The organism is Paraburkholderia tropica (assembly GCF_900109265.1).
GTDB lineage: Bacteria > Pseudomonadota > Gammaproteobacteria > Burkholderiales > Burkholderiaceae > Paraburkholderia > Paraburkholderia tropica.
Genome location: NZ_FNZM01000007.1, coordinates 1 through 381,749 on the forward strand (window position 1 = coordinate 1; position 381,749 = coordinate 381,749).

345 protein-coding genes and 9 pseudogenes are annotated in these 381,749 nt (G+C 63.3%); 161 read left to right on the forward strand and 193 right to left on the reverse strand.

What is annotated here, in order from left to right:
- On the reverse strand, positions 1-239 hold a 239-nt coding region (locus BMY06_RS12405), incomplete at its 3' end, for an SDR family NAD(P)-dependent oxidoreductase (RefSeq protein WP_143064416.1).
- Between the two features lie 142 nt (positions 240-381).
- On the opposite strand from BMY06_RS12405, the gene BMY06_RS12410 reads away from it, so the two are divergent.
- The 6 genes from BMY06_RS12410 (at position 382) to BMY06_RS12435 (ending at position 6,249) form a co-directional block, all read left to right on the forward strand.
- Positions 382-1,302: a LysR family transcriptional regulator gene (locus tag BMY06_RS12410; protein WP_074983408.1), complete on the forward strand. Its 921-nt coding sequence runs from the start codon at positions 382-384 to the stop codon at positions 1,300-1,302.
- 142 nt (positions 1,303-1,444) lie between these two features.
- Entirely contained in the window at positions 1,445-2,419 is a 975-nt protein-coding gene (locus BMY06_RS12415) for an alpha/beta hydrolase (RefSeq protein ID WP_124263140.1), read from the forward strand.
- 35 nt (positions 2,420-2,454) lie between these two features.
- On the forward strand, positions 2,455-2,859 hold the full coding sequence (locus BMY06_RS12420; protein ID WP_074983411.1) for a nuclear transport factor 2 family protein: 405 nt from the start codon (positions 2,455-2,457) through the stop codon (positions 2,857-2,859).
- A 166-nt stretch (positions 2,860-3,025) separates the two neighbouring features.
- Positions 3,026-3,760, forward strand: a complete 735-nt coding sequence (locus BMY06_RS12425; RefSeq protein ID WP_065061604.1) for an ABC transporter substrate-binding protein — start codon at positions 3,026-3,028, stop codon at positions 3,758-3,760.
- A gap of 234 nt (positions 3,761-3,994) precedes the next feature.
- Positions 3,995-4,882: an amidohydrolase family protein gene (locus BMY06_RS12430; protein WP_074983412.1), complete on the forward strand. Its 888-nt coding sequence runs from the start codon at positions 3,995-3,997 to the stop codon at positions 4,880-4,882.
- An 80-nt stretch (positions 4,883-4,962) separates the two neighbouring features.
- Positions 4,963-6,249: an MFS transporter gene (locus tag BMY06_RS12435; protein WP_065061602.1), complete on the forward strand. Its 1,287-nt coding sequence runs from the start codon at positions 4,963-4,965 to the stop codon at positions 6,247-6,249.
- 97 nt (positions 6,250-6,346) lie between these two features.
- Here the strand turns inward: BMY06_RS12435 and BMY06_RS12440 are convergent, their stop codons facing one another.
- The gene (locus tag BMY06_RS12440; protein ID WP_074983414.1) at positions 6,347-7,240 is read right to left on the reverse strand and encodes a LysR family transcriptional regulator; all 894 of its coding nucleotides are present in this window, start codon (positions 7,238-7,240) and stop codon (positions 6,347-6,349) included.
- A 90-nt stretch (positions 7,241-7,330) separates the two neighbouring features.
- Here BMY06_RS12440 and BMY06_RS12445 point away from each other — a divergent pair, with 90 nt between their 5' ends.
- Positions 7,331-7,981, forward strand: coding sequence for a 4-carboxy-4-hydroxy-2-oxoadipate aldolase/oxaloacetate decarboxylase (locus tag BMY06_RS12445; protein ID WP_065061600.1), 651 nt, complete (start codon positions 7,331-7,333; stop codon positions 7,979-7,981).
- 77 nt (positions 7,982-8,058) lie between these two features.
- Positions 8,059-9,453, forward strand: coding sequence for an MFS transporter (locus BMY06_RS12450; protein WP_074983415.1), 1,395 nt, complete (start codon positions 8,059-8,061; stop codon positions 9,451-9,453).
- Positions 9,454-9,867: 414 nt separating this feature from the next.
- Here BMY06_RS12450 and BMY06_RS12455 read toward each other — a convergent pair whose 3' ends face one another.
- Positions 9,868-10,086 (reverse strand): hypervirulence associated TUDOR domain-containing protein, encoded by a 219-nt coding sequence (locus BMY06_RS12455; RefSeq protein WP_065061598.1) that lies wholly within the window; start codon positions 10,084-10,086, stop codon positions 9,868-9,870.
- 96 nt (positions 10,087-10,182) lie between these two features.
- The gene (locus tag BMY06_RS12460; protein WP_161495570.1) at positions 10,183-10,731 is read right to left on the reverse strand and encodes a GNAT family N-acetyltransferase; all 549 of its coding nucleotides are present in this window, start codon (positions 10,729-10,731) and stop codon (positions 10,183-10,185) included.
- 247 nt (positions 10,732-10,978) lie between these two features.
- Between BMY06_RS12460 and BMY06_RS12465 the strand changes: the two genes are divergently transcribed.
- Complete coding sequence (locus BMY06_RS12465; protein ID WP_074983419.1) at positions 10,979-11,407, forward strand: hypothetical protein; 429 nt, start codon at positions 10,979-10,981, stop codon at positions 11,405-11,407.
- Positions 11,408-11,543: 136 nt separating this feature from the next.
- On the opposite strand, the gene BMY06_RS12470 is transcribed toward BMY06_RS12465, so the two are convergent.
- Positions 11,544-12,581 carry an AraC family transcriptional regulator gene (locus BMY06_RS12470; protein ID WP_065061595.1) on the reverse strand — a complete coding sequence of 346 codons (1,038 nt, stop codon included), beginning with the start codon at positions 12,579-12,581 and terminating at the stop codon, positions 11,544-11,546.
- A gap of 150 nt (positions 12,582-12,731) precedes the next feature.
- Here BMY06_RS12470 and kce point away from each other — a divergent pair, with 150 nt between their 5' ends.
- The 4 genes from kce (at position 12,732) to BMY06_RS12490 (ending at position 16,756) form a co-directional block, all read left to right on the forward strand.
- Entirely contained in the window at positions 12,732-13,685 is a 954-nt protein-coding gene (gene kce / locus BMY06_RS12475; RefSeq protein ID WP_074983420.1) for a 3,5-dioxohexanoate:acetyl-CoA acetone transferase, read from the forward strand.
- Positions 13,686-13,775: 90 nt separating this feature from the next.
- The gene (locus BMY06_RS12480) at positions 13,776-15,122 is read left to right on the forward strand and encodes an MFS transporter (protein WP_074983422.1); all 1,347 of its coding nucleotides are present in this window, start codon (positions 13,776-13,778) and stop codon (positions 15,120-15,122) included.
- Positions 15,123-15,162: 40 nt separating this feature from the next.
- Entirely contained in the window at positions 15,163-15,903 is a 741-nt protein-coding gene (gene fabG, locus BMY06_RS12485) for a 3-oxoacyl-ACP reductase FabG (RefSeq protein WP_065061592.1), read from the forward strand.
- A gap of 61 nt (positions 15,904-15,964) precedes the next feature.
- Entirely contained in the window at positions 15,965-16,756 is a 792-nt protein-coding gene (locus BMY06_RS12490) for an SDR family oxidoreductase (protein ID WP_074983423.1), read from the forward strand.
- 34 nt (positions 16,757-16,790) lie between these two features.
- On the opposite strand, the gene ssuD is transcribed toward BMY06_RS12490, so the two are convergent.
- From ssuD to BMY06_RS40140, 3 genes are all read right to left on the reverse strand, one after another.
- Positions 16,791-17,918, reverse strand: coding sequence for an FMNH2-dependent alkanesulfonate monooxygenase (gene ssuD / locus BMY06_RS12495; RefSeq protein ID WP_065061590.1), 1,128 nt, complete (start codon positions 17,916-17,918; stop codon positions 16,791-16,793).
- A 302-nt stretch (positions 17,919-18,220) separates the two neighbouring features.
- Complete coding sequence (locus BMY06_RS12500; protein ID WP_244144386.1) at positions 18,221-18,904, reverse strand: hypothetical protein; 684 nt, start codon at positions 18,902-18,904, stop codon at positions 18,221-18,223.
- The gene (locus BMY06_RS40140) at positions 18,801-19,370 is read right to left on the reverse strand and encodes a hypothetical protein (RefSeq protein WP_237181581.1); all 570 of its coding nucleotides are present in this window, start codon (positions 19,368-19,370) and stop codon (positions 18,801-18,803) included. The genes BMY06_RS12500 and BMY06_RS40140 overlap by 104 nt, the downstream gene beginning before the upstream one ends.
- Positions 19,371-19,774: 404 nt before the next feature.
- Between BMY06_RS40140 and BMY06_RS12505 the strand changes: the two genes are divergently transcribed.
- The 5 genes and pseudogenes from BMY06_RS12505 to BMY06_RS12525 all read left to right on the forward strand — a co-directional run bounded on the left by BMY06_RS12505 (position 19,775) and on the right by BMY06_RS12525 (position 23,421).
- Positions 19,775-20,116, forward strand: a complete 342-nt coding sequence (locus tag BMY06_RS12505; RefSeq protein ID WP_065061587.1) for a PadR family transcriptional regulator — start codon at positions 19,775-19,777, stop codon at positions 20,114-20,116.
- On the forward strand, positions 20,113-21,243 hold the full coding sequence (locus tag BMY06_RS12510) for a DUF1700 domain-containing protein (RefSeq protein WP_074983426.1): 1,131 nt from the start codon (positions 20,113-20,115) through the stop codon (positions 21,241-21,243). The genes BMY06_RS12505 and BMY06_RS12510 overlap by 4 nt, the downstream gene beginning before the upstream one ends.
- A 14-nt stretch (positions 21,244-21,257) precedes the next feature.
- Positions 21,258-22,013, forward strand: a complete 756-nt coding sequence (locus BMY06_RS12515; RefSeq protein ID WP_244144381.1) for a hypothetical protein — start codon at positions 21,258-21,260, stop codon at positions 22,011-22,013.
- A 64-nt stretch (positions 22,014-22,077) separates the two neighbouring features.
- Positions 22,078-22,765 (forward strand): annotated as a pseudogene (gene lepB / locus BMY06_RS12520) (signal peptidase I).
- A gap of 104 nt (positions 22,766-22,869) precedes the next feature.
- A complete protein-coding gene (locus BMY06_RS12525) occupies positions 22,870-23,421 on the forward strand; it encodes a GNAT family N-acetyltransferase (protein ID WP_074983428.1) in 552 nt (183 codons plus the stop codon).
- Between the two features lie 41 nt (positions 23,422-23,462).
- On the opposite strand, the gene BMY06_RS12530 is transcribed toward BMY06_RS12525, so the two are convergent.
- The 12 genes from BMY06_RS12530 to BMY06_RS12585 all read right to left on the reverse strand — a co-directional run bounded on the left by BMY06_RS12530 (position 23,463) and on the right by BMY06_RS12585 (position 35,792).
- Positions 23,463-24,881 carry a DEAD/DEAH box helicase gene (locus tag BMY06_RS12530; protein ID WP_074983429.1) on the reverse strand — a complete coding sequence of 473 codons (1,419 nt, stop codon included), beginning with the start codon at positions 24,879-24,881 and terminating at the stop codon, positions 23,463-23,465.
- Positions 24,882-24,988: 107 nt separating this feature from the next.
- The gene (locus BMY06_RS12535) at positions 24,989-25,741 is read right to left on the reverse strand and encodes an SDR family NAD(P)-dependent oxidoreductase (protein WP_074983431.1); all 753 of its coding nucleotides are present in this window, start codon (positions 25,739-25,741) and stop codon (positions 24,989-24,991) included.
- 38 nt (positions 25,742-25,779) lie between these two features.
- Positions 25,780-26,913, reverse strand: a complete 1,134-nt coding sequence (locus tag BMY06_RS12540) for an FAD-dependent oxidoreductase (protein WP_074983433.1) — start codon at positions 26,911-26,913, stop codon at positions 25,780-25,782.
- Positions 26,914-26,984: 71 nt separating this feature from the next.
- Positions 26,985-28,148 (reverse strand): alpha/beta hydrolase family protein, encoded by a 1,164-nt coding sequence (locus tag BMY06_RS12545; protein WP_074983434.1) that lies wholly within the window; start codon positions 28,146-28,148, stop codon positions 26,985-26,987.
- A 13-nt stretch (positions 28,149-28,161) separates the two neighbouring features.
- Complete coding sequence (locus BMY06_RS12550; RefSeq protein WP_065061580.1) at positions 28,162-28,527, reverse strand: Rieske (2Fe-2S) protein; 366 nt, start codon at positions 28,525-28,527, stop codon at positions 28,162-28,164.
- Positions 28,524-29,456 (reverse strand): VOC family protein, encoded by a 933-nt coding sequence (locus BMY06_RS12555; RefSeq protein WP_065061579.1) that lies wholly within the window; start codon positions 29,454-29,456, stop codon positions 28,524-28,526. The genes BMY06_RS12550 and BMY06_RS12555 overlap by 4 nt, the downstream gene beginning before the upstream one ends.
- Positions 29,457-29,515: 59 nt before the next feature.
- Positions 29,516-30,460 carry an NAD-dependent epimerase/dehydratase family protein gene (locus BMY06_RS12560; RefSeq protein ID WP_065061578.1) on the reverse strand — a complete coding sequence of 315 codons (945 nt, stop codon included), beginning with the start codon at positions 30,458-30,460 and terminating at the stop codon, positions 29,516-29,518.
- A complete protein-coding gene (locus BMY06_RS12565; protein ID WP_074983436.1) occupies positions 30,457-32,322 on the reverse strand; it encodes a phytoene desaturase family protein in 1,866 nt (621 codons plus the stop codon). Before BMY06_RS12565 ends, BMY06_RS12560 begins: the two co-directional genes overlap by 4 nt.
- Positions 32,319-33,344, reverse strand: coding sequence for a fumarylacetoacetate hydrolase family protein (locus tag BMY06_RS12570; protein WP_074983439.1), 1,026 nt, complete (start codon positions 33,342-33,344; stop codon positions 32,319-32,321). Before BMY06_RS12570 ends, BMY06_RS12565 begins: the two co-directional genes overlap by 4 nt.
- Before the next feature lie 38 nt (positions 33,345-33,382).
- Positions 33,383-34,153 carry an SDR family NAD(P)-dependent oxidoreductase gene (locus BMY06_RS12575; RefSeq protein WP_074983441.1) on the reverse strand — a complete coding sequence of 257 codons (771 nt, stop codon included), beginning with the start codon at positions 34,151-34,153 and terminating at the stop codon, positions 33,383-33,385.
- Positions 34,150-35,232: an SMP-30/gluconolactonase/LRE family protein gene (locus BMY06_RS12580; protein WP_065061574.1), complete on the reverse strand. Its 1,083-nt coding sequence runs from the start codon at positions 35,230-35,232 to the stop codon at positions 34,150-34,152. Before BMY06_RS12580 ends, BMY06_RS12575 begins: the two co-directional genes overlap by 4 nt.
- Before the next feature lie 104 nt (positions 35,233-35,336).
- Positions 35,337-35,792 (reverse strand): VOC family protein, encoded by a 456-nt coding sequence (locus BMY06_RS12585; protein ID WP_074983443.1) that lies wholly within the window; start codon positions 35,790-35,792, stop codon positions 35,337-35,339.
- A gap of 153 nt (positions 35,793-35,945) precedes the next feature.
- On the opposite strand from BMY06_RS12585, the gene BMY06_RS12590 reads away from it, so the two are divergent.
- From BMY06_RS12590 to BMY06_RS12605, 4 genes are all read left to right on the forward strand, one after another.
- Complete coding sequence (locus BMY06_RS12590; RefSeq protein ID WP_074983445.1) at positions 35,946-36,887, forward strand: LysR family transcriptional regulator; 942 nt, start codon at positions 35,946-35,948, stop codon at positions 36,885-36,887.
- Positions 36,888-37,069: 182 nt separating this feature from the next.
- Complete coding sequence (locus BMY06_RS12595; RefSeq protein ID WP_074983447.1) at positions 37,070-38,299, forward strand: MFS transporter; 1,230 nt, start codon at positions 37,070-37,072, stop codon at positions 38,297-38,299.
- Positions 38,300-38,316: 17 nt separating this feature from the next.
- A complete protein-coding gene (locus BMY06_RS12600; RefSeq protein WP_074983449.1) occupies positions 38,317-39,123 on the forward strand; it encodes an SDR family NAD(P)-dependent oxidoreductase in 807 nt (268 codons plus the stop codon).
- A gap of 172 nt (positions 39,124-39,295) precedes the next feature.
- Positions 39,296-40,813, forward strand: coding sequence for a carbohydrate porin (locus BMY06_RS12605; protein ID WP_074983451.1), 1,518 nt, complete (start codon positions 39,296-39,298; stop codon positions 40,811-40,813).
- Between the two features lie 153 nt (positions 40,814-40,966).
- On the opposite strand, the gene BMY06_RS12610 is transcribed toward BMY06_RS12605, so the two are convergent.
- The 3 genes from BMY06_RS12610 to BMY06_RS12620 form a co-directional block, all read right to left on the reverse strand.
- Positions 40,967-41,431 carry a pyridoxamine 5'-phosphate oxidase family protein gene (locus BMY06_RS12610; protein ID WP_074983452.1) on the reverse strand — a complete coding sequence of 155 codons (465 nt, stop codon included), beginning with the start codon at positions 41,429-41,431 and terminating at the stop codon, positions 40,967-40,969.
- Positions 41,432-41,500: 69 nt separating this feature from the next.
- Positions 41,501-41,917, reverse strand: coding sequence for a GFA family protein (locus BMY06_RS12615; RefSeq protein ID WP_065061568.1), 417 nt, complete (start codon positions 41,915-41,917; stop codon positions 41,501-41,503).
- A gap of 67 nt (positions 41,918-41,984) precedes the next feature.
- Positions 41,985-42,638 carry a glutathione S-transferase gene (locus tag BMY06_RS12620; protein WP_237181585.1) on the reverse strand — a complete coding sequence of 218 codons (654 nt, stop codon included), beginning with the start codon at positions 42,636-42,638 and terminating at the stop codon, positions 41,985-41,987.
- Between the two features lie 144 nt (positions 42,639-42,782).
- Here BMY06_RS12620 and BMY06_RS12625 point away from each other — a divergent pair, with 144 nt between their 5' ends.
- Positions 42,783-43,358, forward strand: a complete 576-nt coding sequence (locus BMY06_RS12625) for a TetR/AcrR family transcriptional regulator (protein WP_074983757.1) — start codon at positions 42,783-42,785, stop codon at positions 43,356-43,358.
- A 36-nt stretch (positions 43,359-43,394) separates the two neighbouring features.
- On the opposite strand, the gene soxR is transcribed toward BMY06_RS12625, so the two are convergent.
- A complete protein-coding gene (gene soxR / locus BMY06_RS12630; RefSeq protein WP_074983454.1) occupies positions 43,395-43,880 on the reverse strand; it encodes a redox-sensitive transcriptional activator SoxR in 486 nt (161 codons plus the stop codon).
- Positions 43,881-43,965: 85 nt separating this feature from the next.
- Here soxR and BMY06_RS12635 point away from each other — a divergent pair, with 85 nt between their 5' ends.
- On the forward strand, positions 43,966-44,970 hold the full coding sequence (locus BMY06_RS12635; protein WP_074983456.1) for a questin oxidase family protein: 1,005 nt from the start codon (positions 43,966-43,968) through the stop codon (positions 44,968-44,970).
- Between the two features lie 23 nt (positions 44,971-44,993).
- Here the strand turns inward: BMY06_RS12635 and cyoE are convergent, their stop codons facing one another.
- Positions 44,994-45,887, reverse strand: coding sequence for a heme o synthase (gene cyoE / locus BMY06_RS12640; protein WP_074983458.1), 894 nt, complete (start codon positions 45,885-45,887; stop codon positions 44,994-44,996).
- Positions 45,888-46,216: 329 nt separating this feature from the next.
- On the opposite strand from cyoE, the gene BMY06_RS12645 reads away from it, so the two are divergent.
- Both BMY06_RS12645 and BMY06_RS12650 read left to right on the forward strand, forming a co-directional pair.
- The gene (locus BMY06_RS12645) at positions 46,217-47,608 is read left to right on the forward strand and encodes a hypothetical protein (protein ID WP_074983459.1); all 1,392 of its coding nucleotides are present in this window, start codon (positions 46,217-46,219) and stop codon (positions 47,606-47,608) included.
- Between the two features lie 11 nt (positions 47,609-47,619).
- Complete coding sequence (locus BMY06_RS12650; protein WP_244144380.1) at positions 47,620-50,526, forward strand: tetratricopeptide repeat protein; 2,907 nt, start codon at positions 47,620-47,622, stop codon at positions 50,524-50,526.
- A gap of 9 nt (positions 50,527-50,535) precedes the next feature.
- On the opposite strand, the gene BMY06_RS12655 is transcribed toward BMY06_RS12650, so the two are convergent.
- The 3 genes from BMY06_RS12655 to BMY06_RS12665 form a co-directional block, all read right to left on the reverse strand.
- The gene (locus BMY06_RS12655; RefSeq protein ID WP_065062526.1) at positions 50,536-50,874 is read right to left on the reverse strand and encodes a DMT family transporter; all 339 of its coding nucleotides are present in this window, start codon (positions 50,872-50,874) and stop codon (positions 50,536-50,538) included.
- Positions 50,875-51,064: 190 nt separating this feature from the next.
- Complete coding sequence (locus BMY06_RS12660) at positions 51,065-51,856, reverse strand: MHYT domain-containing protein (RefSeq protein WP_074983462.1); 792 nt, start codon at positions 51,854-51,856, stop codon at positions 51,065-51,067.
- Between the two features lie 315 nt (positions 51,857-52,171).
- A complete protein-coding gene (locus BMY06_RS12665) occupies positions 52,172-52,945 on the reverse strand; it encodes an AraC family transcriptional regulator (protein WP_074983464.1) in 774 nt (257 codons plus the stop codon).
- 178 nt (positions 52,946-53,123) lie between these two features.
- Between BMY06_RS12665 and BMY06_RS12670 the strand changes: the two genes are divergently transcribed.
- The 3 genes from BMY06_RS12670 to BMY06_RS12680 are packed head-to-tail and all read left to right on the forward strand — an operon-like array spanning position 53,124 to position 57,293.
- Positions 53,124-54,539: an efflux transporter outer membrane subunit gene (locus BMY06_RS12670; protein WP_244144379.1), complete on the forward strand. Its 1,416-nt coding sequence runs from the start codon at positions 53,124-53,126 to the stop codon at positions 54,537-54,539.
- A gap of 37 nt (positions 54,540-54,576) precedes the next feature.
- Positions 54,577-55,701: an HlyD family secretion protein gene (locus tag BMY06_RS12675; RefSeq protein ID WP_065062520.1), complete on the forward strand. Its 1,125-nt coding sequence runs from the start codon at positions 54,577-54,579 to the stop codon at positions 55,699-55,701.
- Complete coding sequence (locus BMY06_RS12680) at positions 55,698-57,293, forward strand: DHA2 family efflux MFS transporter permease subunit (RefSeq protein ID WP_074983465.1); 1,596 nt, start codon at positions 55,698-55,700, stop codon at positions 57,291-57,293. Before BMY06_RS12675 ends, BMY06_RS12680 begins: the two co-directional genes overlap by 4 nt.
- A gap of 19 nt (positions 57,294-57,312) precedes the next feature.
- On the opposite strand, the gene BMY06_RS12685 is transcribed toward BMY06_RS12680, so the two are convergent.
- Together BMY06_RS12685 and BMY06_RS12690 are read right to left on the reverse strand one after the other, a co-directional pair.
- Positions 57,313-58,527, reverse strand: a complete 1,215-nt coding sequence (locus BMY06_RS12685) for an MFS transporter (protein ID WP_074983467.1) — start codon at positions 58,525-58,527, stop codon at positions 57,313-57,315.
- On the reverse strand, positions 58,524-59,057 hold the full coding sequence (locus BMY06_RS12690; protein WP_074983469.1) for a MarR family winged helix-turn-helix transcriptional regulator: 534 nt from the start codon (positions 59,055-59,057) through the stop codon (positions 58,524-58,526). The genes BMY06_RS12685 and BMY06_RS12690 overlap by 4 nt, the downstream gene beginning before the upstream one ends.
- Positions 59,058-59,325: 268 nt before the next feature.
- Between BMY06_RS12690 and BMY06_RS12695 the strand changes: the two genes are divergently transcribed.
- From BMY06_RS12695 to BMY06_RS12710, 4 genes are all read left to right on the forward strand, one after another.
- A complete protein-coding gene (locus tag BMY06_RS12695) occupies positions 59,326-60,045 on the forward strand; it encodes a gluconate 2-dehydrogenase subunit 3 family protein (RefSeq protein WP_074983471.1) in 720 nt (239 codons plus the stop codon).
- Positions 60,046-60,121: 76 nt separating this feature from the next.
- Entirely contained in the window at positions 60,122-61,891 is a 1,770-nt protein-coding gene (locus BMY06_RS12700) for a GMC family oxidoreductase (protein ID WP_074983473.1), read from the forward strand.
- 5 nt (positions 61,892-61,896) lie between these two features.
- Positions 61,897-63,210 carry a cytochrome c gene (locus BMY06_RS12705; RefSeq protein ID WP_074983761.1) on the forward strand — a complete coding sequence of 438 codons (1,314 nt, stop codon included), beginning with the start codon at positions 61,897-61,899 and terminating at the stop codon, positions 63,208-63,210.
- Between the two features lie 200 nt (positions 63,211-63,410).
- A complete protein-coding gene (locus BMY06_RS12710; protein ID WP_074983475.1) occupies positions 63,411-64,967 on the forward strand; it encodes a methyl-accepting chemotaxis protein in 1,557 nt (518 codons plus the stop codon).
- Positions 64,968-65,028: 61 nt separating this feature from the next.
- Here BMY06_RS12710 and BMY06_RS12715 read toward each other — a convergent pair whose 3' ends face one another.
- Complete coding sequence (locus BMY06_RS12715; protein WP_074983477.1) at positions 65,029-65,934, reverse strand: LysR family transcriptional regulator; 906 nt, start codon at positions 65,932-65,934, stop codon at positions 65,029-65,031.
- Between the two features lie 179 nt (positions 65,935-66,113).
- Between BMY06_RS12715 and BMY06_RS12720 the strand changes: the two genes are divergently transcribed.
- Positions 66,114-67,244 carry an MFS transporter gene (locus BMY06_RS12720; protein WP_390970943.1) on the forward strand — a complete coding sequence of 377 codons (1,131 nt, stop codon included), beginning with the start codon at positions 66,114-66,116 and terminating at the stop codon, positions 67,242-67,244.
- 51 nt (positions 67,245-67,295) lie between these two features.
- On the opposite strand, the gene BMY06_RS12725 is transcribed toward BMY06_RS12720, so the two are convergent.
- The gene (locus tag BMY06_RS12725; RefSeq protein WP_074983478.1) at positions 67,296-68,201 is read right to left on the reverse strand and encodes a LysR substrate-binding domain-containing protein; all 906 of its coding nucleotides are present in this window, start codon (positions 68,199-68,201) and stop codon (positions 67,296-67,298) included.
- A gap of 162 nt (positions 68,202-68,363) precedes the next feature.
- Here BMY06_RS12725 and BMY06_RS12730 point away from each other — a divergent pair, with 162 nt between their 5' ends.
- Complete coding sequence (locus BMY06_RS12730; protein ID WP_074983480.1) at positions 68,364-68,909, forward strand: sugar ABC transporter; 546 nt, start codon at positions 68,364-68,366, stop codon at positions 68,907-68,909.
- Here BMY06_RS12730 and BMY06_RS40640 read toward each other — a convergent pair.
- Positions 68,864-69,409, reverse strand: coding sequence for a hypothetical protein (locus tag BMY06_RS40640; protein WP_390970811.1), 546 nt, complete (start codon positions 69,407-69,409; stop codon positions 68,864-68,866). The two genes, BMY06_RS12730 and BMY06_RS40640, sit on opposite strands and share 46 nt — an antisense overlap.
- Between BMY06_RS40640 and BMY06_RS12740 the strand changes: the two genes are divergently transcribed.
- The gene (locus BMY06_RS12740; protein WP_390970813.1) at positions 69,386-70,126 is read left to right on the forward strand and encodes an MBL fold metallo-hydrolase; all 741 of its coding nucleotides are present in this window, start codon (positions 69,386-69,388) and stop codon (positions 70,124-70,126) included. The genes BMY06_RS40640 and BMY06_RS12740 overlap by 24 nt on opposite strands.
- A 17-nt stretch (positions 70,127-70,143) precedes the next feature.
- On the opposite strand, the gene BMY06_RS12745 is transcribed toward BMY06_RS12740, so the two are convergent.
- Positions 70,144-72,345: a TonB-dependent receptor gene (locus BMY06_RS12745; RefSeq protein ID WP_074983485.1), complete on the reverse strand. Its 2,202-nt coding sequence runs from the start codon at positions 72,343-72,345 to the stop codon at positions 70,144-70,146.
- Positions 72,346-72,608: 263 nt separating this feature from the next.
- Between BMY06_RS12745 and BMY06_RS12750 the strand changes: the two genes are divergently transcribed.
- The 10 genes from BMY06_RS12750 (at position 72,609) to BMY06_RS39585 (ending at position 80,462) form a co-directional block, all read left to right on the forward strand.
- Complete coding sequence (locus BMY06_RS12750) at positions 72,609-73,256, forward strand: helix-turn-helix domain-containing protein (protein WP_080180517.1); 648 nt, start codon at positions 72,609-72,611, stop codon at positions 73,254-73,256.
- A gap of 10 nt (positions 73,257-73,266) precedes the next feature.
- On the forward strand, positions 73,267-73,758 hold the full coding sequence (locus tag BMY06_RS12755) for an Lrp/AsnC family transcriptional regulator (protein ID WP_074983486.1): 492 nt from the start codon (positions 73,267-73,269) through the stop codon (positions 73,756-73,758).
- Positions 73,759-74,042: 284 nt separating this feature from the next.
- A complete protein-coding gene (locus BMY06_RS12760; RefSeq protein WP_074983488.1) occupies positions 74,043-74,840 on the forward strand; it encodes a transporter substrate-binding domain-containing protein in 798 nt (265 codons plus the stop codon).
- 31 nt (positions 74,841-74,871) lie between these two features.
- Positions 74,872-75,561 (forward strand): ABC transporter permease, encoded by a 690-nt coding sequence (locus tag BMY06_RS12765; protein ID WP_074983490.1) that lies wholly within the window; start codon positions 74,872-74,874, stop codon positions 75,559-75,561.
- On the forward strand, positions 75,558-76,250 hold the full coding sequence (locus BMY06_RS12770) for an ABC transporter permease (RefSeq protein WP_074983491.1): 693 nt from the start codon (positions 75,558-75,560) through the stop codon (positions 76,248-76,250). The genes BMY06_RS12765 and BMY06_RS12770 overlap by 4 nt, the downstream gene beginning before the upstream one ends.
- 12 nt (positions 76,251-76,262) lie before the next feature.
- A complete protein-coding gene (locus tag BMY06_RS12775; protein ID WP_065062492.1) occupies positions 76,263-77,027 on the forward strand; it encodes an ABC transporter ATP-binding protein in 765 nt (254 codons plus the stop codon).
- Positions 77,028-77,112: 85 nt separating this feature from the next.
- Positions 77,113-78,000: an arginase family protein gene (locus BMY06_RS12780; RefSeq protein ID WP_074983493.1), complete on the forward strand. Its 888-nt coding sequence runs from the start codon at positions 77,113-77,115 to the stop codon at positions 77,998-78,000.
- Between the two features lie 189 nt (positions 78,001-78,189).
- Complete coding sequence (gene ctlX / locus BMY06_RS12785) at positions 78,190-79,116, forward strand: citrulline utilization hydrolase CtlX (RefSeq protein ID WP_074983494.1); 927 nt, start codon at positions 78,190-78,192, stop codon at positions 79,114-79,116.
- A 13-nt stretch (positions 79,117-79,129) separates the two neighbouring features.
- Positions 79,130-80,155, forward strand: a complete 1,026-nt coding sequence (gene astA, locus BMY06_RS12790; RefSeq protein WP_074983496.1) for an arginine N-succinyltransferase — start codon at positions 79,130-79,132, stop codon at positions 80,153-80,155.
- Positions 80,156-80,321: 166 nt separating this feature from the next.
- Entirely contained in the window at positions 80,322-80,462 is a 141-nt protein-coding gene (locus tag BMY06_RS39585) for a hypothetical protein (protein ID WP_156773838.1), read from the forward strand.
- 72 nt (positions 80,463-80,534) lie between these two features.
- Here BMY06_RS39585 and BMY06_RS12795 read toward each other — a convergent pair whose 3' ends face one another.
- From BMY06_RS12795 to BMY06_RS12845, 11 genes are all read right to left on the reverse strand, one after another.
- Positions 80,535-82,133, reverse strand: a complete 1,599-nt coding sequence (locus tag BMY06_RS12795; RefSeq protein ID WP_313903833.1) for an autotransporter family protein — start codon at positions 82,131-82,133, stop codon at positions 80,535-80,537.
- A gap of 3 nt (positions 82,134-82,136) precedes the next feature.
- A complete protein-coding gene (locus BMY06_RS12800; protein ID WP_074983499.1) occupies positions 82,137-84,791 on the reverse strand; it encodes an ESPR-type extended signal peptide-containing protein in 2,655 nt (884 codons plus the stop codon).
- 599 nt (positions 84,792-85,390) lie between these two features.
- Positions 85,391-85,750, reverse strand: coding sequence for a RidA family protein (locus tag BMY06_RS12805; protein ID WP_065062483.1), 360 nt, complete (start codon positions 85,748-85,750; stop codon positions 85,391-85,393).
- A gap of 58 nt (positions 85,751-85,808) precedes the next feature.
- The gene (locus BMY06_RS12810; RefSeq protein ID WP_074983501.1) at positions 85,809-86,990 is read right to left on the reverse strand and encodes an NAD(P)/FAD-dependent oxidoreductase; all 1,182 of its coding nucleotides are present in this window, start codon (positions 86,988-86,990) and stop codon (positions 85,809-85,811) included.
- Complete coding sequence (locus BMY06_RS12815) at positions 86,983-88,422, reverse strand: FAD-dependent oxidoreductase (RefSeq protein ID WP_074983503.1); 1,440 nt, start codon at positions 88,420-88,422, stop codon at positions 86,983-86,985. Before BMY06_RS12815 ends, BMY06_RS12810 begins: the two co-directional genes overlap by 8 nt.
- Complete coding sequence (locus BMY06_RS12820; protein ID WP_074983505.1) at positions 88,412-88,807, reverse strand: (2Fe-2S)-binding protein; 396 nt, start codon at positions 88,805-88,807, stop codon at positions 88,412-88,414. The genes BMY06_RS12815 and BMY06_RS12820 overlap by 11 nt, the downstream gene beginning before the upstream one ends.
- Before the next feature lie 31 nt (positions 88,808-88,838).
- Positions 88,839-90,020, reverse strand: a complete 1,182-nt coding sequence (locus BMY06_RS12825) for an NAD(P)/FAD-dependent oxidoreductase (protein WP_074983507.1) — start codon at positions 90,018-90,020, stop codon at positions 88,839-88,841.
- Complete coding sequence (locus BMY06_RS12830) at positions 90,017-90,814, reverse strand: ABC transporter permease (RefSeq protein WP_074983509.1); 798 nt, start codon at positions 90,812-90,814, stop codon at positions 90,017-90,019. Before BMY06_RS12830 ends, BMY06_RS12825 begins: the two co-directional genes overlap by 4 nt.
- Before the next feature lie 10 nt (positions 90,815-90,824).
- Positions 90,825-91,697, reverse strand: coding sequence for an ABC transporter permease (locus tag BMY06_RS12835; protein ID WP_074983511.1), 873 nt, complete (start codon positions 91,695-91,697; stop codon positions 90,825-90,827).
- Complete coding sequence (locus BMY06_RS12840) at positions 91,684-92,763, reverse strand: ABC transporter ATP-binding protein (RefSeq protein WP_065062469.1); 1,080 nt, start codon at positions 92,761-92,763, stop codon at positions 91,684-91,686. The genes BMY06_RS12835 and BMY06_RS12840 overlap by 14 nt, the downstream gene beginning before the upstream one ends.
- 45 nt (positions 92,764-92,808) lie before the next feature.
- Positions 92,809-93,879: an ABC transporter substrate-binding protein gene (locus BMY06_RS12845; RefSeq protein WP_065062544.1), complete on the reverse strand. Its 1,071-nt coding sequence runs from the start codon at positions 93,877-93,879 to the stop codon at positions 92,809-92,811.
- 157 nt (positions 93,880-94,036) lie between these two features.
- Between BMY06_RS12845 and BMY06_RS12850 the strand changes: the two genes are divergently transcribed.
- A complete protein-coding gene (locus tag BMY06_RS12850; RefSeq protein WP_065062467.1) occupies positions 94,037-94,957 on the forward strand; it encodes a LysR substrate-binding domain-containing protein in 921 nt (306 codons plus the stop codon).
- A gap of 18 nt (positions 94,958-94,975) precedes the next feature.
- On the opposite strand, the gene BMY06_RS12855 is transcribed toward BMY06_RS12850, so the two are convergent.
- From BMY06_RS12855 to BMY06_RS12870, 4 genes are all read right to left on the reverse strand, one after another.
- Positions 94,976-95,377 carry a hypothetical protein gene (locus tag BMY06_RS12855; RefSeq protein ID WP_231957671.1) on the reverse strand — a complete coding sequence of 134 codons (402 nt, stop codon included), beginning with the start codon at positions 95,375-95,377 and terminating at the stop codon, positions 94,976-94,978.
- A gap of 381 nt (positions 95,378-95,758) precedes the next feature.
- Positions 95,759-97,198, reverse strand: a complete 1,440-nt coding sequence (locus BMY06_RS12860) for an MFS transporter (protein WP_074983514.1) — start codon at positions 97,196-97,198, stop codon at positions 95,759-95,761.
- A 108-nt stretch (positions 97,199-97,306) separates the two neighbouring features.
- Positions 97,307-98,458: a CaiB/BaiF CoA transferase family protein gene (locus BMY06_RS12865; RefSeq protein WP_074983515.1), complete on the reverse strand. Its 1,152-nt coding sequence runs from the start codon at positions 98,456-98,458 to the stop codon at positions 97,307-97,309.
- A gap of 10 nt (positions 98,459-98,468) precedes the next feature.
- Positions 98,469-99,419, reverse strand: a complete 951-nt coding sequence (locus tag BMY06_RS12870) for a hydroxymethylglutaryl-CoA lyase (protein ID WP_074983517.1) — start codon at positions 99,417-99,419, stop codon at positions 98,469-98,471.
- 134 nt (positions 99,420-99,553) lie between these two features.
- Between BMY06_RS12870 and BMY06_RS12875 the strand changes: the two genes are divergently transcribed.
- The gene (locus BMY06_RS12875; RefSeq protein ID WP_074983519.1) at positions 99,554-100,477 is read left to right on the forward strand and encodes a LysR family transcriptional regulator; all 924 of its coding nucleotides are present in this window, start codon (positions 99,554-99,556) and stop codon (positions 100,475-100,477) included.
- Between the two features lie 358 nt (positions 100,478-100,835).
- On the opposite strand, the gene BMY06_RS12880 is transcribed toward BMY06_RS12875, so the two are convergent.
- From BMY06_RS12880 to BMY06_RS12895, 4 genes are all read right to left on the reverse strand, one after another.
- Entirely contained in the window at positions 100,836-101,450 is a 615-nt protein-coding gene (locus BMY06_RS12880) for a hypothetical protein (protein ID WP_065062455.1), read from the reverse strand.
- 49 nt (positions 101,451-101,499) lie between these two features.
- Positions 101,500-102,273 (reverse strand): molybdopterin-dependent oxidoreductase, encoded by a 774-nt coding sequence (locus BMY06_RS12885; RefSeq protein WP_065062453.1) that lies wholly within the window; start codon positions 102,271-102,273, stop codon positions 101,500-101,502.
- Positions 102,274-102,275: 2 nt separating this feature from the next.
- On the reverse strand, positions 102,276-102,866 hold the full coding sequence (locus tag BMY06_RS12890) for a cytochrome b/b6 domain-containing protein (protein ID WP_074983521.1): 591 nt from the start codon (positions 102,864-102,866) through the stop codon (positions 102,276-102,278).
- Positions 102,867-102,987: 121 nt separating this feature from the next.
- The gene (locus BMY06_RS12895) at positions 102,988-104,007 is read right to left on the reverse strand and encodes an N-acyl homoserine lactonase family protein (RefSeq protein ID WP_244144377.1); all 1,020 of its coding nucleotides are present in this window, start codon (positions 104,005-104,007) and stop codon (positions 102,988-102,990) included.
- Positions 104,008-104,029: 22 nt separating this feature from the next.
- Here BMY06_RS12895 and BMY06_RS12900 point away from each other — a divergent pair, with 22 nt between their 5' ends.
- The 9 genes from BMY06_RS12900 (at position 104,030) to BMY06_RS12940 (ending at position 115,686) form a co-directional block, all read left to right on the forward strand.
- Positions 104,030-105,523 carry an HD domain-containing phosphohydrolase gene (locus BMY06_RS12900; RefSeq protein ID WP_074983525.1) on the forward strand — a complete coding sequence of 498 codons (1,494 nt, stop codon included), beginning with the start codon at positions 104,030-104,032 and terminating at the stop codon, positions 105,521-105,523.
- Positions 105,524-106,108: 585 nt separating this feature from the next.
- The gene (locus BMY06_RS12905; RefSeq protein WP_074983526.1) at positions 106,109-106,999 is read left to right on the forward strand and encodes a nitrilase family protein; all 891 of its coding nucleotides are present in this window, start codon (positions 106,109-106,111) and stop codon (positions 106,997-106,999) included.
- A gap of 84 nt (positions 107,000-107,083) precedes the next feature.
- The gene (locus BMY06_RS12910; protein ID WP_074983528.1) at positions 107,084-108,247 is read left to right on the forward strand and encodes a substrate-binding protein; all 1,164 of its coding nucleotides are present in this window, start codon (positions 107,084-107,086) and stop codon (positions 108,245-108,247) included.
- A gap of 66 nt (positions 108,248-108,313) precedes the next feature.
- Positions 108,314-109,147: a branched-chain amino acid ABC transporter permease gene (locus BMY06_RS12915; protein ID WP_065062444.1), complete on the forward strand. Its 834-nt coding sequence runs from the start codon at positions 108,314-108,316 to the stop codon at positions 109,145-109,147.
- A complete protein-coding gene (locus BMY06_RS12920) occupies positions 109,140-110,975 on the forward strand; it encodes an ABC transporter permease subunit (protein ID WP_074983530.1) in 1,836 nt (611 codons plus the stop codon). The genes BMY06_RS12915 and BMY06_RS12920 overlap by 8 nt, the downstream gene beginning before the upstream one ends.
- A gap of 5 nt (positions 110,976-110,980) precedes the next feature.
- On the forward strand, positions 110,981-111,688 hold the full coding sequence (locus BMY06_RS12925; RefSeq protein WP_074983764.1) for a branched-chain amino acid ABC transporter ATP-binding protein: 708 nt from the start codon (positions 110,981-110,983) through the stop codon (positions 111,686-111,688).
- A gap of 82 nt (positions 111,689-111,770) precedes the next feature.
- Positions 111,771-112,946: a transporter substrate-binding domain-containing protein gene (locus BMY06_RS12930; protein WP_074983532.1), complete on the forward strand. Its 1,176-nt coding sequence runs from the start codon at positions 111,771-111,773 to the stop codon at positions 112,944-112,946.
- Positions 112,943-113,560 carry an ANTAR domain-containing response regulator gene (locus BMY06_RS12935; protein WP_074983534.1) on the forward strand — a complete coding sequence of 206 codons (618 nt, stop codon included), beginning with the start codon at positions 112,943-112,945 and terminating at the stop codon, positions 113,558-113,560. The genes BMY06_RS12930 and BMY06_RS12935 overlap by 4 nt, the downstream gene beginning before the upstream one ends.
- A gap of 101 nt (positions 113,561-113,661) precedes the next feature.
- Positions 113,662-115,686: an FUSC family protein gene (locus BMY06_RS12940; protein ID WP_080180516.1), complete on the forward strand. Its 2,025-nt coding sequence runs from the start codon at positions 113,662-113,664 to the stop codon at positions 115,684-115,686.
- A gap of 252 nt (positions 115,687-115,938) precedes the next feature.
- On the opposite strand, the gene BMY06_RS12945 is transcribed toward BMY06_RS12940, so the two are convergent.
- Positions 115,939-117,201 carry a cation:proton antiporter gene (locus BMY06_RS12945; protein WP_074983537.1) on the reverse strand — a complete coding sequence of 421 codons (1,263 nt, stop codon included), beginning with the start codon at positions 117,199-117,201 and terminating at the stop codon, positions 115,939-115,941.
- Between the two features lie 245 nt (positions 117,202-117,446).
- Here BMY06_RS12945 and BMY06_RS12950 point away from each other — a divergent pair, with 245 nt between their 5' ends.
- The 11 genes from BMY06_RS12950 to BMY06_RS13000 all read left to right on the forward strand — a co-directional run bounded on the left by BMY06_RS12950 (position 117,447) and on the right by BMY06_RS13000 (position 128,609).
- Positions 117,447-117,701, forward strand: coding sequence for a hypothetical protein (locus tag BMY06_RS12950; protein WP_244144376.1), 255 nt, complete (start codon positions 117,447-117,449; stop codon positions 117,699-117,701).
- A gap of 209 nt (positions 117,702-117,910) precedes the next feature.
- Positions 117,911-118,876: a sensor histidine kinase gene (locus tag BMY06_RS12955; protein WP_074983539.1), complete on the forward strand. Its 966-nt coding sequence runs from the start codon at positions 117,911-117,913 to the stop codon at positions 118,874-118,876.
- A gap of 21 nt (positions 118,877-118,897) precedes the next feature.
- Complete coding sequence (locus tag BMY06_RS12960) at positions 118,898-120,319, forward strand: DUF2252 domain-containing protein (RefSeq protein ID WP_065062429.1); 1,422 nt, start codon at positions 118,898-118,900, stop codon at positions 120,317-120,319.
- A 206-nt stretch (positions 120,320-120,525) separates the two neighbouring features.
- Positions 120,526-120,990, forward strand: a complete 465-nt coding sequence (locus BMY06_RS12965) for a glycine zipper domain-containing protein (RefSeq protein WP_065062427.1) — start codon at positions 120,526-120,528, stop codon at positions 120,988-120,990.
- Positions 120,991-121,203: 213 nt separating this feature from the next.
- Positions 121,204-121,791, forward strand: a complete 588-nt coding sequence (locus BMY06_RS12970) for a BPSL1445 family SYLF domain-containing lipoprotein (protein WP_065062425.1) — start codon at positions 121,204-121,206, stop codon at positions 121,789-121,791.
- A gap of 119 nt (positions 121,792-121,910) precedes the next feature.
- Complete coding sequence (locus tag BMY06_RS12975; protein ID WP_065062538.1) at positions 121,911-122,501, forward strand: hypothetical protein; 591 nt, start codon at positions 121,911-121,913, stop codon at positions 122,499-122,501.
- A 130-nt stretch (positions 122,502-122,631) separates the two neighbouring features.
- Entirely contained in the window at positions 122,632-123,018 is a 387-nt protein-coding gene (locus BMY06_RS12980; protein WP_065062423.1) for a response regulator transcription factor, read from the forward strand.
- Positions 123,019-123,114: 96 nt separating this feature from the next.
- Positions 123,115-124,395 (forward strand): paraquat-inducible protein A, encoded by a 1,281-nt coding sequence (locus tag BMY06_RS12985; protein WP_065062421.1) that lies wholly within the window; start codon positions 123,115-123,117, stop codon positions 124,393-124,395.
- The gene (locus tag BMY06_RS12990; protein ID WP_065062419.1) at positions 124,388-126,016 is read left to right on the forward strand and encodes a PqiB family protein; all 1,629 of its coding nucleotides are present in this window, start codon (positions 124,388-124,390) and stop codon (positions 126,014-126,016) included. The genes BMY06_RS12985 and BMY06_RS12990 overlap by 8 nt, the downstream gene beginning before the upstream one ends.
- Positions 126,016-126,609, forward strand: coding sequence for a PqiC family protein (locus tag BMY06_RS12995; protein WP_065062418.1), 594 nt, complete (start codon positions 126,016-126,018; stop codon positions 126,607-126,609). Before BMY06_RS12990 ends, BMY06_RS12995 begins: the two co-directional genes overlap by 1 nt.
- Positions 126,610-126,839: 230 nt before the next feature.
- Positions 126,840-128,609, forward strand: coding sequence for a SulP family inorganic anion transporter (locus BMY06_RS13000; protein ID WP_074983541.1), 1,770 nt, complete (start codon positions 126,840-126,842; stop codon positions 128,607-128,609).
- 39 nt (positions 128,610-128,648) lie between these two features.
- Here BMY06_RS13000 and BMY06_RS13005 read toward each other — a convergent pair whose 3' ends face one another.
- Positions 128,649-129,626 (reverse strand): DUF2950 domain-containing protein, encoded by a 978-nt coding sequence (locus BMY06_RS13005; protein ID WP_244144375.1) that lies wholly within the window; start codon positions 129,624-129,626, stop codon positions 128,649-128,651.
- A gap of 18 nt (positions 129,627-129,644) precedes the next feature.
- Positions 129,645-130,925 carry a DUF3300 domain-containing protein gene (locus BMY06_RS13010; RefSeq protein WP_074983545.1) on the reverse strand — a complete coding sequence of 427 codons (1,281 nt, stop codon included), beginning with the start codon at positions 130,923-130,925 and terminating at the stop codon, positions 129,645-129,647.
- Between the two features lie 358 nt (positions 130,926-131,283).
- Here BMY06_RS13010 and BMY06_RS38620 point away from each other — a divergent pair, with 358 nt between their 5' ends.
- From BMY06_RS38620 to BMY06_RS13020, 3 genes are all read left to right on the forward strand, one after another.
- Positions 131,284-131,517, forward strand: coding sequence for a hypothetical protein (locus BMY06_RS38620; RefSeq protein ID WP_124263139.1), 234 nt, complete (start codon positions 131,284-131,286; stop codon positions 131,515-131,517).
- A 653-nt stretch (positions 131,518-132,170) separates the two neighbouring features.
- Positions 132,171-133,322 carry an ATP-binding protein gene (locus tag BMY06_RS13015; protein WP_161495569.1) on the forward strand — a complete coding sequence of 384 codons (1,152 nt, stop codon included), beginning with the start codon at positions 132,171-132,173 and terminating at the stop codon, positions 133,320-133,322.
- Positions 133,319-133,987 (forward strand): response regulator transcription factor, encoded by a 669-nt coding sequence (locus BMY06_RS13020; protein ID WP_074983547.1) that lies wholly within the window; start codon positions 133,319-133,321, stop codon positions 133,985-133,987. Before BMY06_RS13015 ends, BMY06_RS13020 begins: the two co-directional genes overlap by 4 nt.
- Positions 133,988-134,104: 117 nt before the next feature.
- Here the strand turns inward: BMY06_RS13020 and BMY06_RS13025 are convergent, their stop codons facing one another.
- Together BMY06_RS13025 and ppk2 are read right to left on the reverse strand one after the other, a co-directional pair.
- Positions 134,105-134,362: an RNA-binding protein gene (locus tag BMY06_RS13025; RefSeq protein ID WP_065062408.1), complete on the reverse strand. Its 258-nt coding sequence runs from the start codon at positions 134,360-134,362 to the stop codon at positions 134,105-134,107.
- 33 nt (positions 134,363-134,395) lie between these two features.
- Complete coding sequence (gene ppk2 / locus BMY06_RS13030) at positions 134,396-135,163, reverse strand: polyphosphate kinase 2 (RefSeq protein ID WP_234774639.1); 768 nt, start codon at positions 135,161-135,163, stop codon at positions 134,396-134,398.
- A gap of 588 nt (positions 135,164-135,751) precedes the next feature.
- Between ppk2 and BMY06_RS13035 the strand changes: the two genes are divergently transcribed.
- From BMY06_RS13035 to BMY06_RS13045, 3 genes are read left to right on the forward strand one after another with little or no spacing between them, the layout of a single operon-like run.
- Positions 135,752-136,924, forward strand: a complete 1,173-nt coding sequence (locus BMY06_RS13035; RefSeq protein WP_074983551.1) for an efflux RND transporter periplasmic adaptor subunit — start codon at positions 135,752-135,754, stop codon at positions 136,922-136,924.
- A gap of 19 nt (positions 136,925-136,943) precedes the next feature.
- Positions 136,944-140,210 (forward strand): efflux RND transporter permease subunit, encoded by a 3,267-nt coding sequence (locus BMY06_RS13040; RefSeq protein ID WP_074983768.1) that lies wholly within the window; start codon positions 136,944-136,946, stop codon positions 140,208-140,210.
- Position 140,211: 1 nt separating this feature from the next.
- Entirely contained in the window at positions 140,212-141,753 is a 1,542-nt protein-coding gene (locus tag BMY06_RS13045) for an efflux transporter outer membrane subunit (protein WP_074983553.1), read from the forward strand.
- 351 nt (positions 141,754-142,104) lie between these two features.
- Here the strand turns inward: BMY06_RS13045 and BMY06_RS13050 are convergent, their stop codons facing one another.
- Together BMY06_RS13050 and BMY06_RS13060 are read right to left on the reverse strand one after the other, a co-directional pair.
- The gene (locus BMY06_RS13050) at positions 142,105-143,307 is read right to left on the reverse strand and encodes an AI-2E family transporter (RefSeq protein ID WP_080180514.1); all 1,203 of its coding nucleotides are present in this window, start codon (positions 143,305-143,307) and stop codon (positions 142,105-142,107) included.
- 538 nt (positions 143,308-143,845) lie between these two features.
- On the reverse strand, positions 143,846-144,124 hold the full coding sequence (locus BMY06_RS13060; protein WP_124263137.1) for a hypothetical protein: 279 nt from the start codon (positions 144,122-144,124) through the stop codon (positions 143,846-143,848).
- A 532-nt stretch (positions 144,125-144,656) separates the two neighbouring features.
- Here BMY06_RS13060 and BMY06_RS13065 point away from each other — a divergent pair.
- Positions 144,657-145,322: a hypothetical protein gene (locus BMY06_RS13065; protein WP_074983557.1), complete on the forward strand. Its 666-nt coding sequence runs from the start codon at positions 144,657-144,659 to the stop codon at positions 145,320-145,322.
- On the opposite strand, the gene BMY06_RS38625 is transcribed toward BMY06_RS13065, so the two are convergent.
- Positions 145,307-145,486 (reverse strand): hypothetical protein, encoded by a 180-nt coding sequence (locus BMY06_RS38625; protein ID WP_124263136.1) that lies wholly within the window; start codon positions 145,484-145,486, stop codon positions 145,307-145,309. The two genes, BMY06_RS13065 and BMY06_RS38625, sit on opposite strands and share 16 nt — an antisense overlap.
- A gap of 48 nt (positions 145,487-145,534) precedes the next feature.
- Here BMY06_RS38625 and BMY06_RS13070 point away from each other — a divergent pair, with 48 nt between their 5' ends.
- Both BMY06_RS13070 and BMY06_RS13075 read left to right on the forward strand, forming a co-directional pair.
- On the forward strand, positions 145,535-145,846 hold the full coding sequence (locus tag BMY06_RS13070; RefSeq protein WP_065058390.1) for a DUF4148 domain-containing protein: 312 nt from the start codon (positions 145,535-145,537) through the stop codon (positions 145,844-145,846).
- 77 nt (positions 145,847-145,923) lie between these two features.
- Complete coding sequence (locus BMY06_RS13075; protein WP_065058391.1) at positions 145,924-146,124, forward strand: DUF3562 domain-containing protein; 201 nt, start codon at positions 145,924-145,926, stop codon at positions 146,122-146,124.
- Positions 146,125-146,180: 56 nt separating this feature from the next.
- Here the strand turns inward: BMY06_RS13075 and arcC are convergent, their stop codons facing one another.
- From arcC to BMY06_RS13105, 6 genes are all read right to left on the reverse strand, one after another.
- Positions 146,181-147,110, reverse strand: a complete 930-nt coding sequence (arcC, locus tag BMY06_RS13080) for a carbamate kinase (protein WP_074983559.1) — start codon at positions 147,108-147,110, stop codon at positions 146,181-146,183.
- A gap of 65 nt (positions 147,111-147,175) precedes the next feature.
- On the reverse strand, positions 147,176-148,186 hold the full coding sequence (locus BMY06_RS13085; RefSeq protein ID WP_074983561.1) for an ornithine carbamoyltransferase: 1,011 nt from the start codon (positions 148,184-148,186) through the stop codon (positions 147,176-147,178).
- An 83-nt stretch (positions 148,187-148,269) separates the two neighbouring features.
- On the reverse strand, positions 148,270-149,526 hold the full coding sequence (gene arcA, locus BMY06_RS13090) for an arginine deiminase (RefSeq protein ID WP_074983563.1): 1,257 nt from the start codon (positions 149,524-149,526) through the stop codon (positions 148,270-148,272).
- 21 nt (positions 149,527-149,547) lie between these two features.
- The gene (gene arcD, locus BMY06_RS13095) at positions 149,548-151,041 is read right to left on the reverse strand and encodes an arginine-ornithine antiporter (protein WP_074983564.1); all 1,494 of its coding nucleotides are present in this window, start codon (positions 151,039-151,041) and stop codon (positions 149,548-149,550) included.
- A gap of 312 nt (positions 151,042-151,353) precedes the next feature.
- The gene (locus tag BMY06_RS13100; RefSeq protein ID WP_065058396.1) at positions 151,354-152,034 is read right to left on the reverse strand and encodes a VIT1/CCC1 transporter family protein; all 681 of its coding nucleotides are present in this window, start codon (positions 152,032-152,034) and stop codon (positions 151,354-151,356) included.
- A gap of 265 nt (positions 152,035-152,299) precedes the next feature.
- Entirely contained in the window at positions 152,300-153,223 is a 924-nt protein-coding gene (locus tag BMY06_RS13105) for a transporter (protein ID WP_080180513.1), read from the reverse strand.
- Positions 153,224-153,565: 342 nt separating this feature from the next.
- Between BMY06_RS13105 and BMY06_RS13110 the strand changes: the two genes are divergently transcribed.
- The 3 genes from BMY06_RS13110 to BMY06_RS13120 all read left to right on the forward strand — a co-directional run bounded on the left by BMY06_RS13110 (position 153,566) and on the right by BMY06_RS13120 (position 156,931).
- Positions 153,566-154,228 (forward strand): response regulator transcription factor, encoded by a 663-nt coding sequence (locus BMY06_RS13110; protein WP_309147637.1) that lies wholly within the window; start codon positions 153,566-153,568, stop codon positions 154,226-154,228.
- A gap of 410 nt (positions 154,229-154,638) precedes the next feature.
- Entirely contained in the window at positions 154,639-156,432 is a 1,794-nt protein-coding gene (locus BMY06_RS13115) for a SulP family inorganic anion transporter (protein WP_074983566.1), read from the forward strand.
- A 94-nt stretch (positions 156,433-156,526) separates the two neighbouring features.
- Positions 156,527-156,931, forward strand: a complete 405-nt coding sequence (locus BMY06_RS13120) for a hypothetical protein (RefSeq protein WP_074983568.1) — start codon at positions 156,527-156,529, stop codon at positions 156,929-156,931.
- Between the two features lie 82 nt (positions 156,932-157,013).
- Here BMY06_RS13120 and BMY06_RS13125 read toward each other — a convergent pair whose 3' ends face one another.
- Together BMY06_RS13125 and potE are read right to left on the reverse strand one after the other, a co-directional pair.
- Entirely contained in the window at positions 157,014-158,024 is a 1,011-nt protein-coding gene (locus BMY06_RS13125; protein ID WP_074983571.1) for a hypothetical protein, read from the reverse strand.
- Positions 158,025-158,064: 40 nt separating this feature from the next.
- Positions 158,065-160,311, reverse strand: coding sequence for a putrescine-ornithine antiporter (gene potE / locus BMY06_RS13130; protein ID WP_074983573.1), 2,247 nt, complete (start codon positions 160,309-160,311; stop codon positions 158,065-158,067).
- A gap of 434 nt (positions 160,312-160,745) precedes the next feature.
- Between potE and BMY06_RS13135 the strand changes: the two genes are divergently transcribed.
- The gene (locus BMY06_RS13135; protein WP_124263135.1) at positions 160,746-161,492 is read left to right on the forward strand and encodes a hypothetical protein; all 747 of its coding nucleotides are present in this window, start codon (positions 160,746-160,748) and stop codon (positions 161,490-161,492) included.
- Positions 161,493-161,679: 187 nt separating this feature from the next.
- Here the strand turns inward: BMY06_RS13135 and BMY06_RS13140 are convergent, their stop codons facing one another.
- From BMY06_RS13140 to BMY06_RS40145, 3 genes and pseudogenes are all read right to left on the reverse strand, one after another.
- Positions 161,680-162,204 (reverse strand): hypothetical protein, encoded by a 525-nt coding sequence (locus BMY06_RS13140; protein ID WP_074983577.1) that lies wholly within the window; start codon positions 162,202-162,204, stop codon positions 161,680-161,682.
- Between the two features lie 9 nt (positions 162,205-162,213).
- Complete coding sequence (locus BMY06_RS13145; protein ID WP_080180510.1) at positions 162,214-164,268, reverse strand: alkyl/aryl-sulfatase; 2,055 nt, start codon at positions 164,266-164,268, stop codon at positions 162,214-162,216.
- Between the two features lie 214 nt (positions 164,269-164,482).
- Positions 164,483-164,605: pseudogene (locus BMY06_RS40145) on the reverse strand (integrase); the annotation flags it as partial.
- A gap of 336 nt (positions 164,606-164,941) precedes the next feature.
- Between BMY06_RS40145 and BMY06_RS13155 the strand changes: the two are divergent.
- Positions 164,942-166,354: a DUF2252 domain-containing protein gene (locus BMY06_RS13155; RefSeq protein WP_074983579.1), complete on the forward strand. Its 1,413-nt coding sequence runs from the start codon at positions 164,942-164,944 to the stop codon at positions 166,352-166,354.
- A 46-nt stretch (positions 166,355-166,400) separates the two neighbouring features.
- Here BMY06_RS13155 and BMY06_RS13160 read toward each other — a convergent pair whose 3' ends face one another.
- The 4 genes from BMY06_RS13160 to BMY06_RS13175 form a co-directional block, all read right to left on the reverse strand.
- Entirely contained in the window at positions 166,401-166,913 is a 513-nt protein-coding gene (locus BMY06_RS13160; protein WP_065058406.1) for a hypothetical protein, read from the reverse strand.
- A gap of 432 nt (positions 166,914-167,345) precedes the next feature.
- Positions 167,346-168,176, reverse strand: a complete 831-nt coding sequence (locus BMY06_RS13165) for a DeoR/GlpR family DNA-binding transcription regulator (RefSeq protein ID WP_065058407.1) — start codon at positions 168,174-168,176, stop codon at positions 167,346-167,348.
- Positions 168,177-168,224: 48 nt separating this feature from the next.
- Positions 168,225-169,577 carry a GntT/GntP/DsdX family permease gene (locus tag BMY06_RS13170; RefSeq protein WP_074983580.1) on the reverse strand — a complete coding sequence of 451 codons (1,353 nt, stop codon included), beginning with the start codon at positions 169,575-169,577 and terminating at the stop codon, positions 168,225-168,227.
- A gap of 104 nt (positions 169,578-169,681) precedes the next feature.
- Positions 169,682-171,067 carry a homoserine dehydrogenase gene (locus BMY06_RS13175; protein ID WP_074983582.1) on the reverse strand — a complete coding sequence of 462 codons (1,386 nt, stop codon included), beginning with the start codon at positions 171,065-171,067 and terminating at the stop codon, positions 169,682-169,684.
- A 192-nt stretch (positions 171,068-171,259) separates the two neighbouring features.
- Here BMY06_RS13175 and otnK point away from each other — a divergent pair, with 192 nt between their 5' ends.
- From otnK to BMY06_RS13205, 6 genes are all read left to right on the forward strand, one after another.
- Complete coding sequence (otnK, locus tag BMY06_RS13180) at positions 171,260-172,552, forward strand: 3-oxo-tetronate kinase (protein ID WP_074983584.1); 1,293 nt, start codon at positions 171,260-171,262, stop codon at positions 172,550-172,552.
- Between the two features lie 11 nt (positions 172,553-172,563).
- Positions 172,564-173,211: a 3-oxo-tetronate 4-phosphate decarboxylase gene (gene otnC / locus BMY06_RS13185; RefSeq protein WP_173816855.1), complete on the forward strand. Its 648-nt coding sequence runs from the start codon at positions 172,564-172,566 to the stop codon at positions 173,209-173,211.
- 57 nt (positions 173,212-173,268) lie between these two features.
- Positions 173,269-174,675, forward strand: coding sequence for an MFS transporter (locus tag BMY06_RS13190; RefSeq protein WP_080180509.1), 1,407 nt, complete (start codon positions 173,269-173,271; stop codon positions 174,673-174,675).
- Entirely contained in the window at positions 174,672-175,601 is a 930-nt protein-coding gene (locus BMY06_RS13195; RefSeq protein WP_074983586.1) for an amidohydrolase family protein, read from the forward strand. Before BMY06_RS13190 ends, BMY06_RS13195 begins: the two co-directional genes overlap by 4 nt.
- Positions 175,598-176,542 carry an amidohydrolase family protein gene (locus BMY06_RS13200; protein WP_065058413.1) on the forward strand — a complete coding sequence of 315 codons (945 nt, stop codon included), beginning with the start codon at positions 175,598-175,600 and terminating at the stop codon, positions 176,540-176,542. Before BMY06_RS13195 ends, BMY06_RS13200 begins: the two co-directional genes overlap by 4 nt.
- A gap of 86 nt (positions 176,543-176,628) precedes the next feature.
- Positions 176,629-177,927 (forward strand): MFS transporter, encoded by a 1,299-nt coding sequence (locus BMY06_RS13205; protein WP_074983588.1) that lies wholly within the window; start codon positions 176,629-176,631, stop codon positions 177,925-177,927.
- A 149-nt stretch (positions 177,928-178,076) separates the two neighbouring features.
- On the opposite strand, the gene BMY06_RS40645 is transcribed toward BMY06_RS13205, so the two are convergent.
- Both BMY06_RS40645 and BMY06_RS13215 read right to left on the reverse strand, forming a co-directional pair.
- Positions 178,077-178,415, reverse strand: a complete 339-nt coding sequence (locus BMY06_RS40645; RefSeq protein ID WP_074983590.1) for an EAL domain-containing protein — start codon at positions 178,413-178,415, stop codon at positions 178,077-178,079.
- A 185-nt stretch (positions 178,416-178,600) separates the two neighbouring features.
- On the reverse strand, positions 178,601-178,810 hold the full coding sequence (locus BMY06_RS13215; RefSeq protein WP_074983591.1) for a hypothetical protein: 210 nt from the start codon (positions 178,808-178,810) through the stop codon (positions 178,601-178,603).
- Positions 178,811-179,008: 198 nt separating this feature from the next.
- On the opposite strand from BMY06_RS13215, the gene glgA reads away from it, so the two are divergent.
- Together glgA and BMY06_RS13225 are read left to right on the forward strand one after the other, a co-directional pair.
- Complete coding sequence (gene glgA / locus BMY06_RS13220; protein WP_080180508.1) at positions 179,009-180,577, forward strand: glycogen synthase GlgA; 1,569 nt, start codon at positions 179,009-179,011, stop codon at positions 180,575-180,577.
- Between the two features lie 244 nt (positions 180,578-180,821).
- Entirely contained in the window at positions 180,822-181,235 is a 414-nt protein-coding gene (locus BMY06_RS13225; protein ID WP_074983593.1) for a response regulator, read from the forward strand.
- A 226-nt stretch (positions 181,236-181,461) separates the two neighbouring features.
- On the opposite strand, the gene BMY06_RS39590 is transcribed toward BMY06_RS13225, so the two are convergent.
- From BMY06_RS39590 to soxC, 12 genes and pseudogenes are all read right to left on the reverse strand, one after another.
- On the reverse strand, positions 181,462-181,647 hold the full coding sequence (locus BMY06_RS39590; protein WP_074983594.1) for a hypothetical protein: 186 nt from the start codon (positions 181,645-181,647) through the stop codon (positions 181,462-181,464).
- A gap of 68 nt (positions 181,648-181,715) precedes the next feature.
- Entirely contained in the window at positions 181,716-182,012 is a 297-nt protein-coding gene (locus BMY06_RS38635) for a hypothetical protein (protein WP_110327414.1), read from the reverse strand.
- Between the two features lie 161 nt (positions 182,013-182,173).
- Positions 182,174-182,476 carry a hypothetical protein gene (locus BMY06_RS13235; protein WP_074983596.1) on the reverse strand — a complete coding sequence of 101 codons (303 nt, stop codon included), beginning with the start codon at positions 182,474-182,476 and terminating at the stop codon, positions 182,174-182,176.
- Positions 182,473-182,847 (reverse strand): phage holin family protein, encoded by a 375-nt coding sequence (locus tag BMY06_RS13240; protein WP_065058418.1) that lies wholly within the window; start codon positions 182,845-182,847, stop codon positions 182,473-182,475. Before BMY06_RS13240 ends, BMY06_RS13235 begins: the two co-directional genes overlap by 4 nt.
- A 31-nt stretch (positions 182,848-182,878) precedes the next feature.
- Entirely contained in the window at positions 182,879-183,133 is a 255-nt protein-coding gene (locus BMY06_RS13245) for a CsbD family protein (protein WP_065058419.1), read from the reverse strand.
- Between the two features lie 326 nt (positions 183,134-183,459).
- Positions 183,460-184,692, reverse strand: a complete 1,233-nt coding sequence (locus BMY06_RS13250) for an MFS transporter (RefSeq protein WP_074983598.1) — start codon at positions 184,690-184,692, stop codon at positions 183,460-183,462.
- Positions 184,693-184,707: 15 nt separating this feature from the next.
- Positions 184,708-185,259: a hypothetical protein gene (locus BMY06_RS13255; RefSeq protein WP_074983599.1), complete on the reverse strand. Its 552-nt coding sequence runs from the start codon at positions 185,257-185,259 to the stop codon at positions 184,708-184,710.
- A 401-nt stretch (positions 185,260-185,660) separates the two neighbouring features.
- Complete coding sequence (locus BMY06_RS38645) at positions 185,661-186,014, reverse strand: hypothetical protein (RefSeq protein WP_124263133.1); 354 nt, start codon at positions 186,012-186,014, stop codon at positions 185,661-185,663.
- 67 nt (positions 186,015-186,081) lie between these two features.
- Positions 186,082-186,240 (reverse strand): annotated as a pseudogene (locus BMY06_RS38105) (glucose 1-dehydrogenase); the annotation flags it as partial.
- Between the two features lie 129 nt (positions 186,241-186,369).
- Positions 186,370-186,933, reverse strand: a complete 564-nt coding sequence (gene ahpC / locus BMY06_RS13260; RefSeq protein ID WP_074983601.1) for an alkyl hydroperoxide reductase subunit C — start codon at positions 186,931-186,933, stop codon at positions 186,370-186,372.
- Positions 186,934-187,156: 223 nt separating this feature from the next.
- A complete protein-coding gene (locus BMY06_RS13265) occupies positions 187,157-187,717 on the reverse strand; it encodes a c-type cytochrome (RefSeq protein WP_065058424.1) in 561 nt (186 codons plus the stop codon).
- Positions 187,710-189,023 carry a sulfite dehydrogenase gene (gene soxC / locus BMY06_RS13270; RefSeq protein ID WP_074983602.1) on the reverse strand — a complete coding sequence of 438 codons (1,314 nt, stop codon included), beginning with the start codon at positions 189,021-189,023 and terminating at the stop codon, positions 187,710-187,712. Before soxC ends, BMY06_RS13265 begins: the two co-directional genes overlap by 8 nt.
- 443 nt (positions 189,024-189,466) lie before the next feature.
- Here soxC and BMY06_RS13275 point away from each other — a divergent pair, with 443 nt between their 5' ends.
- The gene (locus tag BMY06_RS13275; RefSeq protein ID WP_080180506.1) at positions 189,467-189,685 is read left to right on the forward strand and encodes a hypothetical protein; all 219 of its coding nucleotides are present in this window, start codon (positions 189,467-189,469) and stop codon (positions 189,683-189,685) included.
- 106 nt (positions 189,686-189,791) lie between these two features.
- Here the strand turns inward: BMY06_RS13275 and BMY06_RS13280 are convergent, their stop codons facing one another.
- Positions 189,792-190,385, reverse strand: coding sequence for a DUF4865 family protein (locus BMY06_RS13280; protein ID WP_074983606.1), 594 nt, complete (start codon positions 190,383-190,385; stop codon positions 189,792-189,794).
- 124 nt (positions 190,386-190,509) lie between these two features.
- Here BMY06_RS13280 and BMY06_RS13285 point away from each other — a divergent pair, with 124 nt between their 5' ends.
- Complete coding sequence (locus BMY06_RS13285) at positions 190,510-191,364, forward strand: LysR family transcriptional regulator (protein ID WP_074983608.1); 855 nt, start codon at positions 190,510-190,512, stop codon at positions 191,362-191,364.
- Between the two features lie 110 nt (positions 191,365-191,474).
- On the opposite strand, the gene BMY06_RS13290 is transcribed toward BMY06_RS13285, so the two are convergent.
- From BMY06_RS13290 to BMY06_RS13305, 4 genes are read right to left on the reverse strand one after another with little or no spacing between them, the layout of a single operon-like run.
- A complete protein-coding gene (locus BMY06_RS13290) occupies positions 191,475-193,130 on the reverse strand; it encodes a gamma-glutamyltransferase family protein (RefSeq protein ID WP_074983610.1) in 1,656 nt (551 codons plus the stop codon).
- Complete coding sequence (locus tag BMY06_RS13295; protein WP_080180505.1) at positions 193,127-195,763, reverse strand: branched-chain amino acid ABC transporter ATP-binding protein/permease; 2,637 nt, start codon at positions 195,761-195,763, stop codon at positions 193,127-193,129. The genes BMY06_RS13290 and BMY06_RS13295 overlap by 4 nt, the downstream gene beginning before the upstream one ends.
- On the reverse strand, positions 195,760-196,638 hold the full coding sequence (locus BMY06_RS13300) for a branched-chain amino acid ABC transporter permease (RefSeq protein ID WP_074983613.1): 879 nt from the start codon (positions 196,636-196,638) through the stop codon (positions 195,760-195,762). Before BMY06_RS13300 ends, BMY06_RS13295 begins: the two co-directional genes overlap by 4 nt.
- A 40-nt stretch (positions 196,639-196,678) precedes the next feature.
- Complete coding sequence (locus tag BMY06_RS13305) at positions 196,679-197,929, reverse strand: ABC transporter substrate-binding protein (protein ID WP_080180504.1); 1,251 nt, start codon at positions 197,927-197,929, stop codon at positions 196,679-196,681.
- A 335-nt stretch (positions 197,930-198,264) separates the two neighbouring features.
- On the opposite strand from BMY06_RS13305, the gene BMY06_RS13310 reads away from it, so the two are divergent.
- The 3 genes from BMY06_RS13310 (at position 198,265) to BMY06_RS13320 (ending at position 200,841) form a co-directional block, all read left to right on the forward strand.
- On the forward strand, positions 198,265-199,269 hold the full coding sequence (locus tag BMY06_RS13310; protein ID WP_074983615.1) for a polysaccharide deacetylase family protein: 1,005 nt from the start codon (positions 198,265-198,267) through the stop codon (positions 199,267-199,269).
- A 174-nt stretch (positions 199,270-199,443) separates the two neighbouring features.
- Positions 199,444-200,148: a GntR family transcriptional regulator gene (locus BMY06_RS13315; RefSeq protein ID WP_065058596.1), complete on the forward strand. Its 705-nt coding sequence runs from the start codon at positions 199,444-199,446 to the stop codon at positions 200,146-200,148.
- A gap of 57 nt (positions 200,149-200,205) precedes the next feature.
- Positions 200,206-200,841 (forward strand): flavin reductase family protein, encoded by a 636-nt coding sequence (locus tag BMY06_RS13320; RefSeq protein WP_065058438.1) that lies wholly within the window; start codon positions 200,206-200,208, stop codon positions 200,839-200,841.
- Between the two features lie 58 nt (positions 200,842-200,899).
- On the opposite strand, the gene BMY06_RS13325 is transcribed toward BMY06_RS13320, so the two are convergent.
- Positions 200,900-202,273, reverse strand: a complete 1,374-nt coding sequence (locus BMY06_RS13325) for a sensor histidine kinase (RefSeq protein ID WP_124263132.1) — start codon at positions 202,271-202,273, stop codon at positions 200,900-200,902.
- Positions 202,251-202,934: a response regulator transcription factor gene (locus tag BMY06_RS13330; RefSeq protein WP_074983616.1), complete on the reverse strand. Its 684-nt coding sequence runs from the start codon at positions 202,932-202,934 to the stop codon at positions 202,251-202,253. Before BMY06_RS13330 ends, BMY06_RS13325 begins: the two co-directional genes overlap by 23 nt.
- A gap of 599 nt (positions 202,935-203,533) precedes the next feature.
- Between BMY06_RS13330 and BMY06_RS13335 the strand changes: the two genes are divergently transcribed.
- Positions 203,534-205,693 carry a TonB-dependent siderophore receptor gene (locus tag BMY06_RS13335; protein WP_231957454.1) on the forward strand — a complete coding sequence of 720 codons (2,160 nt, stop codon included), beginning with the start codon at positions 203,534-203,536 and terminating at the stop codon, positions 205,691-205,693.
- Positions 205,694-205,820: 127 nt separating this feature from the next.
- Complete coding sequence (locus tag BMY06_RS13340) at positions 205,821-206,516, forward strand: hypothetical protein (RefSeq protein WP_074983777.1); 696 nt, start codon at positions 205,821-205,823, stop codon at positions 206,514-206,516.
- Between the two features lie 81 nt (positions 206,517-206,597).
- On the opposite strand, the gene BMY06_RS13345 is transcribed toward BMY06_RS13340, so the two are convergent.
- Positions 206,598-207,503, reverse strand: a complete 906-nt coding sequence (locus BMY06_RS13345) for a LysR family transcriptional regulator (RefSeq protein ID WP_074983618.1) — start codon at positions 207,501-207,503, stop codon at positions 206,598-206,600.
- Between the two features lie 438 nt (positions 207,504-207,941).
- On the opposite strand from BMY06_RS13345, the gene BMY06_RS13350 reads away from it, so the two are divergent.
- Positions 207,942-208,514, forward strand: a complete 573-nt coding sequence (locus BMY06_RS13350) for a UbiX family flavin prenyltransferase (protein WP_074983620.1) — start codon at positions 207,942-207,944, stop codon at positions 208,512-208,514.
- Positions 208,515-208,562: 48 nt separating this feature from the next.
- The gene (locus BMY06_RS13355; protein WP_074983622.1) at positions 208,563-209,279 is read left to right on the forward strand and encodes a DUF554 domain-containing protein; all 717 of its coding nucleotides are present in this window, start codon (positions 208,563-208,565) and stop codon (positions 209,277-209,279) included.
- 89 nt (positions 209,280-209,368) lie between these two features.
- Here the strand turns inward: BMY06_RS13355 and BMY06_RS13360 are convergent, their stop codons facing one another.
- The 5 genes and pseudogenes from BMY06_RS13360 to BMY06_RS13380 all read right to left on the reverse strand — a co-directional run bounded on the left by BMY06_RS13360 (position 209,369) and on the right by BMY06_RS13380 (position 214,599).
- Entirely contained in the window at positions 209,369-210,094 is a 726-nt protein-coding gene (locus BMY06_RS13360; protein WP_065058446.1) for an anaerobic ribonucleoside-triphosphate reductase activating protein, read from the reverse strand.
- A complete protein-coding gene (gene nrdD, locus BMY06_RS13365) occupies positions 210,091-210,273 on the reverse strand; it encodes an anaerobic ribonucleoside-triphosphate reductase (RefSeq protein WP_065058448.1) in 183 nt (60 codons plus the stop codon). The genes BMY06_RS13360 and nrdD overlap by 4 nt, the downstream gene beginning before the upstream one ends.
- A gap of 71 nt (positions 210,274-210,344) precedes the next feature.
- Positions 210,345-212,063, reverse strand: a pseudogene (locus tag BMY06_RS13370) (ribonucleoside triphosphate reductase); the annotation flags it as partial.
- Positions 212,064-212,507: 444 nt separating this feature from the next.
- Positions 212,508-212,939 carry a PNPOx family protein gene (locus tag BMY06_RS13375; protein WP_074983623.1) on the reverse strand — a complete coding sequence of 144 codons (432 nt, stop codon included), beginning with the start codon at positions 212,937-212,939 and terminating at the stop codon, positions 212,508-212,510.
- Between the two features lie 145 nt (positions 212,940-213,084).
- A complete protein-coding gene (locus BMY06_RS13380) occupies positions 213,085-214,599 on the reverse strand; it encodes a UbiD family decarboxylase (RefSeq protein ID WP_074983625.1) in 1,515 nt (504 codons plus the stop codon).
- Between the two features lie 569 nt (positions 214,600-215,168).
- Here BMY06_RS13380 and BMY06_RS13385 point away from each other — a divergent pair.
- The 3 genes from BMY06_RS13385 to adhE all read left to right on the forward strand — a co-directional run bounded on the left by BMY06_RS13385 (position 215,169) and on the right by adhE (position 219,649).
- Positions 215,169-216,269 (forward strand): porin, encoded by a 1,101-nt coding sequence (locus tag BMY06_RS13385; RefSeq protein ID WP_074983628.1) that lies wholly within the window; start codon positions 215,169-215,171, stop codon positions 216,267-216,269.
- A gap of 161 nt (positions 216,270-216,430) precedes the next feature.
- On the forward strand, positions 216,431-216,898 hold the full coding sequence (gene ubiT, locus BMY06_RS13390; RefSeq protein ID WP_065058454.1) for a ubiquinone anaerobic biosynthesis accessory factor UbiT: 468 nt from the start codon (positions 216,431-216,433) through the stop codon (positions 216,896-216,898).
- Between the two features lie 102 nt (positions 216,899-217,000).
- Complete coding sequence (gene adhE, locus BMY06_RS13395) at positions 217,001-219,649, forward strand: bifunctional acetaldehyde-CoA/alcohol dehydrogenase (protein ID WP_074983630.1); 2,649 nt, start codon at positions 217,001-217,003, stop codon at positions 219,647-219,649.
- A gap of 151 nt (positions 219,650-219,800) precedes the next feature.
- Here adhE and BMY06_RS13400 read toward each other — a convergent pair whose 3' ends face one another.
- Positions 219,801-220,937, reverse strand: a complete 1,137-nt coding sequence (locus BMY06_RS13400; RefSeq protein ID WP_065058457.1) for a porin — start codon at positions 220,935-220,937, stop codon at positions 219,801-219,803.
- 729 nt (positions 220,938-221,666) lie between these two features.
- Here BMY06_RS13400 and BMY06_RS13405 point away from each other — a divergent pair.
- The 3 genes from BMY06_RS13405 (at position 221,667) to BMY06_RS13415 (ending at position 227,280) form a co-directional block, all read left to right on the forward strand.
- Positions 221,667-223,871 carry a TonB-dependent receptor gene (locus tag BMY06_RS13405; RefSeq protein ID WP_074983632.1) on the forward strand — a complete coding sequence of 735 codons (2,205 nt, stop codon included), beginning with the start codon at positions 221,667-221,669 and terminating at the stop codon, positions 223,869-223,871.
- 149 nt (positions 223,872-224,020) lie between these two features.
- On the forward strand, positions 224,021-225,691 hold the full coding sequence (locus tag BMY06_RS13410) for a thiamine pyrophosphate-binding protein (protein ID WP_065058460.1): 1,671 nt from the start codon (positions 224,021-224,023) through the stop codon (positions 225,689-225,691).
- Between the two features lie 2 nt (positions 225,692-225,693).
- Entirely contained in the window at positions 225,694-227,280 is a 1,587-nt protein-coding gene (locus BMY06_RS13415; RefSeq protein ID WP_074983634.1) for an aldehyde dehydrogenase (NADP(+)), read from the forward strand.
- 118 nt (positions 227,281-227,398) lie between these two features.
- On the opposite strand, the gene BMY06_RS13420 is transcribed toward BMY06_RS13415, so the two are convergent.
- Positions 227,399-228,361, reverse strand: a complete 963-nt coding sequence (locus BMY06_RS13420; RefSeq protein ID WP_065058463.1) for a LysR family transcriptional regulator — start codon at positions 228,359-228,361, stop codon at positions 227,399-227,401.
- 250 nt (positions 228,362-228,611) lie between these two features.
- The gene (locus BMY06_RS13425; protein WP_065058464.1) at positions 228,612-229,853 is read right to left on the reverse strand and encodes an MFS transporter; all 1,242 of its coding nucleotides are present in this window, start codon (positions 229,851-229,853) and stop codon (positions 228,612-228,614) included.
- A gap of 239 nt (positions 229,854-230,092) precedes the next feature.
- On the opposite strand from BMY06_RS13425, the gene BMY06_RS13430 reads away from it, so the two are divergent.
- Complete coding sequence (locus BMY06_RS13430; protein WP_279613553.1) at positions 230,093-231,682, forward strand: methyl-accepting chemotaxis protein; 1,590 nt, start codon at positions 230,093-230,095, stop codon at positions 231,680-231,682.
- 55 nt (positions 231,683-231,737) lie between these two features.
- Here BMY06_RS13430 and BMY06_RS13435 read toward each other — a convergent pair whose 3' ends face one another.
- The 5 genes from BMY06_RS13435 to BMY06_RS13455 all read right to left on the reverse strand — a co-directional run bounded on the left by BMY06_RS13435 (position 231,738) and on the right by BMY06_RS13455 (position 239,602).
- Complete coding sequence (locus BMY06_RS13435; protein ID WP_244144373.1) at positions 231,738-233,855, reverse strand: TonB-dependent siderophore receptor; 2,118 nt, start codon at positions 233,853-233,855, stop codon at positions 231,738-231,740.
- A 234-nt stretch (positions 233,856-234,089) separates the two neighbouring features.
- Complete coding sequence (gene fhuB, locus BMY06_RS13440) at positions 234,090-236,132, reverse strand: Fe(3+)-hydroxamate ABC transporter permease FhuB (protein WP_237181611.1); 2,043 nt, start codon at positions 236,130-236,132, stop codon at positions 234,090-234,092.
- Positions 236,125-236,970, reverse strand: a complete 846-nt coding sequence (locus BMY06_RS13445) for an ABC transporter substrate-binding protein (RefSeq protein WP_237181613.1) — start codon at positions 236,968-236,970, stop codon at positions 236,125-236,127. The genes fhuB and BMY06_RS13445 overlap by 8 nt, the downstream gene beginning before the upstream one ends.
- A 125-nt stretch (positions 236,971-237,095) precedes the next feature.
- Entirely contained in the window at positions 237,096-237,926 is an 831-nt protein-coding gene (locus BMY06_RS13450) for an ABC transporter ATP-binding protein (RefSeq protein WP_074983639.1), read from the reverse strand.
- Positions 237,923-239,602: a cyclic peptide export ABC transporter gene (locus BMY06_RS13455; RefSeq protein ID WP_074983641.1), complete on the reverse strand. Its 1,680-nt coding sequence runs from the start codon at positions 239,600-239,602 to the stop codon at positions 237,923-237,925. Before BMY06_RS13455 ends, BMY06_RS13450 begins: the two co-directional genes overlap by 4 nt.
- A 253-nt stretch (positions 239,603-239,855) precedes the next feature.
- On the opposite strand from BMY06_RS13455, the gene BMY06_RS13460 reads away from it, so the two are divergent.
- Positions 239,856-240,641: an AraC family transcriptional regulator gene (locus tag BMY06_RS13460; RefSeq protein ID WP_074983782.1), complete on the forward strand. Its 786-nt coding sequence runs from the start codon at positions 239,856-239,858 to the stop codon at positions 240,639-240,641.
- A 30-nt stretch (positions 240,642-240,671) separates the two neighbouring features.
- On the opposite strand, the gene BMY06_RS13465 is transcribed toward BMY06_RS13460, so the two are convergent.
- From BMY06_RS13465 to BMY06_RS13475, 3 genes are all read right to left on the reverse strand, one after another.
- Entirely contained in the window at positions 240,672-242,219 is a 1,548-nt protein-coding gene (locus BMY06_RS13465) for a PqiB family protein (protein ID WP_074983642.1), read from the reverse strand.
- Positions 242,220-242,326: 107 nt separating this feature from the next.
- On the reverse strand, positions 242,327-242,527 hold the full coding sequence (locus BMY06_RS13470) for a hypothetical protein (protein ID WP_065058475.1): 201 nt from the start codon (positions 242,525-242,527) through the stop codon (positions 242,327-242,329).
- A gap of 87 nt (positions 242,528-242,614) precedes the next feature.
- Complete coding sequence (locus BMY06_RS13475; RefSeq protein WP_074983644.1) at positions 242,615-243,277, reverse strand: DUF3313 domain-containing protein; 663 nt, start codon at positions 243,275-243,277, stop codon at positions 242,615-242,617.
- Between the two features lie 284 nt (positions 243,278-243,561).
- Between BMY06_RS13475 and BMY06_RS13480 the strand changes: the two genes are divergently transcribed.
- Entirely contained in the window at positions 243,562-244,146 is a 585-nt protein-coding gene (locus tag BMY06_RS13480) for a TetR/AcrR family transcriptional regulator (RefSeq protein WP_065058479.1), read from the forward strand.
- Between the two features lie 22 nt (positions 244,147-244,168).
- On the opposite strand, the gene BMY06_RS13485 is transcribed toward BMY06_RS13480, so the two are convergent.
- From BMY06_RS13485 to BMY06_RS13495, 3 genes are all read right to left on the reverse strand, one after another.
- Positions 244,169-244,369, reverse strand: a complete 201-nt coding sequence (locus BMY06_RS13485) for a DUF1289 domain-containing protein (RefSeq protein ID WP_065058480.1) — start codon at positions 244,367-244,369, stop codon at positions 244,169-244,171.
- A gap of 3 nt (positions 244,370-244,372) precedes the next feature.
- On the reverse strand, positions 244,373-244,645 hold the full coding sequence (locus BMY06_RS13490; protein ID WP_065058482.1) for a metal/formaldehyde-sensitive transcriptional repressor: 273 nt from the start codon (positions 244,643-244,645) through the stop codon (positions 244,373-244,375).
- 74 nt (positions 244,646-244,719) lie between these two features.
- Positions 244,720-245,571, reverse strand: a complete 852-nt coding sequence (locus BMY06_RS13495) for a nickel/cobalt efflux transporter (RefSeq protein ID WP_065058483.1) — start codon at positions 245,569-245,571, stop codon at positions 244,720-244,722.
- A 323-nt stretch (positions 245,572-245,894) separates the two neighbouring features.
- Here BMY06_RS13495 and BMY06_RS13500 point away from each other — a divergent pair, with 323 nt between their 5' ends.
- On the forward strand, positions 245,895-246,233 hold the full coding sequence (locus BMY06_RS13500; protein WP_074983646.1) for a hypothetical protein: 339 nt from the start codon (positions 245,895-245,897) through the stop codon (positions 246,231-246,233).
- Positions 246,234-246,318: 85 nt separating this feature from the next.
- Here the strand turns inward: BMY06_RS13500 and BMY06_RS13505 are convergent, their stop codons facing one another.
- From BMY06_RS13505 to BMY06_RS13545, 9 genes are all read right to left on the reverse strand, one after another.
- A complete protein-coding gene (locus BMY06_RS13505) occupies positions 246,319-248,109 on the reverse strand; it encodes an ABC transporter transmembrane domain-containing protein (RefSeq protein ID WP_065058485.1) in 1,791 nt (596 codons plus the stop codon).
- A gap of 69 nt (positions 248,110-248,178) precedes the next feature.
- Positions 248,179-248,475 carry a hypothetical protein gene (locus BMY06_RS13510; RefSeq protein WP_065058487.1) on the reverse strand — a complete coding sequence of 99 codons (297 nt, stop codon included), beginning with the start codon at positions 248,473-248,475 and terminating at the stop codon, positions 248,179-248,181.
- A 16-nt stretch (positions 248,476-248,491) separates the two neighbouring features.
- A complete protein-coding gene (locus tag BMY06_RS13515) occupies positions 248,492-249,100 on the reverse strand; it encodes an RNA polymerase sigma factor (RefSeq protein ID WP_074983647.1) in 609 nt (202 codons plus the stop codon).
- A gap of 105 nt (positions 249,101-249,205) precedes the next feature.
- Positions 249,206-250,831, reverse strand: a complete 1,626-nt coding sequence (locus BMY06_RS13520; RefSeq protein ID WP_074983649.1) for an ABC transporter ATP-binding protein — start codon at positions 250,829-250,831, stop codon at positions 249,206-249,208.
- Positions 250,828-251,973 (reverse strand): ABC transporter permease, encoded by a 1,146-nt coding sequence (locus BMY06_RS13525; protein ID WP_080180500.1) that lies wholly within the window; start codon positions 251,971-251,973, stop codon positions 250,828-250,830. The genes BMY06_RS13520 and BMY06_RS13525 overlap by 4 nt, the downstream gene beginning before the upstream one ends.
- A gap of 14 nt (positions 251,974-251,987) precedes the next feature.
- Positions 251,988-253,037: an ABC transporter permease subunit gene (locus tag BMY06_RS13530; RefSeq protein WP_074983650.1), complete on the reverse strand. Its 1,050-nt coding sequence runs from the start codon at positions 253,035-253,037 to the stop codon at positions 251,988-251,990.
- Positions 253,038-253,044: 7 nt separating this feature from the next.
- The gene (locus BMY06_RS13535; RefSeq protein ID WP_080180499.1) at positions 253,045-254,994 is read right to left on the reverse strand and encodes an extracellular solute-binding protein; all 1,950 of its coding nucleotides are present in this window, start codon (positions 254,992-254,994) and stop codon (positions 253,045-253,047) included.
- A gap of 46 nt (positions 254,995-255,040) precedes the next feature.
- Positions 255,041-257,209: a TonB-dependent siderophore receptor gene (locus BMY06_RS13540; RefSeq protein WP_074983651.1), complete on the reverse strand. Its 2,169-nt coding sequence runs from the start codon at positions 257,207-257,209 to the stop codon at positions 255,041-255,043.
- Positions 257,210-257,294: 85 nt separating this feature from the next.
- Complete coding sequence (locus tag BMY06_RS13545) at positions 257,295-257,933, reverse strand: TetR/AcrR family transcriptional regulator (RefSeq protein ID WP_065058494.1); 639 nt, start codon at positions 257,931-257,933, stop codon at positions 257,295-257,297.
- A gap of 303 nt (positions 257,934-258,236) precedes the next feature.
- On the opposite strand from BMY06_RS13545, the gene gcvA reads away from it, so the two are divergent.
- From gcvA to BMY06_RS13570, 5 genes are all read left to right on the forward strand, one after another.
- Positions 258,237-259,190 carry a transcriptional regulator GcvA gene (gcvA, locus tag BMY06_RS13550; protein ID WP_074983787.1) on the forward strand — a complete coding sequence of 318 codons (954 nt, stop codon included), beginning with the start codon at positions 258,237-258,239 and terminating at the stop codon, positions 259,188-259,190.
- A gap of 105 nt (positions 259,191-259,295) precedes the next feature.
- Positions 259,296-259,814: a RidA family protein gene (locus BMY06_RS13555; RefSeq protein ID WP_074983653.1), complete on the forward strand. Its 519-nt coding sequence runs from the start codon at positions 259,296-259,298 to the stop codon at positions 259,812-259,814.
- A 25-nt stretch (positions 259,815-259,839) separates the two neighbouring features.
- Positions 259,840-261,048, forward strand: a complete 1,209-nt coding sequence (locus tag BMY06_RS13560) for an aminotransferase class V-fold PLP-dependent enzyme (protein ID WP_074983654.1) — start codon at positions 259,840-259,842, stop codon at positions 261,046-261,048.
- A gap of 103 nt (positions 261,049-261,151) precedes the next feature.
- Entirely contained in the window at positions 261,152-262,438 is a 1,287-nt protein-coding gene (locus BMY06_RS13565) for a type II toxin-antitoxin system HipA family toxin (protein WP_074983656.1), read from the forward strand.
- A 9-nt stretch (positions 262,439-262,447) separates the two neighbouring features.
- On the forward strand, positions 262,448-262,753 hold the full coding sequence (locus BMY06_RS13570) for a helix-turn-helix domain-containing protein (protein ID WP_065058502.1): 306 nt from the start codon (positions 262,448-262,450) through the stop codon (positions 262,751-262,753).
- Positions 262,754-262,941: 188 nt separating this feature from the next.
- On the opposite strand, the gene BMY06_RS13575 is transcribed toward BMY06_RS13570, so the two are convergent.
- The 11 genes from BMY06_RS13575 to BMY06_RS13595 form a co-directional block, all read right to left on the reverse strand.
- The gene (locus BMY06_RS13575; RefSeq protein WP_065058504.1) at positions 262,942-263,235 is read right to left on the reverse strand and encodes a hypothetical protein; all 294 of its coding nucleotides are present in this window, start codon (positions 263,233-263,235) and stop codon (positions 262,942-262,944) included.
- 57 nt (positions 263,236-263,292) lie between these two features.
- Positions 263,293-263,451: a hypothetical protein gene (locus BMY06_RS39595; protein ID WP_156773650.1), complete on the reverse strand. Its 159-nt coding sequence runs from the start codon at positions 263,449-263,451 to the stop codon at positions 263,293-263,295.
- A gap of 202 nt (positions 263,452-263,653) precedes the next feature.
- Complete coding sequence (gene tssG / locus BMY06_RS13580; protein ID WP_074983658.1) at positions 263,654-264,721, reverse strand: type VI secretion system baseplate subunit TssG; 1,068 nt, start codon at positions 264,719-264,721, stop codon at positions 263,654-263,656.
- Positions 264,722-264,892: 171 nt separating this feature from the next.
- Entirely contained in the window at positions 264,893-265,528 is a 636-nt protein-coding gene (locus tag BMY06_RS38650) for a hypothetical protein (RefSeq protein WP_124263131.1), read from the reverse strand.
- A 129-nt stretch (positions 265,529-265,657) separates the two neighbouring features.
- On the reverse strand, positions 265,658-265,918 hold the full coding sequence (locus tag BMY06_RS13585) for a PAAR domain-containing protein (protein WP_074983659.1): 261 nt from the start codon (positions 265,916-265,918) through the stop codon (positions 265,658-265,660).
- Positions 265,915-266,619 carry a hypothetical protein gene (locus BMY06_RS38655; protein WP_143064417.1) on the reverse strand — a complete coding sequence of 235 codons (705 nt, stop codon included), beginning with the start codon at positions 266,617-266,619 and terminating at the stop codon, positions 265,915-265,917. Before BMY06_RS38655 ends, BMY06_RS13585 begins: the two co-directional genes overlap by 4 nt.
- Positions 266,620-266,644: 25 nt before the next feature.
- Positions 266,645-267,340, reverse strand: a complete 696-nt coding sequence (locus BMY06_RS38660) for a hypothetical protein (protein ID WP_124263129.1) — start codon at positions 267,338-267,340, stop codon at positions 266,645-266,647.
- 28 nt (positions 267,341-267,368) lie between these two features.
- Complete coding sequence (locus BMY06_RS38665) at positions 267,369-268,121, reverse strand: hypothetical protein (RefSeq protein WP_124263128.1); 753 nt, start codon at positions 268,119-268,121, stop codon at positions 267,369-267,371.
- Positions 268,114-268,812, reverse strand: coding sequence for a hypothetical protein (locus BMY06_RS38670; RefSeq protein ID WP_124263127.1), 699 nt, complete (start codon positions 268,810-268,812; stop codon positions 268,114-268,116). The genes BMY06_RS38665 and BMY06_RS38670 overlap by 8 nt, the downstream gene beginning before the upstream one ends.
- Positions 268,796-269,812 carry an N-acetylmuramidase family protein gene (locus BMY06_RS13590; protein ID WP_080180498.1) on the reverse strand — a complete coding sequence of 339 codons (1,017 nt, stop codon included), beginning with the start codon at positions 269,810-269,812 and terminating at the stop codon, positions 268,796-268,798. The genes BMY06_RS38670 and BMY06_RS13590 overlap by 17 nt, the downstream gene beginning before the upstream one ends.
- Positions 269,739-270,182: a type VI secretion system baseplate subunit TssF gene (locus tag BMY06_RS13595; RefSeq protein ID WP_074983661.1), complete on the reverse strand. Its 444-nt coding sequence runs from the start codon at positions 270,180-270,182 to the stop codon at positions 269,739-269,741. Before BMY06_RS13595 ends, BMY06_RS13590 begins: the two co-directional genes overlap by 74 nt.
- 1,270 nt (positions 270,183-271,452) lie before the next feature.
- On the opposite strand from BMY06_RS13595, the gene BMY06_RS13600 reads away from it, so the two are divergent.
- Positions 271,453-271,896: a DUF3592 domain-containing protein gene (locus tag BMY06_RS13600; RefSeq protein ID WP_074983663.1), complete on the forward strand. Its 444-nt coding sequence runs from the start codon at positions 271,453-271,455 to the stop codon at positions 271,894-271,896.
- Between the two features lie 255 nt (positions 271,897-272,151).
- Complete coding sequence (locus BMY06_RS38675; RefSeq protein ID WP_124263126.1) at positions 272,152-272,469, forward strand: hypothetical protein; 318 nt, start codon at positions 272,152-272,154, stop codon at positions 272,467-272,469.
- Between the two features lie 100 nt (positions 272,470-272,569).
- Here BMY06_RS38675 and tssM read toward each other — a convergent pair whose 3' ends face one another.
- From tssM to tssH, 10 genes are all read right to left on the reverse strand, one after another.
- The gene (gene tssM, locus BMY06_RS13605; protein WP_074983664.1) at positions 272,570-276,613 is read right to left on the reverse strand and encodes a type VI secretion system membrane subunit TssM; all 4,044 of its coding nucleotides are present in this window, start codon (positions 276,611-276,613) and stop codon (positions 272,570-272,572) included.
- Positions 276,614-276,652: 39 nt separating this feature from the next.
- A complete protein-coding gene (tssL, locus tag BMY06_RS13610; RefSeq protein WP_244144372.1) occupies positions 276,653-277,936 on the reverse strand; it encodes a type VI secretion system protein TssL, long form in 1,284 nt (427 codons plus the stop codon).
- A gap of 96 nt (positions 277,937-278,032) precedes the next feature.
- Positions 278,033-279,379, reverse strand: coding sequence for a type VI secretion system baseplate subunit TssK (gene tssK / locus BMY06_RS13615; protein ID WP_074983666.1), 1,347 nt, complete (start codon positions 279,377-279,379; stop codon positions 278,033-278,035).
- A 12-nt stretch (positions 279,380-279,391) separates the two neighbouring features.
- Complete coding sequence (gene tssJ / locus BMY06_RS13620; protein WP_074983667.1) at positions 279,392-279,910, reverse strand: type VI secretion system lipoprotein TssJ; 519 nt, start codon at positions 279,908-279,910, stop codon at positions 279,392-279,394.
- Between the two features lie 96 nt (positions 279,911-280,006).
- Positions 280,007-280,489 (reverse strand): Hcp family type VI secretion system effector, encoded by a 483-nt coding sequence (locus tag BMY06_RS13625; RefSeq protein WP_074983669.1) that lies wholly within the window; start codon positions 280,487-280,489, stop codon positions 280,007-280,009.
- Positions 280,490-280,520: 31 nt separating this feature from the next.
- The gene (locus BMY06_RS13630) at positions 280,521-281,036 is read right to left on the reverse strand and encodes a DUF3828 domain-containing protein (RefSeq protein WP_074983671.1); all 516 of its coding nucleotides are present in this window, start codon (positions 281,034-281,036) and stop codon (positions 280,521-280,523) included.
- Complete coding sequence (locus tag BMY06_RS13635) at positions 281,033-281,428, reverse strand: hypothetical protein (protein ID WP_074983673.1); 396 nt, start codon at positions 281,426-281,428, stop codon at positions 281,033-281,035. The genes BMY06_RS13630 and BMY06_RS13635 overlap by 4 nt, the downstream gene beginning before the upstream one ends.
- A 108-nt stretch (positions 281,429-281,536) precedes the next feature.
- Positions 281,537-283,042 (reverse strand): type VI secretion system contractile sheath large subunit, encoded by a 1,506-nt coding sequence (gene tssC / locus BMY06_RS13640; protein WP_074983674.1) that lies wholly within the window; start codon positions 283,040-283,042, stop codon positions 281,537-281,539.
- A gap of 78 nt (positions 283,043-283,120) precedes the next feature.
- Complete coding sequence (gene tssB / locus BMY06_RS13645; protein ID WP_074983676.1) at positions 283,121-283,666, reverse strand: type VI secretion system contractile sheath small subunit; 546 nt, start codon at positions 283,664-283,666, stop codon at positions 283,121-283,123.
- A gap of 38 nt (positions 283,667-283,704) precedes the next feature.
- Positions 283,705-286,482 (reverse strand): type VI secretion system ATPase TssH, encoded by a 2,778-nt coding sequence (tssH, locus tag BMY06_RS13650; protein ID WP_074983678.1) that lies wholly within the window; start codon positions 286,480-286,482, stop codon positions 283,705-283,707.
- A 797-nt stretch (positions 286,483-287,279) separates the two neighbouring features.
- Between tssH and BMY06_RS13655 the strand changes: the two genes are divergently transcribed.
- From BMY06_RS13655 to BMY06_RS38680, 7 genes are all read left to right on the forward strand, one after another.
- Positions 287,280-287,822 carry a TagK domain-containing protein gene (locus BMY06_RS13655; RefSeq protein WP_074983679.1) on the forward strand — a complete coding sequence of 181 codons (543 nt, stop codon included), beginning with the start codon at positions 287,280-287,282 and terminating at the stop codon, positions 287,820-287,822.
- On the forward strand, positions 287,819-288,670 hold the full coding sequence (locus BMY06_RS13660; protein WP_074983681.1) for a type VI secretion system accessory protein TagJ: 852 nt from the start codon (positions 287,819-287,821) through the stop codon (positions 288,668-288,670). The genes BMY06_RS13655 and BMY06_RS13660 overlap by 4 nt, the downstream gene beginning before the upstream one ends.
- Positions 288,670-289,215: a type VI secretion system baseplate subunit TssE gene (tssE, locus tag BMY06_RS13665; RefSeq protein WP_074983682.1), complete on the forward strand. Its 546-nt coding sequence runs from the start codon at positions 288,670-288,672 to the stop codon at positions 289,213-289,215. Before BMY06_RS13660 ends, tssE begins: the two co-directional genes overlap by 1 nt.
- A gap of 15 nt (positions 289,216-289,230) precedes the next feature.
- Complete coding sequence (gene tssF, locus BMY06_RS13670; RefSeq protein ID WP_074983684.1) at positions 289,231-291,120, forward strand: type VI secretion system baseplate subunit TssF; 1,890 nt, start codon at positions 289,231-289,233, stop codon at positions 291,118-291,120.
- Positions 291,117-292,262, forward strand: coding sequence for a type VI secretion system baseplate subunit TssG (gene tssG, locus BMY06_RS13675; protein ID WP_080180497.1), 1,146 nt, complete (start codon positions 291,117-291,119; stop codon positions 292,260-292,262). Before tssF ends, tssG (BMY06_RS13675) begins: the two co-directional genes overlap by 4 nt.
- A complete protein-coding gene (locus tag BMY06_RS40650) occupies positions 292,252-292,812 on the forward strand; it encodes a type VI secretion system ImpA family N-terminal domain-containing protein (protein ID WP_080180496.1) in 561 nt (186 codons plus the stop codon). The genes tssG (BMY06_RS13675) and BMY06_RS40650 overlap by 11 nt, the downstream gene beginning before the upstream one ends.
- Before the next feature lie 340 nt (positions 292,813-293,152).
- A complete protein-coding gene (locus BMY06_RS38680) occupies positions 293,153-293,485 on the forward strand; it encodes a DUF2867 domain-containing protein (protein ID WP_124263124.1) in 333 nt (110 codons plus the stop codon).
- A 31-nt stretch (positions 293,486-293,516) separates the two neighbouring features.
- Here the strand turns inward: BMY06_RS38680 and BMY06_RS13685 are convergent.
- From BMY06_RS13685 to BMY06_RS13695, 3 genes and pseudogenes are all read right to left on the reverse strand, one after another.
- Positions 293,517-293,754: pseudogene (locus BMY06_RS13685) on the reverse strand (transporter); the annotation flags it as partial.
- 567 nt (positions 293,755-294,321) lie between these two features.
- The gene (locus BMY06_RS13690; RefSeq protein WP_074983687.1) at positions 294,322-295,650 is read right to left on the reverse strand and encodes an NAD(P)/FAD-dependent oxidoreductase; all 1,329 of its coding nucleotides are present in this window, start codon (positions 295,648-295,650) and stop codon (positions 294,322-294,324) included.
- A gap of 93 nt (positions 295,651-295,743) precedes the next feature.
- Positions 295,744-296,550 carry an IclR family transcriptional regulator gene (locus tag BMY06_RS13695; protein ID WP_074983688.1) on the reverse strand — a complete coding sequence of 269 codons (807 nt, stop codon included), beginning with the start codon at positions 296,548-296,550 and terminating at the stop codon, positions 295,744-295,746.
- A 287-nt stretch (positions 296,551-296,837) separates the two neighbouring features.
- Here BMY06_RS13695 and BMY06_RS13700 point away from each other — a divergent pair, with 287 nt between their 5' ends.
- The 6 genes from BMY06_RS13700 (at position 296,838) to BMY06_RS13725 (ending at position 305,396) form a co-directional block, all read left to right on the forward strand.
- A complete protein-coding gene (locus BMY06_RS13700; RefSeq protein ID WP_080180495.1) occupies positions 296,838-298,133 on the forward strand; it encodes an MFS transporter in 1,296 nt (431 codons plus the stop codon).
- Positions 298,134-298,228: 95 nt separating this feature from the next.
- A complete protein-coding gene (locus BMY06_RS13705; RefSeq protein WP_074983690.1) occupies positions 298,229-300,280 on the forward strand; it encodes a hydantoinase/oxoprolinase family protein in 2,052 nt (683 codons plus the stop codon).
- Complete coding sequence (locus BMY06_RS13710; protein ID WP_074983692.1) at positions 300,280-301,920, forward strand: hydantoinase B/oxoprolinase family protein; 1,641 nt, start codon at positions 300,280-300,282, stop codon at positions 301,918-301,920. The genes BMY06_RS13705 and BMY06_RS13710 overlap by 1 nt, the downstream gene beginning before the upstream one ends.
- A gap of 197 nt (positions 301,921-302,117) precedes the next feature.
- Positions 302,118-302,546: a RidA family protein gene (locus BMY06_RS13715; RefSeq protein WP_074983693.1), complete on the forward strand. Its 429-nt coding sequence runs from the start codon at positions 302,118-302,120 to the stop codon at positions 302,544-302,546.
- 85 nt (positions 302,547-302,631) lie between these two features.
- Positions 302,632-304,068: an aldehyde dehydrogenase gene (gene aldA, locus BMY06_RS13720; RefSeq protein WP_074983695.1), complete on the forward strand. Its 1,437-nt coding sequence runs from the start codon at positions 302,632-302,634 to the stop codon at positions 304,066-304,068.
- Positions 304,069-304,256: 188 nt separating this feature from the next.
- Positions 304,257-305,396: a porin gene (locus BMY06_RS13725; protein WP_074983696.1), complete on the forward strand. Its 1,140-nt coding sequence runs from the start codon at positions 304,257-304,259 to the stop codon at positions 305,394-305,396.
- Between the two features lie 365 nt (positions 305,397-305,761).
- Here BMY06_RS13725 and BMY06_RS13730 read toward each other — a convergent pair whose 3' ends face one another.
- The 13 genes from BMY06_RS13730 to BMY06_RS13790 all read right to left on the reverse strand — a co-directional run bounded on the left by BMY06_RS13730 (position 305,762) and on the right by BMY06_RS13790 (position 321,581).
- Entirely contained in the window at positions 305,762-306,520 is a 759-nt protein-coding gene (locus BMY06_RS13730; RefSeq protein WP_074983698.1) for an SDR family NAD(P)-dependent oxidoreductase, read from the reverse strand.
- A 26-nt stretch (positions 306,521-306,546) separates the two neighbouring features.
- Positions 306,547-307,341 (reverse strand): enoyl-CoA hydratase/isomerase family protein, encoded by a 795-nt coding sequence (locus BMY06_RS13735; protein WP_234774655.1) that lies wholly within the window; start codon positions 307,339-307,341, stop codon positions 306,547-306,549.
- Between the two features lie 140 nt (positions 307,342-307,481).
- The gene (locus BMY06_RS13740; protein WP_173816852.1) at positions 307,482-308,396 is read right to left on the reverse strand and encodes a LysR family transcriptional regulator; all 915 of its coding nucleotides are present in this window, start codon (positions 308,394-308,396) and stop codon (positions 307,482-307,484) included.
- Positions 308,397-308,533: 137 nt separating this feature from the next.
- Positions 308,534-309,901, reverse strand: coding sequence for an MFS transporter (locus tag BMY06_RS13745; protein ID WP_074983701.1), 1,368 nt, complete (start codon positions 309,899-309,901; stop codon positions 308,534-308,536).
- Between the two features lie 277 nt (positions 309,902-310,178).
- Positions 310,179-310,931: an SDR family NAD(P)-dependent oxidoreductase gene (locus BMY06_RS13750; RefSeq protein WP_065058511.1), complete on the reverse strand. Its 753-nt coding sequence runs from the start codon at positions 310,929-310,931 to the stop codon at positions 310,179-310,181.
- 12 nt (positions 310,932-310,943) lie between these two features.
- A complete protein-coding gene (locus tag BMY06_RS13755) occupies positions 310,944-311,825 on the reverse strand; it encodes an SMP-30/gluconolactonase/LRE family protein (RefSeq protein WP_074983703.1) in 882 nt (293 codons plus the stop codon).
- The gene (locus BMY06_RS13760; protein ID WP_080180524.1) at positions 311,822-312,418 is read right to left on the reverse strand and encodes a nuclear transport factor 2 family protein; all 597 of its coding nucleotides are present in this window, start codon (positions 312,416-312,418) and stop codon (positions 311,822-311,824) included. The genes BMY06_RS13755 and BMY06_RS13760 overlap by 4 nt, the downstream gene beginning before the upstream one ends.
- 49 nt (positions 312,419-312,467) lie before the next feature.
- Positions 312,468-314,567 (reverse strand): acetate--CoA ligase family protein, encoded by a 2,100-nt coding sequence (locus tag BMY06_RS13765; RefSeq protein WP_074983704.1) that lies wholly within the window; start codon positions 314,565-314,567, stop codon positions 312,468-312,470.
- A gap of 62 nt (positions 314,568-314,629) precedes the next feature.
- Positions 314,630-316,927: an acyl-CoA dehydrogenase family protein gene (locus tag BMY06_RS13770; protein ID WP_143064418.1), complete on the reverse strand. Its 2,298-nt coding sequence runs from the start codon at positions 316,925-316,927 to the stop codon at positions 314,630-314,632.
- A gap of 78 nt (positions 316,928-317,005) precedes the next feature.
- Positions 317,006-317,779: an enoyl-CoA hydratase/isomerase family protein gene (locus BMY06_RS13775; RefSeq protein ID WP_065058517.1), complete on the reverse strand. Its 774-nt coding sequence runs from the start codon at positions 317,777-317,779 to the stop codon at positions 317,006-317,008.
- Between the two features lie 45 nt (positions 317,780-317,824).
- A complete protein-coding gene (locus BMY06_RS13780) occupies positions 317,825-318,637 on the reverse strand; it encodes an SDR family NAD(P)-dependent oxidoreductase (RefSeq protein ID WP_074983706.1) in 813 nt (270 codons plus the stop codon).
- 84 nt (positions 318,638-318,721) lie between these two features.
- Positions 318,722-319,933, reverse strand: a complete 1,212-nt coding sequence (locus BMY06_RS13785) for an SDR family NAD(P)-dependent oxidoreductase (protein ID WP_074983707.1) — start codon at positions 319,931-319,933, stop codon at positions 318,722-318,724.
- 4 nt (positions 319,934-319,937) lie between these two features.
- A complete protein-coding gene (locus BMY06_RS13790) occupies positions 319,938-321,581 on the reverse strand; it encodes a long-chain fatty acid--CoA ligase (protein ID WP_313903832.1) in 1,644 nt (547 codons plus the stop codon).
- Positions 321,582-322,322: 741 nt separating this feature from the next.
- On the opposite strand from BMY06_RS13790, the gene BMY06_RS13795 reads away from it, so the two are divergent.
- The 4 genes from BMY06_RS13795 to BMY06_RS13810 all read left to right on the forward strand — a co-directional run bounded on the left by BMY06_RS13795 (position 322,323) and on the right by BMY06_RS13810 (position 326,368).
- Positions 322,323-323,513 carry a porin gene (locus BMY06_RS13795; protein ID WP_065058523.1) on the forward strand — a complete coding sequence of 397 codons (1,191 nt, stop codon included), beginning with the start codon at positions 322,323-322,325 and terminating at the stop codon, positions 323,511-323,513.
- Positions 323,514-323,749: 236 nt separating this feature from the next.
- Entirely contained in the window at positions 323,750-324,820 is a 1,071-nt protein-coding gene (locus tag BMY06_RS13800) for an LLM class flavin-dependent oxidoreductase (protein ID WP_074983711.1), read from the forward strand.
- Positions 324,821-324,843: 23 nt separating this feature from the next.
- Positions 324,844-325,632 (forward strand): flavin reductase family protein, encoded by a 789-nt coding sequence (locus BMY06_RS13805; protein WP_065058525.1) that lies wholly within the window; start codon positions 324,844-324,846, stop codon positions 325,630-325,632.
- Positions 325,633-326,056: 424 nt separating this feature from the next.
- Positions 326,057-326,368 (forward strand): hypothetical protein, encoded by a 312-nt coding sequence (locus BMY06_RS13810; protein WP_074983712.1) that lies wholly within the window; start codon positions 326,057-326,059, stop codon positions 326,366-326,368.
- 64 nt (positions 326,369-326,432) lie between these two features.
- Here BMY06_RS13810 and BMY06_RS13815 read toward each other — a convergent pair whose 3' ends face one another.
- Positions 326,433-327,725 (reverse strand): S8/S53 family peptidase, encoded by a 1,293-nt coding sequence (locus BMY06_RS13815; RefSeq protein WP_074983714.1) that lies wholly within the window; start codon positions 327,723-327,725, stop codon positions 326,433-326,435.
- Positions 327,726-327,857: 132 nt separating this feature from the next.
- On the opposite strand from BMY06_RS13815, the gene BMY06_RS38685 reads away from it, so the two are divergent.
- The 3 genes and pseudogenes from BMY06_RS38685 to BMY06_RS13820 all read left to right on the forward strand — a co-directional run.
- Positions 327,858-328,256, forward strand: a complete 399-nt coding sequence (locus tag BMY06_RS38685) for a hypothetical protein (RefSeq protein ID WP_124263122.1) — start codon at positions 327,858-327,860, stop codon at positions 328,254-328,256.
- Between the two features lie 74 nt (positions 328,257-328,330).
- Positions 328,331-328,657, forward strand: a complete 327-nt coding sequence (locus tag BMY06_RS38690; RefSeq protein WP_143064419.1) for a hypothetical protein — start codon at positions 328,331-328,333, stop codon at positions 328,655-328,657.
- Positions 328,658-328,811: 154 nt separating this feature from the next.
- Positions 328,812-329,015: pseudogene (locus tag BMY06_RS13820) on the forward strand (ISNCY family transposase); the annotation flags it as partial.
- A 301-nt stretch (positions 329,016-329,316) separates the two neighbouring features.
- On the opposite strand, the gene BMY06_RS13825 reads toward BMY06_RS13820, so the two are convergent.
- From BMY06_RS13825 to BMY06_RS13850, 6 genes are all read right to left on the reverse strand, one after another.
- A complete protein-coding gene (locus BMY06_RS13825; protein WP_074983716.1) occupies positions 329,317-330,252 on the reverse strand; it encodes a dihydrodipicolinate synthase family protein in 936 nt (311 codons plus the stop codon).
- Between the two features lie 102 nt (positions 330,253-330,354).
- Entirely contained in the window at positions 330,355-331,239 is an 885-nt protein-coding gene (locus BMY06_RS13830; RefSeq protein ID WP_074983717.1) for a glycosyltransferase family 2 protein, read from the reverse strand.
- A gap of 112 nt (positions 331,240-331,351) precedes the next feature.
- Complete coding sequence (locus BMY06_RS13835) at positions 331,352-332,074, reverse strand: GntR family transcriptional regulator (RefSeq protein ID WP_231957461.1); 723 nt, start codon at positions 332,072-332,074, stop codon at positions 331,352-331,354.
- Positions 332,075-332,143: 69 nt separating this feature from the next.
- The gene (locus BMY06_RS13840) at positions 332,144-332,935 is read right to left on the reverse strand and encodes a maleate cis-trans isomerase family protein (protein WP_065058534.1); all 792 of its coding nucleotides are present in this window, start codon (positions 332,933-332,935) and stop codon (positions 332,144-332,146) included.
- Positions 332,932-334,176: a D-amino acid dehydrogenase gene (locus BMY06_RS13845; protein WP_074983719.1), complete on the reverse strand. Its 1,245-nt coding sequence runs from the start codon at positions 334,174-334,176 to the stop codon at positions 332,932-332,934. The genes BMY06_RS13840 and BMY06_RS13845 overlap by 4 nt, the downstream gene beginning before the upstream one ends.
- Positions 334,173-334,562: a RidA family protein gene (locus BMY06_RS13850; protein ID WP_074983720.1), complete on the reverse strand. Its 390-nt coding sequence runs from the start codon at positions 334,560-334,562 to the stop codon at positions 334,173-334,175. The genes BMY06_RS13845 and BMY06_RS13850 overlap by 4 nt, the downstream gene beginning before the upstream one ends.
- A gap of 312 nt (positions 334,563-334,874) precedes the next feature.
- Here BMY06_RS13850 and BMY06_RS13855 point away from each other — a divergent pair, with 312 nt between their 5' ends.
- From BMY06_RS13855 to BMY06_RS13880, 6 genes are read left to right on the forward strand one after another with little or no spacing between them, the layout of a single operon-like run.
- A complete protein-coding gene (locus BMY06_RS13855) occupies positions 334,875-335,969 on the forward strand; it encodes an ABC transporter substrate-binding protein (protein ID WP_065058540.1) in 1,095 nt (364 codons plus the stop codon).
- Between the two features lie 31 nt (positions 335,970-336,000).
- Positions 336,001-336,894 (forward strand): branched-chain amino acid ABC transporter permease, encoded by an 894-nt coding sequence (locus tag BMY06_RS13860; protein WP_065058541.1) that lies wholly within the window; start codon positions 336,001-336,003, stop codon positions 336,892-336,894.
- Positions 336,887-337,774, forward strand: coding sequence for a branched-chain amino acid ABC transporter permease (locus BMY06_RS13865; RefSeq protein WP_074983722.1), 888 nt, complete (start codon positions 336,887-336,889; stop codon positions 337,772-337,774). Before BMY06_RS13860 ends, BMY06_RS13865 begins: the two co-directional genes overlap by 8 nt.
- The gene (locus BMY06_RS13870; protein WP_065058543.1) at positions 337,771-338,556 is read left to right on the forward strand and encodes an ABC transporter ATP-binding protein; all 786 of its coding nucleotides are present in this window, start codon (positions 337,771-337,773) and stop codon (positions 338,554-338,556) included. Before BMY06_RS13865 ends, BMY06_RS13870 begins: the two co-directional genes overlap by 4 nt.
- On the forward strand, positions 338,553-339,272 hold the full coding sequence (locus BMY06_RS13875; protein ID WP_065058544.1) for an ABC transporter ATP-binding protein: 720 nt from the start codon (positions 338,553-338,555) through the stop codon (positions 339,270-339,272). Before BMY06_RS13870 ends, BMY06_RS13875 begins: the two co-directional genes overlap by 4 nt.
- Positions 339,269-340,657, forward strand: a complete 1,389-nt coding sequence (locus BMY06_RS13880; protein WP_074983724.1) for an MFS transporter — start codon at positions 339,269-339,271, stop codon at positions 340,655-340,657. The genes BMY06_RS13875 and BMY06_RS13880 overlap by 4 nt, the downstream gene beginning before the upstream one ends.
- Positions 340,658-340,776: 119 nt before the next feature.
- On the opposite strand, the pseudogene BMY06_RS13885 reads toward BMY06_RS13880, so the two are convergent.
- Positions 340,777-341,022 (reverse strand): annotated as a pseudogene (locus tag BMY06_RS13885) (helix-turn-helix domain-containing protein); the annotation flags it as partial.
- Positions 341,023-341,099: 77 nt separating this feature from the next.
- On the opposite strand from BMY06_RS13885, the pseudogene BMY06_RS38695 reads away from it, so the two are divergent.
- Positions 341,100-341,300, forward strand: a pseudogene (locus BMY06_RS38695) (IS3 family transposase); the annotation flags it as partial.
- A 35-nt stretch (positions 341,301-341,335) separates the two neighbouring features.
- Here the strand turns inward: BMY06_RS38695 and BMY06_RS13890 are convergent.
- On the reverse strand, positions 341,336-341,719 hold the full coding sequence (locus BMY06_RS13890; RefSeq protein WP_074983725.1) for a BON domain-containing protein: 384 nt from the start codon (positions 341,717-341,719) through the stop codon (positions 341,336-341,338).
- Between the two features lie 499 nt (positions 341,720-342,218).
- On the opposite strand from BMY06_RS13890, the gene BMY06_RS38700 reads away from it, so the two are divergent.
- The 5 genes from BMY06_RS38700 to BMY06_RS13915 all read left to right on the forward strand — a co-directional run bounded on the left by BMY06_RS38700 (position 342,219) and on the right by BMY06_RS13915 (position 348,932).
- Complete coding sequence (locus tag BMY06_RS38700; protein ID WP_202035020.1) at positions 342,219-342,347, forward strand: helix-turn-helix domain-containing protein; 129 nt, start codon at positions 342,219-342,221, stop codon at positions 342,345-342,347.
- A 186-nt stretch (positions 342,348-342,533) separates the two neighbouring features.
- Positions 342,534-343,514, forward strand: coding sequence for an HlyD family secretion protein (locus BMY06_RS13900; protein WP_074983727.1), 981 nt, complete (start codon positions 342,534-342,536; stop codon positions 343,512-343,514).
- 3 nt (positions 343,515-343,517) lie between these two features.
- Positions 343,518-346,322: a ribosome-associated ATPase/putative transporter RbbA gene (gene rbbA / locus BMY06_RS13905; protein ID WP_074983729.1), complete on the forward strand. Its 2,805-nt coding sequence runs from the start codon at positions 343,518-343,520 to the stop codon at positions 346,320-346,322.
- 3 nt (positions 346,323-346,325) lie between these two features.
- A complete protein-coding gene (locus BMY06_RS13910) occupies positions 346,326-347,453 on the forward strand; it encodes an ABC transporter permease (protein WP_065058551.1) in 1,128 nt (375 codons plus the stop codon).
- 6 nt (positions 347,454-347,459) lie between these two features.
- Complete coding sequence (locus BMY06_RS13915; RefSeq protein WP_244144370.1) at positions 347,460-348,932, forward strand: TolC family protein; 1,473 nt, start codon at positions 347,460-347,462, stop codon at positions 348,930-348,932.
- Between the two features lie 376 nt (positions 348,933-349,308).
- On the opposite strand, the pseudogene BMY06_RS38115 reads toward BMY06_RS13915, so the two are convergent.
- Together BMY06_RS38115 and BMY06_RS13925 are read right to left on the reverse strand one after the other, a co-directional pair.
- A pseudogene (locus tag BMY06_RS38115) lies at positions 349,309-349,664 on the reverse strand (IS3 family transposase); the annotation flags it as partial.
- 309 nt (positions 349,665-349,973) lie between these two features.
- On the reverse strand, positions 349,974-351,143 hold the full coding sequence (locus BMY06_RS13925) for a porin (protein WP_065058554.1): 1,170 nt from the start codon (positions 351,141-351,143) through the stop codon (positions 349,974-349,976).
- Between the two features lie 405 nt (positions 351,144-351,548).
- Between BMY06_RS13925 and BMY06_RS13930 the strand changes: the two genes are divergently transcribed.
- From BMY06_RS13930 to BMY06_RS13955, 6 genes are all read left to right on the forward strand, one after another.
- Entirely contained in the window at positions 351,549-352,103 is a 555-nt protein-coding gene (locus BMY06_RS13930; RefSeq protein ID WP_074983732.1) for a hypothetical protein, read from the forward strand.
- 230 nt (positions 352,104-352,333) lie between these two features.
- Positions 352,334-352,855 (forward strand): 2,4'-dihydroxyacetophenone dioxygenase family protein, encoded by a 522-nt coding sequence (locus BMY06_RS13935; RefSeq protein WP_065058558.1) that lies wholly within the window; start codon positions 352,334-352,336, stop codon positions 352,853-352,855.
- Positions 352,852-353,589 carry an SDR family oxidoreductase gene (locus BMY06_RS13940; RefSeq protein ID WP_065058559.1) on the forward strand — a complete coding sequence of 246 codons (738 nt, stop codon included), beginning with the start codon at positions 352,852-352,854 and terminating at the stop codon, positions 353,587-353,589. The genes BMY06_RS13935 and BMY06_RS13940 overlap by 4 nt, the downstream gene beginning before the upstream one ends.
- A 71-nt stretch (positions 353,590-353,660) precedes the next feature.
- A complete protein-coding gene (locus BMY06_RS13945) occupies positions 353,661-354,962 on the forward strand; it encodes an MFS transporter (RefSeq protein ID WP_065058560.1) in 1,302 nt (433 codons plus the stop codon).
- A gap of 46 nt (positions 354,963-355,008) precedes the next feature.
- Positions 355,009-355,737, forward strand: a complete 729-nt coding sequence (locus BMY06_RS13950) for an SDR family NAD(P)-dependent oxidoreductase (RefSeq protein WP_065058562.1) — start codon at positions 355,009-355,011, stop codon at positions 355,735-355,737.
- Between the two features lie 140 nt (positions 355,738-355,877).
- Positions 355,878-356,705, forward strand: coding sequence for an IclR family transcriptional regulator (locus BMY06_RS13955; RefSeq protein WP_074983733.1), 828 nt, complete (start codon positions 355,878-355,880; stop codon positions 356,703-356,705).
- A gap of 114 nt (positions 356,706-356,819) precedes the next feature.
- Here the strand turns inward: BMY06_RS13955 and BMY06_RS13960 are convergent, their stop codons facing one another.
- The 5 genes from BMY06_RS13960 to BMY06_RS13980 form a co-directional block, all read right to left on the reverse strand.
- Positions 356,820-358,160 (reverse strand): MFS transporter, encoded by a 1,341-nt coding sequence (locus BMY06_RS13960; protein ID WP_065058565.1) that lies wholly within the window; start codon positions 358,158-358,160, stop codon positions 356,820-356,822.
- Positions 358,161-358,263: 103 nt separating this feature from the next.
- The gene (locus BMY06_RS13965; protein WP_074983735.1) at positions 358,264-359,211 is read right to left on the reverse strand and encodes a sugar kinase; all 948 of its coding nucleotides are present in this window, start codon (positions 359,209-359,211) and stop codon (positions 358,264-358,266) included.
- Positions 359,198-359,848 carry an RraA family protein gene (locus BMY06_RS13970; protein WP_065058568.1) on the reverse strand — a complete coding sequence of 217 codons (651 nt, stop codon included), beginning with the start codon at positions 359,846-359,848 and terminating at the stop codon, positions 359,198-359,200. The genes BMY06_RS13965 and BMY06_RS13970 overlap by 14 nt, the downstream gene beginning before the upstream one ends.
- 134 nt (positions 359,849-359,982) lie before the next feature.
- Entirely contained in the window at positions 359,983-360,987 is a 1,005-nt protein-coding gene (locus BMY06_RS13975; protein ID WP_074983737.1) for a C-terminal binding protein, read from the reverse strand.
- A 167-nt stretch (positions 360,988-361,154) separates the two neighbouring features.
- Positions 361,155-362,426, reverse strand: a complete 1,272-nt coding sequence (locus BMY06_RS13980) for a major royal jelly family protein (protein ID WP_244144369.1) — start codon at positions 362,424-362,426, stop codon at positions 361,155-361,157.
- A 274-nt stretch (positions 362,427-362,700) separates the two neighbouring features.
- Between BMY06_RS13980 and BMY06_RS13985 the strand changes: the two genes are divergently transcribed.
- Positions 362,701-363,411 carry a GntR family transcriptional regulator gene (locus BMY06_RS13985; RefSeq protein ID WP_065058571.1) on the forward strand — a complete coding sequence of 237 codons (711 nt, stop codon included), beginning with the start codon at positions 362,701-362,703 and terminating at the stop codon, positions 363,409-363,411.
- A gap of 208 nt (positions 363,412-363,619) precedes the next feature.
- Here BMY06_RS13985 and BMY06_RS13990 read toward each other — a convergent pair whose 3' ends face one another.
- The 11 genes from BMY06_RS13990 to BMY06_RS14040 all read right to left on the reverse strand — a co-directional run bounded on the left by BMY06_RS13990 (position 363,620) and on the right by BMY06_RS14040 (position 373,056).
- Positions 363,620-364,588: a type II secretion system F family protein gene (locus BMY06_RS13990; protein ID WP_065058573.1), complete on the reverse strand. Its 969-nt coding sequence runs from the start codon at positions 364,586-364,588 to the stop codon at positions 363,620-363,622.
- Between the two features lie 74 nt (positions 364,589-364,662).
- Positions 364,663-365,631, reverse strand: a complete 969-nt coding sequence (locus BMY06_RS13995) for a type II secretion system F family protein (RefSeq protein ID WP_074983739.1) — start codon at positions 365,629-365,631, stop codon at positions 364,663-364,665.
- Between the two features lie 16 nt (positions 365,632-365,647).
- Positions 365,648-367,066, reverse strand: coding sequence for a TadA family conjugal transfer-associated ATPase (locus tag BMY06_RS14000; RefSeq protein WP_065058576.1), 1,419 nt, complete (start codon positions 367,064-367,066; stop codon positions 365,648-365,650).
- A gap of 12 nt (positions 367,067-367,078) precedes the next feature.
- A complete protein-coding gene (locus BMY06_RS14005) occupies positions 367,079-368,287 on the reverse strand; it encodes a CpaE/TadZ family protein (protein ID WP_074983740.1) in 1,209 nt (402 codons plus the stop codon).
- Between the two features lie 79 nt (positions 368,288-368,366).
- Entirely contained in the window at positions 368,367-368,663 is a 297-nt protein-coding gene (locus BMY06_RS14010) for a hypothetical protein (protein WP_074983742.1), read from the reverse strand.
- 20 nt (positions 368,664-368,683) lie between these two features.
- Entirely contained in the window at positions 368,684-370,522 is a 1,839-nt protein-coding gene (locus BMY06_RS14015; protein ID WP_074983744.1) for a type II and III secretion system protein family protein, read from the reverse strand.
- A 113-nt stretch (positions 370,523-370,635) separates the two neighbouring features.
- Positions 370,636-371,484: a Flp pilus assembly protein CpaB gene (gene cpaB / locus BMY06_RS14020; RefSeq protein ID WP_065058582.1), complete on the reverse strand. Its 849-nt coding sequence runs from the start codon at positions 371,482-371,484 to the stop codon at positions 370,636-370,638.
- Positions 371,485-371,608: 124 nt separating this feature from the next.
- On the reverse strand, positions 371,609-372,148 hold the full coding sequence (locus BMY06_RS14025) for an A24 family peptidase (protein ID WP_065058614.1): 540 nt from the start codon (positions 372,146-372,148) through the stop codon (positions 371,609-371,611).
- A gap of 214 nt (positions 372,149-372,362) precedes the next feature.
- The gene (locus tag BMY06_RS14030) at positions 372,363-372,539 is read right to left on the reverse strand and encodes a Flp family type IVb pilin (protein ID WP_074983745.1); all 177 of its coding nucleotides are present in this window, start codon (positions 372,537-372,539) and stop codon (positions 372,363-372,365) included.
- A gap of 82 nt (positions 372,540-372,621) precedes the next feature.
- Complete coding sequence (locus tag BMY06_RS14035; protein WP_074983745.1) at positions 372,622-372,798, reverse strand: Flp family type IVb pilin; 177 nt, start codon at positions 372,796-372,798, stop codon at positions 372,622-372,624.
- Positions 372,799-372,879: 81 nt separating this feature from the next.
- The gene (locus BMY06_RS14040; RefSeq protein ID WP_074983747.1) at positions 372,880-373,056 is read right to left on the reverse strand and encodes a Flp family type IVb pilin; all 177 of its coding nucleotides are present in this window, start codon (positions 373,054-373,056) and stop codon (positions 372,880-372,882) included.
- 885 nt (positions 373,057-373,941) lie between these two features.
- Here BMY06_RS14040 and BMY06_RS14045 point away from each other — a divergent pair.
- From BMY06_RS14045 to BMY06_RS14055, 3 genes are all read left to right on the forward strand, one after another.
- A complete protein-coding gene (locus BMY06_RS14045; protein ID WP_373681611.1) occupies positions 373,942-374,418 on the forward strand; it encodes a TadE family protein in 477 nt (158 codons plus the stop codon).
- 34 nt (positions 374,419-374,452) lie between these two features.
- The gene (locus BMY06_RS14050) at positions 374,453-375,628 is read left to right on the forward strand and encodes a pilus assembly protein TadG-related protein (RefSeq protein WP_074983748.1); all 1,176 of its coding nucleotides are present in this window, start codon (positions 374,453-374,455) and stop codon (positions 375,626-375,628) included.
- Positions 375,629-375,998: 370 nt separating this feature from the next.
- Positions 375,999-377,150: a porin gene (locus BMY06_RS14055; RefSeq protein ID WP_074983750.1), complete on the forward strand. Its 1,152-nt coding sequence runs from the start codon at positions 375,999-376,001 to the stop codon at positions 377,148-377,150.
- Between the two features lie 66 nt (positions 377,151-377,216).
- Here the strand turns inward: BMY06_RS14055 and BMY06_RS14060 are convergent, their stop codons facing one another.
- The 3 genes from BMY06_RS14060 to BMY06_RS14070 form a co-directional block, all read right to left on the reverse strand.
- Entirely contained in the window at positions 377,217-377,972 is a 756-nt protein-coding gene (locus BMY06_RS14060) for an MlaA family lipoprotein (RefSeq protein WP_065058587.1), read from the reverse strand.
- A gap of 115 nt (positions 377,973-378,087) precedes the next feature.
- Positions 378,088-378,522, reverse strand: a complete 435-nt coding sequence (locus BMY06_RS38125) for a DUF3331 domain-containing protein (protein ID WP_065058588.1) — start codon at positions 378,520-378,522, stop codon at positions 378,088-378,090.
- 24 nt (positions 378,523-378,546) lie between these two features.
- Positions 378,547-378,771 carry a hypothetical protein gene (locus BMY06_RS14070; RefSeq protein ID WP_074983753.1) on the reverse strand — a complete coding sequence of 75 codons (225 nt, stop codon included), beginning with the start codon at positions 378,769-378,771 and terminating at the stop codon, positions 378,547-378,549.
- Between the two features lie 477 nt (positions 378,772-379,248).
- On the opposite strand from BMY06_RS14070, the gene mqo reads away from it, so the two are divergent.
- From mqo to sdhC, 3 genes are all read left to right on the forward strand, one after another.
- Positions 379,249-380,898 (forward strand): malate dehydrogenase (quinone), encoded by a 1,650-nt coding sequence (gene mqo / locus BMY06_RS14075; RefSeq protein WP_080180493.1) that lies wholly within the window; start codon positions 379,249-379,251, stop codon positions 380,896-380,898.
- Between the two features lie 64 nt (positions 380,899-380,962).
- Positions 380,963-381,265, forward strand: a complete 303-nt coding sequence (locus tag BMY06_RS14080) for a DUF3579 domain-containing protein (RefSeq protein WP_065058617.1) — start codon at positions 380,963-380,965, stop codon at positions 381,263-381,265.
- Positions 381,266-381,343: 78 nt separating this feature from the next.
- Positions 381,344-381,749 (forward strand): succinate dehydrogenase, cytochrome b556 subunit (sdhC, locus tag BMY06_RS14085; protein ID WP_074981342.1); only part of this gene is annotated, 406 nt, incomplete at its 3' end.

The window sequence follows — 381,749 nt, forward strand, 5'->3', positions numbered from 1 at the left end:
TCCTTGATCTGGGCGTAGAGCGCGTCGAGTTCGTTCAGCTTCGTCGAATCGACGCGTACGCCGGTCGCCTGGCCGCCGGCTTCGCGGATGCTCTTGACGGCGGCATCGAGTTCGGCCTGACGACGGCCCGTGAGGTAGACATGCGCGCCTTCGGCGGCGAAGCGCTGGGCGGTGGCGAGGCCGATGCCGCTGGTTGCGCCGGTGACGAGGGCGATCTTGTTGTCGAGTTTGCGTGCCATGGTGAAGCTCCTTTTGTTTCGTTCAGTGGATGTTTGGGTTGGGTGTTGCGTGCTGCGATGTGAGAAGAATATCGACGGGCCGGTCTTTTCGAAATAGAATTGATTGCAATCCAACGTTGCAGAAATGAAAAGATGAGGGGAAATGGCGAAGCTGCCTGATTTCGAAGGACTGGCGATGTTCGCGAAGGTCGCCGAGGAGGGCTCGTTCGCGGCGGCGGCGCGCGCGATGGGCGTGTCGGTGGCGACGGTCTCGCGCGGCGTGGCGCGTCTGGAGGACCGGCTGGGCGCGCGGCTCTTTAACCGCACGTCGCGCCAGCTGGCGCTGACCGAGTTCGGCCGCACGATCTGCGAGAAGGCGGGCGAGATTTACCGCCAGGCCGAGGAGGCGGAAAGCGCCGCGCGCGAAATGTCGGTGCAACCGCGCGGGCTGGTGCGGCTTGCCGTGCCGATGTCGTTCGGCTTGCGCTGGGTCGCGCCGCTGCTGCCGGGTTTCTTCCGCGCGTATCCGGCAGTGTCGATCGACCTGCATCTCTCGGATGCGTCGGTCGATCTGGTTGCCGATGGCTTCGACGCCGCGCTGCGGATCGCCGCGTTGCCCGATTCGTCGCTGGTGGCGCGGCGGCTGTGCGCGGTCACGCAGTTCGTGGTGGCGTCGCCCGAGTATCTGAAGCGCGAAGGGCGGCCCGCGCATCCGCGCGAGCTGGCGGATCGGCTGTGTCTCTCGTACGCGTATCGCGCGCGTAGTGATGTCTGGCGCTTCACGAACGACGCGGGCGAGGAAGAACCGGTCATGCCGACCGGCCCGCTGCGCGTGACGAACTCCGATGCGCTGCTGCCTACGCTTCTGGATGGGCTGGCGATTGCCGAGTTGCCGGAATTCATCGCGGGCGAATATTTGGCCGATGGCCGCCTCGAGGCGATTCTCACCGACTGGTCGCTGACCAGGGGCGGCCTGTACTTCGTCACGCCGTCGGCACGCGCGCGGCCCGCGAAGGTGGCGGCGCTGTCCGATTACTTCGCCGAGCATCTTTCCGATCCGACGTGGCGATGGCCCAAGCCATAAGGGGACGCCCATCATTGCATTTATGCAATGATGGGTTTTAAACACTTCTATTTCGCAAATATCTCCGGATCCGTATTCTCCTTTCCATCGGCTGCACGACATGAAGTCGCCGGCCACTCAACCACACGAAAGGAGAATCACGATGACCACGCAAGCCACCCCGAACACGCCCGACACCGCCACGGTCGCCTTCCTCGCGGCACTCAACAGCGGCACCGGTCCGGCCATCGAAACGCTCACGCCCGCCGAAGCGCGCGAAGTCCTGGCCGGCGCCCAGCGCAGTGTGGAAGTCGACGTCTCGGGCATCGAGGTCACGCGCCGCACGATCGAGCAGGATGGCCTGAGCGTGCCGCTCGTCGTGGTCAAGCCGCAGAATGCGCAAGGCGTGCTGCCCGTGTTCATGTTCTTCCACGGCGGCGGCTGGATTCTCGGCGATTACCCGACGCATGAGCGTCTCGTGCGCGACCTCGTGGTGCAGTCGGGCGCGGCGGCCGTGTTCGTCGACTACACGCCGTCGCCCGAAGCGCGCTATCCGGTCGCGATCAATCAGGCTTACGCCGCGACGAAATGGGTGGCCGCGCATGGCGAGGAACTCGGCGTCGATGGCGCACGGCTGGCGGTCGTCGGCAACAGCGTGGGCGGCAACATGGCCGCCGTCGTGAGTCAGATGGCGAAGGACCGCAACGGCCCGGCCATCCGCTTCCAGGGCCTCATGTGGCCGGTGACGGACCACGCATTCGACAACGCCTCTTACGAGGCTTTCGAGAACGGCTATTTCCTGAGCCGCGACATGATGAAGTGGTTCTGGAACGCCTATATCACCGACGCGACCGACGCAGGCGAGCGCAAGCAGCGCTATGCCTCGCCGCTGCGCGCCACGCTCGACGAGTTGAAGGGCTTGCCGCCCGCGCTGATCCAGACCGCGCAGTTCGACGTGTTGTGCGACGAAGGCGAAGCCTATGGATATCGGCTCGACCAGGCGGGCAACGACGTCACGACCACACAGTACAAAGGCACGATTCACGATTTCGGCCTGCTCAACGTACTCGCCGCCGACGCCCCGACGCGCGCCGCCATGCAGCAGATGGCGACGGCATTGAAAACGCGTCTGCAATAACACGCCCCCACCAACACGAATATCGAGAGTCCATCATGAACAACGCTAAACAACTGCTTGCCGCTTACCTCGCATCGATTCGCGACCCGCATGCGGCCGCCGCATTATTCGCCGACGATGGCGTGCTGGAACTGCCGTATCTGAAATCGCTCGGCATCGACGGACGCGCGCAGGGACCGAAAGCGATCGAAGGTTTTATTGCTTCGCTGATTGCGAAAGTGCCGGATTTCCAGTTCAAAAACGTGCGCTATCTGATTGAAACGCCGGAGCAGGTTTTCGCCGAATATGAAGTGGAAGCGCTCGTGCCGTCGACGGGGAAAATCTATCGGCAGATGTACGCGGGGCGGCTCGTTGCGCGCGACGGCAAGATCGCGCTGCTGCGTGAAGCGCTCGATACGGTGGCGGCCGCCGATGCATTCTCGCCGACGCGCGCCGATTGATATACGCGCGGGAGTCAGGCCGAGGGTTTGTGAGCCACGTGCGCCGTTTGTTTTAATATCGGTCGACACATCTTTTGCGCATGCACGAATGCATGCGCAAATTCACGAACCCCGAACCCCGAACGCCGCTGACCGTGCATCGTGCGCATCACGCGGCCTGACTACCATGTCCATTCATCCCGATATCGTCAAAGCCTTTGCCCCCACCGGCACGCTGCGTGCCTCCATCAATCTCGGCAATCCGATTCTCGCCAATCGCGATCCGCAAACGGGCGAGCCGTTCGGCGTCTCCATCGATCTCGCCCGGGCGTTTGCGAAACGGCTGGGCACACCGCTCGAACTCGTGGTGTTCGATGCAGCCGGTAAATCGGTCGAAGCGGTCAGCGACGAGCGCGCCGATTTCGGCTTTTTCGCCGTCGATCCGAAACGCGGCGAAACGATCGCCTTTACCTCGCCATATGTGCTGATCGAAGGCTTTTATCTGGTGCGCGACGATTCGCCGATCCGCAGCAACGCGCAGGTGGACGACGTGCGCCATCGCGTGGCGGTGGGCAAGGGCAGCGCCTACGATCTGTTTCTCACGCGCGAATTGAAGGCGGCTGAGATCGTGCGCGCGCCTACGTCGCCGACGGTCGTGCAGACGTTTATCGACCAGCAGCTCGATGTGGCGGCAGGCGTGAAGCAGCAACTCGAAGCCGATGCCGCGAAGGTGGGCGGCTTGCGTCTGCTCGACGAGCGCTTCATGGTGATTCGCCAGGCGATGGGCGTGGCGAAGCATCGTGGCGAAGCGGCCGCGACGGAATTGCGCACGTTTGTCGAAGAGATGAAACGCTCGGGTTTCGTGGCCGATGCGCTCGCGCGTCACGGCATTCAGGGCGCGTCGGTCGCGCCGAACGAATAACGCGCGTTTAATGCGAAGCGGCGTTGCGCGTGCAAATACGCGGAAAAATATATAACTTATGGGAATGGTTTATTGAAAATTAAACAATAGACATTATGAATTCGTGGCGGAACAATGGCGGCAAATACACCACGGAGACAGCCATGATTGACCGGGTTCTTGCGACCGCTTCCGCGCCGTTGCGCACGCGGTGTACGCCATTCCGCAAGACTCGTTGCCGCGCCTGAGCCTGCCATGAGCGAGCGAGACGCCATTCAGGCCGGCATCGTGCCGTTCTCCGCGGGAACGGCCACGCCGCATTTCAAAGCGCCGGATCTTGCGTGCGATTGCCACATGCATGTCTATTCGCCGCGCTTCGCCGTTGCCGCCGATGCGCATCTGAAGCCGCCCGCCGCGTCCCTTTCTGACTACCGTTCGCTGCAGCGTCGGCTCGGCACCACGCGCAACGTTTTCGTGCAGCCTTCGACGTATGGATTCGACAATGCCTGCGTGCTGGACGCGATCGCAGATACCCGCGAAACCGCGCGCGGCATTGCCGTCGTGAGCAATACGGTGAGCAGCGCGGTAAGCAGCGCGGTGAGCGAACGCGACCTCGACGAACTGAGCGCAGGCGGCATCGTGGGCCTGCGTTTCAATCTGGTTCGCTCGGGCACGGATGCGCTGCGCGATGCCGTGTCGCTGGCGCCTGCGCTCGCGGAGCGCGGCTGGCATCTTGAGATCCACGTGAACGGCGCGCAATTGCCCGGGCTGGCGGCGACGCTCGCGCGTCTGCCGTGCGATGTCGTCATGGATCATTTCGGACGCGTGCGCTTTAACGAAGGCGCATCGCAGCCGGCGTTCCGCGCGCTGCTTGCGTTGCTCGACAACGGGCGGACGTGGGTGAAACTCAGCGGCGCCTATCTCGACGCGCAAGCGACGCGCGCCAGCATCGTTGAGATTGGCCGCGCGCTGGTCGAGCATCGCGCCGATCGCCTCGTCTGGGGAAGCGACTGGCCGCATCCCGCCGCCGCATCGTTGCCGGACGACGCCGAGCAATTCGACTATTTGCGCGAATGGGCGCAAGACGAATCCACACGCGTACGGATTCTCGTTGATAACGCCGCTGCGCTTTATCGCTTTTAGTCGACGAAACACGTTCATAAACAGGAGACCGGATGAAGTCCACTTCATCTTATGCGCTGCCCCACGCCGGGCGTGCCGATATGAGCGTCGCAGCGCCGGACGTGCAGGAACAGGCGCAATTGTGTGAGCGCGCCGTGCGAAAGGCGTCGATTCGCTTGCTGCCGGTTTTATTGCTCGGCTATATCTTCAGCTATCTCGACCGTATCAATGTGGGCTTCGCCGCATTGACGATGAATCACGATCTCGGGCTCACGTCGGCGCAATTCGGTTGGGGCGCGGGTCTTTTCTTTGTTAGCTACGCGTTGTGCGAAGTGCCGAGCAATCTGGCCTTGCATCGATTCGGCGCGCGTCTCTGGCTGTCGCGCATCATGGTGACGTGGGGCGTGCTCTCGGCCGCGATGGCGTTTGCCGTCGGTCCTCATTCGTTTTACGCGCTTCGTTTGATACTCGGCGTGGCCGAAGCGGGCTTCTTTCCCGGCGTTGCGTTCTATCTGACTTCGTGGTTTCCGCGTGCGTATCGCGTGCGCGTGCTTGCGTGGTTCACGCTAGGGATTCCGCTCGCGTCCGTCATCGGCGGCCCGCTTTCGGGTGCGCTGCTGAGCATTCACGCATTCATGGGGCTCTCGGGCTGGCAATGGCTGTTTATCGCGCAGGGTTTGCCGGCGGCCGTGCTCGGCATCTGGGCGTGGGCCGTGCTGTCCAATTCGCCAAAGGACGCCACGTGGCTCAGTCACGAAGAGCGCGGCGCGCTGGTGAATCAACTGGAAAGCGAAGTGACGGCGAGCAGTACGCAAAGTTTTCGCAGCGCCGTCGCCGATCCGCGCGTGTTGCTGTTGACGCTCGCGCTGTTCACGCTCTCGACCGGCATCGCGGGGATCGGCATGTGGCTTCCGCAGATCATCAATCGTGAAGGGCTGGGTCTGTTCCGGACCGGCATGCTCTCGACGATTCCTTATGCGTGCGCCGGGCTGGCGATGGTCGTGGCCGCGCGATGGATGGACAAGGGCCGCGATTACGCCGCGAGCCTGACGATGAGTTCGGCGGTGGCGGCGTTGGGTTTCGTGGTGTCGGCCGTTTCGGATTCGGTCGGCGTCGCGCTCGTCGGCATCACGATTGCGATGATTGGCGTGAATATCGCACGCACGGCATTGTGGGCGATTCCGCCGACTTTCCTCTCGGGCGCGGCGGCGGCGGGTTGCATCGCGGTCATCAACGCCGTGGCCAATTGCGCGGGTTTTGCGGGACCGGCGATGGTGGGTGTCGTCAAGGAAATGACGGGATCGTTTACGGCCGGGTTGATGACACTGGCTGTTGCGCTCGCCGTGACGGCGGGTCTCGCGATTGTGCTTGGCCGTATTCGACGATGACCGTTTGCCAGGCATCGCGCGCGAGTCAATCCGCGCTGCTTGCAACGAGGAATGATCCATCGACGTGGCTGGCGGTTCGACTCGCGACGCTCGAATCCTAGCCCCTGCGTGTTGCCGACAATGCTTCACGAAACGTCGCAATCAGCCGATTGTCGTCGCCCGCGCGCGTGATCATGACCAGCTTCGTGCGCAGTTCGAGATCCTTGACCGGAATGAAGCGCACATCGCGTCGATTGTTTTTCGCCGTCGACCGCCCGACCAAAGTCGCGCCCAAACCCGCACCGACGAGCGCGAGCGCCGTATGAATTTCGATCGCTTCGTGCGCGACGCGCGGATCGCCGCCGGCGGCCTTCAATGCGGCCAGCAGTTGCTGACCGAACGGGCTGCGCGAGTCTTTCGGGTAGTGAATGAACGGCAGACGCGAGAGTTCGGCCGCCGTGACCGAACGCTGCTTCGCCAGTGGATCGCCTACCGGCACGACGGCGACGAACGGCTCGTTGAGCATGACGGTGTAGTCGAGATCCGGATTGGGATCGAGCGGGCCGATAAAACGCGCAATGCCGAGATCGATCCGGCCTTGCCGCAAGCGCTCGGGTTGATATTCGGAGAGCGCTTCGACGAGATCGAGATGCACATCGGGACAGCTTTCACGGAAACGCCGCACGGCCGCGGGCAGGATCGAATACGCGACCGAACGCACGAAGCCGATGCCGAGCCAGCCTCGCTGCCCCGATGCGATGCCTCGCGCCTCGTCGTCGAGCCGGCCGAAATGCGAGAGCAGTTCCTTGGCGCGCGGATAGAAATATTTGCCGAGCGACGTGAGTTCCATCGGCCGGCGCGAGCGATCGAACAGTTCGCCGCCCAGGTGCGCTTCGAGTTGGGACAACTGCATGCTGATGGCGGTCGGCGCGACGTACAGGGCGTCGGCGGCGCCCGACGCGCTGCCCGCCTCGACCACCGCACAGAAGTAGCGAACCTGGCGAAGATTCATTTTTATTGAACTAAGGCTCAGAAAACGATGTTTGATGTTGCTGAAACTTTATCTAAAACTAGCAGCACGATCAAATTCCAAAAATCGAACATGAGCAGTCACGAGACATCTACCGACCTGATCGCGGCGCTGCGCGCCCTTGGCAGCGCAACCGTCTACGAAGCCCAGGGCGCCTATGGCGCGCTCGACAGCGGCATCAAACCCATCCATCCCTCAATGTGCGTGGCAGGCCCGGCCGTCACCGTGGACACGCGTCCCGGCGATAACCTGATGCTGCATTACGCCATGCTGAAAGTGAAGCCGGGCGATGTGCTGGTCGTCGACGCGAAGGGCTTTCTCGAAGCCGGTCCGTGGGGCGACGTGTTCACCGAACTCGCGCTGCAGAAAGGGTTGGCGGGGCTCGTGATTCACGGCGCGGTGCGCGATGCGCGCACGATCATCGAGCAGGGTTTTCCTGTATTTGCGCGCGGGCTCTGCATCAAGGGCACGGGCAAGAATCAGCCGGGACGGCTGAACGTGCCGATCACGATTGGCGACGTGCAGATTCAACCGGGCGACATCGTCGTCGGCGATATCGACGGCGTGGTGGTCGTGCCGCAGCACGATGTCGCGCGCGTGGTCGAAGTGAGCCGGGCGCGCGAGGAAAAGGAGCTGGCGTTCCGGGCGAAGATTCGCGAGGGCGCGACGACGGTCGAACTGCTGGGGCTGGAATCAACCTTGCGCCGTTTCGATCTGACCTAGTTCGAGTTGCACTTCGTCGAGTCGACAAAGCGGACCCGGACGGGTCACGCCAGAATAGAAAAAATGGAGCGAGACACATGAGAAAAGACACGGCATTGCCCGCGTCGAATGCCCTGGCGGCTTCGGCGCGTCCCACGCGCTATCGTTGGGTGGTCGCGACCCTCTTTTTCCTGATCTATACGATTGCCGCCGCCGATCGCGCGAACCTCGGCATTGCGCTGCCGTTTCTGCGCAAGGAATTCTCGATGACCAACGCCGAGGCCGGCGCGCTCGTCAGCGTTTTCCTGATCGCGTATGCGTTGGCGCAATTGCCGTCGGCGCTGATCATTTCACGCTTCGGCGTGCGTCGCGCGCTGCCGATTTCGATGATCCTGACTTCGATCGCGACGGCGATGACGGGCGTCGTCGGCTCGCTCTTTTCGCTCAAGCTGTGCCGTCTCGCGCTCGGTTTCGCCGAAGGCCCGCTGCCACTCGGCATTGCGGCGACGATTAATAGCTGGTTTCCGGCGAAAGAGAAAGGCACCGCGTCGGGTTTGTTTCTGTCGTCCGTGAAATTCGGGCCGGTCATTACGCCCATTCTCGGCGTGGCGATTATTTCGGTGTGGGGCTGGCAAGCGATCTTCCTGGTGTTCGCGATGCCGGGCGTGCTGTTTTCGATCGTCTGGTATTTAATGGTCGCCGACAAACCGGCCGACAGCCGCGGCGTGAACGAAGCGGAGCGCGAACTGATCGACGCGGCAAGCCCGAAGGCGGGGGCGGCCATGCGCATCGAGCGCACGAAAGCGATGCCCTGGCTCGACCGGATCACGCGCGTGCGCAGCGAGAAACCGCTCGAAACGACGCGTGCGGTCGTGACCTCGTGGAATATCTACGGCTGCGCGCTTGGCTATTGCTGCCAGCTCGGAATTTCGAGCGTGATGCTCGCGTGGATTCCGACTTATCTGCTCAACGTGAAGAAGTTCAGCGTGGCCGGTACGGGTTTCGTGGCGGCGGCGCCGTGGGTGGGCGCGGTGGTCGGTAACATTCTCGGTGGCTGGCTTTCGGATCGCGCGCTCGGCAAGCGGCGCAAGCCCGGCATGATGTTCTCCGCCGTGGCGACCGCGCTGATGATGATCGTCCTGATTCAATCGCCTGCTTCGCCGGTATTGTATGGATTCCTGATCTTTATGGCGGGTGTCGCGCTGAGTATTGGATTCTCCGCGTATATGGTCTACCCGACGTCGTTTGTCGCGAAAGAGAAGTTCCCGCTTGCGAATGCCATCGTCAATATGGGCGGCCAGCTTGGCGGTGCGGCCACGCCGTTTATCGCGGGTCTGCTGCTCGATCATTTAGGCTGGGACTACGTATTCGGCTTTATGTCGGTGATCTCGGCGTTCACTTTCGTGATTCTGCTGACGATCACGGAGCCGCTCGAAACGGTAGCGCGCGGCGCCGTGCAACGTACTAGCGATCCGAATGTGAATCACGCATGATTCAGGTGCGTGCGCGTCGAACGGAGCGGCGCGCAGCCGCATGACTACGACATCGAATATGAAAAGCGCGGGCGCGTTTCGCACCGGGACATGCATGGTCGCGCGTGGATCGCCTGGCAGAAGGTGTATAGCCAGGCGCACAAACCCGTCGCACGACAGGACGTGGCCGTGGAGCAGGCGGTGCGCATCTTGCGCGCGCGAGCGGCGGCGCCGCGAAACTGGAGGTGTACAAGACCATCGGGCGCAACATGGTGGCGCGGCAGATTGCGTCGCTCGGGGTGAATCGCGGCGAGGGCGAAATGCGCGTGTGGGCGAACGAGGATCGAGTCGTTGCGCGCGCAGCGAGCGCAAAGACGAAATTGGGCCTCGTACAGAGGCCCAATTCACGCGTTCGACAGCGTCATGCGGTGCAGGTCAGTGCTTGTGCACCTTTTCCAGCGCTTCGGGGCGATGGACCGCGTGCTCGCCGCTCTTTTCACTTTCGACCTCGTAACGCGGGTCTTCCTTCGACGCAGCGACGTTGTGTCCGTCAAGCTCCGTGTCGCGGATGATTCTGCGGACAACCGTGCCAGTCGTCATGCCTTGCGGGGTGTTCCACGTCACGCGATCGCCAGTCTTGAGTCGATGGGACATGATTTTGCGCTCCGGTAGTTGAAACCTCGTTATCGGCGCATTCTGCGTTCCCGAGGTTGCGCGGGCGGATTTCGCGGTCGTTGTCGCGCGGGGCGATCAGTCCCGATGCGCTGTGCTGGCGTAGACGTGGCAATCCCGCGCGATCTCGCCGAACGCCGGAAGCCGGAGCCATTTGCGCAACATCCCTTCGTGCTGGAATCCCAGTTTATCGAGCACGCGCTGCGAGCGCGTGTTTTCCACGTCGCATACGGTCCAGATTCTTTGCGTATGCGGCGCGCGCCACAGCGATGACAGCGCCGCCGCACCGGCTTCGGCGACGAATCCGCGGCCCCAGAAGCGCTTGCCGATGCCAAAGTGGATTTCGGTCTTGTGGCCCTCGGGAATCGCGAGAAAAATGCCGATTGCCTCGTCGTCCTCGCGTGTGCTGATGACCCACGAAAATGGCGTATCCGGCCGTTCCCAGTCTTGCTTGCACCAGTTGTCGATCATCGCCTCGGTGCGGGCCACGTCCGCGTGAGGCAGGCGCTGGAGAAAGCGCGAACAGTCCACGTTTCCCGTGTAGTTCTCGAATAGCGCGACGGCGTCATTGCGACGCGCCCGGCGCAGACGCAGACGCGCCGTGAGTATTTCAGTGCGATCCGCCACCAGCCGTTTCTCCTGTTTGTTTTTTCGTTGGTTGCCGCCAGAAGGTGACAGCGATGTGACCGGAACACCCTTCGATCAGCCTCATATTTTCATTGACCGCCACGATAGAAATATGCAGGTCGGCCAATTCTTACCATCGAAACACGGGGTAACGTTACGGGATTTTTCAGAATGCTGCCTGACATCGTGAAAGCCTTATTGTTCAAACGCTGACCGATTAGCTGTTTCGAACAAGAGGAAATCACACATGAAGAAAAACCTGTTTGCTGTCGCTTCGATCGCGATTGCGGCGGCCGTGTCGCTGCAAGCGCGCGCGGACGAACCGTTGCCGCCGCCGCATGGCGGTCCGGCCTTCGCGGGTGAGCCGGGCATGTACCCGCCGTTCCCCGGTCCGGGCTTCGATGTCATCAACGATCTTGAGCAACTGCGCCGCCTTTACAGCCTCTCGGGCCACCCCGATGAGATCGTGCAGGTCTATCACGAAGTGCTGGACAAGTCGCATGATCCGGTCGTGCGTCGCTTCACGTACGATGCGCTCGCCCGCGAGCAGCTGAAGCCGGCCGATCCGGCCGCCGCGATCGCGACGCTGCACGCGAGCCTCGAAGAAGACGTCGAGCGCGCTAATAAGCCGCCGCGCTTCGAAGGCGCCGACAAGAAGGGCGCGCCGCGTCCCTGAGCGTCACAGCGGCCGCGCACGTCGACAGACGCAAGCGGCCGCACGACCTGCAAGACCCCGCTGCGGACGCTTCCACCGCGACGCACGCCTTACCGTCCCTTATCGTTCCTTCCGGCGATCGTCGCCGTTACGCGCGTCACGCCTCGCCATTTCCCCGCAGTTCGCCGGGCCCTTTGCCTGTCCATCGCTTGAGCGCCCGCCGGAAGTTGGCCGTATCGCTGAACCCCAGCAGCATCGCAATATCGTCCGTGCTCAGCGGCGTCGTCTTGAGGTATTCGAGCGACAGCGAGCGGCGCACGTCGTCGAGAATCGCCAGAAATGAGGTCTCTTCCGCGAGCAGGCGACGACGCAGCGTGCGCGTCGTCAGATGCATCGCATTCGCGACTTCGTCCATGCCCGGAAACACGCCGGGCTTGCTCATCAGGATCTGATAGACCTCGCCGGCCACGCCCGAGGACGTCTTCGCCTGCCCGATCAGACGGTCGCAGGTTTCCTGCAGCAGCGTGGCCGTGAGTTTGTGCGCGAGCTGCGGCTTCTGATCGAGAATCGCGCTGTCGTAGACCAGTTCGCATTGCGGTTCGCCGAACAGGCACGGGCAGCCCAGATACTCGCGATAGAGATCGGCGTGCGGCGGCGCGGGATACGAAAAGCTCGCGCGCACGGGCGGGCAGTCGTGTCCGGCCACGTCCTGCAGATGCGTGACGTGCTGCATGTACTGCTGCTCGATGATGAACGCGCCCAGCTCGCGCGAGGGACTCGACACGAAGGCATCGGGGAAGGTCCAGACCATCCGGTCCGGGTATTCGGTCCAGTCGATCGTGACCGTGGGCGTGGCGAGGCGATGGTATTTCACGCCCAGCTTGAAGTAGTCGCGCAGCGAGAGGCACGACATCAGCGCATAGCCGTACATGCCGTAGGCGGACAGATGCAGCCGCCTGCCGACCTTGAACGGCGTAGCCGGGTCGCACGCGAGCGACACCGCATTCCGGCACACGGTCGCGTACTGGCCGATCGACGTCATGACCGACGCATCGTAGATTTCGCCGATCTCCACGCCCGTGCCCTTGAGGCTGTCGGCGGGCGCAATGCCCTGTTCCGAGAGCACTTCCACCAGCGCGGCGATTTTGTACGGCGCGTAGATGCGCTCGTTGAGCGGTGGCCGGGTCGATGCCATGTCCAATCCTCAGTGTGTCCAGTTTGTCCTCAAGGGACGGTGGGATGTCCGAAAATGACCTTATCGGCGCGATCCTACCCGACTACCATCGCTATCACAAGACAAGCACAAGACAAGCACAAGACAAGCCGTATCGAACCAGGAGACGCGATGAGCGAAGCGAGCCGAAAGGTCATCATTTCATGTGCCGTGACGGGCGCGACCCATGTACCGTCGATGTCCGAGCATCTTCCGCTGACGCCCGCCTCGATCCGCGAGCAAGCCATCGACGCGGCGCGCGCGGGCGCGGCGATTATCCATCTGCACGCGCGCCACCCTGAAGACGGGCGGCCGACGCCGGACCCGGCCATCTTCGCCGAATTCGTCCCCGATATCGCCCAGGCCACCGACGCCGTCATCAACATCACGACGGGCGGCAGCACGCGCATGACGCTCGAAGAGCGGCTCGCCTATCCGCGTTTGCTGAAGCCGGAAATGTGCTCGCTGAACATGGGCTCGATGAACTTTTCGATTCATCCGCTCGCGCAGAAGATGACGTCGTGGCGTTACGGGTGGGAAAAGGACTTCGTGGAAGGCATGGAGGACATGATTTTCCGCAACACCTTCCGCGACATCAAAAAGATCATGCTCGAACTCGGCGAGCACGGCACGCGATTCGAGTTCGAGTGCTACGACCTCGGGCATCTGTACAACCTCGCGCATTTCGTCGACGAAGGGCTCGTGAAGCCGCCGTTCTTCATTCAGTCGGTGTTCGGCATCCTCGGCGGCATGGGACCGGACCCGGAGAACATGAGCGTCATGCGCACGACGGCGGACCGGCTGTTCGGCCGCGATCAGTATCAGTTCTCGGTGCTCGGCGCGGGCCGTCATCAGATGCCGCTCGTGACGATGGCGGCCATCATGGGCGGCAATGTGCGCGTCGGTCTGGAGGACAGCGTGTATCTGTCGAAGGGCGTCAAGGCGGAGTCGAATGCGCAGCAGGTCGCGAAGATCCGGCGGATTCTCGAAGAGCTGTCGTTCGAGATCGCGACGCCGGCGGAAGCGCGAGCGATGCTGGGTTTGAAGGGCGCCGACAAGGTGTCGTTCGAGGCCGCGCTGGCCTGAGGCTGCGGCGCGGTCGTTTGGGTTGTTCAGCGTTTCATGGCAGTCAGACACAACAAGACAAGAAAAGCCGGTTAATCAGGAGACACGGTTATGACGAGCGCTTCCGGTATCGAAAGCGCCGATGCGTTGCATCGGCAGGCCACGCGCAAGGCAATGGCGCGGCTCATTCCCTTGATGTGCGCGATCTATTTCATGTCGTTTCTGGATCGCACCAACGTTGCGCTCGCGAAAACCCAACTCGCGATCGACGTGGGCATTCACGCGGCGGCCTATGGCCTGGGCGCGGGGATCTTCTTCATCGGCTATGCGCTGCTCGAAGTGCCGAGCAATCTCGCCGCGCACCGTTTCGGGCCGCGCCGCTGGATCGCGCGCATTGCCGTGAGCTGGGGCGTGCTCTCGACGCTCATGATGTTCGTGCAGGGACCGTGGTCGTTCTACGGGCTGCGCGTGCTGCTCGGGATCGCGGAAGCCGGGCTGTTTCCCGCGCTGATGTACATGGTGACGCTGTGGTTCGCGACGCAGGACCGGCCGGTGGCCGTGGGCTGGATCTACACGGCGCCGGCGCTCGCGCTCGTCATCGGCAGTCCGCTCGGCGGCGCGCTGATACAACTCTCCGGACTCGGCGGCCTGCGCGGCTGGCAGTGGATGTTCATGATCGAAGGCTTGCCGAGCATCCTGGTCGGCGTGCTGCTGTATTTCAAGCTGCCCGATCGTCCGCGCGACGCGCGCTGGCTCACGCCCGACGAGGCAGGCGTGCTTGAAACCCGCGCGGTCATCGATACGCACGGTCATGCGGACCTGACCTCTGCCGACTGGGTCGCCGCGCTCAAGCGTCCGAGCACGGTGCTGATCGGCCTCATCTACTTTCTGAATCAGGTGGCGTTCGTCGGCCTGTACTTCTTCGCACCGGCCATGATTCACCAGATGAACGTGACGTCGCCATTCATGGTCGGCGTGCTGTCTGCGAGCGTCGGCGTGGGCTTTCTGCTCGGCGTGCTCGTGCTGCCGCGCATCCATCGGCGCGTGTCGAGCGATTGCGGTTTTCTCGCCTGGCTCACGGGCGGCGCAGTCGTCGGCGCGGCTGCGTATATGAGCGCCCACGATCCGGCGGCGCGCATTGCGTGTCTCGTCGTCACGGCGTTCTTCGGCGGCGGTGTGCTGCCTTCGTACTGGTCGATCGCCATGAAGCGCGTGCAAGGCATCCAGGCCGCCGCGGCGCTCGCCTTCATCAACACGCTGGGCCTGCTGGGCGGATTCGCGGGACCCTATCTGTTCGGTCTCGCGGAAGCGGTCTCGGGCCGCAGCGACGCCGGCTTCACGGTGATTCTCGTGGCGTCGATCGGCGGACTCGCGCTCGTGCCGCTGCTCGCCCGCGTGATTCGCCAGGAAAGCGGCAGACCGTCACTGGCGGTGCCGGCCGGTGGCGCGCAGCATTGACGTCATACACACGCAATCCAGTATCAAACAGGGAACCAGTATGAGATTAAAGGGCAAGGTGGCGATCGTCACGGGGGCGGGGCAGGGGATCGGCGCGGCAACGGCGCGCAAGTTCGCACGCGAAGGCGCGGTCGTCGCGATCTGCGATCTGAACGCGGACGCCGTGGCGCAGGTGGAAAGCGCATGCCGCGAAGCGGGCGCGCAGGCCAACGGTTATGTGCTCGACGTCGCGAACCGGGACGCCGTGGGGGCGATGGTCGCGGACGTGATCGCGCGTCATGGCCGCATCGACGTGCTCGTGAACAATGCGGGCATCACGCGCGATGCACGTCTGCAGAAGATGACGCTCCAGCAGTTCGACGATGTGATCGACGTGAATCTGCGCGCGGTGTTCAACGCGACGCAGATCGTCGCCGACATCATGGTCGAGCAGGGCGCGGGCGTCGTGCTCAATGCGAGTTCGGTCGTCGGCATTTACGGCAATTACGGGCAGACGAATTACGCGGCGTCGAAGTTCGGCGTGATCGGCTTCACGAAAACGTGGAGTCGCGAACTCGGGCCGAAGGGCGTGCGCGTGAATGCGGTTGCGCCCGGTTTCGTCGATACGCCGATTCTGTCGACGGTGCCCGACGCGGTGCTCGACAAGATGCGCAGCCAGGTGCCGCTCGGCCGCCTCGCGCAGCCCGAGGAAATCGCCAACGTCTACGCGTTTCTCGCGAGCGACGAAGCCAGTTATATCAACGGCGCGGTGCTGGAAGTGTCGGGCGGCATGACGCTTTGAATCCGGCCGCGCGCCGGCGCGGCCCGGATGATTCACCAAAGAACACTGAACGAGGTCATGAATGGGTACGTTGGATCTTCTGAAACCGAGACCCGGTTTGCGGGTGCTCGTGTCGGGCGCGGCGGCGGGCATCGGCGCGGCGATTGCCGATGCGTTTCTCGAAGCGCAGGCGCAGGTCGTGATCTGCGACGTGGACCCGGCTGCCGTCGAAGCGGCGCAGTCGCGCCATCCCGCGCTGCGGGCGAGCGTGGCCGATGTGTCGAAGCGCGAACAGGTCGATCGCGTCGTCGACGAGGCGGCGAGCGCGATGGGCGGCATCGATGTGCTCGTCAATAACGCGGGCATTGCGGGCCCGACGGGAAATGTCGAAGATCTGGACCCCGAACAATGGGAGCGTACGGTATCGACGAATCTCGACAGCCAGTTTTATTTTCTGCGGCGCGCGGTGCCGGTGCTCAAGGCGTCGTCGGATTGCGCGAGTATCGTGGCGCTGTCTTCGGTGGCGGGGCGGCTCGGGTATGCGTTCCGTACGCCTTATGCGTCGACGAAATGGGCGATCGTGGGACTCGTCAAGTCACTCGCGGTCGAACTCGGGCCGAGCGATATTCGGGTGAATGCGATTCTGCCGGGCGTGGTGGAGGGCGAGCGGATGAACCGCGTCATCGCGGCGCGCGCCGAGGCGTTGGGGATTGCGTTCGAAACGATGCGCGAAGCGTATCTGAAGAAGATTTCGCTGCGGCGGATGGTGACGGTGGAGGATATTGCGGCGACGGCGTTGTTTCTTGCTTCGCCTGCGGGCCGCAATATCACCGGGCAGGCGATTAGCGTGGATGGGAACGTCGAGTATTTGTGAGGGGCGTGTGCCCCTCACGGGGGGCACGCTTCGATCAGGATGCGGCTCTGGCCCGGCCGTCGAATGCGCCGCCAGTCTGCACGTTGCCGGCCGTCGTGACGGCCTGCTTGCCGGGCAGCAGCGGGAAAACGAGTTCGGCGAAACGCCACGCTTCTTCCAGATGCGGATAACCGGACAACACGAAGGACTCCGCGCCCGCATCGGCATATTCGCGCAGTCGCGCCGCCACGGTAGCCGGGTCGCCCACGAGCGCCGTTCCCGCGCCGCCGCGCACGAGGCCCACGCCCGCCCACAGGTTCGGGCTGATCTCCAGCTTGTCGCGTCGGCCCTGATGCAGTTCGGCCATGCGGCGCTGGCCCACCGAATCCATATTCGCGTAGTTCTGCTGCGCGCGCGCGATGTCTTCGTCGGTGAGCTTGCTGATCAGCGAGTCAGCGGCGGCCCACGCTTCTTCATTCGTCTCCCGGACGATCACGTGCAGACGCACCCCAAAGCGCACCTTGCGGCCGTATTTCGCGGCGCGCGCGCGAACGTCCGCGAACTTCGCCGCCACCGCTGCGGGCGGCTCGCCCCACGTCAGATACGTGTCGATATGCTCGCCCGCGATTTCGTGCGCCGCGTCCGATGAGCCGCCGAAATACAAAGGCGGATGCGGCTTCTGCACCGGCTCGATGAGGTTCTGCGCCTTCTCGACGCGAATATGCCGGCCGTCGAAATCGACCTGCTTTTCCGCGAACAGCCTGCGCCACACCGTGAGGAATTCGCCGGCGTGCTCGTAGCGCTCGTTATGCGAGAGGAACACGCCATCGGCGGCGAGTTCCGAGGCATCGCCGCCCGGCACGACGTTCAGCAAAAGCCGGCCGCCGAGCGCTTCGTCGAGCGTGGCCGCCTGACGCGCGGAAGCCGTCACATTGCCCAGCGAAGTGCGCAGCGCCACCAGCAGTTTGATGCGTCGCGTGACCGGCGCGAGACTCGCGGCCGTGACCCACGGATCGAGGCAACTGCTGCCCGTGGGGATCAGGAGGCCGTCGTAGCCGAGTTCGTCGGCGGCGACGGCGATCTGGCGCATGTACGCGTTGGTCGGCGCGCGGCCGGAGTCGGATTTGCCGAGATATCGCGTGTCGCCGGAGGTTGGCAAAAACCAGAAGATGTCGAGGCTCATAATGATTCGCTTCCTTAGGAGGACGGGCTGCGTGTGCTTGAGCAGCGATGGCGATCATTACAGCAGACGCGGTGTTCTCTCCCTACCAATGAGCAGGAAGTAGCTTATTCCTGCGAGGCACATGCCAGACGGGGCGGGCGCTGGCGGACCGTTCGCGACGAATCGACGCAAGCGCGGCGGGGTCCGGCGCCCATCATGCAATCGAAATTGAATAGACAACTCATCGATTCGATGGCTGTCAATTTTGTCGGATACTTCACGGTTGTGAACGGGCGAAGGGCGTGCAATGAATAGCGCCTTGATCAGCGTTCGACCGCTATATCCCGATCGTCGCCCATGCCGTGATAGCCGCCCTGGAATATGACCGTCACGTTGCGAGGATTGTGCGCGCGATAGACGTTGGCATAAATCGGGGTGGACACGGTGCCCGTGCCACAGGGGAATTTCAGTTCTTTATCGACGCGTCCGCTTTTGATATCGACGAGCCGCAAGCGGGACATCGAAGGCGGGCAATTGCTGGCCGATTCGTACACGCCCAGCAATAGATAGTGTTTCGTGTGATGCCACATCGGAATTTCAACCGTGCCGCCAAGGCGAGGGGAATCGCCGGTGTCGTTGAGACTCCCAATCTGATGCAGCGAGATCGGCAGATTCTTTTTGCCGTCGCGCCACTCGCCCGATGCTTGCTCGCCGTTCACGCTGAGCGAGATAGGGCAAGGAACCGGATGCGTGGCCGATGCCTCCGGCACTTTGGGTGAATCGCCGAACGTGGCCGGCTCCCCGGCTTCGCACAGTTGCAGCGAGCCATCGGCGAGTCGTTTGCCTTGCAGCGGAATGGGCGTGCGATGCGCGTCGTAATAGTAACTGCCGTCCACGTGTGATTCACGCGAATTGTCGCTCATTTGAATCGACAGATGCACAGGCAGGTCGCCGATGGTTCCCGCGTAGTTTTGAACGTCGTACCATCCGGCATGCGCCGACGAAATGACAGAAAATAAAAGCACGCCCAAGGTCGCGCGAGAAAAGTCGGTGTTGTACTTCATCGGTTTGAATTCTTTTTCGAATTTTTCTGTGACGGATTATGCGTCGGTGTTTTTCACGGGTAATGCCGTGCCAGATGCCGTCGAAACGCGATGGTCGCGCCGATGCCACGAACGTATCGCGCACAAGTTTGAGCGTGCTGGCGATGCCTTGCGTCCACTTGCCGGCCAATGTCACGTCGTCGGCTTCCAGCGCGCCGGACCAGCTCGCGTTCGCTGCGGGCACCGTGAATTCGAGCGTGCGCCCAGGCGTATCGGCAATCGTGCACGCGAGATCGTATGCGCCCTGGTCGGGGCTGTCGAACGTGAGCGTCAACTGGCCCGCGTCGCTCCACGCGCAGTGCAGAACGATGGGCAGACCGGCGAGGCGGCCGTTGTACGAACCGGCTGGAATCTGTTGAGCCGCGGGCATAGGGGACGCTCTGCTTGGTCAGTGCGTTGCGGTTGCAATCCGTGACGCAGCGGCCGTGTGCGCGGGTCGCCGGCATCGCCACGTAACGTGGCGGGAATTGTAGCGTCGATCCGCCATTTATCTGCGCTGGAACGCCGGGCGCCCGCCGCTTCCTGTTAATCATGCTTCGCGCATGGGGCCGAATGGTTTTCCGACTCCCGGTCCGCCTGCAACGGGCTTTCCACGCGATCCTTTCATAGCTTTCAATCTCCGCGAGATCACCCGGAACAGTGCATAAAACAGTACCTTGCATAAAACAATACCGCCTGCTACATTGCAGTCCATGATTTCGCGGAAACACGTTGTACGCATCATGCGTGTATTGCAAGGTACTGTGTGATGCACACTATCGAAGACGGATTTGAATGAAGACCCAGCTCAAGAAGGGAACGCTCGACATGTGCGTGCTGGCCGTGCTGGCGCGCGGCGACAGCTACGCCTACGAACTCGTCTCGACGCTATCGGAAACCATGGAAATCAGCGAAGGCACGATCTATCCGCTGATGCGCCGCCTGCAGGCGGAAGCCTGGGTGTCCACGTATTTCGTCGAGTCGAGTTCCGGACCGCCGCGCAAGTATTACTCGCTGACGGCGGCGGGGCGCAGCAGCCTCGCGAGCATGGAAGAGGAATGGCGCAGTTTCGTCGATGAAGTCAACGGTGTGCTCGGGTTGCCGGGCGCGCCTCTCAAAACAGGGGGCAAGCAATGACGCAGGACGCATTCATCCAGCAGTTGCGGCATGAACTGCGAAGTTTGCCGAAGCATGTCGTCGACGACATCGTCGCCGACTATCGCGAGTACATCGGTGACGCGCTCGCGGCCGGACGCAGCGAAGCCGACGTGATTGCGGCGCTCGGCGATCCCGTGAAACTGGCGCGCGAACTGCGTGCGCAGGCGAGCTTCCGGCAGTGGGAAACGCGCCGCTCGTTCGGCAATCTGCTGCGCGTGATCGTGTCGATCGCGGGCCTCGGACTCGTGCAACTGTTTCTGCTCGTGCCGTTCATTTTCTACCTGACGCTGCTCACGTGCGGCTACGTGCTCTCGGCGACGATGCTCGTCACCGGGCTCGCGACCGTGGTGCTGCTCAGCAGCCATCACGCGTTCGGCTGGCCGTCGACGGACCGCATTCCTTTCAGTTTTCAGGGCAGCAGCCAGGACAGCAACGAGAGCGCGGACGACGGCGACGTATCGCAGCGTCGGGTGGATGGCGACGCCGCGATGCTCAAGCGCGTCAACGTGCCGGACTTTCGCGTCGACGGCGATCGCTTCGTGCTGCAACCGCAGCCCGGTACGCACATGTCGATCGTGACCACATCGGGCAACGTCGAATTGCGCAACGAAAACGGCAAACTGCACGTCACGTCGACGGGCGGCGCGACGGCCGGGTTCGACGTGAAGGGCGACGTGTGGACGATTCCGCGTGCCAACGTCGTCGCGCTCGAGATCGGCACCGGAAGCGGCGACACGCTCTCGGCCGCGCGAATGGGCGGCAGCGCGGGCGATATGGCGTGGGAAGTCAAGAGCGACGGCGAGCACGTGTCGTTTGTCGAGGGCGGCAAGGACGGCCCGCGACTCGCGGTGCACAGCGAAGGCGACTCGGTGGTGATCGACAAGAATCACGTCGCCATCGATAGCGGCGACGATCACGTGCTCATCGTCGGTCCGCATGGATCGAGCATCGGCGCGCTGCTTTACGGCGTCGCGATGCTGGCGGGCGGCGCGCTCGGTTTGTGGCTCTGCGTGTGGCTCACGCGCTTCACCTGGCGTGGCCTCGTGCGCTATGTGCGGCGTCACGCCGAGCGCATCGCCGAACGTCTCGAACACGGCGCGGCCTGACGCACGCGAGCGCAGTGAACATCGACAACGCAGTCTTTTTCTTCGAACAGGACATCGTCATGAATCTGCACTTTCTCTCCAGCACCGCGCCGGTTGCGCGCGCCGATCACCATCGCATTCGTCGCGTGCAGGCCGCGCGTTGTTTTGCCTGGCTTGCTCAAGGTTTTGCGGTCGCGCGTCTGCGGCCCGTGGCGTGGCTTTTCGCGCTGCTTGCTTGTGCCGATCTTGTCACGCTGTTCGAACTCGCGCCGCGTCTGAGCGTGCTGGCGCCGCTCGTCGCGCCGCTGGCGACGGCCATGTTCGTGCTGATGCAGGAGCGTGCCGATCACGCGCGTCCCTGGACGTTCGGCGAGACGTGGGGCGCGGTCGATGAGCATCGCGATGCCTTGCTTGCTGTCGGCGTGGCGGCTGCGGCGATGGCGAGCGCCGGTTATTTCGCGGCAACCATGCTGGCGCACATGCATGGGCTGCGCGCGTGGGCCTGGCTGGCTGCGCTGCCGTTCTATGGGGTTGCGCTCGCGTCGTTCTGGTTCGCGCCCGCGTTGATCGTGCTGCGCAACCGCACGCCGCTCGACGCGATGATGACGAGTGCGCGCGCCGTTGCGCGCAACTGGCCGGTCGCGTTGATTTACGCGGCGGTGATGGGGGCTTATGCGTTCGCGGTGTCGGCGATGCCGATGACGTTGAGCGGCGTGGTCGTTACGCCGGTGCTGGCTGTGTTGATCTTGCTCGGCGCGTATGCGAGCTATCGCGATCTGCTGGGTGAGTGAATGCGGTGTCGGTTTGCGGCTTCATGTCCTGTTGTGTTGAGCTGTCTTATGGAGGCGAAAGTCCATGCGTCTGATCGGAAAAGTTTGGAAAGAACATAAAGGCTTCGTTGCGTTTCTGCTGCTGATGACGGTTTTCCGGAGTGCCATTGCGGATTGGAATGTGGTGCCCAGCGGCTCGATGCTCCCGACGATTCAAGTGGGAGATCGAATTCTCGTGGACAAGATGGCGTACGACATTCGCTTTCCGCTGACGCATTTGAGTCTTGTGCGCCTTCATAATCCGCAGCGAGGCGATATCGTCACGATTCAGTCGGCGGCAGCGCACGAATTGCTGGTCAAGCGCGTCATTGGACTGCCGGGCGACACCGTTGCCATGCGCGATAACGTCCTCTTTATCAACGGTTCGCGCGTGAGCTACCGGGAGATTCAGCTCGATGAGCACGCGAATGATGCGACGTCGCGCGGCGAGTACTACACGGAAGTGATCAGCGGGGCTGCGCACACTATCCGTCTGTCACCGGATGCGCCGAGTCCTCGCGATTCATTTGGGCCGCTTGTCGTGCCACCCGGAAAATATCTGATGCTAGGTGACAACCGGGACAACAGCGCCGATTCCCGATACTTCGGTTTCTTCCCGCGCGAGGAAATCATGGGCAAAGCGGAGCGCGTCGCTTACTCGTTGAATCCTGCACATTATCTTTTTCCCGCGCTACGACCGTTTCGGCAGGCCGCTCGACGCACCACAAGGATGAACGTTGCGTGGTGGCAGTGTCCGGCGGCTGACCAATTAGCAGGAAGCGAGCTCACTAAACCACCTCACCGAGTCGCCCATCGCTTAAAGCCAATCGCCGATGCCATGCCGCTTCCCACATTTCACACCGACCGTCTGACACTCCGGCCGCGTACGCTACAGGACTTCGACGCGTGCCTCGCGATGGATCGCGATCCCGAAGTCGTTCGATTCGTCGTTGGCCCGTGGAGCGATCTTCAGGCGCACAAGCGCTTTCTTCACTCGCGCATTGAAGCGCGTTTCGGCGAGGGACTGGGTTACTGGTCGATTTTCGCGAAGCGCGATCCCGAGCGCTTTCTCGGCTGGGTCTTGCTCATCCCGTACGATGCCGTCGGCCCCGAGTTTGAAATCGGCTGGCGTTTAAACCGGGCGGCGTGGGGGCAGGGATATGCGACGGAGGCCGCACGTCCCGTCCTCATTCACGCGCTTCGCACGCTCGCGCTGCCGGAGATCGTCGCGGACATTCATCCGGAGAATCGCGCGTCGATCCATGTCGCGTCGAAGTTGCGGATGACGCATCGCGGCGATGGCATCGACGACGGCGTGCCGTACAGCCGCTACGCCATCACGCGAGACGAATTTCAACGGGAGAGCGACGGCGGCACGAACCGCCTTTAACTCAGCCGCACGATACGCCGATCCATCGATCTGCGCTGGAATCAGCGCTTCCCACGCCCACCGGCAGGTTTCCCCGAAGGCTTACCGCCGGTTTTCCCCACAGGCTTACGCGCCCCACCCGAACCCGCCGCAGACTTCTTGGCAGCAGGCTTGGCGCGCGGTTTCTGCGTGCTGAACGGATTCACCCAGCCCGGGCCCGGACCGTCGCCCGGCTGCGCCTGTTTGCCCGGCAGAACCCCGGCGACCACCTGCGGCACCTTGGCTTTCTTCGGTTTTTTCGGTTTCTTGAGGATTTCCCCGCTCGCGCTGGTTTCCGGCACGCGATGATCGGCGAGGAAGCCCGGTTCCTCTTCGCGACGCAGCGTTTGTCTAATCAGCGCTTCGATCGCGGCCAGTTGCGGCGCTTCATCGGCGCACACGAGCGACACCGCCACGCCGCTGGCGCCCGCGCGGCCGGTCCGGCCAATACGGTGCACATAGTCTTGCGTGACGATCGGCAGATCGACGTTGATCACCAGCGGCAGATCGTCGATATCGAGTCCGCGCGCGGCCACATCGGTGGCCACCAGCATCTGCACTTCACGCGCCTTGAAGCGCTCCAGCGCGCGCAGACGCGCCGGTTGCGGTTTGTCGCCGTGAATCGTATCGATCGAATAGCCGGCTTTTTCCAGCAAGGTCGCGAGGTAATCGACACCGTTGCGCGTCTTGACGAACACCAGCGCGTTCTGCCACTTGTTGCGCGCCACGAGGTGCATGAAGAGTTCGGGCTTGTTGCGCTTGTCGACCGTCACGACCCATTGCTTGATCTTGCTGGCCGTCGCATTGGGCGGGCTGACGCTGATATCGACCGGATTGCGCAGAATGCCCGCCGCCATGGTGCGGACTTCCTCGCTGAAGGTCGCGGAGAACAGCAGCGTCTGGCGTCTCGCGGGCACCGCTTCGAAGACCGCGTTCAGTTCGCGCGCAAAGCCAAGGTCGAGCATGCGATCGGCTTCATCGAGCACGAGCGTCTGCACCTGATCGAACTGCACGGCGTTCTGACGATGAAGATCCAGCAGACGGCCAGGCGTGGCGACGAGCACGTCCACGCCTTTGCGCAGCTTCATCATCTGCGGATTGATGCTCACGCCGCCGTAAGCGGCGAGGAATCGCAGGTCGAGGCCTTTGCCGTATTCGATAAAGCTCTGCACCAGCTGCTCGGCGAGTTCGCGCGTCGGCACGAGCACCAGTACGCGCGCGCGATTGCTCGACACCGCCGGGCCGTTCTGCACCAGCCGTTGCAGCAGCGGCAGCGCGAAACCGGCCGTCTTGCCGGTGCCGGTCTGCGCGGCGGCCACGACGTCCTTGCCGCTGAGCACGGCGGGAATCGCCTTGACCTGCACCGGCGTGGGCGTCTGGTAATTGAGATCCCGCAGAGTGCGCTGCAAGGGATCGATCAGGCCTAGCGTGGCGAAGGACATGGGGCAGTTTCCGGACTAAAACCGCAATTCTAGCGGTTACCGCGCCGATTGCGACGCGCGCCGCGTATCGACGCGCATCGCGCATGCCGTTTTTTGCGCCGTCGCCCTCAGAAGCCGAAGCCGCCGCCATCCACGTTCAGCACCTGGCCGGTGACGAAGCGCGCGTCGTCGGAAACGAGAAAGGCCAGTGCGCCGGTCAGGTCGTCGGGTTCCTCGGTGCGCGGAATGAACTGCCGCGCGCGCACGGCTTCGAAGGCTTCGGCGGGCAGATTCGCCGCGCTGCCGGGATGACGCGTCAAGCCCGGCGAAATGGCGTTCGCGGTCACGCCGTGCGCGCCGAGTTCGGAAGCGAGCGCGCGCGTGAGGCCGATCACCGCCATCTTGCTGCTCGCGTAGGCGCTCATGCCGGGCGGTGGTCCCCACACGGTGCTCGATGCGAGATTGACAATGCGGCCCCAGCCGCGCTCGACCATCCCGGCCGAAAAGGCCTGGGCGAGCAGGAAGGGCGCGTCGACGTTGACCGTCATGATCTGCCGCCACAGCGAGGCGCTGATGGTGGCGAGCGGCGCCATCGGCATGAAGGCCGCGTTGTTGACGAGCACGTCGACCTTGCCGGTGCGCTCGATGACTTCGGCGGCGAAGCGGGCGATATCGTCGGGTTCGCTCAGGTCGCAGGCGAGCGCGATGGCGCGGCCGCCGGCGGCGTCGATGCGCGCGGCCAGCGCATCGCACGGCGCGCGATCGGTCAGCACGAGTGTGTGGCCGCTGGCGGCGAGGCGCCACGCGAAGGCTTCGCCGAGGCCGCCGGCGGCGCCCGTGACGACCGCCACGCGGCCGTTGTCGGGTGAAAAATCGCTCATGGTGAATTCCTTGGTTTCAAGCGGGCAGATGACGTGATTCACAACGGATCGCGCAACGCCTGCTGCGCCGCGACCATGATGCGCGTGTGCTCGTCGCGCGAGCCGCCTTCGCGCTCGATCTCGCCCAGCCGCCCCGACGCCGACACAACGAGCCGCGCGCGGTCGTAATGGCGGCCCGCGTAGGCGAGCAGCGCGCCTTCGAGCGAATGGCGCCGGCGCAGTTCGTCGGCGAGCACGAGCGCGCCTTCCACGGCGATGCCCGCGCCCGAGGCGAGATGCGGCGTGGTCGCGTGCACGGCGTCGCCGAGCAGCACCACGCGGCCGCGATGCCACGGTCCCTCGATCATATGCCCCGCGAGCGGACGATACAAAACGCGGTGATCGTCGAGCGTGCCGTCGAGCAGCCCTTCGCGCAGCCTCGCGAGCGGGCCGTCGAATTCTTCGAGCAGATCGGCGAGCAGTTGCGGCCACTTGTCCGGCGCGAGGAAATCCATGCCTTCGCGTTTGTCGAGCACGAACAGATAGCACTGCGTCGCGCTGATCGGATTCATGCCCGCCTTGGTGGTCTTGCCCATGTAGATCGTCGAGTTCTCGCGTTCGCGCGGCACCACCGCGCGCCACGATCCCTGGCCCGTGAAGCGCGGCCCCGCGAAATCGGGCTTGACGTGGCGGCGCACCGCGGAATTGACGCCGTCCGCGCCAATCACGAGGTCGTAACGCGCGCGCGTGCCGTCCGTGAAGACGACGTCGACGCCTTCTTCATCCTGCGCGAGCGTTTCGAAACTCACGCCGAGGCGCACGTTCGCGCCCGCGCGCTGCGTGGCGTCCGCGAGGATCGCGGCGAGCGCACTGCGCATGATGCCGGCCGCGCCCGGCAGATCGTCCGCGCCGTGCGCCGAGGCGATCGGCACGGTGGCCGTGAGCTGACCGCTTGCGTCGCAGATATCGACGGCGCGCCACGAACCGCCCACGCGCAGCACGTCGGCGACCACGCCGACTTCGCGCAGCGCCCGCAGCGTCGGTCCGCTGATGGTGATGCCCGCGCCGTCGGGCGCCCACTGCGGATTGAGTTCGACGAGATCGACCTCGATGTCCTGGCGGCGCAGCATGATCGCCGCGCACATGCCGCCGATGCCGCCTCCCACGATCAAGACCTTGTTGACGAGTGCCATGGTGTCTCTCTGTGTTTTATCGTTGCGTAATGACTGGATAGGTCTGAATGGAGCGACGAAGAACGCGCGCCTCAGGCGAGCGTGCCGCCCAGTTGTTCCGCGAGCCAGTCCGCGATGCGGTTGCCGGCGTTGAGCGGATTGTCGAGCGAGCTGTGTTCGACGCCGCCTTCGCGCGCGGTGAAAACGAAGAGATCCTTCTTCGGGCTGTTGATCAACTGATCGAAGGTTTCGTGCGCATATTTGAGCGGAATCTGGCGATCGTTTTCGCCGTGCGTCACCAGAAACGGCACGCGAATGCGATCGAGCACGCCGTTCAGATGCATGAATTCGGCCTTGGCGAAAAAGTCATCCTGATCCTTCGCGCCGAACACCCATTGCACGTGCTTCCAGTAATGCGGCACGGGATTTTCGCCTTCGCGTTTCAGACGTGCGTGCTGCACGGCGCGCCAGTCGTGATTGGCGCCCCAGACCGCGCCGCACGCGAAGCGCGGCTCGAACGCGACCGCGCGCGGACAGTAATAGCCGCCCAGCGACACACCGAGTGCGCCAATGCGCTGCGGGTCCACTTCCTCGTGCGCTTCGAGCCAATCGACGATCGGCGCGGCCCAGACCTCCGTGTTGTGCACGGCAGGCAGTTCTTGCAAACGCAGCGCTTCGCCCGTGCCCGGCTGATCGACGAACAGCGCGGAGAGGCCGCGTCGCGCGAACATCGTGCCCATCACGCTCTTTTGCAGCATCTCCTTGGTCGAATCGAGTCCGTTCATGACGACGACGATCGGCGCGCGCTGGCCCGCTTGCAGCCCTTCGGCGCGCACGTAGAGCGCGGCAAGATGCGTGTCGCCATACGGGATTTCGACGCGCACGCAATTCTCGCGGCCGAGCGTGCGGCCGCGTTCGAACTGTTCGAGCGAACGCTGATAGATCGCGAGGCGCGCTTCGAAACCGTGTGCCTGCATGCGTTCGGCGATGCCGTAATACAGGCCCGCACGCGCGTATTTTTCGCCGGCGGACAGCGTGTGGCCGCGCGCGAGATCGTCGTCGGCGAGGGCGCTGAGCTGATCGGCGCCGGCCTTCCACGCTTCATAGAAAGCCACCGTGCCGGGATCGTCGCCCGCGAGCGCCGCGTCGCGCAGCGGCGCGCACATGGCGTCGACTTCGCCGATATTGCCGCCGTGCGTGAGCGCGATCATCGTCGAAAGGCTCCACACGTAATTGGTCGGAAAGTACTGGAACATGGCGATAGTCCGTTTAAATGTCGAAGACCGAGGGCAGGTCGGCGGCGATCCATACTTCGCCGTCGACAACGCGCGCGGGTACCTTGATGAGCGACTTGCCGGTGCACGGCCCGGCGAAACACAGGCCCGTGCGGATGTCGAAATGCGCGGAGTGCGCGTAGCAGACGATGTGCTGTCCGTCGCCGGACAGAAAGCGGTCCTGGCGATATTCCATCGGCCGATGTTCGTGCGGGCAGTCGTTGAGCCAGACGAACACTTCGTCGCCCTGACGCACGACGCACAGACGATCGTCGAAGCCTTCGCGCAGCATGCCGCGCGCGCCGCCGTCGGGCAGCGCGTCGAGCGTGCAGAGCAGGCGCTCTCCGGCGTGCGTGGTCATTCGCCGGGCGCCCACTTGTTGCGGGCGTCGAACAGGAAGATCTGCGAGTTGTCGGAACCCGGATCGACGGCGCGCGGCGTCCAGCTCGCGTCGTGCAGGTCCATGTCCGCGTCGAACTCGATCGTCGCGCCGAACGGGCTGTTGAAATACCAGAAGAAGTTGCTGCCCAGAATATGGCGGCCCGGCCCCCAGAAGCTCTTGTAGCCCTTCTTCACGAAGTTCCAGCCGTGCTGCAGCACTTCGGCGGGCGAGCCCAGATGGAACGTGAAGTGATTGCAGCCGATCATGTGATCGTTCTGGCTTTCGATCATGAAGAGCGTGTGATGATCGTTCGTGCCCGCCGGCCGCATGAACGGGCCGAGATGATTGAAGCGGTCGGTCACGACGAAACCAAGGCGCGCATAGAACGCTTCCGCCTTCTGCACGTCGTCCACGAAATACACGACGTGCGAGAGCGTGCGCGGCTTGATGACTTCATCGGGATTCGCAGCGCAGTCGTTGGGCGCGCGACCGGCGGGTTGCCCCGGCACGTTGAAGCCCAGATAGCGCGCGTCATAGGCGCGGCGTTGCGTGACCATGAAGGCGACGCCGAAGCCCGCATCGTCCATGCAATGCACGGTGCCGTCGGCGTCCATGCGCACGTCGCGCTCCGCTTCGAGATGCGCGCGGATCGTGGCGAGCGTGTCCGCGTTGTCGACGCCGTAGACCGTTTCGCGCAAACAAGGCGTGGCGGCTTTCGGCGGCAGCGGCGGCAGGCGCGGGTCGTCGGCGGGGCGCATGACGAGGCCCGTGCCGTCGAGTGCGGTGAAGACGCCGCCGTGCGCGGGATCGTATTCGACTTCGTCGAGACCATAGTCGTGCAGGTACTGGCGGGCTCCCGCCATGTCGTCGATGCCGAAGACGAGATATTCGAGTCCAACGATCTGCATAATCAGGAATCCTTTTCATTGGTATCGCAGCGATTCAGTGGCGCAGCGATGCCGGGTATTCAATGGGCGATGGCGCGGGCGATCAGTTGTTCGACCGTGCCGTCGTGGCGCAGGCCGAGTTGTTCGGCTTCGGGCGTCAGCAGCGGCGGATAGGCGGCGAACAGCCGCTCGATGAACGGGTCGGGCGCGTAGGTCACGAGCGCCTTGCGTGACTCGCCGAAGCGCGCGGCGAGCGCGTCGACCACTTCGGCGATGGTGAGGCGCAGCACCGGCATCTGATAGCTGCGCCGCGCGTTGAAGCGTTCCGCGTCGACGGTCGCCGCATGCAGCAGATTGTCGACGCACGCGCCCACCGAGATCCACCACGCCACGCCTTCGGGCGAGACCGGCACCGTGATCGCCTCGTTGGCGGCGAGTTTCCAGAACAGCTGGCTCATGAACGCCGACATCATGCCCGCGCCGTCGCCCGGTCGCGCCACCACGCCGGGCAGGCGCAGCGAGCAGCCCTGCACCCAGCCGAGGCGCGTGGCGTCGGCGACCAGCGCTTCGCCCGTCAGCTTGTGCGCGCCGTAGCTCAATGCGGGCGCGGGCAGCGTGCGTTCGTCGACGACCTCGGGCAGTTGGTCGCCGTAGACCGCCACCGTGCTCGCGAAGACGAAGCGCGGCGGCCGGGCCTGACCGCGCAGATCTTCGAGCAGGCCGAGCGTGGCGTCGAGATTGATCGTGCGGCCGAGCGCGTAGTCGCGTTCCGCCGCGCCGCCGGGAATGCTCGCGAGATGGAACACGGCATCGACGGGCGCTGCGTAGGCTTGCGCGCGCACGCTCGCGTCGGCGATGCTGCCCGCGAGTTGCGTCACGCGTGCATCGGCGTGCGGCGCATCGAATGCGATATCGAGCAGCGTGAGTGTCGACACCGCGCGTGCGCCGAGGCCGTCGGCGAGCAGACGTTTGACGAGCGCGCGCCCGACGAACCCCTGTGCACCGGTAACGACGACATGGCTCATTGCGCGTCTCCCTTGCGGAACGGCAGCGTGGCGAGGAACGCCAGGCGCGTGGCGCCGAGCATCTTGAGGCCCGCGCGTGCGGAAGACGCGTCGAGGCGCGCTTCCATCGGCATGGTGCCGAAGCTCTTGCCCTTGATGACGAGTTCGTTGCCGACGCGTTCCAGCGACTCCACGTGCATCAGTTCCTCGTCGGAGGGACCGCGCAGCACCATGCCGGCTTTCTTCGGCGCGTGGCCGTTCGCCGTCGCGGGCACGCCGCTGTCCTGGCGCGCGCCCTTCGCCACGCTGCCGAAGTCCATGCCGAGCTGATCGAACATCTTGATGGCGGTGGCGCGGCCCGCGCCGTACACGCCGCCGCCCGGATGCTGGAACGGTCCCGCGAGATAGAGGCGCTCGACGCCCGGCACGGTGAACTGGCCGAGGTCCGGCGTGGGGCGATGCCCCGCGCTTTGATAGAAGTAGGGCGCCACGCCGTGCAGATCGCCGCGCATCATGCTGTTCGGGCTCGAGCGTTCGAGATCGACAGGACTGACGATGCTGCGCGCGACGATGTTATCGCTCGTCAGGTTCGAAACGAACCGGCGGTAATGCGCGAGCGAGAGATCGCCGATCTCTTCCTTGAACTCGTCCCAGTGACGCTCGGACCAGCGCGTGTCCTTCACGTTGTACGGCGCGAACGTGATGCCATGGAACATGCCCTTGCCCGCGGGCACGCGCGTCTTGTCGCCGATGCTTTCGTCGCCGCCCGCGCACAGACGGCGCTCGGTGATGAGACCGCGCTTGAGGTCGTCGAAATCGGCGAGCATCTCGTCGAGCTTGTCCGTGGCCATGAATTCGAGCATGGTCGCGTAGCCCACTTCTTCGCCCGCGTAATAGCGCGCGTTTTCCTTGAGATCGTAGTGGCTCACCATGATCGAGAACGGCGCGAGCGTGGCGCGTTCCGCGCGCTTCAACACGGGCTCGGGCACGCCTTCCACGAAGCGGCGGATCACATGCGGATGAAGCGCGCCGATCACGGCGTCCTTCGCCACGATGGTCTCGCCGCTCGCGAGCTGCACGCCGCTGGCGCGACCCGCGCTCGTGAGAATCTTCGCGACTTCGGCGTTGCAGCGCACTTCGCCGCCATACGATTCGATGCAGCGCACCAGCGATTCGGTGAGCTTGCCGCTGCCGCCGATCGGCTGCGAAACGCCGTACGTATGAATGATGCCGGGCATCAGCAGCACGCCCATGCCGGTGCCGAGTTCGTTGGGCGCCTGCAGGTTTTCGCTCACGAGACGCAGCAGATGAATCTTGATCTTGTCGCTCTCGTAGAGTTGATTGACGAGATCGAGGCAGTCGCGGTTCATGTAGTCGAGCATGAGGCGGCCTTCGTCGCTGCGGTCGAGCATGGCGACGAGTTCGCCGAGCGGCGGCGGCGGCGAGTAGAGGCCGGGCATGAACATCTGCAGGACCTGCTGGCTCATCTTCACGAATTCGCGGTACGTGTCGGCGTCTTTCTGCGAGACCTTCGCGAAGCATTCGCAGGTCTTGTCGAGATCCTTGTACGTGAACAGCACCGATTGATCGGGAAAGATCGTGGCGTGCGGCACCGGCGAATAGTGGTATTTCAGGCCATGTTCCGAGAGCAGGCCGAGTTCGTCCTGGCGCAACATCGGATTGCCCTGAATCATGATGTGCACGCTCGAGTGCTCGTCGTGCCAGTAGCCCGGCGTGTTCAGCTCGCGCGTGCTCACGCCGCCGCCCGGCCACGCCTTGCGTTCGAGCACGAGGACTTTCTTGCCGGCTTTCGCGAGATACGCGGCGGCGACGAGGCCATTGTGGCCCGCGCCCATCGCGACGATGTCGTATTGCGTGGTCATGCGCCTGCTCCTGCAATGGCGTGGTGGGCGGACTGCTGAACGTAGTCCGCCTGAATGTAGCGATGATCGATGGCGCCGAAGATCGATTGACCGTCGTGGCCCTTCATGTCGAAACGCAGACGTTCGCCGAAACGCATCCACGGCGTGCGCGATTCGCCGTGTTCGAGCATTTCGATCGCGCGTTGCTCCGCGAGGCAGGCGGAACCCGTCGCGTGATAATCGACGTTCGAGAAGGTGCCCGAACCGAGCAGCATGCCCGCGCGCAAATTGCGGTTGTACGCGATATACGCGATCAGTTCGTGAAAGCCGAAGCTCATTTCGCGGCCGTTCGGCGCGCCGAAGCGCTCGCCGTTGCGCGCGACTTCCATGTCGAGCTGCACGCGGCCGTCCTGCCAGGCGTCGCCGAGTTCGTCGGGCGTGACGGCGACCGGCGCGAACGCCGTGGCGGGCTTGGCGAGTATGAAGCCGAAGCCCATGCCCAGCTCGCGAAACAGATGCTTGCGCATGCTCACGTCGTTGAAGAGCACGACGAGGCGCACGTGGGAGAGTGCGTCGGCGGCGCGCGTGCCCATCGGCACGTCGCCGAGAATCACGCCCACTTCGCCTTCGAAGTCGCATTGATCGGCTTCGTCAGGAAACGCGTAATCGCCGTGCGGGCCCACGAAATCGTCGGCCTGTCGCTGGATCAGTACGGGAATCGACGGGTCCGACTTCTTCTCCGGATGGTAGGCCTGCGTCATGATGCGGCCGTGATTGAGGAACGCGGAGGCGTCGATGAACTGATGCGTGCGCGGCAGCGGCGCGCTGCACGCCTGCGCGTCGAAGTCGAACGCGTTCGCCGCGCGGCCGGCGTTGAGCGCGTCGTAAAGCGCCTGCAATGCGGCTTGCGTGTGCGCCCAGTCGTCGAGCGCGGCGCGCAGTGTCGGCGCGATGGCGTCGGCGCGAACCGCGCGGCGCAGATCGCGCGAGACGACGATCAGCGCCCCATCGGGATGACCGTTGTTGAGCGACGCGAGTTTCATGGTGTCTGTCTCCTTCGATGTCTTGTCGGTTGATGCGATCAGCGCAGCGGGCGGCCGCCGTCGACGGGCAGCACGCAGCCGGTGGTGAAGCGCAGATCGCGCGCGGCGACTAGCACCGCCTGCGCGATTTCCTGCGGGTCGGCGAGGCGGCCGAGCGGCGTGCGCGCGGCCTGCTCGTCGCGCCACGCGGTGTCCATCGACTTCACGAATTCGGTGTCGACGAGTCCCGGCGACACCGACACCACGCGAATGCGTGGCGCGAGCGCACGCGCCAGCGACTTCGTGAGATTGTCGAGCGCGGCCTTCGAGGCGCAATAGATCACGTTGCTGCCCATCGCGGTCTGCGCGGCGATCGACGAAATATTGACGACGACCGCGCCGCCCGCGAGCGTGCTGCGGTCGAGCAGCGGACGCAGCGCGCGCACCATCGCGAATGGGCCGCGCACGTTGGTGGCGAGCACGTCGTCGATGAGCGCGTCGGGCATGCCGTCGAGGTCGTCGTGCGCGACGAAGCGCGTGGTGCCCGCGCAATTCACGAGCACGTCGCAGCGGTTGTAGCGCGTGGCCACGTCGTCGGCGAGGCGCGTGAGCGCGGCGGTGTCGGTCACGGGCGCGGCGAGGGCGCTATGGCCTTCGCCGTCGAGTTGCGCGACGAGCGCGTGCGCCGCGTCGGCCGAACTGCGATAACCGGCGACGACGGCGCAACCGGCGAGCGCGAGCGAGCGGCAGATCTGCTCGCCGAGGCCGCCCGTCGCGCCGGTGACGAGCGCGACGGGGCGCTCGCCGTTAAGGGTGGTGAACTTCGTCATGACGTTGCGTGCTTGTCGTGTGTGTCGTGCGTTTCGTGCGTAGCGTTCGTCGCCGAACGGTTCCAGTGCGCGAGCGGCAAACCCGGCACCGGCGAGCGGAAGCTCGCGAGCGTCGTGCCGCCGAGGCTGCCGAGATACACCGTGCGCAGATCGGGGCCGCCGAACGTGAGGCTCGCCATCATCGGCGCGAGCGTGCCGCGGCACGCGCCCATCAACTCGGGCGTCGTGGTGCCGTCGCGATAGTGCGTTTCGTAGCGCGCGAAGGCCTCGGGATTGCCGTCGTCGAGCAGCGTGAGCACTTCGCCTTCGGGCGTGAGCGCGATGAGCTTCTCGTTGAGGATCAGCGTGATCCAGAGATTGCCGTGCGCGTCGAACGCGAAGCCGTCCGGAAAGCCGCCGAGATCGGGCGGCCCGTAGATCTCGCGGTCGGTGAGCGAGCCGTCGTCCTGCACGCGCAGACGCGAAATGCGGCGCGCGTTGGTTTCGACCACGTAGAGCCATGCCTCGTCGGCGTCGAGCCGGATCTCGTTGGTGCCCACGAAGCCGTCCGCGACGATGCGGATGCCGTGTTCGTCGATCAGGCCTACGTAACCGTCGGCGGTCTTCTCGTTGATCGAGCGCGTCCACGGCACCTGGCGCGTGGTCACCGTGAACCAGATACGGCCGCGCGAGTCGGTCAGCACGAAATTGGTCTTGCCGAGCGGCGCGCCGTCGAGGCGGTCGTAGAGCGTGCGCGAAGCGCCGTCGCGCGTCATCAGTTCGATGGCGTCGGTGCCGAAGTTGGCGATCACGATATGGCCTTCGGCGTCGAACGCGAGACCGTTGGGCAGCGTGCCGCCCATCACGAGTTGCTGGGCGTCGCCGGACGCGGGCGCGGTGTTCTGCGTGCTGTGCTGCGCGATCAGTGTTTGCGTGCCGTCGGGCGCGATGCGCATGACGCCGCCGCGCGCGTCGGCGGTCCAGAGCGTGCCGTCGGGTTCGGCGAGGATGCATTCGGGGCGCAGCAGATCGCGGCCAACCTGGCGAATCTCGTCGCGGTTGACTTGCCAGCCGTGCAGCGGATTAGTCGATGTCGTCATGGGTGCGTGAATACGTCAACGTGTCAGCAAGATTGGGTAAGGCAGCGCGATCCGGCCTGCAGTGTGAACGCCGGCGCGCATGCAAATTCAGCGTTCAGCACGCGTTACGATTGATGGCGATCGGGGGCGAACGGTTCGAGCAACTCGATCAGATTGCCGCCCGCGTCGCGAATAAAGGCCGTGGGATTGCCGTCGACGTTCAGTTCGAACGCGATATCCGCGCCCGCTTCGCGCAACGCGGCCACCGCGCCCGGCACGTCGGGTACTTCGAAACACATATGCTTGTTGCCGTGCGTGCGCAGATCGAGATTGGGCACGCGGCGATCGTCGGGCAGGGGCGCGGCGCCCGGCACTTCGAAGATCTCGATGCGGTATTGCTCGCGGCGCACGAAAGCGATACGCGCGGGAATCTTGTCGATGTAAAGCTGCTGTTCGAGCGTGAAGCCGAGCATGCGGCCGTACCAGGCGACGGCGGCGTCGAGATCGGGCACGCTGATGCCGAAATGATGGGGTCGCAACGAGGAAAGCAGCGGCTGCTGCGTGCACGGCGCGGTCTGCATGCGGGTTGTCTCCGGCTTGTTGCCGGCCGCTCGGGGCGGCACGGCGAATCGTTTGTATAGCCGTACTGTAGAGGGATTCAATTGTCGAAACCATCAATTCCTAGTGGAAACACGCATTGATGGGATCGGATGCTCGCGGGATAGTCACGCCCCATGAGACTGGGTCACTTCGACATGAATCTGCTGGTCGCGCTCGATGCGCTGCTCGACACGCGCAGCGTCACGCGCGCGAGCGAGCGGCTGCACATTGGCGCGTCGGCAACGAGCAGCGCGCTGGGCCGCTTGCGCGAGTATTTCAACGATCCGCTGCTGATGCAGGTGGGGCGGCGCATGGAACTCACGCCGCTGGGGCGCAGTCTTGCGCAACCGGTGCGCGAGATTCTGCTGACCGTGCAATCGACGGTGGTGGCGCGGCTCGAATTCGATCCGGCGCAGGCGCGGCGCAACTTCGTGATTCGCGCGTCGGACTATCTCACCACGGTCTTGTTGATCGACGTGGTGCAGCGTCTGCAACGCGAAGCGCCCGGCATTACGCTGCACATCGCCAACATGGCCGACGACGTGCCCGAGCGCCTCGATCGCGGCGAGGTGGATTTCGTGATTTATCCGAGCGTGTCGGTCAATCCCGATCATCCGTCCCAGGCGCTGTTCGAAGAGACGTTCAGCTGCGTGGTGTGGGAAGGCAATCCGCTCGTGGGCGAGACGCTCACGCCGCAGCAATACGCGGAATTGGGGCACGTGGCCGCCACCTTCGGCGACAGCCGCAGCGCGAGTTTCGAAGGCTTCGTGATGGCCAATCGCGGCATCTCGCGCACGATCGAAGTGACGACCACAAACTTCAACACGCTGCCGCAACTCGTGATCGGCACCACGCGCATCGCGACCGTGCATACGCGGCTCGCGAAAATCTACGCGCATTTCCTTCCCTTACGCGTGCTGCCCTTGCCGATGGAGCTGCCGCGTCTCGTCGAAGTCATGCAGTGGCACGCGATCAACAACGGCGACCCCGCGCACGCGTGGATGCGCCGCGTGTTGCAGGAACAGGCGCAGGCGAGTGCGGACGCGCCGGGCGCGGCGCTGCTGCAACGCGGCTGAAGCCGGTACGCGTCGATTCGACGGCATCAAATGGTCTTGTCGACGCAATCTGATTGTGTCGTAACGTCGCGGCCGGAATCATTCGTCTCACACAAACAGGAAGTTCGCGGTTCTGCCGGACGCGCCATGCGCGCACGGCTCGACATCGCGGACTCTATTCAAAGAGAAACGGAGACGACCCCATGCATGTGCAAACTCCAGGCCGCGACGGCGCGCCGGTGCGCCGCGAAGCCCACTTCCTTCATGCGCTGATTCTGCTGAGCACGGTGATTTGCGGCACGCTTGCGCCGACCGTGATTGGCCCCGTGCTGCCCGCGATGCAGCAGCATTTCGCCAACGTGCCCGGCATCGAAACGCTGGTGCCGGTGGTGGTGACCATGCCGATGTTCGTGCTCGGCGCGCTGGCGATGGTGATCGGCGCGGTCAGCGACAAGATCGGCCGCAAGCGCGTGCTGGTCGGCGCGCTGGTGCTCTACGCGATCGCGGGCACCGCGCCGCTGTATCTCGACTCGATCCAGGCGATTCTCGCGAGCCGCGCGCTGGTCGGCCTGGCCGAAGCGGCGGCGATGACCGTGAGCACGTCGTTTATCGGCGACTATTTTACGGGCGCGAAGCGCGACCGCTACGCGGCGTTGCAGGTCACGGTGGCCTCGACTTCGGCGTTCGTCTTCAATCTGATGGGCGGCGTGCTGGGCGCGTATGGCTGGCGTGCGCCGTTCGTCGCGTACGCACTGCCGTTGCTGCTCGCGCCGCTCGTGCAGATTTTTATCTGGGACACGCAGGGCGGCCGCGATCTGCGCGAAGCCCACGCGCATGCCGCCGACGAGACCACGTTCCGTCCGTGGCTGCTCGCGCTGATCTGTCTCGCGGCCTTTGGCGTGGGCATGGTGTTCATGGTCGTGCCGGTGCATCTGTCGTTCATGCTCGTGCAACTCGGCGTGCATTCGACGGGCGCCATCGGTTTTGCGTATGCGATGAACAGCGTTGGCATCATCGCGGGCACGCTCGGCTTCGGCTGGTTTATCGCGAGTCGCTTTTCGGTGCTGCAGCAGTTCGTGCTCGGCACGATCGTCTGCGGGCTCGGCTTCGTCTGCATGGGCACGGCGCACGACCAAACCGTGCTCACGCTGGGCGGCGCGATCAACGGCGTGGGTTGCGGCATCGTGCTGCCCGCGCTGGTGAGCTGGGGCCTGCGCTCGCTGCCGTTCTCGCGGCGCGGCTTCGGGACCGGCGCGTTCACGGCGGCGCAGTTCATCGGCTATTTTTGCAGCCCGATCGTCGTGATGGCGATGGTCATGCACTCGGGTTCGCGCTTCGCCGTCGTGCAGTCGTGGGGGCTCGCGCTGTTCGTGCTCGCTGCGGTGTGCGTGGGCGGCTCGCTGCTGCGCGTGCGTCGTCTGAAGCTCGGTTGAGCGATCCGGAGACGCGCATGACTACCGCTTTCAAACCGGCGCTGCCGATTCAGCGCGGCGAGCGCCTGCGTGGCAAGACCGCGCTGGTGACGGGAATCGGCAACGGCATCGGCAAGGGTTGCGCGATGCTGTTCGCGGCGCAAGGCGCGCGCGTGGTGGGCTGCGATATCGACGCCGACGCCGCGCAACGCACCGTGAACGAAGCGCGCGAACGCGGCTGGACGATCGACAGCCTGCATCCCTGCGATCTGACCGCGCCGCGCGAGGCGGGGCGGCTCGTGGAGTTCGCCGTCGAGCGTCATGGCGGCGTCGATGTGCTCGTCAATGCGGCGGCGTTCGGCGCGTTCGCGTGGATCGGCGAAATGGACTACGAAACGCAGTGGCGCAAGACGCTCACGGGCGAACTCGATATCGTGTTTCTGCTGTGCCAGGCCGCGTGGCCCGCGCTGATCGCGCGCGGTGGCGGATCGGTCATCAACTTCGCTTCGGCGAACGCTTCGCATGCGCTCGAAGGGTCGCCCGCGCTCGCGCACTGCGCGGGTAAAGGCGGCGTGCTGGCCATGACGCGTCAGCTCGCGATGGAAGGCGCGCAGCATGGCATCCGCGTCAATACGATTTCGCCCGCGCTCGTCGAAACCGAGGCCACGCGCCGTCACATGCAGGCACAGCCCGAACTGATGGCGCGCGTGCTCGGCAAGCTGATGGCCCGCCGCGTGGGGCAGCCCGAGGACATCGCATGGTGCGCGTTGTTCCTCGCGTCGGACGAATCCGCCTGGGTGACCGGCGCGGAATTTCCCGTCGACGGCGGCGCGACCGCCTGGTAGTGGTCAGGCGGCGATCAGCCTTTTCTAGAAGTTCTCATTGAATCCGGAACGCGCCCGTCACGAGGCGCGACGGAACGCGTTTTGCCACAAAAATCTGGAGACGATAATAATGACGATTCATCGGTTTGGAATCCTGACTAAACGAGAAATCAACGCATGGCGTCTTTCGTCGATGTCGCTCGCGATAGCGGCGATGCTGGCGAGCGGCGCGGTCTTCGCGCAGACGGCACCGACCACGTCAACCGGCCCAGTCAGTGCCGACGACGCAGCCCCTTCGGCCAATGCATCGAAGTCAGCGAAACAAGCGACGCCAGCGAAGCCCGCACTGACGCTCGCCGCCAGCGACGGCACGGTCAAGCAGGCGTCCACGGATCGGCCGTCGGTGCAGCAGGGCATTCCGTCGACCAATCAACTCGGCGTTTCGCACATCGGCGACGCGGCGCCCGCGCCGGCGTCGAGCCCGCGTCAGGGACCGCTCGCCGGCATCGGCCAGAAGCTCAACGACTGGGGCTTCACGCCCACGCTCAATCTCGTGCAGATGTATCTCACGAACCCGAGCGTCGGCCAGCAAACGGGCAATCACGAAGCGCTGACTTTCATCTCGGTGGGCGGCGATTTCGACATGGAGAAGATCGCGGGCTTTCCAGGCGCGACGATCCACTTTCAGCAGCTCTTCGTGCCGTTCACGAACAATCTCGCGTGGGGCACCCAGGTGGGCGACGTGCTCGCGGGGCAGCCCGGCCCGTACGTGCCGCAGGTTTCGCATCTGGGCATCTTCACGTGGGAGCAGAAGGCGTTTCACGACAAGCTTGATGTGGAGTTCGGCAAGACCAATGCGGGCGCGTATTTCGGCGCGCCGGTGTGCAATCAGGGCTTCGGTTGCCAGAGCGCGATCCTGCAGAACAGCGCGGGGATGAATCCGCCCGTCTACGTGAACTGGGGCGGCCGCGCGCGCTACAACATCACGCCCGCGTGGTCGGTGCAGGCGGGACTGTTCCGCTCGAATCCCGCGTATCCGTTCACGAATGGCTGGGAATGGACCAACAGCGTGCCCGACAGCAACGTGTGGCTCGCGAGCACTGCCTATCGCACGACTTATCAGAGCGATCCCTATCCCAAGAGCTATGAGCTGATGCTCTACTACAACACGCGCACGCAGACGGACCCGCTCACGGCGCAAACGCACAAGGGCACCTCGGGCATGTACTTCGGCGGGCGTCAGGTGGTGTGGCGCGCCGATGGCGGCCTCGCGGGCGCACCGGACCCGACGGCCGTCTCGCTGTTCGCGACGGCCACCGGCAGCTTCGATTCGCGGTCGAGCTACGGCATCGCGATGACCGGCAGTGCGGGCGTGATTGTGGAGGCGCCGCTGCGTAGCCGTCCGCACGACAGCTTCTCGCTTTCGCTGAACTGGGCGACGCTGACGCCGCACGAGCAGGAATATCTGAAACAGGAGAATCTCGCTGCGGGCGGCACGGGCTATACGGTCGGACGCACGCAGTACGGCCTCAAGCTCGACGCCAATATCGCCGTCACGCGCAGCATCATTCTGAGCCCCTATGTCATGCGGACGTGGAACACGAGCACGTGGGGCAATCCGGCCTACGCGGCGACGCCGAAGAACGGTTTCGTGGCGGGCATCGTCGCGGCCGTTTTCTTCGACAAGATGCTCGGCCTGACCGATCACTGATCACTCATCGCGGAGCGGTCTGAGTATCTGAGTATCGACGTATCGATGTATCGGCGGACAGCGGTGCGTGGTGGCGCGCCGGTTGTCCGCCTTGATTCTGCAATCTGCAGTCTGAATGGAATCGCAGAAGCGCCGCGCGTCTTGATCGGCTGTTCAGTCCGTATCCGGTCGCACGCCGTAGCTTTTCATGGCCGACTCGACTTGTCGCGCTTCGGACGTCTCGGGATAAAGCCGATAACTCGGCGCAATAATCGGCTCGACGCAATCAATCTCGATGGCGAAAAGCGAGCGGAAAGGAAAACGCGGTCCGGCGAGTTGCGTCAATGGCAACGCGAGCGTGGCGAATGCCTCATCGCTCTCGTGCAGCAGTCGGGCTTGCCCTTTTAGCTTGAATCCCTTTTGAACAAACGGATCGACAAAGCTCACGCAGACGTTCGGGTTGTGCGCGATGTTTTCCGCGCTGCCCGGCGATGCGAGATTGGCCATCAACACAACATTCGGCCCGTGCGCGCAGAATATTTCCTTGGGCGAGACATTCGGCGCGCCGTTGGCATCGGCGGTCGCCAGCCAGCAGAGCACGCTTTTTTTCATGGAAGCCAGAACCGCGTCGTTCAACATCGTCGACTCCTGTGGGGTGGAAATCGCATTGTCGGCGATACGGGTGGCGACGTCGACGGTTCGGCTGCGTTAGCGCCCGGACGGCCGTTCAGGCTGCCACTCGGGATAACGCGGGATGGCTTCTCCGTCGACCAGCCACGGCGCGTCGTGCGAGGTCCAGATATGCATGGCCGGTTTGTGGCCGGGGTCCTCGTCGAGCGTGGGCACGCGCAGGATCACATGCGGTTGCAGCGGCCGCTCGGCAATGAGATGCGTGCCGCAAGCCGAACAGAAATGGCGAAACTTGCCTGCGGACGATTCGAAACTGCGCAGCAGTGCTTCACCGGCGGTCCAGCGAAAATGATCGCGCGCGACGCGCGCCGTCGTGGCGAACGCGGCAGCGTGCGCCTTGCGGCAAGTCCGGCAATGACAATGTCCGATGGGCGAGTCGAGTGAATCGATTTCGTATTTCACCGATCCGCACAGACAGCTACCTGAAAATGGCATGAAGGCTCCACGTTGGGCGATTGAGTCATCAATCTTTGAATTGTACGTGGAGCGTAGCCGTCCTCGCTCAGTTGTACGCCGGCTGCTTGCTGACACTCGGCCGTTCGCGCATCCTCGCATACCACGCTCGCAGCGCTTCGCACTCGTCGGGTACCGGCAACTTGACGATCGACGCGAAAACCAGACCGCCGATCACCGTGATATCGGCCATCGAAAACGTATCGCCCGCGATAAACGGCTGCGTGGTCAGCACGTCATTGAAATAACGCATGCCTCTCAGTGCTTTGTCGCGCTGACGAAATCCCCATTCGGCGTTTTGATAGTGCTCGACGTCGGGCCCGAGTCCGGGCGTGGCGTGATGAAAATACACGCTGATGGCGTCGAGCAATTCCAGTTCGGCGCGCTTGCTCATCATGTGAATCAGGCCTTTCTCGCGCGCGGTTCTGCCGGTCAGGATGGGTGCTTCGCCTAGCGTATCGAGATATTCGGTGATGGCCGTGCATTCGGCGATGCAGGTGCCGTCTTCGAGTTCGAGAACCGGCAGCGTGCCCGAATAGTTCTTCGCGCGGATGAATTCGGGCCGCTTGTGTTCGCCCGTGTAGAGATCGACCATCACAAATCTTACCTGCGAATCGAGTCCTGTCTCGGCCAGCGCGATACGAACGCGCGTGGGATACGGACCTTTGGGGAAATCGTAGATCGTCATGGTGCTCGCCGTCATGCTTGCCTCTCGCTGAGTGGGGATAAGGACGCCATCGCTCGTTCTGAAACGATCGCTCTAAAATCTACCTAACGTTTGTTAGGTTTACGATAGAGAGTACAATGCGGCTTGTCAACGGGCATTTCGGATTGCGGAGGCAGGGTGGTGAAGATCGATTCAGGCGCGAATTCGCGGGAGCGCATCCTGGCGGCGGCGACGCAGATTGCACAGGCGCACGGCTACGGTGGGCTGAATTTTCGCGATCTCGCCGAGGCGGTCGGCATTCGGGCCGCGAGTATCTACCATCATTTCGAAAACAAGGCCGACCTCGGCGCGGCGGTCGCGCGGCGCTATTGGGAGGATTGCGCGGCGTCGCTGGAGGCGTCGCTGGCCAGCGCTGCCGAGCCGATCGATTGCCTGCGCCGTTATCCGGAAACCTTCCGCAAGGCGCTGAAGAACGACAATCGCATCTGCCTGTGCAGTTTCATGGCCGCCGAATCCGACGATCTGCCGGCAGTGGTGATGCAGGAGGTCAAGACCTTCGCGGACGTGAACGTGGCATGGCTCGGCAAGGTGCTCACCGCTGCACGCGTGGTCAGTCCCGCCGAGAGCGAGGCGCGCGCCCGCGCCATTTTTGCGGCCATCGCCGGGGCGCAATTGATTGCCCGCAGTCGCGGCGATATTGCCGTGTACGACGACCTGATCGCGAGTTATCGCGCCGCGGGTTTATTGCCTCGGTAATTGCCCGTGTAATAGCGTGCCCGTGTAATAGCGCTTTTATTTTTTCTTCGCGTCGATATCTTCGGCCAGCACGGCGCGCGACGTATCGCCCATCAGATAGCGCGCGCCGCTGCCGCGACGACGCGCGACGTCGTCCGGATTGTAGAGCGAGCACGATTTCAGCGAGAGGCAACCGCAGCCCACGCAGGACGCCAGCTGATCGCGCAAGGCGATGAGCCCGTCGATGCGTTCCTGAATGAGGGGCTGCCACGCACGCGAGAGACGCGTCCAGTCCGCTTTCGTGGGCGTGCGCTGATTGGGCAGCGCGTCGAGCGCCGACCGGATGTCCGCGAGATTCAGGCCAACGGCCTGCGCCGCGCGGATAAAACCCACCCGACGCAGCATGTCCCGTCGATACAGTCGGTGCCCACCGCCCGTGCGCGTGCTGCTGATCAGCCCTTGATCTTCATAGAAGCGGATCGCGCTGGCCGCTACGCCGGCGCGCTTCGCCAGTTCGCCAATCGTAAGCGTTGTTTCGGTCATGCGTTTTCCGCGCGGAGTTTCTTGACTTCAAGTGTACTTGAACTTTGACAATGCCATTTCCCTTCACGGTTCGAGAGACGTCCCCATGCGCAGCGATTCTGTCCGCAGCACCTTGAACGCATTGCTCGACGCCAATGCCCGCTTCGATCTCGGCGCGAAAGGCACGACCAATCATTGTCCGATGGCGCTCGTTGCGCTCGCGGAAATGGGCGCGTCGTCGGCGCGGCTCAGCGCGTTTTTCGACAGGTGGGCATCCACGTATGCATTGAGCGCGCCGCCGGTGGTGACGCGTATCGATCGGCGGGAATGGAAAACGCATCTGGGAACGCGCGCGGCATTCGGCGCATTGCGCCTGTGTTTTCTCGACTGGACCGCCGATACGGGTCCTGCGTCTGTTATCGCGAGTGTATTAAGCGAAGTGCGTTTCGCGCCTGCAACGCAGGCTTTTCATTCGATCATCCGGCTCGCGTATGGGATCGAAGCCGGGCATGCCGGCGAAATCGCATCGGGACTGGCGTCGTTGATTGCTTCGCATCTGCCGATCGATATTCGCGCCGACTCGAAACGTCGCGAGGCGGCAAGTATCGGCGAAGGATTCGATCAGGTCGGCGAGGCCTTTCGCGGCGTGTCGTTTGCGCAGAGCACGATTACCTCGCGCGTGCAGGCGGTTGCCGACGATCCGCGGTTTGCGTCGGCGGTTCTCGCGTTGCCGCTGCGCGCAGGCGTGCTCGATGAGATCGCGCGCGCGACTATCGACGCCTATTGGCGCAGGCCGGATTTCACGCTGCTGCACACGGTCACGGTAACGCGTGCGGCGCGCATCGTCTTTGCGTTGCTGGACGCACGCCTCGTCGAGAAATTAATGCCGGACTTCTGGCTCGCGCTCTGCGCCGCTTACGCAACAGTTGGCGAACGCGTGCAAACGGACACGCGCGTCGTGGATCCTCATATCGAATGGCGCGACGTCTGCAAAAAAGCAATCGCATCCGACGACGATCACGTGATCAAAATGACCTACACGTGTTGGTGCGAAGACCGGCGCGATCCCTCGCCGCTTTATCTTGCCTCGGCGGCGAGGCTGGTGTCGTAGCGCAGCGCGATGCGCCGCCTTCCTCACGTAATCAGTCGATGATCGATCAACAGCACGGCGAACAGAAGCGTCAGATAAATAATCGAATAGCGAAACATCGATTTCGCGAGCGCATCCGAATAGTGTCGATACAGACGCACGGCATACATGAGAAACGCCGCGCTCAAAATGATCGCGCAAATCAGATAGAGACTGCCGCTCATGCCGGTCAGCCAGGGCATGACCGCGACGGCGCACAGCAGGATCGAATAAAGCAGGATTTGCAACTGCGTGAAGCGGATGCCGTGCGTGACCGGCAGCATCGGCAGACCGGATTTCCGATAATCTTCGCGGCGATACAGCGCGAGCGCCCAGAAGTGGGGCGGCGTCCAGACGAACACGATCAGCACGAGCAGCCAGGCGTCGGCGGGCAGCGTATTGGTGACGGCCGCCCAGCCGAGCGCGGGCGGCATCGCGCCCGACAAGCCGCCGATCACAATGTTTTGCGGCGTCGCGGGCTTGAGGATCGCGGTGTAGATCAGCGCATAGCCGATGAACGTCGCGATCGTGAGCCACATCGTGAACACATTGGTGCAGGTCGCCAGCAGGAACGCGCCCGCTGCGCCGAGCGTGAGCGAAAACACCGCGATTTCGGCGGGCGCGATCGCGCCTTGCGCGGAGGCGCGATGACGCGTGCGATTCATGCGTGCGTCGATCTTCAGTTCGAGCAGGCAGTTGAACGCGAACGCCGCGCCCGCGAGCAGCCAGATGCCCAGCGTGCCGCCCACGAGCACGCGCCACGGCACCGATCCCGGCGTCGACAGAAACATGCCGATGACGGCGGAGAAAACGGCGAGGTTGGCGATGCGGGGCTTCGTGAGTGCGAGGAACTGCGAAAAGCGGGTCGGAGGGCGTTGGGCGATTGATTCAGATTGCATAGGCGTGGTGTCGACTTCGGCGCGGGTTCGCTTCGAGTTGCGGGTTCGGGACGCGCGGGCGGTCAGGGTCAGGAGGGTTCGGCGACGGCATCGCGATCAATCCTGAAATAGTAAGGAAGGCCGTCTCAAAAGTCTGCCGATGTGCTTTACGCTTGATATTCATCATGCTCAGGCATTGTTGTGGCCGAAAAAGATGAGCAGTTTTGTCGCAGTCGAAGAAAGCCGCACGAAACGCTCAAGTCCCGTCACGCTCCTGCCGATATGCCGTTTGGCCGCCTGCGCGTCGCAGGCCGCTCCCGTTTTATTTCCGCAGCGCACATTCGAACAACATGAAGCTAAAGACCAGACTTTCCGGGGCGATGTTGATTTTCACGGCGTTCAGCGCCCACGCGCTGGACATGCGCAGTGCGCAACCCGCCGCGCCGATATCGGCATCGGAAACGCAGGCCACGCCGACGATTGCCCAGGCCGCCCTGGCCCAGGAGCGTCTGCGCCAGATGCTCGTCAAGAACGGATTCGATCCGGACTCGCCGAAGGGCCAGTCGATGATGAAGTTCTTCGCGCGGCTCGCCACCGACGAAGCTTTCCGCGTCAAGTTCACCCAGTTCACGAAAGCGGGCGACCCGTTCGGCGGCCAGTTGTCGCCCGACGACCGCGTGCGCGTGCTGCGCCTGTTGAGTCACCTGGCGCAGGGTCCGAAGAACGACTGCGCCGTGTTGCAGGCCGACGGGAAGAACTTCATCGTGCTGGCGAACGCGCTCTCCCCGCAGGGTCTCCAGGATCTGCTCGACGCCTTCGAAATCATTGTCGCCGACGACGAGGGCACATCGAGCGACGAACACTACACGCTCGCGGAGCTACTCGACGCCGAAGCCGAAGTCGAATCGGTCCTCGACGCCAAATTGACAGTGCAGCCCGATGTGAAGGAACAGGCCGCCATTTGCCAGGTGATGGGCAGCGGCCTCGACGCAATCAACGACTTGCCTGGCGCATCGCGTGAGCGCGCGACCTACGCGATCTTCCATATGCTGGGCAGCAAGACGTCGCCGCGCGCGAGCGTGCAGGCCGACCCGTTCGCCTACCTCGACGACATGTTCGACGAGCGGCGCATGCCCGACGCCCTGCGCGGCAAACTGCCCGCGAACGGCAGCCATCCGATGCCGTACTCGCGCCTCGTGATCGACGGCGAATGGCGGCATCAGTCGACGCCCAACCAGCCGTCGCCGTTCACGGACACATACGTGAACCGCCGCAACAACGGCGTCGTGGCCGAAGTGGTGACACCGGTCGTCACGAGCGGTTCGCCGGGCTGGTCGCACTTCTACCTGAGCTACGGCGTTCAGGATCTGCTGACGCAAAACGTCGGCACGCGCGTACTCACGCGCCTCGGCACGCTCAAGGACGGCGCGGCCATCGATGCCGCGAGCCGGCCGATGCTCGAAGGGCGCACGCTGGAGATGCCCGTGCCGCTGCCGTCGGAGGACGGCGAGACCGCGCGCTCCTGCCAGGTCGGCAAGACGGTGCCCGCCTCGACGATCTTCAGGACGTTCGAAGGCGATGCCGTCGATCTGCACTGCCAGTACGTGACGAAGAAGGGGAAGACGACTCGCTACGATGCCGCGCTGCTGATGAGCTACGGCATTCAGTTGTGGAAGTCGTACGACAGCGAAGACGGCCACACCGACGTGGTCATCCGGAACGTGACGATCCAGCAACCATGAAGGCGCGACGATTGAGACGTAAAGCGGCGCGCCGCGAAGCGGGTGCGTTGGGGCTGACTGCGCTTTTTGCTGCGGTCGCCGCATTGGCCACGTTCGCCGGTCAGCCCGGCACGGCGGCGGCGTTGCCCGCGCCGCCGCGCGCGGCGTCGGCGGCGTGGCTGGCGGGCAGCGGTTTTCCGGCGCTCGATGCCGTGCGGGTGGTCGACGATCCCACCACGCCTTGCGTGCTGATGCTCGACTATCGCGCCTGGGCGGCGTCGCTGTTCGACAAGCCGAAGGACGAGCGCGCGCGCTGCATGCTCGAGGCGGCGAACGGCAATCTGTCCGCGCGGGCGATCTACGGCCAGATGGTGGCCTACGGTTACGGCGGACCGCGCGAGACCGATCGCGGTCTCGCGATGCTCGAATCGGCGGCGCTCGACGGCTCGGTGCTCGCGCGCCGCATGCTCGGCAATCTTTATCGCGACGGCAGCGTGGTGCCCGCGGATCTGCCAGGCGCGCGCCGCTGGTTCGAATCCGCCGCTGCGCAGGGCGATGCGATTTCAGCCGACGTGCTCGGCGCGATGAGCGCGAACGGCGAAGGCCAGCCCGTCGACAACGAAAAAGCGTATCGCTACTTCGTGCAGGCCGCGGAAGCAGGCTCGGCGAACGGCGCGGCCAACGCGGCGCAATTCGCCGCCATCGGGCGCGGCGTGCCGCGCGATCCCGAACTCGCGGCTTCGTGGATGATCCGCGGCGCAACCGGCGGCGATCCGCTCGCGCAACTGCTGCTCGGCCTCGCGCTGCTGCAGGGCAACGGCGTGCCGCGTAACCCCGAAAACGGCGTGGGATGGCTGCGCGAAGCCGTGCGTCAAGGCAACGTCGGCGCCGAGGCGGTGCTGGGCGATGCGTATCTGAGCGGCGTCGGCGTGCCGCGCGATGCGCGCCGCGGCTTCGAACTGATGGCGCGCGCGGCGGCTAGCGGCTCGGTCTACGCGCAGCGCCGCATGGGCAATCTTTACGCGGCCGGAACGGGCGTCACGAAGAATCTCGCGCAGGCGCGCGCGTGGTATCGCAAGGCCGCGCTCGAAGGCGATGCCGCCGCGCGCTTCGCCCTGTCGAATCTCTATCGCACGGGCGGCGGTGGTCCCGTCGATCTGGACGCGGCCAACGGCTGGATGCGCGGTGCGGCCGAGGCGGGGCTGGCGACGGCGCAGAACGACCTCGGCGTGATGTTGCGCGAAGGCTGGGGCACGCACAAAGACCCGGCCGAAGCGCGCGTCTGGTTCGAGAAAGCGCGCGCGCAAGGGCTGGGCGTGGCGTCGCTGAATCTCGCGATCTATGCCGCGCGCGGCGTGGGCGAGCCGGTCGATTTCGCGAAGGCGTACCGGCTCGCGAGCGAGGGCGCGGAGCGCGGCAACGCGGATGCGGTGGTCTCGGCGGCCGCGCTGGCATGGATCGGGCGAGGCACGCCCGTCGACAAGGCGCGCGCGATGGCCTGGTATCGCGAGGCGGCGGATCAGGGCAACGTCGAGGCCGCGCGCTGGATCGGCAATCAATATCTCGCGGGCGCCGCGGTGCCGCGCGACGAGGCGCTCGGCCTGCACTATCTCGTGCTCGCGGCGGACGCGGGCGATGCGGCGGCCAGCGTCTCGCTGGGCGCTTATCTGGCGCAGCATCGGCAGACCGCGTCGGGCAAGACGGGCGTCGAATGGCTCGAAGCCGCCGCGAAGCGCCGCGTGCCCGCCGCCTACGGCGCGCTGGGCTACACGTACGCCTACGCAAACGGCGGCGCGGTCAAGCCGGACCCGGCCGCCGCGCTGAACTGGTTCTCGCAGGGCGCGCGGCTCGGCGATCCGGCTTCGCTGGCCGGGCTTTGCAGTCTGTACGCGTACGGCGGTGACGGCGTGGACCGCCGCCCCGATTTTGCGGCGCGCTGGTGTCAGGACGCGTCGCGCGGCGGCAATGCGTTCGCGATGAAAATTCTCGCCGATGCGGACAACCGCATCGCCAGCGACACCAACCGCGCGTACTGGCAGTGGAAACTCGCGGCACAGGGCGATCCGAAATATCAGTCGATGCTCGGCGACAGCTACGATCTCGGCGATGGCGTCGCGCCCGATCTCTCGGCGGCGACGTACTGGTTCCGGCACGCGGCGGAGCAGGGCAATGCATCGGCGCAAGGCTCGCTGGCGTGGCATCTGCTGACGGGACTCGGCGGCCGTGCGGATGCCTACGAGGCGTTCGCGTGGGCGTCGAAAGCCGCGCCCGCGGATGCGGAAGCCAAGCGGATGCTGGGCGTCGACTATGCGTACGGACGCGGCGTCGATCGTGATCCGGCGGCGGCCCGCGTCTGGCTCGAAAAGTCGATGGCGGCCGGCGACGACTGGGCGGCCAGCGACCTCGCGACCTGGTACGAAATCGGGCCGCGCGCGCTGCGTGATCCGGCGCGCGCGCGGCAACTGCATCAGCGCGGCGCGCGCGGCGGCGCGGAGCAATCGCAGATCGCGCTCGCCTTGCAGGCGCTCGCGGCGGGCAACGAAACGCGCCTCGGCAACGACGAGCGGCGCTGGCTGGTGCCGGCGGACGCGGCCGCGAGTCTCTGGCGCGAGGACGGTCTCGCGCCCGCCGGTGCGCGGCGTCAGCGCTGGGATGGCTTGTCGAGTCTGAACGAGGCGCTGCTCGGCAATCCGCTGATGCAGTACGACATCGGCATGCGCTTTCTGACCGGCAATGGCGTCCCGCGCGATCGCGCGCTCGGCGCGGCGTGGATCGCTCGCGCGCGAACGGGCTTCGAGGCGCGTGACGGCGTCCCGGCGTACGCCGCTGCCATCCGCATCGTGGAGGCGCGACTGTCCGAACGCATGGGCGACGACGAGAAGCAACGCGCTCGCGAGATCGCCGCGAATCTGAATGCGACGGTAAGCGAGCTGCCTTGAGGTGACGGCCTACGCGCCGCCGCTGCTGAAGTTCAGCAAGACGATGCCCGAAATCGCCGTCACGAGCCCGATGGCTTTGACGGCGCTCACCGATTCGCCAAACCACAGCATGCCGATGATCGCCGTGAGGGCCGCGCTGCTGCCGGCCCACGCAGCGTAAGCCATGCCCATTTCGATGCTTTTCGTCGCGACCGCCATCAGATAGATGGCCACGGCATAGCACGCGATAGTCAATATCGACGGAAAAAGGCGGCTGAAACCGGCGGATAAATTGAGTGCTACGGTGCCGAGCGCTTCAGCGGCGACACTTGCAGCAAGGATGAGCCAGGCGGCTTGAGTGGAGGGCATACCCGTACCTCGCCAACTCCACGTTTATACCGAACGTTAGAGCAAGCGGAGAGGACGGTACCCCAAGACGAAAAAATACTCGCAAAACAGCGCCCCGTTGTCAACGTCATCAACGGGATTCGATGGCGATGGGGCGCTCAGGCAAGCATGCTTTGCTTTCCGAATCTTTCCGCCGATTCCGGCGACACGATTAGCGTGCCGGATTGCGTCGATTCACATGGTTGTCGAGAATCGCATCGGCCATGGCGCGCGACTTCGCGCTATTGCGGGCGTCGAGCATGGCAATCACGATGGACGCCCCGAAAATCAGCAGGCTGAATGTCACGACGATGCCCGCGAGCCAGGGCACCGGCATATTGCGCAGATCGGCGACCGAGTAACTGCCCGCTTCGAATTGCGCGGCGGCCATGCCGCAGTAATGCATGCCGCACACCGCGACGCCCATCACGATTGCCGAGCCGATCTGCCGGACGCGGCGCATCGTATGGCGGCGGCGCAGGTCGAAAGCCAGCAGCAACGCCGCACCGCTCGCGATGATGGCGATGATCACCGACGCGATCACGAGGCCGATGTTGTAATGAATGGCCGGGCAGATATCCATCGCCCACATGCCGAGATAGTGCATGCCCGCCACGCCGAGCCCCATGGCAACGGCGGCGCCCGAGAGCAGCGGCCAGCTCAGTTCGTAACGGCACAGCGGCAGAAAACCGATTGCGGACGCGACGATGGCAATCGCCAGCGAAGCAACGGTAATGGGAACGTTGTAGCCGACGGAGATCGGCAGATGGAACGCCAGCATGGCGATGAAATGCATCGACCAGATGCCGAGCCCCATGATGCATCCGCCGAATGCGATCCACGGAAGAAGCGGGCGTTTGCCGATGACATCGAGGCGATCGGAAATATCCAATGCCGTGAATGAGGCAAAGATCGCGAGCAGGCAGGAGAGCACGACAAGCGAGGGATCGTAGTAGCCGGTCATTTTCGTTCAACTCGTGTGAACTGCATGTGGCGAGACTTGGCGTGGACGCGGTTACCACTTCCCCGTGCGTCCATTTCCTTTTAAAAATTGCGTCGAGTATACATAGAAACGTTTGCGCGCAATAGCGAGGCAGAACCCGAATAAACCCGAAAAGGACGCCTAAGAAATGTGGAATGACCCTTGAATGGCGGCTGTAAAAAAATACTCGAATAGCGGCATTCGAATAACGATGCGAATTGCATTTAAATGGCTTTAAAACACGTATGAAAAGGCAAGGGCGCGGCATTTGTTTGCACGCAAGGCAAACTGCTCTGCCTACTTTCGCCGCAGATACTCGCTAGGCGGCATGCCCAGCACCTTGCGAAACATCGCCGCGAACGCGCTCGGACTGTCGTAACCATGCTCGAGCGCGAGTTCGAGTATCGACACTCCGGCGGACAACCTCGGCAAACTGAGCAGCAGGCGCGCGTGCCGCCACCACGCGCCGGGCGTCATGCCGGTTTCGCGCTTGAACGCGCGCGCGAGCGTGCGTTCGGTCATGTGCGCGGCGTGCGCCCAGGATTCGAGCGTGACCGGTTCGGCGGGCGAGCGGATCAGTTGCGTGCACAGCGCGCTCAACGCGGGATGGCGCGGCATCGGCACATGCAGGGCGAGCGGCACGGCGATTTCGACTTCGTCGAGGATCAGCGCCAGCACGCGGCCGGCGCGATGGTTGAGGTCGTAATCGGCGGGCAGGCCGTGCGCGGTCACGATCAACTCGCGCAGCAACGCGCTCGCCTCGATCACGCGGCAATCGCGCGGCAGACTCGGCCGCACTTCATGAGCGACGAACAGCGAGTGCATGCGCACGTCGCCGGCCATTTCGATTTCGTGGCGCGTGCCGCCCGGCACCCAGACCGCGCGTCCTGGCGGCACGACCCAACTGCCGGCCTCGGCGCGCACGATCATCACGCCGTCGATGGCGAGGATCAGTTGCGCCTGCGCGTGCGTGTGCGCCGGAAACGCAAGGCCCGCGGGCGAATCGGTGGCGATCACGCCGATCTGGCGCGCTTTGTCCTGCGCGTCGAGCGCCTCGAAGAAACCGTTCATGTGTCAATTTCCCGACGATGAATGCACATTGCGCGCGCGATTGACCAAAGGGGTCGACCCTATCATGACGTCGATGTTTCCGCCCGATCGTTTTCCCTTCATCGACTTCACGATGCCGTCCACGTCTGTTCCTCCCGTTTCATCGCGCGTTGCGAGCGCGCTGTTATTGACCGCCGCAGTGTCTGCGCTGGCTGCGCTGACTGCGAGTCTCGCCGCGTGCTCGACCGCCGAGGCTGATCGCGCGCCCGTGGCCGCCGCCGAGCGCACCGCGCCGTTCGACGCCGCCGCTTCGACGCCCGACGCCGTGAGCGCCGCGCCGCCCGATCACTGGTGGCGGCTCTACGACGATCCCGCGCTCGACGCGCTGATCCGCGACGCGCTCGCGCAGAACCGCGATCTCGCCGTGGCCGCCGCGCGCGTCGAACGCGCCCGCGCCGTGCTCGCGCAAACCGACGCCGCGCGCCTGCCCGCCACGGAGGCGACGTTCGGCGTCGATTACGGCCGCCACACCGACGACCAGATCGTGGCCGCCGCACGCAACAGCGGCAGCGCGCCGACGCGCTTCGGCTGGGCGCCGGGTTTCGCGCTGTCGTGGGAGGTCGATCTGTGGGGACGCGTGCGCGATCTCGTCGATGCCGCGCATGCCGACGCCGACGCCCAGCAAGCCGCCGCCGACGCCATGCGCGTGAGCGTCGCCGCCGAAACCGCGAGCGCCTACGCGCGGGCCTGTGCGTTTGGCGCGCGTATCGGCGTGGCGATGCGCTCGGAGCAGGTGGCCGAGCGCATCGCCGCGCTCACGGCGCGGCAGCAGGCGCTGGGCCTCGTCGCGCCGATGGACCTCGCCCGCGCGCGCGCTTTCGCCGACGACACGCGCGCGCGTCTGCCCGTGCTCGAAGGCGAGCGCCGCGCCGCGCTCTACGAACTCGCGGTGCTCACGGGTCAGGCGCCGTCCGAGATTCCGCCGGCCGCCGTGCAGTGCCGCACGCCGCCCGCGCTCGCGCAGCCGTTTCCGCTCGGCGACGGCGCGGCGCTGCTGCGCCGCCGTCCCGATCTGCGCGAGGCCGAACGCAAGCTCGCGGCGGCGCATGCCCGCGTCGGCGCGGCGCAGGCGTCGCTGTATCCGGCCATCTTGCTGGGCGGCTCGGTGAACTGGCTGTCGACGACGGGCAATCCCGCATCGATCGGCGACCGGTATGCGGTGGCGTGGGGTATCGGCCCGCTGATTAGCTGGCGCTTTCCGAATCTGGCGGCGAGCCGTGCCGAACTGGGCGCGGCGCGTGCCGACGACACCGGCGCGCGCGCCGCGTTCGATGCGAGCGTGTTGCGCGCCTTGCAGGAAACCGAGCAGGCGCTCGCGCGTTACGGCGCGGCGTGGCGCGAGCGCCATGCGTTGCAGACGGCGCGCGCCGAGCACGCTCGCGCCTTCACGCTCGCCGAGCGCGAGTTCCGCGCGGGCGCGCTCGATTCGCTCGGCGTGCTCGACGCGGAGCGCAGCCTCGTGGACGTGGACGCGGCGCTCGCGCAGTCCGCGCAGCAGGTCTCGCTCGATCAGGTGGCGGTGTTCAAGGCGCTCGGCGGTGGCTGGCAGCCCTGAGCGCGGCTTCATTCATTCTCGAAACAAGATCACAAGCATGAGTACGACTGTCGATACCCAAACTGAAACCGAAGTTAAAAAGATCAGGCATCCGAAACGTGTATGGATCGTCGCGGGCGGCGTGCTCGCGCTGCTGGCGGCCAGCGCGTGGGGCTGGCACTGGTGGCGCGTCGCGCGCTTCGTCGAATCGACGGACGACGCCTATGTGCGCGCCGATGTCGTGACCGTGAGCCCGCGCGTGTCGGGCTACGTGACGCGCGTGGCCGTCGACGACGATCAGCCCGTGCGTCGCGGCGACGTGCTCGTTCAGCTCGACGACCGCGATTTCCGCGCCAAAGCGCAAGCGGCTGCGGCAGCGGTCGCGAGCGCGCAGGCGGCGCTGGGCGAGGCGCAGGCGGCGTCGCGCACGCTCGATGCGCAGATCGCGCAGCAGGCGAGCGCGATCGACGAAGCGCAGGCCGACGTGGACGCCGCGCGCGCCGAATCCGCGCGCCGCAACGCCGACGCGGCGCGCTATCAGGCCTTGCTCGCCGACGAAGCCGCGAGCGGCCAGCGCTGGGAAGCGGCCCACGCCGACGCGCTCAAGGCGAACGCGCAGTATGCGCGCGCGAAGGCGGCGGCGCAGGCGCAGCGCGCGCAGACCGAGGTGTTGCAGCGTCGGCGTGCGCAGGACGATGCGGCGATCGACGCGGCGCGCGCGCGGCTCGCGGCGGCGCAGGCGCAACGCGTGCTCGCGGACCTCGATCTCGACCATACGCGCATCGTCGCCACGCGCGACGGCATGGTCGGACAGCGCAGCGTGCGCGCGGGGCAGTACGTGGAGGCGGGCACGCCGCTGCTCGCCGTGGTGCCGATGCGCGATGTCTACGTGGTCGCGAACTTCAAGGAAACGCAGCTCGAACATATGCGCGACGGCGAGCCTGTCACGCTAGACATCGATACGTTTTCGGGCCGCACGCTGCACGGTCGCGTGCGCGGCATCGCGCCGGGATCGGGTGCGGAATTCGCGCTTCTGCCGCCCGATAACGCCACCGGCAACTTCACGAAGATCGTGCAACGCGTGCCCGTGAAGGTCGCGCTCGATCCGCTGCCGCGCGACGTCGTGCTGCGGCCCGGCATGTCGGTGGTCGCGCATGTGGATACGCGCGAGGCGGCGCGATGACCCCGCAATCGGCGCAATCCGCGCAATCCACACCCGCCGCCGAAGAAACCGTCTCGCTGCGCGCGTGGGTCGCCGTGCTCGGCGGCGTGTTCGGCTGCTTCATGGCGGGCATGAACGTACACGTGACTAACGCCTCGCTGCCCGACATTCGCGGCGCGCTGGGCGCGAGCTTCGAGGAAGGATCGTGGATCACGACCGCGTATCTCGTCGCCGAGATCGTTGTGATTCCGCTCACGGGCTGGCTCGTGCAGGTGTTTTCCGCGCGACGCGTGCTGCTGGTCGGGGCGTCGGGGTTTCTCGCGTTCTCGCTGGCGTGCTCGCTCGCGCCGACGATCGGTTCGATGATCGCCGCGCGCGCCTTGCAGGGCGCGTTCGGCGGCGTGCTGATTCCGCTCTCGTTTCAGCTCATCGCCACCGAGTTGCCGGCGTCGCGGCGCGCGCTCGGCATGGCGCTGTTCGCCGTCGCCAACAACGTCGCGCAGGCGGCGGGGCCGTCGCTCGGCGGCTGGCTCACGGACGCCTATTCGTGGCGCTGGATCTTCTATCTGCAGATTCCGCCCGCGCTCGCGCTGATCGCGGCGATTGCATGGTCGATCAAACCCGTTTCCGTCGATCTCGCGCGCCTGAAGAACGCGGATTGGTTCGGCATCCTGGCGATGGCGGTTGGCTTGAGCGCATTGCAGATCGTGCTCGAAGAAGGCGGGCGCAAGGACTGGTTCGCCTCGCACGATATCGTGCTGCTGTCGTGCGTCGCGGCGCTCGGTCTTGTCGCGTTCGTGGCGATCGAATTAAAGCGCGCGCAGCCGTTCATCAACCTGCGTCTGCTGGGGCGCTACAACTTCGGCGTGGCGAGCCTGATGCAATTCATGTTCGGCGCGGTGGTGTTCGGCGTGGTGTTTCTGGTGCCGAATTATTTCGCGCAGACGCAGGGCTATAGCGCGCGCGATATCGGCATGACGATGATTCCGTATGGCCTCGTGCAGTTCGCCATGTCGTTCGCCACGCCGCCGCTGATGCGCGTCGTCGGGCCGCGAATGGCGATCGTCGCGGGCTTTGCGCTGGTCGCTGTGGGCTGCCTGATGAATATCCATCTCGACGCCGATTCCGCCGCGAACGTAATCGTGCCGTCGCTGATCGTGCGCGGCGTGGGGCAGTCGCTGGTGGTGATCGCGCTGTCGGTGATGGCGGTGGACGGCATCGAAAAGGCGCAGCTCGGGTCGGCCTCGGGCGTGTTCAATATGGTGCGCAACGTGGGCGGCGCGATCGGCATCGCGCTCGCGAGCCAGATCGTGGTCGAGCGGGAGAAGCTGCATGCCATGCGGATCGGTGAATCGATCACGCCTTACGCGAGCGCGTTTCAGGAACGGATGGCAGCGCTCTCGCGGCTCGTGGCGCAGAGGCATCTCGCGCACGCCGACGCGCTGCCGCGCGCGCGCTTGGACGGCGTGCACGAAACGGCGCTCGCGATCATCGAGCAGCGCGTGCTGCACGAAGCGCTGCTGATGGCGTATAGCGATGCGTTTCTGATCGCGGGCGTTGCGATGCTTGGCTGCATGGCCGCTGCGTTTTCGCTGCGCGGCGCGAGTCGATGACGCGGTTTAGCTCGCAGGTTCAGTTGGCAGGTGAAGGCGCGTTGCGCTGCCGTCGTCCTTCGAAAATGCCGAGCGTAAAAACCGTCAGCATGCCGCTCGCGATGGCGAGTGGCCAGAGCAGCACGTCGTTGCCGAGACGCGCCATCGCCGCGCCCGCGATCAGCGGACCGACGATCGAGCTGCCCGTGAACGCGAGCGACACGCGCCGCATGTTGCGCACGAGCGCGTCTTTCTCGCCGGCGGCGGCCGCGTACATGCCGAGCGTGATGAAGGCGCTGTTCATGCCGCCCGCGAGAAAGGCGCTCGCGGCGAAGCGCCAGGACGTGGGCGCGGCGAGCGCGAACGCGACCAGGGCGAGCGTGCTCGTCATCGCGCAGAGGACCACGGTTTTGCCGAGGCCCGCGCGGTCGGCCATCCACCCGACCGGGAATTGCAGCGCCATGCCGCCGAGGCCGACGCAGGCGAGCAGGACGGTGGTCTGGGTGCCGGTCATGCCGCGCGCGGCGGCGTAGAGCGGGAACAGGCCGTAGAGCGCGCCGTCGCTGAGGCCGCCGACGGCGACCACCACCATGCCCAGCGCGACGAGCGCGCTGACCGGCATGAAGCGCGCGTTGCTTTGGCCCGGCGTTTCGCGCGCGGGCGGCGCGACTGCTGGCCCGATGGGCGACCCGGAAGCGGTCAGCCACAGCGGAATCGCGGCGGCCAACGTGAAGGCCAGGCCGGCGACGATCGTCACGGAACCGGCGGGCCCGCACCACGCGGCCAGCGCGGGCGCGACGACGCCCGCCGCCGCGATCAGGGTTTCATGCACGCCGACCACGCGGCCGCTGAGCGCATCCGGCACGAGTCCGTAAAGCCAGGATTCGTTGGCGATCCAGCGCAGGCCGATCCCGAGACCCATCAGCATGCCGGGCGCGATCCACCACGGCCACGCCAGCCACGGCACCGACGCGAAGGCCGCGATGCTGGCCGCGAGCCCCAGCGAGACCGTGTATTTAGCGCCGACGCGTGCGACCAGCGCGGGCGCCGCCATCAGCCCCGCGAGCATGCCGATCCATTGCGACGCCGCGAACAGCCCGGCGCGCGGCGCGTCGAGCCCCTGATGCGCGAGCCAGACCGGCAGCACGATGAAGCCGAGGCCGAACTGGCCGATCTGCGCGAGCGTCGAGACGGCGGTCAGCGCGGCGATCGCGCGCCAGCGCACCGCGGGTGCGGCGGGTGCAGCTTCGTTCACGGCGCGCTCCCGGCGGGCATCGGCAGCCCGGTTTCGCGGCATTCGATCGGACAGCCCGCTTTGAGGCACGGGCCGTCGTCGCAGAAGCGGCAAAGCTGCATCGCCTGCGCGGCGTCGCGTGTTTCGTGCCAGAGCACCTTGATCAGCAGCGCTTCGAGTTGCTGTCGCTCGTTGCCGTCGAGATGGCCGACGATGCGCGTGAGCAGTGCGTCGCGCGCACGTTGCAGGGCCGCGACTTCGCGGCGGCCGGCGTCGGTCAGCGCGAGGGCGACGGAGCGTTTGTCGACACCGGGCCGTTTTTCGACGAGACCGGCGTCGACCAATGCCGCGACGGCGCGCACCGCCGCCGGATGCGAGAGCGCGACGGCGTCGCGCAACAGTTCGATCGATGCGTCCGGATACTGGCCGATGGCGTTCAGCATCGCCCGCGCGGTGGGGCCGGCGAGTGCCGCCACGGAATCGAGCGCGACCATGTCGTCCATCACCAGCACGGCGAGCGCGCCGAGCAGGTTTTCCGTGCGCTGAGTCATACGTCTCCCAATACATGCAATCTGCACATATGCAGTTTGCACACATTTCGGGAGAAAGACAAGCACAAACAAAAGCCGTCGCGCAAGCGGCGAACGACAGCCGCAAGTCCAATTTTGCACACTTGGTATTGATGTACGACAACTTTGTGGTATGGTCGCGATCCCAAATATTGAAGCGATGACCGACGCCCCGTTGTGCAGGGGCTTGTAGCGCGTCGGCAATCCGCTCAGACCACCCCGACTCTCGCGACAGCTGAACCAATCGACCATGTTGTCTGACATTTCTGCATCAAGACGTAAATTCCTCCTGACGGCCGTGCTCGCGCTGCCGACCATGGGTGTCTTCGTCAACACGCTGAGCGCCGCCGAGGCCGCCGAAATGGCCGCGCCGGATCTGAAAACCTATCGTCCGGCGTTCTTTTCGGCCGAGGAATGGGCGTTCATGCTCGCGGCCTGCGACCGTCTGATTCCGGCCGACGGACGCGGTCCCGGCGCGCTGGAAACCAACGTGCCGGTTTTCATCGATCAGCAGATGCATGGCGATTTCGGCCGCGAGATTTATCTGCAAGGGCCGTTCAATACGCAGGCGCCGAAAGAGCTCGGCTATCAACTGCCGTACACGCCGCAGCAGATCTATCAGCGCGGCATCAAGCTGACCGATGCGTATTGCCGCCAGAAATATCACAAGCGTTTCAGCGAACTCGACGCGGCGACGCAGGACGTCGTGCTGAAAGCGCTGCAGGACAACGACATCCACTTTGCCGACGGCGGCGAAAGCGCGCTCAAGGCCAGCCAGTTTTTCGGCGAAATGATTTCGGATTCGAAAAACGGCTATCTCTCCGATCCGATGTACGGCGGCAATAAAGGCATGAAAGCCTGGATTGCCATTGGTTTTCCCGGCGCCCGGGCGAGCTTCCTCGAATGGGTCTCGCAGCACAACGTGAAATATCCGCTCGGGCCCGTGAGCCTGAACGGACTTCGCGCTTGAGCGCAGGACTTTCGCGCGCGTGATCGCGTGACCGATCGCGAAGCACTTCGCGTATTCAGAATCAACGAGGAACACCGTGGCAAAAATAACCAATGACGCAGTCGACGTCGTCGTCGTCGGACTGGGCTGGGCCGGCTCGCTCATGAGCATCGAACTCGCGCAGGCAGGCCTGAAAGTGCGCGCGCTCGAACGCGGCGAAGACCGCAGCAATGCCGACTTCGCGTATCCGAAGCCGGCCGATCAATACGCCTATGGCGTGCGCAACAAGATCATGGTGACGCCGCGCGACGGCGCGCTCACCGTGCGCCATTCGGCGCAGGATACGGCGCTGCCCACGCGTAAGTGGGGCGCTTTCGTGCCGGGCACCGGCGTGGGCGGTTCGGGTCTGCACTGGACCGGCGTGCTGATCCGTCCGACGCCGACCGACCTCAAGCTCAAGACTTACGCCGATCAGGCCTACAAGAAAGGCCAGCTCGAAGACGGCATGCAGGTGCAGGACTTCCCGTTCACGTGGGACGAGATCGAGCCGTACTACGACTTCTTCGACAAGGTCTGCGGCCTTTCGGCGAAGACCGGCAATCTGCGCGGCAAGATCATGCCGGGCGGCGATCCGTTCGAAGGTCCGCGTTCGAACCCGGCGCCGCTGCCCGCGCTCGAAGACACGCTGAACAATACGATGTTCGCCGACGTGGCGCGCAAGCTCGGCTATCACCCGTTTCCGAATCCTTCGGCGAACGTGTCGCGCGCATGGACGAATCCGTACGGCAATCAGATCGCACCGTGCAATTACTGCGGCTATTGCAGCAAGTATCCGTGCCTGAATTTCTCGAAGGCGTCGCCGCAGACGGCGGTGCTCGACGCGCTCAAGCGCATGGATAACTTCTCGTACCGCGTGAACGCGAACGTGCTGCGCGTGGACATGCACGCCGACGGCAAGACCGCGAAGGGCGTGACCTACGCCGACGCGCACGGCAACGAAGTGTTCCAGCCCGCGAAGATCGTCGTGCTGGCGGGCTTCCAGTTCGTCAACGTGCGGCTGATGCTGCTGTCGGGCATCGGCAAGCCGTATGACCCGGTGAGCGGCAAGGGCACCGTCGGAAGAAACTACGCATTCCTGAGTAATGGCGGCGCGACGCTGTTCTTCAAGGACAAGAATTTCAATCCGTTCGCCACGGCGGGCGCGACCGGCCAGATGTTCAACGACATTTCGCCGGGCAATTTCGACGGCCCGTCGCTCGGTATTCTCGGCGGCGCGAAGATTCACAGCTCGCAGTCGAGCGGCGCGCCGATCGGCACCGCGCTGCCGCACGGCACGCCCGCGTGGGGCAAGGGCTGGAAGGAAGGCATGCAGGACTGGTACGGCCATTCGATGAAGATCAGCATCACGACGAGCTGCATGTCGTATCGCGATCACTATGTCGATCTGGATCCGACCTACAAGGACCCGTGGGGGCAGCCACTGTTGCGTATCACGTTCGACTGGAAACAGAACGAACTGAAGCTGCAGCAGCATCTGCGCAAGATCGTGCTCGATGTCACGAGGGAACTGAATCCGGACAGTTATTCGGAAAGCTTCCTCGCGATGGACTCGCACTGGGACATCACCAAATACGTTTCGACGCACAACGTCGGCGGCGCGGTGATGGGCGATTCGCCGGAAACGAGCGCGCTGAACCGCTATCTGCAAAGCTGGGACGTGCACAACGTGTTCGTGCCGGGCGGCAATGCGTTTCCGCAGAATTTCCAGGCCAATCCGACCGCGACCATCGGCGCGATCACGCTGTTCGCCGCTCGCGCGATCAAGGAACAGTACCTCAAGAACCCCGGTCCTCTCGTGCAGGCATGATCGTCATGAATTTCCTCAAGACCTTTACGTCCGCGGCGCTTGTGACGGCCGTGACGCTCGGCGCTGCGTTTGCCGCCGATTCGGCGCTGGCGCAAACCGGCGCGGCTGCGCAGAATCCGCAAAGCACGCAAGCCGCGCAAGCCGCGCTCATCAAGCAGGGCGAATATCTGGCGCGTGCGGGCGACTGCATGGCGTGTCACAGCGCGGCGGGCCGAAAGCCCTATACGGGCGGGCTGCCGATCGTGAGCAACATCGGCACGATCTATTCGAGCAATATCACGCCGGGCAAGCAGAACGGCATCGGCAACTACACCGAGGCGCAGTTCGCCGCCGCCGTGCGTAAGGGCATTCGCGCCGACGGTTCGCATCTGTATCCGGCGATGCCGTATCCGTCGTACGCGAAGGTGTCGGATGCCGATATTCACGCGCTCTACACCTACTTCATGCAGGGCGTCGCGCCGAGCGACGATGCCGCGCCGGAAACCTCGCTGAGCTTCCCGTTCGACCAGCGTTGGGGCATGGCACTGTGGAACTGGGCATTCACGTCGGATAAACCGTTCAGCGGCCCGGACGGCGCGAGCGATCAGGTGCGCCGCGGCGCGTATCTGGTCGAGAGCCTCGGTCATTGCGGCAGTTGCCACACGCCGCGCGGCTTCGCGATGAACGAGAAAGCGCTCGACAGCAGCAACGCGTTGTTCCTCGCGGGCGGCCAGCTCAACGGCTGGAACGTGCCCGCGCTGCGCGGCATGTCGCGCTGGAGCCAGCAGGACATCGTCGATTATCTGCAGACGGGTCGCAACAGCCAGGCGGCGGTCGCGGGCGAAATGACGTCGGTGGTCTATCACAGCACCTCGCATTTGAGCGACGCCGATCTCAACGCGATTGCGGCGTATCTGAAGACCTTGTCGGCGTCGGAGACCGCGCAAGCGGCAGCATCCACTGGCGCAAGCGCGACGACTGCTAAATTGACGGCGGCGCAGAATCTGACGCTCGGCGAGCGGCTCTATGTCGACAATTGCAGCGCGTGTCACTTCGTGAACGGCAAGGGCGCGCCGCGCGTGTTCCCGCATCTCGACGGCGCGACCGTGGTGAATGCGAAGGACCCAATCGGTCTTATCAACGTGATTCTCGCGGGCGCGCAAACGCCGTCGACGGCAAAGGCACCGTCGGTGCTGCCGATGCCGGGCTTCGCCTATCGTTTGAGCGACGACGAAGTGGCCGCGCTGGCGACTTTCGTGCGTGGCGGCTGGTCGAATCACGCGGGCGCGGTGGACGCCGGTCAGGTCGCGAAAGTGCGAAGCACAATGCACCACGATTGAGGTTTCAGCGATCCGCAGAAAGCGGCGCCGCGCGATGCGTGGCGCCGTTTTTTTTAAGGCTTTTCGCACTGTTTCAGGGCATCTTCTGGTTTAAAAAGTCTGACGAAAAGACTTTTTAAACGACCTCTAAAGCAGCGCGCGATTATTGCCGTTATTGCAAATATCTCAACGACCAATCGGCCACCGCCGGCACCCGCAGCATGCGCAATGTAACCGTACGGGCCAGCCTGCTGGCTGTCCTCGCCATCTTCTCGACGATGATTCTGCTGGGCGGGCTGATGGGCATCACTGCGCTGCATAGCGCGAATGGCAATACGCAATCGTTGCGGGAAATGGCGCGCCAAACCATTCTCGTCAACGATGCCTACAAGGACACCGCGCGCACGCGTTCGGCGCTGATGCGCGCCTACACCGCGCTCAAGGAGCGCAACGATACGGCCGGACGCGACGCCGCGCTCAAGAGCGCACAGCGCACGCTGGATCTATCCGCGAGCGAAACGCAGGCGTTTCAGAAGGCCGTGCCGTTCGACGGCATGGACGCAACGCTCAAGGCAAGCCTGATCGATTCGTCGGGGCAACTCGCGACGAATCTCGCGCGTGCCCGCGATGCGCTCGCGAGCGGCGATACCGGCGCGTACGCTACGCTCAACGACAGCGCGATCACGTCATCGGGTGCGGCCTATTCGGCCAATGTCGAGCAATTTCAGCAACTGGCCAATCAGCTTTCCGAAACCGGCCTCGCGAACGCCAACACGCAGTATCAGTGGATCGTCGGTATGGTGGTGCTGGGCGTGAGTCTCGCGATGGCGCTGATCGTCGCCACGCATTTCGCGCTGCGCCGCGTGGTGTCGCAGCCGCTCGCGCTCGCGGCGGACGTACTCGATCGCATCGCCTCGAACGACCTCACGGTGCAGGTGCCGCAAGCGAGCGGCAACGAAATCGGTCTGCTGTTCGCGGCGATGCAACGCATGAAGTCGGGGCTCACGCAGACGGTGGCCGGCGTGCGCGATAGTTGCGAAGCGATCCATACGGCCGCGCGCGAAATCGCGGCAGGCAATCTCGATCTGTCGAGCCGCACGGAACAGCAGTCGGCGTCGCTCGAAGAAACGGCGGCGAGCATGGAGCAACTGACGTCGACGGTGCGCCAGAACGCCGAGCATGCTCGCGAAGCCAGTACGCTCGCGGGCGGCGCGGCCGATCTCGCGCAGCAGGGCGGCGACGTGGTGAGCCGCGCCGTGCGCACGATGGCGGAGATCAGCGCGAGTTCGAAAAAGATCGCCGAGATCACGGGCATGATCGACAGCATCGCTTTCCAGACCAACATTCTTGCGCTCAATGCCGCGGTGGAATCGGCGCGCGCAGGCGAACAGGGGCGCGGTTTCGCCGTGGTGGCCGGCGAGGTTCGCACGCTCGCACAGCGTAGCGCAGGCGCGGCACGCGATATCAAGGAACTGATTGGCCAGTCGATCAACCGTGTGGAAAGCGGCAATGCGCTCGTGACGGAGGCCGGCAATACGATGGGCGAAATCGTCGGCGCCGTGCGTAATGTGGCGACGCTGATGGGCGAAATCACGACGGCCACGGCCGAGCAAAGCGACGGCATCGAACAGGTCGGTCATGCGGTGAGCCAGATGGATCAGGTGACGCAGCAGAATGCGGCGCTCGTGGAAGAAGCGGCCGCTGCGGCGGGGGCGCTGGAAGCGCAATCGCAGCGCATGCGCGAAGCGGTGTCGGTGTTTCGTCTTGCGCGTGCGTGATTACGCAAATCAGACGATGGCGGCTTAACGGGCTGCAATCGTCCGCGGTGTTTTACGTCGATTAATCGATACGTAATTCATTCGTGAGAAGTTTTAACAGCGCGTCCACTTTCGGAATCAGTTGCCGGCTCGCTGGCCAGACGAGATAAAGCGGCAAGCCTTCGGTCGCATGCTCGGGCAGAATCTCGACCAGCTCGCCGCTGTCCAGTTCGTGCCGGATCAGCCACGTTGCCAGTTGCGCGACGCCGAGTCCGGATTTCACCGCTTCGACCTGCGCTTCCGCGCTGCCGAGTACCATCCGACCAGGCCGGTCGCGGTGCTCGGCCCCTGCGTTTTCGCTAAATCGCCAGGCGGAAATACCGCCATCCGCGCGCCCGTATAACACGCGGTCGAGTTGCATCAGCGATTCAATATCGCGCGGCACGCCACAACGTTTCAGATACGCCGGCGACGCGCAGAAAATCAGGCGCTCCGTGCCGAGGTGTCGGCGCGCGAGACCATCGGGTCCGTTTTGCGCGACGCCGATACGCACCGCAATATCAATTCCTTCTTCAATCACGTCGACGAACCGATCGGTGAACGTGACGCGCGGCGTCACCGCCGGATAGTGCTGCGCGTAGCGCAGCAGCACGGGCATGACGCGGAATCGTCCAAACGCGACCGGAAGATCGATGCGCAGGCGCCCGATCGGCTCCGATCCATGTGCCGCGAGAACGGCTTCGGCATCGGCAAGCTCTTTGAGCACGCTCGAACAGGTGGCGTAGAACGCGGTGCCTTCATCGGTCAGCGCGAGACGGCGCGTGGTGCGCGTGAACAGCTTGCAATCCAGGCGCGATTCCAGCCGGGCGACGGCTTTGCTGATGGCCGATGTCGTGAGATTGAGGCGGTCGGCGGCGGCGGTAAAACTGCCTGACTCCGCAGCGGCGACAAAGGCTTCGATGCCTTTCAGGCGCTCGGTGGGCAACACGGCAACCCCTTATTGTGGACTCGATGGAAACAATCGATTGAAATATTGCCGCACGACTTTCTGGTGCGTCAATGATAGATTTCGAGGCCTTGAAACTGGAGGTGCTCGTGTCCACCACGTCGCGTACAACATCGGCCCAACACGGAACGGCGCCCGCACACGGCGCGCTGGCCGTGCTGCTGCTGGCTATTTCGGCATTCGTGATTGTCACGACGGAATTCATCATCGTCGGATTGCTGCCGGGTATCGCGCGCGATTTCGGTTTGTCCATTGCCAACGCGGGCCGTCTGGTCACGCTGTTTGCTTTCACGGTGATGTTATTCGGGCCGGTGCTTACCGGGCTCGTTTCGCATGTCGACCGAAAGAAGTTATTCGTCGCGCTGCTGTTTCTCTTTGCGTTTTCGAATGCGCTCGTCGCGATGGCATCGAACGTCTGGATCTTGGCCTTGGGGCGCGTGTTGCCCGCGCTCGCGCTGCCGGTTTTCTGGGGCACGTCGAGCGAAACCGCTGCACAACTTGCGGGTCCGGCGCGTAGCGGTAAAGCGGTTTCCAACGTCTATATGGGCATTGCGGCGGCGATGGTGTTCGGCATACCGGTTGGCACGCTCGTCGGCAATGCCGTGGGGTGGCGCGGTACGTTCTGGATTCTTGCCGCGCTTTCGCTGGCCATGGCGGTGCTGCTGTTGTTCGTGATGCCTGTGCTTCAAAAACCGGCGCGCCTTGAACTTGCCCATCAAATGCGCATTCTCAGGAATCCGGTATTTCTCGCCAATCTCGTTCTTTCAGTTTTCGTTTTTACGGCGATGTTCACGTCTTATACGTATCTCGCCGATCTGCTCGAACGCGTGGCGCACATTCCCCGTCACGCCGTGGGCTGGTGGCTGATGGGCTTCGGCGTCGTGGGGCTCGCGGGCAACTGGATCGGCGGACATATGGTCGGCAAGGACCCGTTGCGCGCGACGTTCATCGCGGCGCTCGTGCTGGCAGTCGGCATGGCAGCATCGACGCTGTTGATCGGCAATGCGTTCATGCTCGTGATCGCTCTCGGCGTATGGGGGCTGGCGAATACCGCGCTTTACCCGATTTGTCAGGTTCGGGTGATGCGGGCGGCGGCGCATTCACAAGCGCTGGCTGGCACGCTGAATGTGTCGATGGCGAATGCCGGGATTGGACTCGGTGCGATCATCGGCGGTCTGACGATCAATAAGCTCGGCGTAGCCGATATTGGTTACGTGGCGGCGGCTATTGCTGTCGTAGCGGTTCTAGTGGTGCCGTTGATTGCGCGCATGGGCGGCGAACGCGCTTATTAACAGCGCATCACTTTTAATAAGCGTTCCGATCGCGGTTTTCAATCATGGTTTTCAAGCGTGGTTTTCCATCGCCACGCCTCGGGCTTCTTCAAGCAGCCAGTGTGCAAATGCCTGGAGCGGCCCGTCACTCGATTCGATCGGCTCGGGAAGTACGAGGCAAAAGTTTTTCGCCACACTCCCGGCGTCGGGCCACGGCGCAACCAGACGGCCTTCGGCCAGCTCCGCGCCGATATACAGACGCGGCACCAGCGCTACGCCGAGGCCCGCAAGCGCGGCCTCGATCAGCATCGCATGCAGATCGTAGCGGGCGCCAATCGCCGAATTCGTCAGCTCGATGCCGGACGCTTGCGCGTAGACCTGCCACGCATCCGGATTCTGCCGTCTATGCAGGCGCGGCATCGCATCGAGCGACGCGTTGTCACCCGCCTCCGCGAGCAGCACCGGACTGCACACCGGCACCAGCACTTCTTCCAGCAAATGATGTCGATGCATGCCCGCCCACGCAGGGTGATCGAAATGAATCGCGGCGTCGAAACCACTGCCTGCGAGCAGAAAAGGCTCCATGCATTCGGCGATATGCACGGTCACATTCGGGTGGCGCTGCTGAAAACGCTTGAGGCGGGGAATCAGCCAGCGCGTGGCGAAAGTCGGAATGGCCGCGATATCGATGCTGGCGCCTTCGGCCGGTTGCCCCATCAGATACAGACTGTCGCGCTCCAGCCGATCGAGAATCTCCCGGACCTGCGCCGCGTAGCGCGTGCCATTGGGCGCGAGCCGAACGCGATTACCCACGCGTTTAAACAGCGACACGCCCAGAAATGTTTCCAGCCGGGCGATCTGGCGGCTGATCGCGCCTTCGGTGAGCGCCAGTTCTTCGGCGGCGCGGGCGAAGCTGCCGTGTCGGGCTGCGGCTTCGAAAGCGAGTAGCGCGGAATGGCTGGGAATCTTGCGGCGCACTGAGGTTCTCTCCGTTCTAGCGTGCTGAGGGTGTTGATCGTCAGCTTGATTAAATGTCATTGAAGGCTGACTTTATTTCGTTATCTATGCGGCAGACCCCAGATTACCATTACCAAACCGCAATGAATGCGCGCACGCTAATCCGTTTCGAAGGACCAACCGATGATCTACACCGTGGAATGCAGTTTCGCCGATCCGCATAGCGAGGCCGAGTGGAACGCCTTTTATAGCCTCGACAAATTGCCCGCGCTCATTTCGGTGACCGGCTTTCGCAGCTCACAACGATTCAAGGCGATGAGCGCGGGTTGCCCGGTTTATCTCGCCATGCACACGGTCGACAGTCTCGACGTGTTGACGAGCGAGGAATATCGCCAGAAAGGCGGCGGCAATTTCGCGAAGTGGCAGCAACACATTACGGACTGGCACCGGAATCTCTACAGCGATATTGGCCTCGCGCCCGCAGTGAAAGCCGATGAATGGCTCGTGCTTAGCGCAATCGGCCCGGATCCGCTGATTCAGTTGGGCCTGAAACCCTTGGCGATGCAGGCCGTGGCCCTGGAGAAGTTTCCGGAGAAGCGCTGGCTCGCGGTGCTGCCTCGGAGCAATGCGCCGCGCGCGGAGGATTTGCCCGCAGGCATCTATCTTTACGCACCGATGGCCGATCAATTGACCAGCGCGCGTGCGATATCGTCCGGCCAGAAAGACTGAGCATCGCGATGCCCAACCTGACTTTCCATATTCGCGCGGACCGGATGCCGTCCGATGCGCAGCTTGGCGAACTGTCGCGCGATTGCGTCGAACTCTGCACCGAGAAACTCGAAGTGGAAATCGGCAATGTTCACGTGATTTATTCCGCCGTTCGGAATGGATACGGTCAACCCGTTTTCGCGGAAATCCAGTATCGGCTCAACGCGTTTCGTACTGCAGCGGTCATGGACCGCTTCATGGAAAGTCTCGACGGCGCGATTACCCGGCGTACCGGCCTCAAGGCGCGTATTCGTTGTTTTGGCTATGCGGCTTCGACGATTCACGCACGCAATTAGGCAGTCTGGAGAATCAGGATGTCCACGCAATCTTTTCCCAGTCATCAAGCAGGCGATTTCACGATCCACGCCATCAGCGACGGCTATCTCAATGCCAGCCTCGATTTCCTTTCGAATATCGACGCGACCGAAGCGTCGACAATGCAGCGCGACGCCGGTGAGCAAACGCCGACTGCCGTGCATATCAATTGCTATGTGTTACGTGGAGCCGGGCGAACCATTCTTGTCGACGGCGGCGCTGGCGGCATCAAGCAATGGGGCGGACGCCTTCAAGATAACCTGTTGCTTGCCGGTATCGAGCCGTCGGCGATCGACACCATTCTGCTCACGCACGCGCACCCTGATCATGTCGGCGGGCTGGTGAATGCCGATGGACGCATGGTTTTTCCCAACGCTGAACTCGTGGTGAACACGCGAGAAATTCGCTTCTGGCAAGACGATGCGAATCTGGCACGCGCCAGCGAACGCGCGCGCGGAAACTTCGAAATCGCGCGCCGCGTATTCGACGCCTATGGCGATATCCGCACGTTCGACGCCGGCGAAGTGCTGCCCGGCATCCGCGCGATGCCGCTACCGGGGCATACGGAAGGGCATACGGGCTATATTGTCGAAGCGCGCGAACGCAGTCTGCTGATCTGGGGCGACGTGGTGCATTTTCCGCATATTCAGATTCAGCGTCCCGATGTGTCGATCGCATTCGATCAGGATGCTTCGCTCGCGGCGAGCACGCGTTCGCGTTTGCTGGACGTGGTCAGTTCGGAAGGGTTGTTAGTCGCCGGGATGCATCTTGGCGAACTCGGCTTTGCGCGCATTGCGCTAAAGAAACGGGGCTATGACCTGCGCTATGAGCGCGAAGCCATGCCCCCGCAAGCGGTTCGGTAAGACGCGCCGAACGCGCTTTAGAAGTTGAATTCCGCCGACATCAGCAACGTGCGCGGCGCGGCATTCGTCACATACGTGCCTTGCTGAATCCAGTAGCGGCTGCCGAACAGATTCTCGACATTCGCACGCAGCACCACGTCCTTGCCGAGCACCTGCATGCCGTAACGCACGCCGACGTCATAACGCGTCCACGCCGGCAGACGCAGCGTATTCGTCGCGTTGTAATACTGCGCGCCCGTATGAATGATGCGGCCGTTCACGCTCAGGCCCGGAATCCACGGCAGATCGTAATCGGCGCCGAGATTGAAGGCGAATTTGGGCACACCCGCCGGATCGTGGCCGTCGTTCGTGCCGCCCGCGGTGCCCTGGAGTTTCGGATCGTAGAACGTCGCGCTCGCCATCAGACGCAGATTGCGGAACACCTCGCCGTACGCGGCCAGTTCGAGACCGCGAACGCGTGTCGTGCCGTCGTAACCGTAGATGTTCGTGAGCGGATTCGTCACGCCATTCGGCTGCGAAATCTGGAACACCGACACCGAAGTCAGCACGCGTCCCCAATCGGCTTTCACGCCCGCTTCATATTGATTGGACTTGTAAGGCGCGAACGCCTGACCCGCGTTCGCCGTGCCGGCCGGTGCGGTGCCGCCGTTCGTCAGACCCGATGTGAAATTGCCGTATACGGAGATATTCGACAGCGGCTTGATGACAATGCCCGCGAGTGGCGTGATCGCCTGCTGATCGAGCGTGCTCGTGCGCGCGCCCGTCGACGTGTTGTAGTTGTCGAGGCCAATCGTTTGTCGACGGAAGCCGCCGGTAATCAGCAGCCGGTCGTTGAAGAACGACATCGTGTCGATCACCTGCTGGCTGTTCAGGCGCGTCTGGCTGCTGCGCTGCATGTCGCCGCGCGCGGTGGTCATCGCCGGAAGCGGAGTGGGGCTGTACAGATTCGACGGCACCGCCGAAGACGTTGCGCCCAGCGCGTAGAAATAGCCGATTTCCTGATTCAGGCTCGTGAAGCCCGTGACCAGCGTGTGCTTTACGCCGAAGGTGTCGAAGTGAAAACGCAGCCCGGCGTCCACCGATTTCGTGCGCGTGTATTGGTCGTAATAGCCGTTGCGCACGCTGAACGCGCCGTCGTTCGTCATGCCGCTCGCCGACGGGAAGTTCTGCTCGGAAGTGCCGTAATGCTCGCCCACCGCGCCATACACGGTCACGTGATCGTTGAAGTCGTATTCGGCGCGCGTCATCACGGCCGTGTCGCGCAGTTTGAGCTTCGAGCCGGGATACAGATTGTTGTACGCGGACGGCACGGCGGGCACGGCCGTCGCGGTGCCGAAGCCAATTTGCGAGCGCAGTTCGTCGGTGTTTTCGGAAACGTTATACGCATCGAGCGACCAGCGGAATTGTTTGCTGCGGTAATCGAGCGCCACGGAGCTATCGCCCTGAAGCTGATTGCCGTGCGCGATGCCGGTCTGGCCATCCTTGATCTGGCCGTTCACGCGAATGCCGAACTGGCCTTCGCTGCCGAAGCGGCGTCCAATATCCACCGCCGTGCCGAACTGGCTTTTCGACTGATAAAGCGCGGTGAGACGCGTAAGCGGTTCGTCGTCGGCGCGCTTGGTGACGATGTTGATCGCGCCGCCGACGCTGCCGCCCGGACCCATGCCGTACATCAGCGAGCCGGGGCCTTGCAGCACCTCGACACGTTGCAGCAGATTCACCGGCACGCGAGCGGCCGAGACCATGCCGTACAGACCGTTGAGCGCGACGTCGGTGGCTTGCACCGCGAAGCCACGAATCTCGAACACATCGCCGAAACCGCCGCTGCTCTGTTCGGTGCGCACCGAGGCGTTATTCACCACGAGATCGCCGATCGTGCGCGCCTGCGTGTCCTGAATGAATTGCTCAGTATAGTTAGTCGTGCTGAACGGCTGGTCCATGACATTGGACGTACCCAGCACGCCCAGCCCACCGCCGCGCGCGACCTGGCCGCCCGCATAAGGCGCGGGCAGCGCGCCCGGCGCCGAGCTGCTCTTGACGACCACCGCGGGCAGGACCGCGTTCGCGTCCGCTGAGGCGTCGTCCGGCTTCGTGGTGGTTTGTGCGTGCGCCGCGCCCGATAGCGCGGCCGTGGCGATCACGCCGAAAACGAGCGCGTGGACTGCGCGAGCGACTGCGGTGCGCTGGCTGCCCGGCGCGTGAAATTCCCGTTGAGACATGGTGTGTCGATTGTTGTTAGAGAAAAAGGGCGCGCCGGTACATCGCGCATCAGAATGCGAATCATTATCAATTGTAAGATAGATGCGAGATGAATGCAGCAAATGTTTACAAATATTGTTGTCGATACAACACCGTCGTATGCGCCTTCTTGATGCGCAAAAAGTTGACAATCAGGCGACAAAAGTTGCGTCCGAGTTTATTTTTGACAAAGGAAACTTTCGTGTACTATCAGGACACCTTTTCCTGAATCGACTCATTACGCATGCCGCGAAAACCCGCCACTGCTGCGAAGTCCACGAAAATCCGTGCCGAGGATGAACTCGCCGAAGCCGTGCGCCGACCCACGGGTCCGCTGCGGCCCGTGCGCGACGACATCAATCTTGGCGAGCGGCTGCGCACGCTGCGCAAGGCGCGCGGACTCTCGATCGAGCAGGTGGCCAACAGCGTCGGCGTGACCAAGTCGTTTCTGAGCCGGTTCGAGCGCGACGCGGTGTCGGCGTCCGTCGCCACCCTGCTTAAAGTCTGCGATGCGATCGGCGTGCGTCCGGGCACGCTGTTCGATCCGCCCGCGACCAACCTCGTGCGCGCGGGCGAAGGCCGGCCGATCAGCCTGGGCGGCGAGGGCATGCACGAGTATCTGATCGCGGGCGTGGGCAACGAGCATCTGATGGCGCTGTTGTCCGTCATCGAGCCGGGCGGCGGCTCGGGCCCGGAGCCGTACAAGCTCAACGCCGCCGTCGACTTCGTGCATCTGAAGGAGGGCGAACTCGACATGGTGGTGGACGGCGAACTGTATTCGATGAAAGCCGGCGACACGCTCACGTTTCCGCCGACGCTCGCGCACACGTGGCGCAACCCGTCGCAGACGCAGCCCGCCGTGGCGGTCTGGGTCATCGCGCCGCCGATCTGACGAGTCCGCCATGCGACGACACGCCCCGAGCGCGCACGAAAGCGCGAACCTCGACCGCATCGACCACGCGATTCTCGACGTGTTGCGTCGCGACGGGCGCGTGACGTATCAGCGGCTCTCGGAACTCGTCAATCTCACGCCGCGTCCGTGCCTCGAACGCGTGCGCAAGCTCGAAAAAATGGGCGTGATCGCGGGTTACGGCGCGCTGATCGACATGCGTCGCGTAGCGCCGTGCCTCACGCTGTTCGTGCAGGTGGCGCTGTCGAATCAGAGCGGGCGCGCCGCGCAAACCGCCTTCGAAGCCGCGCTCGCGAGCGCGCCGTGGGTGCTCGACGTCTATCTGGTGAGCGGGCAGTTCGATTATCTGATTCGTATGGAGTGCCGCGACATGCATCACTACCGCGAGCTGACCGAAACCTGGCTCGACAACGCACGCTTTCATATCGACAAGATCGCCAGCAGCCCGGAGCTGGCAGCAATCAAGCAAACGCTGGCGTTCTAAGGTTTTTATGGGGCACTCCATTTATTTTTCCGAAGTCATTGATTCGTCATCCGAATTAAATGGCGCGACGGAATCGGTCGTCATGCGCGTAACTGCGACGCAAATGCGCTGCCGTGACGACGTCCTTCGACATGACTCGCGGTTTATGCGCCGCAATAATTGACGCCGGATTCCAGCGAGAAACCGCTAAGCAGATCGATACCGTTAGCGCGCCAATACCTGCGCGGTGCGCCTTGATGCGCCGCCCCGAAATCCATCCAGCAAGCCACCTCACGAGACCGACGATGAAACGCTACGCCCGCCTACTGCTGATTACCGCCGCCTGCGCCACTTTTGGTGCGCCGCTCGCGCACGCGAAAGAATGGACCCAGGTGAATGTCGCCACCGACGCCACCTTCCCGCCGTTCGAATCCGTCGCGCCCGACGGCAGCCTCACCGGCTACGACATCGACCTGATTCACGCGCTCTGCGATCGCATGCAGGTGAAATGCAACGTCATCAACGCGGCGTGGAGCGGCATGTTCCCCGGTTTGCTCGGCAAGAAATACGACGCGCTGATCTCGTCGCTCAATATCACCGAGGAACGCAAGCGCGTGATGGCGTTCACCGACGTCTATGAATTTCCGGTCTATCGCTTCGTCGGCCCGAAGAGCGAACATCTGGCGATCACACCCGAGGGACTGAAGGGCAAGACGATCGCCGTGCAGACGGGCACGCCGATGGACAACTTCATCACGCAACGTTTCGGCAATGTGGCGACGATCAAGCGCTACGAGTCGGGCAGCGAACCGTATCTCGATCTCGCTTCGGGCCGCGCCGATCTGCACTTTTCGTATCAGGCGCAGATCGATTCGAGCTTTCTCTCGAAGCCTGAAAATGCGCAGCGCTTTGGCCTGATCGGTCCGGCGTACACGGGCAAGGACAGCCAGGCGCTGGGCGAGGGTGTGGCGATCGCCGTGCGCAAACAGGACGACGATCTGCGCCTGAAGTTCAACACGGCGCTCGCGCAACTGCGCAAGGACGGCGAACTCAAGAAGATCAACGACAAGTGGTTCGGCGCCGGTTCGAACGTCACGCAATAACGCTTACTCGTTTTCAGTTTTCATTCAGACCATGATTGCGGAATACACACGCTCGGTCCTGGCAGCCGGTACGGTGACGCTCGCGCTGGCGTTCGCTTCCATCGTGCTCGCCACCGCGTTCGGCATGATCGGCGCGCTCGCCAAACTGTCGGGCAAGCCACGCGTGGTGTGGTTGGCCACGCTCTATACGACGGTGGTGCGAGGTATTCCGGATCTCGTCATCATGTTCATCGTGTTTTACAGCTTGCCGGGCGCGATCAATCAGATGCTCACCGCGCTCGGCAGCGACGCCAATTTCGAATTGAATCCTTTCGTTGCGGGCACGCTCACGCTCGGACTGATTTTCGGCGCGTATATGACCGAGACGTTTCGCGGCGCGCTCCAGCGTATTCCGCGCGGTCAGTCCGAAGCGGGCTACGCCTACGGCATGACCGCGTGGCAGGTGTATCGCCGCATTCTGTTGCCGCAGATGGTACGTCTGGCGATTCCCGGTTTCACCAATAACTGGCTCGTGCTCGTGAAGGGCACGGCGCTGGTGTCGCTGATCGGGCTGCACGATCTGATGTTCCGCGCACGCGGCGCAGCAGAAGCCACGCGCGAACCGTTCACGTTCTACGTGCTGGCGGGCGTGTTCTATCTGATCGTGACGATCGTTTCGCTGATTGCGCTGCATTATGTGGGGCGTCGTTTCGCCGTCGGCGCACGCGAGGTGCGCGCATGAACTGGGATCTTATCTGGCTCAACACGCCGATGTTCCTGCACGGCCTGCTGCTCACGCTCTGGCTCGTATGTGCTTCGGTGTTGATCAGTTTCGTGATCGCGGTGCCGCTGGCGATCGCCCGCGTGTCGCGCAATCGCTGGGTCGCGTGGCCGGTTGCGGGCTACACGCTCGTCATGCGCGGTACGCCGCTGCTCGTGCAGCTTTTCATCGTCTATTACGGGCTCGCGCAATTCGCGTGGATGCGCGATTCGTGGGTCTGGCCGTGGTTTTCGAACGCCACGTTCTGCGCGATCTTCGCGTTCGTGCTCAACACCACCGCCTATAGCACCGAGATCTTCGCGGGCGCGATCCGCACCGTGCATCACGGCGAAGTGGAAGCGGCGCAAAGTTTCGGCATGAGCCGCGCGCTGGTGTATCGGCGCATCGTATTGCCGTCGATGTTGCGCGCCGCGCTTTCGCAATACAGCAACGAAGTCATCATGATGTTGCAGGCCACGTCGATCGCCAGCACTGTCACGCTGCTCGATATCACCGGCGTGGCGCGCTACGTCAGCATGAATTACTACATCTCGTTCGAGCCGTATGTGACGGCGGGCGCTTTGTATCTCGTGCTCACGCTTGCGCTCACGCGTCTTTTTCGACTCGCCGAATCTCGCTGGTTGCGGCATCTTGCGCCGCGTGCGCATTGAGGAACGGCCTTCATGTCTCCGTTGTTGATCGACAGAATCGGCAAGCGCTTCGGCACGCATACGGTGCTCGACAGCGTGTCGCTACGTGCCGAACGTGGCGACGTTATTAGCATCATCGGTTCCAGCGGCTCGGGAAAAAGCACCTTGCTGCGTTGCTGCAATCTGCTCGAACAGCCAAGCGAAGGGCGAATTTACGTCAACGGCGCGGAGCTGAAACTGCGCCGCAACGCCCAAGGCGATCTCGAAAGCGCCGACAAGGCGCAATTGCGTGCCGTCCGCACGCGTCTCGCGATGGTGTTTCAGCACTTCAATTTGTGGCCGCATATGACCGTGCTGCAAAACCTTATTGAAGCGCCAATGCGCGTGCTCGGTGTGAAACGTCAGGAGGCGGTGGAGCGCGCGGAACATTATCTTCAGCGCGTGGGCCTCTACGAGAAGCACGCGGCGTGGCCCGCGCATCTTTCCGGCGGACAGCAGCAGCGCGTGGCGATTGCGCGTGCGCTGGCCGTGGAGCCCGACGTGCTGTTATTCGACGAGCCGACTTCGGCGCTCGATCCCGAACTCGTCGGCGAAGTGCTGCGTGTGATGCGCGATCTCGCCGCCGAACAGCGCACGATGATTGTCGTGACCCACGAAATGGGTTTCGCGCGCCAGGTCTCGAACAAGGTGGTGTTTCTGCACCAGGGGCGCGTCGAGGAAAGCGGCGATCCGCACAGCGTACTCGCGTCGCCGCGCAGCGAGCGGCTGCGTCAGTTTCTGAGCGGCGCGCTCAAGTGAGTCGTGCCGCCATCGCGTGAACATCGCGTCTGTATTGCGTGCAGCACCGGGTTGCAAGCACGCTATTTTTTAAGGAGTTTCCGTCATGTCCTCCCAACGTTTCAAGCAGTGCGATCTCTGGGGCGTGCCGTTCGACGGCGAGTCGTCGCTCGGCTATCCGGGCTCGCGCTACGCGCCCGAGCGCGTCCGAAATGCCGCGCGCTGGATCAATATGCGCATTCAGGACGGCAAGGTCTATTGCCTCGAAACCGATGATTTTTTCGAAGTCGGCGAAAACCTGCTCGTCGATCGTGGCGATGTGGCGGTGTCGAACGATACGCTGGCGACGTTCGCAGCGACCGAAGCGGCGGTGCGCGAATCGCTCGGCAATGGCCGCATGCCGATTGTGATCGGCGGCGACGACAGCCTGCTTTATCCGGTTGCGAAGGGCGTGCACGACGCACTGCCGGGCAAGATCGCGATTGTGCACTTCGACGCGCATCTGGACCTCATGGATTCGAGCGAGGCGCAAGGCCGTTACAGCCAGTCGAGCGGCATGCGTCGCGCGCTCGAACTCGATCGCATCGACGCGCGCCAGTGCATTCAGGTTTGCGAGCGGCATTTCAATTTTCCGGCTTCCGGCCGCTTCAAGCACGATAACGACCTCGTGCATCTGTCGGCCCGCGAGGTACTCAAGCTCGGTGCCGCGGCCACCGTCGAACGCATTCTCGCGCGCACGCAGGGCGCGGATCATATCTTCCTCTCGTTCGATATCGACGCGATCGATCCGGCTTACGCACCGGGCGCTGGCGCGCACGAACCCGGCGGCATCAGCTCGGCTGAAGCGCTCGAAATGGTGGAAATGCTGGCGCCGCATTGCGTGGCGATGGCAATCACGGAAGTGAATCCGACCACCGATGTCGGCGACATGACTTCCACGCTCGCGGCTTATCTGGCGTTTTCGTTCGCCGTCTACGGCAGTCAGCGCCGCTAAGGCGCGTGAATTCGCGCGCATACAAGCGTATAAAAGCGCAGCCGAATCGGCTGAACAAGCGCGCGATAACGGCAGGGAAGGGGCGTGGCGGACGGCGAAATCGCAATGATCCGCACGCGGTATCTGGAAGAATAATCGGATCGTGGATCGTAAAACGATCTGGATTCCAAATTAATTTTCCGCTCCGCCATGTCTCAACAAACCACCGATACTGTCCTGATGGTGCGCCCCGCGCGCTTCGCGTTCAATCCGGAAACCGCGCGCGACAATCTCTTCCAGCACGATGCGCCGCAGCGTGACGGCGTGCATCGCGCGGCGCTCGCGGAATTCGAGGCTTATGTCGATGCCTTGCGCGCGCGCCGCATCAACGTGCTCGTGGTCGACGACACGCTCGATCCGCCCACGCCTGACTCGATCTTTCCGAATAACTGGTGGTCGTCGCATGCGGACGGTTCGCTGGTGCTGTATCCGATGCGCGCGCCGAATCGCCGCGAGGAACGTCACGGTCCGGTGCTGGGCGCGCTGGCGCGGCACGCGCAATGGCCGGTCACGGTCGATCTGAGCGGCTACGAGCGCGAAGCCGTTTTTCTCGAAGGCACCGGCAGCGTGGTGTTCGATCGCGATACGAGGCGCTGCTATGCGTGCCGTTCGCCGCGTACGCATCAGCAGGTGCTCGACGCGCTTACGCAATGGCTCGGCTACGAGACGATCGTTTTCGATGCCGTGGACGCGCGCGGCGCGCCCATCTATCACACCAACGTCATGATGTGGATTGGCACGGCGCTCGCGGGCGTGTGTCTCGATGCGATCACCGACGTGCAGGCGCGCCGCGACGTGCTGGCCAGTTTGCGCGCGGCAGGCAAGCACGTGATCGAACTGAGCGGCGCGCAACTGGCGGCGTTCGCGGGCAACATGCTCGAACTGCGCGACGGCGACGGCGCGCCGATGCTGGTGATGTCGCGCACCGCGTGGGCGTCGCTCGACGTCATGCAGCGCGCGCTGATCGAAGCGCACGCGACGCCCGTCGTGGTCGATATCGACACCATCGAGCACGTGGGCGGCGGCAGCGCGCGCTGCATGCTCGCCGAAGTTTTCGCGCCCACGGCGCACGCATGAACGGAGCGCGATCATGATGATGGTACGGATGGCGCACGCCGGCGACGCGCCCGCGTTGCTCGCGCTCGCGCGCAGTGCAGGCGTGGGCATGACGTCGTTCATGCCCGATCTCGCGATGATCGAGGCACGCATCGAGCGCAGCGTGCAGACGCTCGCGGGCACATTGCCGCTCGCGCAGCAAGGCTATCTGTTCGTGCTCGAAGACACGCTCGATGCGCGCGTGGCGGGCGTCTCGGGCATCGAAGCGGCGGTGGGGCTCGACGCGCCCTGGTACAACTATCGCATCGGGCGTTATCTGCATACGTCGCGCGGCGTGGGCGTGAGCAGCGACGCGTCGGCGCTCTTTCTGTCGAACGATCACACGGGGCACAGTGAATTGTGCACGCTGTTTCTCGCGCCGGAGTATCGGCGCGACGGCAATGGCGCGCTGCTGTCGAAGGCGCGTTTCATGTTTATCGCGGCGTTTCGCGAACGCTTCACGCAGACGCTCGTGGCCGAAATGCGCGGCGTCACCGATGCGCGCGGACGCTCGCCATTCTGGGACGCCGTGTGCCGGCCGTTCTTTCGCATGGAGTTCGCCGAAGCGGATCGCCTCGTCGGTTTGGGCCGCAAGTCGATCATCGCCGAATTGATGCCGCGTCATCCGCTCTATATGGCGCTGTTGTCGCGCGAGGCGCGCGCAGTGGTCGGTGAAGTGCATGTGCAGACTGCGCCTGCGCGCGCGTTGCTCGAATCGGAAGGACTGCGTTTTGCCGATTACGTCGATATTTTCGATGGCGGCGCGACCTTGCAGGGCGATATCGATCGATTGCGTATCGTGCGCGAAAGTCGGCGGCAATCAATTGACGATGTGATGGCGCAGCCGACGCAAACACTGTTGATCGCGAACGATGCGCTCGACGCGTTTCGTGTGACGAAGGCGGAGGTCGGCGAGTCGATGCGCGCGCATCGCTCGGCCTTGCTGGAGACGTTAAATGTAGCGGAAATGGGCGCGGTGCGAACCGTGGGTTTGCGCCCCGCGCCCGCTGCCTGTGCGTGATGCGCTCAAACGGTGCAAAGGGGCGGAAGGCGCGCTTTTACGTGCGCTGTCCGCGCCTTGTCAGCGCCTTGTCCGTTAGGGCGAGCCGGGCATGCACGGGTGGCGCGCTTTTTGCGTCTGCATCGACATGAAACGTGAATCCGTTTGAAGCCCGAAGGAGAAACTCATGTTCCGTTCGTTTTTGACGACGCCCGAAATGTTGCTGCTGCTTTCCGATGAACCCGAGCAGATTGAGTTCGAGACTTTCGAGCCACCACGCGAGCGCGGTTTGTTCGCGCGTCTGCTGCGCCTGACCGGCTGGCGATGAAGCGGTCCAACTAAAGCGCACGCGCCGTCCGCATTCACACACGAACGGCGCGACACTTTACGCTTCAGCCCATCAGAACTGATAACCCACGCGCACCTCGCCCTGTTGCGCCGAGGCATGCGTCGTGTTGATCAGCGCGTCGTAACTCAGCGACACGGTCAGGTTCTTGCGCGGATGCAGCGTCACGCCCGCGCCCGCCGTGAAATAGCCGCGCGGCAGGCTCGTGCCGGGCGCGGTGAACAGCGTGCCGTCGCTCGCGGCGACGCTTACGGCGCGGTTCGCGTCGAGCAGTTCATGCGCGTAGCCGATGCGCAATTGTGCGTTCACGGGCCGCAGCGCATCGCCGAATGCGCGATCGACGGTCACGCCCACATACGGTTGCAGGCTGCGCACATTGTCGCTGCCCACGGCTAGATCCTGGCCGCCCGCGCCGCCCTCGCTGAAATCGTTGGCGTGGAAATACGCATAGCGCAGACCGACGCGCGGCGTCACCGTGAAGCTGCCGAGCGTCATCGGCAAACTGGCCTGGCCGCCCACGTTGAATTCCTCGCCCATGTGATCGCCTTCGGCGGTGCCGATCGAGCCAAACGGGCGTTTCTGCGAGAGGAAGTCGAGCCCGAATCCGAGCGTGGCGCCCAGATTCACGGCACCGAATGCGCGGCCGCCGTAGAGTGCGGCGCGCAGCGTGTCCGTGGTGCCCGAGTCGCCCGTGTTCGATTCGTCGGTGTCGCTGTGGTCGTAACCCACCGCGACGCCCGCCGTGTACGCGCCGAGCGTCTGTTCGAGGCCCGCGAGGAAACCGTAGCGGTCGGCCTGGAAGCCCGGCGCGCCGCCGGTGCCGCCCACCTTGGTCTGGATGCCCGTGGCCGTGATCCAGCCCGCCGGATTGCCGGCGCTTGCCGTCGAACCATTCGTCGCGCCATTCATCGCGGCATTGCCGAGGCGGCCGAGCAGCGCCGCGCTTTGCGCCTGGGCGGCCAGAATCGCCGAGGTGCCCGTGGCCGTGTAAATGCTCGTGTTGGTCGGTGCGACGACGGTCGTGCCGGTGTTCGTCCCCGAGAGCACGAGTTCGACGTCGTTCGCGCCATACGTCACCGCCGAAGCGAGCGTGCCGATATTCGACTGGCCCGTGCTCGTGACGCTGCTGAACGTGCCGCTCACGCCGCCCGTCGCCGAAACGAGCGTGTACGTGTGCGCCGAGTAGGTGCCCGGATCGTAGGTGATGGCCAGCACGCCGTTGAGCGTGGCCTTGCCGTTGACCGCGAGTTGCGACGCGGCGCTCGGGCTCACTTCGATGGCGAGCGTCGCGCTCGACGCCTGCGTATAGTTGCCGCCGATCGTGAGCGTGCCGATCGAGCCACCCGGTTCGACCGTGCCGTCGTTGGTCACGCTGCCCGCCACCGTGCCGTGGCCGCGCAGCGTGCCCGCGGCGTCGACGCTCGCATCGCCGCCGAGCACGGCCGTGGCGTTGTCGATATCGCCCACTTCGAGCAGGCCCGCATTCACTTCGGTGGTGCCCTTGAACGTGCTGCTGTTGCCGTTGAGGATCAGCGAGCCGCTGCCTTGCTTGACGATCGCGCCGGTGCCGGTGAAGCTGCCGCCATAGGTGCCGTTCGCGTTGGCGAGCGTGAGCGTGCGTGCGCCGAGACTGACTGTTCCGGATCCCGAAATATTTTACAGCGTGGCGCCGGACGTCGTCGACGAGATATCGAGCGTGCCGTTCGTGGTCACGCCGCTCGACGCCGCGATGCTGCCCGCGCCGGAGAGTGCGAGCGTGGCGCCCGTGCCGATGACGGTGCCGCCGCTGTAGGTGTTCGCGGCCGTGAGCGTTTCCGTGCCGCCGTTCACGTTCACGCCGCCCGTGCCGCCGATCACGCCGCCGTACGTATCGGCGGCGTTAGTAAGCGTGAGCGTTTTCGCGCCGAGCGCGACCGCGCCGCTGCCCGACAGCGTCGTGATCGACGCGCCTGACGTCGTGCCCGAAATGTCGAGTGTGCCCGCGTTGGTCACGCCGCTCGACGCCGCAATGCTGCCGCTGCCCGTGAGCGCCAGCGTGGAGCCGTTCGTGATCGACGTCGCGCCTGTGTACGTGCTCGCGCCCGAGAGCGTTTCGCTGCCCGTCACCGTGACCGCGCCGCTGCCCGCCACCGTGCCGCCGAAACTGCCGCCCGAGAGCGTCACGCCGCCGCTGCCGACCGACACGGTGCCGGTGCCCGAGAGATTGCCGAGCGTGCCTTCCACCTGCAGCGTGCCGTTGTTGACCACGTTCGCGAGGATGATGTCGCCCGAGTCGGAGAGGATGAGCGTCGCGCCCGTCTGGATCAGTGTCGTGCCCGTGTAGGTGCTCACGCCCGTGAGCGTTTGCGTGCCGCTCGCGATGGTGAGGCCGCCCGTGCCCGAAATCGAGCCGCTGAACGTGCCGCTCGCATTGGTCAGCGTGAGCGTCTGGCCGCCGAGGTTGACCGTGCCGCTGCCCGAAAGACTCGCGATCGACGAACCCGACGTCGTGCCGGAAATATCGAGCGTGCCGTTCGCGGTCACCGCCGATTGGGCGAGGCTGCCCGTGCCGGTGAGCGCGAGCGTCGCGCCGCCCGCGATGGCGGTCGCGCCCGCGTACGTGTTCGTGCCCGAGAGCGAGACCGTGCCCGCGCCGACCGTCACCGCCGAGAAGTTCGAAATCGCGCCGCTGTACGTGAAGGCATTGCCCGAGCCCGGCGACATCGTCAGCGTGCTGGTGCCGGTGCCGCCGTCCATGTCGCCCGTGACGGAGGCCACGCCGCCGAGGATCTGCACGGCACTGTCGCCGCTGCCGAGGTCGATGGCCTTGCCCGAGTCGTCGGCGCGGATCGTGCCGTAGTTGACGATCGTCGCGTCGTTGCCGCCCGTCGAGACCACGGCCTCCGTGCCGCCCGATTCGAGCGTGCCGGCGGCCTCGTTCGTGATCGACACCGTGAACGCGTTGGCCGCGCCCGTGACCGCAATCGCCCCCGCGCTCTGGCCGTAAATCAGCCCGCTGTTGTCGATCACCGTGTCGGCGTAAATGCCTTGCGTGGCGATGGGGTCGCCCGTGGTCGGGTCCTTGTCGAGGCCCGCGAGCGTGATGCCGCGGCCGAGACCCGCGTTGGGCGAACCGTCGATGTCGTTGGTCGCCGAGTTGTAGCCCGCGATCGTCCCCGAGTTGATGATCGTGCCGCCGCCCACGGTCACGCCTTCGCTGGTGTCGCCGTTTGCGTGCAGCGACTGGATCGTGCCGGTGTTCGTGATGTTGACGATGCCGTCGACGTCCACGCCATCGCCGTCCGCGGTGCGGCCGTTGCCCGTGATCGTGCCGTCGTTCTTGACCGTCACCACTTCGTTCGCGTTGAAGCCGTCGATGTTGATGCCCGAGCCGTCGTCGCCCTGGATCACGCCGCCTTTGGCGTTGGTGACCGAGAGCGTGTACGCGCCGGAGGTGGTCACGTCGGTGTTGCCGCCCGTGATGCCGTGACGCGCGCCTTCGATCAGGCCCGTGGCTTCGTTGGTGACGACGACGCCCGTGTTGGTTTGCGCGTCGATACCGTCGCTGCCGTCGTCGATGGTGGCCGCCGCGTTGTACGAATAGATCGTGCCGGCGTTGTCGATGGTGCCGTTCACGCCGGGCCGCACGGCGTCGGCTTCGTACGCCTGGATCAGCGCGCCCGCGCCGTTGTAGACCGAGTTCGTGCCGGTGGTGATCGCATTGAAGTCGATCGCCTGCGCGCCGCCTTCGCTCGCGTTGTACGAAATGATCTTGCCGTAGTTGCTGAGCTTGACGCTGTTGTCGCTGTACTGCATCTGGATCGCGTCGTCGTCGGCGGCCGAGATTGTGCCGTTGTTGACGATCGTGAGCGTGAGCGGGTCCGACTTGTCGCGGATCGCGCGACCGTCCGTGCCCGCGGCAACGGTGCCGGTTTCCTCGATCGTGCCGTTGTTCGTGATGGTGCCGGTGCCCTTCACGGCGATCGCGTTGCTGCCGTCGCTCACGTTGAGCGTGACGCCCGCGTTGACGGTGACCGTGCCGTTGGCAGCGAGGTTCTGCGAACTGGTCGTATCGGTGGAGATCACGACGGTCGTGCTGGCAGCGTGGGCGTGGCCTTGCGCGATCAGCGCCGTGGCGAGCGCAACGATCTGCGCGATGCGCTGCTTGCGCAGCGTGTGCGACTGAGCGTCGAGCCATGATGCAGCGGGCGCGGCGTTGCCGATCTTGCGCGACGTTGCGCGACCCGCGCCGGCGCGCGTGCGGCCGTGCTCGGAGATCGCTTGCATGACGCCCAGCGCGCGGTTGAACACGACACGGTAGAGGTGATTCATCGCAGCCTTTTTCTCGTTCTGTCGACGCCGCGCGTGACGCGTCGTCGTGGTGGACGGGCCAATCCGGGCGTGGCGGCCAGGGCACGAGTCAGGCAGGGGGAAAACACAGGCGGGCAGTCGGCGCAGGCGGCGCCGTCCTTGCACGGGGCGCCGGGGCCGATCCGCTTTTGCGTCTCTGCTGGTCGATGACGTGGCCGTGCAAGCTTCCTTGCAGCCGGAGGCACGGGTTCTCGATACGAAGATATTTCTTGTAAGCACGCGCAGCGTGGCGGGCGGTAAGGCGTGAAAGCCTGGCGCAGCGCGTTGGGGCGCTATTCAGCCACGCGGATGTGACCGATCCGTGACGTAATGTGAAAGGTTGTGATTACAACGTATTACGAGGGAGAAAGTTTCGCGTGCGAGCGGGAAGGTAAAGCGAGGGCGCGGGAAGGATTCGTGACAGCCGCCGCGCCCGTGCGTTGCACACGGGCGGATGAGAGGCGGCTGCGGATTCCGGCTCACGCAAGCGTTTGCGCGTGCCGGATTCGAAGCGGATCGGCCTCGTGGCGAAGCCGATCGATGGAAGAGCGCGTCAGCGCGTTACGGCGCTACTGCGGGCACTACTGCGCGGCGATCACCGCGATTTCGACGAGCAGATGCGGCGCGGCAAGCCGGGCCTCGACGGTCGCGCGCGTGGGCGCTTGACCGGGCGTCACCCACGCGTCCCAGACTTCGTTCATGCCCGCGAAATCGCGGCCGATATCGGCGAGCCAGACTTGCGCCGAGACGAGCCGCGACTTGTCGATGCCCGCCTGGGCGAGAAAGCCGTCGATCTTCGCGAGCACGCTCGCGGTCTGAATCTTGACGTCGACGGTCGGATCGGCGGACGTCTGGCCGCCGACGAAAACGAGACCCGCCGCCTTGACGACGCGGCTCATGCGCTGACTGGTTTCGATGCGGACGATTTCGGTATCGGACATGGGTGCAGTGACTCCTGTGCGCTGCGCGAGCGCGGTTGAATGATGGGGAACGTGCGGGCTAGTGCGTGGCCGCGTGATCCACGGCGGCCGAAGGCGCTTCGCGTGTTTCGCGCCCGAACCGGTCGATGGCGAACGCGTCGAGTGGCACCGAAGGCGCGCCGTCGAGCATGAGTTCGCTCACGACCTGGCCGCAGGCCGGGCCAAGCTGAAATCCGCTGCCGCAATAGCCGAACGAGTAATAGAGGCCGCTCGCGGTGCGGCTCGCGGAAATCACCGGCAGCGCGTCGTCGGTGAACGCTTCGACGCCCGCCCACGCGCGGTTCACGCCCAGATCGCGCAGATGCGGAAACAGATCGACGACGGTCCGCGCGCTTTTCACGAGCCGCATGAAATCGACTTCGCCGTGCCGACCCGGCAGATCGGCGTGACCGATCAGCTTGCCGCCGATCACGACCGTGCCGTTGTCGAATTGCTTGAACGAGAGCGGCCGTCCGGTCGCGCCGAGCGTCGCGCGGCAGAACGGCGCAACGCGCTGCGTGACCATCAGCATCAGTCCTTCGGGATGCACGGGCACGGGCTCGCCCGCCTGGCGCGCGAGTTCGCCCGACCACGCGCCCGCCGCCACCAGCAGCTGGCGCGCCGCGAAGGTGCCGCGCGGCGTGTGCGCGAGCCAGCGTTCGCCGTGCGGCTCGATGCGCGCGACCGGCGTGCCTTCGATAAAGCGCGCGCCCAGCCGCTGCGCGGCGAGCCGAAACGCCGTGGTGGTGCGATACGGCAGCGCGTAGCCGTCGCGCTCGACCCAGATGCCGCCCGTCACGTGTCGTGCGAGCGCCGGTTCGAGTTCGAGCACGCGTTCGCGGTCGATCAGCGTTTCGTGCGTGAAGCCGTGCGCGTTCAGCAGCGCGACGCGCTCGCGGCATTCGTCGAGTTCCGCGTCGGTTTCGGCGATCTTCAGTTGGCCCGACGGCACGAAGCCGCCGTCGTCGCCGATCAGCTCGGGCAGCGTGTGCCAGAGTTCGCGCGAGCGCAGCGCGAGGGGAATTTCGGGCAGCGGGCGGCCGAGCGTGCGCACGCCGCCCGCGTTCACGCCCGACGAATGGCGCGCGACGTAATCGGCTTCGAGCACGATCACGCTCGCGCCGCGCCGCGCAAGATGGAACGCGCTGCTGGTGCCGTGCAGGCCGCCGCCGATCACGAGCACGTCGGCTTCCTGCTGCGCGCGGGCGGGTTGCTCATTCACCGGCGAGTTCTCCGAGCGTGATCGGTTTGATCGGCGGACGGATGCGGTAGTAGCCGACTTCGTCGGGCTGGACCTTTCGGGCGTCGGCGATCACTTCTGTCACGGTCAAGCCGCACAGGCGTCCCTGGCACGGTCCCATGCCGCAGCGTCCGAAGGATTTCGCCTGATTCGGCCCGACGCAGCCGAGCGCGACGAAGCCGCGCAGTTCGCCCGCCGTCACTTCTTCGCAGCGGCAGACGATGGTGCTGTCGGCGGGAATGCGGTTGGCGTCGCGCGGACGATAGAGGCTGTCGAGAAACGGACGGATGCGCATCACGCGTGCGAGCGCCGCGCGGTGCGCGTGGGCTTCGCGCTCGCGCGTGGCGGTGTCGAGCATGCCGAGTTGCGACGCGACGGCAAGCGCGGCGAGCGTACCCTCTTGCGCGGCCGCCTGCGCGCCGCCGATGCCCGCGCCGTCGCCGGCCACGAAAATGCCGGGCACGTCGAGTTCGCCCCAGGCGTCGGTCTGCGGCGTGAAGCAGAGTTGCACGGGGTCCCAGCGATGCGCCGCGCGCAGCGCCTGCGTGAACTGCGTGTTCGGCACGACGCCTTGATGCAGCAGGATCACATCGGCTTCGATGCGTTGCGCGCGGCCCTGCGACGTGAAGGTGAGCGCGGCGGCGCGCTGCGTGCCGTCCGCACCCAGCGTGCCTTCGATCGCGAGATCGTCGGCGCCTTCGTAGATCGGCACGCGCGCGTCGCGCAACGTGCGCAGCAATTGCAGGCCTTTGCTCAGGAACGGCCACGCGCGCAACGCCGCGAACAGATGCGACTTCGCGCGCCAGCGATCTTCGTGACGCGTGGTATCGACGAGCGCGCGGATCGGCACGCCCGCGCGCACGTACTGCCAGCCGAGCAGATAAAGCAGCGGGCCGCAGCCCGCGAGCACGGGTGGCGCGGCGGGCACTTCGCCCGCGCTTTTCAGGAGGATTTGCGCCGCGCCCGCCGTGAGCACGCCGGGCAGCGTCCAGCCCGGAATCGGGAAGGGCCGTTCGAGTGCGCCGCTCGCGAGGATCACGCGCTGCGCCGCGAAGCTGCCGACCTTGCCGTCCTTGAGGTAGTGGACCGAGCGCTCGCGCGTGACCTGCCAGACCGTCGCGCCCGGCAGATGGCGCGCGCCCGAGCGCACGAAGTCCTCGGCGATGGCCGCGCCTGCCGCGTAGTCGGGGCCGAGGATCTCCTTGCGGCGCGCGTCGGCGCGTTCGATCGCGCGGTAGATCTGGCCGCCGACGGCGTTCTGTTCGTCGATCATCACGACCGACAGGCCCGCGCGCGCGGCACGCGTGGCGGCGCTCATGCCCGCCGGACCCGCGCCGACCACGACGAGATCGACGGGTTCGGCGCGATGAAGATCGGCTTGCTGAGCGCTCGATGCGGTGTGGTCAACGGCCATCAGCGTTCTCCAGTGCAGGGGCGTTTTGTGTGGCGGCGGGCGTGGCGTCCTGCATGAGTTCGGGCGGCAGATCGCGCGCGCCTTCCTGCGAGCGGATGCGCATGCCGTCGCGTACCTCGACCATGCAGCTTTGGCGCGCGGGCACGCCGTCGATTTCGACGAGGCATTCGAAGCACGCGCCCATCATGCAGTAGGGCGCGCGCGGCGCGCCGGAGACCGGCGTCGAGCGAAAGCGCGCGACGCCCGCGGCCAGCAGCGCGGCGGCCACGGAGCGGCCGCCCGGCACGCGCAGAGGCGTGTCGTTGAACCAGATGTCGACGGGCGCTTCGGCGTTTGCGAGCGGTTTGAATAGCGAGGAAGTCGATTGAGTCGGTCGGGCGGTCATGGCGGATCCGGTGAGCGATATCTAGTAAGCGTCAGAGCGCGGCAACGCGCGGGGCCGCGTCGAGCGCAGCGGCATCGAAGGCGGCGGCCCACTCGCGCGGCGCGTCGGGAAAGCGGCGCGCCGAGAGCGCGGGCACTTCCTCGGGCATCGGCGCGCCCGTGATCCACGGCGCGATGCGCAGCGCGTGCGCGGCGGCGAGCGTCACGCCGCTGTGGCAGGTCACGACGAACGCGCCCGGATGCACGGGCGATTCGTCGTAGATCGGAAAGCCGTCGGGGCTGTAGACGCGCAGCGCCGCCCACATGCGCACGAGCCGCACGTGTTGCAGCATCGGAAACGCGCGCACGCCGCGCCGCGCGATGTCGGCGAGAATCGGCGTCGTCGTGAGATCGTCGAAGCCCGCTTCTTCCATCGAGTCGCCGAACTGCACGGTGCCTTCGTCGGTCTGCCGCACGTTGATGGTCGGATAGCGCAGAAACGGCGCGACGCGCTCGCTCACCAGCACCTGGCCGCGATTGGGCGCAACCGGCGCGAACAGGCCCGCTTGCGGCGCGAGCGCGCGGTTGCCGAGACCCGCGGCGAGCACGATACGGCCCGCGCGAAAGGTGCCCGCCGCGCTCTCGACCGCGAAGCCGCCGCGCTCCGGCACGATGCGCTGCGCGCGCGCGCCGGAGACGAGCCGCACGCCGCGCCGCTGCATCGACGTATGCAGCGCGCGCAGCAGCTTGAGCGGATTGACGTGGCCGTCCATCGGCGAATAGCTCGCGCCGACGACGGCGGGGCCGATGCCCGGCAGCCGCTCGCGCAGTTCGCGATGATCGAGCAACTCGAACGGGTAATCGCCGATCTCGGCTTGCAGCGCGGCGAGACGCGTCTGGCGCTCGGCCAGTTCGGCATCCGAAAAGCAGATATGGAAGCCGCCTGGCTGGCGCAGCGCGACATCCACGCCGCTGTCTTCGAGCAGGCTGGCGGCGAGTTGCGGCCAGCGCACCGCCGAACTGCGCGACCAACGCGCGTAAGGCGTGCGGCCATAGCCCTTGCCCTGAATCCAGACGAGGCCGAAATTGCCGCGCGAGGCGCGAAAGCCGCCATCGTCCTCGTCGAGCACGGTCACGCGCGCGCCCTCGCGCGCGAGTCCCCAGGCGACGGCGGAGCCCACGAGGCCGCCGCCGATCACGAGTACGTCGGGGCTGGCGCTGGGGGTGTGAGTCATCGGGCTTCTCCGATCAAAATGCGGTCCAGGCCGACCATGCGGTCGAGCACCAGCATCAGCGCGACCGTGCCGACGATCAGCACCGCCGACACCGAGGTGACGAGCGGATCGATCGTCTGCGCGATCTGGTTGTACATGGCGACGGGCAGCGTGGTCGTGCCGGGCGTCGCGACGAAAATGGTCATGGTCAGCTCGTCGAAACTCTGGATGAACGAGAGCACCCAGCCGCCCGCGACGCCGGTGCGGATCATCGGCAGCACGACGCGGCGGAACGCGGTGAGGCGGCTCGCGCCGCACGAGAGCGCCGCGCGTTCGGCGTCGCGGTCGAGGCCGATCGCGGACGAGAGCGCGAGGCGCAGCGCATAGGGCAGCACGATCACGACATGCGCGGCGACCAGCGCCCAGAACGAACCGCTCAGATGCAACAGCGAAAGAAAGCGCAGAAACGCAATGCCGAGCACGACGGCGGGAATCATCATCGGCGAGAGGAAGAAGCTCGTGAGCGCGCCGCGGCCCGGAAAGCGATAGCGCGCGATGGCGAGCGCGGCGGGCACCGCGAGCACGACGCCGATGGTGGCCGCCGCGAACGCGAGCCGCGTCGAGAGCCAGAACGCCGAGACGATGTCGGCGTTGTCGAGAATCGCGCGAAACCAGCGCAGCGAGGCGCCGTCGAACGGCATCGAGATGTAGCCCTTGTCCGTGAACGCGACCAGCATCACCACCGCGAGCGGCGCGACGATAAACAGCAGAAACAGCGCGTTGAAGGCGAGGCCGAGAAATCCGTTGCGTTGCATGGCGTCTCCCTCAATCGAAGATGTGCTTGAAGCGGCGTTCGGCGAGACGGCTGCAACCCATCACGATGGCCACGTTGGCGATCAGCAGCAGCACCGCGATGCTCGCGCCCAGCGGCCAGTTCAGCGTGCCGAGGAACTCGTCGTAGGCGGCGGTGGCGACCACCTTGAGGCGGCGTCCGCCGATCAGTGCGGGCGTGGCGAACGCCGAGGCCGAGAGCGCGAACACGATGATCGAACCCGAGAGCACGCCAGGCAGGATCTGCGGCAGCACCACGCGGCGGAACACGCGCCAGCGCGACGCGCCGAGCGAGAGCCCAGCCCATTCCACTTGCGGATCGAGCTTTTGCAGCGTGGCCCAGACCGACATCACCATGAAGGGCACCAGCACGTGCGTGAGCGCGATGATCGTGCCGGTCATCGTGAAGACGAGGCGCACGGGTTCGTCGGTGATGTGCAGCGCTTGCAGCGCATTGTTCAGCACGCCGTTGTTGCCGAGCAGAATCTGCCAGCCGAGCGTGCGCACGACCACAGAAATCAGCAGCGGACCGAGCACGATCAGCAGGCAGATCGATTGCCACGGTTTGCGCATGCGCGCGAGCACGATGGTTTCGGGCACGCCGAGGACGATCGAGAGCAGCGTGACCGCGAAGGCGAGCCCCGCCGTGCGCAGAAAGATCACACCATAGTAAGGATCGCTGATGACTTCGAGATAGTTCGATATCGTCCAGCCGCGCTGCACGCCCGCGAGATCGTTGAAGGTATGAAACGACAGCACCAGCGTGAGCAGCAGCGGCGCGAGCAGCAGTGTGAGAAACAGCACGAGCGCGGGCGCGGAGAGCAGCCAGGGCGCGGCGCCGCCGCGCGGATCGTCAAGCGTGGCCATGAGCGCTCTCCCGCGTGAGCACGCGCAGATCGTCGTCGGTCCAGGCGAGGCCCACTTCGTGACCTTCTTCCGGCGGCGGCGCGCCCGTGTTCGACTGCGCGACGTGCAACCGCCCAAGCTCCGTATCGACGACGAGCAGCCACTGGTTGCCGACGAACACGCGCGTAGCGATGCGGCCGTGCACGCGCGCGTCGCCGGCATCGCCATTCGCGAGCCGCATTTTCTCGGGGCGGATATAGACGTGCACCGATCCCGCGACCTCGCGGCCTTCGTGCGGTACATGCAGCGTCGTGCTCGCCACGGCCACTTCGGCGCAACGCGGATTGCGGCGCAGCACTTCGCCCGCGAGCGAGTTGGTGCGGCCGAGGAAGGTGGAGGCGAACGGCGTCGCGGGGCGCTCGTAGGCGTCGAATGGCGTGCTCAATTGCGCAATGGTGCCGCGATGCATGACGGCGATGCGGTCGCTCATCGTCATTGCTTCGACCTGATCGTGCGTGACGAGAATGGTCGTGATGCCGAGCCGCTTCTGGATCGCGCGCAGTTCGATGTGCATTTCCTCGCGCAGCTTGGCGTCGAGATTCGACATCGGTTCGTCGAGCAGCAGCAGTTCGGGCTGCATGGCGATGGCGCGCGCAATCGCCACACGCTGGCGCTGACCGCCCGACAGCTCCTTCGGATAACGCGCGTCGAGGCCGGAAAGGCGCACGAGCGCGAGCGCTTCGGCAATGCGTTCGGCACGTTGCGCGCGCGGCATCTTGCGCATTTCGAGCCCGAAGCCCACGTTGGCCGCCACCGTCATATGCGGAAACAGCGCGTAGCTTTGAAACACCACGCCGATGCCGCGCTTTTCGGGCCGCAATTGCGTGATGTCGCGGCCGTCGAGCGTCACGCGGCCGGTGCTCGGCGCGACGAAGCCCGCGATCATCTGCAACGTCGTGGTCTTGCCGCAGCCCGAGGGGCCGAGCAGCGAAAGAAACTCGCCGCGTTCGACCGAGAGGTCGAGTTGCTCGATCGCCGTGAAGTCGCCGTAGCGCTTCGAGATGCCTTGCAGGGTGAGAAAGCTCATGCGCGCAGTCCTTGAAAAGCCGTGGCCAGACGAATCGTTGCGTGCTCAACGCTCGACGGAACGGTTCCAGCGTTCGGTCCACTCGGTGCGATGCTGGTTGATGGTGGTCCAGTCCATCGCGGTGAGCTTCGCGACCTGATCGGGGCCGTAGGGCACGCGCGCGGCGACCTCCGGCGCGAGCTTGACGGTCTTGTTGACGGGGCCGAGACCGATGGCCTGCGCCTGCATCGCCTGCACTTCGGGGCTCAGCAGGTATTGGATGAACTGCTGCGAGAGTTGCGGCTGGGCGTTTTCGGCGAGCGCGCACGCGGCCACCTGGAGCGCCACGCCGCCTTCCTTCGGGTAGATGAACTTGAGCGGGAAGCCGGTGTTTTGCAGCGCCACGGCGCGGCCGCTGCCATACGGCGCGGCGATCACGTCGCCGCCTTGCATGAGGCCGTCCATCTCGCCGGGCGTGGGCGCCCACGAGAGCACGTTCGGCGCGACCTGTTTCGTCATCGCCGCGAAGCCGGGGTCGATGTTCTTCTCGCCGCCGCCGTTCAGGCGCGCGAGCATCACGAGCGTGTGCAGGCCGTAGGTATTGGTGATCGGCGGCACCCCGAGCTTGCCCTTCAGGCGCGGGTCTTCGAGCGCCTTCCACGAATCGGGCGCGGGCAGGCCGAGCTTTTTGAACGCATCCGCGTTATAGCCGATGCCGGTCGCCACCATGCCCACGCCCACGGCGTTCGGGCCGAGCCGTGCGAGCGGGTAAAGGTCTTTCATGACGGGCGCGTCGTCGACCTTGGCGCACAGGCCGAGCTGCATCGCCTGATACATGGGGCCGTCGTCCATCACCGCCACATTGATCTGCTGATGACCCTTCTGCGCCTGCAGCTTGGCGAGCGTGTCGCTCGAATTGCCCGCGACGTAGACGATTTTCACGTCGTGCGCTTTCTCGAACGGCGGAATCACCTTCTGACGATAAAGCTGCTCGTTCGAGCCGCCCACATTGGCGACGTAGAGCGTGGTTTCGGCGTGGGCGAGCTGGGTGCTGGCGCAGGCGGCGCTGAAGGCCAGAAGGGCGGCCGCGCGGGGCAGGGCGAGACGATACGAGCGGCGGCGCAAGGCGTGATCCATGACGACGATCTCCATTCGATTGTGGGGGCCGGCGGCGTAGGACTCGTGCGCCGATGCGTTGCAGTCTCGCCCGCGTTATTCATATCGTCCAATACGAATAAAATAGCCATCTATGCACAGATGATATGGATCAGGGTTAAGCCCAGGAGGGTTGGCAATGAATCTGAAACACGTCGAGGCGTTCCGCGCGGTGATGGTCTCGGGCTCGATGACGGCCGCCGCGAAGGCGCTGTTCACCTCGCAGCCCAACGTGAGCCGCCTGATCGCGCAGCTCGAACGCGACACCGGCCTCAAGCTCTTTCAGCGCGTGGGCGTGCGGCTCATTCCGACGAGCGAGGGCGAGGCGTTCTTTCGCGAAGTGGAGCGCGCGTATGTGGGTCTGCAAGGGCTTGCGAACGCGGCGGCGCAGATCCGCAATCTGGGCAGCGGTCGGTTGCGCATCGCGGCGATGCCGTCGGCCGGTCTCACGCTTGTGCCGCACGCGCTCAAGCGCTTTCAGGACCGCTATCCGGGCGTGACGGTTTCGCTGCACGTGAACACGTCGGGCACGGTCAATCACTGGACCGCTTCGCAGTTCTGCGATCTGGGCGTGGCGGTCTATGTGAGCGAGGCGTCGAACTGCGAGGTCGAATTGCTCTCGAAGGTGGCGGCCGTGTGCGTGATGCCCGCGCATCACCGGCTTGCGAAGAAGCGCTCGATCCGTCCGGAGGATCTCGAAGGCGAATCGTTTATTTCACTGTGTCACGGCGACGGCACGCGTGCGCAGATGGACGAAGTGTTCGTGCGCGCGGGCGTGGAGCGCGTGCTCGCGATCGAGGCGCAATACACGGCGATCTGCTGCGAGATGGTGCGCAGCGGCATGGGCGTGACGCTGGCGCATCCGATCGTCGCGCGCGATTTCGCCGGGCCCGATATCGCGATCCGGCCGTTCGCGCCCGCCGTCATGTTCCCGATGTATCTGCTGTTTCCGCCGAACCGGCCGCGTGAGCGCCTCGCTTCGGCGTTCGTCGAGGTGCTGGCGGAAACGCACGATGCGCTTGTCAGCAAGCCGTCGGAGAAGGCGCGCACGCGCGGGTAGTGCGCGTGCGTCGCATGTCTACATCGACAGTTGCGGCAATGGCGACTCATTCGAACTCCGCAGGAATCGATCGAGTCGCTGATACGCCTCGATCAACGCCTGCCGTGGCGCGAGAAACAACTGCGTGTCGGCCTGCTGAAGAATGGGCTCGACCAGCGCGCTTTCGACCGGAGAAATGCGGCATGTTTCGTCGTCGCCCGCGCGCAGAATGCAGGTTTCCAGTGCGGCTTCGGCGTTCGCGAACTGCGCGATCTCGGTATCGCCGTAACCTTCGCATTGCACGTAGAAGGTGAGATAGACCATCCGCACCAGTTCGCTGACGAGGCGCGTGGTGCCCGCCCAGCTTTTGCAGGCTGCGAATGTAAGGTGATGCGCGAGCGCCATTTCGGTGGCCGTTTTTTCGTCCAGCGGGCGCTGCAAAAACTGGGGAGAAGCAGAGGGGAGCGGTGCGGTGGAGACGTTTTTGCTACGTGACATTAATACGGAAGTGGTGCGACGAAGAGTGAGTGTGAGTCCGAAGATAAAGCGGCTTCACAGCGATTATGCGTGAAACCGCTTGAACGTGACGCCGAACCCGCATGTCGTGCGCTCGCGGGTGATCGGCAACGTCGCGCACAAGCATATACCAGACCGTCTGACACGAAGATGTTGCTCCGCTGACAATTTTGTTAAGTCGCAGATCGATCGACGTGGCCGAAACCGAGGCTGGCCTCAGATTGTCGCGGCCAGTCGTGGAAGCATGCAACGCGCGCGAGTCCATGTTTTAAGGGCCAACGCGCGTGCTTATCGCCTCACGGTGCTTCAGTGATTCAGTTCGTCCAGCCGCATGCCGTTGGTGCGCGGGCCGAATAGTCCAATCGACAAGGCGACCACGAACATGCACGCCGTGATGCCCGTGAACGCGCCCGCCACGCCGAAGTCGCGCAGCAACGCCGCGATGAAGAAGCCGGAGAACATCGCCCCGACGCGGCTCGCCGAATAGACGAGGCCATTCGCGCGGCAGCGGATAGCGGTTGGAAACAGCTCGGCCTGGTAGGCGTGATAACACACCGAGATCGTCTGCCCCGCAAAGCTGATCAACACGCCGAGCGCGATCAGCATCGCCACGCTGCGCGTTTGCGCGAACGCGAGGCCGCACACGATCACGACCAGCGCGCCGCCGACGATCAGCCACTTGCGTTGCAAACGATCGGCGTACAGCATCGACAGCATCGGCCCGACCGGCAGCGCGAACGCGATGATGAACGAGTAAAGCAGACTCTTCGTGATCGTGATGCCTTGCCCGATCAGCAGCGTCGGCACCCAGTTCGCGAAGCCGTAATAGCCGATCGCCTGACACAGATTGAACACGACGAGCATCAGGAAGCGCGATCGATACGGCGGCTGAAGCAGCTCGGCGAACGACGCGCGGCGATGCTCGGGCTGCACGATCACGGGATGCGGCGTCGGCAGCGGCGCACGCGATTGCGTGGCAACGATCGTCTCGATGCGCGAAACGATCTGCTCCGCCGCTTCCGGTTTGCCATGCGAAGCGAGCCAGCGCGGACTCTCCGGCACCGAGCGCCGCACGAACCAGACGAGCAGCGCGCCCGCCGATCCGGCCAGCACGACGATGCGCCATCCGTCGATGCCGAACACCGCGGTCGGCACGAGCCAGTACGAGAGGATCGCGGAGACCGGCGCGGCGGCGAACATCACCATCTGGTTGAAGGCCATCGCGCGTCCGCGCATGTGTTGCGGCACGAGTTCGGTCACGTAACTGTCGATCGTGATGATCTCGACGCCCACGCCGATGCCGGTGACGAAGCGCCAGAACAGCAGCGCTTCCGGCGAGGTCTGGAACGCCATGATCGCCGAGCCGATCGAATACCAGAGCAGCGAAATCGTGAACACGCTGCGCCGCCCGAAGCGGTCCGGCAGCCAGCCGAAGCAGAAGGTCCCGACGAAGAGCCCCGCAAACGTCGCCGCGATGAAACCCGCTATGCCGTTCCAGCCGAAGAACGTGTGCGTCGTCGTGGCGAGCACGCCGCTTTTCGCCATGCCGGGTGCGATGTAACCCGTGAAGATCAGATCGTAGATTTCGAAGAAGCCGCCGAGCGAGATCAGCAGGACGAGCATCCAGAGATGCCGCGTCATGGGCAGGCGATCGATGCGCGCGGCGATTTCCGCGCCGGGTTGAAGGCCGACGCGCACGGCATGCGGGACGAGCGGGACGGCGCCCGCGGGGACGGTCTGCTGCATGAATGTCTCCTGATTTTTTCCAAGAAATGGCATTTCTGACGAATGCTCATGGATGGCGTGAGGCGTTAGTCCGTCATGGCGGCCGCCGGTTGTTGCGCGCGTGATCGTTCATGCGCTCACCCGCGCCTTGAGTCGCGACAGGATCTCCTGCGTGTGTTCGCCGACGCGCGCGAGCGCCTGGCGCACGCCCGGACGGCGGCCGCCCATCGTGATCGGCAGCAGCACGACGTCGGTCGTGCCGCCGTCGTCGGTTTGCATCGGCACGAGGCCGCCGCTCGCTTTCAGATGCGGATCGTTCATCAACTGATCGGGCCGCACGATCGGCGCATACGGGATGCCGGCCGCTTCGAGCTTCGGCGCAAGTTCGTCGACGTGGCGATGCTTGAGGATTTCGCCGAGACAGCTCAGCAATTCCGCCCGCACGGCGACGCGCAGCGCGTTGGTGGCGAAGCGCGGCGTTTCGGCGAGTTGCGGGCAATGCAGCACATCGCACAGCGTGACGAACTGTTTGTCGCTCACGGCGCCGATGAAAAGCTGCTCGTCGTCGGCGAGCGTGAACACGTCGTAGACGCTCCACGCCGAGACGCGCGACGGCATGGGCGGCGGCGCTTCGTTCGTCATCGCGAACTGCTGCATGTGTTGCGACGAGAGAAACACGCAGTTCTCGAACAGCGCGCTTTGCACCTCCTGCCCGAGCCCGGTCGACTCGCGTTCGCGCAACGCGGCGAGCACGCCGATCGCGCCGAACATGCCGCCCATGATGTCGTTGACCGACGTGCCCGCGCGCAGCGGGCGGCCCGCGGGTCCGGTCATGTACGAGAGGCCGCCCATCATCTGCACGACTTCGTCGAGGGCGAGCCGCTTCTCGTACGGCCCCGGCAGAAAACCCTTGTGCGAGACGTAGATCAGGCGCGGATTGCGCGCCGAGAGCGTGGCGTAGTCGAGGCCCATCTTCCGCATCAGGCCGGGGCGGAAGTTTTCGATCATCACGTCGCAGGTGTCGGCCAGTTCGGCGGCCGTTTCGCGGCCCTCCGGCGTGGCGAGATCGAGCACGACGCTTTTCTTGTTGCGATTGAACGAGCGGAAAAAGCCGATGCCGAGGCCCGGCAGCGAGCGCGTTTTGTCGCCGTCGGGCGGCTCGATCTTGATGACTTCGGCGCCGAGATCGGCGAGGATCATGCCGCACGTCGGCCCCATCACCATGTGCGTGAATTCGATCACCCGGACGCCGTCGAGCGGCAATCGTGTCGTGTTGGCCATGTCGGTTTCCTCAGGCGGTCAGCGCGTCGCGCTTCGACGCGCGCGCGAAAGTGTTGGGCAGACCGGCGCGCCACAGTGCGCCGTGCAGGGTTTCGCCGTCGAGCCAGCGGGCGACCTGCGCGCGCAGATCCAGCAGCGCGGGCAGGTCGAGGCCCGTATCGATGCCCATTTCGGCGAGCATGAACGCGAGGTCTTCGGTCGACGCGTTGCCGCTCGCGCCCGGCGCATGCGGACAGCCGCCGATGCCGGCGAGCGTCGCGTCGAAGCGGTTCACGCCGGTTTCGAGCGCCGCGTAGACGTTGGCGAGCGCGAGGCCGCGCGTGTCGTGAAAGTGGCCGCACCAGAGACGATCGCCGGCGATCCTGCGCGCCTTCGCGAACAGGTCGTGCACGGCGCGCGGTCCGGCGTAGCCGACCGTGTCCGCGATGCTCACGCGATCGACGCCGGCATCGAGCAGCGCCTGCATGCAGCGCAGCACCTCGTCGGGCGCGACGTGGCCCTGAAGCGTGCAGCCGAACGCCGTGCCGATGCCGCCTTCGATCAGCGTTTTCGCGCCCGACGCGTCGCGCGCCGCACGAATGCGGGCGACCTCGGCGATGACCTCATCGGGCGTTTTGCGCAGGTTGGCGAGGCTGTGTTCGAGGCTCGCCGAAAGCGGCACGAGCAGCAGATCGGCCTGTGTTTCGAACGCCTTTTCGGCGCCTTTCAGATTCGGCACGAGCACCGACACCGAGAGGTCCGGCAACGTCTTCGCGAAGGCGACGAGCGCGGCGGTATCGGCGAGCTGTGGCAACAGCCGGGCGGGCACGAACGAACCGACTTCGATCTCGCGTTGACCGGCCGCGTGGGCGGCGCGAATCCACTCGATCTTCTGTTCGGTCGCCACGATGCGCGGCAGGCTTTGCAGGCCGTCGCGAAGGCCGACTTCGCGGATCACGGCGTGGCGGGGAAGTGGGGGCATGAAGCTGTCTCCGGGAACTCGCCGGTCGTCGAATCGCCAGCGTCGTGCTAACTTTAGACATTCCCGAAAACTAGTAAAGCGGCATTCCGGAAGCACCAGGATTCCGATCCGGAATGTCACAGGAGACAAACACCTTGCGCGATCTCGACCTGAAAACCCTGCGGCTCTTCGTGGCCGTTTGCGATCATCACAACATCGCGCGGGCCGCCGAGGAGGCGCATATCGAGCCGTCGGCGATCAGCAAGCGGATCGCGCAACTCGAAGCGGACCTCGGCGTGCCGCTGCTCGACCGTTCGCGGCGCGGCGTGTCGCCGACCGGCGCGGGCCTCGCGCTGCTCGAACACGCGCGCACGGTGTTGTTCACCGTCGAGCGGATTGGCAGCGACATCGCGGCGTTTGGCGGTGGTTTGCGCGGTCGCGTAAGCATTTGCGCGTCGGCGTCGGCGATCGCGGAAACGCTGCTCGACGATGTCGCGTCGTTCATGCGCGAGCCGGCCAATGCGAATATCCGCGTGGACGTTGAGGAGCGGCAGTCGCACGAACTCGTGCGCCAGTTGCGCGAAGGCGTCGCCAGCATCGGCGTGTGCTGGGACAACGTCGATCTGCAGGGATTGCAGCATCGCGCTTACCGTCGCGATCGTCTCGCGCTGGCCGTGCATCCCGACCATCCGCTGGCGGGCAAACGCTCGATCGCGTTTCGGGAAACTTTCGCGTATGAGCATGTGGGGCTGCCGCCGACCACCGCCGTGCATGCCATGCTTCAACGCGCGGCGGCGAGCGAAGGCGCGGCGCTGATGTATCGCGTGATCGTGTCGAGTTTCGATGCGGGATTCCGGGTTGTGGCGGCGGGACTCGGTATCAGCGTGGTCCCGGAAGAAGTGGCGACGACGTACACCAGGGTGTTCAAGGTGAAGACGATTCCGCTCGTCGATGCGTGGGCGGAACGTCGCTTCGTGGTGTGCTTCAGAAGCTTCGACCAGTTGCAGCCCGCTGCCCAGCGCGTTGTCGATCATCTTGCGCGGCGTGCGGATGAGGCGGGTCGGACATCGAGACCGTGAGGCTTCGCTTACCGCGCCCGGGTGATCCGCCTCGCCGAAAGGATCGCTAACGGGGAGCACGTCACGACGAACCGATCGACGTAAAGACCGAAGCATCGATCGGTCGACGCCTCGCTCGATGATCGGGAATTCCGGCACAACATGGCTTCCCCGGTCATCGACTCTTCACACGTAATGTGTGCGGACATTGCAGGCGATCGCGCGCGGGCGAGTCATCAGCTCCTGTTCGGGCGAAATGGATTTGCCCTTGAATGGCGCGATATTCGGATTCACCGAGTCGTCAATGAAAGCGAATTGGCCCGCAGGAGGCAGTGCGGCCGTGATCTGCTGCCAGAATCACGGCGCAATTCATGCCGTATTACATCGGCGGGGCGACGCCATCCTTTTCGACCACGACAAGCTTGCCGTCAAACGTGCTGGACGTCTTCGGAATCGCCACGACAAAGACCTTTTTGCCAGCGATCAATTCCGCGCGCGTTGCCGGGATCAGCGTGACGACCGGCACGTTGGCGGGCACGTTGATGGTGTTGGATCCGCCTTTGTATGAGAGTGTGAGATCGCGGCCGCTGGTGCTTTGCACCACGGTGTCCACGTTGGCATTCGTCATGGTGCTGTTCGCACCGAGGTCCCACGCGTAGTGGCCTTCGCCCGTTCCGCGCGCCGCTTCAGGGAAGACCAGTACTTCCCTGGCCGTCAGTTTGCCGTCGGGGCCGGGAATCGCGGCCGCGCCGACATAAGAGCCGGGTTTGATGTCGGCAAGCTGGATCGCCTTCACGGCGTTGACACCGGCCGACTGCTGCATATCGATGGTTACGGTGTCTCCACTGCGCCGATGCACTTTGAGCGCGTTGCCGGCGAACGACACGATCTCGCCGCGAATGCGTTCAGGCTTATCGGCAGGCGTGCCCGCGAATGCCGCGCCGGCGAGCGTGAATGCTACAAAGCAAAAGGCAATTTTGAAATGAGTGGGCATAGTTGCTCCGAGAGCGGGTTGGGTTGAGAAGAAATCGGCTAATGGGCGTTCAGGATCCACCGAACCAGTTGTAGCCCTGGTTTTCCCAATAGCCACCGGGAAATTCGTTGCCGACGGTAATGGCGACGATGTGTTTGGGGTTCTTGTAGCCGAGCTTCGTGGGAATGCGAAGCTTCAACGGGAAACCATACTTTGCGGGGAGTGTGGCGCCGCCGTAAGTCAGCGTAAGGAGCGTCTGGGGATGCAGCGCCGTTGGCATATCGATGCTGGTCCAGTAGTTATCGGCGCAGTGCAGGGCGACATATTTCGCGGTCGTATCCACGCCGGCGCGCAAGAGAAAATCGGAGAACCGCACGCCGCCCCATTGACCTATCGCGCTCCAGCCTTCAATGCAGATATGCCGCGTAATCTGGCTCTGCTGCGGCATCGCGTGTAATTCGTCAAGCGACCAGATGCGTTTTCCTTTCGCGAGACCGCTGACTTCAAGCCGATAAGTCTGCCTGTCGACCTCCGGAACTTCGTCGATGTCATAGTAAGCATTGAACGGAAATGGCCGCGTAATCATCGATTCCGGATACGTCGGGGCCAGTGTGTTCGGATTGAACATGACGGCTTGTACGCGATCGTTGAATGAAGACATTCTGCGCAGCAGGGTATTGACTGATTCTTCGCTCTTCAGATCGCAACCCGACAATAAAGCGAGTCCGCCCAAAGTCAGAATGCGTTTGCCAAACAGGCGTCGTGAAGACGACGGGAGTGCTTTTCGCGCGTCTTTGATGATCGATGCGCCGTCGAGCTGCCGTACGGTTTTCCGCGAAGTCATGGTTAGCGTCCCCGGATCATGGTGAGCAAAGACCGCGGAACCAGCGCGACCATTGCGACATGGATGGCGAAGAAGCCGACCAGAACACTCATTGCGAAGAAGTGGACGACGCGTGCCTGATCGAAACCGCCCATCGACGCACACAGAAGCGGCAACTGCACCGGCTTCCAGACAGCCAGACCTGACAACACCACCAGCACGATGTCAGCAATCACGACGAGATAAGCCAACTTCTGCACGGCGTTGTATTGGCCGGGATCGCCGTGACTGAGCTTGCCGCGCAGTGCCGCAACGAGGTCGGTGACTACTGCACGAAGACTGAGCGGCAAGAATTTTTCACGCAGGCGTCCTGTGCTGAGATTCGCGACGAGATAAGCGCCGAAATTCGCGACCAGTATCCACATGAACGCGAAATGCCAGAGCAATGCTCCGCCCAGCCATCCACCCAACGTGATGGAGACGGGAAATCGAATGGCGCTGAAAATGGGCGAAGCCTCATACACTTGCCAGCCACTCAAACACATGACGATGACGGCGACAGCGTTGACCCAGTGGAAAATGCGGACCCACGCGGGATGGATTGGTGCATGCATCGAGACAACCTCGCTGTCGACGAAATAGAATGGGGAACGGGCGCCTGGAACTATCGCATCCGGGGACGCAGACCGTTATCGGTCGAATGACCGATGGATCGCCACGCCTCCAATCTTGCTTTCAGTAAATCCAGGCAGGAGCATGCGGCAACGTTGCGCTTTGCATCGTGTCGTGATTGATCCAGATTCTGGCCCCTTCCTTGCGGGCCAATTCCTCGATCTTGCGCATCGAAGCGACCGAAGCCTCACGATCAGTGCTGAACGAAGGGACTCGACGATATTGGAGGTCGAGGCAGTTGTGCGCGACGTCTCCACCAAGAATGACCGGGCCGGTACGAGGAAGTCGAACGAATAATGAGCAATGCCCAGGAGTCAGTCCGGGCGTGTGGATCAGGCGAATGGCCCCGTCGTCGAACAAATCGCAATCTCCTTGCAGGAGTTCGACCTCGTTGTCGCGCATCGCCGAATAGAACTCAGGCAGATAGCCGAAACTGTCCGTTTGTGTGCCGAACATCGCCTCGTATTCGTGCTGCTGAACGAACCATTTGGCGTTTCTGAATAGCCTGGAATTGCCGACATGATCATAGTGCGCATGCCAAAACATAATAATGTCGACGTCGTCAGGGGAGAGACCAATCATTTCGAATTGGGCGGCGATCGTACGAACCACGATGGCGCGCATACCGTCAGCAACGATTTTTCCGCCGGGATGGGCGTAGAAAGCGTCGGGCGTGCCGGTGTCCCAGAGCAGCCATTTTGCTTTGTGACGAATCAGGTAGGCATTGCAACTGAGCGTTGCTGGCACACCGACGCTCACGCCGGGCGAATAGATCGATCCGTCCTCGACTCGAGTCAGCCCGCCGTCGAGGATGCAGATTTTTTCCACGCTTTCCTGCATGTTGATCGTTCCCTTTCCCTTTATGCGGGCCCGCATGCCAGAACGCCGGAACGCCCGATTTCCGACATTGCGTCGCCGCTGGCGGCATGAAAAAAGCGTGTCCGCTGGCTCGCGATGGCCGCCGTGGAAGTCGCAAACGGCGTGACGGGTGAAAATCATCGCGGCGAAGTCGCGGCGGCGGTATCGGTCGAATGACCGATTCGCCCAGCAAGATCTGTTGCGTATATAGTGATCAACATGCATTTACTCGCGTTTATTTTTCTCCATGACGACCGCTGACCCGAAAAGCCAGACGCCGATTCGAGTATTTGATTCGGTAAAGGCACTCGCTTTCATTGGCGATCTGAGCATGGGGCAGCCAACCGATCATTCGTTGCGTACAGGTTGGATTGCCGCGCGTCTCGCGCAGGCAGCCGGTCTGAACGCGGACGAAAACGCAACGGTTCGCGAGGCGTCGCTGCTGCGATGGTCCGGCTGCACGGGTAACGCGGCGGGATTCGCCGAGGTGTTCGGCGACGACATCGCGATCCGCGCGAAAATGGTCGAAAACCGGCCAGGCTGGATCGAACCGCTCGGCGCGCTCGGGGGGGCCGCCGCGGTGCTCATGCCGCTCGCGCGGATTCATTGCGAGGTGTCGGGCGAAGTCGCGCGTTTGCTCGGGCTCGCGGGACCGACCGAAAACACGCTGCGCCACATCTTCGAAGCATGGGACGGCAGTGGCACGCCCCACGGTGTCGCGCGTGACGCGGTGCCGATGTCGGTCTACGTGGTCGCCCTCGCGGGTGATCTGGAGGCGTTCGGCCGCGTGTACGGCGTCGAGCGTGCAATTGCACTCATCAAGCAGCGCGCCGACGCGCGTTATCCGGCGCATCTTGTCGATATCGCGGTATCCAATGCGCCCGCCTGGCTGCAGGAAATCGAGAAAATGCGCGATGTCGATTTCGATCGTGCGTTGTCAACGCCGGCCATGCAGCAAGCTTCGTCGGCGGAGTTGATTGCTGACGTCGTGGATCTCAAACTTCCGTGGATGACCGGCTTCTCGCGCCGGGTTGCGGCAACCGCGGCAGCGTGTTGCGAGCGGCTGGCCCAGGACGAAGCGGCACAATCACGCGTCTATCGTGCTGGTTTGCTGCACGGCATTGGACGTGCCGCGGTGCCGAACAGCATCTGGAATCAGGACACGTCTTTGCCCGCGAGCGCGTGGGAAAAAGTGCGGCTGGTGCCGTACTGGACTGCGCGGGCTGGCAAGCAAACAGGCGTGCTCGCACAGGCGACCGAGCTTGCTTCATACGCGTACGAACGGCTGGATGGCTCCGGCTATTTTCGCGGTCTGAGCGGCGCCGCGTTGACGCTCGAGGCGCGCGTGCTGGCGGCTTCGGTGGCGTGGGTCGCGTTGCGCTCGCGGCGTCCATGGCGTGCCGAATTGCCTGCCGATGAAGCCGCGCAACAATTGCGTAACGAGGTGGCCAACGGCCGGCTGTGTAGCGAAGCCGTCAATGCGCTGCTGGCCGAAGGGCAGGCGTTCGCGAGATCCCCGATCATTCCGGTGAAAGCCGCGCAGCACAATGTGCATTTGACCGTACGTGAAATCGAGGTTCTGCGTGCGATCTCTCTCGGGTCGAGCAACAAGGAAGCCGCGCGTGAGTTGACGTTGAGTCCGAGTACGGTGCGTACGCATGTGGAAAGCATTTTCCGTAAGCTCGAATGTTCGACGCGCGCGGCGGCCACGCTAAAAGCATCGGCGATGGGCCTGCTCTGATGAAGGCAATGGCGTCTTCATAGTCATCGCGGCCACCAGGGCATTCCGAGGGGCGTTGTCCGCGCTCGTCTGCTTGACTCGAAGCCGATACAAAATATCACTACGGCGGTTTCGGCACGTTGATCGACCAGTTCGACCAGTCGGTCGCCGGCCTCAAGGATTGCGAGCAGGCCGTTGTCGCCGCAATTGGGCAGGATCTGACGAAGTCGCAGTAAGGGCTGCGATAAGTGCCGCCAGGTCCTCGGCATCGCGAAGCGTCGGCGCTTCGATATGGCCACGCGAGATCGCCGAGGACGGGCATACGAGGACTTATCGGCTGGCGACCGTCTTCTGCCGCCGCACGTCGGCATACATTTGCCTGACACCCGCACGTCGAACTTTACGAGTTCGAACGTCGCTAAATCTGCTTGACATGGGCAATTTGGCTTTTTACATTCGCTTCCACTGAGGCGCGAGGTCGACTTCGTTCGATTTGCGCTTCCGCGGCAGCGTTGCCGCGCTACATATGGAAGGCTACGTAGCCCCCGAACTTGCGTCGTATGACGCCGGTTTGGGGGCTTTTTTGTTTTCTGGAGATCCAACACGATGGAGTCGTACGTCAGTGCAGATCAACAACCCGGCCGTTTCGTCGTCGCGTGCGTGCAAATGGAGCCGCATGTCGGTGCCGCGCGCGAGAACGTCGAGCGCGCGTGCATGCTTATCGAAAGTGCCGCGCGCAACGGCGCCGCGCTCGTGGTGTTGCCGGAGCTAGCCAATAGCGGTTATGTGTTCGAGAGCCGGGAGGAGGCGTATGCGCTCTCGCAACCGTTGCCGGATGGCGAGGCGGCGCGGGCTTTCGATGCGCTCGCCAGACAGTTCGGAATCCATATCGTTAGCGGCGTCGCCGAGCGGGCTGGTGAAAAGCTCTATAACTCGGCGTTGCTCACAGGACCGGCGGGGCCGCTCGGCGTCTATCGAAAACTGCATCTCTGGAACGAGGAAAAGCGCTTCTTCGAGCCGGGCGACCTGGGCGTGCCGGTATTTGCCACGCCGCTTGGGCGGATCGCCATGGCGATCTGCTACGACGCCTGGTTTCCGGAGACCTTCCGTCTTGCCGCGATGCAGGGCGCCGATCTTGTCTGCGTGCCGACCAACTGGGTGCCGATGCCCTCACAGCCCGACGACCGTCCGGCCATGGCGACGACGCTGGCCATGGCCGCCGCGCACAGCAACGGCCTCGCGGTCGTCTGCGCGGATCGCGTGGGCACCGAGCGTGGCCAACCGTTCCTCGGCCAGAGCCTGATCGTGGGCGGCGACGGCTGGCCGATCGCCGGGCCTGCCAGCGCCGATCGCGAGGAAATCCTCTACGGCACGATCGACGTCGCCCGCACACGCGCGGGACGCACGCTGAATCCGCGCAATCACGTCCTGCTCGACCGGCGCGTCGATCTGTACGACGCGATGCTCGGCACGAAGACCGCGCGCGGCCCTGCTTGACAGGCGAGGCCGCCACCGACAAGACGTACCGGCAAGACCGCATCACGAACCCTCCACGCATCACCACAACTACGAGGAAGCATCATGACGTCGTTCAAACGCATCATCGCTGCCGCCGTCGCGGCGGCGGCTTTCGGCGCCTGGCTGGGCGCGGCGGCGGCCGAGCCGATCAAGATCGGCGTCGCGGTCGGCCTGTCGGGCGCCAACAGCGTGGTCGCGCCGGCTGTCGTTCAGTCGTCGCAACTCGCGGTCGCCGAGATCAACGCGGCCGGCGGCATTCTGGGTCGGCCGGTGGAGCTCGAAATCGCCGATGATGCGTCCGGCGCGGTCGGCGCGCAGAAGGCCTACGACACGCTGGTGTTCCAGAAAAACGTGGACGCGATCATCTCGATGGAAACGAGCGCCGCACGTAACGCCGCGCTGCCCATCGTCGCGCGCGGCAAGAAGCCGTTCATCTACACCTCGTTCTACGAGGGCCGCTCGTGCAGCCCGTGGATGTACGTGAACGGCTGGGTGCCCGAGCAGGTCGTCGCGCCGATCGTCGATTACTTCAGCAAGACGAAGGGCGCGAAGACGTTCTATCTTGTCGGCAACGATTATGCGTTCGGGCGCGGCATGCTCGACTTCACGAAGCAGTACATCGAGCAGCACGGCGGCAAGGTGATCGGCGAGGAATATCTGCCGATAGACGGCACGGACTGGACGCCGGTGCTCTCGAAGATCCGCGCGGCGAAGCCCGATGCGTTGATCAGCGCGACGGCCGGCGGCGCGCCGAACGTGGCGCTCGCCAAGCAGTTGAAGAGCGCGGGCCTCACGCTGCCGTACGGCAACCTCGCGATCGACGAGGGCACGGCCAAAGGCATGGGCGATGTCGCGAGCGGCGTCTATCTGGCGGCGTCCTATCTCACCAGCATCGATACGCCGCAGAACAGGAAGTTCAAGGCCGCGCTCGACAGCAAGTTCGGCGCGGATGCGAAGACGCCGAACGAGTTGTCGGAGCCGCAATACGAGGCGTTTTTTCTCTACAAGGCGGCGGTTGAAAAGGCCGGCTCGACGGATCCCGCGAAAGTCGTCAAGGCGCTCGGCGAGGTGTCGTTCGACGGGCCGCGCGGCACGGTGCAGATGAACCGCAGCCGCCACGTGCCGCTCGCGATGCGGCTCGGGCAGATTCAGCCCGACGGCTCGGTGAAGGTGTTGCAGACGTTCAAGGATGTGGACCCGGGCATGCAGTGCCCGAATCTCAAGTAACCGCAGGCGCGGTATCGGGCGCGCGCATTCCGTGTGGATGCGCGCGCCGCACGAGCAGGAGGCGACATGGCTTTGGCATTGGACATCGGCACGACGGCAGCGATGCTGTTCATCGTGACGGCGGGTTTGATGGTGATTTTCGGCGTCATGAAAATCGTGAATTTCGCCCACGGCGCGCTGCTGACGCTCGGCGGCTACGCGAGTTTCGTGGTCACGCAACTGAAGCTCGATCCGTGGTTCGGCTTGCCGCTCGCGATTGTCGTGGGCACGGCGGTCGGCATGGTCGTCGAGTGGATCATCGTACGGCCGCTTTACAAACGTCCGCTTGACGCGATTCTGGCGACATGGGGGCTCGGCATCGTCATCGGCCAGATTATCGTGATGGCGTTCGGCCGCGAAGTGAAGTTCGTGCCGACCTCGCTCAATGGCGCAATCTCGATCGCGGGCACGGAGTATTCGGCGTACCGGCTGCTGCTGATACCGGTTGCGCTCGCGCTTTGCGCGGCGCTGACGCTGCTGCTCTCGGGCACGCGTTTCGGCGTGAAGACGCGCGCGGTGATCATGAATGAAGATCTCGCGCGTGGGCTCGGCATTCACTCGGGGCGCATCCGTTTCATTACGTTCAGCCTGGGCGCGGCGCTCGGCGCGCTCGCCGGTGCGCTGATCACGCCGCTGTCGAGCGTGGACCCGGACATGGGCGTGGCGTGGATCGTCAGCGCCTTCATGCTGGTGATGGTGTCGGGCCACTCGATGGTCAGCCTGCTCGTGACCTGCATCGTGTTCGGGGCCTGCCAGGTGCTCGTCAGCACGTTCGTGAGCCCGGTGCTCGGCGGGCTGACCATTGCGGTGCTGGCGGCGCTGACGCTGCGTATCCGTCCGCGAGGATTCGCCCATGGCTAAGTTCGACGCCTCGTTGTCCAGTGATCACCGCGAAGCCGATGCGCACGCAAGCGAGGAGGCGCAGCCGCATCGCCGCCGGTCATGGCGCGATCTCACGATCGTGTTCGGCGGCGCGCTGGTGCTGCTGGCCGTCGGCCCATTCCTGTTCGGCTCGTATTTGCTCAACATCCTGATTCAGGCCTTTTTCTTCGCAGCCGTCGCCGTCACCGTCGATCTGTTGTGGGGCTACACCGGCTATCTGACGTTCGGGCAGTCGGCATTCTTCGGGCTCGGCGCCTACGCGGCCGGGCTGGTATTCACGCATGCGGGATTTTCGCCGCTGCACGCGCTGCTCGCCGCAGTTTTGGCGATTGCCGTGCCGGTCGCCGTCGCGGCCGTGGTCGGATGGCTGTCCTTTTATCGGGGTGCGTCGCCGTTCTTCGCCACGGTGATGTCGCTCGTGCTGCCGATCGTGCTGAGCCAGTTGCTGCTCTCGGGCGGCACGTGGACCGGTTCGAGTTCCGGTCTTACCGGCTTCGAGACCTTCGACCTCTCGCTGGGCGCGTGGTATGGCATCGCGGGCGGGGCGCTGCTGGCGGTGGTCGCCGCCGCGTGGTGCTTCGTGCGCAGCGACGGCGGCCGTCTGCTTGCCGCGATCCGCGATAACGAATCGCGTTGCGCCTACCTCGGCATCAACACGTCGCGCATCAAGATCGCGCTGCTGGCGGTGACGGCGGCGATCGCGGGGCTCGCCGGGTTGGGATACGGCGCGTTCAGCGGGGTGGTTGCGCCCGAACTGTCGGGCTTCGTGCTGGGCACGCAATTCATCATCTGGGTCGCGCTGGGCGGCCGCGGCACGCTGTGGGGGCCGGTGATCGGCGCGCTGCTCATCAACGTCGCCAGCGCTTATTTGAGCAGCAGCATGCCGTTCGCCTGGCAGTTGATTCTGGGCGCGGCGTTCGTCCTCGTGATCGTGCTCTTGCCGCAAGGTCTCGTGCCGCTGCTCGTCAAGCCGTTGCGCCGATTCACGGCGGCCGGCGCCCGCGCACCCGCGCTGACCGAAAGCGCACCGCGCGACGCTCACGCGCCGCAAGCGGGCGAACCCGCGCTGCAGATGCGCGGCGTGGCACGTCACTTCGGCTCGCTGAAAGTGCTGCAGGGCATCGACCTGGTCGCCGACGGCGGCGAACTGGTCGGTCTGATCGGCCCGAACGGCGCGGGCAAGACTACGCTGATGCGTTGCATGAGCGACGGGGCGGAACGCTCCGCGGGCAGCGTGGCGCTGTGCGGCAGCGACATCGGCACGCTGGCGCCCGAAGGCTGCGTGAAGCTTGGGCTCGGGCGCAAGTTCCAGAATGCCAATGTGTTCGAAACGTTGACCGTTGCCGAGTGTCTGCGCGTGGCGCGCACGCTCGTCGAGCGTCCGTCGTTCGTGCGTCGTTCGCCGACGCTCGCGCTGCCGCCGTATGCGCTCGACGTCATGCGCGCGACGCAACTGGAACGCAAGCTCGACGCCGTCGCGAAGGACCTTTCGCACGGCGAACAGCAGGCGCTCGAACTGGCGATGGTGCTCGCGCTGGAGCCGCGCATCGTGCTGCTCGACGAACCCACGGCAGGTCTGACGAAAGTGGAGCGCACCCAGATAGGCGGCGTGCTGGCGGCGCTGGCCCATCGATACGGGCTCTGCTGCCTGCTCGTCGAGCATGACCTCGATTTCGTGGCCGAGGTGGCCACGCGTATTGTCGTGCTGCATCAGGGCAAGATGGTGATGCAGGGAAGTTTCGACGAAGTGGTGAACTCGGATCTCGTCAAGACTATCTACGCGGGCAGCGCGCAGGAGGCGGCATGAGCGGCATGAGTGATATGGCGCTGGACGTTCGGGAGATTACCAGCGGCTACCGGAATTCCATCGTGCTGCGCAAGCTGTCGCTGCGCATCGCGGCGGGCGAAGCGCTCGCGCTGCTCGGCAAGAACGGGATGGGCAAGACCACGCTGCTCAAGACGATCATGGGCTATCTGCCCACGCGCGGCGGCACGATTCACGTGCGCGGCGCGGACGTGACGCGGCTCGCGCCGCATCGGATCGCGCGTGCGGGCGTCGCTTACGCGCCGCAGGAGCACGCGCTGTTTCATGACCTGAGCATTCGCGACAATCTGCGGCTCGGGCTCGAACAGGCGTCGACGTTCGACGAGCGCTTCGCGCAGATCGAGCCCGTGTTTCCGGTGTTCAAGGACCGCTTGCGGCAGGTTGCGGGCACGCTGTCCGGCGGCGAGCAGAAAATGCTGCTGGTCGCGCGTGCGCTGATGATGGCGCCGTCGATGATCCTGCTCGATGAAATCACCGAGGGGCTTCAGCCTTCCGTCATCGACCGGCTCGCGCAGGCGCTGCACTGGGAGCGCGAGCGGCGCGGCACGACGCTGTTGCTGATCGAGCAGAACGTGCCGTTCGCGCTGGCGGTGGCCGACCGCTACGCCGTGCTCAAGCAAGGGGCGATCATCGAGGAAGGGGACGCAAAGGCGCAGCGCGCCGCCCCCGCGATCTTCGCGCATTTGCGCGTCTAGGCATGTTCAGGCAGGTTTTGGTGTGTTCTGATGTGGCGGGGCGGTGTTGCGCCCGGCCGCCTCTAATCGGGAGAGAAGCGTCATGCAGTCCAGTTCACAGCAGTCGCCGGGGCAGCCGGTCACGGAGGCCGGCTGGCGCGTCGGCGTGCTGTACTCGCGCACGGGCGTGACGTCGGCGACCGAATCGGAGCACTTTTTCGGCACCGTGCTCGCGATCGAGGAAATCAATGCGGCAGGCGGCGTGGACGGGCGCTTGCTCGATCCGGTCGTCTACGACCCGCGCAGCGATCCCGACGAGTATCATCGTCTCGCTTCGCGGCTGCTCCAGGACGACGACGTGACGGTCATCTTCGGCGGGTCGACTTCGTCGAGCCGCAAGGCGGTGCTGCCGCTCATCGAACGCTACAACGCGCTGCTCTGGTACTGCTCGATCTACGAAGGTTTCGAGTATTCGCCGAACGTCATCTACACCGGCGCGGTGCCTAACCAGAACAGTATGCAGCTCGCCGCGTATCTGCTTCGCAATCATGGCCGGCGCTTCTTTCTGGTTGGCGCCGATTACATCTATCCGCGCGAGTCGAACCGCATCATGCGCGACATGGTCGAGCAGCACGGCGGCGAAATCGTCGATGAAATCTATTTGCCGAGCGACGCCGAACCGGCCGCGCTCGACGAAGTCGTACGGCAGATTCGCACGGCGCAGCCCGATGTGGTGTTTTCGACGCTGATCGGGCGCGGCGCGCGCAAGTTCTATCAGCTTTACCGCGAGCACGGCATCGACCCCGCGCGCATTCCGATCGCGAGCCTGACGATGACCGAGGGCGAAACGCAGATGATCGGGCCCGAGCTGTGCGGCCACCATATTGTCGCGGCCAGTTATCTGAACACGCTCGAACTCGACGGCAACCGGCGCTTTCTGGCGTCGTGGCGCGCGCGTTTCGGCGACCAGCCTGCCAGCATGTGGTCGGAGATGGCGTACAACCAGGTGCATCTCTTCGCGCTCGCGCTGGCGCGTACGAAGTCGCTCGACACCGCGAAGCTCGTGGAGGCCGTGCACGAAGTCGAATTCGATTCGCCCGAAGGCGCGCTGCGGATCGACCGCGAAAACAATCATGCGATCCTGACGCCGCGCATCGCGGTGTGCCGGCCTGACGGTGCGTTCGACATCGTCTGGGAAGGGCGCGCGCCGATCAAACCCGACCCGTACCTGATCTCCTACGGCTTCGGCGAGTTCTGGCTGGACGGAGGGCGACCATGACGACGTGGGCGCGCCGCCTGTTCGACGATTTGCGCACGCTGCGCGTGCTCGTCATTCATCCGCCTGGCGACGACCGCAACGTGCTTGACGAGCAGTTGCGCCGCATCGGTTGTCTCGTCACCGTGGTCTGGCCGTTTCCGTCGCCACTGCCGGCCGACGCCGATGTAGTGTTCTTCCTGGTCGGCGCCGACGCGCGCCGGACGGGCAACTGGTGCGCCGCCGACACGCAGGCAACGCTGATCGCGCTTTCCGATTACGAAAACCCGACCGCGCTGAAGATGCTGCTCGATACGCAGGCGCACGGCGTCATCACCAAGCCTTATCGCTCGACCGGCATTCTGAGCACGCTTGTGCTCGCGCGCGCGGCTTCGGGCTACCAGCAGCGGCTGCAAAGCAAGATCGGCAAACTCGAGGACGCCATCAAGGCACGTCGTCATATCGAACGCGCCATGCGGATTCTGATCGATGTGCACCGGCTGAGCGAAAACGAAGCGTACGAGCATATCCGTTCGCGGGCAACGCGCCTGCGTGCGACTATTGGAGAAGTGGCGACGATGGTGATCGACGCCCATGAAGCGATGGAGAAGCTCGGTCTCGACAAACGACCCGGTTGAGCGCGCCGAGGCGCTCCATCCTTTCCGGCCGTGCCTTGCAATGCTCCGGACATCAGGGACCGGCGAGGCATCCATCTGAAGAATGTGTCAGAAAGCGGACTATGGACAACCTTGCCAGACTTGTGTCGACGGTCAGTCGACGGACCTTCAGAGCGGAAGGTCATGTTTTTGCGGTCACGCCCGAGCGAGTCGGCCTGGCCGAAGGCGTGCGTGCCGCCGTGGCGATGGCGCCGATGCTGATCGCCGCGTTGCTGCTGGCGCGTCCCGAGGTTGCGCTCGGCGCGGTGGCGGCGTTCTGGAACTGCCTGTGCGATCCGCAGGGCGAGAAGTCCGATCGCCTCAAAACCATGGGCACGTTCACGGTTCTCGGCGTGGTTGTCCTGCCGCTCGCTGCGTACCTGGCGAGTTGGGGTTATCCGGCGAGCCTCGCCACGTTGTTCGCGCTGGTCTTCCTGTGCGGGCTGACGCGCTCCTATAACGCCTCGCTTGGGCCGATGCCCACGCAGGCCGGTCTGATTGCGTCACTTGCCGTCGTGATCGGCATCGCGCTTGCCCGGCCTTGGGCCGGCGCGCTCGAACTGGGCGGATACTTCCTGATCGGCTCCCTCTGGACCATGCTGTTCTGCGTCTTCCTCTGGCCCATCCCATTCCGGCAATCCGGCAATCTCACGCTCGCGACGATCTTCGGAAGACTGGAAGTCATGGCCGGTTTCCTGCAGGAGCGCAACTCGCTTCCCGGAACGGAAATCGCCGGTTGGGAGGGATTCGACACGGTGCATCGCCGCGGCGTACGTATGTCGATCGAGCGAGGCAGGGCGTTGGCCGCGCTCGACACGTGCAACGGATCGCGGCTCGGGGCGTTTATCGATGCCGCCGGCAGAATCTTTTCCGCGTTGATTGCGTTCGGCCACGCTCGACGGATGTCCGAAGTGCCGATGGACGCGCGATCCCGGTCGTTGTTGCAAGGATTGCAGCAGCTATTGGCGACGCTGGGCGCGCATGCCCTGCTGGATCGCCCCTTGCCGGAGGCGGTGGTCGCGCAGTCGAAAGCGCTTTTGCACCAGTGTGCCGGTCAGGAAGACGGCGAGGCACGCGCGCTGACTTTCGCCATGAGCGCCATTGTGCGCCTCGCCGATGGCGCGACTGCGCCCGTGGAGGCCGCAGCCGCAGCCGCAGCCGCTGCCGCTGCGGGGCAAGGCAGCCGCGGCATCGCTCCGCTGGTCTGGCGCCATGCGTTGAGGGTGGCGGTGGCTACCGTGCTCGCCTTCGTAATCGGGACGCGGTTGAACGTCGCGCTCGCCTATTGGGGAGCGCTCGCGGCAATCATCGTGACACAGCCGATTTCCGCGAATACATGGTTACGCGTGCTTGAGAGAGCGAGTGGCAGTCTCATCGGAGGCGTGATCGCCGCCGGACTGCTCGCAACGCTGGCGGGGCCGGGCGCCATGGTCTTCGCCATCTTGCCGCTGGCCGCCGCGGCCATTGCGTCGAGACTCGTGAGCTATGGATTATTTGTGGTTTTTCTCTGCCCGATGTTCATGCTGATTTCGGATTTCATTCACCCGGCGGGTGGTTTGATTGCGGCTCGCTTTGTCAATGAAGTCATTGGCGCAGTGGTCGGCGTGGCGGCCAGCTTTCTCTTGTGGCCCGAGCGCGGGAGCGACGCGCTGGCGGCGGCGACTTCGGCGGCGATTTCGGCCAATATGAAGTTTGCGTCGGAAGCGCTGCGCCAACGCAGCGGTTCGGCAGCCACGCTCGATCGATTGCAGCGCGAGGCGGGGCTTGCGAGCACCCGGCTGGAAGCGGCGCGAGAACGCATGCTGCTGGAGGGCCGTTGGCGATCCGCATCGCTCGAACGTCTGCGGGAGGTGATCGTGGCGCTGCGTTCGGTCTGCGGCGCAGCCGCCGTGCTTGAGGTGCTGCGGGAAGGCGAGCCGAGCGCATTGGATCGGCAAAGAGCAGACGGATACGAGGCGATGACGGCTCAGTTGCTCCAGGCGCTGGCGTCGCGCACCACCTGGCCGGTATCGGCGGCGCAACCGGCCGTTGCCGCCAACGACGACCTCGGGCAAGCGATCCGCAGCTTCGCAACGGCAGTCAATGCTTACGCGTCCGGCCAGGCGTGAAGCGGCGGCTCACTGCCGGACCGGCGCGTAGCTCGACAGACGGCCGCGAGTTGATGGCTGGACGTGAAGCGCGAGCTGCTCGCCTACGGCGTGGACGCGGGCGCAATAGTCCTGTGTGTCAATGACTTTCGCCGATAACCGGGTCTGCCCGTTTCTGCCATTCTCGTTCAGCGCGCTCGCGCGCTTTCGTCTACTCATTGCCAGACAGATACGACTATTAAAACAACTCATGCTCGGCAACCCGCAGACGCCTTACGCCGAATTTGTGCCGGCGCTTGCCCGGTCCATCTCGACGGTCTCATGTTCGGGCGCATCGTCGCCGAGGGCCGCAATGGCTCGCGTATAGCGGTTGATGGCCGGCAGCGCGGAAATACCGTGAGCCAGGATACTCAAGAGCACCGTCGCCATGACGATCAGCTTGATCGTTGTCTCGCCGGGCAGGTTCGTTTCGCCTTCGAGATAGACAAGGCCGAGCACGATCGACGCCAGCCCCTTCGGCCCGAACCAGGCCATGAAAAGCACGGTGGGCTTGCTCAGGTGCGTGCCCCGCAGTGCGAGCGCGACGGGGATCATACGGATCAGCGTGAGACTCAGCAGCGCATACGCGACGATCGCGAAATCGAACTGTTTCCAGACAAGCGTGATGAGTAATCCGAACAGGAAGAAGACAAAATAATTCAACAGTTGCCCCCAATCTTCCGTGAATTCGACGCTGTGCTTGCCGACTTCGCTGAAACCCGCCTGAGTCGCGAGGCCGGCAACGAAGGCCGCGATGAACATGCTCGCGCCGCTCGCCTCGGAAGCGAGCACGCAGGCTATGGGAAGGGCGACGACGCCGAGCTGCGTGAGCGGTACGGCCATCCACGCCTTGCGTTGCGCGAGCCCGAGCAGCCAGCCGCCGATCAGCCCGATGCCAACACCGATTAGCGTGCCGTAGCCGAGCTGTTCCATCAGGAACCGGGCCAGTACCGAGCCGCCCGCGCCAGTCTCGCGAGCCTGCGCCAACGCGATGAAAAACATCAGGAACGGAACCGACAGTCCGTCGTTCAGCCCCGCCTCGACATTCAGCGCCTGGCGAATGCGCCGCGGCACGCGCGGGCTGCTGACGATCGCCTGCCCAAGACCGGCGTCGGTCGGGGCCAGGATCGCGGCGAGAATGCCCGCTTCCCACCACGTGAGCGATCGCACGACGACCACCGCGCCGAGCATGCCGAGCACGATGGTGAGCAGCATGCCCACGGTCAGCAGGCGTACGGGCAAATTGGTGTCGCCCTTGAGCATGCGCGGGCGCACGCGGGCCGCATCCGTGAACAGTGTCATGACGAGGCCCAGTTCGGCGATCACCAGCAGGTCCTTACGGTCCATCGCGAGTTCGGTCAGCGCTTCGTGCGAAAACGACATCAGCACGCCGAGCAGCGTGAACAGGATGGGCGCGGTGATAACGGTCCGCTCAAGCCTTCGGGACACGAGGCTGTAGACAAAGACGAGCGCGAAGAATGCGGCGATGAGCATCATTTGATCGCCCCCTTGGCGAAGTCTGCAACGTGTTCGATGGCGGCCACGACCCGCGCAACCTTGCGTGCTCTGTGATTGATGGTTCCGCTGACGCAGAGAGGCAGGAGAGCCGGTATATCGACGATTCATGCCATTCGACTGCCGTAGTGCGCCGGAACGATTGACGTGCGTCAATCACTTCGCCGCCGCTTCGCCAAATGATTGTTTCGAGATCGCTGAGATGTAGTAGGCGGGATGATGGATCGATGGAGGCAGAGATGATCAAGAACGTACGTAGTGCTGACAAGATTCGGGCTGAAATTCTGCGCCGGGTTCAGGAGAACGCGGATCTTGGCGACAGCTATCGCGAATGCACTATTTCGATTCCGCGCGCGGTCGATCCGGCGAAGAACGGCGGTTGTAATTGGGTCGTCGACGACGTCCAGGGCGTCGCGCAGGACTGCGTGGCGCCTTTGAAGGCCGTGATCGCCGAAATGATGCGCGAATACGAGCTGGCCTGAGGTGGGATGACCTCGGTGTCGGGCGGTGCCGCGTAACCAATGCTTCGGCACAGACGGTCTGACTATTCAGCGCCGATTCATGAAACGCAGATAGAAATCACGCGACAGGGAGGGTGTGATCCAGGTCAATCGCTATGAATGCTTCTTCGCTACTGTCAATGCAGCGATAACGCGGCAAGGGCAGGCCAACTGAAGCCCAGGAGGGAACGGTGATCAAGGAAAACGAGGGTGACGGCAAGCTCCATCTCGACCGCCTCATGGCAACGCAGGCCTTGACCCGCGCTTTCTCGTGGATCAGGGGCGTGACGGCGCATCGCATGCGTTTTACCGGGGCATTTACACCGCTGCTGGCCGGCGCAGCCCAGGGACGCGGCGGCGAGGGCGAAACGCGGCTCATCGACGTTGCGGACGTAGCGGACGTTGCGCCGGCAGACGCGGAGAGCGAATTGCGGCGCGTGCGGCGGCAGAGGGCATCCGAGGTCGGCGACATGGCCGCTGCGCTTGCCCATGAGGTCTGTCAGCCGCTCACGGCGATTCTCAGCAACGCGCAGGCCGCACAACGCTTTCTCGCGCAGACCCCGCCCGCGGTCGGCGATCTGCAGGACCTGCTCGCCGAAGTCGTCGCCGACAGCACACGCGCGCACGCGATCATCCGCAAGATGCGGCAATCGGCACGATGCGAGCCGCCCGAAGCCAGTGTGATCGATGTCGGCAGCCTCGTGCACGACGTGATGCGCGTGCTGCGCCGCGAGACTCAGGTGTTTCGCGCGGCGATTGTCACGCGTATCGAGGATCACTTGCCGCCGGTGCGTGGGGACGCTGTGCAGTTGCAGCAGGTTCTCGTGAATCTGCTGCTGAATGCGCTGGACGCCGTGCACGACAGCGCTACCGAAGATCGCCGCATCAGCATCGTCGTGACGGCCACGGCCCGGCGCGACAGGGTGTGCATTGCCATTCGCGATGGAGGGTGTGGTGTCGACGCCGGCCAGTTCGTCACGCTGTTCAAGCCGTTTGTGACATCGAAGCCGGAGGGGCTGGGAATCGGTCTCTCGATCAGCCGCATCATCGTCATGTCGCACGGCGGCCAGCTCTGGGCCGAGCGCAACGCCGATCGCGGCATGACTTTTCATGTCGAGCTTCCGGCGCACGGCGAAAGCATGAGCGCATCAGTCTGAAACCGGAAAGGAGCAGACGTCATGGACAAAGCTGTTTCACGCAAGCACGCGCACAATGCAAAGGCCGCTTCGGTACCCTACAGCACGCCGGACGAGCGCGCGGCGCAAGGTCGGCTCATTCGCGATCAGGTATCGCGGTCGTCCCACTCGGGATGGAAGCTTCCAGAGCAGCGCCGCGATGTGATCGAGTTGCTCGAGGAGTCCAACACGGGCCGCTTGCCACGACTGATCCCCATCCGCTTTGGCCGGATGTCGGTCTCGCCGTTTGCCTTCTATCGAGGCGGGGCCGCCATCATGGCGGCGGATCTTGCCACGACGCCCACCAGCGGGCTGCGCGTGCAGGCATGCGGCGACGCGCATCTGATGAACTTCGGCGGCTTTGCGACGCCTGAGCGCCATGTGATCTTCGACGTCAACGATCTCGACGAAACGCTGCCTGCGCCCTTCGAATGGGACCTGAAGCGCCTCGCCGCGAGCGTCGTGATTGCAGCCCAGCATCTCGAACTGCCGTATAGCGATACCGTGCGTCTCACGACCGATCTCGTGCGCCAATACCGCGAGCGTATGCACGACTACGCCTATATGCGCGTGCTGGACGTCTGGTACGACCGCATCGATCTGCAGAAGTATCAGGACAGGCAAGGTGACCCCGATGTCATCGAGACCGCGCGCAAGCGCATTGCGCAGCGTATCGAAGCGGAGCGCCAGAAGACCGCGCCCGATTTTCTCTATCCGAAGCTCGTGACCGAGGAGGGCGGACGGCCGCGTATCAAGGACGAGCCTCCGCTTATTTTTCATCCCGATTCCGAGCTGGCGCCGGGCCTCGAGTCCGGCTATGCGGAGGCGATCGCCTCCTACCGCGAGTCTCTGGCCGAGCATGTGCGCACACTATTCGACCGGTTTCATCTGGTCGATCTCGCGGCCAAGGTCGTGGGCCTCGGCAGTGTCGGCACGATGTGTAGCGTGGGCCTGCTGCTCGCTTCCGACAACGACCCGCTGTTCCTGCAGGTCAAGGAGGCAAGGGCGTCGGTTCTGGAACCGTATGCGGGAAAGAGCGTGCATCCGAACCACGGCCAGCGCGTGATTGCGGGCCAGCGCATCATGCAGTCCGCAAGCGATGTGTTTCTCGGCTGGAGCCGCGGCAAGAACGGGCGCGACTTCTATATCCGGCAACTGCGCGACATGAAAATGTCGGTCGTGATGGAGGCGCTCGACGCGGGCATGCTGCGTCAATACGGCCGCATGTGCGCGCATGCGCTTGCGCGGGCCCATGCGCGTTCGGGCGACGCCGCGATGATCGCCGGGTACATGGGTTCGAGCGGGGCTTTCGACGACGCCGTCACCGAATTCGCAACCGAATACAGCGCGCAGAACCGGCGAGATTATCGCGCGTTCATTCACGCGATCCGCGAGGGCCGTATCGAGGCGATGACCGAGGACTGAAGTAGGACTTTGGTCCGATTGCTCCGGACCGTCCGCAGACACATTCTGAACATCAGGCGTGCGGTGGATGAAAGGATCGCACGGCGTGCACGACGGCCGGGCCGGCGCCCACGGCGCATCCCTGCGCCCGTCACCGCCGGCGCGTGCGTCTTCCGTGCGCGAACGATTCGTTCTACCTGGCGTAGCGCCAAGGAGGAACCGTGAGCATGTCAATCAAGCGTCGCCTTCAGGTGCTGATCGCTGCGGGTGTGTTGCCGGCGAGCCTGGCGAGTGCGGGCCCGATCGCCTATCCCGCGAAGGGGCAGAGCGCGCAACAGCAGCAAAAGGACGAAGGCGCGTGCTACAGCTGGGCGAAAAGCAATACGGGCGTCGATCCCACCAAGGTGACGTCGGCGCCGCCGCCATCCGGTCCGGCTGTCGGCGGCGGCGAGCGCGTTGGCGGTGCTGCGCGCGGCGCGGCGGGCGGCGCGGTGATCGGCGCGATTGCGGGCGATGCGGGCAAGGGCGCAGCGATCGGCGCGGTCGGCGGCACGATGGTGGGCGGCGCGCGGGCGCGCCAGAACCGGCGTGATGCGCAGGCCAATGCACAGGCGCAATCGCAGGGCGCGATGGATGCGTTCAATCGCGCCTACGCCGCCTGCATGGAGGGTCGCGGCTACACGATCAAGTGAAGCGCGCCGGCGCATGCGAGAGCAGGACAAAGGAGAGTCGTAGCCGCCGCGCGATCCGCGCGCGCGGGCAGGAGTGTGCCGCGTTCCGCTGTATCGATTTCTCTCGCGGCGTTCTGGGCGTTATAGGACCAAAGCCCGATAGGTGCTTGCGATCGCAGTCGACATAATGTCATCACGTGACGCATGGCTTTTGACGGTTGCCGGAGGACGATAATGAAGCGAAGGAGTTTTGTGCTTAAGGTCGCTGTGATGGCCGCCGCCGTGGGCGCGGCCGTATCGGGTTGCAGTGTGACGACCGGCAGCGGCAAGAGCGAGGAAACCGACGCCTCGAAGCGCCAGAAGATCGACGCCGAAGTGGACGGCACCCTGTCGCGGCTCTATGCGATGGTCGGCGGCTCTCAGGAACTGGTGTCCAAGGCGCGCGGCGTGCTCGTGTTCCCGTCCATCGTCAAGGCCGCGTTCATCGCGGGCGCGGCATACGGAGAGGGCTCGTTGCGCGTGGGCGGCGCGACCGTCGGCTATTACAGCTCGGCGGCAGGGTCGTTCGGCTTCCAGGCGGGCGCGCAATCGACGGCGATCATTTTCCTGTTCATGACGCAGGATGCGCTCGACAACTTCCGCCGTTCGTCGGGCTGGTCGGTCGGCGGCGACGTGCAGGTCTCGCTCATCAAGGTGGGCGCGAACGGCAAGCTCGATACGCGCACTGCGTCTGCGCCCGTGTCCGCGATCGTGATGACCAACACGGGGCTGATGGCGGACGCCTCGCTGTCGGGCACCAAGGTCACGAAGCTCAATCTGTAGCGGCAGCAGGCTGCACGTTCGACGTCGCGGCGCGTCTCGAACGAGACGGCCGGGCCCGCCATCGCGTGGCGCGGGCGGCGGCACGGCTCGCGACGTTCTCACTCCAGACGGAGGCATTCATGCCGAAGCTCAAACTGCTGGCAGCCGTGATGGTGATCGGGCTCGCCCAGCTTGGCAGTGCGCAGGCACAAACCGACGCCGGCGTGGTGAAAACGCCCGGCAGGGCGGCCGTCGCGGCCAGTCGCACGGTGACGGCCGAGGTGCTGAGCGTCGATCCCGCGACGCGGACCGTGCGGCTCAAGCGCGAAGACGGCAAGACCTTCGAAGTACAGGTCGGCGAGGAAGCGCGCAACTTCGATCAGCTCCGGATCGGCGACAAGGTCACCATGACCTATCGCGAAGGCCTGACGGTGAGTCTGAAGAAGGGCGGAGGCGGCGCGACCTCGGTCGAGGAAACGCCGTCGCTCGAACGGGCGCCCAAGGGCGCGAAACCTGGCGGCACCATCGGCAGGCAGGTGCGCGTGGTCGCCGACGTCGTCGCGGTGAACCACAAAACCAGAATGGTGACGCTCAAGGGACCCGAGGGCGACACGGTCGACCTGAAAGTTGAGGATCCCAAAGAATTGGCGAACGTCAAGGTGGGCGATCAGGTCGAGGCGGTCTACACGGAGGCGCTGGCCATCTCCGTTCAGCCCGCGAACGCGAAATAGTGAGTGCGCCGTGCCCGCGTGCGCGGCCCGCACATGGGCGGCACCGACCTGGCTGCGGCCGCCGTTCGTCAGGCGGTGATGGCTCGGGAGCGACCCATGCCAGCACCGGTTTTGCGGTCGGGTGGACCAAATGAGCGCTTCCAGTCAATCCGTGGCGATCGTCGACGACGAAGAGTCCGTTGGGCGGGCGATCCGGCGGCTGCTGAAGTCCGCGAACATCGACGCGGTGGCGTTCGCGAGCGGTGAAGCGTTTCTCGACGCGTTGCACGCCGCGGATCCCTATCGGCCCGCCTGCGTGATTCTCGACTTCCAGATGCCGGGAATGAGCGGCATCGACGTGCAGCAGCGTCTGGCGGGCACGGGTTTGCCGGTCATCGTCATCACCGCGCACGACGAGCCGAACGTGCGCGCTCAGGCGCACGCGGGCGGCGCGCTCGCGTATCTGTGCAAGCCGTTCGACGAACTCGATCTGATCGACGCGGTGCGCTCCGTGCTCGACCGGGATCGCGACGCGTGAGCGAGTAGCCGCCATGAAACGCCAGGCTGATTTTTTCCACCGTCATGCGCCGTGCGGCCCGCTTGCGCCGCGCGCGAGCGCAGGGGAGCCGACGCCATGAAGCACGCCGGTCTGCTCCTGTGCCACGAATGCGATCTGCTGCAACGGCGCGCGTCGTGTCCGCATCGCGGGGTGCTGCGTTGCCGCCGTTGCGGCGCGGAACTCGAACGCGATCACACCGACAGCAGCCGGCGTTCGCTGGCGCTCGCCTCGGGTGCGCTCGTGCTGTTCGTGATCTCGAATCTGTTTCCGATCGTGGGCCTGGCCGTCAACGGCAACCTCATACGGGCGACGTTGTGGGGCGCGGTCGAGGTGCTGTATCTCGATGGCATGTGGCCCATCGCGGGCCTCGTCTTCATCACGACGATCCTGATGCCGGCCACCCAGATCGTCACCTTGTTGTGGCTGCTCGTGCCGCTCGAATTCGGCCGCAAGCCGCGCGAGGCCAATCTGGTGTTTCGCGTGATGGGTGTCGCGCGCACCTGGGGCATGACCGAGGTGCTGATCCTCGGGTTGCTGATCGCACTCGTCAAGCTCTCGCATATCGCGACGGTGGTGACGGGCGTCGCGCTCTGGTCGTTCGGCGCGCTGATGGTGGTGCTGGCGGGCACGGGCGCGGCGCTCGACGTGCCCGCGCTCTGGCATCGCATTGCGCCCACGCCGGGGTTCGGGTCGTGGTCCGGCGCTGCGCGCGCGGCGCGGCCGAGGCCGGATCGCGGCCTTACCGGCGCGGCCTGCGGCCTCGCGCTGTGTCCGTGCTGCGAGCTGATCGTGCGCCTGCCCGCGAGCGGCGGCGCGCTTGCGTGCCCGCGCTGCGCGACGCCGCTGCATCTGCGCAAGGCCGGCAGCCTGTCGCGCACGTGGGCGTTCCTGATCGCATCGATCGTGCTTTACATACCGGCGAACGTGTTGCCGGTGATGGACACGAGTTCGCTGTTCGGCACGCAAAAGGACACCATCATGAGCGGCGTCGTCTATCTGTGGGTGTCGGGATCGTGGCCGCTGGCGGTGGTGGTGTTCATCGCGAGTATCGCCGTGCCGATGATCAAGATTCTCGGCCTCGGCTATCTGGCGGCCTCGGCGCAGCGCGCGTCGCGATGGCTGCCGCAGGAGCGCACGCGCATCTACCGGATGATCGAGCTGGTGGGGCGCTGGTCGATGCTCGATATTTACGTCGTCACGATGCTGGTCGCGCTGGTGCAGTTCAAGGCGCTCGCGACCATCAAGGCCGGTCCGGCCGCGATTGCCTTCGGCGCGGTCGTCGTCATGACGATGTTCGCCGCGAGCGCGTTCGATCCGCGCCTCATCTGGGACCCATTGGAGCGCGATCATGCCTGACTCCGGCCCTGACGGCACGCTGCCCGATCTGCCCGAGGCGAAGCCGGTGGCGGGCTCGCGCTGGCGCATGCAGATCGTCTGGCTGGTGCCGGTCGTCGCGCTGCTGATTGGCGGCTGGCTGGCCGCTAAGGCGATTCTCGAAGAAGGCCCGACGGTCACGATCAGCTTTCGCAACGGCGATGGCCTGGAGGCCGGCAAAACCAAGATCAAATACAAGGACGTCGATATCGGCATCGTGAAGTCGGTGACGCTCTCGCCCGACCACAAGCGCGTGATCGCCACGGGCGAACTCGTGAAGGACGCAACCAGCATGCTCGTCGCGAACACGCGCTTCTGGGTCGTGCGGCCGCGCATTTCCGGCGGCACGGTCTCGGGGCTCGGCACGCTGCTCTCGGGCTCGTACGTAGGCATGGACGAGGGCAATTCGAAATCGGTACGGCGCGACTTCGTGGGTCTCGAAGTCCCGCCGGTGTTTCCGAGCGATATGCCGGGCCGCGAATTCGTGCTCAAGAGCGCCGACATGGGCTCGCTCGACGTCGGCTCTCCGGTGTTTTTCCGCCGCCTCGAAGTGGGCCAGATCGCCTCGTACGAACTCGATCCGAACGGCAAGGGCGTGACCCTGCACGTGTTCGTGAATGCGCCCTACGACCGCTACGTGCGCGGCGATACGCGCTTCTGGCATGCGAGCGGGCTCGACGTGTCGCTCAGTCCCGACGGCGTGCAGATCAACACGCAGTCGTTCGTCTCCTTGCTGATCGGCGGCATTGCGTTCGAGACGCCGGACACCGACCGCAATCTGCCCGAGGTCGCCGACAACACGCCGTTCGATCTCTACGCGACGCGCGCGGAGGCGATGAAGCAGCACGACCGTATCGTCGATACCTATATCGTGACGTTCTTCGATTCGGTGCGCGGCCTGACCGTGGGCGCGCCGGTCGATTTCCGCGGCGTCGAGGTCGGCGAGGTCACGCATATCTACACGCGTTTCGATCCCGTGAAGCGGCAGTTCAGCATTCCGGTCGAGATCAGCCTGTATCCCGAGCGCTTCACGTTGCGCTACCGGAGCAACGCGCGCCAGGAACCTGGCGGGCGCCTCACGTCGTCGCCGCATGAACTCGCGGATTTCCTGATCGCCAGCGGCTTCCGCTTCCAGTTGCGCTCGGGCAATCCGCTCACGGGGCAACTGTATGTCGCGTTCGACATGTTCCCGGACTCGCCGAAGGCGAAGATCGACTGGAGCCGCACGCCGCCCGAACTGCCCACGGTGCCGCGCACGCTGCAGTCGTTGCAGGATTCGCTGACGCGGCTGCTCGCCAAGCTCAACGGCATTCCGTTCGAGCAGATCGGCACGCAGGCGCAGCAGACGCTGCAAAACACCAACGAGGTGATCGCGCGGCTCGGCAGCGACGTGGTGCCGGAAGCGCAGGGCACGCTGTCGTCGGCGCGCACGGCGCTCGACTCGGCCAACTCCGCCTTGCAGCCCGACACGCAGCTTCAGCAGAACACCAGCGACGCCATGCGCGAACTCGCCCGCACGGCCGCATCGATGCGCAATCTCACGGACTATCTGGAGCGGCATCCGGAAGCGGTGGTGCGCGGCAAACCCGGAGACAAGCCGTGATGCGCGCCACCGCACGGACCGGCTGCGCGAGCGCACTGATTGCGCTCCTTGCTTGTGCGGGCTGCGGCTCGCCGACGCCGGACTTTTACGCGATGCACGGCGACGCGCGCATGGACGCGGCGCCGGTGGCTGCGACGATGTGCATCGTCGTGAGTCCGGTGACGGTGCCCGATCTGGTCGACCGGCCGCAGATCGTCACGCGCACCGCCGACAACCGCATCGAGCTGAACGAGTTCGCGCGCTGGGCCGAGCCGCTGAAAGCCGATATCGCGCGCGTGATCGCCGACGATCTCGCGCAGCGTCTCGCGACGGCGCGCGTGTCCGTGTTCGATGCGTGCGCGGGCGCGTTGCCGCAGTGGTCCGTGCGAGTCGACATCGTCGGCATCGACAGCGTGCCGGGCGACGCGGTGACGATTGCCGCGCAATGGGCGGTGCGGCCGCCGGCGAAAGGCGCGATGGTGTTCGGGCGCAGCCTGGCCCGCGAGCCGCTCGACAGCCACGATTATGGCGCGCTCGTGGCGGCGCACGAGCGCGCACTCGGCACGATCAGCTCGGAGATCGCGGCGGCGATCCGCGCGGGCATGCGGCAGTGAGCCGCGCCGCTCCGCGTAGTGCCGCGTAGTGCCGTGTGGTGCCGTGTGGTGCCGCGCAGTGCGGTGTACAGCGGTCTCGCATCCTGTGCTGATTCTCGAACCTGAACTATTCTTGGCATGACCGTGATGCCGTTCAAGCGTGGCCGCACGCCGCATCGCGCCAACCTGCGCACCGATCCGGCTTCCGCGCAACGTCACGCCGACGCCGCGCGGCACGATCCATCCAGCCTATGCCCACTCAACCCTCAGGTCTCGACAACGAGCTTTCCGCAAGCGCGGCGCACGGCTGGGCAAAGTGGTTGCCGGGCCTCGTCGCGCTCAGGCGTTACCGCTTGAGCTGGCTGCCGAGCGACGTCGCCGCGGGGCTGGTGCTGACGACCATGCTGGTGCCGGTGGGCATCGCCTACGCCGAGGCGTCCGGCGTGCCAGGCGTCTACGGGCTCTACGCGACGATCGTCCCGCTGCTCGCCTATGCGGTGTTCGGCCCGAGCCGCATCCTCGTGCTCGGTCCCGACTCCGCGCTCGCCGCGCCGATCCTGGCTGTCGTGGCGGCGGCCGCGGGCAGCGATCCCGAGCGCGCGATCGCGGTCGCCAGCATGATGGCGATCGTGTCCGGCGCGTTCTGCATACTCATGGGCCTGTTGCGCCTGGGCTTCGTGACCGAACTGCTCTCGAAGCCGATTCGCTACGGCTACATGAACGGCATCGCCATCGCGGTGCTGATCAGCCAGTTGCCCAAACTGTTCGCGATCTCCATCGACGAAGGGGGGCCGCTGCGCGACCTGTTGAGCCTCGCCACGGCCATCGCCGGCGGGCAGGCCAACTGGGTCAGTTTCGCGGTCGGCGCGGGCAGCCTCGTGGTCATCCTCGTGCTCAAGCGTTTCGAGAAGGTGCCCGGCATCCTGATCGCCGTGGTGCTCGCGACGCTCTGTGTGAGCGTGCTGCATCTCGACGAGCGTGGCGTCAAGGTGCTCGGCAAGATTCCACAGGGCTTGCCGACCTTTGCGGTTCCGTGGGCGAGCGGCGTCGATCTGATCAAGATCGTGCTCGGCGGCTGCGCGGTCGCGCTGATTTCCTTCGCCGACACCAGCGTGCTCTCACGCACCTTTGCCGCGCGCTATCGCAGCCGCATCGATCCGAGCCAGGAAATGGTGGGGCTCGGCATCGCGAATCTGGCAGCAGGCTTTTTTCACGGCTTTCCGATCAGCAGCAGTTCGTCGCGCACGCCCGTCGCGGACGCGGCCGGCGCGAAGACGCAGTTGACGGGCGTGGTGGGCGCGCTGGCCGTCGCGCTGTTGCTGCTCGTTGCGCCGAACCTGATGCGCTATCTGCCGACGAGCGCGCTCGCGGCGGTGGTCGTGGCGGCCGCGATCGGCTTGTTCGAAATCGCCGATCTCAAGCGCATTTACCGGATCCAGCAATGGGAGTTCTGGTTGTCCATGGTGTGTTTCGCGGGCGTCGCGGTGTTCGGCGCGATTCCGGGCATCGGCATCGCGGTGGTCATCGCGATCATCGAATTTCTGTGGGATGGCTGGCGGCCGCATTTCGCCGTGCTCGGTCGTGTGGAAGATGTGCGCGGTTATCATGACATCGCGCGCTATCCGCAGGCGGTGCGCATTCCGGGGCTGCTGCTGTTTCGCTGGGACGCGCCGCTGTTCTTCGCCAACGCGGAGTTGTTTCAGGAGCGGCTGATGCAGGCCGTCGACGAATCGCCGACGCCGGTGCGCCGGATCGTCGTGGCCGCCGAGCCCGTGACGAGCGTCGACGTGACGTCCGCCGACATGCTGCGCGAATTGATCGAAGCGCTGAATCGACGCGGCATCGCGCTGCATTTCGCCGAGATGAAGGACCCGGTGCGCGACAAGCTCAGGCGCTTCGAACTGCTCGATCTGCTCGGCGATACGCACTTTCATCCGACCGTGGGCAGCGCGGTCGACGCCTGGCTCGGCGACGCGGGCCGCGATCCGGCCGCCGGACAGGTGAAGCAGCCCCCGCCGTGACTGGCGCGCAGGATGTGATCGGTGGGATCGCCGACGACATTACGGCGCGGCCTTCTGTTTCTGCGTGACGTCGCCCGCATCCTGCTCCGTGTCTTTCTCTTTGGCCCAGCCAGGGCCCGGATCGAACGACGTCATCGCTTCCGCTTGGGTCGCGGTATCGGGGCCCAGGTCGCGTCCGTAGACCTGGCCGTCATGGCTGACGAGGAGGGTCTTGATGCCGGTGTCGCCGTATCTGACCGGCCACGCCACCACGGCGAAGCCGCCGAACAACTGGCCGCGCACGAGGTAGCCGTAGGCGCCGCCTGGGGCGTGCGGTCCCTGCGAGGTGAGCAGCCTGTAGCGATAGCCGTAATAGCCCGTGCCGCGCACATTGCGCGCGCTGGCGGCGGCGAATTCCTCGCCGAGCGGGCTGGGTTCGGCGCCCGCGGCGGTCGGCCAGTAGAGGCCGTCCTGCTTGCCCGGCGAACTCGCGAGACGGCGCGCGTACACGTAGGTGTCGTTGCCGTCGTGATACGACGAGGCGTACTCGCGCTGTGCGTCGTAGATCGCGAGCAGGGTCTGGATCGCCGCGAGTTCGTTACGGCCAATGCGCCGGATGCGCATTTCCTCCGCGCAGGCGGCCATATCGAAATGCCAGCCGTGGCCGCCTTTGACGAGGGGGCAGGGGAAGGTCCAGCCGTCGTCGCCGACTGCGATATGCGCGCGGTGGCTGTCGTCGGTCCGGACCGAGTGGGCGACCTGCCATTCCTCGAGGAAGCGCGCGCGGATCTGCGCGCCTTCGGGTGGCACCAGACGCCGGAAATCGGCGCCGAACAACGTCTGCAATTCGGTTTCGTTGTTGCGGGAGACGGCCTCGCCGAATGCGTTCATGGCGGCTTCGGGCGAGGCGAACGAGGCTTGCGCCGCGGCAGCGAGCGGCTGCGTCGGCACGAGAGCGAGCGCCGCCGTCACCGACGCCGCCGCGAGGAGGCCGGGCAGGACGCGAAGGCTGGACAGGTCGTTCATGGCTGGTTTCATGGGAGGGCTCCCTGGCGTCTAGCGTCTGCCGCCACCACGACCGCCGCCGCGCATGCCGCCGCCGCTGCTGCGGGTGCTGGCGCCGCCACCGCGATTGAAGCTGGACGACTGCATGCTCGACGTGCCGCGGCTGATATCGCGTTGCGTGGCGCCGCCGCCACCGACGCCCTGAAATGCACCGTCGCGTCCGCCCGCGCCGCCGATGCCACCTGCATCGCCCGCGCCTCCCGGCCGCCCGGCGCCGCCGATGCCTGCTGCACCGCCTGCGCTGCCAGCACCGCCGACGCCGCCCGGCCGCCCTGCGCCACCGGCACCGCCGACGCCACCCGGCCGTCCGGCGCCACCCGCGCCACCGGCGCCGCCGACGTCTCCACGGCCGCGATAGTCGCGCCGTCCGGCGCCGCCCGGCACGTCACGCGAAAACTTCTCGCGCGTGGCGTTGTCGCGGTACGACACGCCCTGACGATGGCCGGGATCGTGTTTCCACTTGCCGCCTTCGACATTGGTGCGATTGAAACTGCGATCCACGTTTCTGGCCTTGTCGACGTTGATGTTGACATCGCCGCCGCCCCAGTTGCAGTTGCCGAAGAGCGCGCCCGCCGCCGCGAGACCGACGCCCCATGCGAAGCCCGTCATCAGCGCGCCGCCGGGGTAGTACATGGGCGAGGGCGGCCAGTAATACGGCGGATACGCCGGATAGCTCCACGCGCCGTACACCACGGTCGGGTTATAGGCCGGCACGTAGATGACCTGGGGATTGGTGGGCTCGATACGCACGATCGTCGGGCCGCCTTGCTGAGGCGGCTGCTCGACGATCACCTGCTGCTGCTCGCTCGACTTGAGGTTGCCCGCATCCCTGGCGCGCGCGCGCAATCGCTGCACGGCGGCCAGCACGTCTTTTTCCTGGGCGAGAAAAGCGTCGCCGAGTTTTTGCGTCCAGTCGATTTTTTCGTTCATCGGCTCGAGGATCTGCGGAAACGCCACGAGCGATTTCACGCTCGTGTCCCACGGCTGATCCTGAACCGCCTTGACGGCTTCGTTGCCCTTGAGCTTCGGGTGCTCTTTCGACCAGCGCGCGGCATGCACGATTTCCAGCGGATAAGTCGACGCCATCAGCACCTGCGAGAGCACCGAGTCGGGATAAAGCGCGATTGGCGCCACCAGCGCCTCGATCTCTTCGGGTTTGTATGGCGCGGGCGGCGCGGGGTTTTGCGCGAGCGCCGCGTATGGCGCCGCGCTCACGAACGCGAGCATCAGCAAGCGGATCACGCCGTAGATTCGTTCAGTCCACGAAGTCATCGCCGCTCCTCCCGATGCCCAGCCGAACCTGCCAATGCGAAGAACGCCACGCGACGCGGCCAGGAAGGGCTATTCGCCTAGTTTTGTCGTCGCGCGTGGCGGGGGCAATCGGACCAGAGTCCTATTGACTATTTGTGCGAGCACGCAAATGAATGTTGGTGTGCCAGCAGAGAAAAAGCGGAATGACGTTTCAGAATTCGGGTATTCGCCGGCCAATGGAGAGGTGTTTCAGAATGAGCGGTATTGAAGTTGTTTGCGTATAAACCCGGATTGCGCGGCGACAACGGTGCGGCGACTTAATGAAGCTAATAAAACGCAATGTGGTGTATCGCAATGTTCAACAATCGAGGTGAGAATCATGATCATGACCTGTACAAGTCGAAGACTGCTGGCGACCGTCGTCATTGCGTCGATCGGCATCGTGCCAGTCTATGGGCAGACCGGATCGCCGGGAATGAAACAAATGCAGGACGCACAACGAAAAGCGGGGGAAAAAGCCAGAACCAGCAAGCATTCGCAGGACGCGAATTCAGGTCAGCAGAAAGATACGGGCGGCAGCGTTCCAGCGTCGTCGCCGGGACAATCTCATTAGCGCGCAGTTAAATGGATGGCGGAACATGGTTTGCAAATATTTTATCGATTGCTCCATTTCCGTCATTTGTTCGTCATGTAAGCGCATCAGGTATTAATCGCCCGTCCGTAAAGTGATGCAATTAACACACAGAACTAAAAAAATTACCGAAATTTAAAATAAGTCGGTGGGTGGCATGATTTCTTTCGTATAATTTACCCGTACTGTCTCGATATAGTCAGTGCAACTCCCATTCAGGTGGTGTCGTGACGAGCGACATTCGCATGTCAAGCCGTGCCGGTTTCAGTACGTCATTTGCCACGTGCGGGCGACCGATTCACCGCACATCAAGAAGAAGCCGTTGGTCACCGTTGTGAACTCGTGAATATCGCGGCCAGCATGCAGGTTCTGGAGAGATCTCGCGCATCGTTGCATCGGGTATTTGCGTCAGGCTGAATTGCTGTCAGGACAGCTGATGAATTATGGGCGGCGTCGCAAATCCCATCCAGATCGCGCGTTCGGAGGGCACCATGTACGGAGAGAACGTGGGGAACGGAAAGCGCACATTCAGGCTCACGGGCCGGGGGCAGGGTCGCGATGACTGGCTTTCGTGGCTTTCCGCTGTTACCGGGCGGCTGACACAGCGGGCATTGCCGGACCAGTCGGCGCCACCCATGTTGCGCGGCATGATCGACGTGATGCCGTCCGCCGCGCTGGCGGTCGACGAGCAGGGAACGATCGTCGTCGCCAACGCGCGAGCCGCGCTGCTGTTCGGTTATTCGGCGGCGGAATTGAGCGTGTTGCCGCTGGACATGCTGGTGCTGCCGTCGCAAGACACGGATATCGCCGAGCCTGTCGGCACGTCGTGGGTGATGCGCGGCGCGCCCGGCAGTACGACGCGCCCGGCGGTCGTGCGCAAAAGAGATGGCAGTCAGCGCGCCGCGCAGGTCACCAGTTCCGTTTCGTTTGCAATCGAGCGCAGGCCGTACGCGGTGCTGGTGATCGACGCGCTGTGCGGCGAGGGCGATGAAGGCGACGCGGGCGACGTCGCAAGCGCTCAGGAGCCCGGCGTGCGTCGCGCCGGTCAGGCGCTCATGCATCACGATCAGGCGTCCGACGTCGGCGACATGGCGGCGGCGCTCGCGCACGAAGTCGATCAACCGCTCACCGCCATTCTGAGCAACGCGCAGGCGGCCAGGCGCTTTCTGGCGAGCACGCCGCCCAACATCGGAGAGATGCTCGAGTTGCTCGACGAGATTGTTTCCGATAGCACACGAGCGCACGCGATCATCCGCAAGATGCGGCAGTTCGGCAAGCGCGAGCAGAGCGAATTGAGCGCGATCGACATGGGTTGTCTCGTGCGCGATGTCATGCAACTGCTGCACCGCCGTGCGCGCGAACGCCACGTTGCGCTGAGTTCGCATATCGAGAATGGCTTGCCGATGCTGCGTGGCGACGCCGTGCAGCTTCAGCAGGTGCTCGTCAATCTGATTCTCAACGCGTTCGACGCCATGCAGGGCATGGCGCCCGCCGAGCGCACGGTGTTCGTCAGTGTCGGCGCGGCGCCGGGCGGGCGTGGCGTTCGTATTGCGATACGCGACTGCGGCGACGGTGTCAGCGACGAGCAGATGGCCACGCTGTTCAAGCCCTTTTCGACCTCGAAACCGAACGGTCTGGGGCTGGGCCTGTCGATCAGCCGCATTATCGTCATGGGGCACGGCGGCCACATGTGGGCCGAGCGCAATCGTGAACGCGGCATGACCTTTCAATTCGAGCTACCTGCGGAGGGCGCGACCACGAATAGCGGCGCGCACGAGCCTCTATGAACACACCCCAATCTCTCGTGTTCGTCGTCGACGACGACGAGCCGATCCGCAAGGCCTTCAGTCGTCTGCTCGGTTCGGCGGGCTACGTCGTGCAGACCTTCGGCTGCGCCGGCGATTTCCTTGCATGCGCCGATCTGACGAGCCAGCCCGCGTGCCTGTTGCTCGACCTCGGCTTGCCCGATCTGAGCGGCATCGCGCTGCAGCGCCGGCTGCCGTGCAGGGTGCCGACCATCTTCGTCTCGGGCCATGTCGGCGCGCGCGCCGCCATCGCCGCGATGAAGGCCGGCGCCACGGATTTTCTGCTGAAGCCCGTGGACGAGGCGCCGTTGCTCGAGGCGGTCGAGCGCGCGCTCGCGCTTGCGCGGCAATTGTTCGAACAGCGCGCGCAGAACGCGGAAATCCAGCGCCGTGTCGCGCAGTTGACGCCGCGCGAGCGCGAAGTCATGGCGCTGGTGGTCGCGGGGCGGCCGAACAAACTCGTCGCCGATGAACTGGGTGCGGCGGAGAAGACCATCAAGATCCATCGCGCGCGCGTCATGGAAAAGATGCGGGCCGGCTCGCTCGCGGATCTGGTCCGGCTTGCCGAGCGCGCCGACCTCGACAGTCCGGCGGCGGAGCGTGGCGACGCACTCGCGGGCTCTGCGGAAGGGCGTCGGTTCGCCTGAACGCACGGATCGCGTACAGGTGGCGCACAAGCAGCGCATGGGCGCGCGATGCGGCCAGTCAACCACCGCGTTGCCCGCGAGCGGTGTCACGTCACGCGGCATTCGTGCATCGCGCATTCAATCTTCGCGCTTCGGCGGCATGACCTGCACGACGATGGTCCGGTTGTTCCAGAGGATGTTGTGAATGCGCGGCTGAAGCTTGCGCAGGGCTTCGGCGCTGAGTTTGTTGAAAGTCAGGATCACGGCGGGACGCTCGCCGGTGCCGGGCACGCGCTGGATCTCGTCGAACGGCGGACAGCCGTATCGGCCGAGAAACGCGTTGATCTCGTCCGACGAAATGTCCGCGTCGACATTTCCAATCCATAGTTCGCTCATCTTCGGTCTCCGGATTCGCCGCGCGCGGCGCGTCTAGAACGCGTCCGGCACGCGCTTGCAGGGGTGTTCGGGATCGACGTAGCCCGACGCCTTCTGCCTGCGCGGCAACACCACCTTCTCTCGCGGCACCTTGCGATAGGGAATCGTGGCGAGCAGATGCGTGATGATGTTGAGCCGCGCCCGCCGCTTGTCGTCGGAGCGAGCCACATACCAGGGCGAAAAGTCGAGATCGGTCTTCGCGAACATCTCGTCGCGCGCCCGCGAATAGTCGTACCAGCGGCTATACGAATCGAGGTCCATCTGCGACAGCTTCCAGGTCTTGCGCGCGTCGTGAATGCGGCCTTCGAGGCGGCGCGTCTGTTCGTCGGAACTGACTTCGAGCCAGTACTTGATGAGTATGATGCCCGACGCAATGATGGCTTTCTCGACCAGCGGCACCGCTGCGAGGAATTCTTCGGCCTGCTTTTGCGAGCAGAAGCCCATGACGCGCTCGACACCCGCGCGGTTGTACCAGCTTCGATCGAAGATCACGACCTCGCCCGCCGCGGGCAGGTGAGGGAGATAGCGTTGCACATACATCTGGCTCTTTTCGCGCTCGGTGGGCGCGGGCAGCGCCACGATGCGGAACACGCGCGGACTCACGCGCTCGGTGATCGCCTTGATGGTGCCGCCTTTGCCCGCGCCATCGCGACCTTCGAAAACGATGCAGACTTTCGCGCCGCTCGCCACGACCCATTGCTGCAAGTGCGCCAATTCGACATGGAGCGGGAACAGCTCCTTCAAATAGGCCTTGTTGCTCATCTTTTCCGTTGCGCTCGCGTCCGGCTTTGCCGCGGATGTTGCCTCGCGCTTCGCTTCGGCCTGCCGTTGCGCTTTCGCTTCCGCCTTGGCAGTGCGCCGTTTTGCATGTCTCGACGATCCAGACATCGTGCGCTCCCAGAAAACCCTTCCTGTTCGACGGCGAGGCGTCGCGGCGACGGCTCGCGACGGTCATGGCTGAGAGCATGAACCGTGGTTCCGGGGCGGCACCATAGGACCTTGGTCCTATGGCCTGCCGCCGCGCGCTCGCGCGATGCCGTGCTGCCCGTTGCACGCTTGCGCGGGCTAGGACCAAAGTCCGATTGTTCGCGCCAGGGCGCGTCGCCATACTGAATCTGGTCGAATCGGCGACGCGTCCACGGCTTCGTTGGGCAGTGCCATTTTCCGGCGGCGGCCCATTGCCTGATCCGTCGTGCAGGCCATCACGGCGCGTCCTTTCCAATTCCAGCTCGAAAGCGGAACTTACGAGATCAACCTGAGGCAATCATGGCGCACGCTTGCAGGCATCAGAAGCCGCCGCTGCCATGGCGAACGGCGCCAGGCGGGGACGTGGCGAAAGGCGTCGGGTCGATGGTTGTCGTCGGTGCCGCGCTCGCGTTCGTCGTAGCCGGCGCCGGTTGCAGCAAGAAGCCGGCGGTGGCGGCCGCCGCGCCCGTTGAAGTCACGGTGACAACGGTGGCGCCCCACGATACGCCGGTCGATTTCGAATTTACCGCGCAGACCCAGAGTTCGCGCGAAGTGCAGATACGCTCGCGCGTCGACGGCTTTCTCGACCGCCGCATGTATGTGGAAGGATCGCTGGTCAAGGTGGGGCAGACCCTGTTCCAGATGGATCCCAAGCCGTTCGAAGCCGCGTTGCGCACGGCGCAGGGGCAACTGGCGCAGCAGCAGGCGCGACTGGAAGTGGCGAAGGCGAATCTGGCGCGCGTGAGACCGCTGGCGCAGGAAAATGCGTTGAGCAAGAAGGATCTCGACGACGCGATCGGCAACGAAAAGCAGTCGCGCGCCGCGGTGATTGCCGCGCAGGGCGAGGTCGATACCGCCGAACTGAATCTCAGCTACACGACGATCAAGTCGCCGCTGAACGGGCTATCGAGCTTCGCGCGGCAGCAAGACGGCAGCTATGTGACGTCCACGCAAAACGGCTTGCTGACTTACGTCTATCAACTGGACCCCATGTGGGTCAACTTCAGCATTTCGGAGAACCAGCAACTGCGCTACCGCGATCAGATCGCAGCGGGAACATTGCGCTTTCCGGCGAACCGTGCGTTTGCGGTGTCGCTGCAACTCGCGGACGGCTCGGTGTACAAGGGGCGCGGCGCGATCGATTTCGCCAATCCCGCGTTCAACACCGAAACGGGCTCCTTCCTCGTGCGCGCGGTCTTTGCCAATCCCGACGGCACGCTGCGCCCCGGCCAGTTCGTGCGCGCGCGGGTCTCGGGCGCGATTCGGCCCAACGCCATTCTCGTGCCGCAACGCGCGGTGCTTCAGGGCGCGAAGAGTCACTTCGTCTGGGTCGTGAATAAAGACGACAAGGCAAGCCAGCGCGTGGTCGAGGTCGGCGAATGGCACGGCAACGACTGGTTCGTGCTCGATGGCCTGAAAGACGGCGAGCGCGTCGTGGTCGACGGTGCAATCCGCGTGGTCGCGGACACGCCGCTGAAGATCGTGGCGAATCCCGCCGCGGCCACGGGGTCGGCGCCGGCTTCGGCTTCGGCTTCGGCGACCGCCTCGGCCAACTGAAAACTGAAGGGCGTTGACGATGAGCATCTCGCACTTCTGCATCGACCGGCCGATTTTCGCGTCGGTCATTTCGATCGTCATCACGCTCGGCGGCACGCTGACCATGCTGGCGCTGCCGGTCGCGCAATACCCGGACATCACGCCGCCGCAGATCACGATCACCGCGTCGTATCCCGGCGCGAGCGCGGACGTGGTCGCCAACAACGTCGCCGCACCGATCGAGCAGCAGGTGAACGGCGCGGACAACATGATCTACATGAACTCGTCGAGTTCGTCGACGGGGAATCTGACTGTCAACGCGTTCTTCGAGATCGGCACCAATCCGCAGCTCGCGCAGGTCGACGTGCAGAACCGCGTCAATCTCGCCTTGCCGCAGTTGCCGCAATCGGTGCAGGCGCAGGGCGTGCAGGTGCAGAAGAAGTCGTCGGCGTTCATGATGGTGATTGCGATCTATTCGCCCGACGAGCGCTACGACAGCACCTATATCGCGAATTACGCGAACATCTATGTGCTGGACGCGCTCAAGCGCATTCCCGGCGCGAACCAGTCGAGTATCTTCGGCACACCGGATTATGCGATGCGGGTCTGGCTCAAGCCTGACCGCATGGCGCAGCTCGGCATCACGGTGGCGGACGTGCAGCGGGCGGTGCAGAACCAGAACCAGCAGTTTGCGGTGGGACGTATCGGGCAGTCGCCGACGGGCTCGAAAGTCGAGCAGTCGTTCGCGGTGACCACGCCGGGCAGGCTGGCCCAGCCAGGCGATTTCGACAACATCATCCTGCGCGCGAGCAGCGAAGGCGCGGCAATTGTGCGGCTGCAGGACGTGGGCCGCGCGGAACTCGGGCAGAAGGATTATTCGATCCGCAGCCGCTACCAGGGCAAGCCGGCCACCATTATCGCGGTCTACCAGCAGCCGGGCGCGAACGCGCTCGACGTGTCGAAGCAGGTGCGTGCCGCGCTCGCCGAACTCAAGCAGTCGTTCCCCGAAGGGCTCGACTACAAGATCGCGATGGACACGACCGAGTTCACGCGCGCTTCGATCTCGGACGTCGTGCACACGTTCTTCGAGGCGCTCGTGCTGGTCGTGATCGTCGTGTACGTGTTCCTGCAAAGTCTGCGCGCGACGCTGATTCCGATTCTGGCCGTGCCGGTGTCGATCGTCGGCACGGCGATGGGCATGGCGCTGCTCGGCTTCTCGATCAACATGCTGACGCTGTTCGGCATGGTGCTGGCGATCGGTATCGTGGTCGACGACGCGATTGTCGTGATCGAGAACGTCGAGCGCAACATGACGGTGCACAAGCTCGGGCCGAAGGAAGCCGCCAAGCGCGCGATGGACGAAGTGGCCGGGCCGGTGATCGCGATCGTGCTCGTGCTCTGCGCGGTGTTCGTGCCGGTGGCGTTCGTGAGCGGCATTACCGGGCAGTTGTACAAGCAGTTCGCCATCACGATTGCGATCTCGGTGGTGATTTCGGGCATCGTGGCGCTGACCTTGTCCCCGGCGCTCGCGGCGATTCTGCTGAGTAGCTCGCACCATGAAAAGAAGGGTTTTTTCCGCTGGTTCGAGAACGCTTTCGGGCGCATGACGCGGGGCTATGTCGGGTTCGTGCATATCGCGATCCGGCGCTGGGTGCTCGCGCTGCTGCTGTTCGCGGGGATGATCGCGCTCGCGGTCGTGATGATGAAGACCATTCCCTCCGCTTTCTTGCCGCCCGAGGATCAGGGCTATCTGCTCGGTGCGGTGACCATGCCCGACGCCGCGAGCCTCGACCGCACGGGCGCGGTTTCGGATCAGGTGGCCGGGTATTTCATGAAGCAGGACGCGGTGAGCGGCATTGCCACCGTCGATGGCTACAGCCTGCTCGACGTGCAGAACAAGAACAACGCGAGCACGTTCTTTGTCGGGCTCAAGGGTTTCGACGAGCGCTATTCGTCGGGTCACGCGAGTACGCAGAATGCGCGCGCGGTGCTGGTCGACGCGTACAAGGCGCTGTCGTCGATCAAGGAGGGGATTGTCATTCCGGTCAATCCGCCTTCGATTCCGGGCCTGGGCACCACGGGCGGCACCGAGGTGTGGATCCAGAGCAAGGGCGACGCGACCATCACGCAACTCGCGGAAGTGGTGCGCGAGTTCGTCGCGAAGGCGCGGCAGCGGCCCGAGCTTGCGCGCGTGACGACCACCTTCAATCCGAATTCGCAGCAACTGCTCGTCGACGTGGACCGCGAGCGCGCCGAAACGCTCGGCGTGCCGGTGGAAGACGTCTATAGCGCGATGCAGACCATGTTCGGTTCGCTCTACGTTTCGCAGTTCAACCGATCGAGCCGTCTGTGGCAGGTGATCTTGCAGGCCGATCCGACGACGCGCCTGCGCCCGGACGATCTCGACCGCATTTACGTGCGCAGCAAGACCGACACGATGGTGCCGCTGCGCGCCGTGGCGAATTACCGCTACGTGACCGGGCCGGACCTGCTCACGCGCTTCAACAATTTTCCGGCGGTGCTCGTCACGGCCAACGCGGCGCCGGGCTACAGCTCCGGGCAGGTGATCGGCGCGCTGGAAGAAATCGCGGCGGCGATGCCCAACGGCTTCGGCGTGGCGTGGAGCGGCGAAGCCTACGAGGCGCGCAAGTCGGGCGGCACCTCGGGCTCGGTGTTCGTGTTCGGGCTCATCATGGTGTTCCTGATTCTCGCCGCGCAATACGAGAAGTGGTCGCTGCCGATCGGCGTGCTGATGGCCGTGCCGTTCGCGCTGTTCGGCGCCTTGCTCGCGATCCTGCTGCGCGGCCTTGAGAACGACATCTACTTTCAGATCGGGCTCACGATGCTGGTCGCGCTCGCGGCGAAGAACGCGATCCTGATCTTCGAGTTCGCGGTAATGAACCGCGAGGGCGGCGCCTCGGTGCTCGACGCGACGATCGTCGCCTCCGAGGAGCGCTTGAGGCCGATCGTCATGACCTCGCTCGCGTTCATTCTCGGCTGCGTGCCGCTCGCGATCGCCACGGGGGCGTCGGCCAACAGCCGCCATTCGATCGGGACCGGCGTGATCGGCGGCATGCTGGGCGCGACCGTGATCGCCGTGTTCTTTATCCCGATGTTCTATTACCTGCTCGAAACGATGTCGTCGCGCCAAAGCAAGGGCACGGCGGCGCCGGGCTCAGGCGATGCGTCGGGCGGCGCTTCGGGCAATGCCTCGGGTAATTCCTCGGGCAACCCGGCGGGCAATGCCTCGGGCGGCGCGGCGGGCGCGCCGGAAGGCACGCCGTCCGCGCCGCGTGGAGACGATTGACATGCGCGCGTCCGCTCATGGGCCCGTTCCTGCGCCCAAACATGCGCCCATCGTCGCGCGCCGGCTCGTGCCGCTGCTGGCGCTCGCGCTGAACGCCTGCCTGCTCGGCCCGGACTACGTGCGGCCCAACGTCGAGGTACCCGCGACATACCGGTTTGCGAGCGGCGAAATGCTCGAAGTCGCCGATACGGTCTGGTGGGAGCAGTTTCAGGAACCCGTGCTCGATCAACTGATCGCCACGGCGCTCGAACGCAATCGCGACGTGAAGATCGCGGCGGCGCGCATCGACGAATTCGCCGCGCAGGTGCAGATCACGCGCTCGGCGTTCTTCCCGCAGGTGGGCGCGGGCTTCACGGCTTCGCGTCAGCGCGTCTCGCAGATTGGCGGCTTGCCGTTGCAGCCGGGCATCGATCCGGTCTACAACGCGTTTTCGCCGACGCTCAGCGCGACGCTGAATCTCGATGTCTTTGGGCGCACGCGCCGGCTGACCGAGGCTGCGCGCGCCGATCTCGCCGCGACCGAGGAAGGGCGGCGCGAGACCATTCTCACGCTGGTGGCGGCGGTGGCGGGGTCCTATATCAATCTGCGCAGCCTCGACCGGCAACTGGAGATCGCGCAGGCGACGGCCGCGAGCCGCGCCGATTCCGTGCGGGTATTCACGCTGCGTTTCTCGCACGGCGTCGTCTCGCAGATGGAACTGGCACAGAGCCAGTCGGAATACGAGGCCGCGCAGGCGACCATTCCGGTGATCGAGATGCAGATCGGCCAGCAGGAGGACGCGCTGTCGGTGCTGCTCGCGCAGAACCCCGGTCCGATTCCGCGCGGACGCGAACTGCGCGCCATCGCGCTGCCCGCCGTGCCCGCGGGCGTGCCGTCCGATCTGCTGTCGCGGCGGCCCGATCTGCTCGCGGCGGAGCAGAACCTCATCGCCGAAAATGCGCGCATCGGCGCGGCGCGTGCGCTGTATTTTCCGGACCTTTCGGTGTCGGGGATGATCGGCTCGGCGAGCGCCGTGTTTTCGAGCCTGCTGACCGGGCCGGCCTATATCTGGTCGGTGGGCGGCGCGATCGCGCAGCCGCTGTTCACCGGCGGCAATATCACCGGGCAGGTGCATCTGGCCGAAGCGCGCGAGCAGGAGGCGCTGTACACGTATCTCGATACGGTGCAGAAAGCGTTGCAGCAGGTCGAGGACGCACTGATCGCCTTGCAGAAAAGTCAGGGCGAACTGGTCGCACAGGGACGTCAGGTCGATGCGCTGGCGGTCTACGCGCGGCTCGCGCGCAAGCGTTATGACGCGGGTTACACCAGTTATATCGAGGTGCTCGATGCGGAGCGCAGTCTCTTCAACGCGCAACTGACGCACACGCAAACCGAGTCGGCGGTGCTGACGTATTACGTCAGTCTCTACAAGGCGATGGGCGGCGGCTGGGTGACGCACGCCGAGCGCATGACGATGCCCGCGCCCGCAAGTGGCGCGTCGGCGACCGAAGCCGCGCAGACGCAGGCGGGCGCCCCGGCGCTTGCCGGTGCCGCGAGCCGCTAATTGCGGATTGCGGATTGCCGATTGCCGATTGCTGATCGCTATTCACACACGCGTGCGTGCCGGTTGCGCTCATATCGGCGCTTATCCGCTCGATGCTGCCCATGCCGCTCGCTCGCGCGATGGGCGGCTTCCTGCACGGCACGCACGGAGGCCGTCAGGAACAGGCCCGTCAGCACCGGATCGGGGCAGGCCGGGCACGACGTCGCCGATGCAGCGAGGCAGCCGGAGGTCGAGGTGGGCACGACGCCGTCATCGCGGTGAACGCATGGAAGTTGAGGGTTTCCACGCCGGGCAACATCGCCAGCGTGAATGGGTGCGCATGACGCGTCACCCGCCGTGGTCAGCGCAGCGTCACGGCTGCTGATCCGGCGCCTGTGGCGGGCGCGTTTGCGAGGCGCAAGGCGTCGGAGTCTGCGCGGGAGTCTGCACGGTTATCGGCGAGAGGTCCGGCGCTTGGTCCTCCCCGGCGTCCTGCGTCCGGAACTGCGGCTGATCCCTCACCCAGCGCCAGAAAAGCTGGTAGCCGACCGCGAGCATCACCGGCCCGATGAACAGCCCGATGACGCCGCCCGACACCATGCCGCCGAGCGCGCCGATCAGCACGACGGGCATCGGCACCGCAACGCCGCGCCCGAGCAACAGGGGCTTGAGCACGTTGTCGACGAGACCGGCGACGAACACGTAGCCGGAAAACACGATGGCCGCCGTGCTGACGCCTTCGGTGACGAAGACGAAGATGATCACGGGCACGGTAATCAGCGTGGCCGGCAACTGCATGATGCCGATCATCAGCACGGCGAGCGCGAGCAGCCCCGCGCCGGGAATGCCCTTGACGATGAAGCCGACGCCGATCAGCAGCATCTGGATGAACGCGATCCCAACGACGCCCTGCGCCACCGCGCGAATCGTGGCGGTGCAGAGATCGGTGATCTGCACGCCGTTGTCCGGGCCGGAGATGCGCGAGGCGATTTGCACGGCGCTCTCGTGGCCTTTCTCGCCATAGGCCATGAGGATGCCGGACACGATCAGCGCCGCGAAGAACACCAGCATGCCCATGCCCAGGCCGGTCACGGTGCCGAGCAGCGCGCGGCCGGCGTCCCGGAACTGCGGTGCGTACTTCTGCGCGAGGCCCGCGATGTCCGTGGACGCCTGGAGCCAGATGTCGTAGACCCGCTTGCCGACGAACGGCCAGTTCAGCACCGACTCGTCCGGCGGCGGCACGTGGACGCGGCCGCTCTTGAACACGGCCATCGCGTTGTCGATCGATTCGGCGACGGCCACGCCCAGCAGATAGGTCGGCACGATCACGATGACAAACGCGCCGAAGACGATCAGCGTGGCGATCAGGCCGTCGCGGCCCGGCATCGAACGGCGCAGCCGGATCTGCAGCGGATAGAGCGTGATCGCAAGAATCAGCGCCCACACCATCAGATTGAGAAACGGGACGAAGATGCGGAAGCAAACGATGGCCAGCACAGCGATGAGCGAGGCGCGAATCAGCACGTCGAGCAGCGCTCTGGACAGAACCCGCTGGGTGGACGGTGTTAGAAGCATCGGTTCTTCTCCTGCCGGGTCGCCACGGAATCGGTGCCGACGCAAGACGGCCGCGCCCGTTTCCCCGGTGGCGCGTCCTCACTTTCGGATCGTGCCGCGCGCGGGACAGCGGGGCAATTGGACTTTGGTCCCATAGCATTCCCGGCAATTCTGTCGGAGCACGGCGGCCGATCAGAAGCTCGTCGTAAAACCGAACGAGGCTGCCGGAAGCCTGGCGAAAGCCTGGCGGCCGGTGCGAGGCAATCGGACCAAGGTCCTATTTCGCCGGCGCCTGGTTGCGCGTAATCTGGATCGACGAACTCTGACTCAAGCTTCGGACAAAACCGCGATGCATGCCGTACTGAGTGGATTCGCCGCGCTGGTCGCCGACATCGCCGCGTTGACGGCGGCGCCGTTCGCGCCCAGGCGGTCGCCGCGCGAGGCGCTGCGCTTCAGAATGCACGGTCATATCGCCAGGATGCCCGGCCGGGCGCGCCGGCGACGCGTTCGAGGAGACCATTGATAACGATCGATACGATCGATCAGACGCGCCTCGCGCTTACAGACGGGTCAATTTCACGGCTGGCGCGGAGTCGTCTTTGGACTGCGTCATCCTCGGCTGCCCATCGATCGACGACTGCGAAGCCGTGGCCGCACTCGCGGCAGGTCGCATATCGGCGGCTGGCGCGGTTTCCTGCTGGGCAGGTCGGTTTATCGCGCCGCCGACGAGTACGCCCGTCGAGGCGAGAAAGACCGCAAGCAAAAGGGCGAATGCCATAAGACGTACCTCATCGAGTGGATGGCGGTGCTGGCGGCTCGCATCGACGGATGCCGTCACGCGTCAATCGATGCCCTGCTGGTGTATTCGAACGATTTCATCGGCATGCTCGGCGTGCAGAGGGGAGCTTGACGCAACACGACGCTCGACATGCACGCCGCAAACGCGCAGGAGGGCAACGGGAGCGATCGTGATGCGCGCCGTCGTACTCGCCGTCGTACTTTGACTCCCTTCAGCCTATACGCGCAGGCCGACCGCGTGTATCGGACTTTGGTCCGATAACCGGCGCGAGATCGCGCGTAAGTCGGCTTGACGCAGGCGACGCGGTCCCCGGCTTGGGTGCTGTGTATCATGCGAAAAACCTGCAAAACGCCAATCGTGTCGCGCGACGGCGACGACGCGAAATCGAAAAAAGCCAACCTCGAAAGCGCCTGCGCCGCTCGCGAAGGCGCGTAACGAAATGCCCGCCTTATCGGACGAAAGTCCCATAGCGCACGCCCTGTTTCGCGCATAGCCTGATGGTTCAACCCTCGTTCCCGCGCGGCAACGCCATGCCGGAGGTTGCTCGCTCCCCCCATGCAAGCGAGGCGATATGAAAAAGTACGAGAGTGCGGATAAGCTTCAGCGTCGCGAGACGATCCGCAAGATGGCATTTCTGCTGTCGGACAGCGGCGCGCTCGACGACTGGGAGGCGGTCAGACGCGCACTTGCCGCGCGCTTCGACGCGCTGGATGTCGATCGTGTGCTCGCCAGTCCCTTTCTCCGCCTGATTCTGGATCAGCGTTGTCGTGCGTGCAGCAATCGGGGCACAGATCACGAAAGTGCGTTCCTGGCGGATCAGGACGACGAAGCCGCCCCTGGCGCCGCTCCAATGGATGACTTCGCGTCCGCCGGCATGAGCACGCCGGTGCGCCATCAGCCGCCGGATGATGCGTGTGCCGCGGCGCGCTGGACGGCTCAGCCGTGCCTCGCGGGCGACATTGCCGCGCTGCTGGCGGACGGCCGCAAGCTAACGGCCGCGCAACTGGCGCGGGAAATCGGCGCCGCCTTGCGCGACATTCAGAAAGCCCTTCAGTCGATGCTGGCCTGCGAAGAGGTACACGTTGCGCAACGCACGCCACGCGGTGCCGGCGGCCGCAGCGCGCGGATCTTTGCGATCGGCGGCGATATGGTCGCCGGCTCGACATCGAGCTGGGCCAAGGCTGACCCGGTCGTGCTTCGCGCCATGGATGCCCTGGTTCGTCACGGAGAGCCGTGAAGCCGGATGCGCACGATCATCTGCGTTTGAGCGCGAATCAATACCTGATATCGTGCGTTGTCGGGCGTCGTCGTGAAGAGGTGCCGCGCCCGTGTGCCGATTGTCGTGCCGCTGATCGCAAAGAAGAAAAATGAAAGCGTCATTCGCGCACGACCGGCCGGCATGCACCGATCGAGCCACTTGAGCCGCGCTGATCTGCGTGGAGATACGCTATGAAAAGTTTGCCGAGATGCTGTTCGACGCTTGCTGCGTCGGCCATATTGCTCGCGGGCTGCGCAGCCGGCGGCGTGCAGCAGGGCGGGCCGCATCTGACGCCCACGGAGTGTCGCGACCTGGCCGCGCTCGGAAGCAGTGCGCCGCCGACGAAGGCACAACGCCAAAGCGAGCTTTCGGCGTTGAGGAAAGCGGGCTACGACCCCTCACCCTGGAATGACGACCCTTATTATCCGGACGACTTGCAGGAGGCACAACGTCTCGTCGCCCATTGGCGCGAAACGGACTGCCAGAATTTGCCGGCACAGTGAGAACCGCACCAACGGCACGCGTTGCCGCCCGGGCGCAAGGATGCCACGGGAGGTGGCTCGGCGTGACGGGGGAGACCATGAAAACTCAGGATTTCGAGGACGTGATTCGCGAAATCGCCGCGTTGACGGCAACGTCGGAGGAAGTCGTTGCGCAGATGTACACCGAAGCGTTAGAGCGTTTTCGCAAGGATGCACGGGTTTTCGACTATATACCGCTGCTCGCTGAGAAGCGCGTGCGCGAAGCTTTGAGGATCGCATCGAAGATCGCGGATCAATAGAGACCTTCGGGGCGATCTTCGTAGCGATCAGGCAAAAACCGGCGCGGCGATTTCGCTCAATAGAAAACGAGTCCGGATTTCCCGGTGCTCACGCGTGTGCCTGCCTTGCCCTCGGTAATCGCCACGATATCGGCCAGCGCGCCGATCACGGCGTCTTTGCCGGTGTTGCGCGCGAACTCCGCGGCCGCCATGATCTTCGGGCCCATCGAACCGGCCGCGAAGCCCAGTTTCTCCAGTTCGTCGGGATGCGCGCTCGCGATCGCCTTTTGTGACGACGTGTTCCAGTCGACGTACGCGGCGTTCACATCGGTGGCGATGATCAGCATGTCCGCCTGCAACTCCTGCGCGAGCAGTGCGGAGCACAAATCCTTGTCGATCACGGCCTCCACGCCGCCCAGCTTGTGGCCTTCGCCGTAGAGCGTTGGAATGCCGCCGCCGCCCGCGCAAATCACGATCGTGCCGCGCTCCAGCAGCCATTTCACCGGACGGATTTCGAAGATGTGCTTCGGTCGCGGACTCGCCACGACGCGGCGGAACTTGTCGCCGTCGGGGGCGATGGCCCAGCCGCGCTCGACGGCGAGTTTCTCCGCTTCCTCCTTCGTGTAGACCGGGCCGATCGGCTTGCTCGGATGCTGAAACGCCGGGTCGTTCGCGTCCACTTCGACCTGGGTGAGCAGGGTCGCAAACGGCACCTCGTACGGCAGCAGGTTGCCGAGTTCCTGCTCGATCATGTAGCCGATCATGCCCTCGGTCTGCGCGCCGAGCACGTCGAGCGGGTAGCCGGGCACGTCCTTGCAGGCCTCGCCTTGCAGCGCGAGCAGGCCGACCTGCGGCCCGTTGCCGTGGGCAATCACCAGTTCGTTGCCCGGCGCGATCTGCGCGATCTGGGTGGCCGCGAGGCGCACGTTCTCGCGCTGGTTCTCCGCTGTCATCGGCTCGCCGCGACGCAGCAGCGCGTTGCCGCCAAGTGCAATCACGATTCGCATGTCTGACTCCCAAAGTTACCTGTCTCGGTGAAACCGGGCGCGCGTGCGCCGTCGAGCGGTGAGGCTCAAATGTCGGCGAGCGTCGACACGAGAATCGCCTTGATCGTATGCATGCGGTTTTCCGCTTGCTCGAACGCCAGATTCAGCGGCGATTCGAACACTTCCTCGGTGACCTCCACGCCCCCGCTGAGCGCGGGATACTTGTCGGCGATCTGTTTGCCGATCACCGTTTCGCTGTTGTGGAAGGCAGGCAGGCAATGCATGAAGCGCGTGTGCGGCGTGCCGCTCGCCTTCATGAGCGCCATGTTCACCTGATACGGCAGCAGCGCCTTGATGCGTTCTCCCCACGCTTCCATGGGCTCGCCCATCGAGACCCACACGTCGGTGTGCACGAAATCCACCGCTTTGACGGCGGTTTTCGGGTCCTCGGTCAGCAGGATGCGCGCGCCGCTTTCCTCGGCGAACTTCTTGCAGTCAGCCACGAGATCGTCATGCGGCCAGAGCGACTTCGGCGCCGCGATGCGAACGTCCATGCCGAGCTTCGCGCCGATGAGCAGCAGGGAGTTGCCCATGTTATTGCGGGCGTCGCCGAGATACGAGTAGCTGATCTGCGTGAGCGGCTTGTCCGAATGCTCGCGCATCGTGAGCACGTCGGCGAGCATTTGCGTGGGGTGGTATTCGTCGGTGAGGCCGTTGAACACCGGCACGCCCGCAAACTTCGCCAGTTCCTCGACGATCTCCTGGCTGAAACCGCGATACTCGATGGCGTCGTACATGCGGCCCAGCACGCGCGCGGTGTCTTTCATGCTTTCCTTGTGGCCGATCTGCGACGAAGTCGGATCGATATAAGTGACGTTTGCGCCCTGGTCGTAGGCCGCCACTTCGAACGCGCAGCGCGTACGCGTCGAAGTCTTTTCGAAGATCAGCGCGATGTTGACGCCCTTGAGGTGCTGTTGCTCGGTGCCCGTGTATTTGGCGCGTTTGAGGTCGCGCGAGAGGTCGAGCAGATAACGCAGCTCACGGGTGCTGTGGTGCATCAGACTAAGCAGACTGCGGTTGCGCAGGTTGAAAGCCATGTCGTTTCTCCGTTTCGAATGCAGCGCAAATGCGGGTCATCAGGTCAAAGACAGTGGGTCGATATCGACCTGTGGGCCATCGGTTAATACTCCACGGCGTCGCGCATGATCGGGCAAGTCATGCAGTGGCCGCCGCCGCGCCCGCGGCCCAGTTCGCTCGCCGTGATCGTGATGACCTCCACGCCGGCTTTGCGCAGCAGCGTATTGGTATAGGTGTTGCGGTCGTAGCCGATTACCACGCCGGGTTCGACGCACACGACGTTGTTGCCGTCGTCCCATTGCTCGCGCTCGGCCGCGAACGCGTTGCCGCCGGTTTCGACGACGCGCAGCTTCTTCAAGCCCAGCGCTTCGGCCACGACGTCCACAAAGGGCTTTTCTTCGCGGCGCAGATCGAGCTTCGTGGGGCTCTTGTCGTCGGGGCGGATCGAGAACGGCACGATCTCGTTGACCACTTCCGGAAAGATCGTCACGAGATCGCGGTCGCAGAAACTGAACACGGTGTCGAGATGCATGGCCGCGCGCAACTTGGGCAGCCCTGCTACGACGAGGCGCTTCGCGCCGCCCTTGACAAACAGGTTCTGCGCGAGCGCGCCGATCGCCTGGCGACTCGAACGCTCGCCCATCCCGACCAGCACGACGCCATTGCCGACAGGCATCACATCGCCGCCTTCGAGCGTGGCCGCGCCGTGGTCTTCGTCGGGATCGCCGTACCAGACCTGAAAGTCCTTGTTGGCGAATTCCGGGTGATAGCGGTAGATGGCCGTGGTCAGCAGCGTTTCCTGACGGCGCGCCGCCCAGTACATCGGGTTGAGCGAGACGCCGTTATAGATCCAGCAGGTCGTGTCGCGTGTGAAGATCGTATTGGGCAGCGGCGCAAACACGAAACTCGAATAGCCGAGGTAGTTGCGGAACTCCTTGAGGATCTTGCTTTGATCGGTGTCCGGCAGATCTTCGGCCACCACGCCGCCAATCAGGAATTCCGCGATCCGGCGCGGCTCCAGACTTTCGATCCAGCTACGCACCTCGCCGGCGAGCGAGACGCCCACCATCTCGGGACGAATCTTGCGATCGAGAATGTACTTGAGCGCTTCCGGGTGCTGCACCGTTTCGGTTAGCAGGTTATGCATCTCGAGGACATCCACGCCGCGTTCGCGCATCTTCGTCACGAAGTCGAAGTGGTCGCGCTTTGCCTGACTGACCCAGATGACGTCGTCGAATAGCAGCTCATCGCAATTGCTGGGTGTGAGACGTTGATGCGCGAGGCCAGGGGAGCACACCATGACCTTGCGCAGCTTGCCCGCCTCGGAGTTGACGCCAAAGGCGACGTTATCCGTACTCATTTGAGACTCCTCGAATCAGGATCACAGGGAGAGAAAGCCCTTGTACAGGCCGAAAGCCGCGATCAGCGCGCCGAGCAGTACCGCGGCGAAGACGAATTTTTCGACGGTCGTGAAGACGGGCAAGCCGACTTCACGCTTCGCCCGCGCGAAGAGAATCACGCCGGGCGCATAGAGCAGCGCGGAGAGCAGCACGTATTTGAGGCCGCCCGCGTAGATGAGCCAGACCGCGTAGACCACGGCAATGAGCGCGACGACGAGGTCCTTGCTGCGCTCGTTGTTGCGCTCGCCGCCAGCGGTGTCATAAGTCTCGCCGCGCGCTGCGATGAGGAATGCGTAGGCCGCCGACCAGAAGTAGGGCAACAGGATCATCGAGGTCGCGAGATAGATGAGCGAGAGATAGGTGCCCTTCGAGAACAGCGTGATGACGAGGAAGATCTGGACCATGCCGTTCGTGAGCCACAGCGCGTTGGCCGGCACGTGCTTCGCGTTTTCCTTGCGCAGGAAGTTCGGCATGGTGTGATCGCGCGCCGCCGAGAAAATAATCTCGGCGCACAGCAGCACCCACGAAAGCAGCGCGCCGGCGAGCGAGACGACGAGGCCAACGCTGATGAGAATCGCACCCCAGTGGCCCACCACGCGCTCCAGCACGCCGGCCATCGAGGGATTCTGGAGAGCCGCGAGTTGCGGCTGGGTCATCACGCCGAGCGAAAGAATATTCACGAGCACGAGCAGCAGGAGTACGCCGACGAAGCCGATGACGGTCGCCTTGCCGACGTCGCTGCGATGCTCGGCGCGCGCCGAAAAGATGCTCGCGCCCTCGATGCCGATGAAAACCCACACGGTCACGAGCATCATGTTGCGCACCTGATTTGTCACGCTGCCGAGCTTGGGATTCAGTTGACCCCAGAAGTCGGCTGAGAAGGTGCCGGAGCGGAACGCAAATGCACAGAGGATGATGAAGAGGCACAGCGGCACGATCTTGGCCACCGTGGTGATCAGATTGACGTAAGCCGCTTCCTTGATGCCGCGAAGCACCAGAAAATGCAGCGACCAGAGCAGTACCGAAGAACAGACGATGGAGATCGGCGTGTTGCCCTCGCCGAACACCGGGAAGAAGTAACCAAGCGTACTGAACAGCAGAACGAAGTAGCCGACGTTACCGAGCCAGGCACTGATCCAGTAGCCCCAAGCCGAGCCGAAACCCATATAGTCGCCGAAGCCGGCCTTCGCGTACGCGTACACGCCGCCATCGAGTTCGGGCTTGCGCAGCGCCAGTGACTGGAACACGAAGGCAAGCGTGAGCATGCCGACCGCGGTAATCGCCCAACCGATCAGCACCGCACCGGCATCCGCACTGACCGCCATATTCTGTGGCAGAGAGAAGATACCGCCGCCAATCATCGATCCCACGACGAGGGCGGTGAGTGCGCCTAAACGAAGTTTCGTGGCGGCGGCGGGCGCTGCAACGCGCTCGGGCGTCGCGGCGGGGCGAGGTGTAGACGTTGAGTCGGACATGGATGCCTCCTGCGCGCTTGGCTGTTGCCGATTTCAATTGAGCGTGCCCGGCGTGGCGAATCGAAATTTCATGAGAGCACGAATCGTTTATTCAGCATGATGATTTGAGGTTGCCTCGGGTAATTGATCTTCATCAATCGATCTCGTTGATGGAACAATCCGGCTATTTCAAGCGCGCGCGGGAATATAGGCGGTAAAAGGCAAATCAATTTCGTTGCGCTGAATTATTGATTTATATAATTGAATCGGATTTGAATAACATGAAGGTTGCTTCGTGCGCGTAGATAGCCCGCTTTCGGATGTTCACATCGATCATCCACCCAACGCGATAATCGCAATCGTGAGCAGCACGCCAACCGCAACCATCAACAGGCCGGCTTTCATTCCGCCCCCAGCGGAGTAGCGTCCGAGTGCATATCCGGCGGCGAATAGCATCGCGAGTGTGAGCACGCGTGAAGTGATCAGCGCCGCAGTGATATCTTTGATAACGAGAAATGGCAGCGCAACCGGAAACGTACCCAGCACCACAAGCAGAAAGATACCGACCGCGCCGACGAGATCGTCACGCCCGAGTGACGCTCGCGACGGCACAGTCGGCATGCTCGCAAGGCGCGCACGAACGCGCTCGAGTTCGGCATCGTCGACCAGTGGCTGGACAGCCTTCGGCAACGCGTCGCGCAGCGTGTGCACCGCAATGGCGTTATCCCGCGTTTGCCGGATGGTCAATATCAGTTTCAGGCGCTGCCCTCGATCAGCGAGGGTGCGGATGAGGTACATGACGGCATCGGCAAGTCCCCATGCCAGATTGCAACCGAGCGCCGAAAAGAACATCTTGTGCCCTGCGGCTTCGCCGGCACTGACCGCCTTGACGGCGCCGACGAAGGTCAGGGCCATGAACAGACCAAAACACAGCTCGCAGACACGGTCGACGGTATGGAGAACGGGTTCGCGCTGTGCGGGCCTGGTTTCACTGGCCGGTGTGAGGGTGCTCATATCAGCCTCGGCTGACGTTGGATAACGTGATTTGCGCCGACGGTCGGCGTGAATCGCCGCTACAAAAGGTATCGGAAGGAGACGTTTCTCCATTGACTTATATCAATCGTGAGACCTCGCACGGAAGATCGCGATACGCGAGTGACAATTTATTTTCAGAAACCGGATTCGCGTGACTGAATTGCTAACGTCAAATGCGAATTGGAGCATTCGAATCGCGCACAGATACCGTCTTTCGGCGGGATCAATGATCAACTATTAACGATCAATGATCGAACCAGCGATACTGGACCGTGATCGAAACGATCTGATAAGACCCCGCCGCACGGGTTACGAAGCCGCGCGAATAGCCGAGCTTGGCAGACCAGCCGTGACCGATCGGCACTGCGAGCGTGACACCGCCACGCGCGTTCGCTTGGCTCGTGCCGCTCGATGCATCGTTGACGCTGGTGGCGCCTCCGAGGGCATAGCCGACATCGATGGCGAGCCAGAGCCCCGGCCGAAAACTGTAGCCGCCGTGCAGTTGCGTGACCGTGAGGGGAGACTGGCGCCTGATCTGGCCATTGAAGAAGTTCGTGTTGCTCATGAAGAACCAGACGCCGACCGAGGCTTCAAAAAACCAGTCACCCCACGGTTGCGATAAGCCAATTTCGGGTTTGAACGCCCAACGATTGTTGCCTACGTTTACGAGGTGCGAAGGCACGTATTGGCCGGTCGGCATCTGCACGGTCAGGCTCACGCCAAGCGACGTGGCAGGCGGTGTGCGTGCGAACACGTCTGGCTCAAGCGGGGGATTGCCAAACAGGTTCAACGCAAAGCGCACTTGCATATCGCCCATGCCGGCGCGATGGATTTGCGTCGGCGCGCCAATGACGAGTCCGCTCAGATTCCCGCTGACAAAAGGCTGGACAAGGCCGATCGACGCCGTGTGATTTGCCAGCGCAAACGTGCGGACATAGCCGAGCAGCCAATTGTTGATGCGTGCGCTGACACCGGTTATGGGCAGCGATGGGTCGGTCAGCACGTCGCCGCTCACATGCGAATAACCCGCGAGAATAAAGTTCGTACCCACCGGCGAAGGGGAATAGGTGCGTGGCTCCAGCTCTTGCGCATGCACCAGGGTCGCCTGCCAGAGTACGGCGGCGGCGCAGGACCAACCACAACTCCAGCGAGCTGAACGTCTGCTCATCGCGGTTCAATCGAAGATGCCGGCAGATGCACCGTAAGCACGGCCGCCTCTACCGCTAGCCCGCACTGTGCGGAGCCAGCATAGCAGTGCCAGGCTCGAGGCTGAATAGGACCTTGGTCGGACAGTCCGGAACCGCGATCGGATTCAAGCGAGCCGTGTGCGGGTTCTCGGCGTATGCGCTCGATTGATCAAGGTCAATTGCATGGCCGGGACCCACGCTAGAGTTGTTTGAGGAATCACAACATCGTTCCGATCTACCCACGCCGCGCGCCAGTCGGCGTTGCAGCGCGGGCAAGCCGACAAACGACACAAATGAACTCAACTACTCCGGTAGTGTTCGTCGTGGACGACGACGAACACGTACGCAATGCGCTGAGTCGCTTGCTGCGATCGGGGGGCTACGCCGTGCAAGCTTATGGCACTGCCGGCGACTTCCTGAACGACGCGGATTTGACCAGCGCCCCCGCATGCGTGCTGCTCGACCTCCAGTTGCCCGACCTGAGCGGCATCGAACTGCAGCGGCGTTTGCACGGCATCGTGCCGATCGTGTTTGTTTCGGCGCACGGTGACATGCAGACCGCGGTAGACGCGATGAAGGCGGGCGCGGCGGACTTCCTGACGAAACCGATTGATGCGGGTGTGCTGTTTGAAGCCACGACACGCGCAATCGAGCACGCGCACCGCCTGTTCGAGCAGCGCGAGCAACGCACGGAGCTTCAGCACCGTCTGGAAACGCTGACGCCGCGTGAGCGCGAGGTCATGGCGCTCGTGGTTGCCGGGCGGCCGAACAAACTGGTCGCCGACGAACTCGGTGCGGCGGAGAAAACGATCAAGATCCACCGGGCGCGCGTCATGGAGAAGATGAAAGTCAGATCTCTGGCCGAACTGGTTCGGCTCACCACGTCGACCGGCATCGACGCGCCCGTCCTGTTATCGACGCAGTCCAGCCGACCGCGTCCCTCGGTGCAGCCGGCCGGGCGTGAAGCCGCGCCCCACACAGGTTGATTGGGCGGCTGCAAGTGATCAGCGTGGCAATGCGTGGCAATGCGTGGAAGAGATCGGGAAGTTGCGCCAGCGGGAAGCCTAAACCGCATTGCGTCTTCGGTGCTCCCGGCAGCGCCGGAAAATGTCGGCACAGTCAATCAGATGAATAGCGGACTGATTAATTAGTTTCTCCCTTCCGTAAATGTGGCGTGGTTTAAGTCGCGTCGCGTGTGCCGCTACGCGGCCACTCATCCGCCAATGTGGCCGCCTTGGGCCGCGGAACGGCGATTGATCTGCATCAATCGCGCGGGCGGCCGCCTGCTTATCGTGAAGGGACGCAATCGTCGGCGAGTCGAGGTGAGCGTTCATCCGACCATCCAGATGATTGATACGGCGCCATTCCGGTTGAGCGGCGAGGGAAGGAGAACGCCATGGAAAATGAGCACGCGCCCGTCACGGGTACTGACTCAACCGCCCCTGCAAGCGGCTGGCGCGCGATATTCGTGCCGGCGCAATGGCTGCCGGCTTACAAAGTGCGATGGCTATCATCCGATCTGGTGGCGGGCGTGACGCTTGCGGCGTATGGCATACCTGTTTCGCTGGCTTACGCAACGCTCGCCGGATTGCCCGCCCAGTACGGGATCTACTGCTACCTCGTCGGCGGTCTCTTCTACGCGCTATTCGGCAGTTCGCGGCAACTTGCCATTGGCCCGACGTCGGCCATTTCGATGCTCGTTGGGGTGACCGTCGTGGAAATGGCGGACGGCGACCCAGCGCGGTGCGCCTCCATTGCCGCCTTGACCGCGATCCTTATCGCAATCATGTGCCTGATCGGCTGGATTTTGCGGCTTAGCTCGCTCGTCAACTTCATTAGCGAAACCATATTGTTAGGCTTCAAGGCGGGCGCCGCGCTGACCATTGCGCTTACCCAGTTGCCGAAGCTTTTCGGAGTAAAAGGCGGCGGTGAGCAGTTTTTCGAACGCATCTCGATCCTGATCGGGCAGCTACCCGACACCCAGCTCGTCGTGCTCGCCTTCGGGCTTGGCGCGCTAGCGCTACTGATTCTCGGCGAAAAATATCTGCCGGGTCGCCCGGTCGCCTTGTTTGTGGTGGCGCTTTCGATTGTTCTGCTTTCGCTGACACCCTTGGGTGCGATGGGCTTCAAGGTCGTCGGTGCCTTGCCGCGTGGTCTGCCCGCGTTTCACCTGCCATCGCTGCGCGTCCGGGACGTGGACGGTATTGTCTCGCTGGCGTTTGCCTGCCTGCTGTTGTCGTATGTGGAGAGCGTCTCGGCTGCCCGGGCCATCGCCCGGAAAAACGGCTACGAAATCGATCCGCGCCAGGAACTGCTGGGACTCGGCGCGGCAAACCTCGCGGCGGGTGTGTTCCAGGGCTATCCGGTCGCGGGCGGTTTGTCCCAATCGTCGGTCAACGACAAGGCTGGTGCGAAGACCCCGCTCGCGCTGGTTTTCGCTTCGATTGCGATCGGTCTATGCCTGCTGTTCCTCACCGGCCTGCTGGCCAATCTGCCGAACGTCGTACTGGCGGCCATCGTGCTGGTGGCGGTCAAGGGCCTCGTTGACATTCGCGAGTTGCGGCACGTCTGGCGAGTCAGCCGCTATGAATTCATGGTGGCGATGGTCGCATTCGCTGCCGTCCTGCTGCTGGGCATTCTCAAAGGCGTGATCTTCGCCGTGCTGGCGTCGATGCTGCTGCTGATCAGGCGTGCAGCGCATCCGCACGTCGCGGTACTTGGGCGCATTCCCGGCATGCAGCACTATTCGGATAGCGAGCGCCATGCCGACAACGAACAGGTTCCCGGCGTGCTGATGTTCCGTATCGAAGCGTCGCTGCTGTATTTCAACGTGGATCACGTGCGCGCGGCGATTATGGAGAAAATCCGGTCGACGAATCGTCCGGTCAAACTGGTGATACTGGATCTCTCGAACTCTCCCGTCGTGGATATCGCGGGCGCCAGAATGCTGGCGACGTTGCATACGGACCTCGATCGGCTGGGAAAGCGGCTGCGCGTTGTGGCGGCTCACGGCAGCGCACGCGACATGTTGCGCGCGGAAGGGCTGACGGAACTCGTCGGCGATATCAGCCGCCGGGTTTTGGTCGACGACGCGATCGAGGCTTACCTGCACGAGATGGATGCGAGCGCCGAAGCCGCCGGGCAAGTCGCGAGAGAGCCGCCGGGCACGGGCGCGAAGCTTCAAGGCTGAAGCGTTCCAGCCTGACGGCGGTATCCGGAAACCGGCTGCGAGTCTGACGTCGAGACCATCGGGCGGCATCGCAACGCACCAAAAGGAGGTTCATGTGTCGATCCCCTACAGGAAGCCATTTCTCCTGGCGCATTGCGCACGTTTGGCGTTGTCGACTGTGCTTTTGGTCGGCAATGCTGAAGCAGACGCCAGCAATCTGAATTTTCTCAACGACACGCCGATCTCCTACATGAAGCCGCGTGACATGGAATCCATCAAAGGCGCACTGGTTCAGGTGCTCAATACAAGCAAGGACGCTGAAACGACCGGGTGGACAAACGCGCAGACCGGAAATAGCGTACGGATCGACGCGACGATGACACCGGAAACCACGGTCCACGACGGTCCGAAGACGTGTCGGAGCGTCACGATCAATCTGCTGGCGAAGGGGCAGTCAATGACGCTTCATCCGGTCTTTTGCGGAACCGGAGGCAGGGACTGGAGTTTGCAAAAGCGGTGAGTGTCCCCAAAGGGCGCGCCGCTATGAACCGTTTCGCGAGATGCCTGCTCTCGTCCGATACGTTGTTTGACGGGTTGCCGCGCTAGATGGCGCGCATGGCCGCATCGATGTGCAATCCGGCAGGCAGCAGTTCGGCACGAGGGAAACGCACGAGCGCGAATGCGCGCAGGCGAGGCGGAGCGCCTGGAATGCGAGCGAGACGAAACTCGATTTCGCGGCTGGCCGGTGTTTCGTTGCTTCTCACGACGTTCATCAGATCGAGGCGCAAGAGACGCTTTTCCACATAGAGATATTCGGCCGGATGGGCGAAGACGTCGCAGACCCGTTTCATTTCCAGTTCGACCACGCCGGTCGGGACGCGAAGAGCGGCAAGGCTGTGCGCGTTCTCTTCAATCTCGCTCTGCAGCCGCAGCAGTTCTTCCGAACCGGCGTCCGGACTGTCTCCCACCACCGAGCGCATACCGACTCCCCGCCGCTCGAGCAATGCCACGCGCGCCTCCAGCAGTTCGCGTCCTTTTGCCACGAGTTCGCGGCGGTCCGCGGCAAGTCTTGCCAATCCTTCCAGTGCCAGTTGATCGATCAGCCGGCGCGCAATTTCCTGGCGCAGATCGAGGTCCGTTTGACCGCAGACACTGACGCGATGATCGGTGAAACAGATCGTCGTCTGGGGAACGTCATGGCATACCGAATCGCCGTCGAGCGCAACGCCAAGCACGTGTCGTTCGAACATCGCCATCCCGAGTGTCGCGTAGGCTTCGGTTGCCTCGGCATGCTGCGAGAAATAGGCGCGCAGTTCCTCCGAGCGGCTGAACGCCTTCGGCAGATCATCGGATGTCGCGAAGAATGCGCGAATCAAGGGATCGGTCGCCCAGGCGGCCCTATCGGCCTCGTGCGGAGGCGGCAACGAGCCGGTGAGGTCGTCGATATAGTCGAGTGAAACGGAAATGGCTTCCCCGAGGCGCTCCCGATAGCGCCGGGCCAACCGCAGACGAGGATTCAACGCGAGCGCGCGATCGATCATTTCGGCGAGGCGCACATTTTCCTCGCGATCGCTGCTGCCGTTCCGATGAAACAGCCAGGTAAGCAAGCCCATGTTCGAATCCTCACTAGCCAATCCGCGCCACGCAGCTTGTTCACTCCGGCAGCGCAGCCCGGCGAAAGAACGCGGTCGCATCCGCATCGAGTTTCCCGAATGACTGCTCGTACACAGCCACGAACGCAGGCGACCCGTAAAGCCGGCTGAGCGTGCGATCGACCAGCAGACGCAGATCGTCATCCCCGCGTGCCATGCCGATTGCGACGGACACGCTTGTGAACCGCCGGTCGAGAACGACCAGATCACTCGCAGCGGGACTATCGTGCGCCACGGCAACGAGAAGGGCGCGGTCCGCGAAGAAGACGTTCGACTGACGATCGATGAGCCTCTGCAAACCCGCCTGCATCGAGGTGACCGGAGCAACCGTTGCCGAAATCCGAAGCTCGCCAAGCTTTGCGGCAAGCCAGCGTTGGGCGGGCGAGTCGGCGATCACCGAAACCGTCTGCCGTGACAGCAACTGCGCGGGCGACGCCCGCCAGACGGCGTGAGACGGGTGCTCTCCGGACAGGATCTCGCGCAGTCCCGCAGGCGCATCGGTGCGCAGAACGGCGCCGATACCGCCCGGATAGACCGGAATGGAGACCGACATGCTCTGCCTGTTCGTCAGCGTGTCGAGCACGCCGCACACGAGATCGACACGGTTCTCGCGCAATGCGTGCGTGTCGTCGCCTGGCGCGAGCGGAACCCATTGGGTCTTGAGTGTCGTCAGACCGGTTTCGCTTCGGATCTGATCTGCAATCTTCTGGCACAGCGCCACGGTGTAGCCCGTCACGTGTCCGCCGGCGTCCTTGTAGGCGTACGGAGGCGCGTCGCTGAGATAGCCCATGCGGATCGTGCCGGACTGCTCGATGCGCGCGAACGTCGCGCCTTGGGGCCGCTGGTCGGCGTGCACGGGATGCGGCATGAAAGCGGCAAGCGCCAGTAAGCCGATGGCGATCGCCGCGGCAGCCGAACTCGCTGCCGTGCGCGGCGCGGAGGGCGACGGGCCGGTCCGGTTGGCGGCGAAGCCATATATCGCGTACCCGATCGCCAAAACCAGCATGCCGCCCATCACGGCATCCTTGCCGGACGCGTAGATCGCAAATACGGAGTAAGCCAGCGCCACGACCGCGATCGTCGCATTGAGGCGGTATTTCGTGATCGCGGTGCCGACGTTGCGCATCATCACGAACAGCGCCGACAGCGAAATGACATACGGAATGACATTGGTGACGACGGCCAGGTTGACGAGCGCGGCGAATTGTTCGCTCAGATTGGGGGAAATTGTCGACAAGGCCATCACCGACTGTACGAGCGCCATGATCACCATGCCCGCAACAGGTGCGCCGGAGCGATTCACCTTGCCGAAGACGGCGGGGAACATCTGGCTTTCGGATGCGTCCCTGGCGGTTTGGGCCAGCGTGAACTGCCAGCCCAGCAGGGAACCGACGCATGCCATCGCGGCGAGACCCATGACGACGGAGCCCACAACGGGATTGAACATTCGCGCAAAGGCGAGGCCGAAGGGGCCCGTCGATCTGGCGAGTTCCGCGTTCGGCACGATGCCCTGGATCACGGCCGTGGAGAGAATGTAGATCACCGCCGCGCCGAGGGTGCCGAACATGCAGGCCAGCGGAACATCGCGCTTGGGATTCTCGACCGCCGACGAGTTCTGTACCGCCGACTCCATACCGAGGAACGCCCAAAGCGTGAGAGAGATGCTCGAACCCATCCCTTCCATGATACGCAGCCCCTTCGGATTCCACGCCGCCGCGAAGGTATCGCTGTGAAACCAGAACCACCCCGCAATCGAAATGAAGCCTACGGGCAGGATGACGCCCCAGACGGTAATCGCGCCAATGCGTCCGGTAATTTTTGGGCCGCCGAAATTGGCCAGCGTGGTCAGCCACAGAAGTCCGATTACGCCAAGGCAGGTCGTCAGCGGGGACGCGGTCAGCGCAGGGACGAACGCGGCGAGATAGCCGAGCGCGGAGCTCGCGACCGCTACGTTGGCAATGGCGATGGAGAGGAAGTAAAGAAAAAAGACCTGAAAATAGCCGTCCTTTCCGTAAGCTTCTTCCGCGTACGCGGCCATGCCGCCGGCGCGCTGATTCAGCAGGCCCGCTTCGGCAAAGCCCCAGGCAATGGCGAGCGATCCGATTGCCGTAACGAGCCACGACAGCAACGAAATCGCACCGACCTGCGCCATATTGGCGGGCAGCATGATGATGCCCGATCCCATCATGTTCACGCTGACGATGAACGTGAGCTGTACTACGTTCATCTTTCTGGGCTGATCAGTCATGGCGATTCTCCTGCCCGTATCACCGTGCGAACGCCCAGCGAATCATCGAGAGCGATCCGCACGTACGGAGCCTGCGTCAAGGCTAGAGCGCGGGACGAGGATCAGATTGATTCAGGTCAAGTGGATTACCCGCCTGGCTATTCATGACCGATCGTCGATTGATTCTGAAATTCAACGATTTTCCGTAAAGATGCGGACTTCTGGTTGCAAAGCCTGGGGGATTGCCGGAGATGCCGTGTTTTTATCGCGCTTCTTCAAAGCGGGCCCGGCTGCCCCGCTCGCAGCTTCGAGGTATTAAACGGGGCAAGAGATTAAAGGACGCCCGCATATTGCCGTTAACGGATAGCTGTGACCAAGCAATGAGAGGGCAGGGAGTGGATTGCAACAGGAAGAGAACGGGGATTAACGCAGCGGTGTTGATCATGGGGTGCTCGATGATGGCTCAGGTCGCCTGTGCGATCACCGAGACCAGGACCCATCCCGGCGTTAAAACCCATAGCGTTGAGGCGCACCACGTCCAGCAATCCCGTCATTCGATGGACACGGCTCGTTCACACGAGCACCGGAGGCCTGCGCATTTGCGGCACTTGGGGCGCGCGAAACACGAGGAGCACGCCGAATACGAGGAACGTGCGAAACACACGCGAGTGGTGACAGCCAACCTGGGCGGCCGCAGATATTTTCATCGTGTGCGGTTTCACAAACACTCGGGGCACCACGTCGAGGGCCACCATGTTCAACGGGTGTCGACCGTGCAAGAGCAGTGGGCCACCCAGACCCAACACGCTCCGACCTGGGTCTTGCCGCAAGTCTGCGAACAGGTGCTGAACTACACGGGCGCGTGCCAACCGGCCGTGCTGGAGAGTTTGCGGGTTCTCGGTCTCCAGGTGCCGAATGTGGAGGACCGCGGGCAGATGGCCCAGCATCTCCAATCGATGCTGGATCGCGAGGGCTTGGAACAGGTGCAGGCTCAATGCCAGTCTGTGTTGCTTGAAGATCAGCGAAAGATCAATGGGCTTCAAACGTTATTGGCACGAGCCCATGTCGTTGCTTCGGATGACTGCTCTCAGCAGATCCAGAATCTGGCCGCCCAGGCTGCTGCCGGTCAAGGCGCGTCAGCGTCCGTTGCCACTGGAGCGTCTGATGTCGCTCAGGCACATGCGGGCGTTTCTGGAGAGTAGCGCCACGGTGGCGGGAACAGTTTTGTCGGGTTGACAGGGAAGCGACGGTGCAGGCAGGCGAAGCAATGAGCACTTGACGACCGCTTTCCGCCGTATTGCGGTCAATCGGGCGCGCGCGGCAGTGTCGATATGCGCAACGTTGCGTGGGCTCCCGGCAGATCGCGCACTCTGCCGGGAGCACGCTTTGTCAAACGACCGTAGCAGATGTATCGGCGACGACAAGCATCCGCTTGAGAGACGACGCCGATGCATCAGGCGCATCGACCAAAAAAAGCGACGCTTCAAGGGCATGTGAAATGTCGAAGCTTCCGCTTAGCCAGGCACGCAATGCCGTTTCCGATGTGACGATCACGCTGCTGCGCTTCGCATCATCCGTCGCTGTGACATCCGGCATATCGGGCACGATATCAGGATCGAAGCCATCGGTGGTCGCGTGGAAAAAGCCCCACGTGTCATTCTCGATCAGCAGGACGTAGAAGTCCGGCAAGGCGAGAAGATCGTCCGCCGCGTGGCCTGATTCAATTCGGGCCTGCAGCCGGTTGAGTGCGTCGACCGCGGACATTCGCTTACGCGCTGCTGCAAGCGCACCCTCGTCCGCTTCGACTTCGTCGACGAGACCTGCTTCGATCGCCTTGCGTGTGGCGACCGCGACACTCAGCGCGAGCGGATGGCCGATGCTGAAATCAATCTTGAATTCGCAGATTGCGCACATGGCAACACCTCAGGGCGTAACGATGTTGAACCAGAAATCGAACGTATCTAGCCACGACACGAACTCACCGAGTTTCTGGCTGTTGCCGTCAATCTTCGCATTTCCGGCCATCACGAGCTTTTGCATGTTGGTCTTGCCCATCATGATGTCGTTGAGATCGGCCCGCGCCATCGTGACCGTTGCATCGGCCGATTTTGAACGGGTGTCGGGTGAATAGTGCAGCGCGCTATTCTCGACGCCCAGTACATAGTTCTCTTTCGTGTCCGTCAGCACAAGGTTGAACGATGCCGTTTGGCCCGCCGCGCGGTCGCTGTTGAGGCGTATACCCAGATAATCCAGGAACATCGGGAGCGGCATGGCCTGGATGGTGTCAGGGCTTTGCGGGTTCGAAGCAGGCAGCTTTTTCACGCCTTCTCGCAGTTCCTTTGCACCGGTCAGGTAAAAGTTTCTCCACGAAGCCGATTCGGACTGGTAGCCCAACTGCTCATAGGTGTCTGCGAGAAGTTGCCTCGCCGCAGTGTTCTGAGGCTCGGCGAACACGACATGATTGACGACCTCTGCAACCCAGCGATAGTCGCCCTTGTTGAAATCGGCGTGCGCTTTGTTGAGTACCGCTGCCGAGCCGCCCATGAACTCCACATAGTGCTTGCCGGCTTCTGTGGGCTGCAGACGGTGGAGGTTTGCCGGCACGCCGTCGAAAAAGCCGAGCCGCAAGTTGTACTGCGCGACGGCGTCGTGATAGACCGTGCCGTAATAGCTACGGCAATACCAGTGCTTGGCGAGACTGTCGGGTAGACGCATTGCATCGCCGATCTCCAGGGGCGTCAGGCCTTGATTGGCCATTCGCAACGTTTGATCATGCAAATAGCGGAACATATCCCGTTGCGCACGCAGGAAGGGGACAATTCTGTCGTTTCCCCACGTCGGCCAGTAATGCGAAGCAAACAGCACCTGGGCATCGTCGCCAAACATATCGAGCGCTGCCTGGAGATATTTCGACCAGAGCAGGCCATCCCGCATCTTGGCACCACGAAGCGTGTACAGATTGTGCAGCGTATGCGTAGCGTCCTCGGCTGCGCAAAATGCCTTGTATTTCGGCAGGTAAAACATGAACTCTGATGGCGCCTCCGACTCCGGCGCCATCAGTACGACCAGCTCGACCCCATCGAGTGTCATCTTCTGCCCGGTCTTTTCGGCGAACATCGTGGGCACGGCGAGTGTGATCGTTCCGACGGACGTGGTTTTGCCGAGGCCCCCATCAACGATGCCGGTGGGGCTACGCGGAAGCAGCGAGCCATACATAAAGGTCGCACGGCGGCCCATTGCGTTGCCGGCGATGACATTTTCCCCCACTGCGGCTTCGGTAAAACCCGTTGGCGCCACGATCTGTACCTTGCCGGACTTCAGGTCGTCGTCGCTTGCGAGACCGCGTACCCCACCGTAGTGGTCAACGTGGCTATGCGTATAGATCACGTGGGTGATCGGCTTGTCTCCAAGATGCGGAATAACAAGCTGCTTCCAGACCGTCGAGGCCACTTCCGTCGTGATGAACGGGTCAACGACGATATAACCGTGATCGCCGCGAATGATGCTCATGACCGACAGGTCATAGCCACGCACTTGCCAGATGCCATCGACCACCTGGTAGAGGCCGTGGTTCATGTTGAGCTTGGCGTTTCGCCACAGGCTCGGGTTGACGGTGGACGGGGCATTATTCTCCGCACCGCCGTTCACGAAAGCGAACTGCTGAAGATCCCATGCGTTGACACCGCCCGGACCGGGAATGACAACGGGTTCAGGAAGTGTAGCGATCAGTCCACGTTTTGCATCCTCGAAATCCTGCGCGTCGGCAAAATTCAGGAAGTCGGCATACTGCTTGTTGATCGAGATTGTGGCGGCCGTCGCAGGTTTTGGCGCTGCTGTGGTCGGCCTCGGGGTGGAGCTGGATTGAGCGAGCGCTTCACTGACGACGCCTGGAAAGCCGGTTGCCGCGCCGGCAACCGCTACGTTCTTGAGAAATGCCCTTCTCCCGCCCACCTTTCCCGCGTCATTCGCGTCAGACATGACCGGCCTCCGATGTTTGTCAACTACAGGGTCACGAAACTGCAGAGAATCACCGCGACACGAGCATATAGAGAATTTAGACGCGGTGATTTGGCTGTGCGCAGTGTTCGCAACGCAGGTAGGAAAGGGCAGTGGATTGGCACAATCCAGATGCCGGCGAGGGAGCGCTCATGACAAGCATGCTTCGGTTTGCTCGTCCACTTCAAGAGCATCGTCTACCTTGATGCCGCTGCATGACCCTCGCGCGCGATCCGACGTGGCTGCCTTGCCAGACATCCTGCACGAGCAATCGAGTGAGGTCGCATGCGCGTAGTTTGCTATCAATTGCAGGATTGAACCCGTGGGCCGTTGTCCGGGCGCGTAGTGTTCACGTCTTCTCGATTGGCCATATCGTCCTCGCGAATGGTTTGCAGTCCAATGAAAGATTGCATACGTCGTCAATGCTCATGCAAAACCTGAGCAAGCTATCAGAAACGGCGCTCGCTCCGTTCGGGCGTGCACGTTTTCTCACGCTCGTTTCAATCAGACGTGACGTCACGTCAAATAGGAAAGTAGAACGAACGACTCGATGCTAGACTGATTTTTAACGTCCGACAGTGTGTGAAGACGTGGGCGTACGTACGGGGCAATTCTTCTCGTGCGATTGGGTGACGTATTCGAGCGAGGTGTGCAAATGGTGGCCACGCAGATCCTTGCAGAGAGACAGGCGGCGGGTCGAAAGGCGCGCGAGCGCGCGAAGCGATCCCGTCACGCGGAGATCGGAAATACGAAACGCGACCCGATCGAGCTTCTCGAGGCCAGTAGCGCGGGCCGGGTAGAGGCGCTCGTTCCTTTACGCTATGGCCGCATGTCACTTTCGCCATTCACATTCTTTAGGGGCACTGCAATAATTCAGGCCCACGACCTTGCGGGCACGGTCAATTCGGGTATCGCTTTCCCCATTTGCGGCGACGCACACCTCATGAACTTTGGCGGCTTCGCCACGCCCGAGCGACAACTGGTGTTCGACCTGAACGACTTTGATGAGGTCGCGCCCGGACCGTGGGAATGGGACCTGAAGCGGCTCGTTGGAAGTTTTGCGGTTGCGGGCGAGCATATGGGCTTCGGGCGTGGCGCGATTGGCGAATTCGTGTGGAGTGCGGTTCACGAGTACACCGAGCGCATGCGCGAATACTCGCAATACAGCTCTCTGGATTTATGGCACGAAATCATCAGCTTTGAACGCATGATGGAGCTGGCAAAGACCGAAGAGGGCCGCAGCCTGCTCGCCAGGACGTCAAAAAAAGCGGCAACGCGTACGCACGAAAGCGTGCTGGCCAAGATGGCGACGCAGCAAAACGGCAAATGGACGATTCAGGATGCGCCGCCCGCGCTGTTCCATCCCACCGGGCCTAATTCACTGCTCGGCAAGGAAAGCAACTGGACCGACACCGGGGCATGGCAAGGCAAACTCGCCAGGGCGTTCGACGCCTACCTCGACACGCTGCCGGCCGACCGCCGCCTGCTGATCGACCAGTACGAACTTCACGATATCGCGTTCAAGGTCGTGGGCGTAGGAAGTGTCGGCACGTTCTGCCTCGTGATGTTGTTCGTCGATAGCCACGGCACGCCGTTGTTTCTGCAAGTCAAGGAAGCCCGTCCTTCCGTGATCGCCCGATATTTCGATGCGAAAGCCCACGACCATCAGGGGCAGCGCGTCGTGGTCGGGCAGCGCTTGTTGCAAGCGGCGAGCGACTCGTTTCTTGGCTGGACGTCGGGACCTGCCGGACGGAATTTTTATTTCCGCCAACTGCGCGACATGAAGGTATCGGCGGAAGTGGAGCGAATGAACGCGACCATCATGCAAGGCTACGCCCGCATTTGCGGTTGGGCGCTTGCGCGCGCTCACGCAAAGGCGAGCGGGAAGGCGATTGAAATCGCAGCGTATCTCGGCAGCGGCGAGCGCATGGCCGAGGCGCTCACCGGTTACGCAACGGCCTGCGCCGCGCAGAACGAAGCCGACTACAAGGCGTTTATGAGCGCATGTCGGTCTGGAAGGCTTCAGGCGCGAAGCGACGAAGACATGGCTGCGGATTTCCGTATTTGACAATCACAATCGTGTGCGCGTTCGTTCAATGTTTCCAGTACGTCCGCTATTCGGCGGGTTGAGGGATTGGGCCGAAGAAGATTGACGAGAGCTTTCTGCGTCCGACAACCCGTGCGAGTTCGGCAATGACGCAATAGTTGAAAATCAGCGTCACGAGCATGATCTGCACGCCCCAGAAGCGCGGCCAGTTCATCTCGGCAAGCAGGTGCACGTTAGCCTGGAGGATGCTGTGCGTGTCTCTCCAGGATTCGAACAGCCTTTCCAGATAGTGGATGACGGTTGCGACCGCGGCGTACATCAGCGTTTTCCACGCAACATTCCAGATTAACGGCTTGTCCGGAAACCGGTTGATGAACGGCAACATGTCCGCGATCAGTACCGCTTTGCCCAGGATAAGCGAGGCGACGAGTACCGACGCTGAAGTGGGTATCGAAACGCCAGTCCCGAGGATCATTAGCGAGCGTACGACGACCACGATGTGCAGGATGACGAAAAAGAAAATCGTGGGCGGAAGCACTTTCATGAATTCGTGCTTTAGCGTGGCTGTCAGCGTCTTCATGACCTTAACCTCCGTCGTCTATGGACTGAATCGGTCAATGCGGGCATCGTGTGTTTCACACGATTTTTCACGAAAGGATGCGCAATCGGAAACAATGGGCCTCGTCATTTAAATACCAGATTTCAACCTGTTATAAGCGCGAGGGAGATGTGCAGATAGCGTAGCAAAGTTCGGAAATCATGAGATATTCGCGGCCGATTCGATTCGATTCGATTCGATTCGACGCGACGCGACGTGACGCGACGTGACGCGACGTGACGCGATGCGCTGCGCTGTAAATTGCCGCTCGCACCTCGTCGTCGCGAAGGTGATAAATGGCTGCAACTGGCCGACTACCGACTACCGGCTCACGCTTCGCGCATGAGATTACGCCACGCGGTGACGACGCCCAAGGCGTTTCGAACGTCCCTCGTGCCGACCCTTGCGCGCCCGCTACGAACCGACTGCCTTCTTGCCGATGGACGCCAGCTTCAACGACAGCCCCGCCGCATGAATGCCGGACGCCGCAGCCTCGGGCAGCGCCGAGTCGCTGACGATGTGGTCGAAGCGCTCCAGCCCGGCAATCTTGTACGTGCTGAAGGTGCCGTATTTCGCACTGGTGGCGAGCAGCACGGTTTGCTCGGCCACTTCCATCGCCGCGCGCTTCACATCGATCTTGGGCGGCGAGGGCGTGGTCACGCCACGGCGCAAGTCCCACGAACTGGCCGAGATAAACGCGACATCCACGGCAAGCTGGCGCAGCGTGGCCGCCGCGAGTTCGCCGACGCTCGACTGGTTCGCATGGTCCAGCAGGCCGCCGGTGTGAATCGCGGCAACATGCCCGGCGTTCATCAACTCCTGCATGATCGGAAAGTCATTGGTGATGACCGTGATGTCGGGCAGCGCGAGAATGTGCGGCACCAGCGCGAGCGTGGTGGTGCCCGCGTCCAGATACGCCGTCATGCCGGGCCGCAGAAACGACGCCGCGATTTGCGCGATGGCGCGCTTTTCCGTGGGATCGATCAGCGCCTTCGAAACATGGCTGGGCTCGGTCGCCAACTGGCTCGCCACGCGCACGCCGCCCGGCACCGAATGCACGAGGCCTTCGCGCTCCAGCAGCGCGATATCGCGCCGCACCGTCATGTGCGAGCAGCCCAGCGACTCCATCAACTGATGCAGCGACAGCACCTTGTCGCGCCGCAGCAGGCGCAGCATGGCTTCGCGCCGCTGATCGGGAATCAGCGGCGCCGTTGGGGTTTCGTCGGGTTGGGTCTTGCTCGGCATGCGGAATCTCTGGGGGGGCCGTTCGGTACGCCGCTATGTTAACCGATGTTAACGGCCGATCAATGTGCTCAGCAGCATCACGCCCGCGAGCCCGACCAGCGATTGGAGCGAGAGCATGAGCGACCACGTGCGCAGCGTCTGCGCGACGGAGAGCTGGAAGTATTCCTTGAACAGCCAGAAACCGGAATCGTTGACATGCGAGAGCATCACCGCGCCCGAGGCCGTCGCGAGCGCCATCAGTTCCGGCGAGACGCCCGGATGCGCCACGAGCAGCGGCGCGACGATACCGCTCGCCGCCACGGTCGCCACCGTCGCCGAGCCTACGCAGATGCGAAGCAGTGCCGCGAGCGCCCAGGCGAGCAGCAGCGGACTGACCGCCCAGTGCATCGAATGGTCGACGATGATCGTGTCGAGGTGAATCGACTTGAGCATCTGGCTGAAGCCACCGCCCGCGCCCAGAATCAGCAGGATCGTGCTGAGCGGCGCCACGCCCTTGTTGACCATTTTCTGCATCGCCGCCAGCGCGTAGCCGCCGCGCACGCCCAGCGCGAACCACGCGAACACCACCGCGGCGAGCAGCGAAAGAATCGGGTCGTTGAGCGCCTGGAAGAACACGAAGGCGCTACTGTCTCTCGCGGCGTGTCCCATGCCCACCGTGCCCGCCAACATCAAGCCTGGCGGAATCAGCAGCGAGATCACGGACAGCGGCAGCGAGGCCGTCGATTCACGCACGTCCTCGCCGCGCGTGCCGCCGGGGCCCGCCGCGAGATCGGGGGCCGGCCCGAAGAAACGCCGCGCCGCGAGCGTAAATAGCGGGCCGCAGAGAATCGCGCTCGGGATCGCAATCGTCAACCCATAGAGCAACGTGAGCCCGGTATTCGCGTGATAGGCAGACACCGCCTGCGTGGGCGCCGGATGCGGCGGCAGCAAGCCGTGCGACACGTACAGGCCGGCCGCGACCGGCAAGCCGATATAGAGCAGGTGGCTTTTCGTGCGCCGCGCGATCGTGTAGACGAGCGGCGCGAGCATGATGAAGCTCACATCGAACAGATGCGGCATGCCGACCAGCAGCGCCGCCGCGCAGATCGTCCACGGCGTGAGCCAGAGCGGCCGCTTGCCGACGAACGCATTGGCGATGCGATCCGCGCCGCCCGTACCGATCAGGATGCCGCCGAGCACGGCGCCCAGGCCGACGACCGGCCCGGTTCGCGCGAGCGCGCCGCCAAAGCCTTGAGTGAAACTTTCGATGCTGTGCTCCGGCGTGACGCCGGCCAGCAGGCCGAGCCCGAGCGCCGACAACGTCAGCGCCACGAACGGGCTCAGCCGTACGCGCACGATCAGCAAGATCAGCACGACGATGGCGCTCACTGCCATCGCGATGGTTGCGACCTCTCCCCGCATGGTGTCTCCCTGTATTTATCGCGCGTCGCTGTCCGGGCTCGGACGGGCGTCGGCGCAAGTGCGGAGGCGCCCGCGCTTGCCATGCCGCGCCGCGTCCACCGAACTCACTTCGCGCCGGCTTGCCACGCTGCCAGCAGCGCTTCGTCCGCGTTTTGCAGGTGATCGAGCGTCAGCAGTTCGCCGGCCGCCACGTCGCGCGCGAGCGTCGCGTGCGCCGCCAGATAGAGCGGCGCGACATTCGCGCCCGCCGCTTCGCGCGGCAGCAGCACGGCTTGCACGCCCGTCACGTCGTGATGATGACCGCCCATGTGGAGCACCGTGCCCGCCTTGATGTCGTCCGTCGCGCGGCCTGCGAGCACCGCGCATTGGGTCGGTTGCGCGGCGCCCGTCGGCCGTCCGTGCAGCACGGCTTCGAGCAGCGTGATCGGGGTCTCGACGCCCATGAAGTGATACGGCAGATAGAGGCACGCATAGCGGCCGTTGCGGCTCACCACATGGCCCTTCTGCGCGAGCAGCGCCCAGGTGGGCGCGTCGGTCGTGCGCACGACCACGAATACGCCGCCTGCGAAACTCGCCTCGTCCGGGCGGCGCAGCATGTTGAACACGTCGATGACGCCCGTGCGCGAGAGCACGCCGCCGTCTTCGCGCAGCGCGTAGATATCGGCGAGTTCGGTGGTGCGCGCGACCGGGTAGTGCAGCAGTTCGACGTCGGGCACGAGACCCGTGTTGGTTGCCACCACCGTCATCTCGCAGTAGTCGGCGGTGGCCGAGGTCTTGCGGCCGCGCAACGCCGCGCGGCGCGCGGCGAGCGTGGCGGCAACGTCGTCGCCGAGCGTCATCATGTTCGCGAGTTCCGGCGCGGCAAAGCGCTGATCGAGCTGCGTCACTTCGCCGGTGGCGTCGTCGAACACGAGGTCGTACTCGCTCGACTTGCCCGCCGCGACGATGTCGAGTCCCAGCGTGCGCGCCCACGAGACCCAGCCGATCAGGTTCGACGGCTGGTCGCCGTCCGCCGTGGTGTAGACCACGCCTTGCTGCGCCGCGAATTGCGCGAGCGACACGCCCGCCACGGCGTCGACTTCCTTGCTGACCATCGCGACATGGCGCTTCGCTTCGAGCGCGGCGCGCGCGGCGCGGTAACCGACCGACGGATTGCCCGTGCCTTCGACAAGAATGTCGAACGCGGCCGGATCGAGCAGCGCCACGTCGCGCACCAGTGCGATCTGGCCCGGCGCGAGCGAGCGCACGCTGGCGGCATCACTGCATTCGACGAGCGACGCCGCGTCGTAGCCGAGTTCGAGGCACAGCGCGCGCAGGCCCCCGAGATCGAGATCGCAGAGCACCGTGGGCGCGAGGCGGTCGATCAGGCGCGTTTGCGCGAGCAGCGTGCGCGCGAAACCGCCGCCCGCGCCGGTCAGCGCGTAGCGGATGACCGGGCTGGCGGGCGAGCGGGACGCGGAAGCCGCGCGGAAAAGCAGTTCGAAGTTCATAAAGGGTGTCCCCAGTGGTTGGGTGGCCGCTCGGCTGCGCACTTCGCCAGCGAACGGATGCGCGAGCTACGGATCGCACGTTGTCTGAACGCGAATTTAACTTTCATTACCATCGCAGTCAACTTTTCTATCAGGCTTTAACATATTAGAACATCGAGGCTATAATCGGTTGACATTGAGGAGAAGAAGGCAATGACCCCTAATCTGCAAACAGCCCCGAACGCGCCGCTGCTCGGCTGCATCGCGGACGACTTCACCGGCGCGACCGACCTCGCCAGCATGTTGGTCCGCGGCGGCATGCGCACGGTGCAGCTCATTGACGTGCCGCGCGGCGCTGAGCCCGTCGCGGCCGACGCCCTCGTGGTCGCGCTCAAGTCGCGCACGATTCCCGCCGGCGAGGCCGTCGCGCAGTCGCTCGCCGCGCTCGCGTGGCTTCAGGCGCAGGGCTGCCGCCAGTTCTATTTCAAATACTGCTCGACCTTCGACTCGACGCCCGCCGGGAATATCGGCCCGGTTGCCGAGGCGCTGATGAAGGCACTCGGGACGGATTTCGCCATCGCCTGTCCCGCGTTCCCCGAGAACGGCCGCACGGTGTATCGCGGCTATCTGTTCGTGGCCGACGCGCTGCTCAGCGAATCGGGAATGGAAAAGCATCCGCTCACGCCGATGACCGACCCGAATCTCGTGCGCGTGCTGGCTGCGCAAAGCACGCTGCCGGTCGGCCTGCTGCGCTACGACGCGATCGCCGCGGGCGAGCAGCCCACGCGCGAGGCGACGGCGAAACTGCGCGCGCAAGGCGTGGGCCTCGCGATTGCCGACGCCGTGTCGAACGACGATCTGCGCTCGCTGGGCCAGGCGTTCGCCGACGCGCCGCTGCTCACGGGCGGCTCGGGCCTCGCCATCGGTCTGCCGGACAACTTCCGCCGCGCCGGTTTGCTCGGTGCGGGCGAAGCGGCCGCGCAACTGCCCGCCGTGGGCGGCCGCGCGGTGGTGCTCGCCGGCAGCAGCTCGCGCGCGAGCCAGGCGCAGGTCGCGCACTGGCGCGCGAGCCGTCCCGCGCTGCGCATCGATCCGCTCGCGCTCGCCGCCGGCGAGCCGGTGGTGGACGCCGCGCTCGCGTTCTTCGATCAACACCCCGACGAAACCGTGCTGATCTACGCGACGGCCGCGTCCGGGGAACTGGGCGCGATCCAGTCGCAACTGGGCGTCGAACGGGCAGGGCAGCTCGTGGAAGGCGCGCTGGCCGCCATCGCGCGCGAACTCGCGCAGCGCGGCGTGCATCGCTTCGCGGTGGCGGGCGGCGAAACCTCGGGAGCGGTAGTGCAGGCGCTGGGCGTCTCGCGGCTGCGTATCGGCGCGCCGATCGATCCGGGCGTGCCCTGGACGATCGGTGACGGCCCGCACGGCCCCATCGCGCTCGCGCTCAAATCCGGCAATTTCGGCGGCACGGACTTCTTCACGCGCGCCCTCGCGCTTCAGTCATGACCAGGATCTCCATGAATCAGGAAAGCACGCTGCGCGAAGCGATCGCGCGCATCGGCAAAAGTCTCTTCGATCGCGGTTACGCGGCGGGCACGGCGGGCAACATCAGCGCGCGGCTCGACGACGGCTGGCTCATCACGCCCACCGACGCGTGTCTCGGCGATCTCGATCCCGCGCGCATCGCCAAGGTGAGCGCGGCGGGCGAATGGGTGGCCGGCGACAAGCCGTCCAAGACGCTCGCGCTGCACCGCGCCGTCTACGACCATCAGCCCGACATGCACGCGGTCGTGCACACGCATTCGACGCACCTCGTCGCGCTCACGCTCGCGGGCGTCTGGCGCGCGGACGATGTGCTGCCGCCGATCACGCCGTACTACGTGATGAAGGTCGGCCACGTTCCGCTGATTCCCTATTGCCGCCCGGGCGACCCGCAGGTGGCCGAGCGCGTGCGCGAGCTCGCGGGCAGCGTGCGCGGCGTGCTGCTCGAACGGCTCGGGCCGGTGGTATGGCATCGCAGCCTGCGCGAAGCGTCCGCGATGCTCGAAGAACTCGAGGAAACGGCACGCCTCGTTCTGATGATGCAGGCGCAGGGCAGGAGCGTCGAGCCGCTCGGCGAGGACCAGATCGACGAGTTGCGCACGACGTTCGGCGCACGCTGGTAAGCGGATTCGGCGGCGACGCCCGCCATGCGATAGACGAGACGATACCCGGAGGAGACCATGCAAACCGATACCGACGCTCATTCGCCCCACGCGCCCCACGCGCCTCACGCGTCCCCTGCGCTCCCGCCGGCGCAGGACAAGCCGCGCTCGCTGCGCGCGCTGCTCGCCACGACGCGCTGGCGCATGATCCTGATGCTGTTCGCGCTCTATACGGTGAACTGCATCGACCGGATGTCGCTCTCGGTCGGCATGCCGTCGATCGTGCATGAGTTCGCGTTGAGCCCGGCGATGCAAGGTCTCGTGCTCTCCGCGTTCTTCTGGACCTACAGCACGTTCCAGATTCCCGCGGGCTGGGCCGCCGACCGCTTCGGCGCGCGCCGCATGATCGGCATCGCCGCGGTGCTGTGGGGCGGTTTTCAGTGCGTCGCCGGATTCGCGATCAACGGCGTGATGCTGCTGCTCACGCGTATCGGCCTCGGCGTGTTCGAAGCGCCCTACATGCCTTCCGCGACCAAGCTCGCCGCCGCGTGGCTGCCGCCCGGCGAACGCGCGCGCGGTCTCACACTGATCGACAGCGGCGCGCCGCTCGGATCGGCGGTGGGCGGGCTCGTCATCAGCGCGCTGATCGGCGCGTCGGGCTCGTGGCGTACCGCATTCATCGTGGTCGGCATTTCGACCGTGGTGCTCGGCGTCGCCGTCTATCTGATGCTGCGCGAAACGCCGGAACAGCACGCGCGCCTCGACGCCGCGGAAGCGCACGAGATTCGCGAGGCCAAACGCGTGGCCGGCGAAATGCCTGGCGGCGCCGCACGCGCGCCGCTCACGCGCGGCACGCTCGCCGCCATGGTGATCGGGCGGATCGGCTGGGCCACGGTGTTCTTCGGTCTGGTCACCTGGGGGCCTAACTATCTTTCGGCGGGACGCGGACTCGATATCCGCAGTATGGGCATCGCCACGTTCGCGATCTTTCTCGCGGGCGCGCTGGGCGAAATTCTCTCGGGCGCGATCGCCGACTGGCTGCAACGCGTGATGCCGCGCGCGCGGGCGATGAAACTGCTGTTCGGCGTGTCGGGCGGCATGTCGTTGCTGTGCCTCGTGGCGCTGCCGTTCGTCGAAGACGTGCGCCTCGCCGTGGCCGTGCTCGCCATCGGCGTGTTCTTCCACCTGTGGGGCGGTCTCTACTGGCTGATTCCCGCGATGCTCGCGCCGCGCGAGCAAGTCGGGCTGGTGGGCGGCGTGATGAACTTCGCGGGCACGGGCGGAGCGATCGCGGTGCCGATCGTGGTCGGCGTAATCGTGCAGATGACGGGCGGCTATCACATGGCGCTGCTGTTTCTCGCGGCGAGCGCGCTGACCTATCTGATCGGCTCGCTGCTGATCGACTTCGGCGCGAAGCCGCTTGTGAGCCATGCAGGCAGTGCGAGCACGGCAAGCGCCGCCACGCATACGGCGGAACGCACATGAACACGAAGTACGACGGCCCCATCGTCGACGCGCACCAGCACTTCTGGGCGCTCGCGGGGCGACATCATCCGTGGCTCGCGCCGGGCGTGCGCGTGCCGCATCGCTACGGCGACTACGAGGCCATCAAGCGCGACTATCTGCCTGCCGACTATCGCCGCGACGCGGCCGCTCACGACGTGGTCGCTACCGTCTACGTGGAAGCGGAATGGGACCCGGCCACGCCGCTCGACGAAACGCGCTTCGTCACGGCGCTCGCGCGCGAGCACGGTTTGCCGAACGCGATGGCGGCGCAGGCCTGGCTCGACGCCGCCGATGTCGCCGAGGTGCTGGCCGCGCAAAGCCGCTTCGAACTCGTGCGCAGCGTGCGCCACAAACCCGCGCACGCGCACGCCTCGTCGGGCAACACGCTGATGTCGAACGGCCGCTGGCGCGACGGCTACGCGCAACTCGCGCAATACGGCCTGCATTTCGAGCTGCAAACGCCTTGGCGTCATCTGCGCGAAGCGGCGGCGCTCGCGCGCGATTTTCCCGACACGATGCTGATCGTCAATCACGCGGGTGTGCCCGGCAACCGCACGGCCAGCACGCTGCATGGATGGCGCGAAGCGCTCGCGCCGCTCGCGGCGCGGCCGAATACCGTCGTGAAGGTGTCCGGTCTGTGCGAAGCGGGCCAGCCGTGGAGCGTGGAAGCGAACCGCGACGTGCTCGGCACGCTGCGCGAACTATTCGGGGCGCAACGGCTCATGTTCGGCAGCAATTTTCCCGTCGACGGCCTGTTTCTTTCGCTCGACGCGCTCATCGACGGCTTTAAAACGCTGGTGTCGGCGTGGAGCGCCGCGGAGCAGCGCGCCTTTTTTCACGACACGGCGACGCGGGTGTATCGGCCCGTCGACCTGTCGAATCCTTCTACAAGGACTCCACGATGACTTCCACGGCAAGCAGCAACGCATCGGCCAATGCGCTCGGTTTCGATCTACCGATCTTCGATGCGCACCATCACTTCTGGGATCTCGGCGACGGCCATTTCCCGTGGCTCACCGACGACTACGACGAGCACTTCTTCCTCGGCGACTACCGCCGCATGTGCCAGAACTTCCTGCCGCCGCAATATCGCGCGGCGACGGCGGGTTTCGACGTGATCGGCACCGTGCATGTGGAAGCGGAACGCTCGCGCCGCGAGCAGGTGCAGGAAACCGAATTTCTCACGCGGCTGAACGCGGCAACGGGATTGCCGAGCGCCATCGTCGGCCATGTGTTCTTCGTGCAGCCCGACTGCGAAGCGGTCCTCGCGGGTCACGCGAAAAGCCCGCTCGCGCGCGGCGTGCGCTCGAAGCCGGAAATCTCGTCGGGCCCCGGCGAATCGGTGCGCGGCCAGCCCGGCACGATGCAGGACGAGGCATGGCTGCGCGGTCTCGCCATGCTCGAACGCTTCGGCTTTTCGTGGGATTTGCGCGTGCCGTACTGGCATCTGGAAGAAGCGGCCGACGTCGCGCGCGCGTTCCCGAATACGCCCATCGTGACGAACCATCTGGGTCTGCCGCTCGACCGCTCGGAAGCGGGGGTGGCGATCTGGCGGCGCGGCATGCAGGCACTGGCGGATTGCCCCAATGTATTTCTTAAGGTATCCGAACTGGGTCTGCCGAACGGGACGTGGGACAGCGCGAGCAACCGCCGCGTGATTCGCGAAGCCGTGGATCTGTTCGGCTTCGAGCGGTCGATGTTCGCGAGCAATCTGCCGGTCGGCAATCTCTCGGCGACTTTCACCGAAATCGTCGCCGATGTGATTGGCGCTTTGCCCCACGCCACCGAAAGCGAGTTGCGCGCGCTGTTCGCGGGCACGGCACAGCGCTTTTATCGCGTCGGCTGAGAAGGCAACAACCGGGCGACGCGCGAGCGACGCCCGACAAAGTCGCGCACGTGCTGCGCGCACAAAAAACATATCAGGAGACAAGTATGTCCATCGACGAAAACGCCCTGTTTCGCAAAGTGTCGTTACGCATCTTGCCGGTGCTGATGCTCGGCTTTTTCTTTTCCTATTTGAACCGCGTGAATGTCGGCTTCGCGAAATTGCAGATGGCAAACGAGCTGCAATTCAGCGACGCCGTTTATGGTTTCGGGGCGGGCATTTTCTTCGTCGGCTACTTCCTGCTGGAAATACCGAGCAATGTCATTCTGCATCGCGTAGGTGCGCGACGCTGGATCTCGCGCATCATGATCACGTGGGGCTTGCTGTCGTGCGCGACCATTTTCGTGCGCACGCCGATGCAGTTTTACGTCATGCGTTTCCTGCTCGGTCTCGCCGAAGCGGGTTTCATTCCGGGCGCGATTTACTACATGTCGCAGTGGTTTCCCGCCGCACGGCGCGGACGCGCCTGGGGCACGTTCTATATCGCGCTGGCTTCCTCAGGTGTGATCGGCGGACTGATTTCCGGCTCGATTCTCGAATTCTTCTCCGGGCTCGGCGGCCTGAGCGGCTGGCAATGGCTGATTCTCTGTGAAGGCGTGCCCACGATTGTGCTCGGTGTGTACATCTTCATGCGCATGAGCGAGCAGATTCGCACCGTCAACTGGCTGAGCGACGACGAGAAGAACTGGCTCAGCGACGCGATGGCCGCCGAAGACCGCGCGAAGGTGGCGCACGGTTTCGGCGGGCTGCTCGCCAACGGCTATGTGTGGGCGCTCGTCGCGATCTACTTTCTCTACAACGTCGGGCTGTATGCGATCAGCTTCTGGATGCCCACGCTCATTCAGCGCATGGGCGCGAAGGACGCGCTCGCGATCGGCCTGCTGAACGCCGTGCCGGGTCTTTGCGCGATCGTCTGCATGCTGGCGTTCGGGTATAGCGCCGACCGTTTCCGCGAGCGCAAATGGCACTTGATCGCGGCGTTTTCGATGGCGGCGGTTGGCTTTGTGCTGAGCGTCGTGTGGCAGAGCGAGCCGGTGCTCGGCATTGTCGCGCTGTGCGTGGCGAACATGGGCGTGCTCTCGATTCCCTCGCTGTTCTGGGCCGTGCCGACTTCGTTCCTCAGCGGCGTGACGGCCGCCGCCGGCATCGCGATGATCAATTCGATCGGCAATCTCGCGGGATTTGTCTCGCCATACATGATCGGCTCGCTCAAGCAGATGACGGGGCGCACCGATGTCGCGCTGTACGTGGTGGCCGGCGGCCTCGTGCTGGGCGCGCTGCTCGTGGCAGCGGTGATGCAGACGCGCAAGGGCCAGCGGGGGCTCGCGGCCAACGCATCCCGTTGAATCCTTGCCCTGTTTCGGGACGGTGACGGACCGACAGCGGGGAATGCGATGAGATGCTGGCGAGTTTTTTAGAGCGCGCGCATGGTTTTGAGGTTGCCTGGAGAGGAACCCGGTATCTCCGGAGAGGCGGCCCTCAGGTTGCGCGCAAGCTACGCTTGCCGCTGGATATCGCCACGTTTTCCGCGTCGCGCTTCCGGGACGTCGACGCAATTCTGGAACAGGATCGTGACGTCGCGGGCCGGCATCGGCTTGCCAAACAGAGACCCCTGAGCAAAATCGCAGGGGAGCGTACCAAGCCACCGAAACACGTCTTCGTCCTCGACACCTTCAGCCGTTGTCTTGATGTGCAGGCCATTGGCAAGTCCCAGGACTGCGGGGACAATTTTTTCGTGTCCCGCTATCTTCCGGTCAAGGAACGAGCGGTCGATCTTGATCTTGTCGATCGGAAGACGCGTCCGGTGATAGATGTAGGCGCCGTTGAGACGCAAGCGCCGGAAGGTTCGCCCCGCTGGTTCACGACCGCGTGATCTCCGGGGGCAGCCTGCAAATCGTCAAATCAATATATGACGAATGCACTATGACGGATTATGACTCGCCATTGGATCTTTCTCCAAAGGCCATTGCTGGACATCCTTGCTGGCTCACCGGGCAGGGCGCCTTCGCAAGTGGAGGGTCATCCGGCGACCAGCGTCCCCATTGCGTTGCCGCCGTCATGACGGGCGTCCACTTCGTGGCGAAACGCTCGATCGCTGAATGCGATAACCCGGAATCCGCCGGCTGGACTGCGCGGCACCGTAATGCCCCAATGCCACCCACCGTCCTGCTCGAACACGTGCAGTACATGTGGTTTTGACGTGAAGTCGTTGTCAAATGCAGTGATCATTGCCTGCTCCCGGAAAGATCGCCCACAACGGTTCGAGCTGCGAAACCTGTGCCGTAGCAATCGCCGAACCCGATTTTCCCGCGCGAAACCCGGAACCGGGTCGCCCGCAGCCGGCGTGGCGCGCAATTTGCTCATGTGCTCCGGCGCTGGGAGCAGCCCGCTCCCACTACCCGGTTGAGGTGTGCTTTGCTGAACGTAATGATGGTCGCCGCCGAAGCGGCCCCGTTGGCCAAGAGCGGCGGGCTCGGAGATATGGTGAGCGCTTTCTCTTCGGCGCTCAGTCTTTTCGACATCGACGTGTCCATCCTGATCCCCGGCTACGATTGCGCGTTCGACCGGGTCGTGGCGCCATCTCCCATCGGCTATCTGCGCGGACTGCCCGGCGGCGACGCGCGGCTCTGGCGCGCTGCGATGCCGGATGCGGATGTGACCGTGCTCCTGCTCGAAATGGATCACCTCTATGCGGGCCGTGGCCACCGGCTGTATCAGGATGAGCACGGGCGCGACTATCTGGACAACTTCGCGCGTTTCGCCTCACTCTCGGCGGCCGCCGCGCGCATCGCGACCGGCGTGCGCGGCGTCAAGCGGCCGCGCATCGTGCACGCACACGATTGGCACGCCGGCCTTACGCCGCTTCTTATGAAGCTCGCGGGCGCATCGGCGCGCAGTCTGTTCACGATCCACAATCTGGCGTTTCAGGGCAACTATCCGCCGGGCCTCGCGCCCTATGCGGGCATTCCGTCCGACCTGCTGTTGCCCGCACCGCGCGACCCGCGCAGCATCGAGTTCTACGACACGATGAGCTTCATGAAAGCGGCCATCGTCCACGCCGACGGTCTGAGCACCGTGAGCGAGCGCTATGCGCGCGAAATCCTCACGCCGCGCTTCGGCAACCGCATGGAAGGCGTGCTGGGCGCGCACGCCCACAAGCTGACCGGCATCGTGAACGGCATCGACGACGCGCTCTGGAATCCGCAAACCGACTCGATGATCGCGCAGCCCTACGGTGCGGACGATCTCACCGGCAAGCATGCCTGCAAGAAAGCGCTCCAGCAGAGCTACGGCCTGCCTGTCGACCCGTTCGCTCCACTCGTGGCGATCGGCAGCCGTCTGAGTACGCAAAAACTCGCCGACGTGGTCGGCGAAGCGTTGCCTGCCGCGCTGGCGCGCTGGCCGCGCGTGCAGTTCGCCGTGCTGGGGCAGGGCGACGCCGCGATCGAACAGCAGTTGAGCGCGCTGGCCGCCGCATGGCCGGGACGCCTGGGCGTGCATATCGGCTATGACGAAACACGCGCGCATCGCCTGCATGCGGGCGCTGACATCCTGTTGCACGCGAGCCGTTTCGAACCGTGTGGTCTCACACAGCTCTACGCGATGCGCTACGGCACGATTCCTGTCGCCTCCCGCGTGGGCGGTCTCGCCGATACGATTGTCGACTGCCCGACGCTCCCGAGCGATGTGGAGCGCCAGAACAGGGGGGATCTCGACGCGGCCGGATTCCTGTTCGACGGCGAAAGTCCCGCCGACATCTTCCACGCGCTCGGCCGCGCTCTGGACGCATACGGGATTCCGCCGCTGTGGCGCGTCATTCAGCGCAACGCCATGCGCCGCGACTCCAGCTGGTCGGTGCCCGCGCAACGTTATCTGAGCCTGTATCAGACGCTGGCCGGCCACGTGCGACGGCGTGAGTCCACGCCCGTCTGCCGCTCGGTTTCGCAGATCGGCCGGACGCACGCGCCTGTGCAGCGGGGTCGCCGGTCAGCCTGACAGGCCATCTTCGTCAGATTTTTGCGGGCAGCCTGCTGCGTGTTTTGCCCGAATGTTATGCCGGATGTTATGCCGGACGTTATGCCGGATGTTATGCCCGAAGAACACCGTGGCACCTTCGCGGACGCAGCGATTCGACGGTGCTCGACTCCATGTGCCGGCCGGGCGTGACCTCGTACGCAACCGCCGGGTACGCGACATGCGCTAGCGCGCCCTCCATACTCTGGCCTACCTTTACCGCTTCATGAAACGGATTCTCCTCGTCGACGACGACCTTGCCGCCCTGGAGTCGCTCGCCGCGGCACTCTCGGGAGAATTCCTTGTCGCCACCGCGTCGGATGGCGGATCTGCGTGGCGCTATCTGAAACACACTGACGTGAATATCGTCATCACGGACCTTCGCATGCCGGGCATGTCAGGCGGGGTGCTATGCGAGAAAATTCGGGATGACGTGACGCTCGCTTCGATGCCGGTCATCCTGGTTTCGGGTGAATACAGCCCACCGGCCTTTGTTCGATACGACTGTTATCTGCGCAAGCCATTGAACATCGGTCAGCTGGTGGCCGTGACCCGTCGACTGCTCGTTCCTGATCCTCATCGTGCAACGGGCGCGATGCAAAGCCGCGCCCCGAAATCGAATGACGGCGCGGAGGAATGAAAAGCGCAATGGGCAGCGGGACGACGGCGTTCAGTCTTCGCGACGATGGCGCGCTTCAGGGACGGCTGCGTTCAAGCGCGGGTGCGCCGTGATTCCGAGTCCGCAAAGGGACGAACCGGTGGCGCGCCGCGTCGTCCCGGTGGATGTGGGGCAGGGTGCGAGGACACCGCGTGCCTCGACGACGGTCTTTCGCCCGACCGTCCCGAACGACCGGTAGGTATCCCGTTCATTTTTCTATCGACCATGACGCCTTGTCGTGCAGACGCACGACGAGCACGACGAGCACGACGAGCACGACGAGCACGACGAGCGCGAAGCGCGCGCGATCGACGCTGTCGTCGCCTGGAGGCGACTGCCAGCGCACTTCGAGTTCGATCGAGCAAGCCACGCTGAAAACAGTCGATTCGCGCATCGGTTCGCGGCGCTCGTGTAGCCAGCGTGCCCATGGAAAGGCTGTCGCGTGTCCTGTGCCCGGCATGCCTATTTTGCCCCGGTATCGTCCGAAGGATGCGCTCGCGGCGCCGATGCTTCAACCGCCGACGCGCTCCGGCGACTGGCATGCCCATTTGATTTCGCCGTGTTTTTCTGCAGTTTCGCGCGGCGCTCCTGATCGCCCTTCGATCCGGGTGCGGTCGTGTGTTGCCCGAGTTCCGAACCGTACGGCGAGGTGCCCGTACCTTGGGCCAGCACGCCGGCGCTATGGCATAAGCCGGCGAGCAGGACGGCAGAAGTCGCGTATTGAAAAGAATTCATCGCATTCCCCTCGAAATTCGTCATGCGTTGTTAAGCGCCGAGCAAGCGCAATGTCGCACCGAACGCGCAACGCCTTCCCACCGCGTAGAGCGACGTCTGTCCGGGGGCGGCGTGCGAGCTGCTGGCGCTCGGCAACGCGCGGGTCCGTGAGGCATCTCCATCGCCCCGCTCAGGATCCGGGCAAATCAATGTCCGATGACAGCGCGCACGGTGCGTGTGAGCCATGCCGAAACGCCGACTCGCATGACGACAGGCACGACGCGCTTTGGACCGACGATTAACGAGCCGAGCACGATCGACGCTAACAGCGACACCATGGGCGCATCCAGCAAGGCCCGGCCGACATTGGACACGGTCAGTGCCCGCTCCGACCGCTGCGCTTTTCGGCTCTGCATGTCGCGTAGTTCCAGATTCGCAGCCAGCAGTTGCGCGCGCGCGAGCGCCAGTCGATCGAGGACAAGGGCTTCCCGCTCGCTGATATCGTTCATTTCAGTGCCTCCTTGAGCGTTTCCAGATCGGCGCGAAGCTCACGCTTCAGCACATTGAACGATTGCACCGGTCGCTGTGCCCGGTGCGCGAACCAGGCGATGAGCGATACGGCAAACCAGCCGATCGCGACTCCCCAGACCACCGCGAGAAAATACGGCGTGTTCCACGCGGAGGCAATCAGCGCGATGCAAAAGAACGAGAGGGTGAAAAGGCCGCTCACAGCGAGGGCCATCAACGCGATAAGTTCGCGGGTCAAACGCGCGCGGGTTTCGGCGAGCTCGACCGAAATCAGCTCGCCATAGTCACCGACACAGAGCAGCGCGAAGCGCGAGACATTACGCCAGCTTTCCAGTCTTGATTGAATCGACATGTTCGCCTCCTGCGTCTGCTCCGGTCGAGCATCAGTCGCGCGCCGACGCCCAGAGCGCACCGGCGACAAAGCCGATGGCGGCCGTCGCGGCGAGGGCCAGTAGCGGGTTTTCGGAAACGGCGTCGCGCGCGACCTCCGCGGCGTCGGCCATCAATTGCTTCGATTCGCCGCACAGTGCCCTGGCGCTGCCCGAAATGCGCATCGCGGGATCACCCAGCACGGCCCCCGCGGCGTCCTTCAACTTTCCTGCTGCCTCGTCAACAACCCCTTCTGCTTTCGTCGTCATGGTGTTCTCCTTTTCGCGCGGATTTGCGCCGTGTAGTGAGTCTCTGATCCGCTAGCAGCAATAGGTGTGCCGCCCTCGGCTGAACCGCTCTCAGGCAGGGAAAACATGTAGAAAATGCTGATGCGATTGCTGGGATGTCGGGGCTCGATGGCGCTCGATCCCTGCTTTGCCGGCTGACAGCCAAGCGGGGCCCGGCAGGAACCACGGCGTACGTGGCGAGCGCCAACGACCCGGCGACGCCCCGTATCGCTTCGCGGCGATGGATTAGCGTCGGATGACTCCGACGGTCGCGGCGAACGCAACACTCAAGGGGAATCGCACCGGATTCACGTTGTCAGCGGCGTATCGTTCGTGTTGTCACCGTGACTGCCGCACGCGTTTTTCAGCGTCGAGCCGCAGAGAAGCCACAGCGCGAGCGAGCCGGTCGACACGGCGCCGAGTGCCAGAAAGGCGCTCGCGTAGCCAAAATGCTGGGCAAGCACGCCGCCGATTGCGGGGCTCAGCGCGGCCCCCATTCCTTGCAGGGTCATGACGACACCCTGCCCGACATTGACGCGCCCCGTTCCCCGCAGCAATCGCACGACCAATGCCGGAACCGCGACGCTCTGCAGGCCGGCGCCAATCCCGTCAAGCGCCTGGACCGGCCAGACGCCCCATGCAGCGATAAACATCGCCGCGACGACGCCGCGCAAGGGCAGGGCGAAGAATGTGATCAGGATGACGCGCCAGTAGCCTATGCGCCGGATAAGGCGGTTCGCGAAGCCGGCCGCGACCAGCATGACAAGTTGCGCGATGACGATCGTCGCGGCGGTAAAGGCGTTGGGATCGCCCTGATGGGCGGAGACGACGGCAAGCCCGTAGAGCGGGAGCATTGCCGCATTGCCCAGATGGAACATCGCAAGCGCCAGGGCAAGCAGGAGCAACGGGCGACAGGTCAGCAGCACGCGAAACCCGCTCGCAGGTTCATGCGTCGTCCGCGAGGACGGCCCCAGACCTCGCGCGCTGTCATGATCGATCGCATTGCGCCGGATCAGCAGCGCCGAGATGACGGTCATCACGCCAAATACGCCTGTCAGCACGAACACCGCACTGAAGCCGTACTTCCATCCCAGGCCGCCCGAAAGCGCCGCGCCGACGACGTTGCCCGCGTGGTTGGCCACCTGATTGCGTCCGAACTGCCGGTCGAAGCCTGTTTCACGAGCGATACCGAGCGTCAGGCCGGCGATCGCCGGGCCCAGCGCTGCGCCTGTCACGGCGCTAACGATTTGTGAAGCGCCGACCATCCAGTCGTTCTGCGATATTGAGAGCGCGAGCGCTGCGAGCGTCGTCATCGCTCCGGCGACGACGATGACGCCGCGTTTGTGATGCGTTGCATCGATCAGCGCGCCGGCCGGCGAGGTCGCGAGCATGCCGGCAATGCCGCCCACCGTCATGACCGTGCCGATCGCCTGCGGATGCCAGCCCTGCGCCTGCAGAAACACGCCGAGAAATGGGCCGATGCCCGCCTGGACATCGGCCATGAAGAAGCTCAGCGCCTCCAGCGCATAGTGGGGGTTCATGGGGCACGCACGACGTCAGGCGGGCGACGGCGTATCGACCAGTTCAGCGATCTCGTCGACTTCGATCGTTCGCCCATGTCGATACCTGACGCCGTGCCCCCATGCCTGGATATGCGCGCCAGGAGCGAGGTAGGCTGCCAACTCGGCGGCGGCGTGCGGCGGCATACGCAACGACGTGCCGTCGTCGAGCAACGCGCCCCGCAGTTCGCCTTTCGGGCCGAACAGCGAAAGCACCACCTCACCGGCGGACTCCATGGGTTTGCGTTCGAGATGCGCCTTCGCAGGTTTCTCGCCGCCACGGTGCGGCCCTTCGTCGAGTATCACTACGCCGTTTCTGGTGGTGAGACAGACTGCGGCAAGCATGTTCGCGCCGCGAGGTTTCACGCCGCGAATCCTCACCACCTCGCCCGGTGTCACGTGTCGGGCCAACTTCTTCGCGAGATGGGGCGGAAAGTGAACCTGCTGCGAATCGAGCACGAAACCGTCGATTTCGCCGTGCGGGTTCAACAGAAAATGCACGATTTTTCCGCGGGTTTCAGGAAGGCTCTCGGGGTCGATCCAATGCATGATTTTTCTCCTTTATGAACGAACGCCAGCGCGACGGAAGACAAGGACGGCCGACAGCATCGTCGCGGCCCGCTCGCCATACGGCCCGAGTGGCGGCCGCGCGCGTCAATGTCCAGGCGAACAGGCCCGTATGGTGCGGCACGGGGCAGGCGATCGCGGCCACGGCATCGGCGCTGCTTGACACGTCGTCAGCCTTTGAATCGCAACCAGAATTGACAGCGCGAAAAGCTGCGTGGAGAACGAAGGTCTTGGCATGACGGTCCACTTACCGTGTCGGGATCCGACATGAAGCAAATTTCTCGCCACGGCAACCCGGTGGGGGATTGTGTGCAGATCTTCCGTGACCTGGCGCGCCAGTGCTGCGTTCGGGGCGATACAAGGAGGCGTCGCAGGCGCGCTTGTTAGCAAACACCTGAATGACAATATTTCCTGTAAAAACGGCAACACACCACTGAGAAGGCTTTTCTGGCAACACTATTAGCGTTTTTTCGCCCGGCATTACGGCGCGGGTGATTGCCGTCGTCGTCGTCGTCGTCGCTGTCGTCATCGCCGTTGCAACCGGAGTCCAACCTGGCGACAAGCGGCGTGCGCGCCAGCTTCGCCATTGCTGTCTGCTGGCGGCCGAAGGTGGAATTCACCGGATGCGCGCTGCCCGGCGCGAGATGGTTACATTGAGCCTCGACAACTTGAGCGCCGGCCTTGGCGCAGTGCGGCGTATCGCTCAATGCGGGTGATGGCAGCTCAAAACGGCTCACGCCATGGCCGCAGATCCAGTTCCTGAGTCCACGCGCTGCGACTCTGGCTGTGCAAATGCCAGTCACTGTCGGCGATGGCGTCGACGCGCTCAGCCGTGCGTCCGGTCAGGACCACCGTGAATGCTTCGCGCGCGAAGCGCCGGGGCAGCGCAGCACCGTGTCCGGCACTCGCGCCAACACCGGCGATCCACGCTAGCGGTGAGGAAGAGGAGGATAGTTCGCTCATGATGATTCACGCCAGTTGTCGCGCGCGATTGTTCAAAAGAGCGGACGCCATAGGGCGATTCGCGCGTACAACCCACGCCATCGCATTCTGGCGATGGTATCGACGCTCACCGGGGAAGGTCGCGCGCCCTTAGATCTTGCCGACCAGATCGAGCGACGGCGTCAGGGTTTGCGCGCCGGGCGTCCACTTTGCCGGGCACACTTCGCCCGGATGCGACGCCACGTATTGCGCGGCCTGCACCTTGCGCAGCAGTTCTTTCGCATCGCGGCCGATGCCGTTGTCGTGCACTTCGTAGAGCTTGATCTTGCCTTCCGGATCGATCAGGAAGGTGCCGCGCAGCGCCAGACCTTCTTCCTCGATCAGCACGTCGAAATGGCGGGCGAGGGTGGCAGTCGGATCGCCGACCAGCGGGTATTGCACCTTCGCAATGGTGTCCGAGGTATCGTGCCAGGCTTTGTGCGTGAAATGCGTATCGGTGGAGACGCCGTAGATTTCGACGCCGAGTTTCTGGAATTCCGCGTAGTGATCGGCGAGATCGCCAAGTTCGGTGGGGCAGACGAAGGTGAAGTCGGCCGGATAAAACACCACTACCGACCATTTGCCCTTGAAGTTTTCTTCGCTGACGGGCACGAACTTGCCGCCGTGATAGGCCGTGGATTTGAAAGGCTTGACCTGCGTGTTGATGAGCGACATAGGCGTTCCTTGAAGTGATCCTGCAGCGGGTATCGGCCGCATGAATTTGCGCCCGATGCGTGATCGGGCTCTAGCCGATATAGAGACTAGACGAGCGTGGCGCGCGCAGGAAGCGATCTTTTTTTGTATGGAATCCGCGAATGCAGAAAAGCGATTCGTTGCGGAATCGCTCGATTCAGGCGGGCTTTCGAGTCGGGTCGACGTGGGGCGTGCCGGTCAGCTTCTACAGCGTGCCGGGCCGCGGATCGGGCACAAAGCCGTCGCGATTGGGCATGCGCACGGCGGCGAGCGAGTGCGCATCCAGACGGGCGTCATCGGGCACAATGCCGTTGCGGTTGAGGATCCAGGCGCTCACGGCATACACCTCGTCCGCACTCAGCGATTGCGGCGCGTTATAGGGCATCGCGCGGCGAATATAGTCGAACAGCGTAGTCGCATAAGGCCAGTAGCTGCCGACCGTACGCTTGGGGGCGGTGCTCCTGAGCGTGCCGCTGCCGCCCACCAGCGGATCGCCGATCAAGCCCTCGCCCTGCGCGCCGTGACAGGCCGCGCATTTTTGTGCGAAGACCCGTGCGCCGGTCTGGACATCGCCGCTGCCTGGCGGCAGCCCCCGCCCGTCTGGCGCTATGTCGATGTCCCAGGCCGCGATGGCCGATGCGTCCAGCGGTGTGCCGATTCCGGCGATGGTGGACGGCATAGCGACGGTTTGCGTCGTCACGGCCGGCGTGCAGGCGCCCGTGACCAGCGCGCTCGCGACGACGAGTGGCGTGAGCAGCTTACGCATTGGCGACGCTCCCGTCAGCGCCGACTCGCCAGGATTGAATGCCGTTGTAGTGGTAGTACGAATTCAGGCCGCGTGCAGCGACGAGCGCTTCGCGCGTGGGCTGGACGTAGCCGGTGGAGTCGGTGGCCCGCGAGAGCAGCGTGGCCGGGCCGCCTTGCCATGTCCAGTCGAAGGTGAAGCGCGTGAGCGCGCGATCCCGCACGGGTGCCTCCAGGCGCGCGCTCTGCCAGTTGATGCCGCCATCGGTCGAGACTTCGACGCCACGGATCGTGCCGCGTCCCGACCATGCGAGGCCGACGACGGGATAGTAGCCGTGCCGCGTCAGACGTTGTCCCGGCGACGGCCGCGTGATGACTGACTTCGCATCCATTTCGAACGCGAACTGGCGCGCACGGCCATCGGGTAACAGCCCGGTGTATTTCGAGGTTTCCTCGCGGGTTTCGAGCGGGCCGTCCACCACCTTCAGGCGGCGCAGCCATTTCACGTGCGTGTTGCCTTCATAGCCGGGAACGATGAGCCGCAACGGATAACCGTTTTCCGGACGCAGCCGCTCACCGTTTTGTGCATAGACCACCAGCGCCCGATCGAGGATGGCATCGAGTGGCAGCGAGCGAGTCATCGCGGCGGCATCGGCGCCTTCCGCGAGAATCCAGCGCGGGGATGCACCCGGCGCGGCCGGTGTGCTGCCGCCGACCGCTTCGAGCAACGTCGAAAGCCGCACGCCGGTCCATTCGCAGCACGACAGCAAGCCGTGAGTCAGTTGCAGCGGCAGTCCACTCGGGCCTTTCCATTCGCTGGCCGTGTTGCCCGAGCACTCCATGAAATGGATGCTCGATTCCGAGGGCAGGCGCAGCAGATCGTCCATCGTGAACAGCTTCGGTTCCGTCACCAGGCCATGAACGGCGAGGCGGTGCGCGTCCGGATCGATATCGGGCACGCCGCCGTGATGGCGCTCGTACACGAGGCCGTTCGGTGTCAGCGTTCCGTGCAGATCGGCCAGCGGCGTGAGCGAAGAAGCTGCGCCTGGCATCGGCCACTGGCGCGCCGCGCGACGCACCACATGCGACTCGAACGAAGACGGCAGCCCGTAAGGGTGAGTCAGGATCGGCGCGCCCGGCGTGCGTGTCCAGGGTGGCACGTCGAGCGGTTCGAGCAACTGTGCCGAAGGAGCGCCGGCCATCGCGACCCGGGCCTGCGAGACGGCCAGAGCCGAAATTGCAGCACTGCCCAGCAGGCGGCGTCTGCGAGCCGATGTGGGCGAGCCGTCAGTCGAGGACGCAGGTTTGCGATCGGAAATAAAGCGCATGAGTCGTGTCCCGGCGAGGCCGCGCCGCCCGTTGAGGACGCTATCGGCAAAGGGGGCAGTATATGAGCTGCGTGCGCGCCGACTAATAGTGTTTAAAGCTACGTTTATATCTGAACGCGATTACGCGGATGCGACGTAGCAGCTAAAGCGACGCGTTCTCAGATAAGGTTTGTTCGGGTGTGGGGGAAAGCGGCTCGCGCGGCGCGGCAACTCCTGATGTTCGCGTGAAGTCGCGCCCGCACGGGGCGGAACGCGAACGCCGACGCTTATGGACCGGGGATCGACGCCTGTCGCGACGCGGGGACATGAGGCGCATCGTCATGACGAAGTGATGTCAGCGCTGATTTGCTAACGCAAAAGCCTTTGTTGGCGTTGCGTGCTGCGCGCACTAGCATGCAATGAGGCGGACGATTACGTCCGCGATTGTCTTTGCGGGGACATCCATGCGATACAAGGGCTATGAAGTCGAACCGTCTGCTTATGCGTTGCCAAGCGGACTCTATGCGGCGAATCTGATCATCGAAACGGCATTGCCGGCTGTTGAATCTTCATTCTCGTTCGAAGCGCTCGATTATTTCTTCGAGCCGGATCACGCCATCGCCTATGCCTCACGCTGGGCTCGCGTGTGGATCGATCAGCGGGCGAAGCGGGCCGCTCAATGATCCGCAGGCGAGTGCCGCCGGTGCCGTCCTCGGCACTTTCCACGTAACGACCCTGCCAGGCAGCAAGCACAAGACTCTCCGTTGTTTCAAGAGAGTCTTCGTGTTCTCAGATACGTGGCCCCGCTACCGTGGCGAGCGTATCTAGCAGGGGTTGCGCCAGATGCAGTATTTGCCAGGGCGTGCCGGCGTGCGTGTTCCGGGATTCGGGCTCTCGCTTCGATAACAACGTGCGCGTAATCACCCAGTTTGACACGTCAAGGCTAACGACGGAGGCGCAGATATCCGCGTGGGCCGCAGTCTCGCCGTTGCGAGTAATTTCATTTGCGATTGCCTCATCGAGATCTGCGTCGATATCGACGCGAATCGTCTCGATGTAGGCGAACCGCGCATGCCTGGCAGGACCTTTCGAAGCGTCCAGGACGCTATGTGCATCAATCGGTGCACGGCCGAAGCTATTGGTCACATTGCGGTAGCGTCCGGTGGCGAGGAAGTCGCGGAATGCCGCATCATGGCGCCAGAGGTATTGCGAAGCGTAACGGGTTTCTTTCGCACCGTGACGTCCTGCTTCGCGCAGGAGAAACGCTTTGTAGAAGAGGTCGGGCGCGTTGTCCCACAACGAGCCGCGCTCTTTTGCACGAAGGTGGATCTTGCTTGTATCGTAGTCGGACGGGAGGCGGTGGCCATAGAAAACGGTCAGCACGGTAAACGCTCCTTTGAATGATTTCGCAATCGGCTAAACGGCTGACACAAGCGTAGCAGCGGTCTTCCCGGTGATATAGCGATCACGCCCAGTTTCAGTGATTCGAATTCTTTATGGACAGGGAATGAAGGGTCTTGATGTAGAAGCCGTTCAGGCTTTTGTGCTGGTCGCCGATCTGAAAAGCTTTACCCGTGCGGCGCATGTGCTGGACACGACGCAGGCCGCGGTCAGCTTGCGCATCAAGCGTCTCGAGGAGCAGCTTGGGCGGCGGCTCGTGGAGCGGACTTCGCGTCACGTGCGATTGTCCGTAGACGGCGACACGTTTCTTTCTTCTGCACACGCGCTCGTAGCGGCGCACAGAGACGCGATGGGTGCGTTCGGCGAGCGGCGCCGAAAACTGGTGATCGGCATGAGTCACCATGTGGTCGGGGCAGAGCTTCCGCTGCTGCTGCGGCAACTGGGCTACGAAAATCCGATGGTGGTGATAGAGCTTCGCATCGCTGCCTCGCGCGATCTTCTCGACGACTACGACAAAGGCGTTTTGGATGCGGCTATCGTCTTGCAACACGATAGTCGGCGACTGGATGGTCAACAGATTCTGAAGGAGGCGTTCGGATGGATGGCGGCTGAAGATTTTCAGCATGACACGTCGTCGCCACTGAAGCTTGCAACGCAGGCCGCGCCTTGCAGCGTGCGCCAGATGGCAATTGATGCGCTCGACGAGGCGGGGGTTTCGTGGGAAGAGGTATTTGTCGGCGGGGGCGTGACCACAATCGGTGCGGCTGTCGCTGCCGGGATCGCGGTCGCAGCGCTCGGTCGTCGAGTCGCTCCTGCCGGCACCATCGACATCGGCGAGCGATATGGTTTGCCGCCGCTGCCTGGGCGTAATGTTGTCTGTTATAGCGCCCAACGAGACGAGCAAACCAAATGCATTTTGCACCGCCTGGGTGAAGCGTTGTGCGCTGTCCCTGTGCGATGAGCATGTGAAGGCCGCTCTTGCGTGATGTGCTGCGCGTGAGGCGATAAACGCTCACGCAGATCGCGTATCGCTCGTCGCGAACCCGTCACGCAAATCACCGCGTGGTGACGTCAGACCGCCAAAGCAACGCCGTCACTACGCGGATCGTGCGCGCCGCACGCAACGAATCCAGCGTCGTCGACATCGAGACAGATAACCCCCGCTTGTCCGCCGAGCGGACTGAGCGGCGGCAACTCGGCGATTTCGTGCCCGCGCGCGGCCAGCGCGTCGAACACCTCGCGCCCCGCGTGTGTTTCGAGCTTGAGGTTGTCGCGACTGTCCGAGAAAGTGCGCCCGAGCAGGAAACGCGGCTGCGCCAGCGCCGCCAGCGGATCCATCCTATAGTCGATCAGCCGCGTGAGCAGCGCGGCGAGCGTCTGCGGCTGACCGTCCGCGCCCTGTGTGCCGTAGAGCAGGCGCGCGCGTCCGTCCACGAGATACATGCCGGGATTGAGCGTATGGAATGGCCGCTTGCCCGGCGCGATCACGTTCGGATGCGCGTCCCGATGCGGGCCGCCGCCGGGCGCGCGGAAGGCCGCGCCGCGGTTGTGCCAGAGGATGCCGGTGTCGCCCGCCATCACGCCGCTGCCCCAGTCGTGGAAGATCGTCTGCAATACGCTTACCGCGCGACCTTGCGCGTCGGTGGCGGCGAGATAGACGGTGTCGCCTTCACGGAATCGATGCGGCCACGCCAGTGCGCGCGTGGGCTCGATGCGCGCCGCGCAGGCGGCGAGGTGAGCGTCGCCGAGCAGCCTGTCGACGGGCACGTCTTGCGTATCGGGATCGGCAAGATGCCGGTCGCGGTCGATGAAGGCCTGCTTCACCGCTTCGACGAGCCGGTGATAGTAGTCGGCGCTGCCGTGCGCGCAATCGCGCAGGCCCAGTTTCGCCAGAATGCCCATGATCTGCAGCGTCGTCATGCCCTGGGTGGGCGGCGGCAGCGTCGCGAGCACGCCTTCGCCATAACGCAGCGTGAGCGGCGGCTCGCAGCGTACGCGCGTGGCTGCGAGGTCGTCGGCGTCGAGCGGCGAGCCCGCTTCGCGCAGGCCGCGCGCAATGCGTTGCGCGAGCGCGCCTTCGTAGAAGTCGCGCGGACCGTTTGTCGCGAGCGTGCGCAGCGTGGCCGCGAGCGCAGGCTGGCGGAACGTCGTGCCGATGGCGGGAATCGCGCCGTCCGCCAGGAAGGTCTGCGCGAAGCCGCGCCAGCGTTCGGCGTCGCCGTATTCGTCGGCGCGATACGTTGTCCAGAAGTGCTGCGAGCGCGTTAGCGCGAAGCCGTCCTGCGCTAGCGCGATGGCGGGCGCGAGCAGCGCGTCCCACGCGAGCGTGCCGCCCCAGTGTTCGCGGCTCGTGCGGTACGCCGCCTCCCACGCGGCGACGGTGGCGGCGCTCGTGAGCGCGGACGCGGGGCCGCGCACGGGAATCGCGCCGTCGAAGTTCGGGAGATTGCGCGCCGCCTGGCCGATGCCCGAAATCGACTCGACGGGCTGGCCGGGCGCGGCAATCAGCCAGAAGCCGTCGCCGCCGAGACCGGTGAAATGCGGCATGGTCACGCACAGCGCCGCCGCCATCGCAATGGCCGCCTCGATCGCGTTGCCGCCGCGCGCGAGCACATCGCGTCCCGCTTCGCTGGCGAGCGTGTGAGGACTGGTGACGAGGCCCGCGCGGCCACGCGCGTTGGCGGTCGAGGTTTGCGTGCGTGTGTGGATTCGGGTGTTGATCGTCATGCGGTGACTTCGGCGTCGGCGTGGCCGCCCAGGTAGGCGGCGGACAGTTTCGGATCGGCGGCCAGTTCGGCGGCCGTGCCGCTCGCGCTCACGCGGCCTTCTTCGAGCACATAGCCGCGGTCGGCGATCGCGAGCGCCATCGCCGCCATCTGGTCGACGAGCAGCATCGAGAGCGACTCGCTGCGCAGATCGTCGAGCGACGCGAACAGTTCGGCGATGACCTTGGGCGCGAGGCCGAGCGAAGGCTCGTCGAGCAGCAGCACGCGCGGCTTCGACATCAACGCGCGCGCGATGGCCAGCATCTGCTGCTCGCCGCCGGAGAGCAGCCCGGCGCGCCGATGCTGGCGCTCGCGCAGACGCGGATAGCGCGCGAACATCGACTCGATGCGCGCATCCAGTTCGCCGCGCGGCAGTCGGCCCGACGGGAACGCGCCAAGCTTGAGGTTATCGAGTACCGAGAGTTCGGGGAAGACCTGGCGGCCCTCGGGCACGAGCACGACGCCGAGCGCGGCGATCTGCGCGGCGTCGAGGCGCGCGAGGTCGCGGCCGTCGAAGGTCACGCCGCCGGCCACCGGGCGATGCAGGCCCGCGAGGGCGCGCATGAGGGTCGATTTGCCCGCGCCGTTCGCGCCGAGCAGCGCGACCAGTTCGCCTTCGCGTACCTGCACGCTCACCGCGTGCAGAACGGGCGCGGCGCCATAGCCGGCCGTCACGTTGCCGACGCCGAGCACTTCGCGCGCCGGGGCATCGTCTTGCCGCGCAATGTGTGCAACGTGCGCGGGGCGCAGCGCATGCAGCGCGGCGTCGTTCGATGCGCCCAGATAGGCTTCTCGCACGGCGGCGTCGGCGCGAATCGCGGCGGGCTCGCCTTGCGCGAGAAAGCGTCCCGCGTCGATCACGACAATGCGATCCGATACGCCCATCACGAGCGACATGTCATGCTCGACGAGCCCGACGGTCACGCCCGAATCGGCGATGCGGCGCAGCAGGGTGCCGAGACGCGCCTTGTCTTCGCTGGACAGGCCCGCAGCGGGTTCGTCGAGCAGCAGCACGGCGGGGCGCGTGGCGAGGGCGCGCGCGATTTCGACGAGGCGGCGGTCGACGTGCGCGAGGCTGGCGGCTTCGATCTGCGCGTCGCCGTGATAGCCGCAGGCGCGCAGCAGCGCGAGCGCCTGCATGCGCGGCGCGTCGCCCTGCATGCGCGCGGTGCCGAAAAGCGCGCCGAGACGGCCGCGCGTGAGCGCGAGCGCGACGTTGTCGAGCACCGAGAGGCTGCCGAACAGCTGCGAAGTCTGATAGGTGCGCGCCACACCGGCGCGCGCGCTCCGGAACGCGCTGCCAGCGTCGAGTTGCAGTGCGCCCAGCTTGCGCGTGCCGGTTTGCGGGCGATAGAAGCCCGAGAGCATGTTGAGGACCGTCGATTTACCGGCGCCGTTCGGACCGATCAGGCTCGTCACGCGCGCGGCGGGCAGCTCGAACGACAGATCGCTGACGGCCTTCACGCCGTCGAACGTCATCGAGAGGCCTTGCGCGGCGAGCGAGCGGCGCGCATCGGCGCTGAGCGGTTCGAGGGCGACAGGCGCGGCGGCGTCCCGATCGTGCGGCGACTCGCCCGACTGCGCGCGCGACGGCGAGACCAGCCGACGCACCAGCGCCGCCGCCACGCCGGCCACGCCGTTGGGCGCGCTCCACAGCACGACGAGCAGCAGCACGCCAAAGCACAGCAGACGCAGGTTTTCGAGCCCGGCGAGCAATTCGGGCAGCAGACCGACCACCGCCGCGCCCACCAGCGGCCCGGCCAGCGATCCCGCGCCGCCGATCATCACGACGAGCACGAAGAGGATCGATTGGGAAAACGAGAACATGCCGGGCGTCACCATGCCTTGCAGCGGCGCGAACAGTCCGCCCGCGAAACCGGCCAGTGCCGCCGAGAACGCGAACGCCACGGTTTTCACCGTGAGCGCGTTCACGCCGATCGAGGCCGCCGCCGTTTCGCTGTCGCGCACCGCGCGCATGGCCGCGCCCCACGCGCCGTGCGAAACGCGCGCATAGAGCGCGAGCGCCACGGCGAGCAACACGAGCGCGATCAGGGCGACGGCGCGCTCGCCATCGGCGAAACCGCCGAGCGCCGGGCCGAACACGTTCATGATGCCGTTTTGCCCGCCGGTGAGATCGCCGCCTTCCACGGCGCTTTGCTCGATCACGAAGGTGAACGCGATCGTCACCATCGCGAGGCCCGGGCCGCGCACCCGCAGGGCGGTGAGCGCAAGCAGCGCCCCGGCGACGGCGGCGACGCCCGCGCCGAGCGCCCACGCGCTCCAGAAGCTCCAGCCGAACTGCGTGGTGAGAATGGCGACGGCGTAAGCGCCGATCGCGAAGAACGCCGCGTGGCCGAACGACACCTGGCCGGTCAGCCCGAGCAGCAGGTTGAGGCCGACGCCGCAGATAGCCAGCAACACCACGCCCGCCAGCACCACGACGAAATAGCCGTTGACGTTGCATGCGGCGAACGCGGCGGCGAGCAGCACGACGGCGAGCGCCGCGCCCTGCCAGAGTCCGCGCGAACGCGCCTCGCCTGAACGTGGCGCGGGCATTGCCTCGCGCGCGACGAGAGAAAGTCGGGAATCGCTCATACCTTGCGCACCTCCGCGCGCCCGAAGAGGCCGTTGGGACGGATCGCCAGCACGACGATCAGCAGCCCGAATGTGATGATCTGCGTGTAACTGGATCCGAGCGTGGCCGTGATCATCGCTTCGGCAGCGCCGAACAGCAGGCCCGCGATCATCACGCCCCACGCGCTGGACAGCCCGCCCAGAATCGCGACCGCGAAGGCCTTGAGCCCGAACACGGTGCCCATGTCCGACTGCACGTTGAACAGCGGCGCGATCAGCACGCCCGCGATGCCCGCAAGTAGCGCCGAAACAGCGAACGCTGCCGCGATGGTGCGCTGGATCGGAATGCCCATCAGACGCGCGGCGTCGCGGTTCTGCACCACGGCCAGCATCGCCACGCCCCAGCGCGAGCGGCGCAGCGCGTAATGCAGCACGGCGGCCAGCAGCAGGCCGACCGCGGGAATCACGAGCTGCAACGGATACACGCCGAGCCCCGCGTCGCCGATATGCAGCGACGACTGCGCGAGCGGCGAGGGCAGGCTGCGCGGCTCGGTGCCGAAGGTCAGCATGACGACGTTGTCGAGCACGATGCCGAGCGCCACGGTCGCCATGAGCCACGCGTTCGAGCCGCGCCGCGCGAACGGCCGCACGGCGAGGCGCTCGACGACGAGGCCGTAGAGCGCGCACGCGGCCAGCGCCAGCGCGATGGCGAGCGGCATGGGCCAGCCGAGCGTCTGCGCGAAGGTGTAGGCGAGCACGGCGCCGAGCATCATCGAGCTGCCCTGCGCGAAGTTGACGGTCGCGCTGACCGCGAACGTCAGATGAAAGCCGAGCGCCATCAGCCCGTACATGCTGCCGAGGCCAAGGCCCGCAACCAGCGCCGATATCCATTGCATGAGTAAATCTCTCCGGGGTTTTCCGCGTGTTGTGCCGGCTTTACTTCGCGGCCATCTGGCCGCCCGCGGCGCTGACCGGCACGATCCGGTTGTCGATGAACTGCGCCCACACATAGTCGCTCGCGCCCAGCGCGTCGGGCTGCTGCTCGCTGAACGGATGCACGTAGGTCTTGATCAGCCCGTCGTAGCGGTCGATTGCGTAGAAGCCCTTGCGGATCGCATCGCCGTCGGTGGAGCCGGCCTTGTCGATGGCGAGCGCGCTCAGATGCATCGCATCGTAGGCATTGGCGACGCCCACGGCGGGCGTGATGTCGTCGGCGCTCTTGATGTCGGGGTACTTCGCCTTGAGTTCGGCCACCACGCGCGCGCTGATCGGCGAGGTCGCGCCGAAGAAGCTATACGTCTGCACGAAATGCACGTTCTTTGCGTTCGGTCCCGCGAGTTCCGTGAAGCGGCCGCCCGCCGGGCCCCAGTGCGAGACGATCGGCACCTTCCAGCCCATGCGGTCGAGCGACTTCACCACCTGCGCCGAAGGCCCGACATTGCCGACCATCAGCAAGGTATCGGCGCCCGCGGCCTTCAGGCGGCCGAGCTGCGGCGTGACGTCGACATCCGTCGCCTCGATCTTTTCGATGCCGGCCGGCTTCATGCCCTTGGCGGCCAGCGCCGCGACGATGCCCTTTTCGTTCGACTGGCCCCACGGATTGTTGACGAGCACGAGGCCGAGCTTCTTCGCGCCGAAAGCCTGCTGCGCGTGCGCGACCATCGCCACGTCCACCAGTTCGTCGACGGCGGACACGCGGAACGCGAAGTTCGGCTTCGCGCCGTTGTGCGTGATCTGCGTGCCCGCGGCCCACGGGTCCATGAACGGCACTTTCTCGTGATTGGCGAGCGGCACGATCGCCATCGAAACCGGCGTATCGAGGCCGCCGAACAGCACCGCCACCTTGTCCTTGTAGATCAGTTCGCGCGCGGCCAGCACGCCCTTGGCGGGATTGCCTTCGTCGTCGCGGCGCACGAGTTCGAGCTTGCGGCCGCCGAGCACGCCGCCGCTTGCGTTGATCTCGTCGATGGCGATGGTCATGCCGCGCGTGAGCGCTTCGCCCGCGCGCGCCGACTGGCCGGAGAGCGCGGTGACGAGGCCGATCTTGATGGTGTCGGCGGCATACGCGACGCCGCACGACAGCGCGGCAGCGGTGAGCGCAAGCGCGACGGCACTCGTCTTGAACCACTGGCGGCGCGGCGAGGAAGCGGGGCGGACGGCCTGGTGGGCGGCGTGACGTAGCGGCATGAGACGGTTCTCCAGTGAGTGTGACGGACGCGGGCGAGGCCGCGGATGCGTCGCTTCACGCAAGAGCTATGCCATTTCGTTCGCGATTGGAGCAGATAGTTGCCGACGCCAGTAATCACAACGTGCGAACGATATGGAACGCCAATTGCATACGATCTGGCTATCAGATGGTTAACCATTTGTGGTGCGCCAAATCGGTTCGCGTTCGCACAACAGCGGTGCGCCGCGCGCGACGACAGGCACCACGACAGGCACCGCGTTATGGCTGCAAAGCGGTGCGCCCCATCGCCGACTGCAATCGCACACTACGCAAGGACACAATGAGCACAACCTTCATGGAAGCCGCGCCGATCGACGCGAACGCCACCCGGCGCGACGACCCGCGCTTCGGCGCGCTGCGCACGCACGGGCGCTTCGACTATCGGCCGATCGTCGCGCGCGATACGTATTGCTGGCCCAACGGCGCGCGCCTCGCGGTCTATCTCGGCTTCAATCTGGAGCACTTCGCGTTCGGCGAAGGGCTGGGCGCGAATCTCGGTCCGCTTTCGCCGCAGCCGGACGTGCTCAATTACAGTTGGCGCGAATACGGCAATCGCGTGGGCGCGTGGCGTTGCCTCGATCTGTTCGACGATCTCGCGTTGCCCGCGGGCATCGTCATGAACACGGCGCTCCTCGATCATTGCCCGGAGTTGATCGCAGCCTGCGTGAAGCGCGGCGACGAACTGATCGCGCACGGCCATTCCAACGCGCACCGGCAGAGCGACTTCGAACGCGCGCACGAGCGCGATCTGATCGTGCATTGCCGCGCGCGTCTCGCGGCGCTCACGGGGCAGGCGCCGGCGGGCTGGCTGTCACCGTGGATTTCGGAGACGCTCGACACGCCCGATCTGCTCGCGCAGGCGGGGTATCGCTATACGCTCAACTGGTGTCACGACGACCGTCCCGTCCGCATGCGCACCGGACATGGGCCGCTGTGGTCGATTCCGTATCCGCAGGAAGTGAACGACATTCCGATGATCGTTGGACGGCATCTGGACGGCGCGGCGTTCGCGGACATGATCGTCGATCAGTTCGACGAGATGCTTACGCAGGCCACGCATCCCACGCGCGGGCAGCCGCTGGTGATGGGGATCGCGCTGCATCCTTATCTGGTCGGGCAACCGTATCGCCTGCGCCACCTCCGACGCGCGCTTGCGCACATCGCGCAGGCGGCGCGCGCGGGCACGATCTGGATGACGACGCCGGGCGCGATCAGCGCGCATATGGATGCGATCGAGGCAGCGACCGAAGCCTCGAGTGAAGGCGCAATCGGCAGCGATCTGGCGGCCACGATCCGCTAAACTGGCTCACGATTCCCTCACCCGCTATCCCTGCTTGCGCCGAACGCGTTGCACATCATGCCCACCAGCCGACCGCCCCGACCTGACCGATCCCCTGCCGCGAAGAAAGCCGCCGCGAAGAAACCTGCCGTGCACGAAACGGGCGACGAAGCGCTCGCGAGCGCGCATGACGCCATGCAGACCGAAGCGGGTATCGAAACGCAGATGTACCGCACCATCGTGGATGGCGTGCTCGCGCATCGGCTCACGCCAGGCACGAAACTGCCTGAGCCGGAGCTGTGCCAGTTGTTCGATGTGGGCCGCGCGAGCGTGCGCCGCGTGCTCGAGAAGCTCGCGCATGATGGCATCGTCACGCTGCGGCCGAACAAGGGCGCGGTGATCGCCGAGCCTACGCCCGAGGAAACGCGCACGATTTTCGAAGCGCGCCGCGCACTCGAACGCGCGCTGGTCGAACTGGCGGTCGCGCGCGTGACCGATGCCGACCTCGCGCAATTGCGCAAGCAGCTCGACGACGAACACGCGGCGATGCACCGCTTCGATCAGCCTTCATGGGCGCGTCTGGCGAGCGATTTTCATCTGCGCGTGGCGGCGCTTGCGGGCAATGCGGTGCTGCAACGCTATCTGGTCGAGCTGGTGTCGCGCTGCTCGTTGATTGTCGGGCTGTACGAGCCGCCGGGCTATGCGCCTTGCGAGCACGACGAACACGCGGCCATCGTCGAGTGCATTGCGCAGCGCGACGCCGAAGGCGCGATTGCGCGCATGCAGGCCCACCTCGTCGATCTGGAGCAGCGCATCGAGACCACCCGCATGCGTGGCGAAAAGAGCCTCGCCTCGCTGCTCGGGCTGGCTGAAACGAAAGTGGCCGGCGCGCGCAAATGATGCACGCGGCGCGCCGCCGCGAACCCAACAAACGCCCATGAAGGGGCGCAAAACGCCATGGAAATCGACTTCAACGAACTCACGGCTTACGAGCGTTACAAGCTGATGGCGGGGCTCATCGTGCCGCGGCCAATCGCACTCGTGACGACCCTGAGCCCGGGCGGCGTGATCAACGCTGCGCCGTTCTCGATGTTCAACATGGTCGGCGAAGAGCCGCCGATCGTGATGCTGTCCGTGAATCGCCGCGACGACGACTCGCTCAAGGACACCGCCGCGAATATTCTGCGCGAGCGCGAATTCGTGGTGCATCTGACCGACGAAGCGATCGCTGCAAAAATGCACGCCTGCGGCGAAAGCCTGCCTGCGTCGGAAAGCGAACTTGCGCACGCGGGGCTGACGTCAGTACCGTCGACGCGTGGCGGCCCGCCGCGTATCGCCGAAGCGCCGGTGGCGTTTGAATGCACGCTCTGGGAGACGCTCGAAACACCGAGCCGCCATATTTTCATCGGACGCGTGGAGCGGCTGCATGCGCGCGACGATCTGATCGACCGCGAGCGCTGCCGCGTGCGTTTGCAGCATTACTATCCGGTCGGGCGTTTCGGCGCGAGCTTTTATGTCGATACGCGCAACCGCTTTTCGATGGAAGTCAACGAGGGCACGACGACTACGGCGACTTCCGTGGACGAAATGTAATTCAGCGACGATGCCTGCCGGGAAACTTGAGAGCAGGGCGACTGCATCTAACCTGATGTCATTCGATGATATCGGCCGTTTCACTCAACACAACCCGGCAGCCTGATTCGACGCGATCGAACGCCAAAGTCATGCCATGCATGACGGCGACCGCATTCGCAAGACTGAGCCCAAGACCGTTTCCGGGCGTATGGCGGCTGGCTTCGCCACGATAAAAGCGGCGCAAGACGGCTTGATGCTCGGATTCGGGAATGCCCGGCCCGGTGTCGTGAACGGACAAATAAACGTGCCCCTCAAGACGGGCGAGGCCGATAACAACCGTCCCGCCGACTGGCGAAAATTTGATCGCATTCTCGATCAGATTGGCGAGCGCTTCGAACAATAAATTCGGATCGCCTTCAAGCACGAATTCACCGCTGTCTTCGATTTCGCATCGGTAATTCAGTTGCTTTTCTTCAGCCGACGCCTCGTAGTATTCGTACACGTCTTTCACAATGGCGCCGAGATCGACCGCGACGAACGACTGCCGACGCACGCCGCTTTCAATTTCCGAAATGCGTAGCAGAGCGTTGAAAGTGTGATGCATGCTTGTTGCGTCGACGAGCGTATTGTCCAGCGCCTGACGATAATCGTCGACCGTCCGGCCACGCCGTTGCGCGCGCTCGAGTCCGGCGATCATCGACGTCAGTGGTGTGCGCAAGTCGTGCGCAATCGCGTCGCACACGCCTTTTACTTCATTCATCAGGCGCTCGATTTCGTCGAGCATGCCGTTGACCACGCGTACCAGACTCTCAAGATCGTCGTGACGCCGATGCGTCGGCAGACGTTGCGAGAGGTCGCCGCCAACGATCTGTTTGATCGTTGCAGTGACCGCATCGAGTCGCCTAAGCGAGCCGAGTCCGATCAACGCCGCGCCGATCAAGCCAATCGCCAGCGCGATCATCGCGCCGATGAGCAGCACGTTGACAAGCCCGCTGTTGAAGCTGTCCAGTTCCAGCGCATTCTGGCATCGCATGGCCATGCGATCGCCCGGCAGTTTCGCGGCAATACACCGGGCGGTCTGATTGATCGGTCCATCATGCAAGCGAATCGCGAATGGTTTTCCCACATATGGAATATCGCGAGGCAATGTCGTCAACGAACCGGCGATATAGCGCCCGTCATTGCCGAACAGGCCGTTCGGCCGTTGCTGGTCCGGATCGCTTTGACGCAGCACGTTGAACAGTGCGGACAAGCGTTCCGGCGAACTGCGTTGCATGGCGACATATTCCCGACCTAACCAGTCATCGACGCGTTGCGTTTCAAAACCGGTAATCGAAAAATACAGATAGGCGAATAGCGGCACCGAAATGCCGCCGAAGATGCCGAGGAACAGCACCGAAAGCCGAAAGCTCGTGGTGCGTCGAAGATCAATCAGGCGCACGAAGGACATAGCCGGAACCGCGAACGGTATGAATGATGGGCGCCGATCCCGTTGGGTCGAGTTTTCTTCTCAGGCGGCTGATATGCACGTCGATCACATTGGTGCGCTCGCCGACACGGTAATTCCAGACCGCTTCGAACAGCATCGTGCGGCTGATCACCTGGCCTTCGCGACGAATCATATATTCGAGAATCCGGTATTCGCGCGGCAGCAATTCAACTTCCTTGCCTGCGTACACGACGCTACGGCTCACCAGATCGACGTTCAGCGCTCCGACGCGATACGCCTGCTCCTGGCTGGCGGTTTGCGAGCGTCGCACCAGAGAATCGAGCCGTGCAGTCAGTTCGATATATTCAAAAGGCTTCACGAGATAATCGTCGCCGCCTGCGCGCAATCCCTTCACGCGTTCGTCGACCGTCGACAGGGCGCTGAGGATCAACACGGGCGTGGTCGATCCCGCCTCTCGCAGCGTGCCGAGCACGTCGAGCCCCTCCATGCCGCCGGGCAGCATCCGGTCGAGAATGATCGCATCCAGCTGGCGCGAAGTCGCCTGTGCGAGTCCATCCGCGCCGGTTGTCGCGATTTCGACCGCATATCCGGCATCCTCCAGGGCGACCTGGATTTCGTGGCGTGTTTTCGCGTCGTCCTCGACGACGAGTACTGTTGGCATAGCGATAACTCTTCAAAAATTCAGCAGACAGGCCCCGAAAAGCCCCCTCAAACATTAAATAAAGTTCATTAAACGCGGTTCATCTCATTGATTTTGCGAAGGAATTGCCAAATCTGAATTTTTAAAGTATAAATACGAACCATTCTCATTTTAGCAGCGAGCAGGCCTCCATGACAGCCCGAGCCAGGGCTCGCGACCAACGCGCCGGACGCACTGCCGGGCGCTGTCGTTGCGCATGTGTCGCTATGTCGACAGACAGGATGATTAGCATTCCTACTATAAATGGCAGCGCCTACACGGTGAGGATCGAGCAAAATCCTCAAGCGTTGGCCGATCTGCATCCCGCGCCTCGCGCTGTGCTCTACGTCATGTGTGCGTCCGGATAAACATCTACCGCTGGGCCGATAGCCACTTTTCGTGCATACATGAGTGGACATCGCTTCAGTATTCGCCGGATCAAATTAACTTCGATGTGTCGCCCCGTTCGAATGCCACCGCATTCGATGGCGCAGCTTTGCGCATTACTTTCTCCTCTCTCCGCCATGAATCGATCTTCCCGCCAAATTCGTCGCGCCGCCTCGGTCCGGCAACGCTCCGCCTTGAAACGACGCCGCTCCATTGCGGTCGCGCTGACCGTGGTCGCTTATGGCGGTCTCGCCGATTCCCGCGCATGTGCGGCTGAGCCGGTCGCGGCTTCCAGTGCGCCTGCATCGGCGTCCGCTGCTGCGAGCGAGCCGGAAAAGGGCGCGACGCTTGCGCCCATCATGGTCAAGACGGCGAAAGAGCCGGCGGCGAGCCCTTACGCGCCGAAGACCGTGCAGACGGGCCAATATCGCGGACTCGATGCGCTCGACGTGCCGGCTACCGTGAGCGTCGTGACGAGCGATGTGTTGAAAGCACAAGCTGCAACGGGGCTCTACGACGCGCTGCGCAATGTCGCGGGCGTCACGCGCCAACAGTTGAGCGGCATTTCGTATGACCAGCTTTCGATTCGCGGTATTGCGCTCGACAATCGTCAGAGCTATTACCTCGACGGCGTGCTGCCGATCGACAACAACATCTGGATGCCGATGGAGGACAAGGAGCGCGTCGAAGTGCTGAAGGGCGCTTCGGCGTTGTATTACGGCTTCGCGGTGCCGGCCGGCATCGTCAATATGGTGATGAAACGCGCGGGCGATACGCCGGTGACGTCGGCGTCGATGCTGGTCGATTCGCACGGCTCGGTGGGCGCGCATGTCGATATTGCGCGACGCTTTGGTGCGGATAAACAGTTTGGCATTCGCGTCAACGCAATGGCAGAGCACGTCGAGACGCCGATCAGCGGCGACCGCGGCTATCGCATGTTCGAAAGCGTTGCGCTCGACTGGAAGCCGACGAACCGCTTGACGTTCAAGTACGACCTCGAGCACATCGATCAGCGTGTGGTCGAGCAGGCCGGGATTACACCGCTTACCGCCGTCAATGGCGTTATCACGCTGCCCTCGCTACCCGACGCGTCGAAATTGCTGGTGCCGAATGACAAGCCCACGACATCGACTGCGATCGCACAGATCCTGCGCGCCGACTATCTCATCAACGACAACTGGAGCGCGAACGTTTCGATTGGTCAGTCGATCACGCAACGCAATCGCTGGCTGTGGATTTTCCAGAAGTACAACGTCGATACGGGCACAGGCCAATTGCAGGGCAGCAAGCAGAATGGTCAGTTCTATGAAAACAAGAACGTGCGCGCGGAAATCAACGGCCTCTTCAACACCGGGCCTTTCACGCACGACGTCACGTTCGGCGTCAACGAAAACTGGTTATTCCAGCCGAATTTCACGACGTACTATTACACCGCGACGCAGAACCTGTATGAGCCGATCAGTATCACCAGTTTGACGGCGGGCTCGTCGAAGGCCTTTTACGCACAGCACATCAGCAATCAGGGTGTGTATCTTTTCGATCGCATTGGCCTGACGAAGAACCTCGATTTTACGGCGGGCGTGCGTTATTCGTCGTATCACGCTACGCAGGCGTATACCGTCACGCAGGATGTGAATCACACGTCGCCTTCAGCGAGCATCGTGTACAAGATCACGCCGAAAACGAGCGTTTACGCGAGCTATATCGAAGGGTTGGAGTCGGCCGGTAGCGCCCCGGCGACGGCGACAAACGCGTATCAGGTCCTGCCGGCGGCGGTGAGCAAACAGGTGGAAGTGGGCGTGAGGCATCGATTCAACAATGGCGCGCTCGCGTCGATCGCCGCGTTCCAGATTCGTCAGCCGTCCGCGAGCACGGATGCCGACGGCGTCTACGCGCTGAATGGCGTGGGTCGCTATCGCGGCATCGAGTTCTCGTATCAGGGCGATATCACGCGAGATCTTTCGATCGTCACGACCGGCATGTGGCTCGATGCGACGCTCGTCGACAGTACCGATTCCACGACGCTCGGCAAGCGACCGGAAAATACGCCGCGTTATACCGGCAGCGTATTTCTGAATTATCGCGTACCGCATCTCTATGGATTCTCGATCAACGGCGGCGCCTATTTCGTCGGTCAGCGTCCGATCAACGACGCGAATCAGGCATATATCCCGGGCTACACGCTGTTCTCTGCGGGCGCTCGCTACGAGACGAGTCTGTTTGGGCGGCACGCCACATTCCAGTTGAACGTCGAGAATGCGTTCAACAAACACTACTGGGCGTCGGCGGGATCGAGCCAATTGGGCATCGGGCTCGAGCGGACGATTTCTCTGACCTCGACATTCGACTTCTGATAGGACGGCGACCATGAATGTGAATTTTCCATTGAGTTCGGACCGCGCTGTTGCGCACACATCGCGTCGTGTGCTGCGGCGCGCCGCCTCGCTATTGACCGCGTTGATCGCATTCAGCGCCGCGGGAATGGCTAGCGCCGCTGCGCCCCATGCAACGGGCGCGAGCGGTGACACGGTCACGGCCAACAAGCATGTGCTTTACGTTACTCGACTGGATCATCGCGATCGTGAAGAGGACGACAAGGTGATCGCGCATCTGGAGCAACGCGGGATGATCGTCAAACTGGTCAACGAAGACGCGCCGGTTTCGGCTGCGAAGGGCGAAGACCTCGTCATCATTTCGTCAGTGGTGAGTGCGCGCGATATGGTCGGAACGCCGTTTCGCGATGTCGCGGTGCCCATTTTGACGTGGGAATCGGATCTGTTCGATTCGCTGCGCTTCACCGGTCAGAAGAAAGGCGAGGACTTCGGCGAGGTCGCGAAGGAGCATTACGTGAATGTGGTGAATGCGCCGAGTCCGCTCGCAGGCGGCGTGCCGGCGGGTAAGCGTTGGGTTTATCCGCGCGACGATGAAATGGGTTGGGGCAAACCGGGGCCGGGCGCCACAATCATTGCGACGATCGCCGGCGAGCCGACGCATGCCGTGGTGTTCGCGTACGAGAAGGGCGCAACGATGGATTACGATTTCATTGCACCCGCACGCCGCGTTGCACTGTTTCTTGGCAACCGGTCATTCGAGAAACTCAGCGCGGACGGCAACGCTATTTTCGATGCGGCTGTGAACTGGGCCGTCAGTTCATCGGCCGCGGCGGAGTGTCCGTAAGCAGGTCATCGTGCCGCGATCGCGCGGGGAACGTCCGAGGCGGGTCGTGCGTGAAATCGAGCACGCGTGTTTCCCGCCTCATTAGCCGCGCTCTGCGAGCGCGCTATTCCATTGTCCGTCTTTCACGATATCCATCACCGCCGCCATATGCGAAGACGCCGACATCTTCACGATGCTCGGATAAAACGCAGCGAATGTGGACGAGATGGGAAACACGCGGCAATGCTTCCATTTTTCCTGATCGACCTCCGAGGCCGGCAGGATACTCGCGCAATCGAGCCCGGTCTCGATCCAGTCGAGAATAACCGACGGCTGCGATACCGACATGACCGCCTTCAGTTCGCCACTCGCGCGTTCGAGCCGGTCTTTCACCAGTTCATAAATCCCCGGACCTTCACCGCGACGCAACAGCATCAGCGGAAATTTCGCGATTTCGCACAGCGATAGTGCACGATCGGGAAGATCTTTTGCCAGCGTGGGCGTCATGACCGCGGCGGCGCTTATCGGCTGGAAATTGAGGCAGTCGTAGCCACTCGGGTTCGACGGTTTCTGGATCAGCGCGACGTCGATCAGCCCGTTGCGCAACAGCATTTCGATGTAGCTGGAGTCGGAGACCGTGAGGCGAATGTGAATGTCGGGGTGACGGTGGTGGATTTCCAGAATCAGTGATTGAAAGAAGCGCTGGTAGAGATGGGATACGCCGATACGGAGTGTCTGCGTTTCCGTCTTCGAGATGATGATGGTTTCGCGCGTGGCGTTGTCCACGCTCTGAAGAATCTCGCAGGCCCGGCGGTAGAGATGTAGCCCGGCGGGCGTGGCCTCGATGTGCCGGATGCCCCGCAAAAACAGCAGCGCCCCAATTTCCTCTTCCAGCTCGCTGAGCCGCTTGCTGAGCGCGGGCTGAGCGATATTCAAGAATCGTGCTGCCTTTGAAACATTTCCCTGCTCAATAACGGCACAGAAATAACGCAATCGCTTTAGGTCCATATTCCCTCCGCGGCCGATTCTAACAAATTGGGATCAGCAATTTCTGATTCGAATCAAATTCATCGGGCATATATTTTTTTGCTTAATGTGCCATATCGAAACGGTAATTTTGGCATCGGCCGTTGTTGCCTATATTGGCTCCGGGATAAAAATTTGGCTTACGAAACGTTCCACGAAGCAATCGAATCGATCGCCACGCCGGACGAAACGCCTGTGCAGACAGGCCTTTCTCCTGGCAGCGGGCGCCATGGGAACCGTGTGAATAAAGCGTCGAGCCAAAAGGAAATAAATATTGCGTAATGAAAATCAGGTGTGGTTAATCGTCGCATTTCTGAATGGGGAAGTGCAGAAGCGAAGAGCGTAAAGGTAGCGACGAATGAGTGTGATGAAACAATCAGGCGCCGCAATTCGGTTTAAAGGTTTAAATGGAGGACTGGCATGATGCGCCAGCGAATCATTGTCGGTATCAGTGGGGCTACGGGGTTTCAGTACGGCGTCAAGGCGCTGCAGTTACTGCGCGGCATGAATGTGGAAGTGCACATGGTCATGTCGCGTGGCGCCGAATTGACGCGCGAGCTGGAAACCGACTATTCCCGCGAGGAAGTTCTGGAACTTGCCGACGTCGTCCACCCGATCACCAATCTCGGCGCTTCGATCTCCAGCGGCTCGTTTCGGACCGTGGGCATGCTGGTCGCGCCCTGTTCAATGCGCTCGCTCGCGTCGATCGCGTCAGCGCAATCCGACAACCTGCTGACCCGCGCCGCCGACGTGGTGCTGAAAGAGCGCCGCCGTCTCGTGCTGCTGGCGCGCGAAACGCCGCTGAACCTCGCGCACATCGACAACATGCGTCGCGTCACGGAAATGGGCGGCATCATTTTTCCGCCTACGCCGGCGCTCTATCAGCGACCCACGACGGTGGATCAGATTCTGACCCACACCGTGGGGCGCGCGCTCGATCTATTTGGACTCGAAGTACCCGATTTGCCTCGCTGGGGTGAATCACACGCTTGAGTGGTCAACAACAAAGCTGATAACTGAAATTTACTTGGGGTAAAGAACATGCTGATTGGTCCATATTTCAACGGGTCGGCCGTGGTTGTCGGTGGTTGCGCGGGTGCGTTTTTGGGCACGCGGCTGTCCGAACGTCTGCGTCTCGCATTGCCGCAGACGTTCGGTCTCGCGTCGATGGGGCTGGGCATCACGCTGATCATCAAGGTCAAGTTCATGCCGGCCGTCGTGCTCGCATTGATTCTGGGCGCAGCCATCGGTGAAATCATCTATCTGGAGAAGTTCATCGGCAAACTGGCCGGTTCGACGCGAGGCGTGATCGACCGCTATTTACCGTCGAATTCAGGACTGGGACAAGCCGAATTTACCGAGCGATTCGTGGCCATTCTCGTCCTGTTCTGCGCGAGCGGAACCGGGATTTTCGGCGCGATGCACGAAGGGATGACCGGCGACCCGTCGATTCTCTACATCAAGACGATTCTTGACCTGTTCACGTCTGCGATTTTTGCAACGGCACTCGGCTATGCCGTGGCATCGATCGCGATTCCGCAACTCGTGATTCAGCTCTTGCTGGCCGCACTCGCTGCCATGATTCTGCCGATGACGACGCCGGACATGATGGCGGACTTCTCGGCGGTTGGCGGCTTGATCATGCTGGCCACGGGCTTCCGTATCTGCGGCGTCAAGGCATTCCCGGTCGCGAACATGATTCCCGCGCTTGTGATTGTCATGCCGATTTCGCATCTGTGGGCGCACTTCGTGCACTAATCGCCGAATGCGCTTTGCGCGTCAAATGAAAAACACCGCACTTCAAGTGCGGTGTTTTTCATTTCTCTATTGAAAAAACGATGTTTGAATCAATGCGCGCGCACTTCCACGATCGAGAGCGATTGCTGCAATCGAGCGATCGTGGAAGCGGGCGGATAGTCGGCAGGCAGCGGCGCATCGAGCGGACCGCCGGTTTGAACGCCGTCACGCCGGAAAGGCTGCAATACCAGTTTCGTGATGCCGCGCGCGACGAGTTCGGTCGAAATGGCGACCAGATCGTCCTCGGTGAGCAGCGCGGGGTGGATCGTCGTGCGGCATTCGAATTCAATACCGCTTTCGACGATGAGATCGAGTGAACGCCGTGCCGCGTCTCCGCTGCGTGCAATCTGCGTGACGTCCGCGTAGCGCTCGAACGGCGCTTTCACGTCAAAGCCGATCCAGTCGATCAAGGGCAAGCACGCCGCCAGTCGATCCGGATAGCCACCGCCCGTATGCAACGCAACGCGAAAGCCGAGCGCTTTCACTTCCGCCATCATCGACGGAAGAAAGCGTTCGACCAGCGGTTCGCCGCCGCAAAAGACCACTGCGTCGAGCATCCCTTTGCGGCGTTCGAGCCACGCCGCGATCGACGGCCATGAGGGCCGATCGGGCGCGCTATTGCGGGTTTGCAGGTGCGGATTGTGGCAATAGTGGCAGCGCCACGGGCAACCCGAGACAAACACGACGCACGCGAGTTTGCCCGGGTAATCGCAGCTGGAGAAGCGCACGACGCCGCCGAGCTTCGGCGAAGGTGTCGGCTCGTCGTGATGGCTCATGGGCGTTCGCGGAAGAAGCAGCGTTCGGCGAATTCACCTTGTTTGCCGATGTTGAAGGCGGAAACCGGTCGGTGATAACCCATGACGCGCGTCCAGATCTCGCAGCGCGTGCGTTCTTCTTCTTTCAGGACCGGCTGCGTCGATGTTGCGTGAAGCGTTGGGAGTTGTTGCTGGAACATAATGCCTCCTTGAGGCGTTGAGAAAGCGGAAAATGGAAGGGCGATATTGAATCGCCGAACGGTGAAATTGTTCAGCCGATCTCGGCTTCGGCTTTTTCGTGCAGCAAGGCTTCATCGCATTTCGGACAGAATTCGTGGCGGCCGCTGAGATAGCCATGCTTCGGGCACACCGAGAACGTGGGCGTCACGGTGATATACGGCACGCGGAAACCGGCAAGCGCGCGTTTCACCAATTCTCGGCAAGCCTTCGCCGACGACACCGCCTCGTTCATATACAGGTGCAACACCGTGCCGCCCGTGTATTTCGCCTGCAACGGTTCCTGTTGTTCGAGCGCTTCAAACGGATCGTCGGTCCAGGAGGCGGGCAGTTGCGTCGAGTTGGTGTAATAGGGCTGATCCAGCGTCCCAGCCTGGAGAATGTCGGCGAAACGGCGGCGGTCTTCCTTGGCGAACCGGTACGTTGCGCCTTCGGCGGGCGTGGCTTCGAGATTGAAGAGATGGCCGGTTTCCTGCTGGAATTCCGCGAGTCGCGTACGCACATGATCCATCAGGCGGATCGCGAAATCGTGTCCGCGCGAGGTTGTAATATCCTCCGTATCGCCGTAGAAATTGCGGATCATTTCGTTCACGCCATTCACGCCAATGGTGCTGAAGTGATTGCGTAAAGTCCCCAGATACCGTTTGGTATACGGATACAAACCTTTGTCCATCAGATCCTGAATCAAGGCGCGTTTCACTTCGAGGCTCTCCCTGGAGAGATCGAGCAAAGCGTTCACGCGCGCGTAGACGCGGTCTTCGTCGCCACGGCACTCATAGCCGATTCGTGCGCAATTGAGCGTCACCACGCCCACGCTGCCGGTTTGTTCCGCCGAGCCGAACAGGCCGTTGCCGCGCTTGAGCAATTCGCGCAAGTCGAGCTGGAGACGGCAGCACATCGAACGCACCATATGCGGCTCGAGTTCACTGTTCAGAAAGTTCTGGAAATACGGCTGGCCGTAGCGCGCGGTCATTTCAAACAGACGCTCCGTGTTCGGATGCGTCCAGTCGAAATCGCGCGTGATGTTGTAGGTCGGAATCGGGAAAGTAAAGCTGCGGCCGCGCGCGTCGCCGGCCGACATCACCTCGATATAGGCGCGGTTGATCATATCCATTTCCGCGCCCAGATCGCCATAGGTGAAGGGCATTTCCTCGCCGCCGACATAAGGCACCTGATGCTTCAGGTCGTCGGGGCAGGTCCAGTCGAAGGTCAGGTTCGTAAAGGGTGTTTGCGTGCCCCATCGACTCGGCACATTCAGGTTGTAAACCAGTTCCTGGATGCACTGTTTCACCTCGGCATAGCCGAGTTTGTCGACACGCACGTAAGGCGCCATATACGTATCGAACGAAGAAAATGCCTGTGCGCCGGCCCATTCGTTTTGCAGCGTGCCGAGGAAATTCACGATCTGTCCAACAGCGGCGGACAAGTGACGTGGCGGATTCGCCTCCACTTTTCCCGGGACGCCATTAAAGCCCTCTTGCAGCAAGCTGCGTAGCGACCAACCGGCGCAATAGCCCGACAACATATCAAGGTCATGAATATGGAGTGAGCCGTCGCGATGCGCCGCGCCGATATCGGCGGAATACACATTGTTGAGCCAGTAATTCGCAATGACCTTGCCGCTCGTATTCAGGATCAGCCCACCCAGGCTCCAGCCTTGATTGGCGTTTGCATTGACGCGCCAATCCGAGCGATTGAGATACTCGACGATGGTCGAGGCGACATCGACGGTGAGCCCCGACTTGTCGTCTTGCGGAGCTTGCGCGGGGTTGTGAGTCAACGCGTTTTGCATGTGTTTTTGCACCATATGTTGTGGTCGCTATTGATTTGTGCACTTTATATGGTGTGAGTCCGCGACGCTGAACGATGCCTTGGCAGATTGATGAGTGTCAAAAACCGATGCAGCACACTGCCGCAGTGCAGACGCGATTGTTGACGACGCGAATGCGCGAATGTGCGAAAGGAGACGAGTTCAGAGTGTTTTGAACGTACGTGCGATTCGACGTAAGTGAATCACGCACAGTTCGAGAAAAAGACGAAGCGATACCTACCGCAATAAGCTGCGGTAAATCGACTCAATGAAGACAAAAGGGGATAGCGATTCAGGAGCGATCGCTGTCATGACAACAGGCAAAGGCAAAAGCGAAGCGCGGAAAATCAATCGCAAGAACCGCGCAGCACAGAGGAACGGTCAATGTTATTCGTCGCGTTGCCAAATGGTTTTGCGCGCGAAAACCAGGCTGTTATCGGTGAGTTTGATGTGTTCGATCGACAGACGCCACAAATCGGTGGGACGCAGGCGCGCAACCGGGTGCCGGATCAGATAGCGATCCATTGCGGCTTCGAGCTCCGCACCGGAAAGCCGCGTCGCGAACGCCGAGAACTGCACGCCGCGTATATCGCGAAGGCGCTCGGGTTGTTCGGAAACCGTTGCCGAAACCATCGGGCGGCTTTGCATCGCGTGACCGTGGCGCGTTTTCAGGCTGGTCATCACGAGCACGCTCGCGTTGTTCGGTTCAAATGCGTAGAAGCAACTGGCCGACCACGGCGTGTCGCCGTCAACCACGGCAAGGCTCAAGACGTGATGCGTCGACATGAAGTCGGAGATGCGTGCGGGAAAGGCGTGCATGGGGAAAAACCTGTTGAATCTGCGGAATATCGTATCTGACGATTCTGCCGCCGGTGACGCGCTCCATGCTGGAACTCATCATCGGCGGCAGGCCGTTCAGCACGATTTCAGGCGGTTTTCAGCCGAATCGCCTGATCTTGCGTGTCTAGATTTCGTCCGGCACGAAGTCGGGCAGGAAACGACGCACATCGACTTCCTTGAATTTCGAACGCTCGAAATGATGCTTGAGTTTGAACGGCACCGTGCAGTCGAAAATCGTTTTGCACGATGCGCCCTGTTCGAGAATGCTCGGGCTGAATTCCGGAATCTGTGACGGATCGAGCGGATGGCAGCGCACGCCCGGAATGGCCACGTGGCTCACGTCGCCCTGATAACGCGTTTGCATGGCCCACAACACGTCGTCGGTGTCGAAGATATCCACGTCTTCGTCAACGAGAATCACGTGCTTGAGTTCCGGGAACGACGAGAACGCGAGCAGGGCAGCTTGACGTTGACGACCTTCGTCCACGGGCGCCGACTTCTTGAATTGCATCACGGCGAGCAGTTTGCCGCCGCCCGAGTTGTGCGCGTAGACGTTGAGCAGTTTGCCCGGCATGGCGCGTTCGACCATCTGCAGAATGCTGGCCTCGGTCGGAATGCCGGCCATGTTCACGTGCTCTTCGCCGGGGCCGACGGTCGTTTGCAGGATCGGATTACGACGATGCGTAATGGCCTTCACCTTGATAACGGGAATCGCGTCCTTCGCTTCGCCGGTATAACCGGGGAATTCCGGCATGGCCTTGCCGGTGTCGGTGTTCTGGTCTTCGCGTACGCGCACGATCGGCAGCAATTCGCCTTCGATCACGATTTCGGCGTGGGCGATGGCGCGCGCGTTGACGGTCAGACAGTTCGACAGTTCGACGGCTTTATCACGCAACGCGCCGGCCACGTTCAGTTCGTCGAAACCGAGCGGCGTCGTCGGCGGTTCGAAACACGCTGCCACGTAAATAGCAGGATCGACACCGATGCTGACCGAAATCGGCAGCGGCTTGCCGGCGGCTTCCGCTTTCTGGCGGAACGCGTCGATATGGCGGCCCGGCGTGAGCCACATCGAGAGCTCGTCCTTGCTCTGCACGCAGAGGCGGTGAATCGTCACGTCGTGCTCGCCCGTTTCCGGATCGGCCGCGTAGCAGAGACCCATCGTGACGTACGGTCCTGCGTCTTCCTCGGTATTGGTTGGCGCGGGCAGCAGCGTGCGCAGATCGAAACCCGGCTCCGTGGCGAGGTGCACGACCTCCTGGCACTGCGCCTTTTCCTTGCCGACGGTGACCGGCGGGATCGGATTGAGCACGGCGTCCTTGAGCAGGAAGCCGAGTTTTTTCGGCTCGCAGTTCAGCAGTTTGCCGACGCGCTTGCGCGAGCCCAGCAGGCCAATAGCGACACGGAAGTCGGGGAAGCCTTTGACCTTATTGAAGATCATGGCGGGACCGCCGCGTCGAGTGGGGCGTGAACAGGTACCGCCGGCGCCGACATAACGATAGACGCCCGAGAGTTCTGCGTGCGGATCGACTTCGACGCTGGTCTGGACCAGTTCGCCCGGGAGGTCGCCGAGGACCTGGAGGGCCGAGCGCAGGTCATGCACGCGCGGTTCTGTGTCACCGCTGTGATCGTTGTGTGCCAATTCAATTCTCCTTGGATTCGACGCTGAACGCGTCTGGGAAAAAATATAAACACCGGAGAATGAAGCGGGAATTACCGTTTTGTTATGCCTTCTAAAGCGAAACAATATGGCTTATCGAAATGATTAAGGTCAATGAAAAAAATGGATTTAGGAACCAGAATCCACTCGAATTTCATGTGGAGACCAATTTTTGTCTCGATGAATTTCACGTGAGTTGTTGAGTATTCCCGCAACCACGTGTGTAGCCGGCGTGTGCACGTAACGCGGGTGGCATGCTGGATTGTTCGCTACTTGAGCCGGGTCGGCAGGCGTAGCGAAATATCCGGAAAATTTTTTGATGGCAATAAGCTATTTATTCTGAATGGCGTGATTATTTGTCGCAGTGAAAGTGGGGTGGTCGATCGATTGACGCATCGAGTTTTCGATTGACCGGATTCAATCGCAGTGGATTGGCGGTAGAAAAATCTAGAACGAAGTCGTCGGTGGGTAGTGCGGTTACGCCTCGTTGCGCGGTTGGGGAAACCCGGGCGTAGTCCGCACGGTTGTGAAGAACTAACACAGGATTACTAATGACCAGGATCGTATTATCGGCGGCGCTCGTCGCGGCAGGGGTGCTGACGGCATCGGTCGCGCATGCGCAGAGCAGCGTGACGCTGTGGGGCCAAATGGATGTCGGCATCAACTATGTCAGCAACCAGGGCGGCACACGCAACTTCATGATGGACGACGGCGTCAACGGGCCGGATCTGCTGGGCCTGCGCGGCGTCGAGGATCTCGGCGGCGGCACCAAGGCCATCTTCGAACTGGTGGATCAGTTCTCGGTCGATACCGGCGAATTCACGGCAGACCAGAGTCTCTTTTCTCGCACGTCGCTGGTGGGCCTGCAGAACGACCGTTTCGGCAAGTTGACGGTGGGGAATCAGTACGAATTCATGACGGACACGCTGTTCTTTAACGGCGACGATCCCTCGGAACTGTCCGGCCACTTCTACGACTTCCGCGCCGGTCCGTTCCAGAAGCTCGACCTGCCCGGCAACCCGACGGGTTCGTTCGACTGGGACATGATGAGCGGCGGCACGCCGGTCACCAACTCGGTGAAGTATGTCTCGCCGCGATTCGGCGGATTCAACTTCGGCGCGATGTACGCATTCGGCAACGTTGCGGGTTCGGTGGGTGCGGGCAACGCGCAGAGCTTTTCGCTGAGCTACAAGGCGGCCTCGTTCGGTGCGGACGCGGCTTATACGAACATCAAGACGTACACGGCAGGCTCGCCGCAGATCAGCGTGCGTCGCTGGGGCGCGGGCGCGCATTACGACTTCGGTAACTGGCGCACCAATGCGCTGTTCACGACCGTGCATAACTCGGAGAACGGCGGCTCTGTCTGGGAAGTCACCGCGGGTGCTGAATACCACTTCACGAGCGCGTTCAAGATGGGCGCTTCGTACATGTATATGAAGGGCAATCAGACCGTCGATAACAACCACGCCAACCAGCTTTCTGGCATCGCCGAATACTCGCTCTCGAAGAACACGAGCGTGTACGCCATGGCGCTTTATCAGATTGCGAACAAGGGCGCGCAAGCGCAATTGAGCGGGCAGAACACCACCGAAGACGCCTCGAGCAGCAACGTTCAGACGGTCGCACGTATCGGTATTCGTCATCGTTTTTAAACGTGCCAGCCACGTGAATTTCCGGCGTGATTCATGTTCCGGAAATGCGCCCGTCGCCGCGTGGATAAAAAAACACCATGCGGCAACGGGCGACGAAACGGCGAATCAAGCACTCGCAGCACGAGGTCCAGACATGATCGATATCCAGAAAGGCTCGCCGTATGAATGACTATCTTTATCGCATTTCGGTCGCGCTCGGCGGCATGTTGTCGTGCATGCCGACGCTTCCCGGCTCCGAGGCGCTCGTCAACGTGCTGAACAAAACCTTGCGACACGATATTCCTGCGAAAACGCTCAAGTTACTCGAAGGTCGTGCGCTGCAGGCGCAGGTTGCCGACATTGGCGTGCGTTTCGATTTCGCGGTATGCGATGGCGTATTCGAAGCGCTCCCGGAGCCGCGCGAAGTGGACTTGAAAATGAGCGCGACGTTCGAAGATTTCCGCGCGGTAATCGGCGGCGAGACGCCGTTCGACACGCTGTTTTATAGCCGGCGGATCGTACTCGAAGGCGATCTCGACATTGGATTCGCCGTCAAGGAAATGTTTTCGGACATGGATTTCGGCACCACCTCGCTGGAGACCGTCATGCAATTGTGGCGCACCAATATGCCTCGCAATCTCGGCGCCTAGCGCCAACGTGTTCCCCGCGATCGTTTTCGCCGAGATCGCCAGTTGAAGATTTGCAGAAGCACGGCCAGCCGGGCCGTGTTGCATCATTTGTGAGGATTGTCTATGTTCGTCGCCAGCAGGACGGAGCTCGACTCCCTGATTGCGCGCGTGAAAAAAGCGCAGGAAATATTCGCCACGTTCCAGCAGAAGAAAGTCGATGAAATCTTTCGCAGCGCTGCGCTCGCCGCGTCCGAAGCTCGCATTTCCCTTGCACGCATGGCGGTGGAAGAGACGGGAATGGGCGTGCTCGAAGACAAGGTCATCAAGAATCACTTCGCGTCGGAGTACATTTACAACGCGTGGCGAGACGAAAAGACCTGCGACGTGATTGCCGTCGATGAAAGCGCGGGCACGATGACGATTGCGGAGCCGGTCGGGCTCGTTTGCGCGATCGTGCCGACCACCAATCCCACCTCCACCGCGATCTTCAAGGCGCTGATCGCACTGAAGACGCGCAACGGCATTATTTTCAGCCCGCATCCGCGTGCGCGCCGCTCGACCTGCGAAGCCGCGCGCATCGTGCTCGCAGGCGCGGTGGCGGCAGGCGCACCCGCCGATATCATCGGCTGGATCGATGCGCCGAGCGCCGAATTGTCCGATCACCTGATGACGCACGACGACATCAATCTGATTCTCGCGACGGGCGGCCCAGGCATGGTGAAGGCCGCGTATTCGTCGGGCAAACCGGCCATTGGCGTGGGCGCGGGCAATACGCCGGCCGTCATCGACGAAACCAGTGACATCAAGCGCGCCGTCGCCTCGATCCTGATGTCGAAGACATTCGACAACGGCGTGGTATGCGCGTCGGAGCAATCGGTGATCGTCGTGGATGAAATCTATGACGCGGTACGCGAGCGCTTCGCAAAGTCGGGCGCGTATGTGCTGTCGCCGGAAGAAGCGGGCGCAGTGGGCACCTTCCTGATCGTCGGCGGCCGCCTCAACGGCGATATTGTCGGGCAATCGGCGGTGACCATCGCGGATATCGCGGGTGTGAACGTGCCCGAGAATACGAAGATCCTGATTGCGGAAGTCACCTCATACGGCGAAGACGAACCGTTTGCGCACGAGAAGTTGTCGCCTACGCTCGCCATGTATCGCGCGCGCGACTTCGCTCACGCAGTGGAAATCGCCGAAGCGCTCGTCGAGCTGGGCGGCATCGGTCACACGTCGGTGCTGTATACGGATCAGGACAATCAGCGGGATCGTGTCGCGCTGTTCGGCAAGCGTTTGAAGACCTCGCGCGTGCTGGTGAATACGCCTTCGTCGCACGGCGGCATCGGCGACCTCTATAACTTCAGGCTCGCGCCGTCGCTCACGCTCGGCTGCGGTTCGTGGGGCGGCAATTCCGTTTCGGAAAACGTCGGTCCGCAACATCTGATCAACCGGAAGATCGTCGCGAAACGGGCGGAGAATATGCTGTGGCATAAGCTGCCGAAAAGTATTTATTTCCGCCGTGGCTGTTTGCCGTTCGCGCTAGAAGATCTGCGTGACAAAACGCGCGCGACGATCGTGACCGATCGCTTTCTTTTCACGCAAGGCTATGCGGGCGAATTGATTCGAACGCTCAAATCGCAGGGGCTGGAGGTCTCGGTGTTCAGCGACGTCGAGGCGGACCCGACGCTCGACATGGTGCGTCGCGGCGCGGTTGCACTGCGCGCGTTCAAGCCCGATGTGATCGTTGCGTTCGGCGGCGGCAGCGCCATGGACGCGGCCAAGATCATGTGGGTCATGTATGAGCACCCTGAAATTCGCTTCGAGGAACTGGCGCAACGTTTCATGGATATTCGCAAGCGTATTCATCGTTTCCCGCGTCTGGGCGTGAAAGCGGAGCTCGTCGCCATTCCCACCACCTCGGGCACGGGTTCCGAAGTCACGCCGTTCGCCGTCGTGACCGACGAGAAGACCGGACTCAAATATCCGATTGCCGATTACGAACTCACGCCGAATATCGCTATCGTCGATGCGGATCTCGTCATGCACATGCCGCGCGATCTCACGGCTTACGGCGGCATCGATGCGGTCACGCATGCGCTCGAAGCGTATGTCTCCGTGATGGCAAACGAGTATTCGAACGCGCAGGCGTTGCAGGCGCTCAAATTGTTGAAGGTGTATTTGCCGTCCGCATACGCGCGCGGCGCGGGCGATCCGGTTGCTCGCGAGCAGGTTCACAACGGCGCGACGCTTGCGGGTATCGCCTTTGCGAATGCTTTCCTCGGCGTGTGTCACTCGATGGCGCACAAACTCGGCGCGGAATTCGGTCTTGCGCACGGCCTCGCGAATGCGTTGCTGATCGCGAACGTGATTCGCTACAACGCGAACGATGTCCCGTCGAAACAGGCGGCCTTCAGCCAGTACGACCGGCCCGTCGCGCGCTGCCGTTACGCGGAGATTGCCGACGCGCTTTCGCTCGGCGGTGTTTCAGTGGACGAGAAGGTCGAGGCGCTGGTGGCGTGGATCGAGGAACTCAAGCAATGGCTCAACATCCCGGCGTCGATTCAGGCGGCGGGTGTGCCCGAAGCGCGATTCCACGCGTGTCTCGACGCGCTCGCGGAAAATGCGTTTGACGATCAATGCACGGGCGCGAATCCGCGCTATCCGTTGATTGCCGAAATCCGCCAGCTACTGCTCGACAGCTACTATGGGCGGGCTTATGTCGAACGCGTCGGCGACGTGGCTGAACCCGAAGTCACCGTTGCCATAGACGGACTGTAAACGTAAAAAACCCGGTCGCCCATCGGGCAACCGGGTCGTCGATTCGCGCGGGTCACTCGGCGTCACGCGCTGTGCAACACGCTCGACAAGCCCCGCGCCGAACGATGCGATCGTTCGCGCAGGGCGACTCTCATGGTGCGATCAAGACCGATCAGAAGCGGTGGCGGATGCCGACCGTGCCGACGACCTGCGAGCTCGACGACGACGCCGAGAAACCGACGATATCCGCGCCGATGCCCGAATCGCCCGTGCTGCCCACGTGCTGGTACGCAGCTTCGGCGTACACGTCGGTGCGCTTCGAGAGCGCGTAATCCGACTGCAGCGTGATCTGGTGGTACTTCGGATCGACGCCCTTCAGGCTCGCATCCGTGTACGTGTACGCGCCCGAGAACGACAGGGCCGGCGTCAGGTTGTAACGCGCGTTGATTTCATAGTTCGTGAAGCGCGCGCTGCCATCGAGGCCGATGCCCGACGACGTGCCCGAGTTCGACGAACCGATCAGCGTGGCGTTGCTCAGTTGCGTCTGCGTGAAGACGAAACCGACGTTCGCTGCGCCGAACGCGTAGTTCACGCCTGCGCCGTAGGTGCGTTGACGGCCTGCCGTGAAGGTGGCGTCGGTGCTGACCGCGCCGCTCGTGTTGCTCGAACCCGAGCCGTTGACCTGCAGGTAGCCGGCGCCGAACTTCAGGCCGCCGAATGCGTACGATGCGCCGACGCTGTATGCGCGGTTGTCGGCGAAGCCGTCAGCTTCGTTCGAGAAGCCATAGAGGGCGCCGAACTTGAAGCCGTTGTAATCGACGCTCTGGAACTTGACCGAATTGCTGATACGGAACGAGTTGTTCAGGTTGTCGTTGTCGTACGGGTGCGAGGCGATCGTGCCGCCGTATTGCGTGCCGTTGAGCGCGAGCGGGGCGAGATAGTCGACCACGCTGTCATACTGGCGGCCGAGCGTGAGCGAACCGTACTGGTTGCTCGACAGACCGACGAATGCCTGGCGGCCGAACATGCGGCTGTTTTGCTTGAGCGCGCCGCTCATGACGCTGAAACCGTTTTCGAGGACGAAGATCGCCTTCAGGCCGCCGCCGAGGTCTTCCTGACCCTTCAGGCCGAAACGGCTGCCGTTCAGCGCGCCGCTGGTGGCTGCGAATTCATGCGCGCCGCCCGAGTTGCTGCTATAGGCGATGCCTGCGTCGATCAAACCGTACAGCGTGACGGTGCTCTGTGCGTGGGCGACGCTGGCGAAACCGGCGGCAGCGACTGCGAGAGCGGAAAGGGTAGTCTTTTTCATCGTTACTCCGTGGAATTGTTATTCGCTCGATGAGAGCGAGCGCGGAGCATAACGCGATATCCAAAATTGTTTTTTACGCTTGTGGTCTGCACGCCACGATTCGAATCACCGATTGTTCTTTGTTATTCCCGTTTATTACGTGACCGGTCTGTTCGATCGAAATGTGCCGTAAAAAACGATGTATTTGCTCGTTGTCGACGCGCTTCGAGCACACTGTGGAACGCGATTATCACGAGTTTTCTGAAATATTCGTTAATCGAGATTACGAATTATTGCGAAAGTCGAATAGCGCAATGAAATGCAAGCTATTCCGAAACGTAATGTGCCAATCGACATTTACGGGGCGACTTCCGCAGACATTTTCAGCGGCGAATTGCGTCGTTGGGTGCGATTCGACGAGTGACATGAAAGCCACACGCAAGCGCGCAGTGTGACTACGGCGCAACAGTCTGCGACACAGCGCTTCACCACCAATTTTTACGGTTGTTTACCGGCATTGCGGCATGCCGATCTGCGCGGAGGCTTGTCGCGCAAGGCTGACACAAGCGCACGCATTCGGGCGCGCGATGGCCGCGCGAGTTCAATTCTTACTCGTCGTTACCGCAACCTTCCAATCTGACAGTTAGTAAGGAGAATCATTCTCATTTGCAGCTATGATCGCGGCCTTTGATGCACCTTGGGTCAAACGACCCGCTATTGGTTGATTACGCTGCGGAAACTCAAACATTCATGAACCGAACCACACACTCACCCGTGCAGGCGTTTCGCCTGGCTCCGCTCGCCGCTGCGGCTTTCGCGCTCGCCAGCCTGTCCGTCCACGCGTATGCCGCCGATGCCACGAGCGATAGCGCCACCACGGACAGTGCGAAGTCGTCGGTGTTGCCCGCCGTGAGTGTGAAAGCGGCTCGCGCCGCGCTGCCCGGCGACCTTGCGCCGGCGTATGCGGGCGGGCAGGTCGCGAGCGGCGCGTCGATCGGCGTGCTCGGCAAGCAGAAGATGCTCGACGTGCCGTTTTCGGTCACGAGCTACACGTCGAAGCTGATTCAGGATCAGCAGGCGCAAACGGTCGCCGACGTCGTCGCCAACGATCCGGCCGTGCGCACCGCGCTCGGCTACGGCAACTTCTCCGAGACCTATATCATCCGCGGCTTCCAGGTCTATTCGGACGACGTGGGCCTCGACGGCTTCTACGGCCTCACGCCGCGCCAGATGGTCGACACCGGCGCGATCGAGCGCGTCGATATCTTCAAGGGCGCGAGCGCGTTCGTGAACGGCGCGGCGCCGGGCGGCTCGGGCGTGGGCGGCACGATCAACGTGCAGACCAAAGTCGCGGACGATAAGCCCGTCACGCGCGTGACGGTGGAGGGCAGCGCGTCGGGCGAACTCGGCACGCACGTGGACGTGGGCCGCCGCTTCGGCGACAACGACCAGTTCGGCATTCGCGTGAACCAGACCGTGGTGGGCGGCAGCACGGCCGTGCAGAACCAGCACAGCCACTCGCAGCAAACCGCGATTTCGCTCGATTATCGCGGCGACAAGCTGCGTCTCTACGCCGACTTCCTCTATCAGAAGAACAACATCACGGGCGGCCGTCCGGGCGTGTTCGTGACGGGCGACGACATGCCGTCCACGCCGTCGGCGAGCTACAACTACGCGCAGCCGTGGACGTATTCGAAGCAGGAAGACACGGTTGGCATGCTGCGCGGCGAATACGACATCGCGCCGAACTGGACCGCTTACGCGGGCATCGGCTCGCGTCATACGACCGAACTGGGGCAGTACGAGACGCCCACCTACGATGCGGGCTCGACGACGGCGTATCGGATGAACACGCTGTTCAAGGAAAACGCGATCTCGGCGCAGACGGGTGTGCGCGGCAAGTTCAATCTCGGCCCGGTTTCGAACCAGGTCAATGCGGGCTGGCAGATCGAACGCATCGCGGAGTACGGCGCTTATAACTGGAGCTACGGCCTCCCGTGGTCGACGAGCCTCTACAACACGGCGACGGTTGCGATCCCGGGCACCACGTATGGCGCGGGCGACTTCTCCGATCCGGGCCTGACGAGCACGACGCTGATGCGCAGCTTCGTCGTGTCGGACACGCTCGGCTTCTTCCACGACCGCCTGCTGCTCACGGTCGGCGCGCGCCATCAGAACATCGTCGAAAACGGCTATGAATACGGTTCGGAAACGCAGGACTCGGCGTACAACGATTCCGCGACCACGCCGATTCTCGGCCTCGTCTACAAGCTTCAGCCGAATCTGTCGATCTACGCGAACCGCGCGGAAAGCCTCGTCGAAGGCGGCACGGCGCCGAGCGGCACGGCCAACGTCGGCCAGGTGCTCGCCCCGTTCCGCGCCAAACAATACGAAGCGGGCGTCAAGTACGACGCGAATCATTACGGCGCGGCGTTCGCGATCTACCAGATCAAGCAGCAGGTCGCGTACACGAACAGCGTGACCAACATCTACGCCGCGGACGGCATTCAGCGCCACCGCGGCGCGGAGTTCTCGATGTACGGCGAGCCGCTCAAGGGCCTGCGCGTGATCGGCGGCGTGTCGTATATCGACGCCAAACTGATGGACACGGGCGACGCCTCGGAGAACGGCAACCGTCCGATCGGCGTGCCGGCGTGGACCTTCAACGCGAACCTCGAATACGACGTGCCGCAACTGCCGGGCCTCACGCTGATGGGCCGCGCGATCTGGACCAGCTCGCAGTATCTCGACACGGCGAACACGCAGAAGATCCCGTCGTGGACGCGTTTCGACGTGGGCGCGCGCTACAAGACGCAGATCCTCAAGCACGACACGAGCTTCAACGTGATGGTGACGAATCTCGCCAATCGCTCGTACTGGTCGTCGGCGCTCGGCGGATATTTGACGCAGGCCGAGCCGCGCACGGCGTGGTTCTCGGTGACGACGGACTTCTAAAGGGAGCCATCGCGCATGCCGCGCATAGCTGCTATGCGGCATGCGCGCGCCCAACGCCATGCGCGGTCCGGATAATTTCAGGCATTCCGAAGCGCGTCCGGCCCAGCGGCTGAGTTCGCGCGACACCTTGCAACAGGGAGCCTGAACTCATGTCTGAAATCGCCCAGCCGCGCAACGGCGGCCGCATCCTCGTGGACGCGCTCGTGCGCAATGGCGTCGATACCGTCTACTGTGTGCCCGGCGAAAGCTATCTGCCGGTGCTCGACGCCCTGCACGACGCGCATGGCGTGCGCACGATCACCACGCGCCACGAAGGCGCGGCCTCGAACATGGCCGATGCCTACGGAAAGCTGACGGGTCGCCCTGGCATCTGTTTCGTGACGCGCGGCCCCGGCGCCACGCACGCGAGCAACGGCGTGCACACGGCGAGCGAAGATTCCACGCCGATGATCCTGTTCATCGGCCAGGTCGAGCAGGATTTCATCGGTCGCGGCGCGTTCCAGGAAGTCGATTACCGCCAGATGTTCGGCGGCATCGCCAAGTGGGTCACGCAGATCGAAAGCGTGGAGCGCATTCCCGAGATCGTCGCGAAGGCGTTCAGCGTGGCGCTCTCGGGCCGTCCGGGTCCGGTCGTGATCGCGCTGCCCGAAGACGTGCTGTTCGGTGCGGCCGCCGTGGCCGACGCACCCGCCGTGCGCATCGCGCATGCCGCGCCGGAACCGCAGGCGCTCGACACGCTGCGCGAATTGCTCGACGCCGCGACGCGTCCGCTGGTGGTGGTCGGCGGCACGGGCTGGGACGCCGAATCGGGCGCCGCGCTCAAGCGCTTCGTGCACGCCAACAATCTGCCGGTCGCGGCCTCGTTCCGCCGCCAGGATCTGTTCGACAATCGCGATCCGCATTACGTCGGCCAGCTCGGCCTCGGCGTGTCGCCGAAACTGTCGGATCGCGCCAAAGAGGCCGATCTGGTGATCGTCGTCGGTTCGCGTCTCGCGGAAACGACCTCGTCGGGCTACACGGTGTTCGAGAGCCCCGCGCCGAAGCAGACCATGGTGCATGTCCATCCCGACGCCGAGGAACTGGGCCGCGTGTTCCAGTCGCGTCTGCCGATTCACGCGTCGCTGCGCGCGTTCGCGCTGGCGCTCGACGGTGTGAAGCCGGTCGCGGCCGCCTCGCAGCAGCGCTGGCAGGCGTGGACGGAAACGGCGCGCGCCGACTACATCGCGCATTCAACGCCGCCGGCGCCGAGCGCGGAAATTCGTGGCGTGGATCTCGCGCAGGTCGTCGCGCATCTGAACGACGTGCTGCCCGACGATGCCGTGATTTCGAACGGCGCGGGCAACTACACGGTCTGGGTGCATCGTTTTTACCGCTATCGCAGCCCGGCCACGGAACTCGCGCCGACCAACGGCGCGATGGGCTATGGCTTCCCGGCGGCCATCGCGGCGAAAATCCAGAATCCGCAGCGTTCGGTCGTGTGCTTCGCCGGCGACGGCTGCTTCATGATGTATCCGCAGGAACTGGCGACGGCGGTGCAGTTCGGCGCACCGCTGATTGTCATCGTCGTGAACAACAATATGCTCGGCACGATCCGCATGCATCAGGAGCGCGAATATCCGGGCCGCGTGTCGGCCACGCAATTCGTGAATCCCGATTTCGTGGCGATGGCGCAGGCTTTCGGCGCACATGCCGAACGTGTCGAGCGCACCGAAGATTTCGCGGCGGCCTTCGAGCGCGCGCAGCGTGCCGGCGTGGCGGCGCTCATCGAGCTTCGCACCGATCCGTTGCAGATCACTCCCGCTAACCGTTTGAGCGCATGAGCATGACAACCGACATTCAAGGCATGATGATCATCGGCGGCACGCCGGTGAAGGGCGCCGATGGCGTGACCTACGCGCACGCGGCGCTGACCGGCGAGGCGCTCGCGCCCGCCTTCGGCTGCGCGAGCGCCGACGACGTCGAGCGCGCCTGCACGCTGGCAGCCGACGCATTCGACGCCTACCGCGCACTCTCCGACGAGCGGCGCGCCGCGTTTCTCGAAGCCATCGCCCAGGCGCTCATCGATCTCGGCCCGGCGCTCACCGAACGCGCGCATCTCGAAACCGCGCTGCCGATGGCACGTCTCGAAGGCGAGCGCATGCGCACGGTGAATCAGCTGAAGCTGTTCGCGGCGGTCGTGCGCGACGGCCGCTGGCACGGCGCGATCGTCGATCCGGCGCTGCCGCAGCGCGCGCCGCTGCCGCGCCCGGATCTGCGTCTGCGACGCATCGGCCTCGGACCGGTCGCCGTGTTCGGCGCGAGCAATTTCCCGCTGGCGTTTTCGGTGGCGGGCGGCGACACGGCGTCGGCGCTGGCCGCAGGTTGCCCGGTGATCGTCAAGGCGCATCCGGCGCACCTCGGCACGTCGGAACTCGTCGGGCAGGCGATCGCCCGCGCCGCGCGCGAAACCGGCATGCCGGACGGCGTGTTCTCGCTGCTGATCGGCGAAGGCACGGCGGTCGGCGAAGCGCTCGTGCGTCATCCGGAGATTCAGGCCGTGGGCTTCACGGGCTCGCGTCAGGGCGGTCTCGCGCTGCAGCGCATCGCGCAGGCGCGCCCCGAGCCGATTCCCGTCTACGCGGAAATGAGCAGCATCAATCCGGTCGTGCTGTTGCCCGCCGCGCTTGAAGCGCGCGGCGAGCAGATCGCCAGCGAGTACGCCGATTCGATCGTGCTCGGCACGGGCCAGTTCTGCACGAATCCGGGCATCGTGCTCGCGCTCGAAGGCGCGGCGCTCGACGCGTTCTGCGCGAAGGCTTCGCAGGCCATCAGCACGAAGGCCGCGACGACCATGCTGACGCCCAACATCCACGCCGCGTATTGCCGCGGTGTCGATCGCCTCAGCGCGCTGGCCGACGTGACGACGCTCGCGAACGGCCGTGAAGCGGCAGGCGCGTTCGACGCGGTGCCCGCGCTGCTGCGCACCGATGCGCGCGCGTTCCTCGCCGAAGCGGAGATGCAGGAAGAAATCTTCGGGCCGAGTTCGCTGATCGTGGCGTGCCGCGATCTCGACGAGCTGCGCACCGTGCTGCGCCGCATGAGCGGCCAGTTGACGGCCACCGTGCATCTCGACGAAGCCGATCACGAGCACGCCCGCGCGCTGTTGCCGACGCTCGAGCGCAAGGCGGGCCGCGTGCTGTTCAATGCGTTCCCGACCGGCGTCGAAGTCAGTCATGCGATGGTGCACGGCGGCCCGTTCCCGGCGACGTCGGATACGCGCACGACCTCGGTTGGCGCGACGGCCATCGACCGTTTCCTGCGTCCGGTCTGCTATCAGTCGGTGCCCGATACGCTGCTGCCGGACGCGCTCAAGCAGGCGAATCCGCTCGACATCTGGCGTCTTTACGACGGCGATCTGAAGCGCGATTAACGTCGGAATTAAAGCCTGAATTAAAGCTGGAAAGTACAACGCCCGCGAATGCATCTCACGATGCGCTCGCGGGCGTTTTCGTTGGCGCCGCGGTTTTTAAAAGCGCGGGCTGGATCGGTCAGCCTTCCGAAAGGTGCGGTTCGTCCGGCGTGCCGGGCGTGAGCGCCGTGCCGGGCCAGTCGCCGCTCGTCACCAGATCGGCGGCGACGTCGCGAATCATCTGCGCCACGCTCCAGACGCCGTCCGGCATCGTACGATTCTGCGGCCACGCAATCGCCACGTCGCGCATGACCACGGGATTGTCGAGCGGCACGCATTGCAGGCGGCCATCGGCGACTTCCTCGATCACGGAAGCGGCGGGCAGCACCGTGCAGCCGCATTGCGCGATCACGAGGCGTTTGGTCAGCGAGATCGAGCCGTCGCATTCGAGCACGATGCGCGGCGTGAAGCCGTGGCGCGCCGCGAGCGATTCGACCAGCACGCGCAGGCCGTGATGCGTGCTCGGCAAAATGAGCGGCACCTGGCCGAGCAGGCTGACGTCGGCGAGTCCTTCGGGCAGTGCGTAATTCGCCGGCGCGACGAGACAGATCTGTTCCGCGAGCAGCGTGTCGAACTGCATCGCGCCGCGATGCTCGGGCACGTACATGACGGCCAGATCGATTTCGCCGTCGCTCAGGCGGCCGAGAATCTGGCTCGCGAGACCTTCGATAAAGCGCACGCGCGTATTCGGATAACGCGCGCGCAGCCGATGGCCGAGGCTCGCGAACATGATGCGGGCAATCGTGGGTTGAGCGGCGATGACGAGCCGGGCGGGCCCGCTTTCGACGCCGCTGCGCATCGCGCCGCGCGCTTCGTCGAGCGTGCGTTCGAGCGTTTGCGCATAACCGAGCAGCTGGGCGCCGCGTTCGGTGAGCCCGACGCCACGGCCGCTGCGGCGGAAGAGACGCACGCCCAGTTCGGCTTCGAGCACGGCGATACGGCGGCTGACGGTGGACTGGTTCGCGCCCAGTTCCATCGCGGTGCGCGAAATGCTGCCGGTCTTCGCGACGTGGGCGAAGACGGCGAGGTCGTCTGAGTTCATGGGCGATTCACGAGCGGCGATGTACGCGCGAGTACCGGGGTGGCCGCGGGAGTGGCCGTGCGCATGATGGAGGCGCGGGCCGGTACGGATTGCGCAAGTGCTCGTTATATCACGTCATGACCCGGAAGCTGACGTTTTCCTTGATAGTGGAAAAGACGCGGCGCGTGACCGGGAATCGTTCGGAGACCCAGGCACGCGCCGCTTTCAGTCGAATTCAGGCGAATTCAGCCGAAGTGATCAAGCGTGAAAATCAGGCTTGCCCTTCGAGTTGCTTGTTGCGCGTTTCAGGCAGAAACACGGCGACGATGAACACCACCACATACGACGCCGCCGCCCACACGCCGATCGACTTCGCCAGCCCGACCGACGCGCTCGTGATGCCGACCGCAGCGGGCACCAGCGAACCGATGCCGCGACCGAAGTTGTACGAGAAGCCGCCCGCCGACGCGCGGATCTGCACCGGGAACAGCTCGGTGAAACACGCGCCCATGCCGGAGACGATGCCCGACTGGAACAGTCCGAGCGGAAAGCCCAGCACCAGCAGCGCGGACATCGGCAGATGCAGGTGCGTATACGCCAGCACCGTGAGCGTCGCGCCCGCCGCCGAGAGCGAGAAGGTCCAGCGTCGGCCGATCGCATCGCTCAGATACGCCATGCCGACGTAGCCGCAGAACGAGCCGAAGATATTGACGGCGAGATACATCGTCGTCAGGTTGATGGTCAGGCTTTGTGTTTCGCGCAGATACGTCACGAGCCACGTGAGAATCGTGTAGTTGCCGCCGAGCGCGCCGGCTGCCATCGCCGAGGCCAGCAGGGTGCGCGGCAACACGCTGGGCGCGAAGATGCGGCCGAAGGTGTCGAACAGACCGCTTTGCGCGCGGAATTCCGCCGCCGATTCGAAGGCCGCCGATTCGTCGACATTGCGGCGCATCCACAGCACCAGCAGGCCCGGCAGAATGCCCAGCAGGAACAGTACGCGCCACGCATATTGTTCGGGCAGCGCGCTGAACAGCACCCAGTAGAGCAGCGCGGCGAGCGCATAACCCACGGGCCAGCCGCTTTGCACGCAGCCCACCGCGCGTCCGCGAATGCGCTTGTCGACGACTTCGCCGATCAGGATCGCGCCCGCCGCCCATTCGCCGCCGAAGCCGAGACCTTGCAGACTGCGCGTGAACAGCAATTGATGGAAGCCGTTCGTGAAAGCCGAGAGGCCGGTGAACAGCGAGAACCACAGAATCGCCAGCTTGAGCACGCGAACGCGGCCGATACGGTCGGCGAGCACGCCCGCAATCACACCGCCCACGGCCGAGGCAACCAGCGCCGAGGTGCCGATCACGCCGGCCTGCGCCTTGGTCATGTGCCAGGCGGTCAGCAGGGTGGGAATGACGAACGCGAAGAACTGCACGTCCATGGCGTCCAGCACCCAGCCGAGGAAACACGCCCAAAAGGTGCGCCGCTGGGAGGAATTCATGGTGCTGTACCACGTCTGCATGAGGTTGATCTCCAGCGCAGGCTGCCGCCCGCTTTGTTCTATATCGAAGGTCGGGCAAAGGCTGCCGAACCGTGAAATAACTTGTGACAGTGATTATGCGGGCATGCCCGATTGCCGCCCTTGCGTATGACGCATAGCAGATATGCGAAAAAAGACTGAGTGCGCAAATAACGCTGTGAAATGCTCAACGTTCTCAAGTTTCGATCATTGATGCCGTAGACGGGGGCAACGGCTCGAATTTGAATTCCTCTGTTCTTTCAGCGATTTCACTCTGCGATATGTTTAAAAAAATTACAATCCGCGCGCGCCTGGCTCTCGCGATGGGGTTTCTCGGCTGCCTACTGGTCATTGGCGGCTCGATGGGGGTTGCAGGTGTGAGTTCCAGCAATCACGATCTGCAAACGCTGTATTCCAATCAACTCGGCTCGGCGGTGGCGCTGAGCCAGACGAGCGTCGCGCTGGCGCGCAGCCGTCTGTGGCTGTTCCGCATTGGTCTCGCGCCCGATGCACCCGACATCGCGCGCTCCGAGCAGAATTCGCGCGATCAGCTCGATCACGCGAAGCAGTCGTGGGAGGCTTATCGCAAGCTGCCCAGCTATAACGACGAGGAAGCGCGCAAGGCCGACGAAATCGACGCCAAACTCAAGCAGTTGTTGCAGGACGGCTATGAGCCGATTTATCGCGCGATCGAAACGAAGGATGGCAATCAGATTCGCTCGGCAGTCCAGAATACGTCGTCGGCGTTATATGGCGATGTGACGGGCAGCATCGACGCGTTGCAGAAAATGCAGGCCGGTTTTGCCGTCGCCAAATACGATCGCGCGCAGGAGCGTTTCCACTGGTTCGTGACCGTGGCCGTATTGGGCGTGCTGTTTGCGCTGTGCGCCGCCGCGTTCGCATGGATCGCGTTGCAACGCGCCATCGGCCGTCCGCTTGCGCAGGCGCTCGCGCATTTCAAAGCGATTGCGAATGGCGATCTCACCGCGCGTATCGAAGTCCAATCGCTCGACGAAATGGGGCAATTGCTCGAAGGCGTCAAGGCGATGCAAACCAATCTCGTCGACATGATTGGCCGCGTGCGCGATGGCGCAAGCGCGATCAATACCGCCGCGCGCGAAATTGCCAGCGGCAATTCGGATCTCTCGCAACGCACGGAAGCGCAAGCCGCATCGCTCGAAGAAACGGCGTCGAGCATGGAGGAATTGACCGCGACGGTGCGCCAGAACGCCGAGAACGCGCGTCAGGCCACTTCGCTGGCGGGTGCGGCCTCGGATACGGCGCAACGCGGCGGCGTGGTGGTGGGCGAAGTTGTCGAGACGATGCAGGGGATTGCGGACAGCTCGCGGCGCATGAACGAAATCATCAGCGCGATCGAGAGCATTGCGTTTCAGACCAATATTCTGGCGCTCAATGCGGCGGTCGAAGCCGCGCGTGCAGGCGATCAGGGTCGCGGTTTCGCGGTCGTGGCGTCGGAAGTGCGCACGCTCGCGCAGCGCGTGGCCACGGCGGCGGGCGAGATTCGCGGCCTGATCGGTCAGGCGACGTCGCGCGTGGACGCCGGTTCGCGACTGGTCGAGGAAGCGGGCACCACGATCGCCGATATCATTCGCGACGTCTCGCGCGTGAACGAAATCCTCGGCGAAATTGCCTCGGCTTCCGAGGAGCAGAGCACGGGTATCGGCCAGGTGAACGTTGCGGTCTCGCAGATGGATCACGCGACCCAGCAGAATGCGGCGCTGGTCGAGCAGGCGTCGGCGGCGGCGCAGGCAATGGCGCAGCAGGCGAGCGGTCTCGATGAAGTGGTCGGTGTTTTCCGGGTGCGCAATTAAGCACACATCGCATTGCGCCGCGCGATATTGCCTTCGCGCGGCGCAATGCGAATCATCAGAAGTCCGATCGAACCGTCAGCATCACATTGCGCGTATCGCCGAATACGCTGTAATACGTGCTCGGCGGACGAATGTAATACTCGCGATTAAACACGTTATTCAATTGCAGCGACGCTTCAACATGCTTGTTGAATCGATAACCGATCTGCGCATTGAAAATCGCATAACCGCCTTGTTCGACGCCGCGTGAAATGCGCGTTTGCGCGAGCATGCCGCCGCCCACCGAGAACCCGCGCAACGTGCCGCGCGAGAACGTGTACTTCGTCCACAGCTTGAACAGGTGCTTCGGATCGGTGCCGTCGGTGAGATCGGGCGAGTCGTTCTCGTAGTGCGCATTCAGATACGTGTAGCCCGCGTAGACGTTCCAGTCCGGCATCGGCTGGCCCGTGACTTCGAGTTCCACGCCCTGATCGCGTGCCTTGCCCGCCGAGACGTAGTAATACTGGTGCGCGGGATCGGCGACGGCGCGGTTGTTGTCGTCGATACGGAACAGCGCTGCGTTCGCATTCAGGCGGCCATTCAGGAAGCTGCCTTTCACGCCCACTTCATACTGCTCGCCCGAACGCGGCGGCAGGCCCGCGCCCGAATACGTGCTCTCCGTTTGCGCGTCGAGAAAGCGCGCGTAGTTCGCATAGGCCGTGATCGACGGCACGATATCCCAGAGCAGCCCGGCGGAGGGCAGGAAGCGGTGATTGATCTGCGCGTTGGTGGTCCAGTCGCCGACGCTCGGCAGCGTCGATTGCGTGCGGTCCTGCAGGAAAGCCTCGCGGCCGCCGAGCACCAGCGTGAGCGGATCGGCGAGTTTGATGCGCGCCTGCGCATAGACGCCGTACTGCACGGTGCGATGATTGGTGCCGAACGTGTAGGGCACATCCACGGCGGGCACGGCGTTCGGATCGTAGAGACTGAACGCGCCACCGTACGGGCCGCTCAGCGCCAGATAACCCGATTGCGCGCTCGACGTCATCACCGAGTAATTCGCGCCGATGGTCAGCGTATGCGTTCGCCCGAACAGATGGATCGGGCCCGAGACGTTGCTGTCCGCGCCGAACCAGTCGTAGCTCGTGCGCTGGCGCTGATCGCCGTAGAGCGCGAGACCGTTCGCGGTCGCGCCCGGACCCGAGTACGCGTAATACGCTTTCGAGAGTTCGTGCCGATAGAACAGCGTGGTCGACGATTGCCAGTCGTTTTCGAAGCGATGCACGAGGTTCGCGTTGCCTTCCTGCAGCGAGGTGTACGCGTAGTTCCAGCTCGGGCTGAAGTTCTGCGTGAACGAGCTCGGCACGCGGCCGGTGAGGGCGGTGCGCGTGCTGTTGAGCACGCCGCCCGCGCCGTAGTCGATGCCCGAAATCGGCGAAACCTGATAGCCGCCCGAGAGCGAAAGCGTCGTGCGCGGCGTGAGATCCCAGTCGAGCGCGCCGTAGGCCATCACTTCCTTGCTGCGCGTGCGGTCGATCGACTGCGTGCCGTCGCTGCCGACCAGCACCGCGCGTCCGCGCAGCGTGCCGTCCTTGTTCAGCGGCCCGGTCACGTCGATCATCTGACGCACGCTGCCGAACGAATCGACCTGCGTTTCGGTCGACAGATGGAATTGATCCTGCGGGCGCTTGCGCACGAGATTCACCACGCCGCCCGGCTCGCCCATGCCGTCGATCGAACCGGCCGGACCGCGCATGATTTCCACGCGGTCGTACATCGCCAGATCGAATTGCAGCTGATATTGCAGGCCGCTCAAGGTCGGCACGCCGTCGAACTCGATGCCGAGCTGCGAGCCGCGCGCGCGGAAATACGCGGTGCCGTCGCCGTAATCGATCGAGCTGACGCCCGTGACGTAGCGCAGCGCGTCCTGGATGGTCGTCACGTTCTGGTCGTCCATCTGCTGGCGCGTGAGCACGGAGACCGAGTTCGGCGTCTCCTTGATCGATTGCGCGACCTTGCCGCCGATGGTGGCCTGCTTCGCGGCGTAGGTGCCGCTGCCTTCGGTGGTTGCGTCGGCGTCGTTCGCGCCCGACACCGTCACGGCGGCCAGAACGTTACCGTTCGCGGCAGGCGCGGTTTGCGCGCGCGCCCACGGCGAAGCGAGGCTCAGCGCCGCGAAAGCGAGCGGCGTCATGGTGAGCGCGAAGCGCGGCGCGGCGCGCGTTACACGGCGAGGCGCCAGCCTCCACCATCCCGAAGCCGGTGCGCGCTGCGCACCACGGTGGTCTATTCTCGTTGTCATCGTCAATCATCCCACTGTTGAAAAAGGCCGAACGACTTCCTCCCGCTCAAAGGCGGGCTGTAAAAAAATGCGAGGGACGATCGTTATGGACGGGTGTTTTGAGGGCCCCGTTTGCCCTTGATTTGCCTACGCGCTTCGACGGCCGCGCAGCACCACGAGCGCGACGAGCCACGGCCCGCCGAGCAGCGTGGCGACGAGGCCCGCCGCCACTTCCTGCGGAAACGCGATTTGCCGCCCGAGCCAGTCCGCCGAGACCATCAGCAGCGCGCCGAGCGTCGCCGCGAGATAGAGCTGCGGCATCGGACGCCGCGCGCCGGAAAAGCGTGCGATATGCGGCGCGATCAAGCCGACGAACGACAGCGGGCCGACCACCACGGTGGCCGCCGCCGTGGCCAGCGCGGCGAGCAGCAGCAGCGCGAAGCGCGCGCGGCCCACCGGCACGCCGAGGCTCGCGGCGGCATCCGCGCCGAGCGCGAGCGTGCCGAGCCAGCGCGCGGTGAGCGGCGCGACGGCGAGCGCGAGCAGCGCCAGCGCGGCCATGCTCCACGCGATGCCGGGCGCGACGTAATACGTGGAGCCGATCAGCAGATCGACGAGCACGCCCGCGCGCGGGTCGCCGCTCGACATCAGCGCGCCGACCACCGCCTGAAACAGCGCGCTGATCGAAATGCCGACCAGCAGCAGGCGCTCGGGCGCGAAGCGCGCGCGCCGTCCGAACCACAGCAACAGCAGCAGTGTCGCGAACGCCCCGGCGACGCAGCCCGCGAACAGCGCGGCGGGAACAATGCGCTGGCTCAGGAACAGCACGACGACCATGCCGAACATGCCGCCCGATCCCACGCCGAGCAGGTCGGGGCTCGCCATCGGGTTGGCGGTCATGCGTTGCAGCAGTGTGCCCGCGGTCGCGAGCAGGCTGCCCGCCGCGAGCGCCGCGACGAGATGCGGCACGCGCCAGAACAGCAGCGCGTCGATATGCGCGCGCGTCGCGATGCTCCAGCCGTCGGCGCTGCGCGACACCATCAGCGAGAGCACGCAGACGAGCGGCAGCAGCATGGCCCACAGCAGCGGCAGCGCGCGCGGCGCGAGTGAATTGTGGTGCGGAGCGTGGGGCGCATGGGTGTCGGGCCGCGTGCGCAAACGCGGCAGCAACGCGATGAGCAAGGGCACGCCAACAAGCGCGGTCACGCTGCCGGTCGCGATCAGATGGGCGGCAAACACGTCGGCGCGCGCGGCGAAGCGCACGATTTCATCGGTGAGCCACAGCAGGGCCGCGCCGGTCAGCGGCGCCCAGACGAGCCGGTCGCGCAGACGCCGCGCGCCCGCCAGACGCGCCAGCAGCGGCGCAGCCAGTCCAATGAAGCCGATCACGCCGACTTCGGCGACCACGAACGCCGTGAGCGCCACCGCGACGAACAGCGCCGCGCCGCGCATCCAGCCGACCGCCACGCCGAGATTGCGCACCGTGGCGTCGCCCGCATCGAAGAGACTCAGCGGACGGTAGAGCAGCACCGCGCCGACAAGACACAGCGCGAGCCGCACGGTCAGATGCAGCGCCGCTTGCCAGCCGCTCTGGTCGAGCGCGCCGCCGCCCCAGATCTGCAGGCCGGCGAGCCGGTCGAAATGCACCACCGAAATCGCGAGACTGATCGCGCCGCAATACAGGTTGACCACCATGCCGCCGAGGATCACCCCGAGCGGCGACATGCCTTGCGCCCACGCCAGCGCGAACACGGCGAGCATGGCGATCGCGCCGCCCGCGAGCGCCAGCGTGTCGCGGCCCAGCGCGAGCCAGCCCGGCATCCAGATCGTCGCGATCGAGAGCGCGAGATAGGCGCCCGGGAACACGCCGAGCGTCATCGGTTCGGCGAGCGGATTGCGCAGCACCTGCTGCATCAGCGTGCCCGCGAGGCCGAGCGCGGCGCCGCAGAGCAATGTCGTCGCGATGCGCGGCAGCAGGCTGTCGTGGACCAGCACCGCGCCGATGTCCTGCGCGCTGATCGATGCGGGCAGCGTGAGCGCGCTCCAGAACGGCGCGCCCGCGAGCACGCGATGCACGTCCGCGGCGGCGAGGCACGCGGCGAGCGCGAACAGCGCGCCGACCAGCGGCCAACGCCAGTCGCGCGGCAGCGCGGCGCGCTCAAGGAAGGGACGACGCGCGAGGTTACGCAAGGCCGCCTCCGCCGTTGTCGAGCGTGGCCCGCGCCACGGGAAGGGCGGCGGCGAAGCGCTGCATCGAGACGAGGCCGCCGAACGCGGCGATCACCGGCAGCACCGACACGCGCCGTTCGCGCACGGCGGGCAGCGCGCGCCACAGCGGGCTCGCGCCCAGCGCGGCGCGCAGGTCGTCGTGCAGCGGACCGACCAGCAGAATGTCCGCCTGCGGCACGTCGAACAGGCGTTGCAGCGCGACGGTGGCCGAGCCCGCCGCGTTGGTTGGCCAGGGCGCGTCCTGTGGACGACCCGCCGCGTCACGCGGATTCGCGGCGTTGCGCAGGCCGATGCGCGCAAGCACAGCGTCGAACAGACTGCCCGCGCCGTAGACGCGAAAGTGCCGCTCGTCGAGCGCTTCGGCGACGATCACCGGGCGCGTGGCGCGCGTCGGCGTGGCCGCGATCGCGTCGGCGGCCGCGGTGAATCCGCGTTGCGTGGCGGCGATCAGCGCCATGGCATGGTCCGGCGCGGCGAGCGCGCGCGCCATCGTCTGCGTTTCAGCGCAGAGCGCCTCGAATGGTTGCGCGGCGCTCATGTACGCGCCGAGCGTGAGCGTCGGCGCGATGCGTTGCAGCGGCGTCATCAGCGCCGCGTGGGCGGGCGTGACGATCAGCAGGTCGGGCGCGAGCGTGAGCAGCACGTCGAAATTCGGCTGATAGAGCAGCCCGACGTCGACGACGCCCGGCGGCAGCGGCGGCGCGACGATCCCGCTCGCGTACCAGTCCGGCAGCGGAATGCCGACCGGCGCGCGGCCGAGCGCGAGCAGCGTTTCGGTCAGCTCCCAGTTGAGGACCACGATCCGCCGGGGTGAACGAGGCGAACGAGGTGCACGAGGCGGCGTCGCGCCGAAGCTTGATGTGGACGCCAGCGCGCCAAGTGCAGCGAGCACGCGACGGCGGCGCGGATTCGTGGTGTGCGCGCTCATGCCGGAAACCCCAGACGGCGCCCGCTCGACGGATCGACGCTCACGCTCATCGGCACGCCGTAAATCGATTCGAGCCGCAGCGGGTCGATGATGTCGGCGGCGCGCTCGCGCATCAGCAGGCGCCCCTCGCGCAGCGCGACGATGCGGTCGCAAAAGCGCGCGGCCATGTTCACGTCGTGCAGCACGACGACCGCGCTCGTCGCGCCCGAGGCGCACAGCGCGCGCACGAGGTCGAGCACCGCAAGCTGATGGCCGATGTCGAGCGCGGCGGTCGGTTCGTCGAGCAGCATGCAGCGGCAGTCCTGCGCGACCAGCATCGCGAGCCACGCGCGCTGGCGCTCGCCGCCCGAGAGCACATCGACGGGACGATCGGCGTGCGCGAGCACGTCGGCGGCGCGCATGGCGCGCTCGACCCACGCGGCGTCGTCGTCGCTGAAACGGCCCAGTGCGCCGTGCCACGGATAGCGCCCGAGCGCGACGAGTTCGCGCACGGTCATGCCGTCGGTGAGCGGCGTTTGCTGCGGCAGATACGCGACCTGGCGCGCGAACTCGCGGGCGCTCCACTGTGCGAGCGGCCGGCCCGCGTAACGGATCGTGCCGGCGGCGGGATCGAGCTGGCGCGCGAGCAGTTTGACGAGCGTCGATTTGCCCGAGCCGTTGTGGCCGACGAGACCGGTCACGCGCGCGTGCTCGATCGTGAGGTCGAGCGGATGCAGCAGCGTGCGGCCACCGGCGGCGAACGCGACGCCTTCGAGCGCGAAGGCCGTCTGCGTGCCTGCCGTGTCGTGCGCTGATTCGTGAACCGCGTTGTGCAGGATCGCGTTCATGCTGCGCTCGCCATGTTGTTGCCGCTGTGGCCGTTACCGTCGGCGAGGCTGGAATGCGTCGCGCCGATCCGCCCGCTGTCGAGCTTGATCAGACGATCGGCGAGATCGAAATACCGATCGTCGTGCGTAATCACGAGCACCGTTTTTCCCTTCGTTTTCAGCTCCGGCAGCAGCGTGCGATAGAACACGTCCTTGAAGGCCGGGTCCTGATCGGCGGCCCATTCGTCGAACACGTAGAACGGCCGATCCTCCAGAAACGCGACCAGCAGCGCGAGGCGTTTGCGCTGTCCCTGCGAGAGCGCGAGCGTGGAAAACGCGCCGTCCTGAATCCGCACCTTGTGGTCGAGCTGCAGCGCGACGAGCAGCGCGCGCGCCGCGTTTTCGCGTCCGGCGCTCAAGCCGAGCAACGAATCGAACAGATGGAAGTCGCTGAACACCACGGAAAAATACTGTCGATAAGCGGCGCGTGTCGCGTCGTCCACGGCCGCGCCGTCGACGAGCAGACGGCCGCGCTCGGGCGCATACAGGCCGACGAGCAGTTTCGCGAGCGTGGTCTTGCCGCTGCCGTTGCCGCCGACGAGGAACACCGTTTCGCCCGCACGAAACGTCAGATCGATCGGGCCGAGCGTGAAGAAACCGTCCTCGTTTTCGCGCACGTAACGATGCTCGACGCCTTCGAGCGCGATGCGCGAAAACGCGGGCTGAGCGGCTTGCGCGACATTTGTACCGATATCGGCAAGCCGACCCTGTTCAGGTGGCAGCGCGGCTTCGAGCTTGCCGATCCGCTCGAACGCCACGCGCGCCGAACTGATCGCGGGCAGCGCCGCCAGCAGGCCTTCCACGGGCATGATCAGGTAGAGAAAGACGAGTGCGTAACCGGACATCACGTGCGCATCGGCGTCGAACAGGCGCGCGAGCACGAAGATCGTCAGGCCGACGAAGCCGAACAGCAGCAGATTGCCCCAGCTCGCCGCGAGCGCATGCAGCACGTAGCCGCGCGTGCGTTGCGCGCGCACCGCTTCGACGTGCGGCGCGAGCTGGCCGCCGACGAACGCTTCGGCGCGTGCGCGATGCAGCTTCAGTTCCTTCGCGCCGTCGAACAGCGCGCGAAACTGGCGCAACAGCTCGTCCTCGCGTTCGCGCGAAGCACGCAGATGACGCAGCGCGCGCGAACCGACGAGATGCGTGCCGAACGTCCCCACGCCGAGCACCGCGAGCGCGACGCCGAGAATCGGCAGCGACAGCATGCCCAGATAGGCGAGGCAACCGGCGATCACCGCACCCTGCATCGCAATCGACGGCAGGCTCACGAAGAACACGACGATGCTGTCGAGGTCCTGGGTCAGCGCGCCGAGCGCACGCGCCGCGCCGCAGCGCTCCAGATCGCGGAACGAGGCCGCGGCGATGCGGCCGATCGTCTGCATGCGCAGACGCGCTTTCACGCGCTGGCCGAGATACATGAAGAGCGTCTGCGAACCCACGCGCGTGGCGAGCACCAGCGCCGCGAGTAGCGCGAAGCGCACGCCCAGTTGCACGAGTTGCGCGCCCGACGCCTGTAACGCCTGGTTGATGAGCGCGACTAGCGCCGCATTCGCGAAGCCGCTCACGAGACTCACGAGCAGGGCGAGTGGCAGAAGCCAGCGCGAGCTGCGGATCAATGAAGCAATCAGGGGCATAAGCGGCGGAAAAGTCGTTCGTGCGCGTGGCGATCGTGTGTGTCGACCCTATCGACCACAGGGTCCACCGGGGTAATTCCACGAATGAGAAGCATTATTGATTTCGGGCGGGGTTCCGCCAGAAGCCTTGATGGGTAAGGAGATTACCGGCTTATGCGAATTAAAGGCGGACAGGAGATATCGATTTTTTGACAATTTTTTGTCAATTTCCAATATCATGGGCCACTTCCTTTCGCGCCCGTACGTCCGTCCGATGAAGTCGTTTCTGCTCAAGCGCTACCCGATGGCTCGCACGCCGCTGCCGCGCGAGGTCGCTGCGACGCTCGTGACCTACCGCCACGGCGAACGCGTGACATGGCATCAGCATCGTCATGGTCAACTGGTATTCGCGGTCAAAGGCGTGATTCGCGTGCTCACGCCCGCGCGCACGTGGACCGTGCCGCAGTCGCGCGCGGTGTGGCTGCCGTCGGATGTCGATCATGAACTGCACGCGGTCGGCGATACGGCGCTGTGCAGCGTCTATCTGGAACCCGATGTGTTTCCCTGGCCGTGGGAAGATCCCGCCGTGATCGGCGTGTCGGCCTTGCTGCGCGAACTCGCGCTCACGCTGGTCGAGGGCGCGGACAGCTATACGGCCACGAGTCGCGCGGGCCTCGCCGCGCCGTTGATGCTGAAGGTGCTGGCGGAAACGCCCAGCCTCGCGGAGCCCGGCGTGCCCTTGCCGCGCGACGAGCGCCTGCTCAAGCTCTGCGAGCACATGATGAACGACCCGGGCAGCGATCTCTCGCTCGATTTTTGGGGCGAGCAGTTCGGTGCGAGCGGACGCACGCTCGCGCGCCGCCTGCATGCGGAAACCGGGCTGACCTTCGTGGCGTGGCGTCAGCAGATGCGCGTGGCGGAAGCGATCACGCGCCTCACGCTCGGGCATTCGGTAGCGCAGGTCGCGAAAGATCTCGGTTATCGCAGCGCGAGCGCGTTTATCGTCATGTTCCGCCAGGTGACGGGCGAATCGCCGCAACGCTATCTGGCGTCGAGTTGACGGCGCGCGGATGATTGACTCACGTCGCCTTCACTGACCCGAAGGCTTGCCCCACACGATCGATTCCGGATGGCGCTGGAGATAATCGGCCAGCGCGTTCACGCTCGCGAGCGTCCGGCGCAGTTGCGTCGTGGCCGTGCGCACGTCGGTTTGCAAGGGCGAATCCGCTTCGAGCGTGGCGCGTGCAGCGGCAAAAGACGTCTGCGCAAAAGCCAGCGTGGACTGCGTTTGTGGAACGGTTTCATCGTTCAGGGTCTTGAGTAGCGCATTCGCGCCGTCGAGCGACGCATCGACGTTCCTTCCGATTTCGTCGAACGGCACGCGATCGAGTTTCGCGACGATATCGCCGAGCAGATCTTGCAGTTCTTCGATGGTGTTGGGCACCGTCGGCAGTTCGACCGCCGCGCGCTTCGCATCGAAATGAACGGGCGGCGCCTTGGGGAAAAAGTCGAGCGCGATATAGCGCTGGCCCGTGAGCACGCTGCCCATGCGCACCTGGCCGCGCAGACCTTGCGCGATCATGTCGCTCAGCAGCGTGCGTCCGCCCGGGCCGTCGCCTTTGCCGAGCGCCGCGCGATAGCGTCGCCCGAGACGGAACGGATAGAGATTCAGGCTGACGATCATGTCGAAGCCGCCGTGCGCGGTGTTGTTATCGACGTCGATCCGTGTGACGTTGCCGATCTCCACCCCATGAAAATCGACCGGCGCGCCCACAACGAGGCCGCGCAACGATTCGCGAAAGCGCATCTGCACGGGCGCGGCCGGGCCGTTCGTGCTGCGCAGCGCGTCGGTGCGGTTGTCGGCGAGGGTGAAGGTGCGGCTGTCGTGCGACGGCGGAGCGGCTTCGGCGGGCGAGTCGAATTGCACGCCGCCGCGCAGCATCGCTTCGAGCGGCTGCAGGTCGACGTTGAAGCCGCGCGAATCGAGTTGCACGTCGATTCCGCTGGCCTGCCACCAGCGCGTCGACGACGTGACATAGCGATCGAACGGCGCGTTCACGAATACGTCGACATCGACTTCCTGGCCGTTTTTCGGCAGCGTGTAGCCGAGAATCTGTCCCACGGCGACGCGATGAAAATAGACCGGCGAACCCGCCTGCAGCGAACCCAGCGACGCGGCGCGCAGAATGAAGCGGCTGCCGCGTCGATCGGCGCTCACCACGGGCGGCGTTTCCAGGCCGATAAAGCTGTGGCACGTTGTGCGGGCGGCGCCGATATCCACGTCGATATACGGCGCGGTGCGCAGGGTTTCGAGCCCCGAAATACCGCCGGCGTCGATACGCGGACGCGCCACCCAGAAACGCGTCCCGCAGGTGGCGAGGCGGGCGGCGTCCGCCATCAGCCGCACCACGGCGGTCACATGCGAGCGGTCGCGCGACAGATGCAGCGTTTCGAGTTCGCCCACTTCCACGTTGCGATAGCGCACGCGCGTCTTGCCCGCCTGCAATCCGGCTCCGCTGACGAAGTCGATCGTCAGTTGCGGGCCGCGCGGGAACAGCGTGTGAGCGAGCAGCAGGCCACCGGCCAGCAAGGCGATGAGCGGCGCGAGGCTCATCGGCGAAAACATCGTGCGCAACATTCAGAGCTTCCCTGCGATGACATCGCCGAGCGCGCGCCGGAACCGGCCGAATGCGTCGCGTGCGCGAATCCACAAGCCGCAGATGGCACTGGCTTTGCCGTCGACGGTCATGGGCGAAAGCCCAGTATCAGCGTCAGATAGGCGAGCGCCGCGAAGACGCCCGCCATCGTGCCGTAGTAGTCGCGCGCGCCCGGACCGAGCAGGCAATGCGCGGGAATGCCGACCGCGCAATACGCAGCCGTGAAGACGAGCGTGATGACCAGCGTAGGATGGCCCGCCGACCACGCGAATTCCGCCAGGTGTTTCATAATCAGGCATCCTGATTATTTAAATGATTCCGGGCGATTGAATCTCGCGTGGCCGGGCTGGTTGCTTCGGTGTTCTGTTGCGCGGGATTAATGCATTTGCGCGACGAGCGCTTCCGCACCTTTATCGAGGCCGGTTTTCGCGGCGCTGAGCGAGCCGAACGCCGCGGGCAGATTCATCGCATTCGGATATTGCTTGGTCACATAGGCTTTCAGTAGACGGCCATCGTTGCTGTCGTACACCTCGACCGCGTACGATACCGAGCCGCTGAACGCGCCCTGGCCGCCGCGCACCGCCTGCACGCCGTTGTAGAGATTGCCGGCGATATCGAAATGCATCGCCTGACCCACGAGCAGCGTGGTGCTCTCCGCGCCGGTCAGCGTCACCTTCACGCGCAGCACGCCGGGGCCGGTGTGGTTCGTCATCTGGAAGCGTTTGCCGAGGTTTTCGGTGAAGGCCTGCTGCGCGTAGCGGGCGAGCGTGGTTTTGTCGTCGTCTTTCATGTCGCCGAATTGCGCGTCGGCGCCGCGATAGACGGTGACGGGGTCGAGCACGACCTGCGTATAGCGCGACCAGGAGACGGGAATGCCGTAGGCGAGCGGCACTTTGTTGCGGTCGTCGCCGTGATTCGGCTGCAACTGGTGCGTGGCGTCGATGCCGGAGTAGGCGACCGGCTGAACGCCGGCGCAGGCGGCAAGAAGAAGGGACAGCGTGCCCGTGACGAGGGGAAGTGCGAGGCGTTGGCCGAACATCGGAAGGTTCCTTGGATGGATTAAGCGGGCGCTGAAAGAAAGCTGGGTGAAACAGTGAGAAACCGCTGTTCACTGCGGACGCAGCGTAACGGCAAATTCGAGAAATGTAAACCGTCTACCCGGTTTGTTTTTATGGCGAGGCGGAATTGGTTACAATCATGTCCGCAACCGACCGACCGTTCGCCAGGCGCCGCTTTTCACGCGGATCGGCGCGCGATTCCCTCGCCGACGCTGTCATGCCCGAAGTCACGCTGTCACGTTCTTAGTCACGCCCTCGAATCGACATGGATAACCCGACCCGCTCCGAACTGTCCCGCAAGAAAGCCATCGCCGCCGCGCTGGCGATTCTGACGAGGGAGGGCGCGGGCGCGTTGACGTTCGACGCGTTGTCGCGCGAAAGCGGCATCAGCAAGGGCGGGCTGCTGCATCAGTTCCGCACCAAGAACGGTGTGCTGGAGGCGCTGCTGGAGCATCAGCTCAGCGAGTTTCAGCGGATCGCGGCCGATTATCTGGGCAAGGAAGGCGCGAAAAAAGCCGAGCCCACGCTCAATGCGCAGATCGAAATTTTTCGCGAGGCCGTGAATCAGCCGAATTCCGTCGCGCGCGCGATGCTGGCGGTGATGGTGGAATCGCCCGAGATGCTCGGGCGCGTGCGCGACACCGACAATCGCGTGACGAAAACCATCGAGAGCGAAGCGCGCGACGAGGAACTCGCGCTGCTGCGGTATTTCGCGGCCAGCGGCATGGCGTTTCACACGCTCATCGGCTTGACCGAACTGGACGGCGCGCGGCGCAATCGCCTGTTTGACCGCTTGCAGGACGACGCGAGCTGGGCGCCGCTCGAAAAGAAACGCAAGACGGCGAAGTAGGCGCGCGTTTTTAATCGGGTTTTTAGTCGCCTTTCACGCGCGGGCCGGTTTCGCGGCCGATCCTGGCCTGACGACGCGCGCGCTCGTTGATGATCTGATGACGCCGATGATCGGTCATCTTCTTCCAGCCACGCGCTTCCTCGCGCGTGCGGTAACAGCCCGTGCACAAACCGGTTTTGCCATCGAACGCACAGAGTTCGATGCACGGCGATTTCACGGCCATGGCTTACTTGAAATAGCTGTGGACGACTTCGATCAGCTGCTCGGTGCCGCTGCCGTGTTCGTCGGCGGGTTCGGCATCGACGAGATGGGTGCGGATGTGATCCTCCAGCACCACGGCGAGCAGGCCGTTCATCGCGCCGCGGCTGCTGGTGATCAGTTGCAGCACGTCCATGCAGCCGCGCTCGTCTTCGAGCGCGCGCTCGATGGCCTCGACTTGCCCCTTGATGCGGCGCACGCGGTTGAGCAGCTTCTGTTTTTCGCGAATCGTGTGACTCATGCCTGACCTCGACGGATGGAAACCCGAGTATACCGCTGCCTATAGCGAGGGGGACTACGCTACGCGCCGCGACATCAGGCCGCGAGCGCCGTCAAACCCTGATAGCCGACGATCAGGCCGACGAGCAGGATCAGCGCGCCGGAGAAATACGGCGCTTTGCGTGCGAAATCGCCGAATCCGCTCCATTTTTTCGACACGTGCTTGACGCTCAGCGCCGCCAGCGTGCCGGAGACGACCATCGTCAGCGCAAGTCCGATGCTGAAGCAGAGCACGAGCGACGCGCCCAGCGCGAAACGCTTCAGTTGCAGGCACAGCAGCAGCACGGTGATCGACGCGGGGCACGGCACGAGTCCGCCGGTCAGGCCGAACATGACGATCTGGCCGGTGGTGACGTCGCGATTCGCGAAGCGGCGACGGATGTCGTTCGCGTGCGCGCGTTCGTGGGCGTCCTGGTACTCGGTGGAGGACGCATCGAGGTCGGCGTGGTGGTGATCATGGCCGTGATGATCGTGATCATGATGATCGTGATCGTGGTGGTGATGGCCGTGCGCGTGTCCATGCTCGTGCTCATGCGCCGCGCGCTGCTCGCGCCAGGTGCGCCAGATCATCCATGCCGCGACGCCGACGATCAGCACCGCCGAGGCCACCTGAAACCACGGCTCGCTGCTTGCGGCGTTCCAGTTGCGGCCGAAATACATGCCGATGAGCGCGATGGCCCACACCACGGCGGTATGCGAGAGCGTCGCCGACAAGCCCAGCAACACCGCCTGCCCAACCGTGCCGCGAATCGCCACGATGAACGCGGCCATCATCGTTTTCGAGTGGCCCGGCTCCAATCCGTGCAGCGCGCCCAGCAGGATCGCGCTCGGAATGAACAGCCAGGCGCTGGAGGCGCCCTGCGAAAGAAGATGCGAAAAGTCCATCATGCTGCGTTTTCCTGGATGACTGGCTAACTGGCTGCGGCGCGCGCCGCGTCACGTCTCATCGAGACGATTAATATACGGTAGGGGGGTATATTACCCAAATAGGGTGAGGGGGTATACTAATTCGCACTGGTTTGCGCTATTTCCCCGTGATTCTCGCGCCCGTTTCGTTGCGGGGCATTTCTCGATGCGCTTATAATCCAGGCTCTTTTCGGGCAGTCGCCGCGCCTCGCGCGCGCCTGCCGTCTGCTGACTCCCGAGCGCGCGCCGTGCCCTGACGCGAGGCCGTCACAGCTTGCGACGCGCGTCGCATCGATGTGAATTCCATGAAGAAAAAACGCTGGATTGCGCTGCTGTGCCTGATTCTTTCGGCGGCAGCGCTGGCGCACTTCCTGCGCCCGCGCTACACGCCCGCCGAGCGCGACTATTACACCGTGCTGTTCTGTCTGGTGAAGAACAACGGCATCGACGATCCGCGCAAGGACATGCGCGATATGGTCGAAAACGGCAACTCCGATTACGCGCTGCACAAGCAGGAATACAACCCGGCGGCCGCCAACGACGCGCTGGCGCGCTTCGACAAGCTCGGTAGCGAGGATCAGCGGGCGGCGGGGCAGAGCCGTGCGGAATGCCAGCGTTTGCTGGGCTTGAACGCCCAGCGCTAGACACGCCAGGCAAGCTGGACAAACGCGGCGGGAAGAGAGCAGGCGCTCGCGCGATGCGAGCGCCCGAAGTGCGGCACGTCGTGACTTATTCGTGCGCCGCGGATTGAAGCTTCGCCGTGGCATCGCCGAACTGCAACGCGGCCAGTTGCGCATACAGCGGCGAGCTTTCGAGCAGATCCGCGTGACGCCCTTGCGCGACGATGCGGCCATGCTCCAGCACCACGATGCGGTCGGCCTGCTGCACGGTCGCCAGCCGATGCGCGATCACCAGCGTGGTGCGATTCTGCGCGGCGTTGTCGAGCGCCGTCTGCACGAGCCGTTCGCTGGCGGCGTCGAGCGCGCTGGTGGCTTCGTCGAGCAGCAGAATCGGCGGGTCCTTGAGAATCGCGCGGGCAATCGCGATGCGCTGGCGCTGTCCGCCCGAGAGCCGCACGCCGCGCTCGCCGAGGAACGTGTCATAGCCTTCCGGCAATTGCTCGATGAACCCGGCGGCGGCGGCCATGTCGGCGGCACGGCGCACTTCGTCGAGCGTGGCGTCCGGCATGCCGTAGCGGATGTTGTCGAGCACGCTGCCCGAAAAAATCACCGATTCCTGCAACACCACGCCGATCGCCTGGCGCAACGAGGCGAGCGTCACATCGCGCGTCGGCACGCCGTTGATGAGGATGCGGCCCGACTGCGGATCGTAGAAACGCAGCAGCAACTGGAACAGCGTGGTCTTGCCCGCACCCGACGGCCCGACCAGCGCGACATGCTCGCCCGGTCGCACATCGAGCGAAAAGCCCGCGAGCGCCGCGATGCCAGGCCGCGACGGATACGAAAAGCCCACGTTCTCGAAACGGATGCCGTCGCCCTGCGCGGGCAGCGGCACGGGCTTGTCGGCTTCTTCCACCGGCGAGCGCGCCGCCAGCAACTGCAACAGCCGCTCGGTCGCGCCCGCCGCGCGCTGCAGATCGCCCCAGACTTCGGCCACCGCGCCCACGGCGCCCGCCGTGAACACCGCGTAGAGAATGAACTGCGAGAGCTGGCCGCCCGTCATGCTGCCCGCGAGCACCGCCTTCGCGCCGAGCCAGAGCACGAACACGATGGCCGCGAACACGAACACGATCACCACGGCCGTCAGGCTCGCGCGCGCCCGGATGCGCGTGAGCGCGGTGTCGAACGCGGCTTCGACCGCGCCGCCGAAGCGCTTCGTCTCATAGCCTTCCTGCGTGTACGACTGCACGGTCGGCATCGCATTGAGCACTTCGCCGGCCAGCGCGCTCGCATTCGCGACCTTGTCCTGACTCGCGCGCGAGAGCCGCCGCACCCGCCGCCCGAACACGACGATCGGCAGCACCACGACGATCAGCGTCGCAATGATGTAGCCGGACAGCACCGGGCTGGTGGCCACCAGCATCGTCACGCCGCCGACGGTCAGCAGCGCGTTGCGCAGGCCGAGCGACAGGCTGGTGCCGACCACGGCCTGGATCAGCGTGGTGTCGGTGGTGAGGCGCGAGAGCACTTCGCCCGTCTGCGTGGTTTCGAAGAATTGTGGGCTCATGCGCATGACGTGCGTGTAGACCGCGCGCCGCAGATCGGCCGTCACGCGCTCGCCGAGCCACGAGACCCAGTAGAAACGCAGCGCGGTGGCGGCCGCGAGGATCAGCGACACGACGAACAGCGCGATGAAATAGCGATCGATATGCGCGCGGTTGCCGCTGGCGAAGCCGCGATCGATCAGATACTTGAACGCGACGGGCAGCGCCAGCGTCGCGCCCGCCGAGGTCAGCAGCGCGAGAAAGGCGAGCGCCCAGCGCCCGGCATAAGGGCGCAGGAACGGCAACAGGGCGAACAGCGGGGCGACGCGCGACGAGCGGACGGCGGCTTCTGGCATGGCAAGTCTCGGAGTCGAGCGAATGAGAAGGAAAGCGTGACGATACACGCAGCGGCGCTGCGGGCGATGTCAGTCCGGCAGCGGCCCGTTGCGCAACTGTTCGCGCTCTTGCGGCGTCATGCTTTGCCATTGCTTCCACTGACGCCATTTGCCGCGCTGGCGGCAGCCGCCGTGGCCGCGGAATCCGCCGAACAGAATCCGGCAAAGCACGAGCAGGCCGATGGCGCGCGGATAGTCGATGGCGTGCGCATCGACGACGAGCGACGGCACGATCCAGTTCCACAGGCTCATGACGACCCAGCCCAGCAGCGCGACGATGGCCAGCACCACCACGATCCTGGCGAAAATCTTGCGGCGAAATTGCATGTTGTTCTCCTTCGGTTCAGATGTCATAGCCGTCCCACGACGCCCGCAGACGCTCGCGCAGATGCAGCACCGCGTAACGCTTGCGCGCCAGCAGCGTGTTCACGCCCACGCCGGTCGCGGCGGCCAGTTCCTTGAAGCTGCGCCCGTCCAGTTCGTGCGCGACGAACACCTCGCGCTGGCTGGCGGGCAGTTCGTCGAGCGCGTCGCGCAGCGTGTCGAGCAGCGCCGCGCGTGCGTACGCGGCCTCGGGGCCGCCGTCGGCCGAAGGCAGCGCGAGGTCGAGGCGGTAGTCGCTGTGATCGTCGCCGGGCTCCGCACCGCTTTGGCCGTCCCCGCCGAGATCGGCGAGCGGCACTTCCTTGCGTTTTCGAAAACGGTCGACGATCCGGTTGCGCGCGACGCGAAACAGCCACGCGCCGACCTGTTCGATCGGCTCGGGCAGTCGCCAGGCCTCGACGAGTTCCTCGAAAACGTCCTGAAGGATGTCCTCGGCTTCGTCCTGGTCGATCACGCGGCGACGGATGAAACTGCGCAGCCTCGGACGCTCGCGGGCGACGGTGTCGGCGATGTCGCGGTCCGGAAGGTCCGGATGGGACAGCGGGTTCGGGGTGAGCGGCGGTTCCATACCCGTGAAGACGATTCGGGAAGGGGAATATTGTGACACCCGCCGAAGATCGGGTTGGGCCGCAGGCGTGGCCCAACCCTGCGTGCGCGAAAGATTACGCGGGGATTACGCCGCCGCGAGACTGGCGGGCGCCAGTTGCGCCGCGCTGACGAGCTTGCGCGTGTAGGCGTGCGCGGGCGCGTCGAGCACCGCGAGCGTGTCGCCGGTCTCGACAATCTTGCCGCCGTGCATCACCACGAGGCGATGCGAAACAGCGCGCAGCACGTCGATATCGTGGCTGATGAACACGTAGCTCAGGCCGTGACGCCGTTGCAGCGTCGTGAGCAGCGCAAGAATCTGCTGCTGGATCGAGACGTCGAGCGCGCTCGTCGGTTCGTCGAGCACGAGAATGCGCGGATTCACCGCAAGCGCACGCGCAATCGCGATGCGCTGGCGCTGGCCGCCCGAAAACGCGGCGGGCAGCCGCGAGGCTGCGTCGGCGGGCAGGCCGGTTTCGGCCAGCAGCGCCGCCACGCGCGCGCGCCGCGCATCGGCGGGCAGATCCGGATGATGCAGCGCGAGTCCTTCCTCGACGATCTCGCCCACGGTCAGGCGCGGCGCGAGCGAGCCGAACGGGTCCTGAAACACCATTTGCACGTGGGCGGCGAGCACGCGACGTGGCGGTGATTGCGGCGCGCCATCGAGTCCATTCAGCCCCGCAAAGCGGATCGTGCCCGCCACCGGCTGCACCAGCCCGACGATGGCCGCCGCGAGCGTCGATTTCCCGCAGCCCGACTCGCCGAGCACGCCCAGCGTTTCGCCCGCGCGCAGATGCAGGTCGATGCCGTCGAGCACCGCGCTCGTCCCCGCACGCAGCACGCCGCGCCAGCCCGGCGCCCGCGCGCGATAGCCGGCGCGCAGTCCGTCGACGGCGAGCACGCGCGACGCGTCGTCGGCGACTGGGGCGAGCGTGCGGCGCGGCGCGCTGTCGAACAGCTTGCGCGTGTAAGGATGCCGCTGCGCCGCGAACAGCGCCTCGGTCGCGCCTTGCTCGACAATCGCGCCATGCTGCATCACGGCCACGCGATGCGCGAAGCGCCGCACCAGATGCAGGTCGTGCGTGATCAGCAGCACGGCAAGACCGCGCCCGTCCGCGTCGGCTTCCTGAAGCTCGATCAGCAGATCGACGATCTGGCGGCGCACGGTCACGTCGAGCGCGGTGGTCGGTTCGTCGGCGATCAAGAGGCGCGGGTTGCAGGCGAGCGCCATCGCGATCATCGCGCGCTGGCGTTGTCCGCCCGACAACTGGTGCGGATAGCAGTCGACTTTGCGCTCGGGTTCGGCAATGCCGGTGCGCCGCAGCAGCGCAATCGCACGTTCGCGCGCGGCCGCGCCGCGCAGATTCGCATGCAGACGCAGGCTTTCGCCGATCTGCCGCCCGATGCTCCAGAGCGGATTGAGCGCGGTCATCGGCTCCTGAAACACCATGGCGATGTCGCCGCCGCGCACGGCGCGCCATTGCGCCTCGCTCTTGCCGAGCAGTTCCTGGCCCGCCAGCCGCACGCTGCCGCTGACCTGCGCGGCGTCGGCGAGACCGAGCAGCGCGAGCGCCGTGAGACTCTTGCCCGAGCCCGATTCGCCGACCAGCGCCACGCGTTCGCCGCGCGCGATCGTCAGATCGATGCCACGGACGATGCGTCGCGATCCGATGCGAATGTCGAGGCCGTCGACTTCGAGAACTGGCGTCGTCATGAACGCTCCTGGGTGTTGTCGTGCGCGCGATGACGATCGGTCGACAGCGATTCGCGCAACGCATCGCCGATAAACGTGAGCAGCAGCAGCGTGACGACCAGCGCGGCAATCGCCGTCGCCGAAATCCACCACGCGTTGAGATGGTCCTTGCCTTCGGCCAGCAGTTCGCCGAGGCTCGGCGCGGGCGGCGGCACGCCGAGCCCCAGGAAATCGAGGCTCGCGAGCGAGAGAATCGCCGCGCTCATGCGAAACGGCAGCCACGTGATGACAGGCGTGAGACTGTTCGGCAGAATGTGCCGCCACATGATCTGCCAGTCGGACAGCCCGAGCGTGCGCGCGGCGCGCACGTAATCGAGCGCGCGCTTTTGCAGGAATTCGCTGCGCACGTAATCGGACAGCGTGATCCAGCCGAACGCGGCGAGCAGCACGAACAGCAGCGCGAGGCTCGGTTCGAAGATCGACGACAGAATGATCAGCAGATAGAGGTCGGGCAGCGCGTTCCAGATTTCGATCAGGCGCTGGCCGAGCAGGTCGACGCGGCCCGCGTGATAACCCTGCAACGCGCCCGCGAGCACGCCGATCAGCGCGCCGCTGAGCGTAAGCGCGAACGCGAACAGCACGGAGCTGCGCAGGCCGTAGAGGGCGCGCGCGAATACGTCGCGGCCATAGGCGTCGGTGCCGAGCCAGTTTTGCGCCGATGGCGGCGCGGGAAACGGTCGCGCCGAGTGATAGTTCACGGTGTCGTAGCGGAACGGGCACGGCGCGTAGAGCGCGAAATTGCCGTCGCGCGAGAACTGGTCGCGTATGAAGGGATCGAGATAATCGGCCTCGGTGGGCAGCGCGCCGCCGAAGTCGCGATCGGCGTAGACGTGCAGCGCCGGGAACAGCCAGTGGCCGTGATAGCGCGCGACGAGCGGCCGGTCGTTGGCGATCGCGCCCGCGCAGAGGCTGGCGGCGAACAGCACGGCGAACACGATCAGGCTCGCCCAGCCCAGTCGCTGGCGGCGCAGACGTTGCCAGAATGGCGTCGATGCGGGTGCATCAGGCGCGGCGGGCGCGGCGGCCGCAAGGTCCGGTGCGGCCGTTTTTTCATCGTCGAACGCGGGCTGCGCCTCGTCGCGCAGCGGTGTGATGGCTTCCATGCAGAACCCCGAAGTCAGCGGCCGTTGCCGCCGAAATGAATGCGCGGATCGATCAGCGCGTAGGCAAGATCGCCCGCGAGCCGCGCGACGAGACTGACCACCGTGAACACGAACAGCGAGCCGAGCACGACCGGATAGTCGCGGCCCACGATGGCGTCGTACGAAAGGCGGCCCACGCCGTCGAGCGAGAACAGCGTCTCGATCAGCAAACTGCCGCTCACATAGGCGGCGATGAACGCGGCGGGCAGGCCGGTCGCGAGCGGCAGCAGCGCGTTGCGCAGCACGTGCCGCCAGACCACCGCGCTGCGCGCCGCGCCTTTCGCGCGCGCGGTCAGCACATACTGGCGCGCGAGCTCGTCGAGAAACGCGTTGCGCGTGAGCAGCGAGACCACCGCGAGACTGCCGGTCACCGACGCAGTCACCGGCAGCACCAGATGCCAGAGCCGGTCGAGCACGCGTTGCGCGAATGGCAGCGCGTCATGGCCTTCCGAGCCGAAGCCGCCGAGCGGAAACACATGTAGAAACAGATCGCCGCCGAACAGCATCATCAGCAGCACGCCGAGCACGAAGCCGGGAATCGCATAGGCGGCCAGCAGCGCGGCGCTGGTCGCGAAGTCGAACGCGGTGCCGCGATGCAGCGCCTTCGCAATGCCGAGCGGCACGGCGATCAGATAGGTGAGCACGAGCGTGAAGCTGCCGAGCGTGACCGTCACCGGCAATTTGCTGCGAATCAGCTCCCACACCGAGCGATGCTGAAAGAACGACTGGCCGAGATCGAAGCGCGCGTAATGCGCGAGCATGCGAACGTAACGCGTGAGCGGCGGCTGGTCAAAACCGAATTCGTGGCGGATCGCCGCGATCTGCGCGGGATCGACGCCTTCGTTGCCGTGATAGCCGCCGTTGCGGCCGCCGCCCTCGCCATGCATCGACGTGCCTTGCAGGCGCGCCATCACCTGCTCGACGGGGCCACCGGGCACGAACTGCATGATGATGAAAGTGACGGTGAGCACGCCGAGCAGCGTGGGGATCATCAACGCGAGACGCCGGCCGATATAGGCGATCATGATGCGCTTACTCCTGTCGTTGCGCGAAAGCGGGCGCGTTTTGCGGCGCGGCGTGCCACCAGCCGATCACCCAGTCCATCCACGGATATTGCTTCGGCACCCGCGCGGGCGGCGCGATGCGGCGGTTCCACGCGACGCGCGCGTGCGTGATGTGCCACTCGGGCACCATGATGCGGTCGCAACGCAGCACGCGGTCGAGCGCGCGCGCCGCCGTCACGAGCGCGTGCTCGCTGTGGGCGTGCTGGACGTCGGCGATCAGCGCATCGACGGCGGGCGAGTTCACGCCCGCGTAGTTTTCCGAACCAGGCGTCTGCGCGGCCTCGCTGCCGAAGCGCCGCGCGAGTTCGCCTCCGGGCACGCTCGCCGCGCGATAGCCGAGCGTCGTCATGTCGAAATCGAAATGCTTGAGGCGCTCGTTGATGACCGTCTGGTCCATGATGCGCAGACGCGCGTCGATGCCGAGCATGCGCAGATTGCGCACGATCACCATCAGAATGCGCTGCATGCCGGTGCCGTCGTCGAGCAGTTCGATCGTGAACGGCGCGCCTGATGCATCGCGCAGCACGCCGTCGCGGTACTGCCAGCCCGCGCTGTCGAGCAGCGCTTCGGCGCGCGCGAGATTGCGGCGCAGGCCGTCGCGTCCCGTGGTTTGCGGCTGCGGCGGCACCTCGCCGAATACCTCGGGCGGCAGCTTCGCGCGCAGCGGTTCGAGCAGCGCGAGTTCGTCCGCGTCGGGCGCGCCGCGCGCGGCGAATTCGCTGTCGTCGAAAAAGCCCTGACTCCGTTCGTACTGCCCGAAAAACATGTTGCGGTTGATCCACTCGTAATCGAGCGCGAGACCCACGGCTTCGCGCACGCGCGGGTCCTGAAACTTCTTGCGGCGCAGATTGAAGAACAGACCCTGCGCGTCGCTGATGCCTTGCTCGGCGAATTCCTGCTTGTGCAGCGTGCCGGCGGCAAAACCAGGGCCGCTGTAATTGCGCGTCCATTGCTCGGCGCTGCCTTCGAACATGGCGTCGATATCCCCCGCGCGGAACGCCTGGAGCGGCGCGGAGTCGTCGCTGTAGAGGCGAAAGCTCACGGTGTCGAAGTTGAACATGCCGCGCCGCACGGGCAGATCCGCGCCCCAGTAATGCGGATCGCGCCGGTAGACGATTTCGCGGTTGCTCGCGCGCGAGGCGATCAGATACGGGCCGCTCGCGATGGGCGGCACGGTCGCGAGCTGGTCGAAGCTGCGTGTGCCGCCCGCGGGCGTGCGCGCCCAGTCGCGCGAGAACACGTAAAGGTCGCCCGCGTCGAGCACGGCGCGCCGCTGCGCCGAGCGAAAGTCGAAGCGCACGGTTTGCGCGTCGAGTGCGTGCGCCGCGCGGATCAGCGCGTAGCGGCCACTGTAGAACGGCGACGTGGGCGCGCGGCTCAGGCATTCGAATGACCAGACGACGTCGTCGGCGGTCACGGGCTTGCCGTTCGAGAATCGCGCGGCGGGATTCAGGTGGAAGGTCGCCGAGAGCCCGTCCGGTGCGATGGCCACGCGGTCGGCGAGCAGCGGATATTGCGTGCTGACGTCGTCGAGGCTGCGTTGCATCAGCGTTTCGAACAGCAGAATCGGCGCGGCTGGCGCGGCGTTGCCGCGCAGCAGGAACGGATTGAGCGAGTCGTACGATGTGACGACCGGCGTGGCGTCGATGTAATTCGCGAGCCGCAGCGTGCCACCGCGCGGCGGTGTGTCGTCGGCGTACGGCAGGCGCGCCGGGACGGCGGCGGGGCGCGCGTCGTCGAACAGGGCGAGGGTGGTTTGCCAGTGCCCTTGCGCTTCGTTGTTCGACGCGCCGTTCGTCGTGCCGTTTGCCTCATGACTCGCCGCATGCGCCATCGCCGTGACTTGCGCGAAGACGATCGCGCACACGCCTGCCCGGATGCGCGCGCGCCGCTTTGCGTTTTGCAGGAACGCGCTCATAGCCGCGCATTCCCGCGCGAGGCACCGGGACGGAGCAGGGCGGCGCTCACAGATCGAAGCGCGCGTTGAGCGCGAGCGTGCGCGGCGCACCGACGAACATATAGTCGGACTGGAGGAAGCCCCAGTAATGCCGGTTGAAAATATTGTCGACTTCGGCGCGCAGCGTCACGCCATGACCGGCCACCGTCGTGCGATAACTCAGCCCCGCGTTGAACAGCGTGAAGCTCGGCAGCACGTAGTTGTTGTTCGCATCGGCCATCATGCTGCCGTAGTAATGCGCCTCGGCGTTCGCGGTGAGGCCCGTCACGCCAGGAATGCGATCGCTCAGTTGCAGCGTGGCCTGCCAGCGCGGAATGCCCTCGATGCGCTTGCCGATCAGATCGGCCTCGGTCTCGCTATACGTGCCCGCTTCCCAGGCCGTGCTCGCGGCGACGCGGAAGCCCGCGGGCAGATCGACGTGACCGTCGAGTTCGAGGCCGTTGATGCGCTCCTTGCCGTTCGAAACATAGACGTTCTGCGCGTTGCCGTACTCCGCGCCGCGCTCGATGCGGAACAGCGCCGCCGACGCGCCCACATGGCGGCCGTCGTATTTCACGCCCACTTCATACTGCTTGCTCTTGATCGGATCGAGCACCTGGTTTGCGTTCGCATAGCCTTCGGCTGCCGTGCCGCCGTCTTCGAGCGCTTCCACGTAGCTCGCGTAGAACAGCAGGTCGCTGCGCGGACGGAACATCAGCGCGAGCGTGGGCGTGACCGGATTCTGCGTATAGCTGACCGGCGACGTGGACGGCGAGGTCCACGACGTCTGGTGATAGCTCGTGTAGCGAATGCCCGCGAGAATCGACCAGTATTTCAGGAAGCTCAGCGTATCGCTCGCGAAAATCGACTTCTGCTGCGAATTGAAATTGTTGTACTGCTGGCTGTAATCGTACGTGCCGTCCCACGTGTGCTGCGTGATCGTGTCGTAGAGATTATTCGAGCCGATATCCGTATAGAGCGACGCCGGCACGGTCTTCTTCGTGAGCCATTGCTGGGACACGCCCAGTACGACCTGATGATCGACCGGGCCGGTCGAGAACTTGCCTTCGAGCGTGGCCTGCACGACGTCGTAAATCGACGATCCGCGCGAACGGTTCAGATAGGTGTTGAAGTCGCCTTGCTCGTTGAGCAGGTCGAGCCACTGGCCGGAATAATTGCGCTCGTCCTTGCTGTGGCTATAGTCGATGCTCGCTTTCCAGACCGGATCGATCTGCCAGTGCAGGCCGCTGCTGACGAAATACACGTTCGAATTAAAGAACGTATCGCCGTAAGCAGAGAGGTTCGTGCGTCCGCTCGGCGCGCGCGGCAGGCTCGATCCGGTGTAGTCGCTGAGCATGACGTCCTGAATGCCGCCGTCGACTTTGCGCGACTGATAAAGGCCGTCGAAGGTCCACGTGAGCGAGCGCGTGAGGCGCGCATCGAGCGACAGCGACTCCGAATTGCGCAGCACGTGCGCATCGTTATAGGTGTCGCCCTGTTCGTGCGCGATGTTGAAGCGATAGCCGAACATGCTGTCCGGGCCGAAGCGGCCGCCCGTGTCGATGTGCTGGCTGAACACGGAATCCGAGCTATAGCCCACGTCGGCGCTGAACGTGAAGGTGTCGGTCGGCTTCTTCGTCACGAAATTGATAATGCCGCCCGGCGCGCCGAATCCGTACATAAAACCCGATGCGCCCTTGAGCAATTGAATCGATTCGAACGATTCGACCGGCAATTCGACCGTCGTCATATAGAACGGCAGACCGTTGATCTTGTAGCCGTTGTAGTCGTCGAGCGGAATGCCTCGCACGTTGATCGAATACGCGTTGAACGAATAGGTGTCGCCGAGCGACATCACCGCCGCGTCTTCCGAGAACACCTTGCCGAGCGATTTCACCTGACGGTCTTCAAGCTCCTGCTGCGCGACCACGCGCGTGGAGAACGGCGTTTCCAGATCGGAGCGCGTGCCGAGCGCGCCGCTCGATACTTTCGGCGCTTGCTGGCGCGTGCCGTTGATCGTCACCGTGGCGAGGCTGCGGACTTTGTTGTCGTTTTTATCTGCGCCTGACGCAGCATCGTTCGCGGGATTCTGCGCGCCGTTCGAGGTGTCGTCGGCGTAAGCGAGAGTGGCGGTCAACGTGCCTGCGCCAATCAGCAACGCCGGAATCACTCGCAAACGGAATATGATTTTTCTCATACGTAGTAGTCCGATATATTTATATTGATGGCAGCCAGGCACGCCTTGGCGAGAAGGTTAAATTGAAATCAAGCGAGACCGGGTATCAGGGAACAGGCAAGGCTTCGCGCGCGACCGTGCCTTCGATGTGCGCGCTCAGAATCTCGATGAAGTGATCGAAAGCCTGATCGGGAACCGATGCATCGCGTACGAAGAGTTCCTGCAGGCAGAGTCCGCGAATGAAGCACGCGATCACGTAACGCGTAAGCCACGGCGCGGGCGACTGGTCGATGCGCGTATTCGCCGGATGATGGCGCATGTCGTCGCCGATCGAATGCGTGAGCAGTGCCGCGTTGAAGCGTTCGCGCAGATCGGCGTCGCTGCGCAGCGCACCGTAGAATTCCTGCGTCATCGGAAACGTCTCGCGCATTTGCGCGCGCCAGACGCGGACTTCGTCGCGCACGCTCGCGCCGTTTTCGATGCGCTGTTCGAGTGTGTCGAGCTTGCCGCTGATCCACGCCACGTAGGCGGCCACCAGCAGTTCGTTCTTGTGCGGAAAGTGATGGAGCAGCGCGCCGCGCGACAGTCCCGCGCGCTGGCAGATTTCGCTGATCGACGCCTTGGCGAGACCGACTTCGGCAAGGCAGGCGAGCGTGGCGTTGATGAGCGCGACGCGCGCCGCCGTGCTGCGTTCGTGTTGTGTGCGCCTGACGCGTGGTGCGGTATTCGGAGTGGCGTTATTCATGGTGCTGGGCGAAAACGTCGTGCGGCGCACGTCGAGTGGCGGCGTATCGCGGACGTTCTAAAAACGTTACGGCGAGATACAGTACGGTTGGTATGTTATTGAGCACGCATCAACGTGTCCAAGAAAATTCCCTCACATGCTTATCTGCGGGATGTGCGGTGGCGTACGGTAATCCCCGCGGTTTGATTCGCGTGCGAGCGACTTGAGGCGCTCGCCACAATAACGCCGCTATAACGCCGACAAAGCCGACCCCACGCGCAATCGCGCTAAGATCGTTGCTTTCCTGATCCGATGTTTCGTGCCATGTCTTCGTCGCGCTCCATTCCACCGCTTCTTTCGCTGCGCGTCTTCGAGGCCGTGGCGCGGCATTTGAGTTTTACCGCGGCGGCCGAGGAGCTTCACGTCACGCAAAGCGCCGTGAGTCATCACATCAAGAAGCTCGAAGAGGAACTCGGGCGGCGCCTGTTCGAGCGGCGCGTGCGCGCGGTCGCGCTGACGAGCGACGGCGAGGCGTATTTCGAACACGTGCACGCCGCGTTCGATCTATTGCGTCGCGGCACCGACGCAATGCGCGCGCCACGCCACGCGGCGGGCACGCTGACCATCGGTCTGCTGGCCTCGTTCGCCACGCGCTGGCTCGCGCCGCGTCTGCGAGATTTTCATGCGGCGTTTCCCGATGTCGATGTGCGTCTGCGTCCCGATATCGCACTCGCGGATGTTTCGCAGGGCGACGTGGATGTGGCGATTCGATACGGGCGAGGCGTCTGGTCTGGCGTGCAAACGCAGAAACTGATGCCCGAGCGGCTTTCCGTGGTGGGCGCGCCGGAGCTGATTGCGGCGCACGGTCCGTTCACGTGCGCCGACGACCTGCTGCGGCTGCCGATTCTGTTTTCGCACAGCAAGCAGCCGTTCGAATGGGATGCATGGACCGCGCGGTTCGGCGTGGACCTGAGCGCGGCGCGCGCGGTGCATCTGCATGACTACAACATCGTCGTCGAGGCGGCGCTGGCCGGGCAGGGCGCGGCGATGGGCCGGCATCGCCTGATCGCGCCGCAACTCGCCAGCGGCGCGCTCGTGCCGGTGTTTCCCGAGATGACGCTCGACGATTCCGAGATCGGCTGGTGGCTCGTCACGCGGCCCGGACCGCGCAGCGAAGCAGCGAATGCGTTCTGCGACTGGCTCATCGCGATCGCCGAAAACGAAGGCGATAGCGACGACGGAAGCGACGACGCGGCCTCGTCCGCATCGACGCATTAGTTCCGCTCATGGCCGGGCGGCAAGGATTGATTGGTCGCGGGCGAGGCGAATGGCTAGGATCGGGTTCCCGAATCCAGCAACCCGCATCACGCCAGGAACCCTGCCATGAACACCGCCCTGAACACCGCGACCGCATCGCCCGACCCCCTCAACGCGCTCACCATTTCGGCGCGCGTCGCCGCGCTCGGGCTGACGCTCGAACCGGCCGCCGCGCCCGCCGCCAATTACGTGTCGTTCGTGCAGGACGGCCATCTGCTCTACATTTCCGGACAGATCGCGCGGCGCGACAACGCTGTGCCGTACGCGGGTCAACTGGGCGCCGACGTGACGGAAGCCGATGGCATCGAAGCGGCGCGTCTGTGCGCGCTCGGCGTCGTCGCGCAGATCGCCGCCGCGACGGGCGACCGGCTCGAGCGCGTCGCGCGCGTGGTCAAGCTGGGCGTGTTCGTGGCGAGCGCGCCGGGATTCAGCCGCCAGAGCGTGGTGGCGAACGGCGCGTCCGATCTGATCGTCGACATTTTCGGCGATGCCGGACGGCACGCACGCAGTGCGGTTGGCGTCGCGATGTTGCCCGCGGGCTCGGCGGTCGAAGTGGATGCCGTGGTCGCGCTGCGCGAACTGTGATCGCAGGGATTTTCGAGGAGACCGCATGACCACGAACACAATCCTGACCGACGCCGTCGTCGACGCACTGCGCGCCCAGACGCCCGGCACGCGCACGACGACGCATTTCAATCACGCGGGCGCATCGCTGCCTTCGTCGGCCACGTTGAGCGCGATCCACGCGCAGCTCGAACGCGAGGCGACGCGTGGCCCGATGGAAGCGGGCGTCGCCGCCAGCGCCATCACCGACGACGCGCGCGCGCTCGCCGCCACGCTGTTCAACGCACAGCCTGACGAGATCGCGCTGACCGGCGGCAATTCGCAAGGCTGGGGCGCGGCCTTTGCGGCGCTGGGCGGTTGGAAGGCGGGCGAGCGCATGCTCGTCGGACGGCACGAATGGGGCGGCAATCTGGCCGCGATGCAGTTTGCGGTGCAGCGGGCGGGCGCGACGATCGACGTGATTCCCTCGCGCGCAGACGGCACCATCGACACGGCGGCGCTCGCCTCCATGATCGACGAACGCGTGCGTCTGATCGCGCTCACGTGGCTGCCCGCGAACGGCGGCCTCATCAATCCGGCCGACGCCGTGGGCGCGATTGCGCGGCGCTTCGACATCCCGTATTTCGTCGATGCCGCGCAGGCCGCCGGACAGCTCCCGATCGACGTCCGGGCAATCGGCTGCGACGTGCTGTGCGCCGCGCCGCGCAAGGCGTTGCGCGCGCCGCGCGGCACCGGCTTGCTGTATGTGCGGCGCGCCTTTCTCGATCGTCTGACGCCCGCGTATGTGGATCGTTATTCCGCGCCGCTCGATGCGCGGGGCGAGCCGTATCTGCGTAACGACGCCGGTCGATTCGAATCGGCGGAAACATCGATGGCGCTGCGTGCCGGACTCGCGAAGGCGCTGAGCGAGGCGCTGGCGATTGGCGTGCCCGCGATCCGTCGGCGTATCGATCAGATGGCGACGCGGCTGCGGCAGCGTCTGGCCGGGATCGAGGCGGTCGAGTTGCTCGATGAAGGCGTCGAACGGTCCGGGCTGGTGGCGTTCAATCTCGCGGGCCGCGACCCGCAAGCGGTGCAGGCCGCGTTGGCGGCGCGTGGGATCTCGATTGGATTGAGCGGCGTGGCTTATACGCCGCTCGATATGCGCGCGCGCGGGCTGACGAACGTGGCGCGGGCGTCGGTCAGCTATCTCACGACGGATGCGGAAATTGCGCGACTGGTCGCGGCGATAGCGGAGATAGCATCGGTTGCGTGACGGCTGTTTTGCGCGTCCGGCCGGTTCGCGCTTCTTATAAGGAGCATTTCAGGCAGGATCCACCTCTTTGTGCTACATTTATGAGGCATATAGGAGGTGAGCGGTGGAATGCACCCTGCAGCTATTTCTGGACGACCGCTGGATCGACAGCGCTCAGGTGGAGTTCCGCGACGGCCGATGTCAGTGGGATTTCGAGGTCATGTACGCGGTCGAGCATACGCACGATCCGCTGTCGCTCGTCGAGCCCGTGGATACCGAATTCCGTTTCGGCCGCGCGCTGCCGGCGTTCCTGTACGACCTCGTGCCGCAGGGCGCGGGCCGACGCTTCCTGCTCGGCGAACTCAAGCTGCAGGACGGCCCGGACGCGGATTTTCCGCTGCTCTGCGCAGGCGCGTTCAATCCCATCGGCCGCATCCGCGTCGCCGAGGCGGTGGCGTATTTCGAGTCGCACGTGCGTCGACATCCCGATGCGCGCGGCTTGCCGGGCATGGCGATCGACGACGTGGTCGAGCGTAGCGCCGACTTCAAGGAACGCATGTATCTGCATGGCATGCTCGGCACCGGCACGACCGGCGTGCAGGGCGCCGCGCCGAAATATCTGCTCACGCGCGATCGAAACGGCCTGTTGCACGGCGACGCGGTCCTGCCGGACGCACAGGCGGCCCAGCATCTGATCGCGAAGCTGCCGCGCGGCAACACGGCCGCCGACCTCAAGGTTCTGCACAACGAGGCGGCCTATATGCGCGTGGCCGCCGAAATCGGCATTCGCACTTACGGGCAACTGCCCAGCTTGCACGGCGACGTGCTGCTCATTCCGCGCTTTGACCGGCGCGTGCGCGATGGCCGCGTCGAGCGGCTGCATCAGGAAAGCGTGGCGTCGTTGCTGGGTCTCAGCGGCTTCGATCAGCGTCCGGATCTTTTCGAAGTCGTGGCGGCGATCCGCCGGGTGGCGACCGATCCGCACGCCGAAACGCTCGAGTTCATCAAGCGCGATGTGCTCAACCTGGCCATGCGCAACACCGATAACCATGCGCGCAACACCGCCATGCAGCTTATCGACGGACGCCAGCAGTTGACGCCGTTGTTCGATTTCGCGCCGATGTATCTCGACCCCGAGCTGGTGCCGCGCACGCTCCGGTGGTATCGGCCGGATGCCACGCGCATCGAGCTGACCGAGTGGGGCGATGTGCTGGCCGCACTGCCGGTGGGCGCGGACGAAAGGCTGCGGCTCGGCGAGGCGCTCGGCCGCTTTGCCACGCAGGTCGAGCGCCTGCCCGACATCATGCTGGCGCAGGGCGTCGATCACGACATCGTGCAGTTCCTGACGCCCGCCATCGACACGCAGGTCCGGCAGCTTAAGGCCTTGAATCCCGATTCCCGTCATTCCTAGAGGACGCGTATGCCTCGTCGTAACCCTCTGAGCCGTGAGGAACAGAACGCCCAGCGCCGGGAATTCTATGAGCGCATCGAGCGTGGCGAGCTGAGCATCGCCGACGCAATGAAGGCGATGCGGAAAATGACGGGCCTGACGCAAGCGGAATTCGCGGCTCATCGCGGCGTGAGTCGGCGTGTGATTCAGGACATCGAGCGCGGCACGGGCAATCCGACCGTGGAGTCGCTTAACAGCATCGGCAAGCTGTTTGGGCTTCAGGTGGGGTTTGTTCGACGGCGGCGTGGCGAGGCGGCTGGAGGGGCGTCGGAATAAAACGTGTTGGGTGCGGGCGCGAGGCGATTCACTCTGCGACGAAGCGAATTTCAGATTGGACGACGTGGCCGGACGATGAGGCGCGCCAAATGCTATTTACCTTCCGGAGGGTGTGCGTGGGCTGCTCGTATGCCATGCGCCGATGCTGGATCACGCGTCGTTGGGTCGGATCGTGGTGGTTGAGCGTGTCACTGGAAGTGTTCAACCAGGCGCACGCGCTGTGGATTCATGATGGGCTCGCGCGGCTGCCGGTTGGCCAATGGGACCATGGTTACCTCCAGCACGGCGCGCTCGCCGTCGACCGTCGCTGCCGGCGAGGCCTGCGTGAACAGGGTGCGGATAATCCCATCGACCGTGCAGCCGCGAAATACCTGACCCACATCGATCATGCGCATCTGCGCAAGCGACTCGTTCACCAGCTGGAACGGCACCGTGAGCGGCCCCGTCAGGTCCAGATGCTGCCGGCTTGGCGAGAAGTCCATGTTCTGTTCGAGCAGGGGCGAGGCCTCGTCGATCAGCGTGGCGCTATGGCGCTCTGACTAGATCGCGCGCCCCGCATCGGCCGTGTCCGCGGCCTCCGTCATCGGCGCGCGCGTGAGCGTGATATCGATGGCGTCGTTGTGGGGATAGATTTCGCGCGCGTACTGGCCAGCGAGAATTTCCATCGTGACGATCAGCTCGTCGCCGAAGCGGTTCATGTAATCGCGATTGCAAATCGACGCTCGTGACCTTCAGAGGATTCACGATCCGGCTGGTCGCATCGACGAAGATCCTCGCTGACAGCGAGAAGTGCACCGGGTTTGCGCCGGCATTCAGGATCTGGTTGACGTCGAACATCAGGGCCGATTGTTCGAACTCCATCTCTCCTCCTTCGCGCTGGCGCTTCATCGGCGGCTCAGTTCAATGCACGGCGGCTACCTCCTCCGGCATCGCCGCGCCCTCTACGAGCCGATCCAGGTATGCCTCCGGTTCAAAACGCATGCCGATGACCGGCTTGCCGTCGGGCGACTGACCAAGCCAGCTCGACCACCCGAGTTGGTGCTCCTCGCCCAGCACTGCTGGAGGCGCGTAGTCTGGCTGGATCTGCAATTCCAGCAGCCATTCGTACTCAAGCCCGATGTACGCGCGCACCCATGCGACCAGCCGCAACAGATCCTCGCCGCGAGGCGTGAATCGGTGATACGTTTCGGTATCGAGGGGGCCGAGCACCATGCAAAAGCGGTGGCGCCTGGAAAGCACATGACCGCCGAGCGTGGCACCCAACCCAAGACAGGCCGAATCCCCTTCTTCCCCCATCCTGCAATGGAGTTCTTCGGGCAATTCGATCCAGTGATCGGCATACGGCTCAATTTGGACCGGCACGCCAAAATGCCACGCAACCGACATTGACAACGCGTCGAGGTTACGGGCCTCGTGCACAAGATGAGGTGACGATGCGAGGTAAGCGTGGGTAGGCAGTGAAACTGTGCGCGCGGGCAGGGCAGAGTGGCCCGACAGACAGCTGATGTAGAAAGAGAAGCGATCATCATCAGGGCGGTCGAGGCTGACTGTCGCCTGCGCCGAAGCCCAGGCGCGGTAGAAGAGCGTGAGTGCCCGATGATGGAAGATGTCGAGGAAATTGCTCAACGTTGGATCCCGACGCAACTCTTCGCGCTCGCGCGCGATCTCCGAGACGTGCAGCGGAAGCGGACCATTCGGCCCGAGCATTCCGAGGCTGTAGAGACGGGTATGCAGGCGTCCTCTCTTCATCTTCGCGTCCGCTATCTCCCTGGGCGCGAAGGTAAGGCTTGGTTTCTGACCGACACGAAACGGCTCGGCCGTGGGCAAGAGCGCGGTGCCGACCGGGTCGTCCGCTCCATTCGCGTTTATACGGCGCATGAGCGCCAGGAACCCAAAATTCCAAGGTTCTTCCTGCAATCGCTCGATCAGGTCAAGCGATAGTGCAAGCTTTCTGGATTTTCCATCCATCCAATCGTCCCCGAAAATAGTAAATGCAGGTTTGTTCGAACGCTTTCGATTGATGCCGCATAGAATTCGGCATCATCTGGGCCTTGAAACTGAGACCGCTACGAAGCTTTCGCAGAATATCTTGGCTCGATAAAATTCAAAACATATTCGTAAACAAGTCGCCACCAATAACTATCGCATCATCGATGCCTGATTAATTCGTTCACGGCTCGAACCTTCCTTGTCTTCAAACTTGATACTTCGCAGCACCTGGAGGACATAAGGAAGCATGTCACTCTTACTGTCCGCGAGCCGCTTCACTACGCCATCACCACATACAGCCGCCGCGCCTCGAATCAAACAGTACGAAATATGACGCATACGGCGCGATAACTCCCCATCAAGATCATCCTGAATCGTATAAAATCCTTTGGAATTTTTTGACGTGAGGGGAAATGTTTTCGTAACACGCTTCAGATTAACGACATCATGCGCCGAAGCATCCCCAAAATCAGGCACCCATCTATTCAGATACGCGTTAAATCGGCCTCCAAATCGTGCGGAAACTTCAACGTCATCGTCTTCAATTTTCTGACAAGAAAAATTAAGTCCGAACGATTTCACAACGTCAGCCACACGCACACTTGCGTCATAGCCAGCATATCGGAAGTCATTTTCCGGCTTTGGATCTGTAATAGATCCGTGAAATGAATCGCTAATTCTAAACCTACATTCCCCAATTTCTATTAGGATGGAAGTGTCTGCGCGTGCAGAACATATTTCAGCAAAAAAGAGAAGCACGATATATATATTTTTATATTTTCCCATTTCCATTCCTAATTTCGCCGTAAAACACAGCAATCGTGAAATTCAGGTGCAACCTTGAAGGTAAAGAAATTTTGGCTCACTGACGGGCGCGATCATAAACTGAACGCTATATCAAATGATCCGGAAAGATCAGGTGTCAGCGCCAACACTCGAAATCAATGTGCATCCACATGTCGTGCGAAATCCATGCCTCGCAATCGGAACTCCTTTATCGGAAATTTTCGGATCACCGTCGAGGATTACATTCGGATTCACATCGGGATGCAACGGACATTCAACAAGGTCTCCTTTCCTCGCCACCCGGACACCCCGATAACACATCGTCTTTGATGCGGTTGTTACTTTGCCACCGTGGTCCGTACGATCACCAAGCCTGACAAGATCGATCATTGCTTACCTTTCAGAGGAAACGGATTAACAAGTGACGATGTACGGATCCAACCTGACACAACCCGCTTTGGATCATCATCATCTATTTGAGAATCCGGGTCGACATATCGAACAAAGGAAAACCCTTTCTTTTTCTTTGTTGCGAGAACGAAGCTACCCGGAAGAAGATATTCTTTGGTTTTTACTTCATTTTCGATCCTATAGAAAAAGGCTTTTTTGCCAACAACAAAAATGCCTGATGCAGGTAGTTTCCCAACCTCTGCAAATACACTTGCTCCACGTTCCCCAGGAGGCGCGTCGAACATACCTGCGGCACTCTGACATCCGGCATGAGGTGAATCTGTTTTCAGCGAGATACTGCCGGGCGCCACATAAACTGTGCCATCAATGTCAGATCGTGGATCTCTCTTATCGTAAGTGTACGCGGGTACGTGAGGCACAAAATCGAATGTCTTTACCCTCACTAAGTTCACGCTGTCTGCGTTTTTCTGTGGGCTACTCAGAACACCAACAAATAGGAATCCACAGGAAAATATACCGCTTCTTGCGTAGTAGAACCCGTTCAGACTATCGTGACTTTGATAGGTCACAAAATTCAAGCCTTCAAAAATCGTGGCAACACCGGCAACTGACTCACGGGGAAATACCAGCACGAAAGAGAGGATCAGCAACCAAATCTTCGATTTATTCTTCACCCTCATTACGCAAGCATCGTGCGCATGAACCTCAATCATGATTCATTGGCCGAGGAAATGGATTTGCGATATCTGCAGACCGGACCCAGCCAGTCACAACCGGATCGCGATCAAGTGAAGCTAGCTTCGAATCGATAAATCGGATATAAGAATTACTTCCCTTCCTTGAAATGACCAACACCGCGTCACCGCCTACCAACATGGCTTTTGAACGGTTGGAGCCAATTTTTTCTCGGACTAGTGTTTTTCTGACGACCACCCCAATTTCCAGCGCGTTTAATTTTTCTACAATATAATATCTAGAAAAATTGGCGTCCGATGGGCTTTTACTAAAATCAGCACCGATTCCGTTGCACGCGTCAGGCGGGCTATCCGTTTTAATGACCCAGCCGTTCGAATCAGAAAACAACGTGCCGGGAATATCTGAGTACTTGCTTCTTCCCTGGTAGGCATACGATTTCGGGTCCAATCCGAACCCAAATGTGTCAATCTCAATTGATGAGTGATTCGAAGAGATTAGCATCGGTGAGTTGCTTTTTCCATAAAAGAAAAACACACATGAAAACCGTTCATTCTCAGAATCATAATAACCGTACAGATTATTTCCAGATTGGATTGCTACCAAAAATGGGTTATTGAACACAACTCCAATGCCGGCACTTACAACTGGGCTAGCAAGTGACAAAGCAATGCCCATCCAAAGAATAATGAGTTTACTTGTCTTCATTAAAGCCCTCTGAAACTGACAACATTAGTCATGGCCTAGACATCGGGGGAAAGGGATCGACCAGGTCGCGAGTCCTCACCCAACCGATAGTAACCTTGCCGGCAGGTACGACAAAATAGTCTGGATTGACGTACCTGATATTCGAATAGCCTCCACCATCAGATATAATGGAGACGATATCGTTTTCCGTCAGATATTCCTTTCTCTTGGATAATCTTCCCTTAATTTTATTATACAAATATGTTTTTCCATTAACCACGCGGATCCCTTTACCTCGGAACGTACTTTTTTCGAAGAATCGAAATGGCGGTAGTCCGGTGTTTTTTGAGAAAACGCCTACTCCGCCTCCGCATCCCGGGGGCTCAACATCTGTTTGTATAGACCATTCATCGGCGTTGTTTTTTATAACGCCACTTATATAAAAATCCGAATTCCTCTGGCTATGTTTCCTTTCGCCGAGCCCCAAAGCAAATGTACCTATTTCTGCGGAATTTACCTGTCCGCGTGTGGCTGGCCAAGATACTTGAGAATGGGTGTTAAAGAAAAACTCGCAGGATCGCCCAGCTTCAAGTGCGGAGTAGTAACCCTGTATTTGCCCTTCGGATCGGAAGACAACTAAGCCGGGATTGCTAAACACAGCTAGTTCCCCGGCCGACAAATTACAGGGAATTCCCAAACAAAGAATTATCGCCAAGGACAGTTTTTGGCATGGCGTATTAGTTGCTGTGGGTCCTTTTTCAGGGCTGCCCATGCGAATATCATGTGGAAGAATTTCAATCACGGCCGGCCGCTGTAGGAAATGGATTGATCAAATCGTCTGATCGAACCCAGCCAACCGTGACCCTTCCGTAAGACTGCGCATACAACCTCGGATCGGAGAAACGAACTTGCGAATACGGTCCTTGATTCTGGATTACGACAACAGAATTCATCCTTGTAAGATAACTGCTTCTCTTAAAAAATTTGCTATTCTTCCGATCAAAGAAGTACGTTTTTCTTTTCACCATGCGCACCCCGATCGAATCTATTGAACTTTCGACATTGAACCTTGAAGCCGCCAAGTCACTAGGCTCAAAAATAAATCCACCTGCCGCGTTTTCACAGCCAGCCTGCCCTTGATCCGTATGAATTATCCATTCACTCTCGTTTCGATATAAAGCACCTCTGATATCGAAAAATTTATCTCTAGATTCAAATATTAGAGATGCGCCGTCATGTGGAACGAATGTCATCAGACTGATCCTACTATAACCTTCGACGTCTGATTTCAACGTGTCTGACGAATTTTGGAAAAATAGAAAATAACATGAAAATCTCTTTGTTTCTGCATCATAGAATCCGTATATTCGATTTCCGTCTTTATAGACAATTAAACCTGGATTATCGAAAATCATTGCCTGACCAGCAATGGTGGTGGTGATGAACCCAACCAAGCACACCATGAATGCAACCAATTTACTTAAATTTTTCATAAAATATCTTTAAGTTTGCCGCGTAATCAGGATTGGTAGATTGCCAATATATTCCATTATAAGATTCCGCAACTTTTCCCCAATTATGTTGCCTCAGTCCTTGGACTGCCCCAGGTTTAATATTTTTCATAAATGCTATAAATATCTGAACCTGCCCTTCGGTTCCGGACATGAATTTATTGGCAAACTCAAATGCGGTGCTACAACCGCATTCTGAATAGTATTCTCCGAGTATCTGAAAACCGCCCCAAGAGCAAGCCTGTATAGCAATATCAAAATCTAATGCAGCAGCACGCACAAGTTTTTCGTACTGGTGCAAGCCTTCCGCCCCATAATTGCCTGACCCCTTTAAGCATAGATCCGGATTGCGAGGATACGGATTTGCTATATTCTTTTTCTTTCCCGCACCCTTTTTGGAACCACTTTCTATTTTTATTTTTTTTACCGAAAGGTCAAAAAAGTGCCCGCGCTCGTACAAAATTGGTGGCAAGCCATTTTCTAGAAACGGTTTGCCACCAGATTCTTGTTGAACGATGGCTTTAACTGCCGCAATCTCGACATTCAGTTCTGTCGCAATGTTCTTGTACTGGCTTTCACTGAAGACAGACGGGGAAGGGTAGTTCAATTTAGAACCAAGTATATTCAGAATAACCGTGCTTGGCTTCCCTGTATCGACCACCCGGTAGTGATGCTCGATAGTGGTTTTGGTCTTTTTCTGCCCCGATTTTTCGTCGGTAACGGTCTCTCTATGTTTTGTCGTGAAATGCTTTTTTATTTGTCCTTGCTCAGTCACCTTCTGAGACCACCCAATGTATGGGCCAAACTCACGCACAAGGCGCTCGATGGTCATCACTTCGCCTTCTTTCACCACTGGTACTTTGATGTCCTGTTCGAAAGATTCTTTCGGCGTGAGCTTCGTCGTCGCTTCAACGTGGTATTCGCTGCTCAGAATGCGGAAGGCGCTGTAGTCCTTTTTGGGTACTATCGTACCCGTGGGCATCCATAAGCACGAGCGTGTCGTTCTCCCAGTAAAAGCAGATACCCCATTCCTGCCACAGCAGATTGAGGTAGTCCCAGTCACTCATCCAGAACTGCCGCTGGTAGTCGCGCTTCGGATAGGGGCGGCTGAGATCGATGCCATCGAGGATCCGCAGCGGGAGTTCGAGCGGCCAGCGATCGATGCGCTGCTCTGAGCGTGCTGCGGACCACGCAAAAGCCTCAAGCAACCGTGCGACATGGGGATCTCGGACATCGCCCGCCTGCGCACCAAGCCGTGCGGCAATCTTGGGATGCTCTTGCGCGAACTCACTGAACGCCCCTTGAATGTATGTCAGTTGCCGTTGGTAATAGTCGATAAACTCGGGATCCATCGCTACCCTGTGATAACAGTTAGTATTACTTATCTATCGTATTGCATGGAATGAGTTGACGGCGTGATCCGTTTCGCAACGAAGCCGGGCAACGTGCAGCGGGACTAGAGCCAGAGCGGGCTCTTTCATTTGAAATCGGTGGACGAACAAAAGCAACCCCGCACCCCATAAGGCAATGGGATCTACTTGCCGGCTATCAAACGAAGCGCTTACCGTCAGGGGGCTGGGTATCAGGTCAAAGGCGCCTGATATTGCGACGCGAGGGTAGGGTCAACTTGACGAGCAGCAAGCACCTACAGACAAGAAGAAAAATGCTACAGCGACGCAGGAATCGCTCAGTCACTTCAAGCGGTATGTGCTCGCTGTAACGTTCAACGGTTGCGCCGGAAATCACCGTTATCGCCAGCAACAAATGGCGCATCAGCGATGATCATATTTCTTGGTCGTCGGGTTATCCGGTCGCGCGTTGGGCCAAGCTCATCGTGCGATTTTTGCAACCGGGTTCAGCGCCCCTGACGCCGGTCGAAGCTATCGCGAGAATGCTTCGGCAAAGCTCGCGCGCGCAGGCAGTGACTCCTGCTCAACGCCTTCGTCGTGAGGTTTGACAGGTGTCGGGCGTCTTCGCAGCAGACCGCCGGTGGAGAACGGAAACGGGCTGCGTGCCTTGCGTTCACAACGCTAAGAAGCGTCGTTGATCGACCACAAACTAACTTCTTTGGCAAAGGGCGGCGCCCATGTGAGATTTAGCAATCCCTCAAACCATCGAGGGCGCCAATTGAATAATTGATAAGAATTGTGATCGATATTTTAGATATTATTCAGGCCGAATATGTTCAAGTCAATCAGTTTTATTTTATCGGTTGCGCTCACATTCCAATTATCAGTTTTGGGGCTGAGTAGTGGCGATAATTCCGATTTCAATGAATGCGTAATGTGCGCATTGGACAGCAGCCAGTGGGGGACGCATTTACGGTCAGTGAGTCTTGTATGCGTTCCGACGCGAGAAGCAGAAGTAGGGCACCGATGAAACATCCATGCCAGCTCACGCGAACGTTCGTCGATATCCGCGCACTAGCCCGGTGCTCCTCTGGTCGCCTTGATTTGGTGTTCAATCAAATGGCATTGCAGTTTTAATTCCGCCTTGATTGATGCTATATATACTGCGTTCTATAAGCGCAAAGCAGGCGAGAAATTTTCTATCCAGCGCTGTGCGGTGGCCCAAGAGTTGCGGCGTGCCTTATCAATAACTACCAGCAATGAAGATTGTCCGATGACAGACGCTATCGTGAGCGAAAAAGTCACTTATGCCTTCAAGGCCGTGCTTTTCCTGCTGGTGGGGGCCGGACTCATGATCGCTGCCATCGCCACCACCTTTAATACACTCGATTTTCTTCAAACGTCGCTCGTCGCGCCCGGACACGTCACTGAACTCAATCACGGCGGCAGTCACCCGGAAGTCGCGATTACAACCCGGAGTGGTGAACGCGTTTCGTATCCGCAGAACGGGCTGATTTTCGGGTTGAAGCCCGGTGACGAGGTGCAGGTGCGCTATCTGCCAGACAGTCCTCGAACGAGCGCCAGGGCGGATCTCGTTGGCTCAATCTGGGGATGGTCAATCGTCACCGGATTAATTGGCTTTATCGCGTTGGTTGTGGGTCTCGATTGCCTTGAAAAATCTGGTTTGATTCAGAGAAAAAATGATACCAAGAAATAGTCAGTGGATTTGCGATACGGCTGCTACAGCCAGTGTGGGCCTCGGGCCGATCCTCATGGCAGGCGGGACCATTTATCTGAAACATCCAGCCGGGCAGGGGCAGGAATTGCATTACGGATCGCCTGGGTTTGGCTTCGGTGCGATAAAGAAGATTCCGAAGGTACCCAAATTACACCTGCCTAAAACCAGATTGCTGGCCAATGACCCGGGGTGACTGGTGCGGCCTCCACATTCACGGGAGGAGGCACCCTTTACATGACCTCGGCGTTTCACGGCAAGGAATTGAGTCGTTCCGATCTGACCGGCGGAACGGTCTGCTTTGATGTCGGAGCCGGGGTCATCGCGGAAGGTGCCAGCGCTACCGTCATGCTGCTGGGAATCAATACCGCGCTGCTCGCGATGGGCATCGTCATGCCGCAATTTTGTGGCCTGAGTGTGGCGGTTCATTCAGCACCTGCGCGCTCGTCATGTACGGGTTTAACGTTGGTACCCAGACGGGGGGCATTATCAGGGGCGACCTTGAGTGCCGGGATCGGATTCGGTATTAACGTGATGATCGGTCATCTTGGTTGAACGCCCACGTCGGCGCCTCAGTTCATAGCGCAATATATAGTTGTACTGTTTGATGCGATCAGCCACCCGGAGCGGGTGGCTGATCGCATTACTTGCTGCATCAACCGCTGACCGTCCCTGCCGCCGGCATCGGCACCGCTCCAGCAGGCGGCAGACCAACCGGCGGCCCGCTATCGGGCAGGCTAAGCATCGGCATCGAACTCGGGCAGCGGAAGGTCGTCAGCAGGTCGCTCGTGAGCGGGTTGGCCAGGCTACCGGCGCTTGCGATGTCGAGGACCGCCTTGCGACCGTCGAAGTCGAATGCGACGCGCGTACGACCGGGCGTTGCCGTCTGGATCACGTGTCCGCGTTGCATCAGGCGCATCAGCGCCCACGGGCCATCTACGGAAACGGTTGACGTTTCCATGCGAATGCGTGGATTGGCCGTGATCTCCGCATGTACCCCACCGCGCGGTCCAGGCCAGTTGATCGAGAATGGCTGCAGCGGGCCGTGCTGGTAGAGCATGCTTTGCCCGTCAATGTCGATTGAAAGGCCGAGGATTGTCGGATCCAGTTCCGGCACACGCACATCAGCCTTCCACGCCAACTGCTTGCCCTGATCGCCGAAGAACACCTCGCGGATCGCCTTCGCATGCTGGAACGGTTCGAGATCCGGACCCTGAACAGGCTCGGTCGCGCCCGGCAGCGTGCGGTAGCGCCAGGGTCTTGCCGACGTGTCGACGAACGGCGCGAGGTTCTTGGTGAAGAAGTCGTCGAGCACGCCGCCCTGGGCGAACACCCGTGTGAAATCATCGATGCTCACATCACGCTTGCTGTCGGGTGCGAAGGGATAGTTGCCCTCCACGGTGAGCCGGCAGGTGTCGTTGACCACGGCCTGCATCTGGCGCGAGAGCAGCTGGCCAATGCCCTGGTTGACTTCGCGCGAGCCCTGGATCGACAGGCCGAGCAGGACTTCACGGAATGGCGCTGGCATGGTGGCGGCAGCCATCTTCAGTTTGGCGGCGGCGTCGTTCGTCGGTGGCAGGCTATTGTTGGCGATGGCGTTATCTGCCACAGTCAACGACGTATAGTAGTCGTTGAGCAGGCTCGTGATAGCGTCGAGGCCGGTCTTGCCTGCCATGGAGCCGCCCTGCGCCGCTGCGGTGTCGCTCTGCACGTCAGCGCTGCCCGTGACGCTTTCGCGCAGCGCTGCAAAGTGACTGTCGACCAGTTCGCGCTCGATACGTTCTTCGGCGCGGATGCCGAGTGCCTTGTCGACGACCTTGCCCGCTGCTTTCTGAAGGATCGACGGATCGATGTTCACCACGGCGCGCGTAAGTGTCGTCTCTCGCACAGCGGCGCGCGCGAGTCGCCCAAGGGGCGAGTCGGGTGCCGCGAACTGGCGCAGCACCTGGAGGTTGAAAGCGAGGCTCGTACCCCTGACGGTACGGATGTCGCCAAGGAAGGCGTCCCACTGCTGGGCGTACTCCGTCAGATACAGGCGACGGATGGCTTCGGTGACGGGATCGTCGGCACCGGTTGCGCCGGCGGCGAGCTCAGCCGTTTTTTTTTGAGCCTCGCCCAGATAGGAGCGCCCCATCACCCACGCATCGTCATCGCGCGCCGCGCTCGCGAACTCGCGCACCCGCTTGTCAAAGAGGTTGCGGTAGCCGTCGAAGGTGAAGAGCCCGGATACTCCGCGCGAAAGTGGCGCGCCGCTCGCACGCGTGAAGATCGTGCCGGCCTGGGGGCCGACCGCGCGCAGCAGCGTAAATTCATCCGGTGCCTCTTTGAGCATGTCCGCCTTGGCGCGCTCGTAGAGGCGCTGTGTGGCGTTGCTGCTGTCGAGCAATGCACGGGCCTGCTGGATAAGCGCGTCGTTGCGGATGAGCGGAGACTGCACGACTTCGTCGCCCGAAAAGAGCTGCTCCAGATGCGAGATCATCGACGCGCGCCCGCCAAATACCGAGGCGCTGTCAGTCCTCGCCCAGTCGTCCAGCACCCATGCCTTCACATCGCCGGCATTGAACTTCTGCCGGTCGTAGAGCATCAGGTAGACGCGCAGCGCGTCATAAGTTGCCTTGGCATCCTTGCCCGAGATTGACGCCGCCATCACGTCTTCGAGCCGGTGAACGATCTGTGGCAGCAGCAGATTGTTTTCGAGCGCACGATAGGTGTCGCGGCTTGCCTGTACGACGCCAGGCGGGGTGTACAGGCCGTAGCGCCACGCGCTGTCAGGATCGGACAGGTCGAGACCCGTGAGCGTTGGCAGATACCGGGCCTCAGCCAGCGTGTCCGGCACTGCATCGGGTTTGGGTTCGCGGTAGAGCGAGGTGACCTTCGCCGCGAGCGCCTGCGTCTTGCGCCCGATCGCGTCGAGGTAGTCGGTGTTGTGACCAAAGCTCATGCGCAGCCCGAACGCCAGCCACACGAACAGCAGCAGCGCGAGAACATGACCGAGCAGACGCAGGAACCGGAAGCGGTATTCCCAGCGCAGGTTGGGGCGCACGAGATGCGCCTCGGGAATCACGACGCGCGCGAAAAGGTCATGAAGGAAATAGCTGTGGTTGGCAATGATGCCCGACCCACCTTGCGCGGTATCTTCCCTGTCGGCGAGCGGGCGCGCCAGTCCCCGTCGCAGACGCTCGATGATCGTGAGCGGCTCCGGTGTCAGGGTTTCTCCGTGCTGCTGCGTCGCGCTGGTGAAATAGACCCCGCGCAGGGTGGCACGAAGCTGGGTGTCGTCGTAGCGTGAATCGGCAAAGAGTTCAGTGAGCAGATCGTCAAGCGGCGCACCGAGCGCGGCGAACGATTCGGCCAGCGCCGCGAGACTGCGGCGTCGCTCCGGATCGTAATCGTCTTCCAGGCGCGTGTTCACGCCGCCCGCCAGACGCGCGCTCAACTGCTCGAACTCCTGGCGGCTTTTGGCCACGAGGTCGCCGTGCGCGGTCGTGCCGCCCAGCGGAAGGGTGAAGCCCCACATCTGCCCGCGGCTTTCTTCCGTGAGCGAGCTGAAGTATTCGGCGAAGCCCGGCACGCGGTCCATCTGTGTGATCAGCAGATAGACCGGAAAGCGGATGCCAAGAACGGCGCGCAAATCTGTCAGTCGCGCACGCAGTGCTGCTGCTTCGGCGCTGCGCACACTCGCGTCGGGGTCCGAGAGCAGACCTGCGCTGACGGCGAGCAGTGCGCCATTGATCGGGGCGCGCGGACGCTGGCGTCGCAGCAGGGAGAGAAAGCCCTGCCATTCGTCTTCATCGATAAGCACACGCTGTGCCGCGTCTTCACCGAAGTCCGTGATGGTTTTGGCAATATCGGTTTTCTCGCCAAGCTTGTCACCGTCTTTTTCACTGCCCGATTGAGTGCGGGCGAGCGCGACTTGCGCCGGCAGCGACTGCGTCGAGGTGCCGTGCAGTGTGTAGTAACCGGCCGTATCGATCAAAACCGCGTCATTGGTCAGCCACCAGTCTACCTGACGGGTGTGGCCAGGGCTGCCCCCTGGGCGCGGTGCGGGCGCCCCTACGGGAAAGTGCAGCCCGGCATTGAGCAGGGCGCTGGTTTTGCCAGAAGCGGTCGCGCCCAGCGCGATGTACCAGGGCACTTCGTAGAGATAGCGCGTGCCCTGAAACAGCCGCCCGACGCCGCGTGCGCCTGTGCGCATCGCCTTGAGCCGAACCATGACGCTACCTGCGACGTTCTCGACTTCGCGAATGCGCCCGGCCGCCGGCGATTCCTCTTTCTTCTGGCCGAATGCCAGCGCCTTGCGCAGAAAGTCGTCATCGCGGCGCATGCGCTGCCAGAGCCGGTACAGGCCCCAGATCGCGAACAGGGCTACGACGACCACGATCGCGGTGATACGCGAGGCCACCGACGCAAATGGCTCGATCTGGCCGAAGGTGAGCAGTGGGGCGGCATGCCAGATCAGCAGACACAGCAGCGCGCCGAGCACGATACCGGCTGACCAGCCCAGCAGCCAGAGCAGTACGGCCGCAAACAGCAAGGCGATGATGAGCACGCGCATGCCGACAGTGGCCAGGGGCTTGAGGCCGCCAAAGGCGACGTAGGGACCGAAGGACCAAATCCCCACCGCCACGAGTATCAGGACGAAAAACGCGAGGAACCAGCGCGACGTGAGAAAGGACAGAAACGAAGACAGCTTCTTCATGTGAACCTTGAATTCCGGTTGGCCGTGACAGACCTGGCGTCAGGGCGTGACAGTGATTTCGACGCGACGGTTCTGCGCCCGTCCCTGCACGGTGGCGTTGTCTCCCACCGGATCCGATTCACCCTTGCCGATTGCCTCCAGACGGCCTGCCTGCACGCCGCTTGCCTGCAGCATCTGCATCACCTGCGTGGCGCGCTCTTCGGATAGAGCGTCGTTGGAGGCAAACTGGCGGCTGCGGATCGGCACGTTGTCCGTGTAGCCAGTCACGCTCACCTTGCCCGGTACCTTAATGATCTCGTTGGCTATCTTCGCGATGAGCGGTCCCATCGACGCATTGACGCTCACGCCACCAGGTGCAAACATCGCGTCGCCCCGAAAGGTCACCGAGCTGTGCTGCGAATCTTCGTCGACGCTCACCGTGCCCGCTGCGATCTCGGCCTTGAGCAGTTCCTTCAGGTGCGGCAGGCGCGGTGCTGGTGGGGGCGTCAGACGGCCAATATCGATGATCTGCTTCTCGACCTGCTCACTGTGATTGAGCAGGTGGTACTTGAACCAGCCAAATAACGCGAGCAGGATTGCCCCGAGCACGACGAAGGTGATCCAGACCGGGAAGTCATAGAAGGACAGGCGGTTGCCACGGGCGTCGGACTGTACGTGCGGGGAAAGGGCAATCGGCACGATGCCGCGCGCGGCCTGCAATTCGTTATAGATGCGCTGCCGTACACCGTCATGCTTGCGCTGGCCATCGGCTTCGTGACGGTAGCGGCCCATGAAGCCCAGACTCAGGATGCGATAGATCACTTCAAGCAGATCGAGGTGTTCGCGCGGCTCATGCATCAACCGGCCGATGAGCAGATACACCTTGTCGCCGCCCTGACGGTCCTCATGAAATTCCGTCGCGAGGCCCTTGCGCATCCATTCGACACCGCTCTCGCGCCGACCCCATGTGGTCTGCGTCGCGGCATCGTCGAGCGCCGTGCACAGGCAGTAGCGCGCCCCAATCATGTGGTCCCGCCGGATGTTGGTCAGCTCGCACAGACGCTGGAAGACGCGCACCTCCTGCTTGAGCAGCAGGTGCAACTGGTTGATGGCGACCTGATCGAGTTCGCGTGGCATGTCGGCGAGTGCGCGAAGCAGAGGGCGCGCGGCTTCCAGCAGCGGATTGGCGGCTTTCTCGATGGCCTGCATGCGCGCGGCCTGGGGTTCGCCCGCCGGAATGCCAGGCAGCAGCGAGACGGGCAGGTCGGTATTCTGGGTGCCAGATTGCGCGCGAGCGGAATCTCCCGGGTCTTGCGGCATAAAGCCGGTGCCGAACGACGGCATGCCCCTGTCTGGATTCACGATGGTCCCCTGGTGTGGTGTGAAAGGCGGCGCCGTATTCGCGCGCGCCAGATGAGATTTATGTCGTGGTGGGCTGCGTTATCCGCGAATGCCCCACAGTTCGAGCTTCAGCCCGGGGAAGTCGCCCGCCACGTGCAGCGCGATGCCGCCGTACTCCGCGACGGTGTCCCACAGTGGGCCAGTGCGCTCCAGTTCGTAGTAGATGTAGCCCGCGTTGAACGGGATCTGGCGCGGTGGGACCGGCATCGTGCGCAAGCCGATGCCAGGCAGGTGCGAGCGCACGAGATCGGGGAGTTGCTCGGACGGCCCCATCTTGGACTGGGTGGCGAAGGCCTGCGCCAGTGTGTCGGGCGGCATCTGCGCGGCAACGGCCAGCACGACCGAGCTGAAGCTCCGCATTTCCGTTGGATCGACCACGGCGTTGCGCATGCCATACCCCGCATCCTTGAGCGGAATACTCTGTGCGCTGCGTACGAGCACGGCATTGAGGAGCGCGTGCGTGTCGTCGACCACGGGTTTCAAACACAAATGTGGCTCGATATGCTGGTAGGCAGGATGAGAGTCGAGCGGGCGGCGCGTGGACGGCCGCACGTAGGTTGACAGCTCGCCGGCCATGCTGATGAGCAGTGCGTACAACTCTGCGGGCGACGTGGTCGGAACGCGTCGCAGATGTTGCAGCAGTGGTTCGTAACGGTTGAGTGTCTGCAGAAGCAGATAGTCGGAGACTTCGGCGACCGACCCGGCCTTGCCGTCGCTGCCGGTCAGGCGGGTGGCGAGCGCTTCAGCGCGCAGGCGCGTGAGATCATGGATCCTGGCGAGCCACCCCGAAATTAGCGTGCTTGCGCCATAGCCCGATACGGGCGGCACGAGCGTATCGTCGATCTCGATGCTGCCGTCGGCGCGCAGGCTCTTGACCTTCGTAAGCGGCAGACCGATCCATGCGTCGGTCATCTCTTTCTGGGGGACGAGGCGCAGGCGCAGATTGCAAAGCTGAACTGCGCGCGAGCCCTGACCGATCGAGTTCGTATCGCGCAGTTCCGTGTCGAATACCGCATAACGCGCGAGTGTGTCCGCCGCGCCATCGAATGTGGTTTCTTCGCCATTCGGCACACGGATCGGCACAGCAAGATAAATCACCTGCTCGAGATGCTCGGCACGTACGGTCAATGGCGTGGGCGGCGGCGTGTTGCCCGGCGCGTCGAACGGGGTGCCGTCGGCAAACACACCGCTGGCCGACTTCAGGATCACCTTGCCGAGCGCCAGCGCTTCGCTGTCGATGGTGTAATGGGAAAAGCCGAAAAAAAAGGGCGACAGGGGTGTGGTGCGCTTGTGAGTGAAGTATTCGAGATAGCGCTCCTGCTGCTGGAAAAGCTGCGGGCGCAGGAACAGTCCTTCACTCCAGGTGACCTTGTTGTACCAACTCATGGTGTTCGTCCGTTATTTCCTGCTCTGCGGTTGTTCGTCGGTGATCTTGATAGCGTTGGTATCAAGCCGGATGGTCAGCTTTACTTTCTGGCCCCACCGGTACCAGGCTTGCGGCGGCGCCGACGGCAGCGTCCAGGTCGCGCGCCAGACGGAATTGGGCAGGTCGCGGTAGGCGGCGAGCACCCCTAGCGTGGTGGTTGCCTGATCGGCAATGCGCTGGATGGTTTTGCTCTCACCTGGCCGAAGCTGGAACTGGTCGCGTACGACGAGATCGTCGTTCAGTACGCTCTTGTCCTTGTCCTGCAGCGAGAAGAAGTCACTCGCGTTGAATGCGTCAACGTTCTTCAGTTCGTAGACGCGCACAATGATTGGCGCGGCGCGCTTCTCGTCGTCCGGATTGACATTCGAGGCCGCCTCGACATGAAGATCGAGTTTGATCGGTTCGTGGACAACCTTGGTGCCAGTGTTGCTAACGCACGCGGCCTGAAGCAGCGCGCAGCCCAACACAAGGACGGATAGAAATGGACGCATCGGCGAACCGCTGAAAGAGACTGCCCCGAGGAACGAACCACGAGGCAGACAGGCAAAAAAGCCCGGATCGAGAGCCGGGCGCGAGACTTACGAAGCTCAGGCTTCCTTGTTGAGCTTGATGTCGTAGCCGGCGGTTACCGCGCCACCGCTGCCGCCTTGCGCGTTCTGCACAACGTATTCCTGCTTGACCTTCGAGAAGGACAGGCGGACCTGCTCGGTAATGCCGTTGTCGCTATTGCTGCCCGACGGAAAGACCTGCGTGACGATCACGTCGCTCATGGTGAGCTTGAGATACTCGAGCGGGTTGCCGCCTGCCTTGCGCACCGTCAGGACGGCCTGATCGATGTGCTTGCCGGTCAGGCAGTACTTCATGAGGTTCGGGCTTGCGCGATCCACTTGATGCACGAACGTCAGATCGTCGACGGTTGCCTTGCCTGCGCCACCACCCGAACCCATGTGCATGTTCGACTGCTGCGAAATGTGCCAGCCCCAGCTCGTGACCTCGATCTCGCTCTGGTGCGCTGCGTCCTTCGCTTCGCCGTCGATGCCGTTAATCTTGATGAAGATATCCTGCGCCATTTTTGACTCCTTGTTGTAGAAAGTTCTACCTTCACTTACGGACTGAAGTTCCGTAACCTGCCTTTGCTGCTTCCCTGTTTTCCTGCGCCAAAGCCTGACGCAGACTGCGCGTATCGTTCGGACTGCTGATGTCGTCGATTCGCCACTGACCGGACTGCCACAGGAGATTCAACTTCACACGTTGCTGCTCGCCGTTGTTGAGAAACGAAGCGTTTGCGTCGGCGCGGGTTTTGGTGCGCATGTGTACGTCGACATGCATGTCCTTGACGTCATGGTCCTGGCACTGACAGACCGGATCCATGCCGAGGTAACCGGCTTCGCCACGCAGAAGTCGCTGGTTCTTTCTGACGAGTGCGGCAAGCGACGACGATGTCACTGCATCGCGACCTTTTCCGGACAGATTGACCGTGCTTCCATCGGCGCTGTAGCTGGCATAGACTTTCTCGACGAAAGCCTGAGCGGAAGCGGCGGTTTGTGCGAAAACCGTCGGCGCGAGTGCGCACATGCTGATGAACAGTGCGATCCGGACAAGGTGCGCTCGCATCATTCAGCCCCCTGCGAGCGATAGATCTTGAAAGGAGGCTTGTTGGACCGGTAGCCCGGACCGCCCCACATGTCGATCTGCCGGAAATCGGAGACCCACTGGTGGCCGTTGTACATGGCGATGTGGCCAGCGATGTTTCCACCCGGGTAGGGCTGAATCACCACGATATCGCCCTTCTGGGGTGAGCTCGGCGCCCCACCGGTAACCTCGGTGAAGTTCTGGGCCAACAGCAACGGACCATAATTCTTCGCGAAATTGCGCGCGGCCACCGGGGGGATATCGACGCCGCCCGCCTGCAATGCGAGCCGGACATTCTCCGCGCACTTGCTCTGGGAAGCGGCATGCGCGTGAGCATTCAACCATGCGATTGAAGCGGTGAGATTCAGATTACTCATCCTTGATTCCTAGTGGAGTAATGCAGTGGTATCGCGCGCGCCGCAGAACATGTCCGGGGCCCGCGCAATACGGTGTCAAACTCGCTGTGTGTCAGCCTGGTCCGGATATCAGGCTGCGTCCTTGACGGACGGCAGACGTGCGACGAGTCGCAGCGAAACCGTCAGGCCCTCGAGCTGGAAGTGCGGGCGCAGGAAGAACTTCGCCGCGTAGTAGCCCGGATTGCCTTCGACGTCCTCGACCACCACTTCGGCCGCGGCGAGCGGGCGGCGCGCCTTGGTTTCCTGCGACGAGTTCGCGGGGTCCGCGTCGACGTAGTTCATGATCCATTCGTTGAGCCAGCGCTGCATGTCCTCGCGCTCGCGGAAGGTGCCGATCTTGTCGCGCACGATGCACTTGAGGTAATGCGCAAAGCGCGAGCAGGCGAAGAGGTACGGCAGGCGCGCCGAGAGGGCAGCGTTGGCCGTGGCGTCGGGGTCGGCATACTCGGCCGGTTTCTGCATCGACTGTGCGCCGATGAACGTGGCGTTGTCAGTGTTCTTGCGATGCACGAGCGGGATGAAGCCGTTCTTCGAGAGTTCCGCTTCACGGCGATCGGAGATCGCGATTTCGGTGGGACACTTCATGTCCACGCCGCCGTCGTCGGTCGGGAACGTATGGCAGGGCAGGTTGTCGACCGTGCCGCCCGATTCGACGCCGCGGATCAGCGAGCACCAGCCATACAGCTTGAAGCTGCGGTTGATGTTCACGGCCATCGCGTAGGCGGCGTTGGCCCACGCGTAGTTGCGATGGTCCGAACCGTCGGTGTCTTCCTCGAAGTCGAACTCGTCGACCGGGTTGGTCGACACGCCGTAGGGCAGACGCGAGAGGAAGCGGGGCATCGCCAGACCGATGTAGCGCGCGTCTTCCGTATTGCGCAGCGAGTTCCACGGCGCGTACTCGAGATTCTGCGAGAAGATCTTCGTGAGGTCGCGCGGGTTCGCGAGTTCCTGCCACGATTCCATCTGCAGCACCGAGGGCGATGCACCGGAAATAAATGGCATATGTGCGGCGGCGGCGATCTTGGCGATCGAACCGAGCAGATCGACGTCGGGCGGCGTATGGTCGAAATAGTAGTCTGCCACGAGGCAGCCATACGGCTCGCCGCCGAGCTGACCGTAGCCTTCTTCGTAGATCTGCTTGAAGAACGGGCTTTGATCCCATGCCAGGCCCTTGTGGCGTTTCATCGTGCGACGCAGATCGTCCTTCGAGACGTCCATGAAGCGGATCTTCAGATGCTCGTCGGTCTCTGTGTTCGAAACGAGGTGATGCAGCCCGCGCCACCTCGATTCGAGTTTCTGGAAATCGTCGTGGTGGATGATCAGGTTCGTCTGCGCGGACAGCTTGCGGTCGATTTCCGCGATGATGGCTTCGATGCTCTTGTAGGCATCGTCGCTGATCGTGACGGACTGACGCAGTGCCTGCTCGGCAAGCGTCTGAACGGCGAGTTCGACGGCGCTGCGCGCCGTCTCGGTCTTGGGGCGGAATTCCTGCGCGAGCAGCTGCGAGAAGTCGCTCTGGGTCTGTACCGCGCCGCCGGCGTTCTTGCCGGAAGTGTTAGCCTGCTGGGTTTGCATGGAGTACCTTTTCAGTCTGGATGCGAAGGGTTCAAGCAGGTGTGGGCAGATGCGTGCCTTACCTCACACCGGCCGCGCTCAGTTCAGCTCGCCGGCAGCGGGCGCGTCCGGGTCACTCGTCGGCGCCTGCGGCTTCGGAGCGGCCGCGAGCGACTTGAGCAGTGCAGGATCGGCCAGCACCTTGTTGATGAGCGATTCCGCACCGGACTTGCCGTCCATATAGGTTTGCAGGTTGGCGAGCTGCGTGCGCGCGTCGAGCAACTGACGCAGCGAGTCGACCTTGCCGGCGACGGCGGCGGGCGAGAAGTCTTCGATGCTCTCGAAGGTCATGTCGACCATGAGCTGGCCTTCGCCCGTGAGCGTGTTGGGTACGGAGAACGCGACACGCGGCTTGATGGCCTTCATGCGCTCGTCGAAATTGTCGATGTCGATATCCAGGAACGTGCGATCGGCGACAGGGGGCAGCGGCTCGACCGGTTTGCCCGACAGATCGGCGAGCACGCCCATCACGAACGGCAGTTCGACCTTCTTCTCGGATCCGTAGATTTCGACGTCGTATTCAATCTGCACGCGCGGCGGGCGGTTGCGCGCGAGAAATTTCTGGGAGCTGTTCGACTCGGACATGCATGACTCCGTGAGAGTGTTGGGAAAGCGACGGTTCTTCAGTCGGCCGGGCCGACGGGTGCGACAGGAACGGCGGGAGAGCGATCGGTTGACGCATCACTCGTGTGGCGCTGCCCAAAAACAAATGCGTCTGCGGGCGCTGCCTGCGCGTCGGCGATCGCGACATGCACACCTGCTGGGGTGCACTTCGCAGTCAGTGCGTCGAGCCAGAGCGACGCGAGACGCGGCAGGATGTGTTGCTCGATAAAGCCGATCAGTACGCGAGCGCCCGTCTCCTGCACGAGGCAGTGCGCCACGACGTATTCCACGACCGCATCGTCATAGGTGAGCGTGATACCGTGAACGTCGGCCATACGACGCACCACGCGCTCGAGATGCAGCCGTACGATGCTCGCGAGTGAATCGTGGGCAAGCGGGCGGTAGGGCACGATCGTGACGCGTCCGAGAAACGCGGCCGGAAAGGTCTTGAGCAGTTCAGGCGCCAGCGCGTGGCGCAGCTGTTCCTGATCCGGCGCGAGCGAGGCATCGGCACACAGACTGGCGGTGAGCTCCGACGCTGCATTGCTGGTAAGCAGGATCGTCGTATTGCGAAAATCGATGTAGCGACCGTCGCCGTCTTCCATGTACCCCTTGTCGAAAACCTGGAAGAACATCTCGTGCACGTCGTGGTGCGCCTTCTCGATCTCGTCGAGCAGAACTACCGAATACGGTCGACGGCGGACCGCCTCGGTGAGCACGCCGCCTTCGCCATAGCCGACGTAACCCGGCGGCGCGCCCTTGAGCCCGGAGACGGTGTGGGCCTCCTGGTACTCGCTCATGTTGATCACGATGGTGTTCTGCTCGCCGCCGTAGAGCGCTTCGGCCACAGCAAGCGCGGTCTCGGTCTTGCCGACGCCGGACGGCCCGGCGAGGAGGAAGACACCCAGCGGCTTCTTCGGATCGCTCAGGCCGGCGCGCGCGGTCTGCACCCGCTCGGCAATCTGGCGCAGCGCCTGCGTCTGACCGATCACGCGGGCCTGCAGCATGTCCGGAAGATTGCGCACGGTGGCCAGTTCATCGGTCACCATCCGGCCGACCGGAATGCCCGTCCAGTCCGAGACGATTTCCGCGACAATTGCTTCGTCCACTTCGGGGAACACGAGCGGGAGTTCACCCTGCAGATCGCGCAGGGTGCTTTTGAGCGCCTGGAGGGTTTCGCGCGAGGGCGGAGCCTCAGGCGCCGGCACCTCGTGAATCGTTCCGGCGCCCGACGCAATGGCCGAAGCGTCGATCGCGCCGCCGTGGGCAAGCACTGCGCCGCGGGCATCGACCAGAGCCTGCGCCGCCGCGCGCTGTGCGTGCCATCTCGCAGCGATGGCCGCTTCCTCGAGCGCAAGCGTATCAATTCGCGCCTGGATGCCCACCACGGCCGCCCCGGCGTCGAGCCCGATGCGTGCCTCCTGCGAGAGCAGATCCATTTCAACCTGCGCGGCTCTCAGGCGCTGACGCACATGGTCGAGCTCGCGCGGTACGGCGTGCTGGGAGAGCGCCACGCGCGCGCAAGCCGTGTCAAGCAGGCTGATTGCCTTGTCGGGGAGTTGGCGCGATGGAATGTAGCGATGCGAGAACAGGACCGCTGCGCGGATGGCTTCATCGCGCACGACGACGCCGTGATGGGAGGCAAACGCACCTGCGAGCGAGCGCACCATGTCGATGGCTGCAGCCTCCTGTGGCTCGGCCACCTGAAGCACCTGAAAGCGGCGCGTGAGTGCCGGGTCTTTCTCGATATGGCGCTTGTACTCGGACCACGTTGTCGCCCCGATCATGCGAATCCCGCCGCGCGCAAGGGCGGGCTTGAGCAAGTTCGCCGCGTCGCCGGTGCCAGCCTGACCGCCTGCACCCACAAGCGTGTGGAATTCGTCGACAAACAGAATGATGGGCGCGGGCGACTTGATAGCCGCCTCAATGACGCCTTTCAGGCGCGACTCGAATTCGCCCTTCATGCTCGCGCCTGCGAGCAGGGCACCAACATCTAGCGTCATGAGCCGCACGCTACTGAGTGCAGGGGGCACGTTGCCGTTTGCGATGGCAAGCGCAAGTCCCTCGACGACGGCTGTCTTGCCCACGCCGGCTTCACCGGTCAACAGGGGATTGTTCTGCCTGCGCCGCAACAGAATGTCGATGAGTGTGTGGTTTTCTGTTTCGCGACCGGTAACGGGATCGATCTCACCGGCACGCGCGCGCGCCGTGAGGTCGGAGCAATATTGCTCAAGAGGATTTGTCTTGCCTGAAGCGGAAATCGCCTGTGACGCTTCGCCGGGTGCGGCGCTGCCAAAGGCCTGATCGAGCGTTACGCTGTCGGCCGCCTCGGGCGAGTCGATCACCCAGGTACGAAACGTCTCCCCCGGATTGTCCGCGGGCAGACGGTTGAATTGCGGGGAGATCGAGGTGAGATGCCGGCGCAGTTCGGGGGAGCCGGCAAGTGCTGCAAATAGCCAGGCACCGCGAATGCGTTGCTCGTTGAACTCAAGCGTGGCAAGCACCCATGCGCGCTCGACCGCGGCCTCGATCAGGGTAGACAGATCGATGGTGCTGGCACCGGCAGGCAGGACGGCAAGCATGCGTGCGATGTCGCGTTCAAGCGCATCGCGCTCGATGCCGGCGTGGCGCACGATGCGATGCAGGTCGCTGTCAGGCAGCTGCAGCAGCTGATGCACCCAGTGGACGAGCTCCACGTACGGATTGCCTCGCAGCTTGCCGAACGAGGTGGCGGATTCGATGCTGCGAAAGAGGGTGGCCCCGAGCTTGCCGAATAACGCCTGGCGGGAAATCGTCATGAATTGTTCGCAAAAAAGACCTGACCGAGCTGCGCCCCTGTCAGGTCGTCCCCGTTTGCTTCACCGATATCGGACTACGATACGTAGGAGCCGGTGAAGCTCTTATCGATCCAGAAATGATTCGGAATGCGGGAGTGATGGAATTTAATATCCCGCATTCGTATTTAAATTATCATCTTCCTGACTTCAGTCGTTTTCATTATTGGCACGCGAACTCTGCGTCGTCAATGATGTAAAGATATTTTGATTTGCTGTGGAGCAATGTGAAGTGATCCGCGTGGATAGTATTCGCAAATCTCAATATTCAAGAATCCATCGCTTAATTTTCTATATCCAGCAAGCGATAAAAAACAACTGAATAGTAGTGATTGGTGAGTGAGAGTCGATGATGTTAAATTTGGGGTGAAAAGATTCCGACGTTTGTCAGAATTGCGTGGCTGGCATGTAGGAAATATGTGATTTTCTTGTTAATAATTATTCGGCCAGCTAGGAAATCACGAAAACCTTGTCGAAAATATATAGCCAGATACTGGTGGCCCATGTCCTAATCGAGTTTCTCGGGGACGCTGTACACCGATTCAATGCCGTCGAGATCTTATCTGTCCATTACACGTACACATCCACTACTCATGCGACTATCCAGCCTGTTTCGCAGGAGCAAGACTGCCCTCAGACGCGACGAATCTTTCGCCCGACTCGGGCAAGAAGTGCATACAACGACATCGAATCGCGCAGGGGCTTCGATCCGATCACGTGTCGAGCCATCCGGGCGTGCGAAGCACACCACGATATTTGACATGTTTGGCCAGTCGGGGCATGCGAATACGCGGGCGGAAGTGGCGAGCCGGCTCGGGAAGGATGAGTTGCTCGGCACGCTGTACGAACAGTATTGCGAGGCCGTGGTGTCGCCACAGGTGTTGTCTTCTTCGCAATGGCATATGCCGATGACGCGCGCGCAGGCCACCCACCGGTCGATATCGATTGTCCATGAAAGCGGGGCGTCCGGGCAGACGCATAACTCCACGATCCAGGACTGGATTAATCCGGAGGCCGTGATGGGTTTGCTGGGTGATATCGATCTGCTCGAAGAGGCCTTTGGTCCCCTGCAAAAGGGCGGCCCCCCGGAACCCTTGAGGATTGATGGAGTGCCGGAAGTCCTCCTTCTTTTCGCGCCCCCCGAGTTGCAGAGTCAGGTCGGGAATCGGTGCGCATCGATACCACCTGTGCTGGCCCAGCGAGAGCACCACACGCTATCGATCGACAGCCCGTTACCAGCACTTTCCTCGGTATCGGAAGACGCCCGACGAGACGCTCAAGTTACCAGAACGACGTCCGAATGAGCCAATTTCAAGACACAACCGATCTCACACACCTGAGTGAACTGGGCGAGGTCACCGCCGACCAGCTGATTGCCCGCGTCGAGGTGCTGATCCGCAAGTCTCCCACTAACGCGGATCTGCGCTGGGCGCTCTTTCAGTGGCTCTGCATCGTGCAGTCTTGGGGTCGCGCCGTGCAGCAACTACAGATCTATGCGCAGCTCAAGGGCACCGACCCACCCATGGTTCACGTCTACCGGGATCTGGTGCGTGCGGAGCGCCATCGCTCCAGTGTCCTCGCCGGCACGACACTGCCAGCGTTCGTGTTCGACGACGTTGAGCCGTGGATGCGCTCGCTGCTGGACGCACTCGCACTCGGGGCAAGGCAGGAGTGGAGCGCTTCGGATGATGCGCGCGGGAAGGCAATCGCGGCAGCTCCCCACATCGCTGGCCACAGCCGCGAGCATGCGTTTGAGTGGATTGCGGACAGCGATTCGCGCCTCGGGCCAGTGTGCGAAATCATCACGGCCGGGCGCTACCGCTGGATCTCGATGGCTGACATCAGCGCTTGGGACGTGATGCCGCCGGTGAGCCTGCTCGACCTGATTTGGGCGCCGTGCGTGGTGACGCTCAAGGACGGCACACCCATGCACGGCTTTATGCCCGCGCGTTATCCCGACTCGGGCCGTTCCGCTGACCCGGGCACTTTCGGCTTGCTGCTTGGGCGCAGCACGCGCTGGGAGGAGAGCGGGCGCACGATGGTGCGTGCTTCAGGGCGCAAGACCTGGGTCACGAGCGCAGGCGACGCAAGCGTTTTCGAACTGGCGCATGCGACCTTCGGTGCGTCGGGCACCGTCGCGGGAGTGCACTGATGCGCTGCCCGCACAAACCAGGCGCCGCGGCGCTCACGCAAGCGCCGCGGCGCGCCGACAATCATCTGATGCCGACGTTGCTGGACCGGCTGCGCGACGACGCGCCAGACCGGCCTACCGAGGCGCCCTCGGAATACACCGTCACGCGCGCCCAGCTTCGCGAAATCATCCAGCGCGATCTGGCGTTTCTGCTCAATGCGACAAATCTCGGCAACCTGATCGACGAAAAGCGCTACAAGCACGCCGCGAAGTCGACGGCTAACTTCGGTGTTCCGCCACTCGCGGGCGCCTTCATGGCCACGCGCAAATGGTCCGACATCGAGAGCGCAGTGAAGACGGCGATCATCAATTTCGAGCCGCGTCTGATCGCGGACACGATCAAGGTGATTCCCGCTGCCGGCACGCAGGGCAAGACGCTGTACAACAGTCTCGCCTTCGAGATCCACGGCATGATCCGCATGGATCCGTACCCGCTCGAGTTCATGGTCCAAAGCTCGCTGGATCTGGAGACTAGCCGTCTGCACGCGGACGCGCGCGCTCGCTAAAAAGGAAAAAGAAGCATGGACCCGCGGTTGCTCGAGTACTACAACAAAGAACTGATCTACATGCGCGAGCTGGCGAACGAATTCGCCCAGGCGCATCCGAAGATCGCGCGCCGCCTGGGCATGCAGGCTGGCGAGATGACCGATCCCTATGTCGAGCGGCTCATCGAGGGCTTCAGCTTCATGGCCGCACGCATGCAGATCAAGATCGACGCGGAGTTTCCCAGGTTCACTGGTCGCATGCTGGAAGTGGTGTACCCGAACTACGTGAGGCCCACACCGTCGATGGCGGTGGCGCGCTATTTCCCGGATCCGAAAAAGGGCAATCTGGGCGAAGGACTGACGATCGAACGTGGCGCGACGCTCATGAGCCGCATTCCACCGGGCGAAAATACGGCATGCGAATTTCGCACCAGTCAGGATGTCACGCTCTATCCGCTCGAGATTGTCAGCGCGCGGCTGACCGGCATCCCGCCTGACATCCCGATGCTCGACCGCTATGTGCCGCCGCACGCCCAGGTGCGCAGCGCGCTGCGCCTGCGTTTGCGTGTCACCGAGGGGGAGAAGATTTCGGAGCTCGCGGGGCTGGACCGACTGCCCTTCTATTTGTCCGGCGACGAACAGGTGGCTTCACACCTCTTCGAGCTGTTGCACGCCGGCGGGGTCGCGACCATTACAGGCGAACCTGGCGCATTCGGCGATCAGGACCGGCCGTTTGCCGCTGTCACGCATAACGCGGTGGTGCACGAAGGGCTGGGCGTCAACGAGGGACTTCTGCCGCTGAACTGGTCGAAGTTTCACGGCCACAATCTCCTGCACGAATATTTCGCGTGCCCGAGCCGGTTCTATTTTTTCACGCTGACCGGGTTGCAGGAGGGACTGCGCAAAGCTCGTGGCCGTGAAGCGGAAATCGTCGTGTTGCTCAGCCAGTCGGGCGATCGCCTGGCCGGGCTGGTCGACGCCTCGCGCTTTGCCCTGTTCTGCACGCCCGTCATCAATCTCTTTCCACGCAAGATCGAACGCGTTGAGCTGAAGGAAGCAGCGACGGAATTTCACATGGTGCCCAAGCGGCTTGCGCCGCTGGACTATGAAGTGTTCACCATCGACGCATTGCATGCGCAGGTGGGGGAGAAGTCGGCCAAGCTTGAGTTCCGGCCGCTCTACCAGACGCTGAACAACGACGAAGGCAATCACGGTCGATACTTCTGCCTGCGCCGCGAGCGCCGGCTGCTCTCCGATTCGGCGCGGCGCTACGGAACGCGAACGCCTTACATCGGCACCGAGGTGTTTGTCTCGCTCGTCGACCAGTTCGAGGCGCCGTACCACGAAGGCATGCGTTATCTCTCGATCGACGCCTGGCTGACCAATCGCGACCTGCCAAACCTGGTGCCGCGTGATGGTCTGGACGATCTGGAGCCACAGGAGAACACGCCGGTCGCGGGTATCGGCCTCATCCGGCCGCCCAGCACACCGCGTGCACCTTTTGCCGAGCGTGAAACGGCATGGCGCCTGATCCGGCAGCTGAACTTCAACTCCGTGCCGCTCGAAGACTCGGAGCATCGCCCCGGAGGACAGGGCCTGCGCGACATGCTTCGACTCTTCATCAGTGGCGATGACACGACCCATCAACGCCAGGTGGAGGGCCTGCTTGGCGTGAAGACCCGGCCGGTCTCAAGAAAGCTGCCGGGCGCGGGTCCGCTGGTGTTCGGTCGCGGTACCGAATGCCAGTTGACGGTCGACGAGAGCGGATTTTCGGGCGGCAGTCCGTTCCTTTTCGGACTGATTCTTGAGCACTATCTGGCGCGCCACGTATCGATCAATTCGTTCACGCAGACGGAGCTGCAATCCATGCAGCGCGGACGCATCATGCGCTGGCCCGTGCGCATGGGCACGCGGGGCGTCGTATGACCGATCGCGCTGTACAGGGCGCCTTGCTGCGCGACACGGGGCTGTCGCCAGAGATGCTCGAACAGATGCAGGCCGAACCGTGGCAGTTCGGCTTTCTGTCCCTGATGCGCCGCCTGGGCGCCAACCCCGATCTGGCTCCAATCGGTCTGGCGCAGCGCCCGCGTGCCGAGCCATTCCGGCTGGGCCAGCAGCCGAGTCTCACGTTCGCGCCGCGCGAGATCGCCTGCATCAGCGAGCGCGAAGGCCGCCTGCTGGTGCGTCTGTTCAGCCTGGGCATGCTCGGGCCAAACGGGGCGTTGCCGATCCACTTTACCGAAGTCGCGCGTGAGCGCGAAGAGAGCCGGCGCGACGCCACGCTCGTGCGCTTTCTGGACCTGTTCCACCACCGCTACCTCACCCTCTTTTATCGCGCCTGGGCGAGTGCGCAGGCGACCGCCGGGCTGGACCGACCGGGACCGGAGAACGAGCGATTTTCGTTCTACATCGCGAGTCTCTACGGACAGGATCCGGTCGAGCTGTCGCAACGTGTGTTGCCCGCACACGCCCAGCTTGCGGCATCTCCGCATCTGGTGCGGGAGGCGCGCAATCCGGATGGGCTTCGCCAGACGCTCGAACACTACTTCGGTGTGCCGGTGGCTATCCATGAGTACGCGTTTCACTGGATCGAGGTGGATCCGGATGACCTCAGCTATATGGCGCGGCCGGGCGACGCATCAACGATGGGCAGCGCGATGCTCGGTGAGCGTGTGCCCGACCGGCAGTACCGCTTCCGAATCGTCATCGGACCGCTCGACATTGAGGAGTATCTGCGCTTCACGCCACGCGGAAGGGATCTGCCGAGACTGGTGGACTGGGTGCGTACTTTCGTCGGTTGCGAGTTCGACTGGGAGCTGGAACTGCGCATTCGTGCGCACAGCGCGCCGCCGGCGGTCATGTCGGGAGCCCAGCAACTGGGCTGGTCGACGTGGCTCGGCAACTCGCCCGATGAGCAGCCTGTGACCGGCATGAAGTTTGAACCCGAGCGCTATGTAGATCAGTTCGTGACAACGAATGTGGCGGACACGGGCAGCGACGGCACCACCCGCCTCAAGGACGCGAGCTACTTCGAGACAACACCGTTGAAGGAACAAGATGGGGCATAACAGAAAGCACAAGAGCGCGGCAGCGGAAAAACCAGCCCGCATTGAAGCGCCGCCGCACGATTGGCTCACGCCCGTCAGCGTTGACGCGCCATGTGGCCCCGACCTTGAGTACGACCCGGAATTCGTCGTGCTCGAAGCTCAGGTTGCTGCCAGGGGCGACGCGCAGTACGGGGACTTCGTCGGCTCGCCCGAACCGGTTAACTGGAGCGACGTGGAGCGCGACTGCCGGCGTCTCATGATGCGTAGCAAGGACATGCGGCTCGCCGTGCTGTTCACGCGGTGCCGCACGCGCATGACGGGGGCGACGGGACTTGCCGAAGGACTGCAGCTGCTCACAGCGTGGCTTAACGGCCTGTACAAGACGGAACTGATTCATCGGCGCGCCCCGTGGAAAACGAAGGAATCCGTCGAACTGGCAACGCTGCAATGGGTGGCCTGGTTCAATCATCATCGACTGATGGAACCGCTCGGCTATATCCCGCCCGCTGAAGCTGAGGCAAACTACTACAGGCAACTCAGAAATACTGCGGATGCGCCTGCTTTAACTTAAACCCAATAGCCTCCACGATTCCCGGCTCGGTTCAGTACGGTTGCCATGCGCTCCCTTTAGGTCCGCTCGCACCGATACGCGTGAACGCTCGAAGATGAATTTCAGGGCAGGCAGGATTCGTCTGAAGGTGCCACGCCAACGCCGTCCCTTAACCGGGACCGCGGCCGGGTGGGGGTCTATCTGATGTCTCTGGTCTGCATGGATACGCCCAGGGAGCGCCGGCGGCGGGCATATCATCTGGCGTTGGTCGCTATTCCGGCAAGACTTGTGTCCTGCGGAATCCGTGCTATGTTTGATTCGCAACTGCATTGAACCGGGACATAATTAGCGGGGAGACACCGTGCTAGAGCGAAAGGACGAGGCAACCGTTGCACAACTGATCAAGCGTTTAATGTCTGATGGTTCCGGCTGGACGATCGCCGCGTTGAGGCTCAGGCTTGGTGCTAGCCGCACGGTTATCGAGAAGGCGCTGGACACCTTGCTGCGTCGCGGCGATGTGCTGATCGACGGACTCGATTCGGAGCTGCGTACGGGCCCACGTGCCAGAATATTTCGAGGGTGTTCGCCCGGGACGAAAGACCGTCACCTGAGTGCACATCCGGCAGCATCGGCCGCCCGAGATCCAGGCACCGAGATCATCAACGCGATGGTGCGCGGCGGCAGCGGTAAATAACCCTTTCCGACCGGGCAGCGCGCCACTCGCGTCAGAACGCGAGCGTGGCCGTGGCCATCACCGACGCGGTGCTGTTCAGGCGACTCTTGCTGGCGATGGTCGGCATCCAGCGCAGGCTCGCGGAAAACGGCACCTTGCCGCCGATCTTCGTGCCATAGGTGATGATCGGACCGAGTGCAGAATCATGGCCGCGAAAGCCGTTCAGCTGATCGGCAATCGGGCCGGTGTCGTCCGCAGAGCTGCTGGACGGTGCCCGCGACCAGACCCACCCAAGACCATGCCCCGAATCCTCCCATCCGGCGGTATTCGCCAATGCCCGTCAGCACGCTGGTGCCGGCGACCGGGCGGCCGAGCGCCATCTCGGTGGCCTGCGATGGGCTGGCCATGACGACGCCAGCCGAGATCAGCGCTGCGCACCGTATTGCGTGCATGCGGGGGTGCACGGACTCGCTCCGTGCACCCCCGCATGGCGCGGATCTTCGTTTTCTGCGGGTCTTCATCGCCGCCGTCTCCTGGAACGCGCAAGCTGCGCGCCGATCTTCGAAACCGATAGGAGGCGTTATCTCAGATTCGTCTGAGAACATTGCGCTATGTGGTCGGAACGCGCGAGCGGCCCCTGATGGCATCGTGACCTCGCTCGGCAATGCCGATGGATAAATATTATTACGTATAACGTTAAGTATCTAACTCTTCATCCAATAATGTTAGACATTATCGGTATAATGTTTGATAGATACAGATCGGGATCGTACGCACGCGGCTTCGATATCACTGCATCGACACCGCGCCGTCAGCCTGCTCGTTGAACAATGGCAGTCCCCGAATCCCTTGCCTGGCTACAACCAGTGCTGTGCTCGCATCTTCTCGGCTCCCGAAAACCTCGACAGCCGGAATGGCGATGGATCGACGATCGGCGTATCGCCGCAAACCAGGTCGGCCGCTAGCGCGCCCGCCGCAGGCGCGATGCCGAAACCGTGGCCGGAAAATCCCGTCGCCACGACCACGCCGCGCAGCGAGTCGACCTTCGAAATCACCGGAATCGCGTCGGGCATCGTATCGATCAGACCTGCCCAGCTTTGCGACACCTCGACTTTTCCGAACGCGGGAATTTCGCGCTTCAGGTTGTCCAGCATGCGAGTGATCGTCGGTCGATGCGGCTGCGGATCGAGCACGCGAATCGCTTCATAGATAGAAGGGCGATCCGATGTGCCCGGGCGCCAGCGCAGTGCTTCGTCGATGAAACGTTGGCCGAAACGCATTTTCAGCGAGTCGCGCTCGACCAGATAAGCGGGTAGAAATTTCGGAAAGAAGCGGATCGAATCGGGCGTCACGTCGGCGATATTGGCGGCCGACGTGGCGACGGTCCAGCCGCCGTCCAGGCGCTGACGAAACGCTACGCTGCCGAGGCTCACGCATGGCTCGATCGGCAGCGACAACGGGCGCGTCCGGACCACGTTCGACAGCACTTTCAACTGCGGTAGCGGCGTATCGAGGCCTTTTAGCAGCAGCCTCGACCAGGCGCCCCCGGCCACCACGACCGCATCGGTGCGAATGCGCCCTTGCTCCGTGACCACATGCGTGACGGCGCCGTTGGCGGTTTCGATTGCGCGCACAGCGCATTGCTGCTGCAAATTGACGCCGAGGTCCATCGCTGCCTGCGCCATCGCGGAGGCCGCTTTCTGTGGCTCCGCGCGACCGTCGCTGGCGGTGTAGAGGCCGCCGACGCACGAATCCGGCAGCACCGGCAACTGCCGGCGCAATTCGTCGCGACTCAACAGCCGGGTGTCGATGCCGCGCGCGCGCGCTTCCTCGGCCCACGTCTGATGACGCTCGAACTTGTCCTGCGACTTCGACGCGTACAGGATTCCGTGGCGACGAAAGCCGGTTTCCCGGCCTGTATCAACGTTCATGGTTTCCCACATGCGCATGCTTTCGACAATCAGCGGCAGCTCGCGCAAATCGCGGCCGGTTTGCCGGCACCAGCCCCAGTTACGGCTGGACTGCTCGCCCGCGATGATGCCTTTTTCGAGCACGACCGCGTTCACACCGCGCCTCGCGAGCGACAGCGCGGTCGCCACGCCCACGATTCCGCCACCCACGACCACCACGCCCGCTTCACTGGGAAACATCGTCGACGACGCGACCGCGTCAACCACTGGACCCATACGAACTCACCTCATTTCTGTTCTGAGATTGGAGAAGCACCGTCGGCCGCGGTGCGCATGCGCGCCGCGGCTGGTGGGGCTGGATTAGTCAAGCTACGCGCGTCCCGGAGCCGTTAAACGCCGGTCGAGCGGATTCAGATTGGGCGCGATGCGCCCGACTTCTTCCTTGAGAAGATTCACGTATTTGTCGAGCAACTCCGGCGTGAGCCGGGCCGACAGGAAGGTGAGGCCGAGCGAGGCCACGGGCCCCGATTCCACCGCGAAAATCGGCACCGACACGCCCGCCACGCCGACCAGCAATTCGCCGCGATCGAGCGCGAAACCCTGAGTCGACGTTTCGTCGATCAGTTCTCGCACACGCTTTTCCGTCATGCCGGCGTAAGTGCCGATGCGCGGCAGGTTGCGCGCCACGATTGCATCGCGTTCGTCGTCCGCGAGAAACGACAGCATCGCCAGACTGCCCGGCCCGACGCCCAGCGGCACGTAGCCGCCGATCGCGCCGGTCAACGTCTGCACAAGGCACTCGCCGTCGAGGCGGTCGATACATACCGAGTCGTCCTGGTCGCGCGCCATCAACACGACGGTCTCGCCGGTCAACTGCGCAAGCCGCTGCATTGCCGGTTGACACTGGCTGCGAAGCCCCGGTCCTTTGGCCGCCTTCGCGCCGTACACCAGCATCTTTGTGCCGAGCCGATAGCGGCGCCCTTTGTCGACTTTCGCGAGCAGGTTGTGTCCGACGAGCGTCGACAGGATGCGGTGACACGTGGCCTTGTTCAGCTCTGTGAGATCGCAGAAGTCCTTCAGTGTGATGCCTTCGTCACGGGCATTCGCGACCAGATCGAGGATCAAGACCACCCGATCGATCAGTTGAGCCCCGGGTTTTCCATTAGTTTGGGTCATCAGCGAACGTCCTTAAGTTCCATAATATAGAACTTATCACAGATAAGAACCATGATGTGAGATTTTTCTTGACGTGGCGTTTTTGATTTTTCATGATGCTTTCACCAGACCAGCGAGTGAGACGGGCCCGTGACGCGCTGTGAACAGGATCCCAGGTTGTCCGGAACCGGATGCCGGGGACTGAAACAGCGATCACTATGCGTGATGCCGGGCGTACGCGGCGCGCGATATCGCGCTGATCGGATACCGGCAAGGTGGTGCATAGCCGTAATCGACAGGAGCTCTTGATGAAGCAGTCGCTTTCGCTTGACAACGCAGCGCCCGAGCGCGAATCCGTAGCCGTCGAGGGAGCCGCTTCAGTGGATAAGGCGCGCTACCGCAAAGTCGTCATCGCTTCCGCGATGGGCTGGGGTCTCGACGGTTTCGATCACACGATGTTCGCGCTCGCACTCGGCGCGATTCTCACGTCGCTGAATCTTTCGATCGGTATCGGCGGCACGATCTCGACGGCCAGTCTGGTCGCGTCGGCGCTCGGCGGCATGTTCGGCGGCGCGCTGGCGGATCGTTACGGCCGCGCGCGGGTGCTCGTCTGGGTGGTGGTCGGTTTTAGCGTGACGACCGCGCTGACCGCGACAGCGCAGAACGCAACGCAACTGGTGATCTGGCGCACGCTGGAAGGGCTGTGCTTCGGCGCGGAGTGGCCGGTCGGCGTCGCGCTGCTGTCTGAATACGCCAAAGCCGAGAGCCGCGGTCGCGTGATGGCGTTCATGCAGAGCGCCTACTCGATTGGCTGGGCTGCATCGACGATCGCTTACTTCGTCGTATTTTCGATGGTGCCCGCCGGCGATGCATGGCGTTGGCTGTTTGTGCTTGGGTTGCTGCCGGCCATCGCGATCTTCTTCGTTCGACGCGGCATCAGCGATCGCATCAGTTCTGCCGGCGCGCACAAGCCGGCCAGTCCTTTCGCGAGCATCGCCCGGCTGTTCCATCGCGACCTGCGCCGCACGACGCTGTCGGCCACCGTGTTCCTTGTCGGCGCGCACGGCAACTACTACGCGATCGTGACGTTCCTGCCGCTCTACCTCGCCACCGAACGCGGCTTGCATGTCGCGGGTACGACCACGTTCATGCTGGTGCAGATCGTCGGCGGTTTCATCGGCTACGTATCGAGCGGCTGGTTTCACGATTGCTTCGGACGGCGTCCGACGCAGACCGGTGCGTTCATCTTTGCAATCTGCAGCGTCTTCGCGTTTCTCTACACGCCGGTCCAGTCGCCTGGCCTCGGCTATGTGCTGGTGTTCCTCGTGGGGATGAGCATTTCGTCGGTCGCGGGCGGCCTGGGCGCCATTCTCGCGGAACAGTTCCCGACGGTCATTCGCGGTGCAGGCGTGGGTTTTACCTATAACGTGGGCCGCGGCATCGCCGCGTTCGGCCCGATGTTGATCGGCTTCATGGCGAGCCGCTACGGCCTGGGCTGGTCGATGATGGTTGTGGGCATCTGCCTCGCGCTGCTGTCGACAGCAGCGCTCTGGACGTTGCCCGAAACGCGCGGCAAGGAAATCATTCGCGAAGGCGAGGTTTGACCGCGCGCCGTCACGCATCAAACCCGCCCGGCAGATCAAGCGGGACACGTGTCGATCCAGTCGACAGACATTTAACTTATGAGCAGGAACTGACCATGAGCTGGCGTATAGGTGTCGACTCGGGCGGCACATTCACCGATATCTGCCTCTTCAATAACGAAACCGGACAGCTGGAAATCTGGAAGGTGCAGTCCACTCCCGACGATCCTTCGCGCGGCATCATCGACGCCGTTCAGCAGGGGCTCGAACGGGTGGGCGCGGACGCCGGTTCGGTGTCTTTCCTCGGGCACGGCACGACGGTCGCGACCAATGCGCTGATCGAGCTGCGGGGCGTGAAGACCGGCCTCGTCGTGACTGACGGTTTCCGCGATTTGCTCGAGATCGGCCGTCAGAAGCGCCCGAGTCTGTACGACATGAACGCGGAAAAGCCGGACGTGCTGGTGTCGCGTGATCTACGTCTCGAGGTGCGCGAACGTCTCGACAGCGCGGGCCGCGTCGACATCGAGCTGTCGGAAGACGATGTGCGTGCGGCCGCGGCGAAACTGAGGGAGGCGGGCGTGGGTGCTGTGGCGATCTGCTATCTGTACAGCTTCCTGAACGCCGAACACGAAGAGCGCACCCGCGCGCTGCTCAGCGAGTTGCTGCCGGGCGTGTTCATCAGCGCATCGAGCGCGGTGGCACCGGAATTCCGTGAATTCGAACGTCTGTCCACGACGGTCGTCAACTGCTTCCTCGGACCGGTCATGCACCGTTATGTCGAAAGACTCAAGCATCGTCTCGTCGAAATCGGACTGCGCGTCGCGCCGTGTCTCACGCAGTCGAACGGTGGCGTGATCGGCTTCGATGCCGCCGCAAATCTGCCGGTGCGCACGCTGCTCTCCGGTCCGAGTACGGGAGTGGTCGCGGCGCAGGCCATCGCGAAGCAGGCCGGCTTTGCGAACATCATCACGTTCGACGTGGGCGGCACGAGCAGCGACGTCGCGCTGATGCAGAACGGCATCTGCAAGTTCACAAGTTCCACCGAAGTGCACGGCTACCCGATCAAGGCACCGATGTTCGACATTCACACGGTGGGCGCGGGCGGCGGTTCGATTGCAGGCATCGACAGCGGCGGTCTGCTGAAGGTCGGGCCGCGCAGCGCCGGCGCCGATCCGGGGCCGGTCTGCTATGGGCGCGGCAATACCGAGCCGACGGTCACCGACGCCAATATCGTGCTGCAAACGCTCAATCCGAAGGAGATTCTCGGCGGGCGCATGAAGGTGCATCGTGAACTGGCTGTCGAGGCGATCGGCGAGATCGCGCAGCGTCTTGGCATGGATACGATGCAGACCGCGCAAGGGATCATCTCGGTGCTCACCGCGAACATGGCGAAGGCGATTCGCGTGATCAGCGTGCAGCGCGGGCACGATCCGCGCGACTATGCGCTGATGGCGTTTGGCGGCGCGGGGCCGTTGCACGCCGCGCGTCTCGCGAAAGAGCTGGACATGTCGCATGTCATCGTGCCGCTCACGCCGGGCACGCTTTGCGCGCTCGGGCTGCTGCTGACCGACCTGCGCTCGGACTTCGCGCTCACGCGATTGTTGCCGCTCGCCGCCAGCTCGCTCGGCGCGCTGCGAGACGGCTATGGTGAATTGCAGGCGAAGGCGCGGCAATGGTGCGACGGGGAGCAGATCGCCGTGTCGGCCCGCGAGTACACGCGCACGATCGATCTGCGCTATGTCGGCCAGAACTACGAACTGTCCGTCGACGTGCCGGCAGGCGACATGTCTGAAGCGACGCTCGACGTAATGAAGCGCGCCTTCGAAGAGACGCACCGGCAACGCTACGGCTTCATCGCCGACGGCGAGGGTGTACAGATCGTCGCGATGCGGGTCGAGGCATTGGGCCGTGTTCCCAAGAACGAACTCCAGCCACAGGCCGACGCGGGTATCGACGCCTCGCGCGCGATGACCGGTGCGCGCAGTGTGTGGCTCGCCGAGGCGGGCGGTTTCGTCGACACGCCGGTCTACGAGCGCTCGCTGCTGCGCGCCGGCAATGTGTTCGAGGGCCCGGCCATCGTCGAGCAGATGGATACCACCACGGTCGTTTTGCCCGGCATGAGGGCCAGCGTGGATCCTTACCTCAATCTCATTCTGGAGTTCGTGTGATGCAGGCCACTATCGATCCAATCACCGTTGAAGTGATCGGCAGTTCGCTGACGTCGATCGTCGAGGAAATGGGTGAGGCACTCGTGCGCGCGAGCTACTCGACCAACATCAAGGAACGGCGCGACTGCTCGACGGCTATCTTCGACCGGCACGGTCAGGCGTTGTGTCAGGCCGAACATATTCCGATGCACCTCGGCAGCTTCATTGGCGTGATCCCCCACATCCTGAAGCGCAATGCGCTCGAAGACATTCATCCCGGCGACGTTTTCATCGCGAACGACGCATATGAGGGCGGAGCGACTCACCTGCCGGATATCGTGCTCGCGGAGCCGATTTTCTTCGACGCCAGGATCGTGGGTTGGGCGGTCAATACGGCGCACCATGCCGATTTTGCTGACCGTGGCCACGCGCATATTTATCAGGAAGGGCTGCGCATACCGCCGATTCGCCTTTATCGCGAGGGTGTGCTGCAAAAGGACGTGCAGGAACTGATCCTGCTGAACTGCCAGGTGCCGCACGAGCGTATTTCCGATCTGCGCGCGCAGCGCTCGGCCAACAGGCTTTGCGTGGAGCGGATGGAAGCGCTCTACCGGAAATACGGTGTCGAGCAGGTGCTGGCCACCGGCGATGCGCTTCAGGACTACGCCGAGCGCAAGATGCGCGCGGGTATCGCGCGAATTCCGGACGGGCATTATCGCTTCGCCGATCTGTACGACGGCTTGCAGTTCGACGGACAGATGACGCTTGGCGTCGAAATCGAGGTGGCCGGCGAAGCGATGCGTCTGCATTTCGAATCGCCCGCGCAGGTGCGTGCCGGCATGAACGTGACCTACACGGGCTTGCTCGCCACCGTGTATTACGCGGTGAAATCGGTTGTCGATTCGACGATCTTGCCGAACGCCGGCCTTGCGCGCCCGATCACCGTGACCGCCGAAAAAGGCACGCTGCTCAACTGCACGCATCCGGCCGCCGTCGACGGTCGCATCGGTGCTTGCCAGCGCGTGGTCGACGTGATCAACGGCGCGTTGGCGCAGGCAGTCCCCGAGTGTGTGCCGGCGGCGGGCAATGGTGCGTGCACCGTCGCGAGCTTCACCGGAATGCGTGAGGACGGCAGTCTGTGGGTGTATCTGGAAACCATCGGCGGCGGCGGCGGTGCCCGTCCGCACGCCGACGGTCTGAGCGGCATTCACGTGTCGATGACCAACACGTCGAATCTGCCGGTCGAAGCGCTGGAACTGGAGTATCCGCTCACGCTGCTGCGCTACGAACTGGTCGAGGATTCGGGCGGCGCGGGGCAGTTCCGCGGCGGGATGGGTTTGCGCCGCGTCTATCGCATCGATCGCGATTGCGTGGTGTATCTGGAAGGATCGCGGTTGATGTCGTCTCCGTGGGGCCTGCGTGGCGGTGCGAACGGCACGGGCGGCCGCTTCTATTGCGGCGAACCGGGCGCGTCGTTGAAGGGTTCCGTCGCGCTGAAGCGCGGGCAGATGCTCGACATCGTCACGCCGGGCGCGGGCGGTTATGGCGATCCGCGCAAACGCCCGACCGATCAGGTGGTGGCCGATCTTGCGCAGGGCCGCATTTCGCGGGAAACCGCGCAGCGCGTCTATCAGTACGCGGCTCAGGCGGCGTGTTCCTGATCCTGATTGCGCGGGAGTGCCGCGGAACAGCCGGCGTTGCATGACGCGCGGCGCGTGCCGTCGATCCCGTCGCTCCGGATAGTCGATCACACGGCGGGTGCAGCGAACGAAGCCGTCGCGCGGTGCGCGCACGGCGTGGATCGTTGCGCTCTTTTTCCGGCGCCCAAAAGGGGCCGGCTCGAGGGAGGAAACACTCTATGGCAACACTGCAAGTCGAAAAGCTCAAATCCGGCAGCGTATTCGAAGACACGTACAGCTACTCGCGCGCAGTCGTCGTGGACAACTGGATTCTGGTTGCGAATACGGCCGGCCGTCACTATCAAACCCGGGAAATTTCAGACGATGCAGCGCAACAGGCGCGCCAATGCCTGGCCAACGTGGAGGGCGCGCTGAAAGCCGTCGGATCAGGTTTCGCGGATGTGGTTCGCTCGCGCGTGTTTATTCCGAATCTCGCGGACAAGGACGCAGTCATGCACGTCATTGCCGAAGCGTTTCGCGGCGTCGATCCCGCCAGCACCATTACCGCGACGCCTCTTGCCGGACCCGAGTATCTGGTCGAGATCGAGGTGACCGCCTACCGCGGTGCTGGCGAGGCGCAGACCAAGCGGATCGACGTCACGCTTTAAGCACTCGACAAGAGCGCATGCCGCGCCGTTCAGGTAATGACCACGCAGGCCGCCCGGGGTCGGCGTGCTGATTCAGGAGACAAGCATGAACTCTGCTGTGCCGACGTTGCAGCACTTTATCGACGGCGCTTTTGTGCCGGGTACCGAGCATCTCGACGTGCACAATCCAGCGGACCACAAGCTGCTGTCGCGCATGCCGGTGGCGAGCGCGGAGCAGATCGAATGCGCACTCGATGCCGCCCGACGCGCGCAGCCCGCATGTGCAAAACGCACGCCGCAGGAGCGTGCGGGTTTTCTGCGCCGGATTGCGGCCGGCGTGCGCGAGCACGCGCCTCAGCTCGCGCGGACCATCATGCTGGAGCAGGGCAAGGTAGCCAGTCTCGCTGAGATCGAGGTCGCCTTTACCGCCGATTACCTGGATTACATGGCGGAGTGGGCACGACGTATCGAAGGGGAAATCATCACCAGCGATCGTCCGGGTGAAAACATTTTTTTATTCCGCAAGCCAATGGGCGTCGTCGCCGGTATTTTGCCGTGGAATTTCCCGTTGTTTCTGATCGCTCGAAAAATGGCGCCGGCGCTATTGACCGGCAACACGATCGTCATCAAGCCGAGTGAAGAGACGCCGAATAACTGTTTCGAGTTTGCGAAACTGGTGGCCGAAACGGATTTGCCGGCTGGTGTGTTCAACGTGGTCGGCGGGATGGGCGAGGTCGGCGCGCGGCTTGCCGCCAGCGAACGTGTCGATATGATCAGCTTCACCGGAAGCGTATCGACGGGCGCGAGAATCATGGCGGCCGCTGCAGGCAATCTGACGAAGCTCAATCTCGAACTGGGCGGCAAGGCGCCGGCCATCGTGCTCGCCGACGCCGATCTGGAACTGGCGGTCAAAGCGATTCACGCATCGCGCGTCATCAATACCGGTCAGGTCTGCAATTGCGCGGAACGCGTGTATGTCGAACGCAGCGTCGCGTCGTCGTTCATCGAACGAATCACCGCGGCAATGGCGGCAACGCGTTATGGCGATCCGGGCCGTGAGTCCAATCTGGACATGGGACCACTGATCAACGAACGCGCGCTGAAAAGCGTCGCGGACAAAGTCAGCGCCGCGATTGCGCAAGGTGCAACGGTGACGACCGGTGGCGCGGTCGCCGCGCGGGAGGCCGGTTATCACTATCAGCCGACTGTGCTGGCGGATTGCCGCGCGGACATGAACATCATGCGCGAAGAAATCTTCGGGCCGGTGCTGCCGATCCAGATCGTCGAAGGCCTCGATGAAGCGATCAGCCTTGCCAACGACTCGACCTATGGCCTGACGTCGTCGATCTATACGCGAAGCCTCGCTAGTGCGATGCAGGCGAGCCGCGAACTGGACTTCGGCGAGACCTACATCAATCGCGAGAATTTCGAGGCGATGCAGGGATTTCACGCGGGCGTGCGGCGCTCGGGCATGGGCGGTGCCGATGGCAAGCACGGCCTGTACGAATACACGCATACGCACGTTGTTTACATGCAGTCTTGATTTGACGCCTGTACGCGGTTTCGGCGTGCCGCGAGCCCGTTTTTTCCACACGTCCGGTGTTCGTCGCAAAGCGCGGCGTGTCCGTGTGAAGGATGGTTGATATTTCGCATGTCCTTCATTTATTTCGGATGACGAATTATATAGCGAGACTAATTTCTAACAGTTGCTTCAAGGTGAAGGGGACGTCGATGAAGAAGGTCGTGATGATGTTCGCGTGCGGGGCAGCAGCAGGATTGACGCACGCTCAGAGTTCCGTGACGCTTTACGGCGTCGTGGACGAGGGTTTCCAGTACACGAATAATCAGGGCGGCAAGACTTCTTATGCGATGTCGCAGGGAGGCCTTGGCAGCAGCAAGTGGGGACTGACGGGCAATGAAGATCTCGGCGGCGGGCTGCGCGTATTCTTCAAGCTCGAAAATGGCTTTAATCCGAGCAACGGCGCGCTGGGCAACAATGGCGCGCTGTTCGGACGGACGGCTTATATCGGGATCGGCAGCGACCGTTACGGACAGATCAGACTCGGTAAGCAATATGACCTGCTGTTCGATAGCCTTGTGCTGATGTCGGCCGCAGGGAAGTTCGCGGGCGGCCTGGGTGCACATGTCGGCGACGTCGACAACATTTGGGGCGACTTCAACTTGAACAACGCAGTGAAGTACCTGTCGCCGACGCTGCGCGGGCTGCAGTTTGGCGCCGCCTACGCGTTCGGCAATACGGCGGGGTCGATGGGCCGCAACCAGGTCGTGAATTTCTCGCTGACCTATGCGAACGGTCCTTTCGGCGCCGCCGCGGCTTACCTGAAGGTCAATAATCCAGGCACGGCCGTGTGGAACGCGAGCGCGTCGCCGGTCGAGGGCCAAGACTACACCAATCCACTCACCACGCCGATTTATCGCGGCTACGCGAGTGCTTCTTCCCTGCAGATCGCTGGCGGCGCAGTCAAGTATCAGCTGGCGGCGTCGAATTTCGGGATCGTATACACGAACGTGCAGTTCCATGATGCGGTGGTGACCAGTACGACTCCGCTCGGCGGCAATGCGCACTTCAATACGCTGGAAGGCAACTACACCTACAACGTGACGCCCGAGCTGTTGCTGGGCGCGGCATACAGCTACACGTGGGCGCAGGATGCGCGTTATGGGCAGTTGAATCTCGGCTCGACGTACCTGTTGTCCAAGCGCACGTTGTTTTATGTTAGCGGCGTCTGGCAACACGCGAGCGGTACGAACTCGGTGGGTACAGCGGCGATGGCGGCAAACAACAATATTACGGCGTCGAGTACGCCGAATCAGGTCGTGGTGCGCCTCGGAATCCGGCATAGCTTTTAATCGTCTTTGTGTAGTGTCGCCAGATTTGATCCGCCGGCGTCAATCATCCCGGTCTCTGGTTCGCTGTCGGCGGTGATTGCCTTTTCGATGCAACGCGACACCGCAACCGCGTCGTGATGGGTTCGCAGCATGAAATCAATTCTTGAAACGCGATTCCGTTCGTACCTTCACACGTATCTCTGGCTGAATCGCCCGTTCCGGTAATGCTCGAGCGTTGCAATTTCATATTTTTCTGTGGTCAGGCAGAGATTGAGTTCCGCACATTCTTCGATGTTGCAGTCGAACGCAAACGCCGAAAACTCTTCATTGGGATGTACTCGCAAAAAGTCCCTGACGCTGTACCTCACAAAATCCTGTACGCCTGCTCAAATATTCGTGAAGGTGAGCCCGCCATCGACCGCCATCCATTGCGCGGTCACGAATCCCGCGTCGTCGGACGCCAGATACGCGATTGCTTTGGCGATGTCATCGACAGTTCCCAGGCGGCCAAGCGGAGTCGTGGCCACACGCCTGGCATCACGCTCTTCATTGCGATTTCGAATCGTGCCTTCGGTCGGAACAGCGGACGGACACACTGCGTTGACGCGGATATGACGGGCGCCCAGTTCCGCCGCCGCTGCGCGCGTAATCCCCAGAATGCCGGATTTGATGCCCGAGTACACGATGGAATTCACGGCTGATCGCAGAGCGGCGGTCGATGCCACATTGACAATGGCCCCGCCGCGAGCACGGTCCATGACCGCCGTGGCAGCTTGAATGCCCCATATCACGGCTTTAAATCCGATGTCGAGCATTCGGTCCATGGTTTCGGGCGCGATATCCTGCACGGGTTGGTAACGAACCCACGCCGCATTATTGATCAAAATATCGAACCGACCGCCTTTTTCACATACCGTGTTAACGGCTTCGGTGACGCCTTGTCGGGTCGAGACATTCTTCACAACGGGGAATGCATGGCCGCCAGTGGCGACGACTGCTTCGACGGTGCCCGTGACCAATTCGTCCCTCAGGTCATTGACGCCAACGATCGCACCGCGAGCGGCAAGGCTGAGCGCGGTTGCTTTGCCGATTCCCGCGCCGGCACCCGTGACGAGGGCATAACGCCCAGCCAGGTCCTGTTGCATAGGGGTTCTTTCTCCGCGTTGTGAATTTAACGGCCTTTAAAGACGGGAACGCGCTTTTCCAGGAAGGCCGCGCGGGCTTCCTTGGCGTCTTCGGTCCTGGCCAGCATCATCGTTATGTCCTGCTCGTGGCGGTAGGCTTCGCGCTGGGGCATTTGATCGACAAAGTTCGCCGCTTTCTTTGCCTGTACGATTGCAATCGGGGACTTGCTGGCAATGCGTCGAGCCAGTTCCATGACGTGAGGCATAAGCTGCTCGGGCGGCAGGACGTCCTCCAGCACGTTACGGCGGAGGAGATCATGAGCGGTCAGCCTGTCGCCGGTAAAGAACATGCGCCGGACGGTCGATCGACCGAACAACGTACGCAACATCGAAGCACCGCCAGCTAGTCCGACATTGATCTCAGGCATCGCAAACACAGCGTTTTCCGATGCATACATGATGTCGCATGAGGCCATCAGGCCCAAGCCGGCACCGAGCGCCGCGCCGTTGACTGCCGCGATCACGGGCTTTGCGCACTCCTTGATGGCATTGCCGGTTTCACGAGTCCAGCGATTGTGATCGAGGAAGTCGCCAGGGAGGTCGGGGTTCGGGCGGTCACGAAGGTCTGCGCCGGCGCAAAACGCGGTACCGGCACCGCTCAGGACCGCGCAGTGAATGTCCTCGCGAGAGCTGATTTCGTCAAAGACCGCAATGAGCCGACGACGCATGGCGCGAGACAGCGCGTTCTTGACCTCGGGACGGTTGAGCAATACGAGTGCCACGCCGTTCTCGACTTCCAGTGTCACGGTATTTTGGGCGATCTCTCGTGCGTCTTCATTCATGCTTAGTCTCCGATTTTTAATAAAACTCGGCAATACGGAAAATTCTATCGCGTAATTAGCGGTTGATTCTCAATAGAAAACTACAGCAGATTCGCAAAAAACACAGTTAGTAAGCGTACCTGACGGGCGTATCATGCTCTTCACATCGTGGACTCATACGCGGAGAATCTGAGTTCCGATCCGGAGACCCGAGACGCTACGAAATCCAAAAACAAGCGGATCTTCGTCGGTATTGGCAGGGAGTCGATAATCGTTGCATACATGCCATCTTCGAACGACGAGTTCGTGACCTGATACTCCGGCAGCAGTCGCACCAGCCGCCTGCTTAGCAGATCCTTGTGAACGGTATAGTCGTCCAGCAGAACGATGCCTTCGCCCATCCGCGCGAATTCGAGTAGGGCAATGCCATTGTTGCTCACATGACTTGGCTGAAATGAGACTTCGGTTTCGACATTGTCTTTTCGGAATCGCCACGAGTAGCCGCTTCCGGGCATGGAGTACGCGACACACCGGTGAAGCTTCAGTTCTTCTGGCGAAGTGGGCGGGTTGCGGCCAATGAAGTAAGCGGGCGACACAACCAGGTACCGGTCGCTCCGGAAAAGCATTCGTCGCTTGATGCCAGCCTCGACGGGGGGTGCGATCCGAAAATCGATATCGATATGATCATTGCTCAGATCAGCAGGATTCTCGCTCAGCACCAGTTCGACCTGAATATCGGGGTAAAGCTTGGAGAATTCGCAGATCAGACTCGGCAATACGCCAAGGCCGAACATCACGCGTGAATGAACGCGCAACGTTCCCGAGGGAGATGAGGCGATTGATGTGATGCTCCGATGCGCGTCTTCAATGTGCCGTAGAATGCCCTCCACATGCCTTGCATACTCGATCCCCGCCTCAGTCAAGGTGACACTGCGAGTCGTTCGAGTGAATAGCTTGACCTTCAAATCCTCTTCGAGATCCAGAACCATTCTGGAAACGGACGCGGCGGCGATACCGAACTGGCGAGCAGTTTCTGAAAAATTTTTATTCCTTGAAATGGAAAGGAAAAATTCCATCGCACGTATCCGATCCACGATGTCTCACTCTTATGTAAGATTGGAAATGGGCCTATGATACTTTCCAAGTGTTTCGACATCATAGATGCAAACCCGAATTTACTTGACTGCTTATTTGCAAGTATTGCGAATTGAATCTACTGCTGATTCGATGGAATACAGGTTGGCACGCTATGATAGCGACGAAGAAGTCCTGGAATTTTCAATCCAATAAGGATTATCGAGACCGAAGCCACGACGGCGGGAACCGCAACCCAACTAACAATTGCGGTCATGGTCCAACCCAGCGAAAGCAGCACAGGTCCAAGGAATGTACCGGCAATGCCGCCGAAACGGCCCACGCCCAGCACCCACGCCGCGCCCGTCACGCGACTCGACGTTGGATACATTTGCGTTGCAAGGGTGGACATCGAGGAACAAGCGCCATTGTTGGTCATTGCAACGAGCATAAGCAGTGCCATCAGAATCTCTCCGCGAGCGCCTGTCACGCCAACGACCAATGCAGCAATGGTGCAAATCGCGAAGTAGCCGGAAATGATGCGCAACGGGCCAAACTTGTCCATCAGGATACCGGAGATAAAGATGCCAATGCCGGATATCCAGTTGAACCACATCATGGTGTTCGCCATTTTCTCGAGCTTATGACCATCCGCTTGGAGAATGGTAGGGAGCCACATACTGAGCACGTACAAGGTGACTGTGGAGCAGATGTAGGCGACCCACAACAGGAGGGTCGGGCCCCGTAGCTGTTCGGAGAATAATTCAGCAACGGAGAATTTCCTCTTTTTTACCTGAACCTCCGTGTCGGCGACAAATATAACGTTGGTGAAATCAGCTCCGGCGTCGATCCGCTTGAGTGCATGGGCAATTTTGTCTTGATGTTTTCCGGACGCCGCCAGGTAGCGAACCGATTCGGGTAGAAAGAACGCAAGCAGAATGCCGACAATGATCGGAGCGACGCCGCCGACAATCAGATAACCTTGCCATCCGTGCGTCGGGATGACCCATTTTGCGAGTGGGCCGGTGATGCCGCCGCCAAATGCAAAACCGCAGAGCATGAAGTTGACGGCGCGGCTTCGCATACGGCTGGGCAGGAACTCGCTCATCATGGTTGCGCAGTTCGGGATAGCAGCGCCGAGACCAATACCGGTCAGCAGACGGGCCCAAAACAGTTCTTCCACATTAGTCGAGTAGCCCGCGGCCAGCGAGAACACGCCGAAAAATACCACCGAGCACGCGAGCACGATTCGGCGGCCAATACGGTCAGCGGCTGGTGCGGCCACTGCGGCGCCAATGCCGATGCCGACGAGGGCCGCGCTAAGCACAGGGGCTAATTCAGCTTCGCTCACGCCCCATTGCTTAATCAGCGACGGCGCGATCAGGCCCATCGCGCTCGTGTCCAGGCCGTCGAGAACGATGGTCAGGAAACACAGAACAAACAAGATCACGTGGAAGCGGCCAAGCGGCCGCTCGTCGATGAACGACTGCACGTCGATGGTTTTCATGTTCAAATCCCGTTTAGCTGGAAAAGGAAATCACGAATTGCAGCGTTGGCAACAGGATTGGCAACGACGCTGCTAATGTGCACTGTCTATAGCCCTCTGGTCCGGGGAGGGCCGCAGTTGTAGAGCCTGGTGTAATTTCGATCAATTACTCAAGTCGAACTGGGAAAAAATTATCATTTCTCATATATCTCCAATTTATTTATAGTTTTATTTGTTCCAGAATTTTCGCGCCGTGTCTACATGACAGGCCAGGACAGCGGAGGAGAAACGTGACAATTCACAGATAGGCAATCGCGGATCCACCGTCAACGCGAATACACTCTCCGTTGACGAACGAGCTTTGATCCGAAGCCAGAAAACATGCAGCGTTTGCAATGTCTTCGGGCTTTCCGAGGCGAGGCATCGGAGTTTTAGCCAGGCGAACTTTGCGCGTTTCTTCGCTGACGTTTTTCGCCACGCCTTCGGTTTCCGTATAGCCCGGCGCAACCGAATTGATGCGAATGCCACGCGCGCCCAGTTCTGCTGCCGCGCTGCGCATCAGACCCAAAACGCCGGCCTTCACGCCGCAGTAGACCAGCGCTCTGGGTAAGCCAATGAAGCCAGACGCGGATGCGATGTTGACAACCGACCCACCTTCCTTCATGTATTGCGCAGCAGCCTGAATGCCCCACACAACAGAATTGAAGCCGGTGCCGGTCATCATCGAAACGTCTCTTTCCGAGATTTCCAGAACGGGCGCATAGCGAACCCACATTGCGTTGCTGACTACGACGTCGAGGCGGCCTGCCTGTTCGGCCAACGCCTCCGCAGCATTGAAGATCGTTTCACGTTTGGCTACGTCGCCACCGAACGCGAGGGCTTGGCCACCTTGAGCCATGATTGCTTCGGCAGCCTCCTGTGCCTTCTCCAGATCGCGATCCAGAATGCCCACCGCAGAACCTTCGTCAATGAATTTTTTAACGATGGCGCGACCAATACCCTGCGCTCCGCCGGTCACGAGTGCGACCTTTCCGTCCAGTTGTTTCGCCATTTCAATTCCTGATTAAAGATCGTTAAACCGGCACTCGACCAGGCCTTTTACGCCGGTGTCTTTGATTGCAACCACAGCGCCGGCGTTTGGATTCTCGCTGCGCAGCGCATTTCCACTGTTGCTGATCGAGGTTACGAAGATCGTATCGAGATCACGGCCGCCGATGCATGGGCAGCTCGGGTAGACAGTAGGCAGGTCGATCAGCATGTCTAACCTTCCATTGCGCCTGAATCGAGCGAGTTGCCCAGAAATCACCATCGCCGCCCAGAGATTGCCGTGTGCATCGATCGTTGCGCCGTCTGGACCGGATTTCAATGACGTGGTATCCACGAAGCGCGTACGCCCGCTGATTGATCCGGATGACGAGTCGTAGCGATAGCGACGCAGTTGGTCGCTCAAGCTATCCGAAAAGTACAGGTACTTTCCGTCGGGACTAAAGCAGGTCGAATTGGCGACGCAGATTCCCGTTTCCAGGACCTTCAGAGAGCCTTTGCCATCGAGTTGATACAGTTCGCCCACGGGCTCCCGTCGCCCGAGTGCCATCGAGCCGATAACAAAACGCCCTTCGCGATCGACACGACCATCGTTGAGCCGCATGTTCGGAGCAGGGTGCACCATGTCGACAAAATGAGTCACCTCGCCGGTCTCTGTATCAAGGAAGTGGAAACTGTCTGCTTCTGCGACGAGAAGGCGACCACTTTCGCACAGAGCAATCGCCCCGATCTGTGACGGCATTTTCCACGTTCGCACGCATGCCGACTTCAGGTCGGTAGACTTCACGAGATGTGCGTGGGAATCAATCCAGTACAAGATCTGTTTACGATCGTCCCATAGCGGGCACTCTCCCAACGCATCGCGGGATGAACCGATAATGTCGATAGAATGATTGATCATTTAGATTTCTTGCCAACGTTTTCCGCGATTTCCACATGTCGCTCGCTCGATTTCAGAACTTCGGCGCGCACTTCATAGAGCGTATCTCGCGGGTAGCGCGAACCCAGCGGACGACGTGCGGTTCCGAACATTTCGATTTCGGTCGTGGCCTCGACAGGTTTCGTGCGGCTCCAGTCGTAGACGACGGTGCGCGCTGCGACTTTCCACTCGCCAACTCGTTTTTCGAAGCGATCGATATAGCGCCCGTGAAGAACGACCTCCATGGGTACATCCGCTATCTTTCGATCCTCCTGAACGGCGTAGAAATAGCTTTCTGCTACGGCGTGATCGCCGTGAAGTTCGATCATGATGTTGCCGATCATATGAATCATGCGACCGGCACTCTCGCGTGAGCTCATTGCCCAATCGCAGAACCCCGAAGCCGTGCCCTGATAGGGACCATGGCGATCTGTTGCGTCGTCCCAATAGGTTGCGCGCAGCGCGATCTCGTCACCTCGATCCACGCCGCGACAGTAACGATAGAGGCATTCTCGAATAGCTTCGCGGTCCAACAGTGCCTGTATTGCCTGATTCGAAATTTCAGATTGACTCATGTTCATTCTCGACGTGGGTTGTTGCCGGGCCACGCGTCATGGCCGCTGTTCAGAAACTGGCTGCCGGCTGTTTGATGATCACCGCGTCCAGTACAGCTACACCGGATTCATGTACGACAAGCGGATTGACGTCCACGCTCACGATTTCCGGGTGACACATCGCGAAGCCGGAGAGTTTGATCATTGCCCTAACCAATGCGTCGGTGTTCCTCGGCGTGGAACCACGCCAGCCTTTCAGGAGTGCCGTCGCCTTAACCTTGTCGAGCGTTTGCCGCGCGCGCGTTTGCGTGAGCGGGGCTGAAGCAAGCGACACGTCCTTGTACAACTCGGTGTTGATGCCACCGGCACCCACGAGAAGCATCGGACCAAACGTCGCATCGTTGCTTACCCCGAGGATCATTTCGGTGCCGCCCACGATCATCGGGCAAACGAGGATGCCGTCAATCTGCGCGTGTGGAGCATGGGCATTCACTCTGTCCAGGATCTGCTGATGGGCCGCACGCACCGCGTCTGCGCATTTGACGTCGAGAACGACACCGCCCAGCTCTGTCTTGTGCAGGATCTGCCGACTTACGACCTTGAGCACGACGGGGTAGCCGATGGTGTCGGCGGCAACAACGGCGGCATCGGCATCGATAGCCAGAATCTCCTGTGGTACCGGCAGGCCTGCGTCGGCCAATGCCTGTTTGGCCAGCGCTTCCGTGCTCACGTCGCCCAGCTCACGGGCGCGACTCGGCGTGTCGGGAATCTCGTAGAGATCAGCCCAACGAGCGCGGATTGTTGCCGCCGCGCCCAGTGCGAGTGTGGCGCGCGTCGCGTCATTGAATACCGGTATGCCGATTTTCTCGAGTTCGCGGTCGACCTCGGGAACGGAAAGCGTGACGACGATGACGTCGCGCGCCGGATGCCGCGCTTTGAGTTCCTTGAAGGGTTGGGCGTAGTTGTTCTTGAATGACGCAGGCGTCAGTCCGGCCGACGCGAGATAGGCCAGCGTGGTGCCGTAACTGCTGCGGGAAAGCATGATGTCCAGTGCGCGAACCGTACCGTTCTTCACCGATGTGATCTGCGCGGTGACATCGAGCGGGTTGGCCGCGACAGCAAACGGCAGCAGATCAAGCATGGCCGTCCTGGCGGCTTCGGGCAGGGCCGGCATGGCGAGGCCGGAATCGCCACACGCGTCGGCAATCATCACGCCGATACCACCCGACGACGTAAGCACGCCCAGTTCATTGTTGACCGGCAGATGACCCGTGGTTGAAACCAGATAGGCGATGTCCAGCAGTTCCTCCTGCGACCGGGCACGATACGCACCGCATTCTGCAAAAACAGTGTCGTAGGCGGCGTCGTTACCCGCCAGCGAACCGGTATGGGTCGCGGCGGCCGCGGCACCCAGTTCCGATCGGCCGACCTTCATGATAATGACCGGCTTTCGAGCGTTCGCCGCTTTCAGAAGTGCGCGACGCAACTTCTGACCGTCCTTTGCCGATTCGAGCGCGGCCATGATGACCCTGGTGCCCGGATCGTCAGCCAGATAGTCGATAGCTTCCGCGACGTCGACGTCGGCCTCATTGCCGGTTGCAATGATCTTGCTGAATCCCATGCCCCGTAAAGTCGCCGCGCCGTAGAGGGCCGATCCGAAGGCGCCTGACTGCGTTGCCAGCGCAATGTTTCCGGCCTTGGGGTTGATGCCGTAGAGCACAACCGAAAACGTCGAGAACAGACGCGTTTCAACGTTCAGCAAGCCAAGCGAGTTAGGCCCAATCATACGAATGCCTGCGGCCCTGCACATTGCTGCCATACGATCCTGAACCGCACGGCCTTCCACGTTGGCTTCCGCAAATCCAGCAGTGAGGACCACAACGGAACGCACACCTTTCTGGATGGCTTCGCACACTGCGGCTTCCACGCCGCCGGTGGGAACCACGATGATTGCCTGATCCGGGACTGCGGGTACGTCGAGAATCGACGAGTACGCCGGAAGGCCCTGGATTTCCGAACCACTGCGATTGATGGGGAATAATTCTCCCTCGAAGCCGGATTCACGAAGGAATCGCAATACCCGTCCGCCGATGCGGTCGGGATCCGACGATGCACCAACAACGGCCACGGATTTTGCTTCAAACAGCGCGCAGAGAGTAGGAGAGGTCATGGTATGCGAAAGAATGCGAATGCGCCCCCCGGCAAAGCCAGCGAGACAGAATCAAGTCGGGTTCAGCGTTGTGCGACGAGCCAATCGAGACATTGGCTACGGTTGCCGAATCGCTCCGCTGCGGTGCGCGATTGCATGCAGAGTTGGGTAGCCGGCATTTCGACCGTCATTCCCATGCCGCCGTGCATCTGGATCACCGCATGGCCGACGTCTTTTGCGACGCCCGCGCAAAACATTTTGGTCAGCATAATCAGGCGGTCGATTGCGCAGTCATCGCTGCCGTTGAAGTCCTCGATCAGCCGCGCGACCTGGCCCTTGATGCCTTCGTAGGCAACGTAACAATCGACGACGCTGTGTTGCAGCACCTGGTGGACTGCCAATGGCTTGCCGAACTGCACGCGGTCGTTGAGATACTGGATCGTCTGTTCAATCTTGGCGCCGACAGCACCTACGATCTGAACGCATGAAAGCAGCGTGCCGATCTGGAGCGCCTGGTTGACCGCGACCGTCGCTGCGGCGCCGGTCATTACAATTTCGTCTTCATTGAGGCAAATGTTGTCCACCACGTAATCCACGGTGACCGTCCCGTCGATACCGCTGAAGTACTGGGCGCGGTCGGCGAGGCGCGAACGCTCGATGAGCACCAGCGCCTGGCCGTCCGCAGTAGTCGCGTTGAAGATGAGATGCGTTGCCGGCTCGCTCTCGTTAGACCCGCGGACGGCCCCACACAGGACGTTGTCTCCCAGGCTGACGGTAGCCGCAGGAAGCGGGGTGCCCGATTGCGATTGCAGGACCGGCGACACTGAGATTTCGCCGTTCAGCAACCGTTCGAGCACCGGACGAGCAGCCGGTGCGCCAGCCGCTGCTTCGATGAGAACCGGAGCGACAGCACAACGCTCGACCAGCGGCATCACGTTCGTATAACGCGAGGCTGCTTCAACGATGCCAGCGAGATCCATCAGCGTGGCGCCGACACCGCCGTTGTCTTCGGAAACCAGCACTGACTGCCATCCGAGTTCGAGGGCACACTGCCATTTCCCCGACGCCAGGGCTTCGACGGCGCGGCCCTTCAGCGTTTCGGCAGAAGCGGCCAACCGTGCCGACGAGTCGAACATGTCGCCCGGAAACATGTTGCTCACGGTGTAGCCCGCGCTCATGATCGATTTGGCGATGATGTTCTTCTGGATTTCGGTCGTCCCGCCCGCCAGCGTACGTGAACGATAGAAGAGGTAGGTATGAACGAAATTACGTTCGATATTCAGTTCGTCTTCCTCTGTTGCGGGCGGCAGCATTGGCAGCAGGCGGGCAGCGTATTCAGGCCCGAGCACGTCCATCGCAATCGACGTCACGTCCTGACTCTGCTTCGAGCACGCCAGTTTGAGCGCCGACGACTTGGACGATTGCAGCGTGCCTGCCATGTCCTCCCTGATTGCCGACAGCAGGATTTCACGCGTACCATACGCGCCTGCTTCGACTTCGAGCAGGCGGTCGAGCGCCTTCAGTAGCGAAGGCGTTGCGCCGTTTTTCTGGATGTTTTCCTGAACCAGTTCAGTCACTTGTTGAACGTGACGGAGCAGACGTGGCATCAGCGCCGGACTCAGACGCTCGCGGTCGAGCAGGAACTTGCCATAAGACCAGCCCTGTCCTTCGTTACCAATGCGATTCGAAACCGGAACCGTGACGTCCTTCAGGAACACTTCGTTGACGTGGTGCCACTGGTCAATCGTGTGAATAGGGCGAACCTCGATTCCCGGTGTGTTCATCGGAATCAGAAGCAGGGTGATGCCTTCCTGGCGCTTACCTTCGTTGCTCGTCCGCACGAGTGTGTACATCATGTCCGCTTCCTGGGCGTGCGACGTCCAGATCTTTTGCCCGTTGACGACATACTTCTCGCCCGACTGGTCCAGAACCGCGGTGGTTTTAAGCGCGGCTAGATCCGAGCCTGCACCCGGTTCCGAATAACCTTGGCACCACCATTGCGTACCGTCGATAATCGGCGGCAGAAAGCGTGCTCGCTGCTCGTCAGTACCAAATGCCTGAATCACGGGGCCGATGTGGCCGATCCCGTGGTGATAGAGTTGCGGGCAGTCCATTGCCGCCGTCACTTCCTCGAAAATCAAGCGCTGCATCCCGTCCCAACCCGGTCCGCCGAACGCTTCAGCCCAGCCCGGTGCGGAATAGCCGCGACCACCCCTCGCCATGGCGGCGGTGTATTGGCTCAGGAGTCTGCGGCCCGGTTTCTTGTTAGCGCGCGTTGCAGCACGCACTTCGGCCGGGACATTCGCTTCGATATATTCGGCGATTTCCCGGCGAAATGCCGTATAGAACGCTTCATCCCGTAGTTGATCCATTTCACTCATGACTAATTCTCTGCAATCCAGGAAGCGGCTAAACGAGTTGGGAGATTGACGCCACTGATCTGTTGACGGCGTGATCGACTAGCGGCCTACATAAACCGGTTCGCGTTTTTCGAGGAAAGCGCGCTGGGCTTCTTTCGAGTCTTCGGTTTGGGACAGGAATTCGGTGTTGCCCTGTTCGTATCGATACGCCTCGCGCAGCGGCATGCTTTCGGTCAGCCGTGCGGCTTCTTTCGCGAGACGCAACGCGATAGGCGACTTCGACGCGATTTCCCTGGCGATTTGCATCGCGAACGGCAGCAGTTCTTCCCTCGTCGTACACGCTTCCACGAGCCCGAGGCGAAACAACTCCCCACCGGTGACCTTCATGCCTGTGTAAAACATGCGGCGGGCTCGCGACTGGCCAAAAATCCGGTTCAGGAACGAGACGCCGCCAGCCAGCCCCACATTGATTTCCGGCATGGAAACATAGGCGTCGTCAGAGGCAACCCAGATGTCCGAATTCATCACGATGCCAAAGCCGGCGCCCATGGCCGCGCCGTTGATGGCGGCAATAACGGGCTTTGGGCACTCTCGGATCGCATACGCCGACTCACGAACGATACGATGATGTTTCGCGAACGCACCAGGCTGAGAGAGGCTCTTGCGGTCGCTGATATCGGCACCCGCCGAGAACGCGGAACCCGCGCCAGTCACAACGATGACCGAAACATCGTTGCGCGCACCGAGCACGTCGAAACAATCGATGATCTCATTGCGCATCTCGGCGTTCTGGGCGTTGCGCTTTTCCGGACGATTAAGCGTAACCAGCGCGATCTTGTCGTTGATTTCAACGAGCAGCGTATTGAATTCCATTTTTCAGATTCCTTTGTTGGGTGCGGGTACTTCGCATACGGCGAATCAAACGCGTGGAATGCTCGCCATGACAATCTGGCTCAGACCACCATCAATCAAAATATCTTCGCCATTGACGTAACCAGACCTGTTGCTAGCCACGAAGAGGATCGCCTCCGCCATGTCTTTTGGCGATGCAATCCGGCGACAGGGCACAGCCTCCCTGCGCGTACGCACGAGGTTTTCGTCCTCGTAATAGGATTCGCTCATCGGCGTCCGGACGAGGCCGGGGCTAACGCAGTTGCTGCGAATGCCAAACTGTGCAAGTTCCAGGCAAAGCTGCCTCGAAAGCATGAGAAGCCCGGCTTTGCTAACGCTATACGCGACGCTCTTGGGAATGGCGATACTTCCGCCAATGGACGCAACGTGGACCATGGTTCCGCCCCTGCCGGCATCGCGCATTTGGGTACCGAATGCCTGCGCGCAGAGGAATGCACCGGTGAGATTTATTGAAAGCTGGCGCTGCCATTCGTCGACCGATGCATCAAGCAGATCTACGCGGCCACCACCGCCGACACCGGCGTTGTTAACCAGAATCTGCGCCGGGCCGAGCTCATGGCATACCGTTTCGGCAGCGTGCGTCACGGATACCGCATCAGAAACGTCACAGCAGACTGCGATCCCGCTACCGCCAGCAAGACGAATGTCATTCAGGATCTCCGCACAGCATTCCATATCCCGATCCAGAATCGCGACTTTCCCGCCGGCGGTCGCAACTTGTCTCGCGGTTTCCGATCCAATACCACCGGCTCCCCCGGTGATTACGCAAACTTGACCAGAGAGACCCAGCCACGACATCGAATTTTCAGGCTTACTCATTGACCGGGCCTCGGACGGATTCAATATTCATATGCTGTACTAACGTATATGTCTGTGTCTCAGTTGCTTTCTGATAACTGCAAGCTAGGCGGCTAGCGTCCACGACTGGCCGGTCAGAAATTGCGCTGCCGCGCTTGCCATATAGCGAGCGATAGGCTGCACTGTGGAAACCAGCGTATGCGCGTGGACTTCGAGCGAGTTAATGCGCAGCCCCCTCGATCCCCATTCACAAGCCTGTGTCGCGACGAACATGCGTGCCGCCGCGTCGTCACCGCAGGTCCTCCAGTCCATGCTTTGCCTGGGGAGCAGGAGCGTCAGACTGGCGTTCTCTGCATGGGACTGAGCGAAGCGCTTCGCCGCTTCATGCACGGCGTTCAGGTGCTGGCCAACCGGTGCGTTCAACACGGAAGCATCAATGACGGATTGATAGCCAGTGCCTTTGTTCCCGGTCTGAAGCGACATCCAGTTCTGCATGGCGTCCGGAGCGGCCCCGGCAACGTCGATGGTCGTTTCCATGTCCATGGGCAAGACTTCGTAGTCGGCAGAGGCACACTGAATGGAGCCTCCGTAGACCGATGCGGCGCCGTCTACCGACACAATGGAGCCGGACAGAGGGCGAGCGCCTGCGCTACACAGGAAGAACAAAGCTTCTGCAAGTTCGATGGGCTCGGCAATACGACCGAGTGGTGTTGCGCCGGCAGCTCGCACCGCATCGAGACGGCCTGACTCGATCAGGCGGCGCACGATTTCCGTGCGGACGAAACCTGGGCACAGGGCGGTCACACCGAGATCGGGACGGTCACAGGCCAACGCTTTCGTGAATGCGATAACGCCGGCTTTCGTGGGTGAATAGGCGCCCCGAAACGGGATCGCATGCAGTCCGGCGCCCGACGCAACGTTGACAACACGGCCCTGCGGCTTGAGTTTCTTTTCCAGCGCCTGAAAAACCAGGCGAGGCGCATCCAGATTCAGCCGGACGAGGGGCTCGAACTGTTCCCTTGTCATGGCCGTGAGCGGCAATTGCGTGCTGTCCGACATGCCCGCATTGTTGATCAGCGCGTCGAGATACGGCATGTCGACAGCGAGTGCGGCTATTTCATCGGGCACCATCAGATTGGCGACTCGCTTCAAATGCGGCTCGCTCGCTTGCGGCATTATCTCGATCATGTCCTGCAAGGCTTCGGCCTGGTGATCGACCAGCACACAGCGCCAGCCATATTTGGCAAATTGCATGGCGCTCGCATAACCGATACCGGAAGCGGATCCGGTGATAAGTACAGTTTTCTGCGACTGCATCGGCTTATCCTCGCGTATTCTCGACATCGGTCGAGAATCTGAAATTCTCGAACTGCTTGCGCAGCGGAAGCTTGGAAAGCTTCCCGGTCGCCGTATGGGGAAGTGAATCGACGAAGACCACGTCATCGGGAAGCCACCACTTCGCGACCAGATTGCGCATGTGGTCCAGCAATGCGTCGGCCGTAACATCCTTGCCTTTGCGTTTCACCGCGATCAGCAGCGGGCGCTCCTGCCAATGCGAGTGGCGCAGACCAATGACAGCCGCCTCGTCGATGGCAGGATGGCTGAGCGCTGCGCTTTCCAGATCCAGTGACGAGATCCATTCTCCTCCCGACTTGATGACGTCTTTCGAGCGATCAGTGATCCTGATATAGCCGTCGGCGTTCAAAGTCGCCAGGTCGCCGGTCGCGAACCAGTTGTTCGCATCCCATGCGTCGTCCTCACGGTGGTAATACGCGCGGGCGACCCAGTGGCCGCGCACTTTCAGTTGACCGGCAGTATGGCCGTCGTGGGGAAGGCGGTTGCCTTCGTCGTCGAAGATAGCGACTTCGGTGCCGGGCAGTGGACGGCCCGAAAGCATCTGAAGGTCGAAGCGTTCATCGAGCGTCAGCGTTTCGTGCTTGCGCAGCGGGACGTTCACAGTCACGACTGGACTCGTTTCCGTCATTCCCCACGCCTGACATAGATAGACACCGAAATAGTGCTCGAATTTCTCGATAATGCGCCGTGGAGCCGCCGATCCGCCGGAGAGTGCGCGCGTCAAAACGATGTCTCTGCGCCGCTGCTCCGCGTCCACGTTTTCTGCATACTCGAGCAGCGACATCCACACGGTAGGGACGCCGCACGATACAGTGCACGCCTCATCGCGAAGCATCGCGTAAACATGCCCGCCGGAGAGTTCCGAACCTGGAAGGACAAGCTTGGCGCCAGCCATTGCTGACGAATAGGGGATGCCCCAGCCGTTCACATGAAACATCGGCACGATCAGAAGCACGCTGTCGCGGGCGCTGATGGCGAAGCTGTCGACCATGCAGGTTGACATGGCATGCAATACGGTTGATCGATGGCTGTACAGAACGCCCTTGGGCTTGCCCGTCGTGCCCGAGGTATAGCACAGGGACGAAGCGCTATTTTCGTCGAGTGACGGCCATGCATAGTCCTCACTGCAACCGGTGACCAGCGACTCGTAGCAGGCGAGGCCGGGAACGACGATGTCGGGCATCTGATCGGCGTCGCACAATGCAATGAAGCCTTTGATATCCGGACATTGTGGTGCAATCTCCGCCACAAGCTTCGCCAGGCTCACATCGAAGAACACATGCGAGCTGCCGGAATGATTCAGGATATAGACAATCTGCTCCGTGAACAGCCGCGGGTTGACGGTGGCCATCACGGCGCCGGTACCGGAAACCCCATAATAAAGTTCAAGATGGCGATGCGTATTCCAGGCCAGCGTAGCAACACATTGCCCCGTGGCCACACCCAGTGCATGAATGAGATTTGCGACACGCTTCGACCGGCCAAGTGCGGCCGACCATGTATAGCGATGGATATGGCCATTGCCCAGGTTTGAAACAATTTCTCGATCGCCGTGATTGTTAGCCGCGTGCTCGATCAAATCGGAGATCAGCAGCTGCCGTTGTTGCATGAGTCCGTTCATTGTTGCCCTGTTCTTATTTGTCTGAAGTCTCACTCCATGGGCTCGTCTACCGAATCAGGCAAACAGAGCTGAAACCGCGCCAATACAGGAAGCGAACTGCTGAACCATTGGGGTTAATCCCGAATATCGATCGAACCATTCCCTCAATGAACGAGACTACTTTACTACACAGAATCGTCGCTATCTCGTGATTATTGATGTCAAATTCGCAATACAGAACGCGACATATTCTTGATTGTGTGATGTTCGAGTAGCTGCCTAGAATCCGCTTCTGAATCCGCAGAAACGAGTAATCAGCCATCCGCTGACTGCAGCGGAGGCGGAACTCAAACAGATCGAGTTTTCGTCCGGCGGCGCGCAAGAAACTGAGGCGGAGTGAGACGATCGTGTCATGAAAGACAGGCAGGGCCATTCAGTCGCGTATCACGAGAAGCACGAGTCGGCAGCGGCCGTTTCGGCTGCGCAGTTTTTCTCGGATCCACTTGAGTCTCGATAGGCGATCCAGCAGCTCGAGATTCAGTCGGCCAGGCACTTCGCTCAGCCAAAATCATTTACGGTCAGACCGCCTCGCTGACATTGCGGTGGGCGGCAATAACAGATGTCGATTCTTGATGGTCCTGCGAGGTTCCCATGGCATTGAAGTGGTATCAATATTTCAATTTATTTTATCTACCGATCTGATGTAAATCAGATTTTTAAAAAATTAATATAAATAAATGGAGACATTCGATGAAGAAGACTTTTTCTGCTGCCGCATTGACCACGTTCGTCGCCGCGGCTCACGCACAAAGCTCGGTGATGGTGTACGGCATTCTCGATCAGGCAATTACGTACACGAACAACACCGGTACGACAAACGCAGACGGTACGGTGACTCCACGAGGTGCGCAATTCGCCCTGGACTCGCTTTCGGGAATGGCGGGTTCGCGCTGGGGTATTCGTGGTGACGAAGATCTGGGCGGTGGTCTCCACACGATCTTCACGCTGGAATCGGGCGTCAACATGCCGTCCGGCGGCTTGGGTCAAGGTGGACTGATGTGGGGTCGCCAGATCTTCATCGGCCTGCGGAGCGAACGGTATGGTCAAGTGACGGTCGGTCGTCAGTATGATTCGGTGAACAACTTCACGATGATGCTCGACGCAGGTGCGCTGGCCTCGAACGGCGCCGCCATGCACGCGGGCGATCTGGACAATGCCGCAATCAACCTGCGCCAGAATAATTCGATCCGCTACCTGAGCCCAAAAATCAAGGGCCTGACGTTCGGCGGCGGCCTGGCTATCGGTGGCGTCTCGGGTGACTTCACCAATGGCCTGCAATACAACTTCGGCGCGCAATACGATACCGGCGTTGGCCTGAAGGTTGGCGCCGCGTATGAGTTCTTCAAGAACCCGACGGGGCCCACGAACGGCACCGGCTGGTTCACGTCGAATGGCGCGGGCACGCTATTAAGCCATCAACTGGACGCGGGATATACAAGCGCGCAATCGTTTCAGATTGCGATGATCGCCGCACAATACACGAAGGGCGCCTGGACGTTCGCCGGTTCATGGTCGAATGCCCAGTTCGGCAAGATGACGGCATTCAACGGCGGAATGGCCACATTCAACACCTTCGATCTGGGCGCGCAGTATATGTGGTCGCCGTTTTTCTCCACAGCGGTAGGCTGGAATTACCAGACTTCGACCGGCGTGAACCGGCCCGATGGCACAAGGGTTGGCAATCAGCACTCGAATCAGTTCTATACGCGCACTTCCTACGATCTTTCGAAGCGCACGCTTCTCTATGTTGCGGTTGGCTACCAGGATGCGCGTGGCGTGAACTCACAAGGTGGTAGAGCGGTAGCCGACATCGACAACATTGCGGATAGCTCGACTGGCAAGCAGGTTGTCGCCCGACTTGGCATTCGTCACAGTTTTTAGGCGCGACAAGGGCCCAGCCGCTACGCATTGGCGCGATCCGGGACGGAGTATTCAGTATCCGGCTAGCGCACTTTACTACAGGTTAAAGACAGATTGTTAAATGTATTGATGTCAGATTTTGAATGCTGAAAGAGGATTTTTCGGATTGTCCGAGGGACGTTTGGCTGCCTAGAATTAAATCAAGTAGTGCAGCGTTCAGCAACCATCAATTCAATATCCATCATGGAGTCGAGATCGTGGAATTCGGTGTCTTTCTTTTAGCTCAACAACGCTCGTACGCACAGACTTCGCAGAGCGTCATTCGCAACACTATTGAGCAGACGGTCGTGGCGGAGCAGGCGGGCTTCGATACCGCCTGGTACGCGGAGCACCACTTCAACAACTACTCGCTCTCGCCGTCGCCTCTGATGACGATCGCCAACGCAGCAGCCCGAACGACGAAGATCCGTCTGGGGGCGGCAGTCTGCATTTTGCCCCTGTATCATCCCGCGCGCCTGCTCGCTGAAATCGGTCTTGCTGACACGCTCGCCGAAGGACGTCTCGAACTGGGTATCGGATCGGGCTATCAGCAATTCGAATTCGAGCGATTCGGCTGCAATCTGGCGAACAGCGGTGAAATCTTTCACGAAATGTGGGACATCCTCAACAAAGGGCTAAACGAAAAGGTTTTCGAGTATAAGAGCAAGCATTTCGATATGCTGCCGACGTCGGTTGCGATCCGCACTGTGCAGAAGAAAGTCCCGCTCTGGATCACGTCGATGAATCCTGGTACGCTGGGTCGAGCGTTCCGGGAAAACGTGAATCTGTTCACGACGGTTCTGCACGGCGGCACCGACGCGCTGCGCGATCTGCGTGGCCGGCTGGAAGCGTTGTCCTCCGAGCTGGGCACGGATCTCAGCAGCACCAAAATCGGCTTTCTACGGTGTGGCTTCGCCTCGGACAGCAACGCAGAAGTCGACGCATATCTGGATTCGGCACGCTGGTCGCGCCGCATTTCGGAATCGCTGAAGGATCGCCGGATGGACATGGACGACGGCTATCTGGTCAAGGAAACACCGTGCGCGGCCGATATGCCGCTCGACCAGTTGCGTCATAACCTGCCTGTGGGTTCGGTGAATGAAGTGACCGACAAACTTCTCACGGAAATTGAAATTCTGAAGCCCAATCACATTGCGATCCAAACTCAACTTGGCGATTGCGACCAGGCGACGATGCTCAGGCAGATCGAGATTTGGGGAGACAGGATCATTCCGGCTGTCCGCAGGGAGCTGGCGCGGAACGTCAATGTCGGCGTGGCCAATCAATAAGCGCGAAAGATGGAGGCCTGTTCATGCGTCTACATTTGACGAATAGCGGCGCGATTACGCTGATTGCGCCGTCGCGCCTGGATCAATTTGATATTTTGATAGACGACCAACCTGACTCCATGTTGAAGCAGGCCATTGCGCGTGTCGGTCAGCGTGCAGACGACGATCACATCTGGGTGAATCCCCAGATCATTCGATTCCTCTCCGGTAAAGCCGCGGATGCCGAATGGGAGACCGGCTTTGGATCGATGATGAATTTCGCCCGGAAATTCAACTGGGTCAACGAAGAGGGGCAGGTTCGCGCGCACGTTGTGCATAGTGGGAATCCGGCCGGTAGTTCGGTCGACGATTTCAAGGCGGCCATGCGCATGCTTCCTGCGGGCGTATCCGCGATCACGACGGGCGACATCAACAATCCGAACGGGATGGTGGTCTCCAGCTTGACGGCGATTTCGGCCGAGCCGCCGTTGGTCGGTTTTTTCGTGCACCGCGATTCGTCGATGCTCGACCCGCTAAAGACCCACGGCAGGTTCGTCGCCAATATCCTCGGCCAGGCGCACCACGACGTAGTGACGAAGTTCCTGAAAGAGTTGCAGGGTCGCCCGCGTTTCGCTGATGGGCAATGGGCTTCGGGCCTCGACGGCCTTCCGATCCTCGTCGACGCGTTGGCCAACGTCGAGTGCGACATCATCCACACGACGACCTTGGGCACCCATGAGATGTTCGTGGGCAAGATCCGCAAGACGACCATCGACGAGACAGGTTCGCCGATGGTGAACTTTAATGCGGGTATTCGCGCGCTGGCGCAGTAACCGGAGATCGAGATGGCGACACAGCGCTGGAATGTCAACGTGTCCCGGCATGCGGCAACTGCGAGTTCAGAACGTCTCCGAAAGGTGGCGGTGCCTGCGGTCGTGAGTCCGAGGGACTACGGATTCGATCTGTGCAACTACTTCGGTGACGATGTAGTAGAAGTCCTGAACCTCAGGGTTCAAGGGAAGGGCGGTCAATGCGGGCGATCACATCCCCATTTCATCGTCAATCCTGAGACGACGATCACCGGAAAGCCCGCAATTGCTTACAAGGTATCGCATACCATTCAATGTACGGAAAGTGCGTCGTCTCCAAACCTTCAGGATACGATCGAAGCCACGGCTAGCCTGAATTCAGAAATTCCGTAGAGACAGCACCGGCATCGGCTGTCAGTCTGATCGCTCCCTTCGACGGAGACCGACAATGAAGCGATTCACGAGCTTTTCCGCGCTGCTGTTTGCTGCGGCCCCATCGTTTGCCTCGACCTGCACCGAAGATATGCTGGTCAACCGCGACGAAGGGAATCAGCGCTTCACCATGCAGTCGGGCGCGATCTACGAAGTACTCGCCGGTTATGAGACGAAGGACATGCGCTGGATGACGCCGCAGGCTGTGACCACATGCCTGCTCGCGGTAGGCGTCTCGCAGCGCAACACGCCCGAGTACGAAATCATCAACAAGCACGATAACGAATCGATCAGGGCCGCACTGCGCCACGCACCGAATCCGGGCTGATCGCCAGCGCTGCCCGGAAGACCCCGCGCTGGCGTCAGTTTTATCGCCGGGCGCTATTTACGCTTCATCGAGCCACCGGCGATTCCACAGGGGAGCCGTTAAGCGCTGCCTTGATGTTCAGTACTGACGCTCCCTGTGCCGCGAGTCCGGCACGCGCCCCCGTCAAAGGCGTGCCGGTGCGAGCCATGAGATTGACCAGTGCATCGACAGACGGTCCCGTGCCGAATTTCTGGCGCAGGACGGCAAACGCCCCGGTCACCTGGGGGGACGCAAACGATGTGCCCCAGACATAGAAAGAGCCAGCGTTTGCCCACGGGGCAAGTACCAGATCACCGCTCTCACGGTCGCCTGTACCCACCGGAGCAAACAGGCTGACTCGTTGGGATATGTTCGTGTAGGTGGTGGGTGTTGCGGGCGTGGTTATACCTGTTGCACCGACAGGTATAACATTGCTGCCACAGTTCCATCTGCCGGTTCCGTTTACCGCATCGTTGCCCGCTGCCATCACCACGGCGACGCCTTTCTGCTTAAGCAGGCCTGCAACCGCGTCGATCCTGTCGCCGTCACCGCCCGTCGAACACGCCAGGGTACCCGCTATGGAGGAGCCGGAGGCAGAAATATTGACAGCGACAATTTTTGATCCAACGTCTCCACGAGGCAGCAACGCCGTGTAGACGTAATTCAGCGCATCCACGACTGAATTGATCGGCCACCCCATCGGACCATCGGAGCCCGTTCCGCCACCAATCTTGAGCGTGATGACATTTGCCCCCGGTGCCACGCCCGTGTAGGTCATTTTGGCGTCCCCATCCCACCGTATCGTGGGCTGGCCAACGACGATTCCCGCCGTGGCGGAGCCATGGTAGTAATGGCAATACTGGGGCGTTGACGGATTGTTCGTGTCGCGACAGAAGTTGTCGGGGGCGTCCATAGGCGTCGACGCGCCAGAAAGCGAACTAAAAAAATACCCAGCGGAAGGGTTGCCAGGCAAAGGGCGGCTTACCCAGGTCGTAGTCTTGCAAAGACTCGGCCAGGCAGCGCTCAGCGGTTCACCAAAACACGCTTCGAGAGGAATTTTGCTTTTACCATTCGCATCCCTGAACACTGGGTTGCCCGTGCCGAATGCCCCATCGATAACGACGACGACATACCCTGTCCCGTCGTATGTTTTGCCGCTGCTGTCGGTGTACCTGCCTTCCAGTGACCCTCCCAGGTTATACGGGATGGTCGCCGTCGAGGGCCATCCAGACGGATAGGCGAATGCACCGGTACTCGACATCATGGTTGCAACCAGCACACAGACGGATTTCACTGTCCGCATCCTGTCGCGCTGCGGAGAATTCACGGGAATTTGCATGACGTTCCTGATTTATTGTTGGACGTTTGACGGGGGAAGGCACGAGAAGTACCGGCGTCAAGGGTAGGGGGATCGTGTGCACACTCACCATGAGAGATATCTGAAATTGCGGCGCATATAATTGTGAGCGCAATGATTTCGCAAATCGGCATCGCATGTGTCGTCGCTGACGGAAAGCGCGATCCTATACTCTGGATTCCATATGAAAACTTGATATTGCCGATGAAACCGTGCTTCCAGACTGTGCGCCGTGGCGCATTTACTGTTCTCGCGACTATTTGCCTGAACGGCTGTGGCGATGGTGGCGGCGGTTCGACTGCCGTGGCCTCCAGTGCTTCCACGCAGGCCGCTTCGCCAGTTGCACATGCGTCGCCGGACGTCCGTGCGGGAAACGAGGTCCGAGGCACCGCAACGGCCAGCGCGAACGACACCAACACCGAATCGCGCAACGCCACTAATTCATCCAATACAACTACTGAACATAACTACGGCAGAGTCACTGCGGATGACGGCGTGCATACCGAACCATGACTGCCCGATCACGCGCGGTTGCTGACCTATACCCGTGGCGGATTCAACCGGTCGACGCAACACCTAGAATCTGCGTGAGCAACGGTTCAGCTCATACGCAACGCGCTGTCAACTTCATCAGCGGGAACGTGCAGATTTCAGGCCACCGGGGCGCGGCGAGCTGGTTCGAGGAATCGTCGTGCGGCAGACTCGGCAAATTCTCGGCTTCGAGATTGTGCCGATCGCGCGATCGTGCGTCGTCGGCCTCCACACCTTTCTCGTTGCCGCCGATCGCCGCTATGGCCGTTGGCACAAGTGTGCTCGTGTGTACCTTCGTGGCCGATCACGAAACGCTGGCCGAGAAGGGCATCGCGCTGCTGGACAGTGCGGGCATGGTCCCCGCGAGGCTGCGCCGGCGTTGACGTCCCTCCAATTTTTGACGATTTACAATTTAACATAAGATAAATTATCGCACTTTTCAGTGTGGGTCCTAAATAGAAATGTCGGGTTTCCGCTAAATAGAAATGTCGTGTTCTGTGTAGGTTGAGTGCCGGACATCCACATGGAGCGCCAGCGATGAACGCGACTGGGACGATCACGATGACGATGCGCGAAGTTGACCGGTTCAAGGTCATCCAGGCGGTGACCGAGGCGCGGCTCAAGCCAGGCCTGGCGGCTGAGCGGCTGGGACTAACGGTGCGCCTGATCGAGCGGCTGGTGATCCGATACCGGGAATCTGGCGCGGCTGGGCTGACGTCGCGCAAATCAGGGCGTTGTGGTTGAGCACAAACGGCTGAGTCATGTGCTTCAGGTCGCGCAAGCGATTCAGGCTCAGGGAGATAACCGTAGGGCCTCCGGCTCGCCTTCCCGCACGAATCAGGGCCAGCCAGTCCGCGCCAGGGATCGGATATGAGTCCGGCATCGGAACGGATATCAAGGTGTTCAGCCGCTGCCGGATCTGCTTGATGCCGGTCAGCCTGACTGTGCTTCGTCGTCGCCGAGCAAGTCCAACATGCCCGGCGCCCACGTCATCTTCAACAAGCTTGCGCGAGACTTCACCACATCGCGCCAGCCACCAACCTCAATGCGCCCAGCGCAGCACCTGCGCATCGAGTCGCCGGGCGATCTCGATCAGCCCCGCGCGCGTCGCCGGATGCAGTGGCACGAGCGGCCGGCGCACCGCATCGGACGCGATCACGCCCCCCTCCATCATCAGCGCCTTGCAGGCGATCAAACCGCACTGCCGATTTTCATAATTGATGAGCGGCAGCCAGCGCGAATAGGCCGCCACGGCCTCGTCGCGGCTCCCGGCGAGATGCGCTTTCAGGATCGGCTGCAGCCCGTCCGGATAGCCGCCGCCCAGCACGCTGCCCGTCGCGCCCGCATCCAGGTCGGCCAGTAGCGTGATCGCTTCTTCGCCGTCCCACGGCCCTTCGATCGCGTCGCCGCCCAGCTCGATCAATTCGCGCAACTTCGCCGCCGATTGCGGCACCTCGATCTTGAAGTAGCACAGATTGCGGATATCGCGCGCGAGCCGCGCCAGAAACGCCGCCGACACCGAGGTGCCGCTCATCGGCGCGTCCTGGTACATGATGGGAATCTCGATGGCGTCCGACACTTCGGTGAAGAAGCGCTCGATTGCGGCTTCGTTGCAACGGATCGTCGCGCCGTGGTAAGGCGGCATGATCATCACCATCGCCGCGCCCGCCTCTTGCGCCGCGCGGCTGCGCGCCGCGCAGATTGCCGGACTGAAATGCGTGGTTGTGACGATCACCGGCACTCGCCCCGCGACGTGATCGAGAATCGTCGTCGTCAGCAGCGCGCGTTCGTCGTCGGTCAGCGAAAACTGTTCCGAGTAATTCGCGAGTATGCACAGGCCGTCCGCGCCGGCGTCGATAATGAAATCGACACAACGTTTCTGCCCTTCGAGGTCGAGCGCGCCCGACTCGGTAAAGATGGTCGGCGCGACGGAATAGGCACCCGTATAGCGACGCTTGATCGACTTCGTTGCATTCATCTCGATTCCCTTCCTCGTTAGATTAGGATGACATACTAAATAATCGATTCCATTTTTTATTCATTCATGGATTCGGTGGAATCGGACCGAATCGCTACGACTTCACACGCGACCGTATTTACCCCGCAGACCGTCGCCGATACCGCAGAGAATCGCGTGAAGTTTCATGCGCTTTTGCTGGCCGTGCAGCAGCACGAACGCGAGATGTTTCAGCGTGATCAGATTGATCAGCGCCAGTGCCGGATAGCTGTGCCAGTAGTCGCGCGCGACCAGAATGCAGTTGCGCGCCGCGTAGTAATGCCTCAATGCGCTCTGATCGAAAATATCGACACGCGGCCAGTGCTGTCCCGGCGTCGGCTTGCCGAGTTCGTGCGGCAGCGACACATCCGCATTCACGCACACGGGTACGCCATGCGCCTGTGCGCGCATGCAATACTCCGCGTCGACATGGTCGATAAAGAAGTCTTCGCGAAAACGCCCCAGCGCCCGGAACGCTTCGAGTGAAATCGCCGTACCGGAAGAAATAATCACCGCGCACGGTTGCAGCCCGTGCGCGCCATCGCGAATCGGCTCGATCTGCGCCGACCAGCGGCGCACGGTAAAGAGCGGTAAATCGCGCTGAACATTCAGATTGAAAATGCGCGGGCCCACCAGAAAGCGCGGGTCGCCCACCGAGGCGCATCCGAGCAGCATGCGGTGAAAGTAGTCGTCGGGAACCGTCGAATCCTGATCGAAAAGGAAAAACACATCGCAGCCGCGGCGGATCAGAAATTCGACGCCAGCGTTGAATGCACCGGCAATACCGCCGCGATTGTGATTGGCAATCACGTCGACGCCCTGCGCGGCAAGGCGCGCATGCAGCGCGGTATCCGCGTGCGGAGAATTGTCGACCGCGACGACCACTGGACTCAGCGCAGGCAAACGGAGCAGATGGTCGGCCTGCTCCGCGCTCGGTTTGAACAGCGTAATCAACGTTCCATATTTCATGAACGTCTCCCGGTCAAAGTGACGGTCAGGCCGCCCGATGCACGGACGGCCGCTTCCTCCTTTTGACGACTGCTGTCTCGATGGAACGCGTCGGGCGCATTCGGTGCGCCCGTTATTTTGCGTAGAGCTTCACCACGCTCGCATGCACGACGCGGGTGATTTCCTCCATGCGCCAGCGGATATGCGTATCCGTCAGCGCCATGCAACGTGCGGCATCGCGCTCGGCGAGCGCGTCGAGAATCTGCAGATGCTCGGTGAACGCCTCGTTGCGGCGCTGATCGACGTCCACCCAGCGCACGTAATGAATGCGCGCGTTGATGCTTTGCAGTACCCGCCCGATCTCGACGTTGCCCGACATCGCGGCCAGTTCCAGATGGAACTGTTCGTCCTTCACCACCAGTTCGTCCGACGACATGCGCCCGGCGCTTTTCATCACCTGCTTCCAGAAGCGGCGCAGCGCCTTGATATCGTTGTCCGACGCGCGCTCGCAGGCGAGCATCACCGCCGTGGATTCGATCGAGCGCCGCAATTCGAAGAGATCGAACACGTCCTTACCGTCCAGTTCCCGAATGAAGAATCCACGGTTCGGCACGAACGCCAGCAGGTTTTCCGCCACCAGCCGGTTGAGCGCTTCGCGAATCGGCGTGCGACTCACATCCAGACGCTCGGCCAGTTCGAGTTCATTGACCCGTTCGCCCGGCCGGATCTCGTACAGCACCGCCATCTGCTTCAACTGCTCGTAAATCTCGTTGACCGTCATCCCCGTGCGCTTCGGCGCGACGGAGTCCCGCACACCGGGACGCAGGTTCCGCGTCATCACGGAATTCGCTGCCATTTCGTCTCCTGAATCGACCTGTAACCGCTCATTATCAACTACCCTGCCGGACTTCCCGCGCACCGCGCGTCAAACCGTGAACAAACGGCCGAACCTGGGCAGCGTGTCGTGCACGCCCGCAAGCCGCAGCGCGTGCCACGCCAATGCATGATTACTCGACAAAACCGGCTTGCCAAGCCGCGTTTCGAGTCCGGCGATCGCATCGGCCAGCCGCAGGCTCGTGCACGACACGAACACGGCATCGACCGCCGGATCGCTCGCCAGCCCGGCCACCGCCTGCTCCAGCGAGGCGCGGTCGATGCGTGCGACTTCGTTGTCGTCGCGATGCTCGAACGACCCCATGCGCACGATGTCGACGCCGCGCTCGCGCAGGTAACGGGCCATCGCCTCGTTGATGGGTCGTTCGTAAGGCGTGAGGAGCGCCACGCCGCGCGCACCGAGCGCACCGAGCGCCACTCGCGCCGCTGTGATCGGCGTCGTGCACGCAATGCCGGGGCGCGCTTCGCGGATCCGCTCGAAAACCCGCTCCTCGCCGAGCACCATCGACGCCGACGTGCAGCCGAATGCCACCACGTCGAGATGCTCGCCTGGCCGGATCAGTTCGACGCCAGGCGCGATCCGGCCGTCCATTTCCGCGAGCGTCTCGGGCGTGATCTCCGCCGAGTTCGCCACGCGGCTCTCGTAGAACGCCACGCCGTCGAGCGCGAGCATGTGCCGCCATTCGTATTCGATCGTGTGGTCGGTGGCGAGCACGACGAGGCCGATCGCCGCGCGCGAAGCAATGCCGGCGTCGAGCGTGAAGCCGAAGCGCGCGTAGGCCTCCACGCCGGGCTCGATGCGATTCGATAGAAGTTCGCTCACTGTAGTGTCATCCCTGTGATGTCGATCTCGGGCTGCCGTCCGTTCATCAGGTCGGCGAGGATTTTCGAGGTGCCGCACGACATGGTCCAACCCATATGACCATGCCCCGTGTTGAGAAAGAGATTGCGATGCCGCGTCGCGCCGATCAGCGGCGTGCCTTCCGGCGTCATCGGCCGCAGTCCGGCCCAGTAGGAAGGCCGCGCGTAGTCCGCGCCGTTCGGAAACAAGGCGCGCGCGGTCGCCAGCATGTGCGTGAAGTCGGCGGGCGTGTGCGCCGTGTCATAACCGCAGAACTCGGCGGTCGCCGTCAGGCGCAAACGCTGGCCGAAGCGCGCCCACGCGACCAGCTGGTTTTCCTCGACGCCGCCGAGCGTGGGCGCGTCGTGCGTATCGTCGACCGGCAGCGTGACCGAATAGCCCTTCACCGGATAGATCGGCAAGCGATAGCCCAGCTCGCGTGCGAGAAGCGGCGAGTACGAGCCGAGCGCGAGCACGTAGCGGTCGGCCTTGAGCCGTTCCTGCGCGGTTTGTACGTAGTCGATCGCGTCGCCGTTTGCACGGATGCCGTCGATGGCGGTGCCGAAGCGGAAATCGACGCCCATCTCGCGGCAACGCTGCTCCAGCGCACGCGTGAACAGATGCGCGTCGCCGCTTTCGTCGCTCGGGCAATAGATCGCGCCGGCGATATCGTCGCCGCCGCGTTTGAGCGCGGGTTCGCGCGCAATCGCCGCCTGACGGTCTAGCGTTTCCAGCGGCAAGCCGTTATCGGAAAGAATCGACATATTCGCGACGCCGCGCTCGAACGAAGCAGGATCGCGATACAGATACAGCAGCCCGCCGCTGATGCGGTCGTACGCGAGCCCTTCGTCGCGCGTGGCCTGTTGCAGTTGCTGCTGCGCGTAGCGGCACAGGCGAACCTTGATGGACGTATTGCGGCGCGAACGTTCGGCGGTGCAGTTTTGCAGAAACAGCCAGCACCACGCCCACATGCGCCAGTCGGCCTTCGGCTTGAGGCGCAGCGCCTGGCCTTCCATGAACAGCGACTTGAGCAGTATCTTCGGCGCGCGCGGGGACGCCCACGTGTACGAATGCCCCGGCGCGATCAAACCGGCATTCGCGAAGCTCGTTTCGAGCGCCACACCGTCACGCCGATCGAGCACCACCACTTCGTCCCCCGCCTTCGCCAGAAAGTAGGCCGTAGTCACGCCGACGATCCCGCCACCGAGCACGATGGTTTTCATGCGGGCGCTCCGGGAGCCGCTGCTCCGGGAGCCGCCGCTCCGATTGCCGCAATCGCTGCGATCTCGACCGTGTACGGCGGAAACGCCAGCTTCGACTCGACACAGGCGCGCGCGGGCGCCTGTCCCTTCGGCACCCAGGCGTCCCAGACGCTGTTCATCTCCGCAAAGCTGCGATGGTCCGCCAGCCAGATGCTCGCGGAGACGATCAGGCGCTTGTCGCCGCCCGCCAGTTCGAGCAGGCGGTCGAGCTTGTCGAGAATCTGGCGGGTCTGGCCCGCGACATCGAGCGATGTATCGTCCGCGACCTGCCCCGCGATAAACGCGAAACCGCCCGCGATCACCATCTGGCTCATCCGCTCGCCCGTTTCAAAACGCTTGATTTCCATCCGGCCATCTCCTTTCGGGACAGGTAAGTTGAGGCCGATGCTAGCACTCATAATTCAAAGCTGTATACACTTTTTCAATAAAAATCCGCCCTTGCTCCACGTCTGTGCAAGCCGTCCAGATCGGTGCGAGCAGGAATCCTACGAGTGCATAAAAGTGCGCTATTTAAGGGAATTTATGGATATTTCATAACGACATCGACGCGGGAATAAATTCCCGAAAAATTTCTCGCGCAAGTATTTTTGATCAGCAATTCTGTAGACACTTTTGTATTTTAAACAGCGTTCAATACTCAACCGGAGAAGGAGAAAACGATGAACCTGTTTCGCTGGAGTGTCGGAGCCGTCGTGGCGTGGCAGCTTTGCGCGTCGAGTGCCTGGGCGGACGTCGAACTCGGCGCCGTGCTGCCGTTGAGCGGATCGAGCGCGTCGATCGGCGAAGATCAGCGGCGCGGCATCGAACTCGCGGTCGCGAAGATCAATGCGCAAGGCGGCGTGCTCGGCCAGAAGCTCAAAGTGCGCGTCGAGGATTCCGGCGGCACGGCCAACACCGCGCTCGACGCCACGCGCAAGCTGGCCACCGTCGATCACGTGCCCGTCGTGCTCGGCGAGTTCTCCTCGTCGGTGACGATTCCAATCGGCCAGTTCCTTGTCAGACAGGGCGAGGTGCACGTCAATATCGGCTCGTCGAGCCAGCAGGTGCGCAAGATCGGCGCGGGTTCGTTCAGCGTGATCGGTCTCGACGATCTCTCGGCGCGTTTCGCCGCGCAGGACGTCTACGCGCGCAATCTGCACCGCGTGGCTTTCATCGCGCCGAACAACGGTTATGGCCAGGGGCTCGCGGGCGAGTTCAAGAAGCGCTTCGAGGCGCTCGGCGGCGCCGTGGTCTCGCAGGTGCTGTACACCGAGGGGCAATCGACCTATCGCCGCGAACTGGAACAGGCGGCGCGCGCGAAACCGGACGCCTACGTGTACAGCGCCTACGGCCAGGAAGCCGCGACGCTCAATCGTCAGGCTTACGAAATGCAGCTCAACAAGACGCCGTGGTACGGCATCTATCTGACGATGTGCACGAGCGATACGCCGCCGCAGATCGCGCAAGGCCAGATCGGTCTCGAAGTGGGCGCGCTCGGCGGCACCGCGAAAGCTTACGCCGACGCCTACCAGAGCGCCTACAAGGAAGCGCCGCGCTCCGCGTTCGGCAGCTACGCCTACGACGCCACCATGCTCGCGGCGGCCGCGATCAACAGCGCGCATTCCGCCGACCCGGCGAAGATCCGCACCGCGATGGCCGCGATCGGCAAAGGCTACGACGGCGTGACGGGCGACATCGCCTTCGACGGCGACGGTCAGCGCGCCGTCCAGCCCTACGAGAAAGTGGTCTTCAAGCAGGCGGTCGTCGCCCAGTAAGCGTCCACGCCCGCCTTCCACGGAGAACGCCATGCTGCAGTTTCTGCTCGACGTCCTGATCCGCACTTCCGACCTGCTGCTCGTCTCGATCGGGCTGTCCACGCTGTATTCGCTGATCCGCTTTCCCAACATCGCCCACGTGCAGTACGCGATGCTCGGCGCGTTCGCCTCGCTCGGCTTCGAACGCGCGGGCTTGCCGCTCGTGCTCGCGGCCGCGGCATCGTGCGCGCTGGTCGGCTGCCTCGCGGTGCTGCTCAACGTGTTCGTGTTCGCGCGGCTGCTGCGCTCGGGGAGCGCGGTCGCGATGATCGGCTCGCTCGCGGTGTCGCTGATCGCCGTCGCGCTCGTGCTCGGCACCGCGGGTTCGCGGCCGCTGCAATACGCGCAGGATCTGACGCCGCCGCTGCTGATCGGCGACGTCGCGATCTCGCGCGCGCAACTCGATTCGATCCTCTGCGGCGCGCTGACCCTGCTGCTGTTTTCCGTGCTGCTGTACCGCACGGATATCGGGCGCTCGATGCGCGCGCTGGCGTCGAACCGGCCGCTCGCGCTCGCCACCGGCATCGACGCGCAACGCGTCACCAACGTCATCACCTTCGCGAGCGGCGTGCTCGCGGCGTTGGGCGGCACGATGCTCGGGCTCACCGAAAGCGTGCACGTCAATCTCGGCAACAACCTGCTGATTCCGGTGTTCTCGGCGGCGATCCTCGGCGGCCTCGGCAATCCGCTCGGCGCGGCGGCGGGCGCGCTGCTGATCGCCCTCGCCGAAACCGTGATGCTCGACACCGACCTCGGCGCGCTGACCGGGCACGGATCGCTGGTCTTTCCGGTCACCTACGTCAGCGCGGTGTCGTTCCTGATTCTGCTCGTCGCGCTGATGTTCAGGCCGTACGGGATCTTCGACCGGGAGGTGCGGCGTGTCTAGTTTCCTGATCCATCTGCTGACCTCGGCGTGCCTCGCCGCGATGATGGCGCTCGGACTCAACCTGCAGGCCGGCTACGCGGGCATGGTGAATTTCGGCTTCATCGCGTTCGCGGGACTCGGCGCCTACGCCGCCGGGATCGCGTCGCAGCTCGGCTGGCCGCTGCCGGTGGCCGTGCTGCTCGCCCTCGCCGCCGCCAGCGTGCTGGCCGTGGCGATCGCACGGCTGGGCCGCATGCTGTCATCGGATTACTGGGGCATCGCCACGCTCGCGGTCGCGGAGATCCTGCGCACCGTCGCGCTCAACGAAACCTGGCTCACGGGCGGCGCGCAGGGCATCGGCGGCATCGCGCCGCTCTTTGGCGGACTCGCCGCGCCATGGGCCGATCTCGCGTTTCTCGCCGTGACGGCCGCGTGTCTCGCGCTGGTCTACGCGGGCTACCGGCGCATCGTGCGCAGCCGCTTCGGCCGCGCACTGAAGGTCATGCGCGAGGAACCGGCGCTGGCAGTGTGCTTCGGCTACGATCCGCTCTCGCTGAAAACGCGCGCGAGCGTCGCGGCGGCGTTGCCTGCCGCGCTCGCGGGCGCACTGCTGACCTGGTACATCAGCTATGTCGGGCCCGACACGATGCTTTCGTCCGAAACCTTCGCGCTCTGGACCATCGTGATGGTCGGCGGGCTCGGCAGCAACGCGGGCGTGCTGGTCGGCGCCGTGCTGGTGCAGGCGGTGTATTCGCTCGCGCCGTTTCTCAAGGACTGGTTCGGCGTGGGCAGCGATCTGGCGGGCGCGGTGCGGCTCGGCCTCGTCGGGCTGATGCTGCTCGCCTGTCTGCTCTGGCGGCCGCGCGGCCTGCTGCCCGAACGTCTGGAGATCCACTCATGAGCGCGCTCCTCGAACTGGATGGCATCGCCATCCGCTACGGCGGCAATACGGTGCTGTCCGGGCTCGCGCTGTCGGTCGGCCAGGGCGAAATCGTCGGCCTGCTCGGCCCGAACGGCTCCGGCAAGAGCACGGTGCTGAACGCGGTCACGGGCTTCGCGCCGCTCGCGGGCGGCGAAATCCGCTTCGACGGCCGCCGCATCGACCGGCTCACGCCACAGCGCATTGCGCAGCTCGGCATCCGCCGCACGTTTCAGTTGCCGTCGATGCCCGCGCGCATGTCGGTGCTCGAACTGACGATGGCCGCGTCGTCCGAGCGTCACGGGCTCGGCGCGGCGCTGCTGCGCGGGCGCACGATGCGCGCGCTCGAAGACGCGACCCGCGCACGCGCGCGCGCCTTGCTCGACGAACTGAAGCTGAGCGCCGTCGCGCAACTGCCCGCCGCGTCGATCTCGGGCGGCCAGAAGAAACTGCTCGGTATTGCCTGCGCGATGATGACCGAGCCGAAGCTGCTGCTGCTCGACGAACCGACGGCGGGCGTCCATCCGAACCTGCGCGGCGAACTGGTGGCGGAGCTGCGGCGCATCCACCGGCTCGGCGTGACGCTGATGGTGATCGAGCACGACATGCATTTCATCCGCGAACTGTGCGACCGCTGCGTCGTGCTCGATCGCGGCTCGGCCATCGCCAACTGCAAGCCCGCCGAGCTGGAGCGCAACCGGCGCGTGCTCGATGCGTACCTGGGCCGCGCGCACGCCGCCCGCCAGCCGCTGGAGGCGTCATGATCGAAGTCGATGGACTCGTCGCGGGCTATACGCCGGGCGTCGATATTCTGCACGGCGTGTCGCTGAGCGTGGGCGCGGTCGAGATCGTCTCGATCCTCGGCCCGAACGGCTGCGGCAAGTCCACGCTGCTCAAGGCGATCGCGGGCTTCCTGCTGCCGCGCACCGGCACGGTCAAGCTGCAAGGCGTCGACCTCGCGCGCGAGCCGGTGCATCGCAAGGTGCGTCTGCACGGGGTCGGCTACGTGCCGCAAACCGACAACGTGTTCGGCGCGCTCACCGTGCGCGAGAACCTGATGCTCGGCGGCCAGGGGATGTCGTCGTTTCCTCGCGAGGCGCGCATCGACGAACTGTGCGAGCAGTACCCGGTGCTGCGCCGCCGTTACCGCACGCCCGCCGCCGCGCTGTCGGGCGGCGAACGGCAGATCGTGTCGCTCGCGCGCGCGTTGATGCCGCGTCCCGCCATGCTGCTGCTCGACGAGCCCTCGGCGGGCCTGTCGCCGAAAATGGTCGACGAGGTGTTCGACGCGATCGTGCGGATGCGTGACGCCGAGCACATCGGCGTGCTGATGGTCGAGCAGAACGCGATCGAGGCGCTGCGCATCTCCGATCGCGGCATCGTGCTGACGATGGGCCGCGTCGCCCTCGAAGGCCCGGCGCGCGCCCTGCTCGACAGCGACGAGATGCGGCGGCTCTATCTCGGCGGGAGAGCGGCGTGAATCCGGCCTCGGCGAAAACGCCTGCCACGCCCGCAACGCTCGCGCCGACCGGCGCGCGCCCGGCGACGATCATGGTGGCGCTCGCATGCGGCTTCGTGATGGCGATGCTCGACGTCACCATCGTCAACGTCGCGCTCAAGGCGATGCAGACGAGTCTCGCGATTTCGCTGACGACGCTCGTCTGGATCGTCGACGCCTACGCGCTCAGCTTCGCCGCGCTGCTGCTGTTCGGCGGCGCGCTGGCCAACCGCTACGGCTCGAAGACCCTCTACCTGATTGGCCTGGCGCTGTTCGTCGCGGCCTCGGTGCTGTGCGCGAGCGCCACGACGCCCGCCGCGCTGATCGCCGCGCGTCTGCTGCAAGGCGGCGGCGCGGCGCTCTTCATGCCGAGTTCCCTGAGCCTGCTGACCCAGGCGTTTCCACCCGGTCCGCTGCGCACGCGCATGATCGGCATCTGGGGCGCGCTGGTGTCCGCGGCGATGGCGCTCGGGCCGTGCGTCGGCGGCGTGCTCGTCGATGCGATCGGTTGGCGCAGTATCTTCTGGGTGAATCTGCCGGTCGGCATCGCGGGCCTGTGGCTCACGCAGCGCCATGTCGCGCGCTCGCCGCGCCATGCCGGACCGCTCAACGGCGCGGGCCATCTGCTCGCCGCGCTCACGCTCGGCGCGCTGAGCCTCACGCTGATCCAGGGCCCGACGCTCGGCTGGACCTCGCCCGCCATCCTCGCCTGCGCGCTGACGACCGTCGCGGCCACGGCCGCCTTCGCGCTGCGCGAACGCTACGCGCGTCACCGCATTTTGTCGCGCGCGCTGCTCGGCGAACGGCGTTTCGTGGCGGGCAGCCTGCTCGGGCTCGCGATCAACTTCGGCATCCTCGCCGAGATCTTTCTGATCAGCCTCTATTTGCAGCAGGAACGCGGATCGAGCGCGCTCGTGACGGGCTTTCAGCTATTCCCGCTGATGGCGATGTTCGGCATCGGCAATCTCGCCTCCGCGCGCGTCAGCCGACGACTCGGTCCGCGCGGCACGCTGCTCGCCGGGCTCGGACTCGCGACGCTCGGCAGCGCCGCGCTCGTCGGCATCGACGCACTGCCTTACCCGGCCCTCGCGCTCATCATCGGTATCGCCAACTTCGGCGCCGGCCAGGCCATCCCGGCGATGAACCTCGTCGTCATGCACGCGGCCCGCCCCGAGGACGCCAACCTCGCCGCCGCATCGCTCAATGCGAGCCGGCAGATCGGTTCGCTCGTCGGCGTCGCGATCGCATCGGTGATCCTGCATGCGTTCGTCGATCCTGGTCACGCCACCGCCGCCGGCTTCGCCGTCATCGCAGCAGCCTACGCGGGCGGCCTCGTCGTCGTGGCGAGAGCCATCGAGCGCGATTGAAATCACGTCGCCGGCACCGGCCGGCCCGCTTACCGTTCTTCTCCTGGCAGCGAGGGCATCATGATCACAGCGACTGGCCGAAAAGGCCTCATTCTGGCGGGCGGCTCCGACACCTAGCGCTTTGCCGAGCGCCGCTCGCGATTCGGCCTTCGCGTATCCGCCAGAAGCCAAAGACGCAACGGCTCCGACCATGAGTCGACAACGCTGCTGCTGTCTCGTTTCGGATACTTCGGCTCACCGATTGATGGAGGCTCACGCAGCCATCGCCGTATGGTGTTGCGTGACAGGCCGGTACGCCGGGAGATGTCCCTCAGCGGGACGCCATCGCGGCAATGCATCCGCCGAACCTTTGCCAACATGCTCACCGTAATCACGTCGGTTCTCCTGCCTGGGCGTCCAGGCAGGTATGAACATGTGGGTCAGTTTTACACGCACCTCAACAGCGTGGCATCACGCTTCGACGGAGAGTTTCTCTAAGACGCTTAAAGTCGAAAGAATCTATCAGCTTCACTACGAAACAAGTGCCCAAGATCGCTTGGGCATCGTCGATTGGACCGAAGCCTGTTGCAATCGGCAACGCCTGCACACATCAATCGACTTCCATACGCCTGTCGACTGCGAGGCCGGATTGATCGCCGCATGACTTGCTGTACGTGGAAACAAGACAGGGACACTCGATCAATGTCCGGCTTCGCGTATATGCAACATGTTAGTCAGCTTCACGACGCCCGGAACGGATTGGGCGACCTCGCCAGCCAGCTGGATCTGCGTTTCGTCCGGCAGCGAGCCCACCAACGAGACGTTGCCGCTCTTGGACAGCACATTAATCTGAGCCGTCTGCAAACCCTTCGTATGAGTGAGTGCTTCGCGAACCGCTCTCGCCAGCTTTCGGTCGGCTTGACGTTGAGCCTTGCGTTGGGCTTTCGTGAGGGACGCCGGTTGTGACGCCGGTTGTGACGCAGCTTGCGGCGCTTGCGCACTGTTATCTTGAGCTTGCGCGTGGCTGCTCCAGGCAAAAACCGCAACCAGGCTTGCCGCACTGACTAAACCTCTGAGTTTCATCTTATGGTTCCTGCTCTTCTGAAATGACGTCGATGGTTTGCTGGCGCTACGCAAATTCGTGACGCGTCAATCGAACTACCGAATTCGATTTCCCTTTGAAAATCCCGCGATCAGCCAGAGAGATCATCTACGTGAGCGCCGACCGGATAAATGCGTGGCGCAGTAATTCACCTTTACGAAATCGCTGGCTATCCGTGCGGGCCACTTCGGCAATCGAACGATTCGGATCGTTCGCTTCGGCAGCAACCGCTTGCAGAAACTCTTTCGCGACCGCGCAGGCGGGTTCCCCCATTGCTTGCGTACAGATTCCCGTCAAGGCTTTAGAGGCGATACTCGAACGTGATTCACACCTGAACAGCGGCTTGTTGTGCAGACTATGCCATGAGCTGCGCTCGTCGCAGAGTCGCCGTTATCGTCTCCAGGCAGCATCCCGGCGCGCGGCGCGCGGGCGTCCTGTCGTGGGTCGAGCACGTGAGCGCGCAACCCGGTGGTGGCAAGGTTGACGATCGAAACGGTGAGCCGTGCGCTCAATGCGCTCGAAGCGGAAGGCGCGATTCCGCGCAGGGGCCCGCGCGCCATCGAACTCCTTGACGGCGGCACGCTGCGCGAGGCGGCGGGGCTGGTTTAGCTAGGCGGAGGGCGATCAATCGCACACCGAATGGCCATGCCTCTTGCGCCCTCTTGCGCCCTCTTGCGCCCTCTTGCGCCCTCTCGCGTCATAGCCGGCCATTCGCGCGCCGTGAAATCGGCGGCCAGCGTATATTCATGGCGCGAATGTCATGGGGCACATTCAACACGCTACGCAGGGTAGTTGATGAACAAGAAGCTTGTCTGGACGCTCGCAGCAGTCGCGAGTGTTGCGGCGATCGGTGCCGCCGTCGTCTGGCAGCGCAACCAGGGGCGTGGTCTACCTGATAACGTTGCGCAAGCGAACGGTCGGCTCGAACTCGCGCGCGTCGATGTGGCGGTGAAATACGGCGGCCGTATCGTCGACCTTCCGGTGCACGAGGGCGACGTGCTCGCAGCGGGCGCCGTTGTTGCCCGTCAGGACAACGTCGAGCTGCGCGCCCAGCTCGACGCGGCGAAGGCCATCCGCGAACGCGCGGCGGACGCCGCGACCCGCGCCGCCGCCCAGCTCGACGCAAGCGGCGCTCAGGTGCGCCTCGCGCAGCTCGAATCTTCGCAGGCCACCAAACTGTTCGACGATGCGCAGATTTCGCCAGTCGAGCGCGATCGCCGCCGTCTCGCGCTGGAAGGCGCGCAGGCGGGCGAAAGCGCCGCGCGCGCGGCACGCGCCGAAGCGCAGTCCGCCATAGCGGAGGCCGATGCCCAGGTCGCGCGGATGCAAGCCGTGCTCAACGACACGATCGTGCGCGCGCCGCTCGCGGGGCGCGTCGAATATCGCGTCGTCGAGGTGGGCACGGTGCTCCCAGCAGGCGGCCGCGTGGTGTCGATGCTCAATCCCGACGACATTTACTTCACGATTTTTCTGCCCGGCCCGCAGGCGGGCAAGCTAGCCATCGGCGCGGACGCCCGCATCGTGCTCGATGCGTTCCCTCGCGAGCCCATCGCCGCGCGCATCAGCTATGTGTCGGACGACGCGCAGTTCACGCCCAAGTATGTCGAAACCGATAGTGAGCGAGCGAAGCTCATGTACCGCGTGAAGCTCCAGTTGCCGCTCGACGTCGCGCGCAAGCTGGCCTCGCGCCTGAAAGGCGGCATGACCGGCGAAGGCTATGTGCGCGTCGATCCGTCGCGCCCGTGGCCCCAGGCACTCGCCGTACGCGGGAGCTAGGCGATGGCGCTTGAGGGCGAAGTCACGGCGCTTCGTAAGGATGGCGAAGCGATCTGCATCGCCGGCGTATCGCACCAATACGGTGCGATACGCGCGCTTGACGGTGTCTCGCTGGTCCTGCCCGCGCGTACGACGATCGGCCTGATCGGCCCGGACGGCGTGGGCAAATCGACGCTGCTCGGTCTCATCGCTGGGGTCAAGCGCGTGCAGCACGGCGAAGTGAGCGCGCTCGGCACGGACCTGCGCGTACGAGATGCGCGGGAGCGCGTGCTGCCGCGCATTGCGTTCATGCCGCAGGGGCTCGGGCGCAATCTCTATCCAACGTTGTCGGTCTACGAAAACGTCGACTTCTTCGCGCGGCTGTTCGGACTCGCGGACGCCGAGCGCGCCCGTCGCATCGCCCGGCTGCTCGACGCGACGGGCCTTGCGCCCTTCCCCGACCGGCCCGCGGGCAAGCTGTCCGGCGGCATGAAGCAGAAGCTGGGCCTGTGCTGCGCGCTCGTGCACAACCCCGACCTGCTGATCCTCGACGAACCGACCACGGGCGTTGACCCGCTGTCGCGCCGGCAGTTCTGGACCCTCGTCGACGACCTGCGGCATGAGCACGCAGGCATGAGTGTGATCGTGGCGACTGCGTATATGGAAGAGGCCCAGCGCTTCGAGCATCTGGTCGCCATGGACGACGGCCGCGTGCTGGTGAGCGACAGCACCGAAGCGGTGCTGCGCCGCGCGGGGACGCCGAACCTGGAAGCCGCCTATGTCGCGCTCCTGCCAGAACAAAAGCGCGGGGATGCGGGCAAGCTGGTCATCGCGCCACGCGAGCAGATTGCGGGGCCGCCCGCAATCGAGGCCGTCGGGCTGACGCGGCGCTTCGGCTCGTTCGTCGCCGTCGATCACGTGAGCTTTCGCATCGAGCGAGCCGAAATCTTCGGCTTTCTCGGCTCGAATGGCTGCGGCAAGACGACCACGATGAAAATGCTGACTGGTCTGTTGGACGCCACCGAAGGCACGGCCACATTGCTCGGCAAGCCCGTGAAGGCCGCCGACATGAGCACGCGTATGAAAGTGGGCTACATGTCGCAGTCGTTCTCGCTGTACGAGGAATTGAGCGTGCGCCAGAACCTCGAACTGCACGCCAAGCTCTACCGCATGGAGGGCGAGCGCGCGAGGAGCGCGGTCACACGCTCGCTTAATGACTTCGAACTCGCGCCGTATGCCGACGACCGGCCAGCCAGCCTTTCGCTCGGCATCCGCCAGCGGCTGCAACTGGCCGCCGCCTGCCTGCACGGGCCGGAAGTGCTGATTCTCGACGAGCCCACTTCAGGCGTCGATCCCGGCGCGCGCGACATGTTCTGGCGGCATCTGGCCAGGTTGTCGCGCGAAGCGCACGTGACCATTTTCATCTCCACACACTTCATGAACGAAGCCGCACGCTGCGACCGCATCTCGTTCATGCATCGCGGGCGCGTGCTCGCAGTCGGCACGCCCGAGGCGCTGCGCGAAGCGCGCCACGCGGCGACGCTGGAAGACGCGTTCGTCGCCTGGCTCGAAGACGCGCATCGCGATGCGGCGCAATCCACCGGCACGGCGAAGGGCGCCGCTTCGGCAGCCCCGATCGCCGATGCAGGGAAGGCGGCAAAAGCGCCCCGCCGCGCGTCCAGGATGGCGGGCGCGCTTGCCGCCGTGCCGCAGCTCGCGCGCATCTGGGCATTCGCGCGCCGCGAAACGCTCGAACTCGCGCGCGACCGGCTGCGGCTCGCGTTCGCGCTGCTCGGCCCGATCGTGCTGCTGCTCGCCGCCGCATGGAGCGTCTCGTTCGACGTGGACAACGTGCGCTTCTCCACGCTAGACCGCGACCGCACCGTGGCGAGCCGCGAACTGATCGAGCGGTTCGCGGGCTCGCACTATTTCGTGCCATCCGGCGAGGCGCGCAGCGCCGCCGCCGCCGGGCGACTCTTACAGACCGCCGACGCGCAACTGGTGGTGGAAATTCCACCTGACTTCGGCCGCGACCTGCTGGCCGGCCGCCGCCCGGAACTCGCCTTCTACGTGGACGGATCGAGCCCGTTTCCGGGCGCGACGATCGACACCTACGTGAACGCCGTGCTGCTGCAGTACGTGAGCACGCAGATGGCGCGCGCGCCCGTCGCGCAGCCCACGCTGCCGATGAGCGTGGAAACCCGTTTCGTCTACAACGAAACGTTCCGCAGCATCTACGCCATCACGCCGGGCATCATCATGCTCGCGCTGATCCTGATTCCCACCATGCTGACCGCGCTCGGCGTCGTGCGGGAAAAGGAAATGGGCTCGATCACGAACCTCTACGCTTCCCCAGCGAGTGTGGGCGAGTACCTGCTCGGCAAGCAACTACCGTATGCGGCGCTTGCGATGCTGAGCTATCTGATGCTCGTCATGCTGACAGTGACAGTGCTGCGTGTGCCGCTCAAGGGCTCGTTCGTTGCATTGTCCATCGGCGCGCTGCTGTTCGTTCTGGCGGCCACGGGGCTCGGCCTGCTCGTTTCGACGTTCGTTCGCTCGCAGGTCGCTGCGATCTTCGGCACAGCGATTCTCTGCCTCATTCCGTCCGTGAACTTCTCGGGGCTGCTCTACCCGGTTTCCACCCTCACCGGCACAAGCTACTGGGCTGGCATCGGTTTTCCCTCTTCGTGGTTCCAGCTCGTGAGCCTCGGCAGCTTCACGAAAGGGCTTGGCATGGAGAGCTTCGGCACAATGTATGTCGCGCTGCTCGGCTTTGCGCTCGCCTATCTGTTCGGCGCGTGGTGCCTGCTGCCGAAGCAGGAGGCATAGGCAATGCTGCAATGGTTCCGAAACGTCGCCCGCCTCGCGCACAAGGAGATCTTCAGCCTGTTCGGCGACGCCACGCTGATGGCGCTGATCGCGTTCGCCTTCACGTTTGCCGTGTACTCAGTCGCCAAAGGCATCAAGGCCGAAGTCTCGAATGCATCGGTCGCCATCGTCGACGCCGACCATTCGGAGCTTTCGCGGCAACTGCGCGCGGCGATCCAGCCGCCCTACTTCAGGCCACCCGTGGACGTCGAGCTGCGCGACATCGACGCGGCGCTCGATCGCGGCACCTACATCTTCGCGATCGAGATTCCGCCGCGCTTCGAAGCCGACGTGCTCGCGGGCCGCGCGCCCAGCGTGCAGGTGCTCGTCGATGCGACGGCGATGACCCAGGCGGGACTCGGCACCGCTTATCTCCAGCAGATCTTCGTTGCCGAAACGCTCGCGTTCCTGCACGCGCGCAACGCTCAGGCGCAATTGCCCGCGCAAGCGGTGGTGCATGTGCTGTTCAACCCGAACACCGAATCGTACTGGTTCACCTCGAGCATGCAGATCGTCGTGAATATCACGGTGCTGTCGATCATTCTCGTGGGCGCGGCCGTGATCCGCGAGCGCGAGCACGGCACAATCGAGCACCTGCTCGTGATGCCCGTGCGCGCGAGCGAGATTGCTGTGGCGAAGATCCTCGCGAATGGACTCGTCATTTTTGTCGTGTCGCTGCTCTCGCTCGTGCTCGTCGTCAACCTGTGGCTGCGCGTACCGCTTGAGGGCTCGCTCGGGCTTTTCGCGCTCAGCACCGCGTTGTACCTCTTTTCCGTCACGGCGCTCGGCATGTGGCTCGCCACGCTCGCGCCCGCCATGCCCCAGTTCGGCCTGCTCGCGGTGCCGACCTACGCGGTCGCGTATCTGCTGTCCGGCGCGGCCACGCCGGTGCAAAGCATGCCGGTGGCGATGCAACCGTTCGTGAAGCTGCTGCCGACCACCCAGTTCGTGTCGTTGACCCAGGCCATCCTGTTTCGGGGCGCGGGCCTCGACATCGTGTGGCCTCAGCTCGCCGGCGTGAGTGCCGCAGGCGCTCTCTTTCTGCTGCTCGCACTCGCGCGCTTTCGCTCCATGCTCGCGCAACAAGGCTGAACCGCGATGATTCGTCCACGTTATCCCTCGCCCCCTTCCATGACGCTGCGCGCCTGCGCGCTGTGCCTCGTGGCCGCGCTTGCGGGCTGCACCTCGCTCGTCAAGGTGGACGTGCCGCCGCAGCGCGAAGCTCCCGCCGCTTTCTCTCAAGTGCCTTCCGCGCACGCCGCCGCCGATCTCACGAACTGGTGGCGGACGTGGCAAGACCCCGAGTTGACGGGCTATGTCGAGGCCGCGCTGCGCTCGAACGACGACCTGCGCACAGCACAGGCACGCGTGCGCGAGGCGCGCGCGATCGCGTCGATGGCCGATGCGGTGCGCTACCCGTCGCTGTCCGCACAGGCGGGAGCCGCACACGGGTTTGGCAATCTGCGCGATCCGTCCGGCGCTCCCGACGATTCGCCTGACCTCGACGCCTGGGCGGACGGGGTGAGCGCGACCTGGGAAGTCGACGTGTTCGGACGCCACGCGAGCGACGCCGAAGCCGCCTCCGCGATGGCCGATGCGGCGCAGGAGCAACTGCGCGGTGCGCACATCGCGGTCGCCGGGGAAGTTGCGCAAAACTACCTCTCGGCGCGCGGGCTGCAACGGCGGCTCGCGGTGCTCGACCGCACTCTCGACACGCTGCGCGCATTGCGAAACTACGCCGACGCACGCTTCGCGGCCGGTCAGGCAACGCGCTACGACCTGGGCCGCGTGGACGACCAGATTGCCCGCACGGAGGCGCAGCGGCCACTCCTCGTGAGCGAGATCGCCGTGCGCGAACGGCGCCTCGCGGTGCTCACGGGCCGCGCCGCGCAGGACGCCACGCCGCTTGGAGCGCCCGGCACGCTGGAAGTCCCGCCCGTGCCCGCGGGCGAAGTGCCCTCCTCCGTACTCGAACGCCGTCCCGACGTGAGGGCGAGCGCCGCGCTCGTGCGCGCGCAGGCGGCCCGGCTCGGCAGCGCGAAGGCCGATCTCTTTCCGCGCTTCTATCTCACGTTCATCGGCCTCGACGGCCATGTGCATCTGGACGGATTGCCGGGCTTGTCAGGCACCGGCGGGCTCATCGGGGTTGGCGCGGACCTGCCGATCTTCAATGCGGGACGACTGCGCGCTAACGTCGCCGCAAACGATGCGCGCTTGCAGGCCGCGCTCGCGCAGCATGACAAGGCGCTGCTACAGACGCTTGAAGAAGTGGATAACGCGTACGGGCTACGTCACGGCTTCGATGCGCGCAGCGCGCGCCTCGAAGCGTCGCTCGACGTCGCCCGCCGCAACGCGCGGAGCGCCCGGCAATTGTACGAAGGCGGACAGCGCACGCTGGAGGATGCGCTCAACGCACGTATCGATGCGTTACAGCGCGAGGTCGAACTGGCGCTGGCGCAAACCGACGCCGCACTGGCAACGGTGAAGCTGTACCTCGCGCTAGGCGGTGGCTGGGCGGAAGGCGACGACGCAACTGCCGCCCCGACCGCCGACGCCAATGTGTTTGATTGATGCACGCACATGAGTCTGCGGGAACGGCGGGCAGGAAGCAAAACCGATGGCGTGCTCGAAGCATTGCCTTTGCCAATCATCCTCTTGCTTATCTTGGGGGAATCGCACTTCTCGTGCAGAAAATGCCAGTAGCAAGACGTGGATAAGCCTGTAACAGGGCGTCGCGCGACCGCGCATTTCGCACAATCGAACGCTTTGCACGTCATTTATCAATCGCCCCCTTCTCAGCCAAACCGCCAGAATTTGCGCGCGAAGTACTTCAAGGGCTTCCCCGCTAAGTGCAAGCACAATTGCGGATTTACTTTGGTGCTTTACCCGCGATCCGCTCATCCCGACGTCGTTGAGATTGTTGCCGACCGCGAGCACGACGTTGGGTGACGACGATGTCGACAGCCTCTTTCGTGAAATCGTCGACGACAGTCAGGCACTTCACGCGCCGGCCGTTGGCAAGTGCGTCCATCACGAAATCGATTGATCACACCTCGTTCGGCGCTTTCGGCAGCGCCAGTTGCGCGCGTTCAATCATTACGCCGTGGCGCCTGCGCCGCTGCCGCACAGTCAGCCTTGCTTCACCGTACAAGCGATAAATTCGCTGGTGATTGGCGTGTGTGCCTTCGCGTCCACCAGGGCGTGCAACCGGCGGTCGCCGAACCGATGACGTTCGTGCGCCAGCTACACCAGACGCACCGCTAGCACCTCGTTCTCGTGGTCAGGCTTCGTGTCGTAATGCAACTGCTGCGGGAAACCGCACAACACCCACCGGGCCGGCGACGGCGGCCACTGGATTGTCCGGGAAGAAAGCACGATGAACCCGTCCAACTGGATCGACCTGGGGTGCCGGCCGCCGCATTGGACACTCGCTGCGCTCATAATGGAGAACCAACCCCACGCAACACCATCCCGAAGATGCCAGGAATCAATATATTTTTATGATCCCAAAACCGCAACCCGCACAGTTCGTAAGTCTGCAACTCGCTGCACCCAAGCCCGACCAGCCAGCGAACCAGCCAGCCGAGCCCGAACACAGCCTCACCTAAACCATCAGAACTTATGCATGATCCCGACGCGGTACACCATCTGGTTCACGCCCGACGATGCACCGGCCGACGCATCGACAATCTGCGCCTCATCGAAGTCCGTACCCGTATGCGCGCTCACCACGTGCTGCCACGCGCCCTGAACATAAAGCGACGTACGCTTGCTCAGGTCATAGTCGAGCATGACGCTGATCTGGTGCCACTTGGGCACGTAGCTGCCGGCCGTCGACGAAAGATGCGCCATCGTGAACGTATACGCGGTTCCGAGCCACAACGTCGGCGTGAAGAAGTACTGCGAATTCAGTTCGAAGTTGTCGAACTTCCATGAATTCCAGTTCGCGCCGTTCGACAGACTCGTGTTGTTCAGCCACACGTTGCCGGTCGGATCGTAGACGTCGACATGGGACCACGCGGCGGCAACAGCGACCTTCGGGAAACGATAGCTCGCCGAGAGACCGATTGTCTGTTGCGACGCGCCGTCGAAGAGATCGCCGGTCGGAATCGCGCCGGTCGTCGTCAGGCCCGGATTGTTCATCTTCAGATACGAGGCCGCTGCCGTAAAGTTGCCGTTCTGATAGTTGAGCGTCGCGCCCCACATGCGGTTGTTGGCGAAACCGCCCGCCTCGTTGCTGAAGCCGTACATCGCTTCGCCCGTGAGGCCGCGCCACGTCGGCGACACGTATTTGACGGCGTTATTCACGCGGTAATCCCAATCCGCGTTGTCGTTGTCGAACGGATGCGCGGAGATGTCGCCGGCCCAGTTGCCCGCGGCGGTCAAGCTGGCGAAGCCGTAGTCGTCGACGCTCGTATCGTATTGGCGGCCCAGCGTGATTGTCCCGTAGTGGTCCGACGACAGCCCCACGTAGGCCTGACGCCCGAACATGCTGGAATCCTGCCCAAGCTTGCCCGTGTTGATGTTGAAGCCGTTTTCCAGTTTGAAGATCGCTTTGTAGCCCCCGCCCAGATCTTCACTGCCTTTCAGGCCCCAGCGGCTGCCTGCGGTGTCGCCGCTCGACATCGCCCACGCCGAATGCCCGCCCGCATTGCTGGTGAAATTCAGACCTTCATCGATGAGGCCATAAAGCGTAATGCTGCTTTGAGCGTGCGCGGCGCTCGCGAGGAAAAAAAGCGGCATCACCGCTGCTACCGCCATAACGGTCTTCTTGATCTTCATCGATAACCTTCCAAACTGACTGAATTAATAAGAATGATTGCCGGGGTGCCGCTATGGCGGTCTTTACCGGTTCTGCAGCGCGACTCGGCAGCAGCAGAACGGGCAGTCTAGGTTTAATCAAAAGTCGCGAGAAATCAGGGATTGAAATTCACAATTGAAGAAATCGGAATTCATCGTGCATCAGCCGCAAAACGCGTCTGCGCGGGGCTTACGCGTCGACGTTTAATTTTCTGATTCAGATGAAACTGTTGGAATTTCACCAAAAAGCTAACGTTATTTCAGTCATGGCAAGCTGAATTCAGGCAAATGTAATCGTCGCAATGGCAGCGCCATTCAACGCGCAACGACTGGACTGATGCGCGCCAACGGCCTCAAAATGACGCCTCGTTCATCAGGATTCACCGCGTGACCGCCCTGCCATTCACCATCCTTTCGGCCACTTTCGCGGCCTTTGTCGCGACGAATATGGATTCGGCCGCGCTCATTCTGGCCTTCTCGGCCTCCGCGAGACCGTTCCGGTTATTCGCGGCATTCGTCGCGACCGGCGCAGGCGTGGTGGCGCTGAGCCTGCTGGTTTTCCTCGCGGCCAACTCGGTGGCGATCCCGTCGCGCTACTTCGGCGTCGTGCCCCTGACGATCGGTCTCGTGCAACTCGCACGCGGCTCGCGCCGTGACGCCGCGTCTTCTCAGCCTGTCGTTCCGCTTACGCTTTCGATGGGCGTGATGGTGTCGGCGTTTCTTTCCGTGAGCACCGACAATCTGCTGATCTATTCGGCCGTCCTCGCGCGAAACGGTACGGACATCGCGCCGTGGATCTGCACGATGCTCGTCGTGCTCTACGTGCTGATGGGTTGGCTCGGCGTGTGGGCGGGCAACCGGCTCGCGCGCCTGACCGCCCGATTCCGCTCGCTCGCGCCCGTGATTACCGCCTGCGTCGGACTGACGACGCTGCTTGCCTGACGCCTGACGCCTGACGCCTGACACCCGATGCTTCGCGTGATGAAAGCCGCCACCCAAATACTTCGGATGCCAAATTAAACTACTTGAACGGCGACACAAATGCTCTCGCGCCGCCGCGCGTCCTCTACGGGCATACCCTGGCATTGACCCGCTTCCTTGATCTAGCTCAAAATCAACCATATCGTGGACTACGCGTCCATATTATGGACAAACAACAAGGAGCCCCCCGCATGTCGACCCAGGATTTTTCGCCGATGACGCCCTATCAGTTGCCGTTTCCGAAGGAAGCGCAACAGGAAATCGTCGTGCCTTCCGCCATTCCCACCGATGAACGCGTCTGGGTGCCGCAAGCCGAGAACGTGTGGTTCCGCCCGCTCTGCCTGAACGCCTCGCAGGGCTACTGGATGAACCTGCTGCGCGTGCGCAAGTCGGGCGTGCTGAGCCGCCATCGTCATCCGCAGGCGGTCCACGGCATGGTTCTCAAGGGCCGCTGGCGCTATCTCGAACACGACTGGGAAGCGACCGAGGGCAGCTACGTCTACGAACCGCCGGGCGAGACGCACACGCTCTACGTGCCGGACGACGTCGAGGAAATGATCACCTACTTCCAGGTGAACGGCGTGATGTTCTATTGCGATCCGTACGGCAACTACACGGGCTACGAAGACGTCTTCACGAAGATCGACATGTGCCGCAAGCACTACGCGTCGGTCGGTCTCGGCGAAGACTACGTGGACCAGTTCATCCGATGAGCGCGGCCCGCTACGACTTCAGCGGCCGCGTGGCCGTGGTGACGGGCGCGGCGGGCGGCATCGGCCGCGCGATCTGCGACGCCTTCGCGAGCTTCGGCGCGCGCACCGTCAACTGGGATCGCGTCGCGGGCGACACGTCCGCGCTGCATGCGCCGCGTCACGTCGAAGTGGACGTCACGCGGGCGCAGACCGTCGACGCCGCGCTGGCCGCCACGCTCGCCGAATTCGGGCGCATCGATTTTCTGGTCAACAACGCGGGTTTCGCCGGATCGACCGTGCCACTCGACGCTTATTCGCCCGACGAATGGCAGCACATCGTCGACGTGAATCTGCTCGGCACGTATCACGTGTGCCGGCATGTCGTGCCGGCGATGCGCAACGCGGGCGCGGGCCGCATCGTCAACGTGGCCTCGCTCGCGGGCAAGGAAGGCACGCCGAATGCCTCGGCCTACAGCGCCGCGAAAGCCGGTGTGATCGCGCTGACCAAATCGCTCGGCAAGGAACTCGCGCAGACGGGCGTGCTCGTCAACGCGATCGCACCCGCCGCCGTGGACACGCCGCTGCTCGCACAGATGTCGCCCGCGCACGTGCAGACGATGATCGACAAGAGCCCGCTCGGCCGCCTCGGCACCGTGCAGGAAGTCGCCGATCTCGTGCTGTGGCTATGCTCCGATTCCTGCACGTTCAGCACCGGCGCCACCTTCGACCTATCCGGCGGACGCGCGACTTACTGAGTTCGACGCAGGTTTCGAACCCGCAACGCGCGATCCGACCGGCACTTATTACAATTTTCAGGAGACGAGCCATGCCGACCAAATCGCCCCGGCTCAAACGCATCCAGACGGTCGCCGTCGCTTTCCTCACGGTGGCCGGCATCGTCAATTATCTGGACCGCAGCACGCTGTCGATCGCCAATCATTCGGTCGCGCAGGAACTGCATCTGAACGCGTCGGAAATGGGCCTGCTGCTCTCGGCGTTTTCGCTTGCCTATGCGTTCGCGCAGTTGCCGGTAGGCGCCCTGCTCGACCGTTTCGGCTCGCGCGTGATGCTCGGGCTCGGCATGCTGGTCTGGTCGGTCGCGCAAGTCACGGGCGGCTTCATCCAGACGCTCAATCACTTTCTCATCGCGCGCGTCGTGCTCGGCGTGGCCGAAGCGCCGCTCTTTCCCGCAGGCGCGAAAGTGATTCACGAGTGGTTCGCGGTGCGCGAGCGCGGCGGACCAACCGGCACCTTCATTTCCTCGTCGACGATTGCGCCGATGATCGCGCCGCCGCTGCTCACCGTGCTGATGCTGTCGTTCGGCTGGCGTCCGATGTTCGTCATCATGGGCGTGCTCGGCGTGCTGGTGTCGATCGGCTGGTATGCGGTCTATCGCAACCGCGATCAGGTCGCGCTGAGCGCCGACGAAACCGCGTGGCTCGAAGACGGCGCGAAAGAGCCGCCGCGCGCGAAAGGCATCAGCTTTGCCGAATGGGGCATGCTGCTCAAACTGCGCAACACGTGGGGCATGATTTTCGGCTTCATGGGCGTGATCTACATGGTCTGGCTCTACCTCACGTGGCTGCCGGGCTACCTGGAGAAAGAGCGCCACCTGAGCATCGCGCACACGGGCTGGCTGGTCGCGATTCCCTATGTGTTCGGCACGATCGGCATGGCGGGCAGCGGTTTTATCGCCGACTACCTGCTCAAGCGCGGCGTCGCGCCGATTCGCAGCCGCAAGTGGCCGGTGTGCGTCGGGCTGATCGGCGCGGCCGCGTTCACGGTGCCCGCCGCCTACACGCCGAGCACGGCGCTCGCCATCACCTACGTTTCGCTCGCGATGTTCTTCGTGAATCTCGCCAGCGGCAGCGCGTGGGCGCTCGTGAGCATCGCCGCGCCGCGTCATCTGGTGGCGTCGCTCGGCAGCATGCAGAACTTCGGCGGCTATCTCGGCGGCTCGTTCGCGCCCGTCATCACGGGCATCGTGGTCGATCAGACACACTCGTTCGTCAACGCGCTGCTCATCAGCGCGGCCATCGCGTTCGCTGCGGCCTTCGTCTATCTGTTCGTCGTGAAGGAAGTGAAACCCGACGACGCAACCCACGCCGCCGCCGCGCAAACCACCTGATTTCAGGCACTTTTCTCGAACATACCGATACACACCGGACATCATCATGACATTCCAGAGCAATCTTCTCGAAGGCAAAGTCGCGCTCGTCACGGGCGGCTTCTCCGGCATCGGCGCGGCGATTGCGAACCGCCTCGCGCAACTCGGCGCGCGCACGGTCGCGGCCGGCCTGCCGCCGCCCGCAGGCACGCCCGACGCGCTCGACGCCGGCGTGCAGCGCGCCAATCTCGACGTGCGTTCCTCCGACGACGTCGCCGCCCTGATCGGCACCTGCGATCGGCTCGACATCGTCGTGAACTGCGCGGGCGTCATCAGCCGCGTGGAAGAGCACGAAATCGAGGTGTTCGAGCGCGTGCTCGACATCAATCTGAACGGCACGATGCGCGTGTGTTCGAGCGCGCGCGCGTTGCTGAAGGCGTCGTCGGGCTGCATCGTCAATACGGCGTCGATGCTGAGTTTCTTCGGCGGCGGACTCGTGCCCGCCTATAGCGCGAGCAAGGGCGGCGTGGCGCAGCTCACGCGCTCGCTCGCGATTGCCTACGCGGCGGACTCGATTCGCGTCAACGCCATCGCGCCCGGCTGGATCGCAACGCCGCTCACGCAGGCCTTGCAGGACGACAGCAGCCGCTCGCAAGGCATTCTCGAACGCACGCCGATGAAGCGCTGGGGCCTGCCCGAAGAAGTCGCGAACGTGGCGGCGTTCCTGTGCTCGCCGGCCGCGTCGTTCATGACCGGCGCGATCGTGCCGATCGACGGCGGCTATCTCTGCGCGTGAGCGTGTGAACGCACGGGCATCGCGCGCGCATCGCGGCCCGGCGACGCGGATTTTCGCACGCCGGGTTTGCGGGCATAATGGCGCGACCCGTGGCCTCGCGGCCTGACTGATTGCCCGCATTTCCGCCTCCTCGTTCGCCGATGTCGAATTCCGAAAAGTCCGCTCCGCCCGCTTCATTCGCCTTGCCCTCTGCTGCCACGGCGGTGGCGGGCGCCGCCGCGTTTTCGAAGTTCATCGCGGTCCTGCAACTGATCGCCGACGCCGAGACGCCGCCCAATGTCGCGAAACTCGCGACGGCCAGCGGCTATCCGCGCCCGACCGTGCATCGCATCGTCGCGGCCTTACAGGCCGAAGGGCTGGTGGTGGCGCATGGCGGCGGCAATACGTTCGGGCTCGGTCCGCGCCTCGTCAATCTCGCGAGCCGGGCCTGGGAGCGCTCCGATCTGCGTATCGCGGCCGTGGACGCGCTCATGGAGCTGCGCAACGCCACCTCGGAAACCGTGCATCTCGCGGTGCCGAGCGACGGCGAAATGGTCTACATCGAGAAGCTCGAAAGCCCGCACGCGGTGCGCATGGCTTCGCGCATCGGCACGCGCGTGTCGCTGACGTCGAGTTCGGTCGGCAAAGCGTGGCTCGCGACGCTCACGGCCGCCGAGCGCGAACCGCTGCTCGAACGCGCGCCGCGCACGCGCTTCACCGAACACACGATGACCGATCTCGACGCGATCCGCCACGAAATCGAACTCACGGCGCAACGCGGCTACGCGGAAGACCGCGAGGAAAACGAACAGTCGATCTGGTGCTATGGCGCGGCGATTCGCGGCGCGGACGGACGCGCGGTGGGCTGCATCAGCATCAGCATGCCGATGTTCCGCCGCGAGGCGGACGCGCAACGCCATTACATCGAGCCGCTGCTTGCGGCGTGCCGCACGATTGCCGCGCGGCTCGGACCGGTTGCGGCGCGCTGAGCGCTGAACGCGCGCCTCTGCCACCAGATCTTCCGCTCCGATCAAACAAAATAACGCCCGCTCCGCCGTGTTCCAAACGGCGTCGCGGGCGTTTTTATCATCCGTCGTTTATCGTCAATGACCGCGTGACGGGCGATGCGCGTGCGCGTCGATCTGGCCGTCGAAGGCCTCCGCTTCGTCGCTGCCCGAAGGACCGCGCGCGCACAGGCTGATCAGCCCCGCGAGCAGCGCCGCGACGGCGAGCATCGCGAGACCGTAGCCGTAGCCGGAAGTCGTCGAGCGCACATAGCCGATCAGATAGGGCCCGGCGAAACCGCCCAGATTGCCGATCGAATTCGCCAGCGCGATACCGGCCGCCGCTGCCGTGCCCGAAAGGAACGTGGTGGGCAAGGCCCAGAATGCGGGCAGCGCGCCATAACCGCCTACCGCCGCGAGCACGAGGCCTGCGATCACCATGAGCGGTTGCGTCGACGATGCCGCGAGCGCCAGCCCCACCGCCGCGACCGTGCACGCACAGGCGAGGTCGATGCGGTATTTGCCGCGCCGGTCGGCGAGGCGTCCCCAAACCAGCATGGTGATCGCACCGACCACGAACGGAATCGCGTTCACGGGCCCGACCCAATGTTCGGCAAGACCGAGCGCCTTCATGATCTGCGGCTGCCAGAGCACGAGACCGTTATTCGCCGTCACGATCAGGAAATAGATCAGGCCGAGCAGCAGCACATGCGGATTCATCAGCGTCTGGCCAAGCGAGAGCTTGTGCCTGCGCGCGCGTTCCGCCGCTTCGCTGCTGATCTGCCGATCGAGCCAGTCGCGTTCGTCGGCGTCAAGCCAGCGCGCCTTTGAAGGCGCATCGCTGAGATAGCGCAGCGTGATGAAACCCATCACCACCGAAGGCATGCCTTCGAGGATGAACAGCCACTGCCAGCCCGCCACGCCGAGCAAGCCGTCCATGCGTAGAATGAAACCGGAGACGATCGAGCCGAGCGCCGTCGATACCGGATTCGCGAGCATGAACAGCCCGATAATCTGCGCCCGATAACGCGAGGGAAACCAGAACGTCAGATAGAGAATCACGCCCGGAAAGAAACCCGCTTCGGCTGCGCCCAGCACGAAACGCAGCGTCATGAAGCTGGCCGGTCCCTTGACAAGCGCGCCGCACGCCGAGACGATGCCCCACGTAATCATGATGCGCGCCAGCCAGATCCGCGCGCCCGTTTTGGCGAGCGCAAGATTACTTGGGACTTCGAACAGAAAATAGCCGATGAAGAAAATGCCCGCGCCCCAGCCGAACAGCGAGGCGGTCAGGCCGAGATCGCGGTTCATCGTGAGCGCGGCAAAGCCGACGTTCACGCGATCGAGGAACGCGAAGAAGTACAGCAGGATCAGAAACGGCATCAGACGCCGCGTGACCTTGCTCATGGTGCGCTTTTCGAGCGCGATATCGGTGCTCATGGGTGTCTCCTCACCTCTGTCCAGCTTGTGACGCTGCTTTATTCGTTGACGAAATTGTGATTGGCGCGCGCCACGTTCGCAGCGCGCGCCGGTCATGCACCGTTCAGTTTTTCAGCTGCGCGGCAATGGCGTCCGGACGCGGAATCGGCGCCACCGCACCGAAGCCTTGCGTCGAGAGCGCCGCCGCCGCGTTGGCGTAACGCGCGGCGTCCTCGGGCGTGTCACCGGCCGCGAGACGCGCGACGAAGGCGCCATCGAAGCAATCGCCCGCGCCCGTTGCATCGACCACGTTCACCGCATGGCCCGCGATGCGCGTGCGCTGCTCGCCGCGCGCGACCAGCACGCCGTCGCCGCCCAGCTTCAGGCACACGACGCGCACGCCCAGCGCGAGGTAATGCGCGACGATCGCCTCGGCGTCGTTCAGGCCGGTAAGCGTTTGCGCGTCTTCGAGACTCGGCAACATATAGTCGACTTCGCGCGCCGTCGCTTCGATCACCGCGCGCGCCCGCGCCAGCGGCCAGAGCTTGAGGCGGACGTTCGGGTCGTAGCAGATCGCCGCGCCCGCCTGCCGCGCGACGGCGATCGCTTCGAACACGGCATCGCAGGCACTCGCGCTGATGGCCTGCGAAATGCCCGAGACGTGCAGGAAGTGCGTGCCCGCCAGCAGGTCGCGCGGCAGCGTCCGCGGCGACATCCGGCTCGCCGCCGAATCCTTGCGCAGATAGCTGAACGCGTGGCCGCTCGCATCGTGCGTCACGAAATAGACGCCCGTGTGCGACTGCGCATCGCTCGCGACGCCCTGCACGTCCACGCCTTCGGCGCGCCACAGATCGAGGAACAGCTTGCCGAACGCGTCGTCGCCGAGGCGCGTGACGTAGCCGACGCTCGCGCCCTGGCGCGCCGCCGCCACGCAGAAGTTCGACGTGTCGCCGCCGAAGCCTTGCAGGAACTGACGCGCGTCGTCGGAGGCCGACTGGTTGAACTCGATCATCGGCTCGCCAAGCGCGAGGATCGCAGGCGTGTCGGCCGGCTTCACGTCAGATGCGGCCATATTTCGCGAGTCCCTTGCGCAGCGACTTTTCGCCGATGATCAGGCGCGCCTGCTCGAGTTCGCGCGCGTCGATCTCCTCGGACATCTTGAGCACGGCTTCCGCGTGCTCGCGCGGCACAACCACCACGCCGTCGATATCGGCCACGATGATGTCGCCCGCGTTGACCTTCACGCCGCCGCATTCCACTTCGATATTCGCCGCGAGTGTCGTGAAGCGGCCCACCGTCGTGCCCGGCGACACCGAGCGCGAATACACCGGGAAATCGTAGTCGCGGCGAATTTCCGTGATGTCGCGCACGCCGCCGTCGAGAATCGCGCCTGCATGGCGATTGGCCACCGCGCCTGCCGTCATCAGACCGCCCCACACGGCCACATTCGGCTCGCCATAGATGCCGATCACGATCACGCTGCCCTCCGGCGATTCGTCGATGGCGTCGAGCGCATGCTGCGGCGGGACTTTTTCGTGCGTGGGCGCTTCGAGGATCGTAACGGCGGGACCGACGATCTTGCGTTCGTTGATGCGCGGCTTGATCGCCTGATCCATAAAGCCGCGGCGGCCCGCGATCAGGTCCACCGCGTCGGCGACCGAGGCCGTCGCCACTTTTTCGAATCCGCTGATGAGCGCTTGCAGTTCCATAACCTTCACTCCTTGTTTCACACTTTCAATAGCATGACTAATTAACTGAATAACAGCCGCGCCTGAAAATCAGGTGCCGCCGTCTGCCTTCGTGGTGCGCGAATGCGCTTGAGTTGTGTGCTTGACGTGTACGCTTAAACAGCGCTCCACGGATTGACCCAGTGTTTCGGCTGATCGCCGCCCAGCACGCGCGCCACTTCCTGCGCGGCCTTGGTCTGCAATTCCGCCACCGAATCTTCGGAATACCAGCCGGTGTGATCGGAGAGCACGGCGTTTTCGCACGCAAACAGCGGATGATCGGCGCGCGGCGGCTCGTTTTCGAACACGTCGAGACCGGCGCCGAAGATCGCGCGGCGTTGCAGCGCGTCGATCAGCGCGGCTTCGTCGATCAGGCCGCCGCGCGCGGTGTTCACGAGTATCGTCGTCGGCTTCATACGCGCGAGACGCGCCGCGTTGATGAGCTTGCGCGTGTCCGGCGTGAGCGGCGAATGCAGCGAGATGTAATCGCTTTCTGCGCAGAGCGTGTCGAGATCCACGCATTCGACGCCCGGCGTTTTCGCGGGATCGAGAAACGGGTCATACACAAGCACGCGCGCCACGCCCATGCCGCGCATCTTGCGCTCGAACGCGCGCGCGATGCGCCCGTAACCCACGAGACCGAGCGTGCGTCCGGCGATGCGATACATCTTCTGCTCGCGCGACACATTCCACGCGCCCGCCCGCACCGCGCCGTCGCGGCGCACCGTGTAACGCGCGACCGCCATCAGCAGCGCGAGCGCCTGATCGCTCACCTCTTCCACGCCGTAATCGGGCACGTTCACCACGTAGATGCGCTTGTCGCGCGCGGCGTCGAGATCGACGTTATCGACGCCAATGCCATAACGCACGATCGCGCGGCAACGCTGCATCGCCGCGATCGCGGCAGCATTGACGGGCGATTCGCGCACCAGCAGCGCGTCGGCGTCGGCGGCCACTTCGCGCACGCGCGCAGCGTCGCCGCGACATGGCAGCACCACGACGTCGGCATTCACCGCCGCCAGAATCCGTTGCTCCGTTTCATACGAACCGTAGCCATCGTCGATCACGACCACGCGTTTGCGCGGCGCGCCGCGATCCTCTTCGAGACTTCTGCTTTCCACCCTTGCCTGCCTCCACGACTGCGCGCGACCGAAGCTGATTGAAGCCGATCACCGCCCGAACGCGCGCGAGTTTGCCTGGGCGCGCGCAACCGGAGTGCAAAATTCCGGCCGCGCGGCCCGCTTTACTGCGGTCACTGCAAATGCGTTAATGCCGATTTGCGGCGTCTTTACTGCGCGCTATAGCTGCGGCCGTGCGCCTGCACCTTCCAGATGCGGAAATTCGGCACGGCGGGATGATCGAAATCCATCGCGTTGTCGACCCACAGATTCAGATGGCCCGCGACCACGTAGAGATTGCCGTCCGGACCCCAACTCATCGTGTCGGGCCAGACCATCTCGGGATGAATCACATAGGTCGAAATCTTGCCGGTCTTCGCATCGCGATACATGATGCCGTTCATTTCGAGCGCGGTCATATAGAGGTTGCCCGCGCGGTCGGCGATCATGCCGTCGGTGTTCGACGGCAGCGTGGCCACGCGTTTGACCGAGGTCCGCAGCGCCGACTCGCTGGTGCTGAAATCGCGCAACAGCGCGGTGTCGAGCGAATACAGCGTGTGGCCGGACAGATTGGTCCAGTAGAGCGTTTTCTTGTCGCCGGACAGCGCGATGCCGTCCGCGCCCGTGCGCATCGGCGTCTTGCTCAGCACGTTCTGGTTGTCGATGCGGAACTGGAAGCCCGCTTCGTCCGTCGTGAAGACGGTCTGATCGAGCACGCGGCGCGCGCGATTGTGCTTGCGGTCGTAGACGATCAGGCCGCCGTGCAGGTGATCGCAGAAGATGCCCGAGTCGGTGATATAGGCGAAGTCGCGGTCGTTATCGACCACGACGTCGTTGAGGAACGAGCATTTCTTGTCGGAATCGGCGTCGCTAAAGTCGTAGCTCTGCAATTCGCGATTGGTCTTGAGGTCCCAGAGCACGAGTTTTTCCGCGCCCGGCGCCGAAGGCTGACCGGCAATATGGCCCTGGTCGAGAATCCACATCACGTCGTTGCGATCGATCTCGAAGCCCAGCACCGATTGCAGCGCCTGCGGGTCGCCGACCTTGTTCATCGCGAGGCTCGGGAACGGCTGCAGTTCCCACTGGCCGTCCTTCTTCACGAGCTTCGAGAGCGTGGCCGGCACTTCGGGGCCGCCCCAGCGCGCCGTGCTCACATACATATTGCCCTTCGAGTCGAGCTTGACGCCTTGCAGCAGCACCTTCTTGTAGGTCTGATTCGCGTCGTAGGCCTGCTCGGCTTTCGGGTCGCCGAGGTCGTAGGGCAAGCGGTTCCACTGCGCCACGACTTCGAGCTTCGGCACGGCGGGTTCCGTTTGTGCGCCCTGCCCGTCCGACGCGGCCTGCACGCCCGCCGCCGTCATCAGCGCCGCGCCGGCCAGCAGCGCGCTCATCCAGCGTCGGCTCGTCAACAGCCTCGCCGCTTTGTTGTTGATCTCCTGCATGAAGCATCTCCTCCGGTCTGTCTTTCTCGTTTGACTTCTTCGTTTGCTTTCTTCGGTCGCCGTGCGCGCCGCCTGCCGAACCCGGCCGGTTCGCGCTCCGGACAACTGATATCTTAGATTGCAGATCTCAATACCACAAGGGGGCGTGCTATATTTCGGATCATTGCGATGCGACGCCGGGTTTCGGCGGAACGCGACGCCCACGTCCCCGTCACGGCATCGGCGAGCAGCCTCCAGGCTGTCGCGCGCCGGTCCATACGCCCACTGGCTGACCATGAGTATCGAAAAACTGGGGGAGCGCCCGAAGTCCCTCACGGCTATTGCGAAAGAAAGCATCCGTCGCGCGATCGTCGACGGCCATCTGGCGTTCGGCAGCCAGCTGTCGGAGAACGTGCTTGCCGGGCAGCTCGGCGTGAGCAAGACGCCCGTGCGCGAAGCGCTGGTGCAACTGAAGCTTGAAGGGCTCGTGGAAGTGCAGCCGCAATCCGGCACCTACGTGTTCCAGCCGACCGTGGAGCAGGTGCGCGAGATTTGCCGCTTTCGCGAGATCGTCGAATCGTCGGCGCTGGAACTGGCGATGAAGGCCGATAGCGCCGCGCTCGCCGACGCGCTGGCGCAAGCGCTCGCGCCCGCGGGCGGCACGCAGGACGGACGCGCGCGCGATCACGACGCCGCGTTTCATGGCGCGATCGTCGCTGCATGCGGGAACGGTTATGTGCAGCAGGCGTATCAGCTCGTCGCCGACAAGATTCACGCGTTGCGCGCGCGCCTCTCTGTGGCCGACGAGACCGTCGATTCCTGCCAGGACACCCATGCGCATATCATGGAACTCGTGCGCGAGGGCAATGTGAAGAAGGCGTGCACGGAGTTGCGCACGCATATTCGCAGCACCGAGCATTCGTATATCCGCGCCAGTCTGGGCCAGACGCCCGCACCCGCGGACGCGCCGCAAGCGGCCCTGCACCACGCGATCGCGGGCCGTTAATCAGCGTTTATCAATCCGAGTGATTGACCGCTAGTCATGCCGCATCACGCATCTTCAGCGCTGCATCGCGGCGTGTCCAATCCGGATTGCTGATCAGCCCTATCACGCGCCCTGATAACAGAAAAAGATGCCGGCGCACGCGTCCTGATCGCGTGACGGCCGGCAAAGGGCACACTTCACATCACAACACAGCACACCGCTGCAAGCCTCAGCCTCCCCCGAGGCTCGGCGACAGCGCACGAAAGATGTGGATGAACGCCGGGCCCATCAGCACGGCGAGCAGCGTGGGGAAGATGCAGAACATCAGCGGAAACAGCAGCTTCAGCGCGATCTTCGCGGCCGATTCCTCGGCGCGCATGCGCCGCCGCGTGCGCAGCGTATCGGACAGCACGCGCAGCGAGGTGCCGATGCTGGTGCCGAAGCGCTCGGCCTGAATCAGCATGGTCGCGAAGCCGTCGATGTCCTCCACGCCGGTGCGCATCGCGAAGTTGCGCAGCGCCTGCTCCTTCGAAAAGCCGGAGCGCATTTCGAGCAGCATCAGGTCGAGTTCGGTGGCGACGACGGGGCTGCGCGGCCGGATTTCCTCGGCCACTTTCATCATCGCCGCGTCGAGGCCAAGACCGGCTTCCACGCACACCGTCATCAGATCGATCGCATCCGGAAAGTCTTCGAAAATCTGCCGGCGACGCCGCGCGATGCAGCGCCTGAGCACGAATCCCGGCAGGTAATAACCGAGTCCCGCGAGCGCTACGAGCGAGAGCGGCAGCACCGCCGTGTTCGGGCGCAACGTCGTGCCGACGAGCGAGAGCGAAGCCGCCAGCGGCAGCGCGAGCGCGAGCGCCGTGCGCGCGCCGAGGAACACCGCGACCGCGCCCGGCGAGCGCCAGCCGGCGTTCATCAGGCGCACGCGCAGCGCCGAGACGTCGCCGTTTTCGTCGGGCGCGGAAAGCTTCGAGAGCGGCGCGGACATCTGCGCGAAGCGCTCGACCCACACCGGCTTGTCGCGTTGCTCGCCCGCGTCGGCGGCATTGCCCGCGAAGCGTGCGCCCGCCGCCTGCTCCGCGCGCCGCTGCAACGTGCGCGGCATGAAGACGAACAGCGCGCTCAGCGTGAGCGCGAACACGCCGCCGAACAGCCCGATCAACACGAGCCATTGTTTGAGTTCGAGCGATTGCATGGTGATCCCCCGTCTTGATCGGTGATTGATATGGGCGATTGCTGGTGATGTGCGATCCGGCCTGCGCCCCGCGCTCACACGCGAATACGCACGATGCGGCGAATCCAGACGGCCCCGCAGATCATCGAGATCACGATGCCGTCGAGCAGCCGGACACCCACCGGGTCGTTCCAGAACACATCGAGAAACGTCGGATTGACAATGCTGATGAGCACCGCCGAGCCGATCGGCAGCATCCCGAGCACCCACGCCGAAAGCCGCCCTTCGGCCGACAGCACGCGCACCTTGTCGAACAGCTTGAAGCGCTCGCGGATCAGCCACGCGATGCTGTCGAACAGTTCGGCGAGATTGCCGCCGGTCTCGCGCTGGATCAGCACGGCGATCACGAGGTAGCGCAGATCGCGCACCGGCATGCGCGTCGCGAGACCGGCCAGCGCGTCGTTGAGCGAGACGCCGTAATTGATCTCGTCGAAGGTGATGCGGAATTCGCCGCCCGCCGGTTCGGCGAACTCGGTGCCTGCCATGTCGATCGCGCTGGAGAACGCATGGCCCGCGCGCAGCGCGCGCGCCAGCATGTCGCAGATATCGGGCAACTGACGCTCGAAGTGACGCAGGCGGCGGGCGCGATGGCGGCGCACGTAGAGCAGCGGCAGCAGTGCGCCCGCCAGCGCCGCGCCGAACGCGCCCGCGAGCGGCACACGCGCGATCGACGCGCCCAGCATCGCGATCAGCGCGAAGGCGGCGCAGGTCGCGCCGAGGCGCCCGAGCGACCACGGCAGGCCCGACTGCATGAGCCACGCGTCGAGCGAGCGCAGGAACGGCAGCGCGCGTGCGAGCGGCGTGGCCGCGCCGAGGCGGCGCGCCTTGAGGATCGACAGCGCTTCGCGGCGCGACGTGCTGCCCGCCGTCAACGCTTCGAGGCGCGCGGCGAGCCGTTTCGCGGCTGCGCCGTGGCGGCCGTTCCACCAGACCCAGGCGCTCTGGCAACTCATGACCACCGCGACGAACAGCAACACGGCGGCGGTGAGGAACGTAGTGTTCATAGCGTTCTCCTCGCGCTCAGGCCACGTCGAAACGGCGGCCCGGATCGAACACCGCATCCGGCAGATTCACGCCGAACGCCGCCAGCCGGTCGCTAAAGCGCGGCCGCACGCCGGTCGCGCAGAAGTGGCCCTGCACGTTGCCCGCCCCGTCGACGCCGGTACGCTTGAACGTGAAGATTTCCTGCATGTTGACGACGTCGCCTTCCATGCCGGTGATCTCCGAAATGCTCATGAGGCGGCGACGCCCGTCGGTCAGGCGCGCGACCTGCACGACCACCGAAATCGCCGAGGCGATCTGCTGGCGCATCGTGCGCGGCGGCAATGCGAGCCCGCCGAGATTGATCATGTTTTCGAGCCGCGTAAGCGCGTCGCGCGGCGTGTTCGCGTGGATCGTCGCGAGCGAGCCTTCGTGGCCGGTGTTCATCGCGTTGAGCATGTCGAGCGCTTCCGCGCCGCGCACTTCGCCGAGGATGATGCGGTCGGGCCGCATGCGCAGCGCGTTGCGCACGAGCGAGCGTTGCGTGATCTCGCCGCGTCCTTCGATATTGGGCGGACGCGTTTCGAGCCGCAGCACGTGGGTCTGGTGCAGTTGCAGTTCGGCGGCGTCCTCGATCGTGACGATGCGCTCGTCGTCGGGAATGAAGGCCGAGAGCACGTTGAGCAGCGTGGTCTTGCCACTGCCCGTTCCGCCCGAGACGAGCATGTTGATCTTCGCGCGCGCGAGCCCGTTGAGCACGTCGGCCATCGGCGGCGTCAGCGTTTGCAGCGCGACCAGGTCCTCGATCATGAGCGGCTTGACGGCGAAGCGGCGGATCGAAACGAGCGGCCCGTCGACCGCGAGCGGCGGAATGATCGCGTTCACGCGCGAGCCGTCCGGCAGGCGCGCATCGACCATCGGGCTCGATTCGTCGATACGGCGGCCCACGCGCGAGACGATCTTCTCGATCACCTTCATCAGATGGGCATCGTCGTAGAACGTAACGTCGGTGAGTTCGAGGCGCCCCTTGCGCTCGACATAGGTCTGGCGCGCGGTGTTGACGAGAATGTCCGACACGCCCGGATCGCGCAGCAGCACCTCGATCGGGCCGAAGCCGAACATCTCGTCGTAGACGTCGATGGCGAGCTGGCGGCGTTCGAGATCGCTGGCGGGCGCCTTCTGCTCTTCGAGCATGCGCGCGATCAGCGTGGCGATCTCCTGGCGGATCTGATCCTGCGGCAGGCGCGTGAGCCGTTCGAGCTCGACACGTTCGAGCACCGCCTGATGCATCTCGTACTTGAGCTTGCGATAGGCGTCCGACTTGATCGAGGCAGCCGCTGCGGCTGCGGCGACCGCCGCCGAGGCGGCCGATGCGCTGGCGACGCCCGCGCCGCTTTTCGCCGTCTCGGCGAGCGCCGGTTCGATGCGCTGGGAAAAAATCTGTTCACGAAGCGACATGACGGGTCTCCGTTAAAGGGTGCCGAGCTTCGGCGTGCCCTGGCGGCCGACGAAGCGGGCGAGCATCGACTCGCGCTTGACGCGTGCGCCGCCGTTCGCGCGCTGCGGCATGACGATGTCGGCGGCGAGCGTTTGCAGGCTGCGCGTGACGGCGCTGCTGCGTGCGGCTTCGGCAATCGGCACGCCGTGGTTGATGGCTTCGCTGACCGCGCGCGCGTCGTCGGCGATCGTCAGTTGCGGCTTGATGCCGAGCACGTCGGGCGCGGCCTCGCGCGCGGCGTCGTCGTAACGCGTGAGGCGGTTGAGCACGAGATGCAGGCTGTCCTGCGCATAGCCGAGTGCGTGCAGGATGTCGAGCAGACGCCGTCCCGCGCGCAGATGCGGCATGCTCGCCTGCAAGACAACATGAATCTCGCTGCTGCGATCGAGCGCCAGCATCGACACCGGATTGATGCTCGGCCCGAGATCGAGAATCACGAAGTCGTAGCGCGGCATGGCCACGCCGAGAATCCATTCCAGCCGTTCCGCGCGAATTTCGGCCGCCTTCACCGGATCGCCCGCGCCCGCGAGAATGTCGAAGCGCGGGCCGGCGTGCGTGACGCTCGCCTCGAAGAACGCGACGTCCATGCGATCGACCTGCGCGCTCAGTTGTTCGAGCGTCGACGGCGGGGTTTCGCCGGTGACGAGAAACGCGGCGTCGCCGTAAAGCTGGTTCAGGTCGATCAGCAACGCGCGCTGCTGATGCGCACTCGCGATCAGATGCGCGACATTGGCCGCGATGAAGCTCGCGCCCACGCCGCCCTTGCACGAAACGAAGGAAATCACGCGCGTGGCATGCGCGCCGGCCGCGCTGCGCTGCTCGCCCGCGCGCTGCAGCGCGTCGCCGATGGCACGGCGCTCCGGCTCGCCCGTGAGCACGTCGCGAAAGCCGGCGCGCATGGCGGCGAGCAGCGCCTCGGGCGACGCTTCGGGAATCAGCAGGATGCAGGTGAGGCGCTCGTGGCGGCGCGTGAGGTCCGCCACGGCGGTGAGGTCGGCGTCGTGCAGCGTGCGCGCGTCGACAATCAACACGTCGAAGGCGTCGAGTGTATCGGCGCGGCCCGCAAGCTGACCGGGCCGCACCGCCGCGCGCGTCGTGCGGTACGCGCCGCACTCGCCGACCAGCCGCACGAGGCTGCTCAGGCGCGCTTCGTCCGTCGAGGTAATGAGTAAATCGATCATGATCGTGTGGCTCCGCTGAGGGCCGCGTTCAGGCGGCCCGTGGCTTCATCGCGCTGTCCGGCTCACGTGCCGCGTGGGGTCAGTGAGTCGTGCCGTTCGTCACGCCCATCGTGAAGGCGTTGTCGGACACGGGCGGCTTCTCGTACGACTCGGTGTAGCGCTTGATCGACGCCGCCGCGGCCTTGCCGTCGATGCCCGGCGACACGTCGACGTGCTGCGCCGCATCCGGTTCGATGATCTGCGCGCGCATGGACGTGCGTACCGCTTCGCCGAAGTGCGCTTCCCAGATCGGCGAGCTGGTCATGCAACCGCCGAGCGCGGCGCCGGCCACGCTCATCGCCAGCAGGCGGCCAATGTGTGCGTAAAGTGTTTTCATGGCGTTCCCCTATCCCTGGATCACTGTGCGCCGGCGGCATGCGCCGCGTCGGCGGGTTCGTCGCTTCCCGTACCGGCCGCCGATGCCAGGCGCCGCGCGGACTGGCCGCTGTTCGCCGCGTCGGGCGTCGCCGCCGATGTTGCGGGCGTCGTGGGCGTCGCAGGCGCTCCCGGCAACGGACCGGGCGCAGAACCCGGTAACTGAGCAGGCATCGGCGCGGGTATCTGAGCGGGCGCTTGCGGCGCAGGCAGCAGGTTGTCGTTGTGCGGCGCATTGGCGGGCGCAGCCGGTGCGGCAGGCGTCGCGAAGCGTCCCGTATTGCGTGCGGCGCGGCCTTCCATGTTGCCGGTGGCGTAGACATCGGCTTCGTTCGGCTGCGAGAAGCTGTCGGTCGGCATCGGCAATTGGGCGAGCGACTTCACGGGCTTCACCAGATGCGGCGTGATGATGAAGATGAGTTCCGATCGGTCCTGCTGGAACGAGGTGCTGCGCAGCAGCGCGCCGAGCACGGGAATCTCGCCGAGCCCCGGCATCGCCTTGAGCGAGCCCGTGATGTTGTTGCGGATCAGCCCGCCGATCGCGAACGACTCGCCATCGGACATCTGCACCGTGGTCGAGGCGCGCCGCGTGGTAATGAGCGGCAGGATCGTCGCGCCGCTCACGTTGGCCGCCGTCAGCGTCACGCCCGTGGGCGACAGCTCCGACACTTCCGGCGCGACCCGCAGGTTGATGTGGCCGTTGCTGAGCACCGTGGGCGTGAACTTGAGCCCCACGCCGAACTCCTGCTGCTGCAGCGTGATCGCCGTCGCGCCCGTGCCCGAGCTGCTCTGCGGCACCGGGATGAACACTTCGCCGCCCGCGAGGAAGGTGGCTTCCTGACCGCTGATGGTGACGAGATTCGGCTCGGCGAGAATCTTCACGAGCTGGTCGGTCTTCTGCGCGTCCATGGCGAGCTTGAATGGCCGGTTATTCGCCTTCGACACGCCGAACACGCTCGACGCGCCCGCGAGCAGATTGCTCACGAGCGCGCCCTGCCATGAGCCGAAGCCCCCCTGGATGTTGACGGCCGCGCCGAGTTCGTCGAGCAGCGTCTTGTCCACTTCGGCCACCTTCACCTCCAGCATCACCTGCTGCGGCGTATCGACGGAGAGCATGTTGAGCACGCCGCCGTTTTTCTGGGCGTTGTTGCCCGACTGGTTCACGCCGAACACCTTGGCGATCTCCACGGCCTGCGCCGCCGCCTGCGCGCTCGACACATGGCCCGCGAGCACGAGATTGTCGGCGGCCGTCGACACGCGGATATCGCGCTCCTCGGGCATCAACTGGGCGAGCGCGGCTTGCAGGCCGCCCGCGTCCGCGCTCACGATCACGTCGATCACCTGACACGCGCCGCTGCGTCCCTGCACGATCATGTTGGTCGTGCCCACCGCCTGGCCGACGAGATAAAGCGTCTGCGGCGAGACCATCGTTGCCTGCGCGATCTCCGGATTGCCGAGCGTGCGGTTGCGCACCGGTTCGTCGACCGGCACCAGCATCGACTTGCCGAGCGGCACGATCACATTGCGCTCCGCACGGATCGAGCCGACGCAGTTCGGTCCGCGCAGCGGCCCCGCGACGGCCTTCGGCGCACCGGCCGCCGGCGTGGGCGCCATGCTGATGGTCATCTGCATCGGACCCTTGCCCATCGGCGCGGGCGCGGTGAGCGCGCCCCTGGAAAACGCCGCGCCTTCGACCAGTTCCTGCGCCACGCCGGGCGTACCGGCGAGCAGTCCCGAGCAGACCATCAAGGCCGTGGCGGCGAGCGCCGGAGCGCGGTCTCGCCCTTGCGCGCAAGCCGCGCGTTTGCTGTGCTTGTTCATGGCTTAACACCCCGTATCGAATCTTGTGGTTCGCGGGCCGCCTTGCGGGACTCGCGTCTGTGCGCCTTGCGCAATCGCGCGGCGCTTTACCGCTCGTACTCAACAACGCGCGCTCAGAAACACTCCTGACTGCCGGTCACGCCCGAGAGCACGCCGATGCAATCGCGTTTCGCTTCCTGATGCGCGGCGTACTTCACGTGCACCACCTTCGGCGCGGCGGGCGCGGGCGCATTGACCGGCGCGGGCGTCTTTTCGTCGAGCAGCGTCTGCTTGGTCGCGCCACCCGTGCTGCCGGTATCGCGATCGACCTGATTGCGCAGCACCAGCGACAAGGTGCCGACGCTGCGCGCGAGATCGAGCTTTTCGGCCTGTTCGGGCGTCACTTCGAGCGTCACCGCGTTGACCACCTTGGGCGCGGTGTCGTCGCGATTCACCTGCTGCGCGACAGCCAGCACGAGAATCTTTTCGAGCACGATCTTCGAAATGCTTTCCTGGTTGTCGGCGCGCTTGACGGCGCCGTCGGTCTGCTGCGTATTCACGATCACGTCGACGAAATTGCCCGGCAGCGCGAAACCCGCCACGCCGACCACGTCGTTGACGCGCACCGTGATCGCACGGCGCCCTTCGCCGATCACCGCCGACAAACCGCCCTTGGTGCCGACCGGCGCGAGCTTCGCCTCCAGCACGGGTTCGCCGTGCGTGAGACCGACGCGCACCACGCGGCCGTCGAGCGACCTGGGCGTGGCGAACGCGCCGGGCGGCACGCTGTCACGCGGCCAGTTGACGGTGCGCACCATCGCTTCGTTGAGTGGCTCGCCGAGATTGATGTCGTTGGCCGCGACCGCGACGGGCACGGTCGCGCCCGACGATGTCTGCACGAGCCAGCGCGACGCGAACACCACGGCGGCGAGGCCGGCCAGCATGGCGATCGCCAGCATGGCAAGAGCACGGCTGTTTTTCATGGTTGACTCCTCGTCAAAAACGCGTCGTCCGGCAGGGGGCCTCGCGCCGCTTGCATGCGGTCCGTCCACGCTGGCCGGGCACGCTCGAAAAAACGATGTCTGGAACCCGCTCGATGAAAGCCGGTTATGGGATGGAATGGCTGAGCACGATGAGCGTGCCGGCGGCAATCGCACCCGCGTAGGGAATCGTGCCCACCGAACCGCCCGGCAGATGCTCCAGCGAGCCGCGCCCGCGCGTGCCGTGCAGCATGGAGCCCAGCAGCCAGGCGACGTTCGCGCACAGCGCGCGCACGCGCCGTCGGGCAATCACCAGGGCGAGCGCCCAGCCGCCGCCGATCAGCCCCGCGAACAGCGCGACATCGAGCGTCGCGTCGGCGCCCAGCCAGCCGCCTACGAGCATGAGGAGCTTGACGTCGCCTGCCGCCATGCCGCCGAGCAGATACACCGGAAAGAGCAACGCGAAGCCCGTGAGCACGCCTGCGAGCCAGTGAAGGCCGCCGGTCTGCGCGCCGTCGAGCCAGAGCTGCGCCGCCAGCGAGGCGACAAGGCCCGCCGCGATGAGCCGATTCGGCACGCGTCGCGCCGTGAGGTCCGTGCTCGCCGCCAGGATGACCGACAAGGTCACGCCGAGCGGAATCGGCTGCACCGAAAAATGCGAGATGATCATGATGTACCCCGTTTCGATTGTTTTTGTTCGAGCGCTTTTGCGCCTTTCTTTGCGCCGTTTTTCGATCTGTTCTGCCCGCGATCGCGGCGCCTGGTCTGTGCACGTGAAGCCGTTTCCGGTTCCGTATCGTCCGGCTGATCTTGTGCCGGAATTTGATTCGTTATCCGAATCAGGGTGGGCGTTCGTGGCGCCCACCCGCATCACTTTCCCGTTACTTCGGCAGCGCGTTCGAGATCTTGGTGAACGCGGTGTTGATCTGCGTGCCGAGCGTCGTGACGATCGTCACGATCACCGCTGCGATCAGTGCGACGATCATGCCGTACTCGACGGCCGTCGCGCCGCGTTCGTCCTTGATGAAACCGTTTGCCGTAGCGATAAGCTTTTTCATGATGAACCCCGTTAATGTGGACATTGATTCGTTATCCGAAACCCGTTGGACGTTCGTGACGCCCACCGGTATCACGCCCGCGTTACTTCGGCAGCGCGTTCGAGATCTTGGTGAACGCAGTGTTGATCTGCGTGCCGAGCGTCGTGACGATCGTCACGATCACGGCCGCGATCAGCGCGACGATCATGCCGTACTCGACGGCCGTCGCACCGCGTTCGTCTTTGATGAAACCGTTTGCCGTGGCGATAAGCTTTTTCATGATGTACCCCGTAAAAGTGAACTTTGATTCGGTATCCGAAACCCGGTGAACGCTCGCGGCGCTCACCCGTGTTGCTTCCCGTTACTTCGGCAGCGCGTTCGAGATCGCGGTGAACGCGTTGTTGATCTGCGTGCCGAGCGTCGTGACCACCGTCACGATCACGGCCGCAATCAGCGCGACGATCATGCCGTACTCGACAGCCGTCGCTCCGCGTTCATCCTTGATAAAACCCTTTGCTGTAGCACTAAGCGTTTGCATGATTAACTCCATTGAGTTTGGTTGATACCCCCCGAATTGCCTGCGCGTTCCTGGCCGATTGCACTGTGTATTTGATTGCATCGTTCAGGCGATTCCGTTTTACGCGCCGCGCCATTCGTCTAATGTTCGATTTCGCACGTTAATCTCGATTTACGCGATTAAATCGGGTTTTCCATTAAAACCCAACTGCACTTTCGCACACTGAATTGATATTGATAGTAATTATCATCCGCAAACCGATGATGACGGATAAAAACATCGGGAATTCCCCGATTATTTACCCCAATCTGTTGCCGATAACCTGCCCTCGCCCTCAGGTCTCATGGCGCCGCACCCCAAGCCACACGAGCCTTCCGAGGCCACCAGGGCGTCTGACACAGTTGCATTGAATTGGATTTAATGGCGTGACCGTCATAGCATCGCTTATATAACGACACTCAATAGTATGATTATTTCAATATTTGATTATAAAAACATCGTACAAACCCGAATAAAAACACACGCTCAAGAATGAATTTTTTCCAAAATGGCGCGCCTTAAAAACTCACTTAAAATAAAACATCAAACCTTACAATTTAATTATATTCAATATATCAGCACCATCGGACGACTCTATAAAACCACCCCCTTAAAATCCGCGATTGGTTTGATGGCGCACGCAAGACGCTGGCATTTCGTAATAGATTGGCTCCGACTGACAGCCGTGCGCCCCCAGACCAGGCGGCGATGCCGGAAAACGGCAAGCCACAGCGCGTGCTTTCAGCCCAACAAGAAAGGAGACCTATCATGCACAAGCCCATGAGTGCAGCGGCGTTCAGCAAGGTTGCGGACCGGCGGGGGAACAGCGTTAACGGCGCGCGCAATCGAGCGCGGCCCGGAGAACGAATCAGTCGGGGACGACGGAGGCAGCGCGGATCGGCCATCGTCGAATTCGCGCTCGTCCTGCCGCTGTTGCTGACACTGCTATTCGGCATCGTCGAACTGGGCTTCGTGCTCTACGACAAGACCGTCATCACCAGTGCGAGCCGCGCAGCCGTGCGGCAAGGCGTGGCGTTCGGCGAGACTTCCACGGGCACGCCCTACTATATGTCCGCCACGTCGGTCGGGCAGATCGCCACCGGCGGCCTGTCGACCATGCTGATCAACTTCAGCTCCACGAATCAGCCCAGCGTCACGCTCACCAGTTGCACGGCGTCCAACAGCTGCACGACGGGCGCCGGATGCAGCGCCGGCAATTCGCTGACCGTGACCGTCAGCTACACGTTTCAGGGACTGCTGCTCGGCGCGGCGCTCAGCCCGTTTCCGGCCGCGTTCAACAACATCCTCACGCTGACCTCGTCGACGATGATGAGTTGCGAATAACGGCACGCGAGCCCGCTTTTCAGGAGTTCACAGCATGAACAAGATCTTTACGGGCCGCCGCGCACGCCGCCAACGCGGCGCGGTCGCCGTCCAGGTGGCGTTGCTTCTGATCACACTGCTCGGCAGCGCCGCGATGGCGATCGATATCGGACGCTGGGTCGTCGTGCGTCACCAGTTGCAGAACGCCGCCGATGCGGCCGCGCTCGCGGGCGTGCGCGCGTTGCCGGGTCAACTGGCCGCGAGCGCTGTGCCCGCGGTCTGGACAACGGCCTCGACAGCCGCGAGCGCGGCCGCCACGCAATATGCCTCGGCAAACACCGCCGACGGACAGGCCGCCGCCGCGAAAACCATCAGCGTCGGTTACTGGGACGTGGCCAACGTGCCATCGAGCGTCCCCGCTTCACTGCCGCAGACGATCACCTCGGCGACGGTCAAGCCCGCGGTGATCGTTACCGTGGGCCTCGCGGACGGCGCGAACCTGCCGCTCGTGCTCGGCGCACTGGTCGGCGTGCCATCGCTCTCCGCAAGCGCGACGGCGGTGGCGGTCGTATCCGCGCCGGGCGTGGCGCTGTCGGGCGCGCTTTTCCCGATCGCGCTGAACCAGTGCGTCTATCAGAATGCGGCGTACTGGAAAAACGGCCAGCCGATTAGCGGCGTCGAAATCGAAATCGGCAACGGTGCGCCGTCGAACTGCATCGGCGCCGCCGCGCAATGGACCGCGCTGACGCTCGACTCCAATTCGAGCGCCTATGGGCCGTGTTCGGGCATGAGTCCGAGCAGCGTGACGGCCGCCAAATGCCTGATGACCTCGGGCAACGGACCCGCGCTCTCGACCGGCGCGAAAATCTCGATCCAGCCCGGCGTGGAATCGTCGATCTACAACAACTTCCCGTTGACGCCGCCGCTGCTGGTGACGGTGCCCGTGGTGGGCGACAGCAGCATCATGAGCGGAAGCGGCAGCGGCGGCGACACGCCTGTCGTCGGTTTTGCCTCGCTTCAAATCGACTACGTGATTGGTGCGAATGGCAAGTCCACGCCCGCGTGCAACAACAACGCCGCGTGCTCCGGGCCGCCCTGCAAGAAGTGCGTGATCGCGCATCTGATCGCGGCGCGCGCGGGCAGCACCACCGCGGGCGGCACGACCTCGTCATACTATGGCGCGCTCACGCCGCCGGTGCTCGCGGCGTTGCCGTCAAGCGCGTGGTACTGAAGCCATGTTTTAAAGCCGTGTTTTCAAGCGGTTTTTGAAACGGCCATGGGCGCGCCTGCGTTCATGGCCATCACTCACCGAACGGCGTTCGTCAAGTGCATGTGCAGGAAAAGTCCCTTGCCGCGCCACGCATGAATACCGTTCGCTGAGTGCGCCGGCCCGGCGGCGCGCCTCGATTCCTCGCTTTCTCCCTCGCCGCGCCATTCTTCCGCGAAGTGCAACGCACTTCTTCGCGTGGCGCAATTTCTCGCACCTGGCCGAACCACTATGCTGCGTCCGCTCGTTTGCGCGAGCCGATCGATACGTCGATCGATACGACGATTGCTACGTTCGCAACGTTCGGTTTTGGACCTCACACCGTACTCAAACAATGAAAAATGTCGTCATTTCAGGGGCGATTGGCACGCTGACCGCCATCGCGGGCGCCTCGTCGGCCCATGCACAAAGCTCGGTAACCTTGTACGGCATCGTCGATACGGCGCTGCGCTATCAAACCAATGCCGCCGCCGACGGCAAGGACCTGATGAGCATGGCCGTCGGTCCAGAAACCCATAGCCGCTGGGGTCTGCGCGGCAGCGAGGATCTGGGCGGCGGCGTGTCCGCCATCTTTCGCCTCGAGAATGGTTTCGAGTTGAATAGCGGCGAAATGCACGTCGCCAATACGCTATTCAGCCGTCAGGCCTACGTGGGCCTGTCGAGCGAACGCTACGGCACGGTCACCCTCGGCAATCAATATGCGCCGCTCTACGACACGATGGGCGACATATTCGACCCGCTCACCGTGGGTAATTACTGGCAGGACAGCTGGATGTGGAACGGCATCGGCCCGTATCTGACGATCAACAACAGCGTCAAATACAAGCTGAGCAGCAACGGGCTGACCATCGACGCGATTTACGGCTTCGGCAATCACGCCGGATCGGTAGGCCTCGGCAGCAGCTATGGCGTCGAATTGAGCTATGCGCGCGGCCCGGCGATGCTCGGTGCAGGCTTTCAGCAGACCTCGGTCAGCAGCGCGTCGGGCAGCATCATTAATGGCGCGAAGATCAATCTGCTGCACGTCAGCGGCGCGTATCAGATCACGCCTGCCGTGCGTCTGCTCGCCGGCTGGATCCGCGCTCAGGATCAGACCGGCACGACCGACACCAACATGCAGCAATCGGGCGCGCCCAAACTGCCCGGCAGCAGCCCGAATCGTATCGACAACACGTTCTATATCGGCGCGAACTGGCAAGCGACGCGGCCGTTGCTGATTACCGTGGCCGGGTATTACGGCCGCACGCGCAACGCCGAACTGCTCGACGGCAAGCTCGGCTCGGGCGTCAACTATTCGGCGACCGTGCTGGCGGAATATTCGCTGTCGAAGCATACGGAGATCTACGGCACGGCGGACTTCTCGCGCGGCACAGGCGCGTTCGCCGCCGATTATCCGGGCACGACCGACACGCTCACGGGCACCGTCGACAAGCTCGGGCGCAGCAACAACGTCGGCGCGGCGATTGGCATTCGCAAGATTTTCTGATCGATGCATAGACGCGCGGCGCGGATCCGTTTTCGAATCCGCGCCGCGCAGTGCTTGACCGAAGCGCTATTTCGACGCCTGCGACTGGCCGCCGCCCTGTGCGGAAGGGTCGTCGTAATCGGGCAGCGCCTTGCGCTCGTCGAGCGCATTCGCGCGACTCTGCAAATAGCCGTCACGCACGAAACTGTATTTGTCGAGCGCCGCCATCTCCAGCAGATCGGTGGCGCCGAGCATATGCGAGCGCGTGCTCACCACGTTCACGCCGAAAAGCGGCGTACTCGCCACGAACGGCATGAACGTCGTCGGGTTGACCGCGCTCGACACCAGCAGACCGCCCGCATCGCGAACCGAACTCGGGCCGAACAGCGGCAACACCAGATACGGTCCGGACGGCACGCCGTAATGCCCGAGCGTGAGGCCGAAGTCCTGATGATGTTTGGGCAGACCGGCGGGCGTCGCCCAGTCGAGCAGGCCGCCGATACCGAAAGTCGAATTCATCGCGAAGCGCATCAGATCTTCAGTGGCGTCGGTGACTTTCAGCTGCATCAGGTCGTTGACGAAGTTGCCGACATCGCCAAGATTTGAAAAGAGATTGCCCACAGCCGTTTGCAGCGGCTCCGGCATTACGTGTGCGTAGGCGCTGGCAACGGGCTTCGCCACATCGCGGTCGAGGCCCTCGTTGAACGAGAACATCGCGCGATTCATCGGTTCGAGCGGATCGTCGGCTTCGCGGCGACCGGTCGTGGCGCACGCGCTCAATACCATCAGCGCGGCGAGACTCAAGGTCCGCGCGGCACGGCGCACGAGGGTGTTTGACTTCATAAACAGCTTGATAGGTGGAGACTCAGGCGGGTAAAACGCCCTTCCCTTTGTTGTTATCGGTACACAATATTGATGCGCAATATCGAGCGCAACAACCATGCGGATGCGTGCAACGCTAGCTGATACCGCCCGGCACGCCGTCCACCATGAACGCCAGCACGACTTCCTCGCAATTCACCGAACGCTGACCGCGCGTGCAAGGCCGATACACGATATCGCCGCGCCGCACGCGCAGGCCGCTCAGAACACACAGCGTCGAGCGCCGCGCCACGCCCCGGACCCACAGTTGCTCGGCGTAATGTCCGAGCGTGGCATCGCACCAGCAGATCAGAATCGAGCGATCGGAGACGCGATCGACAATCGTAAAGCTCGACGTATGCGGATTGCGCACGCCATGTCGGGCCGCCGCGCTCTTCTTCCACGCCTCCCAGCGCTGGTGCTGCCCGGAGAGAATGGCTCGCGCCAGTTCGTCGTCCGGCGACGAGATTCTTCCAAGCAGCGCAACAGTGCTTTCCCAAACGAGGTGGGTATTCGCGTCGTTCAAACTCATTCTCCGAAACGGGGAAAAAGCGAATCAGCTTCCGAAGTAGATATTGCAGAACGACACCGGACCGACGCATTCGTCTTTCTTGTCGCCTTGCTTGTGGTGTTCGACGCGGCCAAAACCATGATCGGACGACGCGTCCTGATTCACGGCGGCGTTTTCGGCAGCAGCGGACGGCTGCGCATGATTGCCCTGAGCATGGGCGGTAGCGGCGCACAACGAAACGGCAATCACGAGGCAATGCAGAACTTTCACGACTTTTCTCCTTACTGGCGGCGTCACAGTGCCGCAACAGTGCGAACTATAGTTCGGTGTTCTGCACCGATTAAGCCTGCCTGAAGCAAGGGTCCGTTCCATGCATTCCGCTGGCGAAACGCGTAAAACCAATGTTTTCGCCAGCGCACGATCGGCAATACAGCACTGCGCAAAGCGAAAAAATAACAACGTGAAAGCCAGGGCTATTCGCAGATAACCCGTAAAGGTCCATTTCCACACCGCGACTATATGTAGCAGGGTCGAGGCCGTAACATCGCTTCCGGCTAGACAGACGACACAGCGTGCTCGTCATATCTATTGAGCGGTTCTCACCGAATTCAGCGTCTTTGCGCGTTCCATTGCGTGTTATCGCCGACCGCGAAGCATGGATTCGATGAGATCAGGCAATGCGACGCTTCAGCGACTCGATGCCGTTGAAGCAATTGTGGAAATCATCTTGCGCTTAGGCGCCGGCGAATGACCATCTTGGAAAATTCACAACGTGACGCGCTAACGCGACCGGAACAGTCCGCACACTCGCGCGGCAAATCCGGAAACGACTTCGACAAGGTCGACGTTCTCTTCATTGGCGGCGGCATCATGAGCGCGACGCTCGGCGTGCTGCTGCACGAACTCGAACCCGGCTGGTCGATGACCATGGTCGAACGGCTCGACGACGTGGCCGCCGAAAGTTCGAATGGCTGGAATAACGCAGGCACGGGCCACACGGCGCTGGCGGAACTGAACTATACGCCACGCACCGCGTCCGGTTCGATCGACATCGCCAAGGCCGTGCGTATCAACGAGGACTTTCAGGTCTCGCGGCAATTCTGGGCGTGGGGCGTGAGCCGCGGCATTCTCAAACAACCGCGTTCGTTCATCAATTCCACGCCCCATATGAGTTTCGTCTGGGGCGACGAGAACGTGCGTTTCCTGAAAGCGCGCCATGAAGCGCTGCAAACCAATGCGCTGTTCCAGAGCATGCAGTATTCGGAATCGCATCGCGAGATCGCGCAATGGGCGCCGCTCATGATGGAGGGCCGCGACCGGCGCCAGAAAGTGGCGGCTACGTGGTCGTCGATTGGCACCGATGTGAATTTCGGCGAAATCACCCATCAATTCGTGCGCTATCTGGAAAGCCAGTCGAATTTCAATCTGCTGCTCAATAGCGACGTCCGGCAGATCTCGCGCAACGACGACGGCAGTTGGCGCGTGACCGTGGGCAATCATCAATCGCATGCGCAAACGCGCCGTATCGACGCGCGTTTCGTGTTCGTGGGCGCAGGCGGCGGTTCGCTGCCGCTGCTCCAGGAAGCCGGCATTCCCGAAGCGAAGGAATATGGCGGCTTTCCGGTGGGCGGCTCGTTTCTCGTCACCGAAAACAGCGACATCACGAGCCGGCATTTCGCCAAGGCTTATGGCAAGGCGTCGGTCGGTTCGCCGCCGATGTCGGTGCCGCATCTGGACACGCGCATTCTCGACGGCAAAAAGGCACTCCTGTTCGGGCCGTTCGCCACCTTCTCCACCAAGTTCCTCAAGAACGGCTCGTATAGCGATCTGCTCGCGAGCACGCGCATGAACAATATCGTGCCGATGGTGCGCGTGGGCCTCTCCGAGTTTTCGCTGATCAAATATCTCGCCGGTCAACTGATGCTGTCCGATGCCGATCGCCTGAAGACGCTGCAGGAATATCTGCCGCGCGCGCAACAACAGGATTGGCGTCTCTGGCAAGCGGGCCAGCGCGTGCAAATCATCAAGCGCGACAAGGTCAAGGGCGGCGTGCTCAAACTCGGCACCGAAATCGTCTGTTCGAAGGACGGCAGTATGGCGGGTTTGCTCGGCGCTTCGCCGGGTGCTTCCACGGCCGCACCGATCATGCTGAATCTGCTCGACATGGCGTTCAAGGAGCGGCTGCGTTCGCCCGCATGGCAGGCGAAGATCCGCCAGATCATTCCGGGCTACGGCACGCAGCTCTCGGCGAATCCGCGCAAGGCGCTCGAATCGTTGAATGCGACCAGCGAGGCGCTGCAATTGAGCGCGCCGCCGATGTGGACGCCAAAGGGCCGCGAAGCCGCGCATGCCGCAAACACGGCCAGCGCCGCCGCTTCTCAACGCTCGCTGGCTTGATATCCGCGTGCCCGTTTCACCGCGAAGTCCGAACTCCATGAGCGAATTGCAGAGGGAATTGCAGATGAATAGCGCGCAGCCTGCCGCTTACGTCATCCAGGGCGTGACCCACAAAGGCAAGACTTTCCGGCCGAGCGACTGGTCGGAACGCCTCGCCGGTGCAATGTCGAGTTTCGGTCCGCCCGCGCGCGGCGTGAGAAAGGAAGACACGCACCTGCGTTACTCGCCCTACGTGTGCCCGATGATTATCGGCAACCTGAAATGCGTGGTGCTCGACGCGCGGTTGCGCGACGTCGCGCCCTACGCGTTTGATTTCGTGCTGCGGTTCGCGAAAGACAACGATCTCGTGGTGGAGAGACAGGGCTAGCAACATTCCATCGAGGATTCCCCACAATCCCGTCGTTTTCAACATAGAAGTCGATTTTCAAGCTGCGAGAGGTCTAGCATGGCAGAAGCCGCAAAAAAACCGAGGCCGGAATACCGGAACATCGGGATTGGGCAGATATTGTTCGCATACCGCCTGCCGTTGGCCGGTCGCGTATCGATCGGTCACCGCGTGAGCGGTGCACTTCTATTCCTGTTCCTCCCTTTCATCCTGTTCCTGTTCGACCAGAGCCTCACCTCCGAACTCAGCTTCGAGGTCTTCAAGGGCTTCCTCTCGAACATCATCGTCAAGCTCGTCGTGCTCGTGCTCGGCTGGGCCTTCCTCTTCCACTTCTGCGCCGGCGTGCGCCACCTGTTCATGGACTTCAACCATGACCTCGCGGCCAAAGAAAAGGGCAAGTCGACCTCGCTCGTCGTCGTCGTCATCTCCACGATCCTCACGATCGCCTTCGCGGCAAAACTCTTCG

Excerpts from the sequence above, each read along its gene's own strand:
- BMY06_RS14040 (WP_074983747.1), bottom strand. The coding sequence starts at position 373,056 with ATGCAAACGCTTAGTGCTACAGCAAAGGGTTTTATCAAGGATGAACGC.
- BMY06_RS12490 (WP_074983423.1), top strand. The coding sequence starts at position 15,965 with ATGGGTACGTTGGATCTTCTGAAACCGAGACCCGGTTTGCGGGTGCTC.
- BMY06_RS38675 (WP_124263126.1), top strand. The coding sequence starts at position 272,152 with ATGACCTCGGCGTTTCACGGCAAGGAATTGAGTCGTTCCGATCTGACC.
- BMY06_RS13935 (WP_065058558.1), top strand. The coding sequence starts at position 352,334 with ATGTCGACCCAGGATTTTTCGCCGATGACGCCCTATCAGTTGCCGTTT.
- BMY06_RS12690 (WP_074983469.1), bottom strand. The coding sequence starts at position 59,057 with ATGACTCAGCGCACGGAAAACCTGCTCGGCGCGCTCGCCGTGCTGGTG.
- BMY06_RS13870 (WP_065058543.1), top strand. The coding sequence starts at position 337,771 with ATGAGCGCGCTCCTCGAACTGGATGGCATCGCCATCCGCTACGGCGGC.
- BMY06_RS13530 (WP_074983650.1), bottom strand. The coding sequence starts at position 253,037 with ATGATCGCCTATATCGGCCGGCGTCTCGCGTTGATGATCCCCACGCTG.
- BMY06_RS12995 (WP_065062418.1), top strand. The coding sequence starts at position 126,016 with ATGCGCGCCACCGCACGGACCGGCTGCGCGAGCGCACTGATTGCGCTC.
- BMY06_RS13495 (WP_065058483.1), bottom strand. The coding sequence starts at position 245,571 with ATGATGGACTTTTCGCATCTTCTTTCGCAGGGCGCCTCCAGCGCCTGG.
- adhE (WP_074983630.1), top strand. The coding sequence starts at position 217,001 with ATGTTCGTCGCCAGCAGGACGGAGCTCGACTCCCTGATTGCGCGCGTG.
- BMY06_RS12545 (WP_074983434.1), bottom strand. The coding sequence starts at position 28,148 with ATGTTCCAGTACTTTCCGACCAATTACGTGTGGAGCCTTTCGACGATG.
- ahpC (WP_074983601.1), bottom strand. The coding sequence starts at position 186,933 with ATGTCGCTCATCAACACGCAGGTCAAGCCTTTCAAATCCACGGCCTAT.
- BMY06_RS13245 (WP_065058419.1), bottom strand. The coding sequence starts at position 183,133 with ATGACGACGAAAGCAGAAGGGGTTGTTGACGAGGCAGCAGGAAAGTTG.
- BMY06_RS12430 (WP_074983412.1), top strand. The coding sequence starts at position 3,995 with ATGAGCGAGCGAGACGCCATTCAGGCCGGCATCGTGCCGTTCTCCGCG.
- BMY06_RS12900 (WP_074983525.1), top strand. The coding sequence starts at position 104,030 with ATGACGACCGCTGACCCGAAAAGCCAGACGCCGATTCGAGTATTTGAT.
- BMY06_RS12705 (WP_074983761.1), top strand. The coding sequence starts at position 61,897 with ATGAATTTCCTCAAGACCTTTACGTCCGCGGCGCTTGTGACGGCCGTG.
- ssuD (WP_065061590.1), bottom strand. The coding sequence starts at position 17,918 with ATGAGCCTCGACATCTTCTGGTTTTTGCCAACCTCCGGCGACACGCGA.
- BMY06_RS12910 (WP_074983528.1), top strand. The coding sequence starts at position 107,084 with ATGACGTCGTTCAAACGCATCATCGCTGCCGCCGTCGCGGCGGCGGCT.
- ppk2 (WP_234774639.1), bottom strand. The coding sequence starts at position 135,163 with ATGAGCAACAAGGCCTATTTGAAGGAGCTGTTCCCGCTCCATGTCGAA.
- arcA (WP_074983563.1), bottom strand. The coding sequence starts at position 149,526 with ATGAGTACGGATAACGTCGCCTTTGGCGTCAACTCCGAGGCGGGCAAG.
- BMY06_RS12750 (WP_080180517.1), top strand. The coding sequence starts at position 72,609 with ATGCCGCGAAAACCCGCCACTGCTGCGAAGTCCACGAAAATCCGTGCC.
- BMY06_RS39590 (WP_074983594.1), bottom strand. The coding sequence starts at position 181,647 with ATGCGCGAATCGACTGTTTTCAGCGTGGCTTGCTCGATCGAACTCGAA.
- BMY06_RS13385 (WP_074983628.1), top strand. The coding sequence starts at position 215,169 with ATGACCAGGATCGTATTATCGGCGGCGCTCGTCGCGGCAGGGGTGCTG.
- gcvA (WP_074983787.1), top strand. The coding sequence starts at position 258,237 with ATGTCTTCGTCGCGCTCCATTCCACCGCTTCTTTCGCTGCGCGTCTTC.
- BMY06_RS13805 (WP_065058525.1), top strand. The coding sequence starts at position 324,844 with ATGCGTCTACATTTGACGAATAGCGGCGCGATTACGCTGATTGCGCCG.
- BMY06_RS13015 (WP_161495569.1), top strand. The coding sequence starts at position 132,171 with ATGTTGCGCGGCATGATCGACGTGATGCCGTCCGCCGCGCTGGCGGTC.
- BMY06_RS13145 (WP_080180510.1), bottom strand. The coding sequence starts at position 164,268 with ATGTCTGACGCGAATGACGCGGGAAAGGTGGGCGGGAGAAGGGCATTT.
- BMY06_RS13000 (WP_074983541.1), top strand. The coding sequence starts at position 126,840 with ATGCCCACTCAACCCTCAGGTCTCGACAACGAGCTTTCCGCAAGCGCG.
- BMY06_RS13400 (WP_065058457.1), bottom strand. The coding sequence starts at position 220,937 with ATGAAAAAGACTACCCTTTCCGCTCTCGCAGTCGCTGCCGCCGGTTTC.
- BMY06_RS13415 (WP_074983634.1), top strand. The coding sequence starts at position 225,694 with ATGACAACCGACATTCAAGGCATGATGATCATCGGCGGCACGCCGGTG.
- BMY06_RS12745 (WP_074983485.1), bottom strand. The coding sequence starts at position 72,345 with ATGTCTCAACGGGAATTTCACGCGCCGGGCAGCCAGCGCACCGCAGTC.
- BMY06_RS12850 (WP_065062467.1), top strand. The coding sequence starts at position 94,037 with ATGAATCTGAAACACGTCGAGGCGTTCCGCGCGGTGATGGTCTCGGGC.
- BMY06_RS12435 (WP_065061602.1), top strand. The coding sequence starts at position 4,963 with ATGAGCGTCGCAGCGCCGGACGTGCAGGAACAGGCGCAATTGTGTGAG.
- BMY06_RS12885 (WP_065062453.1), bottom strand. The coding sequence starts at position 102,273 with ATGACTTCGCGGAAAACCGTACGGCAGCTCGACGGCGCATCGATCATC.
- BMY06_RS12695 (WP_074983471.1), top strand. The coding sequence starts at position 59,326 with ATGTTGTCTGACATTTCTGCATCAAGACGTAAATTCCTCCTGACGGCC.
- tssJ (WP_074983667.1), bottom strand. The coding sequence starts at position 279,910 with ATGCGTCCATTTCTATCCGTCCTTGTGTTGGGCTGCGCGCTGCTTCAG.
- BMY06_RS13785 (WP_074983707.1), bottom strand. The coding sequence starts at position 319,933 with ATGCAGTCGCAGAAAACTGTACTTATCACCGGATCCGCTTCCGGTATC.
- BMY06_RS13025 (WP_065062408.1), bottom strand. The coding sequence starts at position 134,362 with ATGAGCGAACTATGGATTGGAAATGTCGACGCGGACATTTCGTCGGAC.
- BMY06_RS13140 (WP_074983577.1), bottom strand. The coding sequence starts at position 162,204 with ATGTGCGCAATCTGCGAATTCAAGATTGATTTCAGCATCGGCCATCCG.
- BMY06_RS13450 (WP_074983639.1), bottom strand. The coding sequence starts at position 237,926 with ATGAACGCGATCCTGCACAACGCGGTTCACGAATCAGCGCACGACACG.
- BMY06_RS12780 (WP_074983493.1), top strand. The coding sequence starts at position 77,113 with ATGTCCTCCCAACGTTTCAAGCAGTGCGATCTCTGGGGCGTGCCGTTC.
- BMY06_RS13425 (WP_065058464.1), bottom strand. The coding sequence starts at position 229,853 with ATGCAGACGTGGTACAGCACCATGAATTCCTCCCAGCGGCGCACCTTT.
- tssC (WP_074983674.1), bottom strand. The coding sequence starts at position 283,042 with ATGCAAACCCAGCAGGCTAACACTTCCGGCAAGAACGCCGGCGGCGCG.
- BMY06_RS12600 (WP_074983449.1), top strand. The coding sequence starts at position 38,317 with ATGACTACCGCTTTCAAACCGGCGCTGCCGATTCAGCGCGGCGAGCGC.
- nrdD (WP_065058448.1), bottom strand. The coding sequence starts at position 210,273 with ATGTTCCAGCAACAACTCCCAACGCTTCACGCAACATCGACGCAGCCG.
- BMY06_RS38685 (WP_124263122.1), top strand. The coding sequence starts at position 327,858 with ATGATTTCGCAAATCGGCATCGCATGTGTCGTCGCTGACGGAAAGCGC.
- BMY06_RS13600 (WP_074983663.1), top strand. The coding sequence starts at position 271,453 with ATGACAGACGCTATCGTGAGCGAAAAAGTCACTTATGCCTTCAAGGCC.
- BMY06_RS13595 (WP_074983661.1), bottom strand. The coding sequence starts at position 270,182 with ATGGATCCCGAGTTTATCGACTATTACCAACGGCAACTGACATACATT.
- BMY06_RS13460 (WP_074983782.1), top strand. The coding sequence starts at position 239,856 with ATGAAGTCGTTTCTGCTCAAGCGCTACCCGATGGCTCGCACGCCGCTG.
- BMY06_RS13955 (WP_074983733.1), top strand. The coding sequence starts at position 355,878 with ATGTCGAATTCCGAAAAGTCCGCTCCGCCCGCTTCATTCGCCTTGCCC.
- BMY06_RS14030 (WP_074983745.1), bottom strand. The coding sequence starts at position 372,539 with ATGAAAAAGCTTATCGCTACGGCAAACGGTTTCATCAAGGACGAACGC.
- BMY06_RS12945 (WP_074983537.1), bottom strand. The coding sequence starts at position 117,201 with ATGATGCTCATCGCCGCATTCTTCGCGCTCGTCTTTGTCTACAGCCTC.
- BMY06_RS38125 (WP_065058588.1), bottom strand. The coding sequence starts at position 378,522 with ATGAGTTTGAACGACGCGAATACCCACCTCGTTTGGGAAAGCACTGTT.
- BMY06_RS12950 (WP_244144376.1), top strand. The coding sequence starts at position 117,447 with ATGGAGGCAGAGATGATCAAGAACGTACGTAGTGCTGACAAGATTCGG.
- BMY06_RS12925 (WP_074983764.1), top strand. The coding sequence starts at position 110,981 with ATGAGTGATATGGCGCTGGACGTTCGGGAGATTACCAGCGGCTACCGG.
- BMY06_RS12800 (WP_074983499.1), bottom strand. The coding sequence starts at position 84,791 with ATGAATCACCTCTACCGTGTCGTGTTCAACCGCGCGCTGGGCGTCATG.
- BMY06_RS13700 (WP_080180495.1), top strand. The coding sequence starts at position 296,838 with ATGAAGCAGTCGCTTTCGCTTGACAACGCAGCGCCCGAGCGCGAATCC.
- BMY06_RS12450 (WP_074983415.1), top strand. The coding sequence starts at position 8,059 with ATGAGAAAAGACACGGCATTGCCCGCGTCGAATGCCCTGGCGGCTTCG.
- BMY06_RS12805 (WP_065062483.1), bottom strand. The coding sequence starts at position 85,750 with ATGTCCGATACCGAAATCGTCCGCATCGAAACCAGTCAGCGCATGAGC.
- BMY06_RS12865 (WP_074983515.1), bottom strand. The coding sequence starts at position 98,458 with ATGGCCAACACGACACGATTGCCGCTCGACGGCGTCCGGGTGATCGAA.
- BMY06_RS12965 (WP_065062427.1), top strand. The coding sequence starts at position 120,526 with ATGTCAATCAAGCGTCGCCTTCAGGTGCTGATCGCTGCGGGTGTGTTG.
- soxC (WP_074983602.1), bottom strand. The coding sequence starts at position 189,023 with ATGCGCTTTATTTCCGATCGCAAACCTGCGTCCTCGACTGACGGCTCG.
- BMY06_RS13795 (WP_065058523.1), top strand. The coding sequence starts at position 322,323 with ATGAAGAAGACTTTTTCTGCTGCCGCATTGACCACGTTCGTCGCCGCG.
- BMY06_RS13815 (WP_074983714.1), bottom strand. The coding sequence starts at position 327,725 with ATGCAAATTCCCGTGAATTCTCCGCAGCGCGACAGGATGCGGACAGTG.
- BMY06_RS12585 (WP_074983443.1), bottom strand. The coding sequence starts at position 35,792 with ATGCAGACCGCGCCGTGCACGCAGCAGCCGCTGCTTTCCTCGTTGCGA.
- BMY06_RS13045 (WP_074983553.1), top strand. The coding sequence starts at position 140,212 with ATGCGCGCGTCCGCTCATGGGCCCGTTCCTGCGCCCAAACATGCGCCC.
- BMY06_RS13970 (WP_065058568.1), bottom strand. The coding sequence starts at position 359,848 with ATGGAACTGCAAGCGCTCATCAGCGGATTCGAAAAAGTGGCGACGGCC.
- astA (WP_074983496.1), top strand. The coding sequence starts at position 79,130 with ATGATGATGGTACGGATGGCGCACGCCGGCGACGCGCCCGCGTTGCTC.
- BMY06_RS13040 (WP_074983768.1), top strand. The coding sequence starts at position 136,944 with ATGAGCATCTCGCACTTCTGCATCGACCGGCCGATTTTCGCGTCGGTC.
- BMY06_RS40650 (WP_080180496.1), top strand. The coding sequence starts at position 292,252 with ATGGGGCATAACAGAAAGCACAAGAGCGCGGCAGCGGAAAAACCAGCC.
- mqo (WP_080180493.1), top strand. The coding sequence starts at position 379,249 with ATGACCATCTTGGAAAATTCACAACGTGACGCGCTAACGCGACCGGAA.
- BMY06_RS12535 (WP_074983431.1), bottom strand. The coding sequence starts at position 25,741 with ATGAGCGATTTTTCACCCGACAACGGCCGCGTGGCGGTCGTCACGGGC.
- BMY06_RS13215 (WP_074983591.1), bottom strand. The coding sequence starts at position 178,810 with ATGATCACTGCATTTGACAACGACTTCACGTCAAAACCACATGTACTG.
- BMY06_RS13250 (WP_074983598.1), bottom strand. The coding sequence starts at position 184,692 with ATGAACCCCCACTATGCGCTGGAGGCGCTGAGCTTCTTCATGGCCGAT.
- BMY06_RS12455 (WP_065061598.1), bottom strand. The coding sequence starts at position 10,086 with ATGTCCCATCGACTCAAGACTGGCGATCGCGTGACGTGGAACACCCCG.
- BMY06_RS13275 (WP_080180506.1), top strand. The coding sequence starts at position 189,467 with ATGCGATACAAGGGCTATGAAGTCGAACCGTCTGCTTATGCGTTGCCA.
- BMY06_RS13995 (WP_074983739.1), bottom strand. The coding sequence starts at position 365,631 with ATGAACACTACGTTCCTCACCGCCGCCGTGTTGCTGTTCGTCGCGGTG.
- BMY06_RS12940 (WP_080180516.1), top strand. The coding sequence starts at position 113,662 with ATGGACAACCTTGCCAGACTTGTGTCGACGGTCAGTCGACGGACCTTC.
- tssF (WP_074983684.1), top strand. The coding sequence starts at position 289,231 with ATGGACCCGCGGTTGCTCGAGTACTACAACAAAGAACTGATCTACATG.
- BMY06_RS13505 (WP_065058485.1), bottom strand. The coding sequence starts at position 248,109 with ATGCCAGAAGCCGCCGTCCGCTCGTCGCGCGTCGCCCCGCTGTTCGCC.
- BMY06_RS12775 (WP_065062492.1), top strand. The coding sequence starts at position 76,263 with ATGTCTCCGTTGTTGATCGACAGAATCGGCAAGCGCTTCGGCACGCAT.
- BMY06_RS12660 (WP_074983462.1), bottom strand. The coding sequence starts at position 51,856 with ATGACCGGCTACTACGATCCCTCGCTTGTCGTGCTCTCCTGCCTGCTC.
- BMY06_RS13855 (WP_065058540.1), top strand. The coding sequence starts at position 334,875 with ATGAACCTGTTTCGCTGGAGTGTCGGAGCCGTCGTGGCGTGGCAGCTT.
- BMY06_RS12760 (WP_074983488.1), top strand. The coding sequence starts at position 74,043 with ATGAAACGCTACGCCCGCCTACTGCTGATTACCGCCGCCTGCGCCACT.
- BMY06_RS14035 (WP_074983745.1), bottom strand. The coding sequence starts at position 372,798 with ATGAAAAAGCTTATCGCCACGGCAAACGGTTTCATCAAAGACGAACGC.
- BMY06_RS13435 (WP_244144373.1), bottom strand. The coding sequence starts at position 233,855 with ATGACGCCGCTCGCTTTCGCGGCGCTGAGCCTCGCTTCGCCGTGGGCG.
- BMY06_RS13725 (WP_074983696.1), top strand. The coding sequence starts at position 304,257 with ATGAAGAAGGTCGTGATGATGTTCGCGTGCGGGGCAGCAGCAGGATTG.
- BMY06_RS38650 (WP_124263131.1), bottom strand. The coding sequence starts at position 265,528 with ATGGGAAAATATAAAAATATATATATCGTGCTTCTCTTTTTTGCTGAA.
- tssG (WP_074983658.1), bottom strand. The coding sequence starts at position 264,721 with ATGGATGGAAAATCCAGAAAGCTTGCACTATCGCTTGACCTGATCGAG.
- BMY06_RS12815 (WP_074983503.1), bottom strand. The coding sequence starts at position 88,422 with ATGGCCGTTGACCACACCGCATCGAGCGCTCAGCAAGCCGATCTTCAT.
- BMY06_RS12575 (WP_074983441.1), bottom strand. The coding sequence starts at position 34,153 with ATGACGAAGTTCACCACCCTTAACGGCGAGCGCCCCGTCGCGCTCGTC.
- BMY06_RS13410 (WP_065058460.1), top strand. The coding sequence starts at position 224,021 with ATGTCTGAAATCGCCCAGCCGCGCAACGGCGGCCGCATCCTCGTGGAC.
- BMY06_RS13765 (WP_074983704.1), bottom strand. The coding sequence starts at position 314,567 with ATGACCTCTCCTACTCTCTGCGCGCTGTTTGAAGCAAAATCCGTGGCC.
- BMY06_RS12560 (WP_065061578.1), bottom strand. The coding sequence starts at position 30,460 with ATGAGCCATGTCGTCGTTACCGGTGCACAGGGGTTCGTCGGGCGCGCG.
- BMY06_RS13475 (WP_074983644.1), bottom strand. The coding sequence starts at position 243,277 with ATGTTCGGCCAACGCCTCGCACTTCCCCTCGTCACGGGCACGCTGTCC.
- BMY06_RS13945 (WP_065058560.1), top strand. The coding sequence starts at position 353,661 with ATGCCGACCAAATCGCCCCGGCTCAAACGCATCCAGACGGTCGCCGTC.
- BMY06_RS12550 (WP_065061580.1), bottom strand. The coding sequence starts at position 28,527 with ATGACCACGCACGCCGGAGAGCGCCTGCTCTGCACGCTCGACGCGCTG.
- soxR (WP_074983454.1), bottom strand. The coding sequence starts at position 43,880 with ATGACCGAAACAACGCTTACGATTGGCGAACTGGCGAAGCGCGCCGGC.
- tssE (WP_074983682.1), top strand. The coding sequence starts at position 288,670 with ATGCGCTGCCCGCACAAACCAGGCGCCGCGGCGCTCACGCAAGCGCCG.
- BMY06_RS13455 (WP_074983641.1), bottom strand. The coding sequence starts at position 239,602 with ATGCCCCTGATTGCTTCATTGATCCGCAGCTCGCGCTGGCTTCTGCCA.
- tssH (WP_074983678.1), bottom strand. The coding sequence starts at position 286,482 with ATGACGATTTCCCGCCAGGCGTTATTCGGCAAGCTCGGGGCCACCCTC.
- BMY06_RS13790 (WP_313903832.1), bottom strand. The coding sequence starts at position 321,581 with ATGCAACAACGGCAGCTGCTGATCTCCGATTTGATCGAGCACGCGGCT.
- BMY06_RS12615 (WP_065061568.1), bottom strand. The coding sequence starts at position 41,917 with ATGCCATTTTCAGGTAGCTGTCTGTGCGGATCGGTGAAATACGAAATC.
- BMY06_RS12970 (WP_065062425.1), top strand. The coding sequence starts at position 121,204 with ATGAAGCGAAGGAGTTTTGTGCTTAAGGTCGCTGTGATGGCCGCCGCC.
- otnK (WP_074983584.1), top strand. The coding sequence starts at position 171,260 with ATGACCCCTAATCTGCAAACAGCCCCGAACGCGCCGCTGCTCGGCTGC.
- BMY06_RS12425 (WP_065061604.1), top strand. The coding sequence starts at position 3,026 with ATGTCCATTCATCCCGATATCGTCAAAGCCTTTGCCCCCACCGGCACG.
- BMY06_RS13305 (WP_080180504.1), bottom strand. The coding sequence starts at position 197,929 with ATGCCGCTACGTCACGCCGCCCACCAGGCCGTCCGCCCCGCTTCCTCG.
- BMY06_RS13570 (WP_065058502.1), top strand. The coding sequence starts at position 262,448 with ATGCCTCGTCGTAACCCTCTGAGCCGTGAGGAACAGAACGCCCAGCGC.
- BMY06_RS12710 (WP_074983475.1), top strand. The coding sequence starts at position 63,411 with ATGCGCAATGTAACCGTACGGGCCAGCCTGCTGGCTGTCCTCGCCATC.
- BMY06_RS14005 (WP_074983740.1), bottom strand. The coding sequence starts at position 368,287 with ATGATCGATTTACTCATTACCTCGACGGACGAAGCGCGCCTGAGCAGC.
- BMY06_RS13065 (WP_074983557.1), top strand. The coding sequence starts at position 144,657 with ATGAAAAAGTACGAGAGTGCGGATAAGCTTCAGCGTCGCGAGACGATC.
- rbbA (WP_074983729.1), top strand. The coding sequence starts at position 343,518 with ATGGCGCTTGAGGGCGAAGTCACGGCGCTTCGTAAGGATGGCGAAGCG.
- BMY06_RS13590 (WP_080180498.1), bottom strand. The coding sequence starts at position 269,812 with ATGCCCACGGGTACGATAGTACCCAAAAAGGACTACAGCGCCTTCCGC.
- tssM (WP_074983664.1), bottom strand. The coding sequence starts at position 276,613 with ATGAAGAAGCTGTCTTCGTTTCTGTCCTTTCTCACGTCGCGCTGGTTC.
- BMY06_RS13910 (WP_065058551.1), top strand. The coding sequence starts at position 346,326 with ATGCTGCAATGGTTCCGAAACGTCGCCCGCCTCGCGCACAAGGAGATC.
- BMY06_RS12730 (WP_074983480.1), top strand. The coding sequence starts at position 68,364 with ATGATCTACACCGTGGAATGCAGTTTCGCCGATCCGCATAGCGAGGCC.
- BMY06_RS13170 (WP_074983580.1), bottom strand. The coding sequence starts at position 169,577 with ATGCGGGGAGAGGTCGCAACCATCGCGATGGCAGTGAGCGCCATCGTC.
- BMY06_RS13315 (WP_065058596.1), top strand. The coding sequence starts at position 199,444 with ATGCAGACCGAAGCGGGTATCGAAACGCAGATGTACCGCACCATCGTG.
- BMY06_RS13235 (WP_074983596.1), bottom strand. The coding sequence starts at position 182,476 with ATGAACGATATCAGCGAGCGGGAAGCCCTTGTCCTCGATCGACTGGCG.
- BMY06_RS13745 (WP_074983701.1), bottom strand. The coding sequence starts at position 309,901 with ATGAAAACCATCGACGTGCAGTCGTTCATCGACGAGCGGCCGCTTGGC.
- BMY06_RS13115 (WP_074983566.1), top strand. The coding sequence starts at position 154,639 with ATGGAAAATGAGCACGCGCCCGTCACGGGTACTGACTCAACCGCCCCT.
- BMY06_RS12480 (WP_074983422.1), top strand. The coding sequence starts at position 13,776 with ATGACGAGCGCTTCCGGTATCGAAAGCGCCGATGCGTTGCATCGGCAG.
- BMY06_RS13375 (WP_074983623.1), bottom strand. The coding sequence starts at position 212,939 with ATGCACGCCTTTCCCGCACGCATCTCCGACTTCATGTCGACGCATCAC.
- BMY06_RS38620 (WP_124263139.1), top strand. The coding sequence starts at position 131,284 with ATGATCATGACCTGTACAAGTCGAAGACTGCTGGCGACCGTCGTCATT.
- BMY06_RS13200 (WP_065058413.1), top strand. The coding sequence starts at position 175,598 with ATGACTTCCACGGCAAGCAGCAACGCATCGGCCAATGCGCTCGGTTTC.
- BMY06_RS13195 (WP_074983586.1), top strand. The coding sequence starts at position 174,672 with ATGAACACGAAGTACGACGGCCCCATCGTCGACGCGCACCAGCACTTC.
- BMY06_RS13760 (WP_080180524.1), bottom strand. The coding sequence starts at position 312,418 with ATGAGTCAATCTGAAATTTCGAATCAGGCAATACAGGCACTGTTGGAC.
- BMY06_RS13165 (WP_065058407.1), bottom strand. The coding sequence starts at position 168,176 with ATGCCGAGCAAGACCCAACCCGACGAAACCCCAACGGCGCCGCTGATT.
- BMY06_RS38655 (WP_143064417.1), bottom strand. The coding sequence starts at position 266,619 with ATGAGGGTGAAGAATAAATCGAAGATTTGGTTGCTGATCCTCTCTTTC.
- BMY06_RS40140 (WP_237181581.1), bottom strand. The coding sequence starts at position 19,370 with ATGCCCGCGGCTCAACAGATTCCAGCCGGTTCGTACAACGGCCGCCTC.
- BMY06_RS13965 (WP_074983735.1), bottom strand. The coding sequence starts at position 359,211 with ATGGCCGCATCTGACGTGAAGCCGGCCGACACGCCTGCGATCCTCGCG.
- BMY06_RS14000 (WP_065058576.1), bottom strand. The coding sequence starts at position 367,066 with ATGTCGCTTCGTGAACAGATTTTTTCCCAGCGCATCGAACCGGCGCTC.
- BMY06_RS12645 (WP_074983459.1), top strand. The coding sequence starts at position 46,217 with ATGAAGCTAAAGACCAGACTTTCCGGGGCGATGTTGATTTTCACGGCG.
- BMY06_RS13085 (WP_074983561.1), bottom strand. The coding sequence starts at position 148,186 with ATGGCTTTCAACCTGCGCAACCGCAGTCTGCTTAGTCTGATGCACCAC.
- BMY06_RS13515 (WP_074983647.1), bottom strand. The coding sequence starts at position 249,100 with ATGGAACCGCCGCTCACCCCGAACCCGCTGTCCCATCCGGACCTTCCG.
- BMY06_RS12930 (WP_074983532.1), top strand. The coding sequence starts at position 111,771 with ATGCAGTCCAGTTCACAGCAGTCGCCGGGGCAGCCGGTCACGGAGGCC.
- BMY06_RS12635 (WP_074983456.1), top strand. The coding sequence starts at position 43,966 with ATGCGCAGCGATTCTGTCCGCAGCACCTTGAACGCATTGCTCGACGCC.
- tssB (WP_074983676.1), bottom strand. The coding sequence starts at position 283,666 with ATGTCCGAGTCGAACAGCTCCCAGAAATTTCTCGCGCGCAACCGCCCG.
- BMY06_RS12605 (WP_074983451.1), top strand. The coding sequence starts at position 39,296 with ATGTCGCTCGCGATAGCGGCGATGCTGGCGAGCGGCGCGGTCTTCGCG.
- BMY06_RS12505 (WP_065061587.1), top strand. The coding sequence starts at position 19,775 with ATGAAGACCCAGCTCAAGAAGGGAACGCTCGACATGTGCGTGCTGGCC.
- BMY06_RS13285 (WP_074983608.1), top strand. The coding sequence starts at position 190,510 with ATGAAGGGTCTTGATGTAGAAGCCGTTCAGGCTTTTGTGCTGGTCGCC.
- BMY06_RS14050 (WP_074983748.1), top strand. The coding sequence starts at position 374,453 with ATGAACAAGATCTTTACGGGCCGCCGCGCACGCCGCCAACGCGGCGCG.
- BMY06_RS12975 (WP_065062538.1), top strand. The coding sequence starts at position 121,911 with ATGCCGAAGCTCAAACTGCTGGCAGCCGTGATGGTGATCGGGCTCGCC.
- BMY06_RS12680 (WP_074983465.1), top strand. The coding sequence starts at position 55,698 with ATGACCCCGCAATCGGCGCAATCCGCGCAATCCACACCCGCCGCCGAA.
- BMY06_RS13690 (WP_074983687.1), bottom strand. The coding sequence starts at position 295,650 with ATGGGTCCAGTGGTTGACGCGGTCGCGTCGTCGACGATGTTTCCCAGT.
- BMY06_RS13715 (WP_074983693.1), top strand. The coding sequence starts at position 302,118 with ATGGCAACACTGCAAGTCGAAAAGCTCAAATCCGGCAGCGTATTCGAA.
- BMY06_RS12870 (WP_074983517.1), bottom strand. The coding sequence starts at position 99,419 with ATGCCCCCACTTCCCCGCCACGCCGTGATCCGCGAAGTCGGCCTTCGC.
- BMY06_RS13290 (WP_074983610.1), bottom strand. The coding sequence starts at position 193,130 with ATGACGATCAACACCCGAATCCACACACGCACGCAAACCTCGACCGCC.
- BMY06_RS13520 (WP_074983649.1), bottom strand. The coding sequence starts at position 250,831 with ATGACGACGCCAGTTCTCGAAGTCGACGGCCTCGACATTCGCATCGGA.
- BMY06_RS12905 (WP_074983526.1), top strand. The coding sequence starts at position 106,109 with ATGGAGTCGTACGTCAGTGCAGATCAACAACCCGGCCGTTTCGTCGTC.
- BMY06_RS13875 (WP_065058544.1), top strand. The coding sequence starts at position 338,553 with ATGATCGAAGTCGATGGACTCGTCGCGGGCTATACGCCGGGCGTCGAT.
- BMY06_RS13020 (WP_074983547.1), top strand. The coding sequence starts at position 133,319 with ATGAACACACCCCAATCTCTCGTGTTCGTCGTCGACGACGACGAGCCG.
- BMY06_RS13625 (WP_074983669.1), bottom strand. The coding sequence starts at position 280,489 with ATGGCGCAGGATATCTTCATCAAGATTAACGGCATCGACGGCGAAGCG.
- BMY06_RS12510 (WP_074983426.1), top strand. The coding sequence starts at position 20,113 with ATGACGCAGGACGCATTCATCCAGCAGTTGCGGCATGAACTGCGAAGT.
- BMY06_RS12840 (WP_065062469.1), bottom strand. The coding sequence starts at position 92,763 with ATGAGCTTTCTCACCCTGCAAGGCATCTCGAAGCGCTACGGCGACTTC.
- BMY06_RS13535 (WP_080180499.1), bottom strand. The coding sequence starts at position 254,994 with ATGAGCGCGTTCCTGCAAAACGCAAAGCGGCGCGCGCGCATCCGGGCA.
- BMY06_RS13730 (WP_074983698.1), bottom strand. The coding sequence starts at position 306,520 with ATGCAACAGGACCTGGCTGGGCGTTATGCCCTCGTCACGGGTGCCGGC.
- BMY06_RS12890 (WP_074983521.1), bottom strand. The coding sequence starts at position 102,866 with ATGCATGCACCAATCCATCCCGCGTGGGTCCGCATTTTCCACTGGGTC.
- BMY06_RS39595 (WP_156773650.1), bottom strand. The coding sequence starts at position 263,451 with ATGAACCGCTTCGGCGACGAGCTGATCGTCACGATGGAAATTCTCGCT.
- BMY06_RS12845 (WP_065062544.1), bottom strand. The coding sequence starts at position 93,879 with ATGGATCACGCCTTGCGCCGCCGCTCGTATCGTCTCGCCCTGCCCCGC.
- BMY06_RS13900 (WP_074983727.1), top strand. The coding sequence starts at position 342,534 with ATGAACAAGAAGCTTGTCTGGACGCTCGCAGCAGTCGCGAGTGTTGCG.
- BMY06_RS12530 (WP_074983429.1), bottom strand. The coding sequence starts at position 24,881 with ATGTCCTTCGCCACGCTAGGCCTGATCGATCCCTTGCAGCGCACTCTG.
- BMY06_RS13950 (WP_065058562.1), top strand. The coding sequence starts at position 355,009 with ATGACATTCCAGAGCAATCTTCTCGAAGGCAAAGTCGCGCTCGTCACG.
- BMY06_RS13345 (WP_074983618.1), bottom strand. The coding sequence starts at position 207,503 with ATGGACCTAAAGCGATTGCGTTATTTCTGTGCCGTTATTGAGCAGGGA.
- BMY06_RS13825 (WP_074983716.1), bottom strand. The coding sequence starts at position 330,252 with ATGAATGCAACGAAGTCGATCAAGCGTCGCTATACGGGTGCCTATTCC.
- BMY06_RS12595 (WP_074983447.1), top strand. The coding sequence starts at position 37,070 with ATGCATGTGCAAACTCCAGGCCGCGACGGCGCGCCGGTGCGCCGCGAA.
- BMY06_RS13105 (WP_080180513.1), bottom strand. The coding sequence starts at position 153,223 with ATGAGCAGACGTTCAGCTCGCTGGAGTTGTGGTTGGTCCTGCGCCGCC.
- BMY06_RS13205 (WP_074983588.1), top strand. The coding sequence starts at position 176,629 with ATGTCCATCGACGAAAACGCCCTGTTTCGCAAAGTGTCGTTACGCATC.
- BMY06_RS13915 (WP_244144370.1), top strand. The coding sequence starts at position 347,460 with ATGATTCGTCCACGTTATCCCTCGCCCCCTTCCATGACGCTGCGCGCC.
- BMY06_RS13705 (WP_074983690.1), top strand. The coding sequence starts at position 298,229 with ATGAGCTGGCGTATAGGTGTCGACTCGGGCGGCACATTCACCGATATC.
- BMY06_RS12980 (WP_065062423.1), top strand. The coding sequence starts at position 122,632 with ATGAGCGCTTCCAGTCAATCCGTGGCGATCGTCGACGACGAAGAGTCC.
- cpaB (WP_065058582.1), bottom strand. The coding sequence starts at position 371,484 with ATGAAAAACAGCCGTGCTCTTGCCATGCTGGCGATCGCCATGCTGGCC.
- BMY06_RS14080 (WP_065058617.1), top strand. The coding sequence starts at position 380,963 with ATGAATAGCGCGCAGCCTGCCGCTTACGTCATCCAGGGCGTGACCCAC.
- BMY06_RS13835 (WP_231957461.1), bottom strand. The coding sequence starts at position 332,074 with ATGGCAGCGAATTCCGTGATGACGCGGAACCTGCGTCCCGGTGTGCGG.
- BMY06_RS13630 (WP_074983671.1), bottom strand. The coding sequence starts at position 281,036 with ATGATGCGAGCGCACCTTGTCCGGATCGCACTGTTCATCAGCATGTGC.
- BMY06_RS13100 (WP_065058396.1), bottom strand. The coding sequence starts at position 152,034 with ATGAGCACCCTCACACCGGCCAGTGAAACCAGGCCCGCACAGCGCGAA.
- arcC (WP_074983559.1), bottom strand. The coding sequence starts at position 147,110 with ATGCGAATCGTGATTGCACTTGGCGGCAACGCGCTGCTGCGTCGCGGC.
- BMY06_RS13500 (WP_074983646.1), top strand. The coding sequence starts at position 245,895 with ATGAAGAAAAAACGCTGGATTGCGCTGCTGTGCCTGATTCTTTCGGCG.
- glgA (WP_080180508.1), top strand. The coding sequence starts at position 179,009 with ATGATGGTCGCCGCCGAAGCGGCCCCGTTGGCCAAGAGCGGCGGGCTC.
- tssG (WP_080180497.1), top strand. The coding sequence starts at position 291,117 with ATGACCGATCGCGCTGTACAGGGCGCCTTGCTGCGCGACACGGGGCTG.
- BMY06_RS12825 (WP_074983507.1), bottom strand. The coding sequence starts at position 90,020 with ATGACTCACACCCCCAGCGCCAGCCCCGACGTACTCGTGATCGGCGGC.
- BMY06_RS12765 (WP_074983490.1), top strand. The coding sequence starts at position 74,872 with ATGATTGCGGAATACACACGCTCGGTCCTGGCAGCCGGTACGGTGACG.
- otnC (WP_173816855.1), top strand. The coding sequence starts at position 172,564 with ATGAATCAGGAAAGCACGCTGCGCGAAGCGATCGCGCGCATCGGCAAA.
- BMY06_RS13470 (WP_065058475.1), bottom strand. The coding sequence starts at position 242,527 with ATGAAACACCTGGCGGAATTCGCGTGGTCGGCGGGCCATCCTACGCTG.
- BMY06_RS13545 (WP_065058494.1), bottom strand. The coding sequence starts at position 257,933 with ATGAATAACGCCACTCCGAATACCGCACCACGCGTCAGGCGCACACAA.
- BMY06_RS13360 (WP_065058446.1), bottom strand. The coding sequence starts at position 210,094 with ATGAGCCATCACGACGAGCCGACACCTTCGCCGAAGCTCGGCGGCGTC.
- BMY06_RS13655 (WP_074983679.1), top strand. The coding sequence starts at position 287,280 with ATGTTTGGCCAGTCGGGGCATGCGAATACGCGGGCGGAAGTGGCGAGC.
- BMY06_RS12675 (WP_065062520.1), top strand. The coding sequence starts at position 54,577 with ATGAGTACGACTGTCGATACCCAAACTGAAACCGAAGTTAAAAAGATC.
- BMY06_RS14060 (WP_065058587.1), bottom strand. The coding sequence starts at position 377,972 with ATGAAGTCAAACACCCTCGTGCGCCGTGCCGCGCGGACCTTGAGTCTC.
- BMY06_RS13075 (WP_065058391.1), top strand. The coding sequence starts at position 145,924 with ATGAAAACTCAGGATTTCGAGGACGTGATTCGCGAAATCGCCGCGTTG.
- aldA (WP_074983695.1), top strand. The coding sequence starts at position 302,632 with ATGAACTCTGCTGTGCCGACGTTGCAGCACTTTATCGACGGCGCTTTT.
- BMY06_RS13135 (WP_124263135.1), top strand. The coding sequence starts at position 160,746 with ATGATGGCTCAGGTCGCCTGTGCGATCACCGAGACCAGGACCCATCCC.
- BMY06_RS13295 (WP_080180505.1), bottom strand. The coding sequence starts at position 195,763 with ATGAGCGATTCCCGACTTTCTCTCGTCGCGCGCGAGGCAATGCCCGCG.
- BMY06_RS13560 (WP_074983654.1), top strand. The coding sequence starts at position 259,840 with ATGACCACGAACACAATCCTGACCGACGCCGTCGTCGACGCACTGCGC.
- BMY06_RS13775 (WP_065058517.1), bottom strand. The coding sequence starts at position 317,779 with ATGGAATTCAATACGCTGCTCGTTGAAATCAACGACAAGATCGCGCTG.
- BMY06_RS12770 (WP_074983491.1), top strand. The coding sequence starts at position 75,558 with ATGAACTGGGATCTTATCTGGCTCAACACGCCGATGTTCCTGCACGGC.
- BMY06_RS13350 (WP_074983620.1), top strand. The coding sequence starts at position 207,942 with ATGATGCGCCAGCGAATCATTGTCGGTATCAGTGGGGCTACGGGGTTT.
- kce (WP_074983420.1), top strand. The coding sequence starts at position 12,732 with ATGAGCGAAGCGAGCCGAAAGGTCATCATTTCATGTGCCGTGACGGGC.
- BMY06_RS12755 (WP_074983486.1), top strand. The coding sequence starts at position 73,267 with ATGCGACGACACGCCCCGAGCGCGCACGAAAGCGCGAACCTCGACCGC.
- BMY06_RS12835 (WP_074983511.1), bottom strand. The coding sequence starts at position 91,697 with ATGGCCACGCTTGACGATCCGCGCGGCGGCGCCGCGCCCTGGCTGCTC.
- BMY06_RS13160 (WP_065058406.1), bottom strand. The coding sequence starts at position 166,913 with ATGAAGACGCTGACAGCCACGCTAAAGCACGAATTCATGAAAGTGCTT.
- BMY06_RS13300 (WP_074983613.1), bottom strand. The coding sequence starts at position 196,638 with ATGCAATGGATATCGGCGCTGGTTGCGGGCCTTGGCCTCGGCAGCATG.
- BMY06_RS38625 (WP_124263136.1), bottom strand. The coding sequence starts at position 145,486 with ATGCCGGCCGGTCGTGCGCGAATGACGCTTTCATTTTTCTTCTTTGCG.
- fabG (WP_065061592.1), top strand. The coding sequence starts at position 15,163 with ATGAGATTAAAGGGCAAGGTGGCGATCGTCACGGGGGCGGGGCAGGGG.
- BMY06_RS13420 (WP_065058463.1), bottom strand. The coding sequence starts at position 228,361 with ATGAACTCAGACGACCTCGCCGTCTTCGCCCACGTCGCGAAGACCGGC.
- BMY06_RS13010 (WP_074983545.1), bottom strand. The coding sequence starts at position 130,925 with ATGACTTCGTGGACTGAACGAATCTACGGCGTGATCCGCTTGCTGATG.
- BMY06_RS13585 (WP_074983659.1), bottom strand. The coding sequence starts at position 265,918 with ATGATCGATCTTGTCAGGCTTGGTGATCGTACGGACCACGGTGGCAAA.
- BMY06_RS12540 (WP_074983433.1), bottom strand. The coding sequence starts at position 26,913 with ATGGCACTCGTCAACAAGGTCTTGATCGTGGGAGGCGGCATCGGCGGC.
- BMY06_RS12440 (WP_074983414.1), bottom strand. The coding sequence starts at position 7,240 with ATGAATCTTCGCCAGGTTCGCTACTTCTGTGCGGTGGTCGAGGCGGGC.
- BMY06_RS12470 (WP_065061595.1), bottom strand. The coding sequence starts at position 12,581 with ATGGCATCGACCCGGCCACCGCTCAACGAGCGCATCTACGCGCCGTAC.
- BMY06_RS12410 (WP_074983408.1), top strand. The coding sequence starts at position 382 with ATGGCGAAGCTGCCTGATTTCGAAGGACTGGCGATGTTCGCGAAGGTC.
- BMY06_RS12895 (WP_244144377.1), bottom strand. The coding sequence starts at position 104,007 with ATGCATGTTGATCACTATATACGCAACAGATCTTGCTGGGCGAATCGG.
- BMY06_RS12465 (WP_074983419.1), top strand. The coding sequence starts at position 10,979 with ATGAAGAAAAACCTGTTTGCTGTCGCTTCGATCGCGATTGCGGCGGCC.
- BMY06_RS13485 (WP_065058480.1), bottom strand. The coding sequence starts at position 244,369 with ATGGCCGTGAAATCGCCGTGCATCGAACTCTGTGCGTTCGATGGCAAA.
- BMY06_RS12655 (WP_065062526.1), bottom strand. The coding sequence starts at position 50,874 with ATGCCCTCCACTCAAGCCGCCTGGCTCATCCTTGCTGCAAGTGTCGCC.
- BMY06_RS13850 (WP_074983720.1), bottom strand. The coding sequence starts at position 334,562 with ATGGAAATCAAGCGTTTTGAAACGGGCGAGCGGATGAGCCAGATGGTG.
- BMY06_RS12570 (WP_074983439.1), bottom strand. The coding sequence starts at position 33,344 with ATGAAACTCGCGTCGCTCAACAACGGTCATCCCGATGGGGCGCTGATC.
- BMY06_RS13005 (WP_244144375.1), bottom strand. The coding sequence starts at position 129,626 with ATGAAACCAGCCATGAACGACCTGTCCAGCCTTCGCGTCCTGCCCGGC.
- BMY06_RS12960 (WP_065062429.1), top strand. The coding sequence starts at position 118,898 with ATGGACAAAGCTGTTTCACGCAAGCACGCGCACAATGCAAAGGCCGCT.
- BMY06_RS12565 (WP_074983436.1), bottom strand. The coding sequence starts at position 32,322 with ATGACCACGCAATACGACATCGTCGCGATGGGCGCGGGCCACAATGGC.
- BMY06_RS13340 (WP_074983777.1), top strand. The coding sequence starts at position 205,821 with ATGGCTAGCGCCGCTGCGCCCCATGCAACGGGCGCGAGCGGTGACACG.
- BMY06_RS12990 (WP_065062419.1), top strand. The coding sequence starts at position 124,388 with ATGCCTGACTCCGGCCCTGACGGCACGCTGCCCGATCTGCCCGAGGCG.
- BMY06_RS38670 (WP_124263127.1), bottom strand. The coding sequence starts at position 268,812 with ATGAAAAATTTAAGTAAATTGGTTGCATTCATGGTGTGCTTGGTTGGG.
- BMY06_RS13465 (WP_074983642.1), bottom strand. The coding sequence starts at position 242,219 with ATGTTGCGCACGATGTTTTCGCCGATGAGCCTCGCGCCGCTCATCGCC.
- tssL (WP_244144372.1), bottom strand. The coding sequence starts at position 277,936 with ATGCCGTCGTTCGGCACCGGCTTTATGCCGCAAGACCCGGGAGATTCC.
- BMY06_RS13240 (WP_065058418.1), bottom strand. The coding sequence starts at position 182,847 with ATGTCGATTCAATCAAGACTGGAAAGCTGGCGTAATGTCTCGCGCTTC.
- BMY06_RS12830 (WP_074983509.1), bottom strand. The coding sequence starts at position 90,814 with ATGCAACGCAACGGATTTCTCGGCCTCGCCTTCAACGCGCTGTTTCTG.
- BMY06_RS13860 (WP_065058541.1), top strand. The coding sequence starts at position 336,001 with ATGCTGCAGTTTCTGCTCGACGTCCTGATCCGCACTTCCGACCTGCTG.
- BMY06_RS13830 (WP_074983717.1), bottom strand. The coding sequence starts at position 331,239 with ATGAAATATGGAACGTTGATTACGCTGTTCAAACCGAGCGCGGAGCAG.
- BMY06_RS13925 (WP_065058554.1), bottom strand. The coding sequence starts at position 351,143 with ATGAAGATCAAGAAGACCGTTATGGCGGTAGCAGCGGTGATGCCGCTT.
- BMY06_RS13695 (WP_074983688.1), bottom strand. The coding sequence starts at position 296,550 with ATGACCCAAACTAATGGAAAACCCGGGGCTCAACTGATCGATCGGGTG.
- BMY06_RS13990 (WP_065058573.1), bottom strand. The coding sequence starts at position 364,588 with ATGCAATCGCTCGAACTCAAACAATGGCTCGTGTTGATCGGGCTGTTC.
- BMY06_RS13190 (WP_080180509.1), top strand. The coding sequence starts at position 173,269 with ATGCAAACCGATACCGACGCTCATTCGCCCCACGCGCCCCACGCGCCT.
- BMY06_RS13780 (WP_074983706.1), bottom strand. The coding sequence starts at position 318,637 with ATGAGTAAGCCTGAAAATTCGATGTCGTGGCTGGGTCTCTCTGGTCAA.
- BMY06_RS38635 (WP_110327414.1), bottom strand. The coding sequence starts at position 182,012 with ATGACGAATTTCGAGGGGAATGCGATGAATTCTTTTCAATACGCGACT.
- BMY06_RS13175 (WP_074983582.1), bottom strand. The coding sequence starts at position 171,067 with ATGAACTTCGAACTGCTTTTCCGCGCGGCTTCCGCGTCCCGCTCGCCC.
- BMY06_RS12820 (WP_074983505.1), bottom strand. The coding sequence starts at position 88,807 with ATGACCGCCCGACCGACTCAATCGACTTCCTCGCTATTCAAACCGCTC.
- BMY06_RS12915 (WP_065062444.1), top strand. The coding sequence starts at position 108,314 with ATGGCTTTGGCATTGGACATCGGCACGACGGCAGCGATGCTGTTCATC.
- BMY06_RS12445 (WP_065061600.1), top strand. The coding sequence starts at position 7,331 with ATGAGCAGTCACGAGACATCTACCGACCTGATCGCGGCGCTGCGCGCC.
- BMY06_RS12740 (WP_390970813.1), top strand. The coding sequence starts at position 69,386 with ATGCAGCGCGACGCCGGTGAGCAAACGCCGACTGCCGTGCATATCAAT.
- cyoE (WP_074983458.1), bottom strand. The coding sequence starts at position 45,887 with ATGCAATCTGAATCAATCGCCCAACGCCCTCCGACCCGCTTTTCGCAG.
- BMY06_RS13890 (WP_074983725.1), bottom strand. The coding sequence starts at position 341,719 with ATGAAACTCAGAGGTTTAGTCAGTGCGGCAAGCCTGGTTGCGGTTTTT.
- BMY06_RS12415 (WP_124263140.1), top strand. The coding sequence starts at position 1,445 with ATGACCACGCAAGCCACCCCGAACACGCCCGACACCGCCACGGTCGCC.
- potE (WP_074983573.1), bottom strand. The coding sequence starts at position 160,311 with ATGACTGATCAGCCCAGAAAGATGAACGTAGTACAGCTCACGTTCATC.
- BMY06_RS13575 (WP_065058504.1), bottom strand. The coding sequence starts at position 263,235 with ATGGACTTCTCGCCAAGCCGGCAGCATCTGGACCTGACGGGGCCGCTC.
- BMY06_RS13355 (WP_074983622.1), top strand. The coding sequence starts at position 208,563 with ATGCTGATTGGTCCATATTTCAACGGGTCGGCCGTGGTTGTCGGTGGT.
- BMY06_RS13735 (WP_234774655.1), bottom strand. The coding sequence starts at position 307,341 with ATGAATGAAGACGCACGAGAGATCGCCCAAAATACCGTGACACTGGAA.
- BMY06_RS13070 (WP_065058390.1), top strand. The coding sequence starts at position 145,535 with ATGAAAAGTTTGCCGAGATGCTGTTCGACGCTTGCTGCGTCGGCCATA.
- BMY06_RS13525 (WP_080180500.1), bottom strand. The coding sequence starts at position 251,973 with ATGGAAGCCATCACACCGCTGCGCGACGAGGCGCAGCCCGCGTTCGAC.
- BMY06_RS13985 (WP_065058571.1), top strand. The coding sequence starts at position 362,701 with ATGAGTATCGAAAAACTGGGGGAGCGCCCGAAGTCCCTCACGGCTATT.
- BMY06_RS13310 (WP_074983615.1), top strand. The coding sequence starts at position 198,265 with ATGGAAGCCGCGCCGATCGACGCGAACGCCACCCGGCGCGACGACCCG.
- BMY06_RS12610 (WP_074983452.1), bottom strand. The coding sequence starts at position 41,431 with ATGTTGAACGACGCGGTTCTGGCTTCCATGAAAAAAAGCGTGCTCTGC.
- BMY06_RS39585 (WP_156773838.1), top strand. The coding sequence starts at position 80,322 with ATGTTCCGTTCGTTTTTGACGACGCCCGAAATGTTGCTGCTGCTTTCC.
- BMY06_RS13555 (WP_074983653.1), top strand. The coding sequence starts at position 259,296 with ATGAACACCGCCCTGAACACCGCGACCGCATCGCCCGACCCCCTCAAC.
- BMY06_RS13330 (WP_074983616.1), bottom strand. The coding sequence starts at position 202,934 with ATGCCAACAGTACTCGTCGTCGAGGACGACGCGAAAACACGCCACGAA.
- BMY06_RS13770 (WP_143064418.1), bottom strand. The coding sequence starts at position 316,927 with ATGAGTGAAATGGATCAACTACGGGATGAAGCGTTCTATACGGCATTT.
- BMY06_RS14055 (WP_074983750.1), top strand. The coding sequence starts at position 375,999 with ATGAAAAATGTCGTCATTTCAGGGGCGATTGGCACGCTGACCGCCATC.
- BMY06_RS13490 (WP_065058482.1), bottom strand. The coding sequence starts at position 244,645 with ATGAGTCACACGATTCGCGAAAAACAGAAGCTGCTCAACCGCGTGCGC.
- ctlX (WP_074983494.1), top strand. The coding sequence starts at position 78,190 with ATGTCTCAACAAACCACCGATACTGTCCTGATGGTGCGCCCCGCGCGC.
- BMY06_RS12590 (WP_074983445.1), top strand. The coding sequence starts at position 35,946 with ATGAGACTGGGTCACTTCGACATGAATCTGCTGGTCGCGCTCGATGCG.
- BMY06_RS13980 (WP_244144369.1), bottom strand. The coding sequence starts at position 362,426 with ATGCAGGAGATCAACAACAAAGCGGCGAGGCTGTTGACGAGCCGACGC.
- BMY06_RS38660 (WP_124263129.1), bottom strand. The coding sequence starts at position 267,340 with ATGAAGACAAGTAAACTCATTATTCTTTGGATGGGCATTGCTTTGTCA.
- BMY06_RS13035 (WP_074983551.1), top strand. The coding sequence starts at position 135,752 with ATGGTTGTCGTCGGTGCCGCGCTCGCGTTCGTCGTAGCCGGCGCCGGT.
- BMY06_RS13755 (WP_074983703.1), bottom strand. The coding sequence starts at position 311,825 with ATGATCAATCATTCTATCGACATTATCGGTTCATCCCGCGATGCGTTG.
- BMY06_RS13255 (WP_074983599.1), bottom strand. The coding sequence starts at position 185,259 with ATGCATTGGATCGACCCCGAGAGCCTTCCTGAAACCCGCGGAAAAATC.
- BMY06_RS12525 (WP_074983428.1), top strand. The coding sequence starts at position 22,870 with ATGCCGCTTCCCACATTTCACACCGACCGTCTGACACTCCGGCCGCGT.
- BMY06_RS13660 (WP_074983681.1), top strand. The coding sequence starts at position 287,819 with ATGAGCCAATTTCAAGACACAACCGATCTCACACACCTGAGTGAACTG.
- BMY06_RS12420 (WP_074983411.1), top strand. The coding sequence starts at position 2,455 with ATGAACAACGCTAAACAACTGCTTGCCGCTTACCTCGCATCGATTCGC.
- BMY06_RS13635 (WP_074983673.1), bottom strand. The coding sequence starts at position 281,428 with ATGAGTAATCTGAATCTCACCGCTTCAATCGCATGGTTGAATGCTCAC.
- BMY06_RS13510 (WP_065058487.1), bottom strand. The coding sequence starts at position 248,475 with ATGCAATTTCGCCGCAAGATTTTCGCCAGGATCGTGGTGGTGCTGGCC.
- BMY06_RS14010 (WP_074983742.1), bottom strand. The coding sequence starts at position 368,663 with ATGAAAACACTTTACGCACACATTGGCCGCCTGCTGGCGATGAGCGTG.
- BMY06_RS12665 (WP_074983464.1), bottom strand. The coding sequence starts at position 52,945 with ATGAACGGTTTCTTCGAGGCGCTCGACGCGCAGGACAAAGCGCGCCAG.
- BMY06_RS12580 (WP_065061574.1), bottom strand. The coding sequence starts at position 35,232 with ATGACGACATCGACTAATCCGCTGCACGGCTGGCAAGTCAACCGCGAC.
- BMY06_RS12935 (WP_074983534.1), top strand. The coding sequence starts at position 112,943 with ATGACGACGTGGGCGCGCCGCCTGTTCGACGATTTGCGCACGCTGCGC.
- BMY06_RS12880 (WP_065062455.1), bottom strand. The coding sequence starts at position 101,450 with ATGCCCACTCATTTCAAAATTGCCTTTTGCTTTGTAGCATTCACGCTC.
- BMY06_RS12555 (WP_065061579.1), bottom strand. The coding sequence starts at position 29,456 with ATGCAGATCGTTGGACTCGAATATCTCGTCTTCGGCATCGACGACATG.
- BMY06_RS13960 (WP_065058565.1), bottom strand. The coding sequence starts at position 358,160 with ATGAGCACCGATATCGCGCTCGAAAAGCGCACCATGAGCAAGGTCACG.
- BMY06_RS13480 (WP_065058479.1), top strand. The coding sequence starts at position 243,562 with ATGGATAACCCGACCCGCTCCGAACTGTCCCGCAAGAAAGCCATCGCC.
- BMY06_RS13225 (WP_074983593.1), top strand. The coding sequence starts at position 180,822 with ATGAAACGGATTCTCCTCGTCGACGACGACCTTGCCGCCCTGGAGTCG.
- BMY06_RS13265 (WP_065058424.1), bottom strand. The coding sequence starts at position 187,717 with ATGCGTAAGCTGCTCACGCCACTCGTCGTCGCGAGCGCGCTGGTCACG.
- ubiT (WP_065058454.1), top strand. The coding sequence starts at position 216,431 with ATGAATGACTATCTTTATCGCATTTCGGTCGCGCTCGGCGGCATGTTG.
- BMY06_RS13405 (WP_074983632.1), top strand. The coding sequence starts at position 221,667 with ATGAACCGAACCACACACTCACCCGTGCAGGCGTTTCGCCTGGCTCCG.
- BMY06_RS13810 (WP_074983712.1), top strand. The coding sequence starts at position 326,057 with ATGAAGCGATTCACGAGCTTTTCCGCGCTGCTGTTTGCTGCGGCCCCA.
- arcD (WP_074983564.1), bottom strand. The coding sequence starts at position 151,041 with ATGTCCGACTCAACGTCTACACCTCGCCCCGCCGCGACGCCCGAGCGC.
- BMY06_RS13540 (WP_074983651.1), bottom strand. The coding sequence starts at position 257,209 with ATGAGAAAAATCATATTCCGTTTGCGAGTGATTCCGGCGTTGCTGATT.
- BMY06_RS13125 (WP_074983571.1), bottom strand. The coding sequence starts at position 158,024 with ATGGGCTTGCTTACCTGGCTGTTTCATCGGAACGGCAGCAGCGATCGC.
- BMY06_RS12985 (WP_065062421.1), top strand. The coding sequence starts at position 123,115 with ATGAAGCACGCCGGTCTGCTCCTGTGCCACGAATGCGATCTGCTGCAA.
- BMY06_RS13845 (WP_074983719.1), bottom strand. The coding sequence starts at position 334,176 with ATGAAAACCATCGTGCTCGGTGGCGGGATCGTCGGCGTGACTACGGCC.
- BMY06_RS13320 (WP_065058438.1), top strand. The coding sequence starts at position 200,206 with ATGGAAATCGACTTCAACGAACTCACGGCTTACGAGCGTTACAAGCTG.
- BMY06_RS12860 (WP_074983514.1), bottom strand. The coding sequence starts at position 97,198 with ATGCAGCAGACCGTCCCCGCGGGCGCCGTCCCGCTCGTCCCGCATGCC.
- BMY06_RS13050 (WP_080180514.1), bottom strand. The coding sequence starts at position 143,307 with ATGCTTCTAACACCGTCCACCCAGCGGGTTCTGTCCAGAGCGCTGCTC.
- BMY06_RS13710 (WP_074983692.1), top strand. The coding sequence starts at position 300,280 with ATGCAGGCCACTATCGATCCAATCACCGTTGAAGTGATCGGCAGTTCG.
- BMY06_RS13155 (WP_074983579.1), top strand. The coding sequence starts at position 164,942 with ATGGTGGCCACGCAGATCCTTGCAGAGAGACAGGCGGCGGGTCGAAAG.
- tssK (WP_074983666.1), bottom strand. The coding sequence starts at position 279,379 with ATGAGTTGGTACAACAAGGTCACCTGGAGTGAAGGACTGTTCCTGCGC.
- BMY06_RS13740 (WP_173816852.1), bottom strand. The coding sequence starts at position 308,396 with ATGGAATTTTTCCTTTCCATTTCAAGGAATAAAAATTTTTCAGAAACT.
- BMY06_RS12920 (WP_074983530.1), top strand. The coding sequence starts at position 109,140 with ATGGCTAAGTTCGACGCCTCGTTGTCCAGTGATCACCGCGAAGCCGAT.
- BMY06_RS12620 (WP_237181585.1), bottom strand. The coding sequence starts at position 42,638 with ATGACGGCGAGCACCATGACGATCTACGATTTCCCCAAAGGTCCGTAT.
- BMY06_RS14015 (WP_074983744.1), bottom strand. The coding sequence starts at position 370,522 with ATGAACAAGCACAGCAAACGCGCGGCTTGCGCGCAAGGGCGAGACCGC.
- BMY06_RS13750 (WP_065058511.1), bottom strand. The coding sequence starts at position 310,931 with ATGGCGAAACAACTGGACGGAAAGGTCGCACTCGTGACCGGCGGAGCG.
- BMY06_RS13940 (WP_065058559.1), top strand. The coding sequence starts at position 352,852 with ATGAGCGCGGCCCGCTACGACTTCAGCGGCCGCGTGGCCGTGGTGACG.
- BMY06_RS13325 (WP_124263132.1), bottom strand. The coding sequence starts at position 202,273 with ATGTCCTTCGTGCGCCTGATTGATCTTCGACGCACCACGAGCTTTCGG.